Source organism: Sphingobacterium detergens (assembly GCF_003610355.1).
GTDB lineage: Bacteria > Bacteroidota > Bacteroidia > Sphingobacteriales > Sphingobacteriaceae > Sphingobacterium > Sphingobacterium detergens.
On the sequence record NZ_RAPY01000002.1, the window covers coordinates 576,717 to 913,634 of the forward strand.

Consider the following 336,918-nt stretch of genomic DNA (forward strand, 5'->3'; position numbering starts at 1 on the left):
GATGATGTTAGTCATTGGCAGGGGAAAGTCCTCTATGTCAAAGGGAAGACCTTTGAAAATTATATCAAACCAGGAAATAGTCAAACATTAGCGCTCAAACCACATCGGAGTCTCTCTATTCGCGGTGAGTTTACCTACCTTGAGCGAAGCTGCAATTATACCTTTACCATAAAAAATAAAAATTCAGGGCATCGTTTTAATTTGAAGGGTGTTTGGAAGCAAAAGGTTCCGTTGATCTCCCATACGATAATAGAATAAGCAGATCGATAAATAAGCCATATTTTATCTGTACAGATGTTACGGGACATTTACTTAGCTTGGTTCATTATTTTTATTCGAAAACGTATTGATTGAATTTAGCGCATAGTAAGCGATCCCATTGTCAGGGTATTCTTCCAGAATTTCTTCGTAGAGTGCCTTCGCTTTTTCTGCCTGCATTGTCTGTGAATAACAAAATGCGATATTACAGAGTCCCATTTCCCGGTAGCACATTTTTGAAGAACTTAATACCGTAATTACACGGTATTTATCCACCCATTTGTTTCTCGTAAAATAATCAACACTCTCTTTAAAATGCGTTATTGCTGTTTCAAAGTCGTTTTGTTTGAGTGCTTTCATTCCTTTTCTATGGCTTCTAGGGACGGTCATTCGCAATACAATTGCTAAAATGGAAAAGATAATGACGCCGATGAAAACATCATCTGTCTGAAAGATATATTCGAAAGTGAATAAAAAAGCCAAGGTTATCGCAAATACAATTGCAAATGCAGGCCAGGATATTTGTCGAACAATAGGAACATTTGAACTCATTTTATCAAGATCTAATTTTGGTTGCTATGTGCTGCTAAATATACTGAAAGCCTCGCAAAGTCTTCCTTCTCATTGTTGTTTTTATATTAAGTTTTGCACAAAGAGTAATCCTACCAATTCTTAATTACGCCTTTACGGGAAACCGTAAAATCTCCTTTACGGTTTTTGATAGTTTTGAATCGATGAATCAACAAACATCAGCAAAGTCATATAACCGTATTTAACTGAAAAACACTATGAATACAGATCAATTGATCCAGGATACGCTCTCCGATAGCAGAGTCATCTATGAACGTGTTAGGCAGGAGCTTTCTAAAGCCCGTGCCGAAGTCTTGATTGCAATGGCCTGGTTTACCGATAATGAACTTTTCGCGACAGTTCAGGGATGCCTTGATCGTCATGTAAAAGTTTCAATTATTATATCAGATCAGCCGGATAATGAAAAGCTCGACTTTTCACTCTTGGAAAAACAGGGCGCAGAGGTGACCAAGGTCAAGAATGTTGGCTGGGGGATCATGAATCAGAAATTCTGTGTGATTGACCAAGCCGTTGCTATCACTGGCTCCTATAACTGGAGTAACAACTCCAAAAGCAATAATCATGTAAGCGTCATCGTCACCAATTATCCAAAGACCATTACTGAGCTTACTGATACTTTTCATGGGATCCGAACCCGAGCCATAAGGATCAATAATGGCGAAACATTGGACGATATTATCGCATCTGAAAAAATAGAAACACCCATGCAGATTAAACTAGAAAGCCACAGTTCTCGATACGCAGTGTCGTCGGGAGGTGAACTCAATTTCCAGCAGCAGTCTTTGAAAGAATTTAAAGATGTACTGGACAATATTATCGCTTCCGAAGTAGGGGCTTTTGACAAGGATTTAGTCAAACAGAGCGGTTATAACCGTGCGAAAGAAAACAATGGAGACCATCAGATTCTCCACCAGGCGATGGATAGCCTTTACTCAAATTTTATCAATGAAATTGAAGTTATCGCCGAGAAAAAGGATCGTTTGAAAGTGCGGATAGATGAACAGCAGAAAGTAAGTTCCACCAACATGGAATTTAAAACGGAACAGGAGATTGAAAAGATTAAAACCAATACAACTTTTGATCAGCAAAACTTCGATTCGGATATCAATACCCTGAATGCAAAAATCGAAGAAAAACGCCTTCAAATTAACTCGAATAACAATACGAAGATTCCCTTTATTGAGAGTAAGATTATTGGCCTGAAACAAAAAATCAAAGAATTAGAAGTTGAGTTTATAAAGCCATCGGTCAACAAGCCTATTATGTTTATTCTAGCTGGTACGACTCTATTACTTGCCCTGTATATATTTGTTTTTTACTCCTCAGTTGCTTATATCTTTATTTTCTCGAAAGAAGAAATCAATGAAATGATGTTGTTAGGTTCTGCAAACACACAGTCGCCCGAAGTCTTTAATCCACATGCTATTAGTAAGATAGGGCAGAAAGGGATGGGAGGGATATTATTTCTTTTTTTATTTGTGGCTATTCCGCTCGCACTGGGTATGTATAAAGTTTTTAAAGATCTTTTTGAGGTCAGTGAAAAACAGGAAGTCCAGCAACGAGGTATTATACAAAAGATCAAAATGGCCTTTGTCAACCATTTGGGAATTATTCTTATCCTCGTTGTTGATATTTTTATTGCCTATAAAGTTTCAAAAAATATCAATGATATAGAATTGCTGACCAATAAGACAGACCAACGGCTGTCACTGTCAAATGTACTTGGAGATAGCAATTTTTGGCTTGTATTTATCCTTGGTGCGCTGGGTGTATTTCTTTTTGGATTCTTTTTCGAAAAATTAATGGGTCAGGTCAATGAACGTAACCTTTCTTTTCAACAGCAGAAGACAAAACATATTGTCGAGAGCCACCAGAAAGAGATCAGTGAGTACCAGGATCAGATCAATAAGATCCAATTGGAGAACGATACCATACAAGCTGAACTATTTACGTTGCAAGTGAGCAAAGATGAAAAGATAGGTCAGATTCAGCAGCTTCCGATTCAGCAGAACGAACGAGTAGGAACTTTGCAACATCAACTGCTCACTTTCAAAGAACGGATCAGTAATATTGGACAGATTTACAAGAGCCAGATTGACAATGATAAGCTGCCTATTTCCAAAGCCGAGATGGAAAACCGAGTCAATATTTATATGGAAGGTTGGAGTAAATATCTATACGAGGTGTATGCAATTTTAAAGGCGGAGACCAAAACCCGTGAGGCTGTAGGTGAATGCGAAGCTTGGCTTTCCAATTTGGGACTACAGTCTGATATTAAACATGAACTACTTGAAGATATTGCAGCATTTAATTAACCGCTATTCCAATGAAAATATCCTATATTTTACCACGATTATTTATACTATTCTTGCTTGCCAGTTGCCAGAATGATGACTCCAAAAAGCAGCAGGTAATGCTCAAAGATTACAATATCATTATTGCCCCGGATCTATCCAACAGGATCAATACACACTTATATCCGAAACCAATCCATGATACTGTTTTGATCCAAGATATTGTCAGTCATAGTGATGACCTATTAAAGCTTCACAATCGAAGTTCCGGACAATTAGATGTTTATAAACTTGATTTTATCAACCGTGGAATATTAAATACTTCATCATTCGATCCAAAGAAGATGACTATTGATTTTAATCAGTTTTCTAACAACCAGCTAGATCGGGCCAGTTATATCCGCAAAGGTCTGAAAGGTGATGTAGAAGTCTTTACGGATGAGGTAAATCGGGTCTATGATTATGCATTGAAAAATCCATCCGGTGCAGATGTTTGGAATTACTTTAACGAAACGATTAAAAGTTCGTTGGTAGATGTTTCTCCAAAACGAATAGATGGGAGCAATAAGATCATTGTCGATAAGAAAAATACGAATGTCCTGCTTCTTTTGACAGACGGTTATATTGAGAGCACTAATAAGGGGAGGGGGTATAGACTGGGATCAGAACTTGTAGCCAAGATCCGTAAAGATTACAATGCGAGCGGTAAGCGAGACTTAGCCGCTTTTATACAATCCGATTCCACCTATGCAATCAATAGAACTGATTTTAACCTCAAAGACGTGAACATCTTTATTGCTGAACTTGTTGACCGTTCATTGGATCCAAGCGGTGCGGCCAAAGAACAGCCTACTGATTTTCAGATTATCAAGGTTATCTGGGAGAAGTGGCTGAAAGATAGTGGCTGTGCCAATGTTAAGGTTATTCAGGCTGTGAATACAAAAGAACAGTTTTATCAGGAGTTTGAACAATTCCTCAAAACATTATAGGCAGGATGAAAAAGTGGGTAAACGTAATGATCAAACTAGGTGTAATCGTCCTGTTTTTTCTGCTTGTTTTTTTAATGAGCTGCACACAATCAGAGCAAACTTTCCGGTCTTTCGGTTTTTTGGAAAAAAGCAATCTTCCTTACTCAGATGCGGTACGGGTATATAAAGTAGTCGATGGAGATACCTTTTGGATAAAAAACGGAGCCGGAAAAAATGTAAAAATCAGACTGATCGGTATCGATGCACCTGAAGAGCGAAATGCTTTTCACAAAAAGAAGCATCCTTTTGGAATAACATCCAAACGTTATCTCGATAGCTTGATCCTGCATAAGGAGATCCGATTGGAATATGATGTGGACTCGCTAGACCGTTATGGTCGCACGTTGGCGTACGCTTATCTCAACGATACATTTATAAATGCTGAGATGATCAAAAATGGATATGCGCTATTAATGACTGTACCACCCAATGTGCGTTATCAATCCCAGTTTGTTGCAGGTCAGTCTTATGCGCGCTCAAATCGCTTGGGTCTTTGGAATGTATACGATAATCCTAAACTAGACTGAGTATTCAATCATTGGCAAACTAAAACGGTCTGCTATCTCACAATAACAGACCGTTTTTTTTATCGAAATCACATATTCGAGACTTTATAGTAAACAGTTAGCTCGGCCAGTTCTGGCTTAGATGGGCATTCCATATTTTTTTCATCATAATCTCAAATATGACCTGGTCTTTCTTTGATACCAGTTTAGGTTCTTTACCTTTATACTTTTTGAACAACACTTGGTCGGGCAGGGCTAGGATATTTGCAATTTGGGTGTAGGCGAGTTTGGAAGAGGAATCCGAAGCAAAAAAGTACATTTTTTTGTTTGTCATCACTATGGTCCCTCTTTTTATTAACTTATAACTTGAATAGCCTCGATCTGAACGCAATTCAAACCAGTCGATGTTGCTTTCCTCGTATAAGCATATTTCATTTTTTATAATCTCTTGATTTGTACCCCATTGCTGGAGAGGTTCTTTCTCGAGTTTCCAGTAGGAAAGATATTTATTGAGCATTTGTTTACTATGAGCGGGAAACTTGATGTTACGTATCTCTAGTGACTGCTCTAGCTCATGAAATTCACGGTATGATATTCTTTTTTTTGCGATAAAAGGCTTGGCCAGCGAATCAACGAATTGTGTATTCCTTTTATCTTTTATTCCTTTGAGTATGGTATCACCGATGTCAAAAAACTGAACTAATTTATTGAAATGAGCAAAGTCGTTGTTATCCAACATAGAGTTTTTAAGTAGTTTAATGTATTCTCTATCGATCACATCAATGCCTAATTTTTGCCGATAATATGTTGCTGTATGATCGGCTATGAGTAACAAAGATTGTAAATGTCTAATGTTATCTAATTCAAATTCACTGATGATCCCATTTTTACAGCATTCATTGATATAGGTGATATAAAATTCCTCCATATTCAACCCGAAGCTTTTGTATACGTTGGTTCCATACTTTGATACGATCAGCTCCATGTCATGGATGCTGACCGATTCTATTGGTTTATTTGCAAAGAGGTTATTGATTTCAATTACACAATTCTCATCCGGCTCTTGCTTGAACCAACGTTGCAAGAGACTTTTCTTGATGAGCGGTTTCTTTTCAAATATTTCCTTATTCATATTGTCTGTATTCTTCATATATGGGATCATTCCAGTTGCATACACCACCATGCCAGGAGCAGGCCCCTCGACCTCGTGCGTCAGATGTAGTACCATCACAGCATCTTGTCACATAACCAATCACTCGCTTCCTTAAGGGATTGATTACATTATACAATTTTTCGGCTGCAGTTGACCCAAGCTCCATCGCTCTGTTGAGGTCGTTGACAGCTGCTTGTGGTTGTTTTAATTTTTGATAGCATATAGCTCGCCTGTAGTAATGGTCAGCGTCCTTATTGTGGGCTATCAAGTTATCCAGCTTTCCTAACGCATCGCTATAATTGCCTTGTTTGATAAATAGATCAATCTGGTTGGATCGTAACGTGTTTCTCTTGTTGGATAGCTGGTCTATTTCATCGCCAAACTTGGCAAATGTATTTGCACGATCAATCAGTGTGAGCGATCGGTCAATATCTTTAGTAGGGGCTACCAATAGTTTTAAATAATAGTTTAGACTATCCTTCCGGACAGCTTCATTCTTCTCCTCCAATGCTTTCTTTTGTTGAGCAGCTAGCGCGAGCTGTGCTTTTTCCTTTTCTTTTTGTAATTGGAAATGATGGCTGGCAATACTAACAGGGATTGAAAAGACGATAAGAAGCGCCGTAATAAAAAGTTTTACCTTGGAGTCCAATTTTACTCGGAGCACGTTTTCCCATTTAGCCTGAGTTGGGGGAATAAAAAGCGAAGAGATTGACGCCAAGATCAATCCAGATAGCAAGTTGTTAGCGAATACAAAGGCAAACAACATAATGCAGCTGGATAAAACGATCTGCCATAAAGGGAACTTCTTTGCCTGCTTTTGGTCACTAGTTCCATGGAAGATATCCTTAAATATTTTTTTATCGGGTGATATCAGTCCACTTACGTATCTTCTTTTCATAGTTTTTGAATGTTATTTTTCGCCATGATAACGAATATGCTTGCGATACTAAAAGAAGAAATATCGCTTAAGAATCTTGTTCCCAAGCGATAGTTAAAGAATAATTATAGTGAAAGCATGTATTACTCATAATTTTTCAGTGTATCTGTTATTTCTTGCCGATAATTATAGATTTCATCCAAGGAGGTCAACAGCTTTCTAACACCTTTGTCCTTACCTTCTGGGAATACTTCAAGATATTTATTAGTCGAGTTGAAGTGTAATCGAGCCAAGGGTTTGCGGTTATTGTCATCGAGTAGGATACCAAAATAAGATTGCGTATCGCGAAAAGCTATACGAGAGGCGGGGACATGCTCACGCAAGATCGCTTTTACGATCTGTGATCCCTCAATTTCCTCTTCTGTTGTAATTATTTTGATCTCGTTACTGATGTTCTCGTCAATTGGCGCCACTTCAGCAGTCGCTTTTTGTGGTATCGTCTCATTGATACTTAAAGCAGTTTTCAATCTTGAGCTGATGGATTCATTGATCGATGACGAAAGCGCTTTCTTGGTATATTCTTTAAAAGCAGCCATTCTGGATGCGATCAGAGGTTTGTCGAAAAATCGGTTTACCAAAAGCTTGACTAGTTCATCAGATGGCTCCTGAAGTTCTTTTTCAAACTCTTTTCGGATCGCTTTGATATATTTTAGTCCTTCTGCGGAATCCAGTATTCCCTCTAGGTGGTAACCATTTTTGGTGAACTTCTCTAGGATTTTGATATTAGAATCTTTGAGATTGTTGAGATCCAAGGTAAAGAATGGTTTCTCATCCATGATATTCGGTTTTTCAAGATCAGCATAAAAATTATAGATATGTCCATTTGTCAACACGCCAAATCGAGCTTTTGATACATGAAAATAACGGTGCAACTGTGAATTGTGTGCATCAGCAGTTTCTTTCCAGTGCTTACATTCGATGATCAGTATCGGCTCATTATCTTTTTTGATGACATAGTCTACCTTTTCTCCTTTTTTAGTCCCTATATCACATATAAATTCAGGTATTACTTCCGTTGGGTTGAATATGTCGTATCCCAAAATTTGGATAAAAGGCATTACAAAAGCATTCTTGGTTGCTTCTTCGGTACTGATTTGATCTTTAAGGTTGCCTACACGTTGATGTAGCTGCTCCAGTTTGAGTCGTAGATCGTTTTCCATCATGTTAATAATATTTGATTATGACCAAAGTTAAAGAGAGTCCTTCTGAGAAATTTACGGGTTCCCGTAAACAGAAAATAGGCTAGCTATCATGTTAATTGACTTAAGGCAAGAACAGTTAGCCTTTATGGGAAACCGTAAAAACAAGCTCCTGTGGTGATATAACTTTGTATCCAATTATTAACTGAAACAACTTAAATACAAAACTATGGCTTGGAATTTTAGAAGACGTGTAAAGATCATTCCCGGAGTACATCTGAATTTTAGTAAGAGCGGGATCTCAACCTCAATTGGTGTAAAGGGAGCAAGTATGACATTTGGGAGCTCAGGTACCTATTTAAATGCGGGAATACCAGCGTTGGGAATTTATAATAGGCAAAAGCTTTCTGGTGGTGGCTCCCAGCCGCATTCGCCAACCGTATTGCCTCCGTCCCCTGCGTTAGTGCCACCTATTTCTCCTATAGAAGAACAAAACCAGCATCGCGGTAATATTTTTAGTGCTGATATCCATGAAATAACGAGTCAGGATATGCAAGGTATAAAGGAGGCAATTCTACTTGCCAGGGAACAACGCCTATCCTTGGAAAAGGATCTCGCGGAGATCAATGCTGCGGTCAAATCCACCAAGAATAAAAAATTGATAAGCTATCTTTTGATTTATGGATTGATCAATAAATCTGTACCCGAGCGATTGAACAACGATCTTACTGCTCAACAGGAGGCGATCAATCAAACCCATGAACAAATAGAAGCATCTTATGTTGATCTGAAGGTCGATTTTGAAATTGAGTTAAAACAGAAATATGACGCGTTGGTATCGAGCTTCCTTACTCTATCAAAGAGCCATAAGATCTGGGATGTGACAAGTGCACATTACGAAGATCGTGTCGTTACCCGTTCATCAGCCAGTACTATAGTGAGTAGGACAGATGTGCGTTTCGGATTGAAGTCAATTCCTGAATTTAAGTCAGAGGTGAAGGCATTGTATTTTCAGAATGCCAACGGAGCAGATCTTTATATCTATCCGAGTTTCATCATTATGTACAGTAAAACCAAGGAGTTTGCCATTATTGGTTTGAACGAAATTAGCCTTCAACAACATGCTGTACGCTTTACTGAAACACAAGGGGTGCCAGCTGATTCAAAGACGATTGATATGACTTGGGCTAAAGTCAATAAAGACGGTAGCAGAGATAAGAGATTCACTGGAAATTATCAAATACCAGTGGTACGTTATGGTGAAATCAAGCTACGAACAGTCACTGGTGTCAATGAAGAATACGAATTCAGCAACTACGAAGCTACGGAGGCATTTGCAAATGCCTTTATGGAATATCAAAATATGGTTAGTTTATTGGTATAGTTTAAAAATAACTATTAATAGAGATATACGGTTTTCCGTAAGATTAAACGAGATGGGCGAGCTATGTTTGTTTTTGTATTAATATTTAATAATTATGTCAAAAAGACCCATTGGAACTACGGCAAGTACAGGACAAACTTGCCCAGAATCAGGCGTGTGGAAAGTTGTTGGAAGTCCTTCAACAACAGCACCAATTGCTAAAGGCAATACGATGCCTCCTTATGGAGGAAAAGCAGTAACGTGGCAATTGATTAGCTACGCGTAGCATTTGTGGTAGATCACCTCGGTGATCTACTTTTTTTCACCTCCCTATTCCCGCCATTCACCGAGTTTTCACGATCGTTGGTCTAAAGCCCGTAGGCTAGGGGCGTATTGTGTTGTAGTTTTGAGTCAACAAATAAGAACAGATAAACTAACACAATAAAATAAAGACATTATGAAAGCATTAGTAAAAACATTCGCAGCAGCAGCCTTAATTGGAGTATCAACATTCGCTATGGCAGCCGAAGGACCAGGTTCCAAATCAGCAAAAGCAAACGTTAACCTTTCCACAGCAGACTTTGCCTTTGAGCATTATGTTGCAGTTACGACAGAAGGCGAGTCGGCGGGCGTAGAGCAGTTATTTGCCGAAGATTTCAGCCAAAAGATCCAAACTTCCAATGCACAGTCTCATAGCCGTGAAGCAGTGGTTAAATCCTTGAAAAAACAAAAAGGTGAAAAGCTAAACTGTACAGTAACTACAGACATCATCGAAGAGTCAGTAGATTATATGATTGCCAAAGTAACTTTGAAATTTGAAAACTTCACCAAGACAGACCTTGTGACTTTGGTACGTGAAGGTAATAGCTGGAAAGTATCCAGTTCAGTCAACTCCTATAAATAGTATCTAATAATTAGTTGTCAGCTCGGTCATACCGAGAGCTGACAACTAGTGAATCATATGTTTATTTAAGGCCACGTCGTGAGATGTGGCTTTTATTTTTTCGTATTATTGTGAGTTGATAGCTATACCTATGGAAAAGAGATTATATAAATAATTAAATGAAAAAAAACAACAGTACTCGGGATTCTTATATAATATTGTTTGATCTTAGTTTCTATTTATACTATTGTAGATTTTATTAGCGGGTATATTAAGTGGTCTGAAATTCCTTCACATGTATTAAATCTTTTAATACGATTTTTTGGTTGTATTTTTATTGTTTTAATTTTTTATCTAATATTCGTTAAACTGTTTCGAGTTAAATAGATTTTTAGTTGAGTAATATGGAACAATACGATATCAAATGGCTAACAGATAGATTTGAAAATGGAGATACGTTCAAATTTATTTTCTTTTGGGGGCATACAAATAAACAAAATCAGGAGATCGGAAAATTTATATTCAGCCAATGGTATGAAAGTCCGTTTACGGTTAATAATATAACCTACAAGACTGCAGAACATTGGATGATGGCCCAAAAGGCATTACTTTTCGACGATAAAAAGAACTTTGAGAAAATCATAAACTGCAATAAACCAGGAGAAGCCAAAGAGTTGGGGAGACAGGTTATTGGTTATGATGATCGGATTTGGAATGAGAGAAAGTTTGAGATCGTCAAGCTCGGAAATATACATAAGTTTAACCAGCATCCTGAGTTAGCCATATATCTGTTGAATACTGAAAGTAGAATACTAGTTGAGGCAAGTCCTGTCGATACCATTTGGGGTATTGGAATGTCACAAGATGATAGTGATATTGAAAATATCTATTGTTGGCCGGGGCAAAATCTGTTGGGTTTTGCATTGATGGAAGTACGGGATTTTCTGAATCAAATCGGACATTTTGAACCGCTTAAAAATGCTCTGCTGCCACCCTGGTCTAAGTTTCCAGATAAAGACGCTATGGATATGTTTTGGAGAATGGGGGCAGGAGAGGAATATATCACCGAATTCTCCAATTATTACGATAATTTGAATGAGCGTGAAAAGACAATTTATCAATTAACTAACCCACAATCCTATCAATGGGAAAGTTTTTATTCCTGAGGATGTTAAGTACATTCCGAAAGATTTTTCATTAAAATCCAATAAAAGATGCCCCAATATTTAGATCTATACTTTTTAGTTGATAATCGAAAAACAAGTACTATTCGTGATTTTTTTAACAATTATGCCTTTATAAAAAAAGAGCTCGCTGATGAGTATCCAATACCTCAGTTTTCTGACTTTGTCTATCAGACCTTTTATTCAGATAATCACCTGCTTGAATATCTGGAGGGGCGTGTTGATTGTGATTATATTATATATTGGCAGAATCTTAATGAAAGATCAGATATTTATCAGTTTATGGTCCAATATACCAGTGATGGTAAGATGATTGTAGGTATTACGGTAAAGGGTACAGAACCATCAGACACCAAGGTTACTTCCACCTTTAAAGAAATGAAAGATTATTTTAACGCCTATTTTGGATGTATTACTTCGGAAGAGGCTCCTCCCGAAACAAGCGAAGCGTTTAAGCAATTTTGTAGGATAAGATATTCTCATTGAGCTCAGTTCAGTTGTATTCAAAGTTTATTACTAGTGAATCATATGTTTATTTTAGGCCACGTCGTGAGATTTGGCTTTTTGTATTTTGGAATAACATTGAGTCGTTAACGAATTTCTATTTCCCATTCCATCTCGCTCATTCGTTCTTTGATGAGTAATAAGGTCTCCAAAACTTGGCCAGACATGGGAAGCTTACCATAGACCAGCATGCTGAAATCATCATTATAAATTTGCTCAAAATGGAGTAACCAGTTTTCTTCTAAGTCGCTAAAGAATAAACTTTCTATGGGGTGATATCTGAGCCATTGGTTATTATTTCTTAGACTTTTTGCATCTCGGTTAGCGACACTAAGCATCATCTCAAAAAAACGATCTGATCTAAGGAAATCTTGAAATTCCTTGTAGTGTAGTAATTGGTGGAGATCATACATATGCTTAACTTTCTTTTTCAAATCATGTATAGGTGTTTCGGAATACGAAAACCGAACTAGGCTCATGATCTTTTCACAGAAAGTTCGATAATGGTCGAGTACTTTTACTTCAAAGGGAAGTAATGAGCATTTTTCTATTAAAGCATGTTGATTTGTCTGTCTCAATGCTTCTCCGATATAGGAATTAACGAGCAATTTGCTACGGGGTCTATCACAGCCTAGCCAACTGTAGTCGATAGTAACAAGATTCTTTTCAGCGCAGTAGCTTTCAATAGTTGTATGATAATAACTATGTGCTGTCTTACGGTTCATTCCTCTTTTTCTTGTGAGACCTTCAATATTAATTTCAGGTAGTTCTTTGGTAATGATATTGCTGATCTGTCTTAATTTCGATTTAAGTCGGCTGTCTGTTTCGCCTTCGTTTCTTGAGATAACAAGATCAATGTCATGTGGTATGCGTTCTATCAATTTAAAACACTTCGATAATGCTACACCACCTTTAAGTACGACATCTTCACTAATCGGTTCTTGGTTGAGCAAGAATAGGGTGTAGGTTTGCCAATAGTCTTTTTCTATTCGTGTTGGGGGAAGGCCGAGGAGATCTGATGTAGATTGTAATATTTCCTGAAATAGATTTTTGTCTTTATGAAGGTTCATATTGTTTTTTTGAATTTAAACAATTTTAAAATCATAAATATTTGATTATTAAATGAGTTGTATTTATTTAAATAAGTTTTGTTATTATCTTTTTGGTTAATTATTTGTTTTTAGTATTTTAGGCATCGTAAGCTATTATTTTCCTTCTAAAGGACAATTATCGAAATTATTTGTGCCTCAATACAAATTGAGGATGGAGAACTATTAATCTTAATTTCAAAAATGCATGCTATATACGAATCAATGATCTTTCATCATTCACTATGGTGTGCCTAATGTTATTTAATATGAAAAGTAATTTAAAAACTATTGACGATGCATTTATTGTGCATTATAGAAAACTTCTCGAAATACAGAAAAATGTATTTCGAGAATGCAAAGAGTATAATTTTGATTTGAACAGTAATGAGATTACGCAAGCCATACATGACCGAATGTCCGCATTTTGGGATTTTCATGTTTACAATGCGAAACAAATATTGGACCGTAGAATCAATACCGGTGGAGCTGATTTCTTTACTGAAACATGTCTATTATTTCTAAAAGCATATTTTGAACAGAAATATAATGTTATCGTGACCTCTGAAAAGAGTCTTTTAAAAAAAGGTAATTCTATGCGACCAGATATCTCTATATGGACAGAAGGTTATGGAGAAGTCTTGGCTGTTATTGAGTTAAAAGTAAATGACGGGTGGAAAGGAAAGAACATTATGGCACATTTAAGAGATAGGGAGGAAAAAATTAAAATATTGTATCCTAACTCATATTTTGGGGTAATTGCTTTCTGGAACTTTTTTGATGAAAGTGATTTGAATTTGGATTGGAGGAATAAATATATAGGACTTTATAGATACGACCGACATGATAGACATGAGAAAACTAATGGCTATGTTGAAGACATTATGAAAAGTATAGAACTTACATTGCCCGCATATTTATCGAAAGAAAAAGAAACTGTTGCAGTTTAACGAAGGTTTCGTCTTTTATTCCTAAACAATATTTCGGATATTTGGACAAAGGCCAGTTTTTAGTTAAAAGATTTTACCATGTCCGATATCCAGCAGTTAATAGCAAAGATCAGAGCATTCAGAGATGCCAGAGATTGGGAGCAGTTTCACAATTCCAAAGATCTTGCAGTGGCATTGAGCATTGAAGCTTCCGAGCTACTGGAATTATTCCTGTGGAAAGGAAATGAAGATGCCAATCCCGATAAGTTGAAGAATGAGCTTGCCGATGTACTGATGTATGCCCTTCTGCTTGCCGATAAGCATGGACTTGATGTCAAGCAGATCGTGGAGGACAAGATGAAACTCAACAACGAAAAATACCCAGTCGAAAAAGCCAAGGGAACCGCAAAAAAATATAACGAATTATAATGCCGAAACAGTTTCAGGTTATTCCATATCAGTTTGATTCACAATTAGAGTATACGTTGCTCCAACAACATCGTGATTACCTGTCGTGGCCCATCGTTTATTTTTTACAGAATAAAAAGGAAGCCTACGTCGGTGAAACTACAGATGTGGTTACCCGGATGAAAGCACATCTTAAAACCGAAAGAAAACAGGATCTTAAATCCGTATCCCTGATATTGAGTGATCTATTCAATAAGTCTGCGACTTTGGATGTAGAGTCAAACCTGATCCGTTATATCGCTGCCGACGGTCAGTTCAACTTGCTGAATGGCAACCTGGGCATCTCTGATCACAAGTTCTACCAGCAAAAGGAAGTCTACTGGGAACTGTTCCGCGATATATGGTCCGAGTTGCGGTCTCTCGGTATCGCTCGCCATTCTTTGGAGCATATCGATAATTCTGATCTGTTTAAATATTCTCCATACAAGAGTCTTTCACGCGAACAGACCAATGGCTTGAAATTGATTCTCAATTGCTTATTGGATGATCAGGCTAAGATCAGTCTGATTCATGGTGGGGCTGGTACCGGCAAATCCATACTGGCGATTTTTCTGTTTAAATTGCTGAAAACTGATCTCAAAGATTTTAATCGGGCCGATTTTGACGAGTCTGACGAAGAACTGTTCCAGCTTGTTGAATCAGTCCGGCAAAAATATGGTGACCTTGAGATGGGCTTAGTTATCCCAATGCGGTCGTTTCGCAAGACAATCAGCAATGTCTTTAAAAATATAAAAGGATTATCCTCAAAAATGGTCATAGGACCAGCCGAAGTCGCAAAAAGAAAATATGATCTCCTTATCGTCGACGAGGGACATAGATTACGTCGATGGAAAAACCTTGCTGCCTATTATGGTACATTCAGAAAAGTCTCCCAACAGCTGGGATTCGATGAACTTACCTGTTCCGAACTAGATTGGATCGAACTGCAGTCTGACAGATCAATTATATTCTATGATGAATTTCAGTCTATCAAGCCATCTGATGTCGATGCACAGCGCTTTATTGATCTTCAGCTAAAAAGTAGCACGAGAATTGAGCGCTTGCTTTCACAGTTTCGTGTCAGAGGTGGGGCACCTTATATGGATCTTATTTATGGGGTATTTGCAGACAATACGACGGTCACACCCAAGCCATTTGAAAGTATCCATTACGATTTTAAGCTTTTTGATGATCTGGACGAAATGGTGGAAACCATCAAACGTAAGGATGCTCAGGATGGGCTCTGTCGTATGGTTGCTGGCTTCGCTTGGGAATGGATCTCAAAGAATGACCGGACACTAAAAGATATAATAATTGGTGAGAGCCAGTTACAATGGAATAGTGTAGAAGTTGATTGGGTAAACTCAGCCAATGCCACTAAAGAGGTTGGGTGTATCCACACGACACAAGGTTATGATCTGAATTATACGGGACTGATCATTGGGCCGGAACTGGACTATGACTTTAATACGAATAGCTTTGTCGTTTATAAAGATAAATACAAGGACAAAAACGGCAAGATTTCCATTACTGATCCAACTATTCTTAAAAATTATATCCTCAATATTTACCGTACAATCCTATTCCGCGGCATTCAGGGAACCTATGTCTATGTCTGTAATGATAACCTGAGAACGTACCTTTCCCAATTCATCAGATTGCAGCAAGCGCAAGACGTAGAGCAAAAGGATGAGCTGGTGATCAGCGATGATCCTTCGGATAACAGCATTCCATTTTATGACTTAGCCGTTGCAGCGGGTAGTTTTTCGGAGTTGCAGCAACATGGAAGTGTTAAGCATATACAGTTAGATGGAGGGTACGATCCCCAACACTATTTTGCTTGTAAGGTGGTAGGAGAGTCCATGAATAAGGTTATTCCCAATGGTTCGATCTGTTTATTCGAACGCTATCAGGGCGGCTCTCGAAACGGTCTGATCTGTCTGGTTGAATCCAGTAGTTTTGAAGATCGCGATTTTGGAGCCAATTATACCATTAAAGAGTATTCCAGTAAAAAGACCATTACCGATGAAGGCTGGCAGCATCAGGAAATTATTCTTTTGCCTAAATCAACGGATGACTCTTACAGTCCAATTGTATTGAAAGATGAAGAGACTGTAGATCTTCAGGTGATCGGTGTATTTAAAATGGTATTGTAGGTAAAGAAGGGAATTTAGAACTGTTATTTTAATACGATAGATTGTTTTGTTGTAACAAATATTTACTAAATTTGTTACAGGTTAAATGATTTTTAATGTCAGAAACATCTAAAAATAAGATAAAAACAAAGATTTTTAAGTCTTCTCGTGGCGAATTTTTTTTCGCAGACGACTTTAGAAATTATGGAACACCAGAGAATATCCGGTTGACACTTTTTCGCCTGGAGAATGATGGACTTATTGAAAGATTGGCTCATGGTATTTATATTAAACCTAAAAAGGACCCTTTATTGGGTACAATATATCCTAGTATTGAAGAAATTGCTAAAGAAATTGCAAAGCGAGACAAAGCTCGTATTGCGCCGACAGGTGTACTAGCTTTATATTTATTAGGGCTGACTACGCAGGTGCCACTAAAAGCCGTTTATCTAACAGATGGTTCACAACGGGATATTAAAATAGGTAAGCGTACAATCAAATTTAAACGTACTGTACCCAAAAGCTTTGCGATAAAAGATGAATTATTACAGTTGGTTGTTTCAGCTTTTAAAGAACAGGGTCAAGAGGGACTTTCTGAAGAATTCTTAAGAACGATCAAACATTCAGTCAAAAAAATAGAACAACAAGTTCTTGATTCCCAGTTGAAATATGCGCCAGTTTGGATTCAAAAAGAAATAACTAAGCTTTATCAATCCTAAAATTATGTGGTTAAATCTTAAGACAGAACAAAAGAAACTTGTATTAGATCAATTAAGCAACATTATGGGATTGCCAGCTTTTGTTATTGAAAAAGATTGGTGGGTGTGTATTGTTCTGAAAGCTGTTTTTGCTACGAAATATGCAGAGTCTATTATTTTTAAAGGCGGTACGTCGTTAAGCAAAGCGTATCAGTTGATAGACCGCTTTTCAGAAGATATAGACTTAATTATCGACCGACATCTATTAGGTTTCGACGAACTAGATTCGAAATCTCAAATCAAAAAACTGAGAAAGGCTTCTGGAGGTTTTATCGTTAATGAGTTTCGGGAAGAATTGATCATCCAATTGGAAAAACTGGGAGTTTCCAAAGAGCTTTATGAAATTCGGTATAATGCCCATGTAGACGATACCAGCGATCCCAATACGCTGGAAATTTATTATCAACCGGTGACACCTATTGGCAATGTTTACATTCAACAGAGAGTTCTACTCGAAATGGGGGCAAGATCACTGACAGAACCATTTGAAACGCAAGGGGTCGTATCTTTTATAGACAACCATTATAAAGATCAGGATTTTATTCAACCACCGTTTAATGTTCGGGTGGTAATTCCTACAAGGACTTTTATAGAAAAGATTCTCTTACTACATGAGGAATTTTCTAAGCCGGTTGACAAAATCAGGACAGATAGGCTTACTAGGCATTTTTATGATATAGATCGGATTATGAATACTGATTTTGGGGCAAAAGCCATTGCTGACGACGAACTATTTAACACAATAGTCCAACATCGGAAAACAGTGACTCCGCTACGAGGAGCTGACTATTCCAATCATCAAAAAGGGAGGTTGCGTATCTTTCCGCCTGTAGAAGTGATAAAAGAGTGGGAAGCGGATTATAAAACCATGCGAGAAAATATGATTGTAGGAGAAAGTCTAACATGGGAAGATCTTCTAACAAGTGTCAAAAGAATTGAAGATAGCATGAATAATCACAAGAAGTAATAAAGAGATTTAATTCGAATATTCCTTCTTTGAATTAATAATGGGATCAAGGGGCTAAGAGCATAGCAATTCTCGTAAACGACCGAAATATATAGAAGCGGGACGATTAATTTGACACATTAATCATCCTGTTTATTTTATATGTAAGTTATTACGGAAAACCGTAACAATTAATAATATAGATGCACTTATTTTGTTTTTGTACCTCTAATCGGGAAAATTATTAAAATAAGCTCATGTCATATGAAAAGTCTCTTATCTATACTATTGATTGTCTTCATCGCAGCTTGTGGAAGCTCAGAGTCCGAAAAAACAAAAGAAATTTCAATAGCCATTCCTGAACAATCCATACAAGTCAAACCTGTCAGAAATTTAGTATATGACAGTTTGGACGTAGAATATGGTAAAAAAGGCTTCAATGATTTTACAGATGCTATAGGAGAATTTAAAATGATTGATGCAATAGCGGCGTATTTTGCAAATCCGAATAACGGTAAGTTCAATAGAAAAATCTTAGAAAGGGAGACTGAAATTAGAAATCAAATTTATAATCAATGGCTTACTAAGCACAACCTACAGAAGCAATTATTTGAAAAAGATTCGTACAACGATGCAATCGAATGGGGGAATCTAGGCCATAAGAACTCCCATGTAAGATATATAAGTTTTGGGGAAATTATAAGAAAAAGGCATTTTTCAGCTTCAATGAGTATTAAAAGGGCTATTCAGTTGATTGAAAGTAATTGATAATGCAATCTTAAACTCAATATTGAATTTGGTTAATTCAATAGTTTCCTGTTTTATAAACCATTTAATATTTTAAAAAAATGTACTAATACATTTTTTTAAAATATTAAATGTATTTCTATTTTTAATACTATATTTGTAGTGTAGTAATATGAGATATGGAAAATTTTAATGTAGACGATTTGCTAGGAAAGATAATGTCTGAGATGGGAAATCAGCCTTCGGAAACATTATCTACTGTTTTTGAGCAGAGATTAACTGAACTTAATATTAATCAAACAACCGCAGCAGAGATAATGGGCATCCAGCATCGTGGGTTAATGGGCATTTTAAATGGTACACTAAAACGTATTGATTTCTCTACTCTAAATAAATTATCAGCCTTTTTACAATTGCCCCAGAAGGATGTTTTGGAGCTCTTTATGAATACTTTTAAGGAACAGTATTCATCAGATGTTAATCAAGAGAAGGTTGATTTTATTCAAAATAACTTTGACTTAGCAACACTGAAAAAAGTTGGATTGATTAAAGATATTACTGATTTCGGTGAGATTGAAAGTAATTTGTGCATGCTATTTCGCTTGAAGAATATTTTAGATTACAGGCCATCTGAAAAAGTGCCGGCATTTAGCGCGGGTAAAATAAAAAAGAAAAATAGTTATAGTCAGAGTACTTGGCTAACTAAAGCGGAAGAGTTGCTTGAGGAACTTGATAATCCATATTTTTATGATAGAAATAAACTCATAGAGATCTTTCCTAAAATAAGATGGTATTCAACTGATGTGAGTTTGGGATTAAAAAATGTTGTTTCATTATTATATAAATGCGGTGTTAGTGTGGTATTTATCCCTTCTTTTCCTAATCTACACGTAAGAGGAGCTACTATACCAATAGATGAGAAACCGGCTGTTATATTGACTGATTATAAAGGCTTTTATGCGACCCTATGGTTTGCTTTAATTCATGAGTTGTATCACGTTTTATTTGATTGGGAGGAAATATCTCAAGGAAATTACCATATAAGTGTTGATAATTCGGATGATGCAGTAGTAGTCCAAAAAGAAATGGAAGCTGACAACTTCGCTAGAAAATATCTTTTTTCTAAAGAAAAATCAGCAATGATAAAACGTCATTTAAATAATCATACAGAAGTCGTAAAATTTGCAAAGTTTAATGATGTGCATCCTAGTATGATTTATCTATTTGAAGCTTATGATGCCGGAAATAAACCTGCTAACTGGATTAAAGCGCAAAAGTATAATGTAAGTGTTTTAGAAAGTTTGGGGAATTTAAATTCAACTTGGAGTGATATTGATAGTATTAATCAATACGTGAAGAGAAACCGAGAAATATATAATTAATTATGGCAAAGAAATCAAACAAGACTCAAATTAGTCATAAGGAAGAGCTATATCGTAAAGAGTTCGATCTCGAAAAAGATGAACTACAAAAGTTTTTGTTTGATTCAACAGAAGCTTTCGTTCAAAAGAAAATTACCGATGAATTTTTAGACCATGAAAATGAAAAGGTATTACTGCTAGGTGGTAGAGTAATTGACTTATCAGAGATTAAGAGAAATCTTGATAGTTATTTTACTGAACAGGCTACTGTTTATCAAAAGCGTTTCCCACAATCTTTTTATGACGAAATATACAGGTTAAATAAGTGGCCTATACCCAAAAATAAAACCATGCGTAAATATGTAGTTGGTCGATATACAAACGAAATTATTTATATGAGGTTTACAGATGAAGGATTAAAGAAATTACAATTCCTTAATCCATATGGACAGATGTTTATGCGTTCATATAAGCATTTTCAATTTCTAAATGATGAGGGGAAGATAATGTTGGATCAATTTATTTATGAAGCTACGGAATGCATGATGGAATGCACAACTTGGTATGAGTTCAGATTGAAATATGGACAGAAATATAGTCTTAATGTGCAATTAGATATGTTTGAAGATCAATAATAATTTAAAAATATGAAGAGTTAGATAAATAAAAGAGAGACGATAAAAAATAAAAAACTCAGGAAGATCCTACCCAACCTGAGTAATTAGTTGCATTATCGTCAAATCAATCAGCTAGGATTGAAATGAAGAATAAGCGTTGTATATTATTAAAACGGTGCAAATGTATGGTTTGTTTTATCTAGTACCAAAAATATTCCTATTTCTTCTTTTTCTGATTGATTTCATGGTTGCTATACTGCAAATGGTATAACGAAATATTTTCGTATATCCCAGTCGACTGTGTTTAATGATCGACTTAAAGATTATTATCATTAAAAAAATAAAAAATGGCTAGATCATTTACACAGAAATTGATTCGCTTCAAGGAAGAGGATGCTAACGAAAAACTCAAAGTTTCTAAATTATTGACTCTATTGGAGGAGCACCCTTACGAGGAACAATTAAAAAATATCTTCAATACAGAATCAATCATTAACGATTATATATCAATCGGCAATATCTCTACGGTATTTAATAAATTAAAATCCATCCAATCCCAGTATAAGCTTTATAATATTAAGGTACATACTAAAGACGTTGCATTTACTCGTGGAAATAATAAAGTTGAGGGGATTTCTGATGCAAATCCTTTAAAGTTTAATTTTAGTGAATATGCTGATGAATTTGGCGAAATAATTAACGAACCTAGTTCGGCATATGCCATATACGATTCGAAAAGTCAATTTTTTGATGATTTCTCAATGACTAAATTTGTTAATATGCTCTTTGATAAAAAATACGATAAATTGGCGGAGTATAATTTGAATTTTTTTCGTTCTTTACCAGCTAAAGATGGGTTTAATAAATATAAGAGCTATCGGTTAGTAGAGCACGAAGGGGAAAAATTTGTTAGGGGAGTTACTTCTTTGGGGTACAAGGAATATGGGGTTAGTTTCTCATTTGTAGCATCGATGTTAATGCTACATAAATATATGAAACGAACTGAGGGAAATAATTATTCCATAATTTTTGCAGCAGTGAATGAATCTAAGTTAGAGCTAATTGCCACTTCAGATTTCCTAAAAGACGCTGGTGACTTTGGCAAGATTCGATCTGCCATTTCTGTTAAAACAAATGATTTTGGCAAAGGTGCATTATCAATAACTCATATTATAAATGTGGTTGTTAAAGGCAGTGGTTTTTATCTTTATCCTAAGTCGAATACAATTCAGAAGAAAGATATAAATATAAGTCACGGAAATACTTCTCCGCAAAAAACATTGGAGATGCTTAATCAACTCGATGATTTTTACAGTAATGTGGATAAGTTTGTTGATGAACTAAAGACTATTAAAACAATAAAGACTCCGGAAGATCTTAGAAAACGAATTATATTAAAATTTGAACACCATAATAGTTTGCTAAAATCTATAAAGGGAGATTTAAAACCAATTTTTAGTAAAGTGCTGAGTAATGATATTAAAGACTTTGCATCATTGCTTGAAATGTGCAGAAAAGCAGAAGAATTGGAAATAGATTATGATTTAAAAGAAAAGTTACGAGTTGAAATTTCCGACATCATTTTAAATAAATAATATCTTAGGCAAGCTATCAATCGAAATATGGAGTACAATTCTAAATATCTGAACTCCATATTTTTTGTTAATACTTAATGGTATATATCATTTCTAAATAGGTAGCTACTCCTTATAAACTAATATAATCTAACAATTCAAGCTTTGAATGTTTTGAATTTGAGTAGTATCAGGAATTATTCCAATAATACAGTTAGTGTTGCAAATCAAACCGTAATATCCATTCTGGAGTTTCATCCTTTAAGATACACGAAACTTCATAAATTTGAAATATTATTCCATAGAATTTGATCTGCTAAATTCTTCAATTAAATTAATCCAAATGTCTTTTGCTAACAATGCAGAGTAATTATTATAAATATCTGATTAAAGAATACTTTTAATATCTCTGGTTTTTATTTATTTTGGTGTATATTTTAAAACTATGGATAATACTCAATGGATTGATCTTGATAAGATCATGAGATTATTATATTATAATCGTGAAGGTATAGCGTGGTATGATGTTTATACAAAATTAAGTATGGATGAAAACTATGCAAAATCTCTATTCGAAATCGCTAAAGCTGATGGCTATATCAAAGTTGCCAATATGGGGACAAATTTTAATCTCCCTGATCCACAAATTGTGAGATTAACGGATTCAGGAATTTCTTATTTTGCTCGTACGAATTATGAAACTGAGCATGAGACAAGAATTAAGGCACAACAAAATTTGGTTATTAATAATACTACAATTAATAATTCTAAAGGTGTTAGTGTTAACAATAATAATTCAACGAATCATTCGAATTTTCCTCATCCCAAAGAAAATTGGTCAAAAAATCCTTGGTTAGTGGGGATAGGTACAACGATAATTGTTGCTATTATATTTTACATAATAAAATATCTTTGGAATGTGGAATTAAATTAAAACACCATAAATTTTGTAATGGATATAAATACATACAAGTAAAAACCACCGACAAATACCAATATTATTAAAAATATTATCTCCCATAATCTAAAATGAATCTGTTGCCTATATAATTTGAACATAATCACCCTAAAAAGTATTAGAAAAACAACCGCTCCTAATATTAACAGAGCTGTTTTTAGAAGATCAGTTTTTTCAAATACATTTGTATAGCTATTTATCCCATTTTTATGGCCTATTATTCTACATTTTAAGTTCCAATCACTGGATAATGATCCCCCTTTATGTTTGATATCAATGATAAGATAATCTAGTTTTTCAAAAGCCTCATCTTTAAGTTCAATATTAATGTTCTTATCCAAATTTTCTTTAATTAAAACTGCATTATTGAGTTCGTGTCGACTTATACTAGAGATATAAACCGTATCAATATCAAATTTTAATTTGTTCTCTATCAATATGGATGGAGAAGATATTATCTCTGAAAATTTTAATGGCTGATCACCTAAGTTTCCAACTTTTAATTTAACTGTCGTAATATTATCTACAGTATGGGTCTTTATAAAGGAATATGGCCTCTCCGCTGAATCTTTTAAATAATCAAAAGCCAAAGTTGTTAAAATACCAATCACATACATCGGGATAGGTCTCCCGATGTATTCTAGAACTGTATAGATCCACTTTTTATCAGTTCTAATATTTTCGTTCCACTTCTTCAATTTTGTATCTCTTAACTTTACCTGATTTATCCCGATATACAAAAGCGTTTAAAGAAATTTCCGATGGGAGACCGTCGTTATACCTATCCAGTGACTTGGTTAATATTCCTCTCTGTATATTATCTAAATCTTCAGAAAATGTAAAACTAATAGTTCTTTTCTCATCATTGCTGTAAAATCTTCCGCCTTTTAAAGATAACGCATTAAACCTAGTCACATTTCCTGTTATGTCTTCTTCATATACTGGCTCCGGATCTTTAAGAAGGAGATCTAGGGTATCAACATCAAATTGAATCACTTTTCCAGCTCTAGGTCTTTCTATCGAAATTTCTACAGCACTGTCTGACTCAATAGGCCTTTGGAGTTCAATTAATGGAGTTTCGAGAGCATTAGCAATATCTTTAGCGAAATTAGGATTATCCTTTAGAATATCTTTCACAACTTTAGTTTCTGGCTCGTGTTTTTTTCCTACTGTATTTTTAAGCGTATACTTAATCATATCCCAAAATGCAGCGGAGAAAACAGACAGTCCTATAGTTTGGACTGCTTCATTCTCTACTAAGATTGATATTGTTTCCAAAAAGCTGCCTTTACGAGCCGCCTCAAAATAAAACCCTACGCCTTTTAATGGTGTATATCTTTGCCTAACTTCTCCACTTTTGATTAATGATGTGCTGACTATGTGTAACACCTGAGACAATCCTTTAATAGATCTTGAAGCATCATAGAGATCGAGCTTGTGTGCTTCTGCATCCCCACCTTCATAACGAAGATTTAATTTAATTTCAATGTATTTATTCATAAAAATATTTGATTAGGTAATATGGCATTCCGTTACGGAATTTACACCATTAAGATACGCCAAACTTTATAAATATGAAACCTTATTTCATAAAATTTCATATTTATAGCTTCACTGTTTGTCATACTTAATGTTTTATAAATCCCTCCACTTCATAAAAACTCCTTTGCATTTTGAATAAGCATTGCATGCATATTCAAAATGCAACCGTTTTAGAGTTTGGCTCGCCTGCTGTTCTCTCAGGCTTCGCTCTTGTCACTATTTTTGATAAACCCAGGTCACATGCCTTTTTCAAAAATATCGCCAAGAAGCTTCGTCTATTTCATAGATATCGTTGAATCGTGCTTCGCACTTTTCTTCAACGACCTTCGTTCAACTCGCAGGACGGCGAGCGATTAAAAAATAAAGAAATTCGAGACAAAAGTGAGACATTTTCAAGACAAAAAGGCCCCAAAATGACCATTTTTTAGTATCTTTGAACAAAGAAGTAATTAATAGATTTTATAACTTCTCGGCATGGCATAAATGCAAAAAACCGCTTTAAAGGCACTTTAAGGCAACAAAAAAAGCCACCCTACTTACGTAAAACGGCTTTTTAGATAGTGACCCCGCTGAGGCTTGAACTCAGGACCCACAGATTAAGAGTTTGTATTCCTTACTAAATCAATCCCCCTTCTTCTTAATTGGATACGCAGTTACAAATTTTTTAATCAATTCTCCTGTTTCTCTTCCCGTAGCTTTTTCAATGAGGATGAGTTCATAAGGTTCTGGCGTGCCTCCATTGTAATATATGTCAGTTAGTCTCTTCTTATCAATTCCTGTTTTGTTCAAAATATAATCAAACATGTTCTGACCTTGAACTTCAACTTCATCTCTCATGAAAATACCAAAGTTGGTTCTTTCTTCAATTTTTGCTCCAGTTTTTAGCTCTAAATTTCTATGGGTATATACGGCTTTGATAGCATTTTCGATAATATCACCCGAGTATATAGCAATTTTATGGAAGGAGTGTACAGAAACACTTTTCTTTTTTCTATTGATTATTTTGCTTATTTCTCCTCCAGTCATATCTGCTAAAGATCCAAATGCCTCATTTGATAATCCCAAGGACAATTTTCTTGATAATACATACCCTCCAAAATTAGCTATCTCTGTTTCAAGCAATTTATCTTCACTCATTGTTGTATATTTTTTATAATTCCATTTTCTATTATTTGTTAAATTGGAATTGAATCCGTATATTTGTCTAAACGATTTGAAATTCATGGCATTTTGCCTTGATTAACGATGTATCTCGACCTGTAAACGACTAATTTATCTCGAGAGAACCGTGAAATCGTCCCATGCCTAAAAATTTATTACATTTGTAATTCATAATAAAAGCATGTGGGCGGTCTCGCGTAAGCTTTAGAGATTGCGTCTAATTCCTTCGGGAGCTAGGCTAAAAGGCTAGTCACCTTCAGGTCTAAAGTGCGAGCCGCCCCTTGTATTTTCAGGGGTATCTTCATACTTCTGTCTACATCGTTCATATCATAACCAAATAAGTTTATGAGAACGACGGTCATTAAAATTCTAACTTACCAGTACCAGATCAAGGATCGAAATACTCGGTATTCCGCCAAACAGCATTTCAAAAACTTAATCAGGGCGCCTGATTAAACATAATTATAATACGCAGTACGTAAAAAAAAGGAGAGGAGCCAATAAAAATGGCTTAGTATGGCTTATTCACACGAATAACCAACTTCCCCTTTGCGCGTCTGCCACCGACCCTACGCATCAATATGTAAAATAGCGATTGAAGGCAATGAAGATGGCTTGTTTAAATAATTGTTTGCACCATAAATTTAGGCAAACTTTTCATCGAAGACAAATTTCTATTCAAGATATTGTTGTAACACAACAAAAGGGTCGGTTCTTCCTATTATTATGGATGCCCGTGACGAACCATATATATAACCAAGTAATTAAGAGTAAAACGGCATTCTGAGGTTTAGTTAATAGATTTTTTAACAGTGTGATGTATTGGGTCTTTGATCCGATAGGGGATTTTTTTGATTCTTTTTTCAAAAGACTTTCTACCATCATGCGCCCTCAAAAGCCAAAAAAATGAATAAGCTTTTTAAAAAATTGGTCGCCATAGATATGGCGATGTATGAGATCCATCATCTGGAGTACGACCCTGTAGTATGTATTAAGGAATTTTGGAACCGCTATGACATGGATAGTTGTCGCAACCATATTGTAGAACTCCTGACGATTTATCTCGATAGGGAAAGGAAGGTAAATCCTGCGATCAGTACAGCTGATGTACAACATTTTACGATTGCCTTATTCCGGATGCTGATGGCTTATTTTATCATACACTATCAGCGGATCAATCTATCGGGTATAGAAATTTCATTTCTGCGTAGCAATCGGTTTATCGCGTGCGAACTCGAAAATAGTAAGGATATCTACGACCTTTTTTATCAGCTATCTCAAAACCACTAACCATTAAATTATGAATACGTTAAAATTATTGACACTAGTCAAGATATATATAAATACCTACATCTGCCAAGCACTGGCCAGATACTCGAGCAGATCATACTGTAAGAGTACTGGTCGGGTGCTGAAAAAAAAGATTTCTTCGAGAGGCCTTCGGACGTTGTTCGGGTGGCCTTCGGGCCTTCTCCGTACCTGCGTCGGCTCTTCTTCGGGAGCGCTTCGGCTGCTGGTCGGCTGCTCTTCGGGACGTTCCCGAAGCCCACTCGAAGCGGAGCCGAAGCCGAGTCGAAGCGTAGCCGAACATGTCTCGAACGAGTCCCGAAGAGGACCCGAAACGGAGTCGAAGCCTAGCCAAAGGGGCGAAGTTGTAGCGATACCGATTCGATTACGTCTATATTTTACCTACATCTGCCAGGCACTGGCCGGGCACGCTAACAGATTGAGCTGTAAGGGTGCTGGTCGGTTGCCGAAAAAAGAAGCCGTACCATCTTCGGACTTTCTTATGACCAATACCCTACCAACACCTTACTTTATTCTGCCTAGCCATTGGTTTTGCATTACTTTTCCTTTGGCTTTGTTCGGGAGCGACCCGAGAAAAACCAACGTATCACCCGAACAGCACTCGAAGAGCGGACGAAGTTGGTCAGGAGTTGGTAGGTACTTAGGTGGTCTATTCCCTGCCACTAAAGGCACTATTGATTCACGGTTAAGCTACCGGGAGTGTACTGAGAGTGTACTAAAAAGGTACTGGAAAGGTACTAAAGAGCTACTAAAGAGGTACCAAATAGTTACTAAACAGGTACAAGCTTTCGGTAGCTTTCTGGTGAACCGCAGGTATAAGCTTGGTGGTGCATCGGAAATACCTGCAAAAATGCATAGTGGCGATTTGGTAAATGGAGCGTATGGATATAGTTTGAAATCAGGAGGTTTACAAGCGCTCTGTGACACTCGAGTGTGCAAGAATGAGTATTTAGCTGTTCAAAAGAAGACAAGTGCTCAGAAGGCTTTAAAATACTTTTCAGTAGTTGCAGGTTACGGAAAGGGATATCGTATGTCTCTGACATGCCTGCTCTTAATGATAGTTTCTATGTTTAGTTTATCGGCTCAGACGCCCCGCAAGGACAGCGGGGCGGAGGGGCTGTCCCATCTTGCAGCACTGAAGCCGGGTGATAAGATTCCAGATGCGGTATGGAACCAGCGGCTCGAACTGAATTATTTCAATGGAAAGAAGAGGACAATCACGTTCTCTGACCTGAAAGGGAAGCTGATTATATTAGATTTCTGGTCTACAGGATGTCCGGCTTGTATTTCAGGAATCCCAAACCTCGAATTGATAAGAGATCGGTTTAAGGGGGAGATAGAAATATTGATGATCAATAGTAAACGTAATAAGGATACCCCAAAACGGATAGAGAACCGTTTTAAAAAATATAAAACAGATTTTAATTACGTACCTACAATAGCCACATTACTGGACGATACTCTTTTTACGAGATTATTTAATCATAATACCCTTCCCACGCAGGCAGTCATAAATGCGAAAGGCGAATTTTTGGCTCTGCTCTCAGGTACGGCCCAGCTGACAGATCGAAACATCAAAAAGATCTTATATGAAAATGATAATCCTTTGAATAGTACGGGTATCTACCTCAATAAGATCGATGGGAAGAGAAATTTTGAAGTTTTGATCACAGATACTGCAGGATTAAGCTACAGCTCTTCTTTTTCAAACTATAGGGAACATTATATTCCTATTGGTCCGCTGTGGAAAGCACAGAAAAGCAATTCCTTGTTAATTATGGGGAACCTTTCGTTGCAGAATTTTATGACTTATATTTTTAGGGATGAGCTGGAAGGTTTTGCTTGGACGGACTATGTATTCGATCCGATACTGGGGCTCGATTTCAAATATAGGCTTTTCAATACCGCAAAAGAGAATACCTATTGGTATCAGTTTTATCGAAATGATTCCATAGCTGAAGCAAAGGCTAAGGAGGTGGCTAGACAGGATTTCATGCGTTATTTTGATGTCAGCGTGCAACGTAAATCAGATTCGATTAGTATATATAAAGTTTCTTTTAACAAGGCGATAGAAAAGATTAAAACCAAAGGACAGATGATGATCATCCGTAGGCAAGAACAGGATCAGGAGCTCCTGTATCAGAATGTTCCTGTAGATCTTTTCCTGCGCAATCTCTTTTACTTTTTTGAATCACCCCTTTACAAAACCGGCAAAGAAGCATTTAGGATCGACATAGCGATTCCGCCGGGTTTTATTCATTGGGAGGAAGACCAAAAAATTACCTTCCTGAGAAATAACGGGATCATATTAACCCCGGTAAGAGAGAAAAGAGAATTCGCTTATATCTATTCACTTAAGTAGCCGTTGTTATGAAATTTGTGTGTAATCTATTTATAGCCTTGTTTTTATGTGGGGCTAATGTAGCTTTTGCCCAAAAGCAAAAGGTAACCGAAATGCATGGCATTGTAAAAGATAAAAATAATGAGGAAATATTGATCGGTGTGAACTTTAAAACTAAACAAGGTGTTTTTCTAAATAAATCTCATGTTGGAGGAAGGGTAACGCTTTCTGTTCCCAGAAATGCAGATTCATTGATCGTTAGTTTGATCGGTTATCAGCGTGTAACTGTTGCGCATGATTACTTTATGCACTCGGATGTACTATTGTTGGAGAAACAGGATTATTATCTAGCTGAAGCTGTCGTGAATACGGGTTATCAGGCGCTCAGGCCCAACGAGGTAACTGGAGCGGTAGATGTATTGTCCAACAAAATGCTCAATGAGCAGACCGGAACAAACATCTTACAGCGCATGCGGAATATTGTACCTGCGTTTAGGTATGATAATAAGCCGGTGCAGAATCCAGAAGTAAATAAATTGAATATATCTGTCAGAGGGTTGAGTACAATCAATGGAAGTTTAGATCCTTTGATCGTGTTGGATGGCTTTATCTATGAAGGGGATATTGACAATATAGACCCCAACAGTATCGAACAGATTTCTATCTTGAAGGACGCTGCTGCCAGTTCGATCTGGGGTGCGAGAGCTGGTAATGGGGTGATTGTCATTACTTCAAAAAAAGGTCGCGTCAATGATGGCGGTACGCGGGTATCTTTTAATTCTACGTTTTCAATACAGGGTAAACCGGACTATCAAAGTCTTTATACAATAGATAACAGTTCTTTCATGGAGGTTGAAAAGATGCTCTTTGATAACGGTTATTATAAAAATGCGCTGAATACAACAAAGTATATTGCCGTGACTCCTTACGTTGATTTATTGGACAAAAGGAGCAGGGGCATTATCTCGGTAAGTGACTCTGCCAGATGGACCGATTATTATAAGGCGCAAAATGGAGTGTATAATTATAGCGATAATTTTGTTTCTAAGCCTATTACACAGCAGTATGCTCTAAACCTCAACGGTGGGAATAAATTTCATACCTATGGATTTGGTTTGGGCTATACCCACAAATCATCCGAATTGGGAGCCGGGGATCAAAAAATCAATATCCGGCTAAATAATGGCTTTAGGCTGACTGAAAGGCTGCAGGTGGATGCTTCCCTCTTATTGACGGATCAAAAATCAAAATCTGGCAAGCCCGCATTAAATTCATTGAGCTATAGTGGAAAGTCGGTCCCTTATATGGCGTTTTACGGGCCGGATGGAGAGGTCGTTCCTTTTGAGAGAGAATTTAGGAAGCTGTTTCTTGATCAAAACTACCAAAATGGCTATTTAGACTGGTCATATTATCCGCTGTCAGACTATAGGCATTCAACAAGTGAGGTTAAGCTTCGTGAGGTATTTGCTAGCTTGGGCGTCCGCTACAAATTGACCTCCTTCTTAGACTTGAATTTGTCCGGGCAATATCAGAATCAACGGACAGACAAAAGAAATCTGGACGATGAAAATAGTTATCTGGCCCGAAGGGCCATAAATCAATATAGTGAGGTGAATCAGCAAACGGGGGTGGCTAAGTATAATGTACCACTAGGAGGGATACTGAACAATGGGATTGTCAGCGGGACATCCTATACGTTACGTTCACAGTTAAATATTAGCAAAACATTTCAAAAACACCGTATAGTAGGGGTAATTGGTGCTGAAATGCGTGAAAATAGGACTGAAGGAAGCTCCTTTACTTCCTATGGATACAATGATGATCCTTTGATCTCTACAGCTGTTGATCACGTAACCCGTTTTAAAACAATTCCAAGTAACACAAACAGAACGATAACAGGAGCACCTGCTTATTCGCATACCAACAATCGCTTTGTCTCGGCCTATGCCAATTTTAGTTACATCTGGCAGGAGAAATATGGGCTTTCGGGTAGCTTTCGTAAGGACGGGGCCAACGTATTCGGTGCCTCTACTAATGATAAATGGTCCCCGCTCTGGTCGGCAGGCTTATTTTGGGAGTTGCGTAAAGAAAACTTTTTGAGGTCCTACGAACAGACCGTTGACCAGCTAAAATTGCGGGCGACCTATGGTACCAGCGGAAATGTTGATCTCCGGAAAACGCGTGATCCGATCGGGACAATTTCTACGGATTCTTATACCAGATTTCCCACCATAATCATCACTTCACTAAACGACCCGTCGCTACGTTGGGAGAAAATAGCCACGGTCAATTTGGGGTTGGATTTTTCCTTCCTTAACCGAAGGATCGCAGGTTCGGTAGATTGGTACTTCAAAAAAGGAAAGGATCTGTATGGTCTGACAGATTACGATTATACAACTTGGGGATATCAGCCGACAATTACCAAAAATGTCGCTTCTATGCAGGGAAAAGGTGTTGATCTTGTACTAAACTCCTTGAATTTGAACAAGACTGTGAAATGGTCTTCGAGATTACTTTTAAGTTTCAACAAAAATAAAACGACCAAATATTTTAATGCGAATGGAAATACGTTGTTGAATTTTCTGAATGACGGTAGTGGCATCACGCCTATGGTTGGTTATCCTTTAAATGGACTTGGGGCTTTCAAATGGATGGGGATTTCGGCTGATGGACTGGGACAGGGGGTACTCGATGGTAACATCAGTGCGGAATATGCTAAAATTAGGAGTTCGGTAGCCCTAAATCCTGAAAATAGCGAAAGTATTCTGTTTGTAGGCTCATCAAAACCTCAACTGTTCGGAAATATTATAAATACGGTCTCTTGGAAGAATATTGAGATGTCAATTAACATAAGTTATACAGGAGATTATTACTTCCGTAAACCAGTCACGTCCTATGCAAACTTGTATCAGAAAGGGGTAGCTTATCCTGATTTTGATAAGCGCTGGCAACAGCCGGGGGATGAGCGGTATAAAGATGTTCCTAAAATGACCTATCCAGTATTATCGGGAGCGGATTCTTTCTATCAAGCGGCTGATATCAATGTGTTGAAAGCGGATCACTTGCGATTGGAATATATTTCTCTGGGCTGGAACAGAGAGATCATGTTTAACGATCATAAGTCCAAATTGATGCTTTATCTGAATATATCTAATCTGGGGATTCTATGGACTGCAAATAAACTGAGAATAGATCCTGAGTTTCCCTACAAGTTGGCCCCTCAGTCGGTGTACTCGTTAGGGCTAAAAATAGATTACTAACTCTTAAACTTTTAAAAGATGAATCGATTAATGACCTTCGGTATTACGATAGTGTTGCTCTTGATGGTTTCGTGCAATAAATATCTTGACGTAAAGTCAAATGGGATTTTTGTTGTCCCAAATGACCTGGAAAGCCTTCAGAAAATTTTGGATGCCTCAAGTTATATTAACAATAATATCTGCGCTATGGGCGAAGCAGCTTCTGATAATTATTTTTTGACTGAAAGCAATTTTAAATCGCTAAGTGAACATTGGCGAAAGTTTTACCTATGGGACAATGACGAATATACATTTGGAAACGATTGGAACAGGGCATATCTAACAATCTATAATTGTAATATCGTGTTGGATCAACTCAAAAAAATTAAAAGAAAGCCCGATAATGAACTATTATACGATCAGGTGAAAGGGACAGCGCTTTTCTTTAGAGCTTCGCATTATCTCAGTCTGATCTGGACTTTTTCCAAAGCATATAATTCGGCCACCGCACAGGATGATTTGGGGATTGTGCTGCGAAGTTCATCGGATCTTAACGAGAAATCTTATAGAGCATCCGTACAACAATGTTATGACCGTATCCTTGCAGATTTAATAGAAGCGGAGCAGTTGCTCCCTGTTAAGACTCTTCATGTGATGCGTCCAGGGAAGAGAAGTGCGTACGGTATGCTTGCGCGTGCCTTTTTGTCCATGCGCAGATACGACGAGGCGCTGAAATATGCTGATCTGTTTCTCAAGCAGAATAAAAGCCTGCTTGACTTTAATAATCAAATGCAGGTTGATTTAACTAAACAGTATCCTTTTGTGCAGTTTAATGATGAAACAGACCTGTATCTGGAGATGAGCCCGAACGGTTTGATCGGGCAGAGCGTTTCCTCCGTTGACACAGTACTTTATAGTTCTTATCATCAGGATGATTTAAGGAAAGAAGCATTCTTTAAAAATTTATCTAAGGAATATCTGTCTTTTGTAGGAAGTTATTCGGCAGGCACGACTTTTTTTGCTGGACTAGCAACCGATGAAATGCTATTGACTAGATCCGAATGTCTGGCAAGAAACGGACGTGTTGAAGAGGCGATTGGGGATTTAAATGATTTGTTGCAAACCCGTTTTAGATCAGGTAAATATTCTCCGATTGTTTTGGATGATCCTAAGATTGCATTGGATTTGATATTGACCGAGCGAAGAAAAGAATTGATATTTAGAGGGCTGCGGTGGATAGATATCAAAAGACTAAATCTAGAAGGTGCCAATATCAGTATAAAAAGAAGAGTAGAGGGAAAGGACTACGTGCTTGGACCAAATGATAATAGATTTGCTTTGCCATTGCCGATGGATATCATTGCGCAAACGGGCATGCCTCAAAATCCAAAATAAGAAACGGCCCGATAGGGCCGTTTCCGCTTTAAGCCAACAGCTTTATAAAAGCTGTTTGTTGATTGGCTTAAAAGGTGTAGGACTGGTACCACCAGTTCGGCTCGGGATATAACCCTCTGGAGTAGAAGTCGCACCGAGTTGAATTCTCGTGCCGTCCAGCTCATTGTTTGAGTTTAAATCCGATTCATCCACTTCGATTGCGCAAGCCTGCTCGTTGTAGTTGACATCACAGCTTTGACTGTTTGAAGTGGTAGTCCATTCAGATGGATCTTTTACTTGATCATCATCTGTAGGATCTCCATGGAAATAAACCATTACAGGATCTAATTTTTTTCCTGCATAAGCCTCAGCACCTTTAAATGCTGAGAATCCGATAATCATGGCTCCGCCTAATATCATGTAGCCATAATTGTTTAAAAATTTGGTTAGCATGTTGCTACCCTCCTTTCTTTACTGCAGGTCAGTGATTGGTTAGTAAAGATACTGGCCTGCAACTTTTTGGTAAATAATTGTTGTCGGTACGGTTCTGTATACCGATCGTATCTGTATGCCAGGCTGCCTACTATAGGCCTACTGACGCTGTTATGTTCTGAATAATAATAGAGACTGTCTGGTGCATACCACATATCTTTTGACTTTGTATAGTGGATATTCCTGTAGCTGATGGCTCCCATTGCCAGGAAGCCAATCAGAAATAGTGCGATGTTTGTTTTGTCGGTCAATGCTCCCTGGCCATATTTGGCTATTCTCCGATGTAGTACCAATCCTATGATAGAAAGGCCAAGGATCAAGATATTTATCAAGAGATGCGCAGTCCAGGAGATACCACTCAGAAAGCTCGTGCACATACAGGGTTTCTGTGCATAGACATTCAGTACGCCTAATCCAATATAGATCGTAAAAACGATGATCAATAGGGTGGAGGATCTCCATCCCCACGCACGCAACCCAGCTACTGGCATGGCTAGCAATATCCCAACACCGATTTCCACGAGCGGAAGTAACCAAAAGAGTATCGAACCCATATAACTGATTACTGGCTGCTGCTCGAGGGCGATCCGAAATGCGCCTAGCTGCCAGATCTTGTCTATGCCTACATAGATCCAAAACAGGATCATTACCGCCCGTAGGATCTTGTATATCATGCTGCTTGTTTTATTCGCTTCCATAGTTCTAATTATTTGTACTGTGGCATTTATTATTTTTAAAAACAGGGCGCCGTACCTGCCCCTCCATTAGGTACAGCGGCCTGCCTGAGCGTCAGCATCTACTTTCTCGTACGCCTTAAATCAAAGGTAGCGCAGATAATAGCGCTTCGTAGGGGTAGTATTTCATGCTCATCATGCCTGTAAATAGGCTTTAAACAAGTTTCAGGAAAGGGAAGGGGGTACCGTGGGTAAAATGCTTGCACATATGCCGGAAGGGACTATCGGGGGCAGGAAATTATCTTGGCCACTATTTAAGGCAGTAGGATAAGGGGCAATTGCAGGGGTAGTGGGTGAATACCCCTACTTTTATGATTTTTCTTTTTTTTTTAACTTTTTAAATCCGGGAATAGCTCGCGCAGTTCTGCCTGCATGTTGTTTAATGTCCGGAGAATACGCACGGCAGCAGCATACTCGACACTTTTATCCATTTTGGTCAGGGTATGTGGCGTCAGCAAGATACCTTCTTTGGTCTTGATGAGTTTTGAAAACTCCGCAGCGACCTCCTTTTTCTCAGACGAACGCGTAATATTGGCTTTTACGCACAAATGTAACCAGAGCTTGAGCTCCTTGCCATTGAAATTGCTATGTATAAATTGTTCATCATCTTTTTCTGATGATGTCTGCTGAGACTGGGATAGCTCCGTTTGCACATATTCGCACATCAGCTTAAGTAGACTGCTGCGGTTACTATCGTAGGCAAAGTCCCGTATGCAGGAGAAATGTTTTGGAAACCGCAATAAATTTTCCATAAAGATGGGATCGGTCTGATAAAACTCCTTCCAACGATTGAAAAATCCCATATGGTTAAAATTGAAATTGATCATCAGGATCAAAAAGCGGCAATGCCAGTTTTTTCTCTGTCGGTTATCTTCGGCCAGTTGCGCTAGTGCATCCAGCAACTGTATCAGATATTCCTGATGGCGGTACTGGATATAAGGAATCTTGCCCTCCTCGAATAGGCTGTCGATGGCCGATTGGATTTCATGGAGATAGACCAGTGGAATATTCTTTTTCGCCAGCCGATCAAAAATAGCAGGTATACGATTGTAGACATAGGTACTGATCTTGTCCCGGTAATGGCTGGGCAGGTTGGTCGTGGGATCGATATCATTTTTAAATAAAAATTCAATACGCTCCAGCAGTTCCTCCAATGCAGTTAACGTACTCCGGTCTTCAATACCTTTCTCTGTACAGAATGCCGTCAGCTTTTGGTGTAGCCAGAGCAACTGTATATGATATAAACGTACGGCATTGCTGGCTCTGTCTACATTGCCAGCCTCTCTGTGGGCATGTAGTGCTAACGGGAAATTGTCCGAACAGGCTACCGATATACTGTATAGCCGCGATGGTATCTCGGTCTGATCGACACGATGCAATGTTTCGATCATCAGGGTGAGCTGGTATAGACTTACAATCATTGGTACCTCCTTTTGATATCTTTGTGGTACCAGGGCCAACCGTATACACCGGGATGCAGCTGGAGATTGAGCTTATCGCCTTCTTTTGCTTTTTTATAAAGTTTGGGATGTACGTCCATCGGTAGCTGATATTGTCGCCCTTCGTAAGAAAAGGAAAGTAGGAGCTCATGGATGTCACAGCACAGAGGACATTTCTGAACGACAACAGCCGTAATCTGTACATTCTTGGCCTCCGTTGTATGCTGGCAATTATTGAGGATCAGAACCATACGGATATACCAGGTACAGGCAATAAGCATAATGGGAAACTGGACGGTATATAGTTTTACGATATTCACCTGCTTGAGCAGTAGAATATGAGCTGCGGCACAACAGAGTAGCGCAGCAGGAAGGGCATGTATAAAAGCTGGTCCAAAGGGCTGTGAGCTGAGCAGTAGCTCATAGGGCATACGGTCAAATAGTGCAATGCTGCTGATCTGGATGCAGATAAAGAAAACAAAGAATAACTGGAGTACCACGCTTTGATTACGGATCTCTAAAAAAGGTATAAATAGTACAAGGACACCTATGCTATATACTCTTAATGGGAATGTTGGTGCAATGAACAGACCATATAAGGTAACGAGGACCGCTACACAGATCAGGATGTAATTGCGGGTGAACCGTTGTATCGTTGGCTTTGGGGTTTCCATACGCATGGTTTTTAATATCAGTAAATTGCTGTATGCTAAAATTACCTATAAAGGGGCTTATTCTGCCTGAAGATCATCTTTATTTCAACAAGCACATGTTTTCTACATTAAAGCATGTCTTTTTGCAACGAAGGATATTATCTGTACAATAAAGTGCTCAATTTTCCTGTTTTGGCGTATTTTCTTGACTTGCAAAAATCGGGTATGGGGGTAGTATTTCTACTTTTGTGGACTGATTATTAAAATATTGACTAAATTTATAATATAAAATTCCTATTTGAAAGAAATTTTTGCTGGATTAAATTCTAACCTATTTTTTATCTATGAGATCGGTAAGGTTTTTTGTCCTATATATAAACGTAGATTATGGAAAGTATCCAACAGGTCAAGTATTCAAAAGATACGGAGGTGCATGTGCATTATCCGGATTTTATATGGGTATGCATTGCCTCGGTTCTTTTCGGGGGGATTTGTTGGTATATTGGCCATATCGCTGCGCTATCGGACTGGTTTGAGGACAGTCCCTTGATCTTGAGTTATCTCTTTTATGTGATGATCATTGCTGTTGCGCTCTTTTATACGCGCACGATGATCAAGCTATTGGACATGCGGAAAAGCTGGCTGCATAATTTTGGTGATCGTTTGGGGGCACAGTTCTTCTTTTGCGTTTTGTTGCCTACGATATTTTTATTTGCAATCATAAGACCCGTTGCCCCGCCCAAAAGCGAGTGGATATGGCTACCGCTCCTGGTGATCTTGGGCGGGATGTTGTTTTTTAATATGGGCTATGCGATCTTTTTTTATTCGTCTGTGTATCGCAAAAGGGAGACCTATGTCGGGGAACTGGAAAAGCGAGTGGAGCATCTGGAACAAAAATTATCAGCGCAGAAAGAGCCGCAATCGGCACCTTTGTCCGACACTCAGCTGGATGAAGAAGAACCTTCCAAAATAGATGAGCAAGAAAAAGAAGGGGATATATCCGAAGAAATAGACCTCGCACTATTGAAGGGAATGGATACGCTTGAGGAGGAATTTTTGCTAAACAACAGATACCTGACCAAAAAGATTATGTACAATGAGCTGGGTATATTTTTATTCGAGAAGACCAATAATACGCCGATCGTCAAATTATTTTTGAATAGCGATATGAATCAGGGAATAGGCTGTGAGCAACGTAGTCTGAACGAAATTGTGCGCGATACGCACGGCTTTGTACAGAAAATAGACCGGCATCACGCGATCCCATTGGATATGATTAAGGCCTGTTATCAATTGAAGGGCGGTCGGCTTCGGATTATTTTGCACGTACCGTTTGGAGATACAGACAGTTTTGTGGTTTCGTCGACCATCTCGCGTAGGATAAAAGACTGGGTAATGCTTCAGGTGCCTATTGAAAAGGATAATAGTACAAATCAATAATATTAAAATATTGGCTATGGAAAACCTAAAAAGTAACACTTGGAAATGCCGTGCCACGGGCAAAGTAGCATTTCCGTCGTTGATCGAAGCTAAATGGAGGATGATCAATTTTAAATTTATGACACGCATCAGGAATAAAGACGGCAAGCGTGTCAAACATCGCATGGGCAAACCGGCTTGCAAAAGGGCTTACTACTGTAAATTTTGTAAAGGGTACCACATCACCAAATGGGATAAAGGTCATTTCAAAAACTACAAAAATGTAGTGATGACCTGGGATATTGCTTCCTACCCATCGATTTCTTTCTGATGGCTTTTCTATGACTGACATATTTGGCAGGCATTAAATAGCTAAAGAGCAGACTATTTCCATGACATAGGCTGCTTTTTTGATATTGGCTTTTATCCGAAAAAACAGCCATAACCATCATGGCTGATCTCAGTCAGCAGCTCCTGTAGATGATCACTTGATGGTATAGCTTCGTAAGCCTCCCATTTACCGGAGGCTCGTCGCCAATAAAGCTTCCATTGCTTGCTAGATTTTACATATTTTATTTTCGCAAATTCGATGTGTAGTATGTGAGCTGGATTATTCCATTGCGGGCGTATCTCAAACAATAATGCAGTCTGCCCATCCCAGCTGTATCCAAAATCCAACTTCTTTCGTACCTCTGCATCCTGTGGTCTTCTGGATTCGATAAAATTCCGGAGCTGCACCTCCACCATGGAGATGATGTCTTTGTTGTCTGTCATGTTACTTATTTAATTGTCTAGTATGGCGCCGCATCTATTGCTGCCTGCGCCTGAAAGATAATCTTGCCACCTTGGGCAGATAAAAATATGCAAATATTTTCTGGTCTGTAGACTTAGCGCGGTCTTCATAAATCATAAGCAGAGAATTTGTAATTTGTCAATTTTAATGTAAGTTTGATTTCAGATTCTGACTAACGAATGTATTGCTACACAGATTTATCGGATAAAGAATTGATAGCACTTGTTTTAAAAAAAGATGAACAAGCGTTTGGCCTCCTATATGAACGATATTTCCCGATTTTATTTATCTATGCGAGTAAAATTATCTCCGATGAAGAGGTGGTCAAGGATATACTTCAGGATGTATTTGTTTCCCTTTGGTCAAAAACGGGGCTAGAGATAAACACGAGTTTTTCTTCTTACATCTATACAGCCGTGCGTTTCCAGTTATTCGACTATATCGACAAGCAAAAAGTTAGGCAGGGCTATGCAGATTCGCTACAGCATTTTTTAGATCAGGGCGTATACTCAACCGACAACTACCTCCTCGAAAAAGAACTGCAGCAACAGATCGAAAAAGAAATCATGAATCTGCCGCCCAAGATGCGCGAGATATTCATCCTGAGCCGTCAGGAAGAAAAAAGCTATGAAGAAATTGCAAGACAAAGCAATGTTTCCCTAAACACGGTACGTAAACAGGTCAGTAACGCCTTGAAAATCATGCGTTCCAAATTCACGTCGATTTTTTTTACTTTTTTTTAAATTCCATCTACTACTTTTTTCCACTTGAACCTACATATAGCAAAGAAACGTATTAAACCTTTGTTATCATGGAGACCAAAAACGCAAAAGAAATTCTTGAACGTTACCACCAAGGCACCTGTTCCGAAGAGGAGAAATCCTGGGTAGAAACCTGGCATCTTCAACAACTCAAAGAAAGCCGATTTACAGCAGATCCGGAGGATATAACGCGTATTCAGGAAGAAGTAAAAACCAAAATAGACGCCGATATCCACTATACGATCAAGCGGATAAGCAGGAAGAATCAGATCCTTAAAATAAGTGCAGTGGCAGCATCCTTGGTCTTATTACTGGGGGGCAGTTACTTCTTTAGTAGACAATCCGATAAGACAGCTATAAACCAGGGTGCTTTGCAACAGGCCGATATCCAGCCGGGAGGCAACAAAGCTGTTTTACTGAGCAGTGACGGAAGTACCATCCAGTTAAGCGAGCATAGTAATACCATCCTCGTGGGCGCAAACATCAGTTATGCTGATGGTCCGGACTTGCGGCCGAATTTAGGTACCACCTCGATATCCGAAGCCCCCATATTTCATACACTCCAAACCCCCAGGACCGGAGCATACAATATCGTCCTTGCAGACGGAACCAAGGTATGGCTTAATGCCTATTCCTCCTTAAAATTTCCATCCAGATTCGACGACAAAGAACGTGTGGTAGAATTACTTGGTGAAGCTTACTTTGAAGTGGCCCCCAATAAAAAACAACCCTTTAAAGTACGCAGCCGGGAGCAAACCATAGAGGTACTGGGTACACATTTCAACATATCGGCTTACGAATCCGAATCCACCGTAACCACCCTATTAGAAGGCGCTGTCAAAGTAAATAGGATTGCCAATAACAGTTCGGTCTTACTCAAACCCGGTCAACAAAGTACAATTAAGGAGGATACAAAACAGATACAGCTAGCCCATATCAATACCGAGCATGCTGTAGCCTGGAAGAACGGCTACTTTAATTTCGATAACGAAACCCTAGCCAGCATCCTAAGTAAGATAGAGCGCTGGTACGATGTTGAATTCACGTATGAAAAGACGCCTTCCGCGAAGACCTATATTGGTGCCGTATCCCGATCCCGCAACCTATCTGCTGTGCTGCGTGCGCTGGAGGCGGCGGCTGATGTTAAATTTAAACGTACGGGACGAAAGATTGTCGTCATATCCTAACCAGATAAAATAAATACTAACCTTTATTAAAGCAGAAATCATGAAACAGCCACCCTAACAAAACTAGAATTGGGTCGTAAAAAAACCGAATGTGCAGCGAACACATCCGGTAGATTTTTGGGCCCCAATCATTAATTCCAACAAACTAACAATAGCATCTAACCCAAATTACTCAAATGTATGAATTTTTACCTTGAAAAATGGAGGGAGACGCCTGTCTATATCCTCCGCAAAACGCTCATCGTGATGAAACTAATCATTGTGCTACTGACATTCGGCCTTTGCCAGGTATATGCCAGTGGCTTTGCTCAAAAAATAACGCTAAGCGAAAAAAATGCTTCTTTAGAGCTTATTATCAATAAAATCCGTAAACAAAGCGGTTACGATTTTATTGGCGATGCACAACTAATCAAAAAAGTCAATGGGCTCAACCTAACCGTAAAAGACGCTCCGCTAGTTGACGTCTTAAATCAGATCTTTAAAAATACCAATATTGCGTATCGTATAGATACCGATATTATCGCGTTAAAACCAAAGACGGAAGCTGCCGTCGCTATGCAGCAGTTGGTCATCCGAGGGCGGGTCGTGAATGAACATTTGGAGAACCTATCCGGTGCTTCCATACGCGTGATTCAGAGCGATATGACGACCACAACAGGCAAAGACGGCACGTTCAGCCTAAAGGTATCCGATCGGGATGCCATGATTTTGGTCTCCTACGTTGGTTATGAGCCGCTTACCCTCAAAGTCAAAGAATCCATGGGGCTGATCCAGCTGACCCCAAGTCTATCGACGCTGGAAGGTGTCGATGTCACGGTCAGTACAGGCTATCAGACGATTTCGAAAGAACGGGCGACAGGATCATTCAGCCAGGTCGGACAATCGGTATTGGGCAAACGTCCTACATCCAATCTTTCCAGTGCCTTACAGGGTACAGTAGCCGGTATGCAGGCCAAGGAAAATGAAGACGGTAGTGTAAACTTTCTGATCCGGGGCAATAGCACCCTGTATGCAGATAGTAAACCGCTGATCGTGGTCGATGGCTTCCCGATATCCAGTAGCAACTTCTCGGATATCAACCCCAATGATGTCGAATCCGTCACTGTACTTAAAGATGCTGCTGCGGCATCCATCTGGGGTGCGCGTGCCGCCAATGGTGTGATTGTTATTGTCACCAAAAAAGCAAAAACCGACAACAGACTCACGATCCAGGGGAGTGCATTTTCCAGAATATCGCGAAGACCGGATCTCAACTACATCCTTACCCAGGCCAATTCGGCTGATCAGGTTGCCTACGAACGTAAGGCTTACGAAAACAACTGGACTTTTTACCCCTATGCGAATTCGTTTGGAGATATTACCAACTCGTTGACGCTAGCGCAAGAAGCGCTCTATGCCAATCAATATGGTACCATGTCTACAGCCGACATGAATGCCGAGCTAGACAGATTGAGCAAAATCGATAATCGGGGCCAGCTCCGGGACTTGCTGACGCAAAGAGCCGTACTCAATCAATACAATGTCAATTTGCAGGCCGGCAACGAGCGTATACGCAACTACACTTCCGTTCTCTATGAAAACAGCAAAGGTTCTTTCCAGAAAAACGGTTATGACCGTTTCAACTTGAATTTCAACAACGATTTCAACATTACTTCGTTCTTAAAGTTCAACCTGGGCGCCAACCTGCAGTACAAAAAACAACAATACGGCGGTGCGACCATTGCAGAAATAGAGCAACTATCGCCTTATGAGCTGCTATTGAACCAAGATGGTAGTTACGGCGTCAACCTAAAAGACTATAACCGCGAGCAGCTGGGCCTGATTCCTACCGGAAAATTTACCTATTCGGATTGGTCATACAACCTGCTACGCGAAGTACGTGGCCGCGATTTTACCGACGAACGCATCAATGCCCGTGTACAGACCGGACTTAATCTAAAGATTATTCCGGGGCTTACTTTCGATACCAAGTTTCAATATGAGCGCAACAAGATCGATCGCGAGCGTATCTATGATGAGAGTACCTTCTACGTGCGTAGTCTGATCAATAGCAAGACACAATACGACGATGGCACCAAGACCGTAGGTAAGGCGTATATCCCTAAAGGCGGGATCCTGAGACGTGGCATGATCCAATACGAAGATGGCTTCAATGCGGAGGAACTGGGGCAGGAGGACATCCAGAGTTTTGTCTTTAGGAATCAATTGAATTTTGACAGGATTTTTGGTGCTGATCATCATATCTCGGCTATCGGCGGTATGGAAGTGTCCCAGTATTTGACCAAAGGCACGATCAATCCTACGGTATATGGCTACTATGGTGATAAGCTTCAGGCAACGACACCGCCTTACGGTTATGGCAGCTCAGTAGACCAGTTTACCGATTTTGAAGGTTCCCCAACCACCATTCCGGGGGGCAATACAACCTTCAGATGGCAGAAAAACAAGTTCATCTCCCTTTATGGAAATGCGGCCTATACCTATCTCAGCCGTTACACCCTGTCGGGCAGCATACGGAGCGATGCATCCAATTTCATTACAGACGACCCCAAGCTGCGCTGGTCACCGCTGTGGTCTGTAGGTGCCAAGTGGAATCTCGCCAAAGAAAACTTTATGGCTGCGCAGGACGATGTAGACCGCCTGGAGATGCGCCTGACCTATGGTAAAAACGGCAACATGGAAAATTCGACTTCAACAGCGACCTTGCTCAATGTGGGCGGGAGCTTAAATCCCTCCACAGGAACCATTACAGCCACCATTGCCGACAATGGAAACCCAAGACTGCGCTGGGAAAAAACTGCTTCGACCAACTTCGGGATCGACTTCTCCTTTTTCAAGAGCAAGTTTTTTGGTTCGGTGGATCTATACCACAAAAAAGGTTCGGGTATTATTGGACAGATTGCCCTGCCTGCAGCAACGGGAACCAGATCGCAGAAATTTAATAATGCCGAGATCACCAACAAAGGATTTGAGCTCGCTTTGGGTACCAACTTAGCTGTATCCAAGAATATTCAGTACAGCACAAATTTCAACTACGCGTACAATGCCAACAATATTGATGCGCTGTACAATCCGTCGCTCTACACTTATCAGCTGATCACTGGGGCTTTCGTTCAAGGCCGCCCCGTCGGTTCGGTTTACGCATTCGATTATATCGGGATGATCGATGGTGTACCGCATGTTGCTGGACCAAACAATAGCCCGCAGACATTTAATGATGTCTCTATTTACAATAGAGGTTTAGGACTTCCTTTTCTCCACTATATGGGTACCGATGTACCACCACATACGTTGGGCTGGACCAATACGGTACAAGTAGGCAACTTCAACATCATGTTTATCCTATTGGGCAAGATGGGAGGCGTATACCGCAATCCAACCTTCAACTACGCTGCACTTGTAGGGTCCGACAAGACTTTTGTCAACAAATATGTTAATGATGTGCTCGCCGGAAATCCGAATATTCCAGGATTTGCGCTGCCTGATGAGACCAACTTATACCTCTGGGACCGCTACAGTGAGGCTTTAAGCAGCCAGGTCGAAAAATCATCTTATATCGAGTTTAAAGAGCTTAGCTTAGGATACAAACTGTCCAACCGCTGGACAGAAGCCATCCGCTTGAACAATGTCAATCTATTCGTCCAGGCACGTGATCTTGGCTTGATCTGGCGTGCCAATTCCAAAGGTTACAATCCAGATTGGTTACCGGGCACGATGCGCCCTGCACAGAGTTATACATTCGGTATCAATTTTCAATTTTAATAACAGACAGACATGAGAGTGTTCACATATATAGGACTTGCCGCTGCGCTACTAATGACCGCAAGCTGCAAAAAATACTTATCCGAAGAACCCAAAAAACAGGCCAGTATCAAAACCGTAGATCAGTTAGAGGCCTTAGTAGAGAATGCGACTGCATTTTCCAGAGAGGAGAATTACGCAGCTACCTACGCTACGGATGATACCGAGATCAGCAAGGAGCTATACAAAAACAATGTGACGGCTTTTACTGTCAACAATCTCCAACGCTATGTATCCTCTCCGGAGGGCATTGAAAACCTCGCTACGGACGAGTTGTGGAGCGGAGAATACAAAAAGATCTTCACCGCAAATGTCATTTTAAAAAACATAGACCTGGTGAGCGGTGATGAGGCCAGTCGCAGACGGGTAAAAGCAGATGCCCATTTTATCCGGGCGATGTCTTATTGGATCCTTGTCAACAACTATTGCGCGCCATATGCTGCGGCCAATATGAATAGCTTAGGACTTCCTTTAAAGCGCACCGTGGATTACGAGGAATCCTTAAAACGTGCAAGCTTGAAAGAAACCTATGATTTTATCCTGGCCGATATCGAAGAGGCAAAAAAAGTAGCCGAGGCCGATGTCGATCCTAGAAAGGCCTGGCGTGTGAGCCAAAAAGCTATTTCTGCTTTTATGAGCCGCTATTATCTATTCACTGGCGACTATGACAAGAGTTTGGCCGAATCAAACAAGGCACTGGAGTCCGGCACCGTAAAGTTAGTAGACTATAATACCTTACTACCAGGCAGAAGCGTCTCCTACAGCAATCCCGCTGCAACGCTCAAGTACAGTGAGTTAAACGACTGGAATGCGGCAAAATACCTCTATTGGGGTGAGCTCTATTACAGCCGCTATCAATACACAGGCGCACAATGGTATAGTCCGAGCAGCGCATTGGTGGCCCTATACGATCAGGCTAACGATCTCCGTTACAAGCACCTGATGATCCCTAATGGAGGCCGACGGTTCAGTGTCGTGACACCAGCAGCGTATCGGTACACCATGTTTACCGATGGTAGTACCTTGGTTTCGGGTCCTACAAGAGCGGAGATGCTGCTTAACAAAGCCGAGGTGCTGGCCCGTAAAGGCGATGTTCCGAACGCCTTATCGGCGGTCAATACCTTACGTCAAAAACGCATGTCTACTTATAGTGCGCTTACGGCTTCTAACAAAGACGAAGCCATCAAACAGGTGCTCGCCGAGCGACGCCGTGAGCTTCCGTTTGTGATGCGCTGGTACGATATACGCCGATTTAGTGTCAACGACTATGCTGCGGATGATATCACTGTAAAAAGAGATTTCTACCAGGTCAGTATAACAGGTGTTGACCTCAATACGCCAAAAACCTACACCCTGGAAAGCAAGCATCTGGTCGTACCTATCAACGGTGTAGAGATCGATGCCAGCAAGGGACAGATACAACAGAATCCATACTAGAAAAAATTATTTAGCTAATCAATACGATCATGAAATTCAGAAAATTACTTGCCCTAACAGGCCTACTGGTAGCCAGCAGCCTGCATAGCTTTGGGCAGAGCAAAACATTTACGGTGACCTCCCAGATTGCTGACTTTAAGGACAGCACCTACAACATGACCATCTGGAATGGTGTGACCGATGCCTATTATAAAAAAGGCAGCACGAAAAACGGGCAGATATTTTATCAGGACACGACTTCTATGCCCTTAATCGTACGGCTCACCCTTCCGACCGAATCGCTTTATAAGCGTGTCGGCCGGGGTTATATCCCTGTCAAAAGCCAATCCATCTGGTTTGTAGCCATGCCGGGTGGCAAGGTATTACTCAAAGGAAAGTTATCCGACTTTGCCGAGGTATATCCTAGCGGGGATAAAGAGAATAATACGATTAGTGCATTAAATAAGGGGTACCACCCGTTGTTGAATAAATCGGCCAATATCGAGCTGAAACTGGCAAAAGACACTTCAGATGCGGTGCTAAACAAACGTCTTGCAGCCGAGCAAGAACAGATTGATGCCCAAGCCGCTAAATACATGAACGACTTTCTAAAGAAGAATGTTTCGTCTGTAGCCGGCCTGTATTACCTTGAGGATATGCTGGTCCGGGAGATTGTCACGATCGAGACAGTGGAGGCACTGTTACCTACCGTAGATAAGGCCTACCGAAGCTCGCCTTTCTATAGCTCTTTAAAGAATCGTGTAGCGGGCAGCAAATACGATGTAGGCAAATCCATCTTCCAGATAAACAGCAGCAATACTTATGACGGTAAGGCATTCGACTCAAACAGCTGGAAAGGCAAATTTTATCTCATCGATTTTTGGGGCTCATGGTGTGGTCCATGCATGGCCGATGTGCCTGATCTGAAAAAACTGAGAGACAGCTATCCCGATCAGCTACGTGTACTGGGCATCGCTTCCGATAAAAATGAGAGCTGGCGCAAAGCCATCGAGCAGCACGAGCTCAACTGGGTGCAAATATTGAACGACAAAGGGAGCAACAATTTTGTCCTACGGCTGAATATCACCGGTTTTCCGACAAAGATCCTCGTGGATCCCAATGGCAAGATCGTCTACCGAAGTACGGGTGGCGGCGAAACCTCCTTTGACAAGATGAGTGAAATCATCAAAAACTGGAAATAAATCCAATAACCCAAACGCCTGAGTCTAGAAACCTCAGGCGTTTATTTGTTACATTTTGGTTGTCGGGGATTTTAATTAATTATGCTTTGGCTGGATTTTATAAACGTATATCGGTATACTCGGATCTTTGATTGTCGGTAAGGTCAGTGTTAGGGCATCTTTGCCTGCTGTCCATGTGACTTTTGATGTGTTGCCAAGCAGACTGATCGAACTGATCGCAAGTTTGTTTTTGGCAAGCTCCGGAATGTCAACCCTCGCTGTTGCTGGGTTTCGGACAAAGAGGTAGACAACATTGCCTTTCTGGGTAAAGCGGTAGTCGGCGATAATCTCCTTGGACGTCGCATCATTGACGGCATCTTTCATACCTGCTTTTTCCTTTTCGGATTCTTTCTGTTCTGTTTGCGCTACAGCAACTTCTTTATTCCCGGCCCAGACACTGCTACTATATAGTGCTTCGCCGTTGATCTTCATCCAGGCGCCTATAGCGTGCAGGTTTTCCTGGCTCTCTATTGGCCAGCTACCGTCACCTTTGGGGCCGACATTGAGCAGGAGGTTACCGCCCTTGCTCACCACCTCAATGAGATTGCGCACCAGCAGTTCGGGGCTTTTCCATTTGTGATCGTGCCGGTTGTAGCCCCAATTTTCGCTCATCGTAATACAGGCTTCCCAATTCTTTCGTGCTGTCGAAACCAATGTTTGCTCAACGACGGCATAATCGCCGAGACCATTGCCGATCCGGCTGTTGATAATGCAGTCGGGTTGGATGGAATGGATCAGATCACGGATCTCCTGGCTCTGTTTTTTGGTAATCAGCTCGGGTGTGTCAAACCAGATAATACCGATGGGACCGTACTGTGTCAGCAGTTCGCGAAGCTGCGGTTTGACCTTGTTCTCGACATACTTGTTCAGGTCTTTGGCATCTTCATTGGGATAGTCCCAGGTATTGCTGCGGCCGGCTTTGGTGGGCCAGTTGGTCGGTACATCGGGATCTGCCCAATCGCGGCCAAGGGAATAATAGAAGCAGAGTTTTAACCCGTATTTCTTGCAGGCTGCCGCGAGGGCGAGCATAGGATCTTTGGCCCAGGGCGTTCTCTTGACTATATTATAATCACTGACAGCCGAATTGTACATCGAAAAGCCATCGTGATGCTTGGCGGTGATCACAATATACTTCATGCCGGCGTCATGGGCCATCTGCACCCAACGGTCGGCATCGAAGCCAGTGGGGTTAAACTGGTCGGCGATCTTCGCATAGGTTTTGACGGGGATCCGTTCGTAGAGCATAAAATGCTCGCCCCCTTTGGTGGGATGCCCATTCCAGTCGCCTGCCGTCTGGGAGTACAGACCCCAGTGCAGAAATAGACCAAATTTGCCATCGGTAAACCAAGTAGCGGGCTGGCCAGACAGGTTTAATCCTGCTAGAGCAAATAGCAAAAGCAGGATTGTTTTTATGTTTCTAAAAATGAATGTATTCATCGTTGCTCTCGGCCCTCGCTAGCGGTTTTGTACTTTCATGGAGGAAACTTTATCGTTGAAAGTCGAGAGATAGGAAGACGACGAGGTCACGACGAGACTATCGCCAGTAAAATTATTCCCGTTGTATAAGGTGACTTTAACATTTGCTCCAACTTTAATGGAAGAGATGCTATTGTCGGTCACACCTTTTGCCAACAAATCCGATGTGGTATACTGTCCTTTACCAAAGCTTCCTTTTACACCGGCATAGGATGCATTGGAATAGGTATATACCGAATCTTGATTGGTCGTCATAAGCCCGTTGACATAGTTGAAGTCGTAAACATTGGAGGTTGTGTATCCATTTTGCAATAATAATTTTACTTTGAGTTCGTATGGTGTATTGCCTTTGTAGTAGAGTTCATTGAGGTCTATGGTTCCTTGGATGTTACCGGAGGAAAGCGGCGTAAATTTCCATGTGACGGCGTTGTAATCTTTGTTGGCTCCCGTACCTTCGTTGTTCACATTGGGATCCATATAGACCAATATCTCGCTCACAGGTAAATTAGATGTATAATTTCCTGTAATAAAGATTTTTTGCTGACTGTTGTCAATTGCAAATTGAGGTTGTATGGAATAACTGGGTGCCTGGTAAGGACTGGCTGTCGCTACCGCGGATTGAAAAACTTCATTTCTACTGAGAATTGCGGCATCGGAGCCGGTTAGGAAAGTAGGCTGTCCCTTGCTAAAGCTTACATTGCCGCTTCCCATCAGTGATGTGCCCAATGTAGGTTCTTCACTGACATATTTCGCGCGGTTGTGGGGTAGGTTTAATCCATGTCCTAATTCATGTAGCATACCGCCGAGGTAGTTTGAACTTGGATTTGGAATTCCATTGACGGACATGGAGGAATTATCCACAGCAAAGCAGAATTTTCCATAGCCATAGAATGGCTGGCTGCCATCTCCGTCTGTTCTTGCTGGCAAAAGTACTAAATAGTGATTGTTGGATGAAAATTGGCCCGGATGGCTGGTTTTGTATGCATTGATCTCATTTATAATTTTACCAGCTGAAATAGCTGAGCTGTAGGGGTAGTCCGCTTGAGCTCCCGCCGCCGGAATTTCAATAATGTTGACCAGACCTGTAGAATCTTTTGCCAGGCCTAGATAATTGCTGTAGCCATAGCGTCCCATTTCATTATGTAGCCAGTCCTGAAAATGGACAAACAGCTGCGATAGCCGTGTTTTGTAGCCGGGTAGGGCCGGATTGTCTGTGGGGACAAACATAATGATATTGAGGTTGACCGGATTGGTGACAAATTTAAGATTGGATAAGGACGTGTCTATATCGCCATTCGAGGACGCCTTTGACCGTCGGATTTCTGTGGTATTTTGCTCGGACAATGGCTTTGAACAAGCGAAAAAAAGTGATAGGACTGTGACGGACAACGCAATTCCTTGAATGATTTGCATCCATTTTTTTGTTTGTTTTCTCATAATTTTTAAAATAAATAATCTATAATTGTTAATGAGTATTGGTTAGTTAGGGCCAACCAAAAGACATATCTATAGTAGAAAATATATTTTGATTTAGAGCAGTTTTCGTTTAAGTCAAACGTTTGCGTAATCTGCGAAAACGTTTCAATTGACATACTTTATTCAGAGGATTTGCGTGTCAGAATAGAAGCTTGTAACTCAATGTTTTGGTAGGCTGCTAGAATCTCGTTATCCGAACTGTCCAAAATTTTACTGAGAATAGCGAAAGCCTGAGAGCCGATTTCATGCGAAGGCTGTACAATGCTTGATAATGACGGTTGAAAAATATTGGTGTACTGAAAATTAGCAAAACCGATCAGGGCCAAGTGGTCTGGTACGGCTATTCCGATGGCATGTAAAGCCTCTAACGTTAAATAGGTAAGTTGATCTGAGGCGGTAAAAATTGCTTCGGGCGGGCTACTTGAATTAACGAGATGTATGAGCTTATTTTTTAATTGCTCCAGCACCTCCATTCTTCCGCTATTGGTTGCTATCGATAGGAGATAATCTGAATTGTAAGCGATGTCAAAATCCCGCAGACATTGAATATAACCGCGCCGTCGCTCCATTGATGTTCCCGGCGACAGATTGGAAATAAATAGAATTTTCCTCTTGCCTCGATTGACCAACTGAGAAATACCTTGGTAAACCACTTTAAAATTGTCTATTCCGATTTTATAAGTATTTATAGCATAATTGGTCCGGTCAATAAGGACAATAGGGGTACCCTCATCTTTTAAGCGCTGGAGATATCTTAACGAAAGATGATTTCCTGTAGCTGCAATGACGACAGCATCTGCACCCTTTTTAGATAACATTTCTAAATGTTTCAATTCAAGCTTGGGGTCGTCCGCACTCTGCATAATGATCAGGTTATAAGTCGTTTCGGACATCTCTCTTTCAATGCCTTCGAGAATCTGCGAGAAAAACGGATTGCCGATCGAAGGAACAATCATACCGATAATATTTGTTCGCCCCTTACGCAATAGTTTAGCATATTGATTGGATTGATAGCCATGCTCATTGGCAAATTTTTGGATTTCAACTTTAGTGACCGGGCTGATTTCATGACTGTTTGAGAGCGCTTTGGATATGGTGCCTATGGAGTACCCCATGGCCTTGGCAATATCTTTTATCGTTATTTTTTTCATGTTTTGGAATTGCTTTTTTTGAAAAGTCCGAATTGAAAAACTTCAGGCGATCACTCTTGATCGCTTTGATACCTCCTATATACTATCGCTGGTTTTTGGCGGGGATATTTCCGGGTCAATAAAAGAAGACTATCAGGCCATCTGGCCTGATAGTCAAACTAAACGCGCTAAATTAACGCGATGGTCACCTCTACCATTTTTTTGACCGACTGTCGGCTATTAGTTCGTTACATTGACGATATACCAGACATTCAATTCGCCGGACTGTATGGTAACGGTATCTCTGCCAACGCTCAGGCCGGTAATCAGCCCTGTCGTACTATAGCTGGCAATTTCTGGATGTTTGTTGCTGTACGTGGCCGTGGTTACGGTACGGTTTCCAGGATTGACTGCCAGATTGATCTGCAGCGGTGTTCCGATTTTAACGGGAATCTGCATAAATCCTCCCGAAAGTATAGCTTCCCTTACGGTTAAATTGTCTTTGATGGGACCAAGGTCTTTTTTGCAGGAATGTAAACCCAGGCTTCCGCACAGACAGACTATTAACAGGTATATATTTGATCTAATTTTCATAATGTTGTTTCTTTTTATCCTCATTATTTTGCGCCCAACCATCCCGGATTCTGAACCAGCTGATTGCCCTCCAGGGTCAGGTCGTATAAAGGTAAGGGCCAATAATAGCGGTAATCTGCCCATAGCGCAGTACCATTGCTGATGTTTGCACTTCTTGGATAGGCGATAATAAATCCATTGTTATCCAAAAAGATATCTTTATTGACTTCTTCTTTTAAGGCAATAATCGGTTTGGCGGTATGTGTACCATCGTATAGTTTTCCTTTTTCGGCTGTAAATTTCATTCCACGTAGGGGAACGGTCATCAGATTGCCGGCTTTCCAGCGCATCAGGTCTTCGTAACGACGGTCTTCCAAGACCATTTCTACGCGACGTTCACGTCTGATTTCACGGATGATGGGGCTAACGGCATAATCAAGTTTGGTGGCATAGATCTCATCAAGCCTAGGGTCTGCCGGCGGGTTGCCAAGCTCTAATTTGCTGCCTGGATATTTTGCAAAATCAAATCCTGCGCGCTGGCGCAACAGGTTAATCGTCCGGTCTAGATCATTCTGGGTCAGCGTACCTAAGATTGCTTTTGCTTCGGCCAACATCAGCAGCACTTCGCCGTAGCGGAATTCAATGGCCGTTTGCTGGCCATTTGTTGTCGCTTCATTTTCGGGCCGATCACCCATCCAGTGTTTAATGGGAAGGTAGCCCGTTACTGTCGTGCCGCCACCTACATTATAGGACAGTCGGGGATAGGTAATCCCATTTTTTTCGAGGCTGGTGGTTCCATCCGTTCTGTTAAACAGGGAGCGGTTTTCACCAGGATAATTAATGGTTTGCTTCAGGCGTGGATCGCGGTTTTCAAGTTCGGACCATAGCCCGTCATATCCTTTGAATAGGGGGTTGGCGGTGTAGTTGCTGGCTGATCCCGAAGAATAAATCGGTTTGCCGTCGATACATAGATACTCGTCTACGAGACCTCGTGTGGCCCCGCCTGCTGGCCGTGCGCCCGAAAGACTGTTGTTCTGGTCCCAATAACGTTGGGTCGCATGGCCTACCACAGTACCATCGTATACCCGGGCCAGGATTGCTTCTTTGTTACCGTCCGAAGTTGGGTCTTTCTTGAAAGTAAACATTTTCCAATAGGGGCTGTCACCTGTGGCATAGAGCTGATAACGTCCGCTGGCGATGATTTTTTCGCAGGCATCCACAGATGCTTCCAGGAAAGATTTTGCTGTACTTTGTAAGGACAATTCGTTATGATACGTGCGGAAGGAGCCTTCGAACAGACCTATCCGCGCTTTTAAAAACAAGGCCATGTCCTGATTAATACGTCCATCCGGACGACCGTTAATGCCTTCTAGCCCGGCTATGGCCATATCGATAGTCTTCATCAGGGAGTCGGCAACCACGGTGCGCTTGTCCCGGGGTTTGTACAATTCCTTGCTGTCGATATTGAGGTCACTGGAAAGCCAGGGCACATCACCAAACAGCATAAGTTTGCGGTAATAATCCATGGATTTAAAGAAATAGGCTTCCCCGATATATTTGTTCAGCCGGGTAATGTCATTATTGACCGCGGGCAAAGCGTTTGTATAGTGTTGGATAAAATAATTGACCGAACGCAGGTTTTCCCATGTCCAATCGACCGAGGCGCCTGCATTTGGTGGAATAAAGGTGTTGTCCAACATACGGTCGATATTGCCATAGCGGACCATATTGTCGGTCATAAAATCGCTGGCTAGCAAATGGCTGCCGCCGACAACATTGGGATTGACTTTGGCATCTGCCCAGCCCGTACCATGCCCTAGAATATAACTGGCATAAAGGTTATTCAGGTATAAAGTTAATTCCGTCTCAGTACGTAATGAGTTGTCCCGCGATAGATCGGTTTCAGGACTTAGTTGTAAAAATTTATCGTTACAGGATTGGGTCAACAACAGGGATGTTGCGGCAGCCATGACCATGAATCTGAATATGTTCTTTTTCATAATAGTTTAGTTAGAAGACAATTTGAGCACCAAAAGCAATAGACCGCTTTTGTGGATAATCGGCAGAGATCTGGTCGACATCAAAAATTGCAGGTATTTTTGTGACTTCAAAGATATTGTAACCGGCAAGTGTGAAGCGTAATCGCTCGACGCCAAATCGTTTGGTCAGCTGATTGGGCAAGGTATAGCCCAATACCGCCTGTTTCAGTCTGAGGTAGGCGCCATTGATCAGGTACCGGTCCTGCACGTTTACAGAGTTTACAGATAAGCCATACATCGGAAACTCCGCATCGGTACGCTCAGGCGTCCAGGAACGTTCGTACATCCATTTTGACCCGGCGCCACCGCCCCAGTAGGATGATAAGCCGGCCCAGATATCACGCTTGAGTACACCCTGGAACAAGAAATCAAGATCGAAATTTTTGTACTGCACATTTCCGGTGATACCAAAGCGATAACGTGGTGTGGAATTTCCGATGACAACACGGTCACCCGGGTTGGCCAGGGTATTCAATCCGGCATCTATTTTACCGTCCGGAATCCCTTCGGGGCCGCCAAGATCCTGATACCAGATATAACCCGGAAAAACGTTGCCCTGATTAGCTCCATTGTAGATCCAATTGCCATTGCTTGCGTTTCGTCCAGCAAAATCGCCTTCCTGCAGTATGCCGCCGGTACGGTATCCCCATATTTCACCGATTGTTTTACCGTCATACATCACCTCTCTACCTTGAGGATTTGTAATCATCATCGTGGTATTGGCAGCATAATGCTGTACTTTGGTCAGATAGTCAGATAGGTTAAGGCCTACACGATAGCGGAGGTCGCTGTTAATTGTCTGCTTCCAAAGGAAAGAAAGCTCGAAGCCTTTTGTCTCGAGTATCCCTGAATTTTCCAAAGGTGCGGCAGTCCCCAATGTCGTCGGAAATGAAGCGCTGCCATCGGTCAGGATATCGGTGGTCTTCCGGTTGTAATATTCAAAGGTAACATCCAAGCGATTTTTGAGAAATGTACCATCCAAGCCGATATTCCAGGTTCTGGCTTTCTCGAAGGTCAGGTAAGGTGATACCAGTCCCGGCGGGTTGATATAGACGATCTGTTGCCCATTGATTAGATAAGGAGCCTTTCCCGTAGCCATTGTTGCCTGATATGGATAGATGGATGAGGGCTGATTGCCCAGTTTTCCCCAGCTTCCGCGCAGTTTAAGTTCGTTGAGCCAACTTTTTGTACTTTCCATAAAATTCTCCTGCGATATCCGCCATCCTGCCGAGAAGGAAGGGAATGTTACAAATCGGTCTTTTTCAGTAAACTTCGCACTGCCATCATAGCGGAGATTGCTCTCAAAAAAATACTTTTCGGCGAAGTTGTAGTTCACACGTCCGAATATGGCACGTCCAGCTAGTGTATATGCATTTCGGGATACGGTATGTAAAGATGGATCCTCCGCAGCATCAGGGTTCTGTATATCTGGAGAAATCAATTTTCGGAATGTATTGGTGATCTGATTAAATTTAGTCTGATCCTGATTGTAACCAACTACAGTGGAAAAATTATGTTTCTCGGCCCAGGTCTTCTTATAATCAGCATAGATATTAATGAGGTATTTATTAGTGTTGTTGTTGTCAAAATAGGCGCGGTTCTCTGCGGCTTCGGCCTGCTGGGAGGTATATTGCCAGGAGTCCACGACTTGGTTGAACTTGGGACTGTACCGGCTCAGGCTGTAAGACTGCGGCTGATAGCTGAGGTCTGCCTTTAGTTTCAGGGCATTCGGTATCAATGTAAATTCGGGCGAGATCAATAGCGATACCCTTCTATCCGTGGACTGATTGTTGGCCCCATAGCTCAGCCAGGCCAGGATATTATCGGTATAGGTATTGGGTAAAGGATCATTCGGCCCAGTCTGGATAGGCATATTGATATTTTTGTTCGTCTCACCCATCATGGCAGCCCATATACTTCCTTTACCACCAACGATGTAAGGGCTATTGAAATTTGTCTGGTCAAAACCGATCTTTCCAAAAACACTGAACCAATTGTTCACCTTGGCATTGATATTCATCAGGGCATTGTAGCGTTTCAATTTGTCGGTGTTGATCTTGTACATTCCCGATTGATTCTGTAGGCCTCCGGAAATATAGTAGTTAATGGATTCGGCACCACCACTAAGATTGAGGGTATGTTTTTGCATCGGTGTCCATTTTTTGACCGCTTCCTCAAAGGGATTGACATTGGCTACCCAAATGATGCTGTTTCCCTCCTGATACCACGCATTTTCAGGCGTAGGATTATCCATATACTTTTGGATCATCTCCAGTTTTTTTTCATCTGCAGTGCCGGGCTTGCCATTTGTCCATAATGTTCTGTCCATGCCTGATTTTTGGATTTCATAGGCATTGAGGATATCGGGAAGCCCCGATGGCGTATCAAAATTGGAGTCGAAGTTGTACGCTATTTTGCCTTTCTGATTGAACTCCCCTCGTTTGGTACGGACCAAAATTACCCCATAGGCAGCTTTGGTACCATAGATCGCTGCGGCAGATGCATCTTTGACAAAAGACATGTCCATGATGTCATTCGGATTGAGCTGATTGAGGGCACCTGTGGTGCTCTCAATCCCATCAATGATGATCAAAGGGTCGCCATTAACGGATTCAAAGACCTGCGTATTCGCATTATAATTCATGGAGGTACCACCCCGTAGGTTAAATCCTGGTGTGCTGTTTGGCGAACCGTTTCCAAAGGTAATGTTCAGGTTGGGGACAAGGCCCTGTAAAGCCTGACCGATATTGGCAACCGGCCGATTTTCAAAAGCCTCCTTGCCGACATGCGCAATGGCCCCTGTTAAATTGACTTTCTTTTGTGTACCAAAGCCGACAACCACAACTTCCTCCAGTGCGCTGTCGTTTTCTTCTAACGATATGGCTAAATCGCTTGCCGCCGTACTGTTGAATTTTATGGTCTGCGGTTTGAAGGAAAGGTGGGAAATTGTCAGTGTACCCTCTGCGGATGAAGATTTAAGTGAAAAGTTACCCTGGCTATCCGAAGATGTTCTGGTCGTAGTTCCATTTAAGCTTATCGTTGCATTTTCAATAGGGGCTCCGTCTTTTCTGGCAGTCAATCTGCCTCTAATGCTGTATTGTTGTTGCTGTTGTACCTGGACAGTATTTTTTTGAGCACTTGGCAAGACAACAATATGTTTTTTGTGGATCTCAAACGCAACTGGCAGCTCGTCCGATAGTTCCTTAAGGACAGTTTCGAGCTCTTGATTGTTTGCATTGAGGCTCACCACCTTTAAGCCATTAAAGAGACTTTCGTCATAAAAGAAATGGTAGCCGGTCTGTTTCTTGATTTCTTGAAAGATAGTTTTCAGGTTCCCTTTGTTGACATGCATGGTGACCTGCTGTGCTTCTGTTTTACCATATACACCATAAGTAAATAGTAAACCTAGAAATAAGGTGGCTTTGACCTTTTTCGAAATAAGGGGTGAAAAACGATGATCGGTCGTTCCTTTCCCGAAAAAGTAATTTTTGAAATTATTCATATTTATCAGTAATAGGATTGGTTTTTGTGGTTTTAATTCAGGTACTTATGCACCCTTGGTCAGCACCGTATAACTCGGTAGTGCTAAGTTTGGTCGAGTAAATATTTAGATCATAGATTGGTCCTCCTTTAGTAATTGTTTGTCTTTTAATTCTTATTCTTTACGGTCACGGTTTTTTGGTCAATGACGAATTCAACTCCGGCACCACGTTTTATTAATTCCAGGGCTTCGGCCAGGCTGACGCTTCGGCTAATGCTTCCGCCAAAGGTTTTCTTGGTGATCTGACCCTGATAAATGACTTTAATATCATACCATCGCGCCAGTTGCTCCATAATATCCTGTATCTTGTCATGCTCGAAATAGAAGTAACCCTGCTGCCAAGCGGTTTCTTTTTCAATATTCGCTTGGGAAATGCGCATGTCACTGCCATCAAATTCAGCTTTTTGCCCAGGGATTAGCTGTTTTGTTGTCTTGTTTTTATTGGTCAGTTGAATACTGCCATTGATCAGTGTGACATTGGATGAGCTACTGTTGTATGCCGTTAGATTGAAAGCGGTGCCTAAAACTTTGATGTCACCATGAGCAGTACGGACAATAAATGGTCGATTTTTTTCGTGCGCCACCTCAAAGTAAGCTTCCCCACGCAGTTCTACCTGTCGGATCGATTTGCCGAAGGCCAAAGGGTAACTCAGCTCCGATGCGGAATTGACCCAGACTTTGGTGCCATCGGGCAGTACCATCCGGTAGAATCCGGATGCTGGCACTGTCAAGGTATTTTTTAAGGTAGCAAGTTCTGCCAGCTCGCTGTTTTGTTTGTAATGCAGTTGTCCATCGCTAATCTGGAGCTGTTCACCATTTTTTTCTTGCAGGGTGGCTTGTTCGTGCGATAGTGCGATGGTTTTACCATCGGAAAGTGTCAGTGTAGCCTTCTGTCCGCCGGGTAAAACATCATTTTTATAATGATACACCTGATCGGCAACAATCTGCTTATCCCGATGTGTCGTATTCAGGAGCAGCGCGGCGCCAATAATGACGAGCAGACTGGCAGCTATACCCACGTAGATTTTTAGGTTTCGGATGCTGCGAATGCCGACTGGTCGGATTGCGGTTTTGGCAGGTTCGTAGGTTAGTATTTTAGCTCTTGCCTGATCGAGGTCAAGACTATTCCAAAACTGGGCATCGCTGGACTTGACACCTTGACTGGTATATTTCTCCCATTGATCGCGCAAGGTAGGATCATCTTCAAAGATCTTTTGAAGGGACTGTATATCTGTCTGACTCAGTGTTCCACTAAAGTGCTTTACTAAGTAATCTACTAGTATAAATTGCTGATCCTTCATGTTCTTCAATCGGTTGTTTGATTAAAAGAGCCACAAGGGATGTAAAAGGATGGAAGGAAAAATGAAGAAAAATTATAAGATGTTGTTAGTCAGGTAATAAAAATAATAGGAGTGCTAGCATCCGGCTATCCAGACGCGTGCGTAAAAGCTGTATCGCTCTTTTTTTCTGACTTTTGACGGTATTAATGGAAATGGTCAGGTTATTGGCAATTTCATCGTTGGAGAGCTTTTCAAAAATGGCCATATGCAGCACCTGCTTACAGCCCTGTGGCAATTGGTTGATCGCTTCCATCAGTTGGTTGATCACTTCGGCCTGCATCATGGCATCCATGATCGTCTGTTCTTCGATCATGTCCTTATCGAGCTGATCGAAGTACTTGCTTTTTACTTTTTCGCTTCGGATCTGTTTGAGGCAGTTGTTTCGGACGGCAATAAAAAGATAGCCCTTGCGTGCACCCTCATCTTCGGGCAAGGCATTCCGCCCCTCACAGAGTCCAGCGAAAAAGCTCTGGACAATATCTTCAGCCAACGCTTCATCATGCAGTATATTGTTTGCAAACAGACAGAGCTGTTTGTAATACCGTTGAAAAAGCGATTCAATGTCATAAGGTAGAGATGTCTGCAAATTTTCCAAGTGATTTAAAATGTATTAAGCAATCGACATAATAGGAGCTCTTGGAGCATGGCATAAATATAGGAAAATATGCTAAACTTTTGAATCGGGAGAAAATTAGGCGTAGACAGTCGTGTTGGAATCAATCGGGGACATCAATATTTTTTTTAAGAGACTTCGTATGAATTTTATTAATTTTTGCATCATAGTAGTGGAGACCACATGACAGCTCCGTCTGATAATAAACTATTTACTTTGTTTTTTTGGAATGAGAGCATTAAATACAAATAAGTCATCTATAAAAGTAGCGTTTTGGGTTATTTTTATTCTTTTTGGTTGTAACTCTGAAACTAAGCGACAGCAGTCAACCGCTAGAATCTTGCATAAGGTTCCTGCAAATGGAACCTACTTGAGGAACCCAGATAGCTCATTTCTTGTTGCAGTCGTTCAAGAATCAAATGCAATTTATTTATATAAGATAGGTCTAATGGACAGTGTTCATATCGTGAAATTCTTTGGCCAAAAAAGTAATGATACCATTTTTATGGATTGGCGAGATTATCAGAAAGATCCGTATAATCCGAAAATAAGTTATATTGGAGGACAAGCTTATCCAATGTGGACTATTGCCAGGAAAAATAAAGAAAGCCCTAAAAACGATATAAAGGGATATTTTTCAATGGGAGAAATGATGAAAGATGCCGGGTTAGGTCCAAAAATTGAACAAATTTCCAATGAGGATTTTTCTATGATATTGTCTCGTCAGCTAGAAAACAAGGTCGTTGACTTCAATAAGAATCAAATTGTATTTGATACTAAACATTTAAAAGGTCAGAAATATAGTTGTAATATGAGCATAAAATATAAAGATTTAGACTATGTATTTGATAATCCGTATGGAACAAATAATTTATTTTATCATCTTACAATTTCGCAAAATGGACAGGTCGTAAAATCTGATATCGATGATATGAAAAATACGAATCAAAATATGGAGCTGTTAAAAGCTGTTGCAGATAATTTAATTGGTAAAAAAATACAAATTTATACAATCTTAAACCTTCCTGTTTCAACTTGTATTCCTTGTGCGGTTAGGATACGGTTTGATTAAATTGGCTTGATCTTATGATGCGCTGTACCCTTTGCTTTTTTTGATCTGCTCAAGTACATATGCATAGATAAAAGGCAGGTAACTCTCGTTGTGTTTATTTATCTATTTGAATTGTATCAGAATGGCGGCAGTCTAGCTTTTGACCGGGCTGCCTAAATATATCGTTGGCGGATCTTATGAATTTTAGTCATTCATGCCGTCATAATAGACATCTGTTTTGGTCAGGATATCCTGAATCTGTTCGTATTGTTTTTTAGTAAGACCTGTTTCCTCCAAGAAAAACAACCCACCGAATTTTATTTTTTTGACGGAAGCCAAAAACGGCTCCCATTGCAGGGGATTATTGGTAAAGGGGATATAGGTCAGTTTGGGATTTGATGCCAGTACTTCGGGAAAGGAAGTAAATTTGTTGTAGGAAAAATTAGCTTTTTCTAATTTTTTAAGTGTAGCAATAGATTTTGGCAGGGCAGATAGTTCTGCATTTTCTATACCGAGCTCTTTCAATTCGGGTAGTTGCTGAAACAGATCAGGAAGCTCCGTTTGTTCTGGTTTACTTTTGTAATTGCGCGATAGATATAACACGGACAGTTTATTGAGGCTAAAGATTTCCTTTGGAAAGGCCGTAAACATATAGCTGTTCAGTCCGAGCTGCTGTAGATTTTTGAGCTGCGCAAATGATGCCGGTAATGTTGTCAACGGGTTGTTGCAATCGAAACCTTCAAGCGCGGTAAGATTGGAAATACTGGCCGGAAGTGTTGTTAACTGATTTTGCGTTAATGACAGCTTTTTCAATCGATGATTAGGCGTTTTGATTTCCGGAAAAGCTTCCAGTGCGAAATTGTTGATTGTCAAAACTTCCAATTGTGTGCCCTCATTCACAATCTTCTGTAGAAGGCTACTTTCGATCGTTTTTCCTGAGACCATGGTACTAAAAGACAGTTCTTTCAAGGTCGATAGATCTGCATTTTTAAATTCTTCGATACCCTGGAGGTGTATTTCCTTTCCACCGGTTGTTGTGGCATGAATAGTAGGGGTACTCGTGGTAGGCATCGGCGCAGCAAAGACGGCAGGCTCAGAAGAGCCTTCTGTAACCGGGGTTGCTTCGATCACAGGGATCAACTCTACTCGCTTAGGTTCTGGAAATTTTGCTTTCTTTTTCTTCTGAGCAGCCGCAGTAAGCGCGAGTATGGAGAGACTAAAAACGATAATATATTTTTTCATGCAGATCAGTTTTGATTTTTGTATGGATGCAAATATGGGCATTCAGACCGAGTGTTTTTTTATCTATTTATATCCGTGAGACTTTGTTTACAATTCGTTTTGCTTGAGGTGATATTTGCGCTACATAATTCGATGGGCATTTTGATTTAATCGCTGGGGGAAGGTTGCTGATATCTGCCTTTTTATAGCAACTTTTTTTTGAAATGCATTATTTTGCCAGTAAGTTGTAGTTGATAAATTACAATTCTGATTTTTTGTTGTATAAATCTGGTTAATAGCTGTATCTGAGTTTTTTAAGAAGTGAAAAACCGCTACTTTTGAGCCATCTATCTATGTTATATTATTAAATACATGTTATTATGGTTACAGGCATTCTAGTTATTCTATTCATTTTTTTGGGAGCATTTTTTTGGAGAAAAAAACAATTAGCACAACGGTTTAATGAAAATGTCAAGATTGCGGTCGATTATATGGTTCAGGAACACCCGGGACAATATAGCGGCGATCGAAATGCAAAAAGTGGCGTCTTTATTTTCAATGCCGAGCGTACAAACGATACATTGAAAAATGTTGTCATAAAAAAGGTAAAACCTTTACATTCAGCTTTGGATGTCAATCTCGAACATATTTTGCTGGTTTCATTGGAGGGGGCTGCTGCACCCAAAAATGTATCTGTCCGTTTTAAGGTCGTAAAGAAAGGGTCAAAGATTGATGATCTAAAAGGGGTTCTCATCAGCATATCTGGCGTGCTCAACTTTAAGCACGGGAGCCCAAAAGATTTTACCACAGTTTTACCAATTGCGGGTCTGTATCAGGTGGCGCGTACAGCAAAAAGTGTTGATCTAAATGATGCTCAGGTGTTGGGGGACATCGCGGACCTCAATCTTTCGATATAAAGGCAGCGTGGCAGGCCAAAAACCTGTGTAGGAAGAAGGAATCAAAATAAATCCTACAAAAGAAATTAAACTGATGCATGTGGACGAGGCATTCTGGCAAAAGTCGGAATGCCTCGTCCTGCGTTAGCGTTAAACTTGCATTGCGATGTTTCTGCCTTACAACACTAGAGCGGCTGTCAAATTAAAGTGTTTGCATAAATTTCTGTTAATATGATTATTTAAACTTTAAAGGTTTAATTTTAAATACTTTGTAACAATAGTATTTAATCTTTAACACTTCCATATCTAAATTGCTTGCATCCTTTTTAAAGTTTAATTACATTTGCTTTAACGATGCAAGGAAGATTCCGTCAATATCTGTTCGGCGTATGGTGCGCAATACTTGTCAGTTTAGGCTGGCATTATGCAGCAACAGCAGAATCTACCGTAGCAATCAACCGGCATGCTGTCGAACACTTCAATCGACAGGTAAAAGGCGCGCAACAGGATAACGACGTCATCCGTAAAAGTAAACATCGGCGCCACGAAAAACTCAGGGCTTATTTTGCTGAAAAAGACGGTGAAAATGATGATACCGGAAGCGACACCGACTCGCCAAATTTAATTGCACTTTCCAAAAATGATCTTGGAAATCTGACCGCTTACATCCATCCGGAGTTTCACAATACCTGCACAGCGATATCGCTTGCCAACACACAGCATCTTACCCCACTAAAAAACGCCCTTTATATCCATTACAGTGTTTTCAGGCTGTGATTTTTAAGTAATTTTTTTTAGAAAATATCAAAAATGGCTTTCAAGGTAATTTGGATGCCTGTCACACTATTGTTCAATTTTTCGAAAATTATTATAAAAATCTATGATCATGGTCATGAAAAATTTCATGTATATCAACCTGTGCCTTATTATGCTATCTACAAGCTGCCAGTCCGAGAAAAAGGAAAAAAAAGAAGCAGCAGTTTTCAACGTGACCACTCCGTTGGTGAAAGATACACTCGTCAATAAAGATTATGTTGCTCAGATCCGTTCGATCAATCATATCGAGCTACGCGCCCAAGAAAAAGGTTATATTCAATCTATTTTTGTGGACGAGGGGCAGTTTGTACAAAAAGGGCAGCCACTCTTTAAAATTATGCCCAACCTTTATGAGTCCGATGTCAATCGCGCAAGAGCTGAGGTGAAATATGCGGAGATCGAATATCAAAATACCAAAAATCTCTCCGAAAAAGATATTGTTGCCCCCCAGGAAACCGAAATGGCCAAAGCAAAATATGAAAAGGCCAAAGCCGAACTGGCATCCATGAATACGCACCTCAAATTTACGGACATCGTAGCACCATTCTCCGGTATTGTCGGTAAACTGCATCTACGTAAAGGTAGTCTGGTGGATGAAGGGGAGCTGATTACGGAGCTATCTGACAATAGCAAAATGTGGGTTTACTTCAATGTGCCCGAAGTAGAATACCTCAATCAGATGGAGGCTAAAAAGGATAACAGTCCAATGCATGTCCGGTTGAACCTGGCCAACGGAAAGGAATTTGGCCAGGAGGGAATTGTCGAAACAATCGAATCGGACTTTAATAACGAAACGGGAAATATTGCCTACAGGGCGACCTTCCCAAATCCAAAAGGTTTATTGCGTTTCGGGGAGACCGGCAATATTGTGATCACCTCGCCGTATACGAATGCTTTGATGATCCCGCAGAAAGCGACATTTGAGGAGCTCGAAAAGAAATATGTCTATGTCATCACAAAAGATAATAAAGTTAAAGCAAGAGAAATAAAGGTTGCTGCTGAACTGCCACATATCTATGTTGTCTCTTCGGGCTTGAGTAAAGACGAAAAGATTTTACTGAATGGACTTCGAATGGTACAGGAAAATCAGACCATTGAATCAAAGTACCAGACCCCGGAGAAAGTCATGTCAAACCTAGATTTATATGCAGAGTAATTAAAAAGCAGCATTATGTTTAAAAAAGTAATACATCGGCCGGTATTTGCTATTGTCATATCGGTTGTCATCTTATTTATCGGTGGTCTGGCTATCAAGCAGCTTCCTACCGAACAATTTCCGAAGATCGCCCCCACCACAGTGGCGGTTTCAATCGCCTATCCAGGGGCAAGTGCAGATGTGCTTGTAAAATCTTCACTCATTACCTTAGAGAATGCCATTAATGGGGTACAGGGCATGCGTTATATCGCAACAGATGCGACCAGTGCCGGTGAGGCTACGGTAAACGTGGTCTTTGACCCGGGGACAGACCCCAATGATGCGGTCGTACTGGTCAAAACGAGAGTGGATCAGGTGATGCCGCTGTTGCCCGAGCTGGTGCAAAAGGAAGGTGTGATCGTCAATCCGATTCAGCCCAGTATGTTGATGTACGTGAACCTGTACAGTACCAGTAAAAGTATGGATGAAAAATTCCTGTACAACTATGCGACCGTAAACATTATTCCCGAAATCAACCGGATCCATGGTATTGCCAAATCCCAGATCTTGGGGAGCAGACGTTATGCCATGCGGATCTGGTTAAATCCCGACCGTATGCGGGCCTATAGCTTATCTGTCGATGAGGTGATGAAGGCTATCGGTGAGCAAAGTATTATTGGTAGACCGGGACGATTGGGGCAGAGTTCAGGTATTGCTGCCCAGTCGCTGGAGTATGTGTTGACCTATAAAGGCCAGTACAATAAACCTGAGGAATATGAAAATATCATCGTTCGGGCAAACGGCGAAGGTGAAAATATCAAGTTGAAAGATGTTGCCAAAGTCGAATTGGGCAGTGAGTTTTTTGATATTTACTCGAATCTGGATGGACATCCCTCGGCTTCCATTGTACTCAAGCAGAATTATGGTAGCAATGCCAATGATGTTATTAAGGATGTAAAAGCGAAGCTGGCAGAGATGAAAGGAAATTTCCCGCCGGGTGTGGACTATAAGATCAGCTATGACGTCTCGCAGTTTTTGGATGCCTCGATCGAACAGGTAATGCATACCTTGCGTGATGCCTTTATCCTGGTGGCTATCGTTGTATTTATTTTCCTGGGCGACTGGCGCTCTACGCTGATCCCGATCATTGCGGTTCCCGTATCGCTAATAGGTACATTCTTTGTTATTCAGTGGTTCGGAATGTCGATCAACTTGGTTACACTTTTTGCACTCGTCCTGGCCATTGGTATTGTGGTGGACAATGCCATTGTCGTGATCGAAGCCGTCCACGCCAAGATGGAGGAGAGCGCCATCTCGCCTTACAATGCCGTCAAGGAAGTGATGGCTGAAATCGCCGGCGCGATCATCGCTATTACGGCGGTCATGGTTGCCGTGTTTATCCCGATTTCGTTTATGACAGGCCCTGTCGGGACGTTTTACCGTCAGTTTTCAATTACCATGGCGAGTTCCATTGTGATATCGGCCGTCGTAGCACTTACACTCACACCTGTGCTTGCAGCGATGTTATTGAAAAATAATCATGGAAAACCTCAAAAGAAAAATCTATTTACCAAAGCACTCGATGCTTTTAACCGGACTTTTGACCGGGTAACGGGCTCCTATGCCTCCTTGCTGCGCAAGATCGCCAGCCGGAGGGTCATCACCTGGGGCATCCTCATTGCTTTCTGTGTGGGGACTTTCCTAATCAACAAAACACTTCCCGGTGGTTTTATACCGAGCGAGGATCAGGGAACGATCTATGCCATCATTCAGACGCCACCGGGATCGACGCTGGAACAGACCAATAAGCTTTCCCGCGAACTGCAAAAGATCTGTCAGGGTGTGGACGGTGTGGAGTCGGTCTCTTCGCTGGCCGGCTATGAGATCATGACGGAAGGTCGTGGTTCAAATGCGGGAACCTGTCTGATCAACCTCAAGACTTGGAGTGAGCGGGAGCATGGTGTGAAAGAGATCATGGAAGAACTTGAAGAAAAATCAAAAAATCTGGGGGCGACTGTAGAGTTTTTCGAACCGCCGGCTGTTCCTGGTTTTGGATCCTCGGGTGGTTTCTCGATGCGCTTACTTGATTTAAACCGAACAACAGATTACCAGGATTTCGATAAAGTAAACAAAGCTTTTATTGCCAATCTAAAAAAACGTAAGGAGCTGACGGGAGTATTTACCTTCTTTGCAGCCAATTACCCGCAATATGAATTGGTATTTGACAATAATGCCGCTATGCAAAAAGGGGTTTCTATCGGTAAAGCCATGGATAACCTCAATATCCTGATCGGTAGTACTTACGAACAGGGTTTTATCCGTTTTGGTCAATTCTTCAAAGTCTATGTGCAATCATCACCCGAATTCAGAAGATTGCCTTCGGATATTATGAACCTTTATGTGAAAAATGATCATGATCAGATGGTTCCGTATTCGGCATTTATGACCTTGAAAAAAACACAGGGCCCCAACGAGATCACACGTTACAATATGTACAATTCTGCTGCGGTGCGCGGCCTTCCGGCAAATGGTTATACAACTGCTGACGCGATTCAGGCGATCAATGAGACAGCGCTGGCAACATTACCACACGGTTACAAAGTGGCCTGGGAGGGATTGTCATACGATGAAGCACAGCGCGGAAATGAAGCCATTTATGTCTTCTTGGTGGTCTTGGTATTCGTATATCTTGTTTTAGCAGCGCAATACGAAAGTTTTATTATCCCGTTTGCGGTTTTGTTGTCGCTACCGGTCGGTGTATTTGGCTCTTTCTTTCTCTTGAAGGCGATGGGGCTCGAAAATGATATCTATGCACAGGTGGGACTGATCATGATCATCGGTCTGTTGGGTAAAAATGCCGTGCTGATCGTTGAATTCGCCGTCAAGCGTCGCCAGGCCGGAGATTCAATACTGGAAGCGGCCATAGAAGGATCAAGAGCTCGGTTCAGACCAATCCTGATGACCTCATTTGCCTTTATCGCCGGACTTGTTCCGCTGGTCTTTGCGAGTGGTGCCGGAGCTATCGGAAACCATACCATAGGTGCTTCTGCATTAGGTGGCATGCTCGTCGGGACAATCTTTGGCGTTATCGTCATTCCGGGACTTTATTACATTTTTGCAAAATTGGCGGATGGTAGAAAAATGATCCAGGCCGAAGACGAATCACCTTTAAGCGAAGACATGATACATTATGAATAGAAATAGATTATATCAATATACAGGTTTTGCACTTTTCTTACTGAGTTTCGTGGGCTGCAAACCTTTGGAAATACAACAGCGTGCTGAAAATAGGGCTGTACCAGAGAAATATGGTACTGCCGAAAATGACTCCACAAATACTGGGAAAATCAAATGGAACAGTTATTTCAATGATCCCAATCTACAGGAACTGATCGGTCTGGCACTCGCAAATAATCAGGAGCTCCATATTGTGCTTCAGGAAATCGAGATGGCCAAAAATGAGGTCAGTGCCAAAAAAGGTGAATATTTACCTTCTGTAGGGCTTAAAGTAGGTGCCGGTGTTGACAAAGTGAGCCGTTACACCAATATCGGTGCGATGGAGAAAAATACGGAAATCGAACCGGGGCGGGAGATGCCCGAACCGCTGTTTGATTTTGGTGTCGGTGTACAGGCGCAATGGGAAACGGATATCTGGGGTAAACTGCACAATGCCACCAAAGCGCAATTGCAGCGGTATTTTGCGAGTGTGGAAGGCAAAAACTTTATGGTGACGCATCTCATCTCCGAAATTGCAGATGCTTATTATGAGCTTCTGGCACTGGACAACGAACTGCTGGTGGTCAATGAAAATGTGAAGATCCAAAATGATGCGCTAACAGTGGTCAATGACTTGAAAAAGAACGCGCGGTCGAACAAGCTTGCCATCAAAAGATTCGAGGCGCAGATATTGAAAACCCAGGGGATGCAATATGATATCCAGCAGCAGATAACGGAAACTGAAAATAGGATCAATTATCTTGTAGGCAGATTCCCGCAGCCAGTGCAGCGAAACCAGGATGCCTTTGAGCAACTTGTTCCACAGACAGTCTACACGGGTATTCCCGCCGATCTGCTGGAAAATAGACCGGATATTAAGCAAGCGGAATATGAACTCGCTGCTTCCAAACTGGATATTAAATCCGCGAAAGCGCGTTTTTATCCTTCCTTGGACATTGCTGCAGGTGTGGGCTTGCAGGCTTTTGATCCAACTTATCTGATTAAACCTGAATCTTTTCTGACTTCACTCGTCGGTGAGCTTACCGCTCCCCTAATCAATAAAAGGGCAATCAAAGCGGCCTATTATAATGCCAACGCAAGACAGGTGCAGGCAGTCTACCATTATGAGCAAACCATATTAGCTGCCTATATCGAAGTCGCTAACCAGCTTTCAAAAATTAAAAATCTGGAAAATGGCCTTGCGATCAAGACCCGGGAGGTCGATGCCTTAAAGGAATCTATTGCTATCTCCAATGATTTATTTAAGTATGCCCGCGCGGATTATATGGAAGTGTTGCTGACGCAACGCGATGCATTGGAATCCAAATTTGAACTGGTTGAGAAGAAAGCGAATCAGCTCAAAGCGAGTGTAGCGATATATAGATCTCTTGGTGGCGGCTGGGATCGCCAGCAATAGTTTGTCAATGTTTGTTTTTTACTGGTTGGGACTTATCGCTTGATAAGTCCCTTTTTTGATGGCTCGCCTTAGTCATCAAGACCGATGAAACTACCATCGGCATTAAATTTTAAATCCAGATCATTGGACAAATCGATTTGGTAACCATAAGGTTCTTTGTCTATACCTTCGATAAATAAAGGCGCTGGGTATTGCTTAACGATATAGTTCGATATAGGTGCGGGGATTAAGGCATCTGGTAATCTTTGATGATTCCCGTCAATGTCGGTCCAGTTGCCATCTTTGTCTAAATCGATCTCTATACCACTGTTCAACCTGACTTCATAGAGGCTACCGTCTGTATCGGCATTGTTTTTTCGTGTAACGCTGGCTACTGTGTTTGCTCCAAAATGAGATTCAATCATCGTTTTGCCTGCCTGAGGTAATTTTGCATAGCCGACAGGGCTTTCCATTGCATCATCTTTGTCACATGCTGTGAATGTCCATGCGCTGCCTGTTATCAGTACAGCTGCTAACCAAGTTAATTTCTTCATATTTGCTATTTTACTAAATTCTATTACATCTGTTGTAGGCTCGCTTTTTGTCATTCAGGCTGTCTTTAGCTTGGAGACAGAAAATGCCACAGGGTAAAGGTTCAGATAGATTCTGGAAACATTTGGGAAAGGGGCGGGGATAAGCGTTATTTTTCGAATCTTATTTGTCCTCAGCAAACTATTTTTGCCCTGTACTGTCTTCTATTAAAAAATAGTATGGAAAAATCTTGCCTTCAAAAGATTGCACGCTATGGCTTAGGTGCTTTTTTAATGGTAGCGGGAATCGGACATCTGACCTTTGCCCGGAAGGAATTTCAGGCACAGGTACCTGATTGGGTGCCGCTCTCCAAAGATGATACGGTCCTGTATTCGGGATTTGCTGAAATCGCGCTGGGCGGAGCGCTGTTATTGGCTAGGGGCAAACAGCGCGCTACTGTCGGAAAAATTGCAGCCCTGTTTTTTGTTGCGGTGTTCCCGGGCAATATCGCCCAATATAAAGAACATCGGGATGGTTTCGGACTGGACAGCGATGGGAAACGGTTTGCCCGTTTATTTTTTCAACCGATACTGATACTATGGGCATTGAAGAGCACGAGTAAACGAAAATAGCTTATTAAATCAAGTATGGACAACTTAGAAGTATGGATGCGGGGACCAATCAAGGGGATTCCAGATCTTTTGCAGCCGGTAGCACATGCGCTGCTGCAAGTGGAAGAGGATAGTGCAAAATATACAGCCCAGCTGTCGTCGGAGCAGCTCTGGGCACGCCCCTGTGGCAACGCTAGCATTGGATTTCATCTGCTGCATATCCGCGGTGTGATTGATCGCATGTTTACCTATGCTGCAGGCAAATCCTTGTCTGCCGAGCAGTTTGATTATCTCCAAAAAGAAGGCATCGTGGATATGGAGCTCAGCGTCGCTACGCTAGTCGGAAACCTACAGCTGCAGATCGGACAGGCTTTAGATGTCTTATCGGTGACTGATCCCTCAACGTTGACTGAAGAACGTTTTCTGGGGAGAAAGCAGATTCCAACGACCCTAATCGGTCTCTTATTTCATGCGGCTGAACATGCACAGCGTCATGTCGGCCAACTGCTGGTCACGGCCCGTTGTCTGAAATAAAGGTTTGGCTACGACCTGATCCACTTTGGATTTCTAGTCCTGTTAAGATCTCAACCAAGGAATTGATCCCAGATCAGTGGTGCCTGAGATCTGGATAGACAGGTCGATATGGGCAATATAGGGCTGTGGCCTATCTAAGGATTAATTTGTAAATTCGTATACTTGTAGATTCCATTAGGATATTCATAATTTTTATAATCCCGTATAAAAATAAATTCAGTTTATGCAGATACTTTTGGTAGAGGACGATCGTCGTATTAGTAGCTTTGTCGTGAAAGGGCTGGAAGAGTTGGGCCATCAGGTCATTTTGGCGGAATCCGCTGAAGCGGCACGAGAATGGGTCAATGCAGATTCCCTGGATATTGTGGTACTGGATATTATGTTACCGGGAATCGATGGGATCCAGTTTACAAAAACGCTGCGCTACCGAAAAAACCATATTCCCATTCTGATCCTCAGCGCACTTGGTGAAATTGAAGATAAAGTCGATGCCCTGGAAAGTGGTGCCGATGATTACCTGGTCAAACCTTTTTCGTTTAAAGAACTCCTCAGCCGCATCAAAGCTTTGGTACGCCGGGACAGCTATAAAAATGCAACCCATGTAAATGATAGCTGCATCGAAATTCGCGATCTCAAAGTGGATCTGGATCGTTATGAAGTCTATAAAGGTGGTGCAAATGTTGATCTTTCGCCTAAAGAATTTAAGCTATTTAAGTATTTGATTGAAAATCGCAATAAGACCCTTTCACGTACCGCGATCCTACAGGCTGTCTGGGGTATTGATTTTGATAACAATACCAATGTCGTGGATGTCTATGTCTCCTATCTACGGGGGAAAGTGGATGATGGAAGTGATACATCCATTATCAGGACGGTCAAAGGGGTCGGTTACATGCTCAAAACGGACTGACCATGAACCTCAAGATCAGACTGACCCTTTTTTCTTCCTTGGTCTTCACGATCATTTTTGGACTTGCAACGCTGGTCATTTACTGGATATTCTATAATTCTTCCGAACGGCATCTGATCAGTTCGCTGGAAAAAAATGCAAAAATCGCCGGTATCTATTACCTGGAGGCGGATGAACAGAGCCCCTTAAAACATCTGGAGTCCAAAAATCAGTATGAAAGTCTGGTCAAGCGGGCTATGGTAGCGGTCTATAATGCCGAAGGCCAAGTGAGTTATGGTGGCCTGAAATATGATAATCAAATCAGTAAAAGCTTGTTGACGCAGCTGAAATCCCAAAAAACTGTTTATTTTAAAACGGAGGACAGCTTTTATTTTGGCCTGTATTATCCCGATAATCAGGGTGATTTTTTTGTCTTTGTCAAAGAGTCTAATACGGACTTTAATCAGCAACTAAATCGCCTGCTTTTTATTCTCGTGCTCGTTTTTCTGGTTGCCTTGATCAGCATTGTTTTGTTATCGGTCTGGCTCAGCAAATATGCCTATCTGCCCATCCGGAATGTCATTCAGGAAATCCAACATAAGGATTTAAATACTATCCAGGAGCCATTGACGGTTATTAAGACAAAAGATGAGCTGCAAGATCTGATCGAAAGCTACAATGCGCTCCTGCGCCGGATCAGTGAAAATATGATTATCCGAAAGAATTTTGTGAGCTATGTATCCCATGAGTTTCGTACACCTCTCGCCGGTATTTTGGGGTCGATGGAGGTTTTTGGAACGAAAGCCCGTAGCCAGGAGGAGTATCAGGAACTGGCAGCGACCATCACCGAGCATGTAAATTTTCTAAATCACCTGATCGGAAATTTTCTATTGCTGACGGAAGATCAAGCTTTGAAGCGGTCGATGGAGGTCTTTCGCATCGATGAAGTGGTCTGGGACTTGGTACCTAAGTTTAAGCGGACATTTGCCGTACCCCTGAAAATCGAGCTACAGGTGGATGAACCACATTATTTTAATTTTCGGGGTAATCGCATGCTTGTGGCCTTGTCGATCTCCAACCTGATCGAAAACGCTCTTAAATATGCCAATGGCCAAGAAGTAGTGGTGCGCATGACGACCCTCGATGAGCGCCTATCCCTAGAAATTATTGACCAGGGTATCGGTATTCCACAAGCGGAGCTGGAGGCCGTGAAGCAGACCTTTTACCGCGGAACAAATGTCGGTACTGTCAAAGGTAGTGGTATCGGCCTTTCCTTTGCGCAGATCGTGTTTAAAGACCAGGGGGTGGACTTTGCTATTCGTTCCAATGACCTGGGGACGACCGTATCGCTGCTGTTCCCAAAATTCTAATCATTCTCTAATCTCTTCTAATCAAACTTTAATTTACCTTAAAGTTGCCTGTAATCCCTGTCTCTTAGTTTTGTGGAAATACAAAATAGAGTGAGAAAAATACGCATTACATTAGTTCTTCTTCTTGGCTTGAACAGCAGATTATTTGCACAGGAAATCCCCGAAAAGCATTTGCAAAAATCAGAGATTGAGCAGGTATTCCTAACACATAACCTGTCCTTGATGGCGCAGCGTTTTCAGATGAAACAGGCTGAAGCAGCGGTACTACAGGCCAAGCTGTGGCCCAACCCCAAGATCTCCATCGGTGAGGTCAACCTCTGGAAAAACTCTTCCAGTGAGGAGCTGCCGGCATTGATCGGAAATTACGGACGATACCAACAGGTGGAAATGGAACTGGAGCAGACGATTGAACTGGCCGGCAAAAGAAAAAAACGGGTACAGCTGCAACTCCTTGAAAAGGAGAATGCGCAACTTCAGTTTGAGGAATTGCTCCGCAACCTGAAATATGACCTCCGTAGCCAATGCCTGGAATTGCAAGTGCTGCAGGAAAAGGAGCGTCTCTATAGCAATCAGGTCGGAATCTTCCAGAAGCTGGCGCAATCTTATCAAAACCAGTGGAAAGAAGGCAATGTCAGCGAAATGGATTACCTCCGGATCCAGAGTGAATCCATGGCTTTTGGGAATAAGCTGAACGAAATACAGCAGGAGAAAATAGCAAAAATGAACGATGTTGCGCGTTATCTCGGGGCAAAGGGAACGGCGCTTTTCATCGCGGATACCATCGGTAGCCCTGCCTTTATTGCGAATAGACAAAACGAATGGAAAATCATGGCCATGGATAATCGTAGTGATTATAAAATCATTCACAATGAATTTAAGAAAGGGCAAGTGCAACTGGAAATAGAGAAAGCCGAACGTGTGCCAAACCTGGAAGTCTCCGTGAATTATGATCGGGGCGGAAATATTATGCGCGATTTTATTGGTCTGGGGCTTTCTATGGATCTGCCTCTATTTAATAGAAACCAAGGGAATATCAAGATCGCGAAACTGGAACTGGAAAAAAATAAGGTTGAAATCGAGCAGTTTCGTATTGATATCGAACGGGAGATCGATTTTCTTTCCGCACGGCTAAGCAATTTGGAATCTAGCCTGAAAGCTATGGATAAAGGGTTTGACGGTAAGCTGGATGTTGCCCTGGAACGCTATGTCCGAAATTTCCAGGAACGTAGGCTGACCATTGTTGAGTTTATAGACTTTATCAATAATTATATGGAAAACAAAGAATCAATATTGGAACGCAGGGCTAAATATCTTCAGTATAGCGAAGAACTGACCTATTTAGTCGGAAAGGATATTGTCTAATGAAAGGTAATTTTTTAATGCCACTGGCGCTTTTGTCTATTTGTCTCCTGTGGGGCTGTCAGTCGGAGCAAAAGGAGGAACAGCATGTCGTAGAGACAAAAGGCTTTTGCTTAAGTGATGATTTCAAACGCCATATCAAAATTGATTCGATCCAAAAGCGGGATGTGTCTGAACAGATCACCTTAAACGGCGCAATTCAATACAACCAGGATGAGCTCGCTGCGCTGAAGAGCCCTATTCAGGGAATGGTGCAATCTGTCGCTGTAAAAATGGGTGATTATGTGGAGAAAGGGCAGGTGCTGGTATCACTCAAAGGGACCTCGGTCAATGATCTAGGAAAGGAACTCCGCGAGCTGGAAAACAATAGACGCCTGACCGAAAGTAAGGTGAATAGTTTACGTAGTATGCTGAAAGATGGCATGGCTTCCCAGCGTGAGCTGGAAGAGATGGAAAGCGAACTGAAATCTGTGCAGATCGGGATCCAGAACGTGAAGGCGAATATGAAACTGCTGAACGGATCCGCTGAAAATGGTGTTTTTTATATCCGTGCACCCAAAACTGGGTATATCGTTGACAAAAAAGTAAGTCCGGGTATGACCGTAGGTGACGATACGGATCTACTGTCCATCAGTAACCTGAATGAGGTCTGGGTGACCGTCAATATTTACGCAAATAACTTACCCTTTGTCAAAAATGGCGCTCATGTGAGGATCACAACCTTGGCTTATAAAGGCGAATATTTTGATGGCTATATTGATCAGGTGGCCAACTTTTTTGATCCCGAAGAGCGGGTGGTCAAAGCACGCGTCAAGCTGCTCAATAAGGATTTGAGGTTGAAACCGGGCATGAGCGTGGATGTGTTGGTCGAGAAGGGATCCGCAGGGCAGCAGCAACACTTGTTGGCAATCCCCAAAAACGCCATTATCTTGCATAATAACAAGAATTATGTCGTGATCTACAAAAGCGACTGTGATCTATCCGTAAGGACTGTTGATATCGTGTCGGAAAACGAAACTTATGCTTTTGTCGAAACAGGATTGGAGGAAGGGGACCGTGTGTTGACAGAAAATGAATTGATTGTATTTGATGAATTGATGAATAGATAGGATGAAGAAGGTTGTACAAAATATCGTTTCATTTTCATTGAAACATTCCTTGGTGGTGCTATTTTTTACGCTGGCTTTATTGTTCGGTGGAATTTACGCTTACCTGCATACCCCGATCGAAGCATTTCCAGATGTAACGAATACCCGTGTTCGGATCATCACACAATGGCCGGGACGCAGTGCCGAAGAAATTGAAAAATTTGTCACACTACCCGTCACCAAGGAAATGAACACCATCCCCAAAAAGACGAATGTGCGGTCGATTTCCCTGTTTGGACTCTCTGTGGTGACGGTGCAGTTTGAGGATGAGGTCGAAGACTTCTATGCGCAGCAATATGCGGGTAATAAAATGCGCTCCATTGAGCTGCCGGAAGGGGCCGAAAGTTCCATTGAACCACCTTCGGGGGCCACAGGGGAAATCTTTCGCTATGTGGTCAAAAGTAACCTGCCGATCAAGGAGGTATCTGCTATTCAGGACTGGGTGATCGAACGGGAGCTTGTTGGGGTGCCGGGGGTGGCGGATGTCGTAAGCTTTGGTGGTGAAGAAAAGATCTATGAAATAAAGATCAATCCAACGGAACTGGCCAACTATAACCTTTCACCATTGGATGTGTATGAGGCGGTATCGCGCTCAAATATTAATGTGGGTGGTGATGTAATCCAAAAAGGAAATCAGGCCTATGTCGTGCGCGGCGTGGGGCTGTTGGATAAAATAGATGATATTGGCAATATTTTGATCAAGGTGGTAGGCAATACGCCTATCCTGGTCAAGCATGTGGCTGAAATAGAATTGGGTGCCAAACCGCGGCTTGGACAGGTGGGGCTCAACGAGGAAGATGACCTGGTACAGGGGATTGTCATTATGCTCCGGGGTGAAAATCCATCGGCAGTAGTGACACGCCTGAAAGAAAAAATTGAGGAATTGAACGGCCGTATCTTACCGGAGAATGTCAAGATTGAACCGGTGATTGACCGCACAAAATTGGTTAACAATACAGTGCATACGGTGTCGAAAAACCTGATCGAGGGTGTTATCCTGGTTTCGATCATTGTCTTTATCTTTTTGAACAACTGGAAGACAACCTTTATTGTAGCCTCGGTAATTCCATTGGCCTTCCTGTTTGCGATCATCTTATTGAAAATTCAGGGCCTGCCGGCTAATCTGATTTCCATGGGGGCATTGGACTTTGGCCTATTGCTCGAGGGGACGCTGGTGATCGTGGAGACGGTTTTTGTCTCCCTGGAAAAGGAGGCACATCGGCTGGGGACGGCCCGTTTCAACAAAGTCTCCAAGCTGGGTATCATTAAAAAGAGTGCAGGTTCGGTGGCTGGATATATCTTTTTTGCCTTATTGATCCTGATTGTCGCCCTGACGCCGATTTTCTCTTTTCAAAAGGTAGAAGGAAAGATGTTTTCACCTTTGGCCTTTACGCTTGGCTACGCCCTGCTGGGTTCTTTGGTCCTGAGTCTGACCTATGTGCCTGCAATGTGTAAATATCTGCTGAAGAAGAATATCAAAGAGGATGAAAATAAAATAACGCGGGTAAGCCGAAGGGTAATTTTTAAAGGATTTAAGAAAGCTTTTGATCATCCCAAATGGACCTTGGGGATTTTTGGATTGGCATTGGTTGTCTGTATGGTGCGGTTTAGCTATTACGGTTCAGAATTTCTGCCAAAGCTCAATGAAGGCGCCATTTATGTCCGGGCGACATTGCCAAATAGTGTCAACCTGGAGGAATCCGTCAAACTAACAAAAACGATGAAAACAAAGTTGATCAAACAGTTTGACGAGATTGATTTTATTATGACACAGACGGGTAGACCCAATGACGGAACTGATCCGACGGGTTTTTTCAATATCGAATTTAATATTGAATTGAAGCCGGAGGGTGAGTGGAAGCGGAAGATATCCAAGGAAACATTGATCGGGCAGATGCGCGATAGCCTACAGACTTTCCCCGGAATAAATTTTGGCTTTAGTCAACCTATTCAGGACAATGTGGAGGAGTATGTGGCTGGCGTGAAAAGTCCGTTGGTGATCAAAATTTTTGGTGAGAACCTCCAGGATCTGGAGAATAAAGCCAACAAGTTTGCCGAATCACTTCAAAAGGTCGATGGGATCACGGATGTAAACGTGTTTAAAAATATCGGCTTACCCGAATTGCGCATTCAGCTGCATGACTCCAAGATGGCGAAGTATGGGGTATCGACCAGGGATGTACAGTCGGTTATTGAGATGACCATCGGGGGGCAATCGGTGACGCATTTTTACGACAATGAGCGCATTTTTGATGTCCGTCTCCGCTTCCAGAAGCAGTATCGCGATAGCCCTGAAAAGATCGGGAACATCATTATCCCCACGATGAACGATCAGAAAGTACCGTTGCGGGAAATAGCAACCATAGACTATCATACAGGACCAGCCTTTATCTATCGCGACGGAAATTCCCGCTATATCGGGGTTGGATTTAACATCGAAGGTCGGGATCTAGGCAGCACCATTGCGGATGCAAAAAAACAGATCGCGGCTGACGTTAAATTGCCCAAATCCTATAAGGTTGTCTGGGCCGGTGAGTTTGAAAGTAAAGAGCGCGCGACCAAACAGTTAATGCAGGTGGTCCCGGTTTCACTGTTATTGATCTTGCTTTTGCTCTATGCTAATTTTGGAAATCTAAAAGATACACTGATCTCCTCCCTGACACTTGCTTTTGCATTTATCGGTGGGTTTGTATCCCTGTGGATGACGGGGACAACATTTGGGATCTCGGCCGGTATTGGTTTTATTATTCTCTTTGGTGTCGCCACGATCGATGGGATTGTTTTAATCGGTGTCATGAAAGAAAACCTGTTAAATAAAATGGGCTTGATGCCTGCAATTTACGAAGCCGTAAAAAGTCGGATCAGGCCAATCCTAATGATTGCGCTCATGGGCGCGATGGGCTTATTGCCAGCAGCACTGTCCAACGGAATGGGGTCCGAAATCCAGAAACCATTGGCCATTATGATTGTCGGTGGGTTGATTATCTGTATGATTCTTTCATTCTCCATTCTGCCGATTGTTTTCTACTATGCTTACAAAAAGGAAAATAGAGATTAAGCACCCATTTTTTATTCATTATATACTTGATAAAGGTTGCCTGCTAATAAAGCAGAGCAGCCTTTGTTGTTTTATTGTAATCAAGAGATGCAATCAACTCCGTATTTCTCTCCGCATAAAGATGTAATAGGACCATGCAAAGCAGACCATCATGGCTGCTGTGAGCCCACTGATTTGCGGCCAGACCATCAGAAAACTTTCACGGAAGGAGAGGGGCGATGGAATAGCTCCCACCATCTGCTCCATGGTGATCGGGCCGAGGCTACGTACCGAGGGCATCAACAAGGTAGTCGTTGCATCGGTATAGAGCTGGCTCGGAGATATCCGAAGTAGATTTAAAATCAGCTCATTGTAGCCAATGTACTCCTGTTCCGAAATATAATTGGGATTGGGCAAAAAGGGGCGTATCGCTAAGTTCACCAAAATTGGAAAAAAGACGGTAAAAAATAACCAGATACCGATTGCCGTAAGTGCTGAAGTGGCTGGCTGACGAAAGCGGATTGACAGCAGGATGGAGAGGCTCAGCCAAAAGGCGACATACAGCACACTCATTAGCGTAAATCCAAGGATTCGCAGGAGTTCCTGTGGCTCGATCCGTACACCGGTACCGAGCAGTCCTCCTCCGATCATCATCAGTACCAGCGCAATAAATAAGGTGCCTACAACAACCAATGGTGCCAGAAATTTGGCAAATAGCAGGTTGTCGCGATAAATGGGTTGTGCCAGTAGGCGCGTGAGTGTACCGTTGTTATATTCTGCATTGACGGCATCAAAACCTAGGGCGATACCCAGTAAAGGAGCCAGAAAATTTAAAAAAACATGAAAAGGCGGAATGGAATTATCCGTAGTGGTCAGCAGTTTGAGATACAGAAATGACTGGTCGGGATCACGCATATTGCTGACCGCGTCTTTAAGTCCCATGGAAGAAATATAGAGGGAAGCGCCAAAGGTCAATATAATGAGCAGAATTAGTATGATAAAACGCCAGCTGCGGATATGTGCTGCGATTTCTTTGCGGACCAGCACCTGCATCGGAACGGATGGCTGCTTATTGATATCTTTTGAATAAACTGTTAGATTTTTCATAGACAGTATTTGTTGTTATGCTATTCTCAAAAAATGTATTGTAAATATCGTCGAGCTGGTACTCATTGCGGCTGACGGACATGATATCAGCACCAATGTTGACCAGAATGCGTACGGCTGCTGCAGTGGTATTGCTGTCAGTTATCAGCTCGATCGACTGCCCCGTGATAACAAGCTTACGAATTCCCGGCAGCGCGTTGAGTGCATGTTCAATTGTTGTACTATCGATAGCGGGCTGCTCAAGAGTAATAACCGTGCTGACACCTTGCTGCTGCTGCAGGTTATGGGCAAGGCTTTCGATAGATCCTTCGATCAGCAGCTTACCGCCAACGAAAATACCGACCCGGTCGCATACACGTTGTACCTGATGGAGATGGTGTGAGGATAGCAGTACTGTAAGTCTGTGTTCTCTGCTAAGCTGCTTAATGAGTTCCAGAAATTCATCGACACCCTTGGGATCTATGCCCAGTGTAGGCTCATCAAGAATAGCTACCTCAGGTGCTTTGATCAGCACCTCGGCTAATCCTAGACGTTGTTTCATCCCGCGGGAAAAAGCACCCGTTTTTTTATGCATTTCCCGTTCGAGTCCTACGACATGCAACATGTCTTTGGCCGAAGCTTGTGCATAGGATTTTGTAAGTCCATTTAATTCTGCAATGAAGCATAAGTTTTCAAAAGCTGTCATCTCCGGGTAGAAGCCTACATTATCTGGTAGATAACCAACTTTGCGCTTCACGGCTATGGGATTGCGCGTGGCATTATGGCCACAGACGTAAGCCGTACCGGCCGTGGGTTCGGTCAGGCCCAGCATCATAAGAATGCTGGTTGTCTTTCCAGCACCATTGGGACCGAGTAGGCCAAAAATCTCTCCGGGATAAATATGCAGGTCCAACTTGTCTACGGCAGTTATTTTGCCATAGTTTTTGGTCAGGCCCGTCAATTGAATGATAGGATCCTTCATAATGATAATCTTTTTTGTTCCGACTTTATCTGCGGCCGTATTTGCGGATGAGATAATACACCAAACCTATTGCCAATAGGATGACCAGGGTGCCGATCCAGCCTGAAAGCAAAGAGGTTTTGACGATCATACGGAATGAAATGTCAGCATTGCTGTTGGAAGATTTGATCTCAAATTTGGCGGCATAGTCTCCAGCGATAGTCTTGTCGGGAACTTTTAGGTTGACTTTAACATCGATAGATTTGCCCGCTTCCAGCTGTTTGATATTCGAGGGATTGAAGGTTGTCTCCCATCTACTGGGGAGCTGCGAGCTAAGCTCCAATGCATTGAGCGGAAGTGTGCCTGTGTTTTTTACTTTAATCAGAATCTCCTTGCTGCCGCCGGATACGACTTCGTCGCTGAGCCTCCCACTGGGTGTGGTCAACTCAATTGCATAGGAGCCTTTGACGACTGCCTCCAGCTCAAGCTGTAGTGTATCTGTCGGGGATATGGCCCGCACAGGAATTTTATACTTTTCGGGCTTGGCAGTGATCGGACAACTGATTTCAAGGCTGATTTCCTGTACTTTATTGGGCTGCATCTGAAGGGAGGTCACTTGCGACCCTTCTACACGGTAGCTGATCTGCCATCCCTCGGGGAGCTGCGCGTTAAGGTTGTAGTTGACCAATTGAGCAGATCCATTACTCAAGGTCGTTGTATAACGAAATGGTTCATTGCTGGGGGCTTCAATATTGATCAGCCTCGCTTCAAAGCTAGATTTGAGCGGTTTCACGGTTTGCCCCGATAGGTAGAAACTGTTTGCCAGCACAATAAGTGCAATTAAAAATGGCTTGAAAGAAAAACGTCGGTCTGTTTTTGTAATTAGTAATTCTGTTAACATGATCCAATAACTAAAATTTATATTTAAATAGAATATTAGCTTTTAAAAAATGTCGGTTTTGGTATCAGATACCTCTTTGAAAAAACCGTTCCCAAATTAAAAATCAATTTGATAAAAATCAAGATTGAAAGAAAAAAAGGATTGTAAAAAAAATGTGTTTAAAATGGTTTGTAAGATGATAGGTTGCACCAAATGTTGAAGCTGCCTGCAGTCAGTCGAAATTCACGGCCCTAAAAGTCTTCTTAATGATGATCTTTGTGTTTTCATCCAGTGTACAGTGTATTGATCTTAATTGTGTTTTTAAATTTTCGGTATCATTGAGGAGTAGATTGATGCGCAGTCGCCGGAGGTCGGAGGCCTGAGGATCCCCATGTAGTTCATCAAATAGTTCATGAACAATCTTTTCGCAGCTGTTCCGGTCAAAACTGGCGATAGTCATATAGCGTCCGCGGCAGTACATCTGCAATTCGATATAATAATTTGAGCGTTCCATATCCTGCATAATGAAAAAATAGGTTAGCCTCCGGGGAGACTAACCAAGTTAAAGTTGCTATTTGGATCTTTAAGATATTTCGATCAGCCGTGGTTCTTTTTGTTTGGCTTCTTCTTTTTTTGGTATCGTCAATCGCAGCATACCGTTTTCATAGCGTGCCCGGATATTGTCCTGATCGACCACTTCCTTTTGAAGCTCAAAACTACGCTGGAAGGACTGGTAGCTGAACTCGCGTCGTGTATAGTTATCCGTATGTTCTTCATTTTTTTCCTCTTTGGCAGAGGATATAGTCAATAGGTTGCTGTCGAGCGATACCTTGAAGTCGTCCTTGGTCATGCCCGGAGCTGCAACTTCAACTTCAAAGGTATCTCCGTTTTCCTTGATGTTGACCGCAGGCACTGTGGTGCTTGTGGACGAGTAATTTCTGTTGTCCCAGTTTAAAAGCTCGCGGTTAAAATTATCAAACATGGGCGAAAAAAGTGAAAAATTGTTCCAGTTTCTTTTTGCAAGTTTCATAGTAACCTCCTTTTAATGAAGTGTAACAATAAATTAAATCTGTCAGTCGGCCGACTGTATAAAATATCCCGCAAAAAAAATACCGTCCTTAAAAAACTGAAATTTTTTCACGAAAACTGTCAGATTTTACATGATAAATTGACAGCATCAATGCGATCAAACCTAGACTAGAGAGCAAAATAATACTATTCAATACGAATACATTCGAGTTAAATTGGGGATTGTTGTTTAGAATCTACTAAGGAATTAGGAGTACAGTGGATCATACAAAACCAAGTAGTGTGATTGCACCGGCGAGATTGATCTGTAGTCTACAAATTTATTATATTTGTTATATAAAATAGAGCGATGTCCAACTCCCGATTGAGTCTGATTTTTACCTGCCTGCATGTTTTGGGGGCCTTTCTGCTGTTCATGTATATTGAAGAGCTGAGTACGCTTAATCTGGGTGAGCTGGGGATCTTCTTCGTATTCGGTCTGGTTATAACCGCCCTTGTTTTTGCCATAAAATCAAGACGGACAACCCTGGGTATGCTGCTACTCTTTGCCAATAGTATCTTTCTGCTGATCTGGCTTGCGCTATTCTATTTTATGGCTACATTTACCTTTAAGGTCTAAAAGATCTACTGCTGACAATATTTTTTAACGGATAGCGAATTGTAAGCGATCCTGAACGGATATTAAAGCGGCCTTGCCGACATACGAACTATCCCTATCTTTACGGCCAAATAGATCATAAAAGAAAAAATGAACAGAAAAATAGTTACGTTGCTGTACCTCCTGATATTGACATGTTGTATGGGCAATCGCTTATTTGCGCAAAAATTCTACCCGACGAATTTCCTTCTCACATTTACCGATGAGGGGATTCCAGAAAATGAGATTGCCATATTACATCCGATCTATCTACCCTCTGCTGGATTTGAGCGGGTAGAGGATACGCTTTATATAAATAAGCAGAATAAAGAACAGGTCATGTTGTCCACCAGACAGTATGACAACAAAAATGAAGTGTTATTAACCTATCGTACTGTTGCTGACCTAAAAATTTTTAAGGAACGCTTGCAGGAGTATCAGCCTAAGCTAGAACAGACTGACGCGCATACGTACCAAGCGACGTTTAAAAATCTATTAATTAAGTTTATGATCGCGGAGGATACGGTAATAGACAATAAGCGGTTTCGTGACATAAAATTCCTACTGGTGTATGACAAAGGGCAAAAATTCCCATTTTCTTCGGACAATTGCACCTTTCCGATTACGGAGACCTATCCGTTCCAAAATACGACCTGGTATTTTTCGGCCAAATATAATCGTTCATTATCAAGTTCGGAGTCCAATGATATGCAACTGGTACTTGGTAAGGAAAAGACAGCCTACAAGATTGAATTCTTGGATGACATACATTTTAAAGTAACCTATACTGATCCAAAGAAAAAGGCGCATGTTTACCAGAGTACGTATAATAGTTATAAATCCGAAATCAGTTTTCATGCGAACAGTTATGAATGGGCGGACAAAGATAAAATGGGCAGGGCACTTGTAACCATGCCAGAGAAATATTCTGGGGCAGATTCTTTCTTCTATGATCCGAAGAATTTTGCCCGAGCTGCAGGTACGGCAAGGTACTTCAGGTTTATTTTTTCAAAATCCTATCGTTGGCTCTACCACATTGATGGAGGTTTAATGGAATTGAATACACAGGAATTCAAAGAACAGGGGGATACGAAGATGATGTCTGAAAGTATGCCTAGACGTGAAGATAGATAAGGATTCATAATGAAAAAGCTACTGTTTATTTGCAAACTGATTTTGCTTCTGTGTATTTCCTGTAAACAGAAGCAGTTTGATTTGGCGGATCTCCGTTTTCCAATCGACAAAAAACAGCTCAATATGCTGGGGGTAGAAACAGCACCTTACAAAACATATCTTGAAGATGAAACCATCAAATTTAGCAGTGATAGCAGTTCGGTCATGCACTTTGGCGGAATAGCATTGGCCGGTAATCTCAGTCGGTACGATAAGAATATCTATGCATCCAATACCATACAGTTTTTGGAGGACCGCACAGATAAGACCATTCAGGCCTATAAAGCCACTATTGGTACGAGTGAAGAAACAGAACAATTGGAAAGCTATTTTGATAAGCAGTTTGGGAAAACAGACTTTTACTATAAAGACGAAGATATGAGTTGCAGAGTCTGGGAAAAAGACGGGCTGTTATACTATCTTGGAATAAATTTCGATGTATATAACCCTGATCAAATAAAGAAGCACCGCAGAACAGCATTGTTGTTTGTGGTCAATAAAAGCAGTCAGACACTCATCAAAGAAGAAGCTCCCCAAGGTCATTATTTTCGGTTTTATCACTATTTTTTGGAGGCAAAGGAGAAACCCGAATATAAAACACTTACCTATAGGCAGTATACGGAGTTAAAACAGCGTCAATATCAATCCGAAGGTTTTGAAACGATCTATATCGAGCATTATATCAAGCAATAGAAAACACTTTTGTGTATTAAATTCGTTCGATAGCAGTAGAATGGGCGAAAGTAAATAGATAAATAGGCAAACTTTCTACGCTAATTTATTGTCCTATAGGTATCCATAGTTTGGATAACTTAGTTATAGAAGGTCAGGTTCCTATCGGTATCCTGGCCTTTTTCTATTAAATCGGAAACTTTCTCTATCGTGCATTTGTTTAGCTATAAACAGGATGGCATTGGTAGAGTGGCGTCGCCGCCTATGGCTTGGTCATGGGTTTTACGCGTTTAAAAAAGTAACAGTATGAGAAGGGAACAAATAGAACAATGGATTGCCGAAGGATATAATGTCCTGGAACATAAGAAGCCCAAGGTCGTTAAGGGCGATCTCTGGGAATATCTGAATAATCACGATGGCCATGGTACGGATGTCTATGCTTTATCCGAACTGGCGAAATGTGCTGACCACGAATTGCACCAGATCGAATTGCGAAAATACGCTCAGGAATATGGGCAATTGGGTGAGAAGCAGTTTCTGCGTAATGAGGCCATAAGGTTGAAATCATTTGATAAGTACGAAGCGTTCTTACGCTTATTTTATCCGAATAGTGTCGAAAAAGAAGTTGAGGAAGCGAAATTTTTGGCCGAACGCGTACGAAAGGTAAATAAAGAGGAAATGGAACAATGGGTAACGGCCAACCATATTAATGTGCTGTTGTCCGATTTAAATTGCCTTGATGAGGATGCGATCATGACCGGAATGGTCATACCTTCCGAAGAAGTGGTTAGTTACACTGATGGGGGGCTGCAGGACACCATGGATTGCCATTTGACACCCATGGAATTTTTTAGCCATGCAGACGCTGCGCTGTACTGGATTGATCCTAAAGTAAAAGCTTAGATCGCTGCACTGCCCCAAAAATATGAACTTGATTGGAGGGCAGTGCATAATACTTTTTTCGGCATGATCTGTTTTTTATTGGTTCATGGTTTTTAAGAAAGGTAGTGTTATTTGACAACTTCTTTTGTTCCTTGTTGATCCGTGCTGTAGAACGTACCGTTTTCGATCCATAGTGCATACATTTTTCCTTGATCGGAATTCGTTTTGTGGTCAAGGTCTATGTCGATGACTTTCCCTTGGTAGAGGGACTTGATTTGGTCGACAATGGTATGACCTACGATCATCTTACTAGCCTTGAATCTGATCAGTGTATTTTCGAGGTTCTGTTGCGATTCCTCCTCGTTTGATATGCCGCGATACCAGATCGGGCTTTCATTCCCGATAAATATATCCTTGGCTTGTTCTCCTTTTTTGAATACTTTGTCAATAGCTGCCCGCACATTTTCGTTGATCTGCTGTATCGTGTACTCCTTGGGGAAATCTTTTCGGATTCCGGCATGGACGAACAATAGATCACCGATTTTTTCTACGACATTCTTTGTCCTTAGCCAGCGTCCGAGCGCCGATTCTCTTGCGTACCAGTCTGCATATGGAAGTTTTAGCGTATCGGCATTATGCTCATATTTGTCGCGGAGATATTTTAGCTGGCCTTTGAGGTTCATCATCTCATGGTTGCCAAGTATAAAATGAACCTTACCGCCTTGTTTTTCGGCTTCATTCTCCAGTTTGTAGATCAACCAGAGACATTCTGTGACCTGGAGTCCACGGTCAAAAAAATCGCCGTTCAGGACAAGATGATTTGCCCCGAATGTCCAGTTAAATTGGCTATCAATGACTCCATTGCCCTGTAAAATAGATTTAAATCCTTTGAAATTACCTTCGATATCGGATAGTGCCAATATCTTTGCCGGACGGGAATATTCGCTGGGTTGTACTTGAACGCTGTTGTTCAGCAGGAAGCGGAACCGATCGCCCGTTTCATCGACATAACATTGCAGGCTGTCATTTTCGCTTATCTCAGCAACAGAGGCTGTGAATCCCTTTGGGGATGGAACTACTTGATAATTTAAAATCTTGCCATCACGATAGATAATGATAGGGCCGTCGGCACTGACTGTCGAACTGTCTTCATCCGTGGCGCCATGTTTGATGGACCAGCCCGGAAAGATATAAAGCCGCTGGATAATTTCAAAGTTTAATAACAATGCGCCGATACCAAAATAAAGTACGATGGTAGCACATGCGTAAATGAAGATTCTTTTGAATTTCATAAAAGTGGGTTAATGTAAACTGGAGTTAATTATGTTTTGTTAAAGATTGTTCGTGGCCGACGGATATAAATCTGCGGTATGTCCCTCCTTGAGGACGATTTTTACCGTATCTTCATTTTTATCGGTCATGTAAAAAATCTGCCCTAAAAATAATGCTTCTCCGGTGTATTATCCAGTACCATTTACAATGCATCATGTAAAACGCGAATTGTAAATGGTACATTTATTTGGTCTTTATTCAGCTGGGTACTGCCGTGGCTGGGTGAACTCAATAAATTAATAACCCGGATTTTGAGTCAATAGCGCATTTTGATGCAATTGTACTTCCGGAATCGGTAGTAATAATTTGTTTTTATCAATTGAAAGCTCAAGTTCAGCCCGCTGTACGCGTTTGAGTGCAGCAAAATACAGCCCCTCATTTTTCATGTCCTGACCATAAACATCGGCAATTGCAAGCCATACAGATGGACCGGAAGTGATCAGCTCCGTAGAACCATTTCTTTTACGGATTTGATTAAACTGCTGCAGTGAGCTCAATGTGTTTCCGAGATGGTAATCGACTTCACTGCTTATTAATAAAACCTCCGAATAACGGACGATATGATGAATACGGCCTTTTGAATACCAGGCGGCGTTGTCATTACGGGGAATGCTACCCACAGCCTCAAAATCCCAGCTCAATATTCCTTCAGGAACCAGTGAACTATGAACTTTAAAGGGAGCAGCAAGGCTGTATAAGCCGGATTGCATGAGGCGGTCTAATTGGACTCTGGCTTCGGCATACAAACCCTGATCGCGGAGAAGGCGGGCCAGCACAGTAGCCCCAAGGCCATAGTCTGCCTGTGCTAATTTGGGTACAGCAGTTTTTAAGCCATTGATCAGCTCGGTCCTGACATTTTCAGTTTTGCTCCGTGCTATTGCCGGACCGTTCTCTAGTTCTTTATAATTGTCAGGATGGACAAAAACCGGGTCACCCCATAGGTTGATCATCTGATCGTAAAGTAGGGCGAGATAGGTATAACCAGTATATTGAAACTGTTGTGCATCCATTACTTTGGTCTTACGAGATTGATCAACAAGGAGGTTTATCGCTCGGATCAGTCTATAGTAGCTGTTATAAAGATCCGAATTGAGCGGATTGGAAGCTGATACCCGATGACGATAAAATTGGGTGTAGTCCTCCAAGGTCGTGTTGCCGAGTGTTCCTGAATATAGGCCTTCCAGTATGAAATATTTCTCGGAAAGCCTGACCATATCCAAACGGATGGAATTGTTGAAAGTCTGAAAATCTTCAAGTGTTTTGAAAAAACTATCTTTGATAATTTCACCCACTATTCTTACAGTGAATTGATCCTGAATATTAAAGTTTTTTAGTTCGAGACCGTTATCCTTATAGTGTTTTTTGATATTAAAAATAAGGAGATCGGTATTTAAGTGGCTGAGGCTATTTTTGAAAACAGTACTTACAGTTTCGGATAGTCTACCATCCGTTTCCAGATCGTCAGCAATTGTTTGGATCAGTGCGACCAGTTTGACATTGTCTGATTCACTGGCTTTTAAAAGTGCTGCTGATACAGCCAACAGGATAGCGGCATGATCGCTACTGTCGCTCAGACTGATACTTTCGGTAGTTGACGGAGCTGCGGTCCCGACAAAAAGGGCTTTGTATACTTCGGCAATGGCCTGCGTTTTAGCTGTCTTGAAATCCAGTTTTTGGGATTGAACCAGGTACTGGACACGCTTCTGTTCCAGCTGACCGAATATATTTAAATTGAACTGCTTTTTATCCCGGATATTAACCAGGGAACTTAACTTTATCGGAGTGGTAGACTGATGACCCGTGATTTCGTCAAAATAATTTCCGTCTATATTGACCTGAATAAAATCACTTTTTAACGCAATATTCTGAAATTCAAAACTGCCTTTATCATCGATTGTTTTTGTGGTAAAAGTACGCCCAGTAGGCTTTAACTGATTGTCTAATTCTTGTATGGTTAAACTTGCTCCCTTACTAAATGGGCCTTTTTCGGCAGCTCCTGAAAGAGAAATGCTGTTTTCTACTGGGGGAGGGTCTACAGATTTCGAACAGGAACTGATCCCTACAAGAGCGATCAATACTAGTAATATAGGTTTTAACCGAATAAAGCGTGCTGTCATAAAACTAATTTTATATAGGGTATTGAATAGGGGCAAAATTGACTTGGCCTAATCGGTTGAAAGATAAGTAAAATGTATTTGTGTATTTTCCTTTGAATAAGAAAATTACACTAAAGTGTTTGAGATTAGTACCTGATCGCTTTTTTTATCGAAAAATAATGCATTAATATGTTAATTATTACCTTAATTGGATTATTTGGCATAATATCTGTTGCAATAGCGATATATATCAACCTACGGGGAAAATGGGCTGATATGCCTAATTACAACCGTAGAAAAAACCACCAAATAATATATAATGAGAGAGCCTCCGGATGGAGGCTTTTTTCTTTTTTTGGCCATCGGATTTATTCTTGCAGATTGTTGGGTATTTTTGTTAATTTAATTATGGAATAATTTCGGTTATACCATCTGATTATAAAAGGGAAATTATAATCGTAATAATTTTAGCGTATAAAAATAATGAAATCTCTACGGTTATTTTCTGTAGTTTATATTTTACTATTTGGCTTTAGCTGTCGCTCGAAACAAGAGCCTCCTAAGGTATGTCATATTATTTATACCATGGGATTTGGATACATTAGTCTAAAATTTGATGAGACCGGAAATGCAAAGGCAAGCGCGGGAAGACGCTACGACTTAGACGCTCATCACTTTAGGCCTGAAACTGTTACAGACAGTATCGAATTTCAGCTAAAGAATAGTACTATCTTTTTGAAAAAATTGGAGGAATTCAAAGAACCGAAAATAGAGAGTGCGCAAGGCTACAGTAGGACGCAGATTTTTCTAAATGATTCCCTTTATTATGATACAAAAATGTATTCATCTGATTTTGGTGACCTCTATTCAATTATTTCTGATGAAATACCGAATGAATTTAACCCTTTTAAAACCAGTAGATTCGGATATTGACGAGATTTTTGTTGTTTTATGAAGAGTAATCTAAATACATTTTTATTTTTTTATGCCATATCTTTTTCTGCTTTGTTCTTGTTTTCTTGTGGACCTAAGAAAAAGAAGCGGGAAAAGGAATTGCGGATTTTGTTTAATCAAGAATTCGTTGATGAGCAGTACGGTGAGGAAAGGTACTTGAGTGATTCCTATAGGTATGATTCCGCTGCATTTTTTGTTGCTGACAATGATACAGTTCCGCTAGAAAAATGGTATAGCCTGCTGGATGAAATGGCCAAATTAAAACGGTACAAACCCGAAATGAATGATATTATACATAAACATAATTATTGTTCAAATCTAGAGATCGAGTTTTTCGACCATGAAAAATCGTTATGTCAATTGTGTTTGAACCCAGATAACAAAACTGTAAGGTTAAATTATTTGGTTTATGAGGTCAACCCACAGTTGCTTTCCTTTTTTCGTAATTATATATCACAGGATTCAGCAGTTTTTATGGCTAGTGGAAAAAGTGATTATGTGAAGAAAGTAATGTTTAATGATCGGAAGACTAATGGGAGTCAGTGAATAAATTTAAGGGAATGGAAATTTATCCTGAATGTTATGATAAATAGTCAAATTTGAAATTTATACAGCAATATCTTCTTGAAAAGAGACGTAAGATCAAATTGAGACTTGGCCGGTCAGTGGAGCGATCATTGGTAGTTCAATTGGTGGAGCTTTGGATTTTGCAGCTCATGAGGATCATGCATCTGATGTTCGGTACGTTTTGGGAGGGATGCTACAAAAGGAGTATAAAGATTATCTTTCAAAAAAATGTGATGTATGTCGATTAGGAAATTACTACAGCTGCTTGTCATTCTTTTTTACCTTGTTTTAATGAGCTGTAATCAAAAATCCCAAGTGGGAATCATTGATGATCCCAGAGATCTGGAATTACCTCAGAAAGTAGCTGATTCGCTTTGGCGTAAAGCAATTAATGAAGGCGACTTCAAGGCTTACAATGAAGTTTCAACTAATTATTGGCTCGTCTTAAAAATGCCTGAATTATATTATTATGCGCTATTGATGGCGAATAGACATCAATGTCCGGAGGCATATTTGAATCTATATGAGATGCTTATAGGGGAGGGAACGATAAATGGAGTAGAAGTTAACGGCAAGGATAGCATCTCGCGGAATCAAGCATTATTTTATCTGCTCAAGGCTTATGAGCTTGGTGAAGAAGATGCCGTCTATAGTGTGTATAAAGAGTTTGGTGATAGTATTTCTCTTCCTAAATCGATCAACTATCTAAAGAAAATTCAGAAATTTTATACAAATTGATGTGACCTCATAGCAATTGACCATTTTGTTTTGTCGCAATACAAGTATATTGCGACAAAATATAATGATAAATGTCGTTATAAATCTAAATTGCGACATTTTATTTGTATTATTGTCGTAATAACTGTCGCAAATAATGCAGATGTATTATGGGAAAACAACGGGAAATTGAGCAGCAGATCTATAGGATCTTGCAGACTTTGGGTAAATTTGCGCAAGGAGCTTCATTGAAAGAGATTAGGGAAGCGTCCGGATTGCTTATTGAGACCAGATCGCTGCAAAGGCGTCTCGAGAAATTGAAAGAGGAGGGAGCAGTATACCTATCCGGTAACATGCGCTCCACGATGTACCATCTTTCATCGTTGACGGAAAAAGGAGCTATGCTAACGGAACCCTCATTTCCGTTTGAAAAGTCAGCAGAAATTCCGCTGTCTTCTGAGGGGGAGGAAATTAAGATGCTTGTTGGCCGACCACTGACTGAACGGATTCCCATTGGTTACCAGGCTGATTTTCTGCTGAACTACCGTCCCAATATAGATCGTTATCTAAGTAATGATGAAAAACGGCAGCTAGCCGAGATAGGTCAGACAAATACACTGGATCAACCCGCAGGAACATACGCGAGATCGGTACTGGAACGGCTGTTGATCGATCTTTCGTGGAATTCAAGTCGGCTGGAGGGAAATACCTATAGTCTATTAGATACCCAATATCTGATCTCTTTGGGTAAAAAGGCGGACCGCAAGGATGATGCTGATGCTCAGATGATTCTTAATCATAAGGAGGCTATTGAATTTCTTGTTCAGGGAGGCGAGGAGATAGATTTCAATGTGTATACGATTACCAATCTGCACGCACTGTTAGCAGATAATCTTCTTCCGGATTCCGCTGCTGCCGGTCGACTGCGAACATTTGGAGTCGGTATCACAAGATCTGTTTTTACACCATTGGCGATACCTCAGCTCCTTGATGACTTGTTCAGAACATTACTGAGTAAAGCGCAGGAAATTGAAGATCCATTCGAACAGGCCTTCTTTATCATGGTACAGCTGCCGTATCTGCAGCCTTTTGATGATGTCAATAAACGCGTTTCCCGCCTGGCAGCAAATATACCTTTTAACAAACGTAATCTGTCGCCATTGGCATTTGTGGATGTTCCCGAAGAATTGTATGTTAAAGGATTGCTTGGGGTATATGAACTCAATCGTATAGACCTGTTAAAAGATGTTTTTATATGGTCATATAAGCGTTCGGCAATGCGTTATGCTGCTATCAAGCAGTCTCTGGGAGAGCCTGACCTGTGGCGGATGCAGTATCGCGATGATATCCGACAGGTGATCCGGGCGATCATCCTAGAGTCGATGGCTCATCAGCAGGCCGTCAATACCATCGCACAGTACGCTGAACGGATTGCCGAAAGCGACCGACAGAAATTTATAACTGTTGTCGATACGGAACTGTTGTCCCTACACGAAGGGAATTTTGCCCGTTTTCGCATCAAACCGTCGGAATTTAGAAGATGGCAAGAAGTGTGGAAGAGAGATTGATGTCAATAGTCAGAAAACTTATTTTACGATGAACCGTTTGGGGTATTCCGCTGCAGAATTGATATGGAAGTACTCGTCGAAATCTGCTTTGGGCGTACTGCTGTAATAATCGTTTAGCAAACCCAAAAATCCTTCGAGGTTAGGGGCGATAACATTACGGTCATTATCCCGGTTCCAATATTCAATTAGTTGCCCTCCCTGACCAGTAAATATTCCACCCTGATCATAACAAATATAACTACCGCCGCCATTATGAAAAATCGGGATCCAAAGCTCGTTCCACCAGTTCTCGATTTCAAAGTCGGTACCTATCATACTAGTCAGTTCCTGCGCAGTGTCCAATGCTTCTTCTAATGGTATAAACGTCGAGTTGTTAACAAAGGCTTCATAGCAGCTATTCCGCTGTCCATTTTTCCACTGATAGAATGCTTTGAGGTCTTGTGGGAGATGTATATCATATTTCTGCTCCAGGGCTTTGAGTGCTTCGAGGCTCAATTGGTTTTGCAAATCGCCATAGAAATCTGGTCTGAGATTTTTGATATGTAAGTCTAAACTTTCCAGTGTCTCTGTCATAATACCTTTTCGGATGCTTTTTTAAAGTTACTCATTAAAATCACTTATGTCAATGGATTTAGATTATCTCCTTTCATCTGGTAGCTTTACAATTTTTCCCTAACTTTAGTATAACAATTTATATTCTATAGGGTATAAACACAAACCTGGTTAATAGTTATGAAAAAGATCGAACTGATCCCACTTGTCGGGATTGATATTGAGAATTTAGGGGCAGTGGCTTTGGGTATGGGTCAAATGGAAGTGCAAGCTATTCTTGGACCACCTTCGGATGCACTGGATGGCCAGTATTATTATGATGACCTCGAACTGAGGCTAGATTTCAATGATCATGGGAAACTTGAATTTATCGAAAGCATTAACGGGCCATTTCCGGAAAAAACGGAAATTAGCATCTATGGACTGAACCCTTTTAAGGTGGAGGCTGAGGAACTGCTCAATATCCTCAGTGAAAAGAACAGTGGCCCCGTTGATGATTCCGAAGCGGGATACTGTTATACCTTTCTGAATAGCGCAGTAGGTGTCTGGCGACAGATGACCGAGGAGGATATCCAAGAGGACATGGAGGCACTAAAGGCTGAAGGTGAGTATGAAGATAATGTGGATATGCTGCTCGAAGACCTGGAAAAATCCAAATTCTTCTGGACAATCGGAATCGGCGTGAAAGGATATTATTCGGGTCAATAGAACAGCGGTTAGTAACGTTTTTTAGCCTAAGGATTTATGTATACTTAGGGCTGAAAAAAAGTTGATGCAAAACTGGTGGATTCGGATGAACTCGTTTTTTGAAGAGGGAATTTATTGAAACAGCTGCCTAAACTCAACAGGACTTTGTTGGGTGGTTTTCTTGAAGACTTTACTGAAAGATTGCGGGTGCTCAAATCCAAGTTCATAGGCAATTTCGCTGATTGACAAGGAGCTGGTGCTCAGACGAACTTTGGCATACTCAATCATTTTATGTTGGATATGCTGCTGCGTATTTTGTTGCGTGTAGACTCGGAGGACGCTGCCCAGATAATTGGGAGATAAGTTGAGCTGCTGCGCCAGAAAACTGACTGTTGGAACACCATGCTCCTGCAATTTGTCTCGGTCAAATTGCGCGGAAAGGAGCTGCTCAAATCGTATGACAAGTTCTTGGGTTGATTTTTTTCGGGTGATAAACTGACGCTCGTAAAACCGCTCTGCATAAATGAGTAAGCGCTCTATCTGCTTAAGGATCAGCTCACGACTGAATTTGTCGATATTAGACTGATACTCTTTTTCAATGTTCTGGAGAATATCCACGATAGTAGCTTCTTCTTTATCCGAAAGAAAAAGGGCCTCGTTGACTTCATATTGAAAGAAATCGTATGTATGGATATGCTTTGCCAATTCGCTGTTCCACAAAAAATCGGGATGTACCAAGAGAATCCAGCCACTAGGTTCGGTACGGATCTCTTGATTGATCTCAACTTTTAGAAATTGTAAGGGCGAGACAAAGGTAAGTACCCCCGAATCAAAATCATATTGCTGTTGTCCATAATTGAATTTGGCGTTTACATTTCGCTTTAATCCGATCGAATAAAAGTGCTGGATCCAATTTAACTTGGTGTCATTGATCGGGTAGTGTACCTGACTATAATCAACCAGACTGATTAATGGGTGTTCTGGCTTGGGCAGTCCGCAGAAGCTATGGAACTCCGAAAGGGAATGAAAGCGAAATGTATTCTCCATAATTGTAAATTTACGTATTTTATCCTTTGTTATTACTGTGTAATCTTCGATACCATCGGCTTTAAAGCGCTATTTAATGGGATTGCTCAAAACCCGTGGATATCGTATAGCTTTTCCATTTTTCAATCTCGGCAGTAAGGGAGCTGATCTTATTTTTAGCGAGTTCATAAGCATCTTCACCCATCAGAAAATGAAATGGGGGATTGGGTATTGTACTCAGCTCAATCAATAACATGGCTGCTCTTTGTGGGTCATTGGCTTGATTGCCGTGAATCTGCTGTAGATGTGCGGCTTCGGTTTCCCTAGCCGATATGTAGTCTGCTATTGGATTCGCTGCGGTGTGGATGGAATTTTCAGATAGAAATTCCGTCCTGAAATAGCCTGGATAAACGAGCGTTGTATGGACGCCAAAAGGCTGCATTTCGACCGCTAGAGCTTCGGTAAAACCAGCGACAGCAAATTTAGTGGAGCAGTATACGCCGAATGCAGGGAAATTACCCACCAGTCCGCCAATGGAAGCAATATTGAAAATATGTCCGGATTGTTGGCGACGGAAATAGGGTGTAATATGCCGGATGAAATTGAGCGAGCCAAAGACATTAACATCATAGTTGCGTCGTGTCTCCAGATCACTGAGTTCCTCTAGGGCACCTGTTTGCCCATATCCGGCATTGTTAACAAGGACATCGATCCTACCGAAATAGTCAATGGCCGAGAGCACTGCCCGGTTGACATCTGTATCGTTGGTGATGTCTACCTCAAGGGGCAGAAAATTTTCATGATCGCCAATTTCATCTTCCAGCGCTTGTTTTGTTCGTGAAGTCGCCACAACAAGATAATCCTGGGCGAGCAGTTCTCTTACTAAGGTTAGCCCAAGCCCCCTAGAGGCACCAGTGACAAACCATACTTTTTGTGATTTCATGTATTTTTCTGTTTTAGATAATTTGATATTACAAAGGTGACGATTTGGTGCTTTTTGGATGTAGGCAAATCGATCGATCTTGTAGTCAAATCGTGGATTCCATATTTTTTAACGATTGCTTTTGCTTATTTCACGAATTAATTTCCCTATTGCCTCTATGAAGTGTTGAATTATTAAATTACCAGTTGTGTTATCTATAAGTTTATTTTTTATTAATAAATAGGGCGCTAAACCTGTTTAGTTTGAGGTGGTATGGTTTTTAATTAAATATTTCTTAATATTAAGGTAAATTATAAACCAAGTGAAAGCACCAACTTTGGTGCTGAATTCTAAACCAGACTAAAAATGCAGAAAACATTACTAATCAGTATGGCATTAGGGCTCTCATATCCCACGTGGGCTAATGTAGAGCGTAGTTATGTCAAATTGAACAGAGAGACGCAAGCTATTGCAGTCCAGTCTACCGTGAAAGGTGTGGTAAAAGACAAAAACGGTGCAGCTATGCCCGGTGTTACCATCACCAATTTATCCAGTCAGAAAACGACATCTACCAATGCCTCGGGAATGTTTAACATCGAGGCTGCCAATGGTCAAAAGCTTAAATTGACTCAGGTGGGGTATAACGAGCAGGTCGTGACTGTCAACACAGCTCAATTACAAATTGTAATGGAGTCCAAAGATACCGAGTTGGAGGAAGTTGTCGTAGTCGGCTACGGAACGCAGAAGAAAGCAAACTTGACCGGAGCTGTGGATCAGGTCGGCTCGGAAGTTTTCGAAGGCCGTGTACTCGCTAATGCGAGCCAAATGCTACAAGGTGTTGTTCCCAACCTAAATATCATCCCCGCTGATGGTAAACCCAACCGGGCACCGAGTTTCAATATCCGCGGTACAACGTCAATCGGCCAGGGCGGAAGTGCCTTGATTTTGATCGATGGAGTAGAGGGGGATCCAGCGTCATTAAATCCGAATGATATCGAGAATGTCTCCGTACTAAAAGATGCTTCCTCTGCTGCAATCTATGGCGCAAGGGGGACTTTCGGTGTGGTATTGATTACAACTAAGAGAGCGAAGTCGGGAAAATCGTCCATTAACTATTCCGGAAGCGGATCCTTCCAGAAACCAATTGCTAGACCCAAATTCGTAACGGATGGCTACGAGTATGCATCGCATTTCTTTACCGCCTATAATGCCTGGAATAATTATTCCTCTATCCCCAGCAAGCTGAATAAAACACAGATCTTTACAATGGACTGGCTCAACGAGTTCAAACGCCGCAAAGAGCAGGGGATTACGGATGAAATTACAGTCGATGATAAAGGTAATTACGTTTACTATGGTAATGAGGACTATTACGATGTCTTGATCAAGGACAATACCTTTGTACAGGATCATAACCTGTCGGTAAGTGGCAATACCGAAAAGCTGGATTACTACATCTCCGGACGTGCCTATGATTATAATGGGATGTATCGTTTTAATAGTGATAAATACAAGACCTACAATACCAGGGCCAAAGCAGGTTTACAGATAAATGACTGGTTGCGTATCGCTAATAATATTGATTATAACTACGCGAAATACCGCGACCCAACGACAGGTGGTGAAGGGGGGAATATCTGGCGTAATATTGCGGATGAAGGACATCCATCTTCGCCGATATTCAATCCCGATGGTTCGCTTAGCTTCTCGGCGGCCTATTCCGTGGGTGATTTTATCTATGGAAAAAATAGAACCGAAAGTGAAAATCGGGATCTCCGCAATACCACTTCTTTTGAGACCAAATTTCTTAACAATACCCTGCGGATAAAGGGCGATCTGACTTTTAGAAATCGCGATTTTAACTCGACCCGTGTACGTGTGCCTGTCCCTTATAGCACGCAAGAAGGTAAGATGCTCAAGCTGGAAACAGACATGAACAACAACATTTACCAGGTAGACCAAAACTGGAAATATCTATTTGGAAACCTTTACGGTGAATACGAAAAGACAATAGGTGACCATTATGTTAAAGGTTTGCTGGGGTATAATTACGAACAACGTGTCTATAATTCTTCCTATATCACGAAAACGGGCTTATTGACCGAAAATGTGGATAATATCAACCTGGCTCTCGGGCAAAATACAACCGCTACCGCTGGTTATAATAAGTATCGGAATGTTGGTGTATTTATGCGGGCCAATTATATTTTCAAGGATCGTTATTTATTTGAATTCAATGGGCGATACGATGGTTCTTCCAAATTTCCGACCAACCAGCAATGGGCATTTTTCCCTTCTGCCTCTGCGGGCTGGCGCATTTCTGAGGAACCCTTCTTTACGGTAGACAAAAAGATTATTTCTGACCTGAAATTTCGCGCTTCTTATGGTTCACTTGGGAACGGTAATGTAGACCCATATACCTATATGGATCTCTATGAAATCAAGATCATGGATCGTTTGTTGAATGGACAGAAACCTTCTTATACCATGGTACCAAAGGTTATTCCCGATAATCTGACTTGGGAGACCGCCCGTACAGCTAATTTTGGACTGGATTTTTCATCATTAAATGGGAGGCTGACCTTTACAGGTGATCTCTACCAACGTAAGACCTTGAACATGTATACCTTCAGCGTGGAGTTGCCAGATATATTCGGTGCGCAATCGCCAAAAGGTAATTATGCGGATATGACAACGAAGGGCTATGAATTGAGTGTTGCCTATAAGGACCGTTTCGATTGGAACAATAGTCCATTTAACTGGTCGGTGAAAGCTACTTTGGCGGATTATCGCTCAACCATAGATCGCTATGAAAACAAAGCAGGTCTGTTACAAACTGATCGCTACCAGACTGACCGATATTATGAAGGACAACGACTCGGCGAGATATGGGGTTATGTTACCCAGGGACTTTTCCAAAATCAGGCAGAAATAGATGCAGCTCCGACACAAAAGGTCATCAAATCGTCCAATTCTGGTATTATCTATCCGGGCGATGTACGCTTTGCGGATCTCAATGGCGATGGGGTAATTGACTACGGAACAAATACCATCAATAGTCATGGCGATAAAACCATTATCGGTAACTACGAACCTCGTTATATCTATAGCTTCAATATCAATATGGACTGGAAAAATGTCTATTTCTCTACCTTCTTTCAAGGGGTTGGAAAACAGAATTGGTACCCAAGTAATGAGTCTATCTTTTGGGGGCAGTACAATAGACCATATAACAATTTACCTGAATGGCACCTCAATAATTATTGGACAGAAGACAATCCTAATGGATATTTTCCGCGATATGCCGGTTATAACGAGTCTATTAAAGCAACACCCCAGACAAGGTACCTGCAGAATATCGCCTATATCCGGATGAAAAACATTCAGATTGGCTATAATTTTCCGAAAGCTGTGACTTCTAAGCTCAAGATCAGTAGCTTGCGGGCTGGACTATCGGGCGAGAACTTATGGACTTGGTCGCCTCTGTATAAAAAAACAAAAGATCTTGATGTGGGCAATCTCATGAAATCTGACCCGGATATAAGTGATTCCAATAGTGGTGACGGATTTAACTATCCGGTGATGAAGAGCATTAGTTTTAATTTATCCATTGGATTATAATGTATTAAAAATGAAAAGAATCTTATTTATACCTATAATAGCACTCTTGTTTAGTTCCTGTGAATTGAACGAGCTACCGAAAGCATCGGCAACTGAAGAGGATATCTTCGGAACGGAGAATGGACTGAAAAATTACAGTAACTCTTTTTACCGGGATATTACCTCCAGAAGCGATGCTTTTAAAGGAGATGCGATGGCAGATTACGCTGCAGTAAACAGCTTGAATGATTTTATGGTGAAAGGTGCTTATTCTGCCGAAATCAGTACCGGCTGGAGCTGGACAGCCTTACGGAATATCAATCAGATGATCGTCAAATGTACAAGCCCACAATTGAGTGATGCGGTCAAAAACAATTATATTGGTATCGCCCGCTTCTTTAGGGCCTGGTTCTATTACGATAAGGTGGTACGCTTTGGTGATGTGCCTTGGGTAGATCATCCATTGACCGTTGATGAGACAGATATCCTTCATGCGCCAAGGGATTCACGTGAACTGGTGATGAAGCGTATTATGGAAGACTTGGATTTTGCCTATGCAAATATTACAGGAGATGGCGGGGATGGTACCTTAATTAATAAATGGACTGCATTGGGATTAAAGACTCGTGTGGCCTTATTTGAAGGAACTTTTAGAAAATATCACAAATTAAACTTGGCGACAACACCGGCGGATTTTTTTAAGATGGCCGCTGATGCAGGAAAGATTTTGATGGAAACGGGGCCTTATAGTGTGTATGTGGCCAATGATCCAAAGCTGTCACAGCGTCAATTATTTGTGAGCAACCAGCCTGTGAAGCAGGAAGTCATGTTCGGTCTTGCTTTCAGCAAAGATCAGGCATTGATGAACGATGCCAACTGGTGGTGGACCTCGGCGACCTATGGACCAAGACTGAGCCTGGTAAGACCCTTTATCAACAGCATTTTGAATCTTGATGGAACACCTTATACGGATCGTCCTAATTATCAAACTGAGGAATTTTATGAGGAATGTCAAAACCGTGACTACAGATTGGCACAGCTGATCCGTACACCAGGGTATAAGCGTGGGGGAGAGGCTGCCCCTCCAAATTTTGCAAGTTATACATACACGGGCTATCAACCGATTAAATATACCCTGGATGATCCTTATTATGATAATGGTGCCTATAACATCAACGCAGTACCTTTGATGCGGTATGCTGAAATACTGTTGAACTATGCCGAGGCCAAGCAGGAACTCGGGCAGTTGAATTTAACAGATTGGACTAAAACCATTGGTGCCTTGCGTGCACGAGCAGGAATCACTTCAGGAAATAATAGCTTGCCAACCAAGGTGGACAACTATTTGAAAAATACATTTTTTCCCGATATAAATGATCCTGTATTATTGGAAATCCGTCGTGAAAGGCAGGTCGAGCTAGCACTGGAGGGCTTCCGTTTCAATGATTTGAAAAGATGGAAAATGGGATCCTCGATGGCCAACCTTGCTTGGACAGGTATCTATGTGCCAGCATTGGAAAAACTGATGGATTTGGATCACGACGGCAAACCGGATGTGATTTTCTATGATGGTAGTAAACCTGCCTCTTCCATAACGGCGCCGAGTGGAGTAGCTAAAGTTGCGATTGGCGGGGGAAGTAAAAATTTCCAGACCATGACAACAGATAATCACCTTGAATGGTATAAGGCTGTTCCGAGAAGTTGGGAAGAGAAACAATACCTTTATCCACTGCCGGCTACAGCGATTGTTAAAAATTCCAACCTCGTACAGAATCCAGGATGGACAAAATAAAAGCTTAGTTTCCAATTAACATAAAAAGCATCTCCTTTTGAGATGCTTTTTATGTTATTATCGGTTTGAATTGACCGTGCATTAAGTTAATGGTGGTAAATTCCGCATTATTTGACTGTTTTTTTCGATTACTAATGGATCTATTTACCGCCTCTCCTGATAAACACCCACCTCATTCAGAACCACACGCTCTTTTTCGGGTCGGATACTCAAGCGTAATTTTTGCCCCAATACTTCATCAAAGCGAAAGATCTTGATACGCCCCTGTGTCACCGGACTTGCCGCAAGGGGATACCACTTGCCATCTTTCAAATAACTCAGACTATAAGTGGAGGGATTGTCCTTGCCTTCGGTAATGACAATACTGTTGAAATTTTTGCTGCGTTCAAAATCCAGTTCATACCAGATCTCTCCTTTGGTAGACGGATTGGATACCCATGCGCTACCGAAATTGTCATCATTGGCGAAATCCATAATACTCATATCTTCAGCCCAACTGCTATTGGAAGGAATCTGCCTAGCGATGTTATGGTCTACAATCGGTGCTTGGTAGCTAGGTAATGCTTTGTAGTTGGGTGTTTTCTTGTAAAGTGCTCCGATGGTTTTTAGCGCATCCAAAGCGTTTTGATCCATCAGACCATCACTGTTGGGTGCGACATTGAGCATAAAGTTGCAATAGGCATCGTTGTAGGGAATAACGAATTTCTCTACGAGTTCCTTCACATCTTTTACCGGCGTCGAAGGAAAAGATGTTTTCCAGAACCAGCTCTGTTGCAGCGGTAAACAAGCCATTGCCGGTAACTTATTATGTTCTTTGGAGATAAACTGTCCCGCTCCCTGTTCGTAAGATTTGATATCTGTGTAAAATAAGGCGTCCCCAGGATATTTTGCTGAATTGAGATCCATCAATAGACACTTGGGCTGTAGGGACTTGACCAGATAATAGATGTCGTCAAATGGAACGTCATCATACGAGATACGTGACCAAGGAGCATCCCAGCCGTCGATTACCAAAGCATCGATCTCACCATATTGTGTTAACAATTCAGTCAGCTGATCTTTGATCAACTGGATGTGGGCTTTGGTGATGGTATGTGGACGTATCCCCTGATGTATGTCCAGGATGGAATAATAGAGCATGACACGCAGACCATTTTTACGGAAGGCTTCAGTAAATTCCTTGACAACATCGCGGTGCAATGGGGTGTTCATGACATTGTAATCGGTGGTTTTGGTGTTCCAAATTGGGAAACCACTGTGATGTTTTGTCGTTAGACAACCATAGGTCATATTGGCCGACTTGGCTGCCTTGGCCCATTGGTCGGCATTGAGCTTCGGTGATTTGAAAAGCCCAAGCTCCGCATTTGGATCGGACCAATCTTGCTCCATAAAGGTAGGCATGCCGTAATGAATAAACATGCCGAATCCCAGATTGACAAAATCAAGCTGGCTCTGTTCAAGTACTTTCTTCGAGAAATTTGATTGTGCATATACCATATTGCTCAGTAATAGGTAACATAAGCCGTAAAGTAAGGTCTGTGAAATTTTGGACATAATTTGCTAATTTGTTATCTGGTAAAGATACGATGCAAGAGATTACACTGTGCTTAACGGAAACCTAATGAATGCCTAATAAAAGGTTAATAGCTATTCCGAATAGATAAATAGATGTTATTTTTAACAGATGAACAGCGTCGATAGAAATATATACCCTTGGGCATTTGGTACCAGCTTCCTAATTCTGACTGTACTGATCGGCTTTCTGATATTTAAGACCTATCAGCTCGAAGACAAGGACTATCAGATTGGACAGCTCAATTTGGTCCAGAATGCCTATGGTACAGCGATTATGGATGATAAGATCTTTCCTGGAGGAGATGCCTTATTTCAGACGGAACTGGTGCCTTACCTGAATACCTGGTTTAAGAAAGTGACGGATAAGTCGCCCGATGCAGTGCAGTATGGTGAGACCCGAATGGAATTATTTCTCAAAACTATGCGTACGAAACAGTCTTTGGATAGCATCTTTAACCAAATCGTACAGCAACAAAAGCTCGATCCTGCACTCATTTACTTGTTCCATTTCGATAAGTTGGAACTTTACAATGCTGCGGATAATAGCTGGCAGGTCTTCTATGAAAGTGCCAGTGACGATAGCTCTGGAACCATCAGTGGTTCGCTCAGAAAGACCTCGCTCAACAATCGGGTATTCCAGCTGGCGGTCAGTGATAAGGAGCCCATACCTTATCGATTTACCTATAGTCTCTATGTGGATTATGAGAACCGGAACTGGCGCATCATCCGGCAAATGGTACCCGTGTTTTTGCTTTCCTTGGCCTGTATTGCTGTTATCGTACTGCTGAGTTTTCGAACATACAAAAACTGGGTCAACCAACGTAAGCTTGCCGATCTGAAAACGAGTTTCTTAAACCACATGCGGCATGAATTTAATACCCCTTTGACAACAATCCTGGTCAGTGCACATAGCTTGATCGATAGGGACACTAGACTGGACAATAAAGAGGTGGTACAATTGGGACGGATTGTGGAGCGACAGGCGAAACGGCTCCGTGATTATTTTGAGCAGGTAATGGGATCTGTTGCATTACAAGAGCAGCAGGCTAAAATCATACAGGCTCCTATAGACTTATTGACAAGGGAGATCCTGGATGAATTGTGTCTTCGTTATCAAAGGGAGGTTGAAATTGCTTATATCCCACTTGAAAAGGATTTGCTCATACGGCTGGACGAAGGGTATTATTTCTCGATTCTTGACAATCTGATTTCAAATGCTATCAAATTTAATGACCATCCGCGCAAAACTATTCGATTGAGCTGGGAACAGAAAGCTGAAAAGTATTGCCTCAAAGTTGAGGATAATGGACGAGGAATTGACTCCTCGGACAAGAATACGTTATTTACGGCATTCTATCGTGGGAAGTCTTCGGTTGGCAAGCCAGGACTCGGATTGGGATTATACTATGTGAAATCTTGTTTGGATCGGTTGGGATGGACAATTCGCATCGAAAATAACCTAAGTGGTGGTACTATTTTTTATATTTACATGGACAATGGGTCTTTCAATAGCAAAAAACAGGATTGATATCCTTTTGATCGAAGACGAACCCGATTTGGGCGAGGTTTTCTCGCGCTATCTCCGGTACAAGGGATTTACCGTGATATGGGAATGTACCGCGAAAAAGGGACTGGAAGCTTTTGGAGAATGTACAGCCAAATTGGTGATTATCGATGTGCAATTACCAGATGGAAATGGTTTCGATTTGGCCCAGGAGATCTTGCAGCTTAGAGCCGGGCAGCCGATTTTCTTTTTGACAGCCCTGCAGGAGCGTGCATCGCGTCTAAAGGGACTCTCGTTGGGTGCCGTTGACTATATTGCCAAACCCTTCGACATGGATGAAATACTGCTCAAGATCCGTAATTTATTGGCTGTGGCCTCGACTCCCGAAATAGTGTCCGAACGTAGGCTACAGATTGGTCAGCTGTCTCTGGATATGGAGCGCCATAGCTTGACTGATAAGCAAGGTAAAGCGCAAAAGTTGACCGTTCGCGAAGCGGAATTATTGCGTCATCTGATCCTTCATAAAAACGTATTGGTCAACAAGAAGGATCTCTTATTGTTATTTTGGGGAAATACGGATTTCTTTAATGGTAAAAGTCTGGAGGTTTTTATCTCGCGTATCCGTAAATTACTTCAGCTCGATAATAAACTCCATATTGAAAGTATCTATGGTGCGGGTTATATTTTACACGAAAATAATTAGGTTTAACAAATTGCTATGCTATACGAAAATATCCTCAAAAATGTATCAAAGTGTATAACCTTGACAGGTGAGGAAACTGAACGGTTCACCGATCTGTTGACCATACGGAAGGAACCCAAGAAAACGATGCTTCTGCAAGAGGGGGAAATCTGCCAGTTTGAAGGATATCTTCAGAAAGGCTGTGTACGTATTTATTATCTTGACGAAAATGGTTTTGAGGTGACTTTGGCCTTTGCGGTCGAAGATTGGTGGATCAGTGATATCGCTTCTTTCCATTATCATACACCATCGAGCCTGTATATGGAAACATTGGAAGAATGTGAATTTTTGATGCTGACACCGGAGACTAAAGAAAAACTGCTGGATACTGTTCCAAAGTTTGAACGCGTCTTTCGTATGCTAGTACAGCGCCGGCTTGCCGTGCTCCAAAATAGGCTGATCCATACCATGGCCAAACCTGCGGCTGAACGCTATCTTGAATTTATCGACTTATACCCCACGATATCACAACGGGTACCGCAATATTATATCGCGTCTTACCTCGGTGTTTCGCCCGAATTTGTCAGCATCATTCGCAAGCGGCTGGCCGCAAAAAAATAATTGTCAACCTATCAAGAAAAGTGATTATGAGTATCGAAGAAAAAGATTTTGGAAAGGCCTTTTTGTATTCTTGTTACGTAGATAAGGCTTTTGGTCATGAACAGTTTATTCCCGAACATGTGGTGATGTTCCAGCTATCTGGTGAAACACATTTTGACCATGAAAAGGGAAAGCTGGTGACAAAGGAAGGGCAGCTACTGGTTGCCCGAAGAAATCAATTGGCAAAAGCATTCAAATACCCATCGAAAAATACGGCCTATCAGTCTATTGCAATCTTGCTCCACACCGACCGGCTCAAGAAGTATGCGTTGGATCATCAGCTCTCTTCGGATAAAAAGCAATCGACAGATATCAATATCCTTCTGGAAGGTGATGCGTTTATCAAAAGTTATTTTGAGTCGCTGGCACCCTATGCGGAAGCTTCGGATCGAGTCAGCCCGCAAATGGAGACTATCAAAATATACGAATTGATCACTTTACTATTGGAAAGATATCCCTCGTTGAAAAATTTGCTATTTGATTTCTCCGAACCCTTTAAGATTGACTTGGAGGAATTTATGCTAAAAAATTATAAGTATAATGTTCCTTTGGAGAATTTTGCCAAATTATCTGGTCGTAGCCTAGCGAGTTTTAAACGTGATTTTGAAAAAATATTCCGCACCTCACCCCGGAAATGGCTGCAGGAGAAGCGGCTTTCCGAAGCCTACTTTCTGATTGAGAATAAACGAAAAAGACCCGTGGATATTTACCTTGATCTTGGTTTTGAAAACCTCTCTCATTTTTACGCTTCCTTTAAAGAGAAATTCGGAATAACGCCGGCGACAATTAATTCCATTGCTTAATCAGTTTTCCACCAGTAGTTGGTGCTGTCGTGGGGCTCATCCAGATCAACAACTTCACCGATGCGGGGGGTAAGTAGGGGTTGTCGTTGTATGGATGCTTCTTTGGAAATACGCTCTAAGGGTTCGTACCAGGCATGATTGGCAAGGACAAATTTGGAGGAGTGTACGGGTAATAATTTTGCTGCCTGTAAATCTTTTGCCGCCTGTACCACTTCTTCGGGCATCATGTGGATGTATTTCCAACTCAGGTCATATTGTCCATTTTCGAGTATCGCCAAATCAAATGGCCCCAGTTTATCACCTATTTCTTTAAAATGGCTGTCATAACCACTGTCTCCACCTAGGTACAGTTTCCGGCTCGGCGTCTCCAAGACATAGGAGGCCCAAAGTGTATTAGCCGACCAAATGCTGCGACCTGAAAAGTGTCGTGCCGGTGTGATCGTTACATGAAATCCATTTCCTAGATCCACCTGATCCCACCAATCTTTTTCGATAATCTGATCGCTGCGGTAGCCCCAATATTCCAAATGTTCACCCACACCAAGTCCGACGATAATTTTGCCGACTCGGGGTTGCAGTGCTTTGAGTGTTTTATAATCCATATGATCGTAGTGATCATGGGAAATAAATAGGTAATCGATCGCTGGAAGCGCATCCGCTGTTGTTACATCAGCGCCTGCAAAGGCTTTGCCACTGCCCGGTATGGGCGATATGCCGCCGCTAAGTACTGGATCGACAAGGATAGTTTTCCCGTCTGTGCGCAACAGGTAAGAGGAGTGCCCCAGCCAGACCAAACCATGGGATTTGGTAAAAAGATTGTCCCAATCGACAGGGACAGAAGGGATCTTATGTTTGGGACTGGTCTCAGCTGATCTTTTGAAAAAGTAATCGGAAAGGGCTACCGTCCAGCTTTGTGTCAGCTGTGGTGTTGGGCTGTTGTTGCGAAATTTTCCATCCTTGAATTGCTTCGATTGTTGGATACGTTTAAGTCTTTCACCTGAGGGTCTCTTGCCAAATTGGGGATGCATCATATAGCTAGTGATTAAGCCGATGAGAACAACAAGCGTTAGGGCTGACCATTTCAAAAATCGGAAGAAGCCTGTGGCTTTGTGCTTTGTTTTCATCTTTACTTGTTTTACAATACAAAAATAGGTAGCCGAACCATCTATTGTTTTTGTGTAAAGCTCAATTTTTATGTTCTGTATGGCTCACCCACCGTATGGGTATCTTATGTTGTTCGAGATAAATTCACTGTAGATCTATTCTGCTGGTTACAGAAGCTGACTAACTAGAGGTAGTGGGTTTTTCTGGCTACCCAGTATCTTTATCCCTGGTAACGATGTATCCGTTTTATAAGGTTTAAAATAAAAGCCTTTGCGATCTGATCGCAAAGGCTTTGTATTAAAAGTTGATGCCAACTTAAAAAACTATTTTGTTGATAATAAATGCTATCGGTCAACAGATTTGAGCTGATCGGGATAGGGGATCTGTTGTCCCGTAGTTTTGTAGTTCGGCAACTGGGCTTTCCATGTCCGCAGCTGATCAGAAAGTAGTTTGCTGAGCTCGCTAGTTTTCCCTTTCATTTTGGGAGCAAGGTTATTCAGTTCACCGATATCCTCCCGCAGGTTATAGAGTTCCAATTTCCCCTGTTTCATGTCGTAAAGTAACTTATAGTCACCTTGGCGTACAGCGGAGAAGAAATTGATACCTGGACCATCGGGAACAGTCCATTTATTGGGGACATTCCAGATAAGGGGGCGACTATTCCAACTTTCGTCGTTCTTTCCCGTTAGCAGACTTGTCAGATCCTTGCCATCTGGTTCTTGCTGTACAAGTTGATACGCTTTTACTTTTGCCATTTGGAGGATAGTCGGAAATAGATCTTCGACCATGACCGGTGTTGAAGTGCTGCTTCCGCTATGTCCGCTGGCCTGTTTAATCAGCAGTGGAATACGGATGCCGCCTTCATAAAGAGAGCCTTTACCGGCCTTCAGTGGTAGATTTTGAGTATGGGGAGCGCCAGAACGTGGTGGGCTAAGGCTGAGCCCGCCATTATCACTCAAAAAGATAATCACTGTATTATCGTATATACCTTTGTCTTTTAAAAACTGAATAATATCACCCATACTTTTGTCATAGCCTTCCACTAAAGAGGCGTAGGCAGCTTCGGTAGAATCCAGACCACGGTCAAGGTATCGCTGTACAAACCGCGGATCGGGTTGAATCGGGACATGGACAGCATAGTTGGAGAAATGAAGGAAAAAGGGTTCTTTGCGGCGAATAGGTTCGGCAAGTGCTTTCAAGGCTTCCTGCGTCAACGCCTCGGTCAGAAAGGTGGAGGAGCCATGATATTCCATCAGGTCAGGTACAGCCTGGTAACTGGTTTTGCCTGGAAGATTCCCGTAGTTTTGCTCTCCATAGTAGCTTTGTGGATGCCCGGCTGAATGGCCCGCTACGTTGACCATAAAACCTAGATTGAGCGGACTGGCACCCGGAGTGCCAGCTGATCCCCAGTGGGCTTTACCGATATGGATCGTATAATAGCCGTTGGCCTTGAGAATACTTGGAAATGGTGTAGCATAGACCGTGTGAGGAATATTGGGTACGGGGCTTAACCCATTGATATTCCAGTCCGGTGGATTCAGCAACTCATCCTTACTATCTGTGGGTGTATTGGCTTTGGGATTCGTCCAGTTTGTGACCCGGTGATGTGCAGCATTTAAACCTGTGAGAAAGCTCACCCGTGAAGGTGTACACACAGGCGTGGCATAAGCATTGGTAAACTTGACGGCATCTTTGGCCAGTGATTCGATATGTGGCGTATGAAACTTCTCGTTAATAGCTGTTTTGGTGGTATAAAATGGTTCGGACATATCCTGCCAACCCAGATCATCGACAAAGAATACCACAATATTAGGGCGTTCGGTTGCTTGGCGTTCCTGCCTGCGATTGAAACTCTGGGCAAAGGCCCCTGATCCTATGCTGCTGCATAACAGCGATAAAATCAGTAATCTATAGTTTTTGAAGGATAACATAGAGATAAATGGTTTGCTATTGATCTAATTTGTTAACTCACTTTTCTTGCCATCAATGGTATTGTTCGAAATCTCACTGTGTGCAACACGCTCGAAGAATACACTTTTTTTGTTCCAATGGAAGGCTGGATAAGCCGTATTTGTCTTGATTCGATTGCCGCGAAAAACAAGACCGTCAACAGATTTCGCATAAAGTATGGGCTTATCAAAGGTCTCAAAGAGATTGTCTTCAATGATAATACCGCTATGAAAATACTTCTGTTGATTTTTAAGGTCCGGAATTTCAGGATAGATTGAGATAATAGCATTGGTAAACTGGAACATATTGGTCAGGGCATTGATAAATGTATTGTGTCTGATCACAATGTCATGACAGCTGCCCGTTTCATACCAGCCGTTGGCGTCGCCACAGAGCAGGATCGCGGTGCCAGAGGTATGGTCAAAGAGGTTTCTTTCGACAAGTGTTTTTCTCGGCGTGCTGAACAATGCACCACGTGCACGATTGTGACGAATGGTATTGCCACTGAAAACTACACGTGGCGTCCAGCTTAGATTTTCAATACCCATCGCTGTTGTCGCTGGGTCTATTACAGGATCAAGGGCCTGTTTAAACGTAATCTTAAATTCACGGATCGGATCATCTGCTTTATCCCGTAAGATCTGAATGGATTGAATCTGGTTTTTCTGATCCCAAAGTTCCATAGTACCTGACTGGATAAATTGGACGGTATCACCAGCATTGCCCCAATCGAATCCGTAGGATTGGTCGTGCATATAACGGCCGACCAGTGTTTTATCATCCAGACGCTTGGTGATTTTCAGGTAAGTACCATGGATGTTGATTGCGTCGTCCATCATATTTTCATACAGCCCATTTTTGGAGACGATGACGCCTTTACAGCCTGAAAAATGGGTCGCATCGGCCTGCGCGGTAAAATACCGGGGATCTTGATCACCGCGTAGTGCCACTTGAAATCTGTCGAGGCTGATGTTTTCGGTGAGCTGGGCCAATAAGCCCATGCCTTCCGCATAATGCACGCTGATATTTTCAAGTCGAATATCTTTTCCTTTATGGACAAAAACACCGGGGCTGGGACGATGCCACGAACGCATAGCCACGACGGTGCCCGGAATAAGCTTTGGGTTTTTCCATTGCTCAGCTTGGATAACACCCGGCGAAAGCTCGGTTACTTTTTTTGTTCCTACCCCAATATCGCTGGTATTGTAAACAATGCGTTTGGTTTTTTCCTCAAAGGCGATTCCGGATGTTGGGCGCATGGCCCAACCTTCGCCGGTATTGTAAAATACACTGTCTTTGATTGTATAGGTCACCCAGGGAGCTGTTTTGTAAACGATCGTACCATTGATTGTGTCATTCTTCAGGATCTGGACCTGGCAGATCTGCGGACGTTCAAAATCGATGTGGATATTTTTAAGGGTCAGGTTTTTATTTTCGATTAAGGCAATCGGTAACATCCGACCATGGTAAATGAAATCGGAGCCTTGGCCATCGACTGTGAGGTTGTTGCATTGTTCAAATGCAATCCCTACTGTCTTGGGGTTGTCCTGATCGTGGTTGGAAATATAGTATGTTCTTGATAATGCTCCCTCAGGATAAAAGTCGTAGCGTCCCTTTCTGAATTTTAAAACAAGACTTTGTTTTTTATCGGTCTTCCCGAGAATTGTCTGAAGGACTTTATTGATTGCTGCGGAGCTGTTGGTCCCGGTGTTGGGAAGGATACCATAGTCGGAAAGATAAACGACCTTGGGGACTTGTGAAGCTATACTGTTTAGGTAAAAGCATGTTGCCAGTAAAATAATCAGTGTTGATCGGATCCAGCAGGTTGGTATTTTCATATTGATTGTTGGTTTATGCGCTATTGTAGCCCATTGGATGAATGCTTGCCGAATATAGGTATTATCCCTTAACATCCCAATTCTACTCCGGTCCGTAGCGATATTTTTACCCGAATGGAAGCAACACAGGTAACCATCATATGTCGTTGTTGGTAGCGAAAAATAGGTTGTTTTGACGAGCTGTTAATAGTTGGATAAATGTTCTGTTTCTATCTAAAATTTTATATTTTTGAGATCAGGCTAAATCTAAATTGTGAAGGGATTATCGAACCGTTTTTTGCTGTGCTTTTTGTTTTTGCTGATCTGCAGGATTGGAATGGCACAGTATGGATTGGAATTTGCCAGCCACAATAAAGAAGCTGACAAACGTACGAGCCTACTGATTGGTGCTCGGGAGTCACTGTCTTTTGAGCATAAACTCTCCATCGCTTTTGACCTGTCTTTTCTCCCCTTTCAACAGGATTATTTTGGTTATATCTTTCGGCTTATCACGGAGGATGGTGTCAATATTGACCTGATGTACGACCGGCGCCCTGATCAGGACAAACATTTCAAGCTGGTGGTAGGGGAGGATTTTACACCAGTATCTTTTAATATTCCGCCTACCCAACTGTATTACCATTGGACGCCAATGCGTCTGGAACTCGATGCAGACAGAAGGCAAGTCTATTTTGTGTGTGCTGGAAAACGGTATAGTTACAGCTTGAACAAAAATTTAGGCACACGATTCAAACTTATATTCGGGGCAAATGCCATCAAAAATTTTCAGACCATGGATGTACCGCCCATGCGACTGAAAGATATTAAAATCGAAGATAACGGCCGTTTGAAATTCCATTGGCCATTGGATGAAGTTGTGGGAAACAAGAGTTCGGATCTGCTGCGTAAGAGTAAGGCGGAAACCGTTAATCCCATTTGGATCAAACAACAACGCAGCGAATGGAAATTGCAGTCTACATTTACGCTTGAAGGACAGGCAAGCGTGGCCTTCGACCAGACTGAAGAAACCTTGTTTTTTGTTGGCAACAAACGTATTGTGATCGGTAAAATCGGTGGAACTGACTTGCGTACGCAGGAATATACTAATGGAAAGCTCTTGCTTGTCAATGGCAGCCAGTCTTTATTTGATCCCCTACAGAAAAAAGTTCTCAATATTTCCATCGATCAGAAGATTGTTTCGGTATATGATTCAATCGCCCGTACCTGGACAAAACAATTTGATTTCCCTGCTGTGGGGACACACTATTGGTTGTTCAATAAATATTTCAGTCGCTCGGATACCAGTATTTATATGATTGGCGGCTACGGTCATTTTACCTATAAATCGAGTGTGTTACGCTACCATATTCCCAGTCAGTCCTGGGATAGTATCCCTTTTACCGGTGATGAGATCTTCCCTCATTACCTGGCTGGAATGGGACAGGGCAAAGACGGGGTGTATCTCGCCGGAGGTTATGGCAGTTCCACGGGTGACCAGATGTTGAGCCCACGTGTGTCTACAGATTTTCTAAGACTTGATTTTCAACGAAGGAAAGCCTTTAAAATCCATGAGTTTTCAGCGCAGTTTGCCGAAATGGTTTGGGCAAACAGTCTGGTTATTGATGATAACCGCAAGGCCTTTTATGGATTGATTTTTCCTAATAATAAATTCAAAAGCCAACTCCAATTGGTGGAAGGTAAGTTAAAGGGAACTGAAACCCAATTTTTGGGAAACCCGATTCCTTTTGATTTTCATGATATTCGTTCTTTCGCTGATCTGTATTATGCGCCGAAGTCTAAATCCTTTGTTGCCATTACGCTATTCTATGATGATAAAACCGATCTGACAAAAGCATCGATTTATACCCTGATGGGACCACCTTTGGCAGCAGGGCAGGGGATGAATACTGTGGTAAATCCATTGACATTACGCTATATTTTGTCTGGTGGCTTGCTTGTTATTGTCCTGCTGATCGGATGGTGGCTTTATCAAAAAAAACGAGCAAGGGCAAGACTGTCCGCTCCGCAAATAACTGTCGATAAGGCTGTAGGTTCTCAGACAGCTATTCAAGAGCAGCAGGAACAGGCAATCCAGCAACAGGAACAAGATCGTGATCAACAGCACAAGGTGAAGGCATTCGCTGCAGACACAATGCCACAACATACGGCTGGCATTTATCTTTTCGGCGGCGACATACAGATTGTAGATGGACATGGAAAGGAGATTACCAAAAAGTTTTCACCGCTATTGAAAGAGCTGCTGCTTATCTTCATTATCTATACCGTACGCTGGGAAAGAGGGATCAGTTCTGAAAAATTGACTGAACTCTTTTGGTCTGACAAAACACAGTCAAGTGCACGAAACAATAGATCCGTAAATATTGCCAAGCTCAATAGCTTGCTGGAGCAGCTGGGGGATTTTAGGGTAACCAAAAAGAGTGGTTATTGGTGCATTGAAACAGTCGATAAAATATATATAGACTACCTACGTTTCAATCGACTGGTATCAAATAGGAAAAGTTTTACCGAAGCAGAAATTCGAGAGCTGCTGCATATTATTGATAAAGGCGGTTTCCTCTTCGAAGTGGACTACGAATGGCTCGACCATTTCAAAAGTGAGATGTCCATCCAAGTGTTGACGACCCTCGGCAATTTTATTGAAAGTCTTCTGGTCACCGAAAATGCTGAATTGATCATCGAGATCTGTAATAAAATATTCTATTTTGACGAGATCAATGCCGAGGCAATGGTTTATAAATGCCGTTCCTTGCTGCAGCTTGGGTACCACAGCTTGGCCCTGCAGTGTTATGAAAATTTTTGCCAGGTCTATCAGCGATTATATGGTGAAGCTTACCCAAAGAGCTTCAAGGATAGCCTGGAATAAAAAAATATTAATATTTTAATGTGTTGATATACAGTTGCTAATGAGCGTTTGTGAGCTTTATTAATATTCTGTTAATCATCTGTTATACCCTGCTCCAATATATTCGTTTTCGTACTTAATAACCAATCCAATGAAAGCGAAAAAAAACTCTGCATTCTTCTTACAGGAATAATGGCTATGGACAGCTTGAGATAGGCATGCCCATTACGTCGAATAAACCTTTATAGCATTTAATAACCAATTTAAAACAATTTATGAAAACAAACTTCATTTTTAATGAAAGACCTTTGCCGTGGCACAAAGTCGGTAAGTATCCCCGACAATGGGCTTTGTCCTCGCTGTTGTTGCTGGCGCCGCTTGCTACGCTTGCGCAGCAACAGCAGATAGAAGGTAAAGTGCAAGCCCGCAATGACAAACCGATTGCTGGTGCCTCAATTACCGATCTCAGGACGGGACAGACAACTTCTTCAGATAGTAAAGGCCACTTTACAATAAATGCCATGCCTGGCGATAGGCTGCAGATCACGTATGTGGGCTATCAGAAAACTGAAATGATCGTCGGGCAACAACGGCTCATGGATGTACTGCTCAACGAAGACAATACCAGCTTGGAAGAAGTCGTGGTGGTGGGCTATGGTACGCAAAAGAAAGCCTCATTGACCGGGGCTATTTCTTCGGTCAATAATAAGGAAATTGCGGTAACCAAAAATGAAAATGTGGTTAATATGCTTGCCGGAAAGCTTCCGGGTGTACGTATCAGCCAACAATCGAGTCAGCCTGGGTCCTTTGAATCGAATATCGATATCCGTGGCATGGGCGAACCACTCATAGTGGTGGATGGTATTCCCCGTGACAAAGACTACTTATCCCGTATGGATGCCAATGAGATTGAAAGTGTGTCGGTGCTCAAAGATGCTTCGGCGGCAGTATATGGGGTACGTTCGGCAAATGGGGTGCTCCTGGTTACCACCCGAAGGGGGAGCAGTGCAGATGGAAACTTCGAAATAAATTATTCTTACAATCGCGGTTGGCAGAAGTTTTTATATGTCCCCAATACAGTGGATGCACTGGCTTATATGCAGCTTAAAAACGAACAGATAGGCCGTGATTTTAATAGCAATTATCCGGTTAAGATGCCCAATATCTTTGGCGAAACGGACTTCGAAGCATACCGCAGCGGTGCAAAAAAGACATCCAATTATGTCGATGCCGCTTTTGATAAAGTATCGCCCCAGTATCAGCACAATTTGTCCATCAATGGTGGTGGTAAGAAAGTGAACTACTTTTTCAACTTGGGGCATATGGATCAGATGGGGGCCTACAAAAGTAAAAGCCTGAATTACAACCGCTGGAATTTTAGATCAAATATTGATGCGCAGATTACCGACCGCCTCCGGGCTTCGCTCGATCTTGGTGGCTATGCGGATGAAACAAACCAGCCGCGCACGGATATCTGGGCGGTCTATAAGCAGGCCTGGCGGCAGCGTCCAATCGTGCCCATTTACGTCAACGATAACCTGCTCTATCCCAATTTTGAGATGATAGACAATGAAAATCCGGTCGTTGTGACGGACTCGAAACAGACGGGGTACCGCAAATTTCTGCGAAAACAGTTCAATGGTATTATTGCGCTCGACTATAAAGTACCTTTTGTGGAGGGATTGAATGCCAAGGCAACCTATAACTACGATTTTAAATATAGTGATAATACGGATTATAAAAAGTCGTACTTCCTCTATAGCTATACACCACCGGTCTACGATGGGAATGGCCAGATCATTACACCCGAAAAGTATAATGCACATGAAAAGAATGCGCCTACAACAGTACGTCGAAGTGCCTATCCGGACACACATTCCTTAATGCAGTTTTCCCTGAATTATAACCGTCGTTTTGCGGATAAGCATCAGGTATCCGGCTTACTTTTATTTGTTGAAGAATATAATAAGTGGGATAGCTTCTACGCACAACGGGAGATTATGGTCAATTCCGAATACCTTTTTGCCGGGGAAGACAAAAACCAATTGGCCAATATGGAGGGAATCGGGGAGCGAACCGCAAGGGGGCTCGTGGGCAAATTCAATTACGATTACTCGGGCAAATACCTCGCGGAATTCAGCTTTCGCTACGACGGGTCCTCTAAGTTTCCGAAAGAATCCCGCTGGGGATTTTTTCCTGCCGCTTCCTTGGGCTGGCGGATCAGTGAGGAGTCTTTTATTAAAGACAACTATAAATTTATCAATAACTTAAAAATCAGGGCTTCCTATGGTAAGCTGGGAGATGACCGTTCGGCAGGAAATTATCCATCGACTATCGTGGGGTACGCACTAGAACCCAATGAAACAGGTTGGATTTTTGGCGGTAATCTTGTCAATGGTGCATTGCCGACCGCGATCCCCAATCCAAACTTAACTTGGTATACTTCCAAAACAGCTGATCTGGGCTTGGATCTTGATCTCTGGAACGGAAAACTGGGGATGGTATTTGATTATTTTAACCGTAGTCGTACAGGATTATTGGCGACGAGCCTGGATCTTATTCCGGGGACAGTAGGGGCAAATCTTCCGCAGGAAAATCTGGAAAGCGATCGGACCTTTGGTTACGAACTATCCTTGACCCATCGTAATAAAATAAATGATTTCCAGTATTTTGTGAATGCACAGGTTTCATCAACAAAAAATCAGTTTGTGGACCGTGTCGAATCCAAGGCCGGAAATTCATACGATAACTGGCGCAATCGTAATTCCAACCGTTATAAAGACATCTGGTGGGGGAAAGAATATGCAGGCCAATTTGGGTCCTATGAACAGATCTATAGTCACCCGACTATGGTCAGCAGTGGTACACTCCCTGGTGATTACTATTATCAGGACTGGAATGGTGATGGGCTGATCAATGATGCGGATAACCATCCCATTGCAACTTACAATATGCCTTTGATCAATTATGGGCTTAGTATTGGCGGCTCATGGCGCGGTTTTGACCTGGCCATGAACTTTCAGGGGGCAGCGAAAGTATACGTCCAATATAGCGAGGTGCTGGCCGGACCGCTCCAGTTTGACGGTGGCGCATTGACGCAATTTTTGGATCGTTGGCGTCCAGCAACAGCTGGAGCAGATCTTTTTAATCCAAGTACACAGTGGATCCAGGGATACTACCCATCGACAGGCTCAGCGATGGCCGAAGGAACCCGTGCGGTACAAAATGCATCGTACCTGCGGTTGAAAACATTGGAATTCGGGTATTCCGTACCCAAGGAGTGGCTCAAAATACTTAAAATCAAGAACCTTCGGATCTATGCCAGTGCCTATAATTTGCTGACCTGGACAGGGTTGAAATATACCGATCCTGAGCATCCCGGATCTGCTGGCGGCTCATCATCTGGCGACATTGATGTGTACAAATACCCGATCAATAAAACGTATAACCTGGGCGCATCCATTAAATTTTAATTTCAAAACGTACAAAACATGAAAAAATCAATCACGATGGCAATCATTGGCCTTTTCCTGTGTTCGGGGATGCAATCCTGTAAAAAAATGGACCTAGATCCGCTTGGGGTACTGGGTGAGGATGCTCTTTTTGGAAACGAGGCTGGTGCACGTAAATACGTGGCCGGAATGTATAGCTACTTACCCATAGAAGACTTTGTCTATCATCCGGAACGTGGATTTAGATGGGATAACTATTGGCAGAATTCGGAAACACTGGCTGCTATGAGCGGCGAGATGACGGGGCAATTTTGGGGCGTAGCGGGTGCGCAGGGCTTTGGATACTGGCCTTACGACCGCATACGGAATGTTAATACCTTGATCGCCGGTCTGCCCAAATATAAAGCGAATTATACGGAGCCTGGATATAACCAAATTTTGGGCGAAGCCTATTTTCTGCGAGCTTTCTATTACTTTGCCTTAGTCAAGCGATACGGTGGAATACCGATTATCACCGAGGTACAGGATCCTACAGGCGATAAAGAACAGTTGCAGGTAAAAAGAAGCAAGGAATCTGAGGTATACCGTTTTATTTATCAAGATTTGCAGCAGGCAATGACATTGATGGCCGCAACGAGTGAACGGGGGCGAGCCAACAAGTATGTTGCGGCGGCATTATGTTCCCGCGCGATGCTCTATGCCGGCAGTATTGCCAAATACAGTGGGTATAGCAATCTGGCCGGAGATGCGACAGACAAAGAGCTGGTCGGTATAAAAAGGGAGGAAGCCGAATGGTTTTTTAAACAGGCCTACGATGCCGCAACACTTGTGCTGACCGGACCTTATAGCTTGTACAATAAGAACGCTCAAGACAAGGAACTCAACTATGTCAACCTATTTTTGGATCTGGATAGTCCCGAAGATATTCTTATCAAAGAATACAGCCTCACTGCACCGCACAACAATCGGCTTAAGCACAGCTATGATGCCACGCATTTACCCAATCCGACTTTTTCGAGTGACAATGAGTCTGCGGCATACCCCGTATTGAATATTGTGGAACTCTTTGGTGAGCTGCCCATCACAGATGCGACAGGTAAACCCATTCGTTACTCTGACAGGAAACAACTTTATTCGGAGCTCGAACCACGGCAGCGGGCTACTTTTTACTTTTCGGGAATGGAATTGCGCGAGGGGGCCGAGCGCCGTGCTTTTGACATTCAGCGTGGACTCTATAAAACTTTTCCGGGAAAGGCCGCCGATGCACAGATGGGCTCGGGAACCGCAGCGATCAACAGCGAGTCAAACCGGATCCTCGCCGGACCCAAAAATAGCCTGTTCGATTTCAATGGCACCAAGATCAATATCACTGGCGAGCACGGTATGTGGAAAGATGGGCATGCCAACAACACCCGCACAGGCTTTTATATCCGTAAATACATCAATTATAAAATGTCAACCAAGGATGTTAAGCTATACAACAGTACACAGCCCTGGAAAATATTCCGGCTGGCCGAAATTATGCTGAACAAGGCCGAAGCTGCCTACGAACTAGGTCTGATCAAAAACGATGAAACACTCAAACAGGAAGCTTTTCAGTATATCGCCCAAATTCGGGACCGTGCCGGAGCAAAGCCTTATCACTACAATAGTGCCGCGGCTAACCTATCGGGCAAATATGGATATCCTCTGGACGGTAATCTCCAGTTTATCCGTGAGGAACGTGAGCGTGAACTTTGTTTTGAAAATCACCATTGGTGGGATATTCGTAGGTGGCGTATCGCCGATGTGGAGCTCAACAACTTTGTGCCCAATTCACTCATGCCTTACCTTGTGCTGGATGAACTGAAGTATGCACCCAATGGTGAACGCATCAACTCCTTTATCTTTATCCGTGAAAAGGAGCCTTGGAACAAAACCTTCAACTTTGAGAAGAAATGGTATTATGAACCTATTCCGGGCGGGGAATTGAATAAAAACCCCAATCTATATCCGCAGAACCCCATTTATTAAATGAACGACAATGAGAACGCTATTTTTATATACAGCTTTGGCAGGCCTATTTTTTTTGAATGCCTGTGCAAAAACAGATAACTACGATGGCCCCAATGCTAGCATGCAGGGTCAGGTGATGGATAAGGTGACCAAAAAGCCGTTGCTGACAGGCCAGGGCGAATTTAGCATCCGCCTGCTGGAAACCAGCTGGAGCGACAATCCGGCGCCACAGGATCTTGCCGTCAGGCAAGATGGCTCATACAGCAACAGCAAACTTTTTCAGGCTACCTACACGCTGCAACCCTACGGTGGACCCTTTTGGCCTGCTGAAAAAATCGAAGGCTTTCAATTGGGGGCCTCTGCCGAACAGAATTTTGAGGTGACACCTTACTTACAGATTAAAAATGTGAAATGGACCTTGAAAGCTGAAAATAAATTGGATGTATCCTGCTCACTGACGGCTCCGGTTACGGCTGGGTTGCCGCAGGTCATCGAAGTACGCCCATTCCTGAGTTTGACACCTTACTGTGGCGCGGGAAATCGGATTGATGCTTATTACAAAGATGAATACCGGACATTGATCAATAAAAACTGGTCCGAGATCGGTGATATGCAGACCGGAGAAGGTACGGAAACATATACCATCAACGACCTGCCACTTAAATCGGGATACACCTATTATGTCAGAATGGGGGCAAAAGTTCGTGACACGTACGAGAAATTTAACTATTCGGAGATCGAAGTGATCAAGGTCCCTTAATAGCAGCTGATGATCATCGCTGCGATATCCAGGTAAAGTTCCTCCGTGGGGAGGAGCGTTTACTTGATAAGAGGTCAACGCGGATAGCCGATCAAAATTGCTATTGAACAGGCTGTTTCAGCAGGAATGATTTCATGATAAAACAATTAGTGAACAAAATAATATGAAGATGAATAAATTAATCAAAGCCGGTTCCAGATGCCTATTGGGCATGTCATTACTTTTTACCGCGCATCTGAAGGCGCAGGAGAATCCTTTTATCAAGCATATGTATACCGCAGATCCTTCCGCACGGGTTTGGGCGGATGGTCGCCTGTATGTCTATGCATCCCATGATATTGCCCCACCACAGGGTTGTGATCTGATGGATCAATACCACGTTTTTTCAACTGCCGATATGAAGACCTGGACCGACCATGGTGAAATATTACGTGCGTCGCAAGTACCTTGGGGTAGGAAAGAAGGCGGATTTATGTGGGCTCCGGACTGTGTTTTTCGCAATGGGACCTACTATTTTTATTTCCCGCATCCCAGTGGTACCGAATGGAACAAAACCTGGAAGATTGGGGTTGCCACCAGCAAGTCGCCCGCAAAAGATTTTGTCGTCCAGGGGTATGTGACCGGAGCAGATGCCTTAATTGATCCACATGTGTTCATTGATGACGACGGTCAGGCATATTTCTATCAAGGTGGGGGCGGTGTGTGCAAAGCGGGCAAGCTCAAAGATAACATGATGGAAGTGGATGGTCAGCTGCAAAAAATGGAAGGACTGGAAGACTTCCATGAAGCTTCCTGGATACATAAGTATAAGGGGAAATATTATCTTTCCTATTCCGACAACCACGATGATAACCAGAAAGATGGTGTCAAAGGTGACAATCGCATGCGCTATGCGATTGGCGATAGTCCGCTGGGCCCATGGAAATCGATGGGGATTTATATGGAGCCGACAAACAGCTATACTAACCATGGCTCGATCGTTAAGTTTAAAGACAAGTGGTATGCCTTTTATCATAATAGTGAACTTTCGCAAAAAAACGGTGAGTTCAATGATTGGCTGCGTTCGATCTGCGTAGACCGCCTGGAGTATAATGCTGACGGTAGCATTAAAAAAGTAAAGCAGACCGGACTTTTAACAGGGCCCAAATAATGGAAGCTGAGACAATAAATGTGATCAAAAAAAATTAACTTTAAGGGCGAAACAAATGTTTTGCCCTTAAACCATTAATCACTTAATAATTTAGAATGCTAAACAAGAATATCAATTTGAAACATAAAACCTTTCTACGGACAGTCTGTTGTTTTTCTTTTTTGTCTATCTTTTTGCTAAAAGGTTTTTCCCAATCCCAAAAGCCGAAAGACTTTGTGGACTATGTGAATCCATATATGGGTAATATCAGTCATTTATTGGTGCCCACTTATCCGACTGTTCACCTGCCGAACAGCATCCTGCGGGTCTATCCCGAGAGAGGGGATTTTACCTCGGATCGCCTCTATGGTCTTCCACTTATTGTTACGAGCCACCGTGGATCTTCAGCTTTTAATCTGAGCCCAATGCTACAGTTGCCCAAGGAGCTTAAACCTGTGCAGTTGTACAGTTATGATCAGGAAGAGATTAAGCCTTATCGCTATGCTGTTGTGTTAGACCAGGAGGATATTAAAGTAGATTATGCGCTGTCGCATCAGTCGGGTATGTACACGTTTACTTTTCCAGGCACAGCGACAAAATACCTGCAATTCAATTCGCGTGACGGGGAATTGAATTGGGATGGACAAGCCCTTTCAGGCAGTCAGGAAATTGGTAATGGCACACGTGTGTATATCTATGCCGTTCCTGAGATCAAGCCGAGTGTGGTGAGTAAACTCCAGGGAAAACAGCTGGAAAAAGGTACAGGTGCAAAAGGCAGAAATGCCTGTCTCATCTTGCAATTTGATAAGGCAGGGGCCGGTTTAAAGATGAAGTACGGTGTTTCCTTTATCGATGCCGCACAGGCTAAGGTTAATCTAAACCGGGAGATTGCTGATTTTGATCAAGAGAAATTAGCGGAAAATGGCCGTAAAATCTGGAATCAAGCACTTGGAAAGATCGCTGTCGAAGGTGAGAGTGAATCGGATAAAAATGTCTTTTATACCTCTTTGTACCGCACTTATGAGCGTCCGGTTAATATTTCCGAAGGTGGTCGTTATTTTAGCGCATTTGATGGCAAGGTGCATTCGGACGAAGGTAAACCATTTTTTACGGACGATTGGATCTGGGATTCGTACCGCGCGCATCATCCTTTACGCGTTTTGCTGGACCCAGCTGCGGAGTCGGATATTCTCAATTCTTTTGTGCGGATGTCGGAGCAGATGGACAAACCCTGGTTACCAACTTTTCCGGAAATCACCGGGGATAGTAGAAGGATGAACTCCAACCACGGCGTAGCAACTTTGCTGGATGCCTATCGCAAGGGAATTCGTGGTTTTGATATACAGAAAGCGTATCTCGCAGCAAAAGGAGCGATCACGGAAAAAACCTTAGCGCCATGGTCGGATAAGCCGGCGGGAAAAATGGATGACTTTTTTAAAGAAAAGGGATATATCCCGGCTTTGCACCCAGGTGAAAAGGAGATTTATCCCGAGGTACATGGTTTCGAGAGACGTCAGCCGGTAGCGGTTACCCTCGGTACTTCTTATGACCTGTGGTGTCTCGCGCAACTGGCGAACGAATTGGGTATAAAAGCGGATTATGAGCTTTTTATGAAGCAGTCTTTCAATTACCGAAATCTGTTCAACGAACAGACTAAATTTTTCCACCCCAAAGATGAAAAAGGTAATTTTATCATGCCTTTTGACTATGTTTTCGCCGGAGGACAGGGAGCCCGGGAGTATTATGGTGAAAATAACGCCTGGATCTACCGTTGGGATGTACAGCACAATATACCGGATTTGATTAAATTGATGGGTGGCAACCAGCTGTTTGTCCAGTATTTGGATGAAATGTTTCAACAACCATTAGGACGTTCCAAATTTGATTTTTATGCGCAACTGCCAGATCATACAGGAAATGTTGGTCAGTTTTCGATGGCCAATGAGCCCGCCCTCCATATTCCGTACCTCTATAATTACGCTGGACAACCCTGGATGACACAAAAACGCATCCATAAACTGATCGGCGAGTGGTTTAGAAATGACCTGATGGGGGTACCGGGAGATGAAGATGGCGGTGGTATGTCGGCCTTTGTGGTCTTTTCGCAGATGGGTTTTTATCCCGTTACACCGGGACTGGCATCCTATAGCATTGGGTCACCATTTTTCCGGAAAACAACGCTAAGCCTGCCAAATGGAAAATCTTTTGTGATTATCGGAAAAAACGCTTCAGCAAAAAATAAGTATATCCAATCGGCTACGCTGAATGGAAAACCATTGAATAGCACAGAGCTAAAGCATGCAGAAATCCTAAATGGCGGTACACTTGAGTTCATTTTGGGCGACAAAGCGAACAAAAACTGGGCAAATTAAAATCGCTCTTTTTGTTTGTCGGTAGCTGATACGCTGCTGGTTTATGACTATTATATTACTGATAGAGCCGCTACTTAATAAAAGGTCCTTTGGTCAATTGACCAAAGGACCTTTTTCGTTAAACTATTTCCTTAGCTCATTTTTGTTGCATATAAAGCTTGCTCAAGCTAAAACATCTGGGATGTAATTTGGATAGATTTTCCTTTGATTCCTTCCACTTGGATCTGCTTACCGGCATAACTGATACAGATCGGTCCATTTTTGCTTGGGATAAGTTCGGCATTTTCAAGTACACCATTGCTCCACTGGATATTGACACTGATATTGCCGCGTGCTTTCAATCCAGTGATACTGCCTTTATTTATATGTTTGCTTAAAGCGGGTAACAATTCGATTAAATAATTGTTGTTTTTATCGCGTACCTGACTCTGTAGGAGCATTTCGGCGATGGCAGCTGTAGCACCAAAATTGCCGTCAATCTGAAAAGGTGGATGATTGTCAAATAAATTGGGTAGGGTCTTTTCACTGATAAGATTGTAAAGCAACTTGTAGGAATGTTCACCGTCATGCAGGCGGTTCCACATATTGATTTTCCAGGCCAGGCTCCAGCCAGTGCCATGATCACCCCGGCTCAGCAAGGTCTTCTTTGCTGCTTCGGCTAGATCGGGTGTATTGGCAATGGAGATCTGATTGCTCGGGTGTAGCCCAAAAAGATGTGAGGTATGTCTGTGATTCACTTCCGTTTCCTGATAATCTTCGATCCATTCCATAATCCGTCCCGTCTCTTTGCTGATCTGTGTAGGGATCAGTTTTTGTAGGGCTGCCTGGCATTCTTGCCTAAAGTCTGGATCGTTGTCGAGCAAGGTCGACGCTTCAATATAGTTTTGTAGCAGATCGCGGATAATCTGCGTATCCATCGTAGCACCATATGTAAAACTGGATACTTCACCTGAAGGTAAGATAAAACTGTTTTCGGGAGAATGGGAAGGATTGGTTGTCCAGTATCCTGCAAACGGTTTATCAGAAGGAATCTGTATCATGAAATCCAATATAAAGCGGGCGGCACCTTTCATAATGGGATAAGCCTGTTCTTTCAGAAACTGACGGTCGCCGGTATAGCTATAGTGCTCCCAGGGATGTTGCGCTAGCCATGCCGAGCCCATAGGCCAAATCCCCTGTACACCATCCGCCGGAGCGGTATAGCCCCAGGCATCAGTAAGGTGGTGCACTACCCAGCCCCGGGCACCATAAATGGTACGTGCTGTGCGTTCACCAAAGGGAATCAGGGCCGAAGTGAGATCAAAGAGGGGCTGATGCAATTCGGACAGATTGGTTAGTTCCGCAGGCCAATAATTCATCTGCAAATTGATGTTGGTATGAAAATCGGCATTCCAGGGCGGGTCCATCTGCCAGGCCCATAGACCTTGCAGGTTTGCCGGCATATGCCCTGGGCGCGAGCTGCTGATCAACAGGTAGCGGCCAAACTGGAAAAACTTGCTGATCAGTGCGCTTGGAATCTGTTGTTGTCCACGTGTGAGCTTAATCAGTGAATCCGTGGGAACCTGCTTCCATTTTTGCTGCTCCGCATCGGCGAGATCCAACTGTACACGTTTGAAAAAATGCTGGTAATCCGCAATATGCGCTTGCTTTAACTGTTGATAATCCGATTTTGCCAATGTGCGCATTGTCTCACGACAACTTACCAGCGGATCTATGCCAGTTTTTTTTGCAGGGTAACTGATCTGTTTTAAACCCGGATAATCTGTTGCTGCAGTGATTAGTAGCGTGATCTCATCGGCACCTGTAATTGTTATCCGGCCAGCCGTGTTGGTCAGCCTGCCGCCTTTAAGAAAAACTTTTGCAATAGCAGAAAATTTGGTACCCTTCTCGCCTTCGCTGCCTGACTGTCCGATCTGGCCTTGAAGCAGCAATTGGCTGGGATCTTTTGGATCTGTAAGACAAGCGAAATCCTGGGCACGCTTCCAGCTGAAGTTCAGGTCCAGTGCCTGCTTTTTGTTGGCACTATACTGAATGACCATGGCATTGGCCGGTGCCGAAATAAAGGATTCACGCGTGTATTTTATGCCCTTATATTGGTAACTACTCTGCTGTATGGCGGTCTCCAGGTCCAAGGAACGTTGATATTGTTCAACCTGGAGATGCGGCATATCGAGCCACAATTCACCCAGCGATTGATAGGGCTTAATCCTTTTTGGAATGCCCATCAGCGTGCTATCAGCCAGTTCGACGGCTTCCTTGTTTTTTCCTTCAAAGAGCAATTGTTGGATACGTGGAAGGTAGGTTTTTCCTTTTGGGTTATTGGGATCCTGTGGCGCACCGGCCCATAATGTGCTTTCGTTAAATTGGATACGCTCATCGGCAACTCCCCCAAAGACCATGGCGCCAAGCTGTCCGTTACCCAGGGGCAAGGCTTCCTCCCAGACCTTCGCCGGAAGCGTATACACAAGGCTTAGTGGAGCAACAGAAAGTTTTTCCAGGGGTTTAATCTGCGCTCGGTCGGTCCAGAATTGATCTATCTTTTGTTGCCGTTGGCTAGCAGCTGTGGCATTGTTTTTCTGTTGTTGTGCCTGACTTTGGGTAAAGCATAGGAGTGCCAGGAGTGTACTGTTTATAAATTTTTTATTCATCTTTTAGTTTCTTTTTGGTTGCGTAACGGGGGCTGCGGTTTTAGTCTTCAGGTATTTGCCAGCTTGTCCCGTTAACCAAAGATAATGATCATTAGGTAAATTATCTTCAATTCCGACAAATGAGCCTTCTCCATTGAGTGGAACATCTTTTTGATGCAGGGTTTTGAATATGGCTGTACCTTCATCGACCTCGTCAAACATGGCAATATAGAGCATTTCGGCACCAATAGAAAGATTGTGCTGTAGCTGTTCCCAATAAAAGTTGCCCGAGTCACGTGGTACAAAGGCGCGAGAACTTCCGGTCATATTGGTCCAGGAAAAACCCGGAAAGCAGAGCGGAACATAGTCTACCTTGTTTTTTTTGCACCAGTCCATGTCGGCTTGAATCAAAGGTTTGAACTGGTCAAATCCGGCTTGATTATAACGGCCGACAAACCAGGGCATAATGATGTCGGACTTTTTGATCAAATTGTGTAAGAAGGGATCAGATTCGGTGTCCTGGCGAAGTTCGCGCCAGTAGGTTGGAACACCCAATAGCACACTGTAGCCATTTTGTTTGAGGTAATTGACAATGCGTTCGGCTGTTTTGAGGTTATACTTGCGGCCGTCGTTGAAACCTACGCCCCAGACGGCAATCAGTGGTTTGCCCTTATGGAACAGGTAGGTATGCGCTTTATTGCGCCGTTTTAATTCCAATTTCTTCTCCAGTGCAGCCACATCATCCATTAAAATCTTTTCATCACCATCTTTGATACCACTGAGATCATACATGATACAGACTGCGCGGTCCGCTTCATTGGCCGACTGAATGGCAGATTGCAGCACCTTGTTGAAATGATTTAACCCACTTGGATTGGCGATTTCGCCAACAAAACGTTGCATAAAAACCCCGTCAATACCATACTGCTTCATCCATTTAAAATGAAGATTGACGGACGAATAATCATGGGCGCTGTACAATTTCGCGGGTTTGCCCGCCTTGGTCATAAAGGGACTGTCGTAGGTCTTTTGGTAGGCACTGACATCAGGCCAAAAGTCGATATTCGTTGATCCGGGTTGAAAACCATTTTTACCCCGATAATGGTACCACCCGCGATCGGCGCCGTCTTGTGGACTATTAAACCAGCCTTGGTAACCGGCCATGACGAGACCCTTGTAGGAATCGTATTGCTTTTGGGCCAATAACATGTTTGCTGGCAGCAATAGCATGCTGAGCACATAAAGTTTGAGCGTTTTAACTAGCATAAAGATTTATATTGTTTGTAACTCCCAATATCAACGGATACCATTAATAGTCCATTAACAAAAGCATTAATATACATAGAAGAACCAAAAGAAGGATGAAAATAAATTATAAAACTCCTTTCTTGACAACAAAACTCAGGTTACTGATCGCGCGATAAGCGAGATTTAGGAAGGTTTGTTGAAACTATAACGCGCTCTTAAAAAACGGATAAGCATCTTATGCTTATCCGTTTTTTATTTTCGAAATAATAGGTGATTTTTATTAATTATTTATGGAAATGACAGAAATTATCATCTTATATTAGAAGTTGTTCGGAATAGTGTATCTTTAATTACCTATTTCTGGAAATATAAACCGAATTAATCGTGCAGAATGAAGCGTATACTTCTCGTAATAACGGCTCTTATTGCCATTATTTTAATTTTTAATAAACTTATTTATAATGATCGGCTTCCACCGAATTATCAGGCCCTGCGGGTAGATGTAAATCGTAATAAAGCGGTAGTCAATAGTATTTCCATGATGGATAGTAACTTTTCCGATCTCCGTGTATTCGATCGTATTTTAAAGGATAATAGAATACTGATGTTGGGGGAAATGATGCACGATGATGGGGAAACTTTTCGAGCCAAATCGAGGTTGATCCGCTATCTCCACGAAAAATTAGATTATAACATTGTACTCTATGAAGCCGGACAGTATGATATGTGGCTCATGAATAAGGAAATGGAAAATCCAACTATGCAGCTTCCTAAAAAATCGTTGGCTGGTCTGGGATTATTTGATTTCTGGTGGCGGAACAACGAAACGGATCCACTGATAAACTACTATCAAAAGTCTAAACTATCAGGCAAGCCAATTACTCTCGGTGGATTTGATATTCAGTTTTCCGGTCGTTTACTTGCTGATAAACGAGCAAAGTTGCTCGAGGATTTTTGCCTTAAAAATAAGATCGATCTAAAAGATTATCCCTTATTAAAAAAAGAACTTAACAATCTGGAGTATCTGACCCTAGCCAGGTATGCGGATAGAAAGCTTGATTCTACAGCTAAAAAACAGTTCTTAAATGAAATAGGGAAATTGAGATATGCTTTTCAGGTCTCTGGCGGAGACGAGGAACAGCGGGTTTATAACCGATACCTCGCGGATATAAAATCTAATTATGAAAAATCTTGGTCGTATGCGCCAGGATCCATGGCGAGTATGCAGCTACGGGATTCCTTAATGGCTCAAAATCTCCAATACCAAATAGATTCTTTATATGCCGGAAAAAAAATCATTATATGGTGTGCCAATATCCATACATTTTCGGCAGCTTATAACAAAGAATACCTTCCTTTGGGCACCTATATTAAAAAGAAGTATGGCCATCAGGCTTATATGCTTGACTTTAGTTCTTACGGACGGAAAAATGATGCAGGTCAAATAGTGGGGAAACCCGGTAAATTGGCCATTGAAAATTTATTCCATCAAACAGGGGTACCTTATTTCTTTTTGGATCTACGGGGACTACCTGATACCACTCAGCTCAGGAGGCCGTTTGTTTCAGTCATCAATCAAGGCATTGAGGAGGAAAGAAAATGGACAGACTATATTGATGGCATTTTTTATATTGATCTAAATAAAAGACCAACTTATCTCGAACGTTAATGGAAAGTATCCGAACACAACAGCTCAACTTTAAAATAGGCTCAAAAACCATTTTAAATAACATTGACCTCCATGTCCCAGACAAAAGTATCTACGGTTACCTTGGACGGAATGGTGCTGGAAAGTCTACTACTATCAAACTCCTTCTGGGGCTTCTACGGGACGAGGCTGATGCTATTTTTATCCAGGGACAAAGTTTAAAAGATTATCGTAGCGACATTTATGCAAATGTGGGCAATCTCATTGAAGCACCCTGTTATTACACCAAACTAACCGTTTTTGAGAATTTAAAATATTTGGATATCATCCACAAAAAGGGAGATAAGCGAATCGATGCGGTGCTCGAAATGGTAGATCTTGGAAGGGAGAAAAAGAAAAAAGCCAGTACCTTATCGATGGGGATGAAGCAGCGGCTCGGAATTGCCATGGCTATATTTCATGATCCACAACTATTGATCCTGGATGAACCACTCAACGGGCTCGATCCACAGGGAATTGTTGAGATGAGGAATCTGTTTCGCTTGCTCAATGAACAGGGAAAGACCATATTTCTGTCGAGTCACATTCTAAGCGAGCTCGAAAAGATAGCTACACATATAGGTATTATTGAGGGGGGAAAAATGATATTTCAAGGAACCAAAAATGAGTTGTTACGTGAGGTGGAAAGGGAGGCTCTATTGCGGACTTCTGATGCTACACGTGCGGCCACGGTTTTAAATAATGCCAAATTTTCGGTGTTAAGAACCGATGGACAGACGGTGGTGGTGAAAATAGCAGATGACAATCAATTTGATCAATTGATTAAATGTTTGGTGCAACAAAACATAGAAATCTATGGGCTAGAATCCCATAGTGCAGATCTTGAACAGATTTTTATAAACTTAATTTCCCGCTCGAATGACTAATACATTGTATACCGCCTTTTTGTCTGAAAAATACAAATTGCTCAGAAACCGGCAGATTTTTGGTGTCCTTATCGCGCCGGTATTGCTTATTTTCGCGATTGATGGTTATATTATATACGATATTATCCGGTCGGGCAGTATAAGTGCGGTACCTAACCCCTGGAAGGTATTGCTAGGAAGATATGTCTTTCAGTTTTTTTATTTGCTGTACCCGATTCTGGTCGCATTGTTTGTTTATGCCTGCTGTGATGTTGAGTATAAGAACAACAATTATAAGGTACTGTTTACTTTACCGCTTGACAAATCAAAGATATTCTTTTCAAAGGCTGTTTTTATACTGCTAACCATACTGTTTTCTATACTATTTGCTTATGCAGCCTTCTTGATCAGTGGGTATATACTGAGTTTGATCTACCCGGTGCTTGGTTTCCAGAATTACGATTATAGGTTGGTGATTTTCTTGACCTTTCTGAAGCTTTTGATTACGCTGTCGGCGATTTCTATGATTCAATTGGCATTAAGTCTGCTATTCAGAAGCTTTATTTATCCTATTGGCGTGAGCATGTTTATGTTGGTTTTTTCGGTATTTGTGGCTAAAAAAAGCTTCTCGGACTTTATTCCTTACACGGGTACTTATAAGGCTTTTTTGGATATAATGAATGAAAATGATGGCTTTGAAAGACTTGATTATAATAATATTGCTATGATCGTCTTATTTATGCTGATCAGTTTTTATATTTTCAAACGAAAGAGGCAGTTTTAACAAGAGTCTTACACCCTTTAATTTATAACAATGGTCGTCTATTTTTCAAATGACGACCATTGTTATTTATCTTAATTCAATATTGTCTTGAGGTATTTTTCCAATTCCGCTCCCCGCAGGTTTTTAGCGATAATAACGCCATTGGGATCGATCAGAAAATTGGTTGGAATAGCTTCGACCATATACCGCTTTCCAGCCGATTGATCGTCTTTGCTGTCGATAACTTGGGTGAATGGCATCTTTTCTTCTGTCAAAGCCTTTGTCCACGCTTCGGTATCCTTGTCAATGGACACGGCAAGCACCGTAAAGTTTTTATTTTTGAAGTTTTCAAAGGCATCTTTTACATGCGGCATTTCTTTTCGGCATGGGCCACACCAGCTTGCCCAAAAATCGAGCAATACATATTTGCCTTTATAATCACTCAACTTAACTGTTGCAGCGCGGTCGGATGTCAGCGCAAAATCAGGTGCTTTTTTCCCAATTTCTATTTTTCCAAGTTGTGCAAGAGACTGCTGCATCTGTTTGAGGTAATAGCTTTGTTGAAGTACCTTGGGCCCAAATTGTCCGAGAAATTCTTTAAGCTCAGCAGCATTGTTGCGTGGAGCAAAATATTGGCTGGCAATCATCGCATAGACCATTGCATTTGGATTTTTACTGATTTTCTCCGCAACCTCCTTACGTTGTATATCATAGATCGAATCAATCTTTTGTCCTTCGCGTTTTAACCACAGCTTATTTTCTTCCGTCTGAGCCTGATTATTATAAGCATCGAAGGCACGATTGTAAGCTTCGCTGCTGTTTTTTAGCAGTTTCGTGCTGGGAAGATTATCATAAGTTTCTGTAAATGCCGTCATGGCCGGTGAACCGATGATTTTATCCTCCTCTAGGCTTCCATTCGCTAGTTTTGCCTGTATAACCGTGTTGGTTGAACTAACCAAAAAGTGTATGGCCGGGCGTTTCATAGAGGGCCCGAGATTGCCTAAACTCGGTACATGGATAGCATAAAAGCGCTGATCTGTAGTATTTAATTTTGTTTCATACCGAAAACTGTCCTGTGCGGATTGGAATGTACCGATCGTTTTCATATCTGCATCCAACAAGCGGATCTCGCGATTACCCAAGCCGTCGATTCTGCCGCCAATGCTAACTTTTGTTTCCTGTGCCTGTGCAGTGAAAAACAGTAGGGCAATAGCTATGCCCAAACAGTATTTTTTAGTTGTGATCATATTTCTTTTTTAAGTATGTTAATAATTCTTCGTGGTCAATATGTTGTTGGACAACTGTGCCATTCTCATCTATCAAAAACAAGGTTGGCAATTGTTTGACGTAATAAGATTGTGCAACGGTATTATTGTCAAAACCTGTTAAATCCGATACTTGAATCCAAGGGATTCCATCTTTTTGAATCGCATCTAGCCATAGCTTCTCTTTATGGTCCATGGAATAGGAGACAACCTCAAAACCTTTGTCCTTATACTTTTGATAAGTAGCGACTAATTTACGGTTGGCAATCCGACATGGAGCACACCAACTGGCCCAGAAATCAAGCAATACGAGCTTACCTCTTAGCTGATCGAGCTTGAACGTTTTGCCAGTACTAGTTTTGGTAGCAATTGTAGGTGCCCGCTGGCCAACAAGGTATTGGCTTTTTTTCTCCTGACGGTATTTCAGCAGTTCTTGATAGGTACTGTACCGTTCTAGACGATTATCCAATTTAGCATATAGCTCTTCCAGTTGATTGTAATTCATGACTGCGAGATAAGGTCGATACCAGTCAAGTACCGCTAGCGATTGTGGAAAAGCCGCAAGATAGCTCGTCCGAATACTATCAAGCTGACGGTTGAACTCCTGCATTTGTAGTCCTAGACTGACCTTACCCTCTTCATCAGCTTTTTCGTAATTCCTGCCGATTTTTGAAAGTGTATCCTGGAGGTACTGGGAGTCGAGTTCATACCCCTTTTTGATGCTGTTTTCAAGTCCACCAATGACAATATTAGGCCGGTTCCAACTTTCATAAAGCTGAAGGTTGATCACCGCATTTTCCAGATAAAGGTCCTGGCTTTTTCTGATGCCTTTGACTTGTACGCTAGCAGCGATGGGGACCGCTGTTTGTCCTTTAAATGAAAATTTGCCATCAACGATAGTCGCTGAATCCAACAACTTTCGACCTTTATCCATTTGATATAAATAGACTTTGCTGACGGATTTGGCGCTGTGGATCTGACCTGCTATCTGATAGGAGGTCTGTCCTTTGGAAATCTGGGTACTTAAAAGGAATACCCAAATTAAAAGTGTATTGTATAATTTCATCTTTAAATAATGCATTATGCTAAAATTTTATTTTCACTATCTCTTTTATCTGGGATTAGGTACGATATTACTGTTCATCAAAAGCACTTTAGGTGGAATTTGACAGACAAATTTTGGTGATCCTTGTTTTAAGGTATAACTGCCCTCCATATTTGCGCGCTTGTAATCTTTTTTAAACAAGGGATCTTTGTCCAGACGTTTCATGTCAAACCAGCGTTGGCCACGGCCAAATAATTCGATCTGACGTTCTTGAATAACGAGTTTAACTGCGGCTTCGGCCGTTGCTGCCTGAAGAGCTTTGAAATCACTGGGAGCAAATCTTTTTTCACGAAGCTTGTTTAGGTAGGAGAGGGCTTCGTTAACTTTTCCCAATCGGGCTTGGCATTCTGCAGCGATTAACATCATTTCGGGAACACCGATGTTGAAGTTTAGTTCGCTACGGATATACACAGGGTAGGGCTCGGTCGTCGGTTTGCCATTGTTTTCCAGATTGGACCAAAAGAATTTGAAACGGAGATCGTTTTTGTCGACAATGGCCAATAGATCCGGTGAAATGCAGGTATTCGTCAAAGCAGTGCCAAAGGAAGTGGTGCGATAAGCGATGCGCTCACTGTCATTTTGTGGCAGTGGCCTGTTGGTTGTGCCGCCATGAGGTCGTGCCGGATTGACGAAAGACCAGGTATTATAATCGATAAGCGTAGATTTGACAGCGAGGACTTTTTGAGCGTAAGCCAATGCCTCTACATAATTCCCCATTTGAAGATAGGTACGGGCAAGGATGGCCTGTGCAGTTTTCTTATCGTTGCGAAGCATATGTTCTGCTTGTTCTGGTAGCAATTGTTCGGCCTGTGTCAAGTCATTTAAAATAAAATCATAGACTTCCTTACCCGAAGCACGTTTGGGCTTGGCCTCCAGGTCTGGTTCTGTAAGAATAGGTACCCCGAGATCACTTGCAACGGTAGATGCTTGATATACCGGTGCATACAATAGGATGAGATTGAGGTAGGCAGATCCACGATTGCAGTAGGCATCGCCCTTAATCTGGTCTATACGTGTTTTCTCATTAGCTGGTAGTTTAGGAATATTTTGCAGAATAATATTCGCATTGAAGATATTGGCATAATTCGGATCCCAACCATTATCTGTCTCAGGATTGACATAAAAGCTTTCGGCCCACATATAGGTTTTGGAGCTACTGGTATTGAAGCCACTTTTGACATAGGATTCAGGCATATAGATGCCATCGGAAAGGCGCTCGAGTAGTGCATAACCCGATGAACTATAGGATGGGTTGGCTGATAGATCTTCAAAGTCATCAACGGTTTCAGGTATAAATTTTCCTTTGGGGATAATATCCAAATATTTATTGCAGCTACTGAGGCTGACTAAGAGTAAAATGAGGCTACTTATTTTTTTTATCATCTGAAGTCTAGATTAAAGGGTTACATTAATACCAAAAGTGAAGACTCTGGGTTGCGGCAAATCGAGTCGTGCAGCTACTAAAGCCTCCGGATCAATACCTGATTTATTGGCTTTCCATAGCCAAAGATTGTTGAACTGAGAGACCAGACGGATTTCTGAAAAAGGAAGTTTTCCTTGCAACTGTGGACGTTTGAAAGTGTAGCTTAATGACATTTCCCGCACACGCAGGTAGGCCGCATCAATAACAGAGTTGCTGGATCTGGTCGTTAAAAATAAGTATTCATTGCTCAGATCTTCCCAGCCTGGAAAAGTTGGTATGTCGGTGATCAGTTCATCTCCCGGAGAACGCCAGCGTTTGGCGATCTGATTATTATAGGAACTGGACCAGGTAAGGCTGTTCATCTCAGGCATTTCCTTCCGCGCATAATGCCCCCAATTAAATACAGTATAGATCGATAACTGGAATCCTTTATAACGGAATTCATTGGACCAGCCGCCTGTGTAAAGTGGTCGTGAGCTACCATGGTAGATGAGTGATTCCAGTACAGGAACTCTGGTTTTATTTCCTTCGGCATCAAAAGTCTGTGGTCGACCTTGCTCGTCTAGACCTGCCCAACGATAGCTCCAAAGGGATTCTCTCGGGTAACCTTCCAGGAAAGGAACTGTATTTTTAGGACGATTATTTGTCGGATCGCTATCCGTAATCTTATTTTTGGTCACCTTGCTTTTGTTGAGCGCAAGATTTAGGGTACTGCTCCATTGGAAAGCGCTATTTTTTAAGATGGCAGCATTCAAGCCAAACTCAACCCCTTTGTTGATCATGTCCGCACCATTGATATAGGAATTGGTCATCCCTACCGTTGGGTCTAGATCCTGGCTCCCCAATAGATCATAGCTAAACTTGTGGTAATAATCTGCGTTGAGGGTGATTCTATCCTTTAAAATCCCTAGATCTAAACCGATATTATAGGTTTTGGTACGTTCCCAGCGTAATTTGGCATTTGGTGGACTGTCGACTCGAGCAACATAATCGTTGGCCATAGCATTAAAAAAACGTCTTGCCACCAGATAGGTGGAGGATTGGTTGCTACGGTCGAAATTTCCAGTTAAGCCCATGGTTGCCCGTAGGTTTAATTGGGAGATCCAGTCTATATTGAAAAAGTGTTCATTGTCAATCAACCATTTCCCGCCAATACTCCAAAGGGGTGTCCGCTTGAATTTTGGATCTGATCCAAAAAGGTTGGAGTGATCATTACGCCAGCTTCCCGTGACTGTGTAGCGGTTATCGTAAGTATATGCTAAGGTACTATAGAAGGAATATTCCCGATTTTCGACATAGTTATTTCTGACGTAACTACTATGGTCATAAGTATATGTTCTTCCTTCCCAATCTTTAATCCCAACATTTAAAGCGATAAGATCTATATTTTGTGAGTTCAGCAATTGATCGTTGTATCCATAGAGTCGGTTGCGGTCTCCTTCATTAATCTTTCTGTTCAAATCGAAACCGGCAAGGACGTTGATGTAATGTTTCTCATCGAATTTCTTTTCGTAGTTCAGGAAATTGCGTGCCGATAGGAAGGTCGACTGATCGCTCCGTGTATCAAGGTAGTCACCATAGGGGATATAGGCTTTTATGCTATTGTTTTTGTCGAGCACCGTATATCGGTTCATAAAACTACGTGTCGCGTAGCTATCCTTATCGTATTGATTTCGTCCATTGGTGGTTGTCCTTTCATAGACAAAATTGTTGGTGAGTCGGAGCCCATCTATGATTTTCCAGTTAAGCCCGAAGAGACTGCGTATGGCTAAACTGCGACTTCTGTTGTTTGCCAGTTGATTTTCTTCATATAGATTGAGTCCATTGTCCCGATAACCCAGCGACATTAATCGGTCATTTTCGACCTTGTTATAGCCTGCATAGCTCCGGATATAATTCCCTTGTTCATCCATCAGCATTTGATAGGGCTGTAAAGCACGGATTTCGCCCGATAGGTCGTTTATACCTTGCTGATCCCAACCATAAAGAAATCCGACATTGGTCGTTAGACTAACAAATTTGGCGAGATCATATTGAAGACGATTGCTAAAATTGAAGGTTTTGGTACTTGTTCCCTGCAATCCCGAAAGGTCAAACTGTCCATTGACCGTAGTCATGTGACTGAACTTGTCCGAACCACCGGAAATACCAATATAATGGCTTTGGTTAACGGCCTTACGGAGCAACAGCTTGTTGATTTGATCCTGATTATTGAGCCCTGCTAAAGCTGCTAATCGGCGATCGCGCTCTTCCAAACTGATTTCCTTGCGATCATAAGCGGTAAATATACCGATGGATTGGGTATAACCTGAGGAGTTACCATCATAGATATCGATGACAAATTCTTTGTCATATTGTTCTTTTTCGTAATCGATAATTTCAGCGGAATTAGCGCGTTGCAAAGCCTTATAGTCTGGACGCATCTGTACACGTAAGTTGCCCGAATAGGTGACGCTTGTCTTGCCTCTATTCCCTTTTTTTGTCGTAATCACGATGACGCCATTCGAGGCCTGTGACCCCCAGATTGCCGCTGCCGCGGCATCCTTTAGTACTGTTACTCCTTCAATTTCATTGATATTGGGTATGATGCTGGAGGCGAAGCCATCTACGATGATCAGCGGTTGTGTGCCAGCACGTAACGAACTACCTCCACGGATGCGCATATCACTGGCACCTTTCTCGTCTTTGTAAAAACTTAAACCCGGTACTGCACCTTCCAGTGCGGTTTCTAAGCTAGTGTTGTTTCGTTTTTTGAAGTAATTGGAATCTAAGCTGGTAGTGGATCCCGAAGCATTGTTTTTATTTAACCGCTGATAACCTGTGCTAATAACCACTTCTTCAATACGGTTATTACTAAGTTCCAACTGGACAAAGATGGATTTTTCGGGATTATCGACACTATATTCCTGGGGTTGATAACCCACGGAACTGATAATGACATGGACTGGACCCTGGTGAACAGTAAATGCAAATTGTCCCTTCGAATTTGTCACTGTGGTCTTCTGCCCAGATCCATCATCATAAATGATGGTAGCGCCTTGGATGGGATTTCCCAACTCGTTGAGTACACGGCCGCGATAAGTGCTTTCTTGAATCTTTTTGTTTGGATCGGCCTCTACAATAATGGTCTTTTGTTGGATGCGGTATTTGAAAGGCAGCTTGCTAAAAAGCTTGTCCAGTACTTCATGAATATCACCCTTGACATCGACTGTGATCAACGTCTGGGAGAAATCTTTACCCTCCCAAAAGAAATGATATCCGTTTTCGTGTTTTAGCTGTTCAAATACTTTCGCGAGCTTTTGCGCTTTGGCATGAACTTCAATGGTCTGACCAAAGGAATAGGCTGGGTTAGACTGCAATAGGTACAGACTGAGAAAAGCAATGCCAAGCTTTTTTGCCATAGGGCTGCGCATGCTCTTCCAAGCTAATTGGGTAGTTTTTTGATTCATAAGATTGATTAGGTAGGGTTACTTTACTTTTGTTTTAATCGGACAATAATCTGGTCGTTTCTGTTTTTAAATTCGACATCTAGTTTGTTTTTGGTTAATATATCGAGTACTTCATTTAAACTATAGGATTTGGAAATAGATCCATGATATTCTCCGGCGGGTATATGGGGATCAATTTCGAAATCTACCGGGTACCAACGCGAAAGCTGCTGGCATACGGATTGGATAGACTCACCATCGAAATTAAAGTAGCCTTCCCGCCAGGAATGTTGCTCGATGTCCAGTAGATTTTTGAAATCCAGTTGCTGTGAATGTTTGTTTAAAATACTCTGTTGGCCAGGTTTGAGCAAAACGGATTTGCTGGCTGAGCGGTCGGGCTGGTTTGTTTCCAGGCGGATAGATCCCTCGTATAAGCTCGTTGTACTGAAAGGATCTTCTTGATAATTTTTAATATTGAATTTTGTGCCTAACACTTCGACTGTCTGATGTTCTGAACGAACAAGGAAATGTTTTCGTTGACCTTGTTCATTGACCTGTTTTGTGACTTCGAAATAGGCTTCTCCCTGCAGTTCGACTTGGCGCTCATTTTGGCCCATATTGCCAAAGAAGCGCAGTGTAGAAGCTGAATTGAGCCATACTTTTGTCCCATCAGCGAGAATAAGCTTGATATTACTCCCTGCTGGGGTTTGAATGGTCTGGATATCATTGTTAGCGGTCGCGGCGGCAACAGGTCGGTAGATGAGGAATCCGGCTTTGTCTTTAAAGATAAGGAGCCCATTTGTTTTTAAGGTATCTTTTACCGCTAATTGAGCGAGATCGATACGCTGGCCCTGTTTATTTGTCCAAATAGGCTGAGCGCTCTTCACTGAATGAATATTTGTGAGGACTTTTTCTGGCCCCTGTCGCTCGACCGTCTTTAACTGCCATAAGCTTAAGCCTATAGCACCGAGTAAAACGGCCGCTGCGGTCCATTTGATCCAAAGTTTTCGGATAGGAGCGGAAACATTTTGAGATGTGTTAAGGATAGGCAGCTGCTGTGCAATGCGGTTCAATCGGAACTGGACTTCCTGCGCATCGACAGGTAATTGCTGCGATGCTGCCTGATTATACCAATCGAAGAGTTCTTCAAGTTCTGCTTGTTTAATTTTACCATGCTGATATTTGTGTAGCAGCTCTTCTTTTCGCTTAGCCTCCATTGGATCGTATTAATGCTTTAGCTATATGACAATCTAAAGTCTCCGAGGATATAGATCAATTTTATATTTTTTTATCCGGCTATTAAAACAACGATCGCCTGTAGTAGCTTGCTTTTTAAAATCTTGAGCGCATTGGAGACTTGTAGCTTCGAAGTACCCTCAGAAATATTCAGCAATGCAGCAATTTCTTTGTGACTTAAACCCTCTTGACGACTTAACTGAAAGATATGGCGCATGCGTTCGGGGAGGTGCGCGATTTCTTGTTCGATGATAGTGCGGAGCTCCTTTTCGAGTATCCAGGATTCAGTCTGCTCATGGAAAGGAGGATTGTTCTGAATGACATGATCAAGGTATTTATCGATGACCTTACCTCGGTTTAGTTTATTCAATACCTTGTTGCGGGTAGCACGATAGAGGTAGGAGGAAACATATGCTAGCTCGGGTAGTTGAGCTCGTTTCTCCCAGATCTCAGCAAATAGTTCTTGAACAACATCCTCCGTTTCATCTAGATCGCGAAGAATTTGATAGGCATGTCGGAAAAGTACTTCTTTGTATTGATGAAATAAGAGGGCAAAAGCCGTATGGTCTCCAGCCTTTATCAGCTGAAATAGGTGCTCTTCTTTGATCTGATCCCCTTGCATGTTTTTTTATTGGTAGCGTTGTTATTCAGGAGTAATATCGTCAATACCCGTTAATACTGCCAAATTTATAAATTTAATTCTATTTTTCTTTTTCTTTAGTTTACGGTATTTGTTGCCATTATTTTCGATCCAGTTCTTTCTTAAAGGTACTTGGTGACAGTCCATATTTCTTTTTAAATGCCGAGGCAAAATAGGAGGCTGAGGAGAAACCGACGTTGCTGTAGATCTCATTGATATTGAGTCCGTCAGCCATCAGGCTTTTTGCTTTTTTGAGCCTCCTTTCGACAATATATTCGCTGATGCTACAGTCGAGCAATTGTTTGACTTTACGATAAAGTTGCACACGGGAGAGGTTGAGCTCGCCAGCAATATCGTCGACACTCAGCCGCTGATCGGACAGTTTCGATTCGACAATAGCCGAAAAGCTATTGAGAAACCGTCTGTCGCTTTCATTGATTGTATCTGACTGGGGTGAATCAAATTGCTCGACATTACTACTATATTTTTCTTTCAGCTGATGCCGTGATTGCAGCATATTGGCAATCCTTGCCCGAAGGAGTGCGGCATTGAAGGGCTTGGTTATATAATCATCTGCTTTCAGGAGACTCCCTTCAAGGATCGTCTCTTCATTGGCTAATGCGCTCAACAGAATGACAGGAATATGGGCTGTCTGGTAGAATGTTTTGATGTCTTTGAGGATATCTAGTCCGCTGCCGTCAGGCAACATGATATCGGTGAGCACCAAATCTGGGAAATGTTCTTTCATCAGGGTGCTGGCCTGATGCGAATCTCGTGCTAAAAAAAGATTATAGTCGTTTTTCAAGATAGATCTCAGGTAATCCCTGATTTCATCATCATCTTCAACAATCATAATGCTCTTCGATTTATTGGAATGAAAAGATAGATTCTTATCAGAAGATTTTACTTCAGTATCCAGAAAGTCTTGTTGCTTGAAGATAGTTTTTACGCCGGATACAGCTGTTATGATCTCCTCCTGTTCATAATGGGTATTTCCGATAGGCATCCGAAGGGTGAAGATCGAACCATGGCCTAATTTGCTGCTGGCTGTGATCTGGCCGTGATGCAGTTCGACGATCTGTTTGACGTAGGCCAGACCGATTCCGGATCCGCTCCGGCTGCCTGTTCCTTGATAGAAGGGGTCAAAAATATGCTCGATATCAATGGGCGCTATCCCTAGACCATTATCCAGCACGCGTAAGTAGAAATAATCTTTGAAGCTATTTTCTTCGAGTGAAATTTCAATTCTACCACTGGAAGCGGTATGTTTTATCGCATTGGAAAGGAGATTGGATAAAACCTGCTCCATCAGATATTCGTCAATCCAGACCTCTTTGAGCATACTCTTATTGATGTAGCTGATCGATATTCTGCTTTTTTTGAGCAAGGGTTTAAAACTGTTGATGACCTGCTGGATAAAAGGGTCGATAGGTACAGCTGATACCTGAAGTTTTATTTTTGCTTTGTTGATCCGATGAATGTCGATCAGGTCGCTGACCAGTCGCTGCAATTTTTTCGCACTTCTTTTGACACGCGACAACTGCTCTCGGACATCTTCTGATAGATCTTTTCGTATTTCGAGATCTTCGATAGGTGCTAGGATAAGGGTGAGGGGTGTTTTAAACTCGTGGGATATATTGGTGAAAAAATTGTTTTTGATTTCTGCAGCTTGCTGAATCTGACTGTTCATCTCCACGATCTGCTTTTGCTGGGATAGGATCTCTCCATTCTGGATTTCGAGATGTTTGTTTTTCTCCCAGTTGCTTTTAATAACGATAATGGAAATCCCACCAAATACCACGGCGAGCACCAAACTGACAACGAGCACATTGAGGACGGATTTTTGATTTTGATAAATCCGGTTCTGCTCAGTGATAAATTCCTGTCTTTTGTCGATGTCTACCTGTTGCTGTTGTATCTTTTGTGACTGTAACGCCAATAGTTCGGCATTTGTTCTGTCGATCACAGCAGTAGCGAGGATATTTTCGCGTCGATATTGTTGATTGTTGATAATCGCCAGTGCCGTTCTGATCGCTTCAGTTCCGCCGGTAGGGTAGAGCATAGAGGCATACATATGACCTTGCATAATCTGCTCAAGACCATTACCCGGTCCTGGAAGCGCATCTACACCAATGATTTTAATCTCTTTTTGGAGTTCTACCTCGTCAAGGGCCTTTTTTACGCCCATGGCCATCTGATCATTGAAGGTAAAGATAATATCACTCTGTGCCATTTGAGCGATATGCTTGCGCATTTCAGTGTAAGCTGTATTCTTTTGCCATCCACCATGGATAACAGCACTGACCTGCATGCCACTTACTGCAGAAATGCTTTGCATAAACCCCTTTTCACGTTCGATTGAGGCAGAGGTGCCTGATAAACCTGTCACTAATCCGATCTTTCCTTTACCTTGGAGGATAGTCTGGCTATATTGACCGGCAAGTTTTCCAATGGCCAGGTTGTCGGCCCCCACATAAGCATTGTATTGACCTGAAGAGGTTTTGCGATCTGTTACGATCACCGGTATTTTGCCCTGGAATACAGAGTCAACGATAGGTGTAAGCGGTTCAGCCTCATTGGGTGACACAATCAACAGATCTATACCCGCTTTGGTCAGTTCGCGTATCTGATCAATCTGAACATCATTATTGCCTTGGGCATCGCGGTATAAGAATTCAATATCAGGATTAAAGGAGAGTTCTCGTTTCATTTCCTCAAGCATAGTTTGCCTCCATGCATCATTCCCGATGCACTGTGAAAAAGCAATGACCCGCTTCTTTTTCTGGTTTGCCGATTGGCACCCCCAAAAAAGCAACAGGACGAATATGCCATAGAAGGTATATTTTCCCATGTTTATTTCCCCTTTACTATCCGAATATACATCATTTCAGTTTTTTTAGATAATAAGCCTAAGGTTAGTGTATTCCTTACACTAAAAAGAGATGGTTGAAATATGTATCATTTTCTATAAGATATGTCTAAAAACTGAAAGTCTAAAAAATATGAATTAGTGTAAGTTGTTGATGTGTAGTGTTTTGTGTTGTTTCTGAAAATGTTACATAAATAAATGTTTTTGCTGTCTTCAAATTTAAGTAACCGTGAAGTCAGGGTTAAATTTGGGTTAATCAATTATAGATGATAAGATGAACAAAAACAAAGTATTAGCCTGGTCTTTTGTAGTGGCATTAGGCGGATTTTTATTTGGCTTTGATACAGCTGTTATTTCAGGAGCTGAAAAGGCAGTACAGGAGCATTGGCATTTGAGTGAGTTTCAGCATGGGCTTACGATGGCCATCGCGTTAATAGGTACGGTAGTCGGTGCGGCATTGGGCGCTTTGCCTTCGGACAAGCTCGGCCGGAAAAATACATTATTTGTTGTAGCCGCATTATATTTTATTTCAGCGATCGGAAGTGCGCTGGCCAATGACTGGACAATTTTTATTTTATTCCGGTTTTTGGGCGGTATCGGTGTTGGTGTGTCTTCGGTAACGGCACCTATTTATATTTCCGAAATTTCACCCGCCGCTTCACGGGGTAAGCTGGTAGGTCTCTTCCAATTCAATGTGGTACTGGGTATTTTGATTGCTTATTTATCAAACTATTTTATCGGACAGGTTGGGGAAGAATCCTGGCGCTGGATGTTGGGGGTGCAGTGTTTTCCGTCGTTGCTGTTTTTTGTGCTGATTTTCTTTATTCCCGAAAGTCCCAGATGGTTGCTATTGCATAAGAACAACCTACCTGAAGCAACAACGATCATGCAGCGAATCAATTCTGAGGGCTATGAGCTTGAAATCGAGAAAATTCAGGCATCGAAAGATGCAATGGCAGGTGAAGGCAAATTATTTATACGGGAAAACGCCAGACCAATTTTATTGGCCTTATGTTTTGCGCTGTTCAATCAGCTCTCGGGTATCAATGCGATTATCTATTATGCACCGCGTGTTTTTGAAATGGCAGGCCTCGGTTCCCAAAGTTCCTTGCTTTCCACGGTAGGGATCGGAGTAATCAACTTTATTTTCACTTTGGTGGCTATCAATTTTATAGATAAGGTAGGTCGCAAAAAACTGATGCTGGTGGGGTCTATTGGATTGATCGTATCGCTCGCACTGGTATCGCAAGCTTTCTATACAGGGCAAACAACAGGATTTGCTATTACAATCTACCTGATGAGTTTTATTGCCTTCTTTGCCTTCTCTCAGGGAGCTGTGATCTGGGTGTTTATTTCCGAAATTTTTCCGAATGATGTGCGTGCCAAAGGCCAGACATTTGGCAGCTTGACCCACTGGGTAATGGCTGCGATTATTACTTTTTGTTTTCCGGCGCTGACAGAGATGCTCGGTGGTGGCGGCACCTTCCTGATTTTTGCGCTATTTATGGTTTTGCAGCTTGTTTATGTGCTGAAATTTATGCCTGAAACAAAAGGACGGTCGTTGGAAGATATGGGGCGGACCATCAATCTGCATTAAGTATCAAGCTATTATTGATCCAATTGCTTATGCATACAAATAATGATGACAATGAAAAACCTGAATAAATCAATACAAGGAGTTTGTTTCGGCGAAGTTCTTTGGGATAATCTGCCGACCGGAAAAAAACTAGGCGGTGCTCCGCTAAATGTTGCTTATCATCTCAATAAGCTAGGTGTTGTTGCACAAATGCTTACCCGTATCGGAAGGGATGAAAATGGATATGAACTGCTTACTGTATGCGAACAGCTGGGGATTCCGACGGCCTTCTTTCAGTACGATGACAGCTTGCCGACATCTACCGTTGAAGTGACAATTGATGCAGACCGTAATGTACAATACGATATTGTATACCCTGTTGCCTGGGACAGAATTACAGCGGAACCGGCTGTACTGGAAGCTGTTTCCAAAGCTGACTTTTTGGTGTATGGCAGTTTGGCCTGTCGCGATGATGTGAGTTTTCAAAGCTTGTTGACCCTATTAAAAGAGGCTTCCTTCAGGGTCATGGATGTCAATTTGCGTGCTCCTTTTTTCGGTCCTCATCGGGTACATGAACTATTACGCTACGCGGATCTCGTTAAGATGAATGCAGAGGAACTGCATATTATCGCTGAATGGAGTGGGGCACCCTCAACGTACACAGATCAACAGCGGGTAGATCTACTGTTAGATTGTTTCTCTATTCAGGAAGCTATCGTTACCTACGGCGCTGCAGGAGCGGTATACCATCATAAAAAAGCAAATATCAGTTATCATTTTCCTGCATTGAAAGTACAGGTGGAAGATACTATCGGAAGCGGAGATTCGTTTTTAGCAGCTTTTTTGACCAAGCGGTTCCAGATGGCTGAAGGAGTAGCCTTGGAGGAAGTGCTCGAATTTGCAGCCACTTTAAGTGGGTTTGTGACGCAGAGTAGTGGTGCATGTCCTGCTTATAATGCGGCGGATATCAACCGCTTTCACTGGCTAAATCCCATCTTCCGTGATAGCGAACGGAAAATGAAACAGTAAAGAGCTTATGACGCAAAAAAGGGAAAATGCGAAATAAGAAACAGCAAGAAAAATAATCAATTAATAATCTACTTATAATAACCAGTTATGTTTACAAGACAGCAAGCTATGTTGCTTCCGTCTTTGGCTCTCTTTTCAGTTGTTGCTTTTGCGCAGCAGACAGAAATTCGGGGGCGGATTGCGGACAGCGGAACAGCCGCTCCCATCGTCGGAGCGTCGTTAGTGGTCAAGGGAACCAGTCAGGCAACAAAGACAAATGAAAAAGGGGAATTTGTGCTCCAGCTATCGGGCAACAACGGTATATTGGAAATAACCTATGTTGGCTACGAATCCCAGACAATACCATTGGGGAACAAGAAATTTTTAGATATCCGGTTGGTCAGTACCGAAAAAGGGCTCGATGAGGTAGTTGTCACCGGCTATCAGCGAGAGCGCAAGAAGGATCTGACCGGCGCTGTGAGCGTCGTCAATGTGACCGAAATGATGAAAGCCCCTGAAAATAATCCCATGAAGGCGCTACAGGGGCGCGTAGCGGGTATGACAGTAACTTCTGATGGTAGTCCAAGTGGCGCAGCTACCGTACGGATGCGGGGTATCAGCTCGATCAACAGCAGCCAAGATCCACTCTATGTTATCGATGGTATACCGACACAAGGTGGGATGCATGAGCTCAATTCCAACGATATCGAGAGCATTCAGGTATTAAAAGACGCCTCTTCGGCAAGCATCTACGGCTCACGCGCTGCAAATGGTGTTATCGTGATCACAACAAAAAGAGGAAAACTCGGAGCGCCAAAGCTTACTGTAGACGCTTATGTGACCAATACACATTTTAATAATCGCATGAATGTCCTCAATGCACAGCAGTATGGTCAGGCGCTATGGCGGGCAACGATCAATAGCGGCGGTAATCCGAACAGCAATAATATCGGCTATCAATTTGAGTGGAACAACGATGCCAATGGCTTGCCGCAGCTCAACAATGTATTTGTATCCAAATATATCGATCGTGAACGCACAATGTATGCCGCAGATACCGATTGGTTCAATGAAGTTTCCAAACCGGGCCTACTCCAATCGTACAATGCGACGTTGAGTTCGGCTACGGAAAAGTCAAGCTCTTATTTTTCTTTGGGTTATCTGCACAATAGTGGAACACTTCGGTATACGGATTTCCAACGTATATCAGCCCGGATGAATGCCGATTATAAACTGTTTGATGGGAAGTTGGTTGTCGGCGAGAATTTTACAGTGAATAACACGGGAGAAGTGCAGGTGCCCGGGGATGTGCTCGATCTATCCTTGAAGGCATTGCCGGTTATACCTGTACATACCGTAGATGGAATAGGTTGGGGCGGTCCTGCCCTTGGGATGAATGATCGTCATAACCCGATGCGCCTATTACATGATAACAGGAATAATAAATACAATTACTGGCGCCTATTCGGAAATGCTTACGCCGATTTGCAGCTGATCAAAGATTTGCATATACGCACAAGCTATGGTATAGACTATAGTAATTTTTACAAACGTAACCTGGAAGTTTCCTATCGCTCAGGTTTTATGAGCAGCAACAGAAGTGCTGTTAATATGGAACAGTCTCAGGGATTAAAGTGGACCTGGTCGAATACTGCAACATACAGAAAAGAGATTGACAGACACACGATAGATCTACTGGCTGGTGTGGAAATGAACCGACAGAACGATATCAATTTTAATGCATATACTGCGGGAGATGGAGCTTTCGCTATTGAAACACCAGAATATATGTGGCCCGGTGTAAGTACAGGGACGGCTGCCGTTGGCGGTGGTTCCACAGGCTTTTCGCTCCTTTCATACTTTGGAAAGGCAAACTACTCCTTTGATGACCGCTACCTGGCCTCATTCACCGTGAGACATGATGGTTCATCCCGTTTTGGAAAAAACAATCGCTTCGCGACCTTTCCGGCTGTAACAGCAGGATGGCGAATCTCATCCGAACGATTTATGGCCGGTACCAAGGATTATGTCTCCGATCTTAAACTGCGCGCCGGTTGGGGACAGACCGGTAATCAGGGAATCGGCAACCTGGCGACCTATGGGCTCTTTGTACCTGAATATGGGGTGGGGGATCCCACCTGGAATATTGTCGATGGAACCGCTTATGATCTTTCAGGTACCGGAACAGGGACTCTCCCCTCCGGTTATCGAAAAATCCAGACTGAAAATAATGATCTAAAATGGGAAACAACGACACAGACCAATATCGGCCTGGACTTCACGTTATTCGGCCAGAGTCTCTACGGATCAGTCGACTGGTACATTAAAGCGACCAAAGATATGCTAATCAATCCTGCTTACATCGGGGTTGTCGGCGAAGGCGGCTATCGCTGGGCTAATGGTGCTTCGATGGAAAATAAAGGTCTGGATATTACGGCAGGCTACCGAAATAAGACTTCATTTGGTCTGGATTATGATGTGACCGCAGTCCTTTCGTCGTATAAAAATAAGGTGACCCATTTGCCCGAAGCCGTGGAAAACTCCTACGGTGGTCGTCAGGGCGATAATATTATCGGTAGACCATTGGGCTCATTCTATGGCTATTTAACGGATGGGATCTTTCAGAATCAAAAGGAGGTGGATGATCATGTCAACCAGACCGGTAAAGGAATTGGCCGTTTACGTTATCTTAATGTCTATGGTGCTGATCAGCAGATCACAGATATGGACCGCACCTGGATCGGCAACCCGCATCCTGATTTTTCCTATAGTTTGAATATTGCATTGAAGTATAAAGGATTTGATCTGTCTGTCTATTTTCAGGGGGTGCAGGGTATAGACGTTGAAAACTGGTTGAAAAAACAGACTGATTTCTGGAGTGTCGATGATGTGAACTCCAATAAAGGTGTACGGTTACTTAATGCCTGGACTCCACAGAATCCGACGTCCACAATTCCGGCTTTGCAGACAACAAACAATAATGATGAGGGGCGTCTGTCCAATTACTTTATCGAAAACGGATCTTATATGAAACTTCGAAACCTGTCGCTTGGCTATACCTTACCAACGGCAACAGCTTCCCGTTTGCGGATGAGCCGCCTACGTGTGTATGTTACCGGCCAGAACATGTTTACAGTTAAATCGAAGAATTTCACAGGGGTAGATCCCGAGAATGTAGGTTGGGGGTATCCGATCCCGACGACATGGACTGCGGGGGTAAATATTGGCTTTTAGAAGAGAGAACCAAAAGCCTTAGCGGATGAGAGGGGAATGGAGGAGACGAGGGACCAAAACAATAAATCCATGGAAATATGGAATATAAAAAACAGAATTCCAATGAAAAAAATAACCAATAAAATCGCGATAATGATGGTGTTTGCGGGGCTGCTGTCCGGATGCACCAAGTTTTTGGATCAGACACCTAATGGCGTACTGAGCTCCGACCAGGTAAAGGAACCCGAAAGATTACTGACAGCTACTTATGCAGCTTTAGGCAATGATCATTATGATGTGCCTTTTAGCTTATGGCCTTATGGTACAGTACGATCTGATGATGCATATAAAGGCGGATCGGGACCGCAGGATATACAGACCTTCCATTTTCTTGAGGTTTCCAATAACGTCACGACCAATTTTGCTGAGGTGGATAAACTGTGGTTTCAGCTTTATGTCGCTGTTTCACGTGCCAATAACACCATCAAAACGATTCAGGAAATGAACAATTTTGATGGCAAGGAAGGGAAGTTGGCCGAAGCAAAATTCCTACGGGGGCACTTCTATTTTATGCTCAAAACGCTTTTTAAATATGTACCCTACATTGATGAAAATGTGCCGGTAGATAGCTATGAGACTGTGTCAAATAGAGCATTGAGCAATGATGCACTCTGGCAAAAGATTGTCGATGATTTTCAATATGCAGTAGATCATTTGCCAGCTGTACAGACGGAAGTCGGTCGTGCAAATCGAATTGCGGCAGCAGCTTATCTTGCTAAAACATACTTGTACAAAGCCTATCGTCAGGATAACGAAGAACGCCATGCGGTAACCGGAATCAATCAGGGAGATCTGGAAAAAGTATTGCAGAATGCAGACATCGTACTTGCATCAAACCATGCTCTTGAAGCAGATTTTGCCTTCAACTTTTTGCCGGGGAAATATGAAAATGGTACAGAAGCATTGTTTTCAATCCAATTTTCAAAAGATGATGGTACGAAATTCGGACGTGTGAATTTCTCGGATCTGCTCTCTGTTCCGATGGGACTGGGCTGTTGTGATTTCAATAAACCTAGCCAGAATTTGGTGAACGTATTCCGTACAACGGGAAAAGGGGTACCGCTGGATAATTACAATACATTGAATAACTTCAATGCATCGGAAAAATACGACCCAAGACTATTCCATACGGTGGCAATTCCGGGATTACCTTATAAATATAATACCAAACGCATTTACGAGGAGAGCTGGAACCGTAATCCTGCGGACTATTCGGTGTATGCATCGTTGAAGGAGAATGTCGATCCAGATTGCGATTGTTTTGTTCCAATGGCACCATTCTTTGCAAATACAAAAAACCGTATTGTACTGCGAGTTGCCGATGTCTTATTGATGCGTGCTGAGGCGCTGATAGAATTGCACCGTTCCGCCGAAGCTTTGCCGCTGATCAACCAGCTGCGTATCCGTGCAAAAAATAGTGCCACCATGACGGGCTATGCAACGGATAAAATGTTGGTAGAAACCTATAAAAATGGAGATAACATTATATGGAATGAAGAAAATGCACGGAAGGCTTTACGTGCGGAACGTCGTCTGGAATTAGCCATGGAAAATGGACGCTTCTTCGATCTGGTACGTTGGGGAATAGGAGAACAGACCATGAATGTTTATTATGAAACAGAGAAATCGCGTCGTTCTTATTATGCCTCAGCTCATTTTACAGCGAATAAGAGTGAATATTTGCCTATTCCGGAAGCACAAATCAGACTGAGCAAATACCTATACAAGCAGAATCCCGGATATTAACTAACATACTAACCAATTTATACCAATGAGAACATTAAAATATAACATCGGATTGGGGCTTATGCTTCTGTTTATAGGCTTGTTTTCAGCCTGTAAACAAGATGTTGGAAGCCCGCTTGATCTAAATGCCGATGTGGACATCGTGTCTTTTAAAGTTGGTACCGCCATAGGGACGATAGATCAGCAGAAAGGCAGCATCAGTGTGTTGGTTCCAGCAGGAACAGATCTATCAGCGCTTGCTCCTGTAATTGCATTGCCCAGTGAAGCGAGGGTATCTCCAACTTCGGGTCTGGCGCAAAATTTTTCCTTTTCTTCCACGACACCGGTCACCTATCGTGTGTATAACGGTAATTTGTATAATACTTACCAGGTTACTGTCAAAGAAATAAAGGCGGAAATAACGGCTTTTCGTATCGGAGACCGATCAGGACTAATTGATCAGCAAAATAAGCAAATCAAAATTTATCTGCCATTAGGAACAGACTTGAAAAGCCTCACACCATCTGTCGAGTTTACATCGGGAGCGAGCATTGCACCGGGACTGGGCGGATTTGTGAATCTGAATTCCCCAGTAAAATATACGCTTACCTATATGGGGCAAACATTTCAATATACCGTAACGGCCATACTCGGCGAGGAGCCAAAGCAGGTACAGACAATTTATAATGGTGAAACTGTTGTGCCGCATTTCGATGGTTTGGGGGTAAGTGGGGTAGACTCACCTTATGCTAATCCAAAAACGAAAGGGGCCAATACTACTCCTTTCTGTGCATCCTTTATCAGAGATGCTGAAACAGGTGCTGGCTGGCACGGTGGCGCATTATGGAATGCCAATAAGGTAAATATTAATCCTGCAGCGTACAACCGTTTCTCTATCATGGTATTAAAGGATGTGGAAGGGGATGTACAGCTGGAGATCCAATCCGATGGCGAACAGAATAAAGATTGGCTACGGGCAAGGTATGTGAAAGCACATGTCGGTGAATGGCAGGAATTGATCTTTGAGGTTCCAGCTGGGAGAACAGCAAACATCAATAATATTCTTGTAATGCCACATGAACATCCCAACGGACAGCCAGTGGCTTTCCCGACCCAGCGGATGTATTGGGATGAATTAAAAGCACTGCCAAAAGAATAACCGGAGTAGATAATTGGAATATGGTTTTATTAGGAGATTTTAAATGAAAACTAACTTGTATTTATTTCCAGCATTATGCTATATGGCGTTGCTGACGAGCTGTAAAAGTGGGGATCAGCCCCTGCCTGTCAACAATCCTGATGACACCGCTTCGGTGGATCGGTCCACCTCCTGTACCATGGTACAGGAGACAGGTCTGTTTCAGACTTTCTATAAGCCGCAGCAAGGATTTGTCGGTGATCCAATGCCTTATTATAATGCCGATGACAAAAAGTATTATTTGTTCTATCTCTACGAAAATGCAAATCGCCACCCGATCTATGTAACCAAAACCAGCGATTATGCAACTTTTGAAGGCTTTACGGAAATATTGCCCGCTGGCGCTAGCGGAAGTCAGGATGAATGGATTGGAACAGGTAGCTTTATGAAGAGAGGTCAGACCTATTACTGTTTTTATACTGGTCATAACGGTAACCTGAATCCGGCTGAAAAAGTGATGGTCGCAACATCGGCAGACCTGCTGAACTGGACGAAACAGCCTAGTGGGACAATACCGGCTGCTGTGGGCTATGACCAGAATAATTTTCGGGATCCGCATGTATACTGGGACGAAAGTCGTGGTAGCTATGTGATGCTGGTCACGACCCGTAAGGATGGCAAGGGGGCGATAGCACGGTATGTATCCACAGATCTGAACAGCTGGTCTATCATAGATCCTCTGCTAGCGACAGCAGCACCCGCAGTAGGTAAACAAGAGATTGAAACGGATGCTGAAATATTGGAATGTCCCGATATCTTTAAAATGGGCAGTAAATGGTATTTAACATTTTCACGAATCAACAGGGATGAGCACCGGAAGACTTTTTATCGAATTGCTGATTCGCCGGATGGTCCCTGGAGGATCTGTCGTGATGCAGATGGTCATCATGAAACTTTCGATGGTTTATTTCTGTATGCTGGCAAGACGGCTACGGATGGAACGACACGCTATCTCTCAGGTTGGTGTTCAACAGGTCAGACGGTGAACAACAACAATGAATTACCTTGGTCAGGAAGTTTAATCTCGCATAAATTAGTTCAGGGACCGACCGGGAGATTATATCCAACTATTCCTGCTGCAATAAACAATAAGTTTAATAAGGAACTGGCTTTTGAAAAGCTGAATGCCGTTGGAAATGTTTCTGAAAATAATAAAACATACAGCATTACAGCACAGTCTGGCACCAGAAGTTATGCAAGATTCAACCGCAATACAGCTAGCGTTAAAATGTCGCTGACCATAGATGCTTCGCAATCAGATCATTTCGGTTTCTCTTTTGGTGCCTGTGACGATCCTTCGGAGCTGTATAGTATTGCCTTTGATCTGACGTCTTCAAACCGTTGGGGTATGCCTGCATTATTTATGAATCGTGAAACGGGTCTCGGTGGAACAGCCGGTAAAACAGAACTTAATTTTACGCCGTTGATTGTACCCGCCAATAAGGTCTTTGATGTGAAAATTGTAATCGAGAAATCGATCTGTGTGGTTTATGTAAATAATAACGTTGCTTTTACCAATCGGATCTATAAAATGGATCAGAACCCATGGACCATTTATGCCGATCAGGGTACGATTAAAGTCAATACAATGAAAGTCGAGAAATCATAAGAATTTTAGCTATTTTATTAGCAAAGGTACGGTGAAGATAATGTGATATAAAAACTTAATAAGATATGAATAGAATAAAGAAATATGGAACCATCATGCTCTTTGCGAGTTTGTTGAGTTCGGCTTTTGCGCAAGTAGGACAGCGAGACATGAATGAGCCTGTTGAAAAATACAGGCCGATCTATCATTTTACCCCCAAGCAGGGCTGGATGAATGATCCCAATGGAATGGTGTATCTTAATGGAAATTACCATCTCTTTTTTCAGCATAACCCCGAAAAATCTGTTTGGGGTCCCATGCACTGGGGGCATGCCATTAGTAGGGATCTGATTCATTGGGACGAACAAAAAATTGCTTTATATCCCGATAGCCTGGGGACGATCTTTTCGGGAAGTGCAGTGATTGATAAGAATAATACTGCTGGGTTTGGAAAAGGGGCTATGGTCGCTATTTTTACGCATCACAACCATCAGGAGGAAGACCGAAAAACGGGCCTGCACCAAAATCAGAGTTTGGCCTATAGCCTGGATCAGGGAGCAACCTGGACCAAATATAAAGGTAACCCAGTATTGCCAAATCCAGGAATCTGGGATTTTCGGGATCCAAAGGTGATGTGGTTCGAAAAATCAAAAAGCTGGATTATGACTTTAGCGACCAAAGATTGCATCACCTTTTATTCATCCAAAGACTTAAAAGAGTGGAAAAAGGAGAGCGAATTTGGTAAGGAAGTGGGCGCACATGGTGGAGTCTGGGAATGCCCTGACCTGATTCCAATGAAATATAACGGTGAAACCAAATGGGTATTATTGGTCAGCATCAATCCGGGAGGCCCCAATGGTGGTTCGGTAACACAATATTTTGTCGGTGATTTCGATGGACATCAATTTCAGCCCGCAGATACATCAGTCAAATGGTTAGATTGGGGGCCAGATAACTACGCTGGTGTAACCTGGAGCAATTTAGGAGAACGGCACCTGATGATCGGTTGGATGAGCAACTGGCAATATGCCAATGTGGTGCCAACGACGCGCTGGCGCTCATCTTCGACAATCCCACGTGAATTGACTTTGCAAAAGGTAGATCAAAAATATTATGTAAGCAGCACAGCAGCACCCGAGGTGGCTAAAGCATTTCAGTCTGTAAAAAAATATCAGGCAAATCAATCAAAAGAACTAACGGTGCAAGAGCAGCTGCCACAAGCATTTCGGTTGGAGATCAATAAGCTAAAAGTACAGAATTTTAAACTTATTTTGTCTAATGCTGTTGGAAATGAGTTGGTTGTCGGTTATGACAAAGGTCAGGATGCCTATTATATTGATCGTTCAAAATCTGGCGAAATTGCTTTCAATGCAGATTTTCCAAAAAGAAGCATAGCGGGGCGACTATCCAATAGCGAAACATTATCATTAAGCCTATATATTGATGTCAGTTCCGTAGAGCTCTTTGCTGATAATGGATTAACCGCAATGACCAGCTTGTTTTTTCCGGAGGAACCAATGACTCGGATACGTATTGTGGGCGATAATAACTTAATATTTCGGGATGTAAACATTGCCACATTCAGGGACAAATAATAAAACAAGCGGGCCTTTTTTTTTAAAGGCCCGCTTGTTTTATGGCTTAATCTCATCGCAATCAGGTTACTATCACATTGTAAAATAAATACCTGATTAGCTAGAATAATTTTAAAGACTAGCTTCGATTTGATATATTTAACAGTTGTTTTGCGGGATGACAATTACTAGACCTAATTTGTAACGCCAATTTACTTTTTAGCGAAGGCTCTTTTGCGATGAACTTTTATGTATAACACAATATAATAATGACACTTAATTTTTTTAAATGGAAATGCGCAGCAGCAGTGGGAATGCTTTTGTGTATGACCGAGGGATCATTTGCCCAGACAAAATCAATACCTTATGAAGGTGTGCCCGGATGGACCGAAAGCCAGAATAAAAGGATGGAATGGTTTAGAGAAGCACGTTTTGGACTTTTTATCCACTGGGGGCTGTATAGTGCAGCTGGGGGTAGTTTTGAAGGAAAGCAATATCCGCAACATTATGCCGAATGGATTCAGACCTGGGGGAAAATCCCCAGCAAGCAGTACGCTGCGGTGCTGAAACCAAAGTTCACCCTGCGTTCGTTTGAACCTAAAGCCTGGGCACGTTTGGCCAAAAAAGCAGGAATGAAATATATGGTATTGACTTCCAGACACCATGAAGGTTTTAGCCTATTTAATAGCCAGCAACCATACGCTGTAAAAAATGATATTACAGGAAGTGCCAACTTATCCCCAAAAGGCCGGGATTTATATAAAGAGATCATGACAGCATTCCGTCAGGAAGGACTGAAAGTAGGTGCTTATTATTCTTTACTCGATTGGCAGCATCCAGATTCTTACGAAGCTTTTAATCTGAATCCTAACACAGATAATCATCAACCTGATCATAACCGTTACAAGGAGTATCTCTATGGACAGGTCAAAGAACTTGCTCAGAATTATGGTCAGCTGGATATGCTATGGCCCGACTTTAGCAGCAAACAGCACCAAGGTGAGGCTTGGGGAACAAAACGCATGTTGACAGATCTGATCAAATGGCAGCCCAATATCATTATCAACAATCGGTTTTGGGATGGGTTAGAAAACAAAAATGGTGATATTGGAACCCCTGAAAAATATATTCCACCAACAGGGCTTCCGGGGATGGATTGGGAGGTTAGTCATACCATGAACGAAAGTTATGGCTATAGTGCACACGATCAAAATTGGAAGAGCTTTCCTAAAATCATGCAATTATTTGTAGAAACGGTAAGCAAAGGCGGTAATTTTCTGCTCAATGTAGGACCGGATGGGGATGGAGCCATTCCCGCACCAGCAATTAGAATTATGGAGCGTATAGGTGACTGGATGCAGGTCAATAAGGAGGCAATCTATGGTACTAAAGCAAGCCCTTTTCAGGCATTGGACTGGGGTTATTGCACCCAAAAAGAAGGTAAATTGTATTTACATATATTTGATCGACCTGCCAGCGGAAAAATTGATCTACCGATCAAAAACAAAGTCAAAGTCGCCTATGCGATGGCAAGCCCTAAAACCAAGCTGAATGTTACGATAGATAAGGGAAGACCTGTGATTCCGGTTGATGTTTTTGACATAGAAAAAGGACCGAAGGTAATTGTTGTCGAAATTCAGGGCAAACCGGATGTGGAAGAGAATTTGACGCAAACTCAGGCGGATGGGCGTATTGTGATGAATGCAAATAACGCTAAATTGCAAGATGGAAAAGGCCTTAAAATCATTGGTGCAACGACACATGATCCCAATCGTCCAAATGCCATCGGACAATGGAAAGATAGCAATGACCGGATCTATTGGGACATCAAAATCCAAAAACCGGGTAAATACCGTGTATTGATCAGTTATTTGCCAAATGCAAAACACAAAGGTAAGGTGATACTTTCGGCACTTGGACAGCAGCTTCCATTTGCTTTTGGGGCAGAAAATGGAACAGGATTTAAAGAAGTGGAACTGGGTATGGTGGAAGTATCGCAGCAGGTTATTGGCGAACCGAGCACCAGGGTAACATTACAGGCAGCGGCAATTGAAGGTGATATGTTACCAGAAATTGCATCGCTTACGTTGGTGCCAGTGCAGGAATAAGTTACTTAGATAAGTACAATTGTGCCAGCTGTTTTTAACCGTTGGGCGAAAGTAGCCCCGGCAAATATATCTTGTCGGGGCTGTTTTTTGTTGCAAAACGTAAGCAGTAGTTACCTTCACTTGGTTCCCAATTTTCTTATAGCAATAAATACCGGAGGTAAAAATTGGGTTCCGTTTATTGTTTACTGTGTTCGATTATATACGTACTCGGTGGCATTCCATAATGTTTATGAAAATCTCTGGAAAAATTTGATTGTACGGTATAACCTACCATCGTGGAGATCTGTGTAATATTATATTCTTTCTGGGTAAGCAGTTCGGCCGCCTTTTTTAAACGTGATATGTTAATCAGTTCATTTGGCGTCAGATCAGAGAGCCCCTTAATTTTACGATATAAAGTCGGACGGCTCATATTCATTAACTTAGCAAGTTCTTCGACATTTAGATCGATATCTGAGATATTGTCATAAATTACGGTATTGAGCAAACTTATAAAGTCTTTATCAGGTGCGGAAACATTAATTTCGGCTAAATGTGCACTTGGAGAGTTGGTAAAGTAATTTTTAATTATTTTTCGATTGTTTAAAATATTACGTAGCTGTACCATTAAAAATTCCATGGAAAAAGGCTTTTCAATATAAGCATCTGCCCCGATCTTCAGCCCTTGAATTTTAGCATCCAGTGCATTTTTTGCGGTCAGGAATATTACTGGAATATGGCTGTAGAGAATATCTGTCTTAATGCGCTTACATAGTGCAATGCCATCCATAATAGGCATCATGATATCTGTCAGAACAAGCTGTACATTGTCGCGGTCCAATATCTCAAGAGCTTCAGCTCCATTGTTAGCTCTTAGGATGGTATAGTTTATTTTGAGTTCCTTGTTGAGGTAGGCGAGTATTTCCTTATTGTCTTCAACGATAAGAATCACCGGTTTTTCAGTAGCTTCCTCCTCTTTGGTGTACATTCCACGTTCTTCAGTCCTGTAATTTTCTTCGAGAAAAGGTTTGATATCGAGCGACTGTTCCTGAAAGATAGGAAGTGAAAGTAGAAAAATATTTCTGTGTTCTTCGGTATAAACTAGCGATAAGGAACCCTGATGAAGCTCCACAAGTGAGCGGGAGAGTGGAAGACCAATGCCAGTACCAGTATCTTTATCAGACTCATTAAGGCGATAAAATGGCTCAAAGATCTTTTCTCTTTTGTCAAAAGGGATGATTTCGCCATCGTTTCGAAACTCTATATTAAACATGATATCATCACTGTTGAAGGGAAGCAGTTTGATATGTACATGATTGTCGGCGTATTTTATGCCATTATGAATTAAATTTGTGAGAATTTTGCGCAGAGCCTCTTCATCTACAAAGGCTGTTAGTGTAACACGGGGCAAAGAAAGATCATAATGCAGCAGTTTTTCTTTTGCCAGGGAGTTCAAATCATTGAATACATCGGACAACAAACTGTTGATATCCGTTTTAGTGAAAATAAGGCTCATATTATTTGTTTCTGCTTTTCTGAAATCTAAAAGTTGATTGGTGAGACGGATAAGCCTGCTGGTATTTTTCTCCATAAGAGCAAGATCACTCGCTGTTTCGCTATCCGTGAATTGTTGTGTGCGGATGAGTTTCTCGAGTGGCATTTTTATTAAAGTCAATGGCGTCCGGATCTCATGGGCGAGATTGGTGAAAAATTCAAGCTTAAGATTATATACTTCTTGTTCTTTTTTACGTTCATAGTTGTCCATTTTCTGGGCATTATTTGCCTTAATAAGCAGGAAGTAATATCTTAAAATCAACAAAACAATGGTGCTAACAGCGAAGAAATAAGCAAAGTATGCCCATGAAGACAACCACCAAGGGGGAGACACTACAATACGCAGTTCTTTTTCAGTTGGATTCCATATTCCATTATTGTTAGCCCCTTTAAATCTAAAGGTATAGGTTCCGGGAGGAAGTTTATTGTAATATATCCTTTGGTTGCCTGTAATATCCGTCCAGCCCTTATCATACCCCTCCATGATATAACGATAGGCATTGCTTTTTGGGGAAACAAAGCTCAAGGCTGCGATATTAAAACTGATATTGGAACTGTTATAGGACAGTTGAATCTCTTTTGATAGCGAGATGGATTGTTTCAGTATGCCATTTTCACGAACTGGTATGCTTTCGTTGTTGATCTGAATGTCACTAATGAATATAGGTGGAATAAAGCTATTCTTAATGGATTTTGTTGGGTTAAAGCTTACCATTCCCTTTATGGTACCAAAATATAATGTGCCGTCCTTATCTTTAAATGCTGAATTATAGTTAAACTGATCCGCGGGAAGCCCGTCTCTCGATGTATAGATGACCATATGGGGGATATTTCCGTCCAGTCTGACCAATCCACCACCTGTTGATATCCAAATACTGTTATTATCGTCTTCCAGTACTTTAAATACTTGATTGGAAGGTAAACCCGATTCGGTCAGATAGTTGGTGAAACGCCCGTCACGACGGTATTTTGAAAGACCACTTTCGGTACAAAACCAGAGATTTTTTTTGCTATCTTCAAATAAACCGTTGACGTAATTATTGACGAGCGTATTGCGCTTACCTTGTTCGGAGCTTAAATGTTGTATTTCGCCTGTACCGCGATTATATTGGTAGACTCCACTGCCATACGTATTGACCCAAAGTATACCATATTCGTCTTCGTAAATTCCTTGTATCCAGGCTTTAATGGGGAGGAGGTCAAAATTGTCATTGTGTTTATTGTAGCCATATAATGCGCGGTCTGTTCCTACAAACATGCTGTTGTCTCTGGACTTAAAGATGCAAACGGCGAAGCTGCTTTGCAAGGGACCTCTACCGATGCGGTCGTAGTGCTTTTTTAATTCTCCGGTCTTTACGTCGAGTATATCCAGTCCATGTGTTGTGGAGCCTACCCAGAGTTCATCGCCGATTGTTGCCAGGCCATGGACATTGTTATGCGCAATACTTCCCTTTTTTCCATTGGCAACAAAATGCTGAATCTGTTGTGTTTGAGCATCTATTTTGTTTAGACCACCATCTTCTGTACCTATCCAGAAATTTCCATAGTTATCTTTTTTTATATCGTGTACGATATTCCCTGATAAAGCAGATTTTCCAAATCCATATAAGTACTTTTTGAAATTGTCGAATTGGTTGCTGTATTGGTTAAAACCGCCGAAAAATGTTCCAAACCAGATGTTATCTTCACGGTCCCGATAGAAATTCAAAACAGCATTGTCCGATATGGCAAATGGATTGAGCAGATCTTTTTTGATGTGTTGGCTCTGACCGGTATGAATGTCATAGGTATATATTCCCGTCTCTGTTCCGATCCAGTATACTGACTCTGCCTGTTGGATAATACAATTTGCCTGGATGACTTTTTTGGGGTAATGGTTTGCAAATAAGTTTTTTAAAGTTCCGTTTTTAAAATCAAACAGGTAGGATGAATTGATGGTGCCGACCATGAGCAGGGAGTCGTTGATGGCGTAGACGGTCTTAGTGTTGGCAAGTGCTTTCCGATTTGTTTTTTTGACTGCAATTTGAACAAACCTGCCTTCGTTGACCTGATACCGTTCTATCGTACTGTTAATATCTGTGGTCCACAGCCCGCCTTTTTTGCTACTGGTAATGGCCACTAGGGTATTTTTGTTTTGATCAAAAGGAACGATCTCCGTCGTGTAAGGATTATAACGATAGAGTTTTCCGGCGGAAAGCAGCCAGATAAAGCCGGCATATTCATGTATGGCATTTACCTCTCCAATCGGTATTCTATTGAATGGTTGGAAGTTTTCCTTAACCGGATTGTAACAATAGGTCCCCCGTGTTGTTCCCACCCATAGTACACCTTTGCTATCGGTAAGGATACTTAAAATAGATGAACTCCCGATGCTTGTGGGATCGGAAGCATTGTGCCTAAATATCTTAAATTGATTGCCATCAAAACGATTAAGACCATTCCTAGTCCCTAGCCAAAGAAAGCCCTGGGTATCTTGTGTAATACACTTAACAGAACTATTGGAGAGACCATCGTGGGGTTGATAATTTTTAAAATAGAACGATTGCGCCTGTAGGTTAGTCCATACAAGTAGGAGATAGAGTATAGGTATAAGGGTTATTACGCGCAAAATTGATAATGTATCTCTAAAAATAGTCAATAAAAAAGAAAAAAAAGAGTTTTGCTGATACACTGTGATATAAAATTGAGACGCTATGATTGGGGTTGCAGTAAAGATTTTCTCATTTTTATGGAACGATAATAACCAAATATAAACGTATGTCTTGCCCTAAAATTATGACAGTGAAAACCTGTAATCTTATTTTTCAGCGAGTTTCTTCTCAATGTTTAGCGTTGACGATGCTATATTTCAATGTCTTAACTTTTTGCACTGTTTCTAATTTGGTTTCTCTCGAAGTATGTTGTTTTAAGAAGGTCAGTTGTCGCTATTTGACGGGTGCCTAATGAAGCACGAAATTTTTGATTGCGATAGATTTTGAAATCACTTAACATTATTTGAACAGGACAAAGTTCAACATAATATAATCAATTAAACCACCAATTTAGAAGCGTATGAAAAACAAACTACTTGCGCAATGTGTAATGATGCCAGCATTACTGCTTACAACCTTTTTTGCGGTAGCCCAGACCAGGGTGCTGAAAGGAAAGGTCGTGGATGAGACCCAAAGTCCATTGACTGGTGCTACCATTAAAGTAAAAGGGAGTACTACAGCAACAACCACCGATGCTGACGGTGGATTTTCAATAAATATCAGTACTGATGCGAAATCACTTGAGGTATCCTATATTGGCTATGCAACCAAGGAAGTGCCAATTGCAGGCAACGACATGACCATTGCACTTGAACCGGGCTCCAATCAGGGGTTGGATGAAGTGGTTGTTATTGGTTACGGTACTGCTCGCAAAAGAGACCTGACGGGATCTATGGTAACGATTGGTGCCAAGAATTTTAATAAAGGTATAATGACGAGCCCTGATCAATTGATTCAGGGAAAAACTCCTGGTGTAATGGTTATTAACAACACGGGGCAGCCGGGTGGATCAACCACAGTACGTATCCGTGGTAACTCATCGATCCGGGCGAGCAACAATCCGTTATTTGTACTTGATGGGGTGCCAATGTCAGGTAACTCACCATTGCCGGAGGGTAGGGGCGGATTTTCCTCGGATAGAGGGAACCCATTGACTTACCTGAATCCAGGTGATATTGCAAGCATGGATATCTTGAAAGATGCTTCCGCTACAGCAATCTATGGGTCACGTGGAGCAAATGGAGTTGTTATCATCACAACGAAAAAAGGAAAAGTCGGACCGCCGGAAATTTCTGTTGGTGCATCAGCGGGGGTATCTACGATGCGTGAATATCCAGATGTGCTAAATGCGTCGCGCTTTAGAGAAGCGTTAAATTATTATACGCCTTCTGAAGTAGCAAATTCTGACTTTGGCGGTAATGAAGATGCTTTTAAAGCAATTACAAGAAAAGCAATTACCCAAAATTACTATGCAGATGTAGCCGGGGGTACTGAGCACGGGAAATATCGTTTATCGGGTGGATATCTAAACCAAAATGGTATTATCCGTGGATCCCAATTGAAGAAATATACAGCAAATTTTAGCGGTAATTTTCGTTTTTTGGAAAACAAAAGATTAGGACTTGACTTTGCTGCGTTTTTAACTCAAATGGATAACAAATATGCGCCAATCAACGCAACTGTCGGGTCAGAAGGTAATGTAATCTCCCAGGCGCTACAATGGAATCCAACAAGACCATTGCGCGATGATAAAGGCAATTTAACCTTTGTTAGTTCAACCACGCGTAATCCATTGACCAGTATCGAAGCGTTCAAGGACGTAGCAACGACAAACACCATGGTGGTCAATTTGGCGCCTTACTATAAAATTACGGATGATTTAGAATACCGATTTATCTATAGCGCCATGCGACAAACCGGTAACCGTGAGGGTATGTATAGAGCCGGGTTAATTGATCCATCGGCAGTGAATAATGAGCAAGCATTTATCTCTAATAATGGCGAGACAAATTTGCAGATGACACATATGCTTTCTTACAACAAACAAATCAACGACGACTGGAGTGTAAACGCTGTTGCTGGTTATGAGTATTTGGATTATAATTACAACAACAACATCTCATTCGGTGGCGGATTTAAGTATATGGGATTAGATTACTTTGATTATTTGCAATACTCGACAGTTTCAACCCGGGAAATAGCTTCTTACAGAAGTCCGACCAATCAATTGCAGTCATTTTTCTTACGCGGTGGATTTAATTATTTGGATCGCTATTTATTTACAGCGACAGCGCGACGAGATGGGTCAACTAAATTTGGTGCTAATAACAAATATGCAATGTTCCCATCCCTTGCGATCGCTTGGAATGTGGCGCAGGAAGATTTTTTGAAATCCAGCGGAATTTTTGATCAGTTGAAAGTTAGAATAGGATGGGGAAAAACAGGGAATCAAGAATTCCCTTCAGGTGCCTCCTTGAATAGATTTACGTTCGGCAATCAAAGTGTAGGTAGAGCCAACTTTCAAAATAGAGACCTAAAATGGGAAACCTCTACAACCCTCAATGCTGGTATTGATTTCTCTGTATTAAAAGGACGTTTGTACGGCTCAATAGACTATTTTAATAAGAAAACTACGGATGCTTTATTTGAACAAACATTAGCACAGGATGGCCCTGCTGGACGTATCTGGGTAAATTTGGATGGTGAAATTGTCAATAAAGGGGTAGAGATTGCATTGACAGGTACAATTGTGAAAAATGACAACTGGACTTGGGATTTGACCGGTAATGCTACATTCCTAAAAAATAGTGTGAGTGGTTTGGTCGGTTATTATGAAACTGGTGCATTGAGAGGACAAGGTTTCTCAGGTGTATTGGGACAGCGCATGGTCAATGGACAACCATTAAATGTATGGTATTTGGCCGATTATCAGGGTATTGATCCGCAGACAGGGACAAGTATGTATCGTGGTCACGACGGGAGCATCAATACAACGAATGACCCCGCTAGTAATAAATTCTATATGAATAGTCCTAATCCTACTACTTTGCTAGGTATTTCGACCAATGTTAGCTATAAGCAATTTTCTTTGGCGGCCAATATGAATGGTGCACTTGGGCATTACCTGTTCAATAACACTGCCGCGACAACTTTAGGCATCAGTAATTTGTCTTCCCGTAATATCGGCTCGGCTTTCTTTAATACATCTGTTAAAGAATCCACATCGAATTCAGCGTCAGCCTCAACACGTTATCTGGAAAAAGGAGATTATTTAAAAATGGCTAATTTGACATTGAGCTATAAGGTGGGCAACGTAGGGAAAACACTTAAAAATTTAAATGTTTCCCTCACCGGACAAAACCTCTTTATCATAACTAAATATACAGGCTTCGATCCGGAGGTTAATACCGACGGTTCCAATAATGGTATCCCATCATTGGGTATCGAGTATTTGCCTTATCCTCCAGCCAGAAATATTCTATTGGGGGTGAACTTCTCACTATAAGTATATTGTTAAATGTCATTGGATAACAAAAATATAAGACAGATGAAATTAAGAACTTTATTATATATCGGAATAATCGGTTCAGTTGTTACAAGTACGTTCTCTTGTACAAAACTGAAGGAAGAATTTAGAGGCGAACTGGAGGAGGGAACATCGGCTATAGATCCGGGGGCGCTCTTAGTGACTGCTTATAATTCTTTGAATACGCCTTATCAACAGGAGCAACGTTGGGTGATGCAGGAAATATCGACGGATGCGGCGATGGCCCCTACGCGTGGTGGCGATTGGGATGATAACGGAATGCACCGGGCAATCCATCTTCATACCTGGAATGCAGATAATGGTTATATGAATAATACTTTTGTCAGTTTGGGTACTGCAGTTTACAACGCAGGTGTTGTTGTGCGTAGCAATCCAAATGCACAGCAGGCTGCAGAAGCAAGATTTATCCGCGCTTTGGCTATGTTTGATCTCTTGGATCTCTATGGAGTAGTGCCTTTCCGACAGGGCCCTTCACTAGAAGATTTTAAAATAGCGCCAGATGTATTACAACCGCAGGCAGCCATTGATTTTATGGTAAAAGAACTCAACGAAATCTTAAGTAGTTTGCCCGCAAATGGGCCAAGAGCGGCTTATGTAGCCAATAGGAATGCCGCAAGAACATTATTGATGAAAATCTACTTGAATAAGGGTGCATTTTTAACTAGGCAAACCCCAACTTTTGCGGCAGAGGACATGAATAAAGTAGTTACTTTAGCCAAAGAAATCACCGCAAGTGGAGCATATACGGTATCTGCAAAAGGAAAGTATTTTGATAATTTTGCCCCGGATAATGATGAAAAATCGACTGAGAATATCTATACCTTATTCAATAAAAACGGAGAACGAGGCGGTAACGTGGATCGAACCTGGAATACAGTTGCCCATTATAATCTGAATCCAGGAGGATGGAATGGCTGGTGTACACTCTCGGATTACTATGATAAATTTGGAGCGACAGATGAGCGTAGAGGCATTTACTATGACTATCCAGCAGATACTACCTCAAATAGAACCAAGAAATTCCAACGTCAGAATGTAGGTTTTTTTGCGGGACAGCAATATAATTGGAGTACCAATAAGCCGCTAATGGCTCGAAACCCTTCGACAGCACCGTTATCATTCACACGTGAAGTAACAATCAGAACTTCCGGGGCCACATTGGAAACCGCAGGTATCCGCCCAATGAAGTATGCATTTGACTATGCGGTGACTGGACAACGGAATAACGATTGGGTTGTGTTTCGTTACTCTGATGTGCTATTAATGCAAGCCGAAGCTGTGTTGAGAGGTGGGACAGGTTCGGCTGCAGAAGCGCTAGATTTAGTCAATAAAATTCGTACTAATCGTGGCGTTACTAACTTCACGACCTTGACGCTCGACAATCTATTAGATGAGCGTGCACGTGAATTGTATTGGGAAGGTTGGCGGAGACAAGATCTGATTCGATTCGGCAAGTTCTTACTAGCATGGCAAGAAAAGGCAGCGGATCCAGATCCAAAAACCTTGATTTATCCAATTCCTAGCCAACAGATTGCGGTAAACCCTAACCTGAAACAAAATCCAGGTTATTAATAAAAACTGCTTTAGTTGCGGTAAATATCGAACTAGAGCAGTTCTGATGTTGTATTGAAGGTCTTTGGGTTATAAGGGGCACCTTATCATCTAAAGACCTTTTTCTTTGGCTGAATTGGTATGTGGGCAGTACAGAATTGCTCGACAAGTTATTTCTTTGAAGTTTTTTGATGTGACTTCTTGAAGATGAAAATATTATCTTGTTTTTTTGATAAAAAATAGTCACTTTAGTTGTGGATAACTAGCCAAAAAAGATTGGTAGCTTGATGGACGAAACTTAAGAATCTATCAGGGGCCGAGTTCCGATGTGATGATTGTGAACAGTGATTACAAGGAAGCAAGACCATCTAAATGTAGAATATGATTAATGACATCCTACAGCGTGCACCGACTGACGAAAAAGAATTTTTTCTAGTCTATCGTTATTGGTATAGAAAATTATATTATTTTTTATACCACAAAACGCAGTGTTCGGATCTTGCTGAAGATGTTGTCCAACAAACATTTCTGATCGTTTGGGAACGTAAAAATGGGGCGGATCAGCGGGTGCTATTCAGTACACAGCTTTTTCAAATTGCGCGTACCAAGTTGATCGACGAACTTCGCAGACAGGCCTTAAACCGAAAATACGTAGATTTTGAGAAACCTTTTGTGCTGAGCCAGTATGAAGATATGGAAACACGGATCGCCTACAAAGATGAGTTGGAATATGTCAAAGGGCTGATTGCGCAAATGCCCTTTATGAGGCAGCAGGTCTTTTATCTACATAAGTTTGAAGAGTTGAGTTACAAAGAAATTGCCGTCAAATTATCCATTTCGCCTAAGACCGTAGAGAACCACATCAGCATCGGTTTAAAATTCATTAAAAAATTTTTCAAATTGCTTTAGGGGATAAGGTAACCTTTATTCGTATAACAGTTAAATACCTGCTCGCAACTGGGTAGCAACTGTTATGAATCGTAAGCAATTATTAAATAAATTCCTGGCAAATCAATGCTCAGCGGAAGAGGCTAAACTTGTCTTCTCCTGGCTTAATGAGAACCCGAAATTATTGGATGACCTGATCTCGGAGGATGATTGGACCTCTTATATTGCACAGGAGAAAAATGTTAAGCGTAGGAACGGCAATATCTCCAAGATATTTACTGTTTTTGTCATCTTTGGCTTGCTGTTTTTTTGCTCAAATCTGTTTGAGGAACCGCATGGTCAAATTGCACAAGACATCATCAGGAAGACCTATTATAATCCGTTATCTCGGCCCAAAGAAATTATTACGGACGATGAATCTCATCTTATTCTTGCACCGGGGGCATTGGTGCAGGTCAGAATAAAATCAAATCTTGATTTCAGATATGTAAAGGTATTGGAGGGAAAAGTTCAATTTGAAGTAGCAAAAGATCCATCTAAGCCTTTTATTGTGGAGAGTGACCAATTGACAACAACCGCACTCGGAACACAATTTATTGTAAACTACACAAGCCGCTCTAAAGACGTCCTTGTACAGTTGCTGGAAGGGAAGGTACGGGTGGCACATATCATGCAAAGTGCAGAGCATGTAAAAATCCTCAAACCTGGACAGCAAATTCACTTCTCAGCAGCTTCGCAAATGGTTCTTTCCGACTTCGGAAACACTAGTAAAGGAGCTGACCGTTTAGTTAATTTCTTACCACGGCTTATAAGTACAGCGAAAGAAAAAGAATATAGTTACCCAATGACGATTCATCAATCGGCAAACTGGTTGGAAATGGAGGAAACTTCCTTGTCCGAAATTATCCAATATATCAATCATGAACTAGATATGCCCGTATCGTATGACTCGCTACTGGTCAGGAATTATCGTTTAAAAGGACGTTTCCGAAGGAATGCGGCTATGGATTTACAGGATAAAACACAATTGGCTGAATCCATTCTACAATTGATTGTTGAAGTAAATCCGTTTAAGTTGGAAAAACAACAGAACACATATATACTCAAACCTAAAAAATAGAATTATGGTAAAACTCAACTTAACCAAGAAACCATTTTTTGTTTTGCTGCTGCTGACACTGATGTCCTTTCAATGTCTGGCTGGAACGATAAATGGTATTGTCAAGAATGCTGCCGGGCAGCGTCTAGCTGGGGTCAGTATCGTATTGAAAAATGCGGGAAGCAATTTTTCGACGAGCAGTTCTAGTGCGTCAGACGGGAGCTTTCGTTTTGCGGAAGTCCCCAATGCCAAAGGTTATGAATTGACCTTTTCCTATATAGGTTATCAGACTTATGTAGAAAAAGATGTACAAGTGTCAGTTTCGGGCGCGACAACCCTGTCTATTATCTTGGAGGATCAGGTCAACCAATTGGAAGATGTAGTGGTGATCGGCTATGGTAAGCAGAAAAAAAGTGATCTGACGGGGGCCATTGCTTCGCTTTCGAGCAATGAACTAACAAAAGGCGGTGCCGTGAGTAATGTCGGGCAAGCATTGCAAGGAAAAGCTTCAGGAGTAGTGGTAACACAAAACTCGAAAGCTCCCGGAGGGAGTACATCTATTCGGATTCGAGGAACAAATTCCATCAGTGGAAGTAATGATCCATTATATGTTATTGATGGTTTCCCGACAAATAATGGGATCAATATCAACCCAGATGATATCGCCTCCATGGACATTCTCAAAGATGCATCAGCAACAGCGATCTATGGATCCAGAGGTGCAAACGGTGTTATCATCATTACGACGAAACGAGGTAAGACAGATCAAAATAATATTACCTATAGTGGTTATGTGGGGACGCAAAATCCGATTAATCCCTTCACTTTTTTGGATGGCAAGCAATATATGAATCTGGCTAATGCATTGTATAAAGAAATTAAGGGACGAGAAAATCAGGAATATGCAGTATACACAAAATCACAGCTTGAGTCGGATGTCAATACCGATTGGATAAAAGAGACGATGCGCAATAGCATTTTGCAGAATCATAACCTACAGTTTTCGGGAGGTGGTGAGAAAACAAAAGTATTGACAAGCCTAGGCTATTTTGATCAAAAAGGGGTTCTGAAGACAACGGATTTTAATCGGGTATCGGGGCGTATCAATGTGGATCAAAAAGTTAACGATTTTATTCGAGCTGGTGCAACTTTGTCTGCCCAACGAGAGAAATCCAATATGCAGGTATATGATGGGAATATTTTGAATTCCAATGTATTGTATAGCATCCTGACTTATGATCCTACAGTTCCAGTGTATAATGCTGATGGTAGCTTTGGAAGGCCTCCAGGCGGACAAGGTGATAATCCATTGGCCAACTTAATTTCTCGAATCAACGACGTCCAACGCGACAAATTAAACGGAAATATCTTCGTCGAAGTCAATCCGATCAAAGAATTGACATTACGTATGAATGCTGGGACAGAGATTACCCATGACCAATTAGGCAGCTATCTGACCAGAGATTCTTATCAAGGGGGCATCGACGATGGCGTTGCTAGTCAGGCTGACTATAATGAAACACATAATCTTATTGACTTTTACGCGACATACGCAAAAGTATTTAACGAAAAGCATAGCTTGAATGTGATGGGTGGTTATTCGTACGAAAAATATGTGCGTAACAATAAAGGCATAAATGTCAAAGGATTTTCGACTGATTTATTAGAGTACAATAATGTAGGCATGGCCTCAAGTATTACTGGTGTGAATTCTGCAAAATCTGAGAATCTCGTGATCTCTTTCTTTGGCCGTGTAAATTATGCTTATAACGATAAATACCTGTTGACGGCGACCTTAAGGCGGGACGGCTCTTCACGTTTCAGTCCCAATCACCGTTGGGGAACTTTTCCTTCGGCGGCCTTTGCCTGGAAAATCAATAATGAAGACTTTATGAAAGAACAACAGCTGTTTTCAGATTTAAAGTTTAGATTGGGCTACGGTCAGACCGGAAATGACCGCGTGGCGGACTACGCTTCCTATGGTTTAATGGATAATGGACACTATACTTTTGATGGTGTCAATAATGCGGGTGGTGTAAAGCAAAATCCGAATTACCCCGAAAACGATAAACTAAAATGGGAATCCACCACGCAGTATAATGTGGGTGTTGATTTTTCATTCTTTAAAAATAGATTGGCATTTACCTTGGATGCTTATTATAAGAAGACAAACGATCTCTTGATAAGAAGTATACTACCATACTACACTGGATATAGTTCTGGACAGCGCAATCTGGGTACAATGAATAATAAAGGATTGGAGTTTTCGGTAACCAGCAAGAATATGACGGGTGAATTTACCTGGGAAACAAAATTGAACTTAGCTATGAACCGCAATAAAGTTTCCAGTCTCGGTGGTGAACCCGATCAACTATTGACTTCTTCAAAACCAATGGGTAATGTCTCGGAAGAGGCTTATTCCGTGATCCGTGTAGGTGAATCATTAGGATCGTTGTTTGGTTATAAATATCTTGGTGTAATTCAACAAGGGGAGAAGTATGCTCCTCAACCTAACGCAGATCCCGGTGATCCGAAATTTGCTGATGTCAATGGTGACGGCACGATCAACTCAGCTGACCGTACAATCATTGGTCGGGGATATCCGAAATTGAATTTTGGTATGACCAATACATTTACATATAAACATTTCGATTTAACTGCGTTTGTCTATGGGAATATAGGAAACGATATGCTCAATATGACGCGTATGAATCTCGAATGGCAACGGAGTACAGAAGCGTTAAACCGATGGACACCGACTAATACCAACACAGATATACCAAGAAATGGATTTTATTATATGAGTTATGGCGGGTATATCAATGATCATTTTGTTGAAAATGCATCTTTCTTACGCTTACGGAACTTGACATTGGGTTATACCGTTCCATTGAAAACAAAAGCAATTCAATCCATCCGTGTGTACGGCATGGCGGAAAACTTATTTACAATCAGTAATTACTCCGGTTGGGATCCAGAGGTGGATACCAAAGGTTATGAAAATGATGCGTTGGTAAAGAATAGATCCGGAAATAACCAGAGTGCTAATGCCGGTGTGGGATTGGACTTCAATTCCTATCCTTCAATGCGTTCATTTACTTTTGGCGTTAGTGCCACATTTTAATATGTAACACCCAAAATTCTATACGACATGAACAAGATTAAAACGAATATAAAATATATGCTGGGAATAGCTGGACTAGCCTCTATTCTTACCGGAAGTTTGCAAAGCTGCACCAAGCTCGAACCAAAGTTATATAGCGATCTAACAACTAAAAACGCCTATTCAACAGAAAGCGATATTAATGCAGCCTTAACAGGTATATATACAAGTTTGTCACCTTATCCCGGTGATGCTTATTTATATTATGCGGGATATCTGGTAATGATTACAGATTACGCGACTGACATAGGCTTTTCTACGGCAGCTGGAGATCCTACACGGATGAGTAATTTTACATACGATGACAATAACCGGTATTTTAAGTTCAACTACCAAAATATGTATCAGGTTATCAGTAATGCGAATATGCTGATTGACCGTATTGAAAATGTAACGATCTCTGAGGGGCGAAAAAAGGAAATTATTGCACAGGCGAGATTTCTGCGCGCTTTATCCTATATGGATCTAACAGATGCTTGGGGGCCTGTGCCACTAATTACTACGGTTAAAAATCCTACAGAGAGCTACAATGAGCCCTTGGCTCCCGTTGAAAAAATCGACGCACAGATTGCAGAAGATTGTCAATATGCAATGGATAACCTTCCGGAAAAATGGGCCGCCGAAATTGGACGTGCGACAAAAGGTGCCGCGCTTACACTGATGGGCAAGATGTATATGCGTTCACATAACTATGAAAAGGCAAAGGTTTATATTGATCAGGTACTGGCGCTGCGGACCAAAGGGATATATAAATTAAACCCTGACTTTAAGAAAGAATGGTCTGATGACAATAAGGTGGATATGGGCTTGATCTTTGGAGTTCTACATGAACCTACATTAAATGGAGGCGAGATTACAAATCACTTTGGTCCAACCGATAATCCAGAAGTACCGGATAGATGGCAATATTACGGTGTATCATTGGATTTTTGGCGGAAGTATAGTGATCTCGATCCGCGGAAAAAATTCTTCTATTACAATTACGAGGGTAAAGCGGCACGTGATAAAAATACGAAACATGGATTTTTTTACATGTTACCAGCAAAAGGGCAGACAACGCCTCCTAGTGATACAGTGAAGTTTTTGCAAAATGTTGCTACAAAAAAATACTCCTACGATATGGTCAACAATTCCTATCTTGATGGACGTACCATACAAGTATTTCGTTTAGCGGATGTGATTTTGTGTAAAGCGGAAATTGAAAATGCATTGAACGGGCCCGCAGCTGCATTGCCTTACATCAATGAAGTTCGCAAACGGGCTGGTGCACCAGCTTACGGTGATCATCCAGACTTTCCAGTACCGACAAGTAAGGAACAGATGATCGATGCATTGGTGGATGAACGTGGTTTTGAACTGGTATTCGAGTATAAAAGACGCCAAGACTTGATCCGATTGGGACGTTATGAAAAAGTGAGTAATGCCTATCTTAAAGGTCGCGGATTGAGGGAGAATGTTACTGAAGCAATGCGGTATTTTCCTTATCCATTGGAAGAGGCCCGTTTACATCAGGAAATGACTGCAGCAAATCCATCGCGATTGCCTAAATAATAATAAGACGGAATAAAAAAATTTGTGCAGATGAAATTCTTCAAAGCAATTATCGTATTAACGGCCATAGTGGCTGCCTCTGCCGGTTACTATTATTACAGCAATCAGGTAGAAATCGAAACGATTGAACTCACATCACCCAATAACCTGCCCCTCGATGAGGATATTCATGTACGTCTGAACAAAGCTGCGGATGCTTATGTCGAATATTGGAAAGAGGATGGTGGGCCGGTCCATCAAACTGTTGTGTCGAAATCGTCACTGAATCATAACTTTCATCTCTTGACGCTGGAACCTAATAGCAGTTACAAATTTCGGGTGGTCATCGATCAAGTAATCCCCGTCAAATCCAGTGAACAGTCTTTTAAGACAAGACCGCAATCGCCATGGATGGTGCATGATTGGATCAAAGCCGACCACCCACATGATGAAAAAGCACTGGGGAATGGCTTGGTATTATTATGCTATCGCGGTTATCCGGGCTATATGGCTATGGTCGATGGGAAAGGAACGATCAGATGGTATTGGCAAGATGAGAAATTGGGCGTGCGGCTAGCTTCATTAACACCAAGGGGAACAATTTTAGCTTTACTGGCTCCTGCAAGTAAGGATGAATTCAATAAGCCCAATCAACCGAGTAAGAAATCAACCAATGCCAGTTATTATCTGCGCAGCGGAAGGATCGGATTTGTAGGTGGAACTGTATTGGTGGAGATTGATCTGACAGGGAAGGAAATTACCCGAATCGACCTTGATAAAAAGGGGATTGTCATGCATCACGACGTACAGATGGATAAGCAAAATAATATCGTTGGTATCGTCAGGGATTTTAGAATAGATGATAGACCCGGTCATCCAAAAGATACGCTTTGGGGAGACGCTATAATGACTATGGATACCAAAGGCAATGTGTTGAAAAAATGGTCCCCCTGGAAAAAATGGGATATTCAGAACGATAAAAAATTGGATAGCCTAAAACATGACCGATTCCACTTTAATACCATTTCCTTTGACAGGGACAGCAATTACCTCACTTCTTCACCAATTGAAAATCAGGTTTGGAAAATTGATGCGAAAACGGGCGATATCCTCTGGAAACTAGGAAAGGACGGTGATTTTAAATTGAATGAAAAGGACTTGTTCTATTTTCAGCATGCACCGCATATCACCAAAACTGGTGAACTGCTTCTGTTTGATAATGGCGATTTTTCCCCTCGTGACAGTACAACGGCCAATAAACAGTCCCGTGCCATCGCCTTCAACCTTGACCAAAAGAACAAAACGGCAACATTGGCTTATGCAGCCCCTATTCCTAAAAAACAATTTACTGCAAGAATGGGAAGTGCTTATGAATTGGAGAATGGCAATCTGCTGCAAACAAGTTCAAAGACAGGATCGGTGCTCATAACAGATAAAAAAGGTAAAGTACGCTGGGAGTTAAATGCCTATTTTATACCTTATCGTGCCCTGTATGTCCCTGAAGAAATTTGGAATAAATATCGAAAAAACTAATGCATAAAAAAGTATAAGATGACTTTAATGGCAATTAATAACTATTTACGTGTACTGTTTTTTTGTACACCTAACACCTTGTATGATGAAGAAAAGAACAGCCTATAGTAAGCTGGCAACAATCCTTGCCGTATCATTATTCGTAAACGCTGTCCATGCACAGCTTGCTTATCCGCCTGAAAAGCAAAAATGGGATGCGGATCAACTTGGTAATCACCGTGCGGTTCTCAAGATAAACACAGATCAAAAAGAGGTTCAAGCTGTTATTCCTTGGCGTAACCGATGGGTTGAGGCTAATCAAGAGGTCATAATTGTTGATAGCGCAAGTAATCAACAGATATCGTCGATTAATTATCTCTGGATGAATACGGAATCTGGAGGCTTAAGTTTTCGTCCGACTTCAGGCAAGGGAATATATTATGTTTATTATTTACCTTATAAAATGGGTGGACGTAGCCGAAATTATCCGGATGCGATCTACTTGAAAAATTCGACGCCAGCACCCGTTCAAGCTGCAAAAAATGACGCTATTAGTTCCAAAGGTATCACTATTGACCGTTTTGAAGCGGTAGATCAGTATAATAGCAATGATCCCATGGAAGTGCTGGCTACTAAAGCGGAGATCAAAAGCTTCTTGAACAGCAACGTAAAAGAAGATTATTTTGTTTTTCCAGAAAGACGGGAGTCTCCCATCAAAATGGACAATAATCTTCCACAACTGTGGATGAGGAAAACTAAGGTTCCGAATCAACTGGAGGGAAATGCGCAAAAAGGCGAATACTATGCTTTTCAATTGGGATTGTGGTCGCCGAAGCGAGATCTTCAAACAGTTCAGGTATCATTTTCGGATTTTAAGTCTAGCGATGGGACAATTATTGCTGCCAATAGCTTGAACTGTTTAAATACGCAAGGCACGGCTTATACAGGAGAGGCGATGCATTTGACTGTGAATGTACCTGCGAACAAGATACAAGCCCTTTGGTGTGGCATGCAAGTGCCGGAAAATATCCCGGCGGGCACTTATGTCGGCACCGCCACCGTAAAAGCGAATAATGCTACAGCCAAGACAGTGAAACTTGTATTTCATGTGTCGGACAACGCCAGTGGACTGGCAAGTGTTGACCAACCCTGGAAAATGACTCGATTGCCCTGGCTGAATTCAACGCTGGCGCAAAAGAATACTGTCATTGCACCCTATACGCCAATTGCTTTGACTGCTGATTCAACCTTACAACTCTTGGGACGTGAAGTTAAGTTGAGTGCAACTGGTCTGCCCAAACAGATCAGTACATTTTTTACACCCGAAATGACATCGATCTCAACAAAGCCAAATACATTGTTGTATGAACCTGTACATTTTCATTTCTATCGTGCCTCAGACGGAAAGGAAATACAGCTACAAGCTGCGGGCGTTCAATTTAAAGAGAAAAATGAAGGTGAGTATCGTTGGATAGCCAAAAATGAATCGGCCGACCTGACGATGGAAGTGGAGGGGAAACTGGAATTTGATGGTTATCTACATTATGTGGTTAAACTAACAGCATTAAATGATATCACTTTAAAAGATATCAATATGCATATTCCGGTCATGCCTGACAAAGCAAACTATTTTATGGGGCTAGGACAGAAGGGGGGAAAGCGACCGGAACAGCTTTCGTGGAAATGGGATGTCGCAAATAAGAATCAAGACGGCGGCTGGATTGGTGCCGTAAATGCAGGACTTCAGTTTTCACTGCGCGATGAACATTATTCACGACCACTTAACACAAATTTTTATCTTCAAAAACCATTGGTGCTACCAACCTCCTGGGGTAATGAGAATAAAGGTGGAATAGATATCGGTCTTAAGGGCAAATCGGTTTTGGTCAATAGCTATAGCGGTGAACGTGAGCTTAAAAAAGGAGCAGTACTTTATTATAATTTTAATCTATTAATTACACCATTCCATCCGATAAATACGGAAGCACAATGGAATGAACGCTATTATCACGCTTATAAACCGGTAGATTCGGTCGTGGCAAGTGGATCCAATGTCATTAATATCCACCATGCTAATGTGATCAATCCTTATATCAACTATCCATTTATCGCGACCAAAGAGATGAAGGAATATATTGATCAGGCACATCATGCAGGATTGAAAGTGAAGATTTACAATACGGTACGCGAGGTTTCCAACAGAGTGTACGAGCTCTATCCTTTGCGGAGCCTAGGCACGGAGGTGTTTTCACCTGGCAAGGGAGGCGGTTATTCTTGGTTGCAGGAACATGTGGGGAACAATTACCTTGCCGCTTGGTATGTGCCTGAATTTAAAGATGCTGCCATTATCAACAGTGGTATGAATAGATGGCACAACTATTATGTGGAAGGTATGAACTGGCTGGTCGATCATATTGGTCTTGATGGGATCTATCTGGATGATGTTGCTTTTGACCGGGTAACAATGAAGCGTATCAAACGGGTGTTGACTAAAAATGGGAAATCCGGTCTGATTGATTTACATTCGGCGAATCAATATAATAAAAGCGATGGCTTTAACAACAGTGCAAATCTCTATCTCGAGCATTTTCCTTATATCAATAGATTATGGTTTGGAGAATATTTTGATTACGAAAATAACCAACCTGATTTCTTCTTAACAGAAGTAAGTGGGATCCCTTTTGGATTGATGGGCGAAATGCTTCAGGATGGCGGTAATCCTTGGCGCGGAATGATCTATGGGATGACTAATCGGATGCCTTACCAAAAGCTGACACCGAAAGACTTATGGAAAACTTGGGATAATTTTGGTATCAAGGGAAGCAATATGATTGGTTATTGGTCGCCAAACATTCCGGTAAAGACAGATAATGAGAAGGTATTGACAACAGTTTATAGCAGACCTGGAAAAGCCATGGTCGCTATGGCTAGCTGGGCCGATACGGATGTTGATGTGCAACTAGCTATTGATTGGGATAAATTAGGTGTTGATCCGAAAAAGGCGAAATTGTCGATTCCAACAATAGCCGATTTCCAGTCTGGTACAGCATATAAATTTGGAGATAAGATTTCTATTGCTAAGAATAAAGGAATCATTCTTTTAATAGAATAATAGCTGTAGTCTGTATATAGCGTGGAGCTATTTTAGGTTCCATGGTGAGTAAGAAGGGGAGAATGTTGTTGTGGTTGTCGAAATGCTGGAAGTTATAGGAAAACTTTTGGTAGCTAGTGAATTAATGAATAAATACATATTTCAATGAAAAAATGGATAGTGATATTATTGTTGGGGAGTTGTGCGTTCACGGTATTGGCACAGCAGCCCGCAAGGATTTCTGAAGTAAAAAAGCGTTATACGACATACCCGTTTTCGGATCCAGACCCGATCGCTTCAGCACAGAAACTTTATCCTTATTTTCGATTTGACGGTTTTACAAATACTGCTATTGAAAAGGAATGGAAGGCCGTGATCTTGGAAAATGATTATATCCGTGTTCAGGTTATGCCCGAAATAGGGGGCAAGATCTGGTCTGCCTATGATAAAGTAGGAAAGCGAGATTATATCTATAACAATGGGGTCGTGAAATTCCGAGATATTGCAATGCGGGGACCTTGGACAAGCGGTGGTATTGAAGCGAATTATGGAATTATTGGTCATACCCCCAATACGTCTACTCCTGTGGATTATCTGTTACAGAAGCATGCTGATGGCAGTGTTAGTTGCTTTATTCATGCTTTTGATCTTTTGAGCCGTAGCAACTGGACTATGGAAATTCGCTTAGAGAAAGACAAAGGTTATTTCTCCACGCGTTCTTTGTGGTCCAATAGCAATGCCGTCGAACAACCTTACTATACTTGGATGAATCTAGGGGTGGCGGCTGGTGAGGATTTGAAGTTTTTGTATCCAGGGAATAAGTACATCGGTCATGATGGGGATGCACATTCCTGGCCCATTGACGATAAAGGACGTGATCTATCCAATTATCGTGAAAATGCATTCGGCAGCTCGAAATCTTACCACGTCCTTGGGGCACATAGTAAGGCCTTTGGGGTATATTATAAAGATCGCGATAATGGTATGGCGCGATATGCCCTGCGTGAAGATAAATTGGGTAAGAAAATATTTCTGTGGTCACAAGCGGGCGATGGTCAGATCTGGGAGAAGCTGCTAACAGATCAGAGCGGTCAATATGTGGAGATTCAAAGTGGTCGATTATTCAATCAAAATGTGCCGTCAAGTAGTTTAACCCCATTCAAACAAATCGGATTTGCCCCCTATCAGAGTGATGCATGGACGGAGTATTGGATGCCTTTTGCAGGTATAGGCGAACCGAAAGGTTTTCAGTTATCGGCTGCGTTACAGGTAAAGCAAGAAGCGAAAAAGCTACTGCTGACCGTCGATCCCAAGCGACCGCTACAGGACAGCATCTTTGCACTCGATAGTAATGGTATGATGCTTGGTGGAAACTATCTGTCCGCGCAAGTGGGGGAAGTAAAACACATTGCTTTGGAACTAAAAAGTGAAGATGTTCCCTCTTATCTCAAAATAGGGAAAGATTATTTTGATTTAAGACAGGATGAGCTTGCTGCCGCTTTGAATCGACCTACTGAATCAAGCAGTGGAACGACAGTCGATAGCAATCAAACCAAATTATTTGAAGTACGGGATTTGCTCCGCTTTAGGCAATACGGTCTAGCGGAAGACTTGTTAAACAGGTTGACGGAAAAGCAAGTTCCCAAATTGGATTTCTTGTTGGAAAAGGCCAAACTTGCTTGGTTCAGAATGGATTATAGGCAATGTTATGACTATGCAGGTCAGGCGTTAGCGATTGATACATACCATGCTCCCGCTAATTATTACTATGGTCTGGCTGCGATTAAGTTGGGAAAGACACATGATGCTTTGGACGGATTTGAAGTTACATCGTTAGATCCTACATGGCGCAGTGCTGCTTATCTACAGCTTGCCAAGTACCACTACCGGATTAAGCAGGATGAGCCTGCGCTTGCCTATACCGAAAAAGCGATACTGGCAAACGCCTTAAATATAGATGCCCTACAATTGCAGCTGCTTATTCAGAAGCGAAAAGGAATAACGTTGGATACGGCTTTGTGTCGCCGCATTGCTCAATACGATCCTTTCAATGCCTTTATTCAATTTGAAGAGAAAAATGAAGTGTTATCAAGGCAAGAATTCGCTTCGGAAAAATGCTTTGAGCTGGCTATTTGGTATGCCGATCTACACGAATATAAACGAGCGGCCGCCATACTTAATAAAAATAAACCGCATACAGAGATGTTATTGTGGTTGGCTTGGCTGACCAAAGATGAACCTATAGTGAGCCAGGGCTACCTAACACGTGCCGCAGCAAGCAACCCTGCCTTTGTGTTTCCTTTTCGAGAAGAGAGCGAACCGGTGTTTGAATGGGCAGGAGAACAGCTCAAAAACTGGAAAGTAGCTTATTTGAAGGCCTTACTTTATCGTTTCCGAAATCAAGGAGAAAAAGCAAAGCAACTATTAGATGCTGTGACGACTGAACCGTCGGATTTTGGGGCTTACTTTACCCTGAAATCCAGTCTTGCGGAAGATAAACAGATCGATATGTCTATTGCAGCTATGCGACAAGCGGTAACCACGGAGCCGAATGAATGGCGATATGGCCTTCGTTTAGTTGAATTGTTAAATGGAGGAAAACAGTATGACCAGGCGCTCCTGGTCAGTACAAAGTATCGCGACGCATTTCCAAAGAACTATATACTGACCTTGGCACATGTGCGGACTTTGTTGTTGAATAAAGAGTATCAGCGCGCTGAAGCTGAATTGCAAAAGATCGAAATACTTCCTTTTGAAGGGGCAACCGAAGGACATAACTACTATGTACAGACCAAATTAATGTTGGCTTATCAATACCTGCAGCAAAAAAAGTATAAGCAAGCAAACCTGAAGGTGGAAGAGTCAAGAGCTTGGCCATCTCAACTCGGTGTAGGTGAACCGTATCCGAATGAAAAAAATGAAATTCTGGCAGATTGGCTGGCAGCATATCTGCAAAAGAAAATGGGTAACAGTACTGGTGAAACAAATCTTTTACAGCAGATAAGTCAACGTAAGCCGTCTAAAAATAAGTACGAATCGCTACTTCAACAGGCGGCTATACAGCAACTAGCAAATAGGGGAGTTACTGGCAGTGTCGGGAAAACTGTCCCCTTAATAGACCAATCAAATGCAAACTTTTTTGATCAGATACAAAAAGATAATTTAACAGCGTATTGGCCGGAGTTGATCCGACGAATTTATTTTGAACAAGATCAACGTATGTTTTAACTTTGATAAAGTCGATAATGAGTTGTTGTTCTATTTGGTCGATCACAAGGAGTTTATACCATCGGTCATGCTATAGGGTCGGATTTTTGATCGCTTTATACTGGTTTCGGATGGAGGTAATTTTACCAATCGGTCTTCCATCGTTTTAATGAACAATAGGACAATGTGTTATAAAAATAAAGACGACTTAATTTTAAAATTAAGTCGTCTTTATTTTTTTGTCGGGATGGCCGGATTTGAACCGACGACCTCCAGCACCCCATGCTGGCGCGATACCGGGCTACGCTACATCCCGAATTATTCCAATAAATAGATCTGATGATCCTAAACTTGTTTTTTCAGGAATAATTTTTGGTGGTGCTAAAATAATAATTATTGACAAAAAATAAAATCTAAATAAAAAATAGGATGTCCAAATAAATGGTCGGACATCCTATTTTTTTATTTTATTCGTATCCTGCTGTGCACTTTTTTCAAAAAGTCCATTTTCAGAGTGCTTTTGTTATGGTAACAACTTCTTTTGAAACTGTTTTTTGAGAAATTGCAGTTAGAATTTATACCCAACCATAATGCCGACCGTTTTGTTTTTGGCATCCAAAGTCTTATCCACACTTGTGAATCCATGGCTGTAGTAAGCGTCTACTGTAAAGCAACTGACGTCAATGCCGATTCCTGCTCTTCCATCAAGAGAGAATTTCTTATAATCTGTAGCTTTGCTGGATTTGACAGTCTTTAGATCATAATTTAATTGTGGCCCCAATAGGCCCCGAAGGCTGAAATCACCATTTTGCAAAAATGTATAACCGACTTGGAGTGGGAGATTGATCTGATAGAATTTAGGCGTCTTTTGTGTGTTTTCAAAAGTATATTCTTTTCGCAATAGACTAGCTCCAATGCCCGGTTGGAAGAAGATACGATCTCCAATTCGTGCAAATGCAGCAACAGAAACTCCTACTTTGCCGTTATTGTCTTTAACGGATTTATTGCCAAACGAGGTCATGTGATAGTTGCTCCCTATTTGTATGCCATAGGTAACTTCCTGTGCTTGTACTGTACCTGTTATTCCGAATAATGTCAATGCCACTAAGGCCGCTTTGATTGTTGTTTTCATCTGTGATACTATTTTTTTGTTATCTAGTTTTTCGTGTTCTTTTATTCTATGACAACGGAAAATCAGTATACCCTTAGAAAAAAAACATTTTTCTATTTTTAGATAATTAACTTTAGTTCCAATCTTACATAGCTGATAGCACATTGTCATCATTTAATTCGACTGGCTGTACATATTGAAGGATAAACTCGGGTATACAGAGAGGGTAATCGCAGTTTACACTGAAGAATTATGTTCTCAGGTATATATGGAGGATAGAGGGACGATCGTACATATTGATAGATGACCTCAGGTATAGAGATAGCGTGTAATGGCTGGTTATTAGTGAGTTGATGGAGGGCTATTATCAGTGAGAAAAAAAAGTAAAAAATAAATAAGGGTAATGACTACTTGTGTTGTCTTAGTATAAAGTAGATTGTTTAATCAAATGGTAGATTTGGCCAATGTCGGAAAATAAAGAAAAGAATTTCGAGCAGCTTTTTCGAGCGCATTACAAGGAATTGCATCGTTATGCTTTTAGATACTTGGGGGATAGTGATGGTGCTGAGGAAGTCGTACAGCAAGTATTCCTGAGGTTATGGGAGAAAGATTGGGAAGAGCAGATTCATACTTCGCTGAAAGCTTACCTCTATCGTGCTATCTATAATGAGAGCATGAATGTCCTCAAAAAGGAACAACGTAAGTTCAAATATCAGTCATATGAACAACATAGACAGGAATGGGAGCCTGCGGTGGATGAAAGCAGTAAGGACCTAGATAAGAAACTAAGGGTGGCCCTGGCTGAACTGCCCGAAAAAAGCAGGACGGTATTTGAGCTGAGCCGTTTTCAGGAGATGAAATACAAGGATATTGCAACAACATTGGATCTTTCGATAAAAACAGTCGAAGGGCATATGAGCAAGGCCTTGCGTCATCTGCGTGTTGAGCTTATGGATTATTTAACATTGATTATTTTCTATCTTATCTATATGCTATGAATAAGGAACTACTGGAAAGATATATCGTTGGGGAAACTAACGAAGCAGAGAATAATTTGGTACAGCGCTGGTTGGAGGAAGATCCTGACAACAGAGCGGAATATCTAAAAGTGAAAAATGTATTTCTATCTTATCTATATGCTATGAATAAGGAATTGCTAGAAAGACATATGGTCGGGGAAACGAATGAAGCTGAGCGTATGATCGTAGAGGAATGGTTGGAAAAAGACGCTAATAATAGGGAGGCATATTTGCAAATGAAAAAGTTATGGGATAGCTTGCCTAAACCCCTGGTGGTTCCGGAAGTGGACGTGGATAAGGCTTGGATTGATTTTAAAATTGTTAGGGACAGGAGAGCATCTGAACCTGCTGAAATCCCCAAAAGGAAAACAAACCTGATCCAATGGAATTGGTGGGCTGCTGCGAGTATCTTGTTGGTCTGCATGGTGGGATTCTATGTATTTGACCGTTCACAGCGGAAGGAAATGCATCTTGCTAGCCAAGAGGCAGTACTTCAAGATTCATTACCCGACGGGTCTATGGTGACACTCAACAAAAATACGGAGTTAGCTTACTCAAGTAGCTGGAGCAATAAAAACAGAAATGTGGAATTGAAAAAAGGAGAGGTGTTTTTTCAGGTGCAAAAAGATAAAAAGCATCCTTTTGTAATCGCGACGGGTAATACGAATATAACTGTATTGGGGACAAGTTTTAATGTGCGTCGCATTCCCAATGCAACGGAGGTCATCGTCGCCACGGGATTGGTTAAAGTGGCCTATGCAGATAAAGAGATTTTCCTGCGACCAGATCAGATGCTGACGATCAGAGATGCAGATACCATGAAAGTTGAAAAGAAACCCGTTCAGGATAAATTCTATAAATACTATGTAGACCGCGAGTTTAATTTTGAAAATACACCTTTAAAGAGGGTTGCTGAGGTACTTAGTCATGCATATGATTATAAGGTTATGATCGACGATCCTGCTCTTGAGAAAATACCATATACAGCCGAATTTAAACAAAATAGTCTGGCAGAAATACTCAAGGTGATGGCAAAGAGCTTGGACTTAAAGATTGAGGTCCGGGACAAAGAAATCCACTTAACAAGTAATAAAAAGCAATAACATGTTTTCGAAACAAAATCGTACAGATAGCATCATGATACTATTTTTTATAAAGCGAATCAGGTTTTATATCCTATTCTCTCTGCTATGCTCCTTTCATTGGGGGCTAGCGCAGCAAAAGCTCGCTGCTGAAATTCAAATGCCTGCCTTCTCTAAAGCAACGGTTGGCGAAGTCTTTCAGCTACTAAAGGAACGGCAAGATGTATTGTTTTCCTTCAATGGAAATATTTTACAGATGGATAGTATCATTTACCCCAAGGCTTATAAGGGAAATTTATATGATTATCTCGATGGGATTTTGGGTAAGGAGTATAGCTTTAAAGAATTAGGGAAACATATCATTGTTCAGTATACGCCGCAACGGATGTCGGTTGATTTTGAGGTACAGACCCCAAGGAAAGACAAGGTTGTGATCACAGGATATATCAAAAATATCCGAACCAATAATCCGATATCCAATGCCAGTATTTTTGACCGAAGCGCTTTACTATCTACGTTAACAGACAAAAATGGTTATTTTGAATTGGATGTCAAGAAAAAAAGTAATCTGATCGCAGTGAATGTGAGTAAAGAGATGTTTCGGGATACCAGCGTAATGGTTATTTTTCCTATTGAAGCAAAAATAGGAGATAAAAAGAAACGTGAATATGGTTATTTCGAAGGCTATGAAGAAGATCATGGCCTTTATAAGTCTTTTTTTGGACGGATATTCCTGTCTCCTGCCCAACAGATACAGAGCATGAATCTGGGTGGTATGTTCTTGTACAGTCCCTATCAAATATCTATGACACCGGGACTAAGTTCACACGGCTTTATTCGGTCACAGATTGTCAATAAGTTCTCATTAAATATTATCGGTGGTGCAACCGCCGGAGTGAAGGGCGTTGAGCTCGGGGGAGTATTCAATATCAACCAATATAATATGCAGGGATTCCAGGTGGCAGGGGTATTTAATACTGTCGGTGGTAATGTAAGTGGAGTACAGTTAGCGGGGGTAGGCAATCGGGTTTTTGGAACCGTTAAAGGTGTCCAGATTGGCGGGGTATTGAATAAGGCTGATACGGTACGGGGTGTACAGATCGCTGGTGTTGCTAATACCGCAAAGGAAGCTGCCGGAACAACCCAATTAGCTGGTGTATTAAACAATAGCAGCGGAGATGTGGGCATCCAAATAGCGGGTATTGCCAATAAAGCAAAAAAAGTAAAGGGGTTTCAGCTCGCAGGAATTGTTAATATTGCCGATAGTAGTGATTACCCGATCGGTCTGTTAAATCTAATCAAAAACGGAGAAAAAAATCTGTCGTTGGCCATAGACGAGGATAGCTATCTTTCGTTGCAGTTTCGTTCCGGAGGTCGGGTACTCTATAGTGTCTTATCTATCGGTGCGGCTCTTGGTAACGATGGTCCTGCGAAATATGCCTTTGAAGCAGGATTGGGTGCTGTACTGTTGAATAAGTCCAAGTTTGCACTCCGTACAGAAATTACCACACGTAATCATTTAACGGAAAAATTTAAATCATTGGACAATCACCAATCTTCCTTTCGTGTGATCCCAGCATATAAATTGACTGATGCGTTATCGATATTTGTGGCACCAAGTTTCAATTATGCTGAGCGGGATGAAGATGCTGTATCAGGCGGTGGTACCCAATGGAAAGCTTGGGGAAGAGACCGTACGAGAAACACATTCTATGGTGGTGGAACAGCGGGGTTAATGTTAAAATTATAAAATTAAAACTATTTAGGTTGTACAGCTGTTATATAATTAGCTTTTAAACATTTAACATTTTAAATAAACGCCCTTTGTTATTTCAACAAAGGGCGTTTATGCTTAACTGATCTAGGGACCAGTATGTATCATTGAGTTGTAAATCTATGTTTTAGTTATGCAACAACTGTAGCGGTCTTCAATACATTCCGATAAGGGTAGGAGTGGAAAACATGTCTACGTGCAAATCGTCCCAAAGAATCGGCATTGACAAATTTTACATAGTCGTTTCGTTGGACACCAAAGTATTCATATTGACTGCCATCGTGAAAGGTGATCGTCAATATCTGTGCTTTCCAATCAATATCTTGAATACCTGAATTCGTGATTGTCTCTGTATAGATCGGTAATTGTTGTTCAATTGTCTCGGGGCAGATGCTTACCAAAAAATGATAAGCTTCAATCATTTCTACACTCTTTTGTTCAGCAGCCAAACGACCTTCTTCGTCATTGACAAATTTATCCGGATGACATTCTTTCATGATTGTCCGGTAAGTGGATTTTAGGGTTTTGAGATCCACTGATTTATCCACATTTAACAACTTACGGTAGTCGGCAATTTTTTTCATGGCGGCAAAGATATGCTTAATAATCAGATTATTTGCATTATCCTAGAAATAAGATTATTTTTTACCTAAGGTTTTTACATAGAGCTGTTCAACCTTCTCTCGGGCCCAGGGTGTTTTTCGTAGAAAAGTTAGCGAGGATTTAACACTCGGATTTTCATTGAAACATCGGATGGATATCCTTTGCCCCAATTCTTCCCATCCATAATATTCCACTAAATACGCGATGATTGTATCCAGCCGTTTTCCGTGTAATGGATTATTGACTTGTTCTTGCATGTTGTAAAGTTAGAAATCTTTGTATACTTTATAATAACTTTTTATTGTGGTGTTATACCATTAAGCTTAATCCAATGGTATTTTAACTAAGAGTTCTTGAGCTGTTCTGCAAGCAAATCAAGCTGTTGATCGAGCTTTTCATCCCAGATATTTCCTACTGCATCAAGTTTTCCTTTCACGCCCTGAATAAGAAGGTTCCTTTCGGGATCAAGTTGAGCACCAAGTCCCTGCATAATACGTTGTAGCTCCGCATGGCCCGTTTCGCCCTGTGCTGATGCGGTAATAATACTGACGGGTTTTTCTGTAAAAATGGTCGTTGCTGCACACCATTCGAGTAGATTTTTCAATCCACTTGGGACACTGAAAATGTACTCTGGACTGCTGATCAATACCAGATCTGCATCCTGAATGACCTGACGCAAAGCGATGATTTCGATTGGCGGACGGGATGTGCTTTCCTCGGGGTCGAAATGTGGCAGTTCCTTCAGGCGGTCAAAGAGAATAAGATTGACCGTTGGGTTTACCTTATGTTGGAGATGACGTACGAGCTGATGATTGGATGAATGTTCGCTTGCGCTGCCTATTATCGCGAAAATGGTTTTCATTGAATATATTTACTTGCTGGGACTAAAGACCCTGATTTTTTAATCTATTAATTTGCCGACACTTCCATGTCAATTTTACGATGTAAGATTTTGAAGCGACTAATTTACGATTATAGATCCATACGGTTGACATAGTTTTTTGCCTGAAGGTAATTTTTCCGCTCCAGAAAAAATAACAGTACAGTGGGGTACAGCGTGAAAATATGGCTACTATCGAACCTGTTTTTTTGTCCCGACAATAGGACCTCACAGATAATCATCACCAAAACAAATAGAAATAGATTGAGTATAATAATTGCTTTTAAATCTCTTTTTCGCGCAAATTGATACCGAATGAAACTAGGATAATCGATCGTCATAAAGGCAAGTTGGGCGAGTAGGAAGGTAATTATTCCAACAAGAAAAAAGACACCCTGGTTAGTATAGGATTGAGTGATTAGCGATTCTAAAGTGATGAAATCTGCGCGGAAATAGAAAAAACAGATGATACCAAGTAGGATAAAAAGTAAAAACTTATAACCTCTTTTTTCCATTTGGATCAGATTGGTTAATCTATTCAGCGTATCAAACAATTTGCAGATGACAGCAGTGATGACCAAACATACAATACTGTTGAGCTGAAAAGTGCCAAAAAGGCCAATGATATCATCCTCTGCGTCTGTTTGTAAATAAGCTCTTCGAATAATTAGAAAGAGACAAAAAATAAGGTTATAAATAGTCGCGTAAAAAGAGACACGTTGTAGCATTAAAAGTCTTCGATCTTTCTTTTGTTGTTCAGCCTGCATTTCTGTTGCTTCGTCAACAGAAATGGCCGTGTGTTGTAAATTGAGTTGCTGTGGGCTATCAGGTCCTACACTGGGAGGATCTGAATGAATGGTCTGTACTTCACCTATACCTGATACCCGCTCAGAATTGGTTGGTTTCTCAGGATAGGCAATAGGTTCATCAAGTTTGTTGTCAACGATTTCGGGTTCTATTACTTCTTCATTTTCTGGGTGAAATTTTTGTGGCGTCAAATAGTGAATAGATTTCCGGAGCAAAAAGATAATAATCGCGATCCAGGCCAATGCAAAGACAGTAATAAATACCCATTTCATCATCAATAAGCGGATGCATAGGTAAAGTATTGGCGTGATTAAATAGGCCAAAATTCCTTTTGGACGCATTTTTCGATTATCTTTAAGCCACCGCAATACATAGTAGTTCAGTACAATACAGATAAATAGGGTGATTATAATTTCTGACCACATACAAATAACTATACCTAAAGATAAAAACTTTTTCCTTTTACGGATTAAGTTTATACTTTTGGAAACAGGGACGTAAATTAGCTTGAATACAGATTATATGCTTTTGTTATGAGAAATAAAATGGGGTACCGCCTGTTGTGGGAGCGTATTCGTACGGGGGACGAGGCTGCATTTTTTGATCTGTATGGGGCACTTTATCAGGAACTTGTTAATTTTGGAATCCGTACCTGTGGGGATACTGACTTGGCAAGTGAAGCGACGGATCAGGTTTTTGTCAAGATTTGGGAGAAAAGAACGCAGCTTGAACGTGTTGAAAATGTACAGTCCTACCTTATTACCTTTCTAAAAAGACGTATTCTACGCCTGATTGAAAAGCAACATAAAATTAATACTGCCCTTCAGAATGTAAAAGCGGAAGATGAATGGATTGAGATGCCTTATGAAGAGTTTGTAATCAAAGTGCAAACCAATGAGATTATTCAGATCCGTTTGAAAGAAGCACTGGAGAAGTTGTCTTTTCGCCAAAAACAATTGGTCAATCTAAAATTTTTTGAAGGTTATTCGTATGAAAAGATTTCTGAAATCACGCAGATGTCTGTCAAAACAGCGTATAATACGCTCTACGACGCACTAAAAATATTGCGGGAGGAGCTTAAGGACATTTAATGCTAGCAGAGATAACCGTTGTTACAGGGTAACGATAGCCTATTTGTTGCACATTATACCTCATTTTTTGTGTTGTTTTTTAAAATAAATAATCTGAATATCAGTATTTTATAAAATAGTTTGTTTTTTTCTTAGGAAAAAGATCTCTTCTTGGGCACTATAGGGTAAATACCCATTAGAATGAGCCAAAAAGATTATAAACAGTTAGAAGATTTTTTGATTGACGATACTTTTCAAAAGTACTGTTCTGGAGAAGATAAAAACTGTATCCTTTACTGGCAACAATACTGCTTAAATCATCCAGAGCAGGCCGAAATGATCCTAAAAGCAAAACGTCTTTACCAAATTTTGGTCGGAAACCGAAAATCTATCCATGAACAGATGGAGAGATTGAAGACTGACCTCCAAAGTACGCCAATTGAATCTGTACCTATCCGCCAGATTACCTGGCAAAAGTGGGGCGCTATTGCTGCAGTATTTGTCGCTTTGATCGGTAGCGGATTATGGTACTATTCACGTCCGACGAATGATATTGCTCCACAAACGATAACAAACGTTGGTCAGGTGTATCAGACAAAGAAAGGTGAAAAGAAGACCTTTGAGTTAATTGATGGCAGTACTGTTACGCTCAATTCAGCAAGTAAATTGGAGCTGTCTTCGGATTTTAATGGTGAATTACGCTTGGTGCGGTTGGTCGGTGAAGGTTATTTTCAAGTCGCAAAGAATAGAGAAAAGCCATTTATGGTGCAGGCTTCTGATTTTGATATCAAAGTTTTGGGAACGACCTTCAACGTGAAAAGTTATCCCGAAGAACCAACGGCTGAAGCTGTATTAGTGGAGGGATCTATTGAGATGAAAAGCAAAGGACAGCGTGAGAATTCCGTTGTCATTAAGCCAAACCAAAAAATTACGATATTTAAAAACCAAGCTGAGCTTGCGGTAAATGCAAGTAAAGGAAATAAATCAACGTTAAGTAAGTTGCCCATTAAGGAAATTGCAATCGAAAATATCCCTGTAGTGGAGTCAAATACCACTGAAATACCAGATATCGCATGGAAAGAAAATAGATTGGAAATCGTGGACCAAGATTTCGAATCTTTACGAAGAACCCTGGAGCGCTGGTATGATGTGGATATTCAGCTTCAAAGTGAAGAATTGAAAAGATATCGCTTCACGGCAACCTTTAGCAGAGAAAATATTACTCAGGTACTGAGTGCTTTACAAAAAGTTGAACCATTTAAATTTGAACTATATGGGAAAAAAATAACTATCTCAGAAAAATAAAAAGGATGGTGGACCAACACCATCCTTCATTGAAAAAATGATTAACCAAAAGCAGCAACATTGGGGCGTGCTGCTTAATATTAATTTTAACCAACACTAAAATATGATTAAAAATTGCTTATTGCAAATGCGCAATGGATATATTGTGCATTTTAGATTCATTATCCGGATGAAACTAGCCTTAATTATGACTACGTGTGCTGTAATCAATGTTTCAGCATCTGTATTTTCCCAACAAAAAGTGTCCTTGGATGTTCAAAAAACAAAACTGAGCAAGGTACTTAAACTGATCGAAGAGCAAAGTGATTATTATTTTGTCTATAATTCGACAAACGAGAATTTAAATAAAGAAGTGTCTGTCAATGTCAATAATACGAAGGTATTGGACGTGTTGGCGAAGCTTTTCAATAAAAGTGGACTGGCTTATTCAGTATCCAAAGAAGGACTTGTTGTAGTCAGTCAACAACAACAAGTTGTCGTTTCAGGTACGGTAACAGATGATAAAGGGAATCCGTTAGCGGGAGCCAGTGTACGTGTTAAAGGTACTGCTGTAGGGCGGGCGACAGATATTAATGGACGGTTTTCCATCGACGCTGCAACCGGCAATACATTGATCGTTTCTTTTGCTGGCTATGCATCACAGGAAGCGGCTGTGACGAAAGATGGCGATATGAAAATCATCTTAATCGAAGACAATCGCATGTTAAATGAGGTGGTGGTGACAGCATTGGGTATGAAAAAGGAAAAGCGCTCTTTGGGATATTCAGTGACACAGGTTGCAGGAGAAACTTTGACTACAGCACGTGAAAATAACGTCATGAATTCACTTGTCGGAAAAGTAGCAGGTTTGGATATTAGTTCAACTTCTGGTGGTGCGGGAGCGGCTTCGAATGTAACTATACGCGGTGTTTCCAGTATCTCACAGTCCAATCAGCCTTTATATGTGATCAATGGTATTCCAATGGAAAGCAAACCTGTCGGTGTTGGAAATGCGAATTCCAGGGGAAATTCAGGTAGTCAATGGGACAACGCGCCGGATCTGGGGGACGCAATCAGTAACATCAATCCTGACGATATCGAAAGTATTTCGGTATTAAAAGGAGCTGCGGCTTCAGCATTATATGGTTCGCGCGCTAAAGCAGGTGTCATTTTGATTACGACCAAATCCGGAAAAGGAAATTCAATCGATTTTAACAGCAACTATGTAGCTGAAAGAATTATTGACCAAACGAACTGGCAAAAGGTATACGGTCAGGGTGCCAATGGTGAAAAACCAGCAGATGGTAAGGCTGCCGCACAAGTTGGAGGTTCTAGCTGGGGAGCGAAATTAGATGGTAGTCCAGTGGTTCAGTTTGATGGTGTATCGCGACCTTATTCCTATCAATCGGGTAACCTTGGACGTTTTTATCGTACAGGTTCAACTTGGACAAATACTTTAGCATTGAACAAAACATTCGACGGCGGTTCAATCCGTTTCTCTGGTACGAATGTTAAAAATAACTCTGTTGTCCCTAATTCGGGGTTGAATCGACAATCATTTAATTTGGTCGGCTTGTTTGAACCATTGAAAAGGTTGACCATTGATGCGCGTTACAATATGATCTTGGAGCAAGTGAAAAATAGGCCTATGGTATCCGATATGTCGGGTAATGCCAATTTTAATGCGATGTTCCTACCAACAAGTGTCAATGTGAACGATTTAAAACCTTGGAAGAAAGAAAACGGGTTTGAGCTTCCGTTTACAACTGGTAATACCTATGCAACCAATCCTTGGTTTGCTGCTTACGAGTTTCAGAATAACACAAAAAGAGATCGTTCAATTGCTTCATTGACGGCGAAATATACGCTTGAAAATGGTTTATTTATCCAGGGACGTGCTGGTCGTGATGCCTATAATGATCACTACAGAAATGTTTTGCCTACTGGGACAGCTTATTATGAGTATGGAAAAATAAATGAACAGCAAACAAAATTTGCGGATATCAATGCGGATATCTTATTGGGAAAAGCGTTTAGTTTTGGTGATTATACAGTGACACCAAATATCGGTGCCAGCTATCGCAACACAAAAATGTCACAGTTAACGAACTCGGGAACTGATTTTATTATCCCGTTCGTTTATAATATATTAAATGCCAAAAATAAATCTGTCAATTACCTGGAAAGCGAGTCTGAAACGCAGTCTGTGTATGGTACAGCAGAATTCGCCTATAAAGATGTGTTTTATCTGACAGGTAGTTTGCGCTCGGATTGGTATTCTACTTTGGCAACACCAGGTTACGACAATAAATTGAATTCGGTTTATCCTTCAGTTTCAGGTTCATTTATATTTTCAGAGTATTTTAAACCTTCTTGGTTGTCTTACGGTAAATTAAGAGCAGGTTTCGCTCAGGTGGGGCAGGCTACTGATCCTTATCAGACATTATTGACCTACAATTTTAGAGGTGAGAATTTAAATGGAGCACCTTTGGGATCGATTAATAACAGGAATATCCCAAATACTTCGTTAAAAGCTTCAATTGCAAATGAGTTGGAAATTGGTGCTGAGCTTCGCTTGTTGAATGATCGTGTAAATCTAGATTTGACTTGGTACAACAAGAAATCCAAGAATGAAATTATCTTCAATACAACAACGCCGGCAACAGGTTATGCTGCGGCTGTATTGAATTCCGGAGAAATGCAAAACAAGGGTTTTGAAGCATTACTTTCGGCAACTATTGTTAAAACCGAAAGCTTTAAATGGATTTCTTCTCTAAATGGATCCTACAATGACAATAAGATTATATCATTGGCCGATGGATTAAAGGATCAGTTAGTCGCTACTTCGCGTTCCAATGTAGGGTTTATTATGAATAAAGTAGGTATGTCGGCATTTCAGGTAATGGCCTACGATAATAAATATGATAAGGATGGAAATATCGTAAACTTAGCTGATGGTTCACCTGACCGTGGCGAATTAAAGGCTTATGGCTCAGCAATGAATAAATGGTTTGCGGGTTGGAATAACGAATTTAACTATAAAAATTTCAATCTGTCTTTCTTAATAGATGGTAAATGGGGCGGTAAGTTATTTTCAGCGACAGATTATTATGGTTATATCTGGGGATTACATCAAAATACGGTAGAAAGACGTGAAGAGATAGGAAGGGCAGCAGCTAAATATTATGAAAACACGGCGAACAACGTTTCTAAAAACTTTGTTAACAGTGCTGACTTTATAAAATTTAGACAATTAATCATTGGTTACACCTTCCCAACAGCAATGTTTAATAATAAAATAAAATCCTTGAATGTAAGTGTTGTGGGACGGAATCTCTTTACATTGATGCGTAAAACCGATAATATTGATCCTGAATCAAGTTATAATGCGACATTCCCTGGTCTTGAATTGGGAGGTGTACCGGCTATCCGTACGTTTGGAGCAAACTTAAGTGTTAAATTTTAAATCTAAATGGAAATGAAAACAATGATTAAACCGATTATATCTACGCTTGCCCTAGGACTCCTATGTGTGATGGGAAGCTGTACAAAAGATTTTGAAAAAATAAATACTGATCCAATATCTTATGGTAAGGAAACTTGGGATCCAAATTATACCTTGTCTTCATCTCAATTATTCTATACGGGTAGTTTTGACTTCGCTTACGATACCTGGCGTGGAAATTTAATTTACTCAGCAACGATGATGCAAGGATTGTCTACAGTAATCAGTTATTGGGCAGGCGATAAATATTTGCTAAATGAAGGGTATACTGCAGCTTACTGGGGGAATGGTACTGTCGGAGCATATATCGAGCAGGTTCGGAATATCCAGGACGTTATTGTCAACACAAAGGATAAACCAGAATTAAACAACTTATATCAGGTAGCAAGGATCTGGCGCGCAGTTATTTTTGCAAGACTTACTGATCTCTATGGCGATGTGCCCTATTCTGAAGCTGGTGTTGGATTTTACGGGAAAATTTACAAGCCTAAGTTTGATAAGCAACAGGATATCTATACAGATCTACTAAAAGAAGTGGATGAAGCAGTAGCCGCTTTAAAAACAGATGGTGATAGGGTCTTTGGTGATGTTATTTACAAGGGAAATATTGATAAATGGAAACGTTTTGGAAATTCTTTTTTACTCCGTCTAGCAATGCGCCTAGTGAAAGTAGATGAGGCCAAAGCAAAACAATATGCGACAAAAGCTGTAGCAAATACATTGACTAGTAATACTGAAAATGCTTACATCTCACACGATGAAAGTGGTTCGCGTGTAACTCAGAATAGAAATTCGCAGGTGCTGTTGGGTGATGGAGGACAAGAATGCTATTATGTAAAGTGGTCAAATACCTTTATTGATTTTCTAAAGAAAAATAATGATCCTCGTTTAGGTTTAGTGGCTGTGACCAAATTATATTTAAAAGACGATGTCAAAGCACAGAATCCGGATTATGTAAGTAATGCCGCTGTTCAAAAAGGAATGCCAAATGGAAAAGATTTAAGTTCTGACCCTAAGTATAAAATTAGCAGTGATCCAAGTTTTACCACATTCCCAGATTATTCATCACCAAATCCGAAGATGATAAAGCGGAATGGTGTGACATTTATCCTGACATATGCAGAGACGGAGCTGTTGAAGGCAGAAGCTGCACAACGTTGGGGGATTGGCGGTTCGGCTGCTGAACATTACAAAAATGGACTGAAAGCGTCTATTACATATTTGAATCAATATGATTCAGAATTAGCTATTACCGACGCGATTGCTGAATCTTTTGCTGTCGCTAATCCTTATGATGCAAGCAAGGGGTTGGAACAGATCAATATGCAGTATTGGGCACACACGATTACCATGCTGGATTTTTATGAAACTTGGGCCAACTGGAGACGGACAGGATTTCCAAAGCTGACGCCTGTAAACTATCCTGGAAACGCCACTTCGGGAACCATTCCACGTCGTTTTCCATATCCTTCTACGGAAGAGGCTATCAATGGCGAAAATTTTAAAGCTGCAGCTGCAGCTGTACCCGGCGGTGATAATCTTGCAGGCCGGGTCTGGTGGGACAAATAATCACAATGGTTTGTTTTTTATGAGGCTGAACTTTCGTAGTTTGGCCTCTTTAAACCCTTTATAAAATACTATGAACCTAAAAAATCAAATTTTACTAATCGTGGCCTTGCCATGTATTGCTCTTTCCTGTAATAACGCAGTTGATAAAACGAAGGAAAATGAGACCACAAAAAACAAAACATTGACTGGAACGTACAGACTCTTAGAAGCTAAGACTATCAAAGGGAAAGATACGGTGACTGCTTTCACTGATACAAGCAAAACCGAAATGTTTAAAATGTTTAACGAGGATCATTTTTCATTTTTCAATCATGATAAGGAAAAGGGGAAAGGAAAGGAACCTCATTTTATTGCCGGAGGCGGAACTTATTCTTTTGATGGTAAAAAGTATCAGGAGCGATTGCAATACTGTAGTCTACGTGATTGGGAAAGTAAGAAGTTTGATTTTGAATTGGAATTTAAAGGGGACACACTTGTCCAACATGGGGAAGAGAATTTGCCCGAACTTGGGGTAAAACATACGATTATTGAAACTTATCTGAAAGTGAAATAAAAACGCTCTTATTGAGGAGTTCACAAAACTTCATTAAGTATATTTTGTTAATGCAAGCACCCACGGTATTTTCCATGGGTGTTTTTTTGTGGATTTAGAACCTAAAAAAAAACAGATTTATTGCTGCTCACAAATAGCATGTTATTTATTTTAGAAAAAAAATAAAATTAAATTGCAACATTTTCCAGAACGATCCGACTATACAATAGAAACATAGAAATTAACAGTATTAAATAGTAAACGTGCAAAACCAACTTAGCGATAAAGATTTATTAGCGATGTGCCAATCCGGTAACGAGTCGGGCTTTGCACAACTCTATCATCGCTATGCGAAGAAGATTTTTAACTCGATCTATCGGATTTTGTCAAATCAGGAGGAAAGTGAGGATGTTTTGCAGGAGACTTTTGTAGAGTTTTTCTCAAAATCGGATAAATGGCAGGCGGTACTTAGTGTTGAAGCTTGGTTGAGAAGGATGGGCGTGAATAAGGCTATTTCTCTTTTACGGAAAAATAAGCAATATTATACACCTATTGATGATCTGGAAATCCAGGATGAAGGCGAAGATGAACTGTTGGAAAAGGAGTGGCGAGAATGTCGGCTGACTGATTTGGAATCAGTCATTGATCAGCTGACCGGAATACCCAAGATGGTGATCAATCTGTATCTTTTTGAAGATATGAGCCACGATGAAGTCGCGGAATCTTTGGGAATGACAGCAGTAGCGGTGCGGAGTCAATACCATCGTGCCAAAAAGAAAATTTACGAACAATTGAAGGAGAGGTATAATTATGCGGGATAATTTGAAGGATTTTGTGAACGCCAATCGGGATGCATTTGACCGTAAAGAACCGTCAGCGGATTTATGGAATAAAATCAGACCACAGGTTGTTCCTCCAGTACAGGAAAAGAAGATTAAACCTTTGTGGCGATGGGCAAGTATTGCGGCAGCTACACTATTGGTCGGATCTGCGGCTTTTGTCATCTTCAATCAGGAGAAAAAGGATGATCATATGGGCAGAGTAGCAGATTTGAAATCTGTCCCTGTTCAAAAAGAGCCAGTGGACATCCTGCGCCCATCTCAACAAGAGGTCGTGGTAGACGCTGGTCAGAAGGAACCAATACGGTCAATACAGACAATGACAAATACGCAAAAAATACATCGTGTAGTTAACAAGACGGCGCAAAAGGTTACCGTAGATAAGAAAGAAGGGCTTGAAAAAGATTATATGCAAATGCTTCAGGACTCTGTTTGGGCAAGTACACGATTGGCAGCCGTACTCGCACTCCAAAAACAAGGAAATCTAAAAGAGGATGCAGCGCAAGCATTAGAGAAAATAGCCGTTTCGGATGAAAGCAGTAATGTGCGTATGGCAGCGATTGAGACCTTACTGGACGGAATGACACCAGAAGTTAGGCAACAAAAGGTTCAGGACTTTTTTGTCGCACAGAATGATCCTACATTACAGGTTGAGCTGATGCAGATGATTGCACAAAGAGATGAACCGGAAATAAAAAATAGTACAAAGGATAAGCTGAACGCGATTGTAGAGGATCCCTTTACATTGAAATTTGTGAAAGAACAAGCTTATGCGGTACTGTTGCATCAATAGAACAAACAATATATACGATGAAGCTGTAGAGACGTGCTAAGCTAATGGAATAAACCTCCAGGCTTCATCACCTTAATAAAGACAAATGGGGCTTGTGAGCTCATGAATACCATTGAAAAATGGACTAGACAGTAATAATTATGAAGATGAAAAAGATAAGAATAATGATTATGGGAATGGCACTGCTCTTTGCTAATGCATTGCAGGCCCAAATAACAGAGAATGCAGAACGTGCCGTTCCGCCAAAGGCACCTAGACCACCTAAGACAATGCGAATGCCATATGGTGACAGTGGGAAGAGAGTTTGGAAAGAAATTAAAGTCCCCAATGTTGGTGAGAAGCTATTGCTGAAATTCGACAATGTTTCTATTGAAGGCTATAGTGGAAAAGATGTTGTGATTACAGCGAAGGTGGAGCAGCAGGAGGAGAACGACCGGGCTAAAGGCTTGCGTGTGGTCAATGGTTCTGGCTTGTCCGATAATTCGGGAATGGGAATGAACATTCAAAATATTGCTGGTGTTACGGAAATCAGCATGGTTGGAATGCCATTGGAAGATTCTGTGCATGTTCGGGTTCCTTTTGATTTATCGATTAGTGTAAGAGGTGGTCGTGGAGGGTTCTTTAATGGCGGTGGTATTGAAATAAAAGATATTAAAGCCGAGGTTGAGATCTCCAGTACAATGGGGGATGTTAAGGTGATCAATGTCACTGGACCGCTCAATGTGAAAGTCGCCCAAGGAGATGTTGTTGCCAAATTTGTGCAGCCAGTCAAAGGTCCTATTTCACTCATCGCAGCAATGGGCGCGGTGGACGTAGCCTTCCCGGTAAAATTCGGCGCTAATGTAGATATGAAGACTTCAATGGGTAATATTTATGCCGCGGATGAATTTCAATTTGAAAAGCCTGTTGAGGAACCTAAAAATTCTTACATTATGTCAAATACTGTGAAAGGGAAAATGAATGGTGGTGGACAGGATGTGATCTTGAAGACTTCTATGGGAGATATTTATATTAGAACTCAAAAATAGCATGTGAAGTCCTGAAATAGGCTGACTATTTTTTGATTCACAAAAAACCTTAAATACTGAGTAGGGTATTTAAGGTTTTTTTATGCGTTTTTTGTTCTAAGTAAAGCCTTGAAATAGTTAGATTATTTTTTTGGTTCCATACGAACTAAATATTGATCATGTTCATCTTCATATAGAATCTGAACAACCCATCCTAGTTCATGGGCTATTTTGATCAGTTTATCCTGATCTAGATAAAGCCATTTGAAGGGATTTCCTTTTTGCCCTTTATATTCGTATTGATATTGGATCTCCCCAAAATAATGGTTGGGTTTTTTGATGTTATAATCTTCGTAGAGATAACCGATATCGGATGAATCAAAAATAAGCTGCCCCCTATCAGTCAGGAGCTCTTTACTATGCTGCAACAGCTTTTTAAAACCATCAATGTCGCCAGCGATACCCACACCATTCATAAGAAACAAAAGCGTATCGTACTTTTGTCCACTGAATTCATAGAAATCTTGGCATATGATATGTTGCACACCACGCTGTTGCATGATATGACAAGCTGTTTGCGATATTTCCAGCACATCGACCTCAAATCCCTTTTCTTGTAGATATAAGCTGTGACTGCCTACGCCGGCCCCCACATCTAATACCCGGCCGTCACAGAGCGATAATCCGATGAATTCCAGTTCTGGAAAATCGTCAGCATCCCTAAAGAAAACTTCTACTGGCATTTCGTCTTGGTCGCCATAGCTTGTATGGAGTATTAAAGGGAATTTTTCTTCTTGATGGATAAAGTAATCATCAAGGGCCTCACCATACACGTCTCTAAACATTGTCATTATCAATCATTAATACTTTTTTTGCGATATAGATCGAATCTTCATCACCCGTGTGCTTCATAGGTTCATCGGATAGTTTGATGACTGGGGTCCATTGATCATCTTCGGGAAGAGCATCGGTCATTTTGATGACAATATTCATGGGTCTAAGTCCTACATCGTTTGTAAAGTTGGTCCCCACACCAAATGAGTGTAATATTTTGCCCTCGCAGTAACTTGCTATTCTTTCGACCTTGTCGTAATCTAGGCCATCGGAAAATATAATTGTCTTTGACAATGGATCAATACCATTTTTCTTGTAGTGTGCAATGACTTTGTCTGTAAACTCCAGCGGGTCACCACTGTCGTGACGTACTCCGTCAAATAATTTGGTAAGCTTTTTATCGAATTGCTGAAAGAAAACTTCCGTTGTATAGGTGTCAGACAGGGCAATTCCAAGATCACCGCGATAAACATCCGACCAGTGCTCCAATCCTAATAGGTTGGCCATTTTGTAGCCATATTTTGCCGCATGAAACATAAACCATTCGTGTGCGTGGGTGCCGATCGGTTTGGTTTCATATTTCATTGCCAGGTGGACATTACTGGTTCCAATAAAGGTTTTTTCGCCGTATTGTTTTAATGTACGGACAACCAAGTCGTGGACTTCATAGGAATGTCTTCTACGGGTGCCAAAATCGGCAATCGTGATATGTAGTTTTTTATATTTTTCGATTTTATCTTTGGCCGTTGCAATAACCTCTTCATCTGATGCGCGAACCAAATCCTGAGATTCATAGAAAAGCTCACAGATCAGTGACATGAGCGGTACCTCCCAAAGAATCGTTCGATACCAATACCCTTCGATAACAACTTCGAGATCGGGACCATCCTGCGTGATTTTTATTTCATCGGGATCGTAACGATAACCTTGTAAAAAATCAAAATAGGTCGGATCAATGTAGGGACAAGTCCGCGCAAAAAAAGCTTTCTCGGCTTTGGTAAGTCGTAGGTCTGCCATTTCGTTTACAGCCTCCTTTAAAAGAATGTCAAATCCTTCCGGAAACTTATGATGTCCCCGATTGATAAAGTGGTAGCGTGCTTTTGCCTTTGGAAATAGCTTAACTACTGCATTCTGCATCGTGAATTTGTAAAAGTCGTTATCTAATATAGAGGTGAATGAAGCCATCTTTATTAATCTGATTTTTGTTTGAAGCTGTAAATTTACTAATTAACATGAAAATGTGCGGATTGTTCATCATAAATAAAACAAGAGTCCATACGAGTCGATGCAAAAAAAATGGGTCAGCACATCACTGACCCATTTTTTTACTTTATAAATTTGACCTGTTATCGTGTTCTTGAACTACCTCCTGAACGAGTTGATCCTTCAGATGATCTGGTTCTTGGAGCTGAAGAACTTCCTGAATTTGAGGAATTCGATCTTTCAACTGTAGGAGCTGAGGACCGTGTTCTGGTATTCTCATTGCTTCTATTTTGCACCGGTTGGCTGGGTTGCGCTGCAGGTTGACTGGAGCGCGATCTGCTGTTGCCAGTGTCATAACTTCTATTTTGCACTGGTTGACTAGGTTGTGATACAGGTTGACTAGCGCGTGTTCTAGTATTACCAGCATCATAATTTCCATTTCGTTGCGGCATTGTTGTTGGCTGCCCACTACGGGATGAACCTGCGTCACCTGTATTGCTGGTGCCTGTTCTTACTCGTGTATTATAGTCCGAATTTCGGCTATTGACAACACCGCTGTTGTCAACAGCATTTCCTTGTCTGGTTCTACTGGTAGAAGTAGGGTTATTCGTATTTGATGGATTCGACTCTCTGCCGGATCGGGTTCTAAAATCGTAATTGTCTGAAGTAGGTGTTGTACCTACATTATTTCTGTTGTTCGAACTATTGTCTGTAGTACGTCCATTAGTATTACTGGAGCTACGTGTAGATCCGCTATTATTATTCGCATCATTGCGTGATCTTACCGAAGCATTACCGCTATTGTCAATATACAACTCACGATTTCCAGATCTGGTATTGATGTTATCCCGGTTGGAAATGACACGATTGTTGCGGTCTGAAATTTCACTATTATTGTTACGTGTTCGAGTTGAAGCGTCCACAACATTGGTTGGACGTGCAGATGAACGTGTGTTGCGGTCTACACTTGGACGATACATATTGATTTCGCTTGATCTTGTACGGCTATTGCTACTGCGCACCGATCCTGGTCGATCTACATTGTTAATACGGTTTACGTTGACAGTTCTGCCTGTATAACGTTCGATGTCAGATCTACGCGGACCACCCACATAATAGTTATTATTGATGATCGTTGTATTGTTGATCACTGTGGTTCTATTATAAATGCTGTTATAATTTCGACGGTTTACATAATATCTATCCATGTTTCGGTTCATAAAATGATTGACCGAAACAAAGGTCCAGAAGTTCATTGGGATATTGACCGATACATTGATATTCATGCCCGGACCTAATGGAGCCCAACCATAATAATCATTGCTTTGGCGCCAGTTTACCCATGCTGGTCCCCATTCGTAATCGGGAACCCATCCCCAACCATAACGATCGTTGTAGTTCCATCGGCCATAGTGGAAAGGAGCCCACCCCCAATCGTAATTGGAGACCCATGTATTACCATAATCTGTCATGGACCAATAACCATTGGTTGCATAAGGTTGGAAGTCTGGGCCGGCATCAGGAATCCACACATATCCATAATTCGGATCATTCACCCATTGTCCGTATGGTGAAAGTTCATCATAGAACGTCTGAAATGAAATACCAGAATTGTTGTAGTTATTATAACCTGTATATCCTCCTCTTTGAGCCATCGTAGTTGTGCAACTTGTAAAGGAAGCAACACCGATCAATCCCAGTACCCAATATTTTATGTTTCCTAAATTTTTCATCTTCGTAATATTTTAAGTAAGACAAAACTCTATGCTATTGTCTTTGTTATTATGACAGCATAACGTATTAAATGGTTTAATTGGTACACTATAAATCTGATTTTTTTTATATAAAAGTCAAATTGATGATCTTTTTACATAAACGACAATTTTAGATACATATTTTTTATTTACCTTTACCGCTCGAATTGTTACGTGTTTGTTGAGCATATGAGGTGTTTTATGACACATTAATTTGACATAGACATATTTTTAAATGGCTAAAAAACTTCAGACTTTTTTTCTAGAATTCGCAAACATTCATCGTTTCTTATTACGATTTTGGCGCGAATTAGTAACTCCACCATATGAATTCAAAGAAATTATACGCCAATGCTATGAAATAGGCTATAAATCTTTGCCTTTGATCAGCTTAACCGGATTTATCGTTGGTTTTGTTTTTACGAAACAATCTCGTCCTTCGTTGGAAGAATTTGGTGCAACCTCCATGTTGCCATCGTTAATTTCAATTGCGATTGTTCGTGCCTTAGCACCCTTGGTAACTGCTTTGATTGCATCGGGTAAGGTGGGGTCGCAGATTGGGGCTGAATTAAGTTCGATGAATGTGACTGAGCAGATAGATGCAATGGAGGTGTCAGGTACTAATCCTTATAAATATTTGATTGTAAGTAGAATTTTAGCTACAACTATTGGTATTCCTGTGTTATGTTTTTATGTGGCGGGTATTGGCCTTTTAGGTGGTTACCTGAGTATGATGAGTAAAGATGACTTGAGTTTTTTGAGCTTTTTTACGCAGGTATTTGAAACAATTGCCTTCAAGGATTTAGGTGCTATGGTATTACGTGCTGTAATATTTGGCTTTACTATTGGGGCTGTAAGTTGCTATTGTGGTTATTTTTCCTCTAAAGGTACAGAAGGAGTAGGTAAGGCAGCCAATGCGGCCGTGGTTGCTTCGATGTTTCTTGTCTTTATTGAGGAGATCATTATTGTTCAGATTTTGTCGTTCTTTGGATAGTGGTATATGGAAAAGACTAAAGTAAATATAGATCATTCTCAATCAGTCATTGAAATCAGAAATGTGAGTAAATCTTTTGTGGATAACCATGTACTCAAGGAGGTTAACCTAGATTTATATAAAGAGGAAAATCTTGTTGTGTTAGGACGTTCGGGTACAGGTAAATCGGTTTTGATCAAGTTGATTTCGGGATTATTAAAACCTGATGAAGGAACAATTGATGTATTGGGTGAATCTGTCACGTCATTAAATGACCGAGAGTTGCGTGAATTACGATTAAAAATTGGTTTTTCTTTCCAGAATAGTGCACTCTATGATAGTATGACGGTTCGTGAAAATTTGGAGTTTCCATTGGTGAGAAATAAACGAAATCTCACACGATCTGAGATTAATCATGCTGTGGAGGAAGTGTTGGATGGTGTAGGTTTATCTCAGGCCATCAACCAAATGCCATCTGAATTGTCTGGAGGTCAACGTAAGCGGATTGGTATTGCGCGTACCTTGATCCTTCGGCCGGAGATCATGATGTATGATGAGCCTACAGCAGGTCTCGATCCGATCACTTGTTTGGATATCAATGGATTGATCAATGAGGTTCAGGAGCGGTATAAGACATCATCAATTATTATTACACATGATTTGGCCTGCGCGAAAGAAGTAGGTGATCGTATTGTAATGCTATTGGATGGTAAGTTTGAAAGACAGGGGTCTTTTGAAGAAATTTTTGATACAGATGACGCACGTGTTAAAGCGTTTTATAATTATAATTTTATTCTATAATATACATGAGTAAGGCAGAAAATAAAAGAGCAATCATTGTTGGTATTTTTGTTTTTTTAGGCGTATTGATTCTTTTGGCCGGGATTTTTATTTTGGGCAGTCAACAAAAGAAATTTACAAGAAACATCGAGATCGCGACTTCATTTCCTGATGTTGCGGGATTGAAAGTAGGAAGTAATGTTTGGTTTTCTGGGGTTAAGGTGGGGATCATTAAAAATATCCACTTTAAAAGTGTACAGGATGTCGAAGTTGTTTTAACTATTGAAGAGAAATCTGCGGAATATATTCGCAAAGATGCTGTCACAAAATTGGGCTCCGATGGATTGATTGGTAATAAAATTGTCGTTATTACTGGGGGGTCTCAAAATGCACCTACTGTGGAAACTGGTGATTTTTTAAGATCAGCGAAAACTGCAGACATGGAGGCCATGATGGAAACATTGCAAGTAAATAACGAAAACTTGGCTAAGATTACAACTGACTTTGTCGAGATATCACGTGGTTTGGCAGATGGTAAAGGCATGGTTGGGGCAATGTTGACCGATACTGCGATGGTGAATACGTTACGTGCGAGTTTACTTTCCATTAGTGCTGCAATGAATAATGCCAATAAAGCTTCTGCAAATTTGGTTACATTAACAAATTCGTTGAACAGCAATAAAGGGTTGATCCACGATCTGACTACCGATACGGCTATCTTTTCAAATTTGCGTCAGTCTGCAGCGCAGTTGCAGGGGGTATCACAGACTGCAAATGCATTGATCAATAACTTGAATAATGCCTCTAGTCGATTGAACGATAAAGACAATGCGGTTGGTGTCTTATTGAATGATCCCGCTTCAGCAAATCAAATTAAGTCAGCCATTAATAATTTGAATTCTAGTACTGAAAAGTTGGATGAAAATATGGAAGCTTTGCAACATAATTTCTTGTTACGAGGATTCTTTAAGAAAAAAATGAAAGAAAACGCTAAAAAAGCAGAAGCACTAAAGGCTGATAGTGTACAATAAGTTTTAGTAAGAAGATATGAAAAGGCTTTACGCTTGCGTAGGGCCTTTTTTTCGGTATTTCAATCCAATTATTTTAGATAATAACAGAGGTTTGTGTAACCTTTTAGTATAGAAGAAATGAATAAATCTGAAATTACAGATAAAGAGGTGATCTTTGAAGATAATCATCTGATAGCGATTAATAAAAAATCAGGCGATATTGTGCAGGTTGACGAAACTGGGGATCTTTCATTGGAGGATATGGTGAAGATCTATCTGAAAAAGAAATATGACAAGCCCAATGATGCTTATGTTGGTGTCATCCATCGTTTGGATAGGCCTGTCAGTGGCATGATTCTTTTCGCGAAGACAAGTAAAGCCCTCGAACGTATGAATAAGTTCTTTCAAGACCGGATGGTGAAAAAAACTTATTTTGCAATCGTACGGCAACGTCCACATAATGCCGAAGGTAAATTGATCAACTGGTTAATTCGAAATAGACAGACAAGAGTAACGAAAGCATTTCCGCGTGAAGTGAAAGGCGGTACCTACGCTGAATTGGACTATGCAATAGTGGGTGAATTAAATGGATTCTATCTATTGCGGGTCGAACCCCTAACAGGTCGTACACATCAGATACGAGCACAGTTGGCAGCAATGGGTTGTCCTATTGTTGGCGATAACAAATACGGGTATCCAAGAGGAAGTTCAATGGGAAGTATCTGTTTGCACTCACGGTCGTTAGCGTTTACACATCCCATAAAAAAAGAAAAGATGGAATTGGTAGCCTCATTGCCGCAAGATGGTTTTTGGGACAAATTTGAAGTATTGGTGGGCTAATCGCTAAATTTTCAGTAACTTTGGACTATGAAATGGTTTAAATATCTACTCGTAATATTTACCCTAAGCTGCTCGACAGTATCTATTTCTCAAGCACAATGTGCGATGTGTACATTGACTGCTGAGAATTCCACCAAAGATGGTAATATGCAAGGACGAGGGTTGAATGATGGAATCTTATTTTTATTGGTGATTCCCTATTTGGCAGCAGCAGGACTGGGGTATCTGTGGTATAAGAAATACCGTAAAAAGAATCCTCCAACCAAGAAATTTATTAACGAGATAAAGTAGACTCTGATGCCGACATCCAAATTTCACGCAATGATACATTCCAAATGTCCTAGATGTCATGTTGGAAAAGTCTTTGAAGGAAAGGTCTATAGCCTGCGGAAGCAGCAGATGAATGACGTTTGCCCGCATTGCGGTGTTAAATATGAGGTTGAGCCGGGCTATTTTTATGCGGCGATGTATGTCAGTTATGCTCTTTCTGTTGCTGAGATTGTATCTGTGTCTGTCGCTATTGCAATTTTGACCGGAAGTGAGTCTCCTTGGCTCTATTTGGTTGGCTTGGCGGTTACTATTTTCGTTTTTGCTCCCTTTAATTTTAGGTACGCGAGATTGATCCTATTACATTTCTTAACGCCTAAAATAAGTTATGATCCACGCTATGAATTAGCTTTGGAAATTGGTGAAAAGGATCATGAATCCAAGAAAAATAAGATGAATTAAGAATTTTAGTTTGTATACATACTTAAAAAAATAAAGAGCTCTAGAGCTCTTTATTTTTTTAAGTATTTCATTGTACTGTCGAAAAGGAAAACTTTGTCCTTGTACAGCTCTGAAATAAATTGTTGTAATGGTATCAAATGTACCTGTTGGAAGTCTGCAATATGTTCTTCAGAAGGTAAAACTACTTGGATGCAATAAGTCATTCCTTCATGGGGCGACTGGAGCATTTCAAGGAAATGCACTTGGAATTTTTGGGATTGCACGATATTATCCTGAATCCAAGAAACGATGTCATTGTGGATCGTTTCTTCTGCTATAACAGAGACATTGTATAAAAACATAAACAAAAATACGGTTTTATACGCTATTTTTGAATATTACGTTTAATTACTATATCTTGTAAAAATAAGGTTGCATTGACTGCAATTTGGTATTTAATTACAATATTTGAGTTAATTGATAAGGACGCATTTGGGATTATGAGGTTGCAATTTTGGACTGTTTTATTTTTTTGTGCATTGACTATGTTGGGATGCCAACAACATAAGGTTGATCCTATACCCATCAATCAATTCTTTTCCACACCTGAAAAATCAAATTTTAAGATTTCCCCTAATGGTCGGTTTATTGCCTATATCGGCATGGACAATCATTGCAAAAATATCTATTTGATTGATTTGAAGCATCAGGATAGCTCCAAGCAATTAACCTATCAGAATGATATCAATGTAAAATCTTTTGCCTGGAATAACGATTCTAAGATTTCTTTTTTGACAGAACAATCTTCCCAAGACAGTTTGCGTTTGTATGCTGTGGATATTAACACTGAAAAAATCTGGGCATTAATTAAGCCAGTTCGTGCGCGGTTTAGATGGATTCATTCGACGGTGTCTGGTGGAGAGGGTTTTGTTGCGGGGATTAATGATCGTGATTCCTCTTTTTTTGATCTATATCGTATTTATTTGGATGGTCGACCACGTGAATTGATCTTACAAAATCCAGGTAATATGAGCTCCTGGATTGCTTCCAATGATGGACAGATACGTTTGGCTATTGCAAACGATTCCGTACAACAATCTGTTCTTTTCCGTCCTTCTGAGAAAGAACCTTTCAAGGAGATCATACGTTGTGATGTAGAAAGCAGTTTCACTCCGCTGGGATATAAAGACAGTTCAAATAGTATTATCTATGCACTATCGAATATAAACCGTGATAAATTGGCCTTGGTGAGCTATGATCTAGTCAATGAAAGGGAACTGGGCGAGCTTTTTAGCCATAAAGAGGTTGACATGAGTCCAGGAGGTTATTTTCCGGAGCTAAATCGCTTGCTGTTTGTGAATTATACAACCTCAAGGCAAAGCAGACATTTTTTCGATGAGCAGACAAAGCGGAAATATGATGAATTGTCTAAGCAGATTGATGGTTTTGAATTCCAAGTTCTTAATACCGATGCTTCAGGCGAAAAAGTGATTATTAAAACCTATACAGATGTTAATCCTGGTGGAATTTATTTTTATGATTTTACCACAAAAAAACTGACCAAATTAGCCGATAATAATTCTGATCTTAAAGACAAGGAGTTGTCTCCAAATGAGTTTATTACTTATAAAGCGAGAGATGGGGTAGAGATATCCGGATACTTAACCTATCCAGTTCATTCCAATCGAAAAGATCTTCCAATGGTGGTGTTGCCACATGATGGACCAAATGGGCGTGAGGTGTGGGGCTTTGATAATGAGGCACAGTTTTTGGCAAACAGAGGATATTTGGTTTTTCAGATGAACTATAGAGGCTCGACAGGGTTCGGAAAAAAGTTTTGGACAGCAGGTTTTAAAGAATGGGGCGGAAAAATTCAAGATGACATTACTGATGGAGTGAAGTGGCTGATCAAAGAGGGGATAGCGGATAAGAATCGTGTCGCTATTGTCGGAAAGGGATTTGGGGGATACTCTGCGCTTCATGCTGCTTGTTTCAATTCGGATCTTTATAAATGCGCGGTTTCTTATTCGGGATATACAAACCTATTCACCTATTTTAGGGACATTCCACCTTATTTTAAATCTTATGTACAGAAGATGTATCAGATCGTTGGTAACCCTATCAGAGAGGCGGAGCTGTTTAAAAATATATCGCCTGTTTTTCATTCCGATAAAGTAAGGATCCCTGTGTTGTTGGTTCAAGGTGGAAAAGATCGGTTTAGTTCTGTGACGGATGCGAATCAATTTGTTCAAAAGTTAAAGAACAATAATGTTCCTGTACAGTATTTTCTAAAGGAAGATGAAGATAGGACCTTTAAAAAAGATGAGAATGTATTTGGCTATTATAATGAGCTGGAGCGGTTTTTGGCAAAATATCTAGCAGACTAGAGGCAGCATATGAAAGCAGAAAAATACAGCTATCGAAAAAATTACGGATTATTGTTGATGTTTTTTATCGTCATCAGTGGCCTTTATATTTTTGCGCTTTTTCTATCTAGAAATTATACTGAATCGCATATAAAAAATGAATTTACGAATAGAAAATCTGAAATTTTTGATCAGACTCTGATTCCTTTTAACGACTTTTTTCAAAATAGAATCCCCGAGGTGTCTTTTTACCAAGGTTTTCTGGATTCTGTACAAGCGGGAAAATATGCATATAGTATTTTAAGTTCTTATCCTTTTGTACGTGAAATAGGTTTTTTTGATCTGCAATTCAATAATGATCATAATCTGAACTATGGTTTTATCGTTAATAACCTGCGGATTCAACCCAAAACCATCACCTTTTTTACGGTGTCCCGATCGGGATTGAATAAAAATACAATTCTCGACCGTGCTCAAATGGGGCTGCATTCTGAGGAAATTAATAATATTGGGGTTAAACTTGCTACTTATATTGATAAGCTTCAGGCAAATGCGAAGCTTTCTGATAAGGATATTTTAAAGGTATTTTATACGATCAGGCCGGGGCAGATTACGTATTTAAATATACCCAGGGTTAATGATCTGATTGTTTATAAATCCATTATGGAAGGGAATCTGGATCATACTGTCGGTTATGAACAGGACATGTTCAACTTTCAGATTGACCCAATGTATTTGGAGGTGAAAAATAGCTATGCAAATCTTTACGAAAAGGTAGCGATTGTGCCATTGGTCGGCGCGCCAATTACACCTGAGGACGATGAAATTTCAACAGAAATGCCATTGCCCGGAGCTTTGGCTGATTATAAATTGCTTTTCAGATCGAGTAAAAGTTTTCTTTCGGCAGAAATAAATCGTAGTTTTTGGCCAGTATTAGGTGGCATTTCATTGATTTACATTATTTTAATAGCAATTCTATATTTAATTTATAGAAATTTAGAAATTAACGGAAGACTTTTTAAATTGCAATATGATTTTATCAACAATTTGACCCACGAGTTTAAAACACCTGTTAGTGTAATAAAAATTGCCGGGAATAATATTAAGAGTGCACAAATACTTTCCGACGAGGAAAGAAAAATGTATGGTAATATATTGGACCAGGAAGCTGATCGACTCAATAATTTAATGAATAAATTATTGTCTTTTAGCCAGATTGAAAATAAAACCATTAAATTAAACAAAGAAGAGGTTGATCTGGAGGAATTTACCGAAAATCTGGTTGCTTCTTCAAGAATAAAATATGCTGACTTTAAAATTAGCACAAAAATTGATGTAAGAACATCGATGCTGGCAGATCCAGTGTTATTGAGTAGCGTGTTTCAAAACATGATAGACAATGCCTATAAGTATTCGAAAGCGGGGCATAAAATCTTGGATATTACGATACAACAAAATAAGAAGAATTTTGTTATCACTTTTAAGGACGAAGGGATTGGGATAGAGAAGGCGGAGTTTAACAATATCTTCAAAAAGTTTTATAGAATAAAAAGTCAATATAATCAGCAAGGAAGTATTGGTTTAGGTTTGGCTTTCTGTAAGGAAATCACTGAGTTTATAGGTGGGGACATTACAGTCAAAAGTCAATTGGGGCAAGGCACTACCTTTACGTTGGTATTTCCGGTTTAAAAAATAAATTTAAATATGAATAAAGACATCACTGTTGCTGTTATTGAAGATGATGAGAACTTACGTTTCTTGGTAAAACATCGATTAGAATCTGAAGGCTATCAAGTCATCCAAAGCGGAAATGGGAATGAAGCAGAAAGTTTAATCTTGGAAAAGAGGCCCGATGTGGTCCTGTTAGATTGGATGCTCCCTGGAAAAGAAGGTAACGAGATCTGCGAAGATGTCCGTAAAGCAGGATTTGAGAATATCATTATTATGATGACTGCTAAATCCCAGGATGTGGACAAGATTGAGGCTTATAGCTTTGGTGTGACGGACTATATTAGTAAGCCGTTCAATATGGACGTGTTGATTGCTATGATAGATAATAAGGTGAAGTTTTTTCTTCCTAAAAATAGTCCAGAGATCTACAAGTTTGGGCAGACAGAGCACCATCCGAATATCCATTCATTAATACGCGATGGTAAAAAGGTTGAGTTAACTATTCTGGAAAACAGGATTTTATTGCATTTTCTTCAAAATTTGGGTCGGGAGATTACACGTGAGGAATTGATGGAAGTGGTATGGGGCTATAGTTCAAATGTAAATACACGTACGTTGGATATGCACGTTGTGCGTCTGCGGAAAAAGATCGAAACAAACCCTGATAAACCACATTATCTGCAAACGGTGAGAGGGTTGGGTTATAAATTTGTTGACGAAGAGGAGATTTGATTATATTTGATAGATAAGAATTTGTTTTGTTGAAAACAATTATTATCTTCGTATAGATTGAAAGCGAGACCATGTTTCCCGACGAGGGTAATATGGTCTTGTTTCTTTTTTAAAATGTAGAAAATAAGAAAAAAGATAAAATTATGGCAGAAGTAACTTATTTTACGGAAGAAGGATTGCGTAAGCTGAAAGAGGAACTAGCTTATCTGAAGACGGAAGGAAGATCTAAAATTGCCAATGCAATTGCAGAGGCTAGGGACAAAGGTGATTTGTCTGAAAATGCGGAGTATGATGCTGCTAAAGAAGCGCAGGGGCTTCATGAAGCTAAAATTGCCAATTTGGAAAACACATTGGCTACAGCTCGCTTGATTGATGAATCCAAATTGGATACATCGAAAGTATTGGCTTTGTCAATTGTTAAGATCAAAAATAAAAAAAATGGAGCTGTGATGACTTATCAATTGGTTGCTGAGTCTGAAGCAGATCTTAAATTAGGTAAGATCTCTGTTAAGTCACCAATAGCGCAAGGGTTATTGGGTAAATCGAAAGGTGATACTGCAGAGATTGAAGTGCCTGCAGGTAAGATCGAATTTGAAATTGTAGAAATTTCGAGATAATATATGTCGGTTATGTGCGGTACGCCATAACCGCACATCCACAAATTAACTTTATATTAAGAAGGTCGGGTTCTAGCAATCGCGACCTTTTTTGTTTATATTTGTTGTGAACATCATATGTATGTTACTTATGGTCGTTTTTATAAAATGTATTTAGATAGGAAATATTAGACATTAGACTTTCCTTATGCAAGCCGATGGCTGGTACAACCCGAAGTCTCAATACCCAATACTAATATCTCAAAACGTTATTACAAAAAGAATTTATTCCAATATAGAATAATATGTCAACAATTTTTTCAAAAATCGTTGCTGGAGAGATTCCAGCTTACAAAGTTGCAGAAAGTAATGATTTTCTAGCCTTCTTGGATATCAGTCCTTTGGCAAAAGGTCATGTACTGGTTATCCCGAAGAAAGAAACAGATTACATTTTTGATATCGAAGATGATGAATACATGGCGCTTTGGGTATTTGCGAAAATTGTTGCACAAGGGATAAAAAAGGTAATTCCATGTGTTAAGGTTGGTGTGGCCGTCGTAGGATTGGAGGTCGCGCATGCACATATCCATCTTGTTCCGATCAATAAAATAAGTGACCTAAATTTTGCTGGGCCTAAGTTAAGTCTAGGTGAAGACGAGCTTCATCAGATTGCTGAGACTATCCGTGAGTCCATTATTAGCATAACTGCACAAAATCAATAACAAGATTATATTACACTTGATTTACTTTCGTTTTTTAGAAGAATACTATATTTGTACTTTGTTGTTTTAAAATTGTACAGGGATAAAAGTAGGTTTGGATTCTAAAATGAAGAAAACAACATTGATTTTTACTGAAAGTTATGCATGAACTTTTGTTGTCATTTCAACAGCTAATGAATCCCGAAGAACTTTTAAGTTCGGGAGGGTTTTATTTAGTTATTTTAATCGTATTTGCCGAAACAGGTCTGTTTTTTGGTTTTTTTCTACCCGGCGATTATTTATTATTTTTAGCAGGATTGTTTTGTGCTCTCAATAAGATTGACGTGAGTATTTACACGCTTTGTTTGGGCTTGTTGGGGGCAGGAATATTGGGCAATTTTACAGGTTATTGGTTCGGTTATCGAGCCGGCCCCATGTTATTTAAGCGAAAGGATAGCATCATCTTTAAGCGGAAATATGTGGTGATGGCGGAAGAATTTTACCATAAATATGGAGGAACAGCATTAATTATAGGTAGATTTGTCCCAATAGTTCGTACTTTTGCTCCTATCTTTGCGGGTGTTGTAAAATTAGATTTCAAAAAATTCGTTTTATATAACGTCAGTGGAGCTTTAATATGGGTCTTGGTATTGACTCTTTCCGGTTATTTCTTGGGGATGGAGTTCCCATGGATTATCCATTATGTTGAATATGTTGTCGTTGGGATGATCGTGGTCGCATTTTTGCCTATTGCAATTACTTTGCTTAAAAAGCGAATAAAAGACAAAAGAAACAAACAAAATATACAGTAAAATAAAAAATGAGTAAACAAAACCCTTGGCACATGGTTTCTCCAGGTGAGAATGTGCCAAATGCCGTAAACGCTATCATTGAGATTACAAACGGATCCAAAGGAAAGTACGAATTAGACAAAGAAACAGGTTTGTTGCTTTTGGACAGAGTAATGAGTTCATCTGTTGTCTATCCTGCCAATTATGGTTTTATTCCACAGACTTATTGCGATGACAAAGATCCTTTGGATATTTTGGTGATTTGCTCGGTTGATATCTTACCTTTAACATTGGTGGAAGCGCAAGTTATTGGTGTAATGAATATGGTTGATGGTGGCGAGCAAGATGATAAAATCATTGCTGTTGCCAAAAATGATCCTGTATTCAATTACATTAAAGACATTGAACAATTGCCGCCACACACAATGAAGGAAATTGTACAATTCTTTGAAAGCTACAAAGCTTTAGAAAAGAAACACGTTATCGTAGAAGGGGTGAAAGGACGTGAAGAAGCACAAAGAATCTTGATAGAAGCTATTGAGTTGTACAAAACAGAATTTGTTAACAAATAACCCCCAGCATGGCGCTCGATATTTTTTGGACATTGTTTTTAGTATTGGCCAACGGTTTTTTCGTTGCAGCTGAGTTTGCTATTGTCAAAGTCCGAGTCTCCCAAATTGAAGTTCAGGCGAAAACAGGTAGCAAAGTTGCTACAATTGCCAAAAGTATAACGGAGCATTTGGATGGTTATTTGGCCGCTACACAATTGGGTATTACACTTTCTTCTCTGGCTTTAGGTTGGGTAGGGGAAGCTGTAATGACCCAGATTGTGCAGGGCGCATTGGGTTTCTTTGGTGTTGAATTGACCGGTAGCATAGCAACGAAAGCCGGACATGTGTTAGCCTTTGCGATCATTACCGTATTGCATATTGTTTTTGGTGAGTTAGCTCCCAAGTCAATTGCAATTCAAAAACCCGTTGCTACAACAATGAAGATTGCGGTCCCACTGCAATTTTTCTATTTTATCTTTAGACCCTTTATTTGGATCTTGAACGGTTTTGCTAATTTTCTGCTTAAAATTTTAGGATTTGAAGTAACAAAAGGTGAATCTGCCCATTCTTCTGAGGAATTACAATACCTTTTAGATAAAGGAAAAGAATCCGGAGCATTGGATATTTCTGAGCATGAGTTGATCAAAAACGTCTTCGATTTTAACGAACGTATCGTAAAGAATATTATGGTACCGAGGACTAAGATTGTCGCTGTTGAGGTGACCGCAGATGCATCTGAATTGATTGAGACGATGACCGAGGAGGGCTATTCACGTATTCCGATCTACGAGGATAATATCGATCAGATTGTTGGTATTGTGCATACGAAGGATATTCTTCCGCTTTTGGCTAAAGGCAAAGAAGTGGTGATGAAAAACATCATGCGTAAACCATACTTTATTCCTGAAACCAAAAAAATCAATGATTTGATGGCTGAGTTTCAGCAACGACGCCTTCAATTGGCTATTGTGCTGGATGAATTTGGAGGTACAGCAGGGATGGCTACCTTGGAGGATATCGTGGAGGAGTTGGTAGGTGAGATCCAAGATGAGTATGATGAGGAAACACCTGTTGTCGAACGTATCTCTGAAACAGAGTATATGGTAGATGCGGGAGCTAGCATTCATGATGTGAATGAGTTTCTTCCGATCGAATTACCAGCAAGCCAGGATTACGATACCATGGCTGGATTGGTCAGTGAAATCTTTGATAAAATTCCTGAGGTAGGTGAGCGGAAACAAGAATATGGTTATGTATTTACAATTATCCGCAAAGCCCAACAGAATATTGAATTTGTCAAACTGGAATTGGTCGAGTCTGCTGACGATGATGTAGCGGAATAAGGCCACAATGAACAGTACATGCAGTTATTTTTTACACCGGAATTAAATCCTTCTTTAGAAAATTTTATCCTCTCTGAGGAAGAAAGCAAACATGCTATTCGTGTGCTTCGCATGAATACGGGAGATCGTTTATATTTAATAGACGGTCGGGGCGGGCTGTACAAAGCTGAGATTATAGATCCACATCCGAAACGTACTGTACTTCGCATTTTAAGTATCAAGGAGAACTACCAACAGCCAAACTATCATTTGCATATTGCTGTTGGACCGACCAAGAATATAGATCGTATTGAGTGGTTTTTGGAGAAAGCTACCGAAGTGGGGATTCAAGAGATTACACCTATTATCTGTGAACATTCAGAACGCAAGGAAGTAAAGTTGGATCGCTTGAATAAAGTCATTGTATCAGCCATGAAGCAATCTTTAAAAGCGTATTTACCTCAATTGAATCCCGCTGTATCGTTTAAACAGTTTATAAAGGATATTCCGAAGGACGGTACCCAAAAAGCGATTGCGCACTGTGTTGATTCCGATAAGAAATATTTAAACCAAATAGTTGAAGCGGGACAGCATTATATTATTTTGATAGGCCCAGAAGGTGATTTTTCAGCAGAGGAAATTGATTTGGCTTTAGCGGCGGGCTTTCAACCGATATCCCTTGGGGATGCACGTTTACGTACGGAGACAGCAGCTTTGGCAGCTTGTCTTGAGACCTCACTAATCAATAGATAAATCTTTGCGATAAAAGATCAATGTGAACCTAATCTATTTCGGATAGACAAGATTCAGCATTGATGATATGCTGTTTCTATTATTTTGCAAGCTCAGCATCTATGATCTGGATTTCGGAGTTTCCTTTAAGAGGATCCTTTGTAAAAACCATCTTTCCTTTTAGTTTGATAGGATCTTCGGAGAATTTAATTGCCCCACCCTTTAAGGTTACTTCTACCATGGGCGGGATTCCGTTGGAACCACAAAACTGACACTGCATAACAGGTAGGACTGACATCATAAAGTTCTTGTGATTACGTCCACTATGTAGCGGGACCATATAGCCAGGTAATTCGACCACTTTGTTTTCAAGCGCTTTGAGCTCTTTTGGATAAAAAGGAGTATAGACCTTTTTCGCCCCATTATAAGTTACTTTGTAAGCCATTTTATCAATAGCATCCCATGTTTTGTTCATCATGGGGGTATGGTCAGGTACATCGGGATTATTACCAATCTGTGCTTGTACTTGTATGACGAAGCATATAAATGCGAATGCTGTAATAATTGTTTTCATTATTTTAGTATTGAGTATTGAGATTTTGATGACGCAAATTTAAGATTTACCTCGTATATGTTATTCGTACGCTTTTACCCCAATTGTCCATTTATTCTATTTTTAACCTATTTGTTCGACAAAGTTCCTGATATACTTGTCTTATAAGCCTTGATTGCAGGAATCAAAGCGGCTAGAACGCCAATGAGACAAGCTACTAACAAAAATACCAATTCTTTTGGATGTAACTTAAAAGCTTCGATAAAATCCGCGCTTTGGCTTGTTTGGTTGCTGATATAATACAATGCCAAATGTGCCAATAGCAAACCTATCAGTCCACCGACAATTGTTATGGTCAAACCTTCGAGCAGGACAATGTTGAATAATTTGCCCTTAGAGGCACCGAGTGTACGCATAATAGCAAGATCATATTTACGTTGTTTCAGTGCATTATAGAGATTAATAAACACGCTCAGCCCCGCAATGAACATAATGACATAGGCAAGGATGGCTAATGAGTCTATTCCTACACCTAGGAGTGAAAACAGACGTGTACTTTCCATTGCTGGAGAAGCGGCCTGCATATCTGTTTGTTGATCGATCATTTTGGGCAGTATACCAATAGCTGCAGCTGACTGATATTTTACTAAGATAGCCGTTATTTCCAGTCCGTTTTGTTTAACCATATCGGCTCCAATAGATTTGACAAATACACCTTCCTCTTCATGATCATGGTCGTGATCTGCGTGATCGTGATGCTCTTTTTCTTCGGTTGTAGTCTGAACTGAAGAATTTTCCGGGAGGTCTTCGCCGTGGTGATGTTGGTGTGCTTTGACCGTCTCTTGCCTATCTTCTTCGCGTTCACGTTGTTCTTTTTGTGCCGGAGTTTCCTGGTCGTTGTGTGCATGTGCAATACCATGCACATCCCAAACGCTCTCAAGGTTGGTCAATATGAGGTTGTCCGTTACGTTGTTATTTTGCTTTAGAATACCGACGATTGTAAAAGGGTGTTCGTCATGGCTATGACCATCTTTGCTCAGTCCATGTGAGCTGTTGATTTGGTCGCCTAGTTTAAAGTGGTGTTTTTTTGCGACCTGCTCACCAATAACAACTTCAAAGTTTTTTTGCCAAATGCGCCCTTCGTTTATTTTAGTATCGTAAATCGTCAGAAAAGAAGAATCTGTTCCCACGATACGGTGTCCTTTAAAATTATCGCCCAGGGATAGCGGAACCGCCAATTGGACAAGAGGATTCTGGCGGAGCGGTTCGAGTTCATCTAAGGGGATATTTCCTGTTGGATTGTCGATATGATATACGCTGGACAAGATCAATTGGAGTGGACTACCTTTGGCTCCGATGACAAGGTCAATGTTCTTACTGTTGTTGTCGAGTTGCTTTTCAAATGTTTCACCTGTGATGGAGAGCACTGCCAGTATGGAAATTCCAAAAGCTGTCAGTAAGATACTCAAAAAGACAGAACCAAACTGTTTACTTAAATTTTTCCAAACCAACTGTATCGTGTTCATAGCAAATGTTGAATAAAAAAGGGTGAGAGATATGGGCTGTAAGCAATTATTTTAAGAGATACATTTTTGAAAATTGATCCTTGATCCGTTTATCGTGTGTTGTGATCAACAACGTTGAGCCAGCGGTATCTGCAATGCCCAAAAGAAGTTCTAATACACGATTTGTATTATTATCATCTAAAGCGGCTGTAGGTTCATCCGCAATGAGTAGTGCCGGTTTATTAATGACACTACGTGCAATCGCGGCACGTTGCAATTGACCACGGCTCAGTTCGTTTGGATAGGCCGCGGTTTTGTGGTCCAACTGCAATTGTTTCAATACCTGATGAATCTCATCTATATTGACTTTTTTTCCAGCCAGCGACTGTGCCAATTTGATGTTTTCTAGCAAGGTTAAATTTTTGAGAAGGTGAGCTTCCTGGAAGATAAACCCAATATATTGCGATCTGAATTTATCTAGTTTGCTATTTGATAATAGCGAAAGATCTTGACCATTAATTTTAACATGACCGGTATCAGGTCGGGATAAGCCACCTAACATATTCAGTAAGGTTGTTTTACCTGTACCTGAATCTCCCAATAGTAGTGTATGTTGTCCTTTCTCGATATGGATGTCAGGAAATTCGATGCTTTTTGCATTGGTATATCGGAATGTTAGCTGCTCAGTAGATACGATCGGATTGCTCATATGCTCAAAAATTGAAAATATATTCAAACTTAGAGAAATTGCTTTGCATATGCAATATTATTGCAATAATAAGATCATTCTTGCTTCTAAACAATAATATGAACGAATATCTATTCTTATCGAGTTACAATGATATATATAAGTAAATGTACTAAAACCTAAAACCGACCTTTATATGTTAATAACTTTTCGACTTAATAATTTTATTACACTTCATTAATATCATCTCATCGAAATGATGGGATAATCGCTCAAATCCTGCTTCAGGTGGGTTTTTGTCCAAAATCTTAATTTAAAATTCCCAAGGTAACATTAAATTAACAAGTGGTTTACGTAATGGTAATTCGTTGTTAATGTTAATATAATATTCTGCCAATAGCTTTGCAGAAACAAAAAACAAAATAAATTGGAACCACAATTACAACTTAAAAGAATCGCTGCTGCCATTACGTTCGTCGTAGCTGCGTCAACAACAGTTTATGCACAAGGGAGTGGGAAGGTTGCAGGTAAAGTTACAAATGTCAAAACAGGAGAGACCATCGCGGGGGTGACGGTAAAGGTTCTTGGCACAGCACGTGTAGGAAGTTCGGATGTAACAGGTAATTATAATATTCCTGCAGTACCAGCAGGAAAGTACACATTGGAATTTAGCTATTTGGGTTTTGCAACAAAGCAAATCACTGATGTAGAGATTAAAGATAAGGATGTTACGAATTTAGATGTGGTTCTTGACAACTCCGAGGGTAAAGTACTCGATCAGGTTGTAATTACTGGTACATTTAAAAAGGAATCGATAGGTGCGTTGTATGCACAACAGAAGAATAGTATTTCAATTTCAGATGGTATTTCAGCTGAAGTAATCAAGAAAACACCAGATAAAAATACGGGTGAAGTATTAAAGCGTGTTAGTGGTGCAAGTGTTCAGGATAATAAATTTATTATTATCCGCGGACTAAGTGATCGTTATAATTCAGCATTGCTAAATAATAGTCCGTTGCCAAGTACGGAATCAGATCGTAAAGCATTTTCATTTGATATTATTCCTTCTTCACTGATCGATAATATTGTTATTAGTAAAACGGCAAGCGCTGATTTACCAGGAGATTTAACAGGAGGCGCTATAAATGTAAAAACAAAAGACTTTCCTGACAGAAAATCTTTTGAAGTATCTGTTGGTCTTGGGTATAATTCTTTGAGTACTTTTAAAGATTTTTATGGAAATAAGAGAACAGTTGGGAATTATTTTGCGACGTTGAATCCTGATAATAAACTGCCAAATAATTTTCCAGGGTCTTTTCAAGAATACTCCAATCTGAATCTTAGTGATAAAGTAAATTATAGTAAACAATTTAAAAATACTTGGGTAACTGAAAAACTTGGAAAAGTACTACCGGCTCAAAATGCGCAGGTTACGTTTGGTAATTCCTACCTACTTAGAAATGAAGGCAAATTAGGTATTATCGGATCCTTATCCTACCGTAATTCTGAAACAATTTCACCAGAAGTAAGAAATGACTTTAATACGTTGGATCAGGGGAAGGATCTTAAAATCTTTAGTTACAATGATACATATTATCGATTCAATTCTAATGTAGGAGCGTTAGGCAATATATCATATATTAAAAATGATCTTAAGCTATCCTTTAAGAACATCTTTAATCAAGGTTTAGAACAATCTTATACTCAGCGAGAAGGATGGGCTGATGATGGGACGAAAGAGCTTAGAAAGGTTACCTTACTTGAAACAATTCAGAAACGGATGTTTAACTCTGTTTTTGACGGTGAATATCTACTTAACAGCGATAAGCAATCAAAATTATCTTGGAACCTTTCCTATAGTAATGTTAATGTCGATCAGCCAGATTTGAGAAGAACGATCTATGGGAAAAAGGAAAACAGCGGTGCTGATGCCCCTTATGTTATAAGTGTGGGAACAAGCCCAACACCAACAGGTGCAGGACGATTTTATAGTACATTAAATGAAAATATTTATGGAGGGGCTGTAAACTGGTCTATATCGACAAAATTTTTAGGCCAGGAGCAAACCTTAAAAACAGGTGTGTTAAAGCAAAATAAAAAACGGACAGTTGATGCAAGAGTCTTAGCTTATAAAGATTTAAGCGAAACCACGGCTGATCAAAGAAAGCTTTTGTCTATGCCGTTAAATACTATTTTTGCTCCTGAAAATATTTCTAGCACAACCCTAATATTAGAGGATATTACGAACCCAGATAATTATTATGAAGGAACTGGTGACTTGAATGCTGCTTTTGCGATGCTTTCGGGAAAAGTCACTGAAAAGTTGAAAGCTAGTTTAGGTGTTCGTTATGAAAATTATAAGGAAAAATTGCTTACTGGCGCATTAAATTCTAGTGAGGAAAACAACGTAAATAATACCTATAATGATTTCTTGCCATCACTTAACTTAACATATGAACTAAATTCAAAAACCAATTTGAGATTTAGTTTCTCCAACACCTTAGCGAGAGCACAATTTCGTGAATTAGCATCTTTTTCTTTTTATGACTTTGTGACTGGTATTACAAAAAAAGGAAATCCAGATGTTAAAAGAACAAGAATTTCAAATTTTGATTTGCGCTACGAGTTTTATCCAAGCCTCGGAAAGTTGATCTCTGTTTCTGCATTTTATAAAGATTTGAAAGATCCGATTGAATCAAATATTATTTCAGGATCTTCTCCAGCGAGTAAATTGATGTCTTTCACTAATGCTCCAAAAGCCTATATACTCGGAGGAGAAATTGAGATCCGTCATGATTTTGGATTTATTGATCCAGACGTAGAATTCTTCAAAAATTTGGTTTTTAGTACAAATGCGGCGATTATGAAGTCAGAGGTGAATTTCGAAGGCTCTCAATCGACTATGGAAAATAAAAGATCATTATATGGACAATCACCGTTCTTATTGAATTTAGGTCTACAATATTCATCTGATCGCCTTTTTGACGCGAATTTGTTCTTTAATCGTATTGGTCGTAGAATAGATATAGTAGGATTTGGACGCTATGAGAATGGAAATTTTATAAGCGAATATCCTGATATCTTTGAAGCCCCAAGAAGTGTTTTGGATTTCCAGCTTTCCAAAAAATTTGCTGCTAAAAAAGCTGAGTTAAAATTAAATGTTGGAAATATATTGGATAGTAAATCTATTTTCTATCAAGATGTAGACAAAAGTGGAAAGTATAATGAAGCGGGGGATCGCTTAATAAATTCTATTCAGTATGGTAGAAATGTATCTCTTTCATTTGGTTATAGATTTTAAAGATTAAATAAATATTAGTTAACATTAAGGTTACACTTGGCGCGTAGCTTTGAAAAAAAAACAAATTATGAAATTAAACATGAGTTCAAAATGGTTTGCATTAGCTTTAGTAGCGACCTCAATGAGTATTGCCAGCTGCAGTAAGTCAGATCCAAACCCAGTTGACCCTAATCCTAATCCAGGAAATGGAGATGTAGAAGTAATTGAAGGAAAAATTACGAGTAACAAAGTTTTAAGTGCTTCAAAAACATATTTGCTAAAAGGATATGTACAAGTAATGGATGGTGCGACCTTAGAAATACCTGCAGGCACTATCATAAAAGGAGAGAAAGCAACAAAAGCCGCTCTGATTGTTGAAAAAGGCGGTAAACTAAAAGCAAATGGTACTGCTGATAAGCCGATTGTATTTACTTCGGACCAGACAGCGGGTAATAGAAATATAGGTGATTGGTCAGGTATTATTATATGTGGTAAATCAACAGTGAATTCTGCTGATGGAACTTCTCAATATGAGAGCGGTGTATTAGGCGCAAATGTTGCAACTTATGGCGGTGGAACAAATCCTGTGTTAAATGATAATTCAGGAGAATTGACTTATGCACGGATTGAATTTGCTGGAAATGCAATTCAGACGGATAAGGAAATTAATGGATTGACCTTATGTGCTGTAGGCTCTGAGACTAAGATCCATCACATTCAGGTATCTTATGGTGGGGATGATGCTTTCGAATTTTTCGGCGGTACAGTAAACGCTACGCACCTTATTGCGTACAGAAGTACAGATGATGATTTTGATTTTGATCAAGGTTACTCAGGTAAAATCCAGTATGGAATTTCCATTAAAGATCCTATTATCTCAGATGGAGCGGGAACTTCACGCGGTATTGAATTGGAAAATAAGGCTGCTGTGGCAAATAGTCTGTATTCGAAACCCGTATTGTCAAATTTCACTTTTATTGGTCCTGGAACCGAAGGAAATGATAAACACGGTGCCTCGGTACACTTTGGATTAAATAGCCGTATGGTATTGGCTAATTCAATAATTGTCGGAGCAAAAACAAATGCGATAGAATTTAATTCTGATTTTCCAGCGGCGGAACTAAAAGCAGGTCGATCTATCTTATCTAACAATATGGTATTTGGAACGGCTGCAAATTATTCCTTGAAAGATGTTACGTCTTTTGGATCGGTAGCCGATTTGACGGGTTATTTAAATGGATTTGGTGATTTCACTGTTGCAAATGTAGCTGCAGCTGGTCTTACCAGTACAAGCATTTCAGCGCCAAACCTTCTATTGAAGTCTGATTCACCAGCATTAGGAAAAGCTAAGTATGAAGGTGATTTAGCTTCTTTTACCAAAGAAACTTTTATTGGTGCTATGGGTACAACAGACTGGACAAAAGGATGGGCTAGTTGGGATCCTAAAAACAATAAATACTAGAATAATTATAGTTTAGTAAAATAGAAAATCCTGCCTCGAGCAGGATTTTTTTTGTCGCATTTTGAGCGAATATTTCGTTATATAGTCAAATAATATAAGCTTTAAATTATGAGAAAAACGATCTATTTATTTGTGTTAAGCATTTTCCTGTTTCTTGGGTGCAAAAAGTCTGATGATAAATCTGATATTGAACCTGATGGACTTAAAATAGAAATAAAGGGAATTTCTGGATGGGGTGATGTTGTAAATATCGTTATTGATAAGAATAAGACTGAAATTAAGTATCCAAAAAGTCTTGTTCCGGAAGCTAAAAGAGATAAAGTTTATAAAACAAGTGAGGCCACATTAAAACAGTTGTCAACCTATATTGATACATATAAGTTGATAGATGCGAACATACAGGAATGTGCGCGTTGTGCTGATGGAACGGATTATGTGATCACAATAAAATACGAAGGTAGGGTGAACACGGTTACTATTGCAGCTCAGCGTACAGATGGTAAATATGCCGATCTATTGAATTTTATTGATAAACTTTAGTAACTAAGCGTTCTTATTAGTTTGTTTTACAAACCTTAAATAAAAATCGAAGAACTTAGTATTATTGGTTTTCGCTACAATTTACACTGTTTGTAGCTTTCGGAACAGTATTTTATCTCGGTTCATAATGGTACACAATCTGGTAAGATTGTTTTTTAAGTTCATTAGATAATTGACCTATAGCCAAACTTTGCGCTTGCGGAGTAGGTTCACATACTGAATAGTATTTTCCATTATATAAAATAGCATCACCAATAGGCTGTTCGAATTGAACGGCCATGGTGATATGTGTGGGGTACAAGAGTGTGATCATTGGGAGATTATAAATCTCTTTGACCAAGTAAAAGAATAGTGCTGCACGATCGTCACAGTCGCTGTATTTATTTAATAATGTCTGTTCTGGGGATAGTCGTTTTTCTGTCCCAAAATTATCTTCATCATTTTCATATAAAAAGGCATAGCGTGTAAACCGCATTAAATAATCTACACCTTCTTTCTCTTTCTTCCCTTTGAGATTTTCTTTGAGGGCAGGAACCAATGATTGATAGGTTTCCTTACTCAATGGAATATTGAAGTAGGTCTCGAAATCTACTCCAGGATAGTTTTTAAAAAGATCACTGATATCATTGTTCAGCTTCACGTTAAAATGATAAGCTTTATGGCCGTAATTGAAAGCAATTTGTTTTTCAATGTAGTTTGCCGGTACAAAATCCGGTAGCTTTGTGATTTTATAGCTGAAATCGTTGGTGGCTTCCGGCACTTTAATATTTACGGGGATATAGGTGTCTGCTCGTTGAAATAGTTTTCCATAATCATGAAAATTTAAACAGGTATATTTTTTACCATCAACTTCAAAAAAAGGAATATCAGAAATATCCTCATTGTTCTGAATAAAAAAGACAATCTGATTATTTCCTACTGCCAAACGTGCATCGTATCCAGATTTGCACATCAGAAACCATTTGTATAGCGTGTAACGTGCATAGTTGTCTGCTTTTGGTGCAATTTGTTGTGCTGTGCGACGCACAAGCTGATAATATACCCAGTCGTTGAGGTGTTGTTTATCTTTGTATTCGAGTAAACTATTTACCAGATCATGGTATTCTGCCTGATCGGCAGTTTGGTAGAACTCCTGTACGCGAGCTCCTGTTAAACTATCATTGAATGGAATACTGAAAGATGGTGGTACATTAATTGAAACTTTCCCATCGTAAAAATCGAAATCATGATGCTGCGCCCTAGCAATTTGTAGACTGCATGTAAACCAACATAAAATGGTCAAAAAGGCAATATGGCATCCTTTGATATTCAATTATTAACAATTTAATAATATTAATGTAATATAAATTTAACAAATATAAAGGCATTTTGCAAGGATTTTAGAAAATGGTTTTGGGATTGCATATATTGCTTTACTAACAATCTTTCGGCTAAGAGATGATATACTAAAGGTTTCTGTGGAGACTCTTCGGAGAATGCAATTAAATTGAAAAAGATGAAGATAATTAATTGCTAATTGTCTTCATCTTTTTAATGTCAAATAACCAAGGAAGGTACTGACTTTAATTCAAAAAGGTTACAGATTAAATCTACATCCTTGTTTGGGATACCTTATAACATTTATGTTAGGTTGGAAAACTTTGTATATAATTCGTTCTCTGGATTCAGCTTTAGGGTAGTTTGGATCCGTTACTCTATAATGTATTTCTACCCCAACTAGAGGTAATTCGTTTTTTGAATATGTAGGAGCGTGATTGTCCCTATGGATATAATGTAAATCTATTAAAGTTAAATTTGCATCATGATATGGTGCTTTGAATGAAACCCATTTAGAGTGTGTATAGGAGCTATCAGCCGAATAGCCTCGTTCAAGGTTGTAATTACGTATTTTATTATGATACACATGGGTAATATCGTTTAGGACGTTATTTCTCAAGCCCATAAAGATACTGAGATAATTCTTTTCTACGAAGTGATTATCAATTAGCACAACATTGATGGAATCCATTTTTAATCCTTGGACTCGATCAATCGATGAAAAATAATCATTGATCCAATGTGTGGTCATTCGATGTTCAGCGTGGATTTCTTTTTGACCTTGCACATAAAGGTGACTACATGGGCTGTATTCATTTAATGTTATTCTGAGATTTATATCGCTGTTATTAGGAACAGCCAGCAGGCCGACAGGTCCATTATAGACGGGTTTGTATCTTGATGCAGAGAGTTGAGCTTGGGGGAGTGGGGTAAACTGGATACCATATAGATAATTGGTCAAATTAGCTGTTCCAGTTGTTGATACAATTCCCGAATACTGTATTGTAGTTTGAGTATTTGTTGCCGAGTTTTTTTTGCCACCTGAAAATGACTTAACAATACCAATTATTCCTTTTAATGCTGTAGCTCCAAGTGTGATAGCGCCTATAATCGAAGCCTTCGGTTTTGAGTTTACGACTGTTTCTTTAGGTGTATTAGCTCTTAATGGTGAGTTATGATTATTGAGGAAGTTTATAGATTGAGCGCTTTTTGATGGGAATGTTTTAAGTATTGTTTCCAGATGACCCGCGACTTCATAACCAGTGTTTAGATATTGACTAAATTTTGAAGGGTCACTGCCAGATGCGCCAGCTGAGCTTCTAGAAATTAATGTGCTAAAATCCGTACCAAGAGCTATATCTGTCGAATTTACGCCATAAACGGTAAAGGAGATATCAAGCTCGTTTATAGGAGAAGTTATACTGTTGGGGTTAAAAGCAGTAAGAGTGTAGTCAAAATTTAGCCAAGTATCATCTTTATTTTTTTGAGTAGCAACAATTTGTTTAACGCTTGCATCAATGGAGTCAACAACAGAATTTCGAGGATTTGCATAAAAAGATAACAAACCATTTTTATGACTATTTGGATTAAGAAAGCCAAGTATACCAACATAATGAGTCTTTGAGCTCTCCGATAGATGTTTAACTCGATAATTGTATACAAAGAATCGGAGAACACCAGAATACTTATTATATAAAGCAAAGAAAGGAGTCTGTGCCGGGCGCTCTGGTGTACCGAAATCTTTTAAATATAATACCCAACCGAATTCTGGCTTATAATCTTGTTCAAAATTATTATTCACAGGATTATTTTGGATTGTCCAAGGAAGACTCACTTCGTATGAAGGAGAGAGGGCTCCATTAATTTTTGGTAGAAAGTAAATTAAAGCGGTGTTTTGATTTGCCCAATTCCAACTGCTCAAATTTTGATCGTTCGGATCACTTATAGCAGACGCTTTAGTGTTAATTTTTCCATTTTGAATTTCATTTTCAAAAGTAGTATTTTTCTTACAAGAAACTATTGTGAGAAAAAACAATAAACAAATGGTTAGATAATTTTTCATTTTTAATAACAAAGAAAATACAAGGAGGTTATTTTTATGTGTGTTTTATATTATCTTTTTATTAATTTCTTGATGATAGGAAAAATGTTAGCTTGATACACATTGGTGGAAAAAATATAGGAACATCGTCTTGTACTACACAAAAAGTAGGATTTTTAGAATAGCCCGCAGTGCGGAGGAGGGAATGGTATGGAAAAGTATTTATAATTTATTAGCTAAAAACTACCACTACCGTGCCACTATTTATTTTATATTTTTTACTTATTGTCTTAATCGGATTTGTTTGTTAAATGATTCTACACATCCCAAATATATTGAGTCCATAAGATCAAAATTTGACCGAAACGGTAAAATGAGTTGACCATGTGTGCCTTTTTTACTCCAGCATTAAATATCCATATACAGGATTTTAGGGGAAATTCTTACGTCGTGTGAGAAATACAGACACTTTCGGAGAAAGTAGGACAAAAATCGAGCATGCTTGCACTGAACAATGGCTGTATGACTCTATATTCTTTTTTATTTACTTGTGTTTGTTGGCCTGATCAATTCAAAGATAGTATAGGATTTTTGGCTAAATGCGTACATAGTTGAGTTTATTTTGTCTGATTTCTTATGTTATAAGAAGTATGAGACTTCTGAAAGATTATGAATTAGTTGATTTTAGAAAACATAACAATCCTCCAAACTATTTGGCAGATTAATAATTACTGACTTGTGATTTTTAGGTTTTAGTTTTTCCATTTTCTTTTTTAAAATCCGTATCTTCGTGCAATGGATAATTTTATTGTTTCTGCACGTAAATACCGCCCGATTACCTTTGATTCGGTTGTAGGTCAGCAACACATTACAGGTACCCTAAAGAATGCAATTCACAACAATCAGTTGGCGCAGGCATTTTTATTCTGTGGGCCACGTGGTGTTGGTAAAACTACTTGCGCCCGTATTTTGGCCAAAACAATAAATTGTGAACAGATCTTACCTGGAACTGAGCCTTGTGGCGAATGTGATAGCTGTAAATCCTTCCAAAACGGCAATTCTTTCAGCATTCACGAACTCGATGCCGCATCCAACAACTCGGTAGATGATATCCGTAATCTCATTGATCAGGTCCGTATACCACCTCAGGCAGGAAAATACAAGATCTATATCATCGATGAGGTGCACATGCTCTCACAGGCCGCTTTCAATGCATTCTTGAAGACATTGGAAGAACCACCTTCTTATGCAATTTTTATCCTTGCAACAACCGAGAAACATAAGATTTTGCCAACAATTCTTTCACGTTGTCAGATTTTTGATTTCAACCGTATAAAGGTGGAGGATATGGCAGGCCATCTGGCGAGAATAGCTGACCGCGAAGCGATCGCTTATGACCAAGATGGTTTACATATCATTGCGCAAAAGGCAGACGGTGGTCTTCGTGATGCATTGTCTATGTTTGATCAGATTGTCAGTTTCTCGAATAAAAATGTAACCTATCAGGCTGTTATTGACAACCTGAATATTCTGGATTACGATTATTATTTTAAGCTAACGGATTCGATCTTGGCTGAAGATGCTGCACAAACGCTCTTGACATTTAACGAGATTTTGAACCATGGCTTCGATGGAAGTCATTTCATTGCTGGTTTGTCAGCTCATTTCCGTAATCTGCTGGTGGCCAGAGAGCCCGCGACATTAAAATTATTGGAAGTTAGCGATAGCATACGTCAAAAATACTTACAACAAGCGCAGAAAGCTTCTTCGGGATTTTTATTGTCCGCATTGAATATCTCAAACCAGTGTGAAATAAATTACAAAACAAGTAAAAACCAACGCTTACAGGTAGAACTTGCTTTGTTGAAAATGTGTCACATCGCAAGTGCCATTAAGTTAAGTCAGCTCGGTTCTATACAGGTTCCTTCAGCAGCTGAAGGAGTAAAAAAAAAACTCCCTGAGTCTGTAGTCTCGCAGGCAAAGGAAAGTCCTTCTGCGGCAGCATCTTCCGGAAATACAGTACAAAATGCGACACCAGCATCCGTTGTATCAACTCCTACACCTGTATCCAACCCACAAACAACAGTTTCCAATCCCCAGACTTCGGCTGTTAAACCCGAGGTAAAAAATGATCCCGTTTCAAATGTACCTCCAAAAGTAAAAAAAGGAGGATGGGGGGCAGCTGCCTCAGCGATTATTCCATCATTGCCAGATTTGAACACCATTTATGACAACAACTCGGTTGCCAAAGAAGGTGATGAACCTGAATTAATAAGAGGTACTGAACAACGTGAGGTAGGCTTTAATCAATTCATAGCCATTTGGAATGCCTATGCTGAGCAGTTGAAGACAGAAAATAAAATCAACCTGTATACGATGATGACGACTACGCAACCTCGTTTGAACGGTACATTGATCGAGATTGATGTCGAAAATGGTGTACAGATGGATGTACTGCAAAGCGCGAAAGTGGATGTGTTGAATTATCTTCGGGTAAAGCTGCAAAATTTTGCGCTAGATCTACAAGGTGTTATGATGGAATTTACGGTTTCCCGCAAACCGTACACTTCGCAGGAAAAGTATCAGGCTATGGTAACCAAAAATCCGCTTTTAGATACTTTGCGTAAGGAGTTTAACTTAGGTTTAAGCTAAATCGACCATTCTAATTCCTGTTAATTTTTGTACCTTTGCAATCTCTTCTATTTGGAAGGTAATATTTAGTTTTATGATGCAAGGAAATTTTCAGAGACGTGATCGCGATCACGGCGAAAAACGTGAAGTAAATCAGATGGTATTCGGTATCCGTGCCGTCATCGAAGCGATCGATAGTGGTAAAGAAATTGAATCGTTATTTGTGCAACGCGGATTAAGTGGTAGCTTGATTCTGGAACTGAAATCCTTATTGAAAGAACATGATATTGCTTTTCAGCAAGTGCCTATTGAGAAACTGAATCGTATCACACGGAAAAACCATCAAGGAGTAATTGCGGTTATATCGCCAATTACCTATCAAAGTATTGAAGATCTCTTACCTCAGATCTATGAGAAAGGTGAAACTCCTTTACTTTTGATGTTAGATGGTGTAACTGACGTTCGTAATATGGGGGCTATTGCACGTACGGCTGAATGTTCAGGTGTGCATGCGATCATTGTGCCGAAAAAAGGATCTGCTGAAATAAATCCGGATGCAATTAAAACATCCGCTGGAGCATTGTATAAAATTCCGGTCTGCCGCCATGATAGCCTTTCGAAAGTGGGTAAATTTCTGATAGATTCAGGAGTGCAATTGGTTGTGAGTACAGAAAAAACAACGTCGAGTATCTATGACGTGGATTATACAGCACCTACCTGTGTCATCATGGGCGCCGAGGATGTCGGTGTATCGAATGATTTAATCCGTATCGCGGATAATCTTGCCAAGATACCAATGTATGGCGAAATAGGTTCTTTGAATGTGTCTGTATCGGCTGCGGTTGTTATTTATGAGGCAATTCGTCAACGTCTGCCTAAGAAGTCGTAAGAACAAAATTCTGCTATATAAAATAGCCTTTGTCAGAGACAGAGGCTATTTTTTTGAATATCGATCTTAATGATTTTTACGTTAATATCTAAGCAAGAGGGCTTGCTCCAATTTTATACTGATCTAGTCGACTCTTATTTCAATCTGCAGACGAAAGTCTGATCCAGATCCCAACATCTTACATGCTTTATTGTTTGTCCCTGATAAATAGATTTGTCTATTTATTTAACTAAGTATTGTAAATCGCCTCAACCTCTTTTTCATACTTCTGAAGAATGATTTTTCGCTTCATCTTTAAGGTGGGGGTTAATTCACCCGTCTCTATTGTCATTTCATTTGGAATAATTGCAAATTTCTTGATCTGCTCCCAGTTACCAAAATTTTGATTGATGCGATTGAGTTCGGACTCAATCTGCTGTCTAACTTCAGGATGGTTCAGGAATTCTATTTTTGACAATTTTGCCAATGAAGGAGCGGAGTTCTTGCTCCATTCCAAAAGATTGACATAATTTGGAACAATTAAAGCTGCTGGGAATTTTCGGGATTCGCCGATCACCATGACCTGTTCAATAAAAGAAGATTCTACGATCTTGGACTCAAGCTGTTGGGGAACAATATATTTGCCGCCAGAAGTCTTGAACATCTCTTTCTTGCGGTCTACTATTTTCAGAAACTTGCCGTCAACCCATTGACCGATATCTCCAGTATATAGCCAACCATCTTTGAGTACCTCAGCAGTGGCTTCTTCATTTTTATAATAGCCAAGCATATTGTTTTCACCTTTGGTGAGGATCTCCCCATCTTCGGCAAGTTTGATTTCAATATTAATCAATGGTAGACCGACTGTACCGATTTTCATTCCTCTTTTAAAGCAGTTTACAGCAATACAGGGGCCTGCTTCGGTTAGACCGTAACCTTCATAAATAGGGATTCCGGCAGCCATATACAAGCGGATTAATCTTTCTTGTAAAGCAGCACTGCCCGATGCAACCCCTTTGATGTCCCCTCCCAAGGCCTCCCGCCATTTTGAAAAGACGAGTTTTCTTGCAATACTTAATTTGATAGCATACCACCAAGAACGGTTCTCTAATGTGTATTGTTCACCGACACGAAGAGACCAGAAGAATATCTTGCGTTTGAATCCAGTCAGTTTTTCACCGGTTGCAATAATTTTTTCATATACTTTTTCAAGTACACGGGGCACAGCTGAAAAGATATGTGGTCGGACTGATTTGAAATCTTCTCCAATGGTATCAATCGACTGGGCAAAAAAGATTGTTAAACCCTTATACATATAGACATATTGGAAGACACGTTCGTAGGCATGGCAAACGGGCAGAAAGGAAAGCGCTCGGTCTCCGCGTCCGACAGGGAAGGAGTACTCACTACTCATGGTATCGGCCAATAGATTGCGGTGGGCCAGCATAACTCCCTTCGGATTTCCGGTTGTACCTGATGTGTAAATGATGGAAGCGAGGCTCTCGGTACCAACGGCATTTCGAAGTGTCTCAAGCTGCTCATCAGTGATGGAAGCACCATCAGCAACGAAACTCTGCCAATGCGGTATATCCTCTTCTATGTCTAAACTAAAAATATGTTCAAGGAGTGGACATGAGTCTCTGATCGAAGTGATCTTCGTATATAGCTTTTTTGAGCTTACGATACAATTTTTAATCTCAGCATGGTTGAATATAAAGCTGTAATCTGATTCAGAGATATTCGGATAAATCGCGACAACCACAGCACCAATCTGTTGGATTGCAAAATCAAGAACATTCCATTCGATGCGGTTTTCACTGATTAAAGCAACTTTTTCACCTACTTGGACACCGTGGGCAATCAGACCTTTGGATACCTGATTGACACGTTCAATAAATTCTGTATTACTTACCGCTACCCAATTCGCTCCGTCTTTGTAGGAAAACATAGGAAACCCAGGTGCAGTTTCTTGTTGCAAATAGGCTAAATCAAATAATCTTGTTGCTGTTGGCATTGTGAAAATCCAGTTCGTGTAATTAAGCTAATTTACATTTTTTTGCGGAGATTAAGGCATGTGAAAAATGGAATAAGACGCATTAAGGTAGCGAGAAGGTGGAGGGGATTTAGGTTTTGGATCCGCCTGAAGTACTATAAATGAAAAAGACTCTGATCTGCAAAGCCGGGGCTTTCCAAATCAGAGTCTTTATACGCTTATCTAAATACTAAATCTAGTATTTGCTTTTAGATTCTTTACGTTTACCTGAGAAATCACGGAAACCTCCGCCATTGCTACTACCACGGTCACGTTTTTCGCCGCTGAATCCGCCTTCACGTCTTCCGCCACGATCACCGCCTCCGTATCCACCTTCACGTCTTCCACCGCGATCACCACCACGGTATCCGCCTTCGCGTCTTCCGCCACGATCACCACCACGACTTCTTCCACGATCACCACCACGGCCTTCGCTTCTAGCTTCACCAGATACTTCGATACGTACTTGACGACCGTTGTAATCTACACCTTGGAATCCTTGGAATACTTTCTCAACTTCAGCATCTTGTACTTCAAAGAATGTAAACACACCTTTTAAGTCAATTTTACCGATAGATTTTCCAGAGATATTCGCGTTGTTACAGATAAAGCCTAACATGTCTCCACGAGAGAACTCATCTACAGAACCTAAGTTCATGAACAAACGGGTATAACCTTTTGAACCTTCACGAGAACGACCATCACGTCTATCGCCACGATCTTCACGAGAACCTTCGCGGGCTTCGATATTTAAATCTGGAGCGTTTTTATAATAATCTAAGAAACGGTTGAATTCAAGGGATGCAAATCTTTTGATGATATCTTCTTTTGAAAGAGATTCTAGATTTTCCATAATTGCAGGCAAGAATGGACTGATTTGCTCATCATTTACTTCAACGTTTTCAATCTTTTTAACGATAGAGAACAATTGTTTTTCGCATACTTCAGCACCTTGAGGAACTTGTTTTTTCTCAAAAGGTTTACCGATGATCTTTTCAAGATGACGGATTTTGCTGAGTTCTTTTACGTTTACCAAAGAAAGAGAGATACCAGTTTTACCTGCACGAGCAGTACGACCTGAACGGTGTGTATAGTTTTCTGTTTCATCAGGCAAAGAGAAGTTGATAACGTGAGTTACGTCACTTACATCAATACCACGAGCAGCTACGTCTGTTGCGATCAATAATTGTAAACTACGGTCACGGTAACGTTTCATTACTTTATCACGTTGTTGTTGGGACAAGTCACCGTGCAGCGAGTCTGCATTGTAACCATCTTTGATCAACGCTTCAGCGATATCCTGTGTTTCGATTTTTGTACGACAAAATACGATACCAAAGATATCAGGGTTTGAATCCACAATACGTTTGAACGCAGCATATTTATCTTTTGCTTTGATCAAATAATAGTGGTGTTCAATGTTGGCATTACCGGTGTTTTTTGTACCTACAGTAAGCTCAACAGGATCGGTCATATAATTTTTCGCGATACGACGTACCTCAGAAGGCATTGTCGCCGAAAATAACCAAGTTTTTTTCTCGTCAGGAGTTTCTGACAAAATGTTGTTGATGTCTTCTTTGAAGCCCATATTGAGCATCTCATCCGCTTCATCTAATACAACATATTTAACATTTGAGAAATCAATTGCATTTCTGCCAATGATATCCAACATACGACCTGGGGTCGCAACTACAATTTGCACTCCACGTCTAATTTGACGTAGCTGGTCTGAGATATTTGCACCTCCATATACAGCAACAACATGTACGTTGTCAACGTATTTAGCAAATTTTTCTAAATCTTTTGAGATTTGTAAACATAATTCCCGAGTAGGGCAAAGGATTAATGCCTGTGGGTGTTTTTGAGAAAAGTCTAATTGCTCTAATAATGGAAGACCAAATGCCGCGGTCTTTCCTGTGCCAGTTTGGGCTAATCCGACAAAATCGTCGTTACCAGTCAATAAAACAGGAATGGCTTTTTCCTGAATTTCAGAAGGTTTTTCGAAACCTAATTCTGAGATGGCATTAACAACTTCCTCACGGATTCCCAGTTCTAAAAATGGGTTCATGAAATATTATATACAATAGGCACTATTGCCTAAGGCGTTGCAAAGGTAAGAATAATATTTGAATAATCAAAGAATTTAAATGATTGATTTTTAATGAGATTGAAGATTTCAAATTAAGGGGATAAAAAATTTATTCGCGGTATATAGCTGGTGACTGATTGAAAAGTATTATTTTGATTGTAAACTATTTTGCCTTTTTGTGCTTTCTTTATTCATTTATTAATAAAAACTTAATATCTCAACCTTATTTTTGGTATTAGTATGGATCAGATACCAATTATATATCAGCAATGGCTAAGGGCTATTAAAGAGCGGAATGATACGAATGCCTATGCTGAGTTATATCAGTATTGTTGGAAAGATCTTTATCAACATGCCGCCCGGCGTATTCTTGATTCACAGGATGTAGAAGATATTCTTCAGGAACTGTTTGTTCAGTTTTGGGAAAAACGTCATACGATCGATATCCAGATGAATCTTCCAGCCTATCTCAAGGGAATGCTCAAATATAAAATTATAGATTTTTTCAATTCCAATAAGGCAAAGGATAAACTTCTGGATCATTGGAGTAAACATATTTTTGATTACGTACAACATCATCCGGAAGAACTTGAAACTTACCTCATGTTAGAAAAGATGCTGGAAGATGAATTGGAAATTATGCCGCATAATATGCGGCAGGTACTCTTGTTGAAGTGGGAGCATCTATCAATTCGTGAGATAGCACTGCGGATGGGACTCTCTGAACAAACTGTAAAAAATAACCTTACCGAAGCATCTAAAAGACTGAAGAAAGCGATTATCGGCTATCAAAATGTTCAAGATGGCAGTTTTACCCTCCTGCTTATTTTTATTCTGGAGGAGCTCTCCAGGTAAATGGCAGCCGTCTGGCGGCCATTGCAGCATTAAAAAATCAATTTAACAATTCTTTTATGAAACGTTAACCATTTATTGAAGTACTTTCCGGCTTTTTTGAAGACTTGTATATAAACAGCAGGCAAAAAAGTGAAAAGAAGAATTTTTGAATCCTTAATCTATAGATATCAGCAGAGCAAAGCCAACAAGGCTGAGCAGTCCCTGATTGATCGCTGGTATGATACGCTTGATCAGGAAGAACTTCCTGCAGGGAAGCTAGATGAGGTTCAGTTGTGGAATAGCATAGAGCAACGGATCGGAAGTACTGCTCCTAAAAAATCAACGGCTCGGAAAATAATCTATTGGAGCGGAGCAGTTGCCGCAAGCCTGCTGTTGTGCTTTGGTATTTTATTTTGGAAAAAACAGCATGATCTGAATTTCTCCCGAAGAGAAGCGAATTTAAAACCGGGGTACCGGATTTTTGAAACAGGGGCCTCGCAACGTAAACGGGTACTTTTGGCCGACGGATCAACCGTTGTAATGAATGCATATTCCAAAATTAAATTGGATACCGTCTCTTACGATAGGCGGGACCGGGTTGTGGAGCTTATGGCTGGAGAGGCATTTTTTGAGGTCAAGAAAGATTCTACGAAAGCTTTTATTGTGAATGCCCAACAAATACAGACAAGAGTATTGGGTACCTCATTTACCGTGAAAAACTATGCGGAATTGGATGATATATCGGTGTCTGTATTTACAGGTAAAGTGCAGGTCACTGCCAATAATAACCCACTGGGTGTGCTGACCCGTGGGGAACAGATTCGGTATACCAAAAATAACCATAATAGCAATCAGGAGACTTTTGATCTGACGACACGTAATAGCTGGATTGAGGGAAGAGTTTACCTTAAGCAAAGCAGTTTTGCAGAGTTGGCACTGGCGGTTAAAAATATCTATGATGTAGATATTAAAACTGACGACCAGCGGATTGCTCAACAACGGTATAGCATGCCGATATCAAAGCAGCTGTCCTGGACGGCAACCCTCGAAAGTATCAAAGCAATTCATCACAATAAATCCAGGAAGGAGGGCAGGATAGTGCATATTTACTAGTTTGGGGATAAAAAAAGAGCTGACGACGGCCATCGTCAACTCTGAATCATACACCATTTGGAGATGGTATAAATAACATATACAACAACTTATAGAGATATTATATATACGTATACAAATTTATGAAATTTAAGCAATACGTTACGCAAAACGGTATTAAGTTTATGATAAGGACATCGTTGGTAGGTTTACTTCTTTCGATCGGATCGGCCGAAATGCTTTTAGCTTCGGGCGCATACGGCCAGTTACTCAATAAAAAGATTACAGTTTCTTTTAGTGAATCCAATATTCCAGCGGCTTTCGAACGTTTGGAATCCCAAAATATACATATCGCTTTCGATGCTGCGAAATATAATTTGGCAAAGAAAAAGGTAGATGCCAAGATTTTTAAAAGTAACAGCGTTCGGGATGTCATGCGTTATCTGCTCAGGGAGACTGACCTGATGGCTCAAGACAACGGTGTTTATATTACATTGGTCGAAAAGCCGGTACAGCAGGATGGGCGCATCTCAGGTAAAGTTATTGATGATCGCGGTCAGCCTTTGGCCAATGCCAGTATCAAACTGATCGGTGTCAATAAATCAACACAGAGCGGTATCGATGGTAGCTATCTTTTGAATGCTGAACCGGGAACCTACATACTGGAAGTCAGTTATCTCTCTTACCAGACCCAACGTATTGAGGGGGTCAAAATACAGGCTGGACAAAGGACTGGATTAAATATTGCCATGAAGACGTTGGTAAATGCGCTGGAAACGGCTGTTGTCAGCGTATCGTTTAAGAAAGCTTCCGTAGCTGGATTGTATGCGGTACAAAAAAATGCAGCTTCGGTGACGGATGGAATATCCGCCGAACAGATCGCCCGCACACCAGACAATGATATGGGGCAGGTTTTAAAACGTGTTACCGGATTGACGACTGTCAATAACCGGAACGTCATTGTACGGGGGATGTCCGACCGCTACAATCAGGCCATGCTGGATGGGGTGGTGATTCCGAGTACTTCGCAGAATAGACGTGATTTTTCCTTTGATATTATTCCGACAGAGATGGTGAGCTCAGTGGTGGTCAATAAAACGGCAACACCGGATGTATCCGCTGAATTTTCGGGTGGACAGGTTTCTGTGAATACATTGGATATTCCGGAGAAGAATTTTACGACAATACAATATGGGATAGGTGGTAATTCCCGTACAACTGGCAAAGACTTTTATCGGCTGGGGGAACGGCATACGAGTGAATATTTCGGTTTCTTTGACAAATCGTCTAAAATGCCCGATGAAATAAAAACTTGGCAGTGGAACAGTCGGGCGATACAATTGGATGCGCCTCCCGGCTATATTTTGACTGATCCCGAATTGAACAATACCCCTTTAAATCCAACGGAGTTTGGCGATGCAGTGAAATATAACGATTTAGATGCTATCGCACAGTCCAAGCGTTTTAATAATGATGCATTGCGACAATATAAGTATAAAGCATACCCCAATCAGAATATGCGTTTTTCGCTTGGACGGGTTCACGAATTAAATAATGGACAGCGATTAGGGTTTGTGGCATCCGCAAATTTTAGAAACGAACAAAACATTACTGCATTTAATAATGTACGTAATTCGGTAAGTATCAATAATTACATTGATAGTATAGGTCTCGGTGACAATGGAGCAGGAACATCCTATCGCTTCAATAGCAGTGGCGGATTAATGGCCAATATGGGTTGGCAGGGACAGGTTTTTAAAGTTTCCTTAAAGAACATGTATGCGCGTACGTACAGTGATATTTATAATGAGTCTATTCAAAAACCTTATAGTGATTCTAATCCTGAAGTAAGCAAACTGATTTATCAATTGCCTGAAGCAATGTCTTTGCAGCAACACCAATTGGTAGGAGAATATCAATTGCCGTGGGCAATAAAAGCTGAAGGAATGATTACTGTTAACAAAATCAAACAGCAAATTTTAGATGAACGAAAACTTTCCTATAGGGTAACCACTATGATAGATGATATTCCTTATTTTCAAACCCCGGGGCTATTAACTCACCGTAGTTCATCTGTGGTGGGGATTTTCAGGGACTCTCGAAGATGGACAAATATCGATGAGACAGATTATAATTGGAGCGCGGCTTTTTCGCGAAAATTCAACGAAAATACAGCTGTTCCAACGTTGGTGAAATTAGGCTATCAGGCCTGGTCTAAGAAGAGAGCGTTGGATTTATTTAATTTTGTCCCTTGGACGAGAGCATGGGCAGAGGGTACTACGAATCAATTGCCTCCCGAGATAGAAATCCCTTATGCTCAGTTATTCAGCGCTGATAATATTGGAAATGGAAACGGGCAGGCCTATTACTACGCAGATGCATTGGGCGGTCGATATTATGATGGTAAAATGTCTTCACAAGCAGTGTATCTGATGGCAGATCAAATGCTATGGCATAAATTGCGTTTGGTATATGGTGTTCGTGCAGAATATTTTAATTTAAACTCTAAGCAGGAAGAATTATATAGGAGAACTTATCAGGATGAGCCAGATCCCAATGACGTCCAAAGGCATCGTTTTGGTGTAAAAGAAAATAACTGGCGGTTTTTGCCCTCTATTAATGCTACCTATAAGGTAACATCCGATTTCAATATTCGAAGTAGTTATTCAAGGACAGTAGTTAGGCCAGATTTTAGAGAAGTGGGCATGTTTGCCATGTATGATTATGAGTTAGACGGTTACGTTTATGGAGAGCAAGTTAAATCCACCTTGATCGATAATGTAGATCTTCGATTTGAATGGTATCCATCTCCGGGGGAAATAATTTCAATAACAGGATACTATAAATACTTGGATAAACCCATAGAACTTGTTCATAGCGGGGGGAACACGTATACTTTCGCCAACATGGAAAATGCGAAAAATCTTGGCCTTGAAATGGAGATTAGGAAAAATTTGACATTTATATCGGATCAGGACTGGTTAAAAGACCTATTTATATATGCCAACGGAACATTGCTCAAATCGAAGGTTAATGTCTTAAGTCATTGGGAATGGATTAATAACCCTGAAACTCAGGTTGCTGAGCGTATTCAACAACGCTACCCCAATCAAGATAGGCCACTTATGGGGCAATCACCCTGGTTGGTGAATTTAGGCGTAGGATATTGGGGGGAGCTTTTCGGGGTAACGGCAAGCTATAATCATCGGGGGTATCGCACAAATTTAGCGAATGTTAATATGAACAATGTCGAATATGAGTTGGCCCCAAAACAATTGGATGCACAACTTTATACGCGTTTTCTAAAGGGAAAGATGGAAGTAAAATTCAATATGGCCAACCTATTTGATGAATGGACGCGGTATTATATGAATATTCAAGATTATGAACAAGATGATACAAAATTTTATGTATTGAAAAAAGGTAAATCTATAAAATATAATAAAGGAGAGGGGGATATTATCACCTATCGCAGAAGAGATGGGCGAAGGTTTAATCTCTCATTGACTTATAATTTTTAAAAAATACTAACTGCGCGAGGCAGGTTCATTCTAACCCATAAATACATTAAGCAGCGTTCCAAGACTTGTCCATTAGCACAATCTGGAAGATATTAAAATTTATCATAATGGGGGAATGAAAAACTATGCAACTATAGGAATAGCTATCCGCTATAGAAGCATAGTCTAAAAAGTGATCTTGTGATGGCTAAGTTATGTAAAAGTTAACAAAAAATGAAAAAAATCTTAACGCTAGCAAGTGTATGCGCAATCGCATTGGCATCTTGTAACAAGGACAACTTGGCTCCGGTAAATGGTTCAACAGCTGGATTACCATCTTTACCTCAAGCAACAGTTCCAACTGATGCTAATGGTGTAATCACTGCAACAACCCTTACTTCGGATAAAGTATGGAAAATCGATGGCGTAGCTTTTGTAAAACCCGGTGCAACATTGACCATCCAACCAGGTACTTTTATTACTTCTGGGGTAACTAAAGCATATCCAGATCAAATCACTGGTATTACACAAAACATCAAAGGTGTATTGGTTGTTCCTAAGACTGCAAAATTAATTGCTAATGGAACGGCGACAGCGCCTATTGTATTTACTTCGCCGAATGCAGCTGGATCGCGTAATCCAGGTGATTTCGGAGGTGTTGTTTTGTTGGGATCATCTACGACAAACCAACCTGCGACCAAAAGAATTGAAGGCATTCCTCAACCTGTAAACGTTGATGTTACGTATGGTGGTTCAGTACCTGCGGACAATTCAGGTTCGTTGAAATATGTACGTATTGAGTTTGCAGGTTACAACTTGACTGCTGACAATGAAATTAACGGTTTGACTTTAGGTGGTGTTGGTTCAGGTACTACATTGGAAAATATCCAAGTTTCTTGGGGTAAAGATGATGCTTTCGAATTTTTCGGTGGCACCGTCAATGCAAAAAATTTAGTGGCACTTTCAAATGATGATGATGATTTTGATTTTGACCATGGTTATACAGGAACAATTCAATATGCTTTATCCTTAAAAGATCCCAATTCAACCAACAGTACTTCAAGCGGTAGCTCAGATTCGAATGGTTTAGAATCTGATAACGAAGCAACCTCACCTTGGTCAGCTACACCTAAAACACGTCCAGTATTGAAAAACTTTACTTTTTTAGGTATTGATAATGCTTCGGTAGCTGGTACTAAATTAAAATTTGGTAACCGTTGGAGAAGAAATACTGAATTAGATATTCAATATTCAATTATCGCTGGATATGCTACAGGTGCTGCTTTCCAAGATGGGGCTACTGGAGTATTTAGCAACAATGTGGTTCAAGCTTATACTGCAGCTTTTAGTGGAACTGCTCCAGGTACGGGAAATTCAACTAATATTGGTGCAACACCAAATAGCTATTTATTATTGGGAGGTGCTGGTATAAATCCTTTTTACACAACAACTGGTGCAGCTAGTTTTGATGTATGGAACTTAGTGCCGTCTTCAACAAGTCCTGCCGCTGGTGTAAATTACAAGGGTGCTTTTAATCCTGCTGCAACAACTTTGTGGACAGATAATTGGACGAAATTTACTCCAAAGACTTATTAATCATTATTTCTAACTTCTATGATCCTGCCATATTCCATGGCAGGATTATATTTTTTGTTATACTAAAATCATACTATGAAAAGCCAATTAATAGCTTTTATTTTATTTCTGGCATTCTTTATTTTCTCTTGTCAAAAAGGAGAACATATCGAAACTTTCCAAAAATTCACTAATGTCTTTATCAAAGATATTAATTTATTGATTGGGCCAGACAAGGGTAAATTGTTGATCGATGAGCATGCAGTGTCTGTTAATAACAATTCAGTAGTAAAAATAATTTCTGGAGAAAAGAAATTTACACTCTTGGATAGTGCTGGAAATATAATATTTAATGAAACTATCATTATTAAAGACAATACAGATACGTTGCAATATGTAAAGCTAACAAATGATATTCCCCCAAGTTTGATAAAGATGAAAGCAGAAAGTCGGGTCGAAGGGAAGGTGAAAATTCGAATCGTAAATGGAAATAATGAGTTGAACACACTATTGGGAGGAAAGAAATTCCACTTGGTTTTCTACCATGTTGTAGAAAGGTTATCAGGGCCACCTTCAAGAAGAAAAATTGTCTATAGTGCGAAAGGAGATACATTAAAAAATATCGGAAAGACCTTACCTGCAGATTATCAGTCTCTAACGCTGCCGAGTGCAGATGTTCTTTACAACTATGGTTTTTACGGTAGGGCACAAATCCTTAAAGAAGATTTCAAACCACTTTTGATCAATGGTATGGAGGCTTATTATGGGTATTCTGTAGATTATCATAATTATGGTGTCTTAACCTCATTTACCACCAATAACTCGGGAACAGCCAATAGCCCTGCTTCTAATATCCCTACATTTTGGGAGTTTAATGGTCTAGAGGTTGCATTTGGCAATTAAAAATATATAAATTATGAAAGGCATAAACGAAATCAAATACCAGCGCTTACTCCATCTGATGATCGAGATGCAGTATAAGTTGGCATCTGAGGATGACGAGGTGCTGATCAAAAAACTACAGGCTGAAGGTGAGAATTTAAAAGCTTTATACCTTCATTATTTAAAGCTACTGGATGAGGTAGGTACGGTGGTGAAAAACTATGAGCTCAAAGAACGGCAAGTCCGTTCGGGCTTATTATCTAAACGTATTCGTCTGTTATCAAAAAGAAATGGAACTGAATCAGTTATTACTTCTTGGGTCTCTGCGATCAATTCCTGTGCACGTTAGTTATTCTTTTTATTTGGTTTTTAGTGAATGTTGAGAGGGGATAGAGGAAATGTCATAGGTATAGCGCGATAGCTGCTTCCGTAATACGATGAAGTTAACGTTTTTGTACTAGTGTTAGCCTTTCTGTTGATCGATTGAGTTGTCTTGTCCTGTATGATGTTAAACACTTGTTGTAGTAAAGGGTCTTTTTCATCGCCAAAAGGAAGTAAGGGCAATTGTGCAAACTCATCTGTATGGTAATGCGGGATGAGTCCAGTACTGTAATCTCCTAATCCATCTTTATTATAAATCTTGTATACCAACGGCATCAGCAACCAAGCACGTTGATTGCCACTGACCTGGGATGGTGAGGAAAGGGTCGTCGAAGCCATATCCTTGCCCAAAGTTTTTGTACCAATCTGAATGACCTCGATATAAGGTTTTAAACTGTTGATCAACATCTCCGAAGCGGATCCGGTATTGGGGCCTGTGAGTACAAAAATTCGCTTTAATTGCAGTCCGCTCTTTAGGAGCTCTTCTGCTTGAAAGCTATAACCTTCGGGTTGCTGAGCTAAAGCAGATTGAAAGGTCTCCTCGCTGTTGCCCAACTTTTTGTTGCCCTTGAATTGGACAAATACATAATTCGGCGCAATATCAGCAAATGTTAATGAGCAAAAAGAGGCAAAAGCTACTTGTCCTCCAGTATTATAGCGAAGATCAAGAATCAAATCTTGTACTTGGCCAGCTTTAAGTTTTCGGATGGCCTCCAATACCGAATAACCACCGCTGAAATCAAACTGGCTTAAAAATAGGTACCCTACCTTTGTTTGCTTATGAAAGATCTGAGCTGTGTAGACTACTGGTTGGGATATATAGGAAGCGGGCAACTTCATTTTCTTCCCATTCTGTAGCTGCAATTGGATTGAAGGTAATTTCAACGCCGCTTCCAACACAGGAGCAAAATTGTATGCAGCTAAGGGCTGCGCATTGACTTGCTGGATGGTGTCTCCTCTATGCAGGCCAGCTAAGTCGGCTTCTGAATAGGGAACTACCTGTGTCACCAGTTGCATGGTCTGACCATTGTGCTGAAGCTGAGCTATATCAAACCCAAAGGTATTCGAGAGCGTGTTGCCATAAGTGTCACTGTTGAGCGCTTGTAGAATGGTAGAATAACGGTCGTCACGATACAATAGGTTTTTGAAAAAGATATTCGGCTTGTCATCGAGTGTAATTTGATTGGGCAACTTACTGTTCCAATAATAATATTGTTGCATCTGCTTCAAGGTCCATTGATTGATCGCTTCATTTGACCCCGGTTCGTTCAGGGGCGGGTCTTTTTCACAGGCGGAAAAAATCAGCGAAAAAAGGGCTAAAACAAGAGTTTGTGGTTTACGCATTTTTTAAGATCTTAGCTTAATAAAAATACGGATAATGTAAGTTTTGTTGGTGTTATCTTTTTGTTGTTCAAATGTTTATTTACTTTAAACACAAGAGAGATGTCGAACTTAGCCTGTTGATTCCACAAAAAAAGGCATCACTTAAGAGTGATGCCTTTTGGTTTGTATAGATCGAATATTATCGATTAATAAAGTGTGAACTCTACACGACGGTTTTGTTGACGACCAGCAGCATTCTTATTAGATGCAATTGGTTGGTCAGGACCGTAACCTGTCGCTTCGATACGTGAAGCATTAGCACCTTGAGATACTAAATAAGCTTTTACTGACTCAGCACGTTCTTTTGATAAACGCATATTCAATTCACGTGAACCTGTATTATCTGTGTGACCAGCTAATTTCAAGCTAAAGTTTTTCTCGATCAACAATTCTGCAACTTTGTTCAATGTTGCATAAGAAGTAGGACGGATAGTTGCTTTGCTCAAATCGAATTCTAGGTTTTTGATCGCATCAGCAACAACTTTTTTGTCTGCTTCTGTAACAACAACTTTTTCTACGATTTTAGTTTCGTTTTTAACAAGAATCGGACAACCTGATCCATCTACCTGTACACCAGAAGGAGTACCTGGACATTTGTCGTATTTGTTGGCTACGCCATCACCATCATCATCTTTTAAATCACTGTTCAATCCATCCAATTGACTTTGTAAAGCTTGATTCTTAGTATTTAATGCATCATTTTGAGCTTTTAAATCATCGTATTTTAATGTGTAGTCATTGACTAATGTCGCTACTGGATTTGAGTTGTTCAAGGCTGGTTTGCTACCGCTTCCCAAAGCAAATTCTAGACCACCGTGGATATAAGTGAATAGGTCATTCTTGTATTGGCCTCCTTGGATACCATCAAAGTTTTGGTTAACCCAATTCAATTGGTAACCTAATTCAAAGTTGATGCCCTTAGCAACTGCAAATTTGAAACCCATATCTAATGGTACATAGATTTTAGAGATACCATCTGCTTCTACTGATGTAGAACCCGTAGTTAAGGTTGTTTTGCTGTTCATGACACCCACACCGATTGATGCATAAGGTTTGATGAAACTATTGAAAAATCTCCAGTTGGTATTTGCTGCTAGGAATTCACCAGATAAAGCTGCCGACCAAGGTGTTTTTGCTTCGAATGATTGGTCTGCAGTTTTAGCTAAAAATGCACCACCAGTTTTACCACCGAAATAACTTGCTTTAATACCAAATGAAGGGGAGATTTGCTTTTTGATATAAGCACTGTAACCTAAGTTCCAAGCTAAATCTTCGTATCCCGCACGATTGAAACCAGCGATGTTAGTTTGGTTTGTTACACCTGCACCGATACCGATCGACCATGTTCTGTATTGTGTAGCTGAACCAAAAGGAGTTGTTCCTTCTATTGATGCTACCTTTGCAGTTTGAGCAAAAGCGGAATTGGCGAATAAGCCTGCAGTTGCAAAAGCAAGTGCTAATTGTAAATTTAGTTTCATAGAATTTGTTTGTATAAACCGAGGCAAAAGTAATAGGTTAAAAATTAAATTCCTAATCGGTTTGTAGTTTAAATATGACAAAATGGTAAATAAAATGGTATTTTATTGAAAAATACCATTTTATTGCGTGTAATTTATTAGCTATTAATAAAGTGTAAACTCTACACGACGGTTTTGTTGACGACCAGTAGCATTTTTATTGGATGCAATTGGTTGGTCAGGACCATATCCTGTCGCTTCGATACGTGATGCGTTAGCGCCTTGAGATACCAAGTAAGCTTTTACTGACTCAGCACGTTCTTTAGATAAACGCATATTCAATTCACGTGAACCTGTATTATCTGTATGACCAGCTAATTTCAAGCTAAAGTTTTTCTCGATCAACAATGCCGCAACTTTGTTTAATGTTGCGTATGAAGTTGGGCGGATGGTTGCTTTACCTAGATCGAATTCTAAGTTTTTAATCGCATCAGCAACAACTTTTTTGTCGGCTTCTGTGACAACAACTTTCTCGACAACTCTAGTTTCATTTTTCACAACAATTGGACAACCTGATCCATCTACCTGTACACCGGAAGGTGTGCCTGGGCATTTGTCGTATTTGTTTGCTACACCGTCACCGTCATCATCTTTCAGATCATTGCTAATTCCATCCAGTTGACCTTGTAAAGCTTGATTTTTTGCATTAAGCGCATCATTTTGAGCTTTTAAATCATCATATTTTACGGTGTAATCATTTACAAGCGTAGCTACCGGATTTGAGTTGCTCAATGCGGGTTTGCTACCACTACCCAAAGCGAATTCTAAACCTGCGTGAGCATAGGTGAATAAGTCATTCTTATATTGTTGTGGCGGATTTGTATTGTAAAGATTGTCAAATCGTTGGTTCGCCCAGTTCAATTGGTAGCCCAATTCGAAGTTAATACCTTTGGCAACTGCAAATTTCAAACCGAAGTCTGCTGGGACAAAGATCTTGGAATATGAATCCCCATATTCACCCCGATTTCCGCCAGCAATTGCTGCTGTCTCAGCATTCATTACACCCACACCAATTGAAGCATAAGGTTTAATGAAACTGTTGAAAAACCGCCAGTTGGTATTGGCTGCAATAAACTCTCCAGACAAAGCTACCGACCAAGGTGTTTTTGTCTCAAAGCCTACTTGTTTATCGCTGGCCACAAACCCTGAGGTTTTTCCACCAAAATAAGTTGCCTTGATTCCGAATGAAGGTGAGATTTGTTTTTTGATATAGGCACTGTAACCTAAGTTCCAGTCCAATTTGTCATAACCTCCATTATTGAATTTAGCGATGTTCTGCAAGCTCGTTACACCGGCACCCACACCGATAGACCAAGTCCTGTATTGTGTTGCCGGACCAAATGGGGTAGTGCCTTCAATTGATGACTGCTTTGCGCTTTGGGCAAAGGATGCGGTGGAGATGATCCCTGCCGCTACTAGTAATCCTGATTTTTTAAGGCTAATTTTCATAATGTGTTTTTGTAAAATTTTCTACTATAAAATTCTTGTTAAATTAACTCATTGACCACTCTTGCAATAAATTTGCCAAAAATTATTTGGTCAGCTTACTCGACCGAAAAAATTTGGTACCTCAATTTCAAAAGCCATGTGCTTAACAATATTCTCAGTAAAAATGTTTTGAAAAAAAGTTTTCCTACTTTTTGTAATCAAAATCACATCAATATCTTCATCTCGAATAATCGTATGTATCCCATTTGCAATGTTCTCTCTTGAACCGGCAAAATAGCTTGGTGCTTTAACGATATAAGAGATGTCTTCTATACCAGTCTCCGCTATAATCTGTTCAATCCACTTTTCAAGTTTTGATCCTAAAATGTTGATTTCTAGGTCGTTTTTGTTGATATGAATGAGTTGTAAATGAAAATCTTTTCCATATAATGGGATTGCCTGTTTGAGGACTTCCAGCTCACCAGGTTTAAAATTTGTCAGCAGTGCGATGTTGTCTTTTTTTAATTTTACGGCATTTTTGGGGATCGCTAATACGGGGATTTTTGACTCTTTAATGACGTCATAAGTATTGCTTCCGATCAGTACAGATTCAAGTCCTGTGACTCCTTTTGTACCCATAATCACCGTCTGGTAGTTCTCTTTTATCTCCTGTTTTTCTAATGATTCAGCTAAAATTCCATTCGTAAATAGGGTCGAAATTTTTATCGAAGGATATTTTTGTAGAAGTTCAGCGACAAGTTTCTCCATCTTACCACGGGCGTCCTCTTCGGTAGGGTCTATTAAATGCTTCGCATTTGCGAATTTGTTTATATGTGAAGTGAAGGAGTGGAAGAGTGTAATTTCATCATGTGTTTCCTGCGCGATCTGAGCTGCATAGTTTGCTGCAACTTCCGCATTTTCGGAAAAATCTACGGGTATTAATAATCTAGACATAGCGATATACTTATTATGCTTTGGTAAAAAATATGGGAACTAAAGGGTGGCTAAATAATGCTTTTGCCACTGATCTGGTGAAAGTACGTTCAAAAAAGGATTTTCTTGAACGTGTTACGAGTAATATCTTGATTTTTTCGGTATGGATCATTTCATTGATTACTTCGGGGACAGTATCCAGGTCCTCAATGTCGCCTTGTATAGAATCGACTTCGATGGCTATGTTGGTCACGCCAATATATTTTTTGATTTTATATTTCCATACTTCCAATTTATCTTCTATCCGGTTTTCCGAAGAATGATCATAATGGACATGCATCAGCTTTAATTCAAAATCTTTACCCATTATATTGACGAAATCCTGGACAGTCTGTACTTCTTCTTCTTTGAAGTTGGACAATAAACCAACCTTGTCAACCTGCTCAAACGATGCTTCTGTTGGAATGGCCAAAACAGGTATTTTTGCTTTTTTGCTAATGACGTAAGTCGTGCTACCAATAAGTTGGCTATCATCATTGGTAATACCTTTTGTGCCCATGATGACAAAGTCAAAACGATCAGGTGTGGCCATTTCAGGGAGAGTTTCCGTGATCATGCCACGTTCGCACTGGGTAGTCACATCAAGAGTGGCATGTGTCGATTTTATCTGCTCTGAAAGATTTTTAATAAGGACATCAGCTTTAAATATGGGGCTTCGCTTTCCAATGGAATCAGTTTCTTCCTCAAATACAGCAGAAGCAGAGGTATAATTGTGATAAAGGTGGATGCTGTAGCCTTTTTGAATGGCTAGATCCACAGCATAATTTACCGCATTGTTAGAATGAGCCGAAAAATCTACCGGTAGTAGAATGTTTTTTTTCATCTGTTTAAATTATTTATAAGTGTTGTTCTCATCGGTATAAATGAGCTCGTTTCACTCGGTTTGTTTGTTTAGTTGTGATGAAGCCATGGTGATGAAGCCATCAGATTTATTTTTCTTAATTTTTTAGAGCCCTCTTTCCCTATCAAATGTAATAAAAACAAACGCAATTGTGAATGACTATCAGTCAAAATATTTTTATTGTTTAACGTATTAAATCTGATCCTGATGGTACAAAGGTGGCTAACATTTAATGCTTTTAAAATGTTGCATTTAATGCATATTTGTGATTACGGTCATCCTGAAAATAGGACAATCCTGTCTGTCTGAATCTTATGTCCTGATTTTTTTGTTTGAAAAGTCAGTTGACGATGAAAACTGGGCATTATTAAAATCATTGTGTCATGGTTATTATCTCGTATTCTACATTGCATAACAGACCAATTTTGAGTAAGTTTGCACATATTTTTAGATAATTAAATGACAAGTAGAGAAATTCGTCAAGCCTTTTTAGACTTTTTTAAAAGCAAGGGGCATCAGATAGTACCTTCAGCACCAGTAGTTGTAAAAAATGATCCTACATTGATGTTTACCAATGCGGGGATGAACCAGTTCAAGGATTTATTCTTGGGGGAAGCACCGATTAAATTTCCACGTGTTGCAGATACGCAGCGTTGTCTGCGTGTTTCAGGTAAGCATAACGATTTAGAGGAAGTTGGTATCGATACTTACCACCACACCTTATTTGAGATGTTGGGAAACTGGAGCTTTGGGGATTACTTTAAGAAGGAAGCTATTGCTTGGGCTTGGGAGCTGTTGACCGAAGTATATAAACTTGACAAAGATCGTTTATACGTGACTATTTTTGAGGGCGACGCGAGTGAAGGTTTGGACCGGGATATGGAAGCGTTTGATTTCTGGAAACAGTGGATAGCTGAAGATCGTATCTTGCTTGGTAATAAAAAGGATAATTTCTGGGAAATGGGAGAGACTGGTCCTTGTGGCCCTTGTTCTGAAATCCATTTTGATATGCGTAGTGCAGACGAACGTGCGCAGGTTGCAGGACAAAGCTTAGTTAATGCAGACCATCCGCAGGTGATTGAAATCTGGAACTTGGTCTTCATGCAATTTAATCGCTTGAAGGACGGGTCACTACAATCTTTACCAGCTAAACATGTAGACACAGGTATGGGCTTTGAGCGTCTTGTCAGATGTATTCAAGGTAAAACCTCAAATTATGATACGGATGTCTTTACGCCGACTATTGGTTTTATTGCGGATAAGTCTGGTATAAAATATGGTTTAGATGAGAAGACTGACATTGCGATGCGTGTGGTATCTGATCATATCCGTGCGGTAAGTTTTGCGATAGCAGATGGACAATTACCCTCTAATAACAAAGCTGGATACGTAATCCGCCGCATTTTACGTCGCGCGGTACGTTATGCTTATACATTTTTGGGGTTCAAAACGCCATTTATTCATGAGCTTGTTCCAGTTTTAGCGGCACAATTCAGTGGCGTATTTGATGAATTGATCCAACAACAGGATTTTGTTCAGAAAGTAATTTTAGAGGAAGAAGTATCGTTTTTAAGAACCTTGTCCACTGGGGTACAGCGTTTTGAAAATTACGTGGAAGATAATAGCGTTATTAATGGTGATTTTGCATTTGAACTATACGATACATACGGCTTTCCTATTGATTTAACAGAATTGTTAGCACGAGAGAAAGGATTGTCTGTTGACATGGAGGGCTTCAAACAGGCGCTTCAGGTTCAAAAAGATCGTTCCCGTGCGGCAACAGCAATTGACACTGGTGACTGGATTCTTGTCAATGAGGATGAGGGGTTTGAATTTGTTGGTTATGATACCTTGACCGCAAAAACAGAAATCGTAAAATACCGTAAAGTTGTTGCAAAAAATAAAGAGCAGTATCAATTGGTTCTTTCCGTCAGTCCGTTTTATGCTGAAGGTGGAGGCCAGGTCGGTGATTCCGGTGAACTTGTCTCAGAAGAAACAGGTGAAAAGATCTACATCACAGATACGAAAAAGGAAAATGGAATTTTTGTCCATTTTACCAATAAATTGCCTATGGATCTGAGCAGTACCTTTATTGCGCAGGTTGACGCTACCAAACGACTGGATACGGAAAACAATCACTCTGCAACTCACTTATTGCATGCTGCACTAAAACAGGTATTAGGTACGCACGTGAATCAAAAAGGTTCATTGGTCAATGCTGATATCTTACGTTTTGATATTTCTCATTTTGCAAAGATGAGTGAGGATGAGATCAAACAGGTAGAGGATATCGTGAATGCTAAAATTCGGGAGAATATCCCGTTGAAAGAAGAACGGAATGTACCTTATCAGCAGGCTTTGGATTCAGGTGTGACAGCTTTGTTTGGTGAGAAATATGGTGATTTTGTTCGTGTGATTACTTTTGAAGATAAATTTTCCAAAGAACTATGTGGTGGTACACATGTGAAAGCGACGGGGCAGGTCGGATTCTTTAAGATTGTTTCTGAGTCAGCCGTTGCGGCCGGGGTGCGTCGTATTGAGGCGATTACAGGAACTCGCTCAGCGGCGGTAATTCGTGAACATTTTGAATTGGTACAGCATCTAAAAGAACTGATGAATAGTCCGAAGGACTTTGTGTCTGCTTTGGGTAAGATCATTGACGAAAATGGAGCGCTGAAAAAAGAAATTGAAAAAAGCATTACAGAAAAATCTTTAGCATTGAAATCGGATCTAGAAGCGAAGATCGAACAGGTTGGCGATATCAACTTCTTGTCGACGTTGGTGGATCTGCCGAATGCTGAAGCGGTTAAAACCCTAGCTTATGCGCTGAAGGGAGCTGTCAATAATTTATTTTTGGTTATTGGAGCGGAATTCGATGGAAAGCCAAGTTTGACAGTCGTAATTTCGGATGATTTAGCAAAAGAAAAAGGTTTAAATGCTAGTAACATTGTTCGTGAATTGGCAAAAGATATCCAAGGTGGTGGAGGGGGGCAACCTTTCTTTGCGACAGCGGGAGGTAAAAACTCAGCGGGATTAAAAACAGCCATTGAACGGGCGAAGGAATTTTTAAGTTAAATTTGAGTATTTAGACCGGAGACTTAGGATGCTTGTTGAATAGACTTCAAACGTAGTGGACGTCTCCTCTAAAATTCTACTATATGAAACTATCCTATTTATTCAAACCGAGTGTAACGAGTTCACTAATTCCGCTGAAGAGCAAATTGTGAATGAATAATCACAGGAGGGAATAAAAGGATAGTTTCTTCACTTTAAAAGGAAACCGAGTGCAAGATGTTTATATTATAGATGAACCTATGGCGCTCACAAAACGATATACAGATGAAAAAGGCAATTTTTTTAGTAGTTGGTGTGGTTGGATTAATGTTTGGTTGCCAGAATAAAGAGCAGTTTACCATCGAAGGAAATATAGAAAATCCTGGTAATATAAAAGTCGTCTCCTTGTATGAGGGGGATACCAAGCTAGATTCTATGTTTTTTGGTGATAATAACAAATTTCAGTTTGTTCGTCAAGCTAGTCAATCGAGATTGTTGTCGCTACGTGTCGGTAAAAATCGCTATGACCTGATTGCTTCTCCGGGTGAGACAATTTCATTTAAAGCAGATTTGCATAAGGATGTTAATGATTATCTCGTTGAAGGGTCTGAATTGTCGAAAACGATCCAGCCATTTGCTAAAGAACGAAATCATCGCGATTATGTACAAGATTCTCTGCAGGGTGTCTTTTCCAAATTAACAGCAAATTCAACTGCTGATGAAATAGAAAAACTTCGTGCAGAATATAAGGCCAAATTTGCGAATGAACTTCGCGACTATACCAACAAGGCTGTCGATTTTTCTGCTAAGCATAATGATCTGGCTGGATTTTATGCCATCTCAACCTTGGATCCTGAAGTAGCAGAGGCAGAAATTATTGCTTATGCAGATAAAATTAAAAACGAATTCACGGAAAATAGATATGTGACTCAATTTAAGGAGGAAACCCAAAAGCTGAAGAAAATGGCTATTGGTCAACCTGCACCAGAGTTGACGTCATTTACGCCTTCTAATAAAGAAGTGAAGTTGTCAAGTTTTAAAGGAAAATATACTTTGGTTGACTTTTGGGCTTCCTGGTGTATGCCTTGTCGTCAGGAAAATCCGAATCTTGTCAAGTTATATAATGCTTATCATACCAAAGGTTTTGATATCCTGTCTGTTTCATTTGACGATAACCCAGGCTCATGGATGCGGGCTATTGCGGATGACAAGTTGGCTTGGACACATGTATCTGATTTAAAGGCTTGGAGTTCACCGATAGTCATAGATTACCGTGTCAAGGCATTGCCCACTTCCTATATTCTCGATCCAAATGGTATTATCATTGCAAAGAATCTGCGTGGCGAAGAGCTAGCTGATTTTTTGAAGAAAACAATTAAGTAATCAATGTGTTATTGTTAATTGAAATATTACTTAATAATTTGGTAACATTAGATTAACTGATTGTTATCATTTTGTTCATATTTTAGCAGAAAAATAAGACAAATGAGTTCTTCGAAACAAAAGATTTTAATTGTTGATGACGAAAAAGATATCTTGGATTTAATTGCATTCAACTTAAATCGTGAAGGTTATCAGGTCTCTACAGCGCAAAATGGGGAAGAGGCAATACAAGTTGCCAAGCAAGTAAACCCCGATCTGATCATCTTAGATGTGATGATGCCTAGGATGGACGGTATTGAAGCTTGTCGCATTATGCGTGCTATGCCTGAATTCAAAAGTACCTTTATGGTGTTTTTGACAGCCAGAAGCGAAGAATATTCAGAAATTGCCGGATTTCATGTTGGAGCGGATGACTATATCGCTAAGCCAATTAAGCCCCGAGCGCTGATGAGTCGTATTAATGCGATCTTAAGAAGAAACGCATCGGAGGAGTCTGATTCAAACGCACAGGATAAAATCGAGATAGCTGATCTGGTTATTGATAGAGATTCTTTCTTAGTTTACAAAGGAGAGCAAAAGATTGTGCTTGCCAAGAAAGAGTTTGAATTGCTTTACTTGTTAGCTTCCAAACCAAATAAAGTTTTCACAAGAGAGCAGATTTTAAAAAGTATTTGGGAAGACTCGGTGGTTGTCACCAATCGGACAATCGATGTGCATATCCGTAAGCTCCGTGAAAAAATAGGCGACGATTACGTCACTACAGTAAAAGGAGTAGGTTACAAATTTGATAAAGAATAAAAAAAAAGAGGCTTAGGCCTGTCTTGGTCGGAAGAAAAATCTTCCGACTTTTTTATTTATATAAAACCTATTTTTTATTGATTCGTTTTTTTATAAGGTCTCAATGAGTTCTCTATGTAGGGTTTATCGGCCATAACGAATCTTCATTCGATTTTTAGAGCTGTTGGTCTCTTGTGAATGCATAATGTTTTTATCTCCAGCCTGGATTTTTGCCTCGTTGAACAAAAGTTGTTGCACGATCATTCGAACGTGCATAAGGATAAGCTTGATCTATTTTTTGTCTTCTATATTGGGGAACTCTTTGACCGGATAACTTGATATCACGGTAACAAATCTTTACTTTTGAAAGATAGCAACGTAAAAAGATCAACATGTCATCTATTCTTATAAAATCTGCGCAACTTGTTAACGAAGGTAAAGTTGAGACTGCTGATGTCTATATCAGTAACGGTCGAATCGAAATGATCGCACAGGAGATAAATCATCCTGCGGATCAGGAAATCAATGCTGAGGGACTACATCTGTTTCCGGGATTAATTGATGACCAGGTTCATTTTAGAGAACCGGGGTTAACCTATAAAGCGGATATATGGCATGAAAGTCGTGCTGCGGTAGCAGGTGGGACCACCTCCTTTATGGAGATGCCAAATACAGTTCCCAATACCCTGACGCAGGAATTGCTCCAGGATAAATATGATATTGCAGGAAAGAACGCATTAGCCAATTATTCATTCTTTATGGGAGCGGCCAACGATAACTTAGATGAGGTATTGAAAACCAATCCACGCGATGTCTGCGGTATAAAGGTATTTATGGGATCATCCACTGGAAATATGCTGGTGGATAATGAAAAAGCTTTGGAAGGCATCTTTGCTAATTCGCCTACATTGATCGCTACACACTGTGAGGACGAAGCAACAATCAAGGCTAATCTGGCGATATTTAAGGAACAATATGGTGAAGACGGATTGAAGATTGAAATGCATCCGTTGATCCGCTCCGCTGAGGCTTGTTATTTGTCTTCATCCAAGGCTGTGGAATTGGCCAAAAAGCATGATACAAGATTACATATTTTACATATATCAACAGCAAGAGAGATTGAACTATTCCGGAATGATATCCCATTAAAGGATAAGAAAATCACTGCTGAAGCTTGTATCCATCACTTATGGTTTTCTGATCAGGATTACGTAACAAAGGGGAATTTTATCAAGTGGAATCCAGCTGTTAAGACGGCCAATGATCGTGACCATATTCTTAAAGCTGTATTGGATGGACATATTGATGTGATAGCGACAGATCATGCCCCACATACTATCGAAGAAAAAACACAGCCATATGCATCGGCTCCTAGCGGTGGCCCCTTGGTTCAACATGCTTTACAAGTATTATTGGATATGGTCAAAGCAGGTAAAATGACCTTGGAACAATTGGTTCAAAAGTCTGCGCATAATACAGCGATACTATTTCAGATTGAAGATCGCGGCTATATTCGTGAAGGCTATTGGGCGGATCTGGTACTCGTGGATCTGAATAAGCCATATACAGTTTCCAAAGAAAATATCCTTTCTAAATGCGGATGGTCTCCATTTGAAGGACACACGTTTAGTTCAACCATTGAACATACCATTGTATCTGGTAAAGTCGCATTTTCTAAAGGACAAATTATTGAGAAAGGTGCTGGTGAGCGTTTGTTGTTCAACAGATAAGTTGTCATAATATGCAAAAAAGGGCTTTTATAAAATCAATTGCTTTGGGGACATTGGCCATTCCGGTATTGGGAGCTGGTCGCGCTACTGCAATCGTAGCGGAGCTTGCGGGAGCGGCTACTTTGCTGGCAAAGAAGCTATACCCAGGGGATACTATAGGGTTGATAACTCCAGCAGGTGTATTGGACGATGAGGAATCGATCATTATCGCATGCGAGATCTTTGAAACGTTGGGTTTTAAAGTGAAGGAAGGAAAACATATCCGTAGCCGTTACGGTAATTTGGCGGGGACAGATCAGGAACGTATTGCTGACATACATGATATGTTTGCTGATAAGGCTGTCAAAGCAATAGTCTGCATAAGGGGAGGTTCGGGAACTTCCCGTCTTTTGGACAGACTTGATTATAAGATGATTGCTCAAAATCCTAAGATTTTGTTGGGATATTCTGATATAACTGCGTTAATCTTGGCTTTGTATGCGAAAACTGGACTTGTTACTTTCCATGGTGCGGTTGGTATAAGCACTTGGACAAAGAAGCTGGCCGAGGCCTTTAATGCACAATTTGTAGCGAATAAGCCTGCGGTATTTGAAAATCCCAAATTGAAGGGAGATAATATTGTACAGACTAAAGACCGGATAGCTACAATCTCCCCAGGTGTTACTGATGGGGTGTTGCTGGGCGGGAATATGACCGTATTGACGGGCTTATGTGGTACTCCTTATTTACCAGACTTTAAAGATAAGATACTTTTTATTGAGGAGGTCGATGAAGATATGGAACGCGTCGACCGGATGTTTTGCCAGTTGAAAAATGCAGGGATATTGGCAATGATCAAAGGTTTTATTTTTGGGAAATGTACCAATTGTAAACCATCAGGAGGCTATGGCTCTGTGACATTGGATCAGCTATTCAATGATTATATTAAACCCTTAAATGTGCCTGCTTATAGCGGAGCTGTCATTGGGCATATTGCGGAGCAATTTATCCTTCCGGTAGGTGCAAAGGTGAGAATGGATGCATCACAAGGAACGATTACCTTAATTGAGGCAGCCTTAAAAGATTAACATGAATTTAGTGAAAGAAGATTTTATCAAAGCCTTTTCTTTATATGAAGAAAAGGCTTTGCAGCATAGACGATTTAAGCACGCTGATATCTTGCCACTTTTGCAAGGAAAAGAGGTCAGTAAGCAATTTACTGTTGAAGAGATCGGACGGTCAGTGGAGGATCGTTCAATTTTTAGATTGAAATATGGGCAGGGACCGATAAAGGTACTGTTGTGGTCGCAGATGCATGGCGACGAGCCTACGGCAACAATGGCGCTATTTGATCTGTTTAATTTTTTTAACGGGGAGGTGGATGGCTTTGATACCTTTCGAAAGGAAATCGCGGAAAAACTGACTTTATATTTTATTCCAATGTTGAATCCTGACGGCGCGGAGCGTTATCAGCGGAGAACGGCGATGGATGTGGACATGAATCGCGATGCACGTGCAGTCGCTACCGTGGAGGGGGCTTTGTTGAAAGCGCAAGCGATGTTGTTGAAGCCAGATTTTGCTTTTAATCTTCATAATCAGAATAATTACTATAATATTCCAGGTACCACTACCCCAGTAACAATTTCCTTGCTGGCCCCGGCATACGACTATGCGAGAAGTGTTAATGCTGTTAGGGCAGATGCCATGCGGGTAATTGTGGGAATCAATAAGATATTACAGGAATTTATCCCGAATGCTGTCGCGAAATATGACGACGAGCATACCCCACGTGGTTTCGGAGACAATTTCCAAAAATGGGGTGCCAGCACCATTCTGATTGAATCAGGAGCCTACGCCGGTGATCCTGAAAAGCTGAAAGTTCGAAAATATAATTTCATTGCGCTATTACAGGCCTTTCAGGAAATCGCTTCGGGATCTTATTCGGAACATGATATTGCTGATTATAACGCGATTCCTTTTAATGATGAACAGCTCCATGATGTTCTGATCCGAAACCTATCTATCGAAAAAAATGGTAAGAAGATGCTGGTGGATGTAGGTATTCGGCAAAATGAAAAAACTGTGATAGACGACTATTACGTAGAGGGAGTAATTGAGGATATTGGTGATTTGCAGGATTTCTATGGATATACTGATCTCGATGTTGAAGGACTCCACTTTATTCCAGCAAAATTGTATTCGGACCGGATATTTTCACTGGCGGAATTAACTTTACCAATGATAGGTGATTTGTTGAAACAGGGCTTTGCGGCAATAATGATTTCCGATGTGACTGAAGGTACAAAGGTGCATACTTTCCCAATTCAAACCAGGTGGGATGCTAACTTTCAAGGTGCAGCGAGTCCCATTATAGGAGATCAAGCGGACTTTTTTATTGGCACCGAAGATGAAATTCGATATGCGTTGATCAACGGTTACTTGATTGATTTCATGTTACCATTGGATCTTAATATGAAAAATAAGATGAACTAGCATATTCTTGATACGGATGAGATGGTTTACGGTTTATGCCCATAATGTTTTTTACATTATGGGCATTTTAATTTTGTAAATCACAGTTTATATTTATTGTGTTGTTTTCATTTTTTTTAAAATTTTGATGAAAAAATAGCAGAAATTTTACATTTACTTCTATTTATTTATATTTGCCCCCGTAGTAATCTACTTAAAATAAGAACGACTAACTTAAAACTATCCTCACGAATTATGTCAAGAAAAACAAAACTATTTTTCGTATTGACTTTAGTTGCTTCAAGTGGTACCTCATTCGATTTACAGGCGAGATCGAATACTGAAAGTCCAATTGAACATCATGTCATCCAGCAAGAAATTACCGGTCTAGTCAGCGACAAGAACGGACCTATTGTAGGAGCATCGGTTGCTATAAAGGGATCCGCTATAGCGACCTATACAGATCAGCAAGGCCATTTCAAAATCAGTAAGTTAAATCCAGGAGCAATTCTGGTTGTTTCCTATGTTGGTTACAAATCTCAAGAATTGAAATATGAGGGTCAAAAGAATCTTTCCATTGTTTTGGATGCGACATCCACCGATCTAGACGAGGTGATTGTTGTTGCTTACGGCACTGCAAAAAAATCGACCTTTACAGGATCTGCAACGGTAGTTAAAAAGGAGCAGCTGGAAAAAATAGGGGGATCCGGATTTGCTGAAACTCTTCAGGGGATGAGCCCTGGCGTCAGTGTAACCAACAATGAAGGTAATCCCGGCGGCGATTCTCGTATTCAGATCCGCGGGATCAGTTCCATGAGCGGTTCATCCAATCCATTGTATGTCGTGGATGGAATGCCATACGACGGTCAGCTAACATCTATTGCTCCTTCAGATATCGAATCCATTACTGTATTGAAAGATGCCGCAGCTTCTTCGCTGTATGGATCCAGAGCGGCCAATGGTGTTATTGTGATCACCACCAAGAAAGGTAAAAGTACCAAGCCTACCCTGAATTTTAAGTCCGCTTGGGGAACCTCGGATAATGCTGTTGGCAATCCCACCAAAGCCACACCTGAAGAACAACTGTTGAATACTTGGGAGGGTATGTATAATGACCAGTTTTACCGTTATAACAGAACTTCGAAAGATGCAGGAGATTGGGCATCTGAGAATGTACTGGGTAAGCTACTGAAAAAAAGCAGCGCCGGTGTTTACGTATCGCCATTTAAAGATATCTATGAAAATTATGTACTTCATGATGGAAATGGAAATGCGTATATCAACCCCAAATTGGAAAAGATCTGGAATGAGTCGGACTATGACTATTATGGTGCTGTATTCTCACGCAAATTAAGACAAGAGTATAATCTGGATGTGAGCGGTACCGCTGGCGATGGCAAAACTAACTATTTCCTGTCTTCGAATTATTTGGATGACAAAGGTTATGCAATGGCTCAGTATTTTAAACGTTATGGCTTTAGGGCTAATGTGACATCACAGGTGACCGATTGGTTGCAGCTTGGTGGAAATATGTCGTTCTCCTCTTCTAAACAGAATCTCTCCGGAGCCAGTAGAGCCCTAGACTTTAGTACAACCCTGACGTCGCCGTGGCTACGTAATGCTGACAATACAGATTGGGTGTATTCCGAGAAGACGGGACGTCGTATGTTTGATTATGGTACCTATGGAAATAATTTTTTTGGTATTCATGTATTGAACAATGGTGGTGACTACTGGGATAATCCGAATGATGAAGGATTTACCAACAACCAGCGCAACATGATATCAGCACGCTACTTTGCTGGAATAAAATTGCCATACAATTTAAACTTTAAGTCAAGCATTAGCATAGATAATAATATTTATAAAGAATTTACCTATGGTTCAGCTGTGCATGGGCCTGGACAACAAGCGCCTTACGGAACGAGTGTATTGACCAGTGGTGGAAATGCGGGGCGTAGAAATGATGAAACTCGTGCTGTCACTTTCAATAATATCCTGAGTTGGGAGCAGGATTTCGGAGCACATCATTTGTCAGCATTGGCTGGTCAGGAATCCTATACTAGAAATGCTGTTGGGGATAATGGTTACGGTGAAGGTATTATGCAGCTCGGGCAATATGAATTGGCATCTACAACTACCAATTGGTCTGTCGGTTCTTATAAAGATCGCTATGCCTTGTTATCGTATTTGGCTAAAGTAGATTACAACTATAATGATAAGTATTTTGCTTCGGTCTCTTTCCGTCGGGATGGATCGTCACGTTTTCACCCAGACAACCGTTGGGGTAATTTTCTGTCCGGTGGGCTTTCCTGGAAGATATCAAAAGAGAACTTCTTAAAAGATGCGACTTGGTTGGATAATTTATCATTCCGAAGCAGTTACGGTACCACCGGAAATGACCGGTTGATCCGACGCAATGGACAAGGAGTGGCTACCGATGAGATTCTTTACGGCTATCAGGCATATTATAGTGCTGATAACCTCTATGGACTACCGGGATTAAAACCTAATACTGTTGCAGCACCTGATCTGCAATGGGAAAAAAATAAGCAGTTTAATATTGCTGCAGATTTTGCTTTCTTAAAACGTTTTTATGGAACAATAGAATATTATTCAAGAAATTCTTCCGATCTCCTTTTTTACAGGGAGTTCCCTCTTTCAGCACAAGCGGGAAATGCGATTGGACAAAACTCAAATCTTGGAAATTTGAAAAATAGTGGTTTTGAATTCTCATTAGGTGCTGATATTTTTAGAAAAGATCATTTTAGCTGGAAAGTTGATGCCAATTTATCAACCCTAAAAAATGAGATCACTTATTTACCAGGCGGTGCTCTTACGTTTAATAATCGCGGTGCCGGTTATCGTCTAGAAGAAGGACATTCATTGTACGATTTCTACATGGTGAAGAATGCCGGCGTTAATCCGGATAATGGGAATATGCAATATTGGGTGAAGGATGATAAAGGGGGCTGGAAAATTTCCGAAGACTATGTTGGTGAGGTCACATCTGATGATTATCAGTGGATCGGTTCGGCATTGCCAAAAGTATATGGTTCATTGACCAATAGTTTTAAATTACATGGACTGGATTTCTCCTTTATGTTCTATTATTCGCTTGGCGGGAAAATGTATGATTACTCCTATTCTGAACGTAGTACACTCCGCGGTGGTGTGGGGGTGACGCAGGATCTGGTACAGGATCGTTGGCGTAAACCGGGTGACCAGGCCCTATTGCCAAAATGGTCGGATGATAATTATGCTGCGACACGCAGGGCTTCTGACTTTTATATTTTTGACAACGATTATCTGCGTTTGCGGAATATCACACTGGGTTATTCCATCCCGAAAAATACCTTACAAAGAATAGGATTATCCAATGTCCGGTTTTTCGTGTCAGCAGATAATTTATTGACTTTTGGTTCTGCCAAAAATCGGTATACCGAACCAGAGACCGGCTTGTCGGGTAATAACTATAATGGTAATGCGGATACGGATAATGGTCGGCAAGGAGCAAGGAGAATCTATACTGGTGGCTTGCAGGTTACATTCTAAGGATAAATTAAATCGAGGAAAATTATAGGAACCGGCCATCTGACTGACGTATAGATCAAGTGAAACAGGTCTATGCAGGATGATAAGGTTGCTAGTATAAAAAAAATATTAATGAAAAAGATATTCAAGACCATAAACTTTACAATTTTAGCATCTTCATTGCTGTTCATGGGGAGCTGTAAAGACTTTTTGGATGCCAATACCTCTGTCGATACCGAAGAGGGGACGGCTTTATCCAGTGCAGGGCAGTTACAAATGGTGCTGACTTCTGCTTATAGGCAACTATATTTTAATGATCAAGGTGCAGACCGTGTTTATGCGGGATTACCGGGATTGCAAATGTATGTGGATCTAGGTGGAGCAGATATTGTCAGCCATACCAACATGGGGGGAAATCAGGTTGATACGTATAAATATGAGGCAGCAAGGACGCAGACTACAGGCACTTCGGATGCAATTTGGTCAATGATGTATAAAATTATCAATCAGACCAATAAAATTATCCACGCTGTGCCTGCAGCACAGGGAGATGAAGCAATTAAGAATCAGATTTTAGGACAAGCTAAAGCAATTCGGGGAATCTGTTATTTTCATTTGATCCAGAACTATCAACAAACCTATATGATCGCCAAAGAAAAGAAAGGCGTGATATTACGTTTGGATCCGAAGGAAGACCTTAACTTGCCTAGGGCTACCGTACAACAGGTCTATGATCAAATCCTGGCTGATCTTGGCGAAGCGAAAGCACTGTTAAAAGGATTCGACCGTCCGGATAAATGGACCATTAATGAGGATATTGTTTCTGGAGAATTGGCACGGGTCTACTTGGTGATGAACAACTGGCAAGGCGCATTAACTGAAGCTACAGCTGTGTATAATAAATACAGCCAACTGATGACACGTGATCAATACCGTAGTGGTTTTGATGACGCCATTACCAATGCTTATCCGGAAGTGGTTTGGGCGATGAAGTTTACAACAACGAATAATTTAGGGGGCGGTACGCAGTTTAATTTCTGGTATAACCAAGATGAAAAATATGGTGAGGGGTATACAGATGGACCGATTTATGCCTTCTTGGATTTCTTCGCAGATGGACAGTACGAAAAATTGTTTGAAAAGACCGAAGATCGTTACCAATTCTGGAAGCGTACGAAAAATGCAAATAAAGAATGGTCCACCAAATGGGCTTATGATAAATACAAACATTATGGCGATGCTAATGGTGCTGTACAAGGAAACACGAGACCTGAAGTTACGCTGATGCGTGGATCCGAGATGCTCCTGATTATGGCGGAAGCTGCGGCGCATTTAAATAATGGAATGGGGCTCACTTACCTTAATCGTTTACAAACAGCTAGGGGGGTTAAAAATTTAACTAAAGCAGCTACGGGCAATCCTCTTTTAGAGGCAATTTACGTGGAACGGCGCAAAGAATTACTTTGTGAAGGTGTGACTGGTTTATATGACCTGCTTCGCTTACAAAAACCTTTGACGCGTATTCAGGAAACTCCTACTTATGTGGAGGGACATTATACTTGGGGAATGACCAACCTGGATGGTTATGATCCAAAGAGCTCAAACCCGATCGGGACATTACCTTCTAATGATTACCGCTTTATCTGTCAGATTCCACAGTTAGAAATGACAAGAAATACACAGTTAAAAGAAAGTGATCAAAATCCGTTTAAAGGACAGTAAATCCAAAGCGTATTTACAATCAAAAAAGCACCCCGTTTCGGGGTGCTTTTTCATTGTAGAGATTGGCTATACAGCTAGTAACTCGGGTTTTGTTGATTTGCGATAGCCGGATTCGCATTCATTTCATCTAAAGAAATTGGAAGAATCGTTTTGAAAAAAGTTCGGTCAATTGTCTTTGGTCTATTGGTTGTGCTGATATTACCAAGATCATCGTCAAATGTGATCGACTTATTCCAGCGCATCATATCGAAGAATCGATGGCCTTCACCTAAGAGCTCTTTGCTTCTTTCGTCAGCTATCATATCCAAAGTAACTGTATTGGAGGTTGCGGCATCCAGTTTTGGAGATCTTTGACGAATAGCATTCAAATAGGTTGCTGCAAGGTTTTTGTCTGGAGATGGTTTCAGTAATGCGGATTCAGCAGCGATGAGGTACACTTCTGAAAGGCGAATGACTTTGACATTCACGGCAGTACTATTTGCTGGTGAATTTTTGTCTCCGGCAAGGGTAGTGCTTCCACTATACTTGTACAAAGCGCCCAGATGTGTGCTGCCGACCTCATCAGATCCCATTACTCCCCATCTCACATCAGTGTCGTCAGTTTTAAGTTTCGTTAGGAATGGGTCTGCAGCGATAAAATTTCCCAAAATAGCCGCACTTCCATGTCCTTTCCTACGAAACATTGCCCCAAGAGAATTTACACCCCCATCGGCTTCATTGGGATAGACACCAAGTTCAAAAATTGATTCTGTACCAAACATGCTAGTCCAGGATTTTACCCAGTCAGCATTGCTGTACAAGGTATACATTTTGGAATCGATTATCTCCTGAGCAGCTTTTAGCGCGTTGTCATAATCGTTCATATAAAGATAGACACGTGCTTGCAATGCTTTATTCGCGAAATAGTTAATATATCCGTTTGCCTTTGATTTAGACAATAAGCTTTCTGAATCTTTAAGATCTTGGAGAATCTGCTTATAATTTTCATCGACAGAGACGCGTTTTTCCTGTGCGTTGTATTCAAGTACTTTGGTTACATTGGGAATACCCAAGGATGACTTATCCATATTATATGGCTTGCCATATAATCTCACCAGATCAAAATTAATTAATGCTCTAGCTGTTAATGCTTGTCCTTTATAGGAAGCAAAATCTTCCGTTGAACCGGCGTTGACCAGTTTATCTATATTTGCAAGGAGATTATTAATTTGTACCAGTGAGTGAAATCCTTGGATCCAAATGTTAGCATAGGGATTTGATGATGCAGAATGATTAAATACGTATAAGTAATCGTAACCACGTCCTTGCGAGGCGATCGTAAAGTCCCCACCTTTTGCATCCGCATAAAGTGGGAAATTTCTACCATAATAATCAACATTTGCCATTTTGCTCATTAGTCCATTCATAATAACTTTTGCATCGGCTGCAGTTTGTATAGATGTATTGGAATCTCCCATGTTTGTAGGAGTGACATCCAGAAAATTACTGCAGGAGCTAATTGCTAAAGATATAGATATGCACGAGGCGATAAAAAGCTTTTTCATATTACTGTTTTTTGTCCATTAAAAACTAAATTCAACACCAAAAGTGTATGTTTTTGCCAGTGGTGTTTCCCAACCGCGGGTACCAAATTGATTCACCTCAGGATCCATGTATTTGTACTTGGAAAGCGTGAGCAAATTACTGCCATTAAAATATAGTCTAGCATTTGAAATTCCGGCTCGACTCAATAATGTATTTGGTAATCTATAGCTTAGAGAGATATTTTTTAGTCTGATATAGGAGGCGTCAAATAATTGTCTACTGCTAATCTGGTTGACATCTTCTAGATCTCTACCAGTTACCATGGGATAAGTTCCCCCTGTGTTGGATGGTGACCAAGAGTCTTCAACAAAGTATTCTGAATGGATCCGTTCCCAATAATAACCATCATCTGCGACATCTTTTGATGTAGCATCATATAGTTTGCCGCCTATCTTGTAAGCAAAGTTCAATCCCAATGAAAAGTTTTTATAGTCAATATCCGAATTTATACCACCATATAATTTAGGATTGGCATTTCCAATAATTGTCTGCTTTGCATTTTTATAATTATAAGTTGCAGCTTTTCCATTAAACATGAATTCACCTGTGGTGCCATCATTGGTATACCATACATTTTTTCCATTGGTTTGGTCCGTGCCAGCCCATTCCAGTCCGAAGAAAGACAACACAGACTCACCTTCACGGTATACGTACCTTGCCCTATTATCTCCACCGGTAGGGTCAAACCAGACAATATCTTGTCCACCGTATAGTTTTGTCACTTTCGATGAAATAAAAGTCGCATTAGCACTTAAAGTCCATTTCCAATTTTCATTTTTCACAATATCGGAGCCCAGTTCTATTTCTAATCCTTTGTTGTTCATCTCACCCACGTTTCTCAGGATAGACTTAAAACCCGTGATTGTAGATATCGGAACATCCTGTAGCAGACTTTTTGAATCCCTATTGAAATATTCGAGTGTACCAAAGAGTTTGTTGTTAAATAACCCGAATTCCAAAGCGATATTGGTCTGGTAATTTAGCTCCCAGGCGACGTCCGGATTACCCAGGTTATTTAACCCACCGCCAGGTTGTGTCATATATTTATTGGAATAACTGGTCAAGTTTCTCCAGGCATAGTTACTTGTGGGTAAAGTTCCGTTAGTTCCGTAAGAACCTCTAAATCTCAGGTTATTGATTTGTTCAATGTCCTTGATAAAAGATTCTTTTGCTAAATTCCATGAAGCTGCAACCGACCAAAAATTACCCCATCGCGGACCAGGCCCTAATCGTGATGCACCATCTCTTCTAAAGGAAGCTGAGGCAAAATACCGTTCATCAAAATTATACTCAGCTCTGGATAAAATGGACATCATGTTGAAGCCTTCTGAATATGCAGAGGCATCCAAAATACCAGCAGTAGCGACTGTATGAAGTGATGAAGAGGGAAGATCTTTACCTGTGGCACGAATAAAATCTGTGGTGTTTTTTTCAGCCTCGAAACCTGCCAATAAACTCAAATTGTGTAGCCCGAAGCTTTTGTTATAATTGGCAGTTGTTGATGAGACTAATTTCTCGATGGATGTAGAAACTTCGGTGACACGACCGTTGTCTGCCATACCATTATAATGTTTGGCACTGTAGTAAATATGATCTTTAACCTCTGTATTATCGTAAGAGAAAATCGTTTTCAGGGTTAGCTCTGGTAAGAGTTTTAAGGTCAAGGATTCTATGGCGGAAATTTTGCTCGTTTTTGATGAGTTCTCCCATTCTTTATTGTAGTATAATGGGTTATAAGCTAGACTTCCATAGCGGGCAGTGTATTCTTTGCCTGTTTTATAATCAGTTGGCCAATACATCTGCCATAAAAGATTGCGCGTTTGATACAGGTAATTTGTTCCTGTATTTCGCGTATCGTTCATGCCGATTAATTTGTTCTTTGCGTAGTTGATATTGGATCCAAATTCTAGGTATTTTCCGATTTTCTGTGTCAAATTGACCCTTCCATTAATGCGGTCAAAATTATTTTCAATAACCCTGCTTTTATCTTGTGTATAGTTCAAGGATGCATAATAGTTTGTTTTCTCCGTTGCTCCACTGACCGATATATCGTTGGTATTGAATATACCTGTTCTAAATAATGCTTTATTCCAATCGTAATATTTTCCGTCCCGGTTTTCCATTCCGTCAGTTTTTCCGGAAATATGGACATTCTCCCATTGTGATGTGCCATCGGTACTAAATTGGTAACCATGGATACCAAATCCATAGGCAGGATTTGGTTTGCCATAATTTGCAGAATTGGGATTCCATTCCAATGAATTCAGGCGGTTGAGTGTATTCTTGTTTGCTTGCTCTGCTGTCTGGCCTGATGCTATCCGAGAATCATATAGGATGCTATAGAGCATATTGATTTGATCTTGGACAGATGCAGGCTCATTATTTTTTGTGGCCCAGGATGGGCTTATGCCGATTGAGGATTTAACATTGATCTTTGGGTCGCCATTTTTACCTCTTTTTGTTGTAATGATGATTACTCCATTAGCTGCCCGAGATCCATACAAGGAGGATGCAGCAGCATCTTTCAGTACAGAGATGGATTCGATATCACTTGGATTCAATGTGCTCATTACATTGTTTGTATTGACGATGTAATCGCCCATTTGCCCAACGCTTCCGGAGATAACTGGGACGCCATCAATCACATATAACGGGTCGTTGGACGCATTCATCGACCCAATTCCTCGGATACGTATGGCCGAGGTAGCCCCCGCTTGACCTGATCCATTTGATAGTTGCAAACCAGCGACACGTCCAGTTAATGCTTTTTCAAAAGATGTGACCGGTTGTTTATCTATTGCATCAGATTTTACCTGTGCAGCCGAGCCTGTATAAGTGCTTTTTTTTGCAGTACCATAGGCAATGACGATAACCTCATCTAAGGCTTGTTCGTTGCTGACGAGTGTAATGCTGATGGTTTTTCGGCCATTGACCTGAACCTCCTGCGCATTATAGCCAACAGCAGATAGGATTAGTGTGGCATTCGAATTTGCATTGAGCGTGAATAAGCCTTGTTCGTTGGTTGATGTTCCTTGGCTGGATCCTTTAACATTTATGGTAACTCCACTGATGGGATTTCCATTGCTGTCGGTGATTTTTCCAGCAATCTGAATCTGTTGCGCGTATAGTGACTGCATCGAACTACAGGCTATGAGACACAACGTTGTGAGCACATGTTGTTTCATAAAAGTGTGAATTGATTAATTTAGTTTGTTAATATCTTGGTAAAATTGGCTATTGGTTACAACTCCGATAGCGATTCAATACAATGTTTTTCTTTAAGACAAAAAACATTGCATTGAATATAATGTTATTTTCTTAAAATTCCAATTCCAGGGCGATCCGGCAAGATGCAGTTTCCGTTGATTACTGTCATTCCGTCGTAGATATCATTATCGATCAGTAGTGCCCCATCTAGATCTGCCCAGTCGGTCAATGGTGCTAATTGCGCTGCGGCGCTGATAGCACATGAGGTTTCAGTCATGCAACCGATCATTACTTTCATTTCGAGAGAACGTGCAAGTTCGGCCATTCGTTTGGCTTCACGCATGCCTGTGCATTTCATAAGTTTGATGTTGATACCACTGTAAACTCCTTTTAGTGCAGGCACATCAACTAAGCGTTGACAGCCCTCATCCGCAATTGTCGGTATTGGACTATGTTCCGTCAGCCAGGCATTATCGTCAATCTGTTCTTTGGGCATGGGTTGTTCAAGGAAAGATACATTTCGCTCAGCGAGCCAATGTGCCATTTCCAATGCTTCTTCCCGCGTTTTCCAACCTTGATTGACATCTGCACATAATGGACGGTCAGTGACCTGACGAATGGTGTCAATGATCATCTTATCGGTATCCAGCCCCAATTTTACTTTTAGGATCTTAAATTGATCTGCTTCAGCAACCTTTTTACGGATCATATCCTCCGTATCGATGCCGATGGTGTAGGAAGTCGGTGGGATAAGATCGGGGTTTAATCCCCATATTTTATAAAACGGCTGACCCATAATCTTACCAAGCACATCGTGTAATGCGATATCGATTGCTGCTTTTGCTGCAGTATTTTTTGTTGTTACTTGATCTATATAGTGTAAGATCTCTTCGGTTTGGAAAGGGGAGTTGAATGCTGATAGATCAATTTGATTTAAAAAAGCGATAACACTTTCCTGTGATTCACCAAGGTATGGTGGCATACTGGCCTCTCCATAACCTACAATGCCATCGTACTCCAATTCGGTCAATACAACAGGTGTTGTACTTCGGCTGTAGGAAGCAACGGTGAAAACATGCCGCAATGTTAACGTATATGGACGGAACCGTAATTTAAAAGCCCCAAAGTCTTTGCTGATCCATTCAGATTGGTTGCTCATCTTGATTTATTTGTTGATGTAATAATTGTTTTCAGCGATTTTTTGAATTGCACTATCCTTGGCTCCAAGGTAACGACGGGCTGCTACCACAGTACGTGTCTGGAAGTCGTCGTAATCTGGTGAATCTTTTAGCATGCTGTTTATACGAACTAAGCCTGCAGCGTGAATAAAGGTACCATTACCAATATAAAGGGCTACATGGGTTACCCGAGCGTTGGGATTACTATTTTTACCTGCAGCAAAGAACAATAAATCTGCTGGTTTAAGGTTTTTGAGCGCTTTGCTCGCATCGAAATGTCCCTCATTGTCTAGAATATCTATCTTCTCGCCGGCCAGTACCTGTTGCGATGCATCTCTGGGTATAACAAAACCATTCATAAAGAAACTTGTTTTGGTAAAACCACTGCAATCGACTCCTTTAACGGATGTCCCTCCCCATAGGTAAGGCAGTCCCAACATCGTTTTTGCGCTTGCGATAATATTGTCGGCGGTAGGGGTACGTGTATCCAACCAGTTTTTTAAGGTTAGACTTTCAGATTTCTTGATATATCCTTTTCGGCCATCGGGATAAGTAACCGTATAAAAGTTGCCTTTCTGTCCTGTTAATTTTAAGATGTCGCCATAAACTAAATCCGATACCCGTTGGCTCTTCTCATTGGCTTCGGAATAAGATTTGCCATATTCATTGGTGTAGATCAGCTTGTCCGCTTGCTTCCAGCTGGCAATTTCAGTTTTATCCATTACAGCTATTGAAGAGCTAGGTACCCATGCGATATAACCGTCGGGTGTCCGTACACGGTATTCACCACTTTTTTTCTGCAATAAATCTACTTGTGTGCCCAGTAAGACTTGGCTTGTCAATTCTGCAGCATTATTCGGATCGGTACGCATGTTGGCAACTGACAGTGTGATTACGCCGTTAGTTTTACCTTCGACACTTGCATCAGGCAACAATTGGATTTGGATATTAGCGGATATTTCTTTCGCTTTTTGTTCGAGTACGAACTTCGCATCTTTTTCGGTTGTTTCGAGGATATATTGATTTTGTGGGATATCCGCTTTCTGAATAGCCACAATTTTCGTTCTGCGATCTGGTGCAAATTCACGTTTTACGTTTTCTTGCAATTCTTTGATTTTGAAATATGTTGTGGAATCTACCTGCTGTGCATGGCCATGACTTGTGCCAATAAGACTTGCACATGCTAAAATCGCGAATTTTAGTGTGTTTTTCATGCTGATTAGTTTGTTTCTAAAGATAGGATTAATTCACAATATAAATCAATGTTTGTTGTCGATTTTTAAGTGATTTGAATATTGTATTGCTAAAAAACGAATCTTTAGGCCTAATTTTAATTAATTTGTCTATTTGCTAAAACCATTTTGTATTATTGCTTATTGATAGCGAAATCAGTTTCTTTTTTTGATGACTCTCTGTCTGAAGATAAGTCGGTGAGCGATGGAGGTGCTTTTTGGAGCCAATACGCGTACTAAAAAAGAATATTGTCAAGTTTTTGGTAATTTCGGGGTCGGTTGATAATAGGGTAAAAAAAGAAGATATTCTTGTTCCCGATTTCGTTGGATTGCAAGCGTAATTGTGCGGTTTTATCATGCAATTGTTACGATGATCCAATAGAAGGTAGGAGCATCTTAGAATCAATCGTTATGGATGCATTATTCTGCTCATGAGAATCAAAAAATAGTATATCCATGTTTGGACGGTAGGACGCTACTCAAATAAAATGGGGTGTTAAAAGATAAATAATTTACATATGAGTTCTAGACGTAATTTTATTAAGCAAGGTTTTATGGCTGCTACGGCTATAGGTACCTTGAGTGCATTCGATACAAAAGGGTTGACGATTGCATCTAGTGTCAAGGTGAAGAAATATCCTATCGTGATATCGACATGGGATTTTGGGATAGCGGCAAATAAAGCTGCATGGGAGATCTTGTCGAAAGGTGGAAAAGCTCTTGACGCTGTCGAGCAGGGTGTACGTGTACCCGAAGCGGATTTGAAAAATATGACTGTAGGAAAAGGGGGATATCCGGATCGTGATGGACATGTGACCCTAGATGCCTGTATTATGGATGCCGATGGTAATTGTGGCGCTGTGGCTGGTATGGAAAAAATTGGTCATCCGATCTCCGTGGCCCGTCTAGTGATGGAGAAAACACCACATGTCATGCTTGTTGGTGAAGGTGCCTTACAATTTGCATTGGAAAACGGTTTTCAAGAAGAGAATTTATTGACTCCTGAGGGAGAGAAAGCTTGGAAAGAGTGGTTAAAGGAGAAGAAATACAAGCCAGTCGTTAATATCGAGAATAAAACTTTTGCTGCAGAGCGCCTACCCGGCAATCAATACAATCACGATACCATAGGTATGTTAGCCTTGGATGCCAACGGAAATATCTCCGGAGCCTGTACGACCAGCGGAATGGCATTTAAGATGCATGGCCGGGTAGGGGATAGTCCGATTATCGGAGCTGGACTCTATGTGGATAATGAAGTTGGAGGGGCTACTTCGACCGGTGTCGGTGAAGAAGTTATTCGAAATGTTGGTAGTTTTTTGGTGGTCGAGTTAATGCGCCAAGGATATTCACCTGAAGATGCCTGCAAGGAAGCCGTGATGCGTATCGTGAAGAAAAAGCCCGCAATTGCCAAAGAGATACAAGTTGGATTTTTGGCGATCAATAAAAAAGGGGAGTATGGAGCTTATGCATTGCAGGAGGGATTCTCTTACGCCGTTTGTGACAGCAAACAGCAAGATCTATTGATCAAAGGAAAACATTATTATTAGTAATTAGATATGAGATTTTAGATGTGAGATTTGAGACAAAGGATCAGGGACTGGTTTAACAAGCGTTCGGATTTGATGTTCAGCCGTAAATCTTTATTCTTTAATCCTGATCTTATGTTCCATAATCCTTACCCCTTATTCTTTAGTCTCTTTTAGAATATGGATTTAGATAGAAGTATAAATTTATTATTGATTATCTTTGTATAAGCGACGTTAGCGTGAGAAAAATGAGATAACAAGTACGTCAAGGGCTTTTAAAATTAAAGTCTAAGTTCTCAATACTCATTACTAAATACAATAAAAATATGAAAGCAACATTTGGAGGTGGATGTTTTTGGTGTACGGAAGTGATTTTCCAAAACACTGAAGGAGTAACATCCGTATTGCCTGGATATATGGGAGGTCATATAGACCATCCTACTTATGAGCAGGTCTGTACAGGTACAACAGATCACGTAGAAGTGGTGGAGTTGGAGTATGATGATGAGTTGGTTAATTATGAGGATCTGTTGAAAATTTTCTTTAAGACACATAATCCGACAACATTGAACCGTCAGGGTAATGATGTGGGGACGCAGTATCGTTCTGTGGTCTTCTATCACAATGAAGAACAGGAAATCTTAGCAAAAAACTTTATTGATGAATTGGAAAACGAGGATGTCTATGAAGATCCAATAGTAACAGCGGTTGAACCGGCATCAACATTTTGGCTTGCTGAAAATTATCATCATAATTATTTTAATGATCACCCTGAGAACCCGTTCTGTTCGGTGGTCATTGCGCCGAAACTCCAAAAATTCCTAAAAGAATTTAAAGCCTAAAAGCTTTATATAGGAGTTTTGTGTCAAGCATAGCGAATTGATGGTGGACTGTTTATTAGAGGGGGAGGAGGATTGAAACAAGTCCTTGGTTACCTTTGAGAACTAACAGCGATCAATAACAATATAAAAAGGCTCGAATATCATATTCGAGCCTTTTCTTTATGCGGATTACTTATTGAAAAATGCTGTTAAAACATTTCCATTTGCCCTTTGTCATCAATTTGGATGTCGTCAGGATTAGTGATCTCTAATTTGATGTCATCTTCTTTTTTATCATTAGATGCATCTGTTGCTGTTTCAGCCGTTGAAGCCTCCACTTTTGTCTCATCGGATTTTGTTTCTTCATCTACAGAAGCTGCCTCCGTTTTTTTCTTTCCTTTCTCACTGAGATCCTCATCTACAGTAATTAAGGCCACAGATTTTACGGTATGGAAGGATAGACGATTACCTTGCGCCTTTATGCCTTTGACATCAATGATTTCAGTCAATGGTTGTTCCAGCGTTTCCTCCGTTTGAGATTTACCTTTTAGAATATCTAATTTGACTATAGGTTCAGCCGCATTACTCATTAGAACTAGTTTTGAACCGGGTTCTTCATTGATAAACGAAATGCGTTTACCAATAGGCTGGTCATCAAATTTAAAACGTTTGACGAAATAGGTCCCGCTCTTACCATCTTGATGTACTACGGTATAAACATGTTCCGGATAGAATTTCTCAATACGGATCATTTTCTCATCAAAGTGGTTGCTAAGATCGAAGTTCGATAACTCGTAGCTACCATCAGAAAGTACAACCAATATTTTATCATCACCATCAAATTCGCCTAAATATTGGCCACGTTCATCTGCATTTAAGCGTTTCATGATAGTGTCGTACCAAATTTTTCGTCCTGCAAGTGTTGAAATACCTGAGCTTTTGAAGGCGATTTTCTTGACCGGGTATTTGGAGACAATATTTCCTTGGGATGCACGACCTTTGATGGCAATTTCAGCGAAATCCATATCGAAATTCAATTTGCGTAATTTCGTGTGCGGTTTGAGCTGTATATTGACAACTTCTGCTTCGCCGTTTGGATTAGCAGTGAAATACAGAACCTTTGATCCTTTAGATCCTTTGGATACGTCGTATTCCTTGTCACGGGTAACGCCAACAACAGAAAAACGTTTGATATAACTTGTACCAGTTTCGCCTTCTTTATAGATGACATTGTATATGGTACGTTCGTCACCTTTTTTGAAGACCGCTACATGAATAATCCCTTTACCAACAAATACCTTGTCTTGGATTTTGCTGACGACATATTTGCCATCTTCGCGGAAAACAATGATATCGTCTATATCCGAGCAATCGCATACGAACTCATCTTTCTTCATTCCTGAACCGATGAAACCTTCTTCACGATTGACATATAGTTTGGCGTTGGCTAATGCAACTTGTGTTGCCTCAACCTTATCAAAGATGCGTAATTCTGTTTTGCGCTCACGATCTTTGCTATATTTTTCGCGTAGTTTTTCATACCAGGCAATGGCATATTCGGTCAACTGACGCAAATGACGTTTAACTTCTTTGATCTCATTTTCGAGCGTCTTCATCGTTTCATCTGATTTTTTTACATCGAAACGTGTAATGCTACTCATTGGTTTATCGATCAATTTCTTATAGTCCTCAGGAAGAATTTCACGATAAAACTGATCAAAGAATGGCTCAAACAAGCGATTTAAAACCTGCACGACAGTATCAAAGTCACCGGCATTTTCATAATCGGCATGTTTGTACATCCCTTCTTGGATGAATATCTTTAATAAACTATTGAAGAAGATTTTTTCCTGAAGATCATTTAAACGAATCTCCAGTTCCCGCTTCAATAGGTTTTTTGTGTTTTTTGTGTTTTCAATCAAGATGTCATTGACACTCATAAAATGAGGTTTCTCATCCTTGATGACACAGGTGTTTGGAGAGATAGAAACCTCACAAGCTGTGAATGCGTATAGTGCATCGATCGTAACATCAGGAGATATTCCCGGTGCTAAATGCACGATGATTTCAACATTTCCAGCCGTGTTATCTTCGATTTTCTTGATTTTGATTTTACCTTTTTCATTCGCCGTGACAACACTTTCGATAAGTCCGCCAGTGGTGGTGCCAAAAGGAATCTCGGTGATTGCTAAAGTCTTTTTATCCCGCTCCTCGATTTTAGCACGCACACGGATCTTTCCGCCACGTTGACCTTCGTTGTAGTTAGACACATCGGCCATACCACCTGTGGGAAAATCGGGAAGAATATTCGGGCGTTCGCCGTTCAGTACCTGAATTGAGCCATCAATGAGTTCAATAAAGTTGTGCGGCATAATCTTCGTTGCTAAACCTACAGCAATACCTTCTGCTCCCTGCGCCAGAAGCAAAGGGAATTTAACAGGTAAAGTGACTGGCTCACGGTTACGTCCATCGTAGCTCTGTTGCCATTCCGTCGTTTCGGGATTGAAGACAACTTCATTTGCAAATTTAGAAAGTCGTCCCTCAATATAACGTGGTGCCGCCGCCGAATCGCCAGTAATAGGGAAACCCCAGTTACCTTGACAGTCAATCAATAGATCTTTTTGTCCCAGTTGTACCATGGCATCTCCAATGGAAGCATCTCCATGCGGGTGATACTTCATGGTATTACCAATAACATTGGCGGCCTTATTATATCGTCCGTCATCCATTTCCTTTAGGGAATGGAGAATACGGCGTTGTACGGGTTTCAAGCCGTCATTTATATGGGGTACAGCTCTATCCAAGATAACATAGGACGCATAATCCAAAAACCAGTTCTCGTACAGTCCAGATAAAGGTATTGTCTGACTTCCGCCCTCTGTTTTTCCTGATCCTAATTCTTCTTGGTTATCTTCCGTTGGGAAGTTTGTTTCGTCACTCATTTACTCAGCAATAGATTAAATTGTACAATACAGAAATGTTCAAAATTTTATTTTATTCGAACGTGTAAAAATACAAAACCATTTTGTTTTATCCCAGTGAAACTATGAAAAGTTAAAAAAATTAGTTTTTAAAGCTAACATAATTAGTTTGATTTAGCATCTTCGGCCAGATCATACCAAAAACAACGAATATCCCAACGGTCGAAATGAAACTCTTCGGTAACCTGAAAACCCACTTTTTCTAATACATGTCTTGATCCTTCGTTTTCGGTATGGGTGATGGCATGGAGCTCGAAATGAGTCAGATGCTCACGGTAATACTGCATGCAGGCTAATGCCGCTTCAGTAGCATATCCTTTGCCCCAGGATTCCATCCTGAAACGATAGCCGAGGTCCAGGAATCCGATACGTCCATTTTCCAATTCATCAATATATTTAAATCCCGTCCAGCCGATCCATTGATTGCTTGATTTTTCAATGACTCCTAGTCGGCCAATACCATATTTTTCATATTGTTGCTGAATGAGAGCGATCGCTTTTTCCATATCTTCGATGGATTGAACAGGCTCTTTATTGAGAAAGGTATGTACCTCAGGCTGTGAATCCATAGCAAAAAAATAGTCCTTATCGTCCATGCTTATCGGACGGATGATTAACCGTTCGGTTTCTAATGTGGGTAGGTATTTTTCCATCTTATTTGTTTTGAGTTTTACAGGGCTTCAAAGCCAGAGTTTATCGATATCTTTTTTTAATATTTTTTCCTTCATTTCTTCTTCAAAATCACCAAACTGTTCTTTTTTGACAGATTTGCTAATCCGGCCTTCTTCAAGGACCAAGATCTCATCACAGGTATCCTTTAATGTCGAAAATATATGCGATGAGATCAAGATGGTTTTGTTCATGGCTTTTAGGCGTAGTATAATTTCGGTTAGGATAATACTGCTTTGTAGATCTATTCCGTTAAAAGGTTCATCCAGAATGTAGAAACTGTTGTCCTGAAGCAGGGTTGCTGTCAGCGCCAGTTTCTTTTTCATTCCTGTAGAATAGGAACTTGCATACTCTTTTAATGGTAGCTCGAAGATATTTCTTTCATCGATGTTTTTAATGCTTTTCCCACGGGCATCAGTAAGGAGATAGATATACTCTTCACCTGTCAGTTTTGACAAGAAATACGGATCTGATGTCAGATAACCCAGATGGTTCTTAAGTGGCTGTAGGTTCGCACTGATTTTTCCTGATGCTGTTTCCAAACCTGCTATACAACGAAATAAGGTTGTTTTTCCAGCACCGTTTTCGCCTACGATACCGTAGACTTTTCCGTCCTCAAAAGTAAAGGTGACCTCGTGCAAGACCTGATGCTGACCAAAGGATTTACTGATATGAATAAGCTCGATCATAAATAGTTTTTTAGATTTTTGAGGGCTTTCAAGTAATAGAAAGGTAATAGTGCCAATATCAGTGGATAGAAGCTGAAACATAATGCCAGTGCAAAGCCCTCGGGGAAATTGATCTCTCGCGGATAAGCGACATACTTTAAGGTAATAGCAAAAGGAAGGAGAAAGAAAATACCACCCAAAACAATTAAAGCATTAAACCATTCGGATGAAAAAACAACGGCATATATCAGTAGAAGTGGAAAAACAAATAAAAGGCATTGCAGTATTCCACGTCTAAATTTACCCAGGAGGAATCTGGTCGGTGTTTCTCTACTGTTCCAAAGATAAAATACGGGTTCTGGTAGCTGATAATAGAACATGGAGGTTAGTGCTATACTAACTACGCAAAATAGAACGAGGTTGGGGTTGGTCACATAGAAACCAATTGCTGCTAGCATATACAAAACGAGAATCAGCAGGTAGCTCCTTCGGAACCCGATAATAAATTCAAATGGTTTCTTTGCAAATGGAGTTGGGAGGGATTTACCAAAAGTTTTAAAGACCAAAAAAGCAAATATAACAGCTAAGGCAATTAGCGCGACGCCATATAACCATAGCCCTCGAAATATAAAAATAGCAAGCGTTGGTAAAATGACGATACTATTTTCCAGTAGTCTGATCGTGTAAAAATCCTTTTTACTAAAGGTGTTTTTTAGAAAATCGTTCCTGTTTTTTTCGGTCAGGAGAAAGAGTAATTGGAAGTTGCTAAGCAGTAGGGCATAGCTCCCAAAAACAGGATACTGTAGCAGCAGGTAATAGGCCAGATAACAGGCTCCCAGTAACAAAAGTGGCGCAACCATTATCGGAAGACCAGTCGCCTTAAAATGGCGTGTCAACAATTTATATTGAAGCTTTAAATAGCTGTTTATCATGTGCTATCTTTTTATAAATAGTCATACAAGCGATGCTGGTGTCGGCTAATTGTACTAGCTATAGATCTGATGATTCTTATTTGTGCTACTCATTGTAAAATTTTTCTCGATTTATAAAAATCAAACTCATATCCTTAATCTTATATCAAAACTAAGATTTTCTTTGCCAATTTAGCATATAGAGTAAAGCGACCACGAGTACGACGGCATTTGCATACATAATTTGCGGAATGCGGAGAATGATATCGGCATAATATAATCCAGCGAGGAGCGCTCCAAGGCCAATTCCCGCTTCGAGTGAAATATACATGGTTGCGACCGCTTTACCGCGATGTTCAGGGATACTTAGATCAATAGTCCAGGCGTTAACTGCGGGAGATAATATACCGGTGCCAATACCATAGATGCTCGCTCCAATCATCATACCGATAAAGCTATCCCCAAAACCAATCACCACCAAAGCAATGGCAATAATCACGATGCCTGTAATAATAACTTTTGGCCTTCCATAACGATCAGAAACCTTTCCCGAAACAAAACGTATCATGACGGATGCGATCGTAAATGCCAGGAAAAAAAGACCTTTATTTTTAAGTCCTAGGTGTTCACTCCAATCTGGTATAAGGGTCAGGATTACACCGTATGCCGTATAGGATAGAAATGTAACTATTCCAGCAGGAAGTGCACGCCATTCAATGATATCCTTTCGGTCTATTTTTAGCATGGAAAGGTTGAATTTCTCTTTTTTGACAAGGGTTTCCTTCATATTGATGACGATGAGGATTGATAATAAAGCCATGAAGGAAGAGGAGTAGAACATGACATTAATCCCAAAAGCGTCAAAAATAGCGCTTCCTATTGCCGGACCTACTGCAGTGCCGACACTGAAAGCAAGCCCATGCATTCCCAAGGCTTCGCCCCATCTTTTTTGGGGAACAAGATCCGCAACATAAGCTGAGGTGGAGGTCGGCTTAAAACCGGTAGAGAAACCGTGGATCAACCGCAGAAACAGAAAGCCCGCGACGGAAGTTAAGATCGGATAAAGAAAACCACAGATAAAACAGACGATGGATCCGATGGCCATGACGGGGACACGGCCCCAGCGATCGGTCAGCTTACCGCTGAAAGGTCTCGAAATTCCGGCAGTCAATGTAAATAATGCGATGATCAGCCCCTTGTATTCAGCCCCACCCAAACTACTCAGGTAATTAGGGAGCTCCGGAATAATCATATTGAAACTCGAGGAGAATAGGAGTGAGCTCAGGCAGAGTAAAATAAATTGAAGCGTATAGATGGATTTCTGTTCAGATGGCATTTTAAAACAATTGTCGTGCATGAATATTTCTTCAAGTATGCGATACCGTGGAAGATACCTGTACTTTTTGAAGAGTAGGTCAAATGTACAGCTTTTGAAACGATTAAACTTTTTCTTTTGTTCGAAATTTTTAAAATCCTTTCAATGGTAATATAAAAATAATCATCCGGAAATCCGCTTGACACAAATTTGTATATTTGATCTTTGCCGCCGATAAAAAACTCTTTTATTGGCTGAACATTAAAAAACCTCCAATTGGTCGTATGTCAAAAGAAAAAAGAAATCCAGGGGTCTATTTTGAGATTCCTGTACTAAATATGGAGCGGGCAGTTCATTTTTACAATGAGTTGTTTGCCTTTACCTTTGATCAGGAAGAATTTGATGGAATTCAGATGGCTTATTTCCCTTTTGAGGAAAAGCTGTCAGGGATTACCGGTGCGCTGGCAAAAGGAGAAATCTATCAGCCTACACATCAGGGGGTACTGCTTTATTTGCATACCGAAGATCTGGAAGATACCTTAAAAAGGGCAGAAAAAGTTGGTGCAAGGATATTATATCCTGCCACCTTTCACAAAGATCTAGGCTTTGCAGTCGCTGAAATAGAGGATTCTGAAGGAAATCGGATCGGACTTCATCAACGGTTATAGGGTGCTTTTGGAAATAAATTCGCTAAACCAGCTGCCGCCGGGCGATCTCACTGCAAAATATCGTTGTTGCCACGGCAACATTCAGCGATTCCGCTTGGCCGATACGGGGTATGGTCACTGCTTGATCTATTAATGTTATAATCTCTTCACTAATACCATTGCCTTCATTTCCCATGACGATCAATCCTTCTGTACTCCATTCGGTCTGGTAAATGGATTGCCCATTGAGCAGTGCACCATAGACCGGTAGATCTGTTGAAGAGATAAATTCATGCAAGTCTATATAATGAACCTGTATTCTTGCCAATGAGCCCATTGTGGCCTGCACAACTTTTGGATTATAAGCATCTACTGTACCAATGGAGCAAATGATATGTTTGATCCCAAACCATTCCGCTGTACGAATAATGGTTCCCAAATTACCGGGATCTTGTACATCATCCAATACGATATTGTAGCAATTTCTTAGATCACTTATTTCGATCTGTTGTTGTTTCGGAAGTTTCACCAGGGCAAGAACACCCTGAGGAGATTTTAGGGTACTAATCTTTTGGAATTCAGCCTCCGTCAGTTCATGGGATTTTATATTATGCGAGATTTTACCCACTTTTGTGTTTGCGTCGTCTGTATAGAAAATGGACTCAACCTGGTAGCTCGATGAGATAAATTCCTTGACGGACTTTATGCCCTCAACGATAAATAAACCATGTTGTTTTCTATACTTTTTGTTTTGTAGAGACGTTATTAGACTGATTTGCGCTTTTGACAACATTTTTATTGATGATTAAGTACCCTCGTTTTATCGGATTTGCAAGTATAATGCTTTTGACGCTATTTTTTGCATCTTGCCGATCTTCAAAATATATAGATGACGACCAAGCCCTGGTTACAAAAATACAGATTTCCGGCGTTTCACCAGCATTGAAAGAGTCTTCCGAAACCTATATATCCAATCAGATAAAACCTAATTCGAGGGTCAATCTATTTATTTACAATACCTTCAATACTACAAAAGGGCGCTATAAGACCAAGAAAATTCGAAATGTAGGCGAACCACCCCATTTGCTTGACTCAGCAATGGTTGACCTTTCCGCTAATCAGATCAGACGTTTTTTGTTTACTAAGGGATATTTTAATGCCAAAGTCAGTCCTGAGATTTCAGTTAACAAAAAAAGGGCGCATATCAATTTTAATGTCGATGAAGGAAATGCATATCAAATTAGGAACATAGAACGTAAATTTGAAGATGGGGATGCCAAATGGTTATTTGATCGGGATATCCTACCAAAAACTAAAGTCAAACCCAATACACAATATGATGCCGCCAAATTGCTGGAGGAACGGGAAAAGTTATATGTTGTTATGCGTAACAATGGGTATTATGACTACTTGAGGCAATATATGCGTGTCGGTATTGACTCTACATTGAGTGGAAACTTGATCGATTTAAAAATAAATGTAGAAAATCCCAGTGATTCAACGATACATAAAAAGTATCAAATTGATAGTGTATATATGACTATTAGGAATTATGGGGCAATGTCAAAGAAACCAGCTCGCCGTATAACTGATTCTGCAAAACGACTTCTTTTTGTGGATGAAACAAATAGCTTTCGCTGGAAACCATTGGAAAGGTATATGTACCTACGATCGGGAAATTATTATTCGTTGGCCGAGGAAAATAAGTCTTATGATCGGCTTTATGAGATGAACGGTTTTCGGTCTGTAAAAGTGCAGTTTGTGAAAAAAGATTCCAATAAACTCGATGTTCATTATGATTTCGTCCCGCGACCACGAATGGGTAACCAGATCGAAGGAGAGTATACTTTTAGTTCGGGGATGAGTGGTTTTAATATCGGAAATACGTTTTCACAGCGTAATATTTTTGGTGGCTCTGAGCAATTGGAGGTGAAGTTGCGGTATGGTGTGCTATTTGATCCTCGTTTGGCAGGGGGGCTTTCGAGTAAGATATTCAATAATGATTTTCAGGCGGGTGTCAATTTAGTAATTCCACGACTCATGGTACCTTTCCATATTAATCCAGGTGGGAAATTTGGTTTACCAAAAACAACATATTCGATGACTCTTCAGTTGTTTGATCAGGATCGTACTTATTCCAACCGCTATTTTATTACTTCACTGAATTACTCCTGGTATGAAACAGAGAACAAATATCATAGCTTTACCCCGATAGTATTGGAATATCGGGATGGGAGGTTAGATTCAAATTTTCGAAAGAATCTCGAACAGGAGGGGTATCAATTGTATGTACGTAGTAATGATCGTCAATATTTCGGATTAGGAACGCAATACACCTTCATTCTGAACGGAAAAAAGCTGACGAGCAAGGAAGATTTTCAATATTTCCGTGGAACCGTAGATGTCAGCGGTAATGTGTTGGATTTGATCAGTAGTATTGCTAAACTACCGGCAAATGCCGATGGTGAGAAAAAAATCTTTGGAGTACCGTTCTTGCAATATGCGAAAACCGAATTTGATTATCGTTTGTACCGTAACTTTGGCGGAAATAGACAATTTGTTTTCCGCTTTAATCCGGGGATCGCAATTCCGTATGGTAACAATTCGAAGTTACTGATATTTGAAAAGAGTTTTTATAGTGGAGGGATGAATGGTATACGGGCTTGGCAAGCACGAACCCTAGGGCCTGGTGCATACAATAGACAAAATTTGAGCGAAGATCTTCGTCTGAATCTAAGGAATTTAGATCAGTTAGGAGAGATTAAATTGGAGGCTAATGCTGAGTATAGATTTCGCATCTTAAATAATTTTTTGGGGGCCAAGATGAACGGAGCAACGTTCGTTGATATGGGGAATGTCTGGCGGCTAAAAAAAGATGACGATTTAAATCCTGGCGGCGAATTTAAATTCAACAAGTTTTTGGGACAGGTAGCCATTGGTACCGGTTTTGGACTACGCTTTGATTCAGATTACTTTGTGATCCGTTTGGATGCAGGATTAAAGGTAAAAGACCCACAGTTTTCAGGAAGCAATCAATGGGTCATCAAGAATTTCTTCGATTCAAAAGAATTTAAGGAGCAATATTATCAGACCCATAAACCGGACCGTTATAACTTTATACAGTACAATTTTGGGATAGGTATGCCGTTCTAGGGAACACTATTTTTTATAAAAAGCTCATTAACTTAGATTACGACTTTGATGTACTGATATTGAATGCTAGCCCTAGCCTAAGAGGTTCTTTAGACTGGAGAAAATTGAGTCGAAGATCTTACTTAAATCCAATCCTTGTGAGTGATTGAATATAAAGAAAACAATTGCCAGTGCAATGGCTGTCATGATGACTTTTTTAAACATGTAGGCGATACCTAATACAATAGCGGGGATGATCAAAAACATCAATCCACTGATGGCAAAGGGGGAAAGCCCATTATCAGTCTTATAGACATAAAACAGGCGGCCTTTAGATTTCTCTTGGTTTTTGTGATTAAAAAATACAAAGGTAGAGGATTCGATTTTTTGATTTGGAACAGCTACACCATCGTGAAATTGGAGCGCCTGAGAGAAACCGTTGATGGTAAACATGTAGTTTCCATTGATAGTCTCATTGGTATTGCCGACTGAATCCAAAGCGACGACCGCAAGTTTTCCGTTTTTCGAAAGATTCTCTTTTATGACAAAGTCTTGGATATTTTGCTGCTGAGCACTTGCCCAGAAAGGTATCAGTAATAGAAAAAATAGAACCTTTTTCATCTTATTTATATGCTTTTAAATTTTAACTCACCTGTAACAACAGGTCTGACTTATTCCCTTATATCCAGATCTACTATGGAGATAAGTTAATACCGGATGTGTTAAAGCAAGTCCAGTCAAAATGAGAATGCAATTTTAGGAATTTTAATCTTCTTTTGGAAATCTTAAATTATTCGAGGACTGATTCTAATCGAAAACTTCCTTTTTTTCTTCTTGGATCTTGCTGCCAATATTGAGCCGCCCAAACTTGGTCCCCTGTTTTGCTTTCGGTTAGTTCATGTTAAATTCCTCGGAGAGATTACTCCTTTTCATTCCGTCCCCAGATTAAGATATTTGCGATACTTTCTGTGTTGAATTCTGCTGCAAGCGTGTCTAATTTTTTTGAAAAAAGATGCAATTGATTTAACAAGATTATAAAGGCATTTTTTGTAATTTGATAATTGAGCTCAATTTGATTATTTGAAAAATAGGGGTAGAAAGGCTCGCCCTCGTCGTTGCAAAAAATAATAATTCTTTCCTTATTTTTCGTGATTACAGGGGAAGGGTGGCACTCCAATAGTGAAAAATCTTCGAAATTTTCATTTAATATATTTTTCCATTGTTGGATTTCTTCCATTAGACCACAGCATTGCGGATATAGTGCAATCTGTCCATTAATGGAAATTGCGTACCCGCCAAATAGTGAGCAAGCGTCTTTTATGGGCATGTCTCCAATATGTAGTTTGATTAGTGTTTTTAAATCTTCGATTTTAATGTCAAAAAGTCTATATTGATAAATTCCTGTTGTGATTGGACGGGGGATATCAATATAGTTTTTCCTTAATTCAATTTCTTGATATAGATCCCATTCTTTCGTATTTGTAAAGGAAGTTCCCTCAGGCACTCTATTGTTTTGGGCTCCCTTTGTGGTAGGAAGTTCAATCAGCGGTATAAAATCTATTTTGTCCGTTAACTTCATTTGTATTGAATCTCATATATCCTAGTCTTTTGGGAGGACTTACAATCAAAAGTACAATGTAAGAGAATACATTGTACTTAACAAATTTCTAGTTTAAAAAACAGAAGCAAAAAGCAACAATAGTGGGGGCTAGTCATTGCCGGATTCGAACCGGATAATCTTGTTGATTTTACAACTTCATTATTCCTCCCCTTAACGGTGACGAAGTAACTATCGTTTACGGCATTCTGTTTAGAATCAGAAAGGCAACTGACGAAAAGAGTTTTTTCCGACGTTTTCGATATCGTCTATCTAGAACTGATCGGAAGCAGGATTTGAACCTGCCATTGGACCGAAGTAACTCTTTTCTACGGCACTTATCCAATTTTATCATAAAGCAAGGTAACTAACGAAAAGAGACTGTTTTTCCTGCTCTACCAACTGAGCTACTCTATATACCTATAGAGACAGGACTCGAACCTGTGACACGGGCAACCCAAATGCGAAGTAACTCTTTTCTACGACACTTGCTTATTTTATTCCTTTGATTAATCCCGCAGCCAAATTACTGCGGGATGATCTTATATTTCCACTTGATGGATCTGTTTGACTGCAGATAGGGCATTGTCCATGCCAGAAAGTATATCAAATACTTTATCCGACCAGCCTGCTAACAGATAAACATCATTTTGTTTAACATCTATGGGCTGTTTTCCATATCCCGCCAAATCGAATAGGTAGAGTTTCGCCGTTGGAGCTAAACTTTTGTAATTATTCCATGACTTCTCTAAAGAATTGCCATTATGATTACTATCCCATAATTGACAGTCAGTAAATATCATTACTTTATCCACAATCTTTTTTCTACGGATTAGATCGTCCACGACCAGGTATCCATTTGTCGAATAACCCACTTCACCTTCTCGTTTGTAATACTCCATTACATTCGTCAGCACCTGATGTTTAGGCATATTGATTATTTTGTATGTATCACCGAATATCCCTGTTGTTACATCTTTACACTGTGATTGTAATAGCATCGCTAACATTAGGCCCACATCATACAGTAAAACCGTACTTTTTGCCGAAATAGGCTTTTGCATAGATCCTGAAACATCACAGGCAATCACAACCGAAGTCTCAAAACCGAAGCCTTTTATATTTCTGGCACTGCATAATGTGGCATCTTCTAGTGCAGTCAATACAGTTGATGTTAAACCCGATTTCAGCACTTTCAACTCTCTATAAGCTGAAAGAAATCTGAACGGAAGTTGCCTAGAGTTGAGTACTGCTTGCTCATTCGATAGATAATTGCAGACCATCAACACATGTTGTGCTGATACGTTAGCCTCCAGTATATTACGGAGATTTCTGAGCAAAGCCATATACCCCATTTTTTTACTTTCGATCAACTCTTCCCATTTTCTGGCGAAAGCATCAGATCTGGCCAGGGTGTTATCAAAATTTTCCTGACCCAATTTAGAAAGTTCCGTTTCCCAAGTATAGGCGGTCGAAAGATTATCCGCTGCGATTCGGTTAAAAATAGCCTGCTGTTGATCGTTCTTAGGACTAGGGTGTACAAGAAAAAGCGCATCTTTTAACTTAATTTCAGCTTCCCTGTTATATTTTGCAAATTGGTATTCATCAAATCTGTTAAAAGAGGCTACAAGACCTTTTTGGATTTGCTTGGAAAGTCTACTTAACTTTTTCGCTCCATTTCTGTTATTTGCAATCTGGTAATAGGCCAGAAGTTCAGTTATCTCGTCAGCACGCAATACTACCCGGCTCACTGTTTTACTAACGATCGACTCGCCAGAGGCTTTCTTCGCTAATTCGACAGCTAGTACTATCGGGATGGACCTTAAGTTCATCACTGTACGTGCATAGACGGCGAGTTTGGCAACAAATATCGATTCGCATGTCATGACCAACTCCTTGATTCGATTTAATCTACTGTTGCCGCTTTCATAAAATGAATCATTCAATCCAGTTGTGACTACCGTAGTATACAATTCCAGTTCTGGTGTCATGAGATAAGCCTTTGCTTTTTCATGATTCGTAACCAGCTGTTTTTTTGTGTTGAGGAAGTTGAATTTCATAATCATTACATTATCGTTAAACATTTGTGCCAGACTATTCTGAACTGACATTACAAAATTGCAAGCTGACCTACGCGTTATATGTGCGCAATTAGAGGTTAATGTGTGATTAATGTTTATTTTGCTGATTATTAGATTTTTATTTTTTTTTATTTCGAAAATAAAATGGCTTTGGATAAATGAGTACGCAGATTTATTGCGTAGTTATCTTGTGGGGTAGCGCTAATTGATATAACAACTTTAGGTTATTACTTGTTTTGTAGGGTAAATATGCCATTAGAAAAAAAATATGGTGGATATATAATACTTTGTAAGCTAGGGGTAGTTCTTTGAATATGTAAAAGGATAAATATTCAGAATACTGACCTGAGCTTAGCTCGTATTTTTTGATAATTCCCACCCTTTTGGGTAGAATGCTAATAAATTGGTTAATGTTCAGGAATAGATATCGAGCAATAAAAACGAGTTAGTGCCCCAATATGGGATGGTGTTACGATAAGCTAGACATTGCATTTATTCAACAGAGTCAAGAGCATGTTCATTAGCGGATAAAGTTACCCGTTGTATTTTTTGCTTTGTTTTTTCTTCGTTTGCCCCACCAGATTAAGAAACCAGTGATGGGCAACGTTGTACTGATGAGTCCGGCTATAAAGGTAGAAAGCTTCCCAATCTGACCAAACCATTGCCCCATATGGAGTTGCCATACCCAATTCTCCACCTTATTGTGTATATGCTCTTCTTTTTTTATAAGATAGGGGGATCCGGAATATTTGTCAAAGTAATAAGTATAATTGTTTTCGTCGCTTTTCAAGCCAGCACGATCTGCAAGATTGAAGGCAAATACGCCTGATTTTTTGTAATCATATACCCAATATTTGATCACTTTTTTCTGTGGTTGTACTTTAAATAGTTGATCCATCAGTGGGAAAGCATCTATAAAATGTTTGGTCTTATCCGTTTTTGGGAGATCACGATGCCAATCGACAGCGGTAGCTCCAAGAGATTTCATTGTCAGGTTCATCATGGGTTGAAAGAAAATAATTAATCCGGTCATCCCAAGTATAAAACATAAAATTAAGGAGTAGAAACCAAAAACATTGTGGATGTCATAGTTAAATCGCTTGAATTTGGCTTTCCATCGTACGGTAAAGCTGGCTTTTCGGGTGGTTTTGGTCCAACGTCTGGGCCACCAAAGAATTAACCCCGTTAATGTGCTAATGACGAAAATAATGGTCGATAAAATGACAATCCAACCCCCAATAGATCCTAACTTCATATGGGCGTGCAGATGTGCCATAATAAAGAAAAAATGAATTGTCTTGTCGTATTTCAGGATCTCACCGGTATATGGATTCATGTAGATCATCGATAGCCGGATATTCTTGGGGTCGAAACCGTTGATTATAACACTACGGTCGGGGGCATTGTAATAAAGGACATAGGATGGCAAGATCCCTGGTATTTTTTTCTTCTGTATCTCCAGCAGTTGTTCTAATGTCAGCTTTTTTTCCGCGTTTGGTGTGATATACTTTGCTGATCCTGCAGAAGCTTCGATGATCTCGTCCGAATATACGATAATGGTGCCCGTGAGGCATACAAAAACCACAATCAAGCCCGATACCACACTTGGCCAGAGGTGTAACCAATTGACCAAGCGTAATAACGTGCTTTTCTTCTTTTCTTTTTTCTGATAAGCGTTCATAGAAACTTAAAATCGATAAGATACGGTTCCCAATATGGTTTTTGTAGGTTGTGCATACAACCAGAAATTGGTGGTCATATAATGTACATTTGTTAGGTTGTTGCCTTTTAAGCTTAGCCTGAACTGATCCCTTTCGTAAAAGAGATTGGCATCCAACAAAAAGTAGCCCGGCATTTTAAAGGTATTGAAATCGTCTCCATAAAAACCATCGGAATAGTTACCGCCGACCCCCAATCCAAATCCTTTCAGATGTCCGGATTGAATGCTATAGCTCGTCCAGAAGTTGCCTACGTTGAATGGGGTGCCCTGAGGTCTATTGCCTATGGTCTTTTCATCACCTTCGGTAAATTTGGAGTCGTTATAGCCGTATCCCAAAATGAGGTGAAAGCCTGCAAATGGATTGGCCGTAATGTCAAACTCGAACCCGCGACTTAGTCGTTTGCCATTCTGAACGGTCGATGTTTTGCCATTTTCAGCTACAACAGAGAAAGGTACATTCTTTACGTTGATATTATAGTAAGAGGCATTACCATGTAGTTTTTTATTAAAGAGTTCGTATTTAAAACCAAATTCATATTGATTGGCCTCCTGTGGTTTGATCGTTGCAGCATTGAATTGCACACTCTCGATCATTAAATAGCCATTGTTGAAACCGTTGGTATAATTCCCAAATAGGGAAAGCTGATCCGAAAGAACCTCATAAACGGCACCAAATTTTGGAGAGAAATAAGTTTCTTCGAAATCAGATACTAAATTTTTATAGCGGTCCATACGTAGTCCTGCATTCAGGTGAAGACGATTGTTCAGGCTGAAGACATTTGAGAGGTATACCCCATAAGTCTGAAATTTTGTGTTGATTTCGCTTTCTGCCGCAGAACCAAACATTGTCTCAACCTTGGACATATTAATTGTAGGTGTGGTTCCAAAGCGGTCTACCTTGTCATAAAAATTCAGCATCTTACGTGTCGTTAGATATTTATCGTTGTTGTAGTCTACACCGATCAATATCTTATTTTTCCAACTTTCGCCGGTATAAGTGCCTACAAAATTTTGTTGTAAACTGGTTGAGACGAAATGGCTGGGGATACGCATAATTCTTCGCCCAATGGTATCTTGTGTTAAGGGAACTACAAAGAGATAATCGGATTTGTTCGTTGTATTTGCACTGGATACAACAGTCTGTGAATTCCAATGATCGGACATTTTATAGTCCGCAGTGGCCAGCATATTCAGTACATTGGATTTCATGGTCAGGTCATTGGAAGAAAATGATTTCTTGACATCCCAGTTGAAATCCTTCAAGCTATTGAATCCCTTAGGAAGATAGCCAACAGCAATCATGTTACGCTCGTTCTGGCTTAATTCAGCTTCGATATTTAAGGTCAACCTATCGTTGACTAGAAAGCGGAGGGCGGGCGCAATGAAAGTGGTGTTGTCTAATCCAAAATCTTGGAAGGTCTTCCCACGTTGGAATGCGCCGTTCACACGAAATAAGACGGTTTTACTATCATTGACAGGGGTATTGAAATCAAGGGTCAATCGGCTTAGATCATAAGCACCGTAGCTCAAACTCACATCACCAAAAGTGTACGGCTTGGGTTTCTTGGTCACCAAATTGATCATTCCACCATAAGAGATCTCTGTGCTACTTCCAAATAGCGTGCCCGCAGGGCCTTTAATGACCTCGATAGCCTCTATGTTAGCGAGGTCAGCCATCGTCGTTGTACTGGTCCGATAGCCATTTCGTAATGAGCCTGCCCCCGTGGAAAAACCACGCATCCGCGCGATTACGGTGAACCCGCCTGCACCTAAGCCATTCGTTACATTGGCAATACCAGGTGCTGCTAGCAACGCTCCTTTCATATCAGTCACTGAACGTTCCTTGAGCAATTCGCTAGGGATAATATTATAAGTCTGTGAGGTTTCTAAGTTTTCCTGTTCGACCTTACCTACTGTGTTGGTTTGCTTTTCGGCAAATTTCATTGAAGCACTTACGGTAATCTCATCCAAAAGGTGATGTTTATTTCCGATATAGACAGTATATTGTTTTAAACCATTGAAAGATAGCTTCTCTTCATAACTCTCGTTGTTGTAACGAATCAACAAAGTGTAAGGTTTGAATTCTGTAAATTCTAATTCCATCCGACCGTTCTTGTCTGTTACTAGTTCTTGATTGTTTTCCATTACCTTTACTGAAGCAGTAGGGACGGGGTTATACGAAAAGTCGAGAATACGTACGAGAACCTTGCTGGATTGCGCATGGGACAACTGTGCGAAGACAACAAATAGAAATATAATATAGTAGGACTTATTCATTTGTATTTAGATTAATTATTAACAACGGCAAAATTATCCCTAATTTCACACAGTTTTCTACGAAATATGGATTTGAAAACCTACGATTTTGATACCTTAAGAGAAATTGCACATGAAACCACTAAAGGAACGATATAATCTCAAGTATTTGCGGAATAAGCAAAAAATGGTGTATCAGGAAAATGATTTTAGCGAATGCTTTTTCAAGGTAAATTTTTATAATATTCCTATTCAGGAACGTTTTATTATTAATGACGACTTTATCATCATTAATTCTTCGGCTGAAGTTGGTCATCCTGTTACTGTGCCTGTCTTGTTGGAAGACGGTGTATTTAAAGTACAGTTTGAATTGGAAGGATATTCAAAGTATACCGATGGAGATACCACAATTGAAATTCATGAGGATTGTTTCAATCTGTTTTATCTGCCTCGCGTCAATGGCAAGTTACATTATAAAAAGAACCGTAAATGTGTCGATATCATGTTTGACAAGGCTTGGTTTGAACGAGAGGTATACCGGAAGTTTCCGGGGTATGCCGGATTCGTTGACTCGCTCAAAATCAATAAACCCACGCTCTTGTTCCGTGAATCCCTACCAATCCGGGCGGATATTAAACAGTTGTTGTATAGTCTTTTGAATTGCAATCTGCATAGTGATTTAAAATCAAGTTTTTATAGGATCAAGATTGACGAGTTATTATTATTAATACTGTCCTGTCTGGAAGAGTATCAACTGGTTGCGCCTAAAGTTACGAGCCTTTCAAATGATGAGAAGATCATACAGGTCAAAAATTGGATTGCGCAGCAAGAAATCGGAAATATTCGGTTGAAAGAAATTGAAGAATTATTTAATGTGTCAATAAAAGTGCTCAATGCAGGTTTCCAAAAATATGAGGGTTGTTCGATAGCACAATATCTGCGCAAACTGCAAATGGAAAAAGCCTTCATTTTACTAAAAGAGAGGGGATACAGCGTCAATGAGGTTTCCAAGCTATTACGGTATAGCTATCCGCAGCATTTTACAACGGCTTTTACCAAATATTTTGGCTATTCGCCCAAAGAGCTGAAGAATAGTTGAATGGTCTTTTGCTTTATATATTTTTTAATTGGAGCATATCTTGTATCGACATAGAATTTTTATTAATTTTAGAGATAACCATGTAAAACTATTTTTTGATGAGAAGAATATTATTCGTATTTCTGTTGCTGAATTCAGTGTGTTTCGGCCAACAGAACGTTAATTATAAGATAACCGAGGAATCCATGTCTGAAGGGAAGCTTATACAGTCCAAATCGACCTTTTTTACATTGTCTGCTAACAAATCCGCTTCAAAAAAAGACTTTCCGTCAGAAATAACGATTAAAGCTGTAGAATATAAGGATTCCCGTAATCCATTTTTCTTTTCCAGTTTTCATCCTGACAGTAACCAAAATGTTTTGTCTTCCAGCATACTGGTTGATATTTTGATGAACTTACAACAGCCTATTCGATTCAATTTTCAGCATCAAGAGACCATTGTTGATACTTCTTCACTTAGAAAAGAGATCCTGTTAAAGGCCAGGGACTGGCAGTTATCAGACGATATCACAGAGATGGTAAGGAATAATGTTATGGTAGGAGCACGGTTCCTTTGTAGCAAACTAAATTACCAGTATCTAGACAAAGGTCTGATAAAGAGACTCCAATCCGAACCTATACTCGTCAAAAGCGAACGTTATCAATTAACTAGAAGTGATAAGAAAAATTTGTACCTAGATTTTAGGGATACATCAGGTATTTCGGATGGAGAGCTTGTCGTTGATAAGAAAACACTTCAGCCTATCATGTTTTCACGAAGAAGTGAGCATATCCAAGATAATCATTCATTTATCACGACCACTATCATGCAGATGTTGGATACGAATGTATCCAGTACTTACGATCAAACCTATGCGGAGATGTTGTTGTCGGGTAGTTTTGTTAGTAAGGCACTTTATACAAACGAAGCAATTGATAGTGTGAAGGTCATGAAATACATCATTAAAAATGAGGCTATTTTTACGAATGATAGAACATTCGTAAAGAAAAAGTTAGATCTACTTCAGCAGATTAAAAACTATAAATTATATGATCTGAGTTTGAACGATGTGCCGGTCAACTTGCTTTCGGGTACACATCATCTTTCAAACTTTCTCTTCAATGGATCTATATCAAGGGATAAATTTATAACCGTAATACCGTTATTAGACAACGAAAAACGATATAATTGGATTCAGAATGTTTTATATCAACAGCTGGGGCGTCCAGCTGCCACAGGAGTATTGTCTTCTGATGAACAAGCCGATTTATTAATAAATCATTTTTCCGAAATTGAGAAGCAATATACCTATCCGATGATTTTGGGGCAACGGATTATACAACAGGCAGATGATCTGTCACAAGCTAAAAAATTGCTTGAAGAGTTAATGAACCTTAACGATGCTTATTGGATCAATGGAAACGTTGGGAGATATGCGCTACTGGCCTATCAGCGTTTGGTTTCTGTAGATCCGGACTATACCCACCAATTGCTAAAGGATATTATTTCAAGATTAACAGTGCTTTATAATGCCGATAAGACCGAGCATCGAAATATAACCCGTGCACATCTTGCTACAGCTAACTATTTGGCCTACGAAATGACCAGTAAAAGCAATAAGGAAGCCGCCTTGAACTATTTGGAGAAAGCGGCTCTGTACTCACCAAAAAATCAGGCGGAGACTGCGTACAACTCGTCTTACGATATTATATTTTTGAAATCTAAGAAAAGCTATTCGGAAGATTATCTTACAGAATTGGCTGCGGGCGGTAAGAAAGATGTCGCTTTACAGAAATATATCGATGAGTTTTTGACCGTTCAGGGAACAAGCTATAAGGGGTTACGTGATTTTTACCAGCATTATTATCCAGAACAGAAATTCAGTGAGTTTTTCATTCAGAAGGTCATTCCACAATTACCCGATGCACCAGATTTTGCTTTGGGGAATCTGGAGAACAGCAAAATTGCAAAGGCTGACCTGAAAGGTAAATGGACATTGGTTGACTTTTGGGGAACTTGGTGCGGCCCCTGTGTCGCAGAGATGCCTAAACTCAATAGTTTTTATGAGCACTTGAAAACTGATAAATTGAAGTCGGACAAAATTGGTTTTATGAGTATTGCATGTAATGATGCTGCAGACAAAGTGAAAAACTTTCTTGCTAAAAACAATTACATTATACCGGTGCTGATGTCAGATGGTCAGGTGGAAAAAAACTTTAAAGTCAGGGGGTATCCAAGCAAGTATATTTTAACACCGGGCGGGAAGCTGATCGCTATGCCATTCGGTTTTGACTGGCAACCTCTGTTGGAAGAAGTCGCAACTTTCTGATGTCACTTTCGTAGTTTGAGGACGTTTATTCATCTTGGATTTTCTTTCTGAAATCACGATATAAGTCCCAGTTTTTGTCCGTTGAAATTTTATAGTTAAATTCTTTTATTTTTTTTGAATCCTTTATGCTGTTGAAGACTTTTGTCGCACCTATTTTGTCGTTTGTTACAATATAAAAATTCCTTATACCGCTGTGTGTATCTCGAAAAACATAGTAATATTTGATGTTATTTTCTTTTAGGTACATTTCAATAGTATGCTCAAATTGGTCTAATTCATTAAGTTCCTCATTCGTTGGCAACATTGTCTTTGACGCGTTGCTTACAAAAGCTGTCGTTACTTTTACAAAGTTGCAAAATTCTGCTTTATGAGGAAATCTATCAAAAGCCGTATTTCCAACTAGTAAATAAGGAAGATCGTCTTTTGAATTATCAATAGTTTTAAATTCTTCGGGTACTACGTAGGTATCCCGTTGTATTGGTTGACCTTTGTTTATATTTCCGACATCGAAACCGTCATAAGTGGTTTTATATTTATCAGCTATTTTATAGAGTTCTTTGTCTAGTTCGAATAAGCTTTTTGCATTGTGGATCTCTTGTCGTTCCAGATGCAGCCAATAGCTTTTATCATCAGCCTGAAAAATTTCTACAAATTCAAAATTCTGTTTTTTAAGTTCTTTGGCGATTTGATCGAAATGATCTTTTCTATCTGAGGTGAAAAAATACCCCCAAAGCAATATTGTATCCGTATATACTCCATTTGCTTTCATTTTTGAAAACATTCTTTCGATCTCTTCTAAAGGAATTTTGTAAGATTGGGATTTAGGGCTATTACAAGCGAAAAGCCCTAGCATACATGTCCAAATAAATAAAATTCTCATCTCCCAGTCTGGATATTATTTCTATTGTCAGAAATTAGGTGGTTAAATGCTATCAAATTCTAGTTAAAGTTCAAATATACCAATTCATCCAATTAATGAATAATCTAATCATACCACCAATCCATGATTTCATTGGCAAATGATTCCGGATCTATTTCATGGTTGAGAAAGCCATATCTTATAACAAGATAGCTCGCGATAATCTAGCTGATTTTCCTACTATCGGCGCCCTCTAGTAAGTGTTTTAATAATTTATGCGCTAATGGATCAAATTCATCCGATGGTGCGCCAGGAATTAAATTCCAGGATTTAATGATTTTCCTGATAATTCTTATTTGACTGTTATATTGGTTTTGCAGAAATTTTCTGTCCATATTTTGGTAAATCAGATAATAACATCATTTATTTTTTCATTAATTCTTGAATCAGTTGACTTTCTACCGTTTTTAAGATTCCTTTTGGGTCATCAATAATTATTTGCCCAAAAATATCTTTTTCAATCGAGGCTCTATTTCCTTTATTGTCACTAGCGTTATAGTTTCCAAATATATCTTTTGATACCGTTGTACGATTACCTTTGTTGTCACTTATTTCTAAATTTCCGAATATATCTTTTGATACCTTTGTGCGATTACCTTTATTGTCACTTATTTCTAAATTGTCAAAAATATCTTTTGATACCTTTGTGCGATTACCTTTATTGTCACTTATTTCTAAATTGTCAAAAATATCTTTTGACACCGTTTTGCGATTACCTTTGTTGTCACTTATTTCTAAATTATCGAAAATATCTTTTGATACCGTTGTACGATTACCTTTGTTGTCACTTATTTCTAAATTTCCGAATATATCTTTTGATATCGCTGTACGATTTCCTTTTTTGTCAGTTATTTCTAAATTTCCAAATATATCTTTTGATACGGTTTTGCGATTTCCTTTATTGTCACCAATTTCTAAATTTCCAAATATATCTTTTGATACGGTTGTGTGAATTCTTTTATTATCACTAATCGTTAAATCATTTTTGATGATGTTTAGATCTAAACCATTCGAAATGACTGATTTTATGATCTGCTCTTTGATATGATTAGAAAGCGTATCAGTCAACTCCTTTGAATAATTTTTGTCGGAAGAAATAGCCGCTTTTACTGTCACTATCGAAGAGAATAACAGGGCAAAACTAAATAGGATATATAAGCGTTTCATGTGGCTGTGATTTATGATTAAGATACGCTTTTTTTTGACAAGAATAAATTTTGTCGCATCACATTTTTATTTTATCCAAAACGGTATTTGTATTTATACCGTTATAAATATCTAGCAGAATCTTTTTCAATCATTGTACTGAATTCTCGTGATATCAACACTTTTAACCTTTTTATCTCCTGTCCGCAATATTGACTGCCTATTACTTTCAACAAAATAAGGAACCCCGGGGTCATACCAATATTCAAGATGTTTGTTGTCTGTGATATGGAGTGTTGAGGTTTTGATCATTTCACCCATTTCCTTATCATTGACACCCAATTGTGTGAAAAGATTAGTAAAGTATGTTTTAGCATCTTCGGGATTCAAGGCTGATGTTTGAACGATTGTGCAATAATTATCATCCCTGCTCGCAGCTTTTACGTATACCTGTACATCAGCACGTAAGGCGGTATTTCCAAAAAGATTGCTGAATTCGTCCTCATAATACAAAGTATCCGCAATCGGATAGGCATTGCCAAATGGAAGGTGAAATAGAAGGATATCCTTCGCGACCATTTGTTCAACCATCTCCTTTGAACTGAATATTTTATTAAGAGCCTGAAGTATTTTTCCAGTTTGTTCTGATGACATTTTACCAGATTTTTCCAAATTTTTGGAAATGGTACTATAAATGCTCAGTGTTCTGTTTTTAATTTCTTCCAGATTTTCGAGCCCCACAAATTGTCCAACTTCGTCTGTCTTATAAGTTACTTCCATAACCATATCTTTTGCGATACCTTTTATCAAATTGGCTGTGGAATCATCGGAATTTGTGAACTGCGACAAATCTATGTCATAAGCCCATTTAATTCTGTAACCCGTGTCGGATGAATCCAATACAGTAAAAGTGGCTTGGAAGGAAGTTGATACATTTTTTATCGGTTCGTCCTCTTGCCATTGTTGCTGTATTTTTGTGATTGTAAAATTATATGAATCTCCTGTTGCCCAATAGGCAATAAAAGGGATACTGTCAGCTTTGGTTTGGCCTGCTACTTTTAAAGTAGCGAAGATTAAAAGTAGCAGGAAATAGCTTATTTTCATTTTTTTAAGTAAGATTTAAAACATGGCTTTATGCGCTAATTTATGGTTATTTTTTCAGATGTCTATAGCCCCAATGCCCTTAATCCACTAATGATCCCCAAATAAATTTGTGGTATTTGCAAATTTCCGATATTTCTACGCATTATATCGGTTATAGCAGCATGCGAAATACCTTTTTGCGCACGTATGTGTTCAAACCGATCACCCCAAACGGCATTTTGAAGTGGTATCATTCCGTCATTCTCACCAGCTACTCGTGTTAGGTATTTAAAGGTTAGAGCATATAGCAAATCGTCCTGAGCGGTATTCATTGTTGATGCAAAGCTCTGATAATATACATTTTCCATATTGGGGTTGGACCGATTGAAAGCATGCATTTCTTTTACGCTTAGATTCCGTATCAATTCCGTCGGATTAGGCGATTGGCCACCAAGTAAGAATGAAATCCGTTGTACAAGTTTTTTTGTAATGGAGTCTCCAGATAGATGTTTTTCCATTAAATAGTCTGCTATAGGTGTGCCCAAATGTGGGGTTGATAGCGTACTTAGAGATGCGACTATTTCATGTCCACCTAGTGTTGAAATAAAGTGCCGAGCGTCTATTCCGCCCTTGGAATGAGCGATCAGGTTAAATTTTTCAGCCCCCGTTGTTTCTACAAGCCTCAACAGATTTGCTTTTAATAGCTGTGCGTTATTGGAAACATTAGCCCAGCCATCTGTTTTTCCGTAATAAAATAGAATGTTGTTGTCTCTAAAAGCCTTTGGAATTCTTCCCCAAAACAAACTGTTGTCTCTGGCAGCTGTACCATGGATAAGAACAATGGGATATTTTAACCTAAGATCTGTCATTTGAGAAAAGTCTTACTAAAGCTATGATTTAAACGCTAATATTTATAATTCAATCAAAAATTGTCAATTTTTTTGAAAAATAATAAAGATTTATACCATGTATGATTATCTAATGAAATCAGAGAAAAATATGGAAGATGATTTTTCATAAGTGAAGGAATCAAAAGATCTAATCTAAAATCTCCTCGTATGTAAGTGTATTTGTATCTTTTAGCACACTGATTTGTACGAAGTACGCCTTTTTTAAGCCCAATAGATATTTTTCAGTTATTTTCATTTACTTTTCTTCTAGTAAGGTGAAGTTAATTAAACTTTATGATATCGCAGGTATATCAACTTGTTAAACGATTGACTTATTTGATGTGTCTGGCGGAGGGAGAACAGGGAGCTATGCGTCTGTTAAATGTCGTTTAATAGGTTTTTAAGGCGGATTATGAGGTTTAATAAAAAGCATTTGAAAATATGTTTTTGCTAAAATAATTAGTATTTTAATTTGTGTTTAGCTATCTTTGTATTATTCACTTACAGAAGTAATACCAATTAAATAGATAATTATGTTATCAGATCAAACTTTAATATCGGACATAAAGGCGATTATTTCCAAATCCAGAGACAATGCTATTCGTGCTGTCGATCATCAGCGTACATTGATGTATTGGCATATCGGCAAACGTATTTTCGAAGAGGAGCAACAAGGTAAGGATAGGGCTGATTATGGGAAATACATCATAAAATATCTTTCAGAGGAGCTGCAACCTGAGTTTGGTAGTGGTTTTTCCGCTAGACAGTTGAATTGGTACCGCCAGTTTTATCGCACCTTTCCAATTGTGTCTACACTGTGGACACAATTGAGTTGGAGTCAATACAAGCTACTTTTAAGTCTTAATAGCGAGGAACAGCGAGAGTTTTATGTCGCCGAAACCATAAAGAATAACTGGACTGTCCGACAGCTTGAGCGGCAGATCAATACCAATCTATATGAACGCCTATTACTTAGTAACGATAAAGAAAGTGTGTTGGCTGTTGCAAAAAGAGAAAAGATGCCTTCCGATGCTAAAGAGATCATCAAAGATCCAATGGTACTCGAGTTTTTAGGTTTAAAGCGAGAGAGTGCGTATTATGAAAAAGATCTTGAGGGCGCTATTATCACCCATCTGCAGGAGTTTTTACTGGAATTAGGAAATGGCTTTTCCTTTGTTGCCCGCCAAAAACGTATACATATTGAAGGCGATGAGTTCTTTGTTGATTTAGTTTTTTACAATCGTCTATTGCAAAGCTTTGTGATCATCGAAATCAAGACACACAAATTAACGCATCAGGATATAGGTCAATTGCAAATGTATGTCAATTATTACGATCGTATTGAAAAGCTCCCACATGAGCATCCCACCATTGGTATTTTACTTTGTGCGAGTAAAAATGATGCGGTCGTAAAATTTACCCTTCCCGAAGAACAAAAACAGATCGTAGCCAGTCAATACGAGCTTTACCTGCCTACCGAAAAGCAGTTGCTGGATGAGGTAAATAAAGAACTGGAAAGCTTTGTAAGCAAAGGTGGAGTTGAGTAAATCATGAGATTTTACGCTATCCTACTGCATCTTCAAAAGTTGGTCTTTTACGTTTTCCCGCAATGACATCCCGCACAATGGATGCAATATTTTTATTTATTTTGTCATTCGGTGCCAATTTAATTGCGTTTTCGATTGTCGATAGTGCTTCCGTATCTCTAAAAGCGATAAGCAAATTCATAGCATGATTACCCATCGAAGCGATATCATTAGGGTTTCTTTTCAAAGATTCTTCTGAATAAAATAAAGCTTTATCCAGGTCTTTGATATGCATTGCTTCTGTTGAAGCTTCCATCGGAATCAAATGATTTTCCAGTTCTATATTACATGCAGCTTCAAATTGTTCAAGCGCTTCAGTATGTCGTTCCAATCGTTGTAAAGCCTTGGCCATTAAAAACATACTTTGCCAGTGGTCGGGAACAGTTTCAAGACACTGACGAAAGTCTTGTATTGATTTTTCAAGTTCCTTCGCCTCGTTAGAGGTAATGCCCTTGAAACGTAATCCATCTAGATAGATCAGAGATTCCTGCCTTTCGGCTGCCCGGTCAAATAGCGCATTGAATTCATCCCTTTGTTTCCTTTCCAAGGCCTGAGCATCAATTTTGTCATATATCGACCCATTGAGGAGATCTTCAATAACCTCAGGTGTCAACACTCTACAATGATCTGAATACGGGTTTAGTAGGTAAGTGGATCCTTTGATTCTTTCAAATAGATCCTGGCCTTTAAGACCAAGATAAGTCACATCTTTTTTTATTATGCCTTTATCAAAGATTCTATTTATTGAGGTAAATATAGGTACCTGACCTTCGTCAAAGGTAGCTGCTCTGATATTCACGTATCCTGAATTTTCCATTTTCTCGTCAGAATCAGTTTGGTCTATTGTCAATATATATATGTTATTCCACAATAATTTTTGGAAGAATTCCTTTTGTACAGTGACGTTAGAAGCCGCATCAATTAAGCATTTCTCAAGTTCATTTTCAGGAAATGTACTGTCTGTTTTCTTTTTCTTAAAGATGTCAAATAGCGCCATTCTTTTAGGTAATTAATAGATGTAAAAAATTGGTATAGCCTTAATTTGGAGATCTGAATCTCAGATTTAAGATCTAATATAATATTTCATTTCTCAATTATCTAATTTATTTGTTCTTGGAGCTGATCCGAAAATAGACCATTAAAAATCAAAGATCTGTTACTATCAAATTAGGGGTTTCTCGGCAAATTAAACTGACCTGGCAACTTCGACTAGTTATGATTTTAACCGCTATTGGAATGGTTTTAATCATAATTCAGCTGTTCGCAGTCCTTAACTTTAGGTAGCACCTGGAAAAGTAATTTTGAGAGGCTGATATAAAATAAGGTTTACAGATAGCTTGGTTCTTTTTCTGTGACTATTGCATCATAATTCAAATAGCCACTAGTGATTATCTAAATTATGGAGTAAAACGTTCAATGTATTTCTTGAACTGTGATGAAAAGACCAATTATAAAAAAGAAGTTTATGAAGAAAAATATGCTAAAGCTTACCCACAGAAGCATAAGAAAACAAGTTCCATCATTAAGTTTCAATTTTCCGGAACCCACGACAGGGGGTAAAGTTATGGTTGCAAGGAAAAAGGATAACGGGGAGGGCTGGACTGTTGATTCGTTGGAAGTTATAGGTATCGGATGGTTGTTGTCCTATCGGCAGTATGCAATTGATGAGAGGGAAACCTTCATCTCCCAGGTTTCTGAATCAGTTATTTGTCTTAGTATACGATGGGGAAATGGAGGAGATATTGGATATCGTGATGGAGAAGATAACTCTATTATTGAACAACGAAAAAATTACCTGTTCTGGCAGGGGGATCGCCAGATGGAAGAAAATCTATTATCTGGGGAACATATTTACCTCGATCTTTTTGTCCGACCCGAATGCTTGGCTCATCTGGATGAACATTCCGTCATTAGGAATCTTCTCAATCAGTCCGATAAGAAGCCTTTTGGAGAGATCGAAGGAATAGAGATTTATGTAGATGAACGTATTGATGATTATATAAGTGACTTGCTGACAGAGATTGCTAATAGTGTTCCCGACGTCGAAAGATTCAGCTGCCTTTGCGAGCATCTTTTGATGAAATGTCTAGGAGAATATCACTTGGCTCCGCCTGTAGCTCTACCACAAGAGGTGAAAAAATCTGATGGTATACAGGTATCTTATCAACCAAACGCTGCTGAAAAAAAAATGCTTTTGAAGTTGGATAAAATGGATCGTGCAGCCTTGCTCATGAAATTTGATGAGCTCCTTCAGATGACATCTACGAAGAAAAAAGAACAGAAACAGGAAATAAAGCTTAATGAAACTCTTAAGTCTCTCTCTTTTAGATTGGTCTCGGAATCCAAAACTAGACTGGCTCATTTTTATATCAATTTGGCCCAGTTAATGGAGCTGGAGTATAATAAAGAAACTTTTACTTCCAATGAGCAGGAAATATTGAAAAAGGCAATTTGCGAGACCTGTATCTTATCTTTTGAGCTTGTTCCTGCTACACCTGAACTACTTGTCTTCTATGCAAAATGGTCAAATGATTCTCCCCTGATGAGACCAATAGAAAAAGATCAACTGATAGACATTCTTTCCCGGCTAATGCCATCTAAGAATTTTGATTTTACAAAGGACGATAGCGAGCGAGGGAGAAAATTGCTTGCCGAACAGATCAAAGAAACCTTTGGTTTCAAACCAATGTCCTATTTTACAGGGGAAAAAATGGGTGAAAAACCTCAGGAAATTGCTGAATTGTACAATCGCTTGATGGATAAATGTGCCGAAACACTCGAGCTGACTAAGGATGCCGGAATTCGACGTAGTGACATTGTTCGAGAGCTTGATTCGGCTTATGAAGCGAATGATTTAATTACCTTGTTACAGATAGAAATTGAGCAATTTACCCAAGAACCCAACTACATTGAAAAGCAAGATGCCGAACACCTGAAATGGCTAGTAGTCGCATTGTTATTTTTGGACCAGGACTGTGAAACATTTTCGAAGGAACTAAGAGAAAGCTCGATCTATTCCGACCTCCAGTTGTTCCATGAGCTAGGTGATAGCATGCCGAAATTCAAAAGAGAAATAAAGAGGCAGGCAAACGAATTAGATAGAATAGGTATTCTACTCGCTGAAGAACTAAAAGCTTATTTTGGGAGCGCAGTAAAAGGAGAAATTTTTAAAATCGCCAATTATATTTTAAATAAGAAAGGGTAGGCCACAACAGATAATTTAAATTAAAAAATGTTTGAAAGAGCACTAAAATAAAATTGGAAATTGAACCTGTCCAATTCAATGGACTGAAAAGCCCTGTAAGTAAAGAATTAAAACCGGAGAATAAGATCCGGCTTTAATTCTTTCAGCATTTATTGTATTATTTCCTATATTTTTCGGTTCTTATATCTTTTAACACTCCAGACCAGTTCATTCCGAATCCAAAATCATAACTGTGACCTTCCGTATCTTTATGTACCTGCATATCATAAGGGACATCTTCTTGTTGCTGTTCAACAGTTTTCATATCAGCAGGCATTTGAAGAGGAAGCAGACCCGATGGTTCGTATTTTCCCGATAAAATATCCAGTATAGCTTGGCTTGAAACGTTAAAGTTCATCAGGATTCCATCCGCATGTTTTTCGAATTCGGAAAATATCATTGGTTTTGAAGCCGTTACTGATACAATAACAGGTTTTCCGTTCATCGCTCTATAAGTATTTTGTATTGTTAGCAAATCTGTAAAATTAGATGCCGTAACAGTTTTGTCTTTATAGCTGCGGTTGGTAATGGTAGGGTCAACAACTGGGTCTCCAGCGGCGATACTTTTCTCCCTGCCCTCAGTTGCAGTATAGGTGTTGTATTGAAGAGATACGGGAACATAACCATTTCCGCCATCCTTTCTGTCGATATCACTGTATCCCTCATTTTCGCTGCGCGGACTTTCAACAAAAACCAGTGCAAAATCAGCTTTTGCAGGATCTTCCGTAACGTCATAATATTTTTTTACCATATCGAGATTGACCGGATAATCGAAGGAGGCCTCGGTATATACATTCCACCAGTTAAAAGCCGCGGGAGAATATCTTTTGGGAATATATACTGTTTTTCTTTCCTTAATTGGTAACAATGATCCTTTGTTTTTGAGCATGACGATGGATTTAACCTGAGCTTCATAGCCTGCTTTCATAAATTCAGGATTACCTACAATCTTTTTGGTCTCTTCGACGTTTACGTATGGATTCTCAAATAACCCGGTTCTAAAAATGTTCTTCAATAAGCGGACTGCTGATTGCTCAAAACGGTTGCGCATATATTTTTCACCATGCTCTTTTATCCCCATTTGGTAGGCCTCGAGCACAGGACCTTTGTCATTGTTTCCGCCGAATTGATCTACTCCGGCTTCAAGTACTTTATAATGACGCTCTGCAATAGAAAGTTTCTCCACTCCCCAAGGTTTTCCGGCAAAAGTCCCTGGGGTTTTACCTTCGTCAGCAGTGATCAGCCAGTCTGTGCATACAACACCGTCATAACCATATCGACCACGGAGAAGATCACTTATCAGATATTTGCTGAATCCATTGCCTACGTTTTCACCGTTTTTGGTGTCTTGATTATAACTTATGGTGTAGTAGGGCATCACAGCTGATGCCTCCTCTGTCCCTCCAGGTAAATTAAAGGCTCCTTCTATAAAAGGTTTTAGATGGTTCTGAAAATTATTTCCGGGATATACTGCATATTTACCCATTGCCCAGTGCCCATCACGACCTCCTTCTTCCGGGCCACCGCCGGGCCAGTGCTTGACCATCGCATTCACACTCTGAATACCCCAGCCACTTTTGACAGTGCTTTTGCCCAATGTGGTCTGGAAGCCATCGATATATGCTCTGGCCATATCTTTTGTTAGGTCGGGACTTTCGCTGTACACATAGGCTATCCTGTACCAGCGCGGTTCAGTTGCTAGATCTACCTGTGGAGATAGCGCGGTTGTCAATCCAAGTGCGCGATACTCCTGAGCGGCGATATGTCCAAATTCGCGAACGAGTTCGGGGTCAAAAGTGGCTCCCATGGCCAAGCCGTCAGGCCAGATTGAAATGTTACCTTCGGCACCGGCGCTGAATTCGGCACTTGTTGAAGAGGCATTATGTCTTGGGTCGGATGAATTATTGGCTGGAATACCTGGTCCTAGACCTTCTACATAAGCCTGAAGCTTATTGTTCCATTTCGCTGCGACCTCAGGCGATAGTGTTCCTTTGAGTAACACGTGACGTAGATTGTCGTCCTTTAGGAAATTCTTTTGCTGATCAGTAAGGTCCGAAGCATCGGCGTTGCTCTGAGAAAACACTTTTCCATTATATGTACCCATATAGAATCCTTTTTCTTCCATTGGGATCGCCTGATGCCTACTATAAAGCATCAGACCCGCGATCTCCTCTACGGATAATTTTGAAGCAAGATCTTTGGCCCTTTCTTCTACCGGTAAACGCCAGTCTTCATATTTGTCCAGTTTTCCATTCTTGTTAAGATCTTTGAATTTATTACCACTAATTGTTAGGATCTTAACCCCAGATTCGGTCGAGTAGCCTAAAGTTGGCCCTTTAAAATTATTGATAATTTGAATATTTTGCGAAAATGCTGATGCTGATAAAAACAGAGCAGCGATGTTTAAAACTGTTTTTTTCATTTCTATTTAGTGTTAAAAGTTAAAGTTTATGGATAATTGCCCCGTTAGCGGCATAATATAATTTCCTGTCAATAGTTTGCCATAATATGGACTTGCCTCCGTAATAAGCTCAGCGCCGTTGATCGTTCCACTGGCACCTCTCTGATTCAGGAAGTTAATAACCGTTGCTCCGATACTGATATTCTTGTTCATTGTATAATTTATACCTCCAAATGTTTCCCAACGTGGAGCAAAGTATAGCACATTGGTCAGGTTGGCATATTGCTTTCCGAAATAGCGAAAACTAGCCCAAGCACGCCATTTATTATACGTATAACTGGGGTCAATCTCCATCAAAACTTTTGATACACCAACAACAATGTTTCCGTTGTAATTGTAGTCCTTTCCAAATGCATCAAATTTAAACTGGTCATACTTTGGACTTTGTAAGGTCAAGAGGTAATGCAGGTTAAATCCTTTGAATGGATTAAGCAGAAAATCCGTTGTCCAGCCAAATGTTTTGATACTGTAGTCTACGCTCGTTGTTTGGGCATCAGTCGAATTGTTCGGGTTAACAAGATTATACCTACCCAGATATCCATTTCTTTTTAAATAGGTCGCTTGAGAAATTAGCTGGATCCATTGCGTGTTCCAGAAAACACCCAATGCACCCAAGGGACTTTTGATTTTATCCAAATTGGGATTGTAGGCTTGTGAATAACTTTCCAGTCGTCTGTTTTCTTCTGTGTATAGGAAGTTTGCGAGCACTCCAAAATTCTTAATGACATTATAGGTTGCATTAATGCTCCCTGCTATATGCATCCAATTTTCGTTGATCTTTTTAAAATCATCCTGCTTGAAAGTAAATCCGGGTGATCTCGGTGTCATGGAGAATTTGCCGTCAACCAGATGATTTCTTACATGTAAACCAACATTCAGGTTAAAATTGTCAGATACTTTCCAGTCGTCAGTCGCGTAGAGCGACAGTTTATTTTCAATGCCGCTATGGTATTCCCCGCCAACATTTTGGTTATAAAAACCATCAGTATCTGTGTTTGGCGAGACTAGGCGCTGCGGCTGGGGACCCACTGTTTGGAAAAAGAATGTGCGGTTTGAAGTGAAATCTTTTATTTTATAATATTGTTCCAAGAGCCCTATTGTCAGATTATGTCCTCCAAGCTGTTTGTTAAGGGAGAAACGCCCCGCGATATTGGTTACAGGTGTTTCTGGTGTATGCATCCCCAGTTGCGTTCCAATAGATCCGACATATGTACTATGATCTGAAGCCAGTTTGTAACCAGCGGATTGATCTGCATTAAAAATACTCAACGGAATAATGGTAGCTACTTTAACTTTTGCAAAATGCGCCCTTGTAGAATATTTGAAATTCCAGCCGTTATCCAGTTGATAATTACCAAAGATATCGATGTTATGAGATACCGCCCGATTATCACTACCATTCATCGCTGCCCAGTAATCTTTTCCGGAGCGAATATCCTTGAGCTTCATCTGTCCATCACGCACAACATAAGAGTCCCTGCCAATTCTAAAGTCGTCCAGTTCGGTCACCTTACCTTTTTCACCATACTGGAAAACAGCATAGTTACCAATGTTATAAGAATCCGCATATTTATATAATGCTGTGAATTGTCCTTTATTATTATCAAAAAACTTTGTTATCCCAGCTCTAAAGATCTTTGTCTCATCAACATTTCTCGCAAAACCTAATTTAAAAGTAGATGGGTCGTAATTCATAAATGCACCGGCCGTGTAAGCCCATCCATTTTTGGAGATCGGGCCGGAGATATTTGCATCGGCCTGAAGCCAGCCAAAATTGCTCGTTGTGAGTTTACCCTTTATCTTACGTTCTCTGGTACCTGTTTGCGAATAGGAATTTACGGCAAACCCGAGATCACCCATGCTGTTGGCAAGCTGATCCATCTTTAATAGTCCCGTTTTCTCTAAACTTGAGCTTGGTCTCCATGTTTTATTAGGTAGCTCAGGCCAGAAAAAGTAGACTACTGGCAGATCATTTTCTAGAATAGTGATTCCGCCAACGGTACCTGGGAGACCAATGTTTACATCCCTTGGCCCTGTATTGTTGGCTGCATTCAGCATCACATTTCTGTTGTTGTCTTCTTTAGACGCCGCTGCCGTTTTTTTTACGGCAATACTGTCTATCTGCTGGCCAAAAGCAGAACCGAAGGAAAGTGCCAATCCCAGTGTCGAAATTGTCAACTTTAAGTTGTTCATAATTATCAATTAATCTGTTTATAAAAATTGTTACCTGATGAAATATTGATTTGTACTTACGGCATTTAATAATTGGTATATGCTCAGATAATAAAAAAGGTTGTTCAAACCATCCGCTCAGGATTCAGTAATATTTCCCTTATTTTTATATGCTTCATATAGAAGCATTCAATATTACTTCCTTTTTTTGATAAAAGCAAAATTATTTTAAAAATATTATCATTATTTGCTGTTAATTTTGATAATTGATTATTTTATTATTGAAATCAATCATTTAATTTATAATTTTCATAATTGCAACTGTGTCGAAGCTGAACAGGAAAGGGATTAGATTTGGTTCTTGCATCTTATGGGCTTAACTTTGTCCTAACCAGAAAAGATTAATAATGAATGACCAAAAACAGCTTATAGAAAAATCCGAGAAATTTTACCGAGATTGTATACCCCATATTTCTATTGATACAGTTGTCTTTGGATTTAATCAGAATGAGCTTAAGGTTTTAGCGATTAAAATGAAGTTCAATCAACAATGGTTTTTACCCGGAGGTTTTGTAAGGAAAGAGGAAGATATTGATGTGGCGGCTGTAAATATTCTCAAAGAAAGAGCCGGGGTGAGTAATATATTTCTGGAGGAGTTCGCAGTATTTGGAAAAAAAGGACGAAACGAAAGCCACTTTGATGATTATGACGACGGACTATGGCAGAAGCAGCGATTTATTTCTATAGGGTATTATGCATTAGTTGATTACGTCAGTGTATCTCCCAAAGCAGATGCGTTAAGCGAGAAGTTTGACTGGTTGGAGGTAAATAGTCTCGATCGTTATCAGATAACGATGGATCATAAAGAGATTATCCAAAAAGCATTGATGACTCTTCGTGAGCGTATTACCTACAAGCCAATAGGCTATAATCTCCTGCCAGAAAAATTCACATTGCCGGAATTGCAGCGGCTCTATGAGACTATTCTTGGGCGAACGCTCAACCGCGGGAATTTTTATCGAAAGATCAAAAATATGGACATACTTGTTAAATTGGATGAGCAGCGAAAGGGAAGTGCTCGAAAACCGCCGGATTTATATTCGTTCAATAAAGTGAATTATGAGAAGGCTTTGCAGAATGGAATTAACAGTTGGTAATTCGAGATAAGACCATTGACTTTTAATCTATTTATTAGTATATGAACAGAGCTTTTTCTAGGAAGATTTCAATCCTTGCTGGTTTTTTTAATTTTATTTTTCAAACATAGAATATTTTGTACATTTGTATCGAATAAAATCGAAATAGAAATGGCAGAAACTGTACAACCAAGAGCTCCAAAGACAACTGATAATAATGCGAATCAAACTCATTACTACAAAACATTGGTAGTAGCTATCGCTTTAGGTTTAATAGGCACATTTATCCGTTTTGTACCGGATGTATGTACTGCAATGGGACAACAAACATTTTTGTTCTCCGCGATAGCAAATATCTCATTGATCATAGGTACGCTTATTGCATTTAAAACTGTTTTCGGGATTTTGGGATTTGGAAAAAATCGTGACTAATTAAAAGTCATTTAATGATATTGGAAAGCCTCAGTTTTTACTGGGGCTTTTTTGTGCCTATATGTGATGTTTTAATAGGAAGTTGATAAGAGTAAAGTAAGTTCACACACAAGTGAAATTTTACCCCAGACAGAAAAGGGCAGCATGGAAAAGAGTGCCATCAAAGAGAAAGCGGGTAAACTATTGCGGGGTAATTATTTATTCGATAGGCCAAAAAAAGGCATCAATTATTCAATTGATGCCTTTTTGCTATGAATGCTGTATAGACTATGCAAATAATGACCAGGTACCCCATGGAATACGAGCAAGCATTAAAATTAAACCGATGATGTAAAAAATCACAACAGTTTGATTTGCTTTTCTTGAATTTTCCATCTTTTTAGCTTTTGAGTAACCGATGGTAATCAATACAATGGCAATGATCATCGTTAAAGGGTGCTCAATGATTTTTAAACGCAATGTTGGATCTTTCATCACGGCGCCAGAGATCATCGATGGATACTTCAAATAAAAGTATAAGATCAATCCCACTAATAATTGAATATGCGATACGATAAAACCTAATAAGGCAATTTTACGGTTGTAAGGTTTGTTGCCTAAATAGTTCATTAAGGTGATCACAATAGATATCACCAGGGCTAGCAATAAGACAATTGCTATTGTCGAGTGTAAGTGTAACATAAAAGCTCTCTTTAATTGTTTCCTAAGTTAGCAAAGATAAAAATATAATGAATGTATTTGTTAAAAATCATTGTTCTAGCAGAAATACCTCTGCAATTGGGTTGAAAAGGTACATGCGTTTGCTGGTTAACTCCATACATTTATAGCGTTTTCGTATTTTCTCAATTCGCTGAAAAGACCTTCCATTCTTTAATTTAAAAAAATGTCCATCTTCTAATGCTTCTACTGTAAGTGCATTGCTTTTGGCCTTGTCATAGGCCTTCAATGTCCGAAAGAGATGAAGATCGGTACAGCTCGATGCCGCTGGATTTTCCATATAACTGTGTATCGCATTATTGACATCGGTTGGGAAGATACTGAGTTTTAAAAAAGGATCCATCAACTCCTTAAAATGTTTCTTCCATTCAGTCCCATGTGGTTTTACGCGGTGTTGATGCTTATTCCAGGTCTGAAGATGTGCAAATTCGTGTATGGTCGTGATCAGAAAGGAATAAGGATTCAGGTCATGATTGACTGAGATACGATGTGGACTACCCTTAAATGGCGCACGATAATCCCCCAGTTTGGTGCTTCTGGACCGGGAAATTTTAAATAAGCATGCTGTGTGATTTATCCAATTGGATATAATCGGAGCTGCTTCTTCGGGCATGTATTTTTTGAGCGTTGCACTGTAATCCTGCATGCTGTAAAAATAGTGATTTATTCATGCTCACATAATAATCAGAGGACATTATTTTGTCACTGGCAAACATTTTATTGTCAAAAAGTTGTGTTTATCCGCAGGGAATCTGCGGAGTAATTCGCTGTGGTTGGTTCATCCTGGTACTATCAATATGATGGATTTGAAGTGACATTTACAAATGAAAGCACTATAAATCGTCTATAAAAAAGGTGTTTTAAGCTATAATATTTAGTTTTTATTTGGAATTTTGATATTATTTTTAGTATTTAGTGCCGTTAAATAAAATTCAAGAAGACAGTGTTCGAAACCGATGCAATATTTTTTTGAAATAAAATGCATTGAAATCGGCTGAGTTTTAGGTAAATTACCTACTAAAGAAAGGATCATAAAAGATACGATTAATCCGGATGAGGAACGGTTTTCCTCTCAACTGTAAAATAGACCTTCAAGAATATGCTAGATACCTTACATATTAAGAATTATGCCCTGATCAATGTATTGGAAATCCAATTTGATAGTGGCTTGAATATGATTACTGGGGAGACTGGAGCGGGTAAATCCATTATTATGGGAGCACTTTCCCTGATTTTGGGCAACAGAGCAGAGGGGAAACATTTTTTTGATCCATCAAAGAAATGCGTGATCGAAGGAGAGTTTAACATTGGAGCTTATCAATTAAATAGCTTCTTTGAGCAGAATGATCTAGATTATGCGGATCATACGATTATCAGAAGGGAAATAACGCCAGATGGTAAATCCCGTGCTTTTGTTAATGATTCGCCAGTTACATTGGCGATACTAAAGCAATTGGGCGAGCAATTGATCGATGTACATTCGCAGCACGCGACTTTGCAGGTCAATACGGAGGAATTTCAATTTCTGGTTGTTGATAGTGTCGCTGGTTCATTTGTATTGAAGCAGAACTACAAAGAAAGCTATACAGCCTATAAAAAGGCAAAGCGGGAATTGGAGGAACTGAAAGAGACGGTAAAGAAGGCTGCGATAGAATTGGATTATTTTCAATTTCAGTTTGATGAGCTGGATGGAGCGAAACTGGTTGCTGGAGAACAGGGGACACTCGAACAGCAGCAGCGTCAATTGGAAAATGCAGAGGATATCAAACGGGCCCTAAATGCAGCTTCGCATTTGTTGGAAAATGAAGATACGGCGATATTGACCCAACTGAAAGATGCAATGTCACAAGTTGAGGGTATATCTTCTTTTTTGCCCGAAGCGTCTGATCTCTCTGTGCGATTAAAAAGTACCTTGATCGAGCTGAAAGATGTGGCTGCCGAGTTGGCCTCACTTGAAGAAGATACACAATTGGATGAAGGGACTTTATTGGAGATTAATGAACGATTGAGCTTGCTTTATTCATTACAGAAAAAGCATCATGTTGATTCTGTTGAGGAACTCATTCAGCTTAGAGATGATCTGGAGACAAAGCTAATCGCCATCAATTCCTCCGATGAACAATTGGAGCGACTGGAAGCTGAGGTTGTGCAGAAGTTAGCGATTGCATTGCGGAATGCGAAGGAACTATCGGAAGCGCGCAAATTAGTGCTGGATAGGATTGCCAAGGACGTGCAAAATACCCTGTCGAATGTCGGTATGTCAAATGCGATGCTTCAGATTGTATTAGAGCCATTAAAAGAAGGTGAGATGCGTGAATCTGGAATAGATACCATTCAGTTTCTATTTTCGGCCAATAAGGGGCAGGCATTGCAATCTATCCATCGTGTAGCTTCAGGGGGAGAACTTTCTCGCGTGATGCTGGCGATAAAGTCGCTGGTTGCTAAAACTTCGGCTTTACCAACGATTGTTTTTGATGAGATCGATACTGGAATTTCGGGTGAGGTTGCATTACGTGTGGGGGAGGTCATGGAAAATCTAGCCGAAAATATGCAGGTGATCGCTATCTCGCATTTGCCACAAATCGCTTCAAAAGGGGCAGCGCACTTTAAAGTATACAAAGAAGATAACACCAATCGTACCATATCGAATATCGTTCGTTTGGATCAATCCGGAAGGGTAAAAGAGATCGCACAGATGCTGAGTGGAGCAAACCCGACAGATGCTGCGGTAGAGCATGCTGAGTTGTTGTTGAAGGGGTAGTCTTTTAATAAATACCACCAAAAAGGAGCCTCCTTTTCCTAAAACCCCTTTCGGAATTCGAAAAATGATACTACAAATGAGCGATTTTTACGCTGATGACAATATTGATGAGAAGATATTCTTGGATGGTATCTAGAATCTCAAAGATACTATCAATGATCCCCAATTAGAAAGCTTGGCCGATAAAGCAAAAAAAGTTACGTTTCTATCTTAACAAATAATGATTTCTCTATAGACATAGGCTTCTTTTGAGCCTACATACAATAATGTTCTCGCCTACGCTAATAAATTTGAAAAATCGAAACAGTCAAGTAGTATATCATATGAAAAGAGCTCTTTTGGAGATTATGCCCAAATACAAGGGTATGTTGGTAATTCGAAAGACACTCTGAAACATTTTTAGTCACCAGACGTGTTTTTGCTACTCCATAAAAAAGTCGAGCTATTATGACCCGACCTTATGGAACTAAAACTTGATAATCAATTGAGTTCTTGTTTTTGTAGGATGTTAAAGATTAGCTACCTGTTCTGGTACGGCTACCACCTGTACGTGTTGTACCTGAATCTGTTATGCCTTCAGTCGGGGGTGTAGAACCTGTTCTGGTACGTCCAGTATTAGGTCCGAAAGTTGTTCCTGCTATAAACGTTTTTACAAATTCCGAACGTTCGGATTCCGGTAAATTTATGATTATTGTTCCCCTTACTGTTTCAGGTTTGGTCTTAGATAATATAATAAAGATTATCAAATTATCTTTTTTGCTATAGATAAAGCTTCCTTCAATATTGTCATTTTTAACATAATCTGTTACAAAATTTGATTTTTCCTCCACGTCATATAGGTATCTGTATCTCTCCCTGGATACTTCTTCAATGCTCTTTGTAGAAGTAGTTGCTGAGAGTGCTGACCAAGTTAATTCCAATAGTCCCTCGTAGATTGTATAAGTCGTCGATCTGCCCCTTGTTCCTGGAATAGTTTCTACACCCGTAGCAACCCGATAACCGATCTTGTGAAAACTTGCATTTGGGGCCATTTCTATGGTTCTGTCAGCATACCTATCTAAATTAGCGCCGAAATATTCTTGGTCCAGTTTTAAACCTAAATCGCTTATTTCTTTCAGATCTGTAAGTCCATTATCACGGATAAAACCATTTGATATTTTGGACATGATATCTTGCTGTGCAGATAGACCTGTTGTAAGCAACAGAAAAATAATTGAAGTTATTAATATTTTCATTTTGTTTTTTTTTAAGGTGTACAAGGATTTACTTTGCTGATATGGCCATTTTGATCACGTTTAACAGCTTTATTACTGTCAGTTTCACCAATTTTTTGTTTACTTAAGTTAAACATTTTTCCGTACAATTTAATTAGAGCTGATTCTCCGGAAGCCTGAAACTCTTCAGTGGTAGTACCATTACTATAATTCTGATTCATAAATTTTTCGGCTGCATTTTTATACTGTTTATTAGCACTTTCTTGAGCAGTACTGAAATTTCCCGTCATCATTGCAAATAATTGGGCATTTGCTATTGTAATGGTATAAACGTTGCCTCCGCTGACTACTGAGGAACTAAAATTTCTGAGATAAATCTCCAACTGGTTTTCCGGTATATTCTGTGAATTTACCATTTCCAGAATGTCCACAGCTGCATTGAAAATATCTGAAGGACTCGGTGAGCCTTCACCCGGGTGATTATGGATATAACCAATCACATAACCTCTAGTTGCATCCCATGATGGACTTACACTTTTATTACTGACCTTATTATCGGAAGATGCTGGGTCAATATAAACTGAATTGGGATCATTGGGATCTCTGAGTTTTATTGCAGCCCCCCATTCTTCACTTTTATTCTTAATTTCATTTACCCTATTCCTGAAATCCTGATTTCTTGTCAGTTCATTTGCCCGAATTACTCCATCGCAGTCGGTATTTTTAGTTTGCTGTAATAATAGTTGTTTTGGAGTCGGAGGAGTTTCAGGATTAGTCGTTCCTCCATCAGTTGGTGGATCTGGAACCCAGACGTTTTCACAAACCGTGTTATAGAGAATTCTATCTTGCGACCAAGAAACAGAATAATCACAGTCTGTATAGTCGGTTGGATAGCTACAGGTGCCCGGGTAACTAGTAGATATATAACCTACCCCACGGCAATATGTACTCCATACGCAAGTGCCCTCCTCCCTGCAACGAATTTCGTAGGCAGCTTTCTTGGTAGAACCTTTTGGTGATTTGAAAGCTTTGGGGGCATTGTAGGTGCTCTTGCCATTCTTATAGCTATAAGTGAACAGATTTTTATTGAAGACATCTATCATGGACAATTTTCCGTTTTTCAGGAAATTATCATCACTTTTTTTATCAGGGTAGAAACGTGAAAGATAAAATTTTTGACCGTTAGCAACAACCAAAAATGCTGTATTATTCACAGTCTGCACGGGGATTTCTTTTTCATTCAGCTGTCCTGACCCAATCAATGGGACAATGGTGTATTGTGTGGAGTCATTGATTTGGGAGTATTTTGCATTTTCCCATTGTGGGATATATCTTATTATAAGCCCATCCTTTAGGCTGTCACGTGTTCTCGAATCAATAGCTAATTTTTCGTAGCTTTCTTTTATTTCAATTATGCTCGCAAAACTATTAGCTTTTTGACTATTGAGGACGATATCCTTCCTACATCCTGCAAAAATAGAAAGAACAGAGAGAAACAAAATAATACTTGTTTTTAAATTAAATGTTGTTTTTAGAAATCTCATTTTTCAGATTGATTAATAATACAAATTATGTTATTTAGTATTAACTCTGTGTCGATTATTTTTTAATTTTATATTATTTATTGTAACTAATATCTTGCAGTCAATTAAAGCACAATGCAAGTGTGGAAAATCAATATTATACTGAAGAATGATAAGATTTATTGGGACTATTAAGAGAAGGCTGTTTACTAATATTTAAAGAAAGGAAAGCTATTCAACTGAATATTTTCGGATGGTGTATACCATATTCTGCTTTTGAAATTATTTGATGTGGCTTTTATGTGTATCTAAGAAAATGTAATAACTCATTGAAAATAGTCGTAAGAGGTTGGGGTTACTTCTGTAAATTTAATCTGACTATTTCTTTTAAGTATATATAGCTTGGGGTAGTCAAGAAGGGTAAAATAGATCGGCACAGATGCTGCGGTAGAGCATGCTGAGTTGTCGCTGGGGGGATAGCTTATTTTCGTGAGTTTGGTAAAGGTAACTCTAATAAAAAAAAGATCTCAGAATTCTGAGATCTTTTTTTTATTAATTACCACCATTTGTGGCATCTGTCAATGTGACTTTGACAAACATATCTGTTGGACGAACAGGTTTATTGTCATTTCCAACGTAATCGGCATAAAGGTATACTTTGCCAATTTTATACTCAACACGATAATTGTAGGGTCCAACGGCTGAAGGAATATTGATAAAGAAATCTTTATCATTATCGAATGATATAGCAACCCCAACATGTCCAAAATTAAAATATTTTGCATCCAACTCAGGGAAGTCCAATTCGTTTGAAAATGAGTATCCTGATTGGTCAGCTACCCACGAAGAAGATTTTACATTGGTGCTGAAAGTTACTCCATCTAAAACGTTTACCTCTTGCGTGATATACTCCTTTTTACAAGAAGAGAATGAAACCAAGGCCGCGGTTCCAATTAAAGCTGCGAATAAAAGTCTTTTCATATCGTTTGTGTTATTTGTGACATTTTTTTATTATAGGACGATAAAATAGTGCGAAAGTTTAACGTCAACCTTCTTTATAACAAAAAATGCACCACAATGGTGCATTTTCTTGAAATTATTTCGAGTACAGCAAGCGATTATTTCTCAGCTGTATCTTTTGAAGACTTCGGATCTGAGCTAGAGACCTCAATATCTTTGGTTTCCGGATTGATGCTGACAGTTAAAACTGAACCTGTTTGCACATTTCCCTTGAGGATTTCTTCTGCAATCGGATCTTCCAGATATTTTTGAATTGCCCGTTTTAATGGACGTGCACCAAAATTACTGTCATAGCCTTTATCAGCAATGAAATCTTTTGCCTCTTCCGTCAGATTAATGATATAACCTAAATCTGCAATTCGTTTAAACAATGATTTCAATTCAATATCAATGATTTTGAAGATATTTTCTTTTGTCAACGAATTGAAAACAATAACATCGTCAATACGGTTCAGAAACTCTGGAGCAAAAGCTCTTTTTAATGCAGTTTCAATTACTCCACGGGAATGTGCATCTGTTTGTTGTGATTTTGCTGCAGTGGTGAAACCTACACCTTGACCAAACTCTTTCAACTGACGTGCTCCAATGTTGGAGGTCATGATGATAATTGTGTTACGGAAGTCCACCTTACGACCCAAACTATCGGTCAACTGACCTTCATCTAATACTTGCAGTAACAAGTTGAATACATCAGGGTGAGCTTTCTCAATCTCATCCAAAAGCACTACCGCATAAGGTTTACGACGTACTTTCTCTGTTAACTGTCCACCTTCTTCATAACCTACATATCCCGGAGGCGCTCCGACTAGACGTGACACGGCAAATTTCTCCATGTACTCACTCATGTCAATTTGGATCAGTGCGTCTTCAGTATCAAACATAAATCGAGCTAACTCTTTCGCTAATTCTGTTTTACCGACACCAGTAGGGCCAAGGAATATAAAGGAACCGATTGGTTTTTTTGGATCTTTCAGTCCGGCACGTGTCCGTTGGATGGCTTTAACCAATTTACCGACGGCATCGTCCTGACCGATGATTCTTCCTTTCATTAGTTCACCCATATTCAACAGTTTTTGGCTGTCGGATTGGCTGACACGTTGCACTGGGATACCAGTCATCATCGCCACAACTTCCGCTACATTTTCTTCGGAAACAGTGTATCGCTTAGATTTGGTTTCTTCTTCCCACGCAATCTTCTCTTTCTCTAACTCGTCGATAAGCTTTTTCTCTGTATCCCGTAGTTTAGCAGCTTCTTCGTATTTTTGACTACGAACAACCTTGTTTTTCTCCAATTTGACTTCCTCGATTTTATTCTCGATATCAATAATGGATTGTGGTACATGGATATTGTTCAAGTGTACACGTGAACCTGCTTCGTCCAATGCGTCAATCGCTTTATCTGGTAGGAAACGATCCGTAATATAACGTGTTGTCAATGACACACAGGCTTCAATCGCATCTGGCGTATAAGTCACATTGTGGTGATCCTCATATTTCTCTTTGATACGATTCAAGATCTCTACAGTTTCATCATGTGTAGCCGGCTCGATAGTCACACGTTGGAAACGACGGTCTAAAGCACCATCTTTCTCAATATATTGACGGTATTCGTCCAGTGTAGTCGCACCGATACATTGTATTTCTCCTCTTGCCAAGGCTGGTTTAAACATATTAGAAGCGTCCAAAGAGCCTGAAGCACCACCAGCACCAACAATGGTATGGATTTCGTCAATAAACAAAATCACATCTGGAGATTTTTCCAGTTCATTCATGACCGCTTTCATGCGCTCTTCAAATTGACCACGATATTTCGTGCCAGCAACAAGAGAGGCTAGGTCTAAAGTAACCACACGCTTGTTGAACAATACACGTGATACTTTGCGTTGCACGATGCGTAACGCCAATCCTTCTGCTATAGCCGATTTACCTACCCCAGGTTCACCGATCAATAACGGATTATTCTTTTTACGACGTGATAAGATCTGTGATACACGTTCGATTTCTTTTTCACGACCTACAATAGGATCCAGTCTACCTTCTTCAGCAGCTTTGGTCAGATCTCGACCAAAGTTGTCCAATACAGGCGTTTTGGATTTAATATCCGAAACCTTTTTAGGTTGGATATATTGATCATCCTCAGCAAAGTCATCGTCACCGGTAGGGGAGCCTGGAGCTTCATCCTTAATGGTGGTTCTATTTTGCTCAACTTCAGATTTGAAGATGTCATAAGTCACATTATATTGCTGTAAAATCTGCGAAGCGATATTATCTTCATCCCGCAAGATAGCCAATAATAGGTGCTCGGTGCCAATAATATCTGACTTGAAAATTTTCGCTTCCAAATAAGTTATTTTTAGCACTTTTTCAGCTTGTTTAGTTAACGGCATGTTGCCAATAGGTGCACGTGATACAGATGCCCCCTTCACTGCGTCCTCCACAGATTGACGTAGGGCAGTTGTGTCAATGCCTATGTTTTTAAGGATTTTGATCGCCATTCCATCGCCCTCACGAATCAAGCCGAGCAACAAATGCTCTGTGCCTATATAATCGTGACGCAATCTCAAAGCTTCCTCTCTACTGTACGATATAACATCCTTTACGCGCGGTGAAAATTTTGCTTCCATTGAATACCTTTCTGTTTTATATTAAGGATATATAAATGTAGTAAATTCTACATTTCAAACCTTAAAATTATTTTAAATAATGTCATCAACAATTAAGCCATGACCATTATACGTCCAAAATGTCAGTATAAAAGATTACATTTGTATGTTAATATAACAAGAGTTTTCCAATTTTTTTAAATTTTATGTCAGACGAGAAGATTATTTTTTCGATGGCGGGAGTCAACAAAATCTATCCGCCTCAAAAACAAGTTCTAAAAAATATCTATTTATCTTTTTTCTATGGTGCCAAGATCGGTGTGATCGGTTTGAACGGATCCGGAAAATCTTCATTATTGAAAATTATTGCGGGTTTGGACAAGTCGTATCAGGGTGAAGTTGTGTTTTCTCCAGGTTACTCTGTGGGATATTTGGCACAGGAGCCCCAATTGGATCTCGAAAAGACCGTACTGGAAATTGTGCAGGAAGGTGTTGCCGAAATTACGGCAACCTTAAAAGAATACGAAGAAATCAATGAAAAATTCGGCTTGCCTGAGGTTTACGAAAATCCAGATGAAATGGATAAATTGTTGGCAAGACAAGGTGAATTACAAGATAAAATTGACGCAACAAATGCTTGGGAAATCGATTCCAAATTGGATAGAGCAATGGATGCATTACGTTGTCCAGAACCTGATGCCAAAATTGCCAATTTGTCAGGTGGTGAGCGCAGACGTGTAGCATTATGTCGCTTATTATTACAAGAGCCAGATGTGTTATTGCTTGATGAGCCGACCAACCACTTGGATGCGGAGTCTATTGACTGGTTAGAACAACACTTGAAACAGTATAAAGGAACTGTCATTGCCGTAACCCACGACCGTTATTTCTTGGATAACGTAGCAGGATGGATCTTAGAACTTGATCGTGGTGAGGGAATTCCTTGGAAAGGGAACTATTCTTCGTGGTTAGATCAAAAAGCTAAACGTCTGGCACAAGAAGAAAAGCAGGAAACCAAGCGTCAGAAAACTTTGGAGCGTGAGTTGGAATGGGTACGTATGGCTCCGAAAGCCCGTCATGCCAAATCTAAAGCCCGTCTTCATAACTATGAAAAATTAGCTTCCGAGGAAACCAAAGAACGCGAAGAAAAATTAGAATTATTTATTCCTCCAGGACCGCGCTTGGGTAACTCTGTTATTGAAGCAACAGATATTTCCAAGACTTATGGTGACCGTATCTTATTTGAAAATTTAAGTTTCATGTTGCCCCCAGCCGGTATCGTTGGTATTATCGGACCAAATGGTGCAGGTAAAACAACTTTATTCCGCTTGATCACAGGTCAGGAGACACCAGATACAGGCTCGTTCAAAGTAGGCGAGACGGTCAAATTGGGTTATGTCGATCAAATGCACCATGATCTGGATCCTGAGAAATCTGTTTGGGAAAATATCACCGGTGGTAATGATAATATGATCTTAGGCAATCGTTCCGTAAATTCCAGAGCTTATGTCTCTAAATTTAACTTTAATGGTGCTGATCAACAAAAGAAAGTTGGCGTGCTTTCTGGTGGAGAACGTAATCGCGTCCATTTGGCGATCACATTGAAAGAAGGCTCAAATGTGCTTTTACTCGATGAGCCGACCAATGATATTGACGTTAATACATTGCGCGCGTTAGAGGAAGGTTTGGAGAATTTCGGTGGTTGTGCTGTGGTGATCTCCCACGATAGATGGTTCTTAGACCGTATCTGTACACATATTCTTGCTTTTGAAGGTGATTCTCAAGTGTACTTCTTTGAAGGTAACTATACTGAGTATGAGGAGAACCGCAAGAAACGTTTGGGTGATGTGACTCCACATCGTATTAAATACAAAAAATTGGTGAAATAACGATGATCATGGAAGGCGGAAGGCTTCTGGCGGCTATAATAGACCATGCAATTGATGGAATTATCACCATTGACAACAGGGGGAATGTGGAAAGCATTAACCCTGCTGCCTTAGAATTGTTTGGTTATAATGCCGAAGAAGTTATAGGACATAATGTTTCAATGTTAATGCCTGAACCTGATCGGGGTAATCATGATAATTATATCCATAATTATCAAACGACCGGCCATAAGAAAATTATTGGAATCGGTCGGGAGGTGATGGGATTAAAGAAGAATGGAAAAACATTTCCATTCCGGCTTGCGGTCAGTGAAGTCTGGCTTAAGGATAAAAATATTTTCACGGGATTTATCCATGATCTTTCACGCGAGAAGGCTGCTGAGGACATGCTAAAACAGCATGCAGCAGAATTGGAGCATAAAGTTAGTGAGCGAACCCGTGATCTAATATCGATGGTTTCGGAGCTGGAAAAAGCAAAGGCGGAGGTCTCTAAATCTTTGGAGAAAGAAATTGAACTTAATCAGCTTAAATCGCGTTTTGTTTCCATGGCTTCACATGAGTTTCGCACACCTTTAAGTTCCGTTCAATTGTCGGCTTCGTTGATCGAAAAATATGCGGATCGCCCCGATGATAAGGCGAGTATCATTAAACACACCAACAAGATCAAAGGTGCGGTGCAGCTCTTGACCAGTATTTTGAACGATTTTCTCTCATTGGAAAAATTAGAGGCGGGTATTGTGGTCATGAACAAACAGTACATTAATTTGGTTGAACTGGCTGAGGAGATTACGGAGGAAATGCAATTGATCTGTAAGAAAAATCAGCATATTGTGTATCAACATACCGGTGAGATCGGACATTTTTCTTTGGACCAGAATCTATTGAAAAATGCTTTGGTGAATTTGATCTCCAATGCAATCAAATACTCGGGCGAAGATACATTAATTGAATTTACAACCTGTATTGATGACGATGGCTGTTCGATTTCAGTCAAAGATAACGGTATCGGTATTCCTGAAGAAGATCAGGTGCATTTGTTTGAGCCTTTTTTCAGAGCGCATAACACGGGGAATATTCCGGGTACAGGATTAGGGCTGAATATCGTGAAAAGATATATTGAACTTATGCAGGGTAAAATGGAGTTTGTATCGGAGGTGCACAAAGGAACATCATTTAAAGTTAGTTTTGAATAGCGTAAGCTTAACCTTAGCAGTGGAGAAAATCTGTGCTAATGAACTTATGAAATAAATGCAAGGCATTAGAGGACCCATTGAAGATAAACAGGCGAGCTCTCATCAGCCATTGAAGGATAAATAAGATGAAAAATAAAAAGACAATTCTAATTATTGAGGATAATATTGACATTAGAGAGGGGACAACAGAGATTTTGGAGTTGACAGGACGGTATGATGTTATTACAGCGGAGAATGGTCGGATAGGAGTTGATTTGGCAACCCGGCATATTCCTGATTTGATTCTCTGTGATATCATGATGCCTGAATTGGATGGTTATGGTGTACTATTTATGTTGAGCAAAATAGAAAGCACTGCAAAAATTCCTTTTATTTTTCTGACGGCCAAAGCCGAACGTGCGGATATGCGCAAGGCAATGGAGATGGGAGCTGATGATTACCTGACCAAACCTTTTGATGATGTGGAACTAATGAATGCGATTGAGGTCCGTCTCAAAAAGCATGAGCAGTTATCCGCTGATACACCCGAAGACGCTGATCTAAATCTGAGTGAAGAGGAGCAAGTTTTATTGCTACAGGAATTGCTCGCCAACTCGCGTGTGAAAACGATCAAGAAGAAACAGTCTATCTTTGAGAAAGACGATTCACCTACTTATGTCTATTATGTCAAATCGGGGCAGATCCGAAGCTTTAAATCGTACAAAGATGGACGCGAGTTGTCAACCGGAATTTATATCGAAGGAAATTATTTTGGTTATGCTTCTGTGTTGTTGAATGAGAACTATGAAGATTATGCAGAGGCTGTTGAACCGAGCGAGGTTATTTTAATCCCGAAAGACGCCTTTTTGGAACTTTTGTGGAAAAAGCCAGCTATAGCAAGCAAATTTATCAAATTGCTTTCTGTAGACCTTCGTGAAAAAGAAGAACAACTGTTGGGTTTTGCCTATCATTCTGTCCGTAAACGTGTGGCCAATGCGCTGATCAGTGTAGCTGAAAAAAGCGGAATTAATATCAATGAGGTCAATGCCTGTACAATTGATATTACCAGAGATGGAATTGCTTCGATAGCCGGTACAGCAAATGAAACGGTTTCACGTATGCTTTCTGATTTTAAGGAGGAAAAACTGATCTCGAAGGAAAAGGGAAAGATTTTTATCAACTCGATCAAAAATTTGAGGGATGTAAAACAGTAACAAATAAACAATAAATATTGCGTGAGCTTTGGGGCTTACGGTTTATAAATATCAATACAAAAAGGGTGTGTCCGAAGAATTCGGACACACCCTTTTTGTGTAATTGTGATATATATCATTGTCGGATATGGTCTTGTATCATGTTTTTGGACTGAGCTATGAGCTAATTTTGTTTTTAGGATAAACTTATACGTGGTTGATTGTAGAATTCAAAATGAAAGTAGTTGTATATAATGTGAGGTCATTTGAAAAGGAGTTTTGGGCATTGGCCAATGCGAAACAGCATGATCTCACCTTGATTTCAAACGGATTAAATGCCGAAACGCAAAATTATGCGCGCGGAAAGGATGCGATTGTCATCTCAGGAGGAGATATTTTGGATGATAAAATGCTACTTAATTTGAAGGAATTAGGGATCAATAAGATCATGACTAGAAGTAAAGAAACATCCCATATCGATTTGGTGAAGGCAGGTGCTCTAAGTATTCAGATTGCGAATGCACCTTTTGAGGATCAAAGCCCAAAAGGACTGGCAGAACAGACTGTTCGGAATCTCAACCTCTGGGGGATGGAAAAATGTGTTGGTAAAGCATGTTGTTGTTTAAATGACTGCGCAAAAAATAATTTTCAATGAGTACACAAGACAGGACTATGGCGGAGCTGGTGCAGAAATATAATATTGCAGCACCACGGTACACCAGTTATCCAACTGTTCCATTTTGGGACGAGAAAACATTTTCTACTGATGCTTGGACGGATCAGGTATACTGTACTTTCAAACAGTCAAAAGATAGGGGATTAAGTCTGTATATACATCTTCCTTTTTGCGAAAGCTTATGCACCTACTGTGGCTGTAATACGCGTATCACAAAAAATCATCAGGTTGAACTGCCTTACATTGCTGCTCTCCTAAAGGAGTGGGAGATGTATCTGGCTGTTTTCAAAGGAGAGAGACCGCTCGTGTCAGAAATACATTTGGGTGGCGGTACACCGACATTTTTTCAACCCGAGAACCTGAAATTGTTGATAGAGGGGATCCTTGAACATGTCGATGTCACAGCAGATCGCTCTTTTTCATTTGAAGCGCACCCTGCTAATACCACAACCGAACACTTACAGATTCTTTTCGACCTAGGCTTCCGTCGTCTCAGCTTAGGGATACAGGATTTTGACCCTTTGGTGCAGTTTATGATCAATAGGCAGCAGACCTTTGAAGAAGTGGAAGCGGTGATGTTGAATGCCAGAGAGATCGGTTTTGAATCCATTAATTTCGATTTGATCTACGGATTGCCGAAGCAGACCCAAGCATCTGTACAGGATACCATTGAAAAATCCATGCTGCTCAAGCCAGATCGGATATCTTTTTATAGCTATGCCCATGTCCCTTGGTTGAAACCCGGGCAGCGGCATTATACGGAAGCGGATCTGCCAAAGGGTACTGCCAAACTAGCACTTTATAATCTTGGGAAAAAGCTGATCCTGGCACAAGGCTACGCGGATATAGGGATGGACCATTTTGCAAAAAAAGAGGATGAACTTTATTTGGCCTTCCAAGAGGAACGCTTGCACCGTAATTTTATGGGTTATGCGGATCGGTTTAACCCCTTATTAATTGGGATTGGTGTGTCCTCAATCAGCGATGCTTGGGGTGGTTTCGCACAAAATGTTAAAACAGTTGAAGAATATCATAAGCTGATCGCATCAGGTGTGTTGCCTGTAGTGAAAGGACATATACTTAATGCGGAAGATTTGGTCATAAGACGTTATATCCTTGATATGATGTGTAAAGGTAAAGTACAATTGGATCCCACATCGGATTTAACTGCTCAGATCAAAGAAGAATTGTCAACATTAGCCCAGGATGGCTTAGTCAGCATAGAAGGGGATCTGATTCGGTGCACTGCGATCGGACGTTCATTTCTACGGAATATCTGTATGGCCTTTGATCAACGTTTTTTGAAGCTGCGTACAAAAATGCAGTTATTTAGTGAAGCAATTTAATTGGGGATATGGCGGTAACAAAAGAAAAAGTACAACAAATCGAGAAATGCTACCACTGTGGAGACAAAATCGATGAAACAGGTTACCATCTCGATGATCATGATTTTTGCTGCCTCGGATGCCAAACGGTCTATCAGGTTTTGCATAATGGGGGGATGCAACAATACTACCGTTATAATCAGCACCCTGGGAAATCCAATAAAGAAAAACAAGCGGATTTTTCCTATTTGGATGAACCGCAGATTGCAGCTAAATTAGTCGATTTTAAGGATGATAAGATGACTATCATTACCTTTTATATTCCTGCTATCCATTGTAGCTCATGTATTTGGCTGTTAGAAAATCTCTATAGGCTAAATCCAAATGTGCTACAGTCCCGTGTGGACTTTATGAAAAAACAAGCAAGCATTACATTTAATCATACTCTGCTTCCTCTCAAAGATTTAGTATATCTATTAGCTAATATCGGTTACGATCCCAAAATTACGCTGCAGGATGTTGTTAAAGAGGGGAATAAGAATAACCTGAATCCCTTGGTTGCCAAGATTGCAGTAGCTGGATTCTGTTTCGGAAATTCGATGTTATTTAGTTTTCCGGACTACTTTGGTATGGGAGCATTTGAAAAGGAGTATGCAAGTTTTTTCGGTTATATCAATTTAGCTTTTGGATTGCCAGTTTTGTTGTATTGTGCTTCAGACTACTTTAAGTCCGCTTATGTCAGTTTGAAACAAAAAAGATTGAATCTGGACGTCCCTTTGGCCTTGGGTATTTTGGTTCTGTTTTTACGTTCGGCCTTCGAAGTAATAACGCAGACTGGAGCTGGTTTTACAGATACCTTATGTAGTTTGGTCTTCTTTATTCTGATCGGAAAATGGGTGCAACAGCGGACCTATTACCATATTTCTTTTGAAAGGGATTACCGGAGCTATTTTCCTGTTGCGGTAACTGTACTTACTGAAGAAGGGGACAAACCAGTGCAATTGGCTGATATTAATATTGGCGACCGTATCCTTGTTCGTAACAATGAGATTATCCCGGCAGATGCCATATTATTAAAAGGTGACGCTGCGATTGACTTTAGTTTTGTGACCGGAGAATCAAGTCCTGTGAGTAGAACCTTAGGGGAAATTATTTATGCCGGGGGGCGTCAGACCGGCGAGGCAATCGAACTGGAGGTTATAAAGCCGATTTCACAGTCGTATCTGACCAAATTATGGAATAATGAAAACTATAAAGATTACGATAAGCAGTTTCAGACTTTTGTGAACTTTATAAGTAAATATTTTACTGTTGTTTTATTGGCGATCGCTTTTTTTGCAGCGCTGTATTGGGCTGTGGACGGTAGCGCCAATAGGGCCTGGGGAGCTTTTACGGCAGTGCTGATTATCGCATGTCCTTGTGCATTGGCGTTGAGCTCTCCATTTACCCTGTCTGCGGCATTAAGTATTTTCGATAGAAACAAGTTCTATGTCAAAAATACTGCAGCAATCGAGCAGATGGCAACAATAGATACACTCGTTTTCGATAAAACTGGGACTATTTCGTCGCCTAAAGCAACCTCAATTTATTTTGAGGGAACACTTAGTGCAAATGAAAGAAAGTTGGTCAATGCGGTATGTCGAAATTCTAGCCATCCCTTGAGCCGAGAGATTGTGAAATGGCTGGATGTGTGTTCAGATATCGCAGTACGAAATTTTAAAGAGTTTCCGGGAAAGGGGATGGAGGCAGTAATTGGAGGTTTAGTCGTCAGAATTGGCAACGCTAATTTTTTGAACATAGGAAATATCAAGACTGACGGATCTGTTGTATTTATACGCATCGGTGATGAGCCGAAAGGATATTTCACCATGGAACAGGCATGGAGAGCTGGCCTGTCGGCATTGATTGAAGATTTCAGACCTCATTACGACCTGCATCTGATATCGGGAGATAATGACCGACGCCTGGACGCGTTAAAATTGATTTTTCCTTCGGAAGCATGCTTGATGTTTAACCAATCACCAATGGAAAAATTGGGGCGCATTCAGCAATTTCAGCAAGAGGGAAAACATGTCTGTATGATCGGGGATGGATTGAATGATGCTGGAGCATTGCGTAAAGCAGATTTAGGGATTGCTGTCAGTGATGATATCAATAACTTTTCACCTGGATGTGATGCTATTTTAGACGGCGAATCATTTTCAAAATTATCAGATTTCTTTGCTTTCAGCAAAGATGCTGTAAAAGTAATCCATATGAGCTTTGGGATATCATTGCTCTATAATATAATCGGGCTAAGTTTTGCTATTCAGGGGATTATGTCGCCCTTGTTTGCGGCAATCTTGATGCCGATAAGTACAGTTACAATTATCTCATTTACCAGCTTAATGACAAGATGGTATGCAAAACGTCATAAACTATAGTTGTTATGGAAATCATGTATATTCTGATCGGTTGTAGTGTCTTATTAGCGTTGGTGTTTTTATGTGCTTTCTTTTGGGCGAATAAGTCAGGGCAGCATGATGACACCTATACCCCCTCGGTAAGAATTCTGTTTGATGATGAAACAACGGAAGAAGTGGAAAAATAAATTGAAATAACTAAAACGTTATCGTAATTAAATTAATTACTTTTTTTTGTAATTAAGGTTATTATCAATAAAATTGGGGATAAATACCAATTTGAAATAGAAATACATGAGTAATAATCCATTTTCATTAAAAGATAAGGTTGTCGTGATCACTGGTGGTACGGGGATTCTTGGTGAGGCATTTGTGGAAGCGTTGGCTGAGGCAGAAGCAAAAGTTGCTATTCTTGGACGTAACGAGCAGATCGGAAAGGAACGTGTACAGCAAGTTGAATCTCTCGGAGGGGAGGCCATATTTGTAGAGGTTGATATCATGGACGAGCAGGATGTCAGTAGAGCAAAGGATGAAATCCTTGATAAATGGGGGCGAATTGACGCTCTAGTGAATGCTGTTGGTGGAAATATTCCGGGCGCGACAATAGGAGCTGACCAAGATCTATTTGCTAGTAATATTCAAGATACGATTAAAGCGATCGAACTAAACCTCTATGGAACCATTATCCCAACACATATTATTGGTCGCGTAATTGCAGAAAGCGGAAAAGGAGCCATCGTAAATATCTCCTCCTTGACAGCAAGCAGACCTTTCACACGGGTATTGGGATATACAGTTGCCAAACACGGTATTGATGGTTATACAAAATGGATGGCAACGGAACTCGCGCAACGTTATGGTGATCAAGTTCGCGTCAATGCAATTGCTCCAGGTGTCTTCCTGACCAAACAAAACAAAAATCTATTGATAAATCCAGATGGTAGCTATAGCGAACGTACCAAGCGGATACTTAGCGGAACACCTTATAACCGATTGGGAGATCCACGGGAATTGAAAGGAACTTTAATCTATTTATTGAGTGACGCCTCAGCTTTTGTAACTGGTGAGACAGTCTTTGTAGATGGTGGTTTTAATGCATGGTGTGGTGTTTAACGAAATTTTGAGATGAATAAATTAGAACAAACATGGCGTTGGTATGGTCCCAACGATCCAGTATCCTTGCAGGATGTTAAACAGGCAGGTGCAACGGGTATCGTTACAGCGCTGCATCATATTCCTCATGGTGAGATTTGGCCTCTTGCTGATATTCAGGAGCGAAAACGTATTATTGAAGATGCGGGTTTGGTTTGGTCTGTGGTAGAGAGTGTAACGGTTCATGAAGAAATTAAAACAAAAGGACCTCGAGTTGATGAATATATTGCCAAGTATAACCAGACCTTAGCTAATCTTGCTGAATGCGGTATTAAAACAGTCTGTTACAATTTTATGCCTGTACTGGATTGGACCAGAACGCAACTGGATCTGGTGATGGCAGATGGCTCAAAGGCTCTTTATTTTGACTGGATTGACCTTGCGCTTTTTGATATCTTTATTTTAAAACGAACCGATGCCGAAAAAGACTATTCGGAAAGTATTGTCAAAAGAGCAACGAAGCGCTTTGGTGAAATTTCTGAACAACAAAAAGATAGCTTGGCCAATGTTGTTCTGATGGGGATTCCGGGAGAAAAAAATGTGGAATTGGATGCATTAAAAGCCAGTATTGATACCTATAAACATATTGGAAGGGATGGCTTGCGTAGAAATCTAGTCTACTTTCTAAACGGAATTGCTTCGGTATGTGAAGCCAACGGTATCTGTATGACGATCCATCCGGATGATCCACCTTATCCGATTTTAGGTTTGCCACGTATTGCTAGCAATGGTGAAGACCTTGGCTATATCTTGCGTGAAGTGCCGCAACAATTCAATGGTATCTGTTTTTGTACAGGTTCTTTAGGAGCTAGCCAAACCAATGATTTACCAGCGATATTAGAGCAGGTAAAGGCGCGGGTAAACTTTGTCCATTTGCGGAATGTTAAGAAAGACATCATTGGTAGTTTCTATGAAGCAGATCATTTGGATGGAGATGTGAATATGTATAAAATTATGCAAATTTTGGTTGCCGAAAACCAGTTGCGATCTACTGCTATTCCATTTAGACCTGATCACGGACATCAGATGCTGGATGATCTTAACAAGGTGACAAACCCTGGTTACTCTGCTATTGGTCGATTAAGAGGTTTAGCTGAATTGCGAGGACTGGAATATGGAATTGCTGGTGAGTAGTCTACGATAATAATCATACTGATTACTTTCGCTGATGACAAGGTTATAGTATAAAAAAACAGTCGGAGATAATAGCTTAAGCGATATTTTCCGACTGTTTTTTTTGTTATTTTCCCTCGATGTAAAAGGGAAGGGGTTATAACGAAGATTTTCTTACGACAAGCTGTGTCGGAAGTTCAATGGTTTCAAATTCGTGAATTGGTCTTGTCTGATTAATGGTGTCAATCAGTTTTTTCGTTGCTATTTCACCGATTTCAGTCGCAGGTTGTACGACGGTCGACAAAGCGGGGTTTAATGAAGCTGCAATTTGTGTATTGGAAAATCCAATGACGGCAACTTCCGTCGGAACTTCAATCCGAAGTTCTGCTAAAATGCCTAATGTTCTTGTCGTGATGACATCCGTTGCACCGAAAATTGCATCGATATTTTTATGGTCAATATACTCTTTGATTATAATTTCTCTTATACTCTTGTCTAAATCAATTGTGCTGTTAAAGCTACATTCGATGTAATGCTTTTCATTAAAAGGTATGCCTGCATCAGAGAGAGCTGCTTTAAAACCACTTAAACGTTCTTCGGCAACACCTAGGTTTTTTCCTGTGATATGTAATATATTCCGTTTTCCTTGTTGAATAAGGTGTTGGGTTGCATTGTATGCTCCTTGAAAATTATTGACTCCGACTTTGAATGTGTCTAATTTGTGATTGATGCGGTCAAAGATAACAACAGGTATTTTAGCTTTAATGAGGTCTTTAAGCTCCTCAATATTTGACCCAGAAGATACAGGGGCTATCATTAGCCCATCTATGCCTCGCATTCTTAAAACATCTATACAATTCTTTTCTACACGTTCATCCTCTCTACTTTGCATAAAGATAACATCGTAGATGGTTTGCTGGGAAGCGATCTGAATTCCATCGAGAATCTGAGATACGAATGTATTACTGATATTGGAAACAATGACTCCAATGGTATTTGATTTTCCGATTTTTAAACTTCGTGCCAACTTATTGGGATGGAAATTGTGCTTCTTAGCGTACTCCTGAACCGTTTTTTTAGTTGCTTCACTGATTTCGTAGCTGTCTGATAGTGCTTTGGAAACTGTCGAAACAGAAATATTGAGTTCTAAGGCTATATCTTTCAGGGTAGTTCTGCTCATCACTTTGGAGATTGTTATAAGAAGATAAATCTACATAAAAAAAAAGACAAACCACTTGTTTTTGATAATTATCAAGGGTTTGTGTTGTAACAATAATATAGTCTGGTTTATCGTATTTTTATGTTTAACAAATGCAGTTTTTTGAATGCTTTTACTTCAAAAAACTGCGTTTCCAGCTAATGAGTCCGAGTGTTTGGCCTATTTTGGATTTTTTTTTAGCTGTGATTCGGGAACTGTCCGGGACCGAATCGGGCTTTAAACGGGTGTGAGCGCAGATGTTGGTATGGTTTGACCGGATTGCTACCGCTGTTCTAGCGTGTTAGACTCGGACTCAGCACGGACTCACCATGGAGACACTACGGACAGATAGCAAAGCTGTCCCGACGGAGGTAGGTCACAGTCCCGAGGTCTATCTCTTGTGTTGCCACTAGAGTCGGGAGGGTGAGAACTGCTGGATATGATATATGACCACGCAAGTCCCATAGTTGGGTTTTAATCGGGGGCAAGACCGGTTTAAGAGGAAGGGAAGGGGGGGGCGGCACCCATCGAGTTATTCCCTCTGGCTTAAAATGGCAGGGGCTCCATATGGAAGTGAGCACTGCGGATCCCCTTTTCCCTTGAGACCTCCGTTTCTATCCATTCTGTGGTCCAGGGTATCCACACTTGCGGCCCATCTCCGGCCTTTGCGCCGTGAGTTTGTGCCCAGGAGCTGTTTCCCTGCGGTCGATCCGCGCGTACTTGGCCTTTTTCGGCCGCGTTTCGGGTCTCGTTCGTCCGCGCTTCGCCCTTTGTTCGGGATTTCTCTATAGATTCTCTACCGTTTCCCTATCTATTCCCTATCCAAACAATAGGGAATAGATAGGGAATGGATAGGTAAAAGGTAGGCAGCGTCCGAAGGAGGGGCGAAGAAAGGGCGAACAGCTCCCGAGGAGCGCCCGTTTGAAAATACCCTGTCTTATACTGAAATAGGTTTACATCTACCGAACAGATTACTATATAGATTTTACATTATATTTCTTTCTACTGAATATGGTTGTCATTGTCTGTTTTCTTACTGTTATCGGTTGTCAGTTTTCTTGCTGCTGTTTCCCTGGTTTTGCTGCGGAACTTTTTTGCTTCGAGGCTACGTCTTTGAAACACTTTGGGAACTTTCTGGCTCTGCCATTCCTGATGGGCCTGCTGTGGAGACATCATGTTGCAGGACATATGTGGCCTAAAATGATTGTATATATTGACTGCTTTGACCAGCTGTGCAAGTGCCGTTTTGTAGTCTGGGAAAGTTTCGGCCATCCGATATTCGTTTTTTAGGATACCATTTAACCTTTCTGCCACGGCATTGTCGTATGGGCTCCCGGATTGCGTCATGCTTATTGCAAGCCCATTTTCCTGCAACATATTGACATAATTTGTGCTACAATACTGGATGCCGCGATCGGAGTGGTGAATCAGACTGCTCTGTGGGTAGATTCTATGTGATATGGCCATCCTGAGCGCTGATATACAGGCCTGGGCTGTTGGTCTGTGGGTAAGTTTGTAGCCCAAGATCTTTCGGGAATAGGCATCTGTGACCAGGCAGAGATAGATCCATTTGTCCAGGATGCGGATGTAGGTGATATCACTTACCCATATCTGCTCGGGACGCAGGGCCTGCCTACGCTGCACAAGGTCGGGCCACTTTTTGAAACGGTGGTCGGATTGGGTGGTGATGGCATACCTGCGTTTGCACTTGACCAAAAGATCATTCTCACGCAACAGTCTGAAGAAAGCGTCCCTTCCCAGTCCAACCATCGCGCTGCCCATTTCTTTGGCCAATATGCTGCGGAGTTTAAGGGTACCCATGCGATGGGAGTCCTTCCGAATTTCACGTACCCGCTCCAACACAAGCCCACTGCGAACAGAATATTCCTGCTCTCTGCCCATATATTTATAATAGGATTGCCTTGTTCTGCCAAATAGCCCACAAAGTCTGGAGACCGAAACATTCTGGTAACACGACTTCATTTCCTGGACGATTTGGCCCCAGACTTTTTTACAAAATCAGCCCCATGGAGCTCCTCCGCTTTTTTGATCAGCATCTCCAGGGCAGTAATCTTAAGGTTCGCCTGGAAAAGTTCATCCCTGAGATCCTGCTCATTTTTCATCCCGGCATCTTCTGATTCCACTGTCTGGGGAACTTCAAGCTCCAGATTGCTTTCCCACTGCTGGTACCATTTCATAAAATACCGCGGAGTGGCTTCCCCAGGAAGATTGTACTTCTGGGCAAGTTGCGAATAACTCAGCTTGCCGGCAAGGTATTCTCTGGAAACGAGGATCTTGAAGCTATCACTGTAAACTTGCTGTCCCCCTGATTTACGTTTTGTCATACGCTTTTTCATAATATTAAATTTAAGATTTTAATATTCGGTTTTTGTAAACCTTTTTCAGGAATGGACACCCTTCAGCCCCCTCCGGCAGTGACTGTCGCGGTTCCTTGCTTCCCTGATCCCCGGTTTCTGTCGCCCATCCACTTTTATCCCTTCGCTGTCTTTCTTGCGCGCATAGCTGACCCTGCTGCAACCTTTCCACTGCATTCCCCGGTTTTGCGCTGCTGCGGCGTAATTCTAGTCCCATAGGCAATCCCGACCTTTCCACAGCGTATCCACAGTCTCGGCGCTGTTTCCCTGCGCCCGATCTGGCCATAACCGTCGTTTTTTGTCCCCCGGAGCCCCTGGGGATCCTGTTTTACAAAAAGAATCGGCCAAGTTCACAGCGAGTTAGCAGAAAAACGAAATAAATAAGAACAAAAGGCTTGGAAGTGATTATAAAAACTCCCTATCTTTGCACCACTCCGCAAGGGAGGGACGGTTACTTCGAAAGAAGAGATCATGAAAAAAAGAAGGGTTTAACGGAAGTTGAGCGCTGAAATCGGGAAAAAGAAAAAGAAAAAAACTTCAAAAGTTTTTTGGAAGTTCAAAAAAGATTTCTACCTTTGCAGTCCCAACGGAAACGGAGGGAAACAAAAAAAAGATAAAGAGGAGCGCAATGCTCATCGGAATATAGCGGATACGGAAGTTGAAGCGAGATAAGTTCTTTAAGAAAACACAATCATGTAAGCGTG

At 40.4% G+C, this 336,918-nt stretch carries 249 protein-coding genes and 2 tRNA genes (1 of these 251 cut by a window edge); 149 read left to right on the top strand and 102 right to left on the bottom strand.

What is annotated here, in order from left to right; genetic code table 11:
* A protein-coding gene (locus DFQ12_RS14500) for a BACON domain-containing protein (RefSeq protein WP_147420420.1) crosses the window boundary here: on the top strand, nucleotides 1-258 show its final stretch. Its footprint begins 678 nt before the window's first position; 258 of the gene's 936 nt are visible here — the last part of the coding sequence; the start codon falls outside the window, past its left edge; the stop codon is at nucleotides 256-258.
* Nucleotides 259-312: 54 nt separating this feature from the next.
* Here the strand turns inward: DFQ12_RS14500 and DFQ12_RS14505 are convergent, their stop codons facing one another.
* Nucleotides 313-810, bottom strand: coding sequence for a tetratricopeptide repeat protein (locus tag DFQ12_RS14505; protein WP_120259770.1), 498 nt, complete (start codon nucleotides 808-810; stop codon nucleotides 313-315).
* Nucleotides 811-1,046: 236 nt separating this feature from the next.
* On the opposite strand from DFQ12_RS14505, the gene DFQ12_RS14510 reads away from it, so the two are divergent.
* From DFQ12_RS14510 to DFQ12_RS14520, 3 genes are read left to right on the top strand one after another with little or no spacing between them, the layout of a single operon-like run.
* Nucleotides 1,047-3,164: a phospholipase D-like domain-containing protein gene (locus DFQ12_RS14510; RefSeq protein ID WP_120259771.1), complete on the top strand. Its 2,118-nt coding sequence runs from the start codon at nucleotides 1,047-1,049 to the stop codon at nucleotides 3,162-3,164.
* A gap of 11 nt (nucleotides 3,165-3,175) precedes the next feature.
* Nucleotides 3,176-4,132, top strand: coding sequence for a hypothetical protein (locus tag DFQ12_RS14515; RefSeq protein ID WP_120259772.1), 957 nt, complete (start codon nucleotides 3,176-3,178; stop codon nucleotides 4,130-4,132).
* Nucleotides 4,133-4,137: 5 nt separating this feature from the next.
* Complete coding sequence (locus DFQ12_RS14520; protein WP_244211751.1) at nucleotides 4,138-4,698, top strand: thermonuclease family protein; 561 nt, start codon at nucleotides 4,138-4,140, stop codon at nucleotides 4,696-4,698.
* Nucleotides 4,699-4,795: 97 nt separating this feature from the next.
* Here the strand turns inward: DFQ12_RS14520 and DFQ12_RS14525 are convergent, their stop codons facing one another.
* The 3 genes from DFQ12_RS14525 to DFQ12_RS14535 form a co-directional block, all read right to left on the bottom strand.
* Complete coding sequence (locus tag DFQ12_RS14525) at nucleotides 4,796-5,809, bottom strand: hypothetical protein (protein WP_147420421.1); 1,014 nt, start codon at nucleotides 5,807-5,809, stop codon at nucleotides 4,796-4,798.
* Nucleotides 5,802-6,728, bottom strand: coding sequence for a tetratricopeptide repeat protein (locus DFQ12_RS14530; RefSeq protein WP_120259774.1), 927 nt, complete (start codon nucleotides 6,726-6,728; stop codon nucleotides 5,802-5,804). The genes DFQ12_RS14525 and DFQ12_RS14530 overlap by 8 nt, the downstream gene beginning before the upstream one ends.
* Nucleotides 6,729-6,850: 122 nt before the next feature.
* Complete coding sequence (locus DFQ12_RS14535; RefSeq protein WP_208642556.1) at nucleotides 6,851-7,930, bottom strand: type I restriction endonuclease; 1,080 nt, start codon at nucleotides 7,928-7,930, stop codon at nucleotides 6,851-6,853.
* 205 nt (nucleotides 7,931-8,135) lie between these two features.
* Between DFQ12_RS14535 and DFQ12_RS14540 the strand changes: the two genes are divergently transcribed.
* The 5 genes from DFQ12_RS14540 (at nucleotide 8,136) to DFQ12_RS14555 (ending at nucleotide 11,822) form a co-directional block, all read left to right on the top strand.
* Entirely contained in the window at nucleotides 8,136-9,290 is a 1,155-nt protein-coding gene (locus tag DFQ12_RS14540) for a DUF4236 domain-containing protein (protein WP_120259775.1), read from the top strand.
* A gap of 94 nt (nucleotides 9,291-9,384) precedes the next feature.
* The gene (locus DFQ12_RS28170; RefSeq protein WP_167457284.1) at nucleotides 9,385-9,555 is read left to right on the top strand and encodes a hypothetical protein; all 171 of its coding nucleotides are present in this window, start codon (nucleotides 9,385-9,387) and stop codon (nucleotides 9,553-9,555) included.
* 171 nt (nucleotides 9,556-9,726) lie between these two features.
* Nucleotides 9,727-10,173 (top strand): nuclear transport factor 2 family protein, encoded by a 447-nt coding sequence (locus tag DFQ12_RS14545; RefSeq protein ID WP_120259776.1) that lies wholly within the window; start codon nucleotides 9,727-9,729, stop codon nucleotides 10,171-10,173.
* 383 nt (nucleotides 10,174-10,556) lie between these two features.
* The gene (locus DFQ12_RS14550; protein ID WP_120259777.1) at nucleotides 10,557-11,318 is read left to right on the top strand and encodes an NADAR family protein; all 762 of its coding nucleotides are present in this window, start codon (nucleotides 10,557-10,559) and stop codon (nucleotides 11,316-11,318) included.
* Between the two features lie 48 nt (nucleotides 11,319-11,366).
* Nucleotides 11,367-11,822, top strand: a complete 456-nt coding sequence (locus DFQ12_RS14555; protein ID WP_120259778.1) for a hypothetical protein — start codon at nucleotides 11,367-11,369, stop codon at nucleotides 11,820-11,822.
* 104 nt (nucleotides 11,823-11,926) lie between these two features.
* Here DFQ12_RS14555 and DFQ12_RS14560 read toward each other — a convergent pair whose 3' ends face one another.
* Nucleotides 11,927-12,910 carry a nucleotidyl transferase AbiEii/AbiGii toxin family protein gene (locus tag DFQ12_RS14560; protein WP_120259779.1) on the bottom strand — a complete coding sequence of 328 codons (984 nt, stop codon included), beginning with the start codon at nucleotides 12,908-12,910 and terminating at the stop codon, nucleotides 11,927-11,929.
* A 287-nt stretch (nucleotides 12,911-13,197) separates the two neighbouring features.
* Between DFQ12_RS14560 and DFQ12_RS14565 the strand changes: the two genes are divergently transcribed.
* The 10 genes from DFQ12_RS14565 (at nucleotide 13,198) to DFQ12_RS14610 (ending at nucleotide 23,376) form a co-directional block, all read left to right on the top strand.
* Complete coding sequence (locus DFQ12_RS14565; RefSeq protein ID WP_120259780.1) at nucleotides 13,198-13,878, top strand: hypothetical protein; 681 nt, start codon at nucleotides 13,198-13,200, stop codon at nucleotides 13,876-13,878.
* Between the two features lie 78 nt (nucleotides 13,879-13,956).
* A complete protein-coding gene (locus DFQ12_RS14570; RefSeq protein ID WP_120259781.1) occupies nucleotides 13,957-14,286 on the top strand; it encodes a nucleotide pyrophosphohydrolase in 330 nt (109 codons plus the stop codon).
* A complete protein-coding gene (locus tag DFQ12_RS14575; protein WP_120259782.1) occupies nucleotides 14,286-16,460 on the top strand; it encodes a DNA/RNA helicase domain-containing protein in 2,175 nt (724 codons plus the stop codon). The genes DFQ12_RS14570 and DFQ12_RS14575 overlap by 1 nt, the downstream gene beginning before the upstream one ends.
* A 95-nt stretch (nucleotides 16,461-16,555) precedes the next feature.
* A complete protein-coding gene (locus tag DFQ12_RS14580; protein WP_120259783.1) occupies nucleotides 16,556-17,158 on the top strand; it encodes a DUF6088 family protein in 603 nt (200 codons plus the stop codon).
* A 4-nt stretch (nucleotides 17,159-17,162) separates the two neighbouring features.
* On the top strand, nucleotides 17,163-18,164 hold the full coding sequence (locus tag DFQ12_RS14585; RefSeq protein ID WP_120259784.1) for a nucleotidyl transferase AbiEii/AbiGii toxin family protein: 1,002 nt from the start codon (nucleotides 17,163-17,165) through the stop codon (nucleotides 18,162-18,164).
* A 243-nt stretch (nucleotides 18,165-18,407) separates the two neighbouring features.
* Nucleotides 18,408-18,911, top strand: coding sequence for a hypothetical protein (locus DFQ12_RS14590; RefSeq protein ID WP_120259785.1), 504 nt, complete (start codon nucleotides 18,408-18,410; stop codon nucleotides 18,909-18,911).
* A 158-nt stretch (nucleotides 18,912-19,069) separates the two neighbouring features.
* The gene (locus DFQ12_RS14595; RefSeq protein WP_120259786.1) at nucleotides 19,070-20,272 is read left to right on the top strand and encodes a helix-turn-helix domain-containing protein; all 1,203 of its coding nucleotides are present in this window, start codon (nucleotides 19,070-19,072) and stop codon (nucleotides 20,270-20,272) included.
* 2 nt (nucleotides 20,273-20,274) lie between these two features.
* Nucleotides 20,275-20,886 carry a P63C domain-containing protein gene (locus DFQ12_RS14600; protein ID WP_120259787.1) on the top strand — a complete coding sequence of 204 codons (612 nt, stop codon included), beginning with the start codon at nucleotides 20,275-20,277 and terminating at the stop codon, nucleotides 20,884-20,886.
* 329 nt (nucleotides 20,887-21,215) lie between these two features.
* Nucleotides 21,216-22,463: a hypothetical protein gene (locus tag DFQ12_RS14605; RefSeq protein WP_120259788.1), complete on the top strand. Its 1,248-nt coding sequence runs from the start codon at nucleotides 21,216-21,218 to the stop codon at nucleotides 22,461-22,463.
* 424 nt (nucleotides 22,464-22,887) lie between these two features.
* Nucleotides 22,888-23,376, top strand: a complete 489-nt coding sequence (locus DFQ12_RS14610) for a hypothetical protein (RefSeq protein ID WP_120259789.1) — start codon at nucleotides 22,888-22,890, stop codon at nucleotides 23,374-23,376.
* On the opposite strand, the gene DFQ12_RS14615 is transcribed toward DFQ12_RS14610, so the two are convergent.
* The 3 genes from DFQ12_RS14615 to DFQ12_RS14625 all read right to left on the bottom strand — a co-directional run bounded on the left by DFQ12_RS14615 (nucleotide 23,373) and on the right by DFQ12_RS14625 (nucleotide 26,079).
* On the bottom strand, nucleotides 23,373-24,098 hold the full coding sequence (locus DFQ12_RS14615; protein WP_120259790.1) for a hypothetical protein: 726 nt from the start codon (nucleotides 24,096-24,098) through the stop codon (nucleotides 23,373-23,375). The two genes, DFQ12_RS14610 and DFQ12_RS14615, sit on opposite strands and share 4 nt — an antisense overlap.
* Nucleotides 24,073-24,900, bottom strand: a complete 828-nt coding sequence (locus DFQ12_RS14620; RefSeq protein ID WP_120259791.1) for a DUF7946 domain-containing protein — start codon at nucleotides 24,898-24,900, stop codon at nucleotides 24,073-24,075. Before DFQ12_RS14620 ends, DFQ12_RS14615 begins: the two co-directional genes overlap by 26 nt.
* A gap of 663 nt (nucleotides 24,901-25,563) precedes the next feature.
* A complete protein-coding gene (locus DFQ12_RS14625; protein ID WP_147420422.1) occupies nucleotides 25,564-26,079 on the bottom strand; it encodes a hypothetical protein in 516 nt (171 codons plus the stop codon).
* 930 nt (nucleotides 26,080-27,009) lie between these two features.
* Between DFQ12_RS14625 and DFQ12_RS14630 the strand changes: the two genes are divergently transcribed.
* The 4 genes from DFQ12_RS14630 to DFQ12_RS14645 are packed head-to-tail and all read left to right on the top strand — an operon-like array spanning nucleotide 27,010 to nucleotide 34,386.
* Nucleotides 27,010-27,393 (top strand): hypothetical protein, encoded by a 384-nt coding sequence (locus DFQ12_RS14630; RefSeq protein ID WP_120259793.1) that lies wholly within the window; start codon nucleotides 27,010-27,012, stop codon nucleotides 27,391-27,393.
* A 10-nt stretch (nucleotides 27,394-27,403) separates the two neighbouring features.
* On the top strand, nucleotides 27,404-29,773 hold the full coding sequence (locus DFQ12_RS14635; protein ID WP_120259794.1) for a TlpA family protein disulfide reductase: 2,370 nt from the start codon (nucleotides 27,404-27,406) through the stop codon (nucleotides 29,771-29,773).
* An 8-nt stretch (nucleotides 29,774-29,781) separates the two neighbouring features.
* Entirely contained in the window at nucleotides 29,782-33,012 is a 3,231-nt protein-coding gene (locus tag DFQ12_RS14640) for a SusC/RagA family TonB-linked outer membrane protein (RefSeq protein WP_120259795.1), read from the top strand.
* An 18-nt stretch (nucleotides 33,013-33,030) separates the two neighbouring features.
* The gene (locus DFQ12_RS14645; RefSeq protein ID WP_120259796.1) at nucleotides 33,031-34,386 is read left to right on the top strand and encodes a RagB/SusD family nutrient uptake outer membrane protein; all 1,356 of its coding nucleotides are present in this window, start codon (nucleotides 33,031-33,033) and stop codon (nucleotides 34,384-34,386) included.
* Nucleotides 34,387-34,428: 42 nt separating this feature from the next.
* On the opposite strand, the gene DFQ12_RS14650 is transcribed toward DFQ12_RS14645, so the two are convergent.
* From DFQ12_RS14650 to DFQ12_RS14665, 4 genes are all read right to left on the bottom strand, one after another.
* Nucleotides 34,429-34,818, bottom strand: a complete 390-nt coding sequence (locus tag DFQ12_RS14650) for a hypothetical protein (protein WP_147420423.1) — start codon at nucleotides 34,816-34,818, stop codon at nucleotides 34,429-34,431.
* The gene (locus tag DFQ12_RS14655; RefSeq protein ID WP_147420424.1) at nucleotides 34,812-35,531 is read right to left on the bottom strand and encodes a MauE/DoxX family redox-associated membrane protein; all 720 of its coding nucleotides are present in this window, start codon (nucleotides 35,529-35,531) and stop codon (nucleotides 34,812-34,814) included. Before DFQ12_RS14655 ends, DFQ12_RS14650 begins: the two co-directional genes overlap by 7 nt.
* A 389-nt stretch (nucleotides 35,532-35,920) precedes the next feature.
* Nucleotides 35,921-37,012, bottom strand: a complete 1,092-nt coding sequence (locus tag DFQ12_RS14660; RefSeq protein ID WP_147420425.1) for a hypothetical protein — start codon at nucleotides 37,010-37,012, stop codon at nucleotides 35,921-35,923.
* On the bottom strand, nucleotides 37,009-37,704 hold the full coding sequence (locus tag DFQ12_RS14665) for a hypothetical protein (protein ID WP_147420426.1): 696 nt from the start codon (nucleotides 37,702-37,704) through the stop codon (nucleotides 37,009-37,011). The genes DFQ12_RS14660 and DFQ12_RS14665 overlap by 4 nt, the downstream gene beginning before the upstream one ends.
* Nucleotides 37,705-38,070: 366 nt before the next feature.
* On the opposite strand from DFQ12_RS14665, the gene DFQ12_RS14670 reads away from it, so the two are divergent.
* Together DFQ12_RS14670 and DFQ12_RS14675 are read left to right on the top strand one after the other, a co-directional pair.
* On the top strand, nucleotides 38,071-39,123 hold the full coding sequence (locus DFQ12_RS14670) for an MFS transporter (protein ID WP_120259801.1): 1,053 nt from the start codon (nucleotides 38,071-38,073) through the stop codon (nucleotides 39,121-39,123).
* Between the two features lie 16 nt (nucleotides 39,124-39,139).
* A complete protein-coding gene (locus DFQ12_RS14675) occupies nucleotides 39,140-39,433 on the top strand; it encodes a hypothetical protein (protein ID WP_120259802.1) in 294 nt (97 codons plus the stop codon).
* A gap of 92 nt (nucleotides 39,434-39,525) precedes the next feature.
* Here the strand turns inward: DFQ12_RS14675 and DFQ12_RS14680 are convergent, their stop codons facing one another.
* On the bottom strand, nucleotides 39,526-39,876 hold the full coding sequence (locus DFQ12_RS14680) for a DUF3024 domain-containing protein (RefSeq protein WP_120259803.1): 351 nt from the start codon (nucleotides 39,874-39,876) through the stop codon (nucleotides 39,526-39,528).
* 198 nt (nucleotides 39,877-40,074) lie between these two features.
* Here DFQ12_RS14680 and DFQ12_RS14685 point away from each other — a divergent pair, with 198 nt between their 5' ends.
* From DFQ12_RS14685 to DFQ12_RS14705, 5 genes are all read left to right on the top strand, one after another.
* The gene (locus DFQ12_RS14685) at nucleotides 40,075-40,638 is read left to right on the top strand and encodes an RNA polymerase sigma factor (RefSeq protein ID WP_120259804.1); all 564 of its coding nucleotides are present in this window, start codon (nucleotides 40,075-40,077) and stop codon (nucleotides 40,636-40,638) included.
* A gap of 68 nt (nucleotides 40,639-40,706) precedes the next feature.
* Nucleotides 40,707-41,843, top strand: coding sequence for a FecR family protein (locus DFQ12_RS14690; protein WP_120259805.1), 1,137 nt, complete (start codon nucleotides 40,707-40,709; stop codon nucleotides 41,841-41,843).
* Nucleotides 41,844-42,023: 180 nt separating this feature from the next.
* Nucleotides 42,024-45,605 carry a SusC/RagA family TonB-linked outer membrane protein gene (locus DFQ12_RS14695; protein WP_120259806.1) on the top strand — a complete coding sequence of 1,194 codons (3,582 nt, stop codon included), beginning with the start codon at nucleotides 42,024-42,026 and terminating at the stop codon, nucleotides 45,603-45,605.
* Nucleotides 45,606-45,617: 12 nt separating this feature from the next.
* The gene (locus DFQ12_RS14700) at nucleotides 45,618-47,081 is read left to right on the top strand and encodes a RagB/SusD family nutrient uptake outer membrane protein (protein ID WP_120259807.1); all 1,464 of its coding nucleotides are present in this window, start codon (nucleotides 45,618-45,620) and stop codon (nucleotides 47,079-47,081) included.
* A gap of 29 nt (nucleotides 47,082-47,110) precedes the next feature.
* Entirely contained in the window at nucleotides 47,111-48,262 is a 1,152-nt protein-coding gene (locus DFQ12_RS14705; RefSeq protein WP_120259808.1) for a TlpA family protein disulfide reductase, read from the top strand.
* Between the two features lie 75 nt (nucleotides 48,263-48,337).
* Here the strand turns inward: DFQ12_RS14705 and DFQ12_RS14710 are convergent, their stop codons facing one another.
* The 8 genes from DFQ12_RS14710 to DFQ12_RS14745 form a co-directional block, all read right to left on the bottom strand.
* A complete protein-coding gene (locus tag DFQ12_RS14710) occupies nucleotides 48,338-49,738 on the bottom strand; it encodes an alpha-L-fucosidase (RefSeq protein ID WP_120259809.1) in 1,401 nt (466 codons plus the stop codon).
* An 18-nt stretch (nucleotides 49,739-49,756) separates the two neighbouring features.
* The gene (locus DFQ12_RS14715) at nucleotides 49,757-51,214 is read right to left on the bottom strand and encodes a hypothetical protein (RefSeq protein WP_120259810.1); all 1,458 of its coding nucleotides are present in this window, start codon (nucleotides 51,212-51,214) and stop codon (nucleotides 49,757-49,759) included.
* Between the two features lie 158 nt (nucleotides 51,215-51,372).
* Nucleotides 51,373-52,404: a LacI family DNA-binding transcriptional regulator gene (locus DFQ12_RS14720; protein ID WP_120259811.1), complete on the bottom strand. Its 1,032-nt coding sequence runs from the start codon at nucleotides 52,402-52,404 to the stop codon at nucleotides 51,373-51,375.
* A 219-nt stretch (nucleotides 52,405-52,623) separates the two neighbouring features.
* Nucleotides 52,624-52,977 (bottom strand): Ig-like domain-containing protein, encoded by a 354-nt coding sequence (locus DFQ12_RS27960; RefSeq protein WP_147420427.1) that lies wholly within the window; start codon nucleotides 52,975-52,977, stop codon nucleotides 52,624-52,626.
* A gap of 23 nt (nucleotides 52,978-53,000) precedes the next feature.
* Nucleotides 53,001-54,956, bottom strand: a complete 1,956-nt coding sequence (locus tag DFQ12_RS14730) for a RagB/SusD family nutrient uptake outer membrane protein (protein ID WP_120259813.1) — start codon at nucleotides 54,954-54,956, stop codon at nucleotides 53,001-53,003.
* A gap of 10 nt (nucleotides 54,957-54,966) precedes the next feature.
* Nucleotides 54,967-58,497 (bottom strand): SusC/RagA family TonB-linked outer membrane protein, encoded by a 3,531-nt coding sequence (locus DFQ12_RS14735; RefSeq protein WP_120259814.1) that lies wholly within the window; start codon nucleotides 58,495-58,497, stop codon nucleotides 54,967-54,969.
* 146 nt (nucleotides 58,498-58,643) lie between these two features.
* Nucleotides 58,644-59,837 carry a FecR family protein gene (locus DFQ12_RS14740; RefSeq protein ID WP_120259815.1) on the bottom strand — a complete coding sequence of 398 codons (1,194 nt, stop codon included), beginning with the start codon at nucleotides 59,835-59,837 and terminating at the stop codon, nucleotides 58,644-58,646.
* A gap of 85 nt (nucleotides 59,838-59,922) precedes the next feature.
* Entirely contained in the window at nucleotides 59,923-60,462 is a 540-nt protein-coding gene (locus DFQ12_RS14745) for an RNA polymerase sigma-70 factor (protein WP_167457285.1), read from the bottom strand.
* 256 nt (nucleotides 60,463-60,718) lie between these two features.
* On the opposite strand from DFQ12_RS14745, the gene DFQ12_RS14750 reads away from it, so the two are divergent.
* Nucleotides 60,719-61,561: a hypothetical protein gene (locus DFQ12_RS14750; RefSeq protein WP_120259817.1), complete on the top strand. Its 843-nt coding sequence runs from the start codon at nucleotides 60,719-60,721 to the stop codon at nucleotides 61,559-61,561.
* Nucleotides 61,562-61,744: 183 nt separating this feature from the next.
* Here DFQ12_RS14750 and DFQ12_RS14755 read toward each other — a convergent pair whose 3' ends face one another.
* Nucleotides 61,745-62,782 carry a leucine-rich repeat domain-containing protein gene (locus tag DFQ12_RS14755; protein ID WP_120259818.1) on the bottom strand — a complete coding sequence of 346 codons (1,038 nt, stop codon included), beginning with the start codon at nucleotides 62,780-62,782 and terminating at the stop codon, nucleotides 61,745-61,747.
* A gap of 359 nt (nucleotides 62,783-63,141) precedes the next feature.
* Between DFQ12_RS14755 and DFQ12_RS14760 the strand changes: the two genes are divergently transcribed.
* The 5 genes from DFQ12_RS14760 (at nucleotide 63,142) to DFQ12_RS14780 (ending at nucleotide 70,241) form a co-directional block, all read left to right on the top strand.
* Entirely contained in the window at nucleotides 63,142-63,678 is a 537-nt protein-coding gene (locus tag DFQ12_RS14760) for a hypothetical protein (RefSeq protein WP_120259819.1), read from the top strand.
* Between the two features lie 333 nt (nucleotides 63,679-64,011).
* Entirely contained in the window at nucleotides 64,012-64,434 is a 423-nt protein-coding gene (locus DFQ12_RS14765; protein WP_120259820.1) for a hypothetical protein, read from the top strand.
* A 115-nt stretch (nucleotides 64,435-64,549) separates the two neighbouring features.
* Nucleotides 64,550-65,629 carry an efflux RND transporter periplasmic adaptor subunit gene (locus DFQ12_RS14770; RefSeq protein WP_208642557.1) on the top strand — a complete coding sequence of 360 codons (1,080 nt, stop codon included), beginning with the start codon at nucleotides 64,550-64,552 and terminating at the stop codon, nucleotides 65,627-65,629.
* A gap of 15 nt (nucleotides 65,630-65,644) precedes the next feature.
* Nucleotides 65,645-68,806 carry an efflux RND transporter permease subunit gene (locus tag DFQ12_RS14775; RefSeq protein ID WP_120259821.1) on the top strand — a complete coding sequence of 1,054 codons (3,162 nt, stop codon included), beginning with the start codon at nucleotides 65,645-65,647 and terminating at the stop codon, nucleotides 68,804-68,806.
* Nucleotides 68,799-70,241, top strand: a complete 1,443-nt coding sequence (locus tag DFQ12_RS14780) for a TolC family protein (RefSeq protein ID WP_120259822.1) — start codon at nucleotides 68,799-68,801, stop codon at nucleotides 70,239-70,241. Before DFQ12_RS14775 ends, DFQ12_RS14780 begins: the two co-directional genes overlap by 8 nt.
* 68 nt (nucleotides 70,242-70,309) lie before the next feature.
* On the opposite strand, the gene DFQ12_RS14785 is transcribed toward DFQ12_RS14780, so the two are convergent.
* A complete protein-coding gene (locus tag DFQ12_RS14785; RefSeq protein ID WP_167457286.1) occupies nucleotides 70,310-70,774 on the bottom strand; it encodes a PepSY-like domain-containing protein in 465 nt (154 codons plus the stop codon).
* Nucleotides 70,775-70,990: 216 nt separating this feature from the next.
* Between DFQ12_RS14785 and DFQ12_RS14790 the strand changes: the two genes are divergently transcribed.
* From DFQ12_RS14790 to DFQ12_RS14820, 7 genes are all read left to right on the top strand, one after another.
* Nucleotides 70,991-71,383, top strand: a complete 393-nt coding sequence (locus DFQ12_RS14790) for a DoxX family protein (protein WP_120259824.1) — start codon at nucleotides 70,991-70,993, stop codon at nucleotides 71,381-71,383.
* Between the two features lie 36 nt (nucleotides 71,384-71,419).
* Nucleotides 71,420-71,896: a DinB family protein gene (locus DFQ12_RS14795; protein WP_244211752.1), complete on the top strand. Its 477-nt coding sequence runs from the start codon at nucleotides 71,420-71,422 to the stop codon at nucleotides 71,894-71,896.
* Between the two features lie 223 nt (nucleotides 71,897-72,119).
* Complete coding sequence (locus tag DFQ12_RS14800) at nucleotides 72,120-72,806, top strand: response regulator transcription factor (RefSeq protein ID WP_120259826.1); 687 nt, start codon at nucleotides 72,120-72,122, stop codon at nucleotides 72,804-72,806.
* 2 nt (nucleotides 72,807-72,808) lie between these two features.
* Complete coding sequence (locus DFQ12_RS14805; protein WP_120259827.1) at nucleotides 72,809-74,155, top strand: sensor histidine kinase; 1,347 nt, start codon at nucleotides 72,809-72,811, stop codon at nucleotides 74,153-74,155.
* 90 nt (nucleotides 74,156-74,245) lie between these two features.
* The gene (locus DFQ12_RS14810) at nucleotides 74,246-75,517 is read left to right on the top strand and encodes a TolC family protein (protein WP_120259828.1); all 1,272 of its coding nucleotides are present in this window, start codon (nucleotides 74,246-74,248) and stop codon (nucleotides 75,515-75,517) included.
* On the top strand, nucleotides 75,517-76,623 hold the full coding sequence (locus DFQ12_RS14815) for an efflux RND transporter periplasmic adaptor subunit (RefSeq protein ID WP_120259829.1): 1,107 nt from the start codon (nucleotides 75,517-75,519) through the stop codon (nucleotides 76,621-76,623). The genes DFQ12_RS14810 and DFQ12_RS14815 overlap by 1 nt, the downstream gene beginning before the upstream one ends.
* A 1-nt stretch (nucleotide 76,624) precedes the next feature.
* Complete coding sequence (locus DFQ12_RS14820) at nucleotides 76,625-79,720, top strand: efflux RND transporter permease subunit (RefSeq protein WP_120259830.1); 3,096 nt, start codon at nucleotides 76,625-76,627, stop codon at nucleotides 79,718-79,720.
* 93 nt (nucleotides 79,721-79,813) lie between these two features.
* On the opposite strand, the gene DFQ12_RS14825 is transcribed toward DFQ12_RS14820, so the two are convergent.
* The 5 genes from DFQ12_RS14825 to DFQ12_RS14845 all read right to left on the bottom strand — a co-directional run bounded on the left by DFQ12_RS14825 (nucleotide 79,814) and on the right by DFQ12_RS14845 (nucleotide 83,656).
* Complete coding sequence (locus DFQ12_RS14825) at nucleotides 79,814-80,806, bottom strand: ABC transporter permease (protein ID WP_120259831.1); 993 nt, start codon at nucleotides 80,804-80,806, stop codon at nucleotides 79,814-79,816.
* On the bottom strand, nucleotides 80,769-81,767 hold the full coding sequence (locus DFQ12_RS14830) for an ABC transporter ATP-binding protein (protein ID WP_120259832.1): 999 nt from the start codon (nucleotides 81,765-81,767) through the stop codon (nucleotides 80,769-80,771). Before DFQ12_RS14830 ends, DFQ12_RS14825 begins: the two co-directional genes overlap by 38 nt.
* Nucleotides 81,768-81,792: 25 nt before the next feature.
* Nucleotides 81,793-82,647 (bottom strand): COG1470 family protein, encoded by an 855-nt coding sequence (locus DFQ12_RS14835; RefSeq protein ID WP_120259833.1) that lies wholly within the window; start codon nucleotides 82,645-82,647, stop codon nucleotides 81,793-81,795.
* A 211-nt stretch (nucleotides 82,648-82,858) separates the two neighbouring features.
* Nucleotides 82,859-83,140 carry a hypothetical protein gene (locus DFQ12_RS14840; protein WP_147420428.1) on the bottom strand — a complete coding sequence of 94 codons (282 nt, stop codon included), beginning with the start codon at nucleotides 83,138-83,140 and terminating at the stop codon, nucleotides 82,859-82,861.
* Nucleotides 83,141-83,209: 69 nt separating this feature from the next.
* On the bottom strand, nucleotides 83,210-83,656 hold the full coding sequence (locus DFQ12_RS14845) for an Hsp20/alpha crystallin family protein (RefSeq protein WP_120259835.1): 447 nt from the start codon (nucleotides 83,654-83,656) through the stop codon (nucleotides 83,210-83,212).
* Between the two features lie 348 nt (nucleotides 83,657-84,004).
* Here DFQ12_RS14845 and DFQ12_RS14850 point away from each other — a divergent pair, with 348 nt between their 5' ends.
* The 4 genes from DFQ12_RS14850 (at nucleotide 84,005) to DFQ12_RS14865 (ending at nucleotide 87,040) form a co-directional block, all read left to right on the top strand.
* Nucleotides 84,005-84,274, top strand: a complete 270-nt coding sequence (locus DFQ12_RS14850) for a hypothetical protein (protein ID WP_120259836.1) — start codon at nucleotides 84,005-84,007, stop codon at nucleotides 84,272-84,274.
* A gap of 129 nt (nucleotides 84,275-84,403) precedes the next feature.
* Nucleotides 84,404-85,426, top strand: coding sequence for a hypothetical protein (locus DFQ12_RS14855; RefSeq protein WP_147420429.1), 1,023 nt, complete (start codon nucleotides 84,404-84,406; stop codon nucleotides 85,424-85,426).
* A gap of 9 nt (nucleotides 85,427-85,435) precedes the next feature.
* Nucleotides 85,436-86,158 carry a hypothetical protein gene (locus DFQ12_RS14860; RefSeq protein WP_120259838.1) on the top strand — a complete coding sequence of 241 codons (723 nt, stop codon included), beginning with the start codon at nucleotides 85,436-85,438 and terminating at the stop codon, nucleotides 86,156-86,158.
* A 285-nt stretch (nucleotides 86,159-86,443) separates the two neighbouring features.
* Entirely contained in the window at nucleotides 86,444-87,040 is a 597-nt protein-coding gene (locus tag DFQ12_RS14865; protein ID WP_120259839.1) for a hypothetical protein, read from the top strand.
* A gap of 107 nt (nucleotides 87,041-87,147) precedes the next feature.
* On the opposite strand, the gene DFQ12_RS14870 is transcribed toward DFQ12_RS14865, so the two are convergent.
* Entirely contained in the window at nucleotides 87,148-88,311 is a 1,164-nt protein-coding gene (locus DFQ12_RS14870) for a metallophosphoesterase (RefSeq protein WP_120259840.1), read from the bottom strand.
* A 276-nt stretch (nucleotides 88,312-88,587) separates the two neighbouring features.
* A complete protein-coding gene (locus DFQ12_RS14875) occupies nucleotides 88,588-90,468 on the bottom strand; it encodes a RagB/SusD family nutrient uptake outer membrane protein (protein WP_120259841.1) in 1,881 nt (626 codons plus the stop codon).
* 564 nt (nucleotides 90,469-91,032) lie between these two features.
* On the opposite strand from DFQ12_RS14875, the gene DFQ12_RS14880 reads away from it, so the two are divergent.
* The 4 genes from DFQ12_RS14880 to DFQ12_RS14895 all read left to right on the top strand — a co-directional run bounded on the left by DFQ12_RS14880 (nucleotide 91,033) and on the right by DFQ12_RS14895 (nucleotide 94,253).
* A complete protein-coding gene (locus DFQ12_RS14880) occupies nucleotides 91,033-91,380 on the top strand; it encodes a hypothetical protein (RefSeq protein WP_120259842.1) in 348 nt (115 codons plus the stop codon).
* 18 nt (nucleotides 91,381-91,398) lie between these two features.
* Nucleotides 91,399-91,947: a hypothetical protein gene (locus tag DFQ12_RS14885; RefSeq protein ID WP_120259843.1), complete on the top strand. Its 549-nt coding sequence runs from the start codon at nucleotides 91,399-91,401 to the stop codon at nucleotides 91,945-91,947.
* Nucleotides 91,948-92,205: 258 nt separating this feature from the next.
* On the top strand, nucleotides 92,206-92,706 hold the full coding sequence (locus DFQ12_RS14890; protein ID WP_147420430.1) for a hypothetical protein: 501 nt from the start codon (nucleotides 92,206-92,208) through the stop codon (nucleotides 92,704-92,706).
* 149 nt (nucleotides 92,707-92,855) lie between these two features.
* Complete coding sequence (locus tag DFQ12_RS14895; RefSeq protein ID WP_120259845.1) at nucleotides 92,856-94,253, top strand: Fic family protein; 1,398 nt, start codon at nucleotides 92,856-92,858, stop codon at nucleotides 94,251-94,253.
* 18 nt (nucleotides 94,254-94,271) lie between these two features.
* Here DFQ12_RS14895 and DFQ12_RS14900 read toward each other — a convergent pair whose 3' ends face one another.
* Nucleotides 94,272-94,826, bottom strand: a complete 555-nt coding sequence (locus tag DFQ12_RS14900; RefSeq protein ID WP_120259846.1) for an SMI1/KNR4 family protein — start codon at nucleotides 94,824-94,826, stop codon at nucleotides 94,272-94,274.
* A gap of 159 nt (nucleotides 94,827-94,985) precedes the next feature.
* On the opposite strand from DFQ12_RS14900, the gene DFQ12_RS14905 reads away from it, so the two are divergent.
* Nucleotides 94,986-95,513, top strand: a complete 528-nt coding sequence (locus DFQ12_RS14905) for a hypothetical protein (protein WP_120259847.1) — start codon at nucleotides 94,986-94,988, stop codon at nucleotides 95,511-95,513.
* Between the two features lie 111 nt (nucleotides 95,514-95,624).
* Here the strand turns inward: DFQ12_RS14905 and DFQ12_RS14910 are convergent, their stop codons facing one another.
* Both DFQ12_RS14910 and DFQ12_RS14915 read right to left on the bottom strand, forming a co-directional pair.
* Nucleotides 95,625-96,539, bottom strand: a complete 915-nt coding sequence (locus DFQ12_RS14910) for a helix-turn-helix domain-containing protein (RefSeq protein WP_120259848.1) — start codon at nucleotides 96,537-96,539, stop codon at nucleotides 95,625-95,627.
* 73 nt (nucleotides 96,540-96,612) lie between these two features.
* Nucleotides 96,613-97,461: an SDR family NAD(P)-dependent oxidoreductase gene (locus DFQ12_RS14915; RefSeq protein ID WP_120259849.1), complete on the bottom strand. Its 849-nt coding sequence runs from the start codon at nucleotides 97,459-97,461 to the stop codon at nucleotides 96,613-96,615.
* Between the two features lie 345 nt (nucleotides 97,462-97,806).
* On the opposite strand from DFQ12_RS14915, the gene DFQ12_RS14920 reads away from it, so the two are divergent.
* Entirely contained in the window at nucleotides 97,807-101,061 is a 3,255-nt protein-coding gene (locus DFQ12_RS14920; protein ID WP_120259850.1) for a SusC/RagA family TonB-linked outer membrane protein, read from the top strand.
* A 10-nt stretch (nucleotides 101,062-101,071) separates the two neighbouring features.
* Complete coding sequence (locus tag DFQ12_RS14925; protein ID WP_120259851.1) at nucleotides 101,072-102,832, top strand: RagB/SusD family nutrient uptake outer membrane protein; 1,761 nt, start codon at nucleotides 101,072-101,074, stop codon at nucleotides 102,830-102,832.
* A 144-nt stretch (nucleotides 102,833-102,976) separates the two neighbouring features.
* On the opposite strand, the gene DFQ12_RS14930 is transcribed toward DFQ12_RS14925, so the two are convergent.
* Nucleotides 102,977-104,386, bottom strand: a complete 1,410-nt coding sequence (locus DFQ12_RS14930) for an alpha-L-fucosidase (protein WP_120259852.1) — start codon at nucleotides 104,384-104,386, stop codon at nucleotides 102,977-102,979.
* A 130-nt stretch (nucleotides 104,387-104,516) separates the two neighbouring features.
* Between DFQ12_RS14930 and DFQ12_RS14935 the strand changes: the two genes are divergently transcribed.
* From DFQ12_RS14935 to DFQ12_RS14950, 4 genes are read left to right on the top strand one after another with little or no spacing between them, the layout of a single operon-like run.
* Nucleotides 104,517-105,935 (top strand): sensor histidine kinase, encoded by a 1,419-nt coding sequence (locus DFQ12_RS14935; protein ID WP_120259853.1) that lies wholly within the window; start codon nucleotides 104,517-104,519, stop codon nucleotides 105,933-105,935.
* Complete coding sequence (locus tag DFQ12_RS14940; RefSeq protein WP_120259854.1) at nucleotides 105,904-106,614, top strand: response regulator transcription factor; 711 nt, start codon at nucleotides 105,904-105,906, stop codon at nucleotides 106,612-106,614. Before DFQ12_RS14935 ends, DFQ12_RS14940 begins: the two co-directional genes overlap by 32 nt.
* 15 nt (nucleotides 106,615-106,629) lie before the next feature.
* Nucleotides 106,630-107,214, top strand: coding sequence for a Crp/Fnr family transcriptional regulator (locus DFQ12_RS14945; RefSeq protein WP_120259855.1), 585 nt, complete (start codon nucleotides 106,630-106,632; stop codon nucleotides 107,212-107,214).
* A gap of 26 nt (nucleotides 107,215-107,240) precedes the next feature.
* Nucleotides 107,241-108,056, top strand: a complete 816-nt coding sequence (locus DFQ12_RS14950; protein WP_120259856.1) for a helix-turn-helix domain-containing protein — start codon at nucleotides 107,241-107,243, stop codon at nucleotides 108,054-108,056.
* On the opposite strand, the gene DFQ12_RS14955 is transcribed toward DFQ12_RS14950, so the two are convergent.
* The 3 genes from DFQ12_RS14955 to DFQ12_RS14965 all read right to left on the bottom strand — a co-directional run bounded on the left by DFQ12_RS14955 (nucleotide 108,053) and on the right by DFQ12_RS14965 (nucleotide 112,948).
* The gene (locus DFQ12_RS14955; RefSeq protein WP_120259857.1) at nucleotides 108,053-109,180 is read right to left on the bottom strand and encodes an MBL fold metallo-hydrolase; all 1,128 of its coding nucleotides are present in this window, start codon (nucleotides 109,178-109,180) and stop codon (nucleotides 108,053-108,055) included. The genes DFQ12_RS14950 and DFQ12_RS14955 overlap by 4 nt on opposite strands.
* A gap of 324 nt (nucleotides 109,181-109,504) precedes the next feature.
* Nucleotides 109,505-111,091, bottom strand: coding sequence for a sulfatase (locus tag DFQ12_RS14960; protein ID WP_120259858.1), 1,587 nt, complete (start codon nucleotides 111,089-111,091; stop codon nucleotides 109,505-109,507).
* A 24-nt stretch (nucleotides 111,092-111,115) separates the two neighbouring features.
* Entirely contained in the window at nucleotides 111,116-112,948 is a 1,833-nt protein-coding gene (locus tag DFQ12_RS14965; RefSeq protein ID WP_208642558.1) for an alpha-1,3-galactosidase-related protein, read from the bottom strand.
* 316 nt (nucleotides 112,949-113,264) lie between these two features.
* Here DFQ12_RS14965 and DFQ12_RS14970 point away from each other — a divergent pair, with 316 nt between their 5' ends.
* The 6 genes from DFQ12_RS14970 (at nucleotide 113,265) to DFQ12_RS14995 (ending at nucleotide 125,498) form a co-directional block, all read left to right on the top strand.
* Nucleotides 113,265-115,811 (top strand): AfsR/SARP family transcriptional regulator, encoded by a 2,547-nt coding sequence (locus tag DFQ12_RS14970; RefSeq protein WP_120259859.1) that lies wholly within the window; start codon nucleotides 113,265-113,267, stop codon nucleotides 115,809-115,811.
* Between the two features lie 254 nt (nucleotides 115,812-116,065).
* On the top strand, nucleotides 116,066-119,263 hold the full coding sequence (locus DFQ12_RS14975; RefSeq protein WP_120259860.1) for a SusC/RagA family TonB-linked outer membrane protein: 3,198 nt from the start codon (nucleotides 116,066-116,068) through the stop codon (nucleotides 119,261-119,263).
* 18 nt (nucleotides 119,264-119,281) lie between these two features.
* Entirely contained in the window at nucleotides 119,282-121,255 is a 1,974-nt protein-coding gene (locus DFQ12_RS14980; protein ID WP_120259861.1) for a RagB/SusD family nutrient uptake outer membrane protein, read from the top strand.
* A 10-nt stretch (nucleotides 121,256-121,265) separates the two neighbouring features.
* Nucleotides 121,266-121,997: a DUF3823 domain-containing protein gene (locus DFQ12_RS14985; protein WP_120259862.1), complete on the top strand. Its 732-nt coding sequence runs from the start codon at nucleotides 121,266-121,268 to the stop codon at nucleotides 121,995-121,997.
* A 169-nt stretch (nucleotides 121,998-122,166) separates the two neighbouring features.
* Nucleotides 122,167-123,147, top strand: a complete 981-nt coding sequence (locus tag DFQ12_RS14990; RefSeq protein ID WP_208642559.1) for a family 43 glycosylhydrolase — start codon at nucleotides 122,167-122,169, stop codon at nucleotides 123,145-123,147.
* A 95-nt stretch (nucleotides 123,148-123,242) separates the two neighbouring features.
* Nucleotides 123,243-125,498, top strand: a complete 2,256-nt coding sequence (locus DFQ12_RS14995) for a GH92 family glycosyl hydrolase (RefSeq protein WP_120259863.1) — start codon at nucleotides 123,243-123,245, stop codon at nucleotides 125,496-125,498.
* A gap of 167 nt (nucleotides 125,499-125,665) precedes the next feature.
* On the opposite strand, the gene DFQ12_RS15000 is transcribed toward DFQ12_RS14995, so the two are convergent.
* Both DFQ12_RS15000 and DFQ12_RS15005 read right to left on the bottom strand, forming a co-directional pair.
* Nucleotides 125,666-128,146 carry a glycoside hydrolase family 95 protein gene (locus tag DFQ12_RS15000; protein ID WP_120259864.1) on the bottom strand — a complete coding sequence of 827 codons (2,481 nt, stop codon included), beginning with the start codon at nucleotides 128,144-128,146 and terminating at the stop codon, nucleotides 125,666-125,668.
* A gap of 3 nt (nucleotides 128,147-128,149) precedes the next feature.
* Nucleotides 128,150-129,391, bottom strand: coding sequence for a glycoside hydrolase family 99 protein (locus DFQ12_RS15005; RefSeq protein WP_208642560.1), 1,242 nt, complete (start codon nucleotides 129,389-129,391; stop codon nucleotides 128,150-128,152).
* Between the two features lie 373 nt (nucleotides 129,392-129,764).
* Here DFQ12_RS15005 and DFQ12_RS15010 point away from each other — a divergent pair, with 373 nt between their 5' ends.
* From DFQ12_RS15010 to DFQ12_RS15020, 3 genes are read left to right on the top strand one after another with little or no spacing between them, the layout of a single operon-like run.
* Nucleotides 129,765-131,042, top strand: coding sequence for an erythromycin esterase family protein (locus tag DFQ12_RS15010; protein ID WP_120259866.1), 1,278 nt, complete (start codon nucleotides 129,765-129,767; stop codon nucleotides 131,040-131,042).
* Nucleotides 131,042-131,947 carry an ABC transporter ATP-binding protein gene (locus DFQ12_RS15015; protein WP_120259867.1) on the top strand — a complete coding sequence of 302 codons (906 nt, stop codon included), beginning with the start codon at nucleotides 131,042-131,044 and terminating at the stop codon, nucleotides 131,945-131,947. Before DFQ12_RS15010 ends, DFQ12_RS15015 begins: the two co-directional genes overlap by 1 nt.
* Nucleotides 131,940-132,710 carry an ABC transporter permease gene (locus DFQ12_RS15020; RefSeq protein WP_120259868.1) on the top strand — a complete coding sequence of 257 codons (771 nt, stop codon included), beginning with the start codon at nucleotides 131,940-131,942 and terminating at the stop codon, nucleotides 132,708-132,710. The genes DFQ12_RS15015 and DFQ12_RS15020 overlap by 8 nt, the downstream gene beginning before the upstream one ends.
* Nucleotides 132,711-132,781: 71 nt before the next feature.
* Here the strand turns inward: DFQ12_RS15020 and DFQ12_RS15025 are convergent, their stop codons facing one another.
* From DFQ12_RS15025 to DFQ12_RS15055, 7 genes are all read right to left on the bottom strand, one after another.
* Complete coding sequence (locus tag DFQ12_RS15025) at nucleotides 132,782-133,936, bottom strand: peroxiredoxin family protein (RefSeq protein WP_120259869.1); 1,155 nt, start codon at nucleotides 133,934-133,936, stop codon at nucleotides 132,782-132,784.
* Nucleotides 133,923-135,020 carry a TlpA disulfide reductase family protein gene (locus DFQ12_RS15030; protein ID WP_167457288.1) on the bottom strand — a complete coding sequence of 366 codons (1,098 nt, stop codon included), beginning with the start codon at nucleotides 135,018-135,020 and terminating at the stop codon, nucleotides 133,923-133,925. The genes DFQ12_RS15025 and DFQ12_RS15030 overlap by 14 nt, the downstream gene beginning before the upstream one ends.
* A gap of 45 nt (nucleotides 135,021-135,065) precedes the next feature.
* A complete protein-coding gene (locus DFQ12_RS15035; protein WP_120259871.1) occupies nucleotides 135,066-136,442 on the bottom strand; it encodes a RagB/SusD family nutrient uptake outer membrane protein in 1,377 nt (458 codons plus the stop codon).
* Between the two features lie 12 nt (nucleotides 136,443-136,454).
* Entirely contained in the window at nucleotides 136,455-139,931 is a 3,477-nt protein-coding gene (locus DFQ12_RS15040) for a SusC/RagA family TonB-linked outer membrane protein (RefSeq protein ID WP_120259872.1), read from the bottom strand.
* Nucleotides 139,932-139,954: 23 nt separating this feature from the next.
* On the bottom strand, nucleotides 139,955-141,127 hold the full coding sequence (locus DFQ12_RS15045) for a FecR family protein (RefSeq protein ID WP_120259873.1): 1,173 nt from the start codon (nucleotides 141,125-141,127) through the stop codon (nucleotides 139,955-139,957).
* A gap of 71 nt (nucleotides 141,128-141,198) precedes the next feature.
* Entirely contained in the window at nucleotides 141,199-141,768 is a 570-nt protein-coding gene (locus DFQ12_RS15050) for an RNA polymerase sigma factor (protein WP_120259874.1), read from the bottom strand.
* A gap of 118 nt (nucleotides 141,769-141,886) precedes the next feature.
* Nucleotides 141,887-144,637, bottom strand: coding sequence for a substrate-binding domain-containing protein (locus DFQ12_RS15055; RefSeq protein WP_120259875.1), 2,751 nt, complete (start codon nucleotides 144,635-144,637; stop codon nucleotides 141,887-141,889).
* Nucleotides 144,638-144,929: 292 nt separating this feature from the next.
* Here DFQ12_RS15055 and DFQ12_RS15060 point away from each other — a divergent pair, with 292 nt between their 5' ends.
* From DFQ12_RS15060 to DFQ12_RS15095, 8 genes are all read left to right on the top strand, one after another.
* Entirely contained in the window at nucleotides 144,930-146,252 is a 1,323-nt protein-coding gene (locus tag DFQ12_RS15060) for a sugar porter family MFS transporter (RefSeq protein WP_120259876.1), read from the top strand.
* A 51-nt stretch (nucleotides 146,253-146,303) separates the two neighbouring features.
* Complete coding sequence (locus DFQ12_RS15065) at nucleotides 146,304-147,260, top strand: carbohydrate kinase family protein (RefSeq protein ID WP_167457289.1); 957 nt, start codon at nucleotides 146,304-146,306, stop codon at nucleotides 147,258-147,260.
* 87 nt (nucleotides 147,261-147,347) lie between these two features.
* The gene (locus DFQ12_RS15070; protein WP_120259878.1) at nucleotides 147,348-150,473 is read left to right on the top strand and encodes a SusC/RagA family TonB-linked outer membrane protein; all 3,126 of its coding nucleotides are present in this window, start codon (nucleotides 147,348-147,350) and stop codon (nucleotides 150,471-150,473) included.
* A 102-nt stretch (nucleotides 150,474-150,575) separates the two neighbouring features.
* On the top strand, nucleotides 150,576-152,258 hold the full coding sequence (locus tag DFQ12_RS15075; protein WP_120260027.1) for a RagB/SusD family nutrient uptake outer membrane protein: 1,683 nt from the start codon (nucleotides 150,576-150,578) through the stop codon (nucleotides 152,256-152,258).
* Between the two features lie 25 nt (nucleotides 152,259-152,283).
* A complete protein-coding gene (locus DFQ12_RS15080) occupies nucleotides 152,284-153,396 on the top strand; it encodes a hypothetical protein (RefSeq protein WP_120259879.1) in 1,113 nt (370 codons plus the stop codon).
* 43 nt (nucleotides 153,397-153,439) lie between these two features.
* On the top strand, nucleotides 153,440-155,044 hold the full coding sequence (locus tag DFQ12_RS15085) for a glycoside hydrolase family 32 protein (RefSeq protein WP_120259880.1): 1,605 nt from the start codon (nucleotides 153,440-153,442) through the stop codon (nucleotides 155,042-155,044).
* 65 nt (nucleotides 155,045-155,109) lie between these two features.
* A complete protein-coding gene (locus DFQ12_RS15090) occupies nucleotides 155,110-156,618 on the top strand; it encodes a glycoside hydrolase family 32 protein (RefSeq protein WP_208642561.1) in 1,509 nt (502 codons plus the stop codon).
* A gap of 248 nt (nucleotides 156,619-156,866) precedes the next feature.
* Nucleotides 156,867-158,705, top strand: coding sequence for an alpha-L-fucosidase (locus DFQ12_RS15095; RefSeq protein ID WP_120259881.1), 1,839 nt, complete (start codon nucleotides 156,867-156,869; stop codon nucleotides 158,703-158,705).
* Nucleotides 158,706-158,880: 175 nt separating this feature from the next.
* On the opposite strand, the gene DFQ12_RS15100 is transcribed toward DFQ12_RS15095, so the two are convergent.
* Entirely contained in the window at nucleotides 158,881-162,846 is a 3,966-nt protein-coding gene (locus DFQ12_RS15100) for a hybrid sensor histidine kinase/response regulator transcription factor (protein ID WP_244211753.1), read from the bottom strand.
* 443 nt (nucleotides 162,847-163,289) lie between these two features.
* Between DFQ12_RS15100 and DFQ12_RS15105 the strand changes: the two genes are divergently transcribed.
* From DFQ12_RS15105 to DFQ12_RS15145, 9 genes are all read left to right on the top strand, one after another.
* Nucleotides 163,290-166,274: a SusC/RagA family TonB-linked outer membrane protein gene (locus DFQ12_RS15105; RefSeq protein WP_120259882.1), complete on the top strand. Its 2,985-nt coding sequence runs from the start codon at nucleotides 163,290-163,292 to the stop codon at nucleotides 166,272-166,274.
* Between the two features lie 42 nt (nucleotides 166,275-166,316).
* The gene (locus tag DFQ12_RS15110; RefSeq protein ID WP_120260030.1) at nucleotides 166,317-167,888 is read left to right on the top strand and encodes a RagB/SusD family nutrient uptake outer membrane protein; all 1,572 of its coding nucleotides are present in this window, start codon (nucleotides 166,317-166,319) and stop codon (nucleotides 167,886-167,888) included.
* Between the two features lie 360 nt (nucleotides 167,889-168,248).
* Nucleotides 168,249-168,776, top strand: coding sequence for an RNA polymerase sigma factor (locus DFQ12_RS15115; protein WP_120259883.1), 528 nt, complete (start codon nucleotides 168,249-168,251; stop codon nucleotides 168,774-168,776).
* Nucleotides 168,777-168,840: 64 nt separating this feature from the next.
* Entirely contained in the window at nucleotides 168,841-169,875 is a 1,035-nt protein-coding gene (locus DFQ12_RS15120) for a FecR family protein (RefSeq protein WP_120259884.1), read from the top strand.
* A gap of 4 nt (nucleotides 169,876-169,879) precedes the next feature.
* A complete protein-coding gene (locus tag DFQ12_RS15125) occupies nucleotides 169,880-172,978 on the top strand; it encodes a SusC/RagA family TonB-linked outer membrane protein (protein ID WP_120259885.1) in 3,099 nt (1,032 codons plus the stop codon).
* A 27-nt stretch (nucleotides 172,979-173,005) separates the two neighbouring features.
* Nucleotides 173,006-174,568: a RagB/SusD family nutrient uptake outer membrane protein gene (locus tag DFQ12_RS15130; RefSeq protein WP_208642562.1), complete on the top strand. Its 1,563-nt coding sequence runs from the start codon at nucleotides 173,006-173,008 to the stop codon at nucleotides 174,566-174,568.
* Nucleotides 174,569-174,598: 30 nt separating this feature from the next.
* Nucleotides 174,599-176,080 carry an aryl-sulfate sulfotransferase gene (locus DFQ12_RS15135; protein WP_120259886.1) on the top strand — a complete coding sequence of 494 codons (1,482 nt, stop codon included), beginning with the start codon at nucleotides 174,599-174,601 and terminating at the stop codon, nucleotides 176,078-176,080.
* Between the two features lie 82 nt (nucleotides 176,081-176,162).
* Nucleotides 176,163-179,171: a glycoside hydrolase domain-containing protein gene (locus DFQ12_RS15140; protein ID WP_244211754.1), complete on the top strand. Its 3,009-nt coding sequence runs from the start codon at nucleotides 176,163-176,165 to the stop codon at nucleotides 179,169-179,171.
* A gap of 144 nt (nucleotides 179,172-179,315) precedes the next feature.
* A complete protein-coding gene (locus tag DFQ12_RS15145) occupies nucleotides 179,316-182,378 on the top strand; it encodes a DUF5107 domain-containing protein (RefSeq protein WP_120259888.1) in 3,063 nt (1,020 codons plus the stop codon).
* Nucleotides 182,379-182,599: 221 nt separating this feature from the next.
* On the opposite strand, the gene DFQ12_RS15150 is transcribed toward DFQ12_RS15145, so the two are convergent.
* A tRNA-Pro gene (locus DFQ12_RS15150) sits at nucleotides 182,600-182,673 on the bottom strand.
* 252 nt (nucleotides 182,674-182,925) lie between these two features.
* Nucleotides 182,926-183,489, bottom strand: coding sequence for a porin family protein (locus DFQ12_RS15155; RefSeq protein WP_167457290.1), 564 nt, complete (start codon nucleotides 183,487-183,489; stop codon nucleotides 182,926-182,928).
* A gap of 443 nt (nucleotides 183,490-183,932) precedes the next feature.
* On the opposite strand from DFQ12_RS15155, the gene DFQ12_RS15160 reads away from it, so the two are divergent.
* Genes DFQ12_RS15160 through DFQ12_RS15170 form a run of 3 tightly spaced genes read left to right on the top strand, consistent with a single transcriptional unit; the run spans nucleotide 183,933 to nucleotide 187,319 of the window.
* Entirely contained in the window at nucleotides 183,933-184,466 is a 534-nt protein-coding gene (locus tag DFQ12_RS15160; protein ID WP_120259890.1) for an RNA polymerase sigma-70 factor, read from the top strand.
* Nucleotides 184,463-185,590 carry a FecR domain-containing protein gene (locus DFQ12_RS15165; protein ID WP_120259891.1) on the top strand — a complete coding sequence of 376 codons (1,128 nt, stop codon included), beginning with the start codon at nucleotides 184,463-184,465 and terminating at the stop codon, nucleotides 185,588-185,590. Before DFQ12_RS15160 ends, DFQ12_RS15165 begins: the two co-directional genes overlap by 4 nt.
* Nucleotide 185,591: 1 nt before the next feature.
* Nucleotides 185,592-187,319 (top strand): peptidase associated/transthyretin-like domain-containing protein, encoded by a 1,728-nt coding sequence (locus tag DFQ12_RS15170; RefSeq protein WP_120259892.1) that lies wholly within the window; start codon nucleotides 185,592-185,594, stop codon nucleotides 187,317-187,319.
* Between the two features lie 155 nt (nucleotides 187,320-187,474).
* On the opposite strand, the gene DFQ12_RS15175 is transcribed toward DFQ12_RS15170, so the two are convergent.
* The 4 genes from DFQ12_RS15175 to DFQ12_RS15190 form a co-directional block, all read right to left on the bottom strand.
* Nucleotides 187,475-187,927 (bottom strand): KTSC domain-containing protein, encoded by a 453-nt coding sequence (locus DFQ12_RS15175; protein WP_120259893.1) that lies wholly within the window; start codon nucleotides 187,925-187,927, stop codon nucleotides 187,475-187,477.
* Nucleotides 187,928-187,981: 54 nt separating this feature from the next.
* Nucleotides 187,982-188,203 carry a VF530 family protein gene (locus DFQ12_RS15180; RefSeq protein WP_120259894.1) on the bottom strand — a complete coding sequence of 74 codons (222 nt, stop codon included), beginning with the start codon at nucleotides 188,201-188,203 and terminating at the stop codon, nucleotides 187,982-187,984.
* 86 nt (nucleotides 188,204-188,289) lie between these two features.
* Nucleotides 188,290-188,808, bottom strand: coding sequence for an NADPH-dependent FMN reductase (locus DFQ12_RS15185; protein ID WP_120259895.1), 519 nt, complete (start codon nucleotides 188,806-188,808; stop codon nucleotides 188,290-188,292).
* Between the two features lie 110 nt (nucleotides 188,809-188,918).
* On the bottom strand, nucleotides 188,919-190,058 hold the full coding sequence (locus DFQ12_RS15190; protein ID WP_120259896.1) for a hypothetical protein: 1,140 nt from the start codon (nucleotides 190,056-190,058) through the stop codon (nucleotides 188,919-188,921).
* 108 nt (nucleotides 190,059-190,166) lie between these two features.
* Here DFQ12_RS15190 and DFQ12_RS15195 point away from each other — a divergent pair, with 108 nt between their 5' ends.
* The 8 genes from DFQ12_RS15195 (at nucleotide 190,167) to DFQ12_RS15230 (ending at nucleotide 200,253) form a co-directional block, all read left to right on the top strand.
* Complete coding sequence (locus tag DFQ12_RS15195) at nucleotides 190,167-190,724, top strand: RNA polymerase sigma factor (RefSeq protein WP_120259897.1); 558 nt, start codon at nucleotides 190,167-190,169, stop codon at nucleotides 190,722-190,724.
* A 180-nt stretch (nucleotides 190,725-190,904) separates the two neighbouring features.
* Nucleotides 190,905-192,008, top strand: coding sequence for a FecR family protein (locus DFQ12_RS15200; RefSeq protein WP_120259898.1), 1,104 nt, complete (start codon nucleotides 190,905-190,907; stop codon nucleotides 192,006-192,008).
* A gap of 169 nt (nucleotides 192,009-192,177) precedes the next feature.
* Entirely contained in the window at nucleotides 192,178-195,453 is a 3,276-nt protein-coding gene (locus tag DFQ12_RS15205; protein ID WP_244211755.1) for a SusC/RagA family TonB-linked outer membrane protein, read from the top strand.
* A gap of 12 nt (nucleotides 195,454-195,465) precedes the next feature.
* Nucleotides 195,466-197,061 carry a SusD/RagB family nutrient-binding outer membrane lipoprotein gene (locus DFQ12_RS15210; protein WP_120260033.1) on the top strand — a complete coding sequence of 532 codons (1,596 nt, stop codon included), beginning with the start codon at nucleotides 195,466-195,468 and terminating at the stop codon, nucleotides 197,059-197,061.
* A gap of 70 nt (nucleotides 197,062-197,131) precedes the next feature.
* Nucleotides 197,132-197,614: a DUF5004 domain-containing protein gene (locus DFQ12_RS15215; RefSeq protein ID WP_120259899.1), complete on the top strand. Its 483-nt coding sequence runs from the start codon at nucleotides 197,132-197,134 to the stop codon at nucleotides 197,612-197,614.
* Between the two features lie 242 nt (nucleotides 197,615-197,856).
* Nucleotides 197,857-198,414 (top strand): RNA polymerase sigma factor, encoded by a 558-nt coding sequence (locus tag DFQ12_RS15220; RefSeq protein WP_147420431.1) that lies wholly within the window; start codon nucleotides 197,857-197,859, stop codon nucleotides 198,412-198,414.
* Nucleotides 198,404-199,225: a HEAT repeat domain-containing protein gene (locus tag DFQ12_RS15225; RefSeq protein WP_120259901.1), complete on the top strand. Its 822-nt coding sequence runs from the start codon at nucleotides 198,404-198,406 to the stop codon at nucleotides 199,223-199,225. The genes DFQ12_RS15220 and DFQ12_RS15225 overlap by 11 nt, the downstream gene beginning before the upstream one ends.
* Nucleotides 199,226-199,371: 146 nt before the next feature.
* Nucleotides 199,372-200,253, top strand: coding sequence for a DUF4097 family beta strand repeat-containing protein (locus tag DFQ12_RS15230; RefSeq protein WP_167457291.1), 882 nt, complete (start codon nucleotides 199,372-199,374; stop codon nucleotides 200,251-200,253).
* Between the two features lie 122 nt (nucleotides 200,254-200,375).
* On the opposite strand, the gene DFQ12_RS15235 is transcribed toward DFQ12_RS15230, so the two are convergent.
* The 3 genes from DFQ12_RS15235 to DFQ12_RS15245 form a co-directional block, all read right to left on the bottom strand.
* Nucleotides 200,376-201,083, bottom strand: coding sequence for a class I SAM-dependent methyltransferase (locus DFQ12_RS15235; RefSeq protein WP_244211756.1), 708 nt, complete (start codon nucleotides 201,081-201,083; stop codon nucleotides 200,376-200,378).
* Nucleotides 201,070-202,251 carry a nicotinate phosphoribosyltransferase gene (pncB, locus tag DFQ12_RS15240; RefSeq protein ID WP_120259904.1) on the bottom strand — a complete coding sequence of 394 codons (1,182 nt, stop codon included), beginning with the start codon at nucleotides 202,249-202,251 and terminating at the stop codon, nucleotides 201,070-201,072. The genes DFQ12_RS15235 and pncB overlap by 14 nt, the downstream gene beginning before the upstream one ends.
* A 161-nt stretch (nucleotides 202,252-202,412) precedes the next feature.
* Nucleotides 202,413-204,002, bottom strand: coding sequence for a DUF6600 domain-containing protein (locus tag DFQ12_RS15245; RefSeq protein ID WP_120259905.1), 1,590 nt, complete (start codon nucleotides 204,000-204,002; stop codon nucleotides 202,413-202,415).
* Nucleotides 204,003-204,258: 256 nt separating this feature from the next.
* Between DFQ12_RS15245 and DFQ12_RS15250 the strand changes: the two genes are divergently transcribed.
* The 6 genes from DFQ12_RS15250 (at nucleotide 204,259) to DFQ12_RS15275 (ending at nucleotide 208,355) form a co-directional block, all read left to right on the top strand.
* Nucleotides 204,259-205,017 carry an MlaE family ABC transporter permease gene (locus tag DFQ12_RS15250; protein WP_077438387.1) on the top strand — a complete coding sequence of 253 codons (759 nt, stop codon included), beginning with the start codon at nucleotides 204,259-204,261 and terminating at the stop codon, nucleotides 205,015-205,017.
* A gap of 6 nt (nucleotides 205,018-205,023) precedes the next feature.
* A complete protein-coding gene (locus tag DFQ12_RS15255; RefSeq protein ID WP_120259906.1) occupies nucleotides 205,024-205,797 on the top strand; it encodes an ABC transporter ATP-binding protein in 774 nt (257 codons plus the stop codon).
* Between the two features lie 5 nt (nucleotides 205,798-205,802).
* Nucleotides 205,803-206,807: an MlaD family protein gene (locus tag DFQ12_RS15260; protein ID WP_120259907.1), complete on the top strand. Its 1,005-nt coding sequence runs from the start codon at nucleotides 205,803-205,805 to the stop codon at nucleotides 206,805-206,807.
* A 117-nt stretch (nucleotides 206,808-206,924) separates the two neighbouring features.
* Nucleotides 206,925-207,626, top strand: coding sequence for an RluA family pseudouridine synthase (locus DFQ12_RS15265; RefSeq protein WP_120259908.1), 702 nt, complete (start codon nucleotides 206,925-206,927; stop codon nucleotides 207,624-207,626).
* 27 nt (nucleotides 207,627-207,653) lie between these two features.
* On the top strand, nucleotides 207,654-207,917 hold the full coding sequence (locus DFQ12_RS15270; RefSeq protein ID WP_120259909.1) for a hypothetical protein: 264 nt from the start codon (nucleotides 207,654-207,656) through the stop codon (nucleotides 207,915-207,917).
* Between the two features lie 30 nt (nucleotides 207,918-207,947).
* Nucleotides 207,948-208,355: a DUF983 domain-containing protein gene (locus DFQ12_RS15275; RefSeq protein ID WP_244211757.1), complete on the top strand. Its 408-nt coding sequence runs from the start codon at nucleotides 207,948-207,950 to the stop codon at nucleotides 208,353-208,355.
* Between the two features lie 50 nt (nucleotides 208,356-208,405).
* Here DFQ12_RS15275 and DFQ12_RS15280 read toward each other — a convergent pair whose 3' ends face one another.
* Complete coding sequence (locus DFQ12_RS15280) at nucleotides 208,406-208,696, bottom strand: DUF4286 family protein (protein WP_120259911.1); 291 nt, start codon at nucleotides 208,694-208,696, stop codon at nucleotides 208,406-208,408.
* Between the two features lie 138 nt (nucleotides 208,697-208,834).
* Between DFQ12_RS15280 and DFQ12_RS15285 the strand changes: the two genes are divergently transcribed.
* The 9 genes from DFQ12_RS15285 (at nucleotide 208,835) to DFQ12_RS15325 (ending at nucleotide 217,817) form a co-directional block, all read left to right on the top strand.
* On the top strand, nucleotides 208,835-210,721 hold the full coding sequence (locus DFQ12_RS15285) for an alpha/beta hydrolase family protein (RefSeq protein WP_120259912.1): 1,887 nt from the start codon (nucleotides 208,835-208,837) through the stop codon (nucleotides 210,719-210,721).
* Nucleotides 210,722-210,730: 9 nt separating this feature from the next.
* A complete protein-coding gene (locus tag DFQ12_RS15290) occupies nucleotides 210,731-212,389 on the top strand; it encodes a sensor histidine kinase (RefSeq protein ID WP_120259913.1) in 1,659 nt (552 codons plus the stop codon).
* A 15-nt stretch (nucleotides 212,390-212,404) separates the two neighbouring features.
* Entirely contained in the window at nucleotides 212,405-213,103 is a 699-nt protein-coding gene (locus DFQ12_RS15295; protein WP_077438378.1) for a response regulator transcription factor, read from the top strand.
* 143 nt (nucleotides 213,104-213,246) lie between these two features.
* Nucleotides 213,247-213,720, top strand: coding sequence for a transcription elongation factor GreA (greA, locus tag DFQ12_RS15300; RefSeq protein WP_108635709.1), 474 nt, complete (start codon nucleotides 213,247-213,249; stop codon nucleotides 213,718-213,720).
* A gap of 284 nt (nucleotides 213,721-214,004) precedes the next feature.
* Complete coding sequence (locus DFQ12_RS15305) at nucleotides 214,005-214,421, top strand: HIT family protein (protein WP_108635710.1); 417 nt, start codon at nucleotides 214,005-214,007, stop codon at nucleotides 214,419-214,421.
* A 140-nt stretch (nucleotides 214,422-214,561) separates the two neighbouring features.
* A complete protein-coding gene (locus DFQ12_RS15310; protein ID WP_120259914.1) occupies nucleotides 214,562-215,212 on the top strand; it encodes a DedA family protein in 651 nt (216 codons plus the stop codon).
* An 8-nt stretch (nucleotides 215,213-215,220) separates the two neighbouring features.
* Nucleotides 215,221-215,763 carry an inorganic diphosphatase gene (locus DFQ12_RS15315; protein WP_120259915.1) on the top strand — a complete coding sequence of 181 codons (543 nt, stop codon included), beginning with the start codon at nucleotides 215,221-215,223 and terminating at the stop codon, nucleotides 215,761-215,763.
* A gap of 8 nt (nucleotides 215,764-215,771) precedes the next feature.
* The gene (locus DFQ12_RS15320) at nucleotides 215,772-217,085 is read left to right on the top strand and encodes a hemolysin family protein (protein ID WP_120259916.1); all 1,314 of its coding nucleotides are present in this window, start codon (nucleotides 215,772-215,774) and stop codon (nucleotides 217,083-217,085) included.
* A gap of 18 nt (nucleotides 217,086-217,103) precedes the next feature.
* Complete coding sequence (locus tag DFQ12_RS15325; protein ID WP_120259917.1) at nucleotides 217,104-217,817, top strand: 16S rRNA (uracil(1498)-N(3))-methyltransferase; 714 nt, start codon at nucleotides 217,104-217,106, stop codon at nucleotides 217,815-217,817.
* 79 nt (nucleotides 217,818-217,896) lie between these two features.
* On the opposite strand, the gene DFQ12_RS15330 is transcribed toward DFQ12_RS15325, so the two are convergent.
* The 3 genes from DFQ12_RS15330 to DFQ12_RS15340 form a co-directional block, all read right to left on the bottom strand.
* Nucleotides 217,897-218,370, bottom strand: a complete 474-nt coding sequence (locus DFQ12_RS15330) for a hypothetical protein (protein WP_120259918.1) — start codon at nucleotides 218,368-218,370, stop codon at nucleotides 217,897-217,899.
* A gap of 107 nt (nucleotides 218,371-218,477) precedes the next feature.
* Nucleotides 218,478-219,875 (bottom strand): ABC transporter permease, encoded by a 1,398-nt coding sequence (locus DFQ12_RS15335; RefSeq protein WP_120259919.1) that lies wholly within the window; start codon nucleotides 219,873-219,875, stop codon nucleotides 218,478-218,480.
* A gap of 46 nt (nucleotides 219,876-219,921) precedes the next feature.
* Nucleotides 219,922-220,563, bottom strand: coding sequence for an ABC transporter ATP-binding protein (locus DFQ12_RS15340; protein ID WP_120259920.1), 642 nt, complete (start codon nucleotides 220,561-220,563; stop codon nucleotides 219,922-219,924).
* A 406-nt stretch (nucleotides 220,564-220,969) separates the two neighbouring features.
* Here DFQ12_RS15340 and DFQ12_RS15345 point away from each other — a divergent pair, with 406 nt between their 5' ends.
* From DFQ12_RS15345 to DFQ12_RS15355, 3 genes are all read left to right on the top strand, one after another.
* A complete protein-coding gene (locus DFQ12_RS15345; protein ID WP_120259921.1) occupies nucleotides 220,970-223,843 on the top strand; it encodes a TonB-dependent receptor in 2,874 nt (957 codons plus the stop codon).
* 67 nt (nucleotides 223,844-223,910) lie between these two features.
* Nucleotides 223,911-225,284, top strand: coding sequence for a hypothetical protein (locus DFQ12_RS15350; protein WP_120259922.1), 1,374 nt, complete (start codon nucleotides 223,911-223,913; stop codon nucleotides 225,282-225,284).
* A 108-nt stretch (nucleotides 225,285-225,392) separates the two neighbouring features.
* Entirely contained in the window at nucleotides 225,393-225,824 is a 432-nt protein-coding gene (locus DFQ12_RS15355; RefSeq protein WP_120259923.1) for a hypothetical protein, read from the top strand.
* Between the two features lie 112 nt (nucleotides 225,825-225,936).
* Here the strand turns inward: DFQ12_RS15355 and DFQ12_RS15360 are convergent, their stop codons facing one another.
* Both DFQ12_RS15360 and DFQ12_RS15365 read right to left on the bottom strand, forming a co-directional pair.
* Nucleotides 225,937-227,136, bottom strand: coding sequence for a hypothetical protein (locus DFQ12_RS15360; protein ID WP_120259924.1), 1,200 nt, complete (start codon nucleotides 227,134-227,136; stop codon nucleotides 225,937-225,939).
* Between the two features lie 264 nt (nucleotides 227,137-227,400).
* Entirely contained in the window at nucleotides 227,401-229,203 is a 1,803-nt protein-coding gene (locus DFQ12_RS15365) for a hypothetical protein (RefSeq protein ID WP_120259925.1), read from the bottom strand.
* A gap of 774 nt (nucleotides 229,204-229,977) precedes the next feature.
* Between DFQ12_RS15365 and DFQ12_RS15370 the strand changes: the two genes are divergently transcribed.
* Nucleotides 229,978-231,834 (top strand): DNA polymerase III subunit gamma/tau, encoded by a 1,857-nt coding sequence (locus DFQ12_RS15370; protein ID WP_120259926.1) that lies wholly within the window; start codon nucleotides 229,978-229,980, stop codon nucleotides 231,832-231,834.
* Nucleotides 231,835-231,907: 73 nt separating this feature from the next.
* Nucleotides 231,908-232,702 carry a 23S rRNA (guanosine(2251)-2'-O)-methyltransferase RlmB gene (rlmB, locus tag DFQ12_RS15375; protein WP_410528668.1) on the top strand — a complete coding sequence of 265 codons (795 nt, stop codon included), beginning with the start codon at nucleotides 231,908-231,910 and terminating at the stop codon, nucleotides 232,700-232,702.
* 229 nt (nucleotides 232,703-232,931) lie between these two features.
* On the opposite strand, the gene DFQ12_RS15380 is transcribed toward rlmB, so the two are convergent.
* Nucleotides 232,932-234,695, bottom strand: a complete 1,764-nt coding sequence (locus tag DFQ12_RS15380) for an AMP-dependent synthetase/ligase (RefSeq protein ID WP_120259927.1) — start codon at nucleotides 234,693-234,695, stop codon at nucleotides 232,932-232,934.
* Between the two features lie 214 nt (nucleotides 234,696-234,909).
* Entirely contained in the window at nucleotides 234,910-236,781 is a 1,872-nt protein-coding gene (locus DFQ12_RS15385) for a DEAD/DEAH box helicase (protein WP_120259928.1), read from the bottom strand.
* A gap of 261 nt (nucleotides 236,782-237,042) precedes the next feature.
* On the opposite strand from DFQ12_RS15385, the gene DFQ12_RS15390 reads away from it, so the two are divergent.
* The 6 genes from DFQ12_RS15390 to DFQ12_RS15415 all read left to right on the top strand — a co-directional run bounded on the left by DFQ12_RS15390 (nucleotide 237,043) and on the right by DFQ12_RS15415 (nucleotide 245,034).
* The gene (locus DFQ12_RS15390; protein WP_120259929.1) at nucleotides 237,043-237,657 is read left to right on the top strand and encodes an RNA polymerase sigma factor; all 615 of its coding nucleotides are present in this window, start codon (nucleotides 237,043-237,045) and stop codon (nucleotides 237,655-237,657) included.
* Nucleotides 237,658-237,786: 129 nt separating this feature from the next.
* Nucleotides 237,787-238,749, top strand: a complete 963-nt coding sequence (locus DFQ12_RS15395; protein ID WP_120259930.1) for a FecR family protein — start codon at nucleotides 237,787-237,789, stop codon at nucleotides 238,747-238,749.
* Nucleotides 238,750-238,871: 122 nt separating this feature from the next.
* Nucleotides 238,872-242,249, top strand: coding sequence for a TonB-dependent receptor (locus DFQ12_RS15400; protein WP_120259931.1), 3,378 nt, complete (start codon nucleotides 238,872-238,874; stop codon nucleotides 242,247-242,249).
* Between the two features lie 213 nt (nucleotides 242,250-242,462).
* On the top strand, nucleotides 242,463-243,824 hold the full coding sequence (locus DFQ12_RS15405; protein ID WP_120259932.1) for a hypothetical protein: 1,362 nt from the start codon (nucleotides 242,463-242,465) through the stop codon (nucleotides 243,822-243,824).
* 75 nt (nucleotides 243,825-243,899) lie between these two features.
* Nucleotides 243,900-244,706 carry a hypothetical protein gene (locus DFQ12_RS15410; protein ID WP_120259933.1) on the top strand — a complete coding sequence of 269 codons (807 nt, stop codon included), beginning with the start codon at nucleotides 243,900-243,902 and terminating at the stop codon, nucleotides 244,704-244,706.
* Between the two features lie 13 nt (nucleotides 244,707-244,719).
* The gene (locus DFQ12_RS15415) at nucleotides 244,720-245,034 is read left to right on the top strand and encodes a hypothetical protein (RefSeq protein WP_120259934.1); all 315 of its coding nucleotides are present in this window, start codon (nucleotides 244,720-244,722) and stop codon (nucleotides 245,032-245,034) included.
* 20 nt (nucleotides 245,035-245,054) lie between these two features.
* Here the strand turns inward: DFQ12_RS15415 and DFQ12_RS15420 are convergent, their stop codons facing one another.
* From DFQ12_RS15420 to DFQ12_RS15440, 5 genes are all read right to left on the bottom strand, one after another.
* Nucleotides 245,055-246,410: a S41 family peptidase gene (locus DFQ12_RS15420; protein ID WP_120259935.1), complete on the bottom strand. Its 1,356-nt coding sequence runs from the start codon at nucleotides 246,408-246,410 to the stop codon at nucleotides 245,055-245,057.
* A gap of 185 nt (nucleotides 246,411-246,595) precedes the next feature.
* Nucleotides 246,596-247,927, bottom strand: a complete 1,332-nt coding sequence (locus DFQ12_RS15425) for an OmpA family protein (RefSeq protein WP_120259936.1) — start codon at nucleotides 247,925-247,927, stop codon at nucleotides 246,596-246,598.
* Between the two features lie 144 nt (nucleotides 247,928-248,071).
* Nucleotides 248,072-249,415 (bottom strand): OmpA family protein, encoded by a 1,344-nt coding sequence (locus DFQ12_RS15430; protein ID WP_120259937.1) that lies wholly within the window; start codon nucleotides 249,413-249,415, stop codon nucleotides 248,072-248,074.
* A 90-nt stretch (nucleotides 249,416-249,505) separates the two neighbouring features.
* Complete coding sequence (locus tag DFQ12_RS15435; protein ID WP_120259938.1) at nucleotides 249,506-250,348, bottom strand: universal stress protein; 843 nt, start codon at nucleotides 250,346-250,348, stop codon at nucleotides 249,506-249,508.
* 13 nt (nucleotides 250,349-250,361) lie between these two features.
* Complete coding sequence (locus DFQ12_RS15440) at nucleotides 250,362-251,210, bottom strand: universal stress protein (RefSeq protein ID WP_120259939.1); 849 nt, start codon at nucleotides 251,208-251,210, stop codon at nucleotides 250,362-250,364.
* Between the two features lie 477 nt (nucleotides 251,211-251,687).
* Here DFQ12_RS15440 and alaS point away from each other — a divergent pair, with 477 nt between their 5' ends.
* The 8 genes from alaS (at nucleotide 251,688) to DFQ12_RS15485 (ending at nucleotide 265,879) form a co-directional block, all read left to right on the top strand.
* Nucleotides 251,688-254,303, top strand: coding sequence for an alanine--tRNA ligase (gene alaS, locus DFQ12_RS15445; protein WP_120259940.1), 2,616 nt, complete (start codon nucleotides 251,688-251,690; stop codon nucleotides 254,301-254,303).
* Nucleotides 254,304-254,567: 264 nt separating this feature from the next.
* The gene (locus DFQ12_RS15450) at nucleotides 254,568-255,665 is read left to right on the top strand and encodes a TlpA disulfide reductase family protein (protein ID WP_120260035.1); all 1,098 of its coding nucleotides are present in this window, start codon (nucleotides 254,568-254,570) and stop codon (nucleotides 255,663-255,665) included.
* Between the two features lie 102 nt (nucleotides 255,666-255,767).
* Entirely contained in the window at nucleotides 255,768-256,463 is a 696-nt protein-coding gene (locus tag DFQ12_RS15455) for a response regulator transcription factor (protein WP_120259941.1), read from the top strand.
* 371 nt (nucleotides 256,464-256,834) lie between these two features.
* Nucleotides 256,835-258,172 (top strand): dihydroorotase, encoded by a 1,338-nt coding sequence (locus DFQ12_RS15465; protein WP_120259943.1) that lies wholly within the window; start codon nucleotides 256,835-256,837, stop codon nucleotides 258,170-258,172.
* Nucleotides 258,173-258,183: 11 nt separating this feature from the next.
* The gene (locus DFQ12_RS15470) at nucleotides 258,184-259,239 is read left to right on the top strand and encodes a S66 peptidase family protein (protein ID WP_120259944.1); all 1,056 of its coding nucleotides are present in this window, start codon (nucleotides 258,184-258,186) and stop codon (nucleotides 259,237-259,239) included.
* A gap of 1 nt (nucleotide 259,240) precedes the next feature.
* The gene (locus tag DFQ12_RS15475; protein ID WP_120259945.1) at nucleotides 259,241-260,644 is read left to right on the top strand and encodes a M14 family zinc carboxypeptidase; all 1,404 of its coding nucleotides are present in this window, start codon (nucleotides 259,241-259,243) and stop codon (nucleotides 260,642-260,644) included.
* A gap of 234 nt (nucleotides 260,645-260,878) precedes the next feature.
* Nucleotides 260,879-264,178 (top strand): SusC/RagA family TonB-linked outer membrane protein, encoded by a 3,300-nt coding sequence (locus DFQ12_RS15480; RefSeq protein ID WP_120259946.1) that lies wholly within the window; start codon nucleotides 260,879-260,881, stop codon nucleotides 264,176-264,178.
* A 111-nt stretch (nucleotides 264,179-264,289) separates the two neighbouring features.
* The gene (locus DFQ12_RS15485) at nucleotides 264,290-265,879 is read left to right on the top strand and encodes a RagB/SusD family nutrient uptake outer membrane protein (protein WP_120260036.1); all 1,590 of its coding nucleotides are present in this window, start codon (nucleotides 264,290-264,292) and stop codon (nucleotides 265,877-265,879) included.
* Between the two features lie 74 nt (nucleotides 265,880-265,953).
* Here DFQ12_RS15485 and DFQ12_RS15490 read toward each other — a convergent pair whose 3' ends face one another.
* The 4 genes from DFQ12_RS15490 to DFQ12_RS15505 form a co-directional block, all read right to left on the bottom strand.
* The gene (locus DFQ12_RS15490) at nucleotides 265,954-267,423 is read right to left on the bottom strand and encodes a RagB/SusD family nutrient uptake outer membrane protein (protein ID WP_120259947.1); all 1,470 of its coding nucleotides are present in this window, start codon (nucleotides 267,421-267,423) and stop codon (nucleotides 265,954-265,956) included.
* Between the two features lie 18 nt (nucleotides 267,424-267,441).
* A complete protein-coding gene (locus DFQ12_RS15495) occupies nucleotides 267,442-270,600 on the bottom strand; it encodes a SusC/RagA family TonB-linked outer membrane protein (protein WP_244211758.1) in 3,159 nt (1,052 codons plus the stop codon).
* 173 nt (nucleotides 270,601-270,773) lie between these two features.
* Nucleotides 270,774-271,829: a dipeptide epimerase gene (locus DFQ12_RS15500; RefSeq protein WP_120259949.1), complete on the bottom strand. Its 1,056-nt coding sequence runs from the start codon at nucleotides 271,827-271,829 to the stop codon at nucleotides 270,774-270,776.
* Nucleotides 271,830-271,835: 6 nt separating this feature from the next.
* Entirely contained in the window at nucleotides 271,836-273,062 is a 1,227-nt protein-coding gene (locus tag DFQ12_RS15505; protein ID WP_120259950.1) for a C40 family peptidase, read from the bottom strand.
* A 536-nt stretch (nucleotides 273,063-273,598) separates the two neighbouring features.
* On the opposite strand from DFQ12_RS15505, the gene DFQ12_RS15510 reads away from it, so the two are divergent.
* Nucleotides 273,599-274,627 (top strand): glycosylasparaginase, encoded by a 1,029-nt coding sequence (locus tag DFQ12_RS15510; protein WP_120259951.1) that lies wholly within the window; start codon nucleotides 273,599-273,601, stop codon nucleotides 274,625-274,627.
* A gap of 305 nt (nucleotides 274,628-274,932) precedes the next feature.
* Complete coding sequence (gene msrA / locus DFQ12_RS15515; RefSeq protein ID WP_120259952.1) at nucleotides 274,933-275,448, top strand: peptide-methionine (S)-S-oxide reductase MsrA; 516 nt, start codon at nucleotides 274,933-274,935, stop codon at nucleotides 275,446-275,448.
* 188 nt (nucleotides 275,449-275,636) lie between these two features.
* Here msrA and DFQ12_RS15520 read toward each other — a convergent pair whose 3' ends face one another.
* The 5 genes from DFQ12_RS15520 to DFQ12_RS15540 all read right to left on the bottom strand — a co-directional run bounded on the left by DFQ12_RS15520 (nucleotide 275,637) and on the right by DFQ12_RS15540 (nucleotide 281,992).
* Nucleotides 275,637-278,369, bottom strand: a complete 2,733-nt coding sequence (locus DFQ12_RS15520) for a DNA gyrase/topoisomerase IV subunit A (protein ID WP_120259953.1) — start codon at nucleotides 278,367-278,369, stop codon at nucleotides 275,637-275,639.
* 143 nt (nucleotides 278,370-278,512) lie between these two features.
* Entirely contained in the window at nucleotides 278,513-279,061 is a 549-nt protein-coding gene (locus tag DFQ12_RS15525) for a GNAT family N-acetyltransferase (protein ID WP_120259954.1), read from the bottom strand.
* Nucleotides 279,062-279,088: 27 nt separating this feature from the next.
* Nucleotides 279,089-279,766 (bottom strand): ABC transporter ATP-binding protein, encoded by a 678-nt coding sequence (locus DFQ12_RS15530; RefSeq protein WP_120259955.1) that lies wholly within the window; start codon nucleotides 279,764-279,766, stop codon nucleotides 279,089-279,091.
* Nucleotides 279,763-280,677 (bottom strand): hypothetical protein, encoded by a 915-nt coding sequence (locus tag DFQ12_RS15535; protein ID WP_120259956.1) that lies wholly within the window; start codon nucleotides 280,675-280,677, stop codon nucleotides 279,763-279,765. The genes DFQ12_RS15530 and DFQ12_RS15535 overlap by 4 nt, the downstream gene beginning before the upstream one ends.
* A gap of 151 nt (nucleotides 280,678-280,828) precedes the next feature.
* Nucleotides 280,829-281,992, bottom strand: coding sequence for an MFS transporter (locus DFQ12_RS15540; RefSeq protein WP_120259957.1), 1,164 nt, complete (start codon nucleotides 281,990-281,992; stop codon nucleotides 280,829-280,831).
* A gap of 263 nt (nucleotides 281,993-282,255) precedes the next feature.
* On the opposite strand from DFQ12_RS15540, the gene DFQ12_RS15545 reads away from it, so the two are divergent.
* Nucleotides 282,256-282,639, top strand: a complete 384-nt coding sequence (locus DFQ12_RS15545; protein ID WP_120260037.1) for a VOC family protein — start codon at nucleotides 282,256-282,258, stop codon at nucleotides 282,637-282,639.
* A 22-nt stretch (nucleotides 282,640-282,661) separates the two neighbouring features.
* Here the strand turns inward: DFQ12_RS15545 and DFQ12_RS15550 are convergent, their stop codons facing one another.
* Nucleotides 282,662-283,411 (bottom strand): TrmH family RNA methyltransferase, encoded by a 750-nt coding sequence (locus DFQ12_RS15550; RefSeq protein WP_120259958.1) that lies wholly within the window; start codon nucleotides 283,409-283,411, stop codon nucleotides 282,662-282,664.
* An 8-nt stretch (nucleotides 283,412-283,419) separates the two neighbouring features.
* Here DFQ12_RS15550 and tamL point away from each other — a divergent pair, with 8 nt between their 5' ends.
* Complete coding sequence (tamL, locus tag DFQ12_RS15555) at nucleotides 283,420-285,771, top strand: translocation and assembly module lipoprotein TamL (RefSeq protein WP_120259959.1); 2,352 nt, start codon at nucleotides 283,420-283,422, stop codon at nucleotides 285,769-285,771.
* A gap of 72 nt (nucleotides 285,772-285,843) precedes the next feature.
* Here the strand turns inward: tamL and DFQ12_RS15560 are convergent, their stop codons facing one another.
* The 6 genes from DFQ12_RS15560 to DFQ12_RS15580 all read right to left on the bottom strand — a co-directional run bounded on the left by DFQ12_RS15560 (nucleotide 285,844) and on the right by DFQ12_RS15580 (nucleotide 293,425).
* The gene (locus DFQ12_RS15560) at nucleotides 285,844-286,371 is read right to left on the bottom strand and encodes a hypothetical protein (protein ID WP_120259960.1); all 528 of its coding nucleotides are present in this window, start codon (nucleotides 286,369-286,371) and stop codon (nucleotides 285,844-285,846) included.
* A 298-nt stretch (nucleotides 286,372-286,669) separates the two neighbouring features.
* Nucleotides 286,670-287,329 (bottom strand): hypothetical protein, encoded by a 660-nt coding sequence (locus DFQ12_RS15565; RefSeq protein ID WP_120259961.1) that lies wholly within the window; start codon nucleotides 287,327-287,329, stop codon nucleotides 286,670-286,672.
* Between the two features lie 301 nt (nucleotides 287,330-287,630).
* Nucleotides 287,631-287,759 (bottom strand) — tRNA-OTHER (locus DFQ12_RS28175).
* A gap of 130 nt (nucleotides 287,760-287,889) precedes the next feature.
* A complete protein-coding gene (locus tag DFQ12_RS15570) occupies nucleotides 287,890-289,407 on the bottom strand; it encodes a TROVE domain-containing protein (RefSeq protein ID WP_120260038.1) in 1,518 nt (505 codons plus the stop codon).
* Nucleotides 289,408-289,948: 541 nt separating this feature from the next.
* Nucleotides 289,949-291,109, bottom strand: coding sequence for a PepSY-associated TM helix domain-containing protein (locus tag DFQ12_RS15575; protein ID WP_120259962.1), 1,161 nt, complete (start codon nucleotides 291,107-291,109; stop codon nucleotides 289,949-289,951).
* 6 nt (nucleotides 291,110-291,115) lie between these two features.
* Nucleotides 291,116-293,425, bottom strand: coding sequence for a TonB-dependent siderophore receptor (locus DFQ12_RS15580; RefSeq protein ID WP_120259963.1), 2,310 nt, complete (start codon nucleotides 293,423-293,425; stop codon nucleotides 291,116-291,118).
* Between the two features lie 112 nt (nucleotides 293,426-293,537).
* Here DFQ12_RS15580 and DFQ12_RS15585 point away from each other — a divergent pair, with 112 nt between their 5' ends.
* On the top strand, nucleotides 293,538-294,503 hold the full coding sequence (locus DFQ12_RS15585; RefSeq protein ID WP_120259964.1) for a helix-turn-helix domain-containing protein: 966 nt from the start codon (nucleotides 293,538-293,540) through the stop codon (nucleotides 294,501-294,503).
* A gap of 98 nt (nucleotides 294,504-294,601) precedes the next feature.
* Nucleotides 294,602-296,812, top strand: coding sequence for a TlpA family protein disulfide reductase (locus DFQ12_RS15590; protein WP_120259965.1), 2,211 nt, complete (start codon nucleotides 294,602-294,604; stop codon nucleotides 296,810-296,812).
* Between the two features lie 25 nt (nucleotides 296,813-296,837).
* Here DFQ12_RS15590 and DFQ12_RS15595 read toward each other — a convergent pair whose 3' ends face one another.
* The 4 genes from DFQ12_RS15595 to DFQ12_RS15610 form a co-directional block, all read right to left on the bottom strand.
* Nucleotides 296,838-297,692 (bottom strand): DUF695 domain-containing protein, encoded by an 855-nt coding sequence (locus DFQ12_RS15595; protein WP_120259966.1) that lies wholly within the window; start codon nucleotides 297,690-297,692, stop codon nucleotides 296,838-296,840.
* Nucleotides 297,693-298,094: 402 nt separating this feature from the next.
* Nucleotides 298,095-298,898, bottom strand: coding sequence for a hypothetical protein (locus DFQ12_RS15600; protein WP_120259967.1), 804 nt, complete (start codon nucleotides 298,896-298,898; stop codon nucleotides 298,095-298,097).
* Nucleotides 298,899-299,024: 126 nt separating this feature from the next.
* Nucleotides 299,025-299,981, bottom strand: a complete 957-nt coding sequence (locus tag DFQ12_RS15605) for a hypothetical protein (protein WP_120259968.1) — start codon at nucleotides 299,979-299,981, stop codon at nucleotides 299,025-299,027.
* A 62-nt stretch (nucleotides 299,982-300,043) separates the two neighbouring features.
* A complete protein-coding gene (locus DFQ12_RS15610) occupies nucleotides 300,044-300,829 on the bottom strand; it encodes a lipase family alpha/beta hydrolase (RefSeq protein WP_120259969.1) in 786 nt (261 codons plus the stop codon).
* Between the two features lie 554 nt (nucleotides 300,830-301,383).
* Here DFQ12_RS15610 and DFQ12_RS15615 point away from each other — a divergent pair.
* A complete protein-coding gene (locus tag DFQ12_RS15615) occupies nucleotides 301,384-302,397 on the top strand; it encodes a PDDEXK nuclease domain-containing protein (protein ID WP_120259970.1) in 1,014 nt (337 codons plus the stop codon).
* Between the two features lie 16 nt (nucleotides 302,398-302,413).
* Here DFQ12_RS15615 and DFQ12_RS15620 read toward each other — a convergent pair whose 3' ends face one another.
* Nucleotides 302,414-303,433: an SseB family protein gene (locus DFQ12_RS15620; RefSeq protein ID WP_120259971.1), complete on the bottom strand. Its 1,020-nt coding sequence runs from the start codon at nucleotides 303,431-303,433 to the stop codon at nucleotides 302,414-302,416.
* A 468-nt stretch (nucleotides 303,434-303,901) separates the two neighbouring features.
* Here DFQ12_RS15620 and DFQ12_RS15625 point away from each other — a divergent pair, with 468 nt between their 5' ends.
* Complete coding sequence (locus DFQ12_RS15625) at nucleotides 303,902-305,641, top strand: hypothetical protein (RefSeq protein WP_147420432.1); 1,740 nt, start codon at nucleotides 303,902-303,904, stop codon at nucleotides 305,639-305,641.
* 157 nt (nucleotides 305,642-305,798) lie between these two features.
* On the opposite strand, the gene DFQ12_RS15630 is transcribed toward DFQ12_RS15625, so the two are convergent.
* Complete coding sequence (locus tag DFQ12_RS15630) at nucleotides 305,799-308,102, bottom strand: glycoside hydrolase family 3 protein (protein WP_120259973.1); 2,304 nt, start codon at nucleotides 308,100-308,102, stop codon at nucleotides 305,799-305,801.
* 12 nt (nucleotides 308,103-308,114) lie between these two features.
* Nucleotides 308,115-310,334 carry a TonB-dependent receptor gene (locus DFQ12_RS15635; protein WP_208642563.1) on the bottom strand — a complete coding sequence of 740 codons (2,220 nt, stop codon included), beginning with the start codon at nucleotides 310,332-310,334 and terminating at the stop codon, nucleotides 308,115-308,117.
* Nucleotides 310,335-310,720: 386 nt separating this feature from the next.
* Here DFQ12_RS15635 and DFQ12_RS15640 point away from each other — a divergent pair, with 386 nt between their 5' ends.
* Together DFQ12_RS15640 and DFQ12_RS15645 are read left to right on the top strand one after the other, a co-directional pair.
* On the top strand, nucleotides 310,721-311,470 hold the full coding sequence (locus DFQ12_RS15640) for an NUDIX hydrolase (RefSeq protein ID WP_120259975.1): 750 nt from the start codon (nucleotides 310,721-310,723) through the stop codon (nucleotides 311,468-311,470).
* Nucleotides 311,471-311,620: 150 nt separating this feature from the next.
* Complete coding sequence (locus DFQ12_RS15645) at nucleotides 311,621-311,881, top strand: hypothetical protein (RefSeq protein ID WP_077438329.1); 261 nt, start codon at nucleotides 311,621-311,623, stop codon at nucleotides 311,879-311,881.
* 267 nt (nucleotides 311,882-312,148) lie between these two features.
* Here DFQ12_RS15645 and DFQ12_RS15650 read toward each other — a convergent pair whose 3' ends face one another.
* Both DFQ12_RS15650 and DFQ12_RS15655 read right to left on the bottom strand, forming a co-directional pair.
* Nucleotides 312,149-312,562: a hypothetical protein gene (locus DFQ12_RS15650; protein ID WP_120259976.1), complete on the bottom strand. Its 414-nt coding sequence runs from the start codon at nucleotides 312,560-312,562 to the stop codon at nucleotides 312,149-312,151.
* Between the two features lie 67 nt (nucleotides 312,563-312,629).
* Entirely contained in the window at nucleotides 312,630-313,244 is a 615-nt protein-coding gene (locus DFQ12_RS15655; RefSeq protein ID WP_120259977.1) for a SprT-like domain-containing protein, read from the bottom strand.
* 453 nt (nucleotides 313,245-313,697) lie between these two features.
* Here DFQ12_RS15655 and recN point away from each other — a divergent pair, with 453 nt between their 5' ends.
* Entirely contained in the window at nucleotides 313,698-315,359 is a 1,662-nt protein-coding gene (gene recN, locus DFQ12_RS15660) for a DNA repair protein RecN (protein WP_120259978.1), read from the top strand.
* Nucleotides 315,360-315,874: 515 nt separating this feature from the next.
* Here recN and DFQ12_RS15665 read toward each other — a convergent pair.
* From DFQ12_RS15665 to DFQ12_RS15680, 4 genes are all read right to left on the bottom strand, one after another.
* Nucleotides 315,875-316,594: a hypothetical protein gene (locus tag DFQ12_RS15665; RefSeq protein ID WP_120259979.1), complete on the bottom strand. Its 720-nt coding sequence runs from the start codon at nucleotides 316,592-316,594 to the stop codon at nucleotides 315,875-315,877.
* Between the two features lie 11 nt (nucleotides 316,595-316,605).
* Nucleotides 316,606-318,117 carry a hypothetical protein gene (locus DFQ12_RS15670; protein WP_120259980.1) on the bottom strand — a complete coding sequence of 504 codons (1,512 nt, stop codon included), beginning with the start codon at nucleotides 318,115-318,117 and terminating at the stop codon, nucleotides 316,606-316,608.
* Nucleotides 318,118-318,648: 531 nt separating this feature from the next.
* Nucleotides 318,649-319,077, bottom strand: a complete 429-nt coding sequence (locus tag DFQ12_RS15675) for a hypothetical protein (protein ID WP_120259981.1) — start codon at nucleotides 319,075-319,077, stop codon at nucleotides 318,649-318,651.
* A 137-nt stretch (nucleotides 319,078-319,214) separates the two neighbouring features.
* A complete protein-coding gene (locus DFQ12_RS15680; RefSeq protein ID WP_120259982.1) occupies nucleotides 319,215-321,740 on the bottom strand; it encodes an ATP-dependent Clp protease ATP-binding subunit in 2,526 nt (841 codons plus the stop codon).
* Nucleotides 321,741-321,925: 185 nt separating this feature from the next.
* Here DFQ12_RS15680 and ettA point away from each other — a divergent pair, with 185 nt between their 5' ends.
* The 9 genes from ettA to uxuA all read left to right on the top strand — a co-directional run bounded on the left by ettA (nucleotide 321,926) and on the right by uxuA (nucleotide 332,662).
* Entirely contained in the window at nucleotides 321,926-323,608 is a 1,683-nt protein-coding gene (ettA, locus tag DFQ12_RS15685; RefSeq protein ID WP_120259983.1) for an energy-dependent translational throttle protein EttA, read from the top strand.
* Nucleotides 323,609-323,616: 8 nt separating this feature from the next.
* A complete protein-coding gene (locus DFQ12_RS15690) occupies nucleotides 323,617-324,801 on the top strand; it encodes a PAS domain-containing sensor histidine kinase (RefSeq protein WP_120260039.1) in 1,185 nt (394 codons plus the stop codon).
* A 125-nt stretch (nucleotides 324,802-324,926) separates the two neighbouring features.
* Entirely contained in the window at nucleotides 324,927-325,994 is a 1,068-nt protein-coding gene (locus DFQ12_RS15695; RefSeq protein WP_120259984.1) for a response regulator, read from the top strand.
* A gap of 214 nt (nucleotides 325,995-326,208) precedes the next feature.
* Nucleotides 326,209-326,628 (top strand): Rossmann-fold NAD(P)-binding domain-containing protein, encoded by a 420-nt coding sequence (locus DFQ12_RS15700; RefSeq protein WP_120259985.1) that lies wholly within the window; start codon nucleotides 326,209-326,211, stop codon nucleotides 326,626-326,628.
* The gene (gene hemN, locus DFQ12_RS15705) at nucleotides 326,625-327,995 is read left to right on the top strand and encodes an oxygen-independent coproporphyrinogen III oxidase (RefSeq protein ID WP_244211759.1); all 1,371 of its coding nucleotides are present in this window, start codon (nucleotides 326,625-326,627) and stop codon (nucleotides 327,993-327,995) included. Before DFQ12_RS15700 ends, hemN begins: the two co-directional genes overlap by 4 nt.
* An 8-nt stretch (nucleotides 327,996-328,003) precedes the next feature.
* The gene (locus DFQ12_RS15710; protein WP_120259987.1) at nucleotides 328,004-330,397 is read left to right on the top strand and encodes a heavy metal translocating P-type ATPase; all 2,394 of its coding nucleotides are present in this window, start codon (nucleotides 328,004-328,006) and stop codon (nucleotides 330,395-330,397) included.
* Between the two features lie 5 nt (nucleotides 330,398-330,402).
* The gene (gene ccoS, locus DFQ12_RS15715; protein ID WP_120259988.1) at nucleotides 330,403-330,564 is read left to right on the top strand and encodes a cbb3-type cytochrome oxidase assembly protein CcoS; all 162 of its coding nucleotides are present in this window, start codon (nucleotides 330,403-330,405) and stop codon (nucleotides 330,562-330,564) included.
* Between the two features lie 106 nt (nucleotides 330,565-330,670).
* Entirely contained in the window at nucleotides 330,671-331,489 is an 819-nt protein-coding gene (locus tag DFQ12_RS15720; protein WP_120259989.1) for an SDR family oxidoreductase, read from the top strand.
* Nucleotides 331,490-331,501: 12 nt separating this feature from the next.
* Entirely contained in the window at nucleotides 331,502-332,662 is a 1,161-nt protein-coding gene (gene uxuA / locus DFQ12_RS15725; protein ID WP_120259990.1) for a mannonate dehydratase, read from the top strand.
* Nucleotides 332,663-332,798: 136 nt separating this feature from the next.
* On the opposite strand, the gene DFQ12_RS15730 is transcribed toward uxuA, so the two are convergent.
* The 4 genes from DFQ12_RS15730 to DFQ12_RS15745 all read right to left on the bottom strand — a co-directional run bounded on the left by DFQ12_RS15730 (nucleotide 332,799) and on the right by DFQ12_RS15745 (nucleotide 336,500).
* Nucleotides 332,799-333,821: a LacI family DNA-binding transcriptional regulator gene (locus DFQ12_RS15730; protein WP_120259991.1), complete on the bottom strand. Its 1,023-nt coding sequence runs from the start codon at nucleotides 333,819-333,821 to the stop codon at nucleotides 332,799-332,801.
* Between the two features lie 1,020 nt (nucleotides 333,822-334,841).
* Nucleotides 334,842-335,822: an IS3 family transposase gene (locus DFQ12_RS15735; RefSeq protein WP_167457293.1), complete on the bottom strand. Its 981-nt coding sequence runs from the start codon at nucleotides 335,820-335,822 to the stop codon at nucleotides 334,842-334,844.
* Nucleotides 335,819-336,196 carry a transposase gene (locus DFQ12_RS15740; RefSeq protein ID WP_120259993.1) on the bottom strand — a complete coding sequence of 126 codons (378 nt, stop codon included), beginning with the start codon at nucleotides 336,194-336,196 and terminating at the stop codon, nucleotides 335,819-335,821. Before DFQ12_RS15740 ends, DFQ12_RS15735 begins: the two co-directional genes overlap by 4 nt.
* 10 nt (nucleotides 336,197-336,206) lie before the next feature.
* Nucleotides 336,207-336,500: a hypothetical protein gene (locus DFQ12_RS15745; RefSeq protein WP_147420433.1), complete on the bottom strand. Its 294-nt coding sequence runs from the start codon at nucleotides 336,498-336,500 to the stop codon at nucleotides 336,207-336,209.
* Between the last annotated feature and the right edge of the window lie 418 nt (nucleotides 336,501-336,918).

Bases quoted from the DNA above. Each gene is read 5' to 3' on its own strand.
- DFQ12_RS14620 (WP_120259791.1), bottom strand. From the start codon at position 24,900: ATGAATAAATACATTGAAATTAAATTAAATCTTCGTTATGAAGGTGGG.
- DFQ12_RS15420 (WP_120259935.1), bottom strand. From the start codon at position 246,410: ATGCGTAAACCACAAACTCTTGTTTTAGCCCTTTTTTCGCTGATTTTT.
- DFQ12_RS15550 (WP_120259958.1), bottom strand. From the start codon at position 283,411: ATGTTGTCAAAAGCGCAAATCAGTCTAATAACGTCTCTACAAAACAAA.
- DFQ12_RS14885 (WP_120259843.1), top strand. From the start codon at position 91,399: ATGAAGAGTAATCTAAATACATTTTTATTTTTTTATGCCATATCTTTT.
- DFQ12_RS15015 (WP_120259867.1), top strand. From the start codon at position 131,042: ATGGAAAGTATCCGAACACAACAGCTCAACTTTAAAATAGGCTCAAAA.
- DFQ12_RS14585 (WP_120259784.1), top strand. From the start codon at position 17,163: ATGTGGTTAAATCTTAAGACAGAACAAAAGAAACTTGTATTAGATCAA.
- DFQ12_RS15175 (WP_120259893.1), bottom strand. From the start codon at position 187,927: ATGAAAAAAATTGCCGACTACCGTAAGTTGTTAAATGTGGATAAATCA.
- DFQ12_RS14985 (WP_120259862.1), top strand. From the start codon at position 121,266: ATGAGAACGCTATTTTTATATACAGCTTTGGCAGGCCTATTTTTTTTG.
- uxuA (WP_120259990.1), top strand. From the start codon at position 331,502: ATGAATAAATTAGAACAAACATGGCGTTGGTATGGTCCCAACGATCCA.
- DFQ12_RS15170 (WP_120259892.1), top strand. From the start codon at position 185,592: ATGTTTTCGAAACAAAATCGTACAGATAGCATCATGATACTATTTTTT.
- DFQ12_RS14715 (WP_120259810.1), bottom strand. From the start codon at position 51,214: ATGAGAAAACAAACAAAAAAATGGATGCAAATCATTCAAGGAATTGCG.
- DFQ12_RS15135 (WP_120259886.1), top strand. From the start codon at position 174,599: ATGAAATTCTTCAAAGCAATTATCGTATTAACGGCCATAGTGGCTGCC.
- DFQ12_RS15210 (WP_120260033.1), top strand. From the start codon at position 195,466: ATGAAAACAATGATTAAACCGATTATATCTACGCTTGCCCTAGGACTC.
- DFQ12_RS15665 (WP_120259979.1), bottom strand. From the start codon at position 316,594: ATGAAAATATTAATAACTTCAATTATTTTTCTGTTGCTTACAACAGGT.
- DFQ12_RS15590 (WP_120259965.1), top strand. From the start codon at position 294,602: ATGAGAAGAATATTATTCGTATTTCTGTTGCTGAATTCAGTGTGTTTC.
- DFQ12_RS14905 (WP_120259847.1), top strand. From the start codon at position 94,986: ATGAAAAAGATCGAACTGATCCCACTTGTCGGGATTGATATTGAGAAT.
- DFQ12_RS14690 (WP_120259805.1), top strand. From the start codon at position 40,707: ATGGAGACCAAAAACGCAAAAGAAATTCTTGAACGTTACCACCAAGGC.
- DFQ12_RS14880 (WP_120259842.1), top strand. From the start codon at position 91,033: ATGGGATTTGGATACATTAGTCTAAAATTTGATGAGACCGGAAATGCA.
- DFQ12_RS15430 (WP_120259937.1), bottom strand. From the start codon at position 249,415: ATGAAAATTAGCCTTAAAAAATCAGGATTACTAGTAGCGGCAGGGATC.
- DFQ12_RS14940 (WP_120259854.1), top strand. From the start codon at position 105,904: ATGGGTCTTTCAATAGCAAAAAACAGGATTGATATCCTTTTGATCGAA.
- DFQ12_RS14680 (WP_120259803.1), bottom strand. From the start codon at position 39,876: ATGACAGACAACAAAGACATCATCTCCATGGTGGAGGTGCAGCTCCGG.
- DFQ12_RS15450 (WP_120260035.1), top strand. From the start codon at position 254,568: ATGAAAAAGGCAATTTTTTTAGTAGTTGGTGTGGTTGGATTAATGTTT.
- DFQ12_RS15270 (WP_120259909.1), top strand. From the start codon at position 207,654: ATGAAATGGTTTAAATATCTACTCGTAATATTTACCCTAAGCTGCTCG.
- DFQ12_RS14730 (WP_120259813.1), bottom strand. From the start codon at position 54,956: ATGAAAAAGAACATATTCAGATTCATGGTCATGGCTGCCGCAACATCC.
- DFQ12_RS15540 (WP_120259957.1), bottom strand. From the start codon at position 281,992: ATGCCATCTGAACAGAAATCCATCTATACGCTTCAATTTATTTTACTC.
- DFQ12_RS14665 (WP_147420426.1), bottom strand. From the start codon at position 37,704: ATGGAAACCCCAAAGCCAACGATACAACGGTTCACCCGCAATTACATC.
- DFQ12_RS15415 (WP_120259934.1), top strand. From the start codon at position 244,720: ATGAAAGGCATAAACGAAATCAAATACCAGCGCTTACTCCATCTGATG.
- DFQ12_RS15735 (WP_167457293.1), bottom strand. From the start codon at position 335,822: ATGAAGTCGTGTTACCAGAATGTTTCGGTCTCCAGACTTTGTGGGCTA.
- DFQ12_RS15560 (WP_120259960.1), bottom strand. From the start codon at position 286,371: ATGAAAAAGGTTCTATTTTTTCTATTACTGATACCTTTCTGGGCAAGT.
- DFQ12_RS14910 (WP_120259848.1), bottom strand. From the start codon at position 96,539: ATGGAGAATACATTTCGCTTTCATTCCCTTTCGGAGTTCCATAGCTTC.
- DFQ12_RS14995 (WP_120259863.1), top strand. From the start codon at position 123,243: ATGCTAAACAAGAATATCAATTTGAAACATAAAACCTTTCTACGGACA.
- alaS (WP_120259940.1), top strand. From the start codon at position 251,688: ATGACAAGTAGAGAAATTCGTCAAGCCTTTTTAGACTTTTTTAAAAGC.
- DFQ12_RS15710 (WP_120259987.1), top strand. From the start codon at position 328,004: ATGGCGGTAACAAAAGAAAAAGTACAACAAATCGAGAAATGCTACCAC.
- DFQ12_RS15295 (WP_077438378.1), top strand. From the start codon at position 212,405: ATGAATAAAGACATCACTGTTGCTGTTATTGAAGATGATGAGAACTTA.
- DFQ12_RS15005 (WP_208642560.1), bottom strand. From the start codon at position 129,391: ATGCTAGTTAAAACGCTCAAACTTTATGTGCTCAGCATGCTATTGCTG.
- DFQ12_RS15185 (WP_120259895.1), bottom strand. From the start codon at position 188,808: ATGAAAACCATTTTCGCGATAATAGGCAGCGCAAGCGAACATTCATCC.
- DFQ12_RS14855 (WP_147420429.1), top strand. From the start codon at position 84,404: ATGAACAGAAAAATAGTTACGTTGCTGTACCTCCTGATATTGACATGT.
- DFQ12_RS14795 (WP_244211752.1), top strand. From the start codon at position 71,420: ATGCGGGGACCAATCAAGGGGATTCCAGATCTTTTGCAGCCGGTAGCA.
- DFQ12_RS14545 (WP_120259776.1), top strand. From the start codon at position 9,727: ATGAAAGCATTAGTAAAAACATTCGCAGCAGCAGCCTTAATTGGAGTA.
- DFQ12_RS14595 (WP_120259786.1), top strand. From the start codon at position 19,070: ATGGAAAATTTTAATGTAGACGATTTGCTAGGAAAGATAATGTCTGAG.
- DFQ12_RS14610 (WP_120259789.1), top strand. From the start codon at position 22,888: ATGGATAATACTCAATGGATTGATCTTGATAAGATCATGAGATTATTA.
- hemN (WP_244211759.1), top strand. From the start codon at position 326,625: ATGAGTACACAAGACAGGACTATGGCGGAGCTGGTGCAGAAATATAAT.
- DFQ12_RS14925 (WP_120259851.1), top strand. From the start codon at position 101,072: ATGAAAAGAATCTTATTTATACCTATAATAGCACTCTTGTTTAGTTCC.
- DFQ12_RS15075 (WP_120260027.1), top strand. From the start codon at position 150,576: ATGAAAAAAATAACCAATAAAATCGCGATAATGATGGTGTTTGCGGGG.
- ccoS (WP_120259988.1), top strand. From the start codon at position 330,403: ATGGAAATCATGTATATTCTGATCGGTTGTAGTGTCTTATTAGCGTTG.
- DFQ12_RS15380 (WP_120259927.1), bottom strand. From the start codon at position 234,695: ATGCCAACAGCAACAAGATTATTTGATTTAGCCTATTTGCAACAAGAA.
- DFQ12_RS15455 (WP_120259941.1), top strand. From the start codon at position 255,768: ATGAGTTCTTCGAAACAAAAGATTTTAATTGTTGATGACGAAAAAGAT.
- DFQ12_RS15290 (WP_120259913.1), top strand. From the start codon at position 210,731: ATGAAAGCAGAAAAATACAGCTATCGAAAAAATTACGGATTATTGTTG.
- DFQ12_RS14800 (WP_120259826.1), top strand. From the start codon at position 72,120: ATGCAGATACTTTTGGTAGAGGACGATCGTCGTATTAGTAGCTTTGTC.
- DFQ12_RS15405 (WP_120259932.1), top strand. From the start codon at position 242,463: ATGAAAAAAATCTTAACGCTAGCAAGTGTATGCGCAATCGCATTGGCA.
- DFQ12_RS14515 (WP_120259772.1), top strand. From the start codon at position 3,176: ATGAAAATATCCTATATTTTACCACGATTATTTATACTATTCTTGCTT.
- DFQ12_RS15465 (WP_120259943.1), top strand. From the start codon at position 256,835: ATGTCATCTATTCTTATAAAATCTGCGCAACTTGTTAACGAAGGTAAA.
- DFQ12_RS14505 (WP_120259770.1), bottom strand. From the start codon at position 810: ATGAGTTCAAATGTTCCTATTGTTCGACAAATATCCTGGCCTGCATTT.
- DFQ12_RS15655 (WP_120259977.1), bottom strand. From the start codon at position 313,244: ATGCAGGATTACAGTGCAACGCTCAAAAAATACATGCCCGAAGAAGCA.
- DFQ12_RS14875 (WP_120259841.1), bottom strand. From the start codon at position 90,468: ATGACAGCACGCTTTATTCGGTTAAAACCTATATTACTAGTATTGATC.
- DFQ12_RS15620 (WP_120259971.1), bottom strand. From the start codon at position 303,433: ATGGCGCTATTTGACATCTTTAAGAAAAAGAAAACAGACAGTACATTT.
- DFQ12_RS14960 (WP_120259858.1), bottom strand. From the start codon at position 111,091: ATGTTATCCTTCAAAAACTATAGATTACTGATTTTATCGCTGTTATGC.
- DFQ12_RS15720 (WP_120259989.1), top strand. From the start codon at position 330,671: ATGAGTAATAATCCATTTTCATTAAAAGATAAGGTTGTCGTGATCACT.
- DFQ12_RS15060 (WP_120259876.1), top strand. From the start codon at position 144,930: ATGAACAAAAACAAAGTATTAGCCTGGTCTTTTGTAGTGGCATTAGGC.
- DFQ12_RS15235 (WP_244211756.1), bottom strand. From the start codon at position 201,083: ATGACAATGTTTAGAGACGTGTATGGTGAGGCCCTTGATGATTACTTT.
- DFQ12_RS15575 (WP_120259962.1), bottom strand. From the start codon at position 291,109: ATGAACGCTTATCAGAAAAAAGAAAAGAAGAAAAGCACGTTATTACGC.
- DFQ12_RS14660 (WP_147420425.1), bottom strand. From the start codon at position 37,012: ATGATTGTAAGTCTATACCAGCTCACCCTGATGATCGAAACATTGCAT.
- DFQ12_RS14740 (WP_120259815.1), bottom strand. From the start codon at position 59,837: ATGAAGGATCAGCAATTTATACTAGTAGATTACTTAGTAAAGCACTTT.
- DFQ12_RS14750 (WP_120259817.1), top strand. From the start codon at position 60,719: ATGAGAGCATTAAATACAAATAAGTCATCTATAAAAGTAGCGTTTTGG.
- DFQ12_RS15045 (WP_120259873.1), bottom strand. From the start codon at position 141,127: ATGGAGGCTAAGCGAAAAGAAGAGCTGCTACACAAATATCAGCATGGT.
- DFQ12_RS14670 (WP_120259801.1), top strand. From the start codon at position 38,071: ATGGAAAGTATCCAACAGGTCAAGTATTCAAAAGATACGGAGGTGCAT.
- DFQ12_RS15580 (WP_120259963.1), bottom strand. From the start codon at position 293,425: ATGAATAAGTCCTACTATATTATATTTCTATTTGTTGTCTTCGCACAG.
- DFQ12_RS15020 (WP_120259868.1), top strand. From the start codon at position 131,940: ATGACTAATACATTGTATACCGCCTTTTTGTCTGAAAAATACAAATTG.
- DFQ12_RS14555 (WP_120259778.1), top strand. From the start codon at position 11,367: ATGCCCCAATATTTAGATCTATACTTTTTAGTTGATAATCGAAAAACA.
- DFQ12_RS14945 (WP_120259855.1), top strand. From the start codon at position 106,630: ATGCTATACGAAAATATCCTCAAAAATGTATCAAAGTGTATAACCTTG.
- DFQ12_RS15510 (WP_120259951.1), top strand. From the start codon at position 273,599: ATGAGTTCTAGACGTAATTTTATTAAGCAAGGTTTTATGGCTGCTACG.
- DFQ12_RS14510 (WP_120259771.1), top strand. From the start codon at position 1,047: ATGAATACAGATCAATTGATCCAGGATACGCTCTCCGATAGCAGAGTC.
- DFQ12_RS15525 (WP_120259954.1), bottom strand. From the start codon at position 279,061: ATGGAAAAATACCTACCCACATTAGAAACCGAACGGTTAATCATCCGT.
- DFQ12_RS15700 (WP_120259985.1), top strand. From the start codon at position 326,209: ATGAAAGTAGTTGTATATAATGTGAGGTCATTTGAAAAGGAGTTTTGG.
- DFQ12_RS15570 (WP_120260038.1), bottom strand. From the start codon at position 289,407: ATGAAATTCAACTTCCTCAACACAAAAAAACAGCTGGTTACGAATCAT.
- DFQ12_RS15330 (WP_120259918.1), bottom strand. From the start codon at position 218,370: ATGAAAACAATTATTACAGCATTCGCATTTATATGCTTCGTCATACAA.
- DFQ12_RS14955 (WP_120259857.1), bottom strand. From the start codon at position 109,180: ATGAAAACAAAGCACAAAGCCACAGGCTTCTTCCGATTTTTGAAATGG.
- DFQ12_RS14920 (WP_120259850.1), top strand. From the start codon at position 97,807: ATGCAGAAAACATTACTAATCAGTATGGCATTAGGGCTCTCATATCCC.
- DFQ12_RS15125 (WP_120259885.1), top strand. From the start codon at position 169,880: ATGGTAAAACTCAACTTAACCAAGAAACCATTTTTTGTTTTGCTGCTG.
- DFQ12_RS14560 (WP_120259779.1), bottom strand. From the start codon at position 12,910: ATGAACCTTCATAAAGACAAAAATCTATTTCAGGAAATATTACAATCT.
- DFQ12_RS14765 (WP_120259820.1), top strand. From the start codon at position 64,012: ATGCAAGGAAGATTCCGTCAATATCTGTTCGGCGTATGGTGCGCAATA.
- DFQ12_RS15670 (WP_120259980.1), bottom strand. From the start codon at position 318,117: ATGAGATTTCTAAAAACAACATTTAATTTAAAAACAAGTATTATTTTG.
- DFQ12_RS15215 (WP_120259899.1), top strand. From the start codon at position 197,132: ATGAACCTAAAAAATCAAATTTTACTAATCGTGGCCTTGCCATGTATT.
- DFQ12_RS14915 (WP_120259849.1), bottom strand. From the start codon at position 97,461: ATGAAATCACAAAAAGTATGGTTTGTCACTGGTGCCTCTAGGGGGCTT.
- DFQ12_RS15255 (WP_120259906.1), top strand. From the start codon at position 205,024: ATGGAAAAGACTAAAGTAAATATAGATCATTCTCAATCAGTCATTGAA.
- DFQ12_RS15055 (WP_120259875.1), bottom strand. From the start codon at position 144,637: ATGGGAAAATATACCTTCTATGGCATATTCGTCCTGTTGCTTTTTTGG.
- DFQ12_RS14965 (WP_208642558.1), bottom strand. From the start codon at position 112,948: ATGAAAATACCAACCTGCTGGATCCGATCAACACTGATTATTTTACTG.
- DFQ12_RS14845 (WP_120259835.1), bottom strand. From the start codon at position 83,656: ATGAAACTTGCAAAAAGAAACTGGAACAATTTTTCACTTTTTTCGCCC.
- DFQ12_RS15495 (WP_244211758.1), bottom strand. From the start codon at position 270,600: ATGCAGTCACTATACGCGCAACAGATTCAGATTGCTGGAAAAATCACC.
- DFQ12_RS14790 (WP_120259824.1), top strand. From the start codon at position 70,991: ATGGAAAAATCTTGCCTTCAAAAGATTGCACGCTATGGCTTAGGTGCT.
- DFQ12_RS15035 (WP_120259871.1), bottom strand. From the start codon at position 136,442: ATGATAAAAAAAATAAGTAGCCTCATTTTACTCTTAGTCAGCCTCAGT.
- DFQ12_RS14870 (WP_120259840.1), bottom strand. From the start codon at position 88,311: ATGAAATTCAAAAGAATCTTCATTTACGCATGTGCTACCATCGTACTT.
- DFQ12_RS15645 (WP_077438329.1), top strand. From the start codon at position 311,621: ATGGCAGAAACTGTACAACCAAGAGCTCCAAAGACAACTGATAATAAT.
- DFQ12_RS14535 (WP_208642556.1), bottom strand. From the start codon at position 7,930: ATGATGGAAAACGATCTACGACTCAAACTGGAGCAGCTACATCAACGT.
- DFQ12_RS15230 (WP_167457291.1), top strand. From the start codon at position 199,372: ATGAAAAAGATAAGAATAATGATTATGGGAATGGCACTGCTCTTTGCT.
- DFQ12_RS15350 (WP_120259922.1), top strand. From the start codon at position 223,911: ATGAAATTAAACATGAGTTCAAAATGGTTTGCATTAGCTTTAGTAGCG.
- DFQ12_RS14640 (WP_120259795.1), top strand. From the start codon at position 29,782: ATGAAATTTGTGTGTAATCTATTTATAGCCTTGTTTTTATGTGGGGCT.
- DFQ12_RS15090 (WP_208642561.1), top strand. From the start codon at position 155,110: ATGAATAGAATAAAGAAATATGGAACCATCATGCTCTTTGCGAGTTTG.
- DFQ12_RS15190 (WP_120259896.1), bottom strand. From the start codon at position 190,058: ATGTGGTCAGAAATTATAATCACCCTATTTATCTGTATTGTACTGAAC.
- DFQ12_RS15745 (WP_147420433.1), bottom strand. From the start codon at position 336,500: ATGGCCAGATCGGGCGCAGGGAAACAGCGCCGAGACTGTGGATACGCT.
- DFQ12_RS14525 (WP_147420421.1), bottom strand. From the start codon at position 5,809: ATGAATAAGGAAATATTTGAAAAGAAACCGCTCATCAAGAAAAGTCTC.
- DFQ12_RS15085 (WP_120259880.1), top strand. From the start codon at position 153,440: ATGAAAACTAACTTGTATTTATTTCCAGCATTATGCTATATGGCGTTG.
- DFQ12_RS15585 (WP_120259964.1), top strand. From the start codon at position 293,538: ATGAAACCACTAAAGGAACGATATAATCTCAAGTATTTGCGGAATAAG.
- DFQ12_RS15610 (WP_120259969.1), bottom strand. From the start codon at position 300,829: ATGACAGATCTTAGGTTAAAATATCCCATTGTTCTTATCCATGGTACA.
- DFQ12_RS14575 (WP_120259782.1), top strand. From the start codon at position 14,286: ATGCCGAAACAGTTTCAGGTTATTCCATATCAGTTTGATTCACAATTA.
- DFQ12_RS15605 (WP_120259968.1), bottom strand. From the start codon at position 299,981: ATGAAAATAAGCTATTTCCTGCTACTTTTAATCTTCGCTACTTTAAAA.
- DFQ12_RS15010 (WP_120259866.1), top strand. From the start codon at position 129,765: ATGAAGCGTATACTTCTCGTAATAACGGCTCTTATTGCCATTATTTTA.
- DFQ12_RS14890 (WP_147420430.1), top strand. From the start codon at position 92,206: ATGTCGATTAGGAAATTACTACAGCTGCTTGTCATTCTTTTTTACCTT.
- greA (WP_108635709.1), top strand. From the start codon at position 213,247: ATGGCAGAAGTAACTTATTTTACGGAAGAAGGATTGCGTAAGCTGAAA.
- DFQ12_RS15025 (WP_120259869.1), bottom strand. From the start codon at position 133,936: ATGATCACAACTAAAAAATACTGTTTGGGCATAGCTATTGCCCTACTG.
- DFQ12_RS27960 (WP_147420427.1), bottom strand. From the start codon at position 52,977: ATGAAAATTAGATCAAATATATACCTGTTAATAGTCTGTCTGTGCGGA.
- DFQ12_RS14850 (WP_120259836.1), top strand. From the start codon at position 84,005: ATGTCCAACTCCCGATTGAGTCTGATTTTTACCTGCCTGCATGTTTTG.
- DFQ12_RS14685 (WP_120259804.1), top strand. From the start codon at position 40,075: ATGTATTGCTACACAGATTTATCGGATAAAGAATTGATAGCACTTGTT.
- DFQ12_RS14705 (WP_120259808.1), top strand. From the start codon at position 47,111: ATGAAATTCAGAAAATTACTTGCCCTAACAGGCCTACTGGTAGCCAGC.
- DFQ12_RS14755 (WP_120259818.1), bottom strand. From the start codon at position 62,782: ATGAAAAAATATATTATCGTTTTTAGTCTCTCCATACTCGCGCTTACT.
- DFQ12_RS14520 (WP_244211751.1), top strand. From the start codon at position 4,138: ATGAAAAAGTGGGTAAACGTAATGATCAAACTAGGTGTAATCGTCCTG.
- DFQ12_RS15195 (WP_120259897.1), top strand. From the start codon at position 190,167: ATGAGAAATAAAATGGGGTACCGCCTGTTGTGGGAGCGTATTCGTACG.
- DFQ12_RS15280 (WP_120259911.1), bottom strand. From the start codon at position 208,696: ATGTTTTTATACAATGTCTCTGTTATAGCAGAAGAAACGATCCACAAT.
- DFQ12_RS14675 (WP_120259802.1), top strand. From the start codon at position 39,140: ATGGAAAACCTAAAAAGTAACACTTGGAAATGCCGTGCCACGGGCAAA.
- DFQ12_RS15000 (WP_120259864.1), bottom strand. From the start codon at position 128,146: ATGAATAAAAAATTTATAAACAGTACACTCCTGGCACTCCTATGCTTT.
- DFQ12_RS14625 (WP_147420422.1), bottom strand. From the start codon at position 26,079: ATGAGTGAAGATAAATTGCTTGAAACAGAGATAGCTAATTTTGGAGGG.
- DFQ12_RS15335 (WP_120259919.1), bottom strand. From the start codon at position 219,875: ATGAACACGATACAGTTGGTTTGGAAAAATTTAAGTAAACAGTTTGGT.
- tamL (WP_120259959.1), top strand. From the start codon at position 283,420: ATGATTAAGTACCCTCGTTTTATCGGATTTGCAAGTATAATGCTTTTG.
- DFQ12_RS15310 (WP_120259914.1), top strand. From the start codon at position 214,562: ATGCATGAACTTTTGTTGTCATTTCAACAGCTAATGAATCCCGAAGAA.
- DFQ12_RS15200 (WP_120259898.1), top strand. From the start codon at position 190,905: ATGAGCCAAAAAGATTATAAACAGTTAGAAGATTTTTTGATTGACGAT.
- DFQ12_RS15690 (WP_120260039.1), top strand. From the start codon at position 323,617: ATGGAAGGCGGAAGGCTTCTGGCGGCTATAATAGACCATGCAATTGAT.
- DFQ12_RS15370 (WP_120259926.1), top strand. From the start codon at position 229,978: ATGGATAATTTTATTGTTTCTGCACGTAAATACCGCCCGATTACCTTT.
- DFQ12_RS15365 (WP_120259925.1), bottom strand. From the start codon at position 229,203: ATGAAAAATTATCTAACCATTTGTTTATTGTTTTTTCTCACAATAGTT.
- DFQ12_RS15340 (WP_120259920.1), bottom strand. From the start codon at position 220,563: ATGAGCAATCCGATCGTATCTACTGAGCAGCTAACATTCCGATATACC.
- DFQ12_RS15475 (WP_120259945.1), top strand. From the start codon at position 259,241: ATGAATTTAGTGAAAGAAGATTTTATCAAAGCCTTTTCTTTATATGAA.
- DFQ12_RS15245 (WP_120259905.1), bottom strand. From the start codon at position 204,002: ATGAAAAATTTAGGAAACATAAAATATTGGGTACTGGGATTGATCGGT.
- DFQ12_RS15615 (WP_120259970.1), top strand. From the start codon at position 301,384: ATGTTATCAGATCAAACTTTAATATCGGACATAAAGGCGATTATTTCC.
- DFQ12_RS15480 (WP_120259946.1), top strand. From the start codon at position 260,879: ATGTCAAGAAAAACAAAACTATTTTTCGTATTGACTTTAGTTGCTTCA.
- DFQ12_RS14975 (WP_120259860.1), top strand. From the start codon at position 116,066: ATGAAAACAAACTTCATTTTTAATGAAAGACCTTTGCCGTGGCACAAA.
- DFQ12_RS15630 (WP_120259973.1), bottom strand. From the start codon at position 308,102: ATGAAAAAAACAGTTTTAAACATCGCTGCTCTGTTTTTATCAGCATCA.
- DFQ12_RS15305 (WP_108635710.1), top strand. From the start codon at position 214,005: ATGTCAACAATTTTTTCAAAAATCGTTGCTGGAGAGATTCCAGCTTAC.
- DFQ12_RS14530 (WP_120259774.1), bottom strand. From the start codon at position 6,728: ATGAAAAGAAGATACGTAAGTGGACTGATATCACCCGATAAAAAAATA.
- DFQ12_RS15485 (WP_120260036.1), top strand. From the start codon at position 264,290: ATGAAAAAGATATTCAAGACCATAAACTTTACAATTTTAGCATCTTCA.
- DFQ12_RS14700 (WP_120259807.1), top strand. From the start codon at position 45,618: ATGAGAGTGTTCACATATATAGGACTTGCCGCTGCGCTACTAATGACC.
- DFQ12_RS14770 (WP_208642557.1), top strand. From the start codon at position 64,550: ATGAAAAATTTCATGTATATCAACCTGTGCCTTATTATGCTATCTACA.
- DFQ12_RS15565 (WP_120259961.1), bottom strand. From the start codon at position 287,329: ATGAAGTTAACGGACAAAATAGATTTTATACCGCTGATTGAACTTCCT.
- DFQ12_RS15530 (WP_120259955.1), bottom strand. From the start codon at position 279,766: ATGATCGAGCTTATTCATATCAGTAAATCCTTTGGTCAGCATCAGGTC.
- DFQ12_RS14815 (WP_120259829.1), top strand. From the start codon at position 75,517: ATGAAAGGTAATTTTTTAATGCCACTGGCGCTTTTGTCTATTTGTCTC.
- DFQ12_RS14735 (WP_120259814.1), bottom strand. From the start codon at position 58,497: ATGAATAATTTCAAAAATTACTTTTTCGGGAAAGGAACGACCGATCAT.
- DFQ12_RS15065 (WP_167457289.1), top strand. From the start codon at position 146,304: ATGAAAAACCTGAATAAATCAATACAAGGAGTTTGTTTCGGCGAAGTT.
- DFQ12_RS14835 (WP_120259833.1), bottom strand. From the start codon at position 82,647: ATGTTAACAGAATTACTAATTACAAAAACAGACCGACGTTTTTCTTTC.
- DFQ12_RS14570 (WP_120259781.1), top strand. From the start codon at position 13,957: ATGTCCGATATCCAGCAGTTAATAGCAAAGATCAGAGCATTCAGAGAT.
- DFQ12_RS15225 (WP_120259901.1), top strand. From the start codon at position 198,404: ATGCGGGATAATTTGAAGGATTTTGTGAACGCCAATCGGGATGCATTT.
- DFQ12_RS15155 (WP_167457290.1), bottom strand. From the start codon at position 183,489: ATGAAAACAACAATCAAAGCGGCCTTAGTGGCATTGACATTATTCGGA.
- DFQ12_RS15435 (WP_120259938.1), bottom strand. From the start codon at position 250,348: ATGTCTAGATTATTAATACCCGTAGATTTTTCCGAAAATGCGGAAGTT.
- DFQ12_RS15165 (WP_120259891.1), top strand. From the start codon at position 184,463: ATGAATAAGGAACTACTGGAAAGATATATCGTTGGGGAAACTAACGAA.
- DFQ12_RS15315 (WP_120259915.1), top strand. From the start codon at position 215,221: ATGAGTAAACAAAACCCTTGGCACATGGTTTCTCCAGGTGAGAATGTG.
- DFQ12_RS15650 (WP_120259976.1), bottom strand. From the start codon at position 312,562: ATGTTACACTTACACTCGACAATAGCAATTGTCTTATTGCTAGCCCTG.
- DFQ12_RS14645 (WP_120259796.1), top strand. From the start codon at position 33,031: ATGAATCGATTAATGACCTTCGGTATTACGATAGTGTTGCTCTTGATG.
- DFQ12_RS14605 (WP_120259788.1), top strand. From the start codon at position 21,216: ATGGCTAGATCATTTACACAGAAATTGATTCGCTTCAAGGAAGAGGAT.
- DFQ12_RS14590 (WP_120259785.1), top strand. From the start codon at position 18,408: ATGAAAAGTCTCTTATCTATACTATTGATTGTCTTCATCGCAGCTTGT.
- DFQ12_RS14820 (WP_120259830.1), top strand. From the start codon at position 76,625: ATGAAGAAGGTTGTACAAAATATCGTTTCATTTTCATTGAAACATTCC.
- DFQ12_RS15130 (WP_208642562.1), top strand. From the start codon at position 173,006: ATGAACAAGATTAAAACGAATATAAAATATATGCTGGGAATAGCTGGA.
- DFQ12_RS15695 (WP_120259984.1), top strand. From the start codon at position 324,927: ATGAAAAATAAAAAGACAATTCTAATTATTGAGGATAATATTGACATT.
- DFQ12_RS14990 (WP_208642559.1), top strand. From the start codon at position 122,167: ATGAATAAATTAATCAAAGCCGGTTCCAGATGCCTATTGGGCATGTCA.
- DFQ12_RS15285 (WP_120259912.1), top strand. From the start codon at position 208,835: ATGAGGTTGCAATTTTGGACTGTTTTATTTTTTTGTGCATTGACTATG.
- DFQ12_RS14565 (WP_120259780.1), top strand. From the start codon at position 13,198: ATGAAAAGTAATTTAAAAACTATTGACGATGCATTTATTGTGCATTAT.
- DFQ12_RS14830 (WP_120259832.1), bottom strand. From the start codon at position 81,767: ATGAAGGATCCTATCATTCAATTGACGGGCCTGACCAAAAACTATGGC.
- DFQ12_RS15545 (WP_120260037.1), top strand. From the start codon at position 282,256: ATGTCAAAAGAAAAAAGAAATCCAGGGGTCTATTTTGAGATTCCTGTA.
- DFQ12_RS15600 (WP_120259967.1), bottom strand. From the start codon at position 298,898: ATGAAACGCTTATATATCCTATTTAGTTTTGCCCTGTTATTCTCTTCG.
- DFQ12_RS14970 (WP_120259859.1), top strand. From the start codon at position 113,265: ATGGCACAGTATGGATTGGAATTTGCCAGCCACAATAAAGAAGCTGAC.
- DFQ12_RS14980 (WP_120259861.1), top strand. From the start codon at position 119,282: ATGAAAAAATCAATCACGATGGCAATCATTGGCCTTTTCCTGTGTTCG.
- msrA (WP_120259952.1), top strand. From the start codon at position 274,933: ATGAAAGCAACATTTGGAGGTGGATGTTTTTGGTGTACGGAAGTGATT.
- DFQ12_RS15400 (WP_120259931.1), top strand. From the start codon at position 238,872: ATGAAATTTAAGCAATACGTTACGCAAAACGGTATTAAGTTTATGATA.
- recN (WP_120259978.1), top strand. From the start codon at position 313,698: ATGCTAGATACCTTACATATTAAGAATTATGCCCTGATCAATGTATTG.
- DFQ12_RS15110 (WP_120260030.1), top strand. From the start codon at position 166,317: ATGAAATTAAGAACTTTATTATATATCGGAATAATCGGTTCAGTTGTT.
- DFQ12_RS15625 (WP_147420432.1), top strand. From the start codon at position 303,902: ATGAAGAAAAATATGCTAAAGCTTACCCACAGAAGCATAAGAAAACAA.
- DFQ12_RS14950 (WP_120259856.1), top strand. From the start codon at position 107,241: ATGAGTATCGAAGAAAAAGATTTTGGAAAGGCCTTTTTGTATTCTTGT.
- DFQ12_RS15730 (WP_120259991.1), bottom strand. From the start codon at position 333,821: ATGAGCAGAACTACCCTGAAAGATATAGCCTTAGAACTCAATATTTCT.
- DFQ12_RS15275 (WP_244211757.1), top strand. From the start codon at position 207,948: ATGATACATTCCAAATGTCCTAGATGTCATGTTGGAAAAGTCTTTGAA.
- DFQ12_RS14720 (WP_120259811.1), bottom strand. From the start codon at position 52,404: ATGAAAAAAATAACGATAAAAGATATTGCCAAGGCCATGGGGTACTCC.
- rlmB (WP_410528668.1), top strand. From the start codon at position 231,908: ATGATGCAAGGAAATTTTCAGAGACGTGATCGCGATCACGGCGAAAAA.
- DFQ12_RS14805 (WP_120259827.1), top strand. From the start codon at position 72,809: ATGAACCTCAAGATCAGACTGACCCTTTTTTCTTCCTTGGTCTTCACG.
- DFQ12_RS15440 (WP_120259939.1), bottom strand. From the start codon at position 251,210: ATGAAAAAAAACATTCTACTACCGGTAGATTTTTCGGCTCATTCTAAC.
- DFQ12_RS15145 (WP_120259888.1), top strand. From the start codon at position 179,316: ATGAAAAAATGGATAGTGATATTATTGTTGGGGAGTTGTGCGTTCACG.
- DFQ12_RS15040 (WP_120259872.1), bottom strand. From the start codon at position 139,931: ATGAATCAAAAAACTACCCAATTAGCTTGGAAGAGCATGCGCAGCCCT.
- DFQ12_RS15120 (WP_120259884.1), top strand. From the start codon at position 168,841: ATGAATCGTAAGCAATTATTAAATAAATTCCTGGCAAATCAATGCTCA.
- DFQ12_RS14630 (WP_120259793.1), top strand. From the start codon at position 27,010: ATGAATAAGCTTTTTAAAAAATTGGTCGCCATAGATATGGCGATGTAT.
- DFQ12_RS15250 (WP_077438387.1), top strand. From the start codon at position 204,259: ATGGCTAAAAAACTTCAGACTTTTTTTCTAGAATTCGCAAACATTCAT.
- DFQ12_RS14550 (WP_120259777.1), top strand. From the start codon at position 10,557: ATGGAACAATACGATATCAAATGGCTAACAGATAGATTTGAAAATGGA.
- DFQ12_RS15410 (WP_120259933.1), top strand. From the start codon at position 243,900: ATGAAAAGCCAATTAATAGCTTTTATTTTATTTCTGGCATTCTTTATT.
- DFQ12_RS15115 (WP_120259883.1), top strand. From the start codon at position 168,249: ATGATTAATGACATCCTACAGCGTGCACCGACTGACGAAAAAGAATTT.
- DFQ12_RS15680 (WP_120259982.1), bottom strand. From the start codon at position 321,740: ATGGAAGCAAAATTTTCACCGCGCGTAAAGGATGTTATATCGTACAGT.
- DFQ12_RS15740 (WP_120259993.1), bottom strand. From the start codon at position 336,196: ATGAAAAAGCGTATGACAAAACGTAAATCAGGGGGACAGCAAGTTTAC.
- DFQ12_RS14865 (WP_120259839.1), top strand. From the start codon at position 86,444: ATGAGAAGGGAACAAATAGAACAATGGATTGCCGAAGGATATAATGTC.
- DFQ12_RS28170 (WP_167457284.1), top strand. From the start codon at position 9,385: ATGTCAAAAAGACCCATTGGAACTACGGCAAGTACAGGACAAACTTGC.
- DFQ12_RS15095 (WP_120259881.1), top strand. From the start codon at position 156,867: ATGACACTTAATTTTTTTAAATGGAAATGCGCAGCAGCAGTGGGAATG.
- DFQ12_RS15385 (WP_120259928.1), bottom strand. From the start codon at position 236,781: ATGAACCCATTTTTAGAACTGGGAATCCGTGAGGAAGTTGTTAATGCC.
- DFQ12_RS15595 (WP_120259966.1), bottom strand. From the start codon at position 297,692: ATGAGAATTTTATTTATTTGGACATGTATGCTAGGGCTTTTCGCTTGT.
- DFQ12_RS15505 (WP_120259950.1), bottom strand. From the start codon at position 273,062: ATGAAAAACACACTAAAATTCGCGATTTTAGCATGTGCAAGTCTTATT.
- DFQ12_RS15535 (WP_120259956.1), bottom strand. From the start codon at position 280,677: ATGATAAACAGCTATTTAAAGCTTCAATATAAATTGTTGACACGCCAT.
- DFQ12_RS14895 (WP_120259845.1), top strand. From the start codon at position 92,856: ATGGGAAAACAACGGGAAATTGAGCAGCAGATCTATAGGATCTTGCAG.
- DFQ12_RS15500 (WP_120259949.1), bottom strand. From the start codon at position 271,829: ATGAGCAACCAATCTGAATGGATCAGCAAAGACTTTGGGGCTTTTAAA.
- DFQ12_RS15470 (WP_120259944.1), top strand. From the start codon at position 258,184: ATGCAAAAAAGGGCTTTTATAAAATCAATTGCTTTGGGGACATTGGCC.
- DFQ12_RS15320 (WP_120259916.1), top strand. From the start codon at position 215,772: ATGGCGCTCGATATTTTTTGGACATTGTTTTTAGTATTGGCCAACGGT.
- DFQ12_RS14710 (WP_120259809.1), bottom strand. From the start codon at position 49,738: ATGAATACATTCATTTTTAGAAACATAAAAACAATCCTGCTTTTGCTA.
- DFQ12_RS14760 (WP_120259819.1), top strand. From the start codon at position 63,142: ATGGTTACAGGCATTCTAGTTATTCTATTCATTTTTTTGGGAGCATTT.
- DFQ12_RS14540 (WP_120259775.1), top strand. From the start codon at position 8,136: ATGGCTTGGAATTTTAGAAGACGTGTAAAGATCATTCCCGGAGTACAT.
- DFQ12_RS15635 (WP_208642563.1), bottom strand. From the start codon at position 310,334: ATGAACAACTTAAAGTTGACAATTTCGACACTGGGATTGGCACTTTCC.
- DFQ12_RS14600 (WP_120259787.1), top strand. From the start codon at position 20,275: ATGGCAAAGAAATCAAACAAGACTCAAATTAGTCATAAGGAAGAGCTA.
- DFQ12_RS15520 (WP_120259953.1), bottom strand. From the start codon at position 278,369: ATGAGTGACGAAACAAACTTCCCAACGGAAGATAACCAAGAAGAATTA.
- DFQ12_RS15355 (WP_120259923.1), top strand. From the start codon at position 225,393: ATGAGAAAAACGATCTATTTATTTGTGTTAAGCATTTTCCTGTTTCTT.
- DFQ12_RS14580 (WP_120259783.1), top strand. From the start codon at position 16,556: ATGTCAGAAACATCTAAAAATAAGATAAAAACAAAGATTTTTAAGTCT.
- DFQ12_RS15490 (WP_120259947.1), bottom strand. From the start codon at position 267,423: ATGAAAAAGCTTTTTATCGCCTCGTGCATATCTATATCTTTAGCAATT.
- DFQ12_RS14860 (WP_120259838.1), top strand. From the start codon at position 85,436: ATGAAAAAGCTACTGTTTATTTGCAAACTGATTTTGCTTCTGTGTATT.
- DFQ12_RS15105 (WP_120259882.1), top strand. From the start codon at position 163,290: ATGAAAAACAAACTACTTGCGCAATGTGTAATGATGCCAGCATTACTG.
- ettA (WP_120259983.1), top strand. From the start codon at position 321,926: ATGTCAGACGAGAAGATTATTTTTTCGATGGCGGGAGTCAACAAAATC.
- DFQ12_RS15160 (WP_120259890.1), top strand. From the start codon at position 183,933: ATGTCGGAAAATAAAGAAAAGAATTTCGAGCAGCTTTTTCGAGCGCAT.
- DFQ12_RS15030 (WP_167457288.1), bottom strand. From the start codon at position 135,020: ATGAAATTATACAATACACTTTTAATTTGGGTATTCCTTTTAAGTACC.
- DFQ12_RS15070 (WP_120259878.1), top strand. From the start codon at position 147,348: ATGTTTACAAGACAGCAAGCTATGTTGCTTCCGTCTTTGGCTCTCTTT.
- DFQ12_RS14825 (WP_120259831.1), bottom strand. From the start codon at position 80,806: ATGAAAAATCTAACAGTTTATTCAAAAGATATCAATAAGCAGCCATCC.
- DFQ12_RS15675 (WP_120259981.1), bottom strand. From the start codon at position 319,077: ATGAAAAGACTTTTATTCGCAGCTTTAATTGGAACCGCGGCCTTGGTT.
- pncB (WP_120259904.1), bottom strand. From the start codon at position 202,251: ATGGCTTCATTCACCTCTATATTAGATAACGACTTTTACAAATTCACG.
- DFQ12_RS14650 (WP_147420423.1), bottom strand. From the start codon at position 34,818: ATGCTAACCAAATTTTTAAACAATTATGGCTACATGATATTAGGCGGA.
- DFQ12_RS15265 (WP_120259908.1), top strand. From the start codon at position 206,925: ATGAATAAATCTGAAATTACAGATAAAGAGGTGATCTTTGAAGATAAT.
- DFQ12_RS15180 (WP_120259894.1), bottom strand. From the start codon at position 188,203: ATGCAAGAACAAGTCAATAATCCATTACACGGAAAACGGCTGGATACA.
- DFQ12_RS14935 (WP_120259853.1), top strand. From the start codon at position 104,517: ATGAACAGCGTCGATAGAAATATATACCCTTGGGCATTTGGTACCAGC.
- DFQ12_RS14900 (WP_120259846.1), bottom strand. From the start codon at position 94,826: ATGACAGAGACACTGGAAAGTTTAGACTTACATATCAAAAATCTCAGA.
- DFQ12_RS14695 (WP_120259806.1), top strand. From the start codon at position 42,024: ATGAATTTTTACCTTGAAAAATGGAGGGAGACGCCTGTCTATATCCTC.
- DFQ12_RS14840 (WP_147420428.1), bottom strand. From the start codon at position 83,140: ATGGAACGCTCAAATTATTATATCGAATTGCAGATGTACTGCCGCGGA.
- DFQ12_RS15260 (WP_120259907.1), top strand. From the start codon at position 205,803: ATGAGTAAGGCAGAAAATAAAAGAGCAATCATTGTTGGTATTTTTGTT.
- DFQ12_RS15640 (WP_120259975.1), top strand. From the start codon at position 310,721: ATGAATGACCAAAAACAGCTTATAGAAAAATCCGAGAAATTTTACCGA.
- DFQ12_RS14635 (WP_120259794.1), top strand. From the start codon at position 27,404: ATGAATACGTTAAAATTATTGACACTAGTCAAGATATATATAAATACC.
- DFQ12_RS14930 (WP_120259852.1), bottom strand. From the start codon at position 104,386: ATGTCCAAAATTTCACAGACCTTACTTTACGGCTTATGTTACCTATTA.
- DFQ12_RS15205 (WP_244211755.1), top strand. From the start codon at position 192,178: ATGAAACTAGCCTTAATTATGACTACGTGTGCTGTAATCAATGTTTCA.
- DFQ12_RS15050 (WP_120259874.1), bottom strand. From the start codon at position 141,768: ATGCAAGGGGATCAGATCAAAGAAGAGCACCTATTTCAGCTGATAAAG.
- DFQ12_RS15080 (WP_120259879.1), top strand. From the start codon at position 152,284: ATGAGAACATTAAAATATAACATCGGATTGGGGCTTATGCTTCTGTTT.
- DFQ12_RS15390 (WP_120259929.1), top strand. From the start codon at position 237,043: ATGGATCAGATACCAATTATATATCAGCAATGGCTAAGGGCTATTAAA.
- DFQ12_RS14785 (WP_167457286.1), bottom strand. From the start codon at position 70,774: ATGAAGAAATTAACTTGGTTAGCAGCTGTACTGATAACAGGCAGCGCA.
- DFQ12_RS15140 (WP_244211754.1), top strand. From the start codon at position 176,163: ATGATGAAGAAAAGAACAGCCTATAGTAAGCTGGCAACAATCCTTGCC.
- DFQ12_RS14780 (WP_120259822.1), top strand. From the start codon at position 68,799: ATGAATAGAAATAGATTATATCAATATACAGGTTTTGCACTTTTCTTA.
- DFQ12_RS14655 (WP_147420424.1), bottom strand. From the start codon at position 35,531: ATGATATACAAGATCCTACGGGCGGTAATGATCCTGTTTTGGATCTAT.
- DFQ12_RS14775 (WP_120259821.1), top strand. From the start codon at position 65,645: ATGTTTAAAAAAGTAATACATCGGCCGGTATTTGCTATTGTCATATCG.
- DFQ12_RS15325 (WP_120259917.1), top strand. From the start codon at position 217,104: ATGCAGTTATTTTTTACACCGGAATTAAATCCTTCTTTAGAAAATTTT.
- DFQ12_RS15425 (WP_120259936.1), bottom strand. From the start codon at position 247,927: ATGAAACTAAATTTACAATTAGCACTTGCTTTTGCAACTGCAGGCTTA.